This is a genomic window from Noviherbaspirillum sp. ST9 (assembly GCF_048799745.1).
Lineage (GTDB): Bacteria > Pseudomonadota > Gammaproteobacteria > Burkholderiales > Burkholderiaceae_D > Noviherbaspirillum.
On sequence record NZ_JBLWFR010000004.1, the window covers coordinates 1 to 453,608 of the forward strand.

405 protein-coding genes, 6 tRNA genes, 3 pseudogenes and 3 riboswitches are annotated in these 453,608 nt (G+C 62.3%); of the genes and pseudogenes, 211 read left to right on the forward strand and 203 right to left on the reverse strand.

The window, feature by feature from the left end:
* From ACNOHI_RS09165 to ACNOHI_RS09205, 9 genes are all read left to right on the forward strand, one after another.
* Positions 1 to 691: uroporphyrinogen decarboxylase family protein (locus tag ACNOHI_RS09165; protein ID WP_420474366.1), on the forward strand; the 691-nt coding region annotated here is incomplete at its 5' end.
* Positions 692 to 1,490: 799 nt separating this feature from the next.
* Positions 1,491 to 3,545: a primosomal protein N' gene (locus ACNOHI_RS09170; RefSeq protein WP_420474367.1), complete on the forward strand. Its 2,055-nt coding sequence runs from the start codon at positions 1,491 to 1,493 to the stop codon at positions 3,543 to 3,545.
* Between the two features lie 6 nt (positions 3,546 to 3,551).
* Positions 3,552 to 3,914 carry a DUF2784 domain-containing protein gene (locus ACNOHI_RS09175; RefSeq protein ID WP_420474368.1) on the forward strand — a complete coding sequence of 121 codons (363 nt, stop codon included), beginning with the start codon at positions 3,552 to 3,554 and terminating at the stop codon, positions 3,912 to 3,914.
* Positions 3,915 to 4,024: 110 nt separating this feature from the next.
* Positions 4,025 to 4,963 (forward strand): alpha/beta hydrolase, encoded by a 939-nt coding sequence (locus tag ACNOHI_RS09180; RefSeq protein ID WP_420474369.1) that lies wholly within the window; start codon positions 4,025 to 4,027, stop codon positions 4,961 to 4,963.
* A 256-nt stretch (positions 4,964 to 5,219) separates the two neighbouring features.
* Positions 5,220 to 9,275, forward strand: coding sequence for a Pls/PosA family non-ribosomal peptide synthetase (locus ACNOHI_RS09185; RefSeq protein ID WP_420474884.1), 4,056 nt, complete (start codon positions 5,220 to 5,222; stop codon positions 9,273 to 9,275).
* On the forward strand, positions 9,275 to 9,850 hold the full coding sequence (locus ACNOHI_RS09190) for a 4'-phosphopantetheinyl transferase family protein (RefSeq protein ID WP_420474370.1): 576 nt from the start codon (positions 9,275 to 9,277) through the stop codon (positions 9,848 to 9,850). Before ACNOHI_RS09185 ends, ACNOHI_RS09190 begins: the two co-directional genes overlap by 1 nt.
* Positions 9,851 to 9,904: 54 nt before the next feature.
* A complete protein-coding gene (locus ACNOHI_RS09195) occupies positions 9,905 to 10,573 on the forward strand; it encodes a glutathione S-transferase family protein (RefSeq protein WP_420474371.1) in 669 nt (222 codons plus the stop codon).
* Between the two features lie 81 nt (positions 10,574 to 10,654).
* On the forward strand, positions 10,655 to 12,823 hold the full coding sequence (locus ACNOHI_RS09200; protein WP_420474372.1) for a VTT domain-containing protein: 2,169 nt from the start codon (positions 10,655 to 10,657) through the stop codon (positions 12,821 to 12,823).
* Positions 12,823 to 13,566, forward strand: coding sequence for an endonuclease/exonuclease/phosphatase family protein (locus tag ACNOHI_RS09205; protein WP_420474885.1), 744 nt, complete (start codon positions 12,823 to 12,825; stop codon positions 13,564 to 13,566). The genes ACNOHI_RS09200 and ACNOHI_RS09205 overlap by 1 nt, the downstream gene beginning before the upstream one ends.
* Here the strand turns inward: ACNOHI_RS09205 and ACNOHI_RS09210 are convergent, their stop codons facing one another.
* Positions 13,567 to 14,166: a hypothetical protein gene (locus tag ACNOHI_RS09210; RefSeq protein WP_420474373.1), complete on the reverse strand. Its 600-nt coding sequence runs from the start codon at positions 14,164 to 14,166 to the stop codon at positions 13,567 to 13,569.
* A 211-nt stretch (positions 14,167 to 14,377) separates the two neighbouring features.
* Here ACNOHI_RS09210 and ACNOHI_RS09215 point away from each other — a divergent pair, with 211 nt between their 5' ends.
* Complete coding sequence (locus tag ACNOHI_RS09215) at positions 14,378 to 15,019, forward strand: YsnF/AvaK domain-containing protein (RefSeq protein WP_420474374.1); 642 nt, start codon at positions 14,378 to 14,380, stop codon at positions 15,017 to 15,019.
* A gap of 80 nt (positions 15,020 to 15,099) precedes the next feature.
* Entirely contained in the window at positions 15,100 to 16,302 is a 1,203-nt protein-coding gene (locus tag ACNOHI_RS09220) for a YsnF/AvaK domain-containing protein (protein ID WP_420474375.1), read from the forward strand.
* 279 nt (positions 16,303 to 16,581) lie between these two features.
* On the opposite strand, the gene ACNOHI_RS09225 is transcribed toward ACNOHI_RS09220, so the two are convergent.
* Together ACNOHI_RS09225 and ACNOHI_RS09230 are read right to left on the reverse strand one after the other, a co-directional pair.
* Positions 16,582 to 17,055: an SRPBCC family protein gene (locus ACNOHI_RS09225; protein ID WP_420474376.1), complete on the reverse strand. Its 474-nt coding sequence runs from the start codon at positions 17,053 to 17,055 to the stop codon at positions 16,582 to 16,584.
* Between the two features lie 45 nt (positions 17,056 to 17,100).
* Positions 17,101 to 18,312 (reverse strand): EAL domain-containing response regulator, encoded by a 1,212-nt coding sequence (locus ACNOHI_RS09230; RefSeq protein WP_420474377.1) that lies wholly within the window; start codon positions 18,310 to 18,312, stop codon positions 17,101 to 17,103.
* A gap of 255 nt (positions 18,313 to 18,567) precedes the next feature.
* Here ACNOHI_RS09230 and ACNOHI_RS09235 point away from each other — a divergent pair, with 255 nt between their 5' ends.
* Positions 18,568 to 19,017: a hypothetical protein gene (locus tag ACNOHI_RS09235; RefSeq protein WP_420474378.1), complete on the forward strand. Its 450-nt coding sequence runs from the start codon at positions 18,568 to 18,570 to the stop codon at positions 19,015 to 19,017.
* Positions 19,018 to 19,022: 5 nt separating this feature from the next.
* On the opposite strand, the gene ACNOHI_RS09240 is transcribed toward ACNOHI_RS09235, so the two are convergent.
* The 5 genes from ACNOHI_RS09240 to ACNOHI_RS09260 all read right to left on the reverse strand — a co-directional run bounded on the left by ACNOHI_RS09240 (position 19,023) and on the right by ACNOHI_RS09260 (position 24,766).
* Positions 19,023 to 20,267: a hypothetical protein gene (locus ACNOHI_RS09240; RefSeq protein WP_420474379.1), complete on the reverse strand. Its 1,245-nt coding sequence runs from the start codon at positions 20,265 to 20,267 to the stop codon at positions 19,023 to 19,025.
* Positions 20,264 to 21,037, reverse strand: a complete 774-nt coding sequence (locus ACNOHI_RS09245; RefSeq protein ID WP_420474886.1) for an outer membrane lipoprotein-sorting protein — start codon at positions 21,035 to 21,037, stop codon at positions 20,264 to 20,266. Before ACNOHI_RS09245 ends, ACNOHI_RS09240 begins: the two co-directional genes overlap by 4 nt.
* 25 nt (positions 21,038 to 21,062) lie before the next feature.
* Positions 21,063 to 22,460: an ABC transporter permease gene (locus ACNOHI_RS09250; protein ID WP_420474380.1), complete on the reverse strand. Its 1,398-nt coding sequence runs from the start codon at positions 22,458 to 22,460 to the stop codon at positions 21,063 to 21,065.
* On the reverse strand, positions 22,457 to 23,155 hold the full coding sequence (locus ACNOHI_RS09255) for an ABC transporter ATP-binding protein (protein ID WP_420474381.1): 699 nt from the start codon (positions 23,153 to 23,155) through the stop codon (positions 22,457 to 22,459). Before ACNOHI_RS09255 ends, ACNOHI_RS09250 begins: the two co-directional genes overlap by 4 nt.
* 132 nt (positions 23,156 to 23,287) lie before the next feature.
* Entirely contained in the window at positions 23,288 to 24,766 is a 1,479-nt protein-coding gene (locus ACNOHI_RS09260; protein WP_420474382.1) for a PLP-dependent aminotransferase family protein, read from the reverse strand.
* 174 nt (positions 24,767 to 24,940) lie between these two features.
* Here ACNOHI_RS09260 and ACNOHI_RS09265 point away from each other — a divergent pair, with 174 nt between their 5' ends.
* Genes ACNOHI_RS09265 through ACNOHI_RS09275 form a run of 3 tightly spaced genes read left to right on the forward strand, consistent with a single transcriptional unit; the run spans position 24,941 to position 27,117 of the window.
* Positions 24,941 to 25,282: a DUF2917 domain-containing protein gene (locus ACNOHI_RS09265; RefSeq protein WP_420474383.1), complete on the forward strand. Its 342-nt coding sequence runs from the start codon at positions 24,941 to 24,943 to the stop codon at positions 25,280 to 25,282.
* A 39-nt stretch (positions 25,283 to 25,321) separates the two neighbouring features.
* Positions 25,322 to 26,305: a virginiamycin B lyase family protein gene (locus ACNOHI_RS09270; protein WP_420474384.1), complete on the forward strand. Its 984-nt coding sequence runs from the start codon at positions 25,322 to 25,324 to the stop codon at positions 26,303 to 26,305.
* The gene (locus tag ACNOHI_RS09275) at positions 26,302 to 27,117 is read left to right on the forward strand and encodes an amidohydrolase family protein (protein WP_420474385.1); all 816 of its coding nucleotides are present in this window, start codon (positions 26,302 to 26,304) and stop codon (positions 27,115 to 27,117) included. The genes ACNOHI_RS09270 and ACNOHI_RS09275 overlap by 4 nt, the downstream gene beginning before the upstream one ends.
* A 96-nt stretch (positions 27,118 to 27,213) precedes the next feature.
* On the opposite strand, the gene ACNOHI_RS09280 is transcribed toward ACNOHI_RS09275, so the two are convergent.
* The 4 genes and pseudogenes from ACNOHI_RS09280 to ACNOHI_RS09295 form a co-directional block, all read right to left on the reverse strand.
* Positions 27,214 to 28,338 (reverse strand): ABC transporter permease, encoded by a 1,125-nt coding sequence (locus ACNOHI_RS09280; RefSeq protein ID WP_420474386.1) that lies wholly within the window; start codon positions 28,336 to 28,338, stop codon positions 27,214 to 27,216.
* 68 nt (positions 28,339 to 28,406) lie between these two features.
* Positions 28,407 to 29,072, reverse strand: a pseudogene (locus ACNOHI_RS09285) (ABC transporter ATP-binding protein); the annotation flags it as partial.
* Complete coding sequence (locus tag ACNOHI_RS09290) at positions 29,072 to 30,025, reverse strand: HlyD family secretion protein (protein ID WP_420474387.1); 954 nt, start codon at positions 30,023 to 30,025, stop codon at positions 29,072 to 29,074. The pseudogene ACNOHI_RS09285 and the gene ACNOHI_RS09290, both read right to left, overlap by 1 nt.
* Positions 30,022 to 30,663 (reverse strand): TetR/AcrR family transcriptional regulator, encoded by a 642-nt coding sequence (locus tag ACNOHI_RS09295; protein ID WP_420474388.1) that lies wholly within the window; start codon positions 30,661 to 30,663, stop codon positions 30,022 to 30,024. The genes ACNOHI_RS09290 and ACNOHI_RS09295 overlap by 4 nt, the downstream gene beginning before the upstream one ends.
* A 240-nt stretch (positions 30,664 to 30,903) precedes the next feature.
* On the opposite strand from ACNOHI_RS09295, the gene ACNOHI_RS09300 reads away from it, so the two are divergent.
* The 5 genes from ACNOHI_RS09300 to ACNOHI_RS09320 all read left to right on the forward strand — a co-directional run bounded on the left by ACNOHI_RS09300 (position 30,904) and on the right by ACNOHI_RS09320 (position 38,771).
* Positions 30,904 to 32,583: a long-chain fatty acid--CoA ligase gene (locus tag ACNOHI_RS09300; protein ID WP_420474389.1), complete on the forward strand. Its 1,680-nt coding sequence runs from the start codon at positions 30,904 to 30,906 to the stop codon at positions 32,581 to 32,583.
* Between the two features lie 110 nt (positions 32,584 to 32,693).
* Positions 32,694 to 33,707: an AraC family transcriptional regulator gene (locus tag ACNOHI_RS09305; protein WP_420474390.1), complete on the forward strand. Its 1,014-nt coding sequence runs from the start codon at positions 32,694 to 32,696 to the stop codon at positions 33,705 to 33,707.
* A gap of 84 nt (positions 33,708 to 33,791) precedes the next feature.
* Positions 33,792 to 35,849, forward strand: a complete 2,058-nt coding sequence (locus tag ACNOHI_RS09310; protein ID WP_420474391.1) for a UvrD-helicase domain-containing protein — start codon at positions 33,792 to 33,794, stop codon at positions 35,847 to 35,849.
* Positions 35,850 to 36,171: 322 nt separating this feature from the next.
* The gene (locus ACNOHI_RS09315; RefSeq protein ID WP_420474392.1) at positions 36,172 to 37,182 is read left to right on the forward strand and encodes a porin; all 1,011 of its coding nucleotides are present in this window, start codon (positions 36,172 to 36,174) and stop codon (positions 37,180 to 37,182) included.
* Positions 37,183 to 37,358: 176 nt separating this feature from the next.
* Positions 37,359 to 38,771 (forward strand): malonyl-CoA decarboxylase, encoded by a 1,413-nt coding sequence (locus ACNOHI_RS09320; RefSeq protein WP_420474393.1) that lies wholly within the window; start codon positions 37,359 to 37,361, stop codon positions 38,769 to 38,771.
* On the opposite strand, the gene ACNOHI_RS09325 is transcribed toward ACNOHI_RS09320, so the two are convergent.
* Positions 38,768 to 39,025, reverse strand: a complete 258-nt coding sequence (locus ACNOHI_RS09325; RefSeq protein WP_420474394.1) for a hypothetical protein — start codon at positions 39,023 to 39,025, stop codon at positions 38,768 to 38,770. The genes ACNOHI_RS09320 and ACNOHI_RS09325 overlap by 4 nt on opposite strands.
* 195 nt (positions 39,026 to 39,220) lie before the next feature.
* On the opposite strand from ACNOHI_RS09325, the gene ACNOHI_RS09330 reads away from it, so the two are divergent.
* From ACNOHI_RS09330 to ACNOHI_RS09345, 4 genes are read left to right on the forward strand one after another with little or no spacing between them, the layout of a single operon-like run.
* A complete protein-coding gene (locus tag ACNOHI_RS09330) occupies positions 39,221 to 39,595 on the forward strand; it encodes a hypothetical protein (RefSeq protein ID WP_420474395.1) in 375 nt (124 codons plus the stop codon).
* Between the two features lie 58 nt (positions 39,596 to 39,653).
* Positions 39,654 to 40,337 carry an SDR family oxidoreductase gene (locus ACNOHI_RS09335; RefSeq protein WP_420474396.1) on the forward strand — a complete coding sequence of 228 codons (684 nt, stop codon included), beginning with the start codon at positions 39,654 to 39,656 and terminating at the stop codon, positions 40,335 to 40,337.
* Between the two features lie 10 nt (positions 40,338 to 40,347).
* Complete coding sequence (locus tag ACNOHI_RS09340; RefSeq protein WP_420474397.1) at positions 40,348 to 40,557, forward strand: SlyX family protein; 210 nt, start codon at positions 40,348 to 40,350, stop codon at positions 40,555 to 40,557.
* A gap of 7 nt (positions 40,558 to 40,564) precedes the next feature.
* On the forward strand, positions 40,565 to 40,876 hold the full coding sequence (locus ACNOHI_RS09345; protein WP_420474398.1) for a DUF2288 domain-containing protein: 312 nt from the start codon (positions 40,565 to 40,567) through the stop codon (positions 40,874 to 40,876).
* Here ACNOHI_RS09345 and ACNOHI_RS09350 read toward each other — a convergent pair.
* Positions 40,873 to 41,079, reverse strand: a complete 207-nt coding sequence (locus ACNOHI_RS09350) for a hypothetical protein (RefSeq protein ID WP_420474399.1) — start codon at positions 41,077 to 41,079, stop codon at positions 40,873 to 40,875. The genes ACNOHI_RS09345 and ACNOHI_RS09350 overlap by 4 nt on opposite strands.
* Positions 41,080 to 41,270: 191 nt before the next feature.
* Here ACNOHI_RS09350 and ACNOHI_RS09355 point away from each other — a divergent pair, with 191 nt between their 5' ends.
* On the forward strand, positions 41,271 to 41,693 hold the full coding sequence (locus ACNOHI_RS09355; RefSeq protein WP_420474400.1) for a flagellar basal body-associated FliL family protein: 423 nt from the start codon (positions 41,271 to 41,273) through the stop codon (positions 41,691 to 41,693).
* Here the strand turns inward: ACNOHI_RS09355 and ACNOHI_RS09360 are convergent, their stop codons facing one another.
* Both ACNOHI_RS09360 and ACNOHI_RS09365 read right to left on the reverse strand, forming a co-directional pair.
* Positions 41,694 to 42,593 carry an NAD(P)/FAD-dependent oxidoreductase gene (locus ACNOHI_RS09360; protein ID WP_420474401.1) on the reverse strand — a complete coding sequence of 300 codons (900 nt, stop codon included), beginning with the start codon at positions 42,591 to 42,593 and terminating at the stop codon, positions 41,694 to 41,696. It lies immediately after the preceding gene.
* A 12-nt stretch (positions 42,594 to 42,605) separates the two neighbouring features.
* Positions 42,606 to 43,007: a hypothetical protein gene (locus tag ACNOHI_RS09365; protein ID WP_420474402.1), complete on the reverse strand. Its 402-nt coding sequence runs from the start codon at positions 43,005 to 43,007 to the stop codon at positions 42,606 to 42,608.
* A gap of 321 nt (positions 43,008 to 43,328) precedes the next feature.
* Here ACNOHI_RS09365 and ACNOHI_RS09370 point away from each other — a divergent pair, with 321 nt between their 5' ends.
* The 3 genes from ACNOHI_RS09370 to ACNOHI_RS09380 all read left to right on the forward strand — a co-directional run bounded on the left by ACNOHI_RS09370 (position 43,329) and on the right by ACNOHI_RS09380 (position 45,979).
* The gene (locus ACNOHI_RS09370; RefSeq protein ID WP_420474403.1) at positions 43,329 to 43,793 is read left to right on the forward strand and encodes a hypothetical protein; all 465 of its coding nucleotides are present in this window, start codon (positions 43,329 to 43,331) and stop codon (positions 43,791 to 43,793) included.
* Positions 43,794 to 43,977: 184 nt separating this feature from the next.
* The gene (gene dinB, locus ACNOHI_RS09375) at positions 43,978 to 45,000 is read left to right on the forward strand and encodes a DNA polymerase IV (RefSeq protein ID WP_420474887.1); all 1,023 of its coding nucleotides are present in this window, start codon (positions 43,978 to 43,980) and stop codon (positions 44,998 to 45,000) included.
* 67 nt (positions 45,001 to 45,067) lie between these two features.
* On the forward strand, positions 45,068 to 45,979 hold the full coding sequence (locus tag ACNOHI_RS09380) for a recombination-associated protein RdgC (protein ID WP_420474404.1): 912 nt from the start codon (positions 45,068 to 45,070) through the stop codon (positions 45,977 to 45,979).
* 71 nt (positions 45,980 to 46,050) lie between these two features.
* Here ACNOHI_RS09380 and ACNOHI_RS09385 read toward each other — a convergent pair.
* Positions 46,051 to 46,127, reverse strand: a tRNA-Asp gene (locus ACNOHI_RS09385).
* A 118-nt stretch (positions 46,128 to 46,245) separates the two neighbouring features.
* Here ACNOHI_RS09385 and pip point away from each other — a divergent pair.
* Entirely contained in the window at positions 46,246 to 47,205 is a 960-nt protein-coding gene (gene pip / locus ACNOHI_RS09390; protein WP_420474405.1) for a prolyl aminopeptidase, read from the forward strand.
* Here pip and ACNOHI_RS09395 read toward each other — a convergent pair.
* Entirely contained in the window at positions 47,202 to 47,765 is a 564-nt protein-coding gene (locus ACNOHI_RS09395; protein ID WP_420474406.1) for an SRPBCC family protein, read from the reverse strand. The two genes, pip and ACNOHI_RS09395, sit on opposite strands and share 4 nt — an antisense overlap.
* A gap of 132 nt (positions 47,766 to 47,897) precedes the next feature.
* Here ACNOHI_RS09395 and ACNOHI_RS09400 point away from each other — a divergent pair, with 132 nt between their 5' ends.
* Complete coding sequence (locus tag ACNOHI_RS09400) at positions 47,898 to 48,392, forward strand: hypothetical protein (RefSeq protein ID WP_420474407.1); 495 nt, start codon at positions 47,898 to 47,900, stop codon at positions 48,390 to 48,392.
* 184 nt (positions 48,393 to 48,576) lie between these two features.
* Here the strand turns inward: ACNOHI_RS09400 and ACNOHI_RS09405 are convergent, their stop codons facing one another.
* A complete protein-coding gene (locus ACNOHI_RS09405; RefSeq protein WP_420474408.1) occupies positions 48,577 to 49,323 on the reverse strand; it encodes a hypothetical protein in 747 nt (248 codons plus the stop codon).
* A gap of 3 nt (positions 49,324 to 49,326) precedes the next feature.
* On the reverse strand, positions 49,327 to 49,695 hold the full coding sequence (locus tag ACNOHI_RS09410; protein ID WP_420474409.1) for a hypothetical protein: 369 nt from the start codon (positions 49,693 to 49,695) through the stop codon (positions 49,327 to 49,329).
* A 141-nt stretch (positions 49,696 to 49,836) separates the two neighbouring features.
* On the opposite strand from ACNOHI_RS09410, the gene ACNOHI_RS09415 reads away from it, so the two are divergent.
* The 5 genes from ACNOHI_RS09415 to ACNOHI_RS09435 all read left to right on the forward strand — a co-directional run bounded on the left by ACNOHI_RS09415 (position 49,837) and on the right by ACNOHI_RS09435 (position 52,461).
* Positions 49,837 to 50,379, forward strand: coding sequence for a hypothetical protein (locus tag ACNOHI_RS09415; protein WP_420474410.1), 543 nt, complete (start codon positions 49,837 to 49,839; stop codon positions 50,377 to 50,379).
* A gap of 192 nt (positions 50,380 to 50,571) precedes the next feature.
* On the forward strand, positions 50,572 to 50,874 hold the full coding sequence (locus ACNOHI_RS09420) for a DUF883 family protein (RefSeq protein ID WP_420474411.1): 303 nt from the start codon (positions 50,572 to 50,574) through the stop codon (positions 50,872 to 50,874).
* Positions 50,874 to 51,272, forward strand: coding sequence for a phage holin family protein (locus ACNOHI_RS09425; protein ID WP_420474412.1), 399 nt, complete (start codon positions 50,874 to 50,876; stop codon positions 51,270 to 51,272). The genes ACNOHI_RS09420 and ACNOHI_RS09425 overlap by 1 nt, the downstream gene beginning before the upstream one ends.
* An 8-nt stretch (positions 51,273 to 51,280) precedes the next feature.
* Positions 51,281 to 51,655: a hypothetical protein gene (locus ACNOHI_RS09430; protein ID WP_420474413.1), complete on the forward strand. Its 375-nt coding sequence runs from the start codon at positions 51,281 to 51,283 to the stop codon at positions 51,653 to 51,655.
* 74 nt (positions 51,656 to 51,729) lie between these two features.
* Positions 51,730 to 52,461: an OmpA family protein gene (locus ACNOHI_RS09435; protein WP_420474414.1), complete on the forward strand. Its 732-nt coding sequence runs from the start codon at positions 51,730 to 51,732 to the stop codon at positions 52,459 to 52,461.
* A gap of 64 nt (positions 52,462 to 52,525) precedes the next feature.
* On the opposite strand, the gene ACNOHI_RS09440 is transcribed toward ACNOHI_RS09435, so the two are convergent.
* On the reverse strand, positions 52,526 to 53,380 hold the full coding sequence (locus tag ACNOHI_RS09440) for a c-type cytochrome (protein ID WP_420474415.1): 855 nt from the start codon (positions 53,378 to 53,380) through the stop codon (positions 52,526 to 52,528).
* Positions 53,381 to 53,618: 238 nt separating this feature from the next.
* Here ACNOHI_RS09440 and ACNOHI_RS09445 point away from each other — a divergent pair.
* The 5 genes from ACNOHI_RS09445 to ACNOHI_RS09465 all read left to right on the forward strand — a co-directional run bounded on the left by ACNOHI_RS09445 (position 53,619) and on the right by ACNOHI_RS09465 (position 62,951).
* Positions 53,619 to 53,694, forward strand: a tRNA-Arg gene (locus ACNOHI_RS09445).
* A gap of 92 nt (positions 53,695 to 53,786) precedes the next feature.
* On the forward strand, positions 53,787 to 54,938 hold the full coding sequence (locus tag ACNOHI_RS09450; protein WP_420474416.1) for an FIST signal transduction protein: 1,152 nt from the start codon (positions 53,787 to 53,789) through the stop codon (positions 54,936 to 54,938).
* Complete coding sequence (locus ACNOHI_RS09455) at positions 54,938 to 57,130, forward strand: putative bifunctional diguanylate cyclase/phosphodiesterase (protein ID WP_420474417.1); 2,193 nt, start codon at positions 54,938 to 54,940, stop codon at positions 57,128 to 57,130. Before ACNOHI_RS09450 ends, ACNOHI_RS09455 begins: the two co-directional genes overlap by 1 nt.
* A 102-nt stretch (positions 57,131 to 57,232) precedes the next feature.
* Positions 57,233 to 61,021 carry a tetratricopeptide repeat protein gene (locus ACNOHI_RS09460; protein ID WP_420474418.1) on the forward strand — a complete coding sequence of 1,263 codons (3,789 nt, stop codon included), beginning with the start codon at positions 57,233 to 57,235 and terminating at the stop codon, positions 61,019 to 61,021.
* Between the two features lie 4 nt (positions 61,022 to 61,025).
* Positions 61,026 to 62,951, forward strand: coding sequence for a CHASE2 domain-containing protein (locus ACNOHI_RS09465; protein ID WP_420474419.1), 1,926 nt, complete (start codon positions 61,026 to 61,028; stop codon positions 62,949 to 62,951).
* A 40-nt stretch (positions 62,952 to 62,991) separates the two neighbouring features.
* Here the strand turns inward: ACNOHI_RS09465 and ACNOHI_RS09470 are convergent, their stop codons facing one another.
* Positions 62,992 to 63,249 carry a hypothetical protein gene (locus ACNOHI_RS09470; RefSeq protein ID WP_420474420.1) on the reverse strand — a complete coding sequence of 86 codons (258 nt, stop codon included), beginning with the start codon at positions 63,247 to 63,249 and terminating at the stop codon, positions 62,992 to 62,994.
* Between the two features lie 202 nt (positions 63,250 to 63,451).
* Between ACNOHI_RS09470 and ACNOHI_RS09475 the strand changes: the two genes are divergently transcribed.
* Positions 63,452 to 64,234 (forward strand): YdcF family protein, encoded by a 783-nt coding sequence (locus tag ACNOHI_RS09475; RefSeq protein WP_420474421.1) that lies wholly within the window; start codon positions 63,452 to 63,454, stop codon positions 64,232 to 64,234.
* On the opposite strand, the gene prsR is transcribed toward ACNOHI_RS09475, so the two are convergent.
* The 3 genes from prsR to ACNOHI_RS09490 are packed head-to-tail and all read right to left on the reverse strand — an operon-like array spanning position 64,227 to position 69,096.
* Positions 64,227 to 65,579 (reverse strand): PEP-CTERM-box response regulator transcription factor, encoded by a 1,353-nt coding sequence (gene prsR, locus ACNOHI_RS09480; protein ID WP_420474422.1) that lies wholly within the window; start codon positions 65,577 to 65,579, stop codon positions 64,227 to 64,229. The genes ACNOHI_RS09475 and prsR overlap by 8 nt on opposite strands.
* A gap of 15 nt (positions 65,580 to 65,594) precedes the next feature.
* Positions 65,595 to 67,676, reverse strand: coding sequence for an XrtA/PEP-CTERM system histidine kinase PrsK (gene prsK / locus ACNOHI_RS09485; RefSeq protein WP_420474423.1), 2,082 nt, complete (start codon positions 67,674 to 67,676; stop codon positions 65,595 to 65,597).
* A 16-nt stretch (positions 67,677 to 67,692) separates the two neighbouring features.
* Positions 67,693 to 69,096 (reverse strand): TIGR03013 family XrtA/PEP-CTERM system glycosyltransferase, encoded by a 1,404-nt coding sequence (locus tag ACNOHI_RS09490; RefSeq protein ID WP_420474424.1) that lies wholly within the window; start codon positions 69,094 to 69,096, stop codon positions 67,693 to 67,695.
* A gap of 224 nt (positions 69,097 to 69,320) precedes the next feature.
* Here ACNOHI_RS09490 and ACNOHI_RS09495 point away from each other — a divergent pair, with 224 nt between their 5' ends.
* The 9 genes from ACNOHI_RS09495 (at position 69,321) to ACNOHI_RS09535 (ending at position 81,702) form a co-directional block, all read left to right on the forward strand.
* Positions 69,321 to 70,295, forward strand: a complete 975-nt coding sequence (locus ACNOHI_RS09495) for a lytic transglycosylase domain-containing protein (RefSeq protein ID WP_420474425.1) — start codon at positions 69,321 to 69,323, stop codon at positions 70,293 to 70,295.
* A 272-nt stretch (positions 70,296 to 70,567) separates the two neighbouring features.
* The gene (locus ACNOHI_RS09500; RefSeq protein ID WP_420474426.1) at positions 70,568 to 70,969 is read left to right on the forward strand and encodes a hypothetical protein; all 402 of its coding nucleotides are present in this window, start codon (positions 70,568 to 70,570) and stop codon (positions 70,967 to 70,969) included.
* 311 nt (positions 70,970 to 71,280) lie between these two features.
* Positions 71,281 to 74,055 carry an XrtA/PEP-CTERM system TPR-repeat protein PrsT gene (gene prsT, locus ACNOHI_RS09505; RefSeq protein ID WP_420474427.1) on the forward strand — a complete coding sequence of 925 codons (2,775 nt, stop codon included), beginning with the start codon at positions 71,281 to 71,283 and terminating at the stop codon, positions 74,053 to 74,055.
* Positions 74,056 to 74,219: 164 nt separating this feature from the next.
* Positions 74,220 to 74,909, forward strand: coding sequence for an N-acyl amino acid synthase FeeM domain-containing protein (locus ACNOHI_RS09510; protein ID WP_420474428.1), 690 nt, complete (start codon positions 74,220 to 74,222; stop codon positions 74,907 to 74,909).
* Positions 74,910 to 74,964: 55 nt separating this feature from the next.
* Positions 74,965 to 76,560 (forward strand): FAD-binding oxidoreductase, encoded by a 1,596-nt coding sequence (locus ACNOHI_RS09515; protein WP_420474429.1) that lies wholly within the window; start codon positions 74,965 to 74,967, stop codon positions 76,558 to 76,560.
* Between the two features lie 193 nt (positions 76,561 to 76,753).
* A complete protein-coding gene (locus ACNOHI_RS09520; protein ID WP_420474430.1) occupies positions 76,754 to 77,500 on the forward strand; it encodes a PEP-CTERM sorting domain-containing protein in 747 nt (248 codons plus the stop codon).
* Between the two features lie 367 nt (positions 77,501 to 77,867).
* Positions 77,868 to 79,148 carry a nucleotide sugar dehydrogenase gene (locus tag ACNOHI_RS09525; protein WP_420474431.1) on the forward strand — a complete coding sequence of 427 codons (1,281 nt, stop codon included), beginning with the start codon at positions 77,868 to 77,870 and terminating at the stop codon, positions 79,146 to 79,148.
* A gap of 28 nt (positions 79,149 to 79,176) precedes the next feature.
* Complete coding sequence (locus tag ACNOHI_RS09530) at positions 79,177 to 80,208, forward strand: SDR family oxidoreductase (protein WP_420474432.1); 1,032 nt, start codon at positions 79,177 to 79,179, stop codon at positions 80,206 to 80,208.
* Positions 80,209 to 80,253: 45 nt separating this feature from the next.
* Complete coding sequence (locus tag ACNOHI_RS09535) at positions 80,254 to 81,702, forward strand: right-handed parallel beta-helix repeat-containing protein (protein WP_420474433.1); 1,449 nt, start codon at positions 80,254 to 80,256, stop codon at positions 81,700 to 81,702.
* A gap of 38 nt (positions 81,703 to 81,740) precedes the next feature.
* Here the strand turns inward: ACNOHI_RS09535 and ACNOHI_RS09540 are convergent, their stop codons facing one another.
* The 6 genes from ACNOHI_RS09540 to ACNOHI_RS09565 form a co-directional block, all read right to left on the reverse strand.
* On the reverse strand, positions 81,741 to 82,358 hold the full coding sequence (locus ACNOHI_RS09540) for a tetratricopeptide repeat protein (RefSeq protein ID WP_420474888.1): 618 nt from the start codon (positions 82,356 to 82,358) through the stop codon (positions 81,741 to 81,743).
* Positions 82,359 to 82,372: 14 nt separating this feature from the next.
* Positions 82,373 to 83,671, reverse strand: coding sequence for a glycosyltransferase (locus tag ACNOHI_RS09545; protein ID WP_420474434.1), 1,299 nt, complete (start codon positions 83,669 to 83,671; stop codon positions 82,373 to 82,375).
* Complete coding sequence (locus tag ACNOHI_RS09550; RefSeq protein ID WP_420474435.1) at positions 83,665 to 84,546, reverse strand: hydrolase 1, exosortase A system-associated; 882 nt, start codon at positions 84,544 to 84,546, stop codon at positions 83,665 to 83,667. The genes ACNOHI_RS09545 and ACNOHI_RS09550 overlap by 7 nt, the downstream gene beginning before the upstream one ends.
* Positions 84,543 to 85,370 (reverse strand): hydrolase 2, exosortase A system-associated, encoded by an 828-nt coding sequence (locus tag ACNOHI_RS09555; RefSeq protein WP_420474436.1) that lies wholly within the window; start codon positions 85,368 to 85,370, stop codon positions 84,543 to 84,545. Before ACNOHI_RS09555 ends, ACNOHI_RS09550 begins: the two co-directional genes overlap by 4 nt.
* Positions 85,371 to 85,396: 26 nt before the next feature.
* On the reverse strand, positions 85,397 to 85,648 hold the full coding sequence (locus ACNOHI_RS09560; protein WP_420474437.1) for an acyl carrier protein: 252 nt from the start codon (positions 85,646 to 85,648) through the stop codon (positions 85,397 to 85,399).
* Between the two features lie 89 nt (positions 85,649 to 85,737).
* Positions 85,738 to 86,874 carry a GNAT family N-acetyltransferase gene (locus ACNOHI_RS09565; RefSeq protein ID WP_420474438.1) on the reverse strand — a complete coding sequence of 379 codons (1,137 nt, stop codon included), beginning with the start codon at positions 86,872 to 86,874 and terminating at the stop codon, positions 85,738 to 85,740.
* 383 nt (positions 86,875 to 87,257) lie between these two features.
* Here ACNOHI_RS09565 and ACNOHI_RS09570 point away from each other — a divergent pair, with 383 nt between their 5' ends.
* The 7 genes from ACNOHI_RS09570 to ACNOHI_RS09600 all read left to right on the forward strand — a co-directional run bounded on the left by ACNOHI_RS09570 (position 87,258) and on the right by ACNOHI_RS09600 (position 98,048).
* Positions 87,258 to 88,844 (forward strand): acyl-CoA ligase (AMP-forming), exosortase A system-associated, encoded by a 1,587-nt coding sequence (locus ACNOHI_RS09570; RefSeq protein WP_420474439.1) that lies wholly within the window; start codon positions 87,258 to 87,260, stop codon positions 88,842 to 88,844.
* Positions 88,841 to 90,076: a pyridoxal-dependent decarboxylase, exosortase A system-associated gene (locus ACNOHI_RS09575; RefSeq protein WP_420474440.1), complete on the forward strand. Its 1,236-nt coding sequence runs from the start codon at positions 88,841 to 88,843 to the stop codon at positions 90,074 to 90,076. The genes ACNOHI_RS09570 and ACNOHI_RS09575 overlap by 4 nt, the downstream gene beginning before the upstream one ends.
* A 63-nt stretch (positions 90,077 to 90,139) precedes the next feature.
* Positions 90,140 to 91,990 carry an asparagine synthetase B family protein gene (locus ACNOHI_RS09580; RefSeq protein ID WP_420474441.1) on the forward strand — a complete coding sequence of 617 codons (1,851 nt, stop codon included), beginning with the start codon at positions 90,140 to 90,142 and terminating at the stop codon, positions 91,988 to 91,990.
* 222 nt (positions 91,991 to 92,212) lie between these two features.
* Positions 92,213 to 93,283 (forward strand): acyltransferase family protein, encoded by a 1,071-nt coding sequence (locus tag ACNOHI_RS09585; protein WP_420474442.1) that lies wholly within the window; start codon positions 92,213 to 92,215, stop codon positions 93,281 to 93,283.
* Positions 93,284 to 93,574: 291 nt separating this feature from the next.
* Positions 93,575 to 94,033 (forward strand): hypothetical protein, encoded by a 459-nt coding sequence (locus ACNOHI_RS09590; RefSeq protein WP_420474443.1) that lies wholly within the window; start codon positions 93,575 to 93,577, stop codon positions 94,031 to 94,033.
* Between the two features lie 3 nt (positions 94,034 to 94,036).
* Positions 94,037 to 96,079, forward strand: a complete 2,043-nt coding sequence (locus ACNOHI_RS09595) for a hypothetical protein (protein WP_420474444.1) — start codon at positions 94,037 to 94,039, stop codon at positions 96,077 to 96,079.
* A gap of 112 nt (positions 96,080 to 96,191) precedes the next feature.
* Positions 96,192 to 98,048 carry an InlB B-repeat-containing protein gene (locus ACNOHI_RS09600; protein WP_420474445.1) on the forward strand — a complete coding sequence of 619 codons (1,857 nt, stop codon included), beginning with the start codon at positions 96,192 to 96,194 and terminating at the stop codon, positions 98,046 to 98,048.
* Positions 98,049 to 98,068: 20 nt separating this feature from the next.
* Here ACNOHI_RS09600 and ACNOHI_RS09605 read toward each other — a convergent pair whose 3' ends face one another.
* On the reverse strand, positions 98,069 to 99,106 hold the full coding sequence (locus ACNOHI_RS09605; protein ID WP_420474446.1) for a polysaccharide deacetylase family protein: 1,038 nt from the start codon (positions 99,104 to 99,106) through the stop codon (positions 98,069 to 98,071).
* A 40-nt stretch (positions 99,107 to 99,146) separates the two neighbouring features.
* On the reverse strand, positions 99,147 to 100,460 hold the full coding sequence (locus ACNOHI_RS09610; protein WP_420474447.1) for a putative O-glycosylation ligase, exosortase A system-associated: 1,314 nt from the start codon (positions 100,458 to 100,460) through the stop codon (positions 99,147 to 99,149).
* Between the two features lie 387 nt (positions 100,461 to 100,847).
* Between ACNOHI_RS09610 and ACNOHI_RS09615 the strand changes: the two genes are divergently transcribed.
* Positions 100,848 to 102,344, forward strand: a complete 1,497-nt coding sequence (locus ACNOHI_RS09615) for a lipopolysaccharide biosynthesis protein (RefSeq protein WP_420474448.1) — start codon at positions 100,848 to 100,850, stop codon at positions 102,342 to 102,344.
* On the opposite strand, the gene ACNOHI_RS09620 is transcribed toward ACNOHI_RS09615, so the two are convergent.
* The 13 genes from ACNOHI_RS09620 to ACNOHI_RS09680 form a co-directional block, all read right to left on the reverse strand.
* Complete coding sequence (locus ACNOHI_RS09620; RefSeq protein ID WP_420474449.1) at positions 102,341 to 103,549, reverse strand: glycosyltransferase family 4 protein; 1,209 nt, start codon at positions 103,547 to 103,549, stop codon at positions 102,341 to 102,343. The two genes, ACNOHI_RS09615 and ACNOHI_RS09620, sit on opposite strands and share 4 nt — an antisense overlap.
* Positions 103,546 to 104,760: a TIGR04063 family PEP-CTERM/XrtA system glycosyltransferase gene (locus ACNOHI_RS09625; RefSeq protein ID WP_420474450.1), complete on the reverse strand. Its 1,215-nt coding sequence runs from the start codon at positions 104,758 to 104,760 to the stop codon at positions 103,546 to 103,548. Before ACNOHI_RS09625 ends, ACNOHI_RS09620 begins: the two co-directional genes overlap by 4 nt.
* 1 nt (position 104,761) lies before the next feature.
* Entirely contained in the window at positions 104,762 to 106,663 is a 1,902-nt protein-coding gene (locus ACNOHI_RS09630; RefSeq protein ID WP_420474451.1) for an XrtA/PEP-CTERM system amidotransferase, read from the reverse strand.
* Positions 106,651 to 107,814 carry a TIGR03088 family PEP-CTERM/XrtA system glycosyltransferase gene (locus ACNOHI_RS09635; protein WP_420474452.1) on the reverse strand — a complete coding sequence of 388 codons (1,164 nt, stop codon included), beginning with the start codon at positions 107,812 to 107,814 and terminating at the stop codon, positions 106,651 to 106,653. The genes ACNOHI_RS09630 and ACNOHI_RS09635 overlap by 13 nt, the downstream gene beginning before the upstream one ends.
* A complete protein-coding gene (gene xrtA / locus ACNOHI_RS09640; protein WP_420474453.1) occupies positions 107,811 to 109,376 on the reverse strand; it encodes an exosortase A in 1,566 nt (521 codons plus the stop codon). Before xrtA ends, ACNOHI_RS09635 begins: the two co-directional genes overlap by 4 nt.
* Entirely contained in the window at positions 109,373 to 110,578 is a 1,206-nt protein-coding gene (locus ACNOHI_RS09645) for a TIGR03087 family PEP-CTERM/XrtA system glycosyltransferase (protein ID WP_420474454.1), read from the reverse strand. The genes xrtA and ACNOHI_RS09645 overlap by 4 nt, the downstream gene beginning before the upstream one ends.
* Positions 110,579 to 110,582: 4 nt before the next feature.
* A complete protein-coding gene (locus ACNOHI_RS09650) occupies positions 110,583 to 111,671 on the reverse strand; it encodes a FemAB family XrtA/PEP-CTERM system-associated protein (protein ID WP_420474455.1) in 1,089 nt (362 codons plus the stop codon).
* Positions 111,668 to 112,516 carry an XrtA system polysaccharide deacetylase gene (locus tag ACNOHI_RS09655; protein WP_420474456.1) on the reverse strand — a complete coding sequence of 283 codons (849 nt, stop codon included), beginning with the start codon at positions 112,514 to 112,516 and terminating at the stop codon, positions 111,668 to 111,670. Before ACNOHI_RS09655 ends, ACNOHI_RS09650 begins: the two co-directional genes overlap by 4 nt.
* Positions 112,517 to 112,541: 25 nt before the next feature.
* Positions 112,542 to 113,690 (reverse strand): non-hydrolyzing UDP-N-acetylglucosamine 2-epimerase, encoded by a 1,149-nt coding sequence (wecB, locus tag ACNOHI_RS09660; protein ID WP_420474457.1) that lies wholly within the window; start codon positions 113,688 to 113,690, stop codon positions 112,542 to 112,544.
* The gene (locus ACNOHI_RS09665) at positions 113,687 to 114,697 is read right to left on the reverse strand and encodes an XrtA/PEP-CTERM system-associated ATPase (protein ID WP_420474458.1); all 1,011 of its coding nucleotides are present in this window, start codon (positions 114,695 to 114,697) and stop codon (positions 113,687 to 113,689) included. The genes wecB and ACNOHI_RS09665 overlap by 4 nt, the downstream gene beginning before the upstream one ends.
* 16 nt (positions 114,698 to 114,713) lie before the next feature.
* Positions 114,714 to 116,270, reverse strand: coding sequence for a TIGR03016 family PEP-CTERM system-associated outer membrane protein (locus ACNOHI_RS09670; RefSeq protein WP_420474459.1), 1,557 nt, complete (start codon positions 116,268 to 116,270; stop codon positions 114,714 to 114,716).
* Positions 116,251 to 117,117: an XrtA-associated tyrosine autokinase gene (locus ACNOHI_RS09675; RefSeq protein ID WP_420474460.1), complete on the reverse strand. Its 867-nt coding sequence runs from the start codon at positions 117,115 to 117,117 to the stop codon at positions 116,251 to 116,253. The genes ACNOHI_RS09670 and ACNOHI_RS09675 overlap by 20 nt, the downstream gene beginning before the upstream one ends.
* 106 nt (positions 117,118 to 117,223) lie before the next feature.
* Positions 117,224 to 118,759, reverse strand: a complete 1,536-nt coding sequence (locus tag ACNOHI_RS09680) for an XrtA system polysaccharide chain length determinant (RefSeq protein WP_420474461.1) — start codon at positions 118,757 to 118,759, stop codon at positions 117,224 to 117,226.
* A 323-nt stretch (positions 118,760 to 119,082) separates the two neighbouring features.
* Between ACNOHI_RS09680 and ACNOHI_RS09685 the strand changes: the two genes are divergently transcribed.
* Positions 119,083 to 119,706: an XrtA/PEP-CTERM system exopolysaccharide export protein gene (locus tag ACNOHI_RS09685; RefSeq protein WP_420474889.1), complete on the forward strand. Its 624-nt coding sequence runs from the start codon at positions 119,083 to 119,085 to the stop codon at positions 119,704 to 119,706.
* 3 nt (positions 119,707 to 119,709) lie between these two features.
* On the opposite strand, the gene ACNOHI_RS09690 is transcribed toward ACNOHI_RS09685, so the two are convergent.
* Positions 119,710 to 120,492, reverse strand: a complete 783-nt coding sequence (locus tag ACNOHI_RS09690; RefSeq protein WP_420474462.1) for a S1 family peptidase — start codon at positions 120,490 to 120,492, stop codon at positions 119,710 to 119,712.
* Between the two features lie 298 nt (positions 120,493 to 120,790).
* Between ACNOHI_RS09690 and ACNOHI_RS09695 the strand changes: the two genes are divergently transcribed.
* Genes ACNOHI_RS09695 through ACNOHI_RS09710 form a run of 4 tightly spaced genes read left to right on the forward strand, consistent with a single transcriptional unit; the run spans position 120,791 to position 123,685 of the window.
* Entirely contained in the window at positions 120,791 to 121,363 is a 573-nt protein-coding gene (locus tag ACNOHI_RS09695) for a hypothetical protein (protein WP_420474463.1), read from the forward strand.
* Positions 121,360 to 121,692 carry an HPr-rel-A system PqqD family peptide chaperone gene (locus tag ACNOHI_RS09700; protein WP_420474464.1) on the forward strand — a complete coding sequence of 111 codons (333 nt, stop codon included), beginning with the start codon at positions 121,360 to 121,362 and terminating at the stop codon, positions 121,690 to 121,692. Before ACNOHI_RS09695 ends, ACNOHI_RS09700 begins: the two co-directional genes overlap by 4 nt.
* Before the next feature lie 44 nt (positions 121,693 to 121,736).
* A complete protein-coding gene (locus ACNOHI_RS09705) occupies positions 121,737 to 122,612 on the forward strand; it encodes an HprK-related kinase A (protein WP_420474465.1) in 876 nt (291 codons plus the stop codon).
* A complete protein-coding gene (locus tag ACNOHI_RS09710) occupies positions 122,609 to 123,685 on the forward strand; it encodes a nucleotidyltransferase family protein (protein ID WP_420474466.1) in 1,077 nt (358 codons plus the stop codon). Before ACNOHI_RS09705 ends, ACNOHI_RS09710 begins: the two co-directional genes overlap by 4 nt.
* 6 nt (positions 123,686 to 123,691) lie before the next feature.
* Here ACNOHI_RS09710 and ACNOHI_RS09715 read toward each other — a convergent pair whose 3' ends face one another.
* The 6 genes from ACNOHI_RS09715 to ACNOHI_RS09740 form a co-directional block, all read right to left on the reverse strand.
* The gene (locus ACNOHI_RS09715; RefSeq protein WP_420474467.1) at positions 123,692 to 124,402 is read right to left on the reverse strand and encodes a TVP38/TMEM64 family protein; all 711 of its coding nucleotides are present in this window, start codon (positions 124,400 to 124,402) and stop codon (positions 123,692 to 123,694) included.
* Positions 124,399 to 128,235: a non-ribosomal peptide synthetase gene (locus ACNOHI_RS09720; RefSeq protein WP_420474468.1), complete on the reverse strand. Its 3,837-nt coding sequence runs from the start codon at positions 128,233 to 128,235 to the stop codon at positions 124,399 to 124,401. The genes ACNOHI_RS09715 and ACNOHI_RS09720 overlap by 4 nt, the downstream gene beginning before the upstream one ends.
* Entirely contained in the window at positions 128,205 to 130,130 is a 1,926-nt protein-coding gene (locus ACNOHI_RS09725; RefSeq protein WP_420474469.1) for a patatin-like phospholipase family protein, read from the reverse strand. Before ACNOHI_RS09725 ends, ACNOHI_RS09720 begins: the two co-directional genes overlap by 31 nt.
* A gap of 339 nt (positions 130,131 to 130,469) precedes the next feature.
* Entirely contained in the window at positions 130,470 to 131,018 is a 549-nt protein-coding gene (locus ACNOHI_RS09730; protein WP_420474470.1) for a hypothetical protein, read from the reverse strand.
* 138 nt (positions 131,019 to 131,156) lie between these two features.
* The gene (locus ACNOHI_RS09735) at positions 131,157 to 133,391 is read right to left on the reverse strand and encodes a putative bifunctional diguanylate cyclase/phosphodiesterase (RefSeq protein ID WP_420474471.1); all 2,235 of its coding nucleotides are present in this window, start codon (positions 133,389 to 133,391) and stop codon (positions 131,157 to 131,159) included.
* Positions 133,392 to 133,418: 27 nt separating this feature from the next.
* Entirely contained in the window at positions 133,419 to 135,518 is a 2,100-nt protein-coding gene (locus ACNOHI_RS09740) for an HDOD domain-containing protein (protein ID WP_420474472.1), read from the reverse strand.
* 291 nt (positions 135,519 to 135,809) lie between these two features.
* Here ACNOHI_RS09740 and ACNOHI_RS09745 point away from each other — a divergent pair, with 291 nt between their 5' ends.
* The 3 genes from ACNOHI_RS09745 (at position 135,810) to ACNOHI_RS09755 (ending at position 139,108) form a co-directional block, all read left to right on the forward strand.
* Entirely contained in the window at positions 135,810 to 136,142 is a 333-nt protein-coding gene (locus ACNOHI_RS09745; protein ID WP_420474473.1) for a hypothetical protein, read from the forward strand.
* A 115-nt stretch (positions 136,143 to 136,257) separates the two neighbouring features.
* Positions 136,258 to 137,424 carry an HD-GYP domain-containing protein gene (locus ACNOHI_RS09750; protein ID WP_420474474.1) on the forward strand — a complete coding sequence of 389 codons (1,167 nt, stop codon included), beginning with the start codon at positions 136,258 to 136,260 and terminating at the stop codon, positions 137,422 to 137,424.
* A 31-nt stretch (positions 137,425 to 137,455) separates the two neighbouring features.
* Positions 137,456 to 139,108, forward strand: a complete 1,653-nt coding sequence (locus ACNOHI_RS09755; protein WP_420474475.1) for a Tar ligand binding domain-containing protein — start codon at positions 137,456 to 137,458, stop codon at positions 139,106 to 139,108.
* Positions 139,109 to 139,249: 141 nt separating this feature from the next.
* Here ACNOHI_RS09755 and ACNOHI_RS09760 read toward each other — a convergent pair whose 3' ends face one another.
* A complete protein-coding gene (locus ACNOHI_RS09760; protein ID WP_420474476.1) occupies positions 139,250 to 140,617 on the reverse strand; it encodes a hypothetical protein in 1,368 nt (455 codons plus the stop codon).
* A gap of 211 nt (positions 140,618 to 140,828) precedes the next feature.
* Between ACNOHI_RS09760 and ACNOHI_RS09765 the strand changes: the two genes are divergently transcribed.
* Positions 140,829 to 141,116: a PsiF family protein gene (locus tag ACNOHI_RS09765; RefSeq protein WP_420474477.1), complete on the forward strand. Its 288-nt coding sequence runs from the start codon at positions 140,829 to 140,831 to the stop codon at positions 141,114 to 141,116.
* A gap of 208 nt (positions 141,117 to 141,324) precedes the next feature.
* Complete coding sequence (locus ACNOHI_RS09770) at positions 141,325 to 141,984, forward strand: energy-coupling factor ABC transporter permease (protein ID WP_420474478.1); 660 nt, start codon at positions 141,325 to 141,327, stop codon at positions 141,982 to 141,984.
* On the opposite strand, the gene ACNOHI_RS09775 is transcribed toward ACNOHI_RS09770, so the two are convergent.
* Positions 141,966 to 142,763 carry an alpha/beta fold hydrolase gene (locus tag ACNOHI_RS09775; RefSeq protein WP_420474479.1) on the reverse strand — a complete coding sequence of 266 codons (798 nt, stop codon included), beginning with the start codon at positions 142,761 to 142,763 and terminating at the stop codon, positions 141,966 to 141,968. The two genes, ACNOHI_RS09770 and ACNOHI_RS09775, sit on opposite strands and share 19 nt — an antisense overlap.
* A gap of 118 nt (positions 142,764 to 142,881) precedes the next feature.
* Between ACNOHI_RS09775 and ACNOHI_RS09780 the strand changes: the two genes are divergently transcribed.
* Positions 142,882 to 143,769 (forward strand): DMT family transporter, encoded by an 888-nt coding sequence (locus ACNOHI_RS09780; RefSeq protein WP_420474480.1) that lies wholly within the window; start codon positions 142,882 to 142,884, stop codon positions 143,767 to 143,769.
* On the opposite strand, the gene ACNOHI_RS09785 is transcribed toward ACNOHI_RS09780, so the two are convergent.
* Genes ACNOHI_RS09785 through rfaD form a run of 8 tightly spaced genes read right to left on the reverse strand, consistent with a single transcriptional unit; the run spans position 143,766 to position 151,588 of the window.
* A complete protein-coding gene (locus ACNOHI_RS09785; RefSeq protein WP_420474481.1) occupies positions 143,766 to 144,722 on the reverse strand; it encodes a ChaN family lipoprotein in 957 nt (318 codons plus the stop codon). The genes ACNOHI_RS09780 and ACNOHI_RS09785 overlap by 4 nt on opposite strands.
* Positions 144,723 to 144,749: 27 nt before the next feature.
* Complete coding sequence (locus ACNOHI_RS09790; RefSeq protein ID WP_420474482.1) at positions 144,750 to 145,937, reverse strand: hypothetical protein; 1,188 nt, start codon at positions 145,935 to 145,937, stop codon at positions 144,750 to 144,752.
* Entirely contained in the window at positions 145,931 to 147,343 is a 1,413-nt protein-coding gene (locus ACNOHI_RS09795) for a hypothetical protein (RefSeq protein ID WP_420474483.1), read from the reverse strand. The genes ACNOHI_RS09790 and ACNOHI_RS09795 overlap by 7 nt, the downstream gene beginning before the upstream one ends.
* Positions 147,340 to 148,248: a VWA domain-containing protein gene (locus ACNOHI_RS09800; RefSeq protein WP_420474484.1), complete on the reverse strand. Its 909-nt coding sequence runs from the start codon at positions 148,246 to 148,248 to the stop codon at positions 147,340 to 147,342. Before ACNOHI_RS09800 ends, ACNOHI_RS09795 begins: the two co-directional genes overlap by 4 nt.
* Complete coding sequence (locus ACNOHI_RS09805) at positions 148,245 to 148,703, reverse strand: DUF4381 domain-containing protein (RefSeq protein WP_420474485.1); 459 nt, start codon at positions 148,701 to 148,703, stop codon at positions 148,245 to 148,247. The genes ACNOHI_RS09800 and ACNOHI_RS09805 overlap by 4 nt, the downstream gene beginning before the upstream one ends.
* Positions 148,700 to 149,605, reverse strand: coding sequence for a DUF58 domain-containing protein (locus ACNOHI_RS09810; protein WP_420474486.1), 906 nt, complete (start codon positions 149,603 to 149,605; stop codon positions 148,700 to 148,702). The genes ACNOHI_RS09805 and ACNOHI_RS09810 overlap by 4 nt, the downstream gene beginning before the upstream one ends.
* Entirely contained in the window at positions 149,602 to 150,564 is a 963-nt protein-coding gene (locus tag ACNOHI_RS09815) for an AAA family ATPase (protein ID WP_420474487.1), read from the reverse strand. Before ACNOHI_RS09815 ends, ACNOHI_RS09810 begins: the two co-directional genes overlap by 4 nt.
* A 10-nt stretch (positions 150,565 to 150,574) precedes the next feature.
* Positions 150,575 to 151,588 (reverse strand): ADP-glyceromanno-heptose 6-epimerase, encoded by a 1,014-nt coding sequence (gene rfaD / locus ACNOHI_RS09820; RefSeq protein WP_420474488.1) that lies wholly within the window; start codon positions 151,586 to 151,588, stop codon positions 150,575 to 150,577.
* A gap of 209 nt (positions 151,589 to 151,797) precedes the next feature.
* On the opposite strand from rfaD, the gene ACNOHI_RS09825 reads away from it, so the two are divergent.
* Genes ACNOHI_RS09825 through ACNOHI_RS09835 form a run of 3 tightly spaced genes read left to right on the forward strand, consistent with a single transcriptional unit; the run spans position 151,798 to position 155,647 of the window.
* Positions 151,798 to 152,964: a glycosyltransferase family 9 protein gene (locus tag ACNOHI_RS09825; RefSeq protein WP_420474489.1), complete on the forward strand. Its 1,167-nt coding sequence runs from the start codon at positions 151,798 to 151,800 to the stop codon at positions 152,962 to 152,964.
* Positions 152,961 to 154,160 carry a DegT/DnrJ/EryC1/StrS family aminotransferase gene (locus ACNOHI_RS09830; RefSeq protein ID WP_420474490.1) on the forward strand — a complete coding sequence of 400 codons (1,200 nt, stop codon included), beginning with the start codon at positions 152,961 to 152,963 and terminating at the stop codon, positions 154,158 to 154,160. Before ACNOHI_RS09825 ends, ACNOHI_RS09830 begins: the two co-directional genes overlap by 4 nt.
* Positions 154,157 to 155,647: a B12-binding domain-containing radical SAM protein gene (locus ACNOHI_RS09835; protein WP_420474491.1), complete on the forward strand. Its 1,491-nt coding sequence runs from the start codon at positions 154,157 to 154,159 to the stop codon at positions 155,645 to 155,647. The genes ACNOHI_RS09830 and ACNOHI_RS09835 overlap by 4 nt, the downstream gene beginning before the upstream one ends.
* Positions 155,648 to 155,797: 150 nt before the next feature.
* On the opposite strand, the pseudogene ACNOHI_RS09840 reads toward ACNOHI_RS09835, so the two are convergent.
* The 12 genes and pseudogenes from ACNOHI_RS09840 to ACNOHI_RS09895 all read right to left on the reverse strand — a co-directional run.
* Positions 155,798 to 156,679, reverse strand: a pseudogene (locus tag ACNOHI_RS09840) (glycosyltransferase family 87 protein); the annotation flags it as partial.
* A 77-nt stretch (positions 156,680 to 156,756) separates the two neighbouring features.
* A complete protein-coding gene (gene ccsA, locus ACNOHI_RS09845) occupies positions 156,757 to 157,584 on the reverse strand; it encodes a cytochrome c biogenesis protein CcsA (RefSeq protein WP_420474492.1) in 828 nt (275 codons plus the stop codon).
* Positions 157,581 to 158,411 (reverse strand): tetratricopeptide repeat protein, encoded by an 831-nt coding sequence (locus ACNOHI_RS09850; RefSeq protein ID WP_420474493.1) that lies wholly within the window; start codon positions 158,409 to 158,411, stop codon positions 157,581 to 157,583. Before ACNOHI_RS09850 ends, ccsA begins: the two co-directional genes overlap by 4 nt.
* Positions 158,412 to 158,420: 9 nt before the next feature.
* Positions 158,421 to 159,347: a formylglycine-generating enzyme family protein gene (locus ACNOHI_RS09855; protein ID WP_420474494.1), complete on the reverse strand. Its 927-nt coding sequence runs from the start codon at positions 159,345 to 159,347 to the stop codon at positions 158,421 to 158,423.
* Entirely contained in the window at positions 159,344 to 160,171 is an 828-nt protein-coding gene (locus ACNOHI_RS09860) for a formylglycine-generating enzyme family protein (RefSeq protein ID WP_420474495.1), read from the reverse strand. The genes ACNOHI_RS09855 and ACNOHI_RS09860 overlap by 4 nt, the downstream gene beginning before the upstream one ends.
* Positions 160,168 to 161,205 carry a hypothetical protein gene (locus tag ACNOHI_RS09865; RefSeq protein WP_420474496.1) on the reverse strand — a complete coding sequence of 346 codons (1,038 nt, stop codon included), beginning with the start codon at positions 161,203 to 161,205 and terminating at the stop codon, positions 160,168 to 160,170. The genes ACNOHI_RS09860 and ACNOHI_RS09865 overlap by 4 nt, the downstream gene beginning before the upstream one ends.
* Positions 161,199 to 163,913, reverse strand: a complete 2,715-nt coding sequence (locus ACNOHI_RS09870; protein ID WP_420474497.1) for a cytochrome c3 family protein — start codon at positions 163,911 to 163,913, stop codon at positions 161,199 to 161,201. Before ACNOHI_RS09870 ends, ACNOHI_RS09865 begins: the two co-directional genes overlap by 7 nt.
* Before the next feature lie 47 nt (positions 163,914 to 163,960).
* The gene (locus tag ACNOHI_RS09875) at positions 163,961 to 165,532 is read right to left on the reverse strand and encodes a B12-binding domain-containing radical SAM protein (RefSeq protein WP_420474498.1); all 1,572 of its coding nucleotides are present in this window, start codon (positions 165,530 to 165,532) and stop codon (positions 163,961 to 163,963) included.
* Between the two features lie 195 nt (positions 165,533 to 165,727).
* A complete protein-coding gene (locus ACNOHI_RS09880) occupies positions 165,728 to 167,050 on the reverse strand; it encodes a hypothetical protein (protein WP_420474499.1) in 1,323 nt (440 codons plus the stop codon).
* Positions 167,051 to 167,052: 2 nt separating this feature from the next.
* A complete protein-coding gene (locus ACNOHI_RS09885; protein WP_420474500.1) occupies positions 167,053 to 167,379 on the reverse strand; it encodes a hypothetical protein in 327 nt (108 codons plus the stop codon).
* Between the two features lie 66 nt (positions 167,380 to 167,445).
* On the reverse strand, positions 167,446 to 168,555 hold the full coding sequence (locus ACNOHI_RS09890; RefSeq protein ID WP_420474501.1) for a 6-bladed beta-propeller: 1,110 nt from the start codon (positions 168,553 to 168,555) through the stop codon (positions 167,446 to 167,448).
* Between the two features lie 235 nt (positions 168,556 to 168,790).
* Positions 168,791 to 169,027: a hypothetical protein gene (locus tag ACNOHI_RS09895; RefSeq protein ID WP_420474502.1), complete on the reverse strand. Its 237-nt coding sequence runs from the start codon at positions 169,025 to 169,027 to the stop codon at positions 168,791 to 168,793.
* Positions 169,028 to 169,734: 707 nt separating this feature from the next.
* Here ACNOHI_RS09895 and ACNOHI_RS09900 point away from each other — a divergent pair.
* From ACNOHI_RS09900 to ACNOHI_RS09910, 3 genes are all read left to right on the forward strand, one after another.
* Positions 169,735 to 170,034, forward strand: coding sequence for a hypothetical protein (locus ACNOHI_RS09900; protein WP_420474503.1), 300 nt, complete (start codon positions 169,735 to 169,737; stop codon positions 170,032 to 170,034).
* Between the two features lie 531 nt (positions 170,035 to 170,565).
* On the forward strand, positions 170,566 to 173,424 hold the full coding sequence (locus ACNOHI_RS09905) for an adenosylcobalamin-dependent ribonucleoside-diphosphate reductase (RefSeq protein WP_420474504.1): 2,859 nt from the start codon (positions 170,566 to 170,568) through the stop codon (positions 173,422 to 173,424).
* Between the two features lie 39 nt (positions 173,425 to 173,463).
* Positions 173,464 to 174,585, forward strand: coding sequence for an ATP-binding protein (locus tag ACNOHI_RS09910; protein WP_420474505.1), 1,122 nt, complete (start codon positions 173,464 to 173,466; stop codon positions 174,583 to 174,585).
* Positions 174,586 to 174,651: 66 nt separating this feature from the next.
* Here ACNOHI_RS09910 and ACNOHI_RS09915 read toward each other — a convergent pair whose 3' ends face one another.
* A complete protein-coding gene (locus ACNOHI_RS09915; protein WP_420474506.1) occupies positions 174,652 to 175,233 on the reverse strand; it encodes a DUF3597 domain-containing protein in 582 nt (193 codons plus the stop codon).
* Positions 175,234 to 175,388: 155 nt separating this feature from the next.
* Here ACNOHI_RS09915 and ACNOHI_RS09920 point away from each other — a divergent pair, with 155 nt between their 5' ends.
* From ACNOHI_RS09920 to ACNOHI_RS09930, 3 genes are all read left to right on the forward strand, one after another.
* Entirely contained in the window at positions 175,389 to 176,606 is a 1,218-nt protein-coding gene (locus tag ACNOHI_RS09920; protein ID WP_420474507.1) for a putative DNA modification/repair radical SAM protein, read from the forward strand.
* A complete protein-coding gene (locus ACNOHI_RS09925) occupies positions 176,603 to 178,012 on the forward strand; it encodes a UdgX family uracil-DNA binding protein (protein ID WP_420474508.1) in 1,410 nt (469 codons plus the stop codon). Before ACNOHI_RS09920 ends, ACNOHI_RS09925 begins: the two co-directional genes overlap by 4 nt.
* 103 nt (positions 178,013 to 178,115) lie before the next feature.
* Positions 178,116 to 178,319, forward strand: coding sequence for a CsbD family protein (locus ACNOHI_RS09930; protein WP_420474509.1), 204 nt, complete (start codon positions 178,116 to 178,118; stop codon positions 178,317 to 178,319).
* 76 nt (positions 178,320 to 178,395) lie between these two features.
* Here ACNOHI_RS09930 and ACNOHI_RS09935 read toward each other — a convergent pair whose 3' ends face one another.
* Together ACNOHI_RS09935 and ACNOHI_RS09940 are read right to left on the reverse strand one after the other, a co-directional pair.
* Entirely contained in the window at positions 178,396 to 179,127 is a 732-nt protein-coding gene (locus tag ACNOHI_RS09935) for a hypothetical protein (protein ID WP_420474510.1), read from the reverse strand.
* 8 nt (positions 179,128 to 179,135) lie between these two features.
* A complete protein-coding gene (locus ACNOHI_RS09940; RefSeq protein WP_420474511.1) occupies positions 179,136 to 179,327 on the reverse strand; it encodes a hypothetical protein in 192 nt (63 codons plus the stop codon).
* 197 nt (positions 179,328 to 179,524) lie between these two features.
* Between ACNOHI_RS09940 and ACNOHI_RS09945 the strand changes: the two genes are divergently transcribed.
* A complete protein-coding gene (locus ACNOHI_RS09945) occupies positions 179,525 to 181,141 on the forward strand; it encodes a diguanylate cyclase (RefSeq protein WP_420474512.1) in 1,617 nt (538 codons plus the stop codon).
* A 255-nt stretch (positions 181,142 to 181,396) separates the two neighbouring features.
* On the opposite strand, the gene ACNOHI_RS09950 is transcribed toward ACNOHI_RS09945, so the two are convergent.
* Both ACNOHI_RS09950 and ACNOHI_RS09955 read right to left on the reverse strand, forming a co-directional pair.
* A complete protein-coding gene (locus tag ACNOHI_RS09950; RefSeq protein WP_420474513.1) occupies positions 181,397 to 181,636 on the reverse strand; it encodes a hypothetical protein in 240 nt (79 codons plus the stop codon).
* 457 nt (positions 181,637 to 182,093) lie between these two features.
* The gene (locus tag ACNOHI_RS09955; protein WP_420474514.1) at positions 182,094 to 182,474 is read right to left on the reverse strand and encodes a tautomerase family protein; all 381 of its coding nucleotides are present in this window, start codon (positions 182,472 to 182,474) and stop codon (positions 182,094 to 182,096) included.
* Between the two features lie 302 nt (positions 182,475 to 182,776).
* On the opposite strand from ACNOHI_RS09955, the gene ACNOHI_RS09960 reads away from it, so the two are divergent.
* Entirely contained in the window at positions 182,777 to 183,364 is a 588-nt protein-coding gene (locus tag ACNOHI_RS09960) for a superoxide dismutase family protein (RefSeq protein ID WP_420474515.1), read from the forward strand.
* Positions 183,365 to 183,450: 86 nt separating this feature from the next.
* On the opposite strand, the gene ACNOHI_RS09965 is transcribed toward ACNOHI_RS09960, so the two are convergent.
* Positions 183,451 to 184,035 (reverse strand): PEP-CTERM sorting domain-containing protein, encoded by a 585-nt coding sequence (locus ACNOHI_RS09965; protein WP_420474516.1) that lies wholly within the window; start codon positions 184,033 to 184,035, stop codon positions 183,451 to 183,453.
* 381 nt (positions 184,036 to 184,416) lie between these two features.
* Here ACNOHI_RS09965 and ACNOHI_RS09970 point away from each other — a divergent pair, with 381 nt between their 5' ends.
* Together ACNOHI_RS09970 and ACNOHI_RS09975 are read left to right on the forward strand one after the other, a co-directional pair.
* The gene (locus ACNOHI_RS09970) at positions 184,417 to 185,610 is read left to right on the forward strand and encodes a GGDEF domain-containing protein (protein ID WP_420474517.1); all 1,194 of its coding nucleotides are present in this window, start codon (positions 184,417 to 184,419) and stop codon (positions 185,608 to 185,610) included.
* Between the two features lie 155 nt (positions 185,611 to 185,765).
* Positions 185,766 to 186,917, forward strand: a complete 1,152-nt coding sequence (locus tag ACNOHI_RS09975; RefSeq protein WP_420474518.1) for a GGDEF domain-containing protein — start codon at positions 185,766 to 185,768, stop codon at positions 186,915 to 186,917.
* A gap of 51 nt (positions 186,918 to 186,968) precedes the next feature.
* Here ACNOHI_RS09975 and ACNOHI_RS09980 read toward each other — a convergent pair whose 3' ends face one another.
* Positions 186,969 to 187,412 (reverse strand): hypothetical protein, encoded by a 444-nt coding sequence (locus ACNOHI_RS09980; RefSeq protein WP_420474519.1) that lies wholly within the window; start codon positions 187,410 to 187,412, stop codon positions 186,969 to 186,971.
* Between the two features lie 151 nt (positions 187,413 to 187,563).
* Here ACNOHI_RS09980 and ACNOHI_RS09985 point away from each other — a divergent pair, with 151 nt between their 5' ends.
* From ACNOHI_RS09985 to ACNOHI_RS10020, 8 genes are all read left to right on the forward strand, one after another.
* Positions 187,564 to 188,622, forward strand: a complete 1,059-nt coding sequence (locus tag ACNOHI_RS09985; RefSeq protein ID WP_420474520.1) for an AI-2E family transporter — start codon at positions 187,564 to 187,566, stop codon at positions 188,620 to 188,622.
* A gap of 136 nt (positions 188,623 to 188,758) precedes the next feature.
* Positions 188,759 to 191,569 carry an EAL domain-containing protein gene (locus ACNOHI_RS09990; protein WP_420474521.1) on the forward strand — a complete coding sequence of 937 codons (2,811 nt, stop codon included), beginning with the start codon at positions 188,759 to 188,761 and terminating at the stop codon, positions 191,567 to 191,569.
* Between the two features lie 224 nt (positions 191,570 to 191,793).
* Positions 191,794 to 193,497: a methyl-accepting chemotaxis protein gene (locus tag ACNOHI_RS09995; protein WP_420474522.1), complete on the forward strand. Its 1,704-nt coding sequence runs from the start codon at positions 191,794 to 191,796 to the stop codon at positions 193,495 to 193,497.
* A 29-nt stretch (positions 193,498 to 193,526) separates the two neighbouring features.
* Positions 193,527 to 195,821 (forward strand): putative bifunctional diguanylate cyclase/phosphodiesterase, encoded by a 2,295-nt coding sequence (locus ACNOHI_RS10000; RefSeq protein ID WP_420474523.1) that lies wholly within the window; start codon positions 193,527 to 193,529, stop codon positions 195,819 to 195,821.
* Positions 195,822 to 196,091: 270 nt separating this feature from the next.
* Positions 196,092 to 196,289: a hypothetical protein gene (locus ACNOHI_RS10005; protein WP_420474524.1), complete on the forward strand. Its 198-nt coding sequence runs from the start codon at positions 196,092 to 196,094 to the stop codon at positions 196,287 to 196,289.
* 113 nt (positions 196,290 to 196,402) lie between these two features.
* A complete protein-coding gene (locus ACNOHI_RS10010; protein WP_420474525.1) occupies positions 196,403 to 198,100 on the forward strand; it encodes a methyl-accepting chemotaxis protein in 1,698 nt (565 codons plus the stop codon).
* A gap of 3 nt (positions 198,101 to 198,103) precedes the next feature.
* Complete coding sequence (locus tag ACNOHI_RS10015; RefSeq protein ID WP_420474526.1) at positions 198,104 to 200,860, forward strand: EAL and GGDEF domain-containing protein; 2,757 nt, start codon at positions 198,104 to 198,106, stop codon at positions 200,858 to 200,860.
* Between the two features lie 212 nt (positions 200,861 to 201,072).
* Positions 201,073 to 203,520: an EAL domain-containing protein gene (locus ACNOHI_RS10020; RefSeq protein WP_420474527.1), complete on the forward strand. Its 2,448-nt coding sequence runs from the start codon at positions 201,073 to 201,075 to the stop codon at positions 203,518 to 203,520.
* A 201-nt stretch (positions 203,521 to 203,721) separates the two neighbouring features.
* Here the strand turns inward: ACNOHI_RS10020 and ACNOHI_RS10025 are convergent, their stop codons facing one another.
* From ACNOHI_RS10025 to ACNOHI_RS10045, 5 genes are all read right to left on the reverse strand, one after another.
* Positions 203,722 to 204,222 carry a DUF2478 domain-containing protein gene (locus ACNOHI_RS10025; RefSeq protein ID WP_420474528.1) on the reverse strand — a complete coding sequence of 167 codons (501 nt, stop codon included), beginning with the start codon at positions 204,220 to 204,222 and terminating at the stop codon, positions 203,722 to 203,724.
* Positions 204,223 to 204,366: 144 nt separating this feature from the next.
* The gene (locus ACNOHI_RS10030; RefSeq protein ID WP_420474529.1) at positions 204,367 to 204,558 is read right to left on the reverse strand and encodes a hypothetical protein; all 192 of its coding nucleotides are present in this window, start codon (positions 204,556 to 204,558) and stop codon (positions 204,367 to 204,369) included.
* A 139-nt stretch (positions 204,559 to 204,697) separates the two neighbouring features.
* Positions 204,698 to 204,844 (reverse strand): hypothetical protein, encoded by a 147-nt coding sequence (locus ACNOHI_RS10035; RefSeq protein ID WP_420474530.1) that lies wholly within the window; start codon positions 204,842 to 204,844, stop codon positions 204,698 to 204,700.
* 117 nt (positions 204,845 to 204,961) lie between these two features.
* Positions 204,962 to 205,420 (reverse strand): cache domain-containing protein, encoded by a 459-nt coding sequence (locus ACNOHI_RS10040; RefSeq protein ID WP_420474531.1) that lies wholly within the window; start codon positions 205,418 to 205,420, stop codon positions 204,962 to 204,964.
* A 128-nt stretch (positions 205,421 to 205,548) separates the two neighbouring features.
* Positions 205,549 to 206,643, reverse strand: coding sequence for an ATP-binding protein (locus ACNOHI_RS10045; protein ID WP_420474532.1), 1,095 nt, complete (start codon positions 206,641 to 206,643; stop codon positions 205,549 to 205,551).
* Between ACNOHI_RS10045 and ACNOHI_RS10050 the strand changes: the two genes are divergently transcribed.
* On the forward strand, positions 206,642 to 206,797 hold the full coding sequence (locus ACNOHI_RS10050) for a hypothetical protein (protein WP_420474533.1): 156 nt from the start codon (positions 206,642 to 206,644) through the stop codon (positions 206,795 to 206,797). The genes ACNOHI_RS10045 and ACNOHI_RS10050 overlap by 2 nt on opposite strands.
* Before the next feature lie 43 nt (positions 206,798 to 206,840).
* The gene (locus ACNOHI_RS10055) at positions 206,841 to 207,563 is read left to right on the forward strand and encodes a Crp/Fnr family transcriptional regulator (protein WP_420474534.1); all 723 of its coding nucleotides are present in this window, start codon (positions 206,841 to 206,843) and stop codon (positions 207,561 to 207,563) included.
* Between the two features lie 2 nt (positions 207,564 to 207,565).
* On the opposite strand, the gene ACNOHI_RS10060 is transcribed toward ACNOHI_RS10055, so the two are convergent.
* A complete protein-coding gene (locus tag ACNOHI_RS10060) occupies positions 207,566 to 207,976 on the reverse strand; it encodes an HAD domain-containing protein (protein WP_420474535.1) in 411 nt (136 codons plus the stop codon).
* A 267-nt stretch (positions 207,977 to 208,243) separates the two neighbouring features.
* Here ACNOHI_RS10060 and ACNOHI_RS10065 point away from each other — a divergent pair, with 267 nt between their 5' ends.
* Entirely contained in the window at positions 208,244 to 208,516 is a 273-nt protein-coding gene (locus tag ACNOHI_RS10065) for a nickel-binding protein (RefSeq protein ID WP_420474536.1), read from the forward strand.
* Between the two features lie 44 nt (positions 208,517 to 208,560).
* Here ACNOHI_RS10065 and ACNOHI_RS10070 read toward each other — a convergent pair whose 3' ends face one another.
* Genes ACNOHI_RS10070 through ACNOHI_RS10095 form a run of 6 tightly spaced genes read right to left on the reverse strand, consistent with a single transcriptional unit; the run spans position 208,561 to position 212,755 of the window.
* Positions 208,561 to 209,280, reverse strand: a complete 720-nt coding sequence (locus ACNOHI_RS10070; protein WP_420474537.1) for an MIP/aquaporin family protein — start codon at positions 209,278 to 209,280, stop codon at positions 208,561 to 208,563.
* Positions 209,277 to 209,777, reverse strand: coding sequence for an arsenate reductase ArsC (locus ACNOHI_RS10075; RefSeq protein WP_420474538.1), 501 nt, complete (start codon positions 209,775 to 209,777; stop codon positions 209,277 to 209,279). The genes ACNOHI_RS10070 and ACNOHI_RS10075 overlap by 4 nt, the downstream gene beginning before the upstream one ends.
* 15 nt (positions 209,778 to 209,792) lie before the next feature.
* Positions 209,793 to 210,230, reverse strand: a complete 438-nt coding sequence (arsN2, locus tag ACNOHI_RS10080) for an arsenic resistance N-acetyltransferase ArsN2 (protein WP_420474539.1) — start codon at positions 210,228 to 210,230, stop codon at positions 209,793 to 209,795.
* Between the two features lie 21 nt (positions 210,231 to 210,251).
* Positions 210,252 to 212,021, reverse strand: a complete 1,770-nt coding sequence (gene arsA / locus ACNOHI_RS10085; RefSeq protein WP_420474540.1) for an arsenical pump-driving ATPase — start codon at positions 212,019 to 212,021, stop codon at positions 210,252 to 210,254.
* A 12-nt stretch (positions 212,022 to 212,033) separates the two neighbouring features.
* A complete protein-coding gene (gene arsD, locus ACNOHI_RS10090) occupies positions 212,034 to 212,396 on the reverse strand; it encodes an arsenite efflux transporter metallochaperone ArsD (RefSeq protein ID WP_420474541.1) in 363 nt (120 codons plus the stop codon).
* A 26-nt stretch (positions 212,397 to 212,422) separates the two neighbouring features.
* Positions 212,423 to 212,755: an ArsR/SmtB family transcription factor gene (locus ACNOHI_RS10095; RefSeq protein WP_420474542.1), complete on the reverse strand. Its 333-nt coding sequence runs from the start codon at positions 212,753 to 212,755 to the stop codon at positions 212,423 to 212,425.
* Positions 212,756 to 212,851: 96 nt separating this feature from the next.
* On the opposite strand from ACNOHI_RS10095, the gene ACNOHI_RS10100 reads away from it, so the two are divergent.
* Positions 212,852 to 213,163 carry an ArsR/SmtB family transcription factor gene (locus ACNOHI_RS10100; protein ID WP_420474543.1) on the forward strand — a complete coding sequence of 104 codons (312 nt, stop codon included), beginning with the start codon at positions 212,852 to 212,854 and terminating at the stop codon, positions 213,161 to 213,163.
* A gap of 70 nt (positions 213,164 to 213,233) precedes the next feature.
* On the forward strand, positions 213,234 to 214,616 hold the full coding sequence (locus ACNOHI_RS10105; RefSeq protein WP_420474544.1) for a hypothetical protein: 1,383 nt from the start codon (positions 213,234 to 213,236) through the stop codon (positions 214,614 to 214,616).
* On the opposite strand, the gene ACNOHI_RS10110 is transcribed toward ACNOHI_RS10105, so the two are convergent.
* The 4 genes from ACNOHI_RS10110 to ACNOHI_RS10125 all read right to left on the reverse strand — a co-directional run bounded on the left by ACNOHI_RS10110 (position 214,617) and on the right by ACNOHI_RS10125 (position 219,719).
* On the reverse strand, positions 214,617 to 215,864 hold the full coding sequence (locus ACNOHI_RS10110) for an MgtC/SapB family protein (protein WP_420474545.1): 1,248 nt from the start codon (positions 215,862 to 215,864) through the stop codon (positions 214,617 to 214,619).
* Between the two features lie 340 nt (positions 215,865 to 216,204).
* A complete protein-coding gene (locus tag ACNOHI_RS10115; protein ID WP_420474546.1) occupies positions 216,205 to 216,534 on the reverse strand; it encodes a c-type cytochrome in 330 nt (109 codons plus the stop codon).
* Between the two features lie 11 nt (positions 216,535 to 216,545).
* Entirely contained in the window at positions 216,546 to 218,774 is a 2,229-nt protein-coding gene (locus ACNOHI_RS10120; protein WP_420474547.1) for an MtrB/PioB family decaheme-associated outer membrane protein, read from the reverse strand.
* A 15-nt stretch (positions 218,775 to 218,789) separates the two neighbouring features.
* Positions 218,790 to 219,719 (reverse strand): DmsE family decaheme c-type cytochrome, encoded by a 930-nt coding sequence (locus ACNOHI_RS10125; protein ID WP_420474548.1) that lies wholly within the window; start codon positions 219,717 to 219,719, stop codon positions 218,790 to 218,792.
* Positions 219,720 to 220,076: 357 nt separating this feature from the next.
* Between ACNOHI_RS10125 and ACNOHI_RS10130 the strand changes: the two genes are divergently transcribed.
* Positions 220,077 to 220,457, forward strand: a complete 381-nt coding sequence (locus ACNOHI_RS10130; protein WP_420474549.1) for a rhodanese-like domain-containing protein — start codon at positions 220,077 to 220,079, stop codon at positions 220,455 to 220,457.
* Positions 220,458 to 220,464: 7 nt separating this feature from the next.
* On the opposite strand, the gene ACNOHI_RS10135 is transcribed toward ACNOHI_RS10130, so the two are convergent.
* Complete coding sequence (locus ACNOHI_RS10135; RefSeq protein WP_420474550.1) at positions 220,465 to 222,150, reverse strand: diguanylate cyclase domain-containing protein; 1,686 nt, start codon at positions 222,148 to 222,150, stop codon at positions 220,465 to 220,467.
* A 346-nt stretch (positions 222,151 to 222,496) separates the two neighbouring features.
* On the opposite strand from ACNOHI_RS10135, the gene ACNOHI_RS10140 reads away from it, so the two are divergent.
* Positions 222,497 to 223,849, forward strand: coding sequence for a TrpB-like pyridoxal phosphate-dependent enzyme (locus ACNOHI_RS10140; RefSeq protein ID WP_420474551.1), 1,353 nt, complete (start codon positions 222,497 to 222,499; stop codon positions 223,847 to 223,849).
* Positions 223,850 to 223,920: 71 nt separating this feature from the next.
* Here ACNOHI_RS10140 and ACNOHI_RS10145 read toward each other — a convergent pair whose 3' ends face one another.
* From ACNOHI_RS10145 to ACNOHI_RS10155, 3 genes are all read right to left on the reverse strand, one after another.
* A complete protein-coding gene (locus ACNOHI_RS10145) occupies positions 223,921 to 225,636 on the reverse strand; it encodes a VCBS domain-containing protein (protein ID WP_420474552.1) in 1,716 nt (571 codons plus the stop codon).
* Between the two features lie 239 nt (positions 225,637 to 225,875).
* Positions 225,876 to 226,565 (reverse strand): response regulator, encoded by a 690-nt coding sequence (locus ACNOHI_RS10150; RefSeq protein ID WP_420474553.1) that lies wholly within the window; start codon positions 226,563 to 226,565, stop codon positions 225,876 to 225,878.
* 13 nt (positions 226,566 to 226,578) lie between these two features.
* Complete coding sequence (locus tag ACNOHI_RS10155) at positions 226,579 to 228,318, reverse strand: sensor histidine kinase (protein ID WP_420474554.1); 1,740 nt, start codon at positions 228,316 to 228,318, stop codon at positions 226,579 to 226,581.
* Between the two features lie 236 nt (positions 228,319 to 228,554).
* Between ACNOHI_RS10155 and ACNOHI_RS10160 the strand changes: the two genes are divergently transcribed.
* Positions 228,555 to 229,841 (forward strand): O-acetylhomoserine aminocarboxypropyltransferase/cysteine synthase family protein, encoded by a 1,287-nt coding sequence (locus tag ACNOHI_RS10160; protein WP_420474555.1) that lies wholly within the window; start codon positions 228,555 to 228,557, stop codon positions 229,839 to 229,841.
* A 186-nt stretch (positions 229,842 to 230,027) separates the two neighbouring features.
* On the opposite strand, the gene ACNOHI_RS10165 is transcribed toward ACNOHI_RS10160, so the two are convergent.
* Positions 230,028 to 230,603: a DedA family protein gene (locus tag ACNOHI_RS10165; RefSeq protein ID WP_420474556.1), complete on the reverse strand. Its 576-nt coding sequence runs from the start codon at positions 230,601 to 230,603 to the stop codon at positions 230,028 to 230,030.
* Positions 230,604 to 230,819: 216 nt separating this feature from the next.
* On the opposite strand from ACNOHI_RS10165, the gene ACNOHI_RS10170 reads away from it, so the two are divergent.
* The 5 genes from ACNOHI_RS10170 (at position 230,820) to ACNOHI_RS10190 (ending at position 234,759) form a co-directional block, all read left to right on the forward strand.
* On the forward strand, positions 230,820 to 231,776 hold the full coding sequence (locus ACNOHI_RS10170; protein ID WP_420474557.1) for a hypothetical protein: 957 nt from the start codon (positions 230,820 to 230,822) through the stop codon (positions 231,774 to 231,776).
* 349 nt (positions 231,777 to 232,125) lie between these two features.
* The gene (locus tag ACNOHI_RS10175) at positions 232,126 to 232,473 is read left to right on the forward strand and encodes a DUF4148 domain-containing protein (RefSeq protein ID WP_420474558.1); all 348 of its coding nucleotides are present in this window, start codon (positions 232,126 to 232,128) and stop codon (positions 232,471 to 232,473) included.
* 496 nt (positions 232,474 to 232,969) lie between these two features.
* Positions 232,970 to 233,293, forward strand: a complete 324-nt coding sequence (locus ACNOHI_RS10180; protein ID WP_420474559.1) for a DUF4148 domain-containing protein — start codon at positions 232,970 to 232,972, stop codon at positions 233,291 to 233,293.
* A gap of 249 nt (positions 233,294 to 233,542) precedes the next feature.
* On the forward strand, positions 233,543 to 234,400 hold the full coding sequence (locus tag ACNOHI_RS10185; RefSeq protein ID WP_420474560.1) for a hypothetical protein: 858 nt from the start codon (positions 233,543 to 233,545) through the stop codon (positions 234,398 to 234,400).
* Positions 234,397 to 234,759, forward strand: a complete 363-nt coding sequence (locus tag ACNOHI_RS10190; protein ID WP_420474561.1) for a hypothetical protein — start codon at positions 234,397 to 234,399, stop codon at positions 234,757 to 234,759. The genes ACNOHI_RS10185 and ACNOHI_RS10190 overlap by 4 nt, the downstream gene beginning before the upstream one ends.
* Positions 234,760 to 234,768: 9 nt before the next feature.
* Here ACNOHI_RS10190 and ACNOHI_RS10195 read toward each other — a convergent pair whose 3' ends face one another.
* Positions 234,769 to 235,683, reverse strand: coding sequence for a queuosine salvage family protein (locus ACNOHI_RS10195; RefSeq protein ID WP_420474562.1), 915 nt, complete (start codon positions 235,681 to 235,683; stop codon positions 234,769 to 234,771).
* A gap of 183 nt (positions 235,684 to 235,866) precedes the next feature.
* Between ACNOHI_RS10195 and ACNOHI_RS10200 the strand changes: the two genes are divergently transcribed.
* A complete protein-coding gene (locus ACNOHI_RS10200) occupies positions 235,867 to 236,175 on the forward strand; it encodes a c-type cytochrome (protein ID WP_420474563.1) in 309 nt (102 codons plus the stop codon).
* 567 nt (positions 236,176 to 236,742) lie between these two features.
* On the opposite strand, the gene ACNOHI_RS10205 is transcribed toward ACNOHI_RS10200, so the two are convergent.
* Positions 236,743 to 237,036, reverse strand: a complete 294-nt coding sequence (locus tag ACNOHI_RS10205) for a GIY-YIG nuclease family protein (RefSeq protein WP_420474564.1) — start codon at positions 237,034 to 237,036, stop codon at positions 236,743 to 236,745.
* A gap of 236 nt (positions 237,037 to 237,272) precedes the next feature.
* On the opposite strand from ACNOHI_RS10205, the gene ACNOHI_RS10210 reads away from it, so the two are divergent.
* Positions 237,273 to 238,529 carry a porin gene (locus ACNOHI_RS10210; RefSeq protein WP_420474565.1) on the forward strand — a complete coding sequence of 419 codons (1,257 nt, stop codon included), beginning with the start codon at positions 237,273 to 237,275 and terminating at the stop codon, positions 238,527 to 238,529.
* A 45-nt stretch (positions 238,530 to 238,574) separates the two neighbouring features.
* Here ACNOHI_RS10210 and ACNOHI_RS10215 read toward each other — a convergent pair whose 3' ends face one another.
* Positions 238,575 to 238,898: a hypothetical protein gene (locus tag ACNOHI_RS10215; protein WP_420474566.1), complete on the reverse strand. Its 324-nt coding sequence runs from the start codon at positions 238,896 to 238,898 to the stop codon at positions 238,575 to 238,577.
* A 189-nt stretch (positions 238,899 to 239,087) separates the two neighbouring features.
* On the opposite strand from ACNOHI_RS10215, the gene ACNOHI_RS10220 reads away from it, so the two are divergent.
* The 5 genes from ACNOHI_RS10220 (at position 239,088) to ACNOHI_RS10240 (ending at position 245,809) form a co-directional block, all read left to right on the forward strand.
* The gene (locus ACNOHI_RS10220; protein ID WP_420474567.1) at positions 239,088 to 239,756 is read left to right on the forward strand and encodes a hypothetical protein; all 669 of its coding nucleotides are present in this window, start codon (positions 239,088 to 239,090) and stop codon (positions 239,754 to 239,756) included.
* Positions 239,757 to 239,788: 32 nt separating this feature from the next.
* A complete protein-coding gene (locus tag ACNOHI_RS10225) occupies positions 239,789 to 239,962 on the forward strand; it encodes a hypothetical protein (RefSeq protein ID WP_420474568.1) in 174 nt (57 codons plus the stop codon).
* A gap of 97 nt (positions 239,963 to 240,059) precedes the next feature.
* On the forward strand, positions 240,060 to 241,256 hold the full coding sequence (locus ACNOHI_RS10230; RefSeq protein ID WP_420474569.1) for a dienelactone hydrolase family protein: 1,197 nt from the start codon (positions 240,060 to 240,062) through the stop codon (positions 241,254 to 241,256).
* Positions 241,257 to 241,504: 248 nt separating this feature from the next.
* Positions 241,505 to 244,987: a bifunctional diguanylate cyclase/phosphodiesterase gene (locus tag ACNOHI_RS10235; protein WP_420474570.1), complete on the forward strand. Its 3,483-nt coding sequence runs from the start codon at positions 241,505 to 241,507 to the stop codon at positions 244,985 to 244,987.
* 39 nt (positions 244,988 to 245,026) lie between these two features.
* Entirely contained in the window at positions 245,027 to 245,809 is a 783-nt protein-coding gene (locus ACNOHI_RS10240; RefSeq protein WP_420474571.1) for an alpha/beta hydrolase, read from the forward strand.
* Positions 245,810 to 245,957: 148 nt separating this feature from the next.
* Here ACNOHI_RS10240 and ACNOHI_RS10245 read toward each other — a convergent pair whose 3' ends face one another.
* Entirely contained in the window at positions 245,958 to 246,371 is a 414-nt protein-coding gene (locus tag ACNOHI_RS10245; RefSeq protein WP_420474572.1) for a VOC family protein, read from the reverse strand.
* Between the two features lie 229 nt (positions 246,372 to 246,600).
* Here ACNOHI_RS10245 and ACNOHI_RS10250 point away from each other — a divergent pair.
* A pseudogene (locus tag ACNOHI_RS10250) lies at positions 246,601 to 246,927 on the forward strand (Mpo1-like protein).
* Here ACNOHI_RS10250 and ACNOHI_RS10255 read toward each other — a convergent pair.
* On the reverse strand, positions 246,924 to 247,790 hold the full coding sequence (locus ACNOHI_RS10255) for a LysR family transcriptional regulator (RefSeq protein WP_420474573.1): 867 nt from the start codon (positions 247,788 to 247,790) through the stop codon (positions 246,924 to 246,926). The pseudogene ACNOHI_RS10250 and the gene ACNOHI_RS10255 sit on opposite strands and share 4 nt — an antisense overlap.
* Positions 247,791 to 247,966: 176 nt before the next feature.
* Between ACNOHI_RS10255 and ACNOHI_RS10260 the strand changes: the two genes are divergently transcribed.
* The 4 genes from ACNOHI_RS10260 (at position 247,967) to ACNOHI_RS10275 (ending at position 252,531) form a co-directional block, all read left to right on the forward strand.
* On the forward strand, positions 247,967 to 248,854 hold the full coding sequence (locus ACNOHI_RS10260) for an MBL fold metallo-hydrolase (RefSeq protein WP_420474574.1): 888 nt from the start codon (positions 247,967 to 247,969) through the stop codon (positions 248,852 to 248,854).
* Between the two features lie 202 nt (positions 248,855 to 249,056).
* Positions 249,057 to 250,811, forward strand: a complete 1,755-nt coding sequence (locus ACNOHI_RS10265; RefSeq protein ID WP_420474575.1) for a 4Fe-4S binding protein — start codon at positions 249,057 to 249,059, stop codon at positions 250,809 to 250,811.
* A 282-nt stretch (positions 250,812 to 251,093) separates the two neighbouring features.
* On the forward strand, positions 251,094 to 252,182 hold the full coding sequence (locus ACNOHI_RS10270) for a M4 family metallopeptidase (protein ID WP_420474576.1): 1,089 nt from the start codon (positions 251,094 to 251,096) through the stop codon (positions 252,180 to 252,182).
* A gap of 4 nt (positions 252,183 to 252,186) precedes the next feature.
* Positions 252,187 to 252,531 (forward strand): protealysin inhibitor emfourin, encoded by a 345-nt coding sequence (locus tag ACNOHI_RS10275; protein WP_420474577.1) that lies wholly within the window; start codon positions 252,187 to 252,189, stop codon positions 252,529 to 252,531.
* A 7-nt stretch (positions 252,532 to 252,538) separates the two neighbouring features.
* On the opposite strand, the gene ACNOHI_RS10280 is transcribed toward ACNOHI_RS10275, so the two are convergent.
* A complete protein-coding gene (locus ACNOHI_RS10280) occupies positions 252,539 to 253,591 on the reverse strand; it encodes a porin (RefSeq protein WP_420474578.1) in 1,053 nt (350 codons plus the stop codon).
* A gap of 279 nt (positions 253,592 to 253,870) precedes the next feature.
* Here ACNOHI_RS10280 and ACNOHI_RS10285 point away from each other — a divergent pair, with 279 nt between their 5' ends.
* The 3 genes from ACNOHI_RS10285 to ACNOHI_RS10295 all read left to right on the forward strand — a co-directional run bounded on the left by ACNOHI_RS10285 (position 253,871) and on the right by ACNOHI_RS10295 (position 256,065).
* The gene (locus ACNOHI_RS10285; protein ID WP_420474579.1) at positions 253,871 to 255,421 is read left to right on the forward strand and encodes an SEL1-like repeat protein; all 1,551 of its coding nucleotides are present in this window, start codon (positions 253,871 to 253,873) and stop codon (positions 255,419 to 255,421) included.
* Positions 255,422 to 255,493: 72 nt separating this feature from the next.
* Positions 255,494 to 255,847, forward strand: a complete 354-nt coding sequence (locus ACNOHI_RS10290) for a CZB domain-containing protein (RefSeq protein WP_420474580.1) — start codon at positions 255,494 to 255,496, stop codon at positions 255,845 to 255,847.
* Positions 255,847 to 256,065, forward strand: a complete 219-nt coding sequence (locus ACNOHI_RS10295; RefSeq protein WP_420474581.1) for a cysteine-rich CWC family protein — start codon at positions 255,847 to 255,849, stop codon at positions 256,063 to 256,065. The genes ACNOHI_RS10290 and ACNOHI_RS10295 overlap by 1 nt, the downstream gene beginning before the upstream one ends.
* Here the strand turns inward: ACNOHI_RS10295 and ACNOHI_RS10300 are convergent.
* Positions 256,062 to 256,349 carry a hypothetical protein gene (locus ACNOHI_RS10300; protein WP_420474582.1) on the reverse strand — a complete coding sequence of 96 codons (288 nt, stop codon included), beginning with the start codon at positions 256,347 to 256,349 and terminating at the stop codon, positions 256,062 to 256,064. The genes ACNOHI_RS10295 and ACNOHI_RS10300 overlap by 4 nt on opposite strands.
* Before the next feature lie 108 nt (positions 256,350 to 256,457).
* Entirely contained in the window at positions 256,458 to 256,667 is a 210-nt protein-coding gene (locus ACNOHI_RS10305; protein WP_420474583.1) for a hypothetical protein, read from the reverse strand.
* A gap of 114 nt (positions 256,668 to 256,781) precedes the next feature.
* Between ACNOHI_RS10305 and ACNOHI_RS10310 the strand changes: the two genes are divergently transcribed.
* The 3 genes from ACNOHI_RS10310 to ACNOHI_RS10320 all read left to right on the forward strand — a co-directional run bounded on the left by ACNOHI_RS10310 (position 256,782) and on the right by ACNOHI_RS10320 (position 259,177).
* Entirely contained in the window at positions 256,782 to 257,936 is a 1,155-nt protein-coding gene (locus tag ACNOHI_RS10310; RefSeq protein WP_420474584.1) for an ATP-binding protein, read from the forward strand.
* 153 nt (positions 257,937 to 258,089) lie between these two features.
* The gene (locus ACNOHI_RS10315; RefSeq protein ID WP_420474585.1) at positions 258,090 to 258,473 is read left to right on the forward strand and encodes a hypothetical protein; all 384 of its coding nucleotides are present in this window, start codon (positions 258,090 to 258,092) and stop codon (positions 258,471 to 258,473) included.
* A 74-nt stretch (positions 258,474 to 258,547) separates the two neighbouring features.
* On the forward strand, positions 258,548 to 259,177 hold the full coding sequence (locus ACNOHI_RS10320) for an FABP family protein (RefSeq protein ID WP_420474586.1): 630 nt from the start codon (positions 258,548 to 258,550) through the stop codon (positions 259,175 to 259,177).
* Between the two features lie 179 nt (positions 259,178 to 259,356).
* Here ACNOHI_RS10320 and ACNOHI_RS10325 read toward each other — a convergent pair whose 3' ends face one another.
* From ACNOHI_RS10325 to ACNOHI_RS10340, 4 genes are read right to left on the reverse strand one after another with little or no spacing between them, the layout of a single operon-like run.
* Entirely contained in the window at positions 259,357 to 262,245 is a 2,889-nt protein-coding gene (locus ACNOHI_RS10325; RefSeq protein ID WP_420474587.1) for an EAL domain-containing protein, read from the reverse strand.
* Between the two features lie 11 nt (positions 262,246 to 262,256).
* Complete coding sequence (locus tag ACNOHI_RS10330) at positions 262,257 to 262,691, reverse strand: response regulator (protein WP_420474588.1); 435 nt, start codon at positions 262,689 to 262,691, stop codon at positions 262,257 to 262,259.
* Positions 262,684 to 266,139 (reverse strand): PAS domain S-box protein, encoded by a 3,456-nt coding sequence (locus tag ACNOHI_RS10335; protein WP_420474589.1) that lies wholly within the window; start codon positions 266,137 to 266,139, stop codon positions 262,684 to 262,686. The genes ACNOHI_RS10330 and ACNOHI_RS10335 overlap by 8 nt, the downstream gene beginning before the upstream one ends.
* A gap of 48 nt (positions 266,140 to 266,187) precedes the next feature.
* A complete protein-coding gene (locus ACNOHI_RS10340; RefSeq protein ID WP_420474590.1) occupies positions 266,188 to 266,598 on the reverse strand; it encodes a hypothetical protein in 411 nt (136 codons plus the stop codon).
* A 207-nt stretch (positions 266,599 to 266,805) separates the two neighbouring features.
* On the opposite strand from ACNOHI_RS10340, the gene ACNOHI_RS10345 reads away from it, so the two are divergent.
* Positions 266,806 to 266,973, forward strand: a complete 168-nt coding sequence (locus ACNOHI_RS10345; RefSeq protein WP_420474591.1) for a DUF3149 domain-containing protein — start codon at positions 266,806 to 266,808, stop codon at positions 266,971 to 266,973.
* Positions 266,974 to 267,239: 266 nt separating this feature from the next.
* Here the strand turns inward: ACNOHI_RS10345 and ACNOHI_RS10350 are convergent, their stop codons facing one another.
* Positions 267,240 to 268,586 (reverse strand): hypothetical protein, encoded by a 1,347-nt coding sequence (locus ACNOHI_RS10350; RefSeq protein ID WP_420474592.1) that lies wholly within the window; start codon positions 268,584 to 268,586, stop codon positions 267,240 to 267,242.
* A 312-nt stretch (positions 268,587 to 268,898) separates the two neighbouring features.
* On the opposite strand from ACNOHI_RS10350, the gene ACNOHI_RS10355 reads away from it, so the two are divergent.
* Positions 268,899 to 269,054, forward strand: a complete 156-nt coding sequence (locus ACNOHI_RS10355) for a hypothetical protein (RefSeq protein WP_420474593.1) — start codon at positions 268,899 to 268,901, stop codon at positions 269,052 to 269,054.
* Here ACNOHI_RS10355 and ACNOHI_RS10360 read toward each other — a convergent pair.
* The gene (locus ACNOHI_RS10360) at positions 269,042 to 270,079 is read right to left on the reverse strand and encodes an RNA methyltransferase (protein WP_420474594.1); all 1,038 of its coding nucleotides are present in this window, start codon (positions 270,077 to 270,079) and stop codon (positions 269,042 to 269,044) included. The two genes, ACNOHI_RS10355 and ACNOHI_RS10360, sit on opposite strands and share 13 nt — an antisense overlap.
* A gap of 124 nt (positions 270,080 to 270,203) precedes the next feature.
* On the opposite strand from ACNOHI_RS10360, the gene ACNOHI_RS10365 reads away from it, so the two are divergent.
* Positions 270,204 to 270,449, forward strand: coding sequence for an MbcA/ParS/Xre antitoxin family protein (locus tag ACNOHI_RS10365; RefSeq protein WP_420474595.1), 246 nt, complete (start codon positions 270,204 to 270,206; stop codon positions 270,447 to 270,449).
* Between the two features lie 124 nt (positions 270,450 to 270,573).
* Here the strand turns inward: ACNOHI_RS10365 and ACNOHI_RS10370 are convergent, their stop codons facing one another.
* From ACNOHI_RS10370 to ACNOHI_RS10385, 4 genes are all read right to left on the reverse strand, one after another.
* A complete protein-coding gene (locus ACNOHI_RS10370; RefSeq protein WP_420474596.1) occupies positions 270,574 to 271,545 on the reverse strand; it encodes a GlxA family transcriptional regulator in 972 nt (323 codons plus the stop codon).
* Positions 271,546 to 271,672: 127 nt separating this feature from the next.
* A complete protein-coding gene (locus ACNOHI_RS10375; protein ID WP_420474597.1) occupies positions 271,673 to 272,599 on the reverse strand; it encodes an oxygenase MpaB family protein in 927 nt (308 codons plus the stop codon).
* A gap of 115 nt (positions 272,600 to 272,714) precedes the next feature.
* The gene (locus ACNOHI_RS10380; protein WP_420474598.1) at positions 272,715 to 273,353 is read right to left on the reverse strand and encodes an MlaC/ttg2D family ABC transporter substrate-binding protein; all 639 of its coding nucleotides are present in this window, start codon (positions 273,351 to 273,353) and stop codon (positions 272,715 to 272,717) included.
* 85 nt (positions 273,354 to 273,438) lie between these two features.
* Positions 273,439 to 273,717 (reverse strand): hypothetical protein, encoded by a 279-nt coding sequence (locus ACNOHI_RS10385; RefSeq protein WP_420474599.1) that lies wholly within the window; start codon positions 273,715 to 273,717, stop codon positions 273,439 to 273,441.
* A gap of 154 nt (positions 273,718 to 273,871) precedes the next feature.
* On the opposite strand from ACNOHI_RS10385, the gene ACNOHI_RS10390 reads away from it, so the two are divergent.
* The 3 genes from ACNOHI_RS10390 to ACNOHI_RS10400 all read left to right on the forward strand — a co-directional run bounded on the left by ACNOHI_RS10390 (position 273,872) and on the right by ACNOHI_RS10400 (position 278,892).
* The gene (locus tag ACNOHI_RS10390) at positions 273,872 to 275,554 is read left to right on the forward strand and encodes a carbamoyltransferase (protein ID WP_420474600.1); all 1,683 of its coding nucleotides are present in this window, start codon (positions 273,872 to 273,874) and stop codon (positions 275,552 to 275,554) included.
* A 169-nt stretch (positions 275,555 to 275,723) separates the two neighbouring features.
* Positions 275,724 to 277,109 carry a N,N-dimethylformamidase beta subunit family domain-containing protein gene (locus tag ACNOHI_RS10395; protein ID WP_420474601.1) on the forward strand — a complete coding sequence of 462 codons (1,386 nt, stop codon included), beginning with the start codon at positions 275,724 to 275,726 and terminating at the stop codon, positions 277,107 to 277,109.
* A 145-nt stretch (positions 277,110 to 277,254) separates the two neighbouring features.
* Positions 277,255 to 278,892 carry an acyl-CoA synthetase gene (locus ACNOHI_RS10400; RefSeq protein ID WP_420474890.1) on the forward strand — a complete coding sequence of 546 codons (1,638 nt, stop codon included), beginning with the start codon at positions 277,255 to 277,257 and terminating at the stop codon, positions 278,890 to 278,892.
* A gap of 203 nt (positions 278,893 to 279,095) precedes the next feature.
* On the opposite strand, the gene ACNOHI_RS10405 is transcribed toward ACNOHI_RS10400, so the two are convergent.
* Positions 279,096 to 279,599 carry a BCAM0308 family protein gene (locus ACNOHI_RS10405; RefSeq protein ID WP_420474602.1) on the reverse strand — a complete coding sequence of 168 codons (504 nt, stop codon included), beginning with the start codon at positions 279,597 to 279,599 and terminating at the stop codon, positions 279,096 to 279,098.
* A gap of 139 nt (positions 279,600 to 279,738) precedes the next feature.
* Here ACNOHI_RS10405 and ACNOHI_RS10410 point away from each other — a divergent pair, with 139 nt between their 5' ends.
* Entirely contained in the window at positions 279,739 to 280,029 is a 291-nt protein-coding gene (locus tag ACNOHI_RS10410) for a hypothetical protein (RefSeq protein WP_420474603.1), read from the forward strand.
* On the opposite strand, the gene ACNOHI_RS10415 is transcribed toward ACNOHI_RS10410, so the two are convergent.
* Positions 280,026 to 280,271 (reverse strand): hypothetical protein, encoded by a 246-nt coding sequence (locus tag ACNOHI_RS10415; protein ID WP_420474604.1) that lies wholly within the window; start codon positions 280,269 to 280,271, stop codon positions 280,026 to 280,028. The two genes, ACNOHI_RS10410 and ACNOHI_RS10415, sit on opposite strands and share 4 nt — an antisense overlap.
* 17 nt (positions 280,272 to 280,288) lie before the next feature.
* Here ACNOHI_RS10415 and ACNOHI_RS10420 point away from each other — a divergent pair, with 17 nt between their 5' ends.
* The 4 genes from ACNOHI_RS10420 (at position 280,289) to ACNOHI_RS10435 (ending at position 282,023) form a co-directional block, all read left to right on the forward strand.
* Positions 280,289 to 280,873: a hypothetical protein gene (locus ACNOHI_RS10420; RefSeq protein ID WP_420474605.1), complete on the forward strand. Its 585-nt coding sequence runs from the start codon at positions 280,289 to 280,291 to the stop codon at positions 280,871 to 280,873.
* A 30-nt stretch (positions 280,874 to 280,903) separates the two neighbouring features.
* Positions 280,904 to 281,248, forward strand: a complete 345-nt coding sequence (locus ACNOHI_RS10425) for a hypothetical protein (RefSeq protein WP_420474606.1) — start codon at positions 280,904 to 280,906, stop codon at positions 281,246 to 281,248.
* Between the two features lie 65 nt (positions 281,249 to 281,313).
* On the forward strand, positions 281,314 to 281,586 hold the full coding sequence (locus ACNOHI_RS10430; RefSeq protein WP_420474607.1) for a hypothetical protein: 273 nt from the start codon (positions 281,314 to 281,316) through the stop codon (positions 281,584 to 281,586).
* A gap of 80 nt (positions 281,587 to 281,666) precedes the next feature.
* On the forward strand, positions 281,667 to 282,023 hold the full coding sequence (locus ACNOHI_RS10435) for a carboxymuconolactone decarboxylase family protein (protein WP_420474608.1): 357 nt from the start codon (positions 281,667 to 281,669) through the stop codon (positions 282,021 to 282,023).
* A gap of 44 nt (positions 282,024 to 282,067) precedes the next feature.
* Here the strand turns inward: ACNOHI_RS10435 and ACNOHI_RS10440 are convergent, their stop codons facing one another.
* A complete protein-coding gene (locus ACNOHI_RS10440; RefSeq protein WP_420474609.1) occupies positions 282,068 to 282,895 on the reverse strand; it encodes a nucleotidyltransferase in 828 nt (275 codons plus the stop codon).
* A 119-nt stretch (positions 282,896 to 283,014) separates the two neighbouring features.
* Here ACNOHI_RS10440 and ACNOHI_RS10445 point away from each other — a divergent pair, with 119 nt between their 5' ends.
* From ACNOHI_RS10445 to ACNOHI_RS10475, 7 genes are all read left to right on the forward strand, one after another.
* The gene (locus ACNOHI_RS10445) at positions 283,015 to 283,767 is read left to right on the forward strand and encodes a metallophosphoesterase family protein (protein WP_420474610.1); all 753 of its coding nucleotides are present in this window, start codon (positions 283,015 to 283,017) and stop codon (positions 283,765 to 283,767) included.
* Between the two features lie 243 nt (positions 283,768 to 284,010).
* Positions 284,011 to 284,172, forward strand: a complete 162-nt coding sequence (locus tag ACNOHI_RS10450) for a hypothetical protein (protein ID WP_420474611.1) — start codon at positions 284,011 to 284,013, stop codon at positions 284,170 to 284,172.
* A 166-nt stretch (positions 284,173 to 284,338) separates the two neighbouring features.
* Positions 284,339 to 284,998: a response regulator gene (locus tag ACNOHI_RS10455; RefSeq protein ID WP_420474612.1), complete on the forward strand. Its 660-nt coding sequence runs from the start codon at positions 284,339 to 284,341 to the stop codon at positions 284,996 to 284,998.
* Positions 284,998 to 286,347, forward strand: a complete 1,350-nt coding sequence (locus tag ACNOHI_RS10460) for an ATP-binding protein (protein ID WP_420474613.1) — start codon at positions 284,998 to 285,000, stop codon at positions 286,345 to 286,347. The genes ACNOHI_RS10455 and ACNOHI_RS10460 overlap by 1 nt, the downstream gene beginning before the upstream one ends.
* A gap of 228 nt (positions 286,348 to 286,575) precedes the next feature.
* On the forward strand, positions 286,576 to 287,760 hold the full coding sequence (locus ACNOHI_RS10465) for a cation:proton antiporter (protein ID WP_420474614.1): 1,185 nt from the start codon (positions 286,576 to 286,578) through the stop codon (positions 287,758 to 287,760).
* Positions 287,760 to 288,875 (forward strand): YbdK family carboxylate-amine ligase, encoded by a 1,116-nt coding sequence (locus ACNOHI_RS10470; protein WP_420474615.1) that lies wholly within the window; start codon positions 287,760 to 287,762, stop codon positions 288,873 to 288,875. The genes ACNOHI_RS10465 and ACNOHI_RS10470 overlap by 1 nt, the downstream gene beginning before the upstream one ends.
* Before the next feature lie 42 nt (positions 288,876 to 288,917).
* Positions 288,918 to 289,562, forward strand: coding sequence for an MBL fold metallo-hydrolase (locus tag ACNOHI_RS10475; RefSeq protein ID WP_420474616.1), 645 nt, complete (start codon positions 288,918 to 288,920; stop codon positions 289,560 to 289,562).
* A gap of 16 nt (positions 289,563 to 289,578) precedes the next feature.
* On the opposite strand, the gene ACNOHI_RS10480 is transcribed toward ACNOHI_RS10475, so the two are convergent.
* Entirely contained in the window at positions 289,579 to 289,785 is a 207-nt protein-coding gene (locus ACNOHI_RS10480; protein ID WP_420474617.1) for a hypothetical protein, read from the reverse strand.
* A 278-nt stretch (positions 289,786 to 290,063) separates the two neighbouring features.
* Positions 290,064 to 291,053, reverse strand: coding sequence for a porin (locus ACNOHI_RS10485; protein WP_420474618.1), 990 nt, complete (start codon positions 291,051 to 291,053; stop codon positions 290,064 to 290,066).
* Between the two features lie 374 nt (positions 291,054 to 291,427).
* On the opposite strand from ACNOHI_RS10485, the gene ACNOHI_RS10490 reads away from it, so the two are divergent.
* The 3 genes from ACNOHI_RS10490 (at position 291,428) to ACNOHI_RS10500 (ending at position 293,521) form a co-directional block, all read left to right on the forward strand.
* Positions 291,428 to 292,054, forward strand: coding sequence for a hypothetical protein (locus ACNOHI_RS10490; protein WP_420474619.1), 627 nt, complete (start codon positions 291,428 to 291,430; stop codon positions 292,052 to 292,054).
* Between the two features lie 2 nt (positions 292,055 to 292,056).
* Positions 292,057 to 292,986 (forward strand): tetratricopeptide repeat protein, encoded by a 930-nt coding sequence (locus ACNOHI_RS10495; RefSeq protein WP_420474620.1) that lies wholly within the window; start codon positions 292,057 to 292,059, stop codon positions 292,984 to 292,986.
* A gap of 96 nt (positions 292,987 to 293,082) precedes the next feature.
* A riboswitch (cyclic di-GMP riboswitch) is annotated at positions 293,083 to 293,168 on the forward strand.
* A 53-nt stretch (positions 293,169 to 293,221) separates the two neighbouring features.
* A complete protein-coding gene (locus ACNOHI_RS10500; RefSeq protein ID WP_420474621.1) occupies positions 293,222 to 293,521 on the forward strand; it encodes a hypothetical protein in 300 nt (99 codons plus the stop codon).
* Between the two features lie 3 nt (positions 293,522 to 293,524).
* On the opposite strand, the gene ACNOHI_RS10505 is transcribed toward ACNOHI_RS10500, so the two are convergent.
* Positions 293,525 to 294,334, reverse strand: coding sequence for an acyl-CoA thioesterase (locus tag ACNOHI_RS10505; protein ID WP_420474622.1), 810 nt, complete (start codon positions 294,332 to 294,334; stop codon positions 293,525 to 293,527).
* A 156-nt stretch (positions 294,335 to 294,490) separates the two neighbouring features.
* Positions 294,491 to 294,580, forward strand: a riboswitch (cyclic di-GMP riboswitch).
* Positions 294,581 to 294,634: 54 nt separating this feature from the next.
* On the opposite strand from ACNOHI_RS10505, the gene ACNOHI_RS10510 reads away from it, so the two are divergent.
* Positions 294,635 to 294,940: a hypothetical protein gene (locus ACNOHI_RS10510; RefSeq protein ID WP_420474623.1), complete on the forward strand. Its 306-nt coding sequence runs from the start codon at positions 294,635 to 294,637 to the stop codon at positions 294,938 to 294,940.
* Positions 294,941 to 294,943: 3 nt separating this feature from the next.
* On the opposite strand, the gene ACNOHI_RS10515 is transcribed toward ACNOHI_RS10510, so the two are convergent.
* From ACNOHI_RS10515 to ACNOHI_RS10525, 3 genes are all read right to left on the reverse strand, one after another.
* Positions 294,944 to 295,318 (reverse strand): hypothetical protein, encoded by a 375-nt coding sequence (locus ACNOHI_RS10515; protein WP_420474624.1) that lies wholly within the window; start codon positions 295,316 to 295,318, stop codon positions 294,944 to 294,946.
* 8 nt (positions 295,319 to 295,326) lie between these two features.
* Positions 295,327 to 295,521, reverse strand: a complete 195-nt coding sequence (locus ACNOHI_RS10520; RefSeq protein ID WP_420474625.1) for a hypothetical protein — start codon at positions 295,519 to 295,521, stop codon at positions 295,327 to 295,329.
* Between the two features lie 210 nt (positions 295,522 to 295,731).
* Positions 295,732 to 296,181, reverse strand: coding sequence for a DUF4148 domain-containing protein (locus ACNOHI_RS10525; protein ID WP_420474626.1), 450 nt, complete (start codon positions 296,179 to 296,181; stop codon positions 295,732 to 295,734).
* A 163-nt stretch (positions 296,182 to 296,344) separates the two neighbouring features.
* Here ACNOHI_RS10525 and ACNOHI_RS10530 point away from each other — a divergent pair, with 163 nt between their 5' ends.
* Together ACNOHI_RS10530 and ACNOHI_RS10535 are read left to right on the forward strand one after the other, a co-directional pair.
* Entirely contained in the window at positions 296,345 to 296,824 is a 480-nt protein-coding gene (locus ACNOHI_RS10530; RefSeq protein ID WP_420474627.1) for a winged helix-turn-helix transcriptional regulator, read from the forward strand.
* A gap of 69 nt (positions 296,825 to 296,893) precedes the next feature.
* Positions 296,894 to 298,024 carry a methyltransferase gene (locus ACNOHI_RS10535; protein ID WP_420474628.1) on the forward strand — a complete coding sequence of 377 codons (1,131 nt, stop codon included), beginning with the start codon at positions 296,894 to 296,896 and terminating at the stop codon, positions 298,022 to 298,024.
* On the opposite strand, the gene ACNOHI_RS10540 is transcribed toward ACNOHI_RS10535, so the two are convergent.
* Positions 298,021 to 299,628: a diguanylate cyclase gene (locus ACNOHI_RS10540; protein ID WP_420474629.1), complete on the reverse strand. Its 1,608-nt coding sequence runs from the start codon at positions 299,626 to 299,628 to the stop codon at positions 298,021 to 298,023. The genes ACNOHI_RS10535 and ACNOHI_RS10540 overlap by 4 nt on opposite strands.
* A gap of 120 nt (positions 299,629 to 299,748) precedes the next feature.
* Here ACNOHI_RS10540 and ACNOHI_RS10545 point away from each other — a divergent pair, with 120 nt between their 5' ends.
* The gene (locus ACNOHI_RS10545; RefSeq protein WP_420474630.1) at positions 299,749 to 300,147 is read left to right on the forward strand and encodes an aminoacyl-tRNA synthetase; all 399 of its coding nucleotides are present in this window, start codon (positions 299,749 to 299,751) and stop codon (positions 300,145 to 300,147) included.
* Here ACNOHI_RS10545 and mdoH read toward each other — a convergent pair.
* The gene (mdoH, locus tag ACNOHI_RS10550) at positions 300,095 to 302,662 is read right to left on the reverse strand and encodes a glucans biosynthesis glucosyltransferase MdoH (RefSeq protein ID WP_420474631.1); all 2,568 of its coding nucleotides are present in this window, start codon (positions 302,660 to 302,662) and stop codon (positions 300,095 to 300,097) included. The genes ACNOHI_RS10545 and mdoH overlap by 53 nt on opposite strands.
* The gene (locus ACNOHI_RS10555) at positions 302,635 to 304,146 is read right to left on the reverse strand and encodes a glucan biosynthesis protein G (protein WP_420474632.1); all 1,512 of its coding nucleotides are present in this window, start codon (positions 304,144 to 304,146) and stop codon (positions 302,635 to 302,637) included. Before ACNOHI_RS10555 ends, mdoH begins: the two co-directional genes overlap by 28 nt.
* A 190-nt stretch (positions 304,147 to 304,336) precedes the next feature.
* On the opposite strand from ACNOHI_RS10555, the gene ACNOHI_RS10560 reads away from it, so the two are divergent.
* The 5 genes from ACNOHI_RS10560 to ACNOHI_RS10580 all read left to right on the forward strand — a co-directional run bounded on the left by ACNOHI_RS10560 (position 304,337) and on the right by ACNOHI_RS10580 (position 308,685).
* Positions 304,337 to 305,389 carry a sensor histidine kinase gene (locus tag ACNOHI_RS10560; RefSeq protein ID WP_420474633.1) on the forward strand — a complete coding sequence of 351 codons (1,053 nt, stop codon included), beginning with the start codon at positions 304,337 to 304,339 and terminating at the stop codon, positions 305,387 to 305,389.
* A gap of 253 nt (positions 305,390 to 305,642) precedes the next feature.
* The gene (locus ACNOHI_RS10565) at positions 305,643 to 306,866 is read left to right on the forward strand and encodes an HD-GYP domain-containing protein (protein WP_420474634.1); all 1,224 of its coding nucleotides are present in this window, start codon (positions 305,643 to 305,645) and stop codon (positions 306,864 to 306,866) included.
* Between the two features lie 93 nt (positions 306,867 to 306,959).
* Positions 306,960 to 308,108, forward strand: coding sequence for a radical SAM protein (locus tag ACNOHI_RS10570; RefSeq protein WP_420474635.1), 1,149 nt, complete (start codon positions 306,960 to 306,962; stop codon positions 308,106 to 308,108).
* 104 nt (positions 308,109 to 308,212) lie between these two features.
* Positions 308,213 to 308,425: a hypothetical protein gene (locus ACNOHI_RS10575; protein WP_420474636.1), complete on the forward strand. Its 213-nt coding sequence runs from the start codon at positions 308,213 to 308,215 to the stop codon at positions 308,423 to 308,425.
* A 59-nt stretch (positions 308,426 to 308,484) separates the two neighbouring features.
* Positions 308,485 to 308,685 carry a hypothetical protein gene (locus ACNOHI_RS10580; RefSeq protein WP_420474637.1) on the forward strand — a complete coding sequence of 67 codons (201 nt, stop codon included), beginning with the start codon at positions 308,485 to 308,487 and terminating at the stop codon, positions 308,683 to 308,685.
* 19 nt (positions 308,686 to 308,704) lie between these two features.
* Here the strand turns inward: ACNOHI_RS10580 and ACNOHI_RS10585 are convergent, their stop codons facing one another.
* Both ACNOHI_RS10585 and ACNOHI_RS10590 read right to left on the reverse strand, forming a co-directional pair.
* Positions 308,705 to 309,514: an alpha/beta hydrolase family protein gene (locus tag ACNOHI_RS10585; RefSeq protein WP_420474638.1), complete on the reverse strand. Its 810-nt coding sequence runs from the start codon at positions 309,512 to 309,514 to the stop codon at positions 308,705 to 308,707.
* Positions 309,501 to 310,652: a DUF3182 family protein gene (locus ACNOHI_RS10590; protein ID WP_420474639.1), complete on the reverse strand. Its 1,152-nt coding sequence runs from the start codon at positions 310,650 to 310,652 to the stop codon at positions 309,501 to 309,503. Before ACNOHI_RS10590 ends, ACNOHI_RS10585 begins: the two co-directional genes overlap by 14 nt.
* A gap of 181 nt (positions 310,653 to 310,833) precedes the next feature.
* On the opposite strand from ACNOHI_RS10590, the gene ACNOHI_RS10595 reads away from it, so the two are divergent.
* Positions 310,834 to 313,182 (forward strand): response regulator, encoded by a 2,349-nt coding sequence (locus ACNOHI_RS10595; protein ID WP_420474640.1) that lies wholly within the window; start codon positions 310,834 to 310,836, stop codon positions 313,180 to 313,182.
* A gap of 1 nt (position 313,183) precedes the next feature.
* Here the strand turns inward: ACNOHI_RS10595 and ACNOHI_RS10600 are convergent, their stop codons facing one another.
* The gene (locus tag ACNOHI_RS10600) at positions 313,184 to 314,737 is read right to left on the reverse strand and encodes a TonB family protein (protein WP_420474641.1); all 1,554 of its coding nucleotides are present in this window, start codon (positions 314,735 to 314,737) and stop codon (positions 313,184 to 313,186) included.
* Positions 314,738 to 314,877: 140 nt separating this feature from the next.
* Here ACNOHI_RS10600 and ACNOHI_RS10605 point away from each other — a divergent pair, with 140 nt between their 5' ends.
* On the forward strand, positions 314,878 to 316,047 hold the full coding sequence (locus tag ACNOHI_RS10605; protein WP_420474642.1) for a diguanylate cyclase: 1,170 nt from the start codon (positions 314,878 to 314,880) through the stop codon (positions 316,045 to 316,047).
* On the opposite strand, the gene ACNOHI_RS10610 is transcribed toward ACNOHI_RS10605, so the two are convergent.
* From ACNOHI_RS10610 to nhaR, 6 genes are all read right to left on the reverse strand, one after another.
* Complete coding sequence (locus ACNOHI_RS10610; protein ID WP_420474643.1) at positions 316,048 to 318,732, reverse strand: GNAT family N-acetyltransferase; 2,685 nt, start codon at positions 318,730 to 318,732, stop codon at positions 316,048 to 316,050. It abuts the gene before it with no gap.
* Positions 318,733 to 318,817: 85 nt separating this feature from the next.
* Entirely contained in the window at positions 318,818 to 319,750 is a 933-nt protein-coding gene (locus tag ACNOHI_RS10615; RefSeq protein ID WP_420474644.1) for a histone deacetylase family protein, read from the reverse strand.
* A gap of 177 nt (positions 319,751 to 319,927) precedes the next feature.
* Positions 319,928 to 321,586 carry a methyl-accepting chemotaxis protein gene (locus ACNOHI_RS10620; RefSeq protein WP_420474645.1) on the reverse strand — a complete coding sequence of 553 codons (1,659 nt, stop codon included), beginning with the start codon at positions 321,584 to 321,586 and terminating at the stop codon, positions 319,928 to 319,930.
* Positions 321,587 to 321,996: 410 nt separating this feature from the next.
* Positions 321,997 to 322,917 (reverse strand): class I SAM-dependent methyltransferase, encoded by a 921-nt coding sequence (locus tag ACNOHI_RS10625; protein ID WP_420474646.1) that lies wholly within the window; start codon positions 322,915 to 322,917, stop codon positions 321,997 to 321,999.
* Positions 322,901 to 324,082 carry an acyltransferase family protein gene (locus tag ACNOHI_RS10630; protein WP_420474647.1) on the reverse strand — a complete coding sequence of 394 codons (1,182 nt, stop codon included), beginning with the start codon at positions 324,080 to 324,082 and terminating at the stop codon, positions 322,901 to 322,903. The genes ACNOHI_RS10625 and ACNOHI_RS10630 overlap by 17 nt, the downstream gene beginning before the upstream one ends.
* Positions 324,083 to 324,207: 125 nt before the next feature.
* A complete protein-coding gene (nhaR, locus tag ACNOHI_RS10635; protein WP_420474648.1) occupies positions 324,208 to 325,113 on the reverse strand; it encodes a transcriptional activator NhaR in 906 nt (301 codons plus the stop codon).
* A 131-nt stretch (positions 325,114 to 325,244) separates the two neighbouring features.
* Here nhaR and ACNOHI_RS10640 point away from each other — a divergent pair, with 131 nt between their 5' ends.
* The 7 genes from ACNOHI_RS10640 to ACNOHI_RS10670 all read left to right on the forward strand — a co-directional run bounded on the left by ACNOHI_RS10640 (position 325,245) and on the right by ACNOHI_RS10670 (position 330,551).
* The gene (locus tag ACNOHI_RS10640) at positions 325,245 to 325,541 is read left to right on the forward strand and encodes an HPF/RaiA family ribosome-associated protein (RefSeq protein ID WP_420474649.1); all 297 of its coding nucleotides are present in this window, start codon (positions 325,245 to 325,247) and stop codon (positions 325,539 to 325,541) included.
* A gap of 70 nt (positions 325,542 to 325,611) precedes the next feature.
* Positions 325,612 to 325,917, forward strand: coding sequence for a zf-TFIIB domain-containing protein (locus ACNOHI_RS10645; RefSeq protein WP_420474650.1), 306 nt, complete (start codon positions 325,612 to 325,614; stop codon positions 325,915 to 325,917).
* 70 nt (positions 325,918 to 325,987) lie between these two features.
* Positions 325,988 to 327,073: an AI-2E family transporter gene (locus tag ACNOHI_RS10650; protein ID WP_420474651.1), complete on the forward strand. Its 1,086-nt coding sequence runs from the start codon at positions 325,988 to 325,990 to the stop codon at positions 327,071 to 327,073.
* A gap of 145 nt (positions 327,074 to 327,218) precedes the next feature.
* Positions 327,219 to 327,305, forward strand: a riboswitch (cyclic di-GMP riboswitch).
* Between the two features lie 49 nt (positions 327,306 to 327,354).
* Positions 327,355 to 328,152: a hypothetical protein gene (locus ACNOHI_RS10655; protein ID WP_420474652.1), complete on the forward strand. Its 798-nt coding sequence runs from the start codon at positions 327,355 to 327,357 to the stop codon at positions 328,150 to 328,152.
* Positions 328,153 to 328,228: 76 nt separating this feature from the next.
* A complete protein-coding gene (locus ACNOHI_RS10660; RefSeq protein WP_420474653.1) occupies positions 328,229 to 329,473 on the forward strand; it encodes a diguanylate cyclase domain-containing protein in 1,245 nt (414 codons plus the stop codon).
* Positions 329,474 to 329,535: 62 nt separating this feature from the next.
* Positions 329,536 to 330,162 carry a PolC-type DNA polymerase III gene (locus ACNOHI_RS10665; protein ID WP_420474654.1) on the forward strand — a complete coding sequence of 209 codons (627 nt, stop codon included), beginning with the start codon at positions 329,536 to 329,538 and terminating at the stop codon, positions 330,160 to 330,162.
* A gap of 32 nt (positions 330,163 to 330,194) precedes the next feature.
* Positions 330,195 to 330,551, forward strand: coding sequence for a hypothetical protein (locus ACNOHI_RS10670; protein ID WP_420474655.1), 357 nt, complete (start codon positions 330,195 to 330,197; stop codon positions 330,549 to 330,551).
* Here the strand turns inward: ACNOHI_RS10670 and ACNOHI_RS10675 are convergent.
* A complete protein-coding gene (locus tag ACNOHI_RS10675; protein ID WP_420474656.1) occupies positions 330,548 to 331,522 on the reverse strand; it encodes a 2-dehydropantoate 2-reductase in 975 nt (324 codons plus the stop codon). The genes ACNOHI_RS10670 and ACNOHI_RS10675 overlap by 4 nt on opposite strands.
* A 141-nt stretch (positions 331,523 to 331,663) precedes the next feature.
* Here ACNOHI_RS10675 and ACNOHI_RS10680 point away from each other — a divergent pair, with 141 nt between their 5' ends.
* A complete protein-coding gene (locus ACNOHI_RS10680; protein ID WP_420474657.1) occupies positions 331,664 to 331,954 on the forward strand; it encodes a hypothetical protein in 291 nt (96 codons plus the stop codon).
* A gap of 69 nt (positions 331,955 to 332,023) precedes the next feature.
* On the opposite strand, the gene ACNOHI_RS10685 is transcribed toward ACNOHI_RS10680, so the two are convergent.
* Positions 332,024 to 332,908, reverse strand: a complete 885-nt coding sequence (locus tag ACNOHI_RS10685) for a LysR family transcriptional regulator (protein WP_420474658.1) — start codon at positions 332,906 to 332,908, stop codon at positions 332,024 to 332,026.
* A 122-nt stretch (positions 332,909 to 333,030) separates the two neighbouring features.
* On the opposite strand from ACNOHI_RS10685, the gene ACNOHI_RS10690 reads away from it, so the two are divergent.
* The gene (locus ACNOHI_RS10690) at positions 333,031 to 333,630 is read left to right on the forward strand and encodes a short chain dehydrogenase (protein ID WP_420474659.1); all 600 of its coding nucleotides are present in this window, start codon (positions 333,031 to 333,033) and stop codon (positions 333,628 to 333,630) included.
* 1 nt (position 333,631) lies between these two features.
* Here the strand turns inward: ACNOHI_RS10690 and ACNOHI_RS10695 are convergent, their stop codons facing one another.
* From ACNOHI_RS10695 to ACNOHI_RS10745, 11 genes are all read right to left on the reverse strand, one after another.
* Entirely contained in the window at positions 333,632 to 334,693 is a 1,062-nt protein-coding gene (locus ACNOHI_RS10695; RefSeq protein ID WP_420474660.1) for a protein-glutamate methylesterase/protein-glutamine glutaminase, read from the reverse strand.
* Positions 334,690 to 335,193, reverse strand: a complete 504-nt coding sequence (locus tag ACNOHI_RS10700; RefSeq protein ID WP_420474661.1) for a chemotaxis protein CheD — start codon at positions 335,191 to 335,193, stop codon at positions 334,690 to 334,692. The genes ACNOHI_RS10695 and ACNOHI_RS10700 overlap by 4 nt, the downstream gene beginning before the upstream one ends.
* Before the next feature lie 2 nt (positions 335,194 to 335,195).
* A complete protein-coding gene (locus tag ACNOHI_RS10705; RefSeq protein WP_420474662.1) occupies positions 335,196 to 336,005 on the reverse strand; it encodes a CheR family methyltransferase in 810 nt (269 codons plus the stop codon).
* A gap of 22 nt (positions 336,006 to 336,027) precedes the next feature.
* Positions 336,028 to 336,570: a chemotaxis protein CheW gene (locus ACNOHI_RS10710; protein WP_420474663.1), complete on the reverse strand. Its 543-nt coding sequence runs from the start codon at positions 336,568 to 336,570 to the stop codon at positions 336,028 to 336,030.
* A gap of 11 nt (positions 336,571 to 336,581) precedes the next feature.
* On the reverse strand, positions 336,582 to 338,243 hold the full coding sequence (locus tag ACNOHI_RS10715; protein WP_420474664.1) for a methyl-accepting chemotaxis protein: 1,662 nt from the start codon (positions 338,241 to 338,243) through the stop codon (positions 336,582 to 336,584).
* A gap of 27 nt (positions 338,244 to 338,270) precedes the next feature.
* Positions 338,271 to 340,448, reverse strand: a complete 2,178-nt coding sequence (locus ACNOHI_RS10720) for a chemotaxis protein CheW (RefSeq protein ID WP_420474665.1) — start codon at positions 340,446 to 340,448, stop codon at positions 338,271 to 338,273.
* Positions 340,449 to 340,452: 4 nt separating this feature from the next.
* Positions 340,453 to 340,791, reverse strand: a complete 339-nt coding sequence (locus ACNOHI_RS10725; RefSeq protein WP_420474666.1) for an STAS domain-containing protein — start codon at positions 340,789 to 340,791, stop codon at positions 340,453 to 340,455.
* 24 nt (positions 340,792 to 340,815) lie between these two features.
* Complete coding sequence (locus ACNOHI_RS10730) at positions 340,816 to 341,184, reverse strand: response regulator (RefSeq protein ID WP_420474667.1); 369 nt, start codon at positions 341,182 to 341,184, stop codon at positions 340,816 to 340,818.
* Between the two features lie 9 nt (positions 341,185 to 341,193).
* The gene (locus tag ACNOHI_RS10735) at positions 341,194 to 342,366 is read right to left on the reverse strand and encodes a methyl-accepting chemotaxis protein (protein WP_420474668.1); all 1,173 of its coding nucleotides are present in this window, start codon (positions 342,364 to 342,366) and stop codon (positions 341,194 to 341,196) included.
* A 10-nt stretch (positions 342,367 to 342,376) separates the two neighbouring features.
* Positions 342,377 to 343,060, reverse strand: a complete 684-nt coding sequence (locus tag ACNOHI_RS10740) for a response regulator transcription factor (RefSeq protein ID WP_420474669.1) — start codon at positions 343,058 to 343,060, stop codon at positions 342,377 to 342,379.
* 77 nt (positions 343,061 to 343,137) lie between these two features.
* Entirely contained in the window at positions 343,138 to 345,690 is a 2,553-nt protein-coding gene (locus ACNOHI_RS10745) for a CHASE domain-containing protein (RefSeq protein WP_420474670.1), read from the reverse strand.
* A gap of 199 nt (positions 345,691 to 345,889) precedes the next feature.
* On the opposite strand from ACNOHI_RS10745, the gene ACNOHI_RS10750 reads away from it, so the two are divergent.
* Positions 345,890 to 346,990 carry a diguanylate cyclase domain-containing protein gene (locus ACNOHI_RS10750; protein WP_420474671.1) on the forward strand — a complete coding sequence of 367 codons (1,101 nt, stop codon included), beginning with the start codon at positions 345,890 to 345,892 and terminating at the stop codon, positions 346,988 to 346,990.
* Here ACNOHI_RS10750 and ACNOHI_RS10755 read toward each other — a convergent pair whose 3' ends face one another.
* The 5 genes from ACNOHI_RS10755 to ACNOHI_RS10775 form a co-directional block, all read right to left on the reverse strand.
* Positions 346,991 to 349,300 carry a putative bifunctional diguanylate cyclase/phosphodiesterase gene (locus tag ACNOHI_RS10755; protein WP_420474672.1) on the reverse strand — a complete coding sequence of 770 codons (2,310 nt, stop codon included), beginning with the start codon at positions 349,298 to 349,300 and terminating at the stop codon, positions 346,991 to 346,993.
* An 87-nt stretch (positions 349,301 to 349,387) separates the two neighbouring features.
* A complete protein-coding gene (locus ACNOHI_RS10760) occupies positions 349,388 to 349,963 on the reverse strand; it encodes a molybdopterin-dependent oxidoreductase (RefSeq protein ID WP_420474673.1) in 576 nt (191 codons plus the stop codon).
* A 19-nt stretch (positions 349,964 to 349,982) separates the two neighbouring features.
* Entirely contained in the window at positions 349,983 to 350,771 is a 789-nt protein-coding gene (locus tag ACNOHI_RS10765; RefSeq protein WP_420474674.1) for a substrate-binding periplasmic protein, read from the reverse strand.
* A gap of 133 nt (positions 350,772 to 350,904) precedes the next feature.
* On the reverse strand, positions 350,905 to 351,207 hold the full coding sequence (locus ACNOHI_RS10770; protein ID WP_420474675.1) for a hypothetical protein: 303 nt from the start codon (positions 351,205 to 351,207) through the stop codon (positions 350,905 to 350,907).
* Positions 351,208 to 351,328: 121 nt separating this feature from the next.
* Entirely contained in the window at positions 351,329 to 351,982 is a 654-nt protein-coding gene (locus ACNOHI_RS10775; protein WP_420474676.1) for a flagellar brake protein, read from the reverse strand.
* Positions 351,983 to 352,208: 226 nt separating this feature from the next.
* Here ACNOHI_RS10775 and ACNOHI_RS10780 point away from each other — a divergent pair, with 226 nt between their 5' ends.
* Entirely contained in the window at positions 352,209 to 353,258 is a 1,050-nt protein-coding gene (locus ACNOHI_RS10780; RefSeq protein ID WP_420474677.1) for a hypothetical protein, read from the forward strand.
* Between the two features lie 114 nt (positions 353,259 to 353,372).
* Entirely contained in the window at positions 353,373 to 353,732 is a 360-nt protein-coding gene (locus ACNOHI_RS10785; RefSeq protein WP_420474678.1) for an SPW repeat domain-containing protein, read from the forward strand.
* A gap of 89 nt (positions 353,733 to 353,821) precedes the next feature.
* On the opposite strand, the gene ACNOHI_RS10790 is transcribed toward ACNOHI_RS10785, so the two are convergent.
* Positions 353,822 to 354,013: a hypothetical protein gene (locus ACNOHI_RS10790; RefSeq protein WP_420474679.1), complete on the reverse strand. Its 192-nt coding sequence runs from the start codon at positions 354,011 to 354,013 to the stop codon at positions 353,822 to 353,824.
* Positions 354,014 to 354,147: 134 nt separating this feature from the next.
* Positions 354,148 to 354,360, reverse strand: a complete 213-nt coding sequence (locus tag ACNOHI_RS10795) for a hypothetical protein (RefSeq protein ID WP_420474680.1) — start codon at positions 354,358 to 354,360, stop codon at positions 354,148 to 354,150.
* A 189-nt stretch (positions 354,361 to 354,549) separates the two neighbouring features.
* Between ACNOHI_RS10795 and ACNOHI_RS10800 the strand changes: the two genes are divergently transcribed.
* Complete coding sequence (locus ACNOHI_RS10800; RefSeq protein WP_420474681.1) at positions 354,550 to 355,224, forward strand: methyltransferase domain-containing protein; 675 nt, start codon at positions 354,550 to 354,552, stop codon at positions 355,222 to 355,224.
* A gap of 72 nt (positions 355,225 to 355,296) precedes the next feature.
* Entirely contained in the window at positions 355,297 to 355,533 is a 237-nt protein-coding gene (locus ACNOHI_RS10805; protein ID WP_420474682.1) for a hypothetical protein, read from the forward strand.
* Here ACNOHI_RS10805 and ACNOHI_RS10810 read toward each other — a convergent pair whose 3' ends face one another.
* Together ACNOHI_RS10810 and ettA are read right to left on the reverse strand one after the other, a co-directional pair.
* Positions 355,534 to 355,953, reverse strand: a complete 420-nt coding sequence (locus tag ACNOHI_RS10810) for a hypothetical protein (protein ID WP_420474683.1) — start codon at positions 355,951 to 355,953, stop codon at positions 355,534 to 355,536.
* Positions 355,954 to 356,104: 151 nt separating this feature from the next.
* Positions 356,105 to 357,772: an energy-dependent translational throttle protein EttA gene (ettA, locus tag ACNOHI_RS10815; protein ID WP_420474684.1), complete on the reverse strand. Its 1,668-nt coding sequence runs from the start codon at positions 357,770 to 357,772 to the stop codon at positions 356,105 to 356,107.
* Between the two features lie 239 nt (positions 357,773 to 358,011).
* On the opposite strand from ettA, the gene ACNOHI_RS10820 reads away from it, so the two are divergent.
* Positions 358,012 to 358,626 (forward strand): OmpW/AlkL family protein, encoded by a 615-nt coding sequence (locus tag ACNOHI_RS10820; protein ID WP_420474685.1) that lies wholly within the window; start codon positions 358,012 to 358,014, stop codon positions 358,624 to 358,626.
* A gap of 51 nt (positions 358,627 to 358,677) precedes the next feature.
* Here ACNOHI_RS10820 and rarD read toward each other — a convergent pair whose 3' ends face one another.
* On the reverse strand, positions 358,678 to 359,559 hold the full coding sequence (gene rarD / locus ACNOHI_RS10825; RefSeq protein ID WP_420474686.1) for an EamA family transporter RarD: 882 nt from the start codon (positions 359,557 to 359,559) through the stop codon (positions 358,678 to 358,680).
* 169 nt (positions 359,560 to 359,728) lie between these two features.
* On the opposite strand from rarD, the gene ACNOHI_RS10830 reads away from it, so the two are divergent.
* Positions 359,729 to 360,412 carry a Crp/Fnr family transcriptional regulator gene (locus ACNOHI_RS10830; protein ID WP_420474687.1) on the forward strand — a complete coding sequence of 228 codons (684 nt, stop codon included), beginning with the start codon at positions 359,729 to 359,731 and terminating at the stop codon, positions 360,410 to 360,412.
* Here the strand turns inward: ACNOHI_RS10830 and ACNOHI_RS10835 are convergent.
* Entirely contained in the window at positions 360,409 to 364,014 is a 3,606-nt protein-coding gene (locus tag ACNOHI_RS10835) for a hydantoinase B/oxoprolinase family protein (RefSeq protein ID WP_420474688.1), read from the reverse strand. The genes ACNOHI_RS10830 and ACNOHI_RS10835 overlap by 4 nt on opposite strands.
* Before the next feature lie 105 nt (positions 364,015 to 364,119).
* Here ACNOHI_RS10835 and ACNOHI_RS10840 point away from each other — a divergent pair, with 105 nt between their 5' ends.
* From ACNOHI_RS10840 to ACNOHI_RS10855, 4 genes are all read left to right on the forward strand, one after another.
* Complete coding sequence (locus tag ACNOHI_RS10840) at positions 364,120 to 364,401, forward strand: hypothetical protein (RefSeq protein ID WP_420474689.1); 282 nt, start codon at positions 364,120 to 364,122, stop codon at positions 364,399 to 364,401.
* A 2-nt stretch (positions 364,402 to 364,403) separates the two neighbouring features.
* Entirely contained in the window at positions 364,404 to 364,820 is a 417-nt protein-coding gene (locus ACNOHI_RS10845) for a DUF1810 domain-containing protein (RefSeq protein ID WP_420474690.1), read from the forward strand.
* Positions 364,821 to 364,838: 18 nt separating this feature from the next.
* Positions 364,839 to 365,144: a hypothetical protein gene (locus ACNOHI_RS10850; RefSeq protein ID WP_420474691.1), complete on the forward strand. Its 306-nt coding sequence runs from the start codon at positions 364,839 to 364,841 to the stop codon at positions 365,142 to 365,144.
* 396 nt (positions 365,145 to 365,540) lie between these two features.
* Positions 365,541 to 366,149, forward strand: a complete 609-nt coding sequence (locus ACNOHI_RS10855) for a hypothetical protein (protein ID WP_420474692.1) — start codon at positions 365,541 to 365,543, stop codon at positions 366,147 to 366,149.
* A 164-nt stretch (positions 366,150 to 366,313) separates the two neighbouring features.
* On the opposite strand, the gene ACNOHI_RS10860 is transcribed toward ACNOHI_RS10855, so the two are convergent.
* From ACNOHI_RS10860 to ACNOHI_RS10965, 22 genes are all read right to left on the reverse strand, one after another.
* Complete coding sequence (locus ACNOHI_RS10860; RefSeq protein WP_420474693.1) at positions 366,314 to 367,003, reverse strand: diphthine--ammonia ligase; 690 nt, start codon at positions 367,001 to 367,003, stop codon at positions 366,314 to 366,316.
* Positions 367,004 to 367,132: 129 nt separating this feature from the next.
* Positions 367,133 to 367,960 carry a helix-turn-helix domain-containing protein gene (locus ACNOHI_RS10865; RefSeq protein ID WP_420474694.1) on the reverse strand — a complete coding sequence of 276 codons (828 nt, stop codon included), beginning with the start codon at positions 367,958 to 367,960 and terminating at the stop codon, positions 367,133 to 367,135.
* Positions 367,961 to 368,304: 344 nt separating this feature from the next.
* Entirely contained in the window at positions 368,305 to 371,583 is a 3,279-nt protein-coding gene (gene icmF, locus ACNOHI_RS10870; protein ID WP_420474695.1) for a fused isobutyryl-CoA mutase/GTPase IcmF, read from the reverse strand.
* 302 nt (positions 371,584 to 371,885) lie between these two features.
* On the reverse strand, positions 371,886 to 375,443 hold the full coding sequence (locus ACNOHI_RS10875) for an indolepyruvate ferredoxin oxidoreductase family protein (RefSeq protein WP_420474696.1): 3,558 nt from the start codon (positions 375,441 to 375,443) through the stop codon (positions 371,886 to 371,888).
* A gap of 207 nt (positions 375,444 to 375,650) precedes the next feature.
* A complete protein-coding gene (locus ACNOHI_RS10880; protein ID WP_420474697.1) occupies positions 375,651 to 376,667 on the reverse strand; it encodes a LytR C-terminal domain-containing protein in 1,017 nt (338 codons plus the stop codon).
* 11 nt (positions 376,668 to 376,678) lie between these two features.
* Positions 376,679 to 377,614: a type II secretion system F family protein gene (locus ACNOHI_RS10885; protein ID WP_420474698.1), complete on the reverse strand. Its 936-nt coding sequence runs from the start codon at positions 377,612 to 377,614 to the stop codon at positions 376,679 to 376,681.
* Between the two features lie 18 nt (positions 377,615 to 377,632).
* A complete protein-coding gene (locus ACNOHI_RS10890) occupies positions 377,633 to 378,610 on the reverse strand; it encodes a type II secretion system F family protein (RefSeq protein ID WP_420474699.1) in 978 nt (325 codons plus the stop codon).
* Between the two features lie 11 nt (positions 378,611 to 378,621).
* Positions 378,622 to 379,980: a CpaF family protein gene (locus ACNOHI_RS10895; protein WP_420474700.1), complete on the reverse strand. Its 1,359-nt coding sequence runs from the start codon at positions 379,978 to 379,980 to the stop codon at positions 378,622 to 378,624.
* 30 nt (positions 379,981 to 380,010) lie between these two features.
* Positions 380,011 to 381,180 carry an AAA family ATPase gene (locus tag ACNOHI_RS10900; RefSeq protein WP_420474701.1) on the reverse strand — a complete coding sequence of 390 codons (1,170 nt, stop codon included), beginning with the start codon at positions 381,178 to 381,180 and terminating at the stop codon, positions 380,011 to 380,013.
* A 20-nt stretch (positions 381,181 to 381,200) separates the two neighbouring features.
* A complete protein-coding gene (locus tag ACNOHI_RS10905) occupies positions 381,201 to 381,785 on the reverse strand; it encodes a TadE/TadG family type IV pilus assembly protein (RefSeq protein WP_420474702.1) in 585 nt (194 codons plus the stop codon).
* A gap of 8 nt (positions 381,786 to 381,793) precedes the next feature.
* Positions 381,794 to 382,294 carry a TadE/TadG family type IV pilus assembly protein gene (locus tag ACNOHI_RS10910; RefSeq protein ID WP_420474703.1) on the reverse strand — a complete coding sequence of 167 codons (501 nt, stop codon included), beginning with the start codon at positions 382,292 to 382,294 and terminating at the stop codon, positions 381,794 to 381,796.
* On the reverse strand, positions 382,291 to 383,790 hold the full coding sequence (locus tag ACNOHI_RS10915) for a pilus assembly protein TadG-related protein (protein ID WP_420474704.1): 1,500 nt from the start codon (positions 383,788 to 383,790) through the stop codon (positions 382,291 to 382,293). The genes ACNOHI_RS10910 and ACNOHI_RS10915 overlap by 4 nt, the downstream gene beginning before the upstream one ends.
* A gap of 16 nt (positions 383,791 to 383,806) precedes the next feature.
* A complete protein-coding gene (locus tag ACNOHI_RS10920) occupies positions 383,807 to 384,070 on the reverse strand; it encodes a hypothetical protein (protein ID WP_420474705.1) in 264 nt (87 codons plus the stop codon).
* A gap of 10 nt (positions 384,071 to 384,080) precedes the next feature.
* Positions 384,081 to 385,679: a type II and III secretion system protein family protein gene (locus ACNOHI_RS10925; protein ID WP_420474706.1), complete on the reverse strand. Its 1,599-nt coding sequence runs from the start codon at positions 385,677 to 385,679 to the stop codon at positions 384,081 to 384,083.
* A gap of 36 nt (positions 385,680 to 385,715) precedes the next feature.
* Positions 385,716 to 386,564 (reverse strand): Flp pilus assembly protein CpaB, encoded by an 849-nt coding sequence (cpaB, locus tag ACNOHI_RS10930; RefSeq protein WP_420474707.1) that lies wholly within the window; start codon positions 386,562 to 386,564, stop codon positions 385,716 to 385,718.
* Entirely contained in the window at positions 386,561 to 387,916 is a 1,356-nt protein-coding gene (locus ACNOHI_RS10935; RefSeq protein WP_420474708.1) for an ATP-binding protein, read from the reverse strand. The genes cpaB and ACNOHI_RS10935 overlap by 4 nt, the downstream gene beginning before the upstream one ends.
* Positions 387,917 to 387,936: 20 nt before the next feature.
* On the reverse strand, positions 387,937 to 388,548 hold the full coding sequence (locus ACNOHI_RS10940; RefSeq protein ID WP_420474709.1) for an A24 family peptidase: 612 nt from the start codon (positions 388,546 to 388,548) through the stop codon (positions 387,937 to 387,939).
* A 67-nt stretch (positions 388,549 to 388,615) separates the two neighbouring features.
* The gene (locus ACNOHI_RS10945; RefSeq protein WP_420474710.1) at positions 388,616 to 388,816 is read right to left on the reverse strand and encodes a Flp family type IVb pilin; all 201 of its coding nucleotides are present in this window, start codon (positions 388,814 to 388,816) and stop codon (positions 388,616 to 388,618) included.
* Positions 388,817 to 388,902: 86 nt separating this feature from the next.
* Positions 388,903 to 389,100 carry a Flp family type IVb pilin gene (locus tag ACNOHI_RS10950; RefSeq protein ID WP_420474711.1) on the reverse strand — a complete coding sequence of 66 codons (198 nt, stop codon included), beginning with the start codon at positions 389,098 to 389,100 and terminating at the stop codon, positions 388,903 to 388,905.
* 249 nt (positions 389,101 to 389,349) lie between these two features.
* The gene (locus ACNOHI_RS10955; protein ID WP_420474712.1) at positions 389,350 to 390,303 is read right to left on the reverse strand and encodes a helix-turn-helix domain-containing protein; all 954 of its coding nucleotides are present in this window, start codon (positions 390,301 to 390,303) and stop codon (positions 389,350 to 389,352) included.
* 233 nt (positions 390,304 to 390,536) lie between these two features.
* Positions 390,537 to 391,469: a LysR substrate-binding domain-containing protein gene (locus ACNOHI_RS10960; RefSeq protein ID WP_420474713.1), complete on the reverse strand. Its 933-nt coding sequence runs from the start codon at positions 391,467 to 391,469 to the stop codon at positions 390,537 to 390,539.
* A gap of 10 nt (positions 391,470 to 391,479) precedes the next feature.
* Positions 391,480 to 391,926 carry an Lrp/AsnC family transcriptional regulator gene (locus tag ACNOHI_RS10965; RefSeq protein WP_420474714.1) on the reverse strand — a complete coding sequence of 149 codons (447 nt, stop codon included), beginning with the start codon at positions 391,924 to 391,926 and terminating at the stop codon, positions 391,480 to 391,482.
* A 132-nt stretch (positions 391,927 to 392,058) separates the two neighbouring features.
* Between ACNOHI_RS10965 and ACNOHI_RS10970 the strand changes: the two genes are divergently transcribed.
* Positions 392,059 to 392,688, forward strand: coding sequence for a LysE family translocator (locus ACNOHI_RS10970; RefSeq protein WP_420474715.1), 630 nt, complete (start codon positions 392,059 to 392,061; stop codon positions 392,686 to 392,688).
* Here ACNOHI_RS10970 and ACNOHI_RS10975 read toward each other — a convergent pair.
* Both ACNOHI_RS10975 and ACNOHI_RS10980 read right to left on the reverse strand, forming a co-directional pair.
* A complete protein-coding gene (locus ACNOHI_RS10975) occupies positions 392,685 to 393,719 on the reverse strand; it encodes a GGDEF domain-containing protein (RefSeq protein ID WP_420474891.1) in 1,035 nt (344 codons plus the stop codon). The two genes, ACNOHI_RS10970 and ACNOHI_RS10975, sit on opposite strands and share 4 nt — an antisense overlap.
* 266 nt (positions 393,720 to 393,985) lie before the next feature.
* Positions 393,986 to 395,797, reverse strand: a complete 1,812-nt coding sequence (locus ACNOHI_RS10980; RefSeq protein ID WP_420474716.1) for a PHA/PHB synthase family protein — start codon at positions 395,795 to 395,797, stop codon at positions 393,986 to 393,988.
* 202 nt (positions 395,798 to 395,999) lie between these two features.
* Here ACNOHI_RS10980 and ACNOHI_RS10985 point away from each other — a divergent pair, with 202 nt between their 5' ends.
* Positions 396,000 to 398,924, forward strand: a complete 2,925-nt coding sequence (locus tag ACNOHI_RS10985; RefSeq protein ID WP_420474717.1) for an EAL and GGDEF domain-containing protein — start codon at positions 396,000 to 396,002, stop codon at positions 398,922 to 398,924.
* Here the strand turns inward: ACNOHI_RS10985 and ACNOHI_RS10990 are convergent.
* Positions 398,908 to 402,267: an EAL domain-containing protein gene (locus tag ACNOHI_RS10990; protein WP_420474718.1), complete on the reverse strand. Its 3,360-nt coding sequence runs from the start codon at positions 402,265 to 402,267 to the stop codon at positions 398,908 to 398,910. The genes ACNOHI_RS10985 and ACNOHI_RS10990 overlap by 17 nt on opposite strands.
* Before the next feature lie 127 nt (positions 402,268 to 402,394).
* Positions 402,395 to 404,272, reverse strand: coding sequence for a potassium transporter Kup (locus ACNOHI_RS10995; protein WP_420474719.1), 1,878 nt, complete (start codon positions 404,270 to 404,272; stop codon positions 402,395 to 402,397).
* Between the two features lie 235 nt (positions 404,273 to 404,507).
* Between ACNOHI_RS10995 and ACNOHI_RS11000 the strand changes: the two genes are divergently transcribed.
* The 10 genes from ACNOHI_RS11000 to gdhA all read left to right on the forward strand — a co-directional run bounded on the left by ACNOHI_RS11000 (position 404,508) and on the right by gdhA (position 414,603).
* Positions 404,508 to 405,752, forward strand: coding sequence for a polyhydroxyalkanoate depolymerase (locus ACNOHI_RS11000; protein ID WP_420474720.1), 1,245 nt, complete (start codon positions 404,508 to 404,510; stop codon positions 405,750 to 405,752).
* Between the two features lie 90 nt (positions 405,753 to 405,842).
* Positions 405,843 to 406,088, forward strand: coding sequence for a hypothetical protein (locus ACNOHI_RS11005; protein WP_420474721.1), 246 nt, complete (start codon positions 405,843 to 405,845; stop codon positions 406,086 to 406,088).
* An 84-nt stretch (positions 406,089 to 406,172) separates the two neighbouring features.
* Positions 406,173 to 406,643 carry a host attachment protein gene (locus ACNOHI_RS11010; protein ID WP_420474722.1) on the forward strand — a complete coding sequence of 157 codons (471 nt, stop codon included), beginning with the start codon at positions 406,173 to 406,175 and terminating at the stop codon, positions 406,641 to 406,643.
* Between the two features lie 564 nt (positions 406,644 to 407,207).
* Positions 407,208 to 410,120 (forward strand): monovalent cation/H+ antiporter subunit A, encoded by a 2,913-nt coding sequence (locus tag ACNOHI_RS11015; protein WP_420474723.1) that lies wholly within the window; start codon positions 407,208 to 407,210, stop codon positions 410,118 to 410,120.
* Positions 410,120 to 410,464: a Na+/H+ antiporter subunit C gene (locus tag ACNOHI_RS11020; RefSeq protein ID WP_420474724.1), complete on the forward strand. Its 345-nt coding sequence runs from the start codon at positions 410,120 to 410,122 to the stop codon at positions 410,462 to 410,464. Before ACNOHI_RS11015 ends, ACNOHI_RS11020 begins: the two co-directional genes overlap by 1 nt.
* Complete coding sequence (locus tag ACNOHI_RS11025) at positions 410,461 to 412,083, forward strand: monovalent cation/H+ antiporter subunit D (RefSeq protein WP_420474725.1); 1,623 nt, start codon at positions 410,461 to 410,463, stop codon at positions 412,081 to 412,083. The genes ACNOHI_RS11020 and ACNOHI_RS11025 overlap by 4 nt, the downstream gene beginning before the upstream one ends.
* A complete protein-coding gene (locus ACNOHI_RS11030) occupies positions 412,080 to 412,574 on the forward strand; it encodes a Na+/H+ antiporter subunit E (protein ID WP_420474726.1) in 495 nt (164 codons plus the stop codon). The genes ACNOHI_RS11025 and ACNOHI_RS11030 overlap by 4 nt, the downstream gene beginning before the upstream one ends.
* 8 nt (positions 412,575 to 412,582) lie before the next feature.
* Entirely contained in the window at positions 412,583 to 412,861 is a 279-nt protein-coding gene (locus ACNOHI_RS11035) for a K+/H+ antiporter subunit F (RefSeq protein ID WP_420474727.1), read from the forward strand.
* The gene (gene mnhG, locus ACNOHI_RS11040) at positions 412,858 to 413,226 is read left to right on the forward strand and encodes a monovalent cation/H(+) antiporter subunit G (RefSeq protein WP_420474728.1); all 369 of its coding nucleotides are present in this window, start codon (positions 412,858 to 412,860) and stop codon (positions 413,224 to 413,226) included. Before ACNOHI_RS11035 ends, mnhG begins: the two co-directional genes overlap by 4 nt.
* 33 nt (positions 413,227 to 413,259) lie before the next feature.
* Entirely contained in the window at positions 413,260 to 414,603 is a 1,344-nt protein-coding gene (gene gdhA / locus ACNOHI_RS11045; RefSeq protein WP_420474729.1) for an NADP-specific glutamate dehydrogenase, read from the forward strand.
* Between the two features lie 29 nt (positions 414,604 to 414,632).
* Here gdhA and ACNOHI_RS11050 read toward each other — a convergent pair whose 3' ends face one another.
* Together ACNOHI_RS11050 and ACNOHI_RS11055 are read right to left on the reverse strand one after the other, a co-directional pair.
* On the reverse strand, positions 414,633 to 415,535 hold the full coding sequence (locus ACNOHI_RS11050; protein ID WP_420474730.1) for a universal stress protein: 903 nt from the start codon (positions 415,533 to 415,535) through the stop codon (positions 414,633 to 414,635).
* 230 nt (positions 415,536 to 415,765) lie between these two features.
* On the reverse strand, positions 415,766 to 417,406 hold the full coding sequence (locus tag ACNOHI_RS11055; RefSeq protein ID WP_420474731.1) for an EAL domain-containing protein: 1,641 nt from the start codon (positions 417,404 to 417,406) through the stop codon (positions 415,766 to 415,768).
* 246 nt (positions 417,407 to 417,652) lie between these two features.
* Here ACNOHI_RS11055 and ACNOHI_RS11060 point away from each other — a divergent pair, with 246 nt between their 5' ends.
* From ACNOHI_RS11060 to ACNOHI_RS11070, 3 genes are all read left to right on the forward strand, one after another.
* Positions 417,653 to 418,009, forward strand: a complete 357-nt coding sequence (locus ACNOHI_RS11060) for a hypothetical protein (RefSeq protein WP_420474732.1) — start codon at positions 417,653 to 417,655, stop codon at positions 418,007 to 418,009.
* 19 nt (positions 418,010 to 418,028) lie between these two features.
* Entirely contained in the window at positions 418,029 to 418,526 is a 498-nt protein-coding gene (locus tag ACNOHI_RS11065) for a chemotaxis protein CheW (RefSeq protein WP_420474733.1), read from the forward strand.
* 93 nt (positions 418,527 to 418,619) lie between these two features.
* Positions 418,620 to 420,341, forward strand: a complete 1,722-nt coding sequence (locus ACNOHI_RS11070) for a methyl-accepting chemotaxis protein (RefSeq protein WP_420474734.1) — start codon at positions 418,620 to 418,622, stop codon at positions 420,339 to 420,341.
* 94 nt (positions 420,342 to 420,435) lie between these two features.
* On the opposite strand, the gene ACNOHI_RS11075 is transcribed toward ACNOHI_RS11070, so the two are convergent.
* On the reverse strand, positions 420,436 to 421,044 hold the full coding sequence (locus tag ACNOHI_RS11075) for a response regulator transcription factor (RefSeq protein WP_420474735.1): 609 nt from the start codon (positions 421,042 to 421,044) through the stop codon (positions 420,436 to 420,438).
* Between the two features lie 140 nt (positions 421,045 to 421,184).
* Here ACNOHI_RS11075 and ACNOHI_RS11080 point away from each other — a divergent pair, with 140 nt between their 5' ends.
* Positions 421,185 to 421,553: a response regulator gene (locus ACNOHI_RS11080; RefSeq protein WP_420474736.1), complete on the forward strand. Its 369-nt coding sequence runs from the start codon at positions 421,185 to 421,187 to the stop codon at positions 421,551 to 421,553.
* On the opposite strand, the gene ACNOHI_RS11085 is transcribed toward ACNOHI_RS11080, so the two are convergent.
* Positions 421,543 to 423,390, reverse strand: a complete 1,848-nt coding sequence (locus ACNOHI_RS11085; protein ID WP_420474737.1) for a sensor histidine kinase — start codon at positions 423,388 to 423,390, stop codon at positions 421,543 to 421,545. The genes ACNOHI_RS11080 and ACNOHI_RS11085 overlap by 11 nt on opposite strands.
* Positions 423,391 to 423,536: 146 nt before the next feature.
* Between ACNOHI_RS11085 and ACNOHI_RS11090 the strand changes: the two genes are divergently transcribed.
* Positions 423,537 to 423,923 (forward strand): response regulator transcription factor, encoded by a 387-nt coding sequence (locus ACNOHI_RS11090; protein ID WP_420474738.1) that lies wholly within the window; start codon positions 423,537 to 423,539, stop codon positions 423,921 to 423,923.
* A gap of 122 nt (positions 423,924 to 424,045) precedes the next feature.
* On the opposite strand, the gene glmS is transcribed toward ACNOHI_RS11090, so the two are convergent.
* The gene (gene glmS, locus ACNOHI_RS11095; RefSeq protein WP_420474739.1) at positions 424,046 to 425,863 is read right to left on the reverse strand and encodes a glutamine--fructose-6-phosphate transaminase (isomerizing); all 1,818 of its coding nucleotides are present in this window, start codon (positions 425,861 to 425,863) and stop codon (positions 424,046 to 424,048) included.
* 139 nt (positions 425,864 to 426,002) lie between these two features.
* Here glmS and ACNOHI_RS11100 point away from each other — a divergent pair, with 139 nt between their 5' ends.
* Positions 426,003 to 426,491: an Lrp/AsnC family transcriptional regulator gene (locus tag ACNOHI_RS11100; RefSeq protein WP_420474740.1), complete on the forward strand. Its 489-nt coding sequence runs from the start codon at positions 426,003 to 426,005 to the stop codon at positions 426,489 to 426,491.
* A 6-nt stretch (positions 426,492 to 426,497) separates the two neighbouring features.
* Here ACNOHI_RS11100 and glmU read toward each other — a convergent pair whose 3' ends face one another.
* Positions 426,498 to 427,856, reverse strand: coding sequence for a bifunctional UDP-N-acetylglucosamine diphosphorylase/glucosamine-1-phosphate N-acetyltransferase GlmU (gene glmU, locus ACNOHI_RS11105; RefSeq protein WP_420474741.1), 1,359 nt, complete (start codon positions 427,854 to 427,856; stop codon positions 426,498 to 426,500).
* Between the two features lie 33 nt (positions 427,857 to 427,889).
* Here glmU and ACNOHI_RS11110 point away from each other — a divergent pair, with 33 nt between their 5' ends.
* Positions 427,890 to 428,768 carry a DUF6279 family lipoprotein gene (locus ACNOHI_RS11110; RefSeq protein WP_420474742.1) on the forward strand — a complete coding sequence of 293 codons (879 nt, stop codon included), beginning with the start codon at positions 427,890 to 427,892 and terminating at the stop codon, positions 428,766 to 428,768.
* Here ACNOHI_RS11110 and ttcA read toward each other — a convergent pair.
* From ttcA to ACNOHI_RS11125, 3 genes are read right to left on the reverse strand one after another with little or no spacing between them, the layout of a single operon-like run.
* Positions 428,765 to 429,691, reverse strand: coding sequence for a tRNA 2-thiocytidine(32) synthetase TtcA (ttcA, locus tag ACNOHI_RS11115; RefSeq protein ID WP_420474743.1), 927 nt, complete (start codon positions 429,689 to 429,691; stop codon positions 428,765 to 428,767). The two genes, ACNOHI_RS11110 and ttcA, sit on opposite strands and share 4 nt — an antisense overlap.
* Positions 429,692 to 429,705: 14 nt before the next feature.
* Entirely contained in the window at positions 429,706 to 430,098 is a 393-nt protein-coding gene (locus tag ACNOHI_RS11120; RefSeq protein WP_420474744.1) for a dihydroneopterin aldolase, read from the reverse strand.
* A 10-nt stretch (positions 430,099 to 430,108) separates the two neighbouring features.
* Positions 430,109 to 430,876, reverse strand: coding sequence for an SDR family oxidoreductase (locus ACNOHI_RS11125; RefSeq protein WP_420474745.1), 768 nt, complete (start codon positions 430,874 to 430,876; stop codon positions 430,109 to 430,111).
* Positions 430,877 to 430,982: 106 nt separating this feature from the next.
* On the opposite strand from ACNOHI_RS11125, the gene ACNOHI_RS11130 reads away from it, so the two are divergent.
* The 5 genes from ACNOHI_RS11130 (at position 430,983) to ACNOHI_RS11150 (ending at position 435,825) form a co-directional block, all read left to right on the forward strand.
* Complete coding sequence (locus tag ACNOHI_RS11130; protein WP_420474746.1) at positions 430,983 to 432,122, forward strand: class I SAM-dependent methyltransferase; 1,140 nt, start codon at positions 430,983 to 430,985, stop codon at positions 432,120 to 432,122.
* 44 nt (positions 432,123 to 432,166) lie between these two features.
* The gene (locus ACNOHI_RS11135; protein ID WP_420474747.1) at positions 432,167 to 432,361 is read left to right on the forward strand and encodes a DUF2905 domain-containing protein; all 195 of its coding nucleotides are present in this window, start codon (positions 432,167 to 432,169) and stop codon (positions 432,359 to 432,361) included.
* A gap of 22 nt (positions 432,362 to 432,383) precedes the next feature.
* Positions 432,384 to 432,599, forward strand: coding sequence for a DUF2905 domain-containing protein (locus ACNOHI_RS11140; protein WP_420474748.1), 216 nt, complete (start codon positions 432,384 to 432,386; stop codon positions 432,597 to 432,599).
* A gap of 65 nt (positions 432,600 to 432,664) precedes the next feature.
* Positions 432,665 to 434,077 carry a DHA2 family efflux MFS transporter permease subunit gene (locus ACNOHI_RS11145; protein WP_420474749.1) on the forward strand — a complete coding sequence of 471 codons (1,413 nt, stop codon included), beginning with the start codon at positions 432,665 to 432,667 and terminating at the stop codon, positions 434,075 to 434,077.
* Between the two features lie 119 nt (positions 434,078 to 434,196).
* Positions 434,197 to 435,825 (forward strand): tetratricopeptide repeat protein, encoded by a 1,629-nt coding sequence (locus tag ACNOHI_RS11150; protein ID WP_420474750.1) that lies wholly within the window; start codon positions 434,197 to 434,199, stop codon positions 435,823 to 435,825.
* Positions 435,826 to 435,829: 4 nt separating this feature from the next.
* Here ACNOHI_RS11150 and arsC read toward each other — a convergent pair whose 3' ends face one another.
* Positions 435,830 to 436,186, reverse strand: a complete 357-nt coding sequence (gene arsC, locus ACNOHI_RS11155) for an arsenate reductase (glutaredoxin) (protein WP_420474751.1) — start codon at positions 436,184 to 436,186, stop codon at positions 435,830 to 435,832.
* A gap of 78 nt (positions 436,187 to 436,264) precedes the next feature.
* Here arsC and ACNOHI_RS11160 point away from each other — a divergent pair, with 78 nt between their 5' ends.
* The 14 genes from ACNOHI_RS11160 (at position 436,265) to rpoC (ending at position 451,485) form a co-directional block, all read left to right on the forward strand.
* Complete coding sequence (locus ACNOHI_RS11160) at positions 436,265 to 437,287, forward strand: gamma-glutamyl-gamma-aminobutyrate hydrolase family protein (protein ID WP_420474752.1); 1,023 nt, start codon at positions 436,265 to 436,267, stop codon at positions 437,285 to 437,287.
* 121 nt (positions 437,288 to 437,408) lie between these two features.
* Positions 437,409 to 437,494: transfer RNA gene (locus ACNOHI_RS11165), tRNA-Tyr, on the forward strand.
* A 37-nt stretch (positions 437,495 to 437,531) separates the two neighbouring features.
* Positions 437,532 to 437,605 (forward strand) — tRNA-Gly (locus ACNOHI_RS11170).
* A 42-nt stretch (positions 437,606 to 437,647) separates the two neighbouring features.
* A tRNA-Thr gene (locus ACNOHI_RS11175) sits at positions 437,648 to 437,722 on the forward strand.
* Positions 437,723 to 437,790: 68 nt separating this feature from the next.
* Positions 437,791 to 438,981 (forward strand): elongation factor Tu, encoded by a 1,191-nt coding sequence (tuf, locus tag ACNOHI_RS11180; RefSeq protein ID WP_420474753.1) that lies wholly within the window; start codon positions 437,791 to 437,793, stop codon positions 438,979 to 438,981.
* Positions 438,982 to 439,060: 79 nt separating this feature from the next.
* Positions 439,061 to 439,136 (forward strand) — tRNA-Trp (locus ACNOHI_RS11185).
* 35 nt (positions 439,137 to 439,171) lie between these two features.
* Complete coding sequence (gene secE / locus ACNOHI_RS11190) at positions 439,172 to 439,555, forward strand: preprotein translocase subunit SecE (protein ID WP_420474754.1); 384 nt, start codon at positions 439,172 to 439,174, stop codon at positions 439,553 to 439,555.
* Positions 439,555 to 440,148, forward strand: a complete 594-nt coding sequence (gene nusG, locus ACNOHI_RS11195; protein ID WP_420474755.1) for a transcription termination/antitermination protein NusG — start codon at positions 439,555 to 439,557, stop codon at positions 440,146 to 440,148. The genes secE and nusG overlap by 1 nt, the downstream gene beginning before the upstream one ends.
* Positions 440,149 to 440,303: 155 nt before the next feature.
* Positions 440,304 to 440,735 (forward strand): 50S ribosomal protein L11, encoded by a 432-nt coding sequence (rplK, locus tag ACNOHI_RS11200; protein WP_040039168.1) that lies wholly within the window; start codon positions 440,304 to 440,306, stop codon positions 440,733 to 440,735.
* On the forward strand, positions 440,735 to 441,430 hold the full coding sequence (gene rplA / locus ACNOHI_RS11205) for a 50S ribosomal protein L1 (protein WP_420474756.1): 696 nt from the start codon (positions 440,735 to 440,737) through the stop codon (positions 441,428 to 441,430). The genes rplK and rplA overlap by 1 nt, the downstream gene beginning before the upstream one ends.
* Positions 441,431 to 441,724: 294 nt before the next feature.
* On the forward strand, positions 441,725 to 442,222 hold the full coding sequence (gene rplJ, locus ACNOHI_RS11210; RefSeq protein WP_420474757.1) for a 50S ribosomal protein L10: 498 nt from the start codon (positions 441,725 to 441,727) through the stop codon (positions 442,220 to 442,222).
* 70 nt (positions 442,223 to 442,292) lie between these two features.
* Complete coding sequence (gene rplL / locus ACNOHI_RS11215) at positions 442,293 to 442,670, forward strand: 50S ribosomal protein L7/L12 (protein ID WP_420474758.1); 378 nt, start codon at positions 442,293 to 442,295, stop codon at positions 442,668 to 442,670.
* Between the two features lie 270 nt (positions 442,671 to 442,940).
* The gene (rpoB, locus tag ACNOHI_RS11220; RefSeq protein ID WP_420474759.1) at positions 442,941 to 447,047 is read left to right on the forward strand and encodes a DNA-directed RNA polymerase subunit beta; all 4,107 of its coding nucleotides are present in this window, start codon (positions 442,941 to 442,943) and stop codon (positions 447,045 to 447,047) included.
* 199 nt (positions 447,048 to 447,246) lie between these two features.
* On the forward strand, positions 447,247 to 451,485 hold the full coding sequence (gene rpoC, locus ACNOHI_RS11225; protein WP_420474760.1) for a DNA-directed RNA polymerase subunit beta': 4,239 nt from the start codon (positions 447,247 to 447,249) through the stop codon (positions 451,483 to 451,485).
* A gap of 69 nt (positions 451,486 to 451,554) precedes the next feature.
* Here the strand turns inward: rpoC and ACNOHI_RS11230 are convergent, their stop codons facing one another.
* Positions 451,555 to 453,336: a phosphoethanolamine transferase gene (locus ACNOHI_RS11230; RefSeq protein ID WP_420474761.1), complete on the reverse strand. Its 1,782-nt coding sequence runs from the start codon at positions 453,334 to 453,336 to the stop codon at positions 451,555 to 451,557.
* Positions 453,337 to 453,608 lie beyond the last annotated feature (272 nt).

The window sequence follows — 453,608 nt, forward strand, 5'->3', positions numbered from 1 at the left end:
GATCCGCACCGAACTGAACGGCCGCGTGCCGCTGATCGGTTTCTCCGGCAGCCCCTGGACGCTGGCCTGCTACATGGTCGAAGGCGGCGGCTCGGACGACTACCGCAAGGTCAAGACGATGCTGTACGACCGCCCCGACCTGATGCACCACATCCTGCGCACCAATGCGGCGGCGGTCGCGGCCTACCTGAACGCGCAGATCGAGGCCGGCGCGCAGGCCGTGATGATTTTCGATTCCTGGGGTGGCGCCCTGGCCGACGGCGTGTACCAGCGTTTCTCGCTGGCCTACATGCGCGACGTGGTATCGCAGCTCAAGCGCGAGCACGACGGCGTGAAGATCCCGGCCATCGTGTTCACCAAGGGCGGCGGCCTGTGGCTGGAAGAGATTGCCGATATCGGCGCCGATGCGGTGGGCCTGGACTGGACGGTCAACCTGGGCCAGGCGCGCGAGCGTGTCGGCCACAAGGTCGCCTTGCAGGGCAACCTGGACCCGAACGTGCTGTTTGCCGGACCGGAGCAGATCCGCGATGAAGTGGCCAAGCTGCTGGACTCGTACGGCAAGCCGTCCGCGGGCCACGGCCACGTGTTCAACCTCGGTCATGGCATTTCGCAATTCACCCCGCCGGAATCGGTTTCCGTGCTGGTGGAAGCAGTGCATGAGATGAGCCGGGCATTGCGCGACGACAACTGACCTTGGCGATTGAGCCGCGCAATCGCCAAGACGGCCAAGTAGAGTCAGACTATCGCCGATGGGACACAATCGGACCGGAGGCGGAGGCTTATTCACATTGGCACTTTGGTGCAAAGCAGCATAAAAATTTATTGGGATTAATTTTTCCAGCTCACATCGAAATCGTAAGTAATTGATTTTAAAGACCTAAATTTTTGCTTTTCAATTTAGCATTTTGTTGGAACCCGCATAAAATCGGGCTCTGCGGGCTGTCAAGAGGCGCTTGTCCACAAAGTTATCCACAGACTTTGTGGATAGCGGAAAAAGCGCTTATGAAACGGATATTTAGATCGGCTTTTCAACAATTACATTAAGTATGGTGGCGATTGCGAGCCGGAATCGCTGCTTGATCCAGGATAAGCGCACCGGCCCAAACCGTTTTTCGTTACCAATTTTGCAATGAGAAAAAGAGTCGTTTTGTCAAGCGATGTAGGAAAAAATCGGGCAGAAATTGTGGGGGCGCAGACGACTTACTCACACAAACTAATTGCCACGGTGCTTGTGCCCGCGACCCCAAATTTGTGGAAAGAAATATTTTTTGTCGCCAAGTTGACATTTTAAGCGATTGATTTTTAAGGACATTTTTTTTGCTTTTCAATTGGGTAATTTGTTGGAACCCGCATGAATTCTAGGCTTGCCGCCTGTCAATAGGGAGTTGCCCACAAAGTTATCCACAGACTCTGTGGGTTTCTCAAAAAGTCTTTATGAATCGTGGCTTTAGGCCTTTTCTTCAAGCATTACATTAACAACAGCTGACAGGATGCCAACGGGCACCTGTTCTCCGCACCGAGACTCCGTGACCCCGCTTTACCTCAAGATCGCCCTCGATACGCCGCTCGATACCTGCTTCGACTACCGCTGGAGCGGGGGCCCTGACGTGCCGGTGCCTGGGCAGCTGGCGCTTGTCCCGTTTGGCCGGCGCGAGGTGGTGGGGCTGGTCGTCGGCGTCAGCGACAGCACCGAAGTCCCGGCGGACAAGCTGAAGGACGTGCTGGCGGTGCGCACGCAAGTCGCGCCGCTGTCGGCGGAATGGATGGCGCTGTGCGCGTTCGCCGCCGACTACTACCAGCGTCCGCTGGGCGAGGTCGCGGTACCCGGACTGCCGAAGAACCTGCGCGCGGAAAAGCCGGTCTCGCTGGAACGCGCGCTGAAGAAGATCGCCAAGTTCGCGCTGTCGCACGATCCCACACCCGCCGACGCCCCGGTGCTCAACCCGGCGCAACAGCAGGCCGCTGACGCGATTGCGGGTGCGGACGGCTTCGCACCGACCTTGCTCTACGGCGTCACCGGCAGCGGCAAGACCGAGGTCTACCTCCAGGCAGCGGCGCAGGTCCTTGCCCGCGACGCTGACGCGCAGATCCTGATCCTCGTCCCGGAAATCAACCTCACGCCGCAAGTCGAGACAAATATCCGCGCGCGCTTCCCCGGCGTGCGCGTGGCGACGCTGCATAGCGGCCTGGCGGAAGGCGAGCGGCTCGTGAACTGGCTGTCGGCCCACCTCGGCCACGCACGCATCATCCTAGGCACACGCCTCGCGATCCTGGCGTCGCTGCCGAAGCTGCGGTTGATCATCATCGACGAGGAGCACGACCCGTCCTACAAGCAGCAGGAAGGCTTGCGCTATTCGGCGCGCGACCTCGCGGTGTGGCGCGCGCGCCAGCTGAAGATTCCTATCGTGCTCGGATCGGCCACGCCCTCGCTCGAAACCTGGCAGCATGTGCAGTCCCGCCGCTACCGAAAGCTCGAACTGCGCGAGCGTGCGTCGAAGGATGCGGTGCTGCCCAAAGTGCGGCTGGTGGACATGGAGCGCGACAAGCCCGGCGAGGGGCTGACCTCCTCGCTGGTCAGCGCCGTCAAGCGCCGACTCGATGCCGGCGAGCAGTCGCTGCTCTTCCTTAACCGCCGCGGCTACGCGCCGGTGCTCGCCTGCGATGCCTGCGGCTGGATCGGCAATTGTCCGCGCTGCACCGCCTTCATGGTCCTGCACCGGCCGGAACATCGCCTGCGCTGCCACCACTGCAGCCTGGAGCTGCGCATTCCCAAGTCCTGCCCCACCTGCGGCAATGTCGACTTGCAGCCCCTGGGGCGTGGGACGCAGCGCATTGAAGAGGGACTGCAGCTTGTCTTTCCGCAGGCACGCGTCCTGCGCATCGACGCCGACTCGACGCGCCTCAAAGGCAGCGCGCAGGCGGCCTTCGACAGCGTGCATCGCGGCGAAGTGGACATCCTGATCGGCACGCAGATGGTGGCCAAGGGCCATGACTTCCGCAACCTCACGCTGGTCGGCGTGCTCAATCCCGATACCGCGCTGTTCTCGCACGACTACCGCGCCAGCGAGCGCCTGTTCGCGCAGCTGATGCAGGTGGCTGGCCGCGCGGGCCGGGCAGGGCAGAAGGAAGGCGGCAATGCGAGCGAGGTGTATATCCAGACGCGCTATCCGACGCATCCGTTGTACGCGGCCGTCATGGCGCATGATTACGACCGCTTCGCGGCCGACCTGCTGGAGGAGCGCAGCCAGGCCGGCGTGCCGCCCTTCATGTACCAGGCGCTGCTGCGTGCCGAAGCGCGCGAACTCGACACCGCGATTGCCTTCCTCCAGCATGCCGCGCACTGCGTCGAACACCCCGGCATTACCATTAACGAGCCGATTCCAATGACCGTCACGCGGGTCGCGAACGTGGAGCGGGCGCAGCTTTTGGTCGAGTCGCCCTCGCGCCCCGCGCTGCAGGCCTTCCTGAAGGCATGGATGGAAACATTGCGCGCGACGAAAACGCGGGCAAGATGGTCGCTGGAGGTCGATCCGGTGGATATCTGATTCGCCATGTTCTACCGCCTCATCGCCGACCTGATCCTGGTCCTGCATGTCGCCTTCGTGGCATTTGCCTTGTTCGGCGGCCTGCTCGTCCTGCGCCGGCCGCGTGTTGCGTGGCTGCACCTGCCAGCGCTTGCGTGGGGCGTATTCGTGCAGTGGGCCGACCGCATCTGCCCGCTCACCCCGCTGGAAAACCATTTCCGCGTGCTGGGCGGCGAGGCCGGCTATACGGGCCGCTTCATCGAGCATTACCTGTCGATGCTGCTCTACCCCGACAATCTCACGATCGAACTGCGCTACCTGCTCGGCGCGGTGCTGCTTGCCGTCAATGCCGTGGTGTACACGCGATTGATCTTGCGCAAGCGCGCATAACTTCCTTACCGCTCGTTGCAAGACCCTACGTTCCGATACAAATCCTGCATTGAAGCGGTCTCACCCTGCGCGCTACGCTTCCCACATCGACAACAAAAACGGAGCACCCCATGTCCAGCCTGAACAAGCACAGCCAGCGCCGCATCTTCCTCGCCATGTTGATGATGGCAGCCGCCAATCCGCCGTCCTTCGCGCAAGGCTTGCGCGGGCGCATCGCGGCGCGTCGCGGCCAGGACGAGCTCGACGACGGCGATGACGACACCGTGCAGGCCGCAAGCGTCGGACAGGACGTGCAGGTCGTGCGCGATGTCGCCTACGGCCGCGACGAAGACCAGCGCTTCGACGTCTACCATCCGCGCCGTCCGGTACAGAACGCACCTGTGATCCTCATGGCGCACGGCGGCGGCTGGTATCGCGGCGACAAGGCAATGCGTTCCGTGGTCGCCAACAAGGTTGCGCACTGGGTGCCGCAGGGCACGGTCTTCATCTCGACCAATTACCGCATGCTGCCGCAGGCGGATCCCGTGGAACAGGCGGAAGACATCGTGCGTGCGCTTGTCACCGCTCAGCGCCGCGCCGTTTCCTGGGGCGGCGACCCCGCGAAGTGCATCCTGATGGGACATTCCGCCGGCGCGCACCTGATGGCGCTAGTGTCCGCCGACCCCGGCCGCGCGCTGCGCCAAGGCGCCACCCCGTGGCGCGGCGCCGTCCTGCTCGACAGTGCATCGCTCGACGTCGTGCAGACCATGGAAGGACCGCACCTGCCGCTGCACGACCGCGCCTTTGGCAGTGACCCGGCGTACTGGAGAAAGGCCTCGCCCTGGCACCACCTTGCCGCCGGCGCCCCGCCGATGCTTGCCGTCGCCTCGACGGAACGCAGAAGCGCGGTGCCGCAGGCCAGGCATTTCGCCGACAAGGCCACGTCGCTCGGCGTTCGCGTGCAGGTGCTGGAGCAAGCGCTGACTCATCGGGAGATCAATGAGCAACTTGGCCAGCCGGGACCTTATACGAGCGCCGTCGATGCCTTTATGGCGAGCATCCTGCGGTAACGCGGGATGGATTCCGGTTGCATGAACGCTCGCCGCCGCCGTCGGCGGCATGTGGCCGGAACGACCACGCACGCTGTCTGAATCGCAAAAACACGGCATTCACGGGTTGCCGCAGCAGGATCGGGGAACGATAATGCGTTCCGCCAAGTCACAATGCGGATTGGATTTCCGGTCCCTCTTGGCACTTCAATCAGAGCAAAGCGCCAACAAAGCGCTTGTCCTGTTACCGTAACAATCCTCCCTGCCGCCGCTTGTGATAAACGAAACCACGCTGTCCGGCCTCGCCGCGACGCAGCCGCCCGCCCCATCCTTCGCCGCCGATCCGTCCCTCGCGAATGAAATCCTGCTGGGGCCGGCCCAGCCCGAACTGCTCCGCACCGAAGTGCTGGCCGACCTGCTCGAAGCGACCGCGCAGCGCCTGCCCGAGAAGACCGCGCTTGTCTTCGGCGATCGAAGCATGCGTTACGGCGAACTGAACCGCCTTGCCGATCATGCAGCGTCCCGCCTGATTGCTGCCGGCGTGCGGCCGGGGCAGATCGTCGGCCTGTGGCTGCCGCGCGGGATCGACCTGTTTGTCATGCAGGCAGCGATTGCCAAGGCGGGCGCCGCATGGCTGCCCTTCGACGCCGATACACCGGTCGACCGTATCGCCGTGTGTCTCGACGATGCGAACGCCGCCGGCATCGTCAGCTGCAGCGAATTCGCCGCCCACCTAAAGGAATGCGGCCGAACCGTATGGATGGCGGAAGACCTGGCGCTGCCGGCACACGGTCCAGTGAACCGCTGCAAGGACGTGCTGCCTTCGCATCCGGCCTACGTGATTTACACATCGGGCTCCACCGGCAAGCCCAAGGGCATCACGATCACGCAAGGCAGCATCTGCCACTTCCTGCGCAGCGAGAACGCGGTGCTCGGCATCCGCGAAAGCGACCGCGTCTACCAGGGATTCTCGGTCGCCTTCGACATGTCGTTCGAGGAGATCTGGATCAGTTACCTGGTCGGCGCAACACTGTGGATCGCCCCGAAGGACATCGCCGCAGACCCGGAAGCGCTTCCACGCGCGCTGTCGGCCAATGCGGTCACCGTGCTGCATGCGGTGCCCACCCTGCTGGCGCTGTTCAACGAGGACGTACCCGGCCTGCGCATCATCAATCTCGGCGGCGAGATGTGCCCGGAGTCCCTGGTGGCGCGCTGGGCCCGGCCCGGCAGACAGGTCTTCAATACCTACGGCCCCACGGAAGCGACCGTCTCGGCCAGCCTGGCGGAACTGCATCCGGACGAGCCGGTGACCATCGGACGGCCCCTGCCGAACTATGGCTTGCTGGTGATCGACACTGCCATCGAAGGCGGACTGAAACTGATGCCGCGCGGCGAGGTCGGCGAACTCTGCATCACCGGTCCCGGCGTGGCAGCGGGCTATCTCGGCCGTCCCGAGCTGACGGCGGAAAAATTCCTGATGAACCCGTGGGCGCGCAACGAACACCAGACGCGCCTGTACCGTACCGGCGATCTCGCCCGCATCGAGATGGACGGTCGTGTGCAATGCCTGGGCCGGACCGACGACCAGGTAAAGATACGCGGCTTCCGCGTGGAGCTGGGCGAGATCGAGGCCGTGCTCGCCCAGCAGCCTGGCGTTGGCACGACGGCGGTCGTGCTGCGGCAGGACGAAGGGATTGACCAGCTCGTTGCCTTCATCGTGCCTGATGCCGGACACACGCTTGCTGTCCCGGCATTGCGCGATGCGCTCGGCGCCGCACTGCCGCCTTACATGGTGCCCGGCCGCTTCGAACTGCTGCCGCAGATGCCGCGCCTGACTTCGGGCAAGATCGACCGCAAGGCGCTCAAGGCGACGCCGCTGGCAGCGGAGACGAGCGGCAACGACGGTTCCGACGCGCCGCAGTCGCCCGCCGAGGAAGCCTTGTTTGCCGCATTGGCAAAGCTGTTCCCCGGCCAGCCGATCCGGCGCGACGCGGATTTCTTTTCCGGATTGGGCGGCCATTCGCTGCTGGCCGCGCGCCTCGCATCGGCGCTGCGCAAGGACGCGCGCTACGCGCATGTCACGGTGCGCGACATCTACCAGAACCGCGTCATCGGACGCATCGCCGCCGCGCTGTCGCAGGCACGCGAGGCGGCGCCGGCCGCCGACATCGATTGGACGCCGCCGTCCTGGCGCCAGCGCTGGCTGTGCGGTACGGCGCAAGCGGCGGCGATCCCCGCGCTTGTGGCGCTGCGCATGGCCCAGTGGCTTGCGCCTTTCTTCACGTATCACTACTTCACCGGCGAACCCGGTGATTCCGTGTCGTTGGCCGTGACGGCCTCGATCGCCGCCTTCCTGCTGGCGACGCTGCTCGAGTTTGCCGTCGCCATCGGCGGCAAATGGCTGATCGCCGGCCGCCTGCGCCCCGGCAGCTATCCGCTGTGGGGCGTCACCTATTACCGCTGGTGGCTGGCCGACCGCCTGGTGGAATCCGCGCCGACCTACCTGCTTAACGGCTCCTCGCTGTACACGTGGTGGCTGCGGGCGCTCGGCGCGCATGTCGGCCGCGACGTCACGATCGGCTCGATCACGCTGCGCGCGCCCGACCTGCTGCGCATTGGCGACAGGACCACCATCGGCAACGCGGTCAATCTCGAAAATGCGCGCGTGCAGCACGGCCGCCTGCACCTGGGCAACATCGCGATCGGGACGGACGCCTGCGTCGGCTCGTACGCCGTCCTAGAAGGCAATACCGCCATCGGTGCGCACGGACATCTGGAAGGCCAGTCCGCGCTGGGCGACGGCATGGCGGTGCCTGCGGGACGCGTCTGGCGCGGCTCGCCGGCGCAGGATGCCGGCGTCTTCGACCCCGCCTCCAATCCGCCGCGCCCGGCCGTATCGCGACTGCGCCATGTTGGCGAAGCGCTGTTCTTCCTCGTTGGCGCGCTGCTGATCGCCACCGTGTTCTTCCTGCCCGTGTTCCCCAGCTTCATGCTGATCGACTGGCTGGACACCGCCGATCATTTCCGCTGGATCCAGGGCAATGCGATCCCGGTCCAGCTCGCCCGCTATTTCGTGCTGGCCTTCCCCGCAACCGCCGTGCTGATCGTCTGCACCGCGCTGCTGTCGGCGCTGATCCGCTGGAGCGTGCTGCCGCGCCTGAAGCCGGGCAGTTGGCCGGTGCACAGTAATCTCTACTGCGCGAAATGGCTGGTCAACCAGATCCAGGAATCGAGCCTGAACGTCCTGCATGGCGTTTATGCGACGGTCTATGCGCCATCCTGGTACCGCCTGCTCGGCGCACGCGTCGGTCGCGATGCGGAAATCTCCACCGCGCTGGGACTGGTGCCGGACATGCTCACCCTCGGCGACGAAACCTTCATCGCCGATGCCGTCATGCTGGGCGACGAAAAGATCGACGGCGGATGGATGACCATGAAGCCGACCGTCGTCTCGCGGCGCAGCTTTGTCGGCAATGGGTCCTACATCCCCGACGGGACGGTGCTCCCTGAAAATGTCCTGATCGGTGTGCACTCCACCGTGCCTGGCAACGCGCATCTCCGCAACGGCCAGACCTGGCTCGGATCGCCGCCGATCAACCTGCCGGCGCGGGAGGAGACAGCCGGCTTCCCGGAACGGCTGACCTTCCGTCCCTCGCCGCTGCGACGCCTCGCGCGCGGGCTGGTCGAGGCCTTCCGCATCATTGCTCCGCACGCCATCGTGATTTCCGTCGGCTACACCATCGTGCTCGATGTCATGCCGGCTGCCGGTGCGGGCAACTGGGGCGAAGTCGTGGGCGACCTGGCGATGGCCGGGCTGGCCTACGGTGTCGGCACCTTCCTCTTCGTTGCCCTGTTGAAATGGCTGCTGCTGTTCCGCTACACTCGCCGCAGCGCGCCGATGTGGACGCCGTTTGTCTGGCTGTCCGAGGCGCTGACCAACATGTACGAAGGTATCGCCGTGCCGAACTTCCTGCGCTACCTGCGCGGCACGCCGTGGCTGCCGGCGGCGCTGAACCTGCTCGGCTGCCGCATCGGGCGCGGCGTCTACATGGATACCACCGACATGACCGAATTCGACTGCGTGAAGATCGGCGACTACAGCGAACTGAACGCGCTGACCTGCCCGCAGACCCATCTGTTCGAAGACAGGGTGATGAAAATCGACGAGGTCACCATCGGCAACCGCGTCTACATGGCGCCCCGCAGCGCCGTGCTGTACAGCGCCGTGGTGGAGGACAACGCCCGGCTCGGCCCGCTGACGCTGGTGATGAAGGGCGAGCAGATTCCCGCCGCGTCGAGCTGGCATGGCTGTCCGGCCGCGCCGGCACGGTGATGCCATTGGAAGTCCTGGCATGGCCTGCAGATGCGGGCCGCCTTGCGCGATGCTGGACCGGCCGCGGCCTGGTTGTCATCGGCGTGCAGACGCCTGCCACCACGATTCGCGATACGGCGCGCGCAGCCATCCGCACGGCTCTCCGAGAAGCGCTCGGCCTGCTTCTTGGATGCGCGCCCGATGCCGTGCCGCTGGCGTCGTCGTCCGGGAATCCCCTGCGCCTCGACATGCCGGAAACGCCCATCGCACTGTCGGTCAGCCACGAGCCCGGGCTGTCCATCGCGGCCATCCGGCGCGGCGGTGGCGTAGGTGCCGATATCATGCGCATCGACGAGACCATGGAATGGGAATTGGTCGCCGCCGACTATCTCGGACCGCATGCCCGCGCACGCATTGCAGGCGCATCGGAATTTGCCCGCGAATGGACCCGCCTGGAGGCGGCGCTGAAATGCCGCGGCATGGCGCTCCGCGAGTGGCATCCGGACGTGGAAACGCTTCTTCGGCAATTGACCTTCATCGATCTCTCATTGCCAGAAGGATTTGCCGGCGCAGTGGCGCTGGCAGCGAATCCCTGACGACTTTCGCCCAACGTGGGAAAATAGGTCATCCAACCTAAAAAGAATATTCCCATGATTATCGTCCACCATCTCAACAACTCCCGCTCGCAACGGGTGCTGTGGCTGCTGGAAGAACTCGGCCTCGACTACGAGATCAAGCGCTATGAGCGCGACCCCAAGACCATGCTCGCGCCACCCGACCTGCGTGAAGTCCATCCGCTGGGCAAGTCGCCCGTCATCACCGACGAGGGGCTCACGATTGCCGAGTCCGGCGCCATCATCGAGTACCTCGTCGACCGCTACGGCAACGGCCGGCTCTCGCCCGCGCATGGCACGCCGGAGCGCCTGCGCTATACCTACTGGATGCACTATGCGGAAGGCTCCGCCATGCCGCCGCTGCTGCTCAAGCTCGTCTTCGACCGCATCGAGAAGGGCCCCATGCCCTTCATCGTGAAGCCCGTGGCCAAGGCGATCGCGCAACGCGCCAAACGTTCGTTCATCGAGCCGCAGATCAATCGCCACCTCGATTACCTGGAAAACGAGATCGGCCACACCAAGTGGTTCGCCGGCAAGTCCTTCAGCGCCGCCGACATCCAGATGAGCTTTCCCCTCGAAGCCGCGGCCGCGCGCGGCGGACTGAATGCGACCCGGCCGAAGCTGATGGACTTCCTCGACCGCATTCACAAGCGGCCGGCGTACAAGCGCGCGCTGGAGCGCGGCGGTGCGTACGAGCTGGGCTGAAGCAAGGAAACACTGCGCCGGGAGAAACTAACGCAGGGGCCGAGCGTCGAAGAGGAAAAGAAGTATTTTCCCTTCGACATCGTGAACCTGCCATTGCCCGAGGAACAGATTACCCGGCGGCCTGCTTCACCTGCCTTGCTTCAACCGGGACGCAATTGCTGGCGCATTGAACACGCGCACCGGTTTTCCATGCTGGTGGATGCGGATGCCTACTTCCGTGCCGTGCGCGCAGCCATTCTTAAGGCGCGCCGGAGTATTTTCATCCTGAGCTGGGACATCGACAGCCGCACCCGCCTCATTCCCGGCGGCGCGAGCGATGGCTATCCGGAACCGCTCGGCGATTTCCTGCACGCCATCGTGGCCGAGCGTCCCGGCTTGCATGCCTACGTGCTGAACTGGGATTTTGCGATGCTCTACGCGCTGGAGCGCGAGTGGTTGCCGGTCTACAAGCTCGACTGGCGCACGCACCGGCGCCTTGCCTTCCGCATGGACGCGAAGCACCCGATCGGCGGGTCGCACCACCAGAAGGTTGTCGTGATCGACGACCGCATCGCCTTTGTCGGCGGCCTCGACCTCACGCGCAGCCGCTGGGACACGCCGGAACATGCCTGCCACGCTCCGTTGCGCCGCGATAGCGACGGCAGGCCGCATGGCCCCTTTCACGACGTGCAGGCGCTGGTCGACGGCGATGCGGCGCGGGCGCTGGGTGACCTGGCACGTTCCCGATGGCAGCGGGCGACCGGGGAACTTGTTGCGGCGACGTTCGACGGCGGTGGGGATCCGTGGCCGCCGGATGTCGTGCCGGACCTTGGCAATATCGATGTCGCCATTTCGCGCACCGAACCGATGTTCGAGGCGCAGGCCGGCGTGCATGAAGTGCGGCAACTGCATCTTGACGCGATCGGCGCCGCGCGGCGCACCTTGTTCTTCGAGAACCAGTATTTCACCTCGGGCATGATTGCCGACGCGCTGGCGAAACGCCTCGACGCGCCGGACGGGCCGGAAGTCTTTCTTATCTCGCCGCGGACGCAGAGCGGCTGGCTGGAGCAGGCGACCATGGGCGTGTTGCGCGCGCGCGCCCACCGGCGGCTGAAGGCGGCCGACCGCCATGGACGCTACCGCATGTACTGTCCGCATATTCCCGGCCTCACCGGACAGTGCCTGAACGTGCACAGCAAGGTGTTCGCAGTCGACGACCGCCTGTTTTCGATCGGCTCCGCCAACCTGAGCAGCCGCTCGATGGCGCTTGATACCGAATGCAGCGTCACCATCGAGGCGAGAGGCCCGGACGCGGGGCGGATTGGCGCGGCCATCGCGCGGCTGCGCGCACGCCTGCTGGCGGAACATCTCGATGTCGCGCCGGAGACGGTGGAAGCAGAAGTGCGGAAGCAGAACAGCCTGCACGCCGCCGTCGCCGCCTTGCAACATTCGGAGCGCACGCTGTGCACGATGGAACCGGAAGCAACGCCCGAGCTCGACGCCCTGATCCCCGAGCAAGCCCTGTTCGACCCCGAGCAACCCATTGAGCCGGACAAGCTGGTCGCCGAATTCGTCCCCCGCGAAGAACGCGCGCCGGTGCCGCGCCGCCTGATCGGCGTCGGCCTTCTCGCCGTGGCACTGGCCCTGCTCGCGGTCGCCTGGCGGTGGACACCCTTGCGCGAATATATCAACCTCGCCGCGCTGGTCGGCTTTGCGCGTCAGCTGGAGGCCATGCCGTTCACGCCGCTCGCGGTAGTCGGGAGCTATGTGGCCGCCGGGCTCGTGATGGTGCCGGTAATGCTGCTGATCGCGGTGACTGGCATCGTGTTCGGGCCCGTATTCGGGGCCCTCTATGCCATCGGCGGCACGATGCTGAGCGCTGCCGTGGCCTATGGCATCGGCCACTGGCTTGGGCGGGAAGCCGTGCAAAAACTGCTCGGTACGCGCATCAACAAGCTAAGCAAGCGTATTGCCCGGCGCGGCATCCTCGCAATGGTCGTGATCCGCATGCTGCCCATCGCCCCGTTTACCGTCGTCAATATGGTGGCCGGCGCGTCGCATATCCGCTTTCGCGACTACCTGATCGGCACGCTGCTCGGCATGCTTCCCGGCATCACCATGACGGTCACCTTCGTGCACCATCTGGCCGAAGCGGTGCGCAATCCCAGTCCCGGCACGGTTGCCGTACTGATCGCCGTCGCGGGCAGTCTCATCCTGCTCGCGCTCGGCCTGCAAAAACTTCTCAGACGCAGGGAGGATCGCACCGCATGATGAATGACCTGACCCTCGTGGAACCGCCGGTGCGCGACACCGTGCCCGATCTCAATCCGTGGCCGCTGACGATCGCCACCTACAACATCCACGGCGCCGTGGGCTGTGACGGCAAATTCAATCCCGACCGGGTGGCGCAGGTGCTGAAAGAAATCAACGCGGACATCGTCGCCCTGCAGGAAGTACCCCTCGGGGGAACCAGGACGCCCAACGTGTTGAATCTGCTGCAGGAGGCGACGGGTTTTGTCGCAGCGGAAGGACCGGCATGCGACAAACCGGAGCGCCGCTACGGCAACGCCGTGCTGACGCGCTATCCCATCCTGTCACTGCGATCCATTGACCTCAGTTTCGGCAGCCGCGAACCGCGCGGGGCGCTCGATGCGGACGTCAACTGCCACGGTCACATGTTGCGTGTTGTCGCCACGCATCTCGGCCTGCGTCCGGCCGAACGGCGCGACCAGATACGCAGGCTGCTGCAGGTGTTCGATACGGACGAGATGCCGGTCATCCTGTTGGGCGACATCAACGAATGGTTCGTCTGGGGAAGGTCATTGCGCTGGCTGGTGTCGCACTTCCAGGCGGTGCCGGCACCGAAGACTTTTCCTTCACGTCATCCGGTCTTTGCACTCGACCGCATCTGGATCCGGCCGCGTCACCGGCTTGTCCATGTGGAGGTGCATGCGACGCCGCTGGCAAGGATCGCCTCGGATCACTTGCCGCTGGTCGCCCATATTGATGGCTGATTACATGCGTTGATTCGGGCCGCTCGGCAGCGGCTGCTGCGGCGCATGCTGCAGGAAGTGCGGCGTTGCAGTGGGATCGAAATCGGTCCAGTCGCCGTTCTCGATCGTGCCTTCCGCACGTTCCAGTTCCACTGCTCCCATCGAGCGTAACAGGTTGGCCGCATGGTCCGCATCGTCCTGCTCGCCCACGGCGATCGCCAGCAGCATGCCGGAGTGGCGGACAGGCGCCGCGTTGTCGGCATCCTCCGCATGCTCCCCGGTTTCTCCCCGCTCTTTCATCTGCGAGAGACTGCCAACCAGGCCGCCGATGTGGGCGCCGAGCAGACCGCCGGTCACCGCGCCAACGGGACCGAGGAAAGGGGTGGCCGCCACACCCACGGCGGCGCCGGTCGCTGCCCCCATTGCCACGCCCTTGTCGGACTCATGCGCGCCCGGCGACATGGCATGGTCGCCGCCGATGGGATAGCTGTCGTGCTGTCCCGGAGGATTGACGTAGAAGGAGGAGATCCGGTCGCGCGCGAAGCCGGCGCGCACCAGCTCCTCGATGGTGTGTTCAATTTCCGTTTGCTGCAAGAATCGTCCGGCAATGATGGTGCTCACAGTGACCCCTTTCAACTTGTCGAAAGTGAATATGGTTGAGAGTGCAACGCACTTCAGAAGTTCGGGCGTGCGGCGTCCATGTAATTTTTTCGCGCGAACGGTAAAAAGGGTCCGTCGTACAACGCGTAAGGAAGCGCCCGTGACGCATCTGCCGCCCGGTCTGCTAATTGCATACCTGAGTCGTCCATTGACCCGAAAGGGAAGACCGCTCATGGCAACCATTTCCGAAAGCCTGTCCGGCAGGCCGGACGATCTCGTCGGCGCACCGGTGACCGATGCCGCCGGCAATGCGGCGTCCATCGTTTCGATCCAGCAGGGCGGCGGCGACAGCAGCTCCGGGCCGCAGGCATGGATACGCCTCCTCGACGGCACGCAGGTGCTGGTGCCGGTCAGCCTGCTCGGGCAGGACGACGGCGGCTATCGCCTGCCATTCACCTTCCAGATATCCGCCGACACGCGAAATCCGATGCAGATGAGTTTCCCCGTGATGGAGGAGGACGTGAAGGTCGGCAAGCGCGTGGTGGACACCGGCCGCGGCGTACGCATCCACAAGACGGTGGCTGAGCGGGAACAGGTGCTCGACCAGCCGCTGCTGCAGGACAGGCTCGAGGTCGAGCACGTGCAGATCGGCCGCGTGGTGGCCGAGTCCGACCAGCCGCAGATGCGTTACGAAGGCGACACGCTGGTCGTGCCCGTGCTGGAGGAAGTACTGGTGGTGCAGAAACAGCTGATGCTCAAGGAAGAGGTGCGCATCACCCGCCGCCGCGAGGAAGTGCGCAAGCCGGAGACGGTCGTGCTGCGTTCGGAGCAGGTGCAGGTGGAGCATTTCGACGAGGGGAGGCGGCCGTCATGATGCAGGCACGCCTTATGCGTGCGTGTCCCGTCCCATCCGGCCCTTCCGGCGGACAGACAACATGTTAGGAGAGTGTGATCATGGAAAACACGGTAGTGGGCGTGTATGACAGTTATGCCCAAGCACAGAACGTGATGAACGAGCTTCTCGCCTGCGGCTTTTCACGGGATGAGGTTCAGCTCAGTCCTGAAGCTGACCGGACTTCACTCACCCAGGATAGGGACAGCGGAACCGGCTCGGGCATCGGTCATTTCTTCCGTTCGCTGTTCGGTATGGAGGATGAAGAGGACCGGATGCACCATGACGTCTATGCCGAAGCCATGCGCCGCGGCAGCTGCGTCGTCACGGTGGATGCCGACAGCGAAGAGGAACGCGAACGTGCGATCGAGGTGATGAACCGCTTCGACCCGGTCGACATCGATGAACGTTCGTCGCAGTGGCGCAGCCAGGGATGGACCGGCTACGATGCCGCAGCGCCGATGTACACCGACAGCGAGATCGAAAAGGATCGCACCCTGTATGGGCAGAACCGCACAACGGATTCGACGGCACAGTCGATGCGCGGCGAGCAGCAGCGCATCCCCATCGTCGAGGAAGAATTGCAGGTCGGCAAGCGGGCAGTCCAGCGCGGTGGCGTGCGCATCTACCAGCGCATGACCGAAAAGCCGGTACAGGAATCGGTGACCCTGCGCGAAGAGCACGTCAATGTCGAACGCCATCCGGTCGACCAGCCTGCGTCCGAAGCCGACCTGACGGCGATGAAGGAAGGCGCCATCGAACTGCGTGAAACGGCGGAAGAACCGGTGGTCTCGAAGTCGGCACGCGTGGTCGAGGAAGTGGTGGTCGGCAAGGAAGCTACCGAACGCACCGAAAACATCAACGACACCGTACGCAGGACCGAGGTCGACGTCGAACAGCTCGGCGCGGCCGACCGTTCGACCACCGGCGCAACGACGGCGGCGGATACGTCGATGGCATCGGGCACCGGCATGCGCAGCGACTATGGCGACTCGGCGATGACTTCCGACGATTCCGATTACCGTACGCACTGGCAGAATGCCTACGGCAGCAGCGGCGGACGGTATGAAGATTACGATGCCGCGTATCGCTACGGGTCCATGGCCGGAGGCAGCGAGCGCTACAGGAACTATCGCTGGGAAGATGCCGAATCCAACCTGCGCAGCGACTGGGAACGCGACCATCCGGAAAGTGCCTGGGACAAGGTGAAGGATGCGGTGCGTTACGGCGCCGAGCGCGTCACCGGCCGGCAGCGCGGCCGGTAACACGACAGTCTGACGATCCCTCCCCCTGAGCGGGGAGGGGCAAAGCGGGGAGCCAAAGCGGATGCGCGGCTCCCCGCGCCATGTTGGGCAGGACAACAGTTGTGTGAAGGCGGGTGACTAAGGTCGATTGCTTTCAAACAGTATCCCGTCATCCCCGCGCAGGCGGGGATCCATGGTGAGGTCGCTCGTGCTATCAGCCTATGGGTCCCCGCCTTCGCGAGGACGACGGGAATGGATACTGACGAATTACCTGACCGTGCCCGCACGTGAAGAAGGGCGCTACTCCCCCAGCCGCCCCGCCTCCGCCATCTCGCGAATCGTGCGTATCGTATCGATATCCGACTCCTTGTACGCCGACTTGCGGAAGTCGTTGTAGAACGCCTCGGCCGTATCCTGCTCCTCGCTTGCGCCGTCGTCATACACGAAGCGCACGAACAGGATGTCCGGCTCGGGTTCCTCGATGGTCATGGTCAGGCGCGATTCCGGAATGCCCTTTTGCAGCGGCACGTGGTACGTCACCTTCTTGAGCGGTTCCAGCGTGACCTTGTCGCGAACCACGAGATCGCCGTAGCGCAGTTCGCGCGTCATCGTTTGTTCGTCGCGCTCGAGAATGCTGCAATTGTCGAGGTGGGGCACGAAGTCCATCGGCGTTTCCGCCCGGAGGACAAGGCCGCGCCAGAGTTGCTCGCGCGACAGGCGGTCGATCAGCGGGTTGAGCGGATCGTTGATTTCAATCAGGTGTTCGAATTTCATGACGGGGGAGTACCAGCGGATCAATCCGCGCAGTGTAACCCCTGGTCAGAAAAACTGCGACCACTCCTCGATCCATCCGGGAATGGCATCGCGCTCCATCGGCTTGGCAATGTAGAAGCCTTGTGCATAGGTGCAACCAAGGTCGCGCAGCAAGTCCCAGTCTTCGCGCGTCTCCACGCCGACCGCGACCGAATTGCGGCGCAGTTTCCTTGCCAGTTCCAGGCAGGAACTGAGCGCGATGTGCATCTGCTTGTTCTGCGATGCACCGGCGACGAAGGAACGATCGATCTTGAGATCAAGGAAAGGGATGCGCAGCAACTGCTGCACGTTGGAATGGGCGGTGCCGTAATCGTCGATCGACAGCCCGAAGCCCTTCATGCGCAGGCGCGCGAGGTTTTCCAGGCAGACCGGCACGTCGGTCATCGCCATCAGCTCGGTGATCTCGATCGTCAGGTACTGCGGGTCGATGTTGTGCTGGCCGATATGCGAAAGGATGCGTTCGGCCAGGCCTGGTTCGGCGAGCGAGGTGGCCGACAGGTTGATCGAGACCCCTAACATCAGCCCCTGGTCATGCCAGCCCCGGCAAGCAGCTACCGCGCGCTCGACCACCAGCCAGGTGAGGTCTTCCATGTGGCCGCTGGCTTCCAGCACCGGAATGAAGGCCGGCGGCGTGAGGATGCCGTGCTGCGGATGGCGCCAGCGCACGAAGGCTTCCACCGCCTTGACCTTGCCGGTCGCCAGTTCCACCTTGGGCTGGAAAAAGGGTTCGAACTGCGCGGCAGCGATGCCGTCGCGGATTTCCTGCAGGGTAAACACCGGCAGCGACTTGCGTGCCAGGCGCACCGCCGGCGGCTGGTAGCTGTCGATCAGCTTCTGCAGGATTTCCGGGGTGGCCGGCTTCTCGAAGGTGCCGAGCAGGTTGACGCCGTACGCCTCGGACATGGTTTCCACCGACAGCAGCAAGGCCGAGCCGAGCGCGCTGGTCAGCACGATGGCGGTCTGGCTTTCGCTGTTGGCCAGATGGCGCACCAGCTCGATGCCATCCATCTTCGGCATGTTCAGGTCGATGAAGCTGATGTCGATCCGCTGGTCCTTCGCCTGCAGGATGTCGAGGGCCGCTTTGCCGTCTTCCGCTTCCACCACGTGCTGCGCCCCCAGCTTCTGCAGCATGACGTGCAGCCAGTGGCGCTGGAATTCATCATCCTCCGCAATGAGGAAATGCAGGTCGGCAATCGGGACCGGATTGTCTTTGGTCATGGCGCGTTTCTGTTCTGTCAACCGAGGGCGACAGGAATGTTGATATCCGTCAACGGTTTTGTGAGTTTGGTTGCATTGCCGTCGTTTGTAAAGCGCAACAGAGCAAATGGTCGGCACGATGCGACAGGCGGTGCGCGCAAGCGAAAAAATCCGGGCGGAAACTGTGTCACCGGAACTCCCATATCCACGGGATTGTTGGCCCCGACCGCATTCGATAAAGTGCCCGCTTGCCCCAAGCAGGAGTGACACTGCCAAATGGAAACCCTTTACGACAAGCTGGGCGTGACACGGCGAGCGAATGCTTCCGACATCGAGCTGAGCTACCGGCACAGTCTGAGCCAGCACATCGCAGGCAACCGCAGCCACCCGTTGCGCAAGAAAGACCAGCTGCGGCTGCAGCAGATGCGCCAGGCCTACCTCATCCTGTCATCGCCTGGCCGCCGGATGGAATATGACCTGGAGCTCGACCAGCGGGAACATGCGCGGCTGCGCAAGATCGAGCGGTTCGGAACGGCCATCGGCCTGGTGTTGCTGATCGCGGGACTGGCGCTCATTGCACACGGATATTATCGGCAGGTGTATGAGGGGCAAACCAGCGTACAGGCGGCGGCCCCCAGCAACAGTGCCGCGGCGACGCCGCGCGGCAATACCCTTCTCGCCGCGGACCATCCGTCGCCGCAGGCCTTGAGTTCCCGCGCTGACTGAGCTTCCTAAAAAAAGAACCGGGCGAGCGCCTGGATGGCTCGTCGCTGTCCCGCTGCACCAAATTCACTGAACGGCGTGCCGCTGTTCAACTGCCACTGCAGCGCGAGGTCAGCGCGGTCGAGGTGGTAACGCGCCTCCAGCCATGACAGGCGGCTGCGGTCGGCCAGGTTGTGGCGCACCATCGCGTTCAGGTCGAGATGCCTGATCAGCGCATCCTGCCAGGACACATACAAGAAGACCGATTTCCGTGTCGGCATCTCCTGCAGCGCCTGCAGCCGTGTCCGGTAGCGCGCGTACGCCAGCGGCGCAGTACGCGGCAGGGCGCTCCATTCGTCATCGCGCAGCCCGGCACCGTTGTACTGTGCTTCGACGGTCACCGACAGCTTGCTCGCCGCGGTATAGGTGAGGCCGGCACTGAGCCGGTTGCGGAAGGCCGTATCGTCAATTTGCGTCGCTTGTGCGAAAACGGAAGGGCTGCGTCCGCCCGACCACTCGACATGCGCGACGGTGGAATCATTGACCAGCAGCGAGAGATTGAAACCGGCCTGCGCCGGGAGTCCTTCTTCCTTGTACAGCAGCCATTGCGGACTGAATCCGTCGGACAGCTTCTGGCTGAAGGCGAGCAGCCAGCGGTCGCGGTTGTTGGTGGCGCCGACATCGGGATTCAGCGCCGCGGGATTCGACTGTGATGCCAGCTTGGGCGAGACCAGTCCCGTTACCGACCCGCTGTCCCACAACGCCTGCCCGCGCAGCATGACGCTGCCCTGGCGGTTCTTCTTCAGGCTGGCCGGATCGGCGGAGATGATCGACCGGTTTGCACCCGTGCGGAAGTAGTCTGTCGGGTTGTAGCCGGTCGCCACACCATTGCGTACGTTGATCCGGCCCAGGTCGACCAGCAGGTCGTCGCGCGCCTGCCAGCCGAGATAGGCTTCCTTGAGCGTATTGATGCCGTGCTGGCGTGCGGGCTCGTCCTGCCAGAACAGGTCCAGGCGGTCGGCGAACACGACGCGCCAGCCGGGTGCGACACGCTTGTCGAGCTGCACGTCGAGCGAAAGGCGCTGGTCCCACGACGTCGCGCCGTTACGCAGGAACGTGCGGCCGGCCGCGCCTTCGATGAAGGCGGACCAGTCGGACGTACGCGCGACCTCTGCCTGGGCTTCGTCGGCAAGGCGCAGGGCATCGAGTTCCGCATCCTGCGCCAGGGCGGGACCTGCCGCCAGCGCGAGCAGGAGAGCGAGACGGCGCATCATTCGGGCTTGAAGCGCGGCAGATAGTCGCGCTGCAGCCAGGCTTCCGGCACTTCGCGCTTCGCGTAGTCCGAGAAGCGCATTACCGTCACCCAGTTGGGATCGAGCCCGTCGATGATGACGGTTTCAGTCGGCCGTTCCGCGCCGAGCTGGCTCTGGTACTTGCGGTAGTAGGCGGTCTTCAGCAGGCGGTTGCTCTCCGTGTAAAAGCGCGCCTTCACGGGCCGGTTGTTGGTGACGTCGATCCACATTTCGATGTGGTGGTAAGTCACATCCGGGCTGATCGCTTCCAGCGCGAGCTTGTAGCAGCGCCGCGCCTGGCGTTCGCCATCCTGCGTCTCTTCCTCCGCGGCCAGCGTGGCCTTGTAATCCTTCGCCAGGTTCACCGTCACGATATCGCCGTTGGCCGCCTGGCCGAGCAGGCGCTGCTGCGGCGAAATGCGGATGCTGGCCTTGTTGGACGGATCATAGAACCACAAGTCGTTGCCGTTCTTGAGCATCAGCTTGTTGGCATCGCGTGCCGGAGCGACGAAGCGGATCAGGCTGCGGAACTGTCCGCCGGTCTTGTCTTCCTTCGAGTAGACCGCGAGCGTGCTGGTGTCGGCCTGTTTGCCGTTGCGGTATTCGATCAGCGTCGTGGTCAGCCCGAATGCGAAGCCGGGATTGCGCACCGCATCGCTGGCGGCAAGGATCGCCTGCGCATCGGGAGAGGCGATGGCAGGCAGGTGGAGCAGGGCGCCTGCCAGCACTGCAGCGAGCGTCAGTCTGCGCATGTTCTTTTTCTGCATGTTGATTTCCTTATACATGGCGCAACGCATCCACGATCACCATCTTCGACGCGCGGTTCGCCGGCCACCATGCGGAGATGACCGCGACCACCACCATACCCAGCACGCTCGAGAGAATCAGCCCGGCCTCGCCCCATACGCGGGTTTTCACCGGATAGGCGTAGACATAGCCCGGCGGCGTCCACGTCAGGCCGCTGTTGTTGATCAACGCCGAGAACAGCAGCGCGATCGCCACGCCGAGCAGGGAACCGATCACGCCCAGCAGCAAGCCTTCGCACACGAACATGCTGCGGATGCCGCCGCGCCGCCTTCCAATGGCGCGCAGCGTCCCGATCTCGACCGTGCGCTCGACCACCGCCATGCTCATCGTATTGCCGACCGTGAACAGCACGATGACCCCGATCAGGATGGAGATGAAACCGAAGACCGAATTGAAGAACTGGATGGTCTGGCCATAGATGGGCGCCAGCGTCTGGAAGGCCTGGATCTCCAGTTGCGCATCCTTGAAGGTCGTCGCCAGCAGCTCTTCCAGTCGCGCCTTCGCCGCGGGCATCTGGCTGGAGTGCTTGAGCTGCAACTGGATCGCGGTGACCTGCGGCTTCTCGCTGCCGTAGATCAGGCGCTGTGCCTGCTGCAGGTGCATGATCATGAACACGTCGTCGACTTCCTTCAGGCCCTGGTTCTCGGCCTTTACGACATTCAATCGCGTGACATTCGGCGCGCCGCGCAGGTTGGCTGCCAGCATCTCGATCGCCGTCGCATTCTGCGCGCCGGCGGGGGCTTCGGCCGGCTTTTCCATGGCCGACAGCGCGGCGATGTCATCCGGCGCCTGCGGCCCGGACGCTTGCGGCGTGGCAGCCGCCTGCGGGCAATTCGGCACCTCCAGCGGGCCGCACAGTTGCAGGATGCGGGCAACGCCCTGGCCGATCACCACCGCGTCCGGCGTGGTGCCGGTCAGCGCCAGCGGGCGCGAATAACTCATGCTGCCGAAATCGTCCCAGGCACGCATTTGGTTCTGCTCGTCGACCACGATGCCGCTAGCCAGGACGGTCTTGGACACGCCGGCCGCGAAATTGCCGGCGATGCCGCCGAGCTGCATCTTCGGCGTGACCACCGTCAGCATGGGCGCCAGCACCGGGTCGCGCTTGACGGTGTCCATGATGCGTTCGTAATCCGGGATGCCATAGGCGGCCGGATTGCCGCTGCCGTAGAGGAAATAATCCTTGCGCTGGATCTGGTAGTGGCCGTGGAACTGCACGTAGCCGGTCTGCATCGCAAGGATGACGTTGCGGCTGTAGCCGCCGAACAGCAGGATGGCCACCAGGCCGACGATCATCGCCAGCAGCGTGGTCAGCGAACGGCGGCGGTTGCGCAGCAGGTTGCGCAGGGCGAGCGAGAGGGTGTTCATGCCGTTGCCTCCGTGCGGCGTTCGACGCCGGTGATCCGGCCGTCGCGGATGAAGACCGCGTCGTCGGCTTCCGCCAGCACCTGCGGATCATGCGAGGAAAACACGAAGGACACATGATGTTCGCGTTGCATCTTGCGCATCAGCGCGATGATGGCCGCGCCCGTCTGGCTGTCGAGGTTGGCGGTCGGTTCGTCGGCCAGCACCAGCTTCGGCGCAGGGGCGAGTGCGCGTGCAATCGCCACCCGCTGCCGTTGTCCGCCGGATAGCTGACCCGGACGGTTGTTGGCACGGTCCGCGAGGCCCACCGCGTCGAGCAGGGCCAGCACGCGCTGGCGGCGCTGCGCGGCAGGCATTTTCGTCAGCATCAGCGGATACTCGACATTCTCATAAGCAGTGAGCACCGGCAGCAGGTTGAAGTTCTGGAAGATGAAGCCAAGATGGCGCGCGCGGAAATCGGACAGCGCATCGTCCGACATCTTCTGCACCGGCTCTCCCGCCACCACGATCTCACCGTGGTCGGGCCGGTCGATGCAGCCGATGATATTCAGCAGCGTGGTCTTGCCGCTGCCCGAGGGACCCGAAATCACGGTGAAGCAATTGGGCCGGATCTCGAGATTGATATCGCTTAATGCCGGCACATCGACCGCGTCGAGATGGTAGGTCTTGCCGACTTGCTTGAGGACGACAGGATGCATGCACGCTCTCCGGAAAAGAAATCGTTGCCACTATAGCTATTGCATGCGGTGCGGGCGAGGGGTTTGCGACAAAATGTCGGTGGATGCGATGAAATGGCGAAAAAAAGGGATGGAATGGCAGGCGTTGCCGACCTAGCGTGTAAATTCAATGACACGCGGTCGCTCTCGCGCTGCCCGCAGGATGCCCTGGTCGAGCTGCTGGTGGACGAGTTCGCCAATGGTACGGACTGCACGTTCGATCTCAGTACTCCACGCATTGCCGCAATTGAGGCGGATGCAATTGCCGAACTTGCCCGATGCGGAAAACAGCTGCCCCGGCATGAAGGCAATCCCCTTTTCAATGGCCTGCCGATGCAAGGCCAGCGCATCGACCTCGTCCGGCATCTGCACCCAGAGCACGAATCCGCCCTGCGGTGACGAAACGGAACATTCGTCCGGGAAGAACGCGGATACGGCATCCGACATGCGCGCCACACGCTGCGTCACCGCACGGCGCATCTTGCGCACCTGGCTGTCGTAGCTGCTGCTGCCGATGAAGTCGGCGAGCACTGCCTGGGTGAAATGATTGGTGCCGCCGCTGGACACGTTCTTCAGATAGGCGACCTGTTCGGTATAGCGACCGGCAACGATGTAGCCGACACGCGCCGACGGGCTGACCACCTTGGAGAACGACGAGCACAGCAGGACGTGGCCTGAGCGGTCGTAAGCCTTGACCGGCCACGGCCGGTCGCTTGGAAAGCACATGTCCCGGTAGACATCGTCCTCCACCAGCGGCACGTCGTACTGCGTCAGCAGGCCGGCCAGCCGCTTCTTGTTCGCCTCCGGCATGATGCAGCCGAGGGGATTGTTCGCGTTCGGCACCAGCAGGCAGGCTTGCACGAGTCCTTCGCGCATGGCCAGCTCCAACGCATCCACCGAAATGCCCGTCTTCGGATCGGTCGGGATCTCCAGTGCCTTCATGCCGAGGCTTTCGATCAGCTGCAGCAGCACGAAATAGGTTGGCGACTCGATAGCGACGGTGTCGCCCGGCTTGGCCACGGCGCGCAGCCCCAGGCTCAAGGCTTCGGTGCATGAATTGGTGGCGATGATCTCTTGCGGGTTGATGCGGCCCCAGTCCACCGCACGACGGATCACCTGGCGGACGAAATTGGGTTCGTTGGTATCGAAACAGCCTTCGCGCGTGAGCAACTCCGGGCTGCGCCGCGCGACCGCGCTCATCACCTGCTGCATGCGCTTCACCGGCAGCAGTTCGTCCGGCGGCCACGACAGCCCGAGTTGCAGGGCGCCAGGCGTCTTCATCGCGCGCAGCACTTCCATCAGCAGGTTGTTGATGCCGACGTAGGTCGGTTCCTTCATGTCTTGCGCGTCGGCCAGCGACACCAGGCCGCGTGCGCGAGGGCGCACGTAGTAGCCCGCCTGCGGCTTCGCATTCACCAGTCCGCGATCCTCCAGCAGGCGCAGCGCCTGCATCACCGTGCTGATCGACAGGCGCTTCTGCTGCGCCAGGTGCCGGATCGACGGCAGGCGGTCGCCGGGAGCGAAAACCCGGCTTGCGATCAGTGCCGCGAGTTCGTCGGCAAGGTGCTCGTAGAGGTTGGTTTGTGCGGACATGATTTGATTGTGACCGTGCCGCAGTGCGGCACAAAGATACAGTTCAGTGGTTTTTCGACCAGTACAGTTGGCATGCAGCGGACCTGTGATGGTAACAATTCCGCCTTGCTGCACCTGTTGCGCTGCAATGCAACAACGTAGGATGGTCCTCTAACCCACAGAAAGGAGAGCACCATGCAGCCGAAGATCCTCGCCGCCTCGCGCAGCCAGGTCGAGTGCGAACTGCACGAAAACCACCCCCTCAGACTGGTCGCCGCCGAGGGCCGCCGCATCCACTGCGTTTCGGGCGTGGTGTGGATCACCGCCTATGGCGAGCCGATCGATATCTTCCTGCGGCCGGGCATGAGCTATACCGTGCCCAACCGCGGTCTCGTGCTGGCGGAAGCAGTAGGCAACTGTCGCATCCTCGTCGACTTGCCGCGTGCCTTCGACTACACGCCGTATCGCCTTGATGTGTTGGAACTGTTCCGGCGTATCGGACGGGTGTTCCAGCAGCGGCCGAAGCGCATCGCCTAAAGATGCGCGACAATAAGCGCTCCGAGAAAGGAGCGCAGCATGCGAACCGTTCTGTCCCTGCTCTTGCTGCCCGCCATCGTCCATGCGGGCGGCTCCAACTACACCGTCACCCCAGGCGTCTCCCAGCCCGCCGGCAAGGTGTCCGAATGGGCGGTGCCCACTCCTAAGTTTGCCCGCGACCCTGCCGCCGCGCCGGACGGCAAGGTCTACATCGCCGTCATGCATGGCAACAAGCTGGCGCGCTTCGATCCCGCCACCCAGAAATTCGACGAATGGGACTTGCCTGAGGGCACGCGTCCGCACGGTCTCGTGGTCGACGAGAAGGGCACTGTCTGGATGACCGGTAACGGTAACGGCACACTGCTCGAAATCCCCTTCGCCAACGGCCAGCCCGGGCAGATGACCGCACACAAGACGCTGTCCGGCGGCAGCCCGCACACCATCATCTTCGACGGCCGCAACGCGCTCTGGTTTACCAACCAGTCCGGCAACAAGGTCACGCGCTTTGATCGCGCGGCGAAGAAGATGACCGATTTCGACACCCGCGACGGCCCCTACGGACTGGCGATGGACCAACAGGGCAATGTCTGGTTCTGTCAGGCCAGCGGCCAGCGCGTCGGACGCATCGATGCTGCCAGCGGCAAGGTGACCGAGATCGACCTCGGACGCGGCTCGCTTCCGCGCCGCATCGCGGCGGGACCCGACAACACGCTGTGGGTAGTGCGCTACGGCGACGGCAAGTTGACGCACATCGACGCAAAGACGGCCAAGGTCATCAAGAGCTACGACACGCCCGCCGGCGAATCGGGCAAACCCTACGCGGTGACGGTTGATGGCGCCGGCAAGGTCTGGATGAACGAGATCGGCACCGACACCGTCGCGCTGTTCGACCCGGCAAGCGAGAAGTTCCGCGTGTTCCCGCTGCCGACGAAGAACGAGGGCATCCGCAAGATGATCGTCGATGCGAAGGGCCGCCTCTGGTACATGGGCAGCCATAGCGGAAAACTGGGAGTGGTCGAATGAAACGCCTTGTCCTTTTACTCGCCGCCGCCTGTGCCTTCGGTGCCCGGGCGCAGGAACCCCTGCCGCTGTTCGATGCGCACATGCATTACAACGTCGAGGCGCGTTCGCTGCTGTCGCCGGAACAGGTCGTCGCACTGTGGCGCAAGACTGGCATCCGAGGGGTACTTGCGACCAGCCGCCCCAACGACGGCACGCTGGACCTGATTGCGCAGAAGGCAAAGGACATCGTCATCGTGCCTTTCCTGCGGCCTTACCGCGTGCAGCCGGACCGTTACGACTGGTTCAACAGCGCCGGCGTGGCCGAGTACGTGGAGAAGGAACTCGCTCGCGGCATTTACCGCGGCATCGGCGAATTCCACATCTTCGGCGCCGATGCGGACGCGCCCTACATGGCAAAGATCGCGCGACTCGCAAAGGAACGCGGCATGTGGCTGCATGCGCACTCGGACGAGGATGCCGTGGAGCGCATCCTGAAGCATGCCCCGGGCGTGAAGCTGATCTGGGCGCACACCGGCATGAGCACGCCGATGGACAAGGTGGAGCAGATGTTCGCGCAGTATCCCAATATCGTGGGCGAGCTGTCGTATCGCATGGATATCGAACAGGATGGGGCGCTCAATCCGCGCTGGAAGGCGTTGATGATGAAGTATCCGGACAGGTTTGTGGTGGGGACGGATACCTGGATTACGCCGCGATGGGGACAGGTGGAGGAACTGGCGGCGTTCTACCGGCGGATGCTGGGACACCTTCCGCGGGAGGTGGCGGAGAAGATTGCGTATCGGAATGGGATGGCAATGTTTGCTGTGCCTTGATTTTCGTTGCGGCGTTTCTGCGGTGGCCCGCCGGGACCAAGCCCGGCAAGCATCCACGGAGAGATTACAGCATCGGGTCAGCAAAGAAACGTCGATCTAATCCAACGTCTGCCGATACCGTTTCAAAGCAACCGCCCCCGCCACCAGCATGAACACCGCCATCGGCCACACATTCGGCATCACCTCGGCCGCCCCATTCCCCTTCAACATGATCCCCCGCACCACCCGCAGGAAATGCGTGAGAGGCAACACCTCTCCAATTACCTGCGCCCACCCCGGCATGCCGCGAAACGGGAACATGAACCCCGACAGCAGCATCGACGGCAGGAAAAAGAAGAAGGTCAGCTGCATCGCCTGCAACTGGTTCTTTGCGACTGTTGAAAACGTAAAGCCGACGGCGAGGTTCGCCGCCATGAACACCACCAGCGCAGCCGACAGCAGGAAGAGACTGCCGACCATGGGCACCTGGAACAGCACCTGGGCAGCGATGAGGATTACGACGACCTGCACGTAGCCGATCAGGATATAGGGCGCGATCTTGCCGACCATGACTTCGAGCGGACGGACCGGCGTGGCGAGCAGGTTCTCCATCGTGCCGCGCTCGCGTTCGCGTGTCATCGCGAGCGAGGTCATCATCACCATCGTCATGGTCAGCACCACGCCGATCAGGCCGGGCACGATGTTGTAGCGGGAAATGCCTTCCGGGTTGTAGCGCCGCTGCGCGCGAATCTCGAAGGGCGCGTCGACGGGCTGGAGGTTGCGCAGCGGCCCGTTCAGGTCGCGTCCCACCGCCTGCCGCGCGATCGTGTTGACGGACGCAAGCGCATTGCCGGAGGCGGACGGATCGGTTGCATCTGCAGCCAGAAGAAGGGCAGGGCGCTCCCCGCGCACGAGCTGCCGGGAAAAATCGGGCGGCACCACGAGCAGGAACTGGACACGTCCTTCGTCGAGCAACCGGTTACCATCAGCTTCGCTGCGCGGCCGATGCGTCACGCGGAAGTAGTTTGAGTTCTCGAGCCCGGCGACCAGGCTCCGCGAGAACTCGCTTTCATCGGCGGAAACCACCGCCATCGGCAACTGCTTCGGATCGGTATTGATGGCGAATCCGAACAGCACCAGCTGCATGATCGGCACGCCGACCATCATCGCGAAGGTCAGCCGGTCGCGGCGGATCTGGCGGAACTCCTTGATGAGGATGGCGAGGAAGCGCGCCCAGTTCATGAAAAATTGTCCTCCGTCTGTTGCATCAGCGTGACGAAGACATCTTCGAGATTGGAGGCAGTCGGGGTGGCGGCAATGAGTTGCTCCGCCGTGCCTTGCGCCAGCAGCTTGCCGTACGCGATGTAGGCGAGTTGGTGGCAGCGTTCGGCTTCGTCCATGTAATGCGTCGACACAAGGATCGTCATTCCGCCGGCCGCGAGTGCATGCAGTTCATTCCAGAAATCCCGCCTTGCCTTGGGATCGACGCCGGCGGTCGGCTCGTCCAGCAGCAGCAACTGCGGCTCGTGCAGCAGGCAGGCCGCCAGCGCCAGCCGCTGTTTCCATCCGCCCGACAGCGAACCGGCAAGCTGCGTGCGCCTGCCGGCCAGTCCGAGCCGCGCCAGCATCGCATCGACACGTCCGGCCGCATCCGTCATCTCGTAGACGCGGGCAATGAACAACAGGTTTTCCTCGATGCTCAGGTCTTCGTACAGTCCGAACTTCTGCGTCATGTACCCGACCTGGCGCTTGATCTTGCGCGACTCCTTGCGGATGTCGAAACCGAGGCAGGTGCCGCTTCCTTCATCCGGCGTGAGGAGGCCGCACAGCATGCGGATGGTGGTCGTCTTGCCGCTGCCGTTGGGGCCGAGAAAGCCGTAAATGCGCCCGCGCGCGACCTGCATGTCGACATGGTCGACGACGGTTCTTCCGCTGTAGCGTTTAGTCAGTCCCCGGACATCGATGATGGCGTCCATCAGCGTACCTGTGCGAGGCGGATTTCGACCGGCTGGCCGGGATGCAGTTGCACCGCCTGCTCCGGCGCGGGGCGCGCTTCGATCATGAACACGAGCGCCGCGCGGTTTTCCTTGCTGTAGATGAGCGGCGAGGTGTACTCGGGGGCGCTGGAGAGATAGCTGACCTTCGCGGAGATGGACGACTTGCAGCCGTCGCAGGCGACCACCACATCCTGGCCGAGCCGCAGTGCGGCCATTTGCTTCTCCGGCACGAAAAAGCGCAGCTTGATGTTCTGCGGCGGCAGCACGCTGACGACCGGGCTGCCGGCCTGCACGAATTCCCCCTCGCGATACAGTACGTCGGTGACGCTGCCCGCGACCGGGATGTTCTGCGTCTTCTGCGCGAGCTTCCATTCCGCTTGCGCGAGCTGGGCCTGGGCGGCTTTCAGTTCCTGTTCGGCGGCAGCGATTTCATCCGGGCGTGCGGCGAGATTGGCCACGCGTAACTGTGCGCGCAATTCGTTGACCCGCGCCTGGTCGCGGTCCACCGCACCGCGCGCTTCGTCCATGCGAGAGGGCGCGATGAACTTGTCTTCGACCAGTTGCTTCTGGCGCGCGAGATTGCTGTGCGACAGTGTCAACGCAGCTTCCGCCTGCGCAAGCTGCGCCCGAACCGCCGCCAGTTCCTCGGGGCGCCGGCCCTTTTTCAGGTTGGCCAGTTGCGCCTGCGCACGCTGCACCCGTGACGCCGCTTCCTCGCGCGCCGCGCGTTCGCCGTCCTGCTCCAGCACGAAGGCGGGCGCATTTGTTTTCACCTGGTCGCCGCGTTGCACATGCAGCCTGGTCAGCGTGCCGGCGATCGGCGTTGCCAGACGCACGTATTCGGCCTCCGCGTAGCCGGGGAAGTAATCTGCAGGCTTGTCGCCGCAACCGGCAAGGGCGAGCAGGACGATCCATGCGGGCAAGGTTTTCATGGCATTTCTCCGTGATGTGCGGACAGGCCGCGCAAGGCGAATTCGATGCGCTGCTCGAGGGCTTTTTTTGTCAGCACTGCCTGCTCCAGCGCAGTACCTGCGGCGGCCGGCAACGCGCCGTTTTCGAGCAGCGCGCTGCCGAGCAATACCGGCGACATGACGGCGCCGGCGATGAAGGCAATGACCTGCGGTATCGGCGCCTGGACCAGATCGCCTTTGCGCTGCGCTTCCGCGACCAGCGCCGCGACCACGCCCACGTGCCGCGGCAGGTTCGCCTGCAAGAACTCCGCGGCGACCTGTTCTCCCGCAAGCGCATCCGCGCCGATGCGCAGCAGCAGTTGCCGGTGCGTCAACCCGAAGCCAGCGATCACGCGCACAGCCTTGCGCAGGTTGTCGACCGGCGATACCCCCTCATGCGATTGCAGGACGAGGTCCTGGAACATCTGCTCGTAGGTCTGCTGCAGCAGCGTACGGATGAAATTGTCCTTGCTGCGGAAATGGTAGTGGAACATGCCCAGGTTCACGCCCGCATGTTCCGTCAGCCTGCGCGCCGAAAGACCGCGGCAGCCGGTCTGCGGCAGCAGTTCCATGCCGGCTTGCAACAGACGCTGGTCGATGTTTTGGGAAGGGCGGGCCATGAGTTATTGTACGCCTGTATAGTAATGGCGCAAACCGGCCTGAAATGCCGCCACGACACGCCTTTTGCAACCGGTTCCGGCAGCGGCGTGATCGCGGCGGCCAAATGCGTGATCGCGCGGGACAAGATGGCGGCGCCTACTTGCACCCGAAACTCCGTCTCCCTAGCATGGCTCGGCACACCAACGCCATTGTCAATTCGACCATGGCATTTCCATTCAAGAAAAAAGAGAGAGACAAACATGGACAAGTTCTGGCTGCAGTCCTATCCCGCCGGCGTGCCCGCCGACATCAATCCGCTTCAGTACGATTCCCTGGCCCACCTGTTCGAGGAATCCTTCCGCAAGTACGCCTCGCGCAATGCCTACATCTGCATGGACAAGGCGCTGACCTACGCGGAAGTCGATGCGCTGTCGCAGAAGCTCGCTGCCTGGTTCCAGTCGCGCGGACTGCTGAAGGGCGATCGTGTTGCGCTGATGATGCCCAACATCCTGCAATATCCGGTGGCGCTGGCCGCCGTCCTGCGGGCGGGTTATGTCGTGGTCAACGTCAATCCCCTGTACACCCCGCGCGAGCTCGAGCACCAGCTCAATGACTCCGGCGCCAAGGCCATCGTCATCCTCGAAAACTTCGCCACCACGCTGCAACAGGTCTTGCCGAGGACCGGCGTCAAGCATGTCGTGCTCGCGACCATGGGCGACCTGCTCGGGCCGATCAAGGGCACGGTGGTCAATTTCGCGGTGCGCCGGATCAAGAAGATGGTGCCCGCCTACGAATTGCCCGCCGCCGTGCCCCTGCGCCAGGCCGTGGCGGAAGGTGCCAAGCTCAAGATGAAGAAGACGAAGATCGGGCCGGACGACATCGCCTTCCTGCAATACACCGGCGGCACCACCGGCCTGTCCAAGGGAGCAACCCTCCTGCATCGCAACGTCGTTGCCAACGTCCTGCAGAACGAAGCCTGGTCGCAGCCCACGCTGAAGAAGGAACCGCGGATCGAATCGCTGACCATCGTCTGCGCGATCCCGCTCTATCACATCTTCGCGCTGACGGCCTGCTGCCTGTTCGGCCTGCGCAACGGCGGCGTGAACCTGCTGATCCCCAATCCGCGCGACATTCCGGGCTTTGTGAAGGAACTGGCCAAAGTCAAGTTCAACCTGTTCCCGGCAGTGAACACGCTGTACAACGGCCTATTGAACGATCCCGATTTCGCCAGGCTCGATTTCTCTACGCTGAAGGTCTGCAACGGCGGTGGCATGGCGGTACAGAAGGTCGTCGCCGAAAAGTGGCTGAAAGCCACCGGCTGTCCGATCAACGAAGGCTACGGCCTCTCGGAAACCTCGCCGGTCGCGACCTGCAATCCGGCGGACGCGGAATACAACGGCTCCATCGGCCTGCCGCTGCCATCGACCGAAATCGCCATCCTCGACGACGAGGGCAAGCCGCTGCCGCTGGGGCAGGCCGGTGAAATCGGCATCCGCGGGCCGCAGGTGATGGCGGGCTACTGGAACCGCCCCGAAGAAACCGCCAAGGTCATGACCGACGACGGCTTCTTCAAGACCGGCGACGTCGGCGTGATGGACGAGCGCGGCTACGTGCGGATCGTCGACCGCAAGAAGGACATGATCCTGGTCTCCGGCTTCAACGTCTATCCGAACGAAATCGAGGGCGTCGTGGCGGCGCATCCCGGCGTGCTGGAATGCGCCTGCGTCGGCGTCCCCGACAGCAATTCCGGCGAAGCGGTGAAATTGTTCGTCGTGCGCAAGGACACGAACCTGACGCAGGAACAGCTGATGCAGTATTGCCGGGAACAGCTGACCGCCTACAAGAAGCCGAAGTACATCGAGTTCCGCGATGCGCTGCCGAAGACGAACGTTGGCAAGATCCTGCGCCGCGAACTGCGGGACGAGAAGAAGGCCGCATAAGACCCTGGCCCGAAAAGCCGCCTGAGCAACAGGCGGCTTTTTTGTTTGCGCTTGCCGCGGCCGACCTGTATTAAGATTGCAGGCAATCACGCCGACAGGAGACAGCAAGCATGAGCGAACAGACCACTTCCGCCTCCTGGGTCAGGGGGATCGCGGAGCGGCTGAAAAGCGTCGGCCTCGACGTCAACGCCCTGTTCGCCGAGGCACAGCTCGATCTTGCCTCCCTCGACAATCCCGACACCCGCTACGACACGGAAAAGATCAGCCTGCTGTGGGAACTGGCCGCCGCGCGTTCGGGCGATCCCTTCATCGGGCTGGCCATGCCCGGACCGCTGCAGCCCGCCGCCTTCGATGTCGTCGCCTACGCGATGATGACCTGCAAGGACCTGCACACCGGCGTCGACTTCCTCGTGCGTTACCAGCGCGTCGTCAGCGACGCCGTCATGATCACCATGGAAGACGTGCCGGAAGGATGCTGGATCGGCATCGAGCTCGCGGGCGGTAAGCGGCCGGTGCCGCGGCACCGCATCGATTTCGTGTTCACCACCTTGCAGACCTTCTTCCGTTGGATTACCGGTACGGAGATGCATCCGAACGCCGTGGAGTTCACCCATGCGGCGCCTGCGGAGACGGCGACATACACCGCAGTCTTCCAATGCCCCGTGCGCTTCAATGCTCACGCCAACCGGCTCCTGTTTTCCCACGCCGACCTGCGGTTGCCCCTGCAGGCAGCCAATCCGGTGCTGGCAGAGCTGCATGACCGCTTTGCCGGCGAGCGGCTGGCGAAACTGGAAAAGAACCGCACCAGCATCAAGGCGCGCGAATCCATTCTCCGCCGCCTCCCCGAGGGCGATCCCGCACGCGCCGATGTCGCACGCGAATTGTGCATGAGCGAACGCACCCTGCAGCGCCGCCTGGCGGAAGAGGGCACGTCCTTCCACCAGATGGTCGACGAAGCCCGACGCGAACTCGCCCAGCGCTACCTCAACCAGCCGCAGCTCGGACTTGCCCAAGTGGCATCGCGTCTTGGCTTCACCGACCGCAGCACATTCAGCCGCGCCTGCAAGCGCTGGTTCGACCTCACGCCGACCGAATACCGGAGCCGTCTGCAAAGTGAACGCTAACCTTGCGTAGCGATCCTGCAACGAATCGGAAAGCGTGCCGCAGCACTGCTACAATGGGCCGCTTTTCTTCCTCCGCAGTTCCGCATGTCACACGCTCCCCATCCAGTCGCACACGGCATGAACCGCCCGCAGAGCGAGGCTGTCCACTACCTGGACGGACCCTGCCTGGTGCTGGCCGGCGCCGGCTCAGGCAAGACGCGCGTGATCACGACGAAGATCTGCCACCTGATCGAGCAATGCGGCTACGAAGCGCGCAACATCGCGGCGGTCACCTTCACCAACAAGGCGGCGCTGGAAATGCAGGAGCGTATCGCCAAGCTGCTGAAGGAACCGAAGCTGGCCAAGCAGATCACCGTCAGCACCTTCCATTCGCTCGGCGTGCAGATCCTGCGCCGTGAAGCGAAGGAACTCGGCCTGAAGGACCGCTTCTCCATCATGGACAGCGACGACTGCTTCTCGCTGGTGCAGGACCTGGCGATCACCACCGACAAGCACATCATCCGCAACATCCAGAATTCGATGTCGCTGTGGAAGAACGCGCTGGTCGATCCCGAGACCGCGCTGAAGCAGGCCGTCACCGAAGACGAGGCGCAGGCCGCCCGCATTTACGCCAGTTATGTCGCCACACTGAATTCCTACCAGGCGGTCGACTTCGATGACCTGATCCGCCTGCCGGTCGAACTGTTCCGCCGCAACGACGAAGTGCGCGACCGCTGGCAGCGCAAGCTGCGCTACCTGTTGGTGGATGAATACCAGGACACCAACACCTGCCAGTACGAGCTCGTGAAATTGCTCGTCACCGGCCTCGGCAAGAAGCCGATGTTCACTGCCGTGGGCGACGACGACCAGGCGATCTACGCATGGCGAGGCGCGACGCTGGAAAACCTGAAGCAGCTGCAGGTCGATTTCCCCGACCTGAAGGTGATCAAGCTGGAACAGAACTACCGCTCCAGCACGCGCATTTTGCAGGCCGCGAACTCCGTCATCGGCAACAATCCCAAGCTGTTCGAAAAGCAGCTCTGGTCCGAACACGGCCTCGGCGATCCGGTGAAGGTGATGGCGATGCAGGACGACGAGCACGAAGCCGAGCAGGTCGCGATCATGATTTCCGCGCACAAGTTCGAGCGCCGCGCGAAGTTCTCCGACTACGCCGTCCTCTACCGCGGCAACCACCAGGCGCGCATCATCGAGAAGGCACTGCGCAAGGAGCGCATCCCGTACACCATTTCCGGCGGCCAGAGCTTCTTCGATCGCGCCGAAATCAAGGACATCGTCTCCTACCTGCGCCTCGTCGCGAATTCAGACGATGATCCGGCATTCATCCGGGCGGTGACGACGCCCAAGCGCGGCGTGGGACAGGCGACGCTGGAAGGGCTCGGTTCCTTTGCCGGCCAATGGCAATGTTCGCTGTTCGAGGCCGTGTTCAAGGGCGGCATCGAAGCGAAACTCACCGACCGCCAGCTCGGCCCGCTGCGCGACTTCTGCAACTTCATCAACGGCCTCGAGGCGCGCGCGTCCAAGCGCGGCGAAAGCGCTGCCGAGCTGCTCGACGAAATGATGAAGGAGATCAATTACGAGTTCTACCTGTACGACACCTTCGACGAACGCCAGGCGCAGAGCAAGTGGACGAACACGATGGAGTTCGTCACCTGGCTGAAGGAGAAGGGCACCGGCGGCCGGGATGGCGCGGACGAGGAAAAGAGCCTGCTTGAACTGACGCAGATGGTCGCGCTGATGACGATGCTCGAAGGCAAGGACGAAGAGCCGGACGCGGTGCGCATGTCCACGCTGCATGCGTCGAAGGGACTGGAGTATCCGCACGTCTTCCTGGTCGGCGTGGAAGAGGGCATCCTGCCGCACAAGGGCGACCCGGATGCGCCGATCGAAACTTTGGCGGCGCGCATCGAGGAAGAGCGCCGCCTCATGTACGTCGGCATTACCCGCGCGCAGCGCAGCCTGCACGTCACCTGGTGCAAGCGCCGCAAGCGCGCGCGTGAGAGCGTTAACTGCGAACCCTCGCGCTTCATCAAGGAGATGAAGCTCGACGAGGGCGATGCGGTGCCGAAGGAAGAAGAGAAGATCACGCCGCAGGACCGGCTGGCCAATCTCAAGGCGCTGCTCTCCCGGCCTAAGGTGGCCTGACGTCATCGCAGCGTCACACTGTTCAGGCAGACTCCCGCCTGCTTTCTGATCCCAAGGTTTGATATTGGCCCTCAGCCGCAAGGCGTGCGGGCTTTTTTTGCTGCTCACGCATTGTATCGATGCGACACCTCGTCGCATGTCATCAAGCCGTCATCTGCACTCTGCACAATCCCTCCCGTTGCCGGTCTGCCAGGCATCGCATATCGATATGCGACGCAGTCGCATGTGCATATGCGGACATAGTCGTTCCGTACGGCCGGATGCCGATGCCACAATGCAACGCAAACAACAACTTCATGGCTCACTTCTAGGGATATCAACAATGAAAAAATCGCTTCTCGCCTTCGCTGTCCTCGCCGCTTTCGCTGGCACCGCGGCCGCACAGACCAACGTGACCATCTACGGCGTCGCCGACGCCGGCATTACGCGCTTCGACAATGGCGCGACGACCACGACCCGCGTCGACAGCGGCGTCCAGTCGGGCAGCCGCATCGGCTTCCGCGGCACCGAGGACCTTGGTGGCGGCCTGTCGGCGATCTTCACGCTGGAAAACGGCTTCAACATCGATGACGGCCAGCTCGGCCAGGGCGGCCGCCTGTTCGGCCGCCAGGCATTCGTCGGCCTGTCCAGCAACAGCATCGGTGCGATCAAGTTCGGCCGCCAGTACAACCCGATCCGCACCGCCGTCGAAGGCGTGGATCCGTTCGGCCTCGGCCTCGCCGGCCGCGCGGACAACGTATTCAACGTCTACGGCGACCGCAGCGACAACACCATCAACTACTCGACGCCGAACCTCGGCGGCTTCAGCGGCCAGCTGGCCTACAGCCTGGGCGAAATCGCCGGCAGCAACTCCATCGGCCGCAGCCTCGGGCTGTCGGTCGGCTACGCGGCAGGCCCGCTGTCGGTCGTCCTTGCCCACCATGACCAGAACCTGCAGGCCGCAGGTGTCGCCACCGGCGATTCCACCACCACGCTTCTCGGCGGCACCTTCGACTTCGGCGCGGCCAAGCTCCACGCCGCCTACGCCCGCAACAAGGGCGAGTCCGCCGCCGGCGCAACCACCATCGACCGCGACGACATCCTGCTGGGCGTGAGCGCACCGCTGGGCGCCGGCCGCATCCTGGCTTCCTGGATCCGCCGCAGCGACGACATCGGCGCCAACCGCGACGCCGACCAGATCGCACTGGGCTACACCTACGACCTGTCCAAGCGCACCAACCTGTACACCTCGTACGGCCGCACCCGCAACGACGCTGCCGCGACGCTGGGCGGTGCTTCCGCTGCCGGCCGCGACCCGTCCGTCTTCAACGTCGGCGTGCGTCACCGCTTCTGATCATCGGATCGGCCAGATGAAGGCGCCCTGCGGGGCGCCTTTTTCATTGGCGGGTCCGGCATGCGAAAAACCAACAGTCCGGCTGTCGGAAATCAAGCCGCCTCGCCTCCCCGCTGCACGTGAAACCAAGCCGACTTACAATCGTCTTAACATTTGACGTATTGGTAAAGGCCGCCATGCTGATCGAATCCCCAGTCCAGGCAGAACCGAAAGCCAGGGAATCCTCCCTCCTGTCCGGTGCGCGCAACTTCCTGGGTCGATTGTTCGGCAAGCAGGAAGTGCCGGACGGCGGACGGCATCTGGCGAACGGCGAGCTGAAGAACCTGCGCCAGCGTTTCGCCGAATGCGCGTCCGAGCGTGGCGGCGTGGTCTCGGCGCGGCAGCGCGCGGCGGAAATTGGCCAGATCTATGCCGGACTCAACGACGACGGCCGGCGTGAATTCCTGCGCCTGCTCGCGCTGGAATTCGGACCCCGCCCGGAGGCAGTGGAAGCGGCGCTGCACAACTGGACCAAGGCGACGGGTACCGACCGCAGCGGCAGTGCGGAAGTCGCCCTGCGCGAAGCATTGCGCTCGCCGCGTTCCAAGATCCTCACCCAGTTCAACGCCATCCCTCATGGCGTCCAGTTCCTGGTGGAAATGCGCGACGACATGCTGCGCTACCTGAATGACACACCGGAACTCGGCGTGATCGAAAGCGAGCTATATGCCTTGCTCAGTACCTGGTTCGATGTCGATTTCCTCCAGCTGCAGCGCATCAGCTGGAATTCCTCCGCCGCGCTGCTTGAAAAACTGATCAAGTACGAGGCCGTGCACCAGATCCGCTCCTGGAACGACCTGCGCAACCGGCTCGATTCGGACCGCCGCTGCTATGGACTGTTCCATCCGCGCATGCCGGACGAGCCGCTGATCTTCGTGGAGGTCGCACTGACGGACAAGCTGTCGGACAACATCCAGGTGCTGCTCGATGAATCGCTGCCGCCACTGCAGCCCGAGCGCGCCAATACGGCCATCTTCTACTCGATCTCGAACACCCAGCCCGGCCTGCGGGGGCTGAACTTCGGCAACTTCCTGATCAAGCGGGTGGTGGATGACCTGTCGCGCGATTTCCCGCAGCTGAAGACCTTCTCCACGCTGTCGCCGGTTCCGGGATTCATGGGCTGGCTGAAGAAGCAGGAGCACTTGCTGGCGCGGGTGCGCGAGGCGCATGTGCCCGGCGATGCTGCACTGCGTGAAAAGTGGCAGGCCGATGTCTGCGCCTGCCTGGGTTCCGGCGCATGGCAGATGGACGTGGTGCTTGCTGCGGCCATCCAGCCAGTCATGCTAGAAGCCTGCGCGCGCTACCTGGTGCAGAACAAATCGGAGAACCTGCCGCGCGATCCGGTGGCACGCTTCCACCTCGTCAACGGTGCGCGCGTGGAACGCATCAACTGGCTGGCCGATCGCTCGGACAAGGGATGGAAACAGTCCGCGGGAATGATGGTGAACTACCTGTACCGCAAGCCGGACCTCGAAAGCAATCACGAGAAGCTGATGCTGAAGGGGGACGTCGCTGCGTCGCGCGCCATCCGCGCGCTTTTGATCGACTAGCCCTTATTGACGAGCTGCTTTTCAAACGCGGCGTCGTGCTTGCTGATGCGCTGCTTCTTCTGCGGCCCGGTCTTGTTCACGAATTCCACGAATTCGTCCAGTTCGTATTCCTCGCCGATTTTCTCCGGCGAGGATCCCGGCGCCGCACGCAGCAGGTAGAAATGCCCGCTGCCCGTGATGCCCATTGAATAGCGGTAGTCCGGGTCGCGCGCGTTCAGTCGCGTGACCGCATTGCTGGCCTTCGTCGATCTCATTGCACACCTGTTGATGAAGTGAAAGCCGATGCACGGCGTATGCGTCCATCATAGTGCAGCCCGCCCCCTCCTGCAGCACCGGCCTTCCCATTTGTGAAATGCGTTCTAAGATGAAAGTAACCCGGCTTGCCGCAGTTGCTTGAATTCCCAATTGCGTATCGAGTCGAACTCCATATCCCCCGATGGAGGAGACATATGCAAAAGAACCTTCATGCGCTGCCAAGGACAGCGGCGCTTATGGCATTCGTCCTGCCGGTCCTGTGCCTGGCGCGCGCGCCGGACGCGAGCGAATGCGTCGAAGCCGGAGACTTCATCAAGAACGCTGCCCTCGCGCGCGACAGCGGCATGGCCGAAGAAGTCTTCCTCAGCCGAATCCGCGACGATATCGAAGTCATCCAGGCTTTCCCGCCGCACCTGCGGTGGTTCGTGCAGGATGAGGAAGACGCGGCTTTCCTGATCGCCGCTGCGACGGATGTGTTCCAGAGGCCGCGGCTGGCTGCCGAACACCAGCGCGACTTCATCCGGGCCTGCATGATCAAGGCGAAGAGCAAGCCGAAGTATTCCCTGTAAAGGCAGCCGGCATCGCGCAAGCGTACAATACGCGTTCGCCTGAACCTGGGGAATCCGCATGCCCGCTCTCGATCTTTCCGGCAAGCGCGTGCTCGTCACGCAATCATCCGAATTCATGGGGCCCGCCTTGTGCGACGTGTTGCGCGAACTCGGCGCGGAAGTGATCGCTGACGAGCGCGCCCTCGACGATCCCGCCGTACCGCAACAGATGATCGACGCCGCCGCGCGTGTCGATGTCCTGCTGCTGAACATGGGCATCCCCGCGCCGACCACGCGGGCGCATGAAGTGACGGACGATGAATGGCGCGAAGCCTTTGCCCATATGGTCGACCCGCTGCCGCGTTTTGCTCGCGCTTTGCTGCCGCAGATGATGGAGCGCCGCTCCGGCAAGATCCTGCTGATCGGAAGCGCTTCCGCGCTGCGCGGCATCAAGCGCACGTCGACCTACTGCGCCGCGCGCGGCGCACAGGTGTCGTACATCCAGGCCCTGGGTGTCGAGCTCGCGCCGTACAACGTGCAGGTCAACGCAATTGCGCAGAATTTCGTGGAGAACCCGACCTACTTCCCGCCGGAAGTGCAGGCCAACCCGGCGTTCCAGGAGCGGCTCAAGCGCGAAGTGCCGCTTGGCCGGCTGGTATCGCAAAAGGAAGACGCGATGTTCGCCGCCTACTTGTGCAGCGACGCGGCGAACTGTTTCGTGGGGCAAGTGTTCCCGGTATGCGGCGGATGGGTCGCAAGATAAAGGAAGAAGAATGACAACCGAAGACCGCCTGGTCGACATCGAACTCAAGATCGCCGCCCAGGAGGACCTGGTGGATACCTTGAACACGATGGTCTACCAGCAACAGAAAAAAATCGACGAACTCGAAACGTTGTGCGCCGTGCTCGCGCGCCAGCTCAGGGAAGTCCGCGAAACCATGACCGAACGCGGTCCGGCCAATGAACGGCCGCCGCATTACTGATGACATCATGTTGAATGAAGAAAAGGGCGACGCTCTCCGCGCCAAGATCAACGGAGAAACGGCACGCATGCAATGGAAGGCACTGGACCGCTTCTTCGCGGCCGGTGCGGTGATTGCCGTCAGCAGCGACCTCGACCTGGTGGAGGTCGCCTATCGCATTGCCAGCGACGACAAGGCGGCAGTGGGGCAGTGGATGGCCGAAAACCGCATCGGACGCGTCAGCGACGAACAGGCGAGCACCTGGCTGGCGGCGGACATGGCGTTATGGACGGTCGTCGTCAAACCCTGGGTCCTCGTCCAGCAGGACAAAACGCACTAAGCCGTTTCGCTCAGATACTTCACCAGCAGCTTGCTCTGCACCAGCGACAGCGCGCTGTCGCTGCCGAAGCGGAAGCCGCGCATCGCCGCCGTATTCATCAGCTGCAATACCTGCTCGTGCGTCAGTTGTTGGAAGTCGCTGCGGGCGTAGAGCAGGCGCCGGTTCTGCTCGTCGATGCGGTCGATGATTTCTTGCGGTGCCATGGCGGGCTCCTCGGGGCAGACCCGATGGATTGTCGCGGGCGCCGAACGGTGAAAGGAATGACAACGGGCAGAATTGCCCGAATCGCCATTCTGTTGCCGGCAGCTTACAACGCACTTACTTTTGGACGGGCTTGCGATGCCGCCGCAGTAAAATGGCGGCCTGTCCCCCCGCTCCCTGCCGAGAAAGCACCATGGCGAAAAATGCCGCGCGCGAAAAGAACCTCCGGAACGTCATTGCGATCGTGATCGCCGTTCTCGCTATCGGTTTCGGCGGCGCCTGGCTGTATCTGCAGCACAAGGAAAAGCAGGAGCGCGACATCACCTACCTGAAGCTGCCTTCGGTGGCCATCAGCCGCGACGGCCACTCCATGCGCGCATCGTTCGCCATTCGCACGAGTGCTGCCGACGCTGCCTGGGCGGCGAAGAACAAGGTCCTGCTGGAGCAGGTCATGCAGAAGGCCCTGCTCGAGGCCGATCCCGTCGCGGCGCGCGCACCGGGCGGATTGCAGGCCTTGCAGGAAAAGGTACGCGAGGTCGGCAATGCCACCTTGCAGTCGCAGCGTATCCAGGAGGTGCTGGTCACCGACTTCCTTGTGTCGGAAGGCGACCTGTAATCATGACATGCGCAGCCGGTTGTGAATGGCAGTCGCGGCAACGGCCGCCTGTCCCATTGCAACGGTAATCTGGTTCAAGCCCGCGACGATGTCGCCTGCGGCATAGAGTCCCTCCACCGATGTCTGCTGGTGCCCGTCAACCAACAGGCAGCCCTCCGGCGTTGCCCGTGCACCGAGCACTAGCGCAAGGCCGGAATTGACCATGGTCCCGAGCGCCGCGTAGATCACGTCGAAGCGTTCCTGCGTGTCATCCGCGTAATGCGCGCGCAGTCCGTCGTCACCATAGCTCAGTCGCGCAACAGGAACATGCACGACGCGCAGCGCGGCGCGGTCGATGCGCAATCGTTCTTCGTCGTCGAGCTTGATTGCCCCCCTGACGGAGAGCAGCGTAATGTCCGATGTGTAATGACGCACGAACAGCGCCTCGCCGAGTCCGCCCTTGCCGCGACCAATCACCGCCACCTTGCGGCCGCTCGCCTCGAAGCCATCGCAGATCGGGCAGTAGCGCAGGAGTCCTTCCGCCAACGCCTGCTTCACCTCTTGTAGTTCCGGCTCCACGTCGACGACACCGGTGGCAAGGATTGCGGTCTGCGCATGCCATTCCCCGGTGGTCGCGCGCGCAAGGAAGCTGCCGTCAGGCAGGCGTTCGAGGGTGTCTACCGAACCGGCCGTCACCTGTACGCCATACTCCGCGACCTGCGCGCGCAGTCGCGCCAGCAAGTCCTTCCCGTGAACGCCGCCGATGTAACCAGGATAGTTATGCGAGGTCGGCACCAGAAGAAGCCGGCTGGTGCCGCCATCGAGAATGGCGAAGCGGCGATGGAAGCGGGCCAGGTAAGTTGCCGCGGTCAGGCCCGCCGCGCCGGCGCCGATGATGATGCAGTCGAGCGGAACGGCCATGTCACGCGCTGATTAGCGCCCCTGCTGCGGGCGTCCGGGCTCGCGCGCATCCGGCGGAGGCATGTCGTGCTCATCGAGATCCATGTCATCGCTGGCGTCGATCTGGTCGATGCGGTCGACATCGATGTCCGAGCCCGCCTCGATATCGGAATCGAGTCCCGCGGTCGAGCGCTCACCAGTGCCGAGGGAGTCGGTGTCACTGTCTGTGCGCGCATGGCGGCGTCCGCTGTCGGGATCTTCCGTTGTGCCCTTGTCGAGGCCGATGTCGCCTTCCTCGATCCAGCGCGTGCCGCCTTGCACATCGCTGCCGGAATCCGAAATGTCGCTCGGTCCGAGTGCATCCGTGCCGTGTCCCTTGCCGAGCTGGCGGTCGGGTTCGGGAATATTGTCGGGATCCAGGGTGCTGGTGGCCATGATCTTGCTCCTCATGATTCAGGGGAAGATCGGAGGTGCAATATCCGTGCCGCGCATGGCAAAGGGGGCCGCATAGAGGCAAGCACACGATGGGCGTGTAAATTTGACGTCGACATGCAAATAATCACGCGACTCCACACAGGGCAATCGTTTCCAATTGTTTCAGGCTTGCCTGCATGCACGAAATCCGGAACTTCCCGCGTATCCGTCTTGTCAGTCCGGTAACGAAAGCCGCAGCATCCCGGGAATCACGGGCTTTCTCCGCGGCGCGGCAACGATCATGCGCGCGCCTCCGAGTCCCCTTTCTATCAGGAGTTGATGATGGCAACACTGCACAAGATTCTTTTCGGTTCCGCACTCGTCGCACTGGCCGGTGTCGCACAGGCCCAGACCTCGTCCTCTACCACTGCCACGACCGGGCCGGCAGCCGGCATCGCCGTTCCTGTCCCCGTCGACAACAGCTCGGGCGCCAGCGCGACCGGCAGCACCGCTTCCGGCAGCGGCGCAGCCGTGACCACTACGACGCCTGCCGCAACGCCGGCACCCGCAGGCGCAAGCACGACGTCGACCGTCACCAGCACTCCTTCGGCAAGTACGCAGGTCGACCCGTACGTGCAACGCCGCGAGACACGCAAGCAGGCCAAGGCCGATTACAAGGACAAAAAGAAGGCCGCCAAGCAGGAATACAAGGAAGAGAAGCGCGAAGCCAACGCCGCGCTCAAGGCATCGCGCAATGAGCCTGGCGTCCAGCGCAATGTCGACGGCATGGGTTCCTCCGGCCGTTAATGTTTCGCTTCCGCGCCGCCGCGGCGGCGCGCCCTGCATTCCGTTACGCTGCGGGAACGGTCTTCCGCCAGTACAATGAAGGCCTGCGCAATTTCCCTCTACCCCCGCGGCGTAACGCAACGTGTCCGACCCCATCCGCAAAGTCATCCATTGCGACTGCGACTGTTTCTATGCCGCCGTCGAGATGCGTGACGATCCTTCGTTGCGCGGGAAGCCGCTTGCGGTAGGCGGCCGGCCCGACCAGCGCGGCGTGGTCGCCACCTGCAATTACGAAGCGCGCAAGTTCGGCATCCGTTCCGCCATGGCGATGTCGCAGGCGCTGCAGCGCTGCCCCGACCTGATCGTCATGCCGCCGGCGATGGACAAGTACCGCACCGCGTCGAAGCAGATCCTCGCCATCTACCGCGATTACACCGACCTCGTCGAACCGCTGTCGCTCGACGAAGCCTATCTCGACGTCACCGATTCCCCGCATTTCCAGAACAGCGCCACACTCATCGCGCAGGAAATCCGCCAGCGCATTTTCGACACCGTCGGCATCACCGCCTCCGCCGGTATCGCGCCCAACAAATTCCTCGCCAAGATCGCCAGCGACTGGAACAAGCCCAACGGACAGTTCGTGATTCGACCGAAAGAGGTGGAGGACTTCGTCGCCGCGCTGCCGGTCGACAAGCTGTTCGGCGTCGGCAAGGTCACGGCGATGAAGCTCAAGAAGCTCGGTGCGTTTACCTGTGGTGACCTGCGGGAGTGGACGCTGCCGCACCTGCAGCAGCACTTCGGCAAGTTCGGCGGCAGCCTCTACGGACTGTGCCGTGGCATTGACCGCCGCCACGTTAGCCCCAGCCGCGAACGGAAATCGGTCAGCGTCGAGGAAACCTATGTCACCGACTTGCCCGACCTCGATGCCTGCCGGCGCGAGCTGGAACCGCTGATCGAACTCCTGCGCCAGCGGGTGCATCGCGCCCAGGCCGAACGCAACATCCACAAGCTGTTTGTGAAAATTCGCTTTGCCGATTTCCGGCGCACGACAGCGGAATGCGTGAGCACCCTCATCGACGAAGCGGCCTGCCGCAAGCTGCTGGAAACCGCGCACAAGCGCGGTGATCGCGCGGTGCGCCTGCTCGGCGTCGGCGTGCGGCTGGAAGAGGAAGACGACTTCCACCAGCTCGGCCTGTTTGTTGAAGAAGCAACAGTGCCCGATGCGTGAAATTTGCAACTGACGGTGGGGATGCCGACGGGTAAAATGGCGCCTCCGTTTTTATCAGGCGCGCATCATGTGGTTCAAGAATCTCCAGATCTATCGTCTCACCGCTCCATGGACGCTGTCGTCCGAACAACTCGAAGCGGCCCTCGCTCCCCAGGCTTTCGCGCCGTGCTCCAGCCTCGACATGCAAACGCAAGGTTGGGTTTCGCCGCGTGACAACGGTATGCTGGTCCACACCGTCAACCGCCAGATGCTGCTGCAGCTTGGCACCGAAAAGAAGCTGTTGCCGTCGACCGTAATCAACCAGGTCACCAAGGCCCGTGCTGTCGAAATGGAAGAGCAGCAGGGCTTCAAGCCGGGCCGCAAGCAGATGAAGGAATTGAAGGAGCAAGTCACCGACGAACTGCTGCCGCGCGCATTCAGCATCCAGCGCAGCACCCGCGTGTGGATCGATCCCGTCAATGGCTGGCTGGTGATCGACGCCGCCGGCGCATCGAAGGCCGACGAAGTGTTCAAGATCCTGCTCAAGTCGCTGGAGAGCCTGCCGTTCGCCGTGCTGCGCACCGAGCGTTCGCCGCTGTCCGCGATGACCGACTGGCTGGTGGCCGACGAAGCGCCTGCCGGCTTCACCGTCGACCAGGACACCGAACTGCGCTCGACGGGCGAGGGCAAGGCCACCGTGCGTTACGTGCGGCACACGCTGGAGCCGGACGATGTGCGTCGCCACATTGCCGGCGGCAAGCAGTGCACGCGCCTGGCGATGACCTGGGCCGACCGCGTGTCCTTCGTGCTGACCGAGACGCTGGCGGTGAAGCGCGTCGCGCCGCTGGACGTGCTCAAGGAAAATGCCGATTCGAGCACGCAGAATGAGGACGAACGTTTCGACACCGACTTCGCGCTGATGACCGGCGAGCTGGCGAAGATGATCTCCGAACTGGTGGAAGCGCTGGGCGGGGAAGAGCAGCAGAAGAAGGCTGCGTAATTGAAAGGCTGCCCGGTGCAAACCGGGCGGGCGAAAAAAAAGACGAACCCGAAGGTTCGTCTTTTTCATTTTGGCGGAGCGGACGGGACTCGAACCCGCGACCCCCGGCGTGACAGGCCGGTATTCTAACCGACTGAACTACCGCTCCAGGAAACTGCTTGACGTGTGTCACCACGTCTGAAGGGCCTGAAGTCTACAGGAAATTTTTGGATCTGGCTACACCCGCCCGAAAAATGTCGCGCGCCTTGGATACAATGGACGTCATCATGATGAACGACCTGCCCCTGTTCCCCCTGATCGAGCCCAACCGCACCGGCATGCTCCCCGTGGACGACATCCACACGCTGTACTGGGAAGAATGCGGCAACCCGGACGGCGAACCCGTGCTGTTCTTGCATGGCGGCCCCGGCGGCGGCCTGTCGCCGCGGCACCGCTGCTTCTTCGACCCCGCGCATTACCGCATCGTGCTGTTCGACCAGCGCGGCGCCGGCAAGTCGACACCCTTGGGTGAATACCGCAACAACACCACGCAACTGCTGATCGACGATATCGAACGCCTCCGCGACATGCTCGGCATTCGCGCATGGCTCGTCTTCGGCGGCTCCTGGGGCTCAACCCTTGCGCTGGCCTACGGACAGGCGCACCCGGAACGCTGCACGGGCTTCGTCCTGCGCGGCATTTTCCTTTGTACGCCGGCCGAGATCGACTGGTTCCTCCATGGCATCCGCTGGTTTTTCCCGGAAGTGCACGACGAGTTTGTCGCGGATATCCCGCCCGACGAGCGTGGCGACCTGTTGCAGGCGTACGCGAAGCGGCTGTTCGCCGACGATCCTGCCGTCTATGTGCCGGCGGCGCGGCGCTGGAGCCGCTATGAAGGACGCTGCCTCTTCCTGCGACCGGATCCGGACGCGATCGCGGATTTCAGTTCGGACAAGATCAGCATCGGCGTCGGACGTCTCGAGGCGCATTATTTCCTGAACAAGGGATTCTTCGGCGAAGACGAGCTCATTCGCAACGTCGACCGCATTCGCCATCTGCCGGCCATCATCGTGCAGGGGCGTTACGACGTCGTCTGCCCGCCACTCTCGGCGTTCCGCCTGCATGACGCGTGGCCGGAAGCCGTGATGCGCGTGATCGACGACGCCGGGCACTCGGGTTACGAACCGGGCATTGCCGCAGCGCTTGTCGCGGCGACGGAAAAATTCAAGACGGAACGACGCTTCTAGTGTGCGGTGCGTCGCTCGATTTCGGCGACAACCGCTTCGACGGTGCGTTTCAGGTTGGCTTCCACAATGGCGGCACCGACAAGCGGCGGCACGGGAAATCGCGGTTCCATGACGCCGCTAAAGGTGATGCGCGTGCCTTGAGCCAGCGGTTCCATTGTCCAGTGCGTGTCGTAGCGATGCATGTCGCCGTCGACCAGCGTGACATGGATTGCTGACGACGGGCTCTCCTCGACGTTCAGCTCCATGCGGATGGTATGCCACACGAACAGGAAACCGGCGCTGCTGCGCTGCTCGATGCGGACGGTATTCCCGCTGCGCGACAGTACCTTGACGGTCAGCAGGTCGGGAATGAATTCCGGCAGGCGGTCGTAGTCTGTCAGCACGACCCACGCCTGCTGCGGCGTCGCACGGACGACGCCGACGGCCTTCACTTCAAAGAATGGTTCGCCGTTGCGGACGACACGGGTTGCATTGGCGTGGATCGAATCATGGCGGAGGCGTTCTTGCGCGTGCATGGCAGGAATGACGAGGAGTAAAAGCAGGAAAACTGCTTGCTGCATAAGTGCAGCTTAGAAGGCATGATCCGATTTGCAAGGCGCGGCGCGAATTTGTAACGCCCCGTAAGATTGCTTTCGGGCATTCGCCTGCGTGAACTATGTTGAAGTGAGTCCTTGTCCGCCTGCAACGCCGCCATGAAAATCCGCATCGCCATCCTGCTTGCCGCCGGTGTTATTGCCGGATGTGCGTCCCGTCCCGCCGAAACGCCCGTCAGCCCGGTCCCGGACAGGCCGTCGCGCGCGGAAAGGAAAACCGAAGCGCCGGAGGCGCAGTCGTCGAGCGCCAGTTCAGTGGACGGCTACAAGCGTGACCTTGCCTTGCGCATTTCGCAGGTGAACGCGAACAAGGTGTACCCAGGCAGGCCGCAAGCCCTGCTGCGCTCGGTCGTAGTGCTGCGTTACGCGATTGACGGGCGGGGCAACCTCGTGCGCAGCGAAATCATGCGCTCCAACCGCGACAGTGAAACCGAATCTACCGCGCTTGCCACGCTGCGCAATTCCGCGCCTTTCCCCAAGCCGGCGTCGCACCTGCTGCGCCGCGGCCAGCTTGAATTATCGGAGACCTGGCTTTTCAACAACGATGGCCGCTTCCAGCTCCGCACCATTGCGCAACCCCAGATGGACCAGTGAGTCCGGCAATGCCCGACGACACTTCGCCAGGAAAACGGGTTACACAATCTTACATTGTCAAAAAGTCTTTAAATTCAGTCACTTGAAAAATCTTTAACGTCAATTGCCGCAGCGCGGCGTGAAAACCGCTGAACAAGGATGCTGGCGTTTGCATCCAAGCTGCTGCATCGATGATGCCTTTATCCTAATTTATAAAGGAGCAACTCATGACGTTAAAAAACACTCTTCGCTCGCTCTCGCTGGTCGTGGTGGCATCGGTGTCATCCATCGCCTTGGCGCAGACGGGCAGCAGCAGCGCAACAAGCCCATCGTCCACCACCAAGTCGCAGAGCGCAACTGGCGCGACAGGCGCAGGTACCGGCAGTGATGCCGGCATGGCGGGCGGCAGCGGTACCTCCAGCTCCGTGCCGTCCAACACCCCGATGCCTGGTTCGTCCTCATCCGGCACCTCGGGCGCGAGCGGCAGCACCGGCTCGAGCGCATCCGGCACCAGCGACAGCTCCTCTGGCGCATCGGGCAGCACCGGCAGCAGCGCTTCCGGCTCGTCGCCTTCAACCTCGGGCAGCGGCTCCACTGGCGCGACCTCGGGTTCGTCAAGCTCACCCAACGCCACGGGCAGCTCCTCGACCGGCAGCAGCTCTCCCTCCGCGACGTCCGGCACGTCCACGTCCGGTGCAAGCGACGCTACGGCTGACACCAAGCCCAAGGCCAAGGCCAAGAAGAAGTCCAAGAAAGCCAAGAAGGCCAAGTCTTCCGGTTCGTCTTCGCCGAGCGCATCGAGCGGCGCAAGCGGCGCCACCAGCGGCGGCGGCAGCGCCTCCGGCAGCACCGGTAGCTCTGGCACCGATACCGGCACCAGCAAGTAAGCTGTCGCGCAGCACCAATGAAAAAGCGGCCTGCAGGCCGCTTTTTTGTTGTCCGTCAGGCGCACTTCTTAGTCGTGCTTGTGTTTTCCCTTGCCCTTACCGTGGCCATGGTTGCCCGGCTGGTCGTATTCGGCAGACCTCACGAAGTAAACCGGCTGCGCGCAGGCATTGTACTTGTGGCAGTGCTTGCCCCAGTTCTTGGCGTGTCCCGGCGGGACGTGCATGTAGACCGGCTGGACCGCGACCGGGCGCACCGGGCGGGTGATGATCATGGGCTGCGCGTAGAGCACGGGCGGCGGCGCGTTGCCGATGTCTACCCGGCCGTACACGCCGGGAGCGACTTCGCCCCCCACGCTCACGCTGACGTTGGTGGCATTCGCGCCGGCGGCAACGGATGCCAGCAGCAGGGCGGCGATGTTGACGAAAGTGCGATTCATGTTAGCTCCTATCTGAAGTTGCCCCGGAACACCGGTGCTTCCTGCATGATAATGGAAGACAACGAAATCGGCAGAAGGAATCTGTAACGTTTCGTTGCACGCCGTCGGCCGCGTTTGTCGCCGTCGCGCGAATCTGTTTAAATGACCGCATCCCTCCTTTCGATTCTCACCATGTCTTCAGCCACATCCCGCATGCCCGCCAGCGCTTTCAAGCGTCCGGCAAAACTCTATCGCTGCGCCGGCCGAGCCGAACTGGAACGCGCCCTGCAGTTCGGCGAATTCCGCCTCGAGCCACCGGCCGTCCAAGGCGGCGTCGGCCAGATCCTGCCTTTCGGCGAACGCGCCGCGTCGGGTTTCCTCACACTGAGTCTCGCCAGCGCCTTTGATCCCGCACAGCTTTCGAATGCCGATTGCTGCCTGGTCATCCATGATGCCGAACAGTTCGGTGAGCGCATCCACCGCGCGGCACAACGGCTTTTGCCGAGCTGGGCCGGCATCGATGCGGCAATATCCTACGGCGTCCCCAGTCCCCTCGGCGACGTCTTCTCGAAGCCGCGCCAGCGCGCCGCCGAGAAAGAATGGCTCTTCGCATGGCGTCCCACCCAGCCCGCGCTTGTCAACAAGGCGGTCACGATCAGCATCGGCAGCATCGAAGGCATTGCGGAGTTGCGCGACAGCGTCTGAAGAAGTCACATGCCGCCGCGTGATCTGCGTCAAGAAGATCCAGCCGCTCACTCCAGGCATGGAAACGCTTGATGGCGAAGCTTTACATTTCGCACATTACCTGAGATAAATAGACAATAAAACGTCGCTCGCACGGAGCGAAAAAGCACACGCGCCGATACACGTTTCGGCCAATTTTCAAGGGAGTACATCATGCTGGCAAATAACATCAAAACCGTACGCAATGACATGAAGACCCTGGTCAAGGACGCGCAGGACCTTCTACGCGAAGCGAGCCTCGCCAGCGGCGAGAAGGCGGACGAACTGCGTGCCAGAGGTCTGGCGCTGCTCGACACCGCAATGGAAAAGGCGCATGAAGTGCAAGCCATCGCCGTCGAGAAAGGCAAGGCCGCCGCGCATTCCACCGACGAATTCGTGCATGAGCACCCGTGGAAGGCTGTCGGCATCGCCGCCGGCATCGGCCTCGTCGTCGGCATGTTGATTTCACGCCGCTGATGGAGCAACAGCACGCAGGCGACGAAGGCGCCGGCGAGCGGCCGGGCCTCGTCGCCGGACTGGCGGGCATCGCCAGGAACGCGATCGGCCTGCTCGTCAGCAGGATCGAGCTGGCAGCGCTGGAACTGGGCGAAGTCCGCGACAACCTCGCGCGCCTTCTGTTCGTTGGCGCACTCGGCATCGTCGCCATCCTGTTCGCCCTCGGCAGCTGGACGGCGCTGGTCGTGGTCCTCGCGTGGGACACGATGGGATGGAAAATCCTGCTTGTCATCGCCATCGTCTACACGCTGCTGGCCATTGCCATCCTGCGCCATGCGCGCGGTTACCTCGCGCAGGACAAGCTTGCCATGCCCGCGACCATGGCCGAGCTGCGCAAGGACCGCGACGCGTTGATGTAGGAGCCGGCATGAACCGCGAAGACCGCAAACGACAACTCATCGCACAGGGCGCCATCTACCGGGCCGAAATCCTGCTCGCCAAGCAGAGTGCCGAAGACAGCCTGCGCCCCGATACCCTTGCGCGCAGCGTGCTGCACCAGGCGGCCGGAGCACTGATCGGCGCTTTCCGTCGCGGCAATATCGGCGGGCTGCCAGGCGTGAACCTGCAGACCGTGCTTCCCCTCGTCATGGGCACCATCTCGGCGCTCTCGAAACGCAAGTCCCTCCTCAAGACCATCGTTCGCGGTGCCGCAGTCGCCGGTACGGCGGCCGGCGTCGTTGCCCTCATGTCGAGAAGAAAAAAGGCGACGCCGCAACCTGCCGATGATGCGATGCAAGATTAACGTTTTGTAACCGCACGAACTCGCCTATTCGCGCTGTGTCCAACTACCGTTTCCACAGGTAGAGGAACAGCATCATGCGCAAACGACTTACTGCAGGCACGCTTGCCGCAATCGTCGCGCTCGGCGGTTGCGCGAACATGAATGAAGTCCAGCGCGGCACCGCAACCGGTGCCGGTGTAGGCGCCGGTATCGGCGCAGTCCTTGGCGCTGCGACTGGCCCGGGTGGCGGACGCCGCGCCGCGACAGGGGCGGCCCTCGGCGGCGCGGTCGGCGCAGTCGCTGGCAACATCTGGTCCAGCCGCATGGAGCAGCAGAAGCGCCAGATGGAACAGGCCACGCAGGGGACTGGCGTGCAGGTCACGCAGACCGCCGACAACCGGTTGAAACTCGACATTCCGAGTGACATCTCCTTCGACACCAACCGCAGCGACATCAAGCCGAACTTCCGTCCTGTCCTCGACCGGTTCGCCGACGGCCTCGTGTCGAACCCCTATGCGCGGGTCAACATCATTGGCCATACCGACAGCACCGGCGGCGACGCAATCAACAACCCGCTGTCGGTCAACCGTGCCGCGGAAACACGCGACTACCTGGTATCGCGCGGCGTGGCATCCAACCGCATCAGTATCGACGGCCGCGGTTCGCACGAGCCGGTCGCCTCGAACAATACCGACGCCAACCGGGCGCGAAACCGCCGTGTCGAGATCTTCGTCGCGGAACAGCAGGCCACCGCGCAGGCGCCCCAGCCGGTACAGCAGCCACAGCCCGTCACCAGCCAGCCGGTGTACCGCAGCTCCGGCCAGTAAGCGAGACAAGCGGGCATAAAAAAAGCCGACCTTGCGGTCGGCTTTTTCGTGGCGTCGAGGCGGATTACTTGGAAGCGGAGACCATGTAATCGACCGCTGCCTTGACTTCGTCATCCGAGGCGGAAGAACCACCCTTCGCCGGCATCATGCCAGCCTTACCCTGGAAGCCCTTGATCGCGTGCGTGTACAGCGTGTCGTTGCCCTGCTTGATGCGCGGTGCCCAAGCGGCCTTGTCGCCGACCTTCGGCGCACCGGCGACACCCGCGCCGTGGCATGCAGCGCAGGCCGCATCGAAGATCTTCTTGCCGTCGGCTTTGGCCGCGGGGGCGGCAGCAGCGGGAGCAGCAGCTGCCGGCGCAGCGGCAGGAGCGGCTGCGGCCGGTGCCGGTGCAGCCGCCGGGGCAGCAGCAGCCTTCGCTGCCGGTTCCTTCAGGTTGCCGCCCGACTTGTTGGCCATGTAGACGACGGCGCGTTCGACTTCGACATCGTCCAGATCCGGATTGCCACCCTTGGCCGGCATCGCGTTAATGCCCTTGATCGCATTGCCCACCAGGGTGCTCTGTCCCTTGCCGATACGCGCGGCCCAAGCACCGTTGTCGCCAAACTTCGGTGCGCCGGCAGCGCCGGTGTCGTGGCAGGCTGCGCAAACCGCCTTGTACACGGCGTCGCCCGCCTGGAGCTGCTTCGGTGCGTTGGAATCCTTCAGGGTGTAGCCTTCGTCGGCCACCGGACGGAGGCGGGTCGCAACCGCTTCCGAGCTCATGCCGTCAGAGCCGGCGCCGACCTTGTCGGCATTGGCCACGTACTGCACGAGCAGGACGATACAGATGATCGGCACCAGGAAGCCGGCCGCTACTGCGGCGATCAGCTGCTTCGGCGTCTTGATCGCGGTTTCGTGATGGTTGTGTGCGTCGCTCATTTTTCCCTCAAAGCATTTTTTTGAAAATCGGTGGGCGGAGGTAAGGTGGGCCTGGAACCTGCAATGATGCGGCGCAATACCTCGCAAAACCCTTGATTATAGTCGGAAAATGCAGGGATGCGCATGGGCCGGGACAGCGTCAGGCATGCTTCTTGACCGGCCCGCATGGACGACCAGACGGAAAACCGGTATCCTTCATGCCTCTTCGCCGTCGCCCGGTCCCGGGTGGCGTCTCTACGCGGCTGTAGCTCAGTGGATAGAGTATTGGCCTCCGAAGCCAAGGGTCGTGGGTTCGATCCCCGCCAGCCGCGCCATCAATCTTCGATTTCCTTGATTCCCACAGGTATGCGCCTGTCATTGACGGTGGGAAAATGGCCTGGAGACAACTCGAACAGGCAAGGTGATCATGCAATCGCCGCGCTATCTGGAATCGCTCACGGCGTCCGCCGTCGATGAAACCGTCGCACGCTGGCGGGAGACATTCCCGGCTTTTTCCGTGCTTGCCCTGCTTCCCGAGGCAGAGGCTGCAGCCGTCCCCCTCCTGCAGCACGCCTGCATGCAGGCAGGCATCGGCCTGGCGGGCGCGATCTTCCCGGCACTCGTCCTGGAAACGGGCGGCGTGCAGAACGGCGCGATCCTGCTGCCCCTCGTCGGCGCGCCGGCGCCACTGCTGGTTGAGGATGTGTCGCGGCCGGAGGCGGTGGAGCGTCTGGCAGAACGCCTCGCCGGTTTCATCGACGAGCTGCTCGGCGAGAGCGAACAGGAGGCAACCCTGTTCTGCATCTTCGACGCCCTGATCCCCAATATTGCGACCCACCTCGACGCCTGGTACCTCGCGCTGGCCGACCGCGTGCATTACGCCGGCGTGAATGCAGGCAGCGAGCGCTTCGTCCCCATCGACTGCCTCTTCGATAACACGCGATGCATTGCCGGCGGCGTGCTGCTGCAGCTCTTGCCCGGCCACACCGGCGCGGCACTGGCGCATGGCTTCGATGTCCCGGAGCAGGTGACGACCGCGACGTCCGCCACGGGAAACCGCGTGGTGCAGATCGACTGGCGGCCTGCGCTCGAGATGTACCGCGAAACCATGGCCGCCCAATACGGTGTGGCGATCGACCGCGACAATTTCTACAGCTATGCCGTGCATTTCCCGTTCGGCATTCTGCGTGCCGACGGCACGGTGCTGGTTCGCATCCCTGTCGCATTGGACGACGCCGGGGGCATCTTTTGCGTTGGCGAAATCCCGCCCAATTCGGTGCTGTTGCTGCTCGATGCGCGCAGCGGAGCCGGTCGCGCGCCGGTGCTGCTGGCGGAAGACCTGGCCGGAACGGCTAGCCGCGGCGCGCACAATCTCCTGACCTTCTATTGCGCCGGACGCCGCATGCATATGGGCGAGCAGGGGATGCGGCAGGAGCTCGCCGACCTCGCCCGCCGGACGGGCCAGCCTCACCTGTACGGCGCGCTTTCGCTGGGCGAGATAGGTGAATCAGGCTGTGGTGGCTATCCACTGTTTCATAACGCTACCCTGGTCGGTATTCCCTGGGGAGGAGGCGGGTAATGCACGCGGCGGGCGACCAGCATGCGCTGGCAATTCTCTATGACCTCGCGTTGACCATCGGAGGCGAGGTGGCGGTGGAGCCCTTGATGGTGCGAACCCTTCAGCGCCTGATGTACCACACGGGCTTTCCGGTCGGCCTGTGGTTCGACAAGCCGGAGCGCGCCAAGGAAGGGACCGTCCGCCTGCATCTTGCCATCGGCGACTATGACCTGGTGCGCCGGCGCGGTGAGACGCTGGAGGTGCCGGCGGCGCTGGTAGAGGGGCCGCCGGCGCTCCTCGACGCCCCGGAATTGCTGGCGCGGCTCAATCCCCGCAAGCCGCACCGCTTTGCGCTGCGGCTGCCCGTGCCCGGTGATGGCGTGATTCTGCTGCTGGCGACGGCCGCGCCTGCGACAAGGGTGTCCCTGCCGGAATTGTTTTCGCCCGTCCTCGCCGGTCTTGGCCGCTCCCTGACCCTGTGCCGCAGCCACGAGCAGCAGGTACGCGAGCGTGTCGAGCAGACCGCGTATTACGATCCCCTGACCGGTCTGCCCAATGCCATCCTGTTCGCCAATGCCTTGCGCCAGGCATCGATCGACGCCCGCGCGTCGGGCCGCTGGGTGGCGCTCGTGCACCTCGATATTGACGACTTCCGGCATGTCAATGAAAAGCGCGGCAGCGATCTTGGCAACCGCATCCTGTTGGCGCTCGCCAGGAAGCTCGGCGCCCAGTTGCGCGAGGGGGAGGTCGCAGCGCGTCTTTCCGGAGACGAGTTCTGCCTGCTCTGGCCGGACCTGGCGGGATGGGACGATGTCGACGAGCGCGTCGTGCGCCTGTTGCAGATCAACCGCATGCCGCTGGAGGTGGATGGAGAACCACTCGAACTCACCTTTTCCGCCGGCGTGGCGGTGATGCCGCCCGATTCCGAGGATGGCGACACGCTCGCTCGCCATGCGCAGATGGCGTTGCACCAGGCCAAGCAGGAGGCGCGCGGCTACTTCCGCCTGTTCGACGCGGAGCAGGACAAGCGCACCCACACGCGCCGCGAACTTCTCGACCGCCTGAAGAACGCGATGGAAAATCGCGAGCTGCGGCTTTTCTACCAGCCAAAGGTGGAGCTTGCCAGCGGCACCATCCTCGGTTTCGAGGCGCTCCTGCGCTGGCATCATCCTGAACGCGGTATCGTCCCGGTGCCGGAGTTTCTGCCCGCCGTCGAAAACAGCGACTTCATCGTGCGCCTGGGCGAGTGGAGCATGCGTGAGGCATTGCGCCAGGTCGTGGCATGGCGGACCATGGGCCTCGAGACCTGTGTCAGCGTCAACATCGCGGGCCGGCATCTTCTGCTGCCCGATTTTCCGCTGCGCGTGCAGCGCGCGCTCGATGATGTACCGGATGCGAGGCCGGGCGACCTCGAAATCGAAATCCTCGAATCCTCCTTCCTCGGCGATCTCGGCCACGTGCGCGGCATCATGCAGCAATGCGCCGCCCTTGGTGTCCGCTTTGCGCTGGATGATTTTGGCACCGGCTATTCCTCGCTCGCCTATCTGCATCAGCTGCCCGCGTCGACCATCAAGATCGACCAGGTATTCGTGCGCAACCTGTTCCTGCTGTCCGAGGACCCCGCGATCATTCAGGCCATCGTGCGGATCGCCGATGTGTTCGGCCGCGACCTCGTCGCGGAAGGCGTGGAGGATCCGGAGCACGGCATGCTGCTGGTGTGCATGGGATGTCATGCGGGTCAGGGGTTCGGCATCAGCCGGGCGCTTGCGCCGGAGGCGGTGCCCGCATGGGCACGGTCGTACCGTCCCCCGACAGAATGGACGCGCGCGGCGGGCCTGTCGTGGCATCCACTCCTGCACACGTTGCTGCACCATCGCTACCGTATCCGGCAGTGGCGCGAGCAGGTGGAAGCCATCATGGGACGTGAAGATCCCGGCCTGCCGCTGCCCGCGCTTGAGACAGCCGCGCTTGACACCTGGCTGCGCACCGTCCTGTCCGAGGTCAGCGTGGCGCCGCAGGTGCGAGAATCCCTCTTGCTGATTGAACGGCTCCATGCAAAGGCAATCCGCAAGGATGCCCACAATTCGACGCTGCGCGTCGCCTGGCTGCATGATCTGTCGGGCACCGCGACCGCCCTGCTGTCGGTCCTCGACGATATTGCGGTCAAGCTGGGGACCGGTGCAACGAAGCGCACTCTCTTCCCCGGGGCATGACAAGCTGCAGTTTTCGACATTCCGGTTTACACTCCCTCGAGGCGCGTCCACATCGCGTCACACACGCAGGGCCGCACCAGACGGACCCGCAGGGAGAGAACAGTGTCCAAACTCGGCTGTGCGGCGGCGCTTGCCTGCTCCGTCGCGCTGTCGGCGCAGGCCGACGTCCTTACGCGCAGGCTCGATACCGTGGGCCAGGTCGTCACCAACAAGGGCGACGAACAACTCAATCCCGTTGAGCAGCCGGGCTGGCGGAAGCTCGACGTCAAGCAATGGCTGGCCGAGGGCGACAACCTGCGCACCGGACCCTACGGCGCGATGGGCATCCTGTTTCGCGACGAGACCCAGATCCGCGTCCACGCCAATACCAACCTCCAGGTCCGCAACATCGGCCGCCGCAGCGACGGCGAAACACGCCTCGGGCTTGAGCGCGGAGGGGTGTGGATGCGGGCGAAAACCATCCCTGCCGGCCTGAGCATCGAAACGCCGTCCGCCACGGTCTCCGTGCGCGGCACGGATTGGTCGCTAACGGCGGATGAGAATGGGGCCGCCACCCTGACCGTGCTCTCCGGCCAGGTCCGCTTCTACAACGAATTCGGCGAAGTGCTGGTCGAACGCGGAGAGACTGCCTACGCAGAAAAGGGAAAGCCGCCGCTCAAGCATTACATCATCCAGCCCAAGGACCAGGCGCAGTGGCAAGTGTCGGCCAGCTGGCTGGACATCATTTCGCTGACCGGCGAGCGTGCCACCGCGCTGCGCAATCCCAAGGGCGGTGCCGAGACGCTGTTGCAGCGCATCGCGCGTGCCTTTGACCTGACGGAGATCGACGAGATGCGCCGCTTGCTGGACGAGGCGCGTGCCGCAGGCGAACCGCCCGCGCGCACGGCACTGTTCGACGCACTGCTGGCGCTGTACGACGAACACCCCGACGAAGCCGCCGCTTTCCTGCGCCAGTCCGAGCCGCAAGGGCAGCGCGAGCGGATGGCTAAGCACATGGCCGAGTACAGCGTGCTGATTCGCCAGCGCGAGTTTGCGGCCGCCAGCGCTGCACTGGACCGGATCGAGCGGGAGTTCGGCGATTATCCCGAAGTCGCGCTGGCCCGCACCTGGCGCTTGTCGTTCCACGGCAGGCAGGAGGAGGCCATTCCTGTCGCCGAAGCGGGCCTGCAGCGCTTTCCGCAGGAGGTGCGCTTCCACATCCTGCTCGCGTACCTGCACATGCTGCTGGGCGACACCGAAAAGGCACGCAATGCCCTCGACGCCGCGGAAAAAATCGATCCATTGCACGCCACCGTGATGCATCTCGATGCGCTGTTCCACATGAGCATGCGCCCGGACCTGCAACGCGCGAGCGACCGCGCCGAAAAGGCGCTCGAGATTGCGCCCAACGAGCCGCAACTGTGGAATGACCTCGGCCTCGCCGCGATGGATCTCGGCGACCATCACAAGGCGGAACGCGCCTTCCGCAGGGCGATGGCGATTCAGCCTTCCGGACCCGAATTCCACGCCAATCTTGCGCTGCTGTACATCACGCAAGAACGCTTCAGCGAAGCCGAGCCGCTGCTGCGGCGCGTGATCGACCTGCATCCCTCGCTTGCCACCGGCTATGAAGGCATGGGCATGATCGCACTCGGGCGCGGCAAGAATGAAGAGGCGCTGGAGTGGCTGCTGCGCGCCGTGCTGCTCAACCCCGGCCTGTCAGAAGCGCAGACACTGCTGGCCATCGCCTACCTGCGCGACGAACGCTTCGACGCCGCCGACAAGACGCTCGACACGGCCATCCGCTACGACAACAACGATCCGGTTCCCTACCTGCTCAAGAGCCTGACCGCGCAGGACCAGAGCCAGGCCGGTGATGCCGTTCGCTATGCACGCAAGGCATTCGACACCTATCTCCGCAATGGTGAGGTGACGGTCAACGGCATCCAGAACAGCCAGACGGGCAATTCCGGCCTGTCCGTCGCGTACAGCAATCTCGGCTTGAACCACTGGGCCGACACCCTGTCTCAGCGCGCCTACAACCCGTACTGGGCCAACAGCCATTTTTCAGTGCAGTCCGAATACGAATCGGAGAACGCCCGCCTGGGCAGCCTGATGCAAGGCTTGCTGCTCGATCCGACAGCATTCAGTTATGCGCCGCGCTTTGCCGAATTCGGTCCGCGCCGTCCGCGCAATGACTTCATCATCGGCGCCGGCCTTACGGCGCAACGCGGCAATGTCGCGAGCAACCAGTCGCTGACGTCCATGGGCTTCATGCGCGACGTTGGTCCGCTGCAATCGCTTTCCTACCTGGTGACGGGGACACGATCCTACGATCCCGGCGCGCGTAGCAACGGCGATGCGAAGGAAGAAAGCCTGGGCGTGGGCCTAGGCGGCATCGTCGATCCGGACACCGGCGTCGTGCTGCGCTTGAATGCGACGCGCAGCAAGACCGGGATGCCAGGAGCGATCTCCCTGCCTGATGCAGACGACCGCTCCGCCACGACCAACTTCAATGGCCACCTGGGCCTGCACAAGCGACTGGGCTTCCGGGATGAATTGCTCCTCATGGCCTATGCCGCGCGCGACCGCAGCCGCTACGCCAATGCCGACGCGGGAGGCGCGAATCTCTCGCCGCTGGATTTGTCCCTTGTCAGCGAGTTTGGCCTCGACCAGGCGCGCGCATTCTACCGGCAGGGCCTGTACGACGCGACCTTTGATCCGAGCGTGCCGATCTATACGGTCGGCGTGGCGTTGCCTGGCGTGACGGCTCTGCCCGACACATTGCCGGCCTCGGTCGATGCCAACACAACGATGCGCCGCCATACGCTCTCCACCGTGAAGCAGTTGCAGGTCAAGCGCATGTTCGACGTGGGTGACGCGCAAGCCGCAGTTGGCGCGGAATGGGCGTGGGCGCGCCAGCGGGCTGGCGTGGTGCGGTCCGGCGCGCAGGCGCAGGCCGAAGCGATGCTTCTCTTCCAGGACATGGCACTCATCCCGCAGACGCATACCGCCGTCCCGCTCGATCCGGCGACCGCGGCGGTATTCTTCCCCTTTGGATCCTCCACGGCGCAGGCGGAAAGCGCGGCCACGTCCATCGGCGGCGGGCTGGCCTACGGCAACCTGCGCTGGCAGGCGCACAAGAACCTGCTGCTGGAATCCGGCCTCAAGATGGAACATGCCGATAACGGCCTGCGCAGCACCAACCGACTGCATCCGCAAGTCGGCCTTGCGTGGACGCCGACGGACCGCCAATGGTTGCGCATGGCGTACCAGAAGCAGTCGCGACTGCCGCTCACCGGTCCGCTGGCCCCGATGACCACCGTCGGTCTCAGCGTTCCCGATGCCTATGTCAGCGGCACCAGTGCCGCCACCCAGCTGCAATGGGACAGCGAGTGGAATGAGCGCGCCTTCACCTTCTTCCGGCTGGATCGACAGGAGATCGATCGCTTCTCGATGACCTCACTCGACCCGTTCGACGACTTGTCGGCGGGCCGTGCGGATATCTACCGTGCTAGTGCGGGCGTCAACCTGTGGATCGGCGAGCGTTGGGGAATGTCGGCCGCGCTGCGCCAGACGCGCTCGCGCAACCGCGATGCCGCCGATGAAGGGAAGAAGCTGCCGCTGCTGCCCGACAGGACCTTCACCCTGAATGCTGCCTGGGTCCATCCTTCGCACGTACGCATGAACCTGTCGCAGGTCTATACCGGCACCGCGCAGGCCGACCTGGCCAACACGGTGCAACTGCCCGCTTACTGGCTGACGAATGCCTCGGTCAACTGGATGCCGGCACCGAAGAACTGGTCGCTGACCTTCACCGTCAACAACCTGTTCGACCGCAAGTACCGGGTGGCACGCGATTATGCGGGCAGCGGCCGGACCGTGCTGCTAGCCCTCGAATACCGGAGCTGATGCCGTGATCCTTCGTCTCGGGCTCGGCCTCCTCGCCTGGGTGGTGCTCGGCGTGCTGGCGCTCACGCCGTGGTGGGAACGCATCGAGGAAAACAACTTCGATTGGCTGACCATCATGACCTCGCCCGGCACAGCGGACAGTCCGATCACCATCGTCGGCATCGACGAACCCAGTTTCGCCGAATTCCAGCGCCAGTGGCCGTGGCCGCGCAGCATGCATGGCGCGTTGATCGACCGCCTGAAGGAAGAGGGCGCCAAGGTGATCGCGCTGGACGTGCTCTTCCTCGAGCCCTCCACGCCGCAAGCCGACACCGCGCTCGCCGACGCCATTCGCCGTGCCGGCAATGTGGTGCTGGCAGCCGAATGGGAGCAGCGCAGCGACGGCTACATCGACCAGCAGCGCGAGATCCTGCCGTTGCGCTCGCTGCTGGATGCCGGCGCGGCCACCGGGGTCGCCAAGGTGCCGCTGTCGGGTGCCTGCATCCGGCGTTTCCCCGCGTTCGACAACGCCTTCGGCCGGGCAGTGCTGGACACCGCGGGCATCCACGTCGACCCCGCACAGCTGCCGCGGCAACCGATGATCCGCTATGCCGGTCCGGCGAAAAGCTTTTCCTACGTCTCTTACTACCAGGCCCTGAATCCGAAGGAATTCCTGCCCCGCGGCTTCTTCAAGGACCGTATCGTGTTGGTCGGCATGGTTCTCGACAACGCGTCCCAGCTCGGCATCGACCTGTATTGCACGCCGTATGCCTGGCAAAACCGGCGCTTCATGCCGGGTGTGGAAATCAACGCCAACGTGATCGACGCCGCGATGCACAAGCGCGTGATCGCAGAACTCGATCCGATGCTGAAACTGGCATTGCTGGCCTTGCTCGCGCTCGCATCCTTTTGCGCCTTCCGCCGCTGGAGTCCGGCACGGGCAGGCCTGCTGCTGGCGCTGCTGGCAGGGGGCACGGCAGGGGCGTCGTGGGCGCTGTTCGCCTTCGCCAACCGCTGGTGGCCGGTGTTTGCGCCGCTCGCCGGTATTTTCGTAACCTGGCTGGGCAGCGGCGCGGCCGCTTTCCTCGAGGAGCGGCGCAAGCGCGCGGAAGTGCGGCGCGCGTTCGGACATTACGTGTCGCCCGCGGTCATCGAACAGATGCTGGCCCAGCCCGAACGCCTGCGCCTCGGCGGCGAACGGCGCGAAGTCACGCTGCTGTTCTCCGATCTCGCCGGTTTCACCTCCATCTCCGAAAAGCTGGATCCGGAAGAGGTGGCCGAGATCATGAATTTCTACCTGACCGAAATGGGCGCCATCGTGATCGGGCAGAACGGCACGCTCGACAAGTTCATCGGTGACGCGGTGATGGCCTTCTGGAATGCGCCGCTCGATGATCCTGACCATGCCCTCCACGCGTGCGAAGCCGCGCTGAAGATGCAGCAGGCGATGCGGGCCGTCAACGACGCGCTGCGCCGCAAAGGCATGGCCGAGCTGTCCATGCGCATCGGTGTGCACACGGGCATGGCGGTGGTGGGCAACATGGGGTCGACCGAGCGCTTCGATTACACCGCCATCGGCGACAGCGTCAATCTTGCGGCCCGCCTGGAAGGCGCGAACAAGGTCTACGGCACGGGAATCCTGGTGAGCGGCGCAACAGCCGACGCCTTGCGCGGACGCTTGCCGCTCAGGCACATGGACAGGGTCAGGTTGAAAGGAAAAAGCGAAGCGGTCGAGGTCTACACGCTGGAGGAAGCACCGGAGGGCAACGATGCCGCGATTGCCGCCTGGCGGACGCGCGCCTGGGATGAATCTGAACGCTTGTGGAGGAAGGTGCTGGAAGCGAATCCGTCGGATTCACTGGCGTCCTTGTACCTCGAACGCATCGAGGGAGGGCGGGGGCAGGCGCCAGAGGAGGATTGGGACGGCGCGTTTACCCTGGATGCAAAATAATGCACAGCTGGTCCCGGCGGGCACAGCCGATGCCGAATTCTTAGCCCTCGGTGGACGACGCCGATTGCGGGACCGGCGCTACACGCAACAGGTGCGAGATTGCCGTGTCGCATCCGAGTGCCGTGACCCAGCCAGCGAGTGCGGACGGCAGCCAGCCAATTGCAATGCCGGCGATCCAGCCGAGCTGGAACAGCAGCGCAATGTAGACGCAGGCAAAAACGAACAGGCCCATAACGATCCCGACCCGTCCGCCCACAATCTGGGGCTCCGCAGAAATATAAGCGGCGTTAATATCCATATAACACCCTTCCAAAAGAAATACGTTTCGGCAATGGTTGGATTGTATGCAGGGTGACAAAGTTCCCAGCTAGATTTGCATCAAGGAAATGAAAATTTTGCTATGCAGCAATACATTTTATTGAAAATTCGTTGACTCTGCTCAAGATGGCCTCTTCACAAGTAGGGCAATCAGTGCCAATGCAACAACAGAAGATGACGGAATGACGACCGATTTGCAGGCTTTGCTGCGCGAAATGATCCTGCCCCCCGCCAGCCTGTTTGTGCTGCTGGCGCTTGGGCTTATGTTGTGGAGCCGCCACCCGCGGCTTGGACGTCTCTTCGCTGGAGGCGCCGTCGCGGCGCTTTACGTGCTGTGCACCGGCTTCGGTGCGACTGCGCTGGTGACACCGCTGGAAGGCCGCACGCGTCCGTTTACTGGCGCAAAGGACAGCGGCGCACAGGCAATCGTCGTACTCGCCGCCGGTCGTGTCGAGGATGCGCCGGAGTATGGCGGGGACGAACAGCCGGATTACATCGCGTTGGCGCGGCTGCGCTACGCTGCTCGCCTGCATCGCGCAACGGGATTGCCGATATTGGTCTCCGGAGGGAACGGAACGGAAGACGGGCGCTACAAATCCAAGGCCCTGGCGATGGAGCGCGCCTTGCGGGAAGAATTCGCCGTTCCCGTGCGGTGGTTGGAAACGGCATCGGCCAACACCGCGCAAAACGCCGCGTTCTCCGCGCGCATCCTGGAAAAGGAAAATCTCCGCCGCATTCTTCTCGTGACGGATGCCATGCACATGCCGCGCTCCGTCATCGAATTCGAGCGCCATGGCATGGAGGTGATTGCCGCGCCGACCGTATTCCTCGGCGGCGGGACGCTGTCCCCGATGATGCTGCTGCCCAGCGCTGAGAACCTGCGCCGGTCGTACTACGCCATGTACGAATGGATCGGGCTGGCCTGGTACGCCGCCCGGAATTCCATAGGCAGGCCGCCTACTTGATGCCGTACTTGTTCATCAGGTCATAGAGGGTCGGCCGGCTGATCCCCAGCAATTCGGCCGCCTTCACGGCATTGCCGTCGACCCGGGCAAGCGCCTTGATCAACGCCTTGTGCCCGGCCTCGTCCCGCACCTGGCGCAGGTTCAGCGGCTCGTCCGGTTCGGACGACGCGGCCAGGCCCAGGTCTTCCGCCGTGATCTGCGGTCCGTCGGCCATGATGACCGCGCGCTTGATGCTGTTTTCCATTTCACGCACATTGCCCGGCCACGCATAGCTCTCGATACGGGACAGCGCATCCTCGCTGAAATTCAACGAGGAGCGTCCCTCCTGCGAACAGAACTTGTTCTTGAAATGATGTGCCAGCAGGGCGGCGTCACCGATTCGCTCATGCAGCGACGGGATCATGATTACGATCTCGCTCAAGCGGTAGTACAAGTCTTCACGGAACCGCCCCGCGGTCACCATTTCCTTCAGGTTCTGATGCGTTGCGCAGACAACGCGGACGTCGACGGGAATTTCCGCCCGTCCGCCAATGCGCTCCACCACGCGCTCCTGAAGGAAGCGCAACAGCTTGGCTTGAAGGGCCATCGGAAGGTCGCCGACTTCGTCGAGGAAAAAGGTGCCGCCGGAGGCCAGCTCGATCTTGCCCAATGTCTGCTTGACCGCTCCTGTGAATGCGCCTTTCTCGTAGCCGAACAATTCGCTTTCCAGCAGGTTCTCGGGGATGGCCGCGCAGTTGATCGCCATGAAACGCTTGCTGCTGCGGGGGCTGAGCTGGTGCAGGGAGCGCGCCAGCACTTCCTTGCCGGTGCCGCTGTTGCCCAGCAGCATGACTGTCGCGGAACTCGGTGCGACCTTCTCGACGTTGCGGCAGACCTTGAGCATGCCCGGATCACGCGTGATGATGCCGCCCAGAGGCGATTCCACGCGGTTCATCTGCAGCCATCGGTTTTCCTGCTGCAGTCCATGCAGGTAGAAGGCGCGCTCGACAATCAGGTTCAGCACTGCCGGATCGACCGGCTTCTGATGGAAGTCGTAAGCACCCATCGCGATGGCCTGCACCGCATTGGCATGATCCTGGTTTCCCGTCAGGACGATGACCTTGGTCTCCGGCGCGAGCGCAAGGATCTGCTGCAGCAGCGCCAGGCCTTCGGTGGCGCCGTCCGGATCCGGCGGCAGGCCAAGGTCCATGGTGATCACCGCGGGCTCGTGGCGCCGCAACTGCGCCAACGCACTCTCGCGATCGCTCGCTGTCAGCACCTCATACGCGTCCAAGCTCCAGCGCAACTGCTTCTGCAGTCCGGCATCGTCTTCGACAATCAGCAATTTCTTCTTATCCTGGCTCACGGTAGTCCTCTGCTTCTAAGCGGCGTTCGACATGCAATCCTGTTCGTCGACGAACAGCGGCAGTCTTACCCGGAAGGTTGTGCCCTTTGACACCTCGCTGTCAACGTCCAGCTGTCCACCGATCTGATGCACGTATTCCCGAGTTTCGAATACGCCGATGCCCATGCCTGCCGCCTTGGTCGATTCGAAAGGCCGGAACAATCGTGCACGGATGAACTGCTCGCTCATCCCGCTGCCGGTATCGATCACCTCGATGACCGCGCTGCCTTCCTGCTCGGTCAATCGAACGGTGACTTGCCCGTCGCGTGCGGTGGCTTCGATGGCGTTTTGTATCAGGTGGCCGATGACGCGCTCAAGCCGTGCTGAATTGGCAGAAACGGCCAGCCCTTCGCGCTGTACCTCGAGCCGGGGTTTCGGATCGGCCGCGCTTTTCGACGCGATCGCCTGATGCAGGATCCTGTCCAGCGAAACCGGGCCGGATTTTTCCGTCGTCGATTCGCGGTTGAACTTCTGCAAGAGTACTCGCATTTTGTGCACGGCATGTTCGATCGTCTCCAGCATATCGCGCTGGAATTCCGCACTGCCCTTGTGCCTTTCCGCGTTCGCAACGAGCAGCGCGAGCTGCGACACCAGGTTCTTCAGGTCGTGCACCACGAAGGTCGACATGCGGTTGAATGTTTCAAACTGGCGTGCGACAGCCAGCGCGTCCGCGGATTGCTGCTTGGCGAGATAGCCAGCCGTCTGGATGCCGACGATCTTGAGCAGGTCCAGCACTTCCCAGTTCAGCGTGATCTTGCTTCGCGGCCGCGACAGGACGACAAATCCGAGCAGCGTCGTGTTCTGTAGCAAGGGCACGATCAGCCAGGCTTGCGGAAACCTGCGCAGCCAGCCCGGCAGGGTCAGCCCCTCATATTTCTCGGGCTGTGTATCGTACTCCTGGATATCGATGATCCACTGCCGGTTCCGAAGGAACGTGCATAGTGAGCCGTCAGCGGGTTCCGGTGCATTGGGAAAGGACGTGTTCCATTCGGCGACGACGACACACTCATCGGATTCGTTGCGCATGTACAGGACGCCCTTGGGACTTTCCACCAGTTGCGCAATCGCTTCGATCGCCCGTTCACCCAGCTGGGGACCTTCCACGGACAGCATGCGCGTGAACTTCAGCCACTCTTCCCGATAGTCGTAGCCATAGTTGTAGAAATGCTTGCTGATGAATACCTTCAACCATGACCGGAACGTGCCGGAAAATAACACCGCGATGAGCAGGAAGAACGCGCCGAACAGGAAAGTGACCTGCAACACCGTCCCCCATTCGCCGCCGAAAAAACGCAGGTAATAGCCGGCGGCCGCGACGGCCAGCAGATAAAGCGCCGACCCGATCAGCGTTACCGAATGGAACAGGATGCGGCGCGATACCGAGATGCCGACCGACCAGTCGGGGTTGCGGGCGGCGGACACGGCGATGAGCGGGACAGCAAAGGCAATGGCGCCGCCGCGCGCCGCCCATATCTCGGCATTTACCTGGCGAAACAGCAGGGCGTCGACATACAGATAGAAGTCATAGGCGAACAGGCCGCCGATGCCGAGGCAGGCGAACTTGATGCCCCACCGCGATTTTTCAGATGTGCTCCTGAACAGCTGTTCGATCAGCAGCATGCCCATCACGGCCATCACGATGAAACCGATGCTGCCACTGAGCGTGCCGGCGATCTCGCTGACAATGCCATCGGCCGCATAGGCGAGGAGGTAAGCGATCAACAGCACGCCATAGATTCCGGCGAAGAGCAGCACCTGCTTGCTGGCGCGATAGCCGGCGATGATGAACGTGCGGTACGACGGACTGAGGACGCCGAGCAGAAAGGCGCTCCAGCTGGCATTGCGCAGCATTTCCAGAAGGCCGATATGCATCGAGATCGGCATGTTGCGCATCGTGATCAGGACGATCGAAGCCGACCACACCACGGTGACGCCGCAGGCGAGGACCAGCAATGCTCCGTGGCGGCTGCCGCGCCATTTAACGAGCAGCAGGGCGAACAGGAGCAGGTAGGCGGCCGTGGCTACCGAATAACTGACACCTGCAATCAGAGACCACATCAATGCCGTCCAAAGATCATCGGCTACCCTTGCCGAGAATGACTACCTGCAGCGTATCGATCAGGATCAGGAGATCGAGGAACAAGCTGTTGTTCTTGACGTAGTACAGGTCGTACTGCAGCTTCTGCACCGCATCGGCGACTGACGCGCCGTAGTGGTAGCGGACCTGCGCCATGCCCGTGATACCGGGCTTGATGCTGTGGCGCACGTTGTAGTAGGGGATTTCCTCGCACAGTTGCTTCACGAAGTAGGGACGCTCGGGACGCGGTCCGACGAAACTCATCTCGCCCTTCAGCACATTCAGGATCTGCGGGAATTCGTCGATGCGCAGCAGCCGGATGACGCGGCCCACGCGCGTCGTGCGCGGGTCCGATTTGGCCGCCCACTGCGGCGTGCCTCCGCGTTCCGCATCGACGCCCATGCTGCGGAACTTGAGGACCATGAAATGCTTGCCATCCTTGCCGACGCGCTCCTGTCGATAAAAGATCGGTCCGCGGTCCTCGAGATAGATCAGCAGCGCCGTCACAATGAGGAGGGGCATGGCGACGATCAGCACGGCAATGCTGACCACCATGTCGAAGGTCTTCTTGCCCAGCGTACGGAAGAAGCCCTGGTCGAAGCCGTTGCCGAAGACGAGCCAGCTCGGCTGCAAGGAATCGACACGGATCTGACATGCCTCGCGTTCAAAGAAGGCAGCCGAATCCGTCACCTTGATTCCGTTGAGCTTGCAGGTGAGCAGATCGCGGATCGGCAGCGCGCCGCCGCGCCGGTTCTGGACAGCCACAATGATTTCATTCACGTTCAGTTGCTTCGCCAGGTCATACAACGGATCGCCGAAATTCATCGGCAGCAGCGCCGTTGCGGGAACACAGCATTCCTGATCCTTCGTCGGAACATAGCCGACGATCTTGTACTTGTGATTCAGGCGGCCATCCTGCGCAAGGATCGTGCACTCCTGCGCGAGAGCGCCCGCGCCGAGAAACAGAAGGCGCGATTCGAGGAGGCTGGTCTGCGCCGATTTGAAGAACGCCATGCGCGTGACGAGGATCGCAGGCACGGCGACGATGAACATGAAACCAAGGATGCCGCGACCCATATAGAGATCCGGCAGCACATAGAACACCAGCGTCATCAAAACGAAACCGAGTACGCATGCCGGCATCAAGCGCAGGAAAGTCACGCGGAAGCTCTCGCGGAAAACGATCTGGTACATGCCGAATGCGCTCATGCTGCACACCATCACACCGGCGAATGCAATCGCCGAGGTCAGCATGCTTTCGCGCTTGAATGCTTCGGGAATATCGAGGTCGAGAAAGCGAAGCGATACGCCGAGATAAGCAGAGCCGATCAGCACAAGCAATTCGACGAGAAGCAATGTGACTGCCGCCGCAGAGACGAAGTGGTTGGAAATCCTTAACATCTGTTGCTCTCCCGAATCTTTTGTCTTTGCTCTACGCGGGGATGCGACGGTACCACCGTGCAATTTTGACAGGAGTCATAAATGTAACAAAATATAACGACTTTTAGTTCAGCATGTTATTGATTTTTGTACACAGATGCACAATATGTTTAGTGCACGTGTTGAGTTTTTGAAAGTGTGTTTCGCATGCACCACAATGAAGTGCGAACACGCGTCCCACATATATGGGATTTCGCGCGAGTTTTCACTTCCACGCGAAAAAAATATCGCGCTTCAACAAAAGAAGAATATTTCTCTTCAGAAATAGCACTGTGATTTCGAACCCTTTATCGATCGCGCCGTTCATCCTCACACTGGCCTTCGGCGCAGCTGCGGCTCGCGCACAACATCTCGATGCGAACACGATCGACAACACCGAAGAGCTTGTCGCATTAGGGAATCGATACCAGCATGGCGAGGGAGTGGCGCGCGACTTGCCGCAGGCACTCGCCATCTATTGCCGTGCAGCAAAGCTGGGGCACGCGCAGGCGTTTTACGAAATGGGCTGGATGTATGCGAACGCACGCGGCGTCGAACGAGATGACGGTATGGCCCGACATCTGTTCGAGCAGGCAACGAAGCACGGACATCAGCATGCAGCGCAAATGCTTCAGCATATGCCCGCCTTGCCCGAGCCAGCGCCACTGGCCTGCCTGCAACCGGAGGTCGTCGTCAAAAGCGACGAAGACCTGGATGAACATCCTTTTCCGCGCGGTCCGATTTTCGACATGGTCAACCGACTTGCGCCAAACTACGGTGTCGACCCGCGCTTGGCCCTCGCGGTGATCTCTGTCGAATCAGGATTTCAGCCGAAAGCCGTCTCACCCAAGAACGCCCAAGGCCTGATGCAGCTGATGCCCCAAACCGCACAACGCTTCAGGGTACGCAATGCCTTTGATCCCGAAGATAACGTCAAGGGCGGACTCGCCTATTTGCGCTGGCTGCTCGCGTATTTCCAGGGCAACGTGACGCTCGTTGCCGCGGCCTATAACGCCGGCGAGCGCGCGGTTGAATCGCACGGCGGCATCCCTCCGTTTGCCGAAACCAAAGACTATGTCCGCAAGATCACCCGGCTATACCGAAAAGCCGTCCATCCCTTCCAGTCCCATGTCGTCGATGCCTCGCCGTTGATGACGCGCCTGTCCCTTGCGCGCAAATAGCGCCGTCGTCCAACATCGTCGAATTAATTTACACCCGACGCGAGTTCAAATCTCTAAGTACTTCATTTTGCTCGAGATTTGTCGAATGGCACTCTTTATGCTTTCAATGAAAATTGTGACAGAGAGCAATATTGTCGCGGCCGGTCGCGCTGCTGGAATTCTGCCCGCCCGTTAGGACGGACGACCATTGCGATTGCAGATCGACCTAGCCGTATGTCAGGCCAGGGAGGCGCAGTCGCACTTGCGCTTCCATACGTGAAGGGAAACTCTTGATGAAGACCAACACGCAGGACAGCCAGAGGCGATATGACCCCAACCGCCTCATGGATGCTCTCAAGGATATGTTGCATTTGGACAGCGATATTGCGCTATCTCAAGTACTGGAAGTTCCACCGCTTGTGATCAGTCACATTCGCTATCGGGGGTATCCCGTTGCGCCATCCATTCTGATCAGGATGCATGACATCACACGCCTGAGTATCCAGGACCTGCGCGACATTATGGGCGACCGTCGAAAGACGGTGCGGACAAGCTACGACATGGTGTTCCTGTCCAACCCTGACCTTCCGGAGCAGAGAGAAGAGCAGCTCCAGGCCGGAAAGAATGAGCGTGCCCTCTACCTCTTCATGGCGGCCGGTCTGCTGTATGTCGCGTGGTATTTCATCCTGCATTGAATTTGCGCACGACTGTTTCTTCTCCGCATCATTTCACACCTGTTTCTTTCAGGTGGGCAACACCTTCCCCCTCTCGTTTTCACCTCGTGCGATCTGATCGCAGTGATTTCCCATTTTTTCGTTTCCACAGCCACCAGAATTCACACATGAGCGTATGAAGTTTTGTTAATCTCTAGGAAAAATTGCAATAGAGATGCATTGCGCACATGCATGGTCGGTGACCGGATGAGAATGACTGCGTCATCCTTGCATGGCGTGTTTCTGGTCCGCTGTTTTGGCATATTCCCCAACAATCTAAGTTGAGAACAAGCATGAAAATCGAAACCCGGGTCATCACGACACTTGCACTCGTCATGAGCTGTGCCGGCCTGATCACTGCGTGTGGCAAGAACCAGGATACGCAGGCGCTCGTGTCCGAAGCAAAGGCGTATCAGCAAAAGGGCGAATTCAAGGCCGCAATCATCCAGTTGAAGAACGCAGTCCAGAAGAGCCCCGAAGACCGCGAAGCGCGCCGGTTGCTCGGCATGATTTACTACCAGGTGAATGATCCACTTTCCGCAGAGAAAGAGTTGAGGAAGGCGCTAGAACTAGGCGCTGCGCCTGCGGACGTATTGCCTACCTTGGGCAAGGTCTTGCTTCTCCAGGGGCAGTTCCAGAAAGTGCTGGACGATATCAAGCAGCCTGCCAGGGAAAAGCCGGATGCGCAGATCCTGGCGGTACGTGGCGAGGCCTATCTTGGCCTCGGCAAGCGGAACGACGCAAAGGAAATGCTCAATGCCGCGTTGGCGGAAAATCCGGATAACGCGGAAGTGCAAATCGGACTGGCCAAGGTCGTGCTTGCGGAAGGCGATATCGAGCGTGCCGCATCGCTTGCCGAGCAGGCGGTTGCAAAGAACCCGGCGAACGTCGACGCGTGGCTGTTCAAGGGCGACCTGATGCGGCTGCGCCGCAAGCCAGAGGATGCGCTCGCCGCCTATGCCAAGGCCACGGAGCTCCGCCCGGCCAATATCGTTCCCTACCTGTCGCGCGCGCACATCCACATCAACGCGGGAAAGTTCGACGCCGCGAAGGCCGAGCTGGACACGGCGCGCAAGCAGGACGCGCAGTCGCTCCACATCACCTACACCCAGGCGTTGCTCGACTTCAGTCAAGGCAAGCACGCGGCAGCACTGGAGTCCATCCTGCAGGTCCTGCGTGTGTCGCCCGACCACATGCCATCGGTATTGCTGGCCGGAGCAACGCAATACGCACTCGGATCGACACAGCAGGCGGAACAGCATCTCAAACGCTATCTTGAACGCGCGCCCGGCAATCCGTATGCATCAAAGCTCCTTATCGCAACGTTGCTGAAGAATGGCGATACAACCCGCGCCCTGAAGCTTCTGACGCCGATGCTCAAGGATGCTGACAAGGACCCGCAGCTGCTGACCCTCGCAGGCGAAGCCTACATGCACGCCAGGGACTTCACCAAGGCGACCGAATACCTTGAAAAGGCAAGTGCACTGGCACCCGATACCGCCATTATCCGCACCGCGCTCGGCATGAGCCGCCTTGCCCAGGGCGAAGACGCACGCGGCATCGCTGAGCTCGAGCTGGCCACCAACATGGATCCGCAACCGAAACAGGCGGCCGCGCTGCTGGTCATGACGCACATTCGAAAGAAGGAATTCGACAAGGCAATCGCCACGGTCGCCAAGCTTGAAAAGGACGAAGCGACCAATCCCCTCCTGCAAAACCTGAAAGGTGTCGCCTACCTCGGCAAGAAGGACGCCGCCTCGGCGCGCGCCAGTTTCCAGAAGGCGCAGGCCTTGCAACCCGACTACTTTCCTGCCGTCGTGAGCCTTGCTCGCCTCGATGTCCAGGAAAACAAGCCCGACGCCGCCAAGAAGCGCCTGGAGGCTTTCCTTGAGGTCGACAAGAAGAATGCGCAGGCGATGGTCAAATTGTCCGAGCTCGCCATGTCCCAGGGCCGCAAGGAAGAAGCCACTTCCTGGCTTGAACGCGCAAGCAACGACAACCCGGGCGACCTGAAACAGGCTACGATGCTGGCCACGCATTATCTGCGATTGGGGGAAAAACAGAAGGCGTTCACCCTCGCGCAGAAACTGCAGACTGCAAATCCCGGCAGTGTCGAGGCACTCGACTTGCTGGCGCAGGCCCAGTTTGCCAACAACGATCTTGCGGCTTCCCTGCAGAGCTACAAGAAACTCGCAGTGCTGAACCCCGGCTCGCCGATCACCCAATTCCGGATCGCCTCCGTCCACATGGCGATGCAGAACCAAAACGGCGCCACCGATGCCCTCAAATCGGCTTTGAACATCAAGCCCGACTACCTCGAAGCCCAGCTCGCGCTGGCCAACATCGAGATTCAGCGCGCCAATTATGAGCAGGCGATGAAGGTCGCAAAGCAGATTCAAAAGACGTCGCCCAAAAAAGCAACCGGTTACATGCTTGAAGGCGATATCTTCATGACGCAGAAAAAGGCAGAACCCGCGTTCAAGGCCTACGAGCAAGGCTTTGCAAACAGCAAGTCAGGTGCGATTGTGATCAAGATGCACCAGGCAATGCAACTCGCTGGCAAGGGCAAGGAAGGGATCGTGCGTGTCGGTCAGTGGGTCAAGGAGCACCCGACGGACACCATGACGCGACTTTACCTTGCGTCGGCCTACGCGGCAGACCAGCAATTGCCTAACGCGGTCGAACAATACCAGTCGGTCCTTCAATCGGATGCCAAGAACCTCGTCGCGCTGAACAACATTGCCCTCGTCTACCAACAGCAAAAGAATGCGCGCGCCCTCGAATATGCCGAGAAGGCATTCAGCATCGCACCCGAGAACGCCGCGGTCCTCGACACGCTGGGCGGGATTCTCGTCGAACAGGGTAACCTGACTCGCGGCCTCCAGATGCTGCAAAAGGCCGTCACACTGGCGCCTGAAGCGCCCGGTATCCGGTTCCATCTGGCCCAAGGACTGTTCAAGCAGGGTGACAAGGCACAGGCGCGCAAGGAGCTTGAACAGCTGCTGGCGAGCGGAAAGTCTTTCGAGCAGGCTGACGAGGCGCGATCGCTCCTCAAACAGCTCAACTAGGGGCAACAACAAGAATAAACGTCCCGCAGGAATTTCGCTGCGGGAAGCACTCACTCGAGACCAAAAAAGCGGGGACCTCATACATGCTCAGTGCTGATCAGGGAGTCGGTGGCGCATTCGCGCGCAACCATTTTCCGGTGTTTGCGATGGAAACAAGCCGGAACATGATCGAATCTGCTTTGGCGCCGTCGGAGCCTTCCGATGCAGTTGTCTTGAGCGTCAAGGACTTCAAGATACGTCTCGCCGATACCGACGCTGGAAGAAACTCCGCCAGCATGTTGATCGACAAGATGTACTCCTGGCGAGGCTATGCGGGCGTACAGCCGGTCCAGGCCAGCCCGAACCGGATCACCCTGACCGCCTACATGAAGGAAGAACTGATCGGCACCGTGACGCTCGCCATCGATTCGCCCATCGGCCTCCTGGCCGATGAAATCTTTCAGGATCAGCTGGATCGCCACCGCGGTCCCGGGCGCAAACTATGCGAGCTGACCAAGCTCGCCATCGATGCCAAGGTCGACTCTAAGTTCGCGCTGGCATCCTTGTTTCATATCTGCTTCATCTATGCCTGTCGCCTGCATGACTGCACGGACGTCTTTATCGAAGTGAATCCGCGTCATCGCGCGTATTACGAGCGGGTTCTGGGATTTACCAGGCTCGGCGAGCTGAAGACCAATCCGCGCGTCAACGCGCCTGCCTTCCTGCTATGGCTCGATCTCGAACACGTCGAACAGCAGATACTGAAGCACGGCGGTACCAGCGACCAGGCCGGTGCCTCGCGTTCCTTGTATCCCTATTTTTTCTCGCCCCGCGAGGAGGCAGGCATTACCCAGCGACTGATCAACCTGAACTGAGCGGCGTCGACGCCCAAGTCAACGCCGCCCAATCCGACATGGGAGACCGCACATCATGAACCTGACAACCGCACTCGGCGAATGGCAAGCAATTCTCGGCGCTTCGAACGTGTTGCAAGGCGACGATGCGCAGGCTGCGTACGACAAGGATGCGAGCGGGATCAAGAGAAGGATCCCGGCGGCGCTTCGCATCCATGACGCGGGTGTCATCCCAGAGGTGATGCGTGTCGCTTCGCGGAACAAGGTGGCCGTCTATCCGATCAGCACCGGACGCAATTGGGGATACGGCACTTCCCTTCCCGTGCAGGACGACTGCGTCATCCTTGACTTGTCCGGCATGCGGAAGATCGTGCATTTCGATGCCGAATTGGGCGTCGTGACCGTCGAACCCGGCGTCACGCAGGCCATGCTGGCCGAATTCCTCGACAAAGGGAACTACCCTTACCTGGTACCCGTCACTGGCGGCGGACCACAGTGCAGCCTTCTGGGAAACGCACTCGAGCGCGGCTACGGCATCACGCCGTACACGGACCATTTTTCCGCCGTTACCGACATCGAGGCGGTGCTCGCCGACGGTACGCTCTACCGTACCGCGCTCAGGGAAGCCGGCGGTGATGACTTGGCCCGCCTGTTCAAATGGGGTCTGGGCGCGTATTCCGCGGGCCTTTTTACGCAAAGCGGGTTTGGTATCGTCACCCGCATGACGATTGCCCTTGCGCGCCGTCCGGAATGCGTCAAAGTGTGCTTCTTCAGCCTGAAGGAGGACAGCCTGCTTGAGCCGGCCGTGGAAGCGATCCGAGCGGCCATCAGCCGATTGCCGGGCACGATCGGCGGCATCAACCTGATGAACCGCCATCGCGTTCTTGCCATGTCCGCACCCTATCCGACTGACAGGATTGGTGCTGACGGCCTTATCCCCGATGCCGTCGTCCAGGAGCTCGGGCGCCAGTATCAGGTGCTCCCGTGGACGGGTTTCGGTACCGTCTACGGAACGCGCCGCATGGTCGCGGCCGCGCAAAAGGAAATGAAGTCTGCGCTGGCCGGAATCGCCAGCCGGCTGGTCTTCATCAGTCCTGGCGGAGCCATGGCACTGTCCAAGCTGGCGCGATTGCTTCCCGGTGCCGCCGGACAGCGCCTTGGCAGTACGTCGAACACACTCGCCAAAGCCTTGGAACTGGTGAATGGACGTCCAAACGAAACCGCGCTCCCCCTGGCTTACTGGCGCAATCCCAACGCCCCGCAAGGGAGTGCCCTGGATCCGTCGCGCGACGGCTGCGGGCTCATCTGGTACGCGCCGCTCGTACCCATGCGTCCGGGGTCAGTGCGTGCCTATGCCGATATGGTCAAACGCGTCACGGTGGCGCACGGCATCGAGCCATTGATCACGTTTACTTCCATTAGCGACAAGCTCTTCGACAGTACGGTCCCGATCATTTTCCGACGCGAGGACGAACATGCGGTAGCCCGCGCCACGGCATGCTATGAAAGCCTGCTGCAAGAGGGGCGGGTGTCGGGATTTTTTCCATATCGTGTCGGGGTCAACACCATGCCGACAATCGCCGGCCTGCAGAACGATTCCCTCAGGTTTCATGCGCGCTTGCGCCAGGCAGTCGATCCTGACAACTTACTGTCGCCCGGCCGCTACCAATAATTCCACAACTGCTGCCTGTCGAGATTTTTTACATTGACAAGAAGTAACGAGCAAAAGCGAGTACCGAGAAGAAAGAAAATCTCTAAGAAACAATGACTTGTATTTTTGACCGGCTCTTGGCACGGCACATGCTTTAGCCATTGCAGCAAGGAAGGATTAAGGTCAGGAAACCGATTCTCAAAGGAGATTTTCAATGAAACTACTCAAGAAAGTGCTGGCGACAGTCGCATTGGCCGCAGCAGCCGCCACGTCGGCACAGGCCAGCACGATCAATGTCGGTGGCGTTGTCTGGGATCCGGACGCGGCACTGGACTTTAGCGGTACAACGGCAACGCTGTCCCAGTTCATCAACCCAGTGACCGGTGTGCTGTCAGGTTACGGTGTGCTGACGACAATCAACGGCACGGGCTCGGCCACATTCTGCCCCGGCTGTGAACTGACCGTGGAATATGGCGGCTATACGCCGATCGGAGGAGCGCTTATTCCGAACCCAGCGGGCTTTGGTACGCAAATCTTCTATAGTGGCGGCTTCGTGAAGGTGTACGTCGACAAGACGCCGAATGCGAATCCCGCAGACCCGTTGGCGCTGACGGCGGCAACGGCGACGGACGGAGATTTGTGGTTGGAGCTCGCCGGCCATGCCATTAATGGTGTCACGCTTACCGGCTTCAACTTCCTCCCGAGCTTCCTTCTCGGTCAGGGCTTGTGGGATGTCGTTGGTGGTCTCGCACAGGGGAACCTGGACACGAACACGATGGAAGACGGCGCAGACCTGTCGTTCACTAACAGCTTCACCAAGTTCTTCCCGACTGGCTCGCCGCTCATTTCGACGGGTACGGGCAACTTCGCTGGCAACAGCATTCCGGAACCGGGCTCGCTGCTGTTGCTGAGCTTGGGCCTGCTGGCAATTGCCTCCGCACGCCGCCGCAAATCGAGCTGACCTCCTGCCTCAACTCGTCGCATTTCATTGCGAAGAGATTTAAGCTGCCGTTCAGCGAAAGCTGAACGGCATTTTTGTCTCGGCAGCGCACCCGCACGGGGCGCCAAGTGCATGGCAGTCACCCCGAACGCACGACAGTATCGCCAGATCCAGATGTATCTCGCTCCAATAATCACGCGCTCGAGCTTCTCCAGCTGCCGTCATTTCGACTTCACTTTACGACGAACAGGGAGGCGAGCTTGGCAGCGTTCCCTAGTTCGCAATCCTGCAGTGACAACCAAGCGGCCAGGATGCGAAACACCCTAATGCTTTTTATAAATCTATCTGTTATATTCAGACAACTTTCACATACGAAGGTGAGATCCCTATGAGCGTCGTTGCCGTTGTTGGGCTCGGTTATGTCGGACTTCCGCTTGCTGTCGAATTTGGAAAAAAACAAGCGACGATCGGCTTCGATCTGTCCGTTAGAAAAGTAAAGAGCTACAAAGAATTCATCGACCCGACCGGTGAATTATCCTCAGAAGAGCTTCGCGCCGCGCAGCACCTGAAGGTGACGCATGATCCGGCCGACCTGGCCGAAGCGGACTACATCATTGTGGCAGTACCGACACCGGTAGACCTCGCGCACCAACCCGATTTCGGCGCACTTGCAGGCGCGAGTGAAGTCGTCGGCAAGCACATGAAGCGTGGCGCAGTCGTTGTGTTCGAATCGACCGTATATCCCGGCGCAACGGAAGAGGTGTGCGTCCCGCTTCTCGAAAAGCATTCCGGAATGACTTGGAAAACAGATTTCCACGTCGGCTATTCTCCTGAGCGCATCAACCCCGGCGACAAGGAGCACACGCTCACTTCCATCCTCAAGGTCGTTTCCGGCGACGATGCCGAAACACTCGAGCGCGTCGCCAAGCTGTATGAAACCGTTGTGCGCGCCGGCGTGCATCGCGCCTCCAGCATCAAGGTGGCCGAGGCCGCAAAGGTCATCGAAAATACCCAGCGCGACCTGAACATCGCCTTGATGAACGAACTGGCGATCATCTTCGACAAGATTGGTATCGACACCACCGAAGTGCTGGAAGCCGCGGGAACCAAATGGAACTTCCTGCCTTTCAGGCCCGGCCTGGTGGGCGGACATTGCATCGGCGTCGACCCCTACTACCTGACGCACAAGGCAGAAATGATCGGTTACCATCCAGAGGTCATCCTGGCAGGCCGCCGCATCAACGACAACATGGCCAAGTTCGTTGCAGAGAAGACGGTCAAGGAAATGATTCGTGCCGGTGTCAACGTCAGCGGCGCGCGCGTCAACGTCCTCGGATTGACCTTCAAGGAAAACTGCCCCGACCTGCGCAACTCCAAGGTCGCGGACGTCATCAATGAACTTCAATCCTATGGCGTCACAGTGCACGTGCACGATCCAGTCGCCGACCCGGCCGAAGCTCGTCACGAATATGGCATCGAACTCGAAACCTGGGAAAACCTCCCGCGCGCCGATGCCATCATTGCCGCCGTCTCGCACAAGGAACTCCTGGCACGACCACTTTCCGATTTCATGGCAAAAGTGGTTCGCAAGGGCTGCTTCATTGACGTGAAGTCCAAGTTCAATGCAGCTGCACTCAAAGACACGGGCATCACGGTGTGGCGCCTCTAAGGAACGCGATACCTGCAGCGGCGGCGACATGACCAAATATCAGGAAGCACAAGACCATCTGCGTCAACATCAGTACTCGTGGCTGGTCACGGGGGCCGCCGGTTTCATTGGCTCCAATCTCGTCGAATCGCTGCTGATGCTGGGACAGAAGGTAACCGGTCTGGATAATCTCTCAACCGGTTATCTGCACAACCTTGATCAAGTCGAGCAGATTGTCGGATCCGACCGCTGGAGAAATTTTCACTTCATCAAGGCAGATATTCAGTCCTTTGATGATTGCGTCAAGGCCACCGAGGGTGCCGACTTTGTTCTCCACGAAGCCGCGCTAGGCTCGGTGTCCCGCTCGATCGAGGATCCTATCCTCACGAACGGCAGCAATATCAGCGGCTTCGTGAATATGCTAGTTGCCGCGCGCGACGCCGGCGTGAAGCGATTTGTCTACGCGGCGTCAAGCTCGACGTATGGCGACCATCCCAAGTTGCCGAAAGTCGAAGAAGAGATCGGCAAACCACTTTCTCCATATGCCGTCACGAAGTATGTGAACGAACTGTATGCTGATGTGTTCGGAAGAACGTACGGCATGGAGTCGATCGGGTTGCGCTACTTCAATGTGTTCGGCCCCAGGCAGGATCCCGACGGTGCCTACGCTGCTGTTATCCCGCACTGGATCGCAGCGCTTATCAAGAATGCCGAGCTCGCAATCAACGGCGATGGTGAAACCAGCAGGGATTTCTGTTACGTGGAAAACGTCGTGCAGGCGAATATTCTCGCCGCATTGACGAAGGATAGCGCAGCCGTCAACCAGGTCTACAACGTCGCCCTCGGCGATCGCACTACGCTCAACGAGCTCTATCAGACATTGCGCACCGTACTGTCCGACAAGTTCGCACATCTGCATAACCACAAACCGGTTTACCGCGACTTCCGAAAAGGGGACGTCAGGCATTCTCAGGCCGATATTTCGAAGGCGAGGAAACTGCTCGGTTTTGCACCGACCCATCCAATTGACATCGGGCTTCGCCAAGCAATGGACTGGTACGTTCGGCGTTTGGCGTCCTGACCGGAGCCGATCGCGTAAACCCCAATGCAATAAAGCGCCACGACAATGCCCCGCAATCGCAGTCGCTTCTCCAGAAAGAATAAATGGATCACCCTCCTGGGGCTTGCGTTATTGGCGGGCGGCGCAGCAGGGGTTTACTTGATTGAATCGATCGGCGTTCCACCCCGTGTGCTCGCGCCTTATATCGAGCGACGGGTATCGCAGCATAACCCCTTCATCGTGAAGACAGGCGAATGGATTGCGCACTCGCTCACATCGCTGGACCGCGGCCGCCACTTGGAAGATATTCGTCCATCATTGCGTATCGGTGCACAGCAAGGTGAATCTCCACGTCCCGTGATTGAACTGACTGGAAATAATGTCGTCCGGGTTGACTCGACGGAAGCGGCGATGACCGCGATAGCCCAAGCGCGCGCCGGGGACGTCATTACATTTTCGCCGGGGACTTACCGTTTTCGAGGCCAACCAGTCGTTGTGAATAGGCCGGGGGAGTCGGGCGCGCGCATTACTGTGCGTGCTGCGCAGGCGGGAACCGTTAATCTTGAACTGGATAACTCGGAAGGTTTTCTCGTCGTCGCGCCATACTGGACGTTCGAGAATCTCGTTATTCGAGGCGTATGCAAGTCACATGACAGCTGCGAACACGCATTTCACATTGCCGGGGACGCACACCACTTTATCGCCCGCAATAACTCCATCATCGATTTCAACTCGCATTTCAAAATCAATGGCGTTGATCGCAAGATGCCAGATGACGGCATCATTGAGAACAATACGTTGACGAACGCAAGCATCCGCCTAACCGATAATCCAGTAACACCAATTGATCTTGTTGCTGCAAACCGATGGGTAATCCGACGGAACTTGATCACTGATTTCATCAAAGGACAGTCCAACAGGATCAGTTTCGGGGCCTTTGCAAAGGGAGCGGGGGCAGATAACCGCTTCGAGCAGAACATCGTAATCTGCGAAAACCTCCTCAAGGGGGCGCCAGGCCAGCGGGTCGGTTTGTCTCTGGGGGGCGGGGGTACCGGTCGCAATTTTTGCCGTGACCAGAGGTGCATACTGGAACAGGAGCGAGGGGTGATTGAATCGAATCTCGTTGCCTCCTGCTCCGATGATGGCATTTATGTTAACCGAGGCGCTGGGAGCACGATCTTCCACAACACGCTCATTGATACCGGCGGGATTGCCATTCGCTTCCCGGAAAGCAGCGCCGACATTGAGGGTAACCTTGTCGACGGCCACATCCGAAGCAGGGATGAAGGGATTGTGCGCAAGCTCGATAATCTCGAGACGTTCATGACAAATTCCTATCTCGGGCTTCATCCAATACGCGCGCTCTATGTAACAGGAAAACGGTTTGAATGGAGCGGCGAAACCCCGAGACGGGAGTTAATGAGTCGGCCGCCGCTAGATTTGTGTCGAGAGAATCGTCCTTCACATCCAGCGTATGGCGCTTTTGAAAACTTCTCTGCCTGCCTTGTACAATAGACAGCGTCAGGCAAAGTCCAGTTGCTATTGCCGGGGCGTTACTTGGCGGTTTCGTCTCCCCACTTCCCGCGCTGGATAAGTTTGTTCTTTAATCCAGGCAGGGGAAACTCCATGTCATAGGCCTTCTTTGCATAGAGCCGCGCCTGTTCGTAGTCTTGCTTTTCGAAGTACACAAGTGCGAGGTTATAGTTACTGGTCGGATTATCCGGTTGTAATCTGACTGCCTCACTTAAGTGCTCCAATGCTTCGTTCCAACGTCCAACCTTGGATAAGTAGCTGCCATAAATCGTGCGGACAACCGGGTCGTCAGGTTGAAACCGTACTGCACGATTGAAATAGCATTCGAACGAATACTTCATACCTCGTTCACTGGGCGACTTGCTCCGGACAGCGAGGCGAGCAACACTTGTCAATGCACGATGGTGATTCGGGAATGCGCGCAATGTGTAGTCCAGATCCCCACCAATTGAACTGCTCTTGCCAGCAATGAGTTTTTCTACTTCTGGCGTGAAATGATTGTCCTCGACGATCTTTAGATTGGCTTTCAAGTTAGCCCTGTCTCTATAGTCATAAGGACCATATGCATTTGTCAGTTCTCCGCAGTAGTTTGCAAACGACGGGGCAGACGCCGCAGAGAGGGACAACACCAGGAGCATGTTCAAGAGAGTTCTCATGTTCTATCGTCTCCAACGAGGACTTCTTCGTTACTTGCGCATTCCCCTCTCGTTCCCAGAACTTCATCCAGGACGAACGCCAGTTCCTTGGTTCGTGCTTCCCTGGAGTTGCTGCTGACAGCTTCTCCAGATGGAATTTGCCCTTTTCCTGATGTGAGCAAATCAAGGAAGTGAAGAATTCCGCGCACAATGTCATTCTTCGAATCCAGCCGCGCAATTGTGTCTATTCCGGCAGATCGGAGTTTGTTCGCAGTATCACCATCGGGATCCGTCAGCGCAAGAATTGGCCGTCGAGCACGCAGGTATTCATATAGCTTTGCGGGTATTTGATGGTTGCAGTTTGCGGCCTGAAGAAGAAGAAGGCCATCGCTCGTCAACATTTCCGAGAGGGCTTCGCGATACGGCACTGGTGGTGCCAGCGTGACGACGGCCTCCACCCCGTACTGTACGAGCAGCTTGCGCAAGTACTCATCGTGACCCGTCGCTCGCAGCACAACCTGAAGCGAGTCCGGAGAGATTTTGCCCGCATTTAACAGCTCAGCAAGGGCTTCGAATAATGGACGTGGATCTCGTTCCGAGGGATAGATGACACCGCTGTGTACAAGTACAACCGGTCTGTTTCCAAGTGGTGCGGGACCAACGCCCGTTTCGGAAGACAAAAAATTCTCTTCGTCATATCCATTCTCGATTAAACAGAACCGAGATGCTGGAACGTGTGGAAATCGACTTCGATAAAGCTTGACGGTTCCAGGTGTAGTACACAAGACTTTTGTACTATGGATGATCGCTTGACGTTCAATCCACTGATACACTTTCCTTGTCAGCTTATTTGTCGGGTGACTGGCATCCGTCATCGGATCGCGCATGTCTGCAACCCAGGGGATGCCCGTAAGGCGATGCAGGGTAAGCCCGATCAAATGAGCAGTTGCGATCGGATAAGTCGACCAGATCACGTGAGGTCGGGAGTGACGAATCAGACTCAGGCCGCGCGAGACGGCTCCGAGCCACCATGAGACCCATCGATCTGGTAGTGCGAGAAATCCCAAGTAACGCCCCTTGTACGCAAGGTGGCGGGATGTATCGAGGGCAAACGTTCGATGTACCGGAACCTCCGCAGGAATTTCGGCAATCTGATCATTGCTCGTGCTTGGGTAAGCCCGCGGATTGGATGTCAGTACAACCGGTTGCCACCCGTATTCTAGCAAGTAGCGTGAAAATTTTAATGTGCGCTGAATGCCGCTGCTTCCGCGCAAGGGCGGATAGTGAAAGGCAATCATGAGAACACGTTTTACCATGATTTGATCCAGTCCCTGGTCCAATCGGCAACCTGATTTCGCCACTCACGAAGCGCAAACGTGTGATTTGCTTCTGCCAGGTCTCGGCGCTGGATGCGCGTCGACGCGAGTGTCTTTTTCCACTTGCGCGATCCGTTGACGACATCCAGAAATTCTTTAGCGGTGAGGTCGTTACCGCTGATAACGAGTAGCACTCTACCTTTGAAACGACACAAGCCGTCGAGCATTCGGTCAGGCAAAGAACTTGCGGCTTCAGTTCTCGGTGCTTCGGCCATTCCTGTTGCCGTTTCGGACGAAAGCGATGGCCTTTTCTTGAATGCCGTGCCTGTCATGGTCATGAGTGAACGCAGGGCGTCAATAAAATCAAACTGCCCGTTGCGAATCTTGTTCCACAATTCCTTGTCAAGTAATCGGGAGAGATAGTAATGCCGCAGGTAAGCCCTTGCCATGCCTCCGGGGGTTCGAACCCATGGATTCAGCAAGACGAGGCCTTGCACGCGTGCGTCCCGATGTGCATAGAACAGGGAGGCAGAAGCTGCATCGCAGAGTCCCCACAGCACGATCTCCGTCAGGGCGGGCACCTCGGCGAAGAATCGATCAGTCGCGTGGCGGATATCTTCCTGAACTTCTTCGAAGCTCCTGGTGTCGCCCTCGCTGTCCCCCATGCCGCGGTAATCAAAACGCATGACAGGCGTTCCATGACTGGCAAGATCATTGGCGAGCAGAGTGAACTGACGATGACTGCCTGCTCGATACTGCGGCCCGCCGACAATCACGAGCACCCCGCGCGGTGATGGACGTTCCGGCAGGCTGAGGATTCCGAAGAGATTGTCGCCCTGGCATGGAAAGCAAATCGCCTGCTGCTTGAAATTCACGAATACACCTCATCACACAGGCCCGTTGTGGCTTTCAGCAGTTCGGGGCATTCGGTAATCTCCTGCGAGGCCCAAAACGATGATCCGGCAATCAGGTGGCGATGTATTTGGACACCCCGCTCCTCCCAGCCTGATGCTATCCGTGCTGACGCCGGCGGCATCGGCCGGCCATGTTCGGCAACGACTTCGAACCAGTGAATTGGCGTCGAAGCGATGGTCAGGTGAGCCGCATTCAGACTGTCTATACGGGCGGCTAACGCTGGAGCAAGCTCATATCCGGCGATTTCCATTGCTTCGCCTTTTGACAAGCGCTCACGCATTACTTGGGTGCCACTCGTCTTTTCCGCACCAGTGCCAAGCATTTCACTGGCAAGTCTCATGCGCAGGAATTGCGTAAGAAAGGCTTCACCATTGACGACCGGTTGCCACAATAGAAGGTCCTGAAAAGGTCGATGGGCCTCATTGGCAAGATCAAGGGCAAGAAGAGCGCCGAGCCGCAGGCCCCAGAGGCCAGCCACGCTTCCTGTCTTGCGCTCAAGCCAAGCAACCGCAGCACGTAAGTCGTCCTTCCAGATGTCCCAGTTTGCCTCGACAAAATCACCGGAACTGTCACCGCATCCGAACAGGTCAATCTGTAGAACTGCGTAGCCTGCCATGGCAAAGGATCTTGCCTGTAGTGCGGCCATTCGCCGCGATTTGTTCATCTCCTCGGCGAAGGGATGGATATAGACATATGCGCCGCGAATGGCGCCTTCGTCTAGAGGGGCGTGGTAGATGCAAAAACGATCGCCCGACCCGACGTCAAGGAAGAATGGTATGGCCATTCCCGGCTCCCCGGTCCGAAATGTCCTTACTCGCTGAGCTTGTGCTCAACGAACTGGACCAAGCTACCCAATGTCTCGAACGTGGACGCGCTAATTTCATCATCCTCGAAGGTGATGCCGAAATGCGCTTCTAATGCCGTCAAGACGTTGATGACGGCCATGGAATCCAGTTCGGGAATGCTCCCGATCAGCGCAGAATTTTCCTTCAGTTCGAACGCCCGGTCGCCTAAAGCCAGGACGTCTTTCAGAATCATCCTTACATCATCGATGTATTGCATTTTTCTCCCTGCCTGCCTGAAACATGCCCAGGATGTCTTATCATTCCGGGCGCGAGACTTCAAAGTTGAATGGTTGATTTCGGGCTTCGTCAGGCTTCCACAGTCGGGGTCATTGCCGGCGAAGAATTACGCTTGATGCGTTCCATCATATTTTTTAGTACCCGTCCCCCGACATGGCGAGCGGCCGCCAGCAATCCGTGCAGCGTCCGTAGATTGAAGATGACGATTCCCCATCTTTCGCGGCGATGCGACATCCAGTCCTTTTTGTAGGAGTCGTCGCCCGTAAGGTAATCCACTTCTCGGACTCGATCCACGTCAATTACATGTTGCATGAGTTTTGCGGTCAGAATCGAACCCACCGAGAGGTCGGAGTATTTTTCATCGTACGCCAGCTTGTAAATCGATGCTACGCCATTCGTAATGATCCAGAGTTGAGCGGCGGCAGGCACATCGTCAACATATGCCAGGCCCAAGCGGAGCCAACCGAGTTTTGCGCAACTGCGAATCAGTCCAGGAATGAACTCTGGATGAGGCTCGGGCTTCTTCCAGCTTTGATTGTAGATCTTTTCGAAAGCATCTATTGCGGAGTCCAGGTTTGCGCCTCCCGTGACGATATCGAGTCGCAGGCGTCCAGATTTTTCCAGTCGCTTCGATTTTCGTTTTATAAGGTTCTTGAGCGCGGAAGGAAGAGTGTCGAAATATTCGTCATACGAACGACCGGCCACGTCCAGATACCAGTTTCCGAAGCAGAAATAGGATTGCACGAACATTCCGGCATCGCGAAAGGCATTAATCGTGGAACTGAATACAGCTGAATCCTTTGCCATTGGATGCAAATCGACCGTATCCCACCGCGGCCGATCTTGCGCAATTGCCTTTGCAAGTGGTGCCAAATAGGCAGTCGCGCCTGGACTTGCACAGTCCAAGACGGGCCCGAACAATGAAGAATAGTAATTTGCGGCGGGTCTCAGATCGCGGCGCGCCAGGAAGGAAGCAGTCGAGGAGTCAAGGCGCATCGGAAGCACCAGAAGTGGCGTGCCCGGCGCATTATTTGACTCCATAGCGTAGACCCGGAGAGGCCCCTGGGCATCGAATACGTTTGCAGCGAGATTCTTGAACCAGGGGAGGCTAAAGAATACTCCCGTCGACACGCTCGACTTTTCGAATAGCGCTTCGAAACTTGGAGGCAAATCTTCGAAGCTCTTATAAATGCTGACTTTGTACATTTACTAGTGCCGCAATCGATAGATAAACGAAGTCGCAGTTGTCGTGCGTCGCGAGGTGTTGCTTAAACTGGAACAACGGTCGCCGTGGGAAAAACGCACGCGAGCCCGAGCATGCACCAATTATGAATCCCTGTCGTCGACGAAAAGCGGAGGGCTTGCTAGCGAACAAACTTTCAGGATTATAGTTGAAAATTCACTAATATACTTGAGTGTTAGTTAACATTCTCTGGCATAATTTTCTCGGCAACGAGGCATATTTTCTAGCATCTGGATAAGAATAATACTGAGGCATTCCCGAAGAAGCGTCGCGCCATGGTTCACTTGCATTTGGCCGGCCCGAAAGGGCACCAGACGACGTGGTTCTAACCAAACAGGTTTCTCAAATGACCTACCTCATTCACCAGTCAATATTTCGTACCGCATCCGCCCAGCCAGAGGCAGAGGCGCTTGTCTATCGGGGGCAAAAGCTAAGCTATGCGGCACTGGCATCGGAAGTTCAATCGGTTGCTGGCGGGCTCCTGTCAAATGGTCTCGGTCGGGGAGAGCGGGTGGCCGTCTTCCTTGAAAAGAGATTGGAAACGGTGACCGCGTTGTTTGGTGTTGCATATGCCGGTGGTGTTTTTGTGCCGGTCAATCCGCTACTCAAGCCCGAGCAGGTAGGTTACATTCTGAGTGATTGCAATGTACGCATTCTTGTTACATCCGCTGACCGGTTGAAACAGCTCGCGTCGGTACTGGTCAAGTGTCCGGACTTGCATACAGTGATCATCGTTGACGGGGCTGATGATTTGCCCCACGTTGAAAATCCAAGAGTCCTGCCATGGAGTCTACTGGTTGACACTTCTGATCCGCGGAAGTGCCATCGGATCGTTGATACAGACATGGCCGCCATCCTTTACACTTCTGGAAGCACAGGCAAACCCAAGGGCGTAGTGCTCTCGCACCGCAACATGGTTGCCGGCGCAATCAGCGTATCCAGCTACCTCGAAAATACTCCCGAGGACCGCATCCTCGCCGTCCTGCCGCTCAGCTTCGACTATGGCCTGAGCCAGCTCACGACGGCATTCCATACCGGGGCCACGGTCGTGCTGATGAATCATCTGCTGGCGCGGGACATCGTCAAGGCCGTCGAGGCGGAACGCATTACCGGCCTTGCCGCAGTCCCGCCATTGTGGCTCCAGCTCGCCGACCTGCAATGGCCGCCCGATGCCACCATTCGCTACTTCACCAATTCCGGCGGCGCGATGCCGCGTGCGACCCTCGACAGGTTGCGCGCCGCGCTGCCCAAGGCCAAGCCTTATCTCATGTACGGCCTGACCGAGGCCTTCCGCTCCACCTACCTGCCGCCGGCGGAAGTGGACCGCCGCCCCGATTCCATGGGCAAAGCCATTCCGAATGCCGAAATCATGGTGTTGCGTCCGGACGGTTCCGAGTGCGCGGCCAACGAGCCGGGCGAGCTCGTGCATCGCGGTGCGCTCGTGTCGCTCGGTTACTGGAACGATCCGCAAAAAACCGCTGAACGTTTCAAGCCGATCCGTCCCGCCCACCACGGCCTGCCGCTGGTTGAAATGGCGGTCTGGTCAGGCGATACCGTGCGCAGGGACGAGGAAGGCTTCCTGTACTTCATCAGCCGCAATGACGAGATGATCAAGACCTCCGGCTACCGCGTCAGTCCGACCGAGGTCGAGGAAGTGCTCTACGGTCGGGAGCATGTCGGCGAGGCCGCCGCCCTTGGCATTCCGCACCCCACGCTCGGCCAGGCGATCGTTGTCGTCGTCAGTCCGCGCGACGGCGCACCTCTCGATGCCGAGAAGCTCCTGGCGGCGTGCAAGCCGCACCTCCCCAACTACATGCTTCCGAACAGGATCATTGTCTGGGAGGGCAGCCTGCCGCGTAACCCGAACGGAAAGATCGACCGAAAGCTGCTCGCGACGCAGCACGCGAACATCTTCATGGAAGAAAGCAAATGAGCAACACCCGTCCGCAGCATGCACCCCTGATCCAGTTCCCGGTTCAGGACGACTGTCTCCAGGTTGGGGGCATTGCGCTGACACGCCTCGCCCAGCGCGTGGGCCAAACGCCGTTCTATGCGTATGATCGCGCGGCCATGACGGACCGCGTGGCGCTGTTGCGCCGGCACCTTCCGGAGCAGGTGCACCTGCACTATGCAATGAAGGCAAATCCGATGCCGGCCGTGGTGCAGCACATGTCGAAGCTGGTGGACGGGATCGACGTCGCATCCGGCAATGAGCTGCGTGTCGCACTGGATGCGGGAATGAATCCGGACCGGATCAGCTTCGCCGGGCCGGGCAAGAGTGACGCCGAACTCTCCAGTGCGATTGCCGCTGGCATCGTCATCAACCTGGAATCCGAATCGGAAATGGAGCGGCTGGCCCAGATAGGCACCCGCCTCGGTATCCAGCCCCGTGTTGCTGTGCGCGTCAATCCCGATTTCGAACTGAAGTCCTCCGGCATGAAGATGGGCGGCGGGCCGAAGCAGTTCGGCGTCGACGCGGAACGTGTTCCCGACATGCTGCGCCGGATCGGCGAACTGCAGCTGGATTTCCACGGCTTCCATATCTTTTCCGGCTCGCAGAACCTCAAGGCGGCCTCCATTCAGGAAGCGCACGAAAAGACGTTCGCCCTGGCGATCCGCCTCGCCGCCCATGCGCCGCGCCCCGTTCGCCTGCTCAATATCGGTGGCGGCTTCGGCGTGCCCTATTTCCCGGGCGAAGAACGGCTGGACGTCGCCGCGATTGGCGAGAACCTGACGCGATTGCTTCCTGACGTGCAGCGGCAATTGCCGGAGGCGATCGTCGTCATCGAGCTTGGCCGCTACTTCGTGGCCGAGGCAGGGGTGTATGTGGCGCGCGTCGTGGACCGCAAGGTATCGCGTGGACAAGTCTTCCTTGTCACGGACGGTGGCCTTCATCACCACCTTTCCGCATCGGGAAATTTTGGGCAGGTGATTCGCAAGAATTATCCGGTCGTCATCGGCAACCGGGTCCGGGGAGAGGAGCGGGAAGTGGTCTCCGTCGTCGGGCCCTTGTGCACGCCGCTGGACCTGCTGGCCGACCAGATGGAGATGGCCAAGGCAGACGTCGGCGACCTGGTCGTTGTTTTTCAGTCCGGCGCCTACGGTTTGACAGCGAGTCCGTCTGCGTTTTTGAGCCATCCGGCGGCACTTGAAGTGCTGGTCTGATCATCGAACAAATAGGATAGTTGCAGCGAGGCTGCGCGAGGCCGGACTGCGAAGGGAGAGACAGTGAGTGGTGTATGTGGCTGGATGGACCTCGGTACGGCCGACGTCGACAAGCAGAAACTGATCAATGACATGGCGGTGCCGCTCGCACGCTTTGATGCGAGCCCGGTGCACACACTGGCAGGACGGAATGGAGCCGTCGCGGTGGCGGCGGGCGCGTCCTGCGCCCATGTCTACCGGCAGGATGGTCTGATGGTGGCAGTGTGGGGGGCGGCCGTGTTCCGCAGCAAACGCCTCGCCGACCGCGCGCAGGCAGAGGGATTTGCCGCGACCGTGGCGGGCCTCTACCGCGATATGCCCGACGATGTGTGCGGGCAGTTGTCCGGTGCATTCGCCCTCGTCATCATTGACGAGGACGCCGGCACGGCGGTGCTGGCTATCGACCGCATGGGCACGCATTCCCTGACGTACCAGGTGATCGCCAACTGTCTCGTGTTTTCCTCGTCGGCGGATGCACTCATCCGGCACCCGGCAGCCAAGCCGGAAATCGACCCGCAAGCCTTGTACAACTACGTCTATTTCCATATGGTTCCTGGTCCGGGAACCATCTACAAGGGACAGCAGCGCCTGCTGCCCGGCGAATGCCTCACCTTCCGCAAGGGCGAGGCCATGAAGCGCCGTTATTGGAAGATGCAGTTCCAGGAAAGCGATACCGGAGGTGTGGAAACCCACAAGGAAATCTTCCTGGAATTGCTGCGCAAAAGCGTGCGTGAAGCGGCCGATGGCCAGAAGATTGGCGCCTTCCTCAGCGGCGGTACCGACAGCTCGACGATCGCAGGCTTTCTTACCGAGGTCGGCGGTGTGCCGGCGAAGACCTACTCGATTGGTTTTGAAGCCGAAGGCTACGACGAAATGGAGTACGCCCGCATCGCCTCGCGGCATTTCGGCACGGATCATCACGAATACTATGTGACGCCGGATGACGTCGTTCGCGCGATCCCCGAGATCGCCGGTGTCTTCGACCAGCCGTTCGGGAATGCCTCCGCCGTCCCCGCTTTCTATTGTGCGCGATTGGCGCGCGCCGACGGCCTGACGCGCATGCTTGGCGGCGATGGCGGCGACGAACTGTTCGGCGGCAACGAGCGTTATGCGAAACAGCATGTCTTCGCGCTGTACGAGCGCTTGCCGCGCCTGATACGCAAGGGGGTGATGGAGCCGGCAATCTTCGGTATGCCGGCCGGCGAAATGATCATGCCGGTACGCAAGGCGCGCAGCTATATCAAGCAGGCGTCGGTGCCAATGCCGGCGCGTCTTGAAACCTACAACCTCCTCGAACGCTACGGCGCGTCGGCCGTGTTCACGCCTGAATTCCTGGCCGAGGCTCGTCCCGACCAACCCCTGGCACTGCTGGAGCAGACGTATAACGAGTCCCGCGCGCAGACGCTGATCAACCGCATGCTCGCGCTGGATCTTAAAGTGACGCTGGCGGACAACGACCTTCCCAAGGTGGTGAAGGCTTGCGAGCTGGCCGGTATGGAAGTGGCATTCCCCTTCCTGAACGACGAGATGGTCGCTTTCTCGGCGCGACTGGCTCCGGATCTCAAGCTCAAGGGCACGAAGCTTCGTTACTTCTTCAAGGAGGCGCTACGCGGCATCCTGCCGGACGAGATCATCACCAAGCAGAAGCATGGCTTTGGGTTGCCGTTTGGTGTCTGGCTGCAGAAGCACAAGGCATTGCGCGAGTTGGCAACCGACAGCCTGATGGGACTCAAGGCACGCGGTATCGTGCAAGATGAATTTATCGACAGTCTTGAGCGGAGACTGAATGAGCATGCCGGCTATCACGGGACCATGGTATGGGTACTGATGATGATGGAGCAGTGGTTCAGACAGCGAGGAACCGACGTCTCATAGGGATCGCGAAGTGATGCTGATTGCAGCGGCAGCGTCATGTGGTAAATCTACATCCGAGGAGGCATCAGCAAAAAATCCGCAGTGGCCAACAACTAGGTTTGCGCGAGCGAATCGACAAGACGTTTCGCCTTGTAATCCGAAGACGCGCTGAAAGAGCTTGAAATCGACATGCCTTCGTTAGTAATGCAACGCAGGGCTCAACATCGTCTGTCACGTGCATACATGAACGGAATACAGAAAAGCATCAGTACGCGCATCGAAATACTTCGGTATGTGATGATCTTTGGTATTGTGATTCTTCATACGCCTCCATACGTTCCTCTGTCCGATATCGGCGACTCCTTCTTTGACTTCATCAAAGCATTTTTTCAACATGCCGTTTTTCGGACGGCGGTTCCCGTCCTTACCTTCGTTTCCGGCTATCTGTTATTTCGCACGCCAGCGCTGTGTCAGTTTGCAGCCGTTGCGTCGAAAAAAACACGGACCCTATTAGTACCACTGATCCTTTTTAATCTACCAATTGCGCTTGTTGTACTTTATTTGCAGTTCGCCTATGACGGCGTGTCGTTGTCCACAGTAGAGCTATATCCGTTTAACCTTCTGGAGTTCATCGATGCCTGCGTAGGGTTGGTCGAGGCGCCGATCAACTACCCGCTCGCATTCTTGCGCGATCTCTTTGTCATTTCCTTGCTGGCCCCGGTGTGGCATGCCTTGTATCGACACGTCCCACGCCTTGGTGCCGTGTTGGTATTTGTTGTTTTCTGGTTCAACTTGGACTTTAAGTTGGTGTTGCGGAATGAAATGGCAATCCTGTTTTACTTTGGCGGTCTCGCCAGTTTTCAGCAGTGGGACATGACGCGGCTGGATAAGCACGCGGCCAAGTTGCTCCTGTTGTTTGCGATCCTTTGCGCGGGCGTGGTCGCCTTCCGTATGGAGAACAGGGTCTACCTCGGGCTCATCTCTCCGCTGATGATCTGGCCAGCCGCCTCCCTGCTTCTGGACACGACTCTTGGCAAATGGATCGCGGGAATGGCCAAGTACAGTTTCTTAACCTTCCTTATGCAAGGCCCAATCTTGACCATCCTTTGGATGGGATACAACGAATTGCCGGATTCTGTCCCGTACTGGATTTTTTGGCTTGTCGCTCCCGTCTCGACGGCATACATCGTTGCATTGGCTTATCGCTTCGGCGTTGCAAATTTTCCAGGCTTAATGGGAATTGCCCTTGGAAGGAGCCCGCGCACGCATGGAGAAGTGGTACAGCGAAGCAAATCCGGTACGGCCAAATATTGACGTCCTTGTTTCTTGCCAGGTTCATAAGCCGGTTGCCTCGCCGAAACAATTTTGATGCCTTCTGGAACTATTTCTTTTAGGCGAGTGTCAGAACTTCGGCAATAGGGCAATTCGTTGCTGTTTTTCAACATGCATCACGTGCGTGCCGTTCGCGCCTTAATGATTGTTGATTTTCCGGCCATTGCATTTGCCGAACAAAGCGCTTATTGCCCAATTAGTCTTTCCGTCCGCGCGTTTGCGGTGTGCTGAGAGGTGCGCTGTGCCTCTCCCGATCTTCCAGGAATTCCTGACATGACTGAATCTGAAATCCAACATGCCGATGGCGAAGGTCTCGCACGGCGCATCTCGCGGCGCGTATTCCTTCGGAATGCGAGCATGACCGCAGTCGCCATTGTGGCAACGGCTTGTGGAGGTGGCGGAAGTACCGGCCCCGCTACAGCAGAGGCAACTGAAGCCGCCGCAAGCACCTCCGCATTGGGGGCGCGGCAAAACCCAACTGCCCCTGTCGTCGATAACCCGCCGCTTTGGAGTGAGATTCCGACGATTACCTTCACTCAAGGCGTGGCATCGACCTTCTCGATCGCGGGATTTGTGTCGGACGACGACGCGACAGCGCTCACTATCCTGAAAAACGAACTTGCTTTGCCGCCCGGCGTGACCTATGACCCGGCCACCAAGAGCTTTGTCTATGACGGTCTCGGCGCCGTTGGCGCTACCAGCGGCCACGTCCTGACCGCAACGGAGGCCTGAATCATGCCCAAGAAACAACAGCAGCAACAAACAGCAACATCGCAGCCATTCACCGTCCAGGTACAACCGGCTCCCGCTCTATCCGCATCCTTCCAGGTCACTGCCGCGCAAGCCGGAACAAACCTGCCGTTCACCATTGGCCACGCCTTCAAGAAGGGCGAAATCCCGGCCGGCTCGATAGTTGTCGGCAATATTCCTGAACTGCAGGTCGTCGCAAAGAACGCATGGCCCGATGGCTCGATGAAATTCGCCCTCGTATCCGGCCTGACCTCGTTCGCGGCTGCCGGCGCGAAGATGATCGGCCTGAGCATCGGGCAGGCGACAACAGCACCAACGCTGACTACAGCCGATTTGCGCGCTACCGGCATTTCCGCATCGATTGGCGCCGGAGGTTTCGGGTCCGCATCGTGGTCAGATACCGACTGGGATACGCCGTTCATGGAGTGGGTGCGAGGCCCCTTCATGAGCTCGTGGATTTATCGCAAGCAGATCGGCAGCGACGCACATCTCGTCGGCTGGTTGGAAGTTCGCTTGTACAAAGGGGGCGGCGTCGAGGTTCTGCCCTGGATTGAAAACGGCTACCTCACCGTTGCCGCACCGACCAGCAAGAACGCGACCTACACATTTGCACTTGGCGGCACTCAACGCTTCAGCGCCACGTTCGATCTGCTCAACCACAACCGCACGGTACTGGTTTCCGGCTCGGCGCTATCCCACTGGCTGGGTGCCGATCCCAAACTGACACCGACGCACGACAAGGCATACCTGCAGGCGACACGCCTGGTACCGGCCTATCGTGCCCAGTTGACCTCTACATCTGCGATCTGGTCCAGCCTCGCACAATCGTATACCCCGCTGCAACAGGGCAATTACCCGAGTGCGATGGGGGCAACCGGTTACGACGGCTCGATTGGCCTGCTTCCGGAATGGGATGTTGCTTATCTGGTCAGCAACGACATTCGCGCCTACGCTGGTGTCGTCATCAACGGCTACAGCGCCGGTCGCTACGGCATCCACTTCCGTGATGAAAGGACGATGCGGCCGCTGCGCTTCTCCAGTTATCCGAATCTCGTTGTCGAAAGCAGCAGCGGTGTGGGTGCGACGGGCGCGTCGTCGAAGAATACTTACACGCCGGCCGCGACCGGCACGCAACCTCCGATCTGGGCGTCGACCCATCATCCCTCGGTGGGATTCATGGCATACCTGCTCACCGGCCGCTTCTACTTCATGGAAGAGGTGCAGTTCGCAGCCACCCTGCATTTCTTGAAGAATACGGACACTCAGCGCCAATTCACGGCAGGCGTCTTGCAGAGCAGCGTGGGGGCGAACATTACACGAGGCGCAGCTTGGGCGACGCGTACACTGGCCCAGGCCGCGTGCATCACGCCGGACGCCGATACTGCTTTGCGCACCGAATTCCTTTCCTCGCTCGAGGCGAACGTCAACTTCTATCACGGGCGCTATGTCGCAATTCCGAACAATCCGCTTGGATTCGTTCAGCCGTATTCCGACTACACGACGAATGGCGATGGCAAGTATTTCGAGGCGACATGGATGCAGGATTTTTTCACTGCAGCATATGGTTATGCCATCGACATGGACCTTGCAATCTCGGCGACCGGGAAGACGAGGATAAAGGAATTCTTTGCCTGGAAGGCCCGAAGCATTGTAGGCCGCCTCGGCGGCACGGCACCGACCGACTATCTTTATTGCGACGCGGCGCCGTACACGATCGCCATCGCTCCTACCGATACGCCAGACTATACGAACGGCACGGGACCGTGGTTCGCCGATTGGGGCCAGGCGTATGCCGCGACGATGGGCGCACCGAACAGCGGTGTTGCGGGTGATTTGCGAGGCGGAAACTTCCCTGCGGCGACCAGCTACTGGGGCAACCTCCAACCTGCAATTGCCTACGCCGTCGAGCACAACATTCCTGGCGCGCTTGATGCATACAAGCGTATGACCAGTGCTGGCAATTGGCCAACGCTGGCGAACAACATGAATGCAGCTCCCGTGTGGAGCGTCCGTCCGCGAAACGCCTGACAGGCATCGGATTAATTACAGGATAGGAACGGCCGCTGCGGCGGCCGGAGAAGATCTCATGAAAGCAAAGTTATCAACGCTGCACTTGCCCGTGTCAGCGACAGCCCTTGTTTTGACTCTGTTTCTAGCAGCATGTGGAGGAGGGCAGGGAACGGCGAGTTCTGCGTCTCCTGCAGACAGCGCCCAGGCAGCAGTAGCCAGCGGCGAGAGCGCCCTGGCTGCAACGGCAACGGAAAAACCGGCCGCTGCAACAACCGATCTCGAAGATGGTTCACGGAAATGGCCCGGCGGGAAGCCAGCGACGACGTACACCCTCGGCGTCACCAAGACGGGGTCGGGCACGGTCAGCTCCATGCCGGCCGGGATTGCGTGCGGAACGGATTGCAGCGAACCCTATGCGAGCGGCACGACAGTTACCCTGACTGCCGCACCTGCAAACGGAAATTCCTTTAAGGGCTGGAGCGGTGCGTGTGCAGGCACCAGCGTAAGCTGCAGCGTGTCGATGACGATGGCGCGGAGCGTAACAGCTATCTTCGAAAGCACTTCCACCACCTATACGTTAAGCGTTACCAAGTCTGGCGAAGGCGTGGTGACGTCTGCGCCCGCCGGCATTAGCTGCGGCGCAGACTGCACCGAGCCTTATGCAGGCGGTACTTCGGTTACCCTGACCGCAGCCCCGGCAAGCGGATACAACTTCAAGGGCTGGAGCGGCGCCTGCAGCGGCGCCAATCCAAGTTGCAACGTATCGCTGTCTTCAGCGCTCGCAGCAACGGCAATCTTCGAGCTCGCTCCCGTGACCACACCGACGCCTGGTGCGATTGACGATATCGTGGCCGCCATGCCTGTCAATTCGTGGAAGGCATTGCCGGCAACGATGATGAAGGACGTTTGTCCCGCACCCTACAACAGCTATGCCTGTTCATCCGTCATTACTGCGTGGAGCGGTGGTGCATACGATGAGGTGAGAGACCGCATGGTGGTGTACGGCGGCGGACATGGCGATTCCTGGTACAACAACATCTTTGCATTCGATCTCGGCGAGATGAAATGGAAGCGCCTCACCGAAATGTCTGGTGGAGCGACCGGCGATACCCCCGGAGCGGGTTGGAACGACAGGCGTATCGACAGCTGTGGTTTCTACCCGAAAGGCGCGTTGAGCTTGCCCGATACGGTCATGAACGGTGAGTACGTCGCGTACGACAAATGTTTCGTCGAGCCGGTGGTGTCGCAGCTCGATCTGCAGCAACCGCGTTCGTCGCATACCTATGGCGGCGTCTTCGTCGACAAAAAGCGTGACCGTTACTGCTATATCGGCTACGGCACCTACTACCCGAATGCACAGATGACTTCGCCAGTCGTCAGCTGCTATTCGCCCACGACGGGGCTATGGTCCCGACTCGCCGACAAGCCTGCAGGAGTGGGTGGGCGCGGGCAGACAGCGCTGGATGCCGCCGGACATGTGTGGAACGTGGCTGCCGAGCAAGGCAAGATTGCCGAGTACGATCCTGACACCAACACTTGGAAGACTTACGGTCTGAATAACTATGAAGCGGGTGGCGGGACGGATATCGACCGTGCACGCAACCACCTCTATGTCATGTATATGAACACGGACGGTAGCTACGCCATGCGGCGCTGGAACATTGGCCAGCCACTCAGCCTGACGATGAGCCAGACCTACGCCGAGATCGCCACATCCGGAACCGCTCCCAACAACATCGGCAAACGCCCCGGCTTTGTCTATGTCGATTCGCGCGATCAGTTCTTTGCCTGGGGGGGCGGACGGGATGTCTATACCTTCAACCCCGGCACGGCGGCGTGGAACAAGCTGACTGCCAGCGGCGACGATCCAGGCGTGCAACAGCAATGGGGGACGTATGGACGCTTCCGTTACAGCCCTTCAAGGAAGGTATTCGTTCTCGTTAATGGCGTAAGTCAGAACGTGTACATCTACAAGCCGCCTGCATGATCCGATGCAAGGACCTGCTGTCAAACGACTTCAGCGCGTTTCAGCAGGTTCCTTGCCATCCGAAGGAGAAATTTATTCGCCCCTTGGTCCCAAGGGGTGAACCTCGGAAGTTGATACAAGTCTGGATCAGACGGAATTGATCCCCATGCTGTCGACACGGCAGCATCGAATCCCAAGTCTTTCACTATCCGCACATGCTCTGCAAGGTAATCTTGCGCAGGCTTCCCGTTGGGATAGGCAAACAGGCGAACCGGAGCGCCAATTATTCCCTCCAACGTTTCCTTGCCTGCCGCGATTTCGCGCCTCGCCTCGCGCGCGTCCAGGCGAGCCAGGATCGGATGGTTCACCGTATGCCCCCCGATTTCCATGCCAGCGTTATGCAGTTCCCTTACCTGGCGGGTCGTCATCATCAAATCATTCGGCAACAACAATCGTACGTGATCGCACATCGCATCGATCTGCACTTGCCTTTCCTGCAGGGGCAGGTACTTGAGCTTGCCGATCAGGGTTGAAATTGCCTGCTGCCGCTGCGGTATATTGGCAATATCGATCTGACCAAAGCCGACAGCCTCCAGATCCAGCACCGGACCCGGTGAGTGCCGTACAAGCTCGATAATCGTATCGTTCCACATGCGTCCGCCATTTAGGAATCCCGTCGCGACAAAAAAGGTCGCCGGAATGCCCAGCCTGCGCAGAATCGGAAGCGCGACCTCGGCGTTGTCCGCATAGCCATCATCGAACGTTACACATGCTGCCCGTGGAGGGAGCGACTGTTCACGCATTGCCTTGACTGCCTCAGGCAGGCTGATCATGTTGAATGACGACCGTATCAGGCGCATTTGACGTTCAAAATCCTGTGCGTCCACTTCACCGGGAAATAACGGGTCTCGAGCCGAAAGTACCCGGTGATAGATCAGGATCGATAGGCGAGATGTTGAATTGCCGGGCGATAGCAGGCGCATCGCCGCGCGGCCCGCAAGCGAAGTCCATCCGAAATTCCCTTCATCGCGAGCCAACCCTTGTTCAGTCCTGCTGCTTGTATCAGCGGTATCGTGCATATGGTGCATGCCCCTGTCAGTAATTGGAGGACCAGTTCAGTCAACGCGACATTTCGCGAGGCTTAACCAGTGCCGCAGATGGCATATTGCGCCAGGAGTTGGTAGGTGCACCTGCCGCTTTCAGCTCGTTGGCGACGATAATGCGTGTGACGACAATCGCGACCATCAAATAATACGGAACGTCGAAATAAAGAAGACTCAAGAACGCCCCACCGACGGCAAACCCAACAATACTTACCTGGGACATTGCTGCAAGGTGATAGGCCCACTTCAAGTCATCCCGTTTGGCGGCATTCCGCAGAATCCACGAGCAGGAACGCCATGTAAGGAACCCTAGCAGAAGATAGAGGACAAGCCCGACAAAGCCGTGTTCGCCAAGCGTCTGGAAGTAGATGCTGTGCGCTGCATGCACATCCGTTGGCACCGGAGCGTATCGCTCGAATGTCTGCAAGTCGTAGATCTCAAAACCCCCACCAACAAGCGGCCGATCGACGGCAAGGTTGTACGCCATGATCCATGCATTGATGCGCCCCATTGCCGAGTTGTCTTCCTGGTAGGTGGCGATCGTGTCCATGCGTTCGCCCCATTTTTCGGGCATGAAGATCAGTAGCACGGGAATCACCAGGACCATGAGCATGCCCAGGACTGCCTTCTTGCTGCTCTTGAGCCACAGGAAGACGGCCATCGCGGCGATGGCCAGCAACGCACCGCGTGAATAGGAGCCGATAGCGGCAAACGCGGAAAGCAGAATCGATGCTGTCAACGCATGTCGAATGAGCTTGCTCGTCGTGATGTACTGGAGATAGTGAAGCAGGGGAATCACCATCACTAATGCGAGAGCAACCTCATTATTGCCCGCAATGAAGGAGTTCCCCGGGCCCCACACCCGGTAATGTCCCCCGGTAAGGACAGTGAATAGACCTCCTTTGATGCCGTAGTAGGCAAGAGAAAGCACGAGGACCCACATGAAGGACTGGATGTGTTCCTTCGTTTTCAAGAGCATCATGACGACCAATGTCATCCCCATGATTTTCATCACTCGGTTCCATTGGCTAAAAACCAGGTCCGGCTGCAAGGCGAATAATGTGCTTACATTGATCCAGACAATGAAGGCGATGAAGGTGCAGGTCACAGGCGTGATCGGCAAATTCTTTGGTTCCCTTGTCACAAGCAGGCTTGCCAGCATCGTGGCTGCGATGATTGCGGCGAATGGAAAGGTGGACGCGAATCCGTAAGTTAGCGTGTGCGGATTCATCACGCTGATCCATGTCCACATCAGTACACCGATATACGGCTTCTTGAAGAAGAAGGGGAGGGATCCAAACACGATCAGGGTGATAACAATGTCTCTCATTGTGCAAATTGACGGAGCATGAAATTGCCGGTTAGCAACTCTACCGAGGCACCATGCATCCCGATCGCTAGGAATTGAATGAAGAATAATATATTACCGTCGAACCGTTGAAACGTATCTTTGCTTTACGCTGACCTCGGCATTTTCGCTATAACGTGGCAGTGATAGGGACCGGCCTGATTTCACCCATCGAACCAATTTGTTTTCCAGCGCTTCTTGGCCCGTCAGCTTGACACCTCAATAAGCATTGAATACTCTCAGCCGATTAGAATCGACCGATGCACTCCGGTCCTGGCTACAGAATGAAGAACGAATATCAGGACAGGAATTGAGGGTCTACATCCCGCAGTAACTCTCTTCTTTATAGGCGATTGCGAGCACTGACCCTTGGACGAAATCGACAATAAAATCGCAAAAGGCGCCGCATGGATGGTGTCCTTCAAAATGATCGACCGCGGCCTGGGGCTTGTCAGTACCGTGATCCTCGCGCGCTTGCTTGTTCCCGAGGACTTTGGCCTTGTCGCCATGGCGATGATCCTGATCGGCGCATTGCAACTGCTGATGGCATTCAGCTTCGATGTGCCGTTAATCCAGAACCGAAATGCAGGCAGGGACCAGTTTGATACGGCGTGGACCCTGAACGTCATCTTTGCATCGGCATGTGCCGCCATTCTTGCCTCGGTTGCCGGGCTCGCCGCACGGTTCTACCAGGAGCCGCGGCTTGAACTGGTGATCTATCTGCTGGCCGTCGGTTTCGCGGTCGAGGGGTTCTCGAATATCGGTCCGGTGATCTTCCGGCGCGAGATGCAATTCGACCGCGAATTCAAGTTCCTCCTCGGGAAGCGAATGGCAAGCCTGCTCGTCACCATTCCGCTCGCCTTCTGGTGGCGCAATTACTGGGCGCTCGTCGCCGGCCAGTTGACCGGCACATTTGTGTCAGTCGCGCTTTCCTATTACGTCAGCGATTACCGGCCGCGTTTTTCACTGAAGGCCAAGGTGGAACTGTTCCACAGCTCAAAATGGCTGGTGATGAACAACATCCTGCAATTTCTCAACGGCCGTGCGTCCGAACTGCTGATCGGACGGCTCGGCGGGGCAACGACCCTCGGTGTCTATACCATTGCGTCCGAAATCTCGACACTGCCGACGACTGAATTGGTGGCGCCTATCAACCGCGCCGCGTTTCCGGGCTATGCACGCGTCGCCAATGACCTGGAAGCGTTGCGAAACAGCTTTCTCGGCGTCATTTCAATGATCGCCTTGTTTGCCCTGCCCGCAGGGGTTGGCATCGCAACAATCGCTGACCTGATGGTGCCTGTCGTTCTGGGCTGGAAGTGGGTGCCCGCCATTCCGCTGATCCAGATACTGGCGATTTACGGCGTCATTCAAGCGCTGCAAAGCAACATCTCCTATGTCTACCTCGCGACCGGCCGTCTTTACTATGTCACTGCCGTCGGGGCAATCCAATTCACTTTGCTGATTTCACTCCTGATTCCCGGGATCCTCTACAAGGGAGCGACCGGCGCCGCCTGGGCATTCCTGGGAACCGTCGTCCTGATTACCCCGGTGATCCAGTACCTGGTTGCGAAACGGCTTCAACTGTCGAGCACGGCTTTTCTCGCGCGGCTCGCCAGGCCGCTGGCGGCTGTCCTGATCATGGCAGCCGTTGTCCTGGCCATGAAGCATGTCCTGCACCGCAACGATGAAACCAGTTCCTACCTCGTTGCGCTTGTCCTCTGTGTCGCCGGCGGTGCGCTGGCTTATAGCGTATCGCTGTACGTCCTATGGCGCTGGGCGGGAAGTCCACACAGCGCTGAACGCGTCTGCCTGGGGAAAATCGAAACGCTATTGCAAAGAGCCGGACTAAAAGTCAGCCTGACTTAGGAGGCCGGACGACAGGACGTTCCACTTCCCAGACGGTGGGAGGTCGTCGCTTTCAGGAACACTTCAATTTGACCCGCGGTAGTATCGTGCCAGCTGAATTGCTCGGCATAGGCCCTGGTTGCAGCATGATCCGGATAATTGGTCCGCAGCGCACCGACCGCATGAGCAACGCCTTGCGCAGACCGCTCTGCCATCAATAGGCCGGCTGCCGGAGAAGCGACAACTTCAGGTGTTCCCCAAACGTTGCTCGCCACGACGGGTGTACCGCAAGCCATCGACTCCAAGAGCACGTTTGCCCAGCCTTCGCGGCTGGAAGCAAGAATGCTGGCGTCGGCAGCCGCGTAAAATTTTGGCAGCTCATGGTGAGGAACCGAACCCAGAAACGTGACGCGATCGAGGACGTTCAGGTGACGTGCCAGATTTTCCAAATTGCGTTGCTCCGGACCGCTACCAGCAAGCAGGAGCCTGACGTCGGCGAGCATTGGCATCGCCTTGATGATGAGCTCATGTCCCTTGACCGGAACAAGATTCCCGACCGACAGCAACGTGAACTGCTTGAATCCTAACGTCGATTTCAGTGATTCCCTGTCTGCGGACCTGAACAATTCGAGATCTACGCCATTCCGCAACGTGGTGATGCGGTCCGGCTGCACGCCGAGATTGACCAGCTCGGTTTTCAAGGCATTGCACACGGTGATGAGGTGCGCTGCATTTTGCGCGGCCCACAGGATCAACTGCCTTGGCAGGGCGTATCGGGGGATAAGCGTAATGTCGGAGCCGCGCGCGGTAATGACGACCGGCTTGTTGAAGTATTTTCCAAGCATGACCGCTGCGACGCCGTCAGGATAGAAGTAGTGCGCGTCAATCGCATCGAAGTCATAACCTTCATCGATCAGCCTCCCGATTACCGCTTTGCTGGCGTTGGCGAGGAGGAACGGCGAGACGGTCATTCCTACCTTGGGAATGGCCAGGTAGCGCGGGTGAAGTACCTTGAGGCCGGAGCGCAGTTCCTCGGCGGGCGCTTTTGCAAACTTGCTGTACTTTCCGAAGGCTTGATGGCTGCTGGGAAACCAGGGAACGGGCGCCACTACCCTGGATTCAACCTCCCCGCTCGAGACAAGGTGGCGGAGACGGGTTTCCACAAAGATTCCCTGGTTCGGCGCGGCCGAATTGGGAAACAGCGTGGTGAAGGTGAGCAGCTTCATTTCTTCCGGGTCTTGATCAAACCGTTGTAGATGGAATCGTATCGCGCGACGCTGCGTGGCCAGTTGCGCTCATTCTCGACAAACTGGCGTGCCGCCTTGCGCAGGACTGGCCAGCGCTCGGTCGCCGCCAGCAGATCAAGCGTCTTGTCCGCAAGCGACTGCGGATTGCCGGCTTCGAACAGCACCCCGGTCTTGCCGTCTTCGATCAGTTCGTGGTGGCCGCCTACGTTGGACGCCACCATGAGCCGTCCCTGTGCCATCGCCTCCAACGGTTTGAGCGGGGTCACGAGATCAGTTAGGCGCATGCGCAGGCGCGGGTAGGCCAGCACATCGATCAGGTTGTAATAGCGCTGGACTTCCTGGTGTGGGACGCGTCCCGTAAAGATCACCTTGTCCCGTACGCCGAGTTCCTCAGTCAGTGCCTTGAGTTCCTTTTCCTGCGGCCCGCCGCCGACCAGCAGCACGCGAATATCCGGATTGCGCGCCAGCATGACAGGCAGCGCGCGCAGGAGGATGTCCAGGCCTTCATAGGCGTAGAAGGATCCGATAAAGCCGAGCACCACCTTTCCGCTCAGTCCGAGCTTGTCTGCCAGCGCGAGATCGGGTTGTTCGTCGGTCTGGAAATCCTCGACGTTGACGGCATTGGGAATGACAGTCACTTTTTGCGCTGGGATGCCGCGCTCCAGGATGTCGCCGCGCAATCCTTCGCAGATGGTGGTCACAGCGTCCGCTTCACGCAAGGCACGCGTTTCCATCGCACGTGTGAGGCGGTAGCGCATGCCCCATTCGGTGCTGGTGCCATGATCGACCGCAGCGTCTTCCCAAAAGGCGCGGACTTCATAAACGACCGGAATGTTGAGCTTGCGTCCGACCCGCAGCGCCGCAATGCCATTCAATGCCGGCGAATGCGCGTGCAGAATGTCCGGCTTGACCTCCTTCGCTGCTTCCGCCAGCCGCTTTTCGAGCTGGTCGATGACGGCCAGCTGCTTGAGCACGGGCAGCCTTCCCTTGAGCGAGGTCGATGGCGGGGTGCGGAAGAAATGCCAGCCGTCGACGTTCTCTACCGGGACGTCGAACTTGCCCTGCTTGGGGCCGGTGATATGACAGGTTTCCCAGCCGAGCGCGCGCTGCTCCTTGAGGATGGACAGCGTGCGGAAGGTGTAGCCGCTGTGCAGCGGGATCGAATGATCGAGGACGTGCAGGATACGCAAGTTACATCCTCCACTTGCCGTCAAGGTTGCGCAGGAAGGACTCGAACATCAGCAGCGTCCAAAGCGGCGCGCTGTAGTCACGGCGTCCGGACTGGTGGTGTTCGAGCATCTCTTCCAGGAAGGCGGGATCGAAGATGCCGGTGCGGGCCAGCGTTTCGCCGAGCAGCGCGTCGCGTATGCGCTGGCGCAACGGGCCACGGAACCAGCTCGCGAGCGGCACGGAAAAACCCATCTTGTCGCGATACAGGATGTCTTCGGGAAGATATTTCTCCAGGCCCTTTTTGAAAATGTACTTACCTTCGGTGCCGCGCAGCTTCATGGATGACGGCAAGCCCGACATCCATTCAACCAGCTTGTGGTCGAGCAGCGGCACGCGCACTTCCAGCGCATGCGCCATGCTGGCACGATCGACCTTGGTCAGGATGTCGCCGACGAGGTAGGTCTTCAGGTCGAGGTATTGCACGAGCGACAGCGGATCGTCCGAAGGGCAGTTCTCGGCATGACGCTGCAGCACGCTGTCAGCATGGTAGCCGTTGAGCTTGTCCTTGAAATCATCGCTGAAGAGACGCTGGCGCATCTTGTCGTTCATGATGGATACGGTATGGAAGTATCCCTCCACCGAATCCCGTGCGAGCGCCTCGAAAGTCGATTTCGCGCGGAACACCCGCGGCGCCCAGTCGGCCTTCGGATAGAGTTGGCCCAATGTGCCGAAAATCGGCTTGCGCGCCGCCAGCGGAATGGTCGAGCGCAGCCGCTCTTCGTACATGTGCCAGCGGTAGCGGCGGTAGCCGGCCAGGTTCTCGTCGCCGCCGTCGCCGGACAGCGCCACGGTCACGCGCTTTCTTGCCAGTTCGCAGACGCGGTAGGTCGGGATCGCGGAGCTGTCGGCAAACGGTTCGTCATACAAGGCCGCGAGCGTGTCGATCAGGTCGAAGTCGTCCTTGTCGACTTGTTCCACGTGGTGCGCAGTGCCGAAACGTTCGGCCACCTTCTTGGCGTACTCGGATTCGTTAAATTTCGGATCGCCGAATGAAATCGAGCAGGTATTGACCGGTTCCTTCGTCAGTTCGGCCATCATCGCTACTACCCCGCTGGAGTCGACGCCGCCCGACAGGAAGGCGCCCAGCGGGACCTCAGCCACCAGGCGAATATCCACCGCCTCGCGCAGACGTGCGATCAGTTCTTCCTGTGCCTGCTCGTCGCTGATCGGACCATGCGGCGTGAACGGGACGTCCCAGTACTGCTTCACTTCCGGCTGCCCGCCGACGCGGAGCGTGAGTGTATGGCCGGGCGCCAGCTTGAGCGCGCTCGTGAAGATGGTCTTGGGCTCGGGCACGTAGCCGTAGGCAAAGTAATCCTCGATTGCGCGGGGATCGATCTGCCGGTCGAGGCCGGGGTGGGCGAGCAGCGCCTTGAGCTCCGACGAGAAGATGAACATGCCATCGGCGAGCATCGCGTAGTACAGCGGTTTGACGCCAAGGCGGTCGCGGGCAACGAATAGCGTCTGCTTGTTGCGGTCCCACACACCGAACGCGAACATGCCGCGGAAACGCTCCACGCAGCGCTCGCCCCACTGTTCCCAGGCGTGCACGATGACTTCCGTGTCGCAATGGGTACGGAAGGTGTGGCCGAGTTTGACGAGCTCGTCCATCAGCTCCGGGAAGTTGTAGATCTCGCCGTTGTAGGTCACCACCACGCTGTGGTCTTCATTGAACAGCGGCTGTTGGCCGGAGGACAGGTCGATGATGGAGAGACGGCGATGTCCGAATCCCACGCCGGGCTCGATATGAATGCCGCCCTCGTCGGGCCCGCGATGATGCTGCGATTCGTTCATGCGGCCAAGGAGCTCGCGATCGATTTCACGCTTGCCGCGCGCGTCCACAATACCGACTATTCCACACATGATTTACGAGGCTCCCTGATTTTGATCTTGGTATGACATAACGAATCGTACATGTCCAGATAGGCGTTGAGCATGGCGCTCATGCTGTATTTCTGCACGACGCGCTCCAGTCCCGCGCGGCCGTGCAGGGCGGCGAGTTCCGGTTGTTCGATATAGCGTGCGATCGCCGTCGCGAGTGCGCGCGGATCGCGCGCCGGCACGACGAAGCCGGTGACGCCATCGGCCACGACTTCCGGAATGCCGCCGACGCGCGTGCCGACGACCGGCAACGCGGTCGCCATGGCTTCCAGCGCGGAGCCCGGCGTGCCTTCAGCGATGGACGACAGGGCGAACACCGAAAAGCTGCGCAGGACGTCGTTGACGTCGGTACGCGCACCCGGCAGCCAGACCTTGTCGGCGATGCCGGCGGCGGACACTTTTTCCTTCACAGCCGCCATCAGCGGGCCATCGCCGACGATCGCGAGGCGCAGTGCCGGCCATTGTGCGGGCAGCATGTCCTTGAGAAGGAGGAAGGCGTCAACCAGCGACGGATGATCCTTGACGTCCTGGACGCGCCCGACTGTGCCGATGACAAAGCTGCCGGGCGGGAAGGGGGCGGATTCGGGTGCCGGGCCGGGCTTGTACTTGCCGGTGTCGATGCCGTTGTGCAGGAGACGGCTCTTGCGTTCGGGGACGCCGATGACCGTGCGATTCCAGCGCTCGAGGTCGGCCGAGTTCGAATAGCAGCAGTCGTAGAATGGGATCGTCATCCGGCGCAGGAAGTTGTGTTTCCTGTTCCTGCCGTCCGGGTCGCTCGCATCGCGTCCATGCGAACCACAGATCCGAACCGGGACGCCGGCCAGCATTGCTGTCACACCGTATTCGACCGCCGACAGGTTGTAGGTGTGTACCATTGCCGGTTTCAATTGCCGCAGCAGCTTCCATAACCGCGCATGTGTTTCCAAAGCCAGGCCGGCCGGCTTGTGCAGGTCGTAGAGCTCGACCCCCGGCTTGTTGATCTTTTTCGCGAAATCTGTGTGGTGGGTGAGCGACACCACGGCGTGCCGGTAGCGTTCCGCCGGCATGCGGTTGATGCGCTCGATCAGCATGTTCTCCAGTCCGCCGAAATCGAGGCGGAAGATCAGGTGAACGATCAGCGGCGGCGCGTTCACTTGCCGCCTCCGTGCCGACCCGCTGCAGCCAGGAGCGATTCGATCGCCCCCATGTTCTCCGACAGGAAGGCGCGCAGACTTGCGCGTGCCTCCGCGGGATTGTCGCCGAACGGGGCGAACACGATCACCGAAGCGCCGTCGCCGCCTTGCATGAGCAATTTTTCCCGAGCCAGTAGCAGTTTGCCGGCATAGTCGCTCGTGGTATGCGTTCCGTCGATCCAGTACCAATGCCAGGCGATGATCGGGCCGCCGGTGCCTTCGATTCTTGCCTCGCGTACCTTCAGTTGCCGACCGCCGATGTTTTCTACCTGCGCGTTGGAGGCAACCTGTCGGAACAGCGGATCCTTTTCGCCCACCATGCGATTGATCGAACTGATGAGCTGCGAATCCTGCCGTGCGTCGCCGTAATACAGCAAGGCCAGCCCCACCTGCTTGCCGTCGCGCGCGAAGAAGTACCTGGCTTCGGCACTTGGCTTGCTGAAGCGTGGCATCCACTGGGTGAACGCACTTCCCGGCTGCCAGGAAGTCGCCAGCTTGTCCTGCAAGACCGTGACAGGACGATTGGCGGAGAGGTCGATGTAGCGCGCGTAGGCGGGCCAGATGGCGATGACGGCGATGCTGGCGCCTGCAGCGGCAATCATCATGCCCGTGGATACCGAAGCTGTTTCATGGCGCGCAGAAACGGCTTCGCGTTCGGCATGAAGTGCGACGTCGTCGCGCCAGAAGCTGCCGATCCAGAACATGAGGAACATCACCAGTCCGAAGAAAATCCAGCCGTAGATCAGGTGATCGACCCCGACGGCGAGCGTCATTCCGCTGAAGTGTCCGAGCATGACGATCAGGTAGGCGCGAATCCCGTTTGCCACGATGGGCGCGACAATCGACAGAAGGATAAAGACCGCGCGGCGTGTCAGGGAGTGGTAGTTCAGGTAAGCGTACAGGCAGCCCAGCGTGAAGGAGGAGATCAGGTAGCGCACGCCGCTGCATGCCTCCACCACGGCCCAGCTGCCCGTGGGGATATCAAAGTGGGTGCCGTTGCGCAAGACCGGGATGCCGCTCCACTGCAGCGCGGCAACCGTGAAATCTGCTGTCAATTCAATCAGCGGATCGATGAATACCTCGCCGAATGGCACGGCAAGCAGCAGGAACAGGAGAGGAAATGCCATCGCCCACGTGACCCGCGGGCCGAGTACAGTCAGGCAAATCAGGGGGAACATGGCGACGAAGGCATATTGCCGTACCACGTGCACGGCTGCCAGTTCCGCCAGAAGCCAACCGAAGCCGCAACCGGCCAGCAGCAGCAGGCCCGGCCACCACGGTTTTACGGCGCCAAGGGGCAATTGATGCCGTCGCCGCCAGATCAGCCAGAGTGAGATTGGCAGGATGATATAGCCGTGGGCGAACGTCTCCGAACTGTTCCACGTCGCAACGATTGAGCGCGCCGTGGCGAAATAGATGAGAAACGGCGCCAGGACAGCGATGACGGCGGCAATTCCCCAAGTGACCGTCGCGTCGCGGCTGGCCGCCGGCGCGAACATGTTGGGTCCGTTCAGCAGGCTCATGCGGCCGCCGCTTCCGCTTCAAGCAGCGCGTCGACCCGCGCCAGGTTGCTGGCCCATCCATACAGGTCGACGACCTTCTTGCGTGCGGCAGTCCCGATCGCGGTATCGGACGCGGACAACAGCGCATTGACCGCGGAGACATATTGCGCCGGATCCTTCGCGAGCACGATATCGCGACCGGGTTCAGCCGCGATGCCTTCGAGCGCCTGCGGAGACACCACCACGGGACGTGCCATGGCCATTGCTTCCAGTACCTTGTTCTGAATCCCGCGCGCAATGCGCAGCGGTGCGACCGCGACGCTGGCGTGGGCAATATACGGGCGGACGTCCGGCACCGTCCCGGTCACATGCACACCGGGCCGGGAAGCGAGCGCCTGCACTTGCGCCGACGGTCGTGCACCTACGATGTAGAACTGCGCGTCCGCATGCGCACGTACGACCGACGGGAAAATTTCATCCGCAAACCACTGCACCGCATCGACGTTCGGCCAGTAATCCATCGCGCCGGTGAAGACGATCGCCGGCTTGCCATCGGTGTAGGGATTGACGTACCCGGCGGAAGGCGCGAAATATTCCGTGTCCACACCGTTGCTGAAATAGCCGATGCGGGTACTGCTTTCGGGCGCCAGCTTCCTGAACATGTCCGCCTCCGGCTGGGAGACGAACAATGACGCGTCGAATCGTTGCGCCACGTGGCGCTCATAGGCGAGCAGCTGTCTCGCCTCATGGCCGTACAGCCAGCTCATCGGCCAACGCTTTTTCTCCGCGTACTGCCGCCATTTGTCCGAGTCGATATCCACGAAATCGATCACGCGCCGCGCCTTCGGGTAATCCATCACGTACTGCGCCATGGGCGAGGAAAATACCAGCACGCGACCGATCCCCTGGTCGCGTATCGTCCGCGATACCCAGTCCCGCAAACCTGCATTGCGGTAATAGTCCACGCTCAGGACACCGTTCGAAGCCAGTGCGCCGAGGCTGCGCACGCGCGACTTCAGCGGATCGAGCGCCGCGAAATGCGTGCTCGCGCACAGTTGCTTCACCGTGTCCACGTATTGCCAGTCATTCGCATCGTCGATGAAGGTGCCGAGATGCACGTGATAGCGGTCTGCCAGGTAACGCAACAGATGGTACGAACGGATCTTGTCGCCCTTGTTGGGCGGATAGGGAATGCGGTGTACCAGGTAGAGGAGGTGTTCCACGCGATTACCCCAGGCTCTTGACGATATGGGGCCCCAGTGCATTGGCCAGGGGCAGCGGCATGCGTTGCCAGATCTTGATGAACAACTGGAACTTCGGGCTCAGCGGATTGTTGTCCGGCACCGCCGTCGAGCGCACAAGCTGGTATTCATAGTGCAGCGGCTGCGGCACGAAACCCCAGTTTTTCTTGAAGTCGAAGGCCCCGGTGCCCACCTTGCTGCGGCCGAAGTCGAATACCTTGTACCCCTTCTCGCACGCCCGGCGCATCAGTTCCCAGTACATGAAATCGTTGCCCGCCACGTCGCGCGCTTCCGTCATGCCGCCGCCGTAGTAGGGCAGCACTTCGTCGCGGAAGTAGAAGCTCAACACGCTGCTGATGATCCGGCCTTCTTTCGTGATGGTCTGGATTTCGCAGTCCTTGCCGAAGGTCTCCATCAGGATGCTGAAATAGCGCTTCGAAAAAACGGGTGTGCCCAGGCGGTGCACGCTGGTGGAATAGGCCTTGAAGAAGCGCTCGACATCGGTGTCGATCTCGCTCTGCAGGCCGGCCTTGATGCCCTTGCGGACCATGGCACGCTGCTTCTTGGGAATGGCGAGCATGTTCTGCTCGACGTCGGGCAGGATCTCCTTGCGGAAGGTGACGTAGAGCGACTTGCTCGGCCAGTCAGCGTGGCGGGGTTGCAGGTTGCGGTATTCAAGCTGTCCGACGTTCAAGGTACGCGCGAGCTCCTGCGCAGCCTTGTCCAGCGCCTCGCGGGCTGCGTCGGTATTGGCTGCAACGCCGCCGTAAACGCAGAAGGGCAGGGAACTGAGCGAGTGACCGAACAGGCGGCTTTTGACCTCGGCAAGGCACACCACGCCTTCGATCTCCCCGTTCGCTTCGGCATACATGAACCAGGTCTTGTGCCCGAAGGCGCGCTCGATCACGGATTGCCAGCCGGCGCGATGGAAAAAGGTCGCTTCCGGGCATGCCTGCACGAACGCATCCCAGCGGGCCGTTTCTCCCGGCCCCATCAGTTTGACCACAGGCGTCACTGCTGCCGGGGCGGCCGGGGCATGTCGGCGCTCTGCCGCAGCTTCGATAATCGAATTCATTGTTTCGTCAGGAAGATGTGATCCATGCGACCCCACTTGAAGTCGCGCGTGAGCGCCTGCAGCCGGGACTCCATGCGGTGCAGGTTGACGTAATGCCGGAAGCGCGTCTTCATACCGATGTTCTGTTGCCGCGGCTGGCCGGTATCGATTTCCCATGGATGGAAATAGAAGATGGCCGGCTGGCCGTCGCGTTCGTTGACCTGCTGCATGAGCCAGCGCGACAAGGCGTAGGGGAAAAAACGGAAATACCCGCCGCCGCCAGCGGGCAGGTTGCGGTTCATGAGGCGCACCGTCGTGATCGGCAGTTCCAGCAGGCCGTCTTCGCTCTTTGGATAAAAGGCAAAACGTGGCGCGTCCGGCATGCCGTAGTGATCGTGCCTGACCGGGTAGATGCTCGAGCTGTAGCGATAACCCTCGCTATGCAGGACATCCAGCGCCCAGAGGTTGTTCGTGCCGATGGAAAAGCTCGGCGCACGATAGCCCTTGACTGCGTGCCCGCTGATGTCTTCCAGGATGCGCTTGCTGCTGCCGATGTCGTTGCGGAACTGCTGTTCGGTCAGGTCCGAGGCACGTTCGTGTCCGTATCCATGGCTTGCCAGCTCGTGTCCCTGGTCGACGATCTGTCGCACCATTGTTGGATAACGTTCTGCAATCCAGCCGAGCGTGAAGAAGGTCGCCTTGATTCCCTGCGCATCGAGCAAGCCGAGGATGCGGTCGATATTGGCTTCAACCCTGCACGGCAGCGCGGGCCAGCTTTCTCTCGGAATATGTGGCGCGAATGCCGACACCTGGAAGTAATCTTCCACGTCGATGGTCATCGCGTTATGGATCGTTCTCGAAGTCATGCTCGTCTGCCGGCGAAAGTCGATTTCAGCACTGAAAATCGTTGGCCATCCATTTCTCGATGGTGTCGGCAATGCGGACTGCTGCCTTGCCGTCCCAGTACTCCGGAATCCGTCCCGACTTGCCGCCCGAACGCATGATGTCGTCGAACACCTGCAGGATGGTTTCGGGATCGGTGCCGGCGATGGTGTTCGTCCCTTCGTGCACCGTGATCGGACGCTCGGTATTGTTGCGCAGCGTGATGCAGGGGACGCCCAGCGCGGTCGTCTCTTCCTGCACGCCGCCGGAGTCGGTCAGCACGACGCGCGCGCCTTGCATCAGTCCGAGCATTTCGAGGTAACCCATCGGCGGCAGCATCAGGATGCGCGGCGTCTCGAGCAGGTCGCGCAGCCCGGATTTCTCGATCACGGCGCGCGTACGAGGATGGACCGGGAAGATGAGCGGCAGGCGCTCGCTCACGCGTACGGCGGTTTCGAGCAGCGGGCGGAGCACGGCCGGATCGTCGACGTTGGAAGGGCGATGCAGGGTAAGCAGCGCATGATGCGTGTGACCTTCCATGAAGTCCGGGCGACCGGCATCCTGCACGATTTTCGAGACCGGAACCGCGCGCGACAAATTGTTGCGCAGCGTGTCGATCATCACGTTGCCGACAAAGTGGATGCGTTCGCCGGCAATCCCTTCGCGGAGCAGATTTTCCTTTCCGCTTTCTTCCGTTGTAAAGAGAAGGTCGGAAATCTGGTCGGTCAGGACACGGTTGATCTCTTCCGGCATCGCGCGGTCGAAACTGCGCAGGCCGGCCTCGACGTGAATTACCGGCACACCCTTCTTGGTGGCGACCAGCGCACAGGCAATCGTCGAGTTGACGTCGCCCACAACGAGGACGGCAGAAGGCCGGTATTCGTCCAGCACCGGCTCGAACTTGCGCATGATGTCGGCGGTTTGCACGGCCTGGCTGCCCGAGCCGACTTCAAGATTGATGTCCGGTGAAGGAATGCCGAGCGCCTCGAAATACTGGTGGTTCATCGCCACATCGTAGTGCTGGCCCGTGTGAAGCAGGCGAACGGCAGGCTTGGAACGCAATCCATTGAGCGCCGTGATGATCGGCGCCATTTTCATGAAATTGGGACGGGCGCCGACGACGCAGAGAATGCTCCGCTGGGCTGTGTTGGTGGTCATGGATTGGGCTCTTCCGGAACTTTGATCTTTGAAGAAAACAGTAATTTGGTCAGGGCGTCGATCATCGACTGGATGGCGCGCTCGATGCGTGCAAGGCGCTCGTTCATGTATTCCAGGCTCTGCGTGTTCGGATCGAAGACCGGTGCCAGGATGGGCGCAGGTGCCGCTTCGGGAATGCTGACGATGGAGGACTGATCGAATTCCTGCTGGATATCCTTGATGACGGATTCGACATGGCTCCTGTCGAACGCATGGAGTTCTTCGAGATAGCCCATCAGGAACAGGCGGTCGCACAGGGTGTTGATCTTGCGCGGGATGCCGCCGGTGTACTCGTGAATGGCAGCAAAGGCATCGTCCTGCAATTGCGGATCGTTGGCCCAGCCCGCGGTATGCAGCCGGTGTTCGATGTAGGTGCGCGTCTCGTCCGCGTCCATCGGACCAAGGTGGTAAGTTGCGATCACACGCTGCCGCAACTGCAGCATGTCGGGGCTCATCAGTGTCTTCCGGAATTCCGGCTGGCCGAGGAGGAAGGTCTGCAGCAAGCAGTTGTCGTTGGTCTGGAAGTTCGACAGCATCCGCAATTCTTCGATGGTCTGCGAATTGAGGTTCTGTGCCTCATCGACCACCAGCAGCGCGCGCTTGCCCTGCTCGTCGATCGAGCGTAGGAATTTCTCGATGCGGGTCAGCAGCACGCCCTTGCTCGCGTCCTCGAGCGGGATGCCGAAGGCCGACGCGACCATTTTCAGCGTGTCTTCCGAGGACAGGTGGGTGTTGACGATTTGCGCGGCAACGATTTTCTCGGAATCGAGTTCCTGGAACATGTTGCGCACCAGCGTCGTCTTGCCGGCCCCGACTTCACCAGTAATCACGATGAAACCTTCACCCTGCGACAGGCCGTACTGGAGATAGGCCATCGCGCGTTTGTGATTCCGGCTGCCGAAGAAGAACCGCGGGTCCGGTTTCAGCTGGAACGGCTTGGCCGCGAGGCCGTAATAGGATTCGTACATCTGACAACGGGCTCCACTAGAATTGCATCGAAACAAATGCGGAAATCGCGTTTTCCTGATAGTTGCTGAGGCCCGTATCCGAAGCTGTCTCGGCATGCTTCAGTTCGACCACCCCGGTCAGTTTTGAATGGAACTGATGTGCGAGACCGACGCGGTACGTCGTCATGCGTTCCTGCGCGTTGGTCGTCTGGAGTTTCTTCCTGATATGGTCGGCACCGAAGTTTGCGCTCGTGCGTCCGGAGAAGCGCCAGTTCCAGAGTACCGAGCTGCCCAACTGGCGCGTGTCCGCCGCGGTGATCGACACGGTGTCCACCGATTGGGGGGACCGCATCACGTTCGAGACCGTGAAGAGAACAGAATTCTTGGCGCCCGTGACGGCGACAGATGCGCGTAGCGCCTTCTGCAGGTAGAACTGGGTGGTCAGGTAATTGATCGTGCGAGTGAGCGAAGTGGGGAGGCCGTTCGCCGCGATGAAACGTTCCACCATCTGCTGGCGCAGTGCCGGATCCGGAATGCTGGACTGGAACAGCTGGTCCAGGAAGTCGGCCGTGCTTCCGGTGGAATTCAGTGCGATCTGTTCAGGCGTGTTCGTGACGCTTTCATCGTAGGTCACACGCCACAAGGTATAGCGGCTGCGGACGCTGGATTGCAGGGTATAGGTCGTACCGTAGAAGTGCTTGCCGACGCTCAGGGCGAGGTTGGTCCTTGTCGTCGGGTTCCAGGAGAATCCACCGGAGTAGAACGTGCCTTTGGGATCTTCCGCGCCCGGCGCCACGAGGTAGTCGAAGTCCTCGTATCCGCCGGAGGCGGTCAGATAGAACTGCGGCGTGAGCATGTAGCGGGCATCCGCGGTCGAGATCTTCGAGTCGATGGAATTGGTATTGGCGCGTGCCGTCCGGCGTGCGTCATGACGCAGTCCCCATGCGAGCGTTCTGGATAACGGATCACTGGTCACGCTCAACGTCACGGCGTCGATATCGCTATCCGACAGCGTCTGCGAGGTCGTGCTGACCTGGGTCTTCGTGTAACGCAATTCGCCTGCTGCGATGCCGCGCCAATGATGGTGGAGATAGGGGCTGATTGTCGCCGTCCTTACCGTCGTCCGGTTTGGATTGACAGTGTGAATCCCGCTGGTGATCGTGCTGGGTCCGAACAGGTCGATGTCTTGCTGGTTGATCGCCGCGGAGCCGTCAATCGACAGCAGGTCCTTGATCAGGTGGACTTGCGCGGCGGCGTCCAGCTTGTGGAAACTGCTGTCGCCCTTGTTGTCGTTCGCGTAGTTCAGGTGCTGAAAAGCGTAGGCCGCCTTGAATTTCAGGTTCGGCCCATTGCCGGTGATGCTGAGGCCGGGTGAGATCTCGGTGACGAAATCGCTTTCTTCCAGGCCGCGCGGCGCCAGGCGGATATTATCGGAGTAGGTCCCCCGCATGGTCAGCGTCGGCACGACTTTCCAGTCGGCGGCGCCGGCAACCGGAGCGACCAGGATTGCCGCCGCTGCGACTGTGAATGCGAAGGGCAGGCAAGGCTTTCCGGATCGGTTGCTCGACCTGGTCTTAATTGTAGTAATAGCCATAGTTGTCCAAGCCCCGGAACGCTTTCGCCTTGTTATAGATCAGATTGATGTTCGGGCACGTTTCAATTTGGCGCAGCGCATTCTTGAGCGAGTACTGGGTCGTCTTTTCTCCCTCGACGACCATCACGATCTGTCCCATGCGGGTCGCCAGCGCCCGCGACTCGGTGGTCAACAGCAGCGGCGGCGAATCGAAGATCACGATACGGTCGTTGTAACGATGCGCGATCTCGTGCAGGAACTGGTTCATCGCCTTGCTGGCCAGCAGTTCGGTGGAATGGCGATGCCGGGTGCCGGAAGGCAGGATGCTCAGCCGCTCGATATTGGTCTTCAGCATGACATCCGCGACGTCGAGATCACGTTCGAGCAGGACATCCATCAGGCCGGCGTCCACATCGATGCCAAGCTGCCGCGGGACCGAGGGTCGTGCGACGTCGGCGTCGATGAGCAGCACCGTGTGGTCGAACTCCATCGCAATGCTGATCGCGAGGTTGATCGAGCAGAACGTCTTGCCTTCGCCAGGCAGCGCGCTCGTCACCATGATCAGGTTGTTCGGCCGCGACGAGTCGGCTTTCTGTTCAAGGACATTGGTAATCAGGCTGCGCTTGATCGCCCGGAATTCTTCCGCTACACCGGTACGCGGACCGTCCGGCGTGATCATGCCGCGCTCCTGCAGTTTTGCGAGGTTCAGTTCGATCTTCTTGGAATGTGCCTTGGAATCGACGAGAGCGGTTTGCGGCACTTCGGCCTCTGCGGCCGGCTTGACTTCAGCCTTGACGGCTGGCGGCTGCGTCGTGCGCGTGGAACCCGCTTGAGCCAGTTTCCCTGCCGCCTTTTCGATGATTCCCACACTGCCTCCTGGAGAAATTAATCAGCCCGCTCGTCGGCGCGGCCACTGCAACATATAGTCAATCCGTTCTCGTTTCCCAACTGCTGTTCCGGAGCGGCCGGTTGCGCTACGACTTGAGAAGCAGCAGGCCGAATGCGCCCCCCGACAACAGCAGCATGCCGGCGAACGACGCCGTCAGGGCGTACAGGCTCTTCTTGTGGCGCCGTTTTTCCGCCTCGGTCCAGTTCATGGATACGCTGCCAAGGACTGGCAGCCCGGTGACTTCACGCAGGTGGGCGAGACTGACAAAAGTCGGGCGGATCTGGGTCAGGAGGAAACCGACGGCAAGGCCGGCAATGAGGGCGCCGGCGAACACGATGCCGAACAGGCGCGGACGGTTGGGGCCGGTCGGCTTCAGCGGTACCGTCGGCGGGTCGATGATGCGGAAGGTCATCATCTCGGTGGTCGCGCTGAGATCGCCGGACAACTTTGCCGCATCGCGGCTGGCGATCAGTTTTTCGTAATTGGCCTTGTTGATCTGATAGTCACGGTTGAGCTGCGCGAACTGCGCTTCCATCTCCGGCACCGCGGTGCTCATGGAACGCAGGCGCGCGACCCGCGCACTGTACTCTTCGGCGCGCGCACGCATGGAGGCAACGCGCGCTTCCGCATCGGACAGGGCAACCTTGAGCTGCTGGAGGACCGGACTGTAATTCCTGCCGATCGTCGTGCTCGATGCGCGTGCCTTGGCTTCCTGGATCTTGCGCTCTTCGAGCTGGGCGATCAGGCGTTTCGTCGCAATGATGTCGGGATGCTGTTCAGTGAACTGGAGGCGGTAGTTATCGAGGGTCTTGTTCAGCGCTTCGATGCGGGCATCGAGCTCCGGGTTGACCGTCGCGGTCGCCGTCCGGGTATTGTCGCCTTCCAGGATGGGCTCTTCGCCCGCGATTTCTTTCTTGATGGAATTGCGCGCCTGCTCTGCTTCGAGGAGTTCCAGCCGCGCCTGGTTGAGCATTTCTTCCGCTTGCGCCAGCTTGCCACCAAAGTCGCCGTCCCCCCGTGCGACCAGCGAACTGTTCTTCAGCTTGAAATCCTTGATCGCGTTTTCGGCGCTGACCAGCTTCTCTTCATATTGCTTGATCTGTTCGTCGATGAAGCGGACAGCATTGGCCGAATCCTGCTTCTTGTCGCCGAAACTCCCCTCGATGAAGATCGTGAGCAGCGATTCGACAACGCTTTTGGCAAGCTTCGGCTCGGCGTTGGCATAGGTGATGGAATAGATGTCGTGACTGGCGGTGCCGGTGATCTTGATTTGCGACATCAGTTCGTTAACGTAGGCTTCCTTGTCCTGGTTCGACTTCGCATTGATATCCAGGTCGACCATCCGCATGACACGTTCCACGTTTGGACGGCTGAGCAGTGTCTTGCTCATGATCGAGACTTGCTGCTCGACGTCGGGAATCGTGGTCATGCCGGAGAGCAACGGCTTCAGGATCGATTGGGTATCGACGAATACGCGTGCAGAGGCCTGGTAGTTATTGGGGAGCGTGTAGACGATGAAGAAGCCGATCAGGACAACGGCCCAGGAAACCACCATCGAATACCAGCGGTATTTCCAGATGCCTTTCGCGGCGGAAATTAATTGGGTTACCAGCTGCTCCATGCTGTAAAGCCTCCCTCGTACTTATGCGGACTTGACGAACCCAATCTACGTGTCCAACCGTCAAGTGATTATACCTATTATTGATTGCAGTCATTATAATTTAGCAAGGTTTCGGAACCTGTGGTAATCATGGCGTATGCTTGACAATAAGCAAATGGCTGAAGATAGTGCTCATAGATATTGTTTTGTCTTGCAACAGGACGCACGCCGTAACTATTTGTCCACGCAGGACACAGGCATCTGTCCGGGCAGGCTGTTTTCGAAACGAAATATCAATCCGCCCGCGGGCGGCGACACCAAAAAAAGGGGGCAACGTGAACAAGATGTTTACCGAAAGCATGAAGGTGGCCGGACGTCTGGCCATGGTATGCGCCGCATTTGCACTGACCGCCTGTGCCACGGACGGCGGGGTTGCCGCTGCACCGACCGGCGCCGACATCAAGCATGAATACCTGATCGGCCCCGGCGACACCATCAGCATCAACGTCTGGCGCAATCCCGAAGTGTCGCAAGTCGTACCTGTGCGCCCTGACGGCAAAATCAGCACGCCTCTTGTCGAAGACTTGCCGGCGAGCGGCAAGACGACGACGCAGCTGGCGCGCGACATCGAGCAAGTTCTTGGCAAATTCTTGCAGCAGCCTGTCGTGACCGTCATCGTGACTGGTTTCGTCGGTCCGTATTCCGAACAGGTCCGCGTCATCGGGCAGGCCGCAAAGCCGCAAGCCCTGCCTTACCGTCAGGGGATGTCGGTGATGGATGTGCTGATTGCGGTCGGAGGACTGGCTGAATTTGCCGCGGGCAATCGCGCAAGCATCGTCCGTACGGTGGACGGTCAGCAGCAAAAGATCGCTGTCCGCCTCGACGATCTGATCAAGAAGGGCGACATCTCCGCCAATACGCCGGTGCGGCCGGGCGACGTACTCATTATTCCGGAAAGCTTCTTCTGACTCTCACGGACGGGGCGGTGGGCGCTTGTCCATCAGCTCCTGGACGTACCGGCCCGGAATGGCATAGGTAATGCCGCTGGGCTGGGTCAGGATGGCTTCCTTTGTCCCTTTCACGGCGACCTTGTTAATCACACCAAGAACGTGACCCGTCTCGGGATCGTAGAGGGGGCTTCCGCTGCTTCCCGGGTAGGCGGTCGCATCGAGCTGGAATACCAGATAGGGCGTGTTGCGCAGTTGCGCGATCATCTTTGCATTCAGCGTTTGCGAGGCAGGCGCCGGGTCTGCTACCGGGGTGATCGATGCCACGAGCGCGCGGTGGGTGACATGGTGGAATCCAAGTACCATCCCGAGCGGAAAGCCGGTGAATATCAGGGAGTGCCCTTCCCTTACCAACTCCGAATTGCCGATCTTCATTGCGGGGAGTGGCGACCCTGCGATACGCAGCAGCGCGAGGTCACGGTCCGGATCGGTGCTGACGACGGTGGCGGAGCGCATGTCCGCAGCCTGGTTGGTGCCAGTCAGCACGCCGAGCAGTTCGCTCGTATCTTCGACGCCGACCTGTTTCACCACATGGGCGTTGGTGATCACGGTGAGACCGTCCCCGACGACGAAGCCGGTGCCGATGAAGTGGATGGGAGGCGTGCGCGTTTTCTTTAACGTCGCAATGCCGACGATCGACGGTTTGACTCGGGCGATGGTGTCAGGAAGGTCGGTCGCAGCAGCGGGTGCGACAAATGTCGCGATGACGAGCGACAGGCAGACAGGAGCGAGGCGATGGATGCTCATGAAATCTCAAATAGTGTTCAGCAGCATGATTGTGAAGACTATAATGAAATTTCTGCTGATTTCTGTCGAGTCTTCTTCGCGCGGTAATCGGCCCGGTTGTCCGGAGTACTGTCGAAAAATTTTACATATGGGCTTCAATTATTTTGCCCTGTGCTGAATTTTCTTGATTGTTGTCAGCAACACCTTGATTCATATGCCTTATTTTGGGCGAATGTGGGCTTGGAATGGCTTTTGCTAAGGAAGGTAATGGCCGAGCTGTCCTCGAGCCATGAGAAACCAACGTGCTGTGGAGCCTTACATGACCCCCAACGGTCGGCAAGACGACAATATTGACGAAAAGAATGTTTCCGGTGCCTCGCAGCAGGGACTGGAAAATCCTGGCCGTCGGCGTTTTGGTCGGTCGGGGATCGCGGCGACCGGCATTATTGCGACGCTGACCAGCAAACCGGTTCTCGGCACGGTGTGCAAGAGTCCCTCCGGGTTCTTGTCCGGCAACCTCAGTAACCAAAAACCGCCCAGCGCGTGTGCCGGCCGCTCGCCCGGTTACTGGAAGAATCACGACTGGCCCATTCCCAACCGGACGACCGCAAAGTTCAAGAGCGTGTTTACGGTACCCGCGGGATCGCCGTATTTCACGGTGACGATGCTCGCACTCCTTGATCCGCAGGATTTCGACAAATACAACTTCGGCATGCACCTGGTCGCGGCGTACCTGAATTTCCGGGCCGGCTGGAGTCCCTTCCTTGATACGGCCAGACTGCAGGCGATGTGGACCGAAGTTCGCACCGTTGGATATTTCACGCCGACTGCCGGTGTGAAGTGGACCGCGGAACAGTGCGTCGACTATATCCAGCAGACCTTTGCCTATTGATCCTGCCCGGCCCGCCGGGCCGCAGGAATGTTCGCAGTCGTTTTTCCTCATCCATCATGCAATGGCGCATCATTGACGACAATGCCCTCCAGCTCAGATTCTGGGATGGCGAGTTCGTCGTGTACAACGCGCTGTCCGGCGATATCCATGTTCTGGATAGCCGTGCCGGACATCTCCTCCAGGCCCTGCAACAGGCGCCTTCCGATGTGCTATCTTTGGTGCAACGTTTTGCCAGCGAATGGCAATGTGAGCCAAGCGACGATTTGCTGCACGAAATCGAGATGACCGTGTCCGATATGCATGCGCTTGCCCTCGTCGAGCGCGCCTGACCTTGAATTTATCTTCCTTATCTCCGACGGAGTTACGGCTCCGCATGGAAGGGCCCGGGGTTTACCTCCGCACGGGGGCCTTCGTCACGCATGTGCGCAGCGCGATCCGTCAGGTCGCCGAGGGCATCGGCATGCTGTATGCGGACTATCCGCTGGCGGACGAGGACTTCGCTGATTTCCATGTCAGCCTGGAGCGGCCGGCCAACCTTCGCCGCTGGTACAAGCCGCAAGTGTTGTTCCGCTTTGACGGCAAGACGCCGTTCAAACCCCTGCCGCTGGAGCAGGCGTTTCCCATGTTTGAATGGGGACTCAACTGGTGTGTCTCGGCCCACGTCTATCGTTACCTGATCATCCATGCCGCCGTCATCGAGCGCGGCGGACGGGCCGCGGTGCTGCCGGCGCCGCCCGGCTCCGGAAAAAGCACCTTGTGCGCGGCGCTCGTCAATCGCGGGTGGCGCCTGCTGTCGGATGAGCTGACGCTGATCGGCATCGACGACGGAAAGATCCTGCCCCTGCCGCGGCCAGTAAGCCTGAAGAATGCGTCGATCGACATCATCAAATCCTATGTGCCGGGTTCGGTCTTCAGCCCGGTCGTCATGGATACGACGAAAGGTTCGGTCGCGCACATGAAGCCGACGGCCGACAGCGTGCGGCGTGTGAACGAAAAGGCGCGTCCCGGATGGGTGATTTTTCCGCAGTACCGGCCGGACGCGTCGTTGGAGATGGTGGAGCTGCCGCGCTCGCGGGCACTGTTGCGCGTCGCCGAGAACGCATTCAATTTCAATGCCTTGGGTGCGCGCGGATTTGAAACGCTGGCGGGCGTGATCGATACATCGCTGTGCTTCGAGTTCGCCTACAGCAGACTCGATGACGCGGTCGCTGCTTTTGCATCGCTCGAATCGGAGGCGCGTGCCGCATGATCGCCGAACCGCTCGTCCTGCAAGCCTTTCGACAGCCACATTCCATCAAGGCACTGAAGCTTGCCGACTGGGACTTGCTGATTCGCCAGGCGCGGCGCTGCAACCTCCTGTCCAGCCTGCAGGTGATGCTCGACGAGAATGACCTGCTCGACAGCGTGCCGCCCCAGCCGCGGGAACATCTCGAATGGGCACGAATAGGCGCGGAACGGCACACGCAGGCGGTACGCTGGGAAGTCGGCCACATCGTCAAGGCGCTCGACGGACTCGGCATCCCTGTGATGCTGCTGAAGGGGGCCGCGTACGTCTTCGCGCAACTGCCGGCGGGGCGCGGCCGCATCTTCAACGATATCGATATCCTGGTGCCGGAAGCGCATCTCGGCGCGGTCGAGGCGTCACTCATGCTGCACGGTTGGGTGAGCCTCCACACCGACGCCTATGACCAGCGCTACTACCGCACCTGGATGCATGAGCTGCCGCCGATGCAGCATGTGAAGCGGGAGACGGTGATCGATGTGCATCACGCCATCGTGCCGAAGACCGCGCCGGTGCATCCCGATTCCGCACTGTTGCTGGCGGCAGCGCTTCCGGTGGACGGAACACGGAGCCTGACCGTGCTCGCGCCGCACGACATGCTGCTGCACAGCGCCGTTCACTTGTTCAATGACGGCGAGTTCGACAATGGCCTGCGCGACTTGGTCGACCTGCACCGGCTGATCACGCATTTCAGCCAGTCGCCGTCGTTCTGGCCCGGTCTGGTGCCGCGCGCCATCCAGCTGCAGCTTTCGCGGCCGCTCTTCTATGCGCTACGCTACACGCGCCAGCTGTTGGACACACCCATACCGGATGACGTGATGGACGCGGCGGAAGCCGGACACCCGGACAGGGCCATGCTGGCGCTGATGGACCAGTTGTTCACGCGCGCCCTGGTGCCGAACCATGCCAGCTGCACCGACGCCTTGACGGGAACGGCGAAGGAAATGCTTTATGTACGCGCGAACTGGTTGCGGATGCCGCCGCTCCTGCTTGCGCGTCACCTGTTCCACAAGGCGTTCATCTCGCCGCGGAACAAATAAGGCATCTCATTCGCCGGTGTGCCGCATCCACCTGCGCAGTCCCCAGCCGCCGGCACCGATCAGTGCCAACGTCAGCGCGAGCAGTGCCATCGAGCCCGTTCCCGGCGTCTTCAGCGCCAGGATGATCTGGTCGAGGAACAGCACCATGGCGAGCGCGCCTGGCGTCATTCCCAGCGCGTTCCCGATGATGAAGTCCCGGAAGTTGATATGCGAAGCGCCCGCGATGAGGTTGACCACCGCGAATGGCGCGACCGGCACCAGGCGCACGGCAGCTACCGCGATCAGGCCGCGTCCCGCGAGGCGGCGGCTGAGGATGTTGACCCGTTCACCCGCGAGGCGCTCGACGACTTCGCGTCCCAGCATGCGTCCCATCCAGTAGCTCGCGGCGCCGCCGATGCTTGCACCCGCCAGGGTGCACATCAAGCCGTCCACCGGCCCGAAAGCAACGATCGTCACGAGTGTCAGGAAAGTCAGCGGAACGACGGCGATGCAAGCGGCGGCGAAGGCGGCGATTGCGGCCAGCAGGCCGAAGCGGCGTCCGCTGGCCTGCATGGCATCGACGACGCGCTCGATGTCCAGCCACTCACGCAGCGGCGTCCACTTCCATGCGATGGCGAGGAAGATCAGCATCGCCAGCAGCGCCGCCAATGCCATCAGCCGTCGGTGCAGCGCGGCAAGATCGTGCTGGCCTGCGAGGCCGGCATCGTTGTCGTTCACGCCAATCCCTCAAGCCGGGAGGCAATCGCGGCGGCGAGATCGTCGACATTGTCGGGCTCGAATATCGAACCGTGCAGGCCGCGCACCTGGAACTCCAGCAGGCGTCCCGCCATCAGGGAGCGCCACGCCCGGAACAGCCAGCGGTCCCAGCTCGCGAGTCCGGAGGAAATGATGAGATGGGCAGGGCCGTCAAAGCCCGTCGGGCGGTAGTCGCCCAATGCGCGGACCTGCGTGACGAGCCCGGCATCCTTGAACATCGCGCCGAGCCGTCGTCCATTCATGCTCAGGTCATGCATGCGCAACTGCCGCGTCAGCCAGCCGAGCGTGCGCCAGGGAATGGTCCGGCGCAGCACGAAGCCGGGATAAATCGTATCGATCAGGAACAGGCCGTGCACGTCCACGCCGCGCTGTTGCAGTACGCGCGATGTTTCCAGGGCCGCGATGCCTCCGACCGAGAAGCCCGCAATATAGCGCGGACCCTCGCCGCGCGCTTCGATCCGGTCAGCATACAATTCGGCGAGACGGTCGATGGAATGCTCGCCGCTGTCATCGGGTGGTTGCAACATGTGGACTTCGTATGCATTGCCCAGTGCATTGGCCAGGTTCTGGAAACGCAACAGGTCGCCGTGGCCCGATGCGGCAAGGTAGATCGGCACGCCGCCGCGCCGCGGTCCAAGTGAAATCATGGTCCGCGGTGCGTGGGCTTCCTGTTCGAGGGCCTGCGCGAGCGTTTCGATCGTCGGATGCTCCGCAATCATCTGCAGCGAGACATTGACACCGAGCTGCATCTCCACGTCCATCGCGATCTGGATCGCCGCAAGCGAGTCGCCTCCGGCTTCGAAGAAATTGTCCCGCACGTTCAGATCCCGTTGCTTGAGGACGTCTTCCCAGATGGCGAGCAGTGTTGACTCGATGGCGTTGCGGGGCGGACGCGCGACCGATGCTGCCGTGAGGCTGTCGCCCACCGGCAATGCCGCGTAATCGATTTTTCCGGTGGCGCCGAGAGGCAGGTCGGGCAGGATGGAGAGGCGGCTCGGCACCATGTAGTCGGGCAGGCGCGCGCGCAGCATGCGTTGCAAGGTGTCGGTGTCAATTTCACCGGTCGTCGACACCCAGCCCAGGATCATCGCCTTGCCGTGCTGCTCGACGAGGTTGACGGCCGCCTGACGCACGCCGTTGACCGCCAGCAGCGCCGATTCGATTTCGCCCAGCTCAATCCGGTAGCCGCGCAGCTTGATCTGCCTGTCGACGCGTCCCACGAAACGCAGGTGTCCGTCGTCACCCAGCCATCCGCGATCGCCGGTGCGGTACATGCGATGACCGGGACGGTAAGGATCGGGCAGGAAGGCTTCGCGGGTCGCTTCCGGCGCGCCGAGATAGCCGCGCGCGATGGCGTCGCCGCCGATGTAGATTTCACCCGCCACGCCGAAGGGCACGGTGCGCAACTGTGCATCCAGCACGTAAATACGGGTGTTGTCGATCGGCCGTCCGACCGGGAGCGCGGTCTGCGCGGACTGGAACTTGCATTCCCAGGCGGTCGCGAAGATGGCGGCTTCAGTCGGTCCATAGACGTTGTACAGACGGGCGCCCGTCATGCGCAGGTAACGGTTGGCCAGCTCGGGCGGCAGCACTTCACCGCCGCAGCAGGCCACGCGCAGTTTCAAGCCCGTGCGGTTGCTGGCGCCGTCGAGGAAGCGGCTCAGCGTGGCCGGGACGAAGGCCATGATGGTAACGCCGTGTTCGACGGCGAAGGCTGCAAGCGATTCCGGCAGCAGGCGGCCTGGCGGCGGAAGAGCGACGCTTGCGCCGCACACCAGCGGCAACAGGGCCTCGATCAACGCCGGATCGAAGGTGAGCTGCGTGGCCTGGGCGGAACGGTCATGACGCTCCACAGCGTAGGTGCGCGTGAGCCACGCGAGCCGGCGCGACAACGTCGCATGCTCGATCATCACGCCCTTTGGCTTGCCAGTCGATCCCGAGGTGTACAGCACATAGGCGAGGTCGCCGGGCGCGGGGCATGCCGGCAGGCGGCGCTCCATCACGTGGATGTCATGCTCTTTCTCGTCGACCGTTAACAGATGTGGATGCAGTTGCCGTAATTCCGCCGGGCTCGACGGCGCGACCAGCAACGCCAGCGCGGCGCTTTCTTCCAGGATGCCCGCGAGGCGGGCGGCAGGGCTGTGGACATCGAGCGGCAGGAAGGCAGCGCCGGTCTTGGCGATCGCTAGCAGCGCGATCATCATCGCCGCCGAGCGGTCGATGGCGAAGGCGACGACGGAATCTCGCCCCGCGCCCAGCGCTTCAAGCTCATGGGCAAGCTGGTTGGCGCGGCGGTTGAGTGTGCCGTAATCCATGCTGCCGCCGGGCCAGACCAGGGCAATCGCCTGGGGATCGAGGGCGACCTGACGTTCGAACAGGCAGATGAAGGGCAGCGTCTCGTCATGGCAGGCGACCTGTTCATGCACGCCGTCGAGCACGGCGCGTTTTTCCTCTGCCGGAAGAAGGTCGAGGTCGCCGAGCGTCAGCAAGGGATCGTCCATCATGCGGTCGATGAGGGTAGCGAGGCGGTGCGCCAGCAGCGGGATTTCGCCTTGCGTGAAGCAGGCCCTGCTGCCTTCGAGGACCAGTTCCACATCCTGTTCGGGATGGAATTCGCAGACCGTCATGCCGAGCGGATAACGTGCCGTGCCGGAAAACAGCTGGCGCGAATCGATCAGTTGCGCATCGCCGAAGGACAGGTCGTAGTCCTGCCGTTCAAAAGAAAGGATGACGTCGAACAGACCGTCGCGATTGTGGCGGATCAGTTCCAGCGAGCGTCCCAGCATGCTCAGCGGATAGCGCGGATGCCGCAATGCGCTGCGCACCGCGGTGCTGGCGGCCGCCAGTAGTTCCGACACGGTCATGCCGGGGCGCACCCGCAGGCGCAGCGGGCTGACACCGACGAACATGCCCGGCGTCGCTTTGTAGCGGCGGCCGAGCCGGTTCAGGCTGGGAATGCCGATCACGATCTCTTCGCGATTCGTCGTACGGGTGAAATAGACGGCGAGGGCGGCGAGGAACAGGCAGAACGGGCTGACGCCCCGGCTCGCCGAGAAGATACAGATCCGGTTGTAGTCGTCGCGGGAAATCGCGCGCACGGCGAGTTGCGCGGCAGGAAGCTGGCGCGAAAGTGGATTGGCATAAGGACGTTCGAACAGCGGCGGCGGCAGCTCGGGAAACTGGGCGTTCCAGAAAGCGGCATCGCTCTCGAAGGATGCCGATCCTTCGTACTCCAGGGACTCCTGCACGAACTGCGCATACGGCTGGCTCTCCGCGGGCGGGATCTCTTCCTGCCGCAGCAACGCATTGTAGATGTCACTCCAGCGCCGCATCACCTGCGTCGTGCCCCAGCCATCCATGATCAGGTGGTGGAACTGGATGGTCAGTCCGTGGAACTCCTCGTTCGCACGCAGCAGCGCAAAGCGCCACGGCGGCGTGCCATCCAGCGCGAAGGGCACACGTATCCATTCCTGCCACCACGCGCGCATCGCTTCCCGCGGATCGCTCGCGCCCGCCATGTCGATCACTTCCAGGCGCGGAAGAACGGCGTCCAGCAGACGCTGCGTGCCGTCGGGGAGCGGCGCCAGGCGCAAGGCATCGTTCTCGGCGACGAGCAGCGCCAGCGCTTCACGGAACAGCGGCAGGTCGAGGCGGCCGCGCAGGAAGGCGCCGCCGCCGATGTTAAGGTGCGCGCTGCCGGGCCACGCACGCTGGTCCAGCCACACTTCGCGCTGGCTGGAAGACAGGGGGAGCGTCAGGCTCGCTAACGCGGTGAAGTGATCGCTCGATCCCATTTCTCGATCTGTTCCCTGGCATAGCGATAACCGGTGTCCGCGATTTCCTCGGCGCGGCGGTAATCCATCAAGGCGAACCCCGACACAGGCGGTTCAAGATAATGATCTGCCAGCGCCATGGTGCGGTCGCGCTGGTGCAGGCTGCCGATGTGGCTGGCCCGGTAAAGGATGTCGCCGATGCCCGGAACCGACGGGGCGGAACGCGAAAAATAGCGTTTGATCGAATGCAGCGGGGACAAGCGCGGCAGGGCAGGGTCGACGCCGAGGTCGTCGCGCACGTCCACGTCGATGGCAATGATGGTGCCGTTGCCGCGCCGCTTTTCGAGCGGGGTGCCGAGGCGCATGCGCATCGCATCGACCGGCACGTTGTCGAGGATGGCGCCGTCGACCAGCAACTGGCCGTCGTGCACCACGGGCGGCAGCAGGCCCGCCGGCGAGTTGCTGGCAAGGACCGCGCGCCACAACGGGCCGTTTTCCTGCACGGTGGTGCAGCCGCGCGTGAGATTGCAGGCGGCGGCGAAATAGGGACGCCAGAGCGCGGTCATCTTCATGCCCTCGAACATGCGCTGCAGGTCGCGCTCGATGCGGCGACCGGCCAGAAGCGAGACGAGCGGCAGGGTCGGATGTTCGCCGCCGAGCGCGAACTGCTTGGTGCGTTCGAGGATGTCATCGAGCGGCACGTTGCAGGCGTATTGCGCGCCGATCAGCGCGCCCATGCTGTTGCCGCCAAGGAGATCGATCGGGATTCCGGACTCTTCCAGCGCGCGCAGCACGCCGATATGCGCGAAACCGCGTGCGCCGCCACCGCCGAGCACCACACCGACCGCGTTGCCGGTCAGGAACCGCGCCAGGTGCCTGAAGTCGGCATCGTGCCCGCGCCGCAGCGGATAGACACGCTCCAGCGTGCGGCCGCGCAGCCACGGCTCGGTATCCGCCGGCGTCAGTGCCGATGCCGGGTGGAGCAGCGCAAGGTGTTGGCGCTTCATCGAGAAACCCGGCTCGCGGGCAAGCAGCTTCTCCACTTCGCGCACGTCCGGCGTCTCCTTGGGCGAGGCGACGAAGATGAGCTGGTCGGCCTGGCGGAATGCATGCTGGGTCAGTGCTGAACTGACGGACTCGGCTTCAAAGATGAGGTAATCGACCTGCTTCTCGAGCTGATTCAGCATTTCGCCTGCCGCGCGGCTGCCGCCGTTCGTACCGGTGACCTCACGCAGTGCGGTGCAGCTCAGGTGGCGCGCGCGGCCGGTTCGGGAAAACGCCTTGGCCAGGCCGGCGGCGACTTCTCCGGCGCCGGCTTCGGGATGCAGGGGAATGACGGCAAACGTCTGCGCGACCTTGCGCTCCACCGACTGGGGCGTGTGCCGCAGGTGGTTGAAGATGGCTTGCGCAAACACGCGGTTCAGCTCGATCGGTTGGCGGTGCAGCAGGGCTTCGAAACTGGCGCGGCTGAGGACGGCGATGGTGGTGTCGCGCACCGCGGTGACATCGGCGGTACGTTTCTGTTTCAGGATCAGGCCGGTCTCGCCGACGCTGTCGCCGGGGCAAATTTCGTTGTACAGGAGCAGGTCGCCGGATGGCCCGCGGCGCGAGACGCGCAACCGGCCGCTGAGCACGATGATCATGAACTCGGAGGGGTCGCCTTCGCGGATCACCATGCTCCCGCCGTGCACGTGCTGGATCTCGAGAAACTGCACGAGATCGTCCAGCACGGCCGCATCGAGCATGCCGAAGACGGGACTGGCGCGCAGGATCTCTTCGATGTCGATGTCTCTGCCGGTACTGGCTTCGCGCGCAGGGGCGGCCTTCGCTGCGGAAGGCAGTGTGGCGGTATCGGCTGGCCCGTGTTCGGGCGGGAAGATCTCGGCAGGCACGATCAGGAGGTCAAATGGACGCATGTCGAAAACCGGACCTGCAAGAACCCGGGATGACGCTCAATCCGAGGGAAATGGCGGTCGGGCAGTGTTGCATTCAGTCTAGAGGGAAATGCTTGGGCTGCAACGTTTCCAAGTTCCCCGCGGAAACATGCCTCGAAGCAAGAAGCGAGCCACTTGTTACCAACCGTTACAAAACAACAGTTTGGCGCAAGCTACTTGATGCACTGAACTAAAAGTGTAAAAAAAACCGACAGTCGGAAATGTGGGGCGACCTCCCGAAAAGCGGGAGGTGCGGAGGAGGCGATGCGCCGCGTTGACGGGGCGCATCGGATCGGAAGCGATGAGGTAGCCGTACCGCGCTTATTCCGCGCCCTGGCGCGCATTGCCGCGGAAGTAACGGCGTTGCCGCCCGGTGCCGGCGTGCTCGATCTTCTGGCTCGACACGAGGGTGGCCAGTGCGGGGGCGACACGCTGCTTGAGCTTCTGGATCTGGGTCTTCTGGTCTTCCCTCAACCCAAGGTAGGTGGCTGCGGCGTTGGCGATGTCGACGGCGGATTTCGGTTCGTCAGTCACCAGTTCCAGCCAGAAGTCGATGCCGGTGGTCGGGAGTTCGCCCTGGTCGCCCCTGGCGGCGGCCTTCTTGCCTTTTCTCGTGCGTGTCGAGGGGCTCGAGGCTTCCTTGCGCGCGGGGCGTCCGCGCTTTCCGGCCTGTTTTTTCGTGCCGGTTCTTTTCGCCGTGGTGCCCTCTTCCGTGTCGAGGAGCGCCATGTCATCGGACTCCACGCTTTCCAGCTGGGTTAACGCGGTTTCCAGCGCTTCAACGCGTGCTGAATAAAAGGCGGCGCCTTGCCGGGCGTGGGAGAGTTCTGCCTGGATGGCCTGGCGTGCTGAGGTGAGGTTCGGTGTCAACGCAATTCTCCTGGTTTCAAAGTCGCCTGGGTTGGACATGCGCAGACGCGCATGCGTTTCCGGAAAACCTAAGGGATTGCTAGGAATCGCCCTTGCGAAACCTCAACCGAACGCTAATAGGCAGCGTTTAGGAACCGTTCACGGCGCCCATGTTGCATCGTTGGATGCCCGGCGCAGCCGGACTTGCTGGAACTGCTCGTAGAACTGCGCGGCGGGCAAGGGCTTGTAGAAAAGATGCCCCTGCATGGTGGTGCAGCCGGCGTTGGCCAGATAGAGGGATTGCCCTTCCGTTTCCACGCCTTCGGCAATTACATTGACGCCGATGCTGGCCGCAATTGAAATCACGGCCAGCACCACCGGGTAATGTCCGTTCTGGTGCTGGATATCCTTGACGAAGGAGCGGTCGATCTTGAGTGTCTTGACCGGGAATTGTTGCAGATAGGCGAGCGACGAATAGCCTGTGCCGAAATCATCCACCGCGATTCCTATGCCCGCGTTCGCCATCTTGTGCAATTGGCTGAGTGCCTGTTGCGGATTGCGGATGCAGACGCTTTCGGTGATTTCGATTTCCAGCTGCGCGGGTGAAATGCCTGCGCCGGCCACCCAGCGCAGCAGCTTGCGCGCGATGTCGCCGCGGTCGAGGCATTGCGGCGACAGGTTGATCGACACGCGTTCGACACCGAGCCCGGTATCGTTCCAGACGCGCAACTGGTTGCATACCGCGCGGATCATCCAGTCGGTCAGCGTCAGCATCAGGCCGTTCTCTTCCGCAAACGGGAGGAACTCGCCCGCCGACAGCGTGCCGCGCTCGGGATGGTTCCAGCGCATCAATGCTTCGGCGCCGACGATGCATCCACTGCCCGCATCGACCTGCGGCTGGTAATACATCTCCAGTTCGTTGCGGTCGATGGCTTGTCGCAGGGACTGGGCCAGCACGACTTTCTGGTTGGCCGCGATCTCCATCGAAACGTCGTAGAAGCGGAAGTTGTTCTTGCCCTCCGTCTTCATCTGGTACATCGCGATGTCGGCATGGCGCACCAGATCTTCCATGGTCGTGCCGTCGTCCGGATAGACCGCGATGCCGATGCTGGCCGAGATGTGCACGAGCTGGTTGTCCAGCTGAAAGGGCTGCTTCAGGGACCAGAGGAACTTGCGCGCAATCGCCGCCGCATCCTTCGGATTGCGCAGGTCGGGAAGCAGGACGGTGAACTCGTCACCGCCCACGCGCGCCAGCGTGTCGCCGCGCCGCAGGTTCAGGCGCAGGCGTTGCGCCACTTCGCGCAGCAGCTGGTCGCCCTTCAGATGACCGAGCGTGTCGTTGATGGGTTTGAAGCCGTCAAGGTCGACGAACATCACTGCGATCTTGGTGCTGTTGCGCCTGGCGTGGATGATCGCGAGGTCGAGACGGTCCTTGAACAACACGCGGTTCGGCAGGTCCGTGAGGACGTCGTAGAACGCCTGGTAGGAAATGCGCTGTTCGGCCCGCTTCAGTTCGGTGATGTCGCGAGCGACGCCATAGGTGCCGAACAGTTCGCGCCGGTTCTTGTCCTCGCTCACCGAGTAGAGGGCTGTCGCATTGAAGGAGATGGTCAGCAGCGTGTTGTCGAAATAGCGTTCCTCCATCAGCGCATTGCGCGATTTCAGCCGCAGCTCCACGTTGCGCGAGGCACGGTCGCCGACGCGGCGTTCCTGGAACACGTAGCGGGCGCGTTCGAGGTCATCCTCGTGCACGATGGTGGAGTAGTGCTTGCCGACCAGTTCTTCGCGCGTATAGCCGAGCAACTGTTCCGCGCGGTCGTTGATATACGTGAAGCGGCCTTCGGTATCGATGGTGTAGATGATGTCCGGCAGCGTGTCGACCAGGTAGCGGTACAGGCGCTCCGAACATTCGAGCTGGTACTGGATCTCGCGCTTTTCCGCCTCGAGTGTTTTCCGGTGCAGCGCCTGCGCTACTGTCGTCAACAGGTCTTCCGGATGGAATGGCTTGCGCAGGTAACCATACACACCGCGCTTGACCGCGCCGATGGCGGCGTCGATGTCGCGCTCGCCGCTGATAACGACAACGCCGACGTCGAAGTTGCGTGCCGTGATGATGTCCATCACCTGGTGGCCGTCGAGCTCCGGCATGCGCAGGTCGAGCAGCACAAGGTCGGCACGGTGGGCGGAAAGATGTTCAATGGCTTCGCGCGGCGACACGATCATCGTCAGGTCGTAATCCTGGTCCGCGAGCAGGTCATGGATGCTGCGCACCATCCGTGCGTCGTCGTCGACCAGTACGATCTTCGGGCGCGGCCGTTTCTCCGCGGCAGTCAGGTTCGCCTTGGCTAGTACCGTCGCCATTGCGGCGGAATCGCGTGTCGAGAGAAGGGCCATGTTGGTCTGCACGATAGGTGGTCCGCGCTAGGGTGGGCTCGACCCTGCGGGCGCCGAGTACGGGAACAGCAGTTCGAAGGTAGTGCCATTCTTGCCGCTGTGGCAGTACATCTGTCCGCCCAGCTTCTTGACCAGGCCATGCACGATGCTCAGGCCGAGTCCGCGATGATTGCCGCCCTTGGTCGACCTGACCGGCGTGTAGAGCCGGGCGAGGACGTCGGCGGGCAGGCCGGGGCCGTTGTCATTCACGGCGACGGCGAGATACAGCTTGTTCTCCTGCCGGGTGAATCCCTTGCAGACGATATCGATCTGGCCGCCGCCGGGCAGGGCCTCGACCGCATTCTTGACCAGGTTGAGGAAGATCTGCTTGAGCACGCCCTTGTCGACCGGCACTTCCAGCGCCGCCGTGTCCAGCGCCTGCAGGGCGATGTTGACCGTCGGCGGGACGAATTCGGCTTCGCGCAGCAGGGCCACCACGTCGCGGATGGCCGCACCCAGGTCGGCGTGCCCTTCCGGTTGCGGGGCGCGGGGATCGGCGACGTCGTTGATCAGTGCGGTGACGCGGTCGATTTCTTCATGGATGATCGCGATTTCGCTCGCGATGGATTCCTTCTTCGACACCTTGCGGTCGAGCACGCTGAGATAGTTGCGGATGATCGACAAGGGCGTGTTGACTTCATGGGCCAGCGAGCGGAATACAGTGCCCTGGTCGTCGTCCCCGGAAGACGGTGCGTTTCCGGATGCGCGCAGGGATTTGCCCGCTTGCGTGCCGAATGCCATCAGCATGGCTTCGCGTGCGCGCAGGGCGTGCAACCGGCCTTCATCAGCAGACGCCACCAGGACACCCTTGCATGCGACACCATCGGCAAGGGGAATGGCGACCAGGCATTCCCCCTCCAGGATGCGCAGCAACTGCTCTTCGAAGACAGTGGGCGCCGGGCCGTCATGGCGCAAGTACGTGACCTTGCGGGACGTGAATGCGGTGGACAGCGCGCCTTCCGCCTGCAGTGGAATGCTCAATGCCATCGCGGCGTCGCCGGGCTCGGCGCCGACATGCCCGTTCAGTGTGTCCTTGGCCTGGTCATGCATCAGCACGACCGCGTTGTCGAGACCGAACAGCATGCATGCCGCGCGGGCAATGGCCGCCAGGGGGTCATCGTCTTCGCTTGTATCGAAGCAGCCTTCCAGGCTGGCGCCGAACACGAGGTCGCTGACATGGACGGCAAGTTTTTCGCGTGCGTCGTCTTCCGGCGTCGGGGCAGGCGGTGTCCATGCTTCGCCGACCGTCGCCATGTCGACGCCAAGGTATTCGGCAATCTTCCGGATTTCTTCCCCGGCGGTCTTGCAAAGCTGCTCCACATCGTCCGTGCCAAGGCCGCACAAATGCGCGGCGGCCATGACGCTGGTGGTATCGGTGCGCAGGCCGGGCGTCAGCTGGTTCGCGAGGTTGACGGTGCGGATCAGTGGATGCGTGTGATGCAGGCGCGTTTCCGGCTCGTGGTGATAGCGAATGCTGTCGGCAATGAAGGAGTCGAGGCGCCACTGTTGCGCGATCCAGCCGCCTGCATCCGCGTGCGTCAACAGCAGGAGTTCCTTTTCGCGGGCGCACAGCGCGGCGTCATCCGGGGCGTGGAAATGCGGCGCGTATTGTTCAGGCTCCGCCGATAGCAGCGCCAGACGGCCGACGTCGTGCAGCAGGCCGGCGAGATAGGCTTCTTCGAGCCGCGGATAGCCAATGCGTTTGGCGATCTCTTTGGAGGTGATCGCGGCGCTCAGGGAATGTATCCAGAAATGGCGGAGGTCGACCGTCTTGCGCAGCGAGAAGCCGCCGAAGATCTGGAATACCGCTTCGCTGATGAGCAGGGTCTTGACCATGTTGAGGCCGATGGTCATCAGGGCCTGTTCAAGGCTGGGCGCGACACGCGCGCGGCGGAAGGCGGAACTGCCGGCGACGGTGAGGATGCGGCTTGTCATGCCGGCGTCGCGCGAGATCAGCGCGGCGAGCGCGGGAATGCCGGCATTGTCGTCCCGGCACATCTCCATGAGCTGCAACAGGACTTGCGGCATGGCTGGCATGCGCACGCCGGCCATGCGGTCGAGAATCGTGCGCTCAGCGAGGGAATGCATTCCCGGGCGAGGTCAGGCGAGCGACGGCGCTCGCGCGCCGACATGGCAGAAAGGATGAATCCGGGCCGTACTGAATACGCGATATGCCATGATGCTTGAACCTCCCAAAACCGAGAACGTCAGCAAATATTTCTGGCCATATTAGCATCAAAACATTTCCTTATGGATAGATGTTGATGATCGGAAAGCCAGCAGGGATGCGGATTTGCGACGAATTTCGCCCGTTTGTACCCGGTTTCACCAGAAATTGTCATTTTTCCCATATCCATGGCTTGCATCCAAGGGGAAACGATGATGGGATTGCAAGATTTTGCCATCCTGATATCCATCGCCATGAGCAAGCTTATCGTCTCCGCCATTCGTGACCGGCGCGTCCTCGCCATCCGGTGCGACCGTGGAGAGCGCAGGGTGGAGCCGCATGCATTCGGACACGACCACTTGGGCAAGCCGGTTCTCGTCTGCTATGACGTGAGCACGCCTGCTGCCGCAGGCCGCCGCGGATGGTCGGTCCTTCCGGTGAACGAGCGCATGGACATCGCCCCCCAGGACGAGTGCTTTGCGCGCGCCCGCATGGGCTACCGGAGGGACGACACCGGCCTTTGTTCCGTGGTCGAGCAGGTCTGAACCCTGCCTAAATCGCAAATCCATGCTCCAAAGCAAGTTTAAGCACAAAACCGTTGCTGATTGACAACGGCGCTTGTCTTATCATGGAACGCGGACCGGTCATTGTTCGCCACCCATGTTCCCCTCGCAGCGCCAGATCACCCCTGCCGACATCAAGCTCGGCGAACCGCTGGCTTTCTCGGTTTATGACCAGGAAGGCCGCCTGCTGCTGCGCAAGGGAATCGTGATCACCATGCAGGAACAGGTCGACCGCATCATCCTGCGCAAGGCCTTGATGGGTACCGACGGCCCGGTGTCGACGGAACGCGCGGCCGCGCCGCCACGTTCGACGCCGCCCCTGCGGGCACAGGGCGAGGCCATGCCGGTATTCGACCAGATCGGCAGCCTGATCCTCAACCTCAAGCACACCTTCGCCACGGCCGTGAAGACGCCGGACCAGATCGACCTGGGCGTGCGCGTCCGGCAACTGGCCGCACGCATCCAGGCACTGTGCAAGGCGGACATCGACAGTTCCCTGGCCGCGCCGCATCTCGACCACGCCAATCCCTACCTCATCGTCCACCAAGTCATGGGCGCCGTGCTGGCCGAAGTGACGGCACGCCGCGCCGGACTGGAGGAGGAAGCCCGTTTGCCGGTCGTCTGCGCCGCACTGACACGCGACATCGGCCTGTTCCATGTGCAGGCGGAACTCGACCAGGCCAACGGCGCCCTGTCGGATTCGCTCAAGCGCGCCGTGTCCGAGCATCCGATGGCCGGCGCCACGCTGCTGCGCAGCGCGGGCGTCGACGACGCTACCTGGCTGGATGCCGTCGAGCAGCACCACGAACGGCTGGACGGCAAGGGGTATCCGCGCAAGCTGCAATCCGAGGGCGTCGCACCCGCCGGACGCATCCTGGCGATCGCCGATACCTACAGCGCGATGACCAAGCCGCGGCCGTATCGTGCGAAGGAATACTCGTCGCAGAACGCGCTGCGCGACATTTACCTGCAGAAGGACGTGAGCCTGGACGGCAGCCTGATCCAGGCCATGATCCGCGAGATCGGCATTTTCCCGCCGGGCTCCATCGTCAAGCTCAAGAGCGGCGAGATCGCGGTCATCAAGCACTGCACCCACAAGCCGGCCGACGCCGTGGTGTACACCGTGTACGACCAGCGTGGCATGCCGATGCTGGAGCCGATCCGGCGCGAAGCGGCGAACCCGAATTACGAAATCATGGGCATGGTCCCCTTCACTGAATGCCGCTCGGCGGCGGTGACGATCAAGCGCCTGTGGATGAAATAGCTATGCAGACTTTTACGACGCGAGGCGTGTCATGAAAAAGAACTTTCCCGTTACCGGCCAGGAAAAAACCGTCCAGGAAGGCATACGGCTGGTATCGCGCACGGACACGAAGGGCATCATCACCTTCGCCAACGACAACTTCGTCGCGCAGAGCGGATTTACGCGCGACGAACTTCTCGGCAGCAGCCACAACATCGTCCGTCATCCGGACGTGCCGCCCATCGTCTTCGAAGACATGTGGGAAACGCTCAAGAAGGGGCTGCCGTGGCGTGGCGTGGTGAAGAACCGCTGCAAGGACGGCGACCACTACTGGGTCGACGCGCACGTCGTCCCGGTGCGCAAGAACGGCGAGACCATTGGTTACATGTCGGTCCGCACGGCAGCCTCGCGCGACGATATTGCGAAGGCGGAAGCGCTGTATGCGGAAGCCGCCCGTACCGGGCAGGTCCCGCGCCAGAGCGGCGCCAGCTGGCGGCGGTTCATGACGGTGCGCAACGGTGCGGCGCTGGGCATCGTGTTCGTCACCCTCATGATGATTGCCGGCGGCATCCTCGGCATCACCGGCCTGACCCTGTCGAGCAAGGCTATGAGCGGCCTCTACCATGAAGAGATGGCGCCGGTGCAGGCGATCGGGCGCATTAATTTCCTGATGGCGGACAACCGGGCGCAAGTGGCGCTGTCGCTGAGGGAAGAGGCGACCGGCGAGCGCGTGCGGGGCTACATGGCCGCGCTGGAAAGGAACAAGCGCGAGATCGATGCGCTGTGGCGCGACTACATCAAGCTGCCGCATGGCGAGCGCGAGCGCACGCTGGCCGAGGGCTACTGGCAGGCACGCAACCGCTACGTTGAATCCGGCCTGATGCCCGCCCGCGCCGCCTTGGAGAAAGGCGATTTTGCAGCGGCCGGAACGGCGATGAGCGAGCGGGTCAATCCCTTGTACGACGACGCCAACCGGCAGGCCGCCGCGCTGCTCGAATTCCTGTCGACCAAGGCCGAAGCCAATTTCCGGGCGGTGGCGGATCGCAACCAGCTGATCATCGTCGTCGCCATCGTCGGCATTACCGCCGGTTGCCTGATCGTGCTGTTCGCCGGCATCTACTTCTTCCGCGCCACCGTCGTCCCGCTGCAGTCCGCCGTCGTCGCGCTCGAGCGCATCGCTGAGGGAAATCTGTCCGGTGAAGCCGATACCTCGGGCTTTGGCGAGCCCGGACGCGTGATGACCGGCGTGGCCATCATGCAGTTGCACCTGAAGGTGATGATGGACGAGATCCGCGTGTCGTCCGGATCGATCCGCGAGCAGTGCCAGCGCTTGAACACCACGATGATGAACCTGGCGGAGCACTCCGAGGAGCAGCATGATCGCGTGTACCAGACGGTGGATGCGGCATCCCTGTCGGCGGAAGGGCTGGGAAGGTTGGCCGATGAGGCAGAGCGGATGATGCTGATGTCAGAGCAGGTCGGCGGTGTTGCCGGCGATGGCGGCGAGATGGCGAAGATGGCGCAGGAACTCGCGGCTGCCGTGCGCATCGAGGCGTTTTCGCTTGGTGATACGGTGGGGCAGATGAATCAGGTGGCGATGCTGATTGTCGAGAATCGCGGAGAGGTGCAGGGGGCTTGGGCGGCGTCGCAGCGGTTGGAGAAGACGGCGCAGGAGTTGGACAAGCTGGTGAAGTATTTTGACTAGGCCAGGGCGCAGGATTTTTTTGATGTGAGCTAACCCGCTGCTCTTTGCACGTCATTCCCGCCTGCGCGGGAATGACGGGTTGCTTGTTGAAGGCGGTCAACCGCAGTCACCCGCCTGCCCGTTCCTACCGTTCTGCCTCTATCACGGCGCGCCGTACTCGTACGCGCCGATATCCATCTGCCCAAGCGCCGGGCGCGATGTGGACTGCGCTACATGCTTGTACTGGAACGCCGGCACAAGCGAAACACCCGAGCTCGCCGTACCCGGGATCGAACCGCCGTCAATCATCGGAGACCCGGCAGCGGGACGCAGATCATATGTCGACCGGTCGGCAAATGCCGGGGCGAGCGACCGGTAATTAGTGGTATTGATCGCCCCGGCCTGATTCGTCACGGTCCCGACGCCGGCAAAAATATTATTCTGCATGAGTATCGGGGTAGTCACGCCGCTCCCAACGACAATAAAGGTGCCACGCACGCTGTCGTCATTCAGGAAGGTGTTGTTCACCACGTAGAGTTCCCGCTTGAGGTTGGTCGCGCCTTCCACGCCGAAGGTCAGCATGCCGGGGTTCTGGTTTGCGGAGGGCTGCTGGATGACGTTGCCGACCACATAGGCTGTTCCTGCATTGGGCAGGTCGATTTCATAGCTCGGCTGCCCCGTGCCGTTGCTCGAGAAGCGGTTGTAGACAATCGTGTTGGTTTCCGCGCGCGACTTGAGGTTGTGGCCGGTCTTCGCGTCGTGCGAATAATTGCCGCGGAAGACCAGGCTGGCAACGTGTCCCACATAGAGGTTGTGCGAATAGCCGTCACCGTAGCCGTTATTGCCGAATTCGCTGTTTTCGATAACGATGTTCGACACGCCGTCGTTCGACGTGAGAATCCCGTTCTCGTTGTCGTGCAGGTAGCTTTTGCGCAGGGTCAGGTGTTTGCCGTCCAGCCGGATTGCGGCCCCATTCTGGTCCGGCACCTTTGCACCGAACATTTCGACGTTCTCGATCACGGTGCCCGTGCCTGCCACCACCCATGTTCCTTTGCCGAGCGCATTCACGCCATTCGCATTGATCTTCGCGCGGCCGTTCACGCCGCGGATGGTGAGGTTGTCGCGGTAGATGCCGCAGACGTCCCCGCTGTAGGTGACGGAGCCATCGATTTCGATCGTATCGCCATTGACGGCGGCGGCGAATGCCTTGCACGGCGTGGCGTAGGTCTGTCCGGGACCGACTGCGCGAACGGTGCCGGTGCTCGGCGCCGGCGCCGGCGCCGGAGCAGGAGCAGGAGCAGGAGCAGGAGCAGGAGCAGGCTCAACCTTGATCTTGCGGCCGAGGTCGTTCTGGGTGTCGTTGGCGCTTGGCGGGGCCAGCGTGGCGCCTGACTGCGATGCAGTCCCTTCACCCGCCGTCAAGCCGTTCTGCGCCTGTTCGCCCGTTTGGCCTCCGCATGCCGCGAGGACGCAGCTGATAATTGCCGTTGTAAGCATCGGTGTGATTGTGCGCTTGCTGTTTCTGTTCATGATAGTCGTATAGGCAATTGAGCAATGACGAGCCCAAGCGATGAGGATCCCGCCTTACGACCGATTCGCAATCTTTCAAGTTCCTGGTGGAAATGTTTCCTTACATCTTGTGAAGTCCGCCGCGCCGCTTTTTCTTCACATATGGGCGTTGGAATTGTGATGTAATGAAGAAGGCAACACACGACAACACCCTGGCCAACAAGGAGAAAACATGAAAAAACTAGCAGCCGCCCTGATGCTCGCCGTTCCCTTTGCCTTCACCAACGTCCATGCCGCCACCGAACAGCAGAACAAGATGGCGACCTGCAACAAGGAAGCCGCCGACAAGAAAGGCGATGAGCGCAAGGCCTTCATGAAGGAGTGCCTGAGCAACAAGCCGAAGGTCAGTGAAGCCCAGAAGGCGCAGCAGGAGAAGATGAAGACCTGCAACGCCGAAGCCAAGGACAAGAAGGGCGACGAGCGCAAGAAGTTCATGAGCGAGTGCCTGAAGAAGGGCTGATCCTCTCCGCAAGTCCCGGCCTTCACGCATCCGTGTAGAACTTGCACGGATGCGTAAGGAAGGCAGCATCGATCGCCGCCCCGCGCGGATAATCTCACTCTCCCCAAGCGGAAACACCGCGCCCCGTCCCCGGCATGCTTCTCGCATCCATGATAGTGTTCTCGAACGGAACACTGGCAATCCGGAAATCACTTTCTATACTGAAGCGATGGGTATCTTCAACGAAACTCTTCCGTATGCCGTCGCGCTCGTTGCTGCGATAGGCGCCTTCGCCACCCTGTATCGCAATGTCCGGATGGCAGACTGGCCACGGCTGGCTGCCCCCGGCGCGTTCTCTGCCTGGTGCTGCGCCATCATCCTGCTGCCAATGATCTGGCGTTTCAGCGTGCCGCTTTCAGGCGGCGCCGCTCTTCACATGGCCGGCCTGCCCATTTTCGTGCTGATGTTCGGCCGCAGGCTGGCGATGACGGGCGCCGCCCTTTCCGTTGTCATGTACACGCTCGCGTTCAACGGGGTGTGGACGAACCTTGGCCTGAACCTCCTCCTGCTCGCCATTGTGCCGGCGTACTGCGGCGAGGCGCTGATGCGCGCGACCGAGCGCTTCCTGCCACGGCACATGTTCGTCTACCTGCTCGGGAATGGTTTCTTCGGCACGATGGCGATGCTTGCCCTCCTCAACATGCTGTCGTTCGGCGTGTACTACGCAATGATGACGACGGTGCCCGTCCCCGACGACATCCTTGCCTACATGCTCCTGCTGTCCTGGGGCGAGTCTTTCCTGACCGGCTTCCTGCTCACCATGTTCACGGTCTACCGGCCGGAATGGGTGCTGACCTTCGACGACAACGTCTACCTGCGCGGCAAGTAAGCTGCATTCCCCTTGATGAATTCCCCGGCCGCGCGGCTGACCGCTTCCGGCTGGTCGCGATGCGGAGAATGCCCGCAATCGGCGATCGGCAGGGAAGTGGCGTTCGGCGCTTGCCGCGCAATGCCATGGATCTGCTCCAGCGTCCCGTATTCGTCGCCTTCGCCCTGGATCGCCAGCACCGGGCAATGGATCTTTGGCAGCTCCGCTTCGATGTTCCACGAGCGGAAGGCCGGGGCCAGCCAGGCGTCGTTCCAGCCGCGGAAGACCGACTCCGGATCCTTGTGATGGCGGGCCAGGCGCGCTTTCAGGTCGGTCTGCGTGAAGGCCTCCTTTGCCTTGCGGATGCCTTCGATGGTGATGTCTTCCACGAAAATGTGCGGCGCCATCACGACCGCGCCGCTGACCCGTTCCGGGAAGCGCGCGGCATACAGGAGCGCGATGGAACCGCCGTCGCTGTGGCCGAACAGCCAGGGTTTCTCCACGTCGAGAACAGACAGCAGGGCGGGCAGGGCTTGCCATGCCTGTTCATGCAAATAGTCCGGCTGCAAGTGCGCGTCGAGCGGGCGCGGCGTGGACTGGCCGTAGCCGACGCGGGAAAACACCAGTCCGCGCAAGCCGTGCGCTTCGCAGAAACGCTGCGGAAAATCGCGCCACATCGAAATCGATCCGAGGCCCTCGTGCAGGAAAACGACGATGGGATGAGAAGAATGTTCCACGCCGATCCATTGATAGTCGATCTCGGCGCTGCCGCCTCTCCAGGGAATGTGTGTGAATGGCATGGGCGATGTCCGTTGTACGTGAACGGCAATTATTGCAGTTCGGCCCCGCCTTTGCCGAGGTCCGGCGCGCGCGTGCAATTGCCGGTACACTCGGTCGCATCCGATTGCGCACATTCCGATGACGCCACACGCACCCCAGAACGACAACCGCACCGATGCGATGCTCGCATGGTTCTTCGTGCTCGTCTGGGGATCGGGCTATCTCGCCAGCAAGGTGGGGATGCAGTATGCGCCGCCGTTCACCTTCCTTGCCTTGCGCTATGTCTTCGGTGTGCTGTGCCTTGTTCCGTGGTTGCTGATCGTGCGCCCGTCATGGCCGTCGAGCGGGCGTGAACTCTTTCATATCTGTGTGGCCGGGTTGCTGATGCATGCGCTCACGCTGGGCGGCAGTCACTACGCGCAGTATCTCGGCATGTCGGCCGGCATCACCGCACTTCTGCTGGCAACCCAGCCCTTGTTCACGGCCATCTTCGCGCACCGCATGATGGGCGAGCGCCTCGTGTCCGCGCAATGGGCCGGCGTTGTACTCGGGCTTGCCGGCGTCGCGCTAGTGGTGTGGCACAAGGTGGATGTGAAGGCCGTCACGCTGGCAAGCCTCACCGCAGCCGCAATCTCGCTCGCCGCCATGACGACCGGGACGCTTTACCAGCGCGCTTTCTGCCGCTCGGCCGACCTGCGCAGCTCGTCCTTCATTCAATTCGTGCTGTCGCTGTGCGTGCTGGCGCCGGCGGCGTGGGTCGTGGAAGGATTCCAGGTGCGGTGGAGCTGGCAGATGGCAGTCGCCATCGTGTTTCTCGTGATCTTCGCGTCGATCCTTGCGGTCAATGCGCTGCATTTGCTGATGCGGCGCGGCCACGCGGCCAAGGTGACCAGCCTGATGTTCCTCACACCCATCGTTGCGGTCTTCCTCGAATGGGCCATGTTCTCGGTCGTGCCGACCTGGCTCAGCATTGCCGGCATTGTCGTCACCTGCGTCGGCGTGGCGCTGGTGTCGCGACGAAGTTAACTCTCCGCCTTCGGCGCCGGAATGCTGTCGCAGGGATTGCTGTTACGCGCCGGACGCGGGGTGAACCACAGGTAGTCGTGGTGGGCGCCGACGGCGCTGTGCGCATACGCATTGGGATCCACCGGTTCATACACTTCGACCATGCCGACCGACAGCACGCTTTCTTCCGGCGCGCGCGCGGCGAGATAAAGCGGCACGCCGAGGTCTTCGCGCGCATGGCCGCGTCCAACGATCCCGACCACGCCGCTGCGGCGGGCCATCAGCATCTTGTCCGCCATGACGGCGTCACGGACGCGCTGCGATTTGGTGATGATCTGCACCATGTGGTCGGCGACCTTGCCGCAGTGGCCGGCGGCGATCTCCTGCGCCAGCTGGCGGTCGCGCTCGGGCGTCCAGGTAGTGTCGAGCGCCAGCCGCGATTCTTCTCCCGTGCCGAGCACCTCGTAGCCATTGCGCGCGACTTCGCGCACCGCTTCGCGCGACAGGTTGGCGGCTACCAGCGGCAGCTTCTGTTGCAGCGCGGACGACACCAGGCGCTGGTAGAGCGGCCAGTTCCAGCCCTGGCGCATCAGCTTCGACAAGTCGCGCAGTTTGTCCATGCGCGAGCCGTTGCCTTGCACGATGCCGTTCACCAGCTTCTGCTGGTCGACGTCGAACTGTTCCATGACCAGCGCCGGCTTGCGTCCGCTCTTGACCACCGCGTCGAGGATCATGGCCTGGATGCGATGGTGCTCTTCGTTGTCGTGGATTTCGCCCAGCAGGACAAATTTGGACTCGGTCGCCCGGCCGATCACCTCGTCGGGCTCGACGAAGCGGTTGTTGGCGACGTCCCAGATCTTGCCTGCGAGCGGATGCTGCGTTCCGTACGGATTGCTGAAATGGGCGCAGGATGCAAGAGAGGCCACTGTGATGGCGCAGAACAGGGTTCGGGCGAGTTTTTTTAAAGTATTCATAGTCGCTTGTCGTGGTGAATGCGAGTGTTATGTCCGATTGCGCCGCGCATCGCGCTTGACGCGGGAAACCAGCGCCGCCAGCATGCCGCGATCCCAGGCGCCGGCCTGCGGGCCGTACAGGCTGCGATCGAGTGCCAGCACGGCGTCGCGTGTGCCGCTGTCCTGCATGCGTTCGGCGAGCGCGCCGAGATTGCGCGGCGGATCGGGCAGCGTGGCGGCCGCCCATTCCAGGAGTCCGTCGCGCACCGCGCGCGCGTCTTCCGACCGGCACGCCTTTCGCAGCCGCCATGCCATCCGGAGACGCCGGCTGCGCAGTGCCGCGAACAGCAGCGCGGTGGCCAGACTCGCCGCGACGATCGCGCTCAGGTGTCCCAGTGCCGTCTGTGTCAGGGTGGCGCTGTTTGCCGGTTGCGTCGGCGGCGCGGATTCACCGACCACGAGCGTGCGCCCGGGCAGGCCCGCTGTCCGCTCGCTGTCGGTATCGACATTCCACCAGCGCAGTTGCAGCGGCGGCACGGTGAACAGACCGCTTTTTGCCGGCATGAGGACAAAGGTCTGCTCGCGCACCGCGATGTTGCGCTCGCCCTGGAAATGGTTCTGCAGGCGTGGCGGACCGGGGAGCACGCCCATGCCTTCGACCTTGATATCCAGCTCCGGCAGTTGTGCCGCTTGCACGCCGGCGGCCTCGATGCGCACGGTGCGCCGGTGCACGCCGTTTTCCACGGTCGTCCATTGTTCGGTCAGGGATAGTGCATGGGCCGGCAGCCAGGGGGCGCCGTCGGCCTGGATGTCGACCGGCAGCACGGTCAGCGTGCGCGGCGGCGCGTCCATCCGCAGCGGCCGCCAGCCTTCGGGCAGGGAGGCCGTCGCGGCGGGCATGCGGCCGGTGGCATACGCGCCGGCCAGCTCCAGCGTTCCGCTGGCGAAGGGAAAGACCGCGTATTTGCGTTCGTGCGCGCGGTAGCGGCGGCCATTGCGTTCCGTTTCGAAGATCTTGTCTTCGCCGATGAGATGGAGATCGGCCAAACGCGCCTGCGGACCGACCAGCTGCACATCGCGCACATCGACGGCGTGCAGGAAGCGCAGGCGGTAGACCGCTTGTGCATGGACGTGCACTTCCTGCATGTCGAGCTCGGCTTCGAGCAGCAGGTCCTGCGCCGCCCAGGCGGGGAGGACGGCCGCGAGCAGGAGGATGGCGAGCAGGCGTCTCACCATGGCCGCTCCGTATGACCTGCCTGGCGGCGCTGGTGCTCCGCCTGCAGCTTGCGCCGCAACAGGCTGCCCGGATCGTCCGGCACACCGCGCAGCCATTGTTCGGCAGCACGGTTGGCGTCGCTCTCGGAGGGGCCGGTGGTTCCGCCACCCGAGCCGCCGCCCTTGCCGCCGCTTTTCGAGGTGTTCAGCAGGCTGCGCACGAGATCGCGGTTGTGCAGGGTGTCGGCATCGTTTGAACTGAGCCGGAGTGCCGCCTCGTAACCGTCCAGCGCTTCGCGCAGGCGTCCTGCCTTGGCCAGCGCATTCGCGCGGTTGTACAGCGAACCGTGATCCTCCTGCCCTTCAAGCAGGCGTGCCGCCTCATCGTATTGACCGGCGCGGTAATGCGCCACGGCCTTCCAGCGGGCATCGCTGAACCGGACGGCTGCCTCCGCGTACCGGCCCGCATCGAACAGGCGCTTCGCGTCACCGTCGGCGAGGCTCGCTGCTTCGGAGGATGGCGGCAGGATGGCTGCGCACAACACCAGCGGCAACGCGGCAAGCAGGCCGCGCCGGAAGCGCAGTGCGGCCAATGGCAGCAGGGGCAGCAGCAGCCACGGGCCGAGTTCGGTCACGCCAGCCACGCCCACGCCGCGGTTGCTCGCGGTCAGGGTGGCGGAAAGCGTAGTCAGGTCGGTGTGGTCGGCGCGCATGGCGAGCAGTATGCCACCAGTGCCCGTCGCTGTTTTCCGCAGTATCGGGAGATCTGCGCCGTCGGCATGCAGGACGGAAAGACGGATGCCGGCAAGTTCCGCTGCCGTCGGGACGTTGCGCCAGTCGCTATGGGTGAGCCAGATGATGTCGCGTGTTCCCGCACCGCTGCGTGCGAGCAGGGCGCTTGCCATGCGCAACGCGCGCTCCGGCCGGTTTCCGGCAACCGGCATCGCATCGACGGCGAGCTCCGGGACGAAACGGGCAACCACGGCCGCGTCGGCTGTCGGCGGGACGACCAGATACGGTTCGTCCGCGTAGACCAGCATTGCCGTATCGCCGCCGTGCGGCAGGTTGAGCAGCGCATGCAGTTTCAGCTTGACGCTTTCCAGGTGCGCCGCGGCGCCCGGTGACAGGTCGACCACCAGCACGCGCGTGCTGTCGCGGCGCGCTGCATGCTGTCCATCGGCGTCGTGCAGTTGCGGTCCGGCGAGCGCCAGCACCGCGAGCAGCCAGGCCAGCGCGAGCGCCGCCGTGCCGCCGCGCTTGTCCGATCCCCCGGTCAGGACATGCGGCAAAAGATGGTCATCGACCGCGTGCTTCCAGCGGCGCATGCCGGCAGGCGAGCGGTGCACGTGCCACAGCGCGAACGCCAGCGGCAGCAGCGCGAGCAGCCATGCCGGCCGGGCGAAGGCGACGTGGGCCAGCAGCGTCATGCCATGGCCTCGCGACGGTGATGCCACGCAAGACCGGCGGCCAGCAGGCAGGCAAGGGCGAGCGGCCAGGCGTACAACTCGCTGAGGGCGCGCGCTTCACTTTCCCGCGCGGCGGGCTCGGCGCGTTGCACGCCGTCGAAGAAGGCGGCGATGGCCCGGCTGTCGGTGGCGCGGACGTAGCTGCCGCCGGTCTGGACGGTCATGTCCTTCAACACTGTTTCCTGCAGGCCTTCGCCGGAGCCGACGCCAACGGCATGGATGCGCACCCCTTCCCGCCGCGCCAGCCATGCCGCGCGTCCCGGCGCCAGTGTGCCCGCGGTATTGGCGCCATCGGTCAGCAGGACAAGCACCCGCGCGTTTTCGGGCAGCTCCTTCAGGTATTTGACGGACAAGGCAATGGCGTCGCCCAGCGCCGTTTCCCGTCCCGCCAGCCCGGCCTGGACGCTGGCGAGCGCGGCGCGCACGGCGTGCAAGTCGTGGGTCAGCGGCGTGTGCAGGTAAGCCTGCGCGCCGAAGACGACCAGACCCGCCCGGTCGCCCTGCCGGCGCGCGAGGAAGTCCCCGGCGAGCGCGCGTGCCGCATGCAAGCGCTCGACCGCCTTGTCGCCCTGTTTCAGGTCGATAACCGACATGCTGCTCGACACGTCGAAAGCGATGATCATCCCTGAACCGCCACGCACAGGGAGGAGGTCACCCGGCATCTGTGGCCGCGCGGCGGCCGTCACCAGCAGCAGCCAGGCGAGGACGGCAAGCCAGCCCTGCGTCCTGGCGCGCGGACCCTGTGCAACCGTATCGGGCAGCCGGGGAATCCGCAGTGCCGGCCCCCCTTCCGGAGGCGGAAGCAGCAGGCGCAGCGCCCAGGGCAGCGGCAGCGCAAGGAACAACCACGGCCAGGCGAAGCTCATCGCGGATTCTCCCGCAGCCATTGGCGCACCAGGGCAATCAGTGCCTGCGCATCGGTTGTGCCGGAAGCGCGGTAGGGAAGACTTTCCAGGACTGCGCCCGTCCCCTGCGTAAAGGCGTTGCCGCCGCCATGCGCATCGAGGAAGGCGAGCCAGTCGCCGCCGCTCAGCCCCTCCACGCCGGCCTCGGGAAAACAGGCGGCAGCGTGGCGGCGCAGCAGTTGCGACAGGCCGCCGGCCAGGCGCACCGCGTTTCCGTCGCGGGCATGCGCCGCCTCGAGCGAGGACAGTTCGCGCAGCGCATGTCGCAGGCGCCGAGTGCGTATGCCGCGGTAGATCATCCAGGACGCGGCGACGGCGGCACACGCGGCCGCGATCCACACTTCCGTCATGGCCCACCAGGGGGTGGCAGCGGGAAGATGGATATCCCGCAGGGTGTCGAGGGCGTTCGGATTCATGGCGTGCCGGACAACAAGCACAGCGCACGTGCCGGGTCTTCATGCGTGGCAAGCGTCACCAGGCGGACATGCGGATGCCGCGCCAGCTTGTCCAGCAGGGCGTTGCGTGCTGCAAACGGGGCAAGATAGGCGGCGCGGCCGGCGTCGCTCTCCAGGTCGAGCGTCGTGCTGCGTTCGCCATTGCTCACCCGGTATACGCCCGGCGGCGGCGACGATTCAAACGGGTCGACCACGTGCACCAGTCCGACATCGATCCGCAAGGACAGGGCAGCAATGGAATGTGCCAGCATGTCGTCGAGCGCATGGAAATCGCTGACCAGGATGGCAATGCCGCCGGGACGGACGATGTGCGTGACGGCGGCCAGGGCGGAGGCAAGCAGCGATGCGGTGTCGGGCGCCAGGGCCGATACCTCGGCAAGCTGCCGCAGCAACGCGAGCGCGCCATGTTGCCGGGCCTGCGGACGCACCTCGCGTCGGCCGCAGCCGCACACGATGCCCCCGACGCGCTCCCCGTCCGCCGCCGCTTGCCAGGCGAGCAGGGCGGCGGTCCGTGCCGCGACCACCGACTTGAACGCGACGCGCGTACCGAAACGCATGCTCGCGCCGAGATCCACCAGCAGGTGCACCGGGCGTTCATGTTCCTCGCGGAACAGCTTCGTAAACGGGGCGCCGCGCCGCGCCGTCTGGCGCCAGTCGACGCTGCGCACATCATCTCCCGCGCGGTAAGGGCGCGATTCGGCGAACTCCATGCCTCTGCCGAGACGGCCGGGGACGCGCCCCCCGGGATTGCCCGCAGCGCGAGCGAAAGGCAGGCCGCGCCGCGCATGCACGCGCGTTCGCAAGGCGACGAGCTCCGCCAGCGAAGCGAACGAGCCGTCCGGTCCGGCCTTCTCGCCGCTCATGGCACCCGCACTTTTTGCAGGAGCGTTGCCACAAGCCTGTCCACCGTCATGCCGCCTGCCTGCGCCTCGTAGCCCAGCAGGACGCGATGCCGCAGCACGTCCGGCGCGATGCGCTGGATGTCTTCCGGCGACACGTAGTCGCGGCCGGCCAGCCATGCCCGGGCACGCGCGCAGCGTTCCAGCGCGATCGTGCCGCGCGGACTGGCGCCGTAGCGCACTGTGCCCGAAAGCGCGGGATCGACGCTCTCCGGATGGCGCGTCGCTTCGGCGATGCGCACGATGTAGTCTTCCAGTTCCCCGGCAAGATGCAGGTCGAGCACCGCGAGGCGCGCCTCAAACACCTGCTCGCGCGTCGCGACCGGCTCGATGGACACCTTGCCGCCGTGGCGCGCTTCCTTGCGTGCCAGCGCCAGGATGTCCCGTTCCATGCCAGCGTCGGGATAGTCCACCTGGACCTGCATCAGGAAGCGGTCGAGCTGCGCTTCCGGCAGCGGGTAGGTGCCTTCCTGCTCGATCGGGTTCTGCGTCGCCATCACCATGAAAAACGGCGGCAGCGCATAGGTCTGGCGGCCGATGGTGACCTGGCGTTCCGCCATCGCCTCCAGCAGCGCCGACTGCACTTTCGCGGGCGCACGGTTGATTTCGTCGGCAAGGACGAATTCATGGAACAGCGGCCCGCGCTCGAAATGGAAGCTGCCGTCCTGCGGGCGGAATACCTCGGTGCCGGTGAGGTCGGCCGGCAGCAGGTCGGGCGTGAATTGCAGGCGGTGGAAGCTGCCGTCGATCAAGGCGGCGAGGACCTTGATCGCCCGGGTTTTCGCCAGCCCCGGCGGCCCTTCGAGGAGCAGGTGGCCGTCGGCGAGCAGCGCCATCAGCAGGCGCGCCGTGAGGTGCTTCTGGCCGAGCACTTCGGCGTCGAGGCGGGCCTGCAATTCCAGGAATCGCGTGTGCAGCGTCATCGTTTGGGTATCAGCAATAGGGATCGGGATGCGTCAGGTAATGGCGCACGTAATCGGCGACGCCGTCCTCCAGGCTGCGGAAGGGCGCCGTATAGCCCGCGTCGCGCAGCTTGGCGAGGGATGCCTGCGTAAAGTACTGGTACCGGCCATGGAGGCCGGCCGGCATGTCGATCCACTCGATCGCGGGATCGCGTTCCTGGCAATGCGTCACTGCCAGCGCGAGATCGCGAAAGGTGCGCGCCTTCCCCGTGCCGACATTGAAAATGCCGGACGTGTGGCGGTGCGCCAGGAAATGGGCGACAACGTCGACCGCATCCTTCACATAGATGAAATCGCGCAGTTGCATGCCGTCGGCGTAGTCGGCGCGGGCGCTGCGGAAGAGGCGGATCTTTCCGGTATCGCGGATCTGCCGGAAGCAGTGCCAGGTCATGCTGGCCATGTCCTGCTTGTGGTACTCGTTCGGACCGTAGACGTTGAAGAACTTGAATCCGCACCAGTGCGGCGGCGTGACGCGCTGCGCGACCTGGCGCAGCACCCACAGGTCGAACAGGTGTTTCGAGTAGCCGTACTCGTTGAGCGGTCGAAGCGGATCGAAGACATTGTCATCGTAGCCATGCGCGCCGTCGCCGTAGGTCGCCGCCGAGCTCGCGTACAGGAAGGGGACTTCATTGCGCGCGCACCACTGCCACAACGCCTGGCTGTACTTGAAGTTGTACTGCATCAGCAGGTTGACGTCGCGTTCCGTCGTCGCACTGATGGCGCCCATGTGGATCACGGCGCCCGGCTTCACGCCGGATTGCAGCCACGGGAATAATTGATCCCGATCAAGGTAATCGGAGTAACGCCGGCGGCAGAGGTTCTGCCACTGGTCGGAGTGTTGGAGGTGGTCGACAATAATGAGATCATCTCTGTCGCACGCATCATTCAGATGCCAGGCCACCATGCTGCCGATCATGCCGGCGCCCCCCGTGATCACGATGGGTCCGTCGGGGAGTTTCGCAGTCCTTCCGTTTTGATTCAGCATGGCAGTTCCGATCTTCGGGCATTGTGCCAAGAAAGCCGTGGTTTGACGAGCGCCGTGAAGTCTTTTCATAGCGCCGGTCAAGCAGCACGCGGGCGTGCATGTCGAATGTTTAACGTTTCGAGGTGTTCTTGATTCACCCTGACCTGATGAGATGGCTGGACCGCTGGATTGGTGTGCCCCTGTGTTTTGCGTTGAGTGGCCTGCGGCGCATGAAACGGGTCTTCCGGACGGATCAGGCGCAGGGGCGTCCGCAGCGCACCGCGTTCATCCTCCTGACGGAAGGCGGGAGCATGGTGCTCGCCGATCCCGCGGTGCGCGCCGTCGCCGGGGGGCAGGGCGAAGACGCCTTCTTCGTCACCTTCGCGCATAACAAGCCCGCACTCGCGGTCGCGGGGACCGTCCCCGAGGACAGGATCTTCGCGTTCAACGTCAGCAACCCCGTCGCACTGCTGCGCGATGTCGGACGCTGGCGCGTCTGGCTGCGCCGTCACCGCATCGATACCATCGTCGATTTCGAACTGTTCTCGGGATTATCGGCCGCGCTCTGCGCGATGTCGGGGGTGCACCGGCGTGCCGGTTTTCATGCAATGCAGGGCGGCCTCGCGCTCTACCGCGGCGACCTGTATTCGCACAAGGCATCGTACGACGCCGCGAAGCATATCGCGTTGAACTACCTTTCCCTCACGGAAGCGCTGCTCGGCAAGCCGTCATTGCAGGACCGTGCCTTGCCGTCCGCTCCTCGACGCGCCGTGCGCGCGGAGGAATCGGCCGCGGCACGCAAGCTGCTGTCCGCTTTGCTGCCGCAGCATGGACGGCGCCGCCTGTTGCTGGTCAATCCCAACGCCAGCGAATTCCTGCCCCAGCGCCGGTGGCCGGTGCCGCACTTCATTTCCTTCGTGAGCCGCATGCTGGAGCGGCATGCCGACCTGGACATCCTGCTCATTGGCGGGCCGGACGATATCGCCACCACAGGCGCAATCGCCACTGCCGTTTCCGACCCGCGTTGCGCCGATGCGGCCGGCCGCTTGCGTCTTGCCGAATTGCCGGCGCTCTACGCGCAAGCGACGGCACTGTTGAGCAACGACTCCGGTCCGGCGCATTTCGCCTCGGTGGTCGACCTGCCCGTGGTGGTGATGTTCGGACCGGAGACTCCCGCACTCTACCGGCCGCTTGGACGCGCCACGGTGTTGAGCGCCGGATTGCCTTGCTCACCCTGCGTCAACGTCACCAACCAGCGCAAGACCCTTTGCGCCGACAACCGCTGCATGCGCGAGATCTCCGTGTCGTCCGTGATCGATGCCGTCGAATCCGTGCTCGACGTATCCAGGGTGGTGCCGCTGCGTGCCGTCGTCCGCATGCAGGGAGGTGCCGCATGATCCCGCGCCGCCGCCTGACGCTGGACATGGCCGATCTCGCCGACTGGCTGCGCGCGCCGTTCACCTCCCCCGCCGCGGCGGCTGCCGAAGTGTCGGCATTCGAACGCGAATTCGCGCAGGCCATCGGCGTACCCCACGCAGTTGCCGTCGCCAGCGGACGCGACGCGCTGTGCCTGATCATCGACGGACTGGGACTCAAGGCCGGCGACGAGATTGTGATTCCTGCCTACACGCTCGGCGAACTCCTGCCGCTGCTGTCGGAACGCGGACTCGTGCTGGTGCCCGCCGATATCGATCCCGCTACCTACAACATGACCGTCGAGTCCGTGCGCAAGGCGATCACCCCGCGCACCCGCGCCATCCTCGCGCTACACCTGCTTGGCGTGCCCTGCGACATTGCGGGCCTGTGCGGGCTGGGCTTGCCGGTGATCGAGGATTGCGCGCATGCGCCGGGCGCGACCGTCGACGGCAGGCCGGTCGGCAGTTTCGGCGTCGCGGCCTTGTTCAGCCTCGAAGCGAACAAGGCGCTGTCCGCCTTCGGCGGCGGCGTCATGACGACGCGCGACGACGCGCTGGCGGCGAAGGTGCGTAGCGCACTGGAAGGACGGCCGCGGCGCGAATGGCCAGCGATGAAAAAAATGCTGCTCAAGTGGGTCGAGGAAATGATGGTGCGCTCGCCGCTGTACGCGGTCGCCGCGCGGCTCATGTTCGGCGGCGACCGCGCCGGGCGATTCGAGCAGTTCTACCGCCAGGCCAACAACCGCGTGCGGCCGAAGGTTGCGTTCAGCGGCATGCAGGCACGCATGGGCCGGCGCCGGCTGAAGGGCATCGCGGCGCGGCAGGCAAGGCTGGAACCCCTCTGGGAAAAGCTTGCCCGCGCGCTGCCGCCCGGCTTCGAAGCGCAGCAGAGAACGCACTGTGGCGCTCCCGTGTTCTACAACTTCGTCGCGCGCTTTCGCGGGGACCTGAACCAATTCCGCAAGCGCGCGCTTGCGCAGGGATTGGATGTCGGCATCTTCGGCGAGGTGATGGATGATACGGCGCGCATGCTCGGCCATGAAGGCTGCCCGCGGTCCGCGGAGGTCTACCGGCAGGCCGTTCTTCTGCCCTTGTACGATGGCATGACTGAAGCGCGGCTCGACTGGGTCATTGATCGCCTGCGCGGCATTGCTGCAAGCGTGCAGGAGCAGCGGTGACGACGCCAGTCGTCCTGTTGCGCATCGATCGCGCCGCGCGCCGGCACACGACGCATCCGCGTCACCTCCATCCCGCGCTCGACCTCAACTATGCGCAGGCCGCCATCGAGGTAGCATCGGGCAGAACCGTCCCCTTGCTCGACGGCTGGCTGACGCCTTTCGATGTGCAGGCATTTGCCGGTGCCGCGCTGGCACTGAAGCCCCGTATCGCAGTGATTCGCGCCGTCACCTGGTGTCTCGAGGAGTCAATTGCGGTGGCGCGCATCCTACGCCACGCCGGTGTCACCACGATCGCCGTCGGCCAGCAGGTCTTGCATGTCGCCCGCTGTCCACAGCCGGGGTGGCTTGAGGCTTTCGACCTCGCGATTCCCGGCGAACCGGAACAGGCAGTGCCGCAACTGGTGGCGGATATCGAACGCGGCACTTCCCTCGCCATCCTGCAAATGCGCTGGCCGGCGAACGGACGCGGGCCGGTCGAGCAGGTCGTCGATCCCGACTCGCTGCCCGCGCCGCGATTTTCGACTACCGAGAGCACGGCCTATCCTTTCCCCTTTCCCCTGCGCGGCGTAGTGGCCGACCGCTGGGCCTACATACTGACCGCCTGGGGGTGCCCCAGGCCCTGCCTGCATTGCTCGGCGATCGTACGCAAGAGCGTGGGCCGCCCCTTGCGGGCACGCTCGCTGGATTCCGTGCTCGATGAAGTAGCACGTTGCGCCGATGCAGGCGCGCAGGCGATCGCTTTCGAGGACGATTCGCTCTTCGTGCATCGCAAACGTTTCATGCAGCTTGCCAATGGGATGCAGCGGCGCGGCATCACGTTGCCTTGGATGGCCAATGCGCGACCCGACGAACTGGACGAGGAGCGTATCCTTGCGGCCCGTGATAGCGGTGCCGTCCTGTTGAAGATCGGTGTCGATACCGGTGCGCCGCGACTGATCGAAAAGCTGGGCAAAACAACGGACGGCGATGTGTGGATGGAGGCGGTGGAAAGTTCGTTCGCCAGCTTGCACGCGGAGGGCATCGGATCGGTCGCGTTGTTCATGTTCGGCCTGCCTGGCGAAACGCAGGCCGACGCCGAAGCGACACGCGCGCTCGCCATGCGGCTGCCTGCGGATTATCTGCAGGTGCAGTTGTACCAGCCGTATCCGGACGTGCCGTGGTGGGAATCGCTCAACCTGCAGCAGAGCCCGAAGCCGGACTACCACTATGGCGCTCACGGCCACCCGCTTGGCGAACTGAGTTTCGCGGAACTCGATCGCCTGCAGAGGCAGTTATATCGCCAGTTCTACCTACGCCCGTCCTTCATTGCCCGCCACTTGCGCCATGGCTGGCGCTGGTACCTCGGCGGCGGTGCCGCACGCGTCGCGGGCATTTTGCACTTCCTCGGCAAGCGCGCGGACAAAGCGGTCGACTGCCAGCATCAGCAGCACCGCGATCAGCATCGGTCCCATCTGCACCTTGATCAGGTCCGCCACGTGCAGGACTAGGCCGGTCCCGGCCAGCGTTCCAAACAGTACCGGCAGTTCCCATCGTCCGGCGCCGCGTTGATCGACGTCGCGCCAGATCCACGCCGCAGCGGGCACGATGATGACCAGGTCGTAGAGGTAGGCCATGGGAATCGCCAGCGGGGTGGCCAGCAGCAGGACTGCGGATTGCAGGCCCAGCGTGTCGGGCCGGCGTCGGCCGCGCCACCATACCCATCCGACGAGACTGGCCATGGCCACGCCCATCAGGTTCTGCGCAATCCACATCTTGTCACTGGCGCCGCCGGACATGCGCAGGAAGGACAGCACGGTCGTCATTGCACGTCCGCTGTAAGCACCCGCGCCGAAACCGTCGAGATGGAACAGCAGTGTGCCGATAAAGGCGAGCCAGGGTTCCAGGCCAAACGCCAGCATGCTGGCGATGATGGTGGCGATGACGGTCACGCTTGCCGACAGAAACACGCGCCAGTGTCCACCTGCGGCAAGCGCAATCGGAATCAGCACGCCGAGGTGGGGCTTCACGCTTGCCAGTCCGATCAGCACGCCCGCGAGCGCAGGCCGGGAACGAATGCAGGCAAGGCCGCCGGCAATCAGTCCTCCTGACAGGAACCCGGTCTGGCCGTACAGGAGGTTGAAGTAGGCAGGCGGCACGGCAAGTGCGAATGGCAATGCGATGCGCGTGGGAAGGATCATCCGCATGGCGGCAAGATAGGGCAGCGCCGTGACGCCGATCCACAACAGGTAGGAGATCCAGTACGAGAACCACGCGAGCGGGATCACCAGTGGAATGAATGTGGGCGGGTACATCCACGGCGCCCAGCCGATGGAACGCGCCTGCTTGTCCGTGATGTCGCTGTAGACGCTCAGCGCCGCCCGCCGTCCCGCTTCCTTCATTGTGCGCTGGAGGTACAGGAACTCCACGGGCAGGTCGCGCGCGAGCAGCGACGCGGCGTAGGTGGGCGTGTAATCCGTGTACAGCGGCTGCCCGCCATTGGCAGCATCAACGTAGCCCTGCCGGAAATCCCACACTGCCATCGCCGCGTACAGCGCAACGACGATCCACAGCAGGAAAATCGCCCTGCGCGAGATCTGCGGGGATAAGGCGGAGTCGTTCACACCATGCCTTTGTGCATTGCTTCCGACACGAAGGGGATACCGAAGAAGGTAAAGAATGCGATCGCGAATGTGCCGACAATCAGCGCGGCATTGATGACCGGCGCGGGGCGGTAGGACGCACGCACATGCAGCATGAGGCCGATGGCGAGCCAGGTAACCAGCGACCAGACTTCGAGCGGGTCCCAGGACCAGTAGGCACCCCACGCGTCCTGCGCCCAGATCGCGCCGGCCAGCAAGCCCAGCGTGTGGAAGATCAGCGCCATCGCCATGCACCGCCACGCCGTTTCATCGAGCGACCGGTCCGGGGGAAGGGACGCCAGTCGCGAGGTACCGACGTCTGCCCAGCGCAGGAGCAGGATGCCCGCGATACCCAGCGCGACAAAGGCCGCACCGAGGAAGACTTTCAGGAAGGCGATGTGGACGAACAGCCAGACTGTGTCATACGTTGGCGGCAGCGAGGAATCCTCGACCGGTTCCAGCAGCGCCCAGGCCATCACCATGATCACCACGGGCAGGACGACGGCGGCGAAGGCACGCACGCGCGGCAGCACGGAGTAGCCGACGACGACTGCCACCATCAAGCCCCATACGTTGGCGGACAGCATCTCGAACATATTTCCGACCGGCATATGATCAATGCGCATCCAGCGCGCGCCCAGAGCGACAGTGTGCAACAGCACTGCAACGGTCATCAGTGCCAGCATGGTGCGCTCCGGTCGTTTGCGGAAGACCAGCGCCCACATCGCGATGCCGGTGGCAAAGGAATAGCCCACCAGGGAGCTCCAGAAAGTAACGAGTTCGATTTGCAGCAGGGATGTGGTCATGGCTTGAAGATCGGGAGCCGTTCTCCCGACTTGATTTCGTATTTCATCAGTCCGTCCGGGCCTTCGGTGCCCGGGATCGGCATTTTCGTCCCGACGCCCTTGCCGTCACGCTTGAGTTCGGCGGCGGTGAAGCCGGGCGGGATACCCTTGGTCGGTCCCCATTCGCCGCGCCCTAGCTTTGCTTCCCATTCCCAGATGGCGGCGCGTGCCTGCGCCACCTTCAGGCGGTAGGGGTCGGAATTTTTCTCAGTATGCAGATAGGAACGCATCGCGCCCAGCGCGCTGTCGAGTTCGCCCAATTCCTCTGAGGCCACCGCATAGCCGAAATAGGCATCCGCGAATTTCGGATCGCGCTCGATGGCCGCATTCATGAAATCGCGCGCTGCAACGTAGTCCTTCTTTCCGATCAATGCATTGCCGATCACGACGTACGATTCTGGACGGCCCTTCAGCACCTCGAGGCCGCTGTTCATGATGGCAATCGCTTCATCGTATCGCTTGGCACCGATGGACGCGGCGGCCTTGCGCAGGTATTCCTTTGCTTCTTTGTCGTGTTCCCACTTGCGGTAAGCCTCTGGGTCGCGCTGCGGACTGACTGGGGGTTCGGTCTCGGCAACTTCCTCGGTCAGGCCGGACAACACGGAATCCTTCAGTTCGCTTAAACCCGACCGTTCCCGGTTTTCCTTGGGAGCCGTGGTAATGCCGCGTCCGGGGAGCAAGGTGACCACGGCACCAATCGCGACGACAATGCCCGCGAGCGCAAGCAGCGCGCGCAGGCGGTAGTCGCGTCGGCGCGGTGCGGGGGAAGTGACGGTGGATGTGCTCATCGAAACGGCTTACTGAGCGACGACGGTCGCCGTACCTTTCGCCAGATGTTCACGCACCGTGCTCTCGTCGACAGCAAAGCGCAGGCCGAAGCAAGTGAAGCCGCCGTCCGCCGGATTTGTCAGGCGTTCGTAGATGCTGATGCCGCCTGCGTCGGATGCCCAGCGGCCGCCCTTGAGCAGTTTCTCGGGCGGATTCAGGCTGCTCTTGTCCGCCAGCTTCGGATTGCGGTCACCGTCCTTGAGGGCAGCATCGAACTGTTCGTTGTACCAGTCGGCCACCCATTCATAGACGTTGCCCGCCATGTTGTAGGCGCCGTAGGGTGAGCGGCCATTGTGGAAGGAATCGACCGGCACCAAGTGGCAGTCCGGCATGCGGTTGTAGCCGGCGAAAGTATCGTCAGGATGCTCATTGCCCCACGGCCAGACGCGCTTGTCCTCACCGCGCGCGGCCTTCACCCATTCGGCTTCGGTGGGCAGGCGGAAGCCCATGAAGCGTGCAAACTCCACGCTCAGATCCCACGACATGTGCGACACAGGCAGGTCTTCCTGCGGCCGCGTGAGGAAGTAGCCGTTTCCGTCGAGGCGGACGGCGCAACCCTCGTCATTGCCCTTGGCCGTGGTGTACTGGACAGCGTGCTGCGGCTTGCCTGCATTCATGAAGCGCTGGAAGTCGCGCGCGCGCGCCTCGAACTTGCCGATGTAGAACCCGTCCTGCCATACCTTCACGTCGCGGTACCACTTGTTGTTCGGCACGAACACGGCGCCCTCGCGCTGGGCGCCCTCGACCGGATACCAGAACCAGCCGCCCGGCACGTGCACGAATTCGACCCCATTGACGATGACTTCGCGCGGCAGGTCGGACGCGGCGGACGATGTGCCAGCCGCCAGCATCAGGAGCGCGGAGAGGAGAGCGGAGAAGCAGGTTTTGATGTTCATGGTTTTTTCGTCTTTGCCGTTTTGTCCGCGGACGCTTCACGCACCAGGCGGAAACCGATCGAATCGAGGTGCTGGGCCGCGTCGTAGTGGCTGCGCATGGCGCAACGCATCTGGCGCGGCTCGGTGCGGAAGGCGCCGCCACGGATCACCTGTTGCGGCGTTGCGGCGGATACCTTCGGGTTGTACAAGGCATGGCGCGCATAGCCGTCCGGCAGGTAGCTGTCTTCGGTCCATTCCCAGACATTGCCAAGCATGTCATGCAGGCCGAAAGCGTTCGCAGCCAGCTTGCCGGTCTCGCTCGGCTGCGGACGGTAGGAGCCGCGTACCCCGTACCAAGCCTGCCCGGCGAGCTCGCCGCCAATGGCCAGCTCTTCGGATTTGGCGCCGGCACGACAGGCATATTCCCACTCTGCCTCCGTGGGGAGCCGAAAGCGCTCCTTGCCTTCGGACAGCTTCGTCAGGCGCTCGGCGAATTCGCGCGCTTGCGTCAGCGTGACCGAGGCCACAGGCAGCCCGGGGTTGGCCGGCGGTTCGCCATCCATGACCTTCTGCCATTCGCCCGTGCGCACTTCCAGCTTGCCCATCCAGAAGGCATCGACACAGACCTCATGGCGCGGACCCTCGTCTTCGGAGAGGGGAGCGTCATGCCGGATACGTTCCCAGAACACGTTGGGCTTGAGCGGCACATGTTGCTCCGTACCCATCTGGAAGCAGCCTTTCGCAACACTGACGAAAGCCATGCCCGTAGCCGGCTCTTGCCAGTTGGCCGGCGCAGCCTGCACGGCGGAAGCCGCGCACAGGATCAGCCAGAAATAATGTTTCATTCCTGTTCCTCACGATTCCGGGAGGGGCGCATGCGCAGCCAGTAGAACCAGCACATGCTGCCCACCGCCGCAACCACCGTGGCAATCAGCCAGGGCATGGTCGGGTCATAGCTGATGCGGTAGCCGACCCAGGTGTCGAGCTGTGCATACGTCAGGCGACCGTCGGCGAGCTCGATGGATTCGCCCGGGTGCAATACCACGCGCTTGTCCTCCACCCGCACGAGCAGCGGATAGGTCGCACGTTCCGCGCCAGGTACCACGCGTTTCGTCCCCTCGCTGCGCTTGATCGATTCCATGTCGAGCATGATCCAGGCCTCCGGTCCGCCCGGCAACTGCCAGGCGGCAGAGCTCGCATAGCCGTCCGATCCGACGTAGTCGAGATGCACCGAGCCGAATTCCATGCTTCCTTGTGCCGATTGCCACATGAACTTGGGCGCGAAGCCGCGCCGCGTCGGATAGATGCGGTAGCCGTTGAGCAGCAGCGGGCGGTCTTGTCCAATATCGGCGGCCTGGCTTGCGCCGGACGCATCCCACCATCGCACCATGTTGTGAATGCGGTGTTCGCCGTCCGCTGGCAAGGCGATCAAACCCTCATTGCGAAAGCGCAGCGCAGACAGTTCGCCGCGGTGCAGCGGGCCGCTCCGTTCGCGGTGGAGCTTGCCGGTGAAACTCGCATCCTGGTCCAGTGTCGTGGTCGCGTCCAGATAGGTCAGACGGGCGGCAACCAGCAGCACCACGAAAGCCAGTAGCGCGAGATGGAACACCAGCAGCGGCAGGTCGGTGCGAAAGCGTGGCGTCGATACGATCGCCGCCAGCAGGTTCAGCACGAGCAGCGATAGCGGCGGAACGGTCGCCATGGTCGGATTGCCGCCGCCTTCCGCGACCCATAATGCACCTGCTGCCATCAGCAGGAAGAACACCACCGTCCATTTCGGCGCGGCGATTTCTTTCACGATACGGCGCCATCCGAAGCGCGACAGCGCAGCGTGCGCCAGCGATGCCGGCTCGGAAGGTGCCGTCCGCAATCTCACCATCCCTCCTGGCAGGTTTCCGTCATCCAGGTCTTGCCTGTGCCGTCGCCGCAGGCGGTTTCGGCCCAGGCGCCGCTGACACGCCACGCATTGATGCGCAGCAGCGCATTGCGGTAATACGGCGGGGCGTTGACCTGTCCGCCCATGCTCGCGCAGCCGTTGGTATACGTCTGCGTAATTCCGCTTTCCGGGCCCACGCAGGCGGTGTTGACCAGGAAGGCCTTGTTTTTCCACCCGTGTGGCACGGCGACATGGCAGTAGGTGCAGGGGACGCCATCCTTGCCGCTCCAGCCATGGCTCGCCTCGGTCGCGCCGGCGAATCCGCTCACGGAACTGGTCGGCTGGTGGCAGTTGCCGCACACGCCCGGGCTGGACGGCGATTGGCCCGTATAACTGCCCGGACCGGTCGCAAGGGGCAGGCTCCAATCGCCCTTGAGCAGGAACGGCTTGTTGGACCCATGCGGGCCCTGCACGACGCCGGCGGCCTTGCCGGTGGTCACCGCCCATGCGCCGGGGTCCCCGTGGCAGTCGGAGCAGTACATCGTCTGGCGACCGACGTTGGTGGAGAACGGCGCCTTGATGTTCGACCAGCTCGCGCTCCCGCGCTCATCCTTGTCACGCCCGGTCGGATACATCACCGGATGCCACGAGCGGTGGTTGTTGGTGCCGCCGGGCGGCGACGGCGTCGGTGCGCAGTCAGAACCGGTACCGGCGGGATCGCCGCAAGCCTTGCCGGCATTGGTGGTTTCACCTTGGTCCGTCGTGGTTCCGGGGATATCCGGATTGGCCGTGTTGAACTTCACCGATCCGAACTCGGCCGCCACGTTGGTATATCGCTGCACGCCGTTGGTGCCCGAAGCCGTGCCGCCGCCCGTATTGCCCAGCGACGGGAAGTCCACCGCCGCGGTCGGGTTCGAGTAGTCAGAATGGCACTTGAAGCACAGTTGGTATTCGCGCGTCAGGTAGGGCTGGCTTCGCGTGAAGGTCGATGAGGTCGGGTCGCCGTACTTGACCTCGTAGCGGTCAGGCTTTTGCGGCCAGGTATTGCCGAGCGCCGTGGTGTACACCGGCTCGACACCCCAGGTGCCGCGCAAGACACCGGATGCCACGTTACCGTCGGCACCCTTGTTGGCGGTCGTGCCGGCGACCTTGTGCGTGCGCTCGAGGCCGTCGCCGGTATCCGATGACGTGCCGTAGAAAAATGGGCTGCGGCGTACGCGATGCGGGTTGTGGCAGTCAGTGCATTCGACATGGCGCTTGTCCTTGCTGCCAACCGTGCCGTTGCAGGCGGTTTTCTGCGCTGCCGTCAGGTGGCTCGTTGTCGTCGGTTCATCTTCCGCCGTGCCGCCTAGATTTTTCCGGCATTCCACAAAATTCGCATTGCGGATGTTGTGGTTTTCGGTGGTCGTGCCGCCGGTCTGCTCCTCGGTCTTGATCGGCATGCGGTAGCTGCGGCTGTTGAACTCGTACTCGATGTTCGGCACGATGCTCGTGGCGTTCGACCCGATGATCTTCGTCCCCAGGCCGGTATGACACTGGTAGCAGGTGTTTTCGACCGCGGAGACGGTATCGAGCGCCGAGGCGGCCACTGCTGCGCTCAGCTTGCGGAAACTGTCCGCCGCATTGTTTGACGGCGTCGCATTGACGCCCTCCCGCAGCAGGCGGCGCGAACCCTGTGCAGTATGCGTGTCATGGCAGTTCAGGCAACCGACCTGCCAGACTTGCGGCGTGCCGGGGAAGCCACGGCGCGACGCTGCGGTATCAATGTAATACTCGTCAGCGACGACCTTCTTCGCATGCGCCGATTCCGCCCAGGAATTGCCCAGCTTGGGATGGCAGGCCAGGCAGATCTGATCCTTGTCCTTGTCGAAGGCACGGTTCCCTGCTTCCTCCACCTGGAACCGGTTCGTGCGGAGGAATTTCTGTGCTTCCAGGTGCGGGTCGTGGCAGGTTGCGCATTGCACCTGGCCGGCGCCGCTGGAGCCGGTTGCCTCCAACGGCAGCAGCGGTTTGTAGGTACTGCTACGAATGCCGATAATGTTGTTGCCGGCCAGATCGCGCTGCTTGGGATCCGTTGTCGTCAGACGCGTCATTTCACCGTCGGCAGCGGCGAGCGCGTCGTCATAGGTGACGGATATCGGATGGTCGTTGCTGAGATCTTGTTGAAGATTGCGCGTGAAACCGCTGAGCTGTCCGTCGCCGTCCGGCATGTAGGTTAGCGCAGCGCCATTCTTGTCGGTCATGGAAATGGTGACTGCCTTGCCTTTCAGATTCAGTACGCTACCAATTGCCACCATACCGTCATGGCAGGAAAGGCAGAGCACCGAGCTGCCGCCGGGATCAGCGCTGAAACCATTGGCGATGCTGTCGGCATCCATCGAAGCGGACGTATAGCGGGTGTAGGAGCCTGCCGAAGAGCTGCGGTTCCACAGTGGCCCGGCAATGGTGGTGCTGGCATTGTGCGGCGTGTGGCAGAACACGCAGACCTGGGTTTCCGACTCGGCTTTGACGTTGCGATCGGCCTTGCCGGTCTTGGACAGATTGTGCGCGGTCGCCGCGATGCCGGTAAGCGGCGGCGTCGTCTGCGCGATCGCGGTCACGGCGCCCAGCGTCGCGGCGAGCGTCGCCAGCCCGAGCAATGCACGGGCCTTTCGCGGCAGTGAACCCAGCCGGGCCAGTACACTGGCATTCCATTGAAAAGGTGCTCTCACTACTTCCATCCCCCTTTTGTTTTTCTTCGGGATCCCGCTTGGTTTTCTTACGGCAGCGGCGCGATCGGCTCGTTCGACAATGCGCGCTTGGCGGCCTTCACGTTCTTGATCATGTTCTTGACCGACTCAGGCATCTTCTTGCTCTGCGTGGCCATGTCCTTCATCTGGTGCGACAGGTAGGAGTGGTTCATCAGGATGTCGAACACCGACAGCATGAATTCCTGCTTCCACGGCGTGAGCTTCTCGATGTTCTCGAACTTGTGCATGAAGAACTTCTTCGATGCCATCGCCAGTTCCTTCTCCACTTCCTCGACGGTCATGTTGGTCGGCTTGAGCACCGGCTGCACCAGGTTGTACTTGCTGTAGTCGCGCGTGACGACGTAATCCTTCAGCTCCGGATACAGGTCCGCATACGGCCACGGCGCGATGGCGAGGAAGAAGGCCATGTCCGGGTTGTACATCTTGGCCAGCTCCACTGTGTTGGCGATGGACTCTTTCGTATCCGTCGGCATGCCGAGCACGAAGGAGGTTTCCGACACGATGTCGGCCTGGTTGATCAGGTCGATCGCCTTGCGCGACTGCGCGACCTTGGTGCCCTTGCGGAACAGGTTGAGCGTCGCCTGGTCGCCCGCTTCCACGCCGACGTAGATGTGCTCCACGCCTGCGAGGCGGTACTTGTCCATGATGTCTTCGTCGCGCACGATGTCCACCACGCGCGTTTCCATCAGCAGCTTCACGCCCGGCTTGCGCTCGATCATCAGGTCGAGGATCTTTTCCCAGCGCGCGCGGTCCATGGTCGGCGTTTCGTCGGCCAGCATCGCTACCTTCACGCCGTATTTCTGGTGCAGCATTTCCAGCTCGGCCACGAAGTGTTCCGGACTGCGCGTGCGCCAGCCGCGCTGCCAGAACAGCTTCTGCGAGCAGAACGAGCAGTTCTGCGTGCACCCGCGCGACGAAGAGACAATCGCGAGCCGCGCATCGTTCTTCGCGCGGTACTTGTAGATCGGCCATTCGACGAGATCCCACGCGGTGGGCAGCGCGTCGAGGTCGCAGATCATGGGCGCGGCCTGCGTGGTCACCACGCCGCCGTCGCGCCAGAAGGCCAGGCCGTTCACCTTGGCCGGATCGTCGCCGGCGTTCAGGCAGTCGAGCAGCTTGACCAGCGTGTGCTCGCCTTCGCCGCGCACGACGAAGTCGATGACGTCATGGTCCGCCTGCAGCATTTCGTCATAGCAGAAGGTCGCGTGGACATTGCCGATCAGCGTGACGGTCTCGGGATTGATCGTCTTCGCCAGGCGCAGCACGCCGATGGCGGCGAACACGGCTGCGGTGAAGGCGGAAGACGCCACCGCATCCGGCTTGAAATCTTCCAGACGCTTGCGGATCTGGTCCTGGTCGTGCCACAGCGCCATGGCGTCGTAGTAATCGACTTCATAGCCTGCCGCGCGCAATGCGCCGGCAACGTAGACGAAGCCGAGGTTCAGCCAGGTGCCGGCGGATTCGACCACGCCGGAATGGTAGGGGGCGGTCACCAGCGCGACGCGCTTGACCTTTTTCGGGGCCTGCTTGCGCTCCGGCGACTTGCGCACGAAGCTGATGGGTTGTTCGATGAGGCTCATTTGTATTCAATCCTTGTATCGTCTACCGCTGCCTGGTTCCCTCCCCCTTGCAGGGGGAGGGCTAGGGTGGGGGTAGTGAGCGTGCACAATCGCAGTCGTGTGCTCAGCCTCACTACCCCCATCCCAACCTTCCCCCTGGAAGGGGGAAGGAGCCCGGCAGCGATTGATGGAGAGGTAGTCAGTCGTTCGCGTGCATCAACGTGCACCAAGCGAGCTTTCCAACACCTCTTCCGTCGTCTCTTCAATCGCCGAATCCGCCAGCTCGCCGCACGGACACGCCGGTGGCACCATCGGCGTGCGCGGCTTGAGCAGTCCGGACTTGAAGCGGATCGAGAAATTCACATAGGCCTCGAGGAAGCGGAAGATCCGCTTGTCACCCATCGGCCCGACCGTGCGCTCGCTCGGCATTGCCGACACTCTCCCGCTCGCATCGCGCTGTGCGCGACCCACGATCTGGAAGTTGCCCTGCTCGTCGCAGAATCCGAGGTTATCGGTCTGCACCGCCAGCACCGTTGGCAGGTTCGCCACGTCGTAGTGCCGCAGCAGGCCCACTTCACCTGGCTGCAGCGGCGCGAGCGTGTCGAGGCTGACCGCCATGGTGCGCGTCCACGGCGGGTTCTGCCGCATGCGACTGGCCGCCGGCAATCCCTTGACCGTACGCCGCAGCGTGTTGTCGAAATAACCGGTCGAGCTTTCCGCCATGCCCAGCACGTTCACGCAATGGGTCGCCGGGATGCCCAGCACTTCATAGGCGAGGCGCAGGTAATCCTCCTGCGTCACTTCACCGAAGCGCCCGCGATAACCGCCGCCGTCACCGATGCGGCTGCCTGCGGGCAGGTGGAAGGACACGCCGCGCTTCTTGCAGGCATTGAAGAAAAACACGAAGGCCGACGTCGAGCCGATCATCGCCACCGGCACGCCGCTGGTTTCCGATTCGGTCAGCGCCTGCACCAGTGCGCCGACGTCGATGCCACTGTGCGAAAGCAGGAAGCGGCTGTCCGGCGTGCCGAACAGGCGGCGCGTCTCGTCCATGCCGACCGCCATGCCCATCGAGGGCGCCATCTCCGGGCTCGGCGCCAGGATCAGCACGCGGCAGCGTTCGCCCTTGGCGAAGTCCGGGAACAGGTAGGCGCCGGTCATGATGCGGTTGGCGTCCAGCACCAGTTCGCGGCCGATCTCGTCGCGGAAGATCTGTCCGCGCACGATGGCGGTGGTACCGCTGGTGAGGTTGGCCATCACCGCTTCATCGAAGGGGAAGGAGGTGACCAGCTCGGTCTTGAAGCTGTCGGTCGGGAAGGCGGGGATGTCCTGCCAGCGCGCGACGTTGCCCGGGCCTTTGCCGAGTGCGTTGCAATACGCACGGTAGGGCAGGTTGTTCTTGTACTGGTAGGCAAACGTGTCGAGCGCGAGCTGGTCGAAGGGGGCGGGATCGCCGTCGACGCCTGCGGCGAACATGGCGCGGACGCGGCCGGCGAGCTGCTCCCGCTCTGTCTTGTCGATGTCGGAGGGGGCCGTCATGTTTACACCGCCCACGCGATGACCAACCCGGTGCCGCCCAGCATCGAGGTGCCAAGCAGCGCATGGCGCAGCTGCACCAGCCTGTATTGCATGCCGGCAAGCGCTGCGTTGCCCAGCCTGTTGCGCAGGATGCGGCGGCTCATGCCGCACAATGCCAGCGCGACCACCGAGCCGATGCAGACGCGGGTAAACAGTTGCGACAGGTCGGCCAGCAGGACGGCGTCGCCGGCGCGCGTACGCAGGAAGACCAGCGCGATGAAGCTGCCGATCCACGTGCCGGTAAACAGGTCATGGCAAAAATCGTTGAGAAGCACGAGCCACGGTTTCATCGATTGCACCTCGTTTCGTTGCCCGGCGCAATGCCGGGCGGATTGTAAAAGCAGTACGGGTCCGCTCTACTCGGTCTTGTTGCCGAGGAACTGGAACACCACGACGCGGTTGTTGTACATGTCCGCGACATAAACTCTTCCCTTGCTGTCCGTCCAGACGCCGGAAGGCAGCGTGAAGCGATCGTCCTTCATGCCGCTGCCGTTGATCGCGAGCAGCAGTTGCGCTTTCTGGTTGAAGGCCAGCAGATGGCCGTGAAGGGATTCGACGACATAGACGATGTCGTCGCCCACCGCCACGCCTTTCGGCCGCACCATGTTGCCGACCGTGGTGCCGCGCTCGCCGAAGCTGCGCAGGTGGTTGCCTTCCGAGTCGTACACCTGCACGCGGCTGTTCAGCGTGTCGGTGACATACAGGTACTTGTCGTCGAAGCTCATGAGCGTCGGGCCGTTGAGGCTGCCCTCGCGCTCGCCGGCGCCGCCGAAGGTGTTCACCAGCTGGCCCGTGCCGTCATATACCTTGATGTCGTTCTCAACGGTGTCCGCGACGTACAGCAGGCCGCGCTTCTTGTCGAAGGCAAGTCCCGTCGGGCGCTTCAACTGGCCGACGCCCAGGACGCTGACCGGCTCGCCCGCGCTGTTGACGCGGAAGACGGCGCCGAGCATCGCGTCCGAGACGGCGATGTGTCCATCCCATACCTGCTCGACGGCGATCGGCGACCCGATCGCCATGTCCGGCTGCAGCACCTTCCACACCATCAGCTGGCCGCCTTCCTTGTTCGACTTGCCGTCCGCGGGTGGATTCGGATCGAAGACGACGACGGCGTTGCGGCCCGCGTCGACGACATAGATGCGCCCCTTGTCGTCGGTCGTGCCGTGCTGCGGCCGCTGCAGGGTCAACACCTCTTCAGTTTCGAACAGGCCGACAATCCAATTCATCGCGGAGACGAGCGTCGTCTCGGTCTTGTCGGTTCGCGTGAAATTGCGTTCGCCCACCAGTTCGCCGACGTAGCGGTAGCGCGGCGGGTCGGGCGGTTGCGGCCATACCAAGTCGGGGCGCGCGTTCTTGGGGCGCGCGTCGTAATCGAAGTGACCGCGAATGACATTGCTCGCGCAGCCCGTCAGCAGGGCGGCAAGCAGGGACAACGCGGCGAGGCGCCAGGCGGGCAGGAAGTGCATCGGATTCTCTTTGCTTCGCATTGCGGCCTGGCCTGTCGCACGCGCGACGCAGCAGGGCGCGGCTCATTGTTGAGCCGGGCAGGCCTGATCTATAACCTTTCTACGCAAATAGGATTATGTGGGAGGCAATTGCAATGCCGAACGGCAAGGTGCGATGACGTTGAAATTCCCTATCCCAAGTCAATTCGCAAATGGAAAAACTGTGTTTTATTCCCGATTTGGAGAATTCCGCGTGTCATTTCAGGCGGTCGGGATTGTCGGCGACGGACTTTGCCGCTTCCATCGCCTTGTCATAGCTTTCGCACGGAAAGCCGGCTGCGGCGACCTGGTTGTTGGCGCGCACTTCATAGGTCATCCAGTGGTCTCCCTCCTGCTTGAGCACCACATCGCCCGGCTGGCAGTGCACCGCGATCTCATCGTCGCGGTACAGCGTCACGATGTTGACGTTATTGTGCTGGACGAAGGTCGGCATGGCGGCTCCCGGTGACGGACATGCTCGTTGGACAAGGAAATCCTTGCCAGGTTTTCATCTTCCCGCACGCGCGATTGTCACTTCACAAACGACTTCGGCAAAACGCAATACAGCGTTGAAAACATGCCCCTTTTTTGAGGATTGTTGAGTTGCGCCGTGCGCGGTAAACGCCTATAGTCTCCCCATGCGCACACAACAGCGTGCGAATACAAGAGCAGATTCACTACTGGACCACTTTCCAGATAGGTAAGGGCTCCAGGAATCTACTCTTGTATTCAAAACGGAAAGCCCGCCCTCGAGCGGGCTTTTTTGTTGTCTGTCAACTGTCTGGATGCAACGGCACGTGCCTGCAAATTGACCAATCCCCGATGCTTCGGTGTAAGATTCACCTCGCAAAAAAAATCCATCTCAGGATGAGGCAGGAGACAAATAAAGCCCGCTCGGTCAATCGCCGAGCGGGCTTTTCCATTCTGGCGTCGAGCAATGTTTCTCCTGATATAACAACTGTGTATAACGGTTATCACGACAATAAAGCAGACGCTCGCTTGGTGGAGGACTATAGTTACTCCTGTCTCCTCCAACTCTCCTAGAATTGGATTTAACCCGCTACCGCAAGGCAGCGGGTTTTTTTTTGCCGGTTTGATCCAGATGCTTGGGGACGGCGGCAATGCCCGCTAGGATATGGCGGTTGATCCAAGGAAACCGCCATGAAATCCCTCTCCCTCCTGTTCGTCCTCCTCGCCGCATTCGGCCTCGCGCAAGCGCAAACCGTCGTCCCCAAGCTCGACCAGGACGGCCGCAAAGGCGACATGGCCCGCCTCGCGCACAAGCAGGCGCAGGACAAGTTCAATACCGCCGACGCCAACAAGGACGAGCGGATCTCCAAGGAAGAGGCGGCCGCGACGCTGCCGTACGTGGCGGAGCACTTCGATCGCTACGACAAGGACAAGGATGGCTTGCTGACGTGGGAAGAGTTTGTTGGACATAATCGCTGGAAGAAGGACTGAGCTCGCGATCCGCGTGACGAGGCGTGCGGGCGCCGACGGCAGTCCTCCCCCTCTTCACCACACCCGTCATTCCCGCCTGCGCGGGAATGACGGGGGAAATAAGTCAGTGCAAAAAGCCGCAACACCCACCCGCTTCACCCCATTTACACCTTCCGACACCCCACCCGCCCCCAACCAAAATCCAACACAAGAACCCCGCAATTAACCCCCTTTTCCCGGTGGTTAGCCACATATCATTTCGACCCGGAAATACTTGATCTGGGTCAAGGTGCGAGAGTTTTGCGGATCGCTAGAATCCTCGATGGCCACCCGCCTCCGGGTCTGTTTTTCCCGGCGGCCGAGCCGCCCGCTGCCCCTTCAATCCAAGACCACGAGCCACACCATGAATGCATCCTTGCTTTCGTCTCTCATTTCCGTCTTGGCCCGAGCAGCATCCCCGCAAGTCGCCGTATAATCGCGGCCCCGCACCGAATTCACCACCGTAACCACTCATTCAGACAGACAGCCACAAGGCCATTAGGGAGTCTATACATGCATAAACTGGAAAGCGCCGCGATCGTCAGCGCTGCTGCACTCGCGGAGCCGCAAGACATCTCCACCGAAGTGTTGATCGAAAAGTACGCAAAAGGCGACGAGACCTCGATCGAGCAGGTCATCACCCGCGTATCCAAGGCGCTTGCCGAGATCGAACCGCCCAAGACGCGTAAGAAATACGCAGAAGAATTCCTCTGGGCGATGCAGAACGGTTTCATCCCCGCCGGCCGCGTATCGAGCGCCGCGGGCACCGGCCTGCAGACCACGCTGATCAACTGCTTCGTGCAGCCGGTCGGCGACTCCATCACCGAAGACGTCGCAGGCAAGCCCGGCATCTACACCGCGCTCGCACAAGCAGCGGAAACCATGCGTCGCGGCGGTGGCGTCGGCTACAACTTCTCCGCCATCCGTCCCAAGGGCGCGATGGTCAAGGGCACCGGCAGCTCCGCCTCCGGCCCGATCTCCTACATGAAGGTCTTCGACCGCTCCTGCGAAACCGTCGAATCAGCCGGCGCACGCCGCGGTGCACAGATGGCCGTGCTCAACGTCGAGCACCCGGACATCGTCGACTTCATCACCGTCAAGCAGGAAAAGGGACAGCTCAACAACTTCAACGTCTCCGTCGGCGTCACCGACGCCTTCATGAAGGCCGTTGAGATCGACGGCGAGTTCGAGCTCGCGCACAAGGTCGAGCCGAACGCCGACCTCAAGTCCAAGGGCGCCTACCTGCGCGAAGACGGCAAGTGGGTGTACAAGAAGGTGCAAGCCCGCCTGATCTGGGACCTGATCATGCAGAGCACCTACAACGCCGCCGAACCCGGCGTGCTCTACCTCGACCGCATCAACCAGGAAAACAACCTTTCCTACGCCGAATACATCGAGGCGACCAACCCCTGCGGTGAACAGCCGCTGCCGGACTACGGCTGCTGCTGCCTCGGCTCGCTCAACCTCACCGCCTACGTCGAGAAGCCGTTCTCCGCCGATGCCAAGTTCGACTTCGACCTGCTCGCCAAGGTCACCAAGCTCGGCGTGCGCATGCTCGACAACGTCCTGATCGCCACCAAGTGGCCGCTGCCGGAACAGGCACGCGAAGCCGACGCCAAGCGCCGCCTCGGCCTCGGCTTCACCGGCCTCGGCGATGCGCTCATCATGCTTGGCGTGCGCTACGACACCGAAGAAGGCCGCATGCTGGCCGCTAACATCTCGCGCGTCATGCGCGACGCAGCGTACGAGAGCTCTGTCGAACTCGCGCAAGAGCGCGGCGCCTTCCCGCTGTTCGATGCAGATAAATACTTGAGCGCCGGCTTCGCCTCCCGCCTGCCGGAAGGACTGAAAGCCAAGATCGCCAAGCATGGCATCCGCAACTCGCACCTGACCTCGATCGCCCCGACCGGCACCATCTCGCTCGCCTTCGCGGACAACGCCTCCAACGGTATCGAACCGGCATTCTCCTGGTTCTACAACCGCACCAAGCGCATGCCCGACGGCACCAAGAAGGACTACACGGTGGAAGACCACGCCTACCGCGTCTACCGTGCGCTCGGCAACGACACCAACAACCTGCCGGAAGCCTTCGTCTCCGCGCTGGAAATCTCCGCCATCAACCACATGCTGATGGTCGCCGCCGTCGCCCCCTACATCGACGCCGCGATCTCCAAGACGGTGAACGTGCCGGAAGACTACCCGTACGAGGAATTCAAGGACCTCTACATGGAAGCCTGGCGCCAGGGCCTCAAGGGCATCACCACCTACCGCCCCAACGGCGTGCTCGGCGCGGTGCTCTCGGTCGCAGGCACCAACACCAACCCGCAACCGATGCAACTGACCGAACAGGACAAGCGCCTCGTGCTGAAAGACCTCGCGATGGCGCCCCCGATGGCCTCGCTGCGCTGGCCGTCCCGCCCGCGTCTGCAGGCAGGAGCCTCCGCATGGATCAGTGAAATCATCGACACCCCGCAAGGCGAATTCGCCGTCGCGGTCAGCGACAAGGACGGCGTGCCCTTCGAAGTCTGGGTCCTCGGCGGCCAGCCCCCGCGCGGCCTCGACGCCATCGCCAAGACGCTCTCCACCGACATGCGCGCCAACGACCGCGGCTGGCTGCGCCGCCGCCTCGCGCTGCTGGGCAGCGCCTACGGCGACGCCTTCGACATGCCGATGCCGCCGACCGGCCAGATCGTGCAAGTCCCGAGCGCAACCGCCGCGTTCGCCAAGCTCGTCGAATTCCGCTACAACCAGCTCCGCGCCCTCGACAAGCAGGACAACGACCCGACCCCGGTGCTCGACGCCCTGTTCGCCCCGCACGAGCCCAAGACCGGCACCGACGGCACGCTGGCATGGGTGGCAGACGTGCGCAACCCGTCCACCGAAGACGACTTCGTCCTCATGCTGAAGGAACTCCAGATGCCCGACGGCACCCGCCGTCCGTACAGCATGTGGCTGACCGGCGGCCACCCGCACACCCTCGACGGCCTGTGCAAGCTGCTGTCGCACGACATGCGCGTGGTCGACCCCGCGTGGATCGGCATGAAGCTGCGCAAGCTGCTGAACTATGCGGAACCGCGTGGTGACTTCCTGGCGCGTGTGCCGGGTAGCGAGAAGCAGGCCAGCTATCCGTCGACCGTTGCGTACATTGCGCAGCTGGTGATTCATCGCTATGCGATGCTGGGCATTCTTACGGAAGAGGGGATGCCGGTGAAGGCGATGGGTGTGGTGACGGATGAGCCGGCCGCGCATTCGGCCAAGCCGGCGCCGACGATTCACGGCAAGCTGTGCCGCGAGTGTGGCAATACCACGGTCATCAAGAAGGATGGGTGTGAGTTTTGTACGGCTTGTGGGGCGATTGGGGCTTGTGGCTAAGGCGTGCAATAAAGCGGGACCGGCAATAAGCAAAGTTATTTGCCGGCCCGTAGTGCATTCACGGCGTCTCGCCAACCGCCGACACAAAGTGAAAGTTTGATCCTAGGTCACGAGGAGTCCGAGGCGCTTGGTGGGAGAGGCAAAAATAAAACAAAAAATGGATGTGAGATGCAACTTACATGTCCTGCAAAGTTTGATAACGGTACTGCATCAGATTTTGCTTCTCGACTTCTAATTCTTTCAGCTTATCCAGAAATTTCAATTGACTTTAACCCTCTTGGATTTGTTGATCCGTTTTCGAGCCTAGTGCTTGCGCACGGGTTAAAGCAATTTATATATACGCGGCATAGGAATGGGCTGGTGACTCAGTACTTGGGCATCGATAACCCGTTCGGGGTGGTTGGATATCTAAAGCATCTCGGCTTTTTTCGGTTTTGTGGTATTCCTACAGGCAAGGAGGTCGGCGAAGCCGCAGGGAATTCCAATTACTTGCCTTTCACAAAAATCCGTCGCGATCAAATCATGTGGAAAGGCCACGTGATGCAAGAGGAAATTGACATTAAGGCGGACCGTCTCGCCACCGTTATATTCCCGGGTGAAAGAAACGTTGGGCCCGCAATGATGTTGGCCTATGCAATTAGAGAAGTAATCCGAAACTCTTTCGAGCACGGCAACGTCGCGGAATGCACAGTAACGGCACAACGGTGGGTGAATGGTGACGCCGAAATAGCGATTGCAGATGAGGGAATAGGTGTCTATAACTCCTTAGCAAAAACCGGCCTTTACTCGACTCCGGAAAAAGCCATTGAAGCGTGCTTAATGCCCGGTGTCTCGAGCTTCTCCGTTACAGGAGATTCCGAATGGGCAAATTCAGGTTTCGGTTTGTACGTTGTATCAGAACTCGGCAGAAGGTTTGGTGCATTTCAAATCATTAGTTCTGGCCGAAGAATTTCCTATGACGGGACTCGACAGGAAACGGCTCAAACCCAAGTTTTGGGGACTTTCGTGAAGATGCGTGTATCAACGGCTGACGCGGAATTTTTCCCAAACATTCTTCAACAAATAGTTGCTGAGGGTGAGGAAATCGCGAAGACATTGCCTGGCAGCGTGAAAACAGCATCAAAAATGTCTAAGACAGCCTTTTCTAAGAGCTGGTCGTAACGGCGATATCGTGGTCTTGCGATCCATCAGATGTGCTATCACAAGACCTGACGCCAGTTTTCAGAACTAATCCAGCATATCCGCTGGAATATTCCCTCCGTTATCCGCCAGCTTCTTGATCACGGCCTTGTGCAGCCACATGTTCATCTGGGCCGAATCCGACATCTTGTCGGCAGGGCAGCCGAGCTCGGTGGCCAGTTCCTTGCGCGCTGCAAGGCTGCTGTCCAGTCCGAGCAGTTTCAGCAAATCGACAATGGACGTCTTCCAGTTGAGCTTCTCGCTATGCGAACGGGACATTTGCTCCAGCTTGGCGACGACATCGACCGTGCTGGTCGATGCCGCTGCTGGCGCGGGTGCAACCTCGGGTTGCTGCACGGCGGTCGCTCCTGGCTGCGGCGTGGATTCAGTAACGGGCTCTTCCTTTTTAGCGTCACCGAAGCCGAGTTTGGAAAGTATGGTGCCAAAGATACTCATGCTATTCCCCTTAAGGTAGGTTGATGGTGATAACACCGTGACGTGGGTAATTCGATTCGCTCTATCAAACGCTGATTGATTTCGTCCGTTTGGTGTGCCGATGTCGAGAATCGGGTCCAGTATGGGTGACAGGAACCAGGCGGTTTTGCGCGGGCTCAGCGGTTGAATGATCATGCAATCGCGGACACGAAATGGCGGTGGAAAAAGTTATACGTGGCAAGCCAGTCTGCAATGTATAACTGCGAGGCCGGGCATCTCGCACCTCGCCTTGTCCGCCTCGCTCCAGGCGCGTACACTACTGTATGTAAATGCAGTAGTGAGCCTTGGAAGTGGAACTGCAAGACAAACTGGAAATACTTGCCGACGCGGCAAAATACGATGCCTCCTGTGCCAGCAGCGGCGCGCCCAAGCGATCCTCGGCAGGCCGCCAGGGCATCGGGGCGACGACGGGGATGGGGATTTGCCACAGCTATACGCCGGATGGGCGCTGCGTTTCCCTCCTTAAAATTCTTCTCACCAACGTCTGCATCTACGATTGCCAGTACTGCATCAACCGGCGCAGCTCCAACGTGCCACGCGCGCGGTTTTCCGTCGACGAAGTCGTCAAGCTGACGACCGATTTCTATCTTCGCAACTATATCGACGGCTTGTTCCTCAGCTCCGGCGTAATCCGCTCGGCGGACTACACAATGGAACAGCTCGTCCAAGTCGCGCGGCGCCTGCGGGAAGAGAAACAGTTTCGCGGCTACATCCACCTGAAAACCATCCCCGATGCCGATCCTGCGCTCATCGCCGCCGCAGGCCGTTATGCGGACCGCCTGAGCGTGAACATCGAGTTGCCGACAGAGGCGGGGATCGCGAAGCTGGCGCCGGAAAAGAACGTGCAGACGATCAAGCTGGCGATGGGCACGATCCGGCGGCGGCTGGATGAGAAGAAGGAGGAACCCCGCGCGGAACGCTTTGCGCCGGCGGGGCAGAGCACGCAGATGATCGTCGGCGCCGATGCCACCGATGACCGCACGATCCTGTCGACGGCGGAGACACTGTACGGCAGCTACCGCCTGCGCCGCGTGTACTACTCCGCCTTCAGCCCGATTCCGCACAGCCCCGGCAGTGTGCCGATGCAGCCGCCGCCGCTGTTGCGCGAGCACCGCCTGTACCAGGCCGATTTCCTGCTGCGCGGTTATGGCTTCCAGGCGCAGGAACTGTTGCCCGCCGCGGGCGACCTCGCGCTCGACATCGATCCCAAGCTGGCGTGGGCGCTTGCGCATCGCGAATATTTTCCGATGGACCTAAACCGCGCCGAGCCGGACATGATTGCGCGCGTCCCCGGCATTGGCCTGCGCAATGCGAAGCGCATCGCGGATTTACGGCGGCACCGGCGGGTGCGCTACGAAGACCTCGTGCGCCTGCGTTGCAGCATGAAGAAGCTCGCGCCCTTCGTGGTGACGACGGACTACAGGCCGCCGCAGGACAGCGTGTCCTCGCCCGTGCTGCGGCGCGCGCTGGCGGACAAGCCGCAGCAGATGGACTTGTGGCCGGCATGACGCGTCGTATCGCAGTCGATTCGTTCGAGGCTTGGCGCACGGCGGCGCGTCAGCTCATTGCCGCAGGTGTCGCACCCGACGACGTGCAATGGGGGCAGGGCGATGATCTGTTTCCCGCCGACCCGGACGAAATAGAGGGAACGGCAGAGCCGGAACAGGCATTGCGCATCTCGCGCGAACTCTCCGCCTTGCTCGAACAGGCGGCATGCTTCCGCGACAGGGAGCGCTGGCATTTCCTCTATCGCGTCTTGTGGCGCTGGAGCCACGGCGAGAAGGAGGTGGCGTCCGCCGCCGATCGCGATGGCAGCCGTTTGCATGCGATGGCGAAAGCGGTGCGTCGCGAGGAGCATGACATGCGTGCCTACCTCCGGTTCCGCGAGCGTCCGCACGACGACGGCCCGCGCTTCGTTGCGTGGTACGAGCCGGCGCACGATGTGCTGCCGGCCATCGGCAGGCATTTCGCCGATCGCATGGGAAGCAACAGCTGGCTGATCGCCACGCCGGACGCCTCCCTGTTCTGGGACGGCGCCGAGTTGCATCCCGGCCCCGCCGTGCCCAACGCGCAGCACGGCCTGCAGGATGCCGGGGAAGCCTTGTGGCTGACCTACTACCGCAGCATCTTCAACCCGGCGCGCCTGAACACGGACGTGATGCACGGACATATTCCATCGCGCTTCTGGAAACATCTTCCCGAAGCGCGCGTGGTGCCCGAGATGGTGGCGAACGCGTCCACCGGTGCGCGACGAATCGGACAAGCGACGGCGCTCGTCAGTCGCGAGGGTGCGGTCATCCCCGTCAGCCATGAACGCGCGAGGCCGCAGCGTGCATTGCCGGGCACCCTCGACCAATGCCGCCGCTGTCCACGCTGGGAGCGTGCCACGCAGGCGGTGGCGGGAAAGGGCCCGAGGGATGCGCGCATCATGGTCGTCGGCGAACAGCCGGGGGATCACGAAGACCTGGCGGGCGAACCCTTCATCGGACCGGCGGGACAACTGCTAAATGATGCCTTTTCCGCCGCGTTACTCAAGCGCGACGCCGTGTACCTGACCAATGCGGTGAAGCATTTTGGCTGGGAACTGCGCGGCAAGCGCCGCATGCACAAGTCACCGGGACAGCTGGAAATGCTGGCGTGCAGGGACTGGCTGGAGGCAGAGCTGGCGGAAGTCGCACCGACAGTCGTGCTTGCGCTCGGCGTGACGGCATTGAACGCGCTCATGCCCGGCGCCCGCCTGCGCCTGCAGGAGGTGCTCGGCACGCCCTTGCGAAGTGCGGAGCGCTGGATCATTCCCTTGTACCACCCCGCGTATGTACTGCGCGTCCCGGACGAAGCGCGTCGTCGTGCAGCGTTCAAGACGATCGTCGAGGGGATGGCCACCGCCAGGAGGCTGCTTGCAGGCGAGAACTAAGTGACCCGTTGAAAGGATGTTGCGAGGCAAAGGATTCGGAACTGCGCCGCGCGATTGCAATCCAACATGTGTCATCAATACTTTCTGCACGAAAGGAGACGTTATGAATCGCAATCAAGTCGAAGGCGGCGTCAAGGATGCGGCCGGCAAGGTGCAACGCAAATTTGGCGAGATGGTCGGCGACGACCGTCACGAAGCCGAGGGCACGGAAAAGCAGGTGGAAGGCAAGACGCAGAAGACAGCCGGCGATGTGACCAATGCTGTCGACAGGGCGACTGACAAGGTCAGGGACGCCTTCAGGAAATAAGACGCACCGTGCAAGCAAGACGGATGTATCGGAAACGGCGGGACCTCCCGCCGTTTTCATTTGGGCGCACCCGTCCTCACGACAGCTCTTTTCCTGGCGCGTGCGGATGGTGGTCGTGACGCCCGACGTGATGACGTGTGTCGGGCGGCATGGCTGCAATCGCATCGTCAAACATGGCAGCAACCGCCTTGTGAATATCGGGCCGCTTGTGCGTCTCCTCGACCTGACGTTCGACTTCCTCCCGGATCTCCGCAAAAAGCGCGGCCCCGAATGACGGGAAGCGCTCCGGAAGCGAACGGAGGAAATCGGTGGCGGCGCGTGCGCGCTGGTTCTGGTGCTCCGCGTGCCGGGCCTCGAAGACCTTTGCATCGTCCTCGTTCAGGATGGTGATCGGTCCCTTCTTTGCGCGTTCGATCTCTGCAGCCACCAGCTCGGCGCATTTGGTGGCGACGGCATGGCACATCCTTGACTTGAATTCGGCGCCGATATCCGGCTGCGCCGCGAGCAACGCGAGTGCGTCCTGCCCGGACGCTGCTTCCAGATTCCTGCGCAGCTCCTCGGCGCGCTCCCTTGCCTGCGGTTCGAGGCCCGGCGTGAGCACGTCCGCTGCGCACTGCACACCATAGGCCTGAAGTGCGGCCCCAGTGGCACGCTGCTCGGGCGTGAGGGAATCCTGCCGGCTCTTTTCGAGTGCCCTGGTTGCGGAATCGGGTGCCGATGCATTGGACACGACCGCAGCGAGGGTGGCAACGATTTCATCGGCCAACGATGCCTGGGGCAGGGCCGCCAATATGCTTTCCATTTCCATGATGAGTTTCAAGTACGGGTGTCGATGAGAACAGCGAGCGTTGTTTTTGCGGCGCGCTGCTCCCTTACGAGTAAGGAATCCACCATAGGTTCATAACGATCCGGCAATCGGCTCTCTGGCTTCAGCGCCTGGGCTACGATCAACTGCACCAGCGCCATGAAGAAACCCGATCTTCTGGTGATGGCCTTTCCGTGCTGCATGCGTATCGGAAGGCGCATGGCAAGTTCGCGTTGCGCCTGCTCCCGCTGTGCATGTAGGTGTCGCGCTTACAAGTGCCGCAAATCCCGCCAGACTCTGTCGCATTTGCTCGTCGGACAACCGGCTCCGTGATATCCGGCATTGGCAGATGGGTGTGACTTTGAAATACTGACCGGCTTGGTCACTGATCCTGTCTGCAATGCTTCATACCCAAACGCTCGCCCTTGCTACGACCGTTCAGCTCGTTTCGCTATCCGTGTTCCTGACGTTCTTTTTCTTCACGCGTCGCACGTATCCGGGCTTTGGCAACTGGACCAGCGCGCTTGCCAGCCTGGCCATCGGTTATGTCCTGCTCAGCCTGCGCGGCATCGCTCCCGACGCGGTTAGCATTTTGGCGGCGAACTATCTCCTGATGACGGGAATGGCGTTGCTCTTTGACGGCATACTTCGCTTCAGCGGGCGCGCGTATTCCTTTCGATTGAACGGGCCCTTGCATCTTCTCTGCGCGGCATGTGTCGCCGTCCTCGCGTTCTATACCTTCGTGGATCCGAACATCAACGCCAGGGTGGTGGTGGTCAACCTGTTCCGGTGCATCTCGCATGGGGCCTGCGTGGCTGCATTGCTGTACTTTCAGCCGAAAACGGATCGCGCGACCCATCGCTTCCTTGCGCTGCTGTTTTTCGCGTCGGTGACACTCGGCGTTGTCCGCGCCACCTTCGCGCTGAATGCCTCGCCGATGTTGCATCTCTATGACGATCCCACGTTCCGCCTGTTCATGCTGCTTGATCTTGGCGTCGTCGCCGGCATCGCGTTTTGCCTGCCGGTCTTGACCCACATGCGGGTCGAGCAGGAGCTGGAACAAGAGCGTGCAATCGCCGAACGCGCATCGAGAACCGACAAGCTGACGGGACTCTGGAATCGCGCCTATTTCGAAGCCGAGACAGAACGACGTGCGCGGGAAGCGGACCGATTCAAGGACGAGCTGTCCATGCTGATGATCGACGTGGATCACTTCAAGGCCGTCAACGACAAGTATGGCCATCTCACCGGGGATGACGTTCTTCGCCATCTCGCGTCCCTGGCGCGCACCTGCATTCGTTCCACCGACTTGCTGTGCCGATGGGGCGGCGAGGAATTCCTGGTGGTCATTCGCGCGCCACACGAGGTGGCGGCGCAAGTGGCGGAAAACCTCCGGTGCGTGATTGAAGGCGCGACATTTCCGGTACCGCAGGCAATCACCATCAGCGTGGGGGTTGCAAACCGGCGGACGGGCGAGGAGCTGACCACCTGGCTGGCGCGGGCCGATCACGCGCTCTACCGCGCGAAAGCGGGCGGACGCAATCGCATCGAGCAAGAAGGGGCCGACGCATTCAAGTTCAGCCCGCTGACCTTGAAGTGGAATCCGGCTTTCTCTACCGGCGAACCCGTCCTGGACGCGCAGCACCGTGGATTGATTGAACTCTCGGCGCAACTCCTGGAGCGGTGCACGGCCAATGATGGGAAGACCGTACTTCATCTGACGCGCAAGCTTTTGGACGACGCCGCGCGGCACTACCAGTATGAAGAGGGTGTATTGCGGGACCGCAGTTACCCGGACCTCGAAGTCCATCGAAACGATCACCGCAGGTTGTGCGAAAAAGGGGAAGCCTTGTTCGACAGGGTGGCCCACGGCGAGACGGATTTTTCAATGGTTGCTTCGTATGTCCTGAATGACCTCATCATCGGCCATATCGCCGAGGAAGATGTCGCCTACATTGCACATGCCGCGCGTGCGGACGTCGCAACCCGCAGCCAGCATAGTGCAACGATGCATTGAGGGTCGGCCCGCACGGGGCGCACTGAGGATCGGCGCGGGCAAGGAGGTCCGGTGGATTCAGCGTGAAGCAGGCAGGGCTGGAATCCCGGCGTGCGGGGCTAAGCAAATGGAAGAAATTATTCTGACTGTATTGTTCTTTGCAATATGCGTTAGCGGGCGGGTAGTGCGTTCGGGCTACCTTTTGAAGGCAATCGACCGGAGTCACCCGCCCGCTAACGCATGTTGCAAAGATATGGGCGCCTCTTGCGCACCGGCTTAGCGGCCGCCGGGAACAATCATGCGAGCGGCAAGCGTCGCCGCGGCGACCGACTCCATGCGGTCGGTTACCTGCGCAGGTGTGCCGGCATGCGGTCGCGGGATCGTCGCCGGGCACGGTTCCAGCGCGTTCCGGGAGATCAAGCCGAAACCGAGTTGGCGACGGATGTTGTCGTTGAATGTGCTCATGATGGCTTCCTCCATGACGATCCCGAAGCGCGCCGTAGTCCTGTAGTCCATCACGCGCCGTATGCCCATGGGAATGCAAGAAGCCTGCCAATCGGTGGTTGGGCCTGTGGCGCGGTAAAGGCCGGTATGGACAGGCAGTTCTGCACGAAGTGTCACCGCATTGCCTTGTTTCCGTGCACTATGCGGCCAACCCGCACCGGCTGGCGCGCGACGGGGGCGGTGCGCACGCCCGGCGAGCAGTGTGCAGGCAAATAGGTCCTTGCCTTGCTCGGAAGAACCGCTTCCCATTCTTGATAAACACAAGCGCACAGAGTTGGGAAGCGTCCAGCCGACGCTCCACTGGGATTGATCGCTTATTAACGATCACAGGGTCGGCAAAACCCCCATCGTCGGAGGCAGATATTCCTTCAGCTTCGCGATCGCATTCGCGTCGCCGAACGCATCCGCCATCTGGGCGTGGTTCAGTTCGTGAAAGATTGTGTTGGCCGGTCCGCCCAATCTGTCGACGCTAAGCGTGCGGCAACCGTCCTCCCGCCGGCGACCAGTTCTCCCACGGGACATCCTGGATGCACACCATCGCGTGCTCGGGATCGAAGCCGTGCTCGCGCAGTCTCTGTGCAATCCCCTCAACCAGCTGCCGCTTGATCCTGACACTCCGCCCTGCGCCGAGGAGGATTTCGATCAGCATGAAATCCGACGTCCGGGGCGAGGCTGCGTCAGGGAAGGTCGGGTGATAGTCAAAAGACGATTCATCGAGTTCAATGAAGCGCAGGAAGCGGTCATCCTTGCTAACGCCGATGGAGACGAGCGCGCCGTGAACCGCGGCGAAGGCGCGTTGCTTGAACTCCCGTGACTTCTTGCCCTGGGCAGTGATGGACACGAGCGGCATGGTTCTCCTCCTGATTTTCTTGTGAATGTTGCCGGGGCGTTCCGGAATTACGCGGGCCTGACTGCCTCTGGATGGTAGCAGGTCGCATGGCTAGATCTTGCCATGGCAACATCCCGCGGCTGCTGTCATTCAGTGATCTTTATCAAGCGGGCGGGGATGCGGCTTCATTAAGATCGAGCGAGCTTTTCCGGGTGCCGTCTGTTTTGCATGCTGGCGAGCACCCCTTCTCCGTCCCGCCGGCACATCGCCACTCCGGATGACCGGTTCCTACCGAACGGCAACCCCAGAAGAGGAGAATCCCCATGAAGCGCAATCCTATTGCAGCGAATGTTCGTCAAAACGTCCCGGCCCGTCTGGGTACGGCATTGAGCCTGATGGCCTCGCTTGCTGTCCTCGCTGCGCCTGCAGCGGCGCAGAAGCTCAGCGCCGACGTGAAGCTGTACAACACAACTGGCAACCCGGTGGGCAAGGTGAGGCTCACGCAGGAAGGCAGCGGGACGGTGTCCGTCCAGGCGCAGGTGCATGACCTTCCGCCGGGCTTCCACGGGTTCCATGTCCATGCGGTGGGCGAATGCGTTCCACCGTTCACCTCGGCCGGCGGGCACTTCGATCAGGATGCGCACACCCACAGGGACCACAGCGGCGATTTCCCCGTCCTGCTGGTCAATGCCGACGGCACGGCGACCGCGCGGTTCAATACCGATCGCTTCTCGGTCGCCGATCTGTTCGATGCGGACGGCAGCGCGGTCATCGTCCATGCCGGACCGGACAACTACGCGAACATCCCGACCCGGTATGCGGCCGCCCCTGACGCGACGACGCTGGCGACAGGCGATGCAGGCGCGCGCATCGCGTGCGGCGTGGTGGACAAGGTGGTGGGGAAGGATTGACGCGCGAGGGGCCGCGTCTATCCGAGCCGGCTGTTCCAAAAAAAAGAGCCCCGAACGGTCGGGGCTCTTTCATGCGTGCATTTCGCTCAGGCCGTGCGCTTGCTCTTGCGGCGCCATCCGAAACCGGCCAGGCCGATCGCCATGAGCAACGCCGTTGCAGGCTCGGGAACCTGGGTCGCCGGAGATTGCTGCGTGACGCCGCGCGTGATGTCAGCCGACAGTGTCGCGTCGGTGAAAATGTAATCGCCGGTGAGGGCCTTGAGCATGACGGACAGCTTTCCGTCCAGGATCAGGTCAGGCAGGGAAGCGACCAGGGTAATGTCGTACGGCGTGGGCGTATTGCCGTTCGGGACATTGGAGCCATTGAACACTTGCGAGGCGCCGTTGCTCCCGATATTGAAGGTAAATGTCTCGTTGTTCGGCTTGTCCTTGCTCACGTTGTCAATCAGCCTGATCGTCAGGGTCGCGCTGTTGATCGTGTCGAAACCGACGACAAAGCCGTCGAGGCCATCCGTAATGTCATGGGTAAAGGAGTAGGGCAACGCCGAGGTGACGTTGACGTCGGGCGCCGGGTCAATGAAATCCGTGATGACAGCGGCTTGCGCTGCGCTGCCTGCAAACACGAGGGCCGCGGCGCCGAAGGCAGACAAAAGCGTTTTGAATGTTGTCATGTATTTATTTCCCCTGAAAGAAGGTTAGCGCTAGTTGGTACTTCTTGTAACCATGTAGCAAGTTACGCGCCCGAAAGTAAAAGGCTATTAAAAACAATATGTTGGGAAATATATACAATGACGGCGCGACGCAGCTGTAAAGTTTTTCGACAGCATGTGTAAGATCCACCGACAAATGCGGTAAAAGCGCCCATCTAGCTGCCTTCCGCCATGTGATTGTCGTCATTTCCCCTACCATTTCCATGGGATTGCGCAGCGCCGGTCACGCTGCGACCATGCAATGTTTGCTGCGGGACTCGCTGGCTGCGTCCTGCCCCCACCCAATACCCTACTTCCGGTTACCGACTGCAAGCCAGGGCGTGCTTCACGAAAGCGATCACCATGTTGGGATTCGACCCTCGCTCGTTCATCATCATCTCGGCGGCCCTCGGCTTCCTCTGCGCGTTCGTCTTCGCTGTCCTGCAGCGCAGCTTCCCCACGGAGATCAAGGGCTTGAAAGAGTGGGCGAGGGCGTACTTCCTCATGACGGCGGCTGCCGTCCTGTTCGCGCTCAGGGGAAGCGTGCCGGTCGTGTTCACCAGCTACCTGGCGAACATCCTGCTGGTCGGCGGCATCATGCTGATGTACGCCGGCACGCGCGAGTTCGGGGGGCTGCCGCGCCACCATCGCGTCCTTCCCCTGTTCCTGACCGTGTTGTCGTTCGGACTGTTCTGGCCGACCTTCATCGAGGACGATTACCGGCTCCGCCTGCTCCTCATCACGGCGGCCAACGCGACGCTGTTCGGCCTGTGCGCCCTGATGGTCTTCCGCCTGACGACACAGCACTTCGCCGAATGGTTTACCGGTGCGGTCTTCCTGTTTACCGGCGGGGTATCCCTTGTCCGGTTCATGGCCGCGCTGCTTCAGCCGGTCAACAACGACGCCTTCAAGGACGTCTCGATCCTGCAGCACATCTACATGGGGACGTTTTCGTTTTCGGTGGTCGCGCTGGGCGTCGGGTTCATCCTCATGGTGAATCAGCGGCTGCGGGCGATGCTCGAACACGCCGCCTCGCATGACGACATGACAGGCGCGCGGCGCCGCAGCGCCTTCCTTGACCTGCTGGAGCGCGAACTCCAGGGCGCGCCGCGCGGGCGGTTCACCTCGCTGCTGATGATCGACATCGACGATTTCAAGGACATCAACGACAGGCTCGGCCATATCGCCGGCGACCAGGTGATCGTGGATTACGCGCAGAAGGCGCTGGGCGAGTTGCGTCGCGCCGACCTGTTTGGCCGTTACGGCGGCGAGGAATTTGTCGTCCTCCTGCCCGACACCTCGGTCGAGCAGGCCTGTGTCATTGCCAACCGCCTGCGGCTGGCGACAAGCAAACCTTCCGCTTGGGGCGTGCCGGCTTATACCGTCAGCATCGGCGTAGCGACGGTATCGGATGGCCGCGAGTCGTCCATGAGCCTGATTGCGCGCGCCGACGACGCGCTGTACGAAGCCAAGCGCGCGGGAAAAGACCGGATCTCGATCGCCAAGGGGCTGGAGTCGTCGGTTGCAGTCCTGTGCACGCACCCGAACAGTGCATGAGGCTTGCGCGCGATCAACGTGCACGGCCCCGATCCCGCGAATTCTCCTTTAATATTGCTGTATAGTAACTATTGGTTAATGGCCTGTGCGTGGCGCACCGGCCCAGCCCAATCGCCTCAGGCGAGTTCATAAAAATAAAGCAACGGAGACGATGCATGAGGATCGGCCGCCTTGTGTTGAACCGCTTCGCCGGCGACGACGCCAGGATGCGCCGGCTGGTGACGTATTGGGGTGCGACGGTGCTCCTTTACCTGCTGTCGCTGTCCATCCTGTGGGTGGAAGTCCTGTCGGGCGTGGCGCGGGCCGTGCCGGTCATTGCCCTGACGGTGATCGCCTTTACGGGACATGCCTTTTTCTACCTCCTGATTCGCCAGTGCGAGCGCCTCAAGCTCACGCCCTCGCAGCTATCGGTCTACCAGGGACGGTTCGCCATCCTGTGCACGGTGGCGGGTTACTCCGTCATGGGCCCGTTGCGCGGCGCCTCCCTGGTCATCCTGACCGTTATCCTCGTGTTCTGCGCCTTTACGCTGGAGGCAAAAAAAACGCATTCGCTGAGCATCTTCGCCATCAGCCTGCTGGGCGCGACCATGGTGGCCATGCGCTTTGCCGCGCCGGATGTGTTCGATGCGAAAACGGAGATCATTCATTTCGTGCTGAGCGGTTCCATGCTGCTGGTGGTGGCGACGCTGACCGGCCGCCTGAGCGAGTTGCGCGAATCCCTGAAGGCGCAGAAGGCCGAGCTGACGAAAGCGCTGGAGCATATCCAGGTGCTGGCGACGCGGGACGAGCTGACCTCGCTGCCCAATCGGCGCTACATGGGTCAACTGCTGCACCAGGAGGAAGACCTCCGCAAGACGGAGGGGCCGCCGGCTTGCCTGGCACTGCTCGATATCGACTGGTTCAAGAAGATCAATGACATGCACGGCCACGCCGCCGGCGATGAGGTGCTGAAGCGGTTCGCGGAAGCCAGCCGCGTGGCGCTGCGGAACAATGACGTGCTGGCCCGCTGGGGCGGCGAGGAATTCCTGCTGTATCTCCCGGGCACGTCGCTCGACGGCGCGCGGGACGCCGTTGAACGCTATCGGCAGCGGGTGCAGTCGCTGGTCTTCGGCATCGGGGAGACGGCATTCGGCGTCACCTTCTCCGCCGGACTGGTCGAGCTGACGCCCGGAGAGTCGATCGACCAGGGGATACAACGCGCGGACGCGCTGTTGTATGAGGCCAAGGCGAATGGGCGCAATCGTACGGTTGCCGGGACCGCCGTGCGACACGCAACTGAACAGCGACAGGTCGCCTGGATGGAGTGAAACGGAATCCGGGGCCAACGCAGGGTGTGCTGAGAGATCCCGGATTCCAGGCTACGATCCTTTGTCCGTCCCGGCGAGCGCGGCGATGACTGGATGTTCGGCCAGCATGCGCAGGATGCGTCTGGCTTCGTCCTTCTGTTCGCCCGGCAAGCGCGAATGTTCGATGCCGTCGGCCAGGCGCTGGAGTGCAGCCGCTACGTGCGCTTCGTCTTCCCGCGGCGCGGCCGATACCGTCGCAGCTTCGCCAGCGAGCGCAATGCTGAAGTGCGCAGGGATATTCCGGCGCGCCTCGGTGCGGGTCACCGGGCCGGCAATATACACATGTTCGCTGCCGTCCGGCAGCGGCTGGATGACGCGATCGCCTTCTGCGACATGCAGTTCGTCCTGGAAGACAGTGATCCTGTCGGCACCGAACTTCGTCTTGTACGGGCCGCTGCGCGACCCGTGCCTGTCTTCGAAAAAGACCTTGTCGGTCATCATCCTTGCGAGGTTCATGGTGCTTCCGGCTATCTGATTTTTGCGGCATGAATTTAGCACGAAACACTGGGCTGGCAAGACCTTTCCTGGAAGCTATTGCGTGCCGGTATGACAGCTCGCAACCCACGGCAGGCACAATTGGTGCAAGGTGCCTCCCAAGGAGGAACCGATGGATCACAACGCGCTGCACCAAAAAGTCTTTCTGACCCTGTTGCTGGTTGTCTCCCTCGCCTTTGCATGGATACTCTGGCCGTTCTATGGCGCTGTGTTCTGGGGCGTCGTCCTGGCCATCCTGTTCGAACCCTTCCACCGCAGGATGCTTCAGTCGATGCCCGGCAGACACAACCTGGCGGCGCTCATGACCTTGTTGCTGTCGCTGGTGATCGTGATTTTTCCGCTCGCGCTGATTACTGCCGCGCTGGTGCAGGAAGGAACGGGGGTGTATCAGGAAATCCGGTCGGGAAAGCTGGACTTCGGCGCCTATTTCCAGCAGATCCTCGATGCCCTCCCGACGTGGATGGTCAACCTGCTCAACCGTTTCGATGTGGGCAACCTGTTTGCGTTGCAGGAAAAGCTGTCGAGCGCAGCATCGGAGGGCGGCCAGCGCATCGCCACGCAGGCGCTGACCATCGGCCAGAATACCTTCGAGTTCATCATCAGCTTCGGCATCATGCTGTACCTGCTGTTCTTCCTGCTGCGCGACGGGCGCAGCCTGTCGCGGACGATCCGGCAGGCCATTCCGCTCAGCGCCGAGCACAAGCGCAACCTGTTCGGCAAGTTCACCACCGTGATCCGGGCGACGGTCAAGGGCAACATCGTTGTCGCCGCCGTGCAGGGGGCGCTGGGCGGCGTCATGTTCTGGTTTCTCGGCATTCCGAGTCCGCTGGTGTGGGGCGTGGTGATGGCGTTTCTTTCCTTGCTTCCGGCCGTGGGCGCCGGTCTGATCTGGGCGCCGGTGGCGATTTACTTTCTTGTGACCGGTGCCATCTGGCAAGGCGTGACCTTGATCGTATTCGGCATCCTCGTGATCGGCCTGGTCGATAACGTGCTGCGCCCGATCCTGGTCGGGAAGGATACGCAGATGCCGGATTACGTCGTGCTCATCTCGACGTTGGGCGGCATGTCGCTTTTCGGACTCAACGGTTTCGTCATCGGTCCGGTGATCGCGGCGCTGTTCATTTCCGCCTGGGATCTCTTTTCGTCTGCGCCGCAGGATTCACAGTCATAGGCGTCGCGGCCGCAGCAACAAGAACGGTTTCCGGTAGGAAGGATTGACCTGGCAACAGCAATAGCTTCAACGCGGAAACCATTTTTTACGTTTAACCTCCAATCGGTATTCCCACCGTTGCGGCCGGCCCCTTTCCATGCCCACCCTGACCCGTCTCACCGCGCGTGTCCCGCCGACCGTGCTCGCCATCATCGCGGTTGCCATCACCACGCTTGTGCGATATCTGCTGGCACCCTATTTGGGCGCAAAGGCGCCGCTGCTGCTGTTCACCTTGCCGGTGCTGTTCTGCGCCTTGTTCGGCGGCGTCTTGTCGGCGTTTGTCGCGACTGTCCTCAGTATGGCGTCGGCTGCCTATTTCTTCACCGGTGCGCCGGGCACCCTGTATCTGGACGACCCGGCTGACCATGTGCAATTTGCCCTGTTCGCCTTGATGGCGCTGGCCACGATCGGCTTTGGCGCGGTGCTGGAAAAGTCGCGTCGCGCACTGCGCGAGAGCGAGGAACGGTTTCGCCTGCTGGTGCAGGGCACGCACGATGTCGCCGTATTCTTCCTCAGCCCCACGGGTGTCATCGAAAGCTGGAACGAGGGCGCCCAGCGCATCAAGGGATACACCGAGGACGAAATGCTGGGAAAGCATTTCTCCATTTTCTATACCGAAGAGGAACGCGCCGCGGGCGTGCCGGAGCGATTCCTGGCGGAAGCGGCAGGAAAAGGCTCGGCGCGGACGGAGGCGTGGCGCGTCCGCAAGAGCGGCGAACAATTCTGGGCGGACGTTGCGCTGACCGCGACCTACGATCCCAACGGCAAGCTGCGTGGCTTCTCCAAGATTACCTACGACCGCACGCGGGAACATGCCTTGCTGAAGTCGATGGAGGAAAGCGAGCAGACCGCGAAGGCCTTGCTCGAATCGACGGCGCAGGCCGTCGTCGGCATCAACAAGGGCGGCAGCATCCGCCTCGTGAACAAGGCGGCGGAGAAGATGTTCGGTTATTCCCGGGACGAGCTGGTCGGGCAGCCGCTGGAAGTCCTGTTGCCGGAACAGTTGTGGGACAGGCATGCCAACCAGCGTACCGACTATTTCAACCATCCACGCCAGCGGCCGATGGGGCAGGGCATGGAGCTGACGGCCAGGCGCAGGGACGGCTCGATCTTTCCGATCGAGGCCAGCATCAATATGTGCGAAACGCCGGCCGGGCGGATGGCGGTCAGTTTCGTGACCGACATTACCAAGCGCAAGCAGATCGAGAACGAGCTGCTGCTGGAGCGGTCGCAGTTGAAAAGCATCCTGGAATACTCGCCGCTGCAGGTGTCCATCCGCGACCTCTCCGGCCGCATCATCATTGCCAACCAGAGCCTGGCGGAGGCAATGGGCATGCCGCCCGAGAAGCTGATCGGCAAAGGCGTGTTCGACCTTCTGCCGCCCGATGTTGCCAAGCGGATGTGGCAACGCGACCAGGAGGCGATGCGCATCAACGGCGCGGTGCGCGACGAGGAGCAGATCCGGTTGAAGGATGGGACGGCCCGCACCTATGCGACCGTGCGCTTCCCCGTCAGCTACATCAATTCGCTGGAGCCCTTCGGCCTGTGCACGTTTTCGCTCGACATCACCGAGCAGAAGGAGGCCGAGCTGCGTGCGCTCCACGCCGCGCAGCACGACCCTCTCACCGACCTGCCGAACCGCGCGCTCGTGTACGAGTTCGGCGCACGGCTGCTCGCCGGGGCGAAGCGTTCCGGCACGAAACTGGCCGTGCTGTTTTTTGACCTCGACCGCTTCAAGCCGATCAACGATACCTACGGCCATGAGACCGGCGACAGGATGCTGCAGGAGGTCGCTCGCCGGATCACGCGCGGTATTCGCGGCAGCGATCTGGTGGGCCGCATCGGCGGCGACGAATTTGTCGCCATCCTTGCCAACATGGAGTCGGACCACCATGTCCACCAGTCGGCGCAGCACCTGCTGGCGAGGCTGCGCGAGCCGTACCACATCAATGAGCTGGAGCTGCGCACCTCACCCTCGATCGGCATCAGCCTGTATCCCGATGATGGGGAAAACATCGATACGCTGCTGCGCCACGCGGACGCGGCGATGTACCACGCCAAGGCGAACGGCCGAAACACCTACCAGTTCTTCAACCTGGAAATCGATGTGGGCAGCAAGCGCGCGTTCGCCCTCGAACAGCGGCTGCGCCAGAGCTTCAACGAGAGCGAATTCGAGCTGTATTACCAGCCCATCATCGAGACGCGCACCATGCAGGCCATCGGCGCCGAAGCCCTCATCCGCTGGCGGCAGAAAGGCGCGGATGTCGTGATGCCGGGCGAATTCATCGCGGCGGCCGAGGCCTGCGGACTCATCAACCAGCTCGGCGCGTGGGTGTTGCAGGAAGCGTGCAGGCAGCACGTGCGCTGGCTGGAGGCCGGCCTGCCGCCCTTGCGCGTCGCGATCAACGTGTCGCCGATCCAGTTCCGCGCGCATGATTTCGAAAAGCGCGTGGCGGAGGCCATCGAGCGCTCGGGCATCGCGCCCGCCTATGTCGAGCTGGAAGTGACCGAGAGCATGGTGATGCGCGAAATCCAGCGGACGACCGAAACCCTGGAGGAGCTCAAGCGCCTCGGCCTGCGCATATCGCTCGACGACTTCGGCACCGGGTACTCCAGCCTGAGCCACCTGTCGCAGCTGCCCATCGACAAGCTCAAGGTCGACCAGTCCTTTGTCCGCCATATCCAGACCGACAAGCGCTCGCTCGTCATCACCGAGACGGTCATCGGCATGGGAAAGAAGCTCGGTGTCGAAGTCGTGGCGGAAGGCATCGAGTCGGAAGAGGCGCTCGAACTGTTGCGGGAACGCGACTGCGACATGGGACAGGGTTACCTGTTCGGCAAGCCGATGGACGCAGGCCAGTTCGAGCAATGGTTCCGGCGGACCCAGCCGCAACGCGTGTATCACTGACGCGCAACCGCACCGGAATTTGTCTGTCACCCCTGCGTAATGCAAGTCGCATGTCGTGTTGCGGACTCGCCTCGCTTCGGTAAAAAAAGTTGATCTAGAGTAAGTTTTTCGAAAGCTCACCGGGGTACGCTTCCTCCCTGTTTGCAATTCGCACCTGTTCTGCACACCGCAGCCTCATCCCCGCTGCGATGTGTCGCTTATCGAAATCTACTCATTAAAAGAACATGAAGCTCTCCTTCCGCACCAAACTCTTCGCCCCGCTCGTCATCTGCTGGATCAGCCTCTGGGCCGTCACCCTCACCGACATTTATCACAACAGCCAGCGCCGCCTGGACGACAGGAAGATGTCGCTCAAGTCCGCCACCCAACTCGGCTTGTCCGTCGTGAAGGAATACGCGGACATGGCGGCTGCGGGCACCCTGCCCGTCGACGAAGCGAAGACGCAGGCGATGGCGCGGGTCAAGGCGATGCGCTTCGGTGCCGACGGCTACCTCACCATCATCTCGTCGGACGCGAAGATGGTCATGCATCCGATGAAACCGGAGATGGACGGCAAGGAACTCATGGACTTCAAGGATGCCAAGGGCAACCAGCTCTTCAAGGACATGGCGGCCATCGCCAGGGGGCCGGGCGAGGGATGGGTGGAGTACGTGTGGCCCAAGCCGGGACACCCGAACCAGTCGGAAGTCTTCGCCAAGGGCTCTTATGTCCTGGCATACAAGCCTTGGGACTGGGCTTTCGTCACCGGCGTTTACCTCGATGACCTGTCCGACGCGACCGTCCGCGATTTCTGGACCGCCTTCGTGGCGCTGGCCGTGGTCGGCATTTTCCTCAACGGCGCTGTCCTCTTCGTCGCCTTCAGCCTGAACCGCGCCATCGGCGGCGACCCCGAGGATGCGGCCGAGGTGGCGCGCAGGATCGCCGCGGGCGACCTGTCGCAGCCGGTCAAGGTGAAACCCAAGGACACCACGAGCCTGCTCTACGCGATGAAGACCATGCAGGAAAGCCTGCTGGGCATCGTGACCAAGGTGCGCGTCGGCACCGATTCCATCACGGCCGCCACGAATGAAATGGCCGCGGGCAATCTCGACCTGTCGTCGCGCACCGAGCAGCAGGCCGCCTCGCTGGAAGAGACGGCATCGTCGATGGACCAGCTCACCTCCACCGTGAAACAGAATGCCGACAACGCGCGCCAGGCCAACGAGATGGCGCTGTCGGCGTCGGAAGTGGCAGGCAAGGGCGGCGCCGTGGTGGCCGAAGTGGTGGAGACCATGGCGGCCATCAACGCTTCGTCCAGCAAGATTGTCGACATCATCGGTGTGATCGACGGCATCGCGTTCCAGACCAATATCCTTGCGCTGAATGCCGCCGTCGAGGCCGCGCGCGCCGGCGAACAGGGCAGGGGTTTTGCCGTGGTGGCCGCCGAGGTGCGTACGCTTGCCCAGCGTTCCGCCGCTGCCGCAAAGGAAATCAAGGCGCTCATCGGCGACTCGGTGGACAAGGTGCATGCCGGGACCGCGCTCGTCGACCAGGCAGGCGCGACCATGCAGGACGTCGTCACCAGCGTCAAACGCGTGGCGGACCTGATCGGCGAGATTTCCATGGCGAGCCAGGAGCAGAACAACGGCATCGACCACGTCAACAAGGCTATCGCGCAGATGGACCAGGTGACGCAGCAGAATGCCGCGCTGGTGGAAGAGGCCGCGGCCTCCGCCGAATCGATGCACAAGCAGGCGGAAGAGCTGGCCGAGGCGGTGCAGGTGTTCAAGATCGATGTGACGCAGTCCGCCCCGGCGCTGGTGCAGCGCAAGGAGCCGGCACTGCCCGCCGTGAAAAAGGCAGCACCGCCGTTGCGCAGCGTGCCGGCGCCGGTCCGCCGCACTCCCGCGGTGTCCACGGCCGCCGCGGACGGATGGGAAGAGTTCTGATCAGGCATCCCGCAACGTCCGAATAGCCGATGCGTAATTTGATCAGCCTGCCCGTACTCCACTCCCGAGCACACGCAGACAAAATCTTCGCCATTTTGCTTGTCGGACTGACTCCTATCGTCGGCCTGGTGGCGTGGCTGACGCCGGGATGGGGGGCGTCGCCGCTGGCGTGCGCGAACGGTCACGCACCCGCTGTTCCCGCAGGCGGCTGGATCATGGCCACGGCACTCGCGGCGAGCGTTGCCCTGGGCTCCCTCCTGATCAGTCGCCGCTGGAAAGCACAACCAATCGGCGGCATCTACAATGCCGCGGCGGCCATCGTCTTTTCCGCGCTGTTCGTGCACTTCGGCGGCGGGTCGGGCGACTTCCATGTCATTTCGTTCATCCTCACCTCGCTCCTGCTGTATTACCGTGCACGCTGGCCGGTCGTACTGGCGGGCGCATTCTTCGTGTCGCACCATCTCGGCTTCTATACCCTGCAGGATGCCCGCGTACCGGTGATCCTGTTCTCCTGCCTCGAACCGCGCTCGCTGATCATCCACCTGATTACCGGGATGAGCCAGTGCGCGCTGTTCTGCTACATCGCCGGCCGCATGGAGCGCAAGGATGCCTACCTGAAGGCGGCCGCCGCCCAGCAGGAGCTGGCCGCGAGCGTCTTCCACAATGCGATCGAGGGCATCGTCATCACCGATGCCAAAGGCACCATCGTTTCCGTCAATCCCGCATTCACCGCGATCACCGGTTACCGCAGCGACGAAGCGGTCGGGCAGACGCCGAGGATGCTGAAGTCAAACCGTCACGACCAGGCGTTCTACCGGGAGATGTGGAACACGATCGAATCCGCCGGACAATGGAAGGGCCAGATCTGGAACCGCCGCAAATGCGGCGAAGTCTTCCTTGAATCGCAGACCATCCGCAAGCTGCTCGGCGAAGATGGCATCGTGCGGTATGTCGCGGTGTTCAACGACATCACCGATCAATGGCGCAAGGACCAGCGTATCGAATACCTCGCGTTCTACGACTCGCTGACCGGCCTCGCCAACCGCGCCCTCCTCAACGACCGTATCAGTCACGCAATCACCTTTGCCGAACGTTCGCAGAAGAGCGTCGCGGTATTGATACTCGACCTCGACCGCTTCAAGAACATCAACGACACCTTCGGCCACGACCAGGGCGACAAGCTGCTGCAGATCGTCGGCGTCCGCCTGCGCGAAGCCGCGCGTGAGACCGACACTGTCGCCCGCCTCGGCGGTGACGAGTTCGTCGTCCTGCTGGAGAATCCCGGCACGCCGGAAGACGTGGCCGTGATCGCCACCCGTATCGTCGCCAGCATCGCCGAGCCGACACAGCTCGGCGGCATCACCCTGCAGGTGGAGGCATCGGTCGGTGCGGCCCTCTATCCCGCCGACGGCCTCGACGCCGCGGCCTTGCTGAAGAATGCGGACACCGCCATGTACGAGGCCAAGGCCGCCGGCAAGAATACCTATCGCTTCTTCAGCGCCTCGATGACCGACAGGGCGAAGAAGCGGCTGCACCTGGAAATGGACCTGCGGCGCGCGCTGGAAAAGAACGAGCTGGAGCTGCATTACCAGCCGAAGATCTGCCTGCGCACCGGCTCGCCCGTCGGCGCGGAGGCGCTGGTGCGCTGGCGGCATCCGGAGCGCGGCCTTGTTCCTCCGGTGGAGTTCATTCCGCTGGCGGAAGAAACCGGGCTCATCGAGCCGCTTGGCGACTGGGTGCTGGAGGAAGCATGCCGGCAGCTGTGCGTCTGGCGCACGAGCGGGAGCGGCGTGCAAAGCATCGCGGTCAACGTATCCGCGCTTCAGTTCCGCGGACTTGCCTTGTCCGACCGCATCCGCAAGCTGCTGGATCGCTACGGCCTGCCGGGATCCGTGCTCGAAGTCGAACTGACCGAGTCCGCACTGATGAACGATCCCGACGAAGCGATCGAGATCATGCAAAGCCTGCGCGCGGCGGGCGTCAGGATTGCGGTGGATGATTTCGGGACCGGGTATTCCAGCCTGTCGTATCTCAGCCGCCTGCCGATCGATACGTTGAAGATCGACCGTTCCTTCGTCATGCAGGCGGACCACAGCGCCAACGGACGCGTGGTGTGCGAGACGATTATCGGTCTGGGCAGGAACCTGCATCTGCAGGTCGTCGCGGAAGGCATCGAGACGCCGGAACAGCTCGCCTACCTGCGGCTGCAAGGGTGTTATGCAGGTCAGGGGTACCATTTCTGCCGCCCGGTGCCGGAACGTGAACTGACCGCCTGGCTTGCCGAGGTTGAACCGGGGATGCGGATGGCCGTTGGTGCGGCGTGAGCGGGAATGACGGGTTATATTTTTCGGCCATTATCCCAACGTCATCCGCTCGTAGGACAAACCCGACCTTCCCGTTGTCACTTCCGGGAAATTCCCGCTCCCGGGAGTGTTGTTTGCCGCAAACATGTCCAACTTAATGAGGGATATCCACATTTGACGCGTGGACTTTCGCAGGTATGATAATTGCCGTGCGGCAATAAGCGCGCTGTCCTGTCCGGTTGCAAAAAAGCTGACAGTCAGGTGCAGGTGTCGGTTCATCCTGGAGAAAGCATGGCAACCAAATTAACACGCATCCCGGCAACACAATGGGCGAGGGTCCAGTTCGGCGACCTTGCGCCGTCGCCCTATGCCTTGCGCTGCTGGATCGAGCAGGGACATATCCGCCCCGCGCCTGAACTCATTGAAGGACGCTGGTTCGTCCATCCGTCCGCCGAATACAGGGACAGGCACTCCGACCAGGTCCCCTGAGGCGCAAGCGCCGCCATCCCCATCATCCGTCCGGCTTCCGATTTCCTGGTAGTCGGCATTCGTCATCCGCAGTGCCAGCCCCTGGCCTGCGTGCTTTAACAGTAGGTGTACCCGTGTTGAATCCCGCGTTCCTCCAATCCTGGACCATTTCCAAAAAGCTGCGTGTGCTGACCGCCTGCGCCATTCTCGGCATCGTGGTGCTCACGGTGCTGTTTCTCGTCAGCGAGCGCAAGCTCGTGCTGAAGGAACGCCAGGACAGCGTCCGCCAGGCGGTGGAAACAGCGCATGGCGTCGTTGCCTATTACCACGGCCTGGCCGCAAAGGGCGCCATGCCCGAGGAGGAGGCTAAGGCCGCCGCCCTCAAGACCGTGAAGGAACTGCGCTACAACACGTCCGAATACTTCTGGATCAACGACATGCAGCCGCAGATGGTGATGCATCCGATCAAGCCGGAACTCGACGGCAAGAACCTGTCCGACCAGAAGGACACCGACGGCAAGGCGTTGTTTGTCGAGTTCACCGCGACCGTCCGCGCCGACGGCAGCGGCTTCGTCAATTACCGCTGGCCGAAGCCGGGCAGCGCCGAGCCGGTGCCCAAGGTGTCCTTCGTGAAGGGCTTTGCACCATGGGGCTGGATCGTCGGCTCAGGCGTCTATATCGACACGGTCGAGAGCACCATCCTGTCCCGCGTGGTCGAATTCACGCTCGGCGCCGCCGCACTCGCCGGCATATTGCTCGTCATCTGCGCGATGATCGGCCGCAGCCTGCTGCGCCAGCTCGGCGCGGAGCCTGCCTATACCGCTGAAGTCACACGCCGCATTGCCGCCGGCGACCTCACGGTGCCGGTCGAGCTGAAGGCCCATGACCAGACCAGCCTGCTGTATTCCATCAAGAGCATGCGCGACAGCATCGCCGGCATCGTCGGCCAGGTGCGCACCGGGACCGACTCCATCGTGACCGCGTCCGGCGAGATCGCCGCCGGCAACCTCGACCTCTCGGCTCGCACCGAAGAACAGGCAAGCTCGCTGGAAGAGACCGCCGCATCGATGGAAGAACTGACGTCGACCGTGCGCCAGAATGCGGAGAACGCGCAACAGGCGAACACGCTGGCCATCTCCGCATCGCAACTGGCAAGCGACGGCGGACAGGTCGTGTCGCAAGTGGTCGACACGATGGAATCGATCAAGGGCAGCTCCGGCAAGATCGCCGACATCGTCAGCATCATCGACGGCATCGCCTTCCAGACCAACATCCTGGCGCTGAATGCCGCAGTGGAAGCCGCGCGCGCCGGCGAGCAGGGCCGCGGCTTCGCCGTGGTCGCCACGGAAGTGCGCACGCTCGCGCAGCGCTCGGCCAGCGCCGCGAAGGAAATCAAGACATTGATCGGCGAGTCCGTCGCCCAGGTGGAGGAAGGCGGCGCGCTCGTGCAGCAGGCCGGCGAAGCGATGGAGAAGGTCGTCGTCTCCGTGCGCCAGGTAGCGGAACTGATCGGCGAAATCGCCGTCGCCAGCCAGGAACAGAGCGCCGGCATCCACCAGGTCAACCAGGCCATCGGCCAGATGGACGAAGTGACGCAGCAGAACGCGGCATTGGTGGAAGAGGCAGCATCCGCATCGGAAAGCCTGAAGGAGCAGGCGCACCTGCTGCACGAAGCCGTCAGCATCTTCCGCGTCGACGCCGCGGCCGGGCAGCCGCGGGCCAGCGCCGCCGTTCTCGCTTTCGCGCCGCATGCGAAGCGCCCATCCCTGCCGCAACCCGCGGCGCGCAAGGCACTGCCGTCGTCAAGGGCGCGCATGGTCCGGCTGGGGTAAACCATGCACGCACGCGCCGGGCGGGACAGTGACGAAGAAGGCGGCCTCCCCCGCGGAGGATTTCGCGACCTCCTGAACAGGATAGACGGCATCGTGTGGGAGGCCGACCCGGCCACGCTGGTCTTCACCTATGTCAGCCCCGCTGCCGAGCGCATCCTGGGATATCCGCTCGCCGCGTGGCGCGAGCCGGGCTTCTGGGAAAGCCGGGTGCATCCCGACGACCGCGCGCGCGTGGTGGAATTTTGCGGATCGCAAACCCGTGCCGGCCTGAACCACGATTTTGAATACCGGATGATCGCGGCCGATGGGCGTGCGGTGTGGTTGAAGGACGCGGTGACGGTCAGCGTCGAGAACGGCGTGCCCGTCGCGCTGGGCGGCGTCATGGTCGACATCACCGAGCGCAAGCAACTGGCGGATGCCCTGCAGGAAAAACACGACCTGCTGCAGTCCGTCCTGGACCATGTACCCTGCGGCATCGCACTCACCGATGCCGATCGCAGCCCGGTGCTGCTGAATGAACAGGCGCGTTGCATCCTTGCGCATGCCGGGGTCGACGATGCGCCCGAGTTGCACCTGGACGGCAGGATTGTCGAAAAACGTACCGCGCGCGCGCCGCAGGGCGGATTCGTCCACATCTACCTCGACGTCACGCGAGAGCGCACCGTGACCGAGGCGCTGGAACGGGAGAGCGCCTATCTCAAGGCCATCCTGCAACACATGCCGCAAGGGATCAGCGTCTTTGACGAGACCCTGCACCTGCGCCACTGGAACGCGGTCATGGCGGACGTCCTGAACTTCCCGCCGGACGTGCTCGCCGAAGGGGCCTATTTCGACGATCTGGTCCGCATTCCCGCCGTCCGCGGCGAATACGGCCCGGGCGATCCCGAGGAGCACGTGGCGCGCTTCCATGCGCTCGCGCTGGAGTTCAGGCCGCACGAATTCGAGCGACGCAGGAGCAACGGCAAGGTCCATCTCGTTTGCGGGAGGCCGATGCATATCGGCGGCAAGCTGGCCGGATTCGTCACGACCTATACCGATATCACCGCGCACAAGCTCGCCGAGAAGAAGTTGCAGCTTTCCGACACCGTGTTCAACCATACGACGATGGGCATCGCAGTGACGGACGCGCAGCGGCGCATCGTCAAGGTCAATGCCGCGTTCTGCGCGATCACCGGCTATGACGAGAGCGAGGTCGTCGGCAAGACGCACAAGGTGCTGAGCTCCGGCCGGCAGGACGCCGCCTTCTATGCGGCGATGTGGCGCGAGATCGACAGCACAGGCTGCTGGAGCGGGGAAATCTGGAACCGGCGCAAGTCCGGCGAACTGTACGCCGAGCATCTGTCGATCAAGCGTGTCCTCGATGACGGCGGTGCGGTGGCCAATTACATCGGTATCTTTTCCGACATCTCGCAGTACAAGGTCGCACAGGACCGCATCGAGCAGCTGTCGTTCTTCGATGCGCTCACCGGCCTGCCCAACCGCGCGCTGCTGCGTGACCGTTTGCAGCAGGCGATCTACACGGCAGAGCGACGCCGAAGCCGCATCGCGGTGCTGCTCATCGACCTTGATCGCCTGGCGCACGTCAACGATTCCCTCGGCCATCGCATCGGCGACTTGTTGCTGCTGCGCCTGAAGGCGCGCTGGCAACCGCTGATCCGCGCATCGGACACCCTGTCGCGCCATATCGGCGACGAATTCGCGGTGATCGTCGAAGACATCCACGACGTGCAAGACGCGGCCGACATGGCGGAACGCCTGCTCGGCGCGTTGTCGCAGCCCTTCGACCTTGAAGGCCATGAAGTGAGCGCGGGCGCGCGCATCGGCATCAGCATTTTCCCCGGCGACGGCAGGGCGCTCGATGTCCTGCTCAAGAATGCGGACGTCGCGCTGCATCACGCCAAGGAAGCGATCGGCGGACGCTACCAGTTCTTCCGTGAAGAGATGAACAAGTCAGCGACCGAACGCCTGCTCATCGAGAGCAGCCTCCGCCAGGCGCTGGCGCGCAACGAGTTCCAGGTGTTCTACCAGCCGCAGCTCGACCTCGCGAGCGGGCGCATCAAGGGCATGGAGGCGCTCGCACGCTGGCGGCACCCCGACCTCGGACTTGTCTCGCCCGCGAAGTTCATTCCCATCGCGGAAGAGACCGGGCAGATCATCGACATCGGCAACTGGATCCTGCGCGAAGCGTGCAGGCAGGCGCGGGAATGGAACGCCGCCGGCGACAGCGGACTGGTCGTTGCGGTGAACGTCTCCGCAAAGCAGTTCGACCATGACGGTTTCGCCGCCCAGGTAAGGGCGGTGCTGCAGGAGACCGGCTTGCCCGCGCACCAGCTCGAACTGGAGATTACCGAGAGCGTCATCATGAACCGGCCGGACCACGTGGTCAGCGTGATGAAGGAACTGCGCGAACTCGGCGTGCGCTTCTCCATCGATGATTTCGGCACCGGCTATTCCAGCCTGTCGCAGCTCAAGCGCTTCCCCATCGATACGCTGAAGATCGACCAGTCCTTCACGCGCGATATCGGGCACGACGATGGCGGCACGGCGATCACGCGCGCGGTCATTGCACTGGGCCACAGCCTGCGCCTGCAAGTGGTGGCCGAAGGCGTGGAAACGAAGGAGCAGCAGCAGTTCCTCGTGCAGCATGGCTGTCACGGCATGCAGGGTTATCTGTTCAGCAAGCCGGTCGAAGCGCATGCATTTTGCGCACTGCTTGCCATGCACGCCGCCGGCGACGACGCGCCGGAATGGCAGATCTGACAAGGACCATTGACGAAGCGGTAACGCTTTCAGCGCGGCTGCGTCTCGCTACGGTGACAGCATGCAGAAACGTAATGATTTCCGACAGATTGTTCTGTATATTTTGTAAGGCAAACACCTAATCACCTGCCATACCTCAGGTTGTCAGCGCCCGCAGAACCCCGGCAGTGCGGAGGCCGCGATTTCCATCGACTACGTAATGGAGCGCCCTCTTGCGTACCCGATCCCCCATCGTCAGCATGACCGTGCTCGCAGCCGTCCTCTGGTCGGCGGCCGTCGTTGCTTCGCTTGGCTGGGGCATCGTCCAGGCTGACCGACAGGCGCTGCAGCTGGCCGAAGTGGAAGCCAAGTCCAACCTCAAGCGCGATCTTGCATTCCGTCGGTGGGCCACAAGCCAGGGCGGGATCTACGTCCGCGTGACCGAGCGCACCCGGCCCAATCCTTATCTGGCCGACATTCCGGACCGCGACGTCATCATGCCCGGCGGCGGCATGCTCACGCTCTACAACCCGGCTACCATGCTGCGCGAGATCAAGAATGCGCAGACCGAACTGTACGGCACGCTCGCGCGCATCACCGGCGAGCAGTACCTCAATCCCATTAATGCGCCCGACGAATGGGAAAAGAAGGCGCTGTCCATCATCAAGCAGACGGGCGACGACTACAGCGAGGTGACGTCCATCGACGGCCGCCCCTACCTGCGCCGCATCCAGCCCATGATGATGGAAGAGGGCTGCATGAAGTGCCACGCCTGGACCGGCATCGCGATTGGCGAGTTGCGCGGCGCGACGGACATCGCGATTCCGCTAGGGCAGTACGAAGCGATTGCCAATGAAACCCGCTTCTGGCTCGCGAGCACGCACGGCAGCGCCTGGCTGCTTGGCATCGGTGCCATTGGTTTCATTTCTCGCCGCAGCCGGCAGCATGAAGAGGCGGTGCGCAGCCACCAGGCCGTATTGAACAAGTTCAAGCAGGCGGTCGAGCAAAGCGCGAGCGGCGTGGTCATCACCAATGCACAGGGCGAGATCGAATACACCAACAACAAGTTCTGCGAGATCAACGGATACGCACCCGGCGAGGTCCTGGGGAAGAATCCGCGCCTGCTGAAGTCGGGCGAAACGGATCCGGCCCTGTATGACGACATGTGGAAATCGCTCGCGCAGGGCAAGGAATGGCGCGGCGAATTCAAGAACCGCAAGAAATCCGGCGAGGTGTACTGGTGCCTCGAAACGATTTCACCGATCGTCGACAAGATGGGGGCGGTCACGCACTATGTGGCCGTCATTGAAGACATCAGCGACCGCAAGTTTGCCGAAGCGACGATCCGCCAGCTTGCACTGTACGACCCGCTGACCGAGCTGGCCAACCGCCGCCTGCTGCGCGAGCGCCTCGACCAGACGGTGGCGTGGTCGTCGCGCGCCGGCAAGCGCGTCGCGCTGCTGTATCTCGACATTGACCGCTTCAAGGCCGTCAACGACACGCTGGGCCACCATATCGGCGATGCACTGCTCAAGGCCGTTGCGCGCCGTCTCTGTCTCGGCCTGCGCGCCAGCGATACCCTTGCCCGCCTGGGTGGCGACGAGTTCGCCGTCGTGCTCGGCGATATCGATGGCAACGCGGATGCGGAAACCGTCGCGGAAAAGCTGCTCGAGGCGGTGCGCGAACCCTTCATCATCGAAGAGAAGGAACTGTACGTCACCGCGAGCATCGGCATCAGCGTGTATCCGACCGATACCGACAGCATCGATACGCTGTTCCGGAATGCCGATGTGGCGATGTACCACGCCAAGGCCTGCGGCAAGAACCGCTGCCAGTTCTTCGGCGAAGGCCTCGCCATCCAGGTCGCCAGCCGCTGGGATATCGAAAACAGCCTGCGGCGCGTCGCCGAGCGCGGCGAGCTTTTCCTCGAATACCAGCCCAAGATGGATTTCCGGTCAGGCCGCATCTACGGCATGGAAGCGCTGGTGCGCTGGAACCATCCGGGCATCGGCCGCATCGGGCCGGACCGCTTCATTCCGGTTGCGGAAGAGACCGGCGAGATCGAGCATATCGGCGAATGGGTGCTGCACACCGCCTGCGCGCAGGCGCAGGCATGGCGTCGCGAGGGACATGACCTCTGCGTGTCGGTCAACCTGTCGGCGGTGCAGCTCCGGCAGCGCAGCCTGCGTGAACGGATCGAAGCGGTGCTGCAGCGGACCGGACTGCCGCCGACGGCGCTGGAACTGGAGATCACCGAAAGCGCCATCATGGACGACCCCGACCAGGCCGTCGCCACCATGCAGCGGCTCTGCACGCTCGGCGTGCGATTTGCCATCGACGATTTCGGCACCGGCTATTCCTCATTGAGCCAGTTGAAGCGTTTGCCGGTGAGCGTGCTAAAGATCGACCGCGCCTTCATTCGCGACATCACCCACGATCCGGATGACATGGCGATCGCCCAGGCCGTGATCGCGCTGGCGAAGACGATGCACTTGTCGGTCATCGCGGAAGGGGCGGAAACGGCGGAGCAGATGGCATTGCTCAGATCGATGGAATGCGACTCGGTGCAGGGCTACTTCCTGTCGCCACCTGTGTCGCCTGCGGACTTCGATGTATTCCTGGCGTCGTTCACGCCGCACCCTTGGGTGAAGCTGCATACGGTGCCGCCGCGCGTTGCGTAAACGAGATGGGCGCGCCCGTTGACCGGCAGGTTGGGACGGGGGACGTTCAATATATGCTCGAATGCGCGTGGATGAGGTGAATCTCTCGTAAACGCGTCTTCGTCATTCCCGCCTGCGCGGAAATGACGGGGTCGGGAGTTCGGGAGGTTGAGCGAAAGGTGCCCGCACGCAGAATGCGTTGGAGCGCGACTGCACGACCTGCTAGTCCGGATTCAACCCATCCCACCAGGCCAATGCTGCCTGCGTCGAGCAGTCAAGCCGCGCATATTCCCCGCCGGTAAACTCGGCCCACTGTTCAAGCAGGCTATCCCGCACCGCCGTCAGCACCGGCAGCCCCGCCGTCGCGGCCGCCGCCATCTCGTCGCTCAAACCCTTGCCCGCCGCTTCCTGCGACCCGAACTTGTTGAACACCGCGAGGGCCGGAGACGCATCGATCGCCTGCCGTACGCGGGACGCGGTGCCGGCTAGCGCAGTCGAATCAAGCCGGCAGCCGCGGGATCCGCTGCCGAGGTCCTGTGAAATGGACACGCGCTCGCCGGAGGACAGGAGTTCCAGAGTCATCGCGCAGGAGCTGTCGCCGTGCTGGATGACGCCTGCCAGTGCAACATCGCGCTTGCGCAACTCCGCGACAACATCTGCGAGGACGGGAGCGGGATCGATGCCGTCGCCATAGATGAGCGCGGCAATGTTCAGGCGGTTCACGGGCGGTTGTCCTGGCATGGAACGTCCTTGGAAGGGAAATGCGGAGAGAGAAAGAGAGTCCTTCGCCACAAGGGGTGGCGCAAGAAGATTTTACGTCCAGGCGAAGGCGGGCGGAATGGTTTCGCCTGACCCGCCGTTGTCACCTTAATCCTTCGTCTTGCCGTCGTCCGCCTGCGGCTGGCTGGCGCGTTCAATCAAGCGTGCGAACGCGAGCACTTCCTTTTCGCCCGCCAGGTCGTTGAGGAAAATCGCGTCGGCGTCCTGGAACGCCAGCCCGGCATGCCGGGCCATCGCGATGATATGTATTTTGTTTAATGCCTTGGTTGTGGTTGGCATGGCCGTCGTCTGGCTGAAAGTTGACAAGTTCGGACTGGCAGTACTGCCAGCCTTGCTGCCTCGCAGCAATGAACATGCCAAGTGCCAGTCACCGCATTCTCGCCCGCTTTAAGGGCGTAAGACATGCACCGACAGCCAATTATGCGCATTTCTGTTCCCAGAAACGGGAATCGGGAATGGAAATCGGCTCGATTTCTGGACTGCGGGATTGCATCACGGTAAAGATGAGGGCGAGCCCGCCGAGCATGGCGGCGACCACGACCGCCACCAGGGCAGGGATTTTCATCACGGTTCCTGTTTCAAAATCACTACACCTCTGCGCGGATACGAAGAGGCGACGAAATTCCGTCACAGCGAAAATCCCTTCAGGCGCGTGGAGCGGACGCTCCACGCAGGCAAGACCTTACTTCTTGTAGTAACCGCTGGAGAAGACCATGTCGTCCGCCTTCTCGAAATACACGGTCTTCGGCTGGATCTCCTTCGAGACCGGGTTCGGCCACTTGTAGTCGGCGTTGCCCTTGCCGGACGACTTGGCCTTGCTCAGGATTTCCTTGATGAATTCCTTGCCGTCGGCGTCCTTCAGCGCGGACACGTCCTTGCCGATGAGCTTCGGGTTGGTGCCGTGCGCCAGCACGTTGCCGTTCATGTCATAGACGGAAATGTAGAGGTCGCGGTCGACGAACTGGCCCTTCGGGTTCGAGACTTCCGCCAGGGTCTTGTCCTTGCCGTTGGCCTTCAGGAAGGCGGCGGCCTTCTTGACCATTGCGGTGGCTTCTTCGGCGGTGCCCAGTTCGGCGGCGAGGGCGCTGGAAGAAGCGATGAATGCGGCCGCGAACAGTGCTGATTGAATGAGTTTCTTCAAGGCTGTCTCCATGTAGTAACGAGGTGAAACCGGCTCCGGGATGGCGCCATGAATTTGGGTGTTCACCTTAAAATATTACCATGTGGAAATAAAATGTGTCCGGCAGTGTTGCTGCGGATATACATTGTTCAGGCGGCCGGCTTGTTCGGCAGGCGCACGAGGAAGGTTGTCCCGTCGCCGGCGGTCGAACGGACCGCGACCGACCCGCCATGCGCGTGGACGATTTCGCGCACGATGTAGAGCCCGAGGCCGAGGTGCGTGCGGTCAGCCTCCTCGGTCGACGCATTGGCGTAGCGGTGCAGCGGGTCGAAAAGGCCGGCAAATGCGGATTCCGGAATCGCCTTGCCATGGTTGTGCACCGCGATTTCCACACCGTCCGCGCCGCCCGAGGTGCGCACGGTGACGCCGGAATCCTTCGCGCCGTGCTGGAGCGCGTTGCCGATCAGGTTCTGGTAGACCTGCCCGATGCGCGGCACATCCCATCGCCCCGCAACATCGCCGATGACTTCGGTCGCGATCGTGCGATCCGGATGGGAAAAGCGGAACTCGTCCGCCACCTGCTCGCTGATGCCTGCGAGGTCGGCGGGACGCGGATTGATCTGTATGCCGCCGCCGGTGCGGCTGCGGGTGAAGTCGAGCAGGTTGTCGAGGATCTGCCCCATGCGCGCGGCGCTGTCGAACATGCGCGAGCCGAGCTGGATGAGTTGTGGGTCGGACTTCTCCGAGCGCATCAGGAATTCCGCGCCCATGCTGAGGTACTGCAGCGGCGTGCGCAGGTCATGCCCGACCACACCCAGGAAAATGTCTTCGGAGCGCCGCACCGTGGCCGAATAGCACGCTACGGATTCCGCCAGCGCGCGGTCGAGGACATCGTTGAAGCGGCTCATGTCTTCGACCTCGAACCAGGACGCCGTTTTTTCCCGCTGCGCCCACAGGCGCAACACGCTGGCGCGCAGCGCACGGTATTCGGAGACCAGCTGATCGATATTGAATCCGGACTGCAGGCGGGTAACCGCATGGATCTCGGACGCCCGTTCGCCCGTCGCCGGCTGTGCCTGCCCGGCGTCGAGCTCGGCGGCGATCTCTTCCAGCATTTCCTTTGCATGGTCACGCAGTTCCGCGACGTCCATGGAGCGGTGCGGCGGCTGGATGCTGCGCGCAAAATCTTCCCACTCCTGCAGGATCGGCTCCAGGTTGTCGAGGATGAAAGCGGACAAGCGCATGCTGCTCCTGATCGAAGGTGGCGGCTCCGCCACCGTGGCCTTCCGCTCGAATGGCGGGATTCTGTCAAAGCGGCACGATCCGGTCGGTACAGATGTATACATAGACCAAAAGTCTGAGCGCGATCATCCGCTGTTGCGCGCGCTTGTGCTGTAGTGACCCGGCAGATCCACTACAGATCCCACCGAGGAGACATGTCATGTACGTTCCAGCCAGAGCCGCTGAGTGCGCCAATCTCCTTCTCTCGCGCCTGCCCGAGGAGGAATACCAGATGCTGCGGCCGCATCTCGAATACTTTCCCACGCCCGCGAAGACCGTCCTGTATGAACGCGGCAAGGAGATCCGTTGGGCGTACTTTCCGTTATCGGGCGGCCATTCCGTTCTGGCCGTCATGGAAGATGGCGCCGCCGTCGAGGTCGGCACCGTCGGCTTCGAAGGCATGTCAACCGTCGATCTGTTGACAGGAAGCACGCTGGCCACCGAAACCACGATCTGCCAGATCCCCGGCGACAGCCTGCGCATGCCGGCGGAGAAACTCAACGAGCTGATGGGCAAGGCAAAGGAATTCCGCCGCTTGCTGTACCGCTTCATGCAGGCCTATCTCAGCCAGGTATCGCAGTCGGTCGCGTGCAACCGCCTGCATTCGACGGAAGAGCGCTTCGCGCGATGGATCCTTGTCAGCCACGACCGGGTGAAAGGCAACACATTCCAGCTGACGCAGGAATTCCTGGCCGACATGCTTGGTGTGCATCGCCCGAGCATTACCCTGATTGCGCGCAGCTTCCAGCAGGCCGGCCTGCTGACGTATCGGCGGGGCGTCATCACGATCCTCGATCGGGAGGCGATCGAGGATGCCTGCTGCGAATGCTATCGGGTCGTCCGCAATCAGTTCGAAAAAGCGCTCGGAACAAGCGTCGGCTGAATTCAGTTCGCGAGGCGTGCTGCCAGCGCATCCCGCTTTGCCGCATCCAGCCCGACGGCCGGTTCGCATAGCAACAGCGGCGCCCAGCCCTGGGGAAACTCCGACGCATCGTCATCGACGACGACATACGGACCGGCGTAGCGCGTTTCGTCCAGGTAAGACTGGATCTCCTGCCAGCGCATCGCGCCCGGGATCAGCGGCGTGACATCGACGATGCGCGACTGGATGTCGCGCGAAAAATTGTCTTCGCGCAGCGTGTCCAGGTCGAAGACTTCGCGCCAGGAAGACGTGATGACGACCTCGACATGGGCGTGCTCCCGCAAGAGCGCCTCGAAGGCGTCGCGATGGGCGAACAGCACGCGGTCGCCGGATGCGGGATGCATGACGCCGTCGAAACCGAGAAAGATGAGCATCGTGGAAACCGGTAGTGAAAGTGCGCCCACGATAGCCGCAATTCGCTGCGCCGGGCAAGTCCGGTTTGCCTGCTTTGATTTTCATCAACGCAACTATTTCCTTGCAAATCATGGACATAGGGAAGCTTATCCCCGGTTGTCCACAGAGTTGGTCACAGCAATTGTGGGCAACTGCGCATCGGCATTGAGTGAGATCAATCCACGCCCGCACGCGTGAACAAGCATGAGAACCGGGGAGAAAGGGAATTGACGAAATCGGAGACGAACATGACAACTTACGCAGTCCAGCGCAACCTGCAGGGCATCACGATGGAGCAGCTCGCCGCCGCGCAGCAGGCGGCGATCCAGGCGAGCGAAGCCGCGTCGCAACAGGGAACCGAGGTCACCTATATCCGGAGCAACTTCTATCCGGCTGACCAGCGATGCACCTGCCTGTTCGAGGCACCCAGCAGGGAAGCGGTGGAAGACGTCAATCGCGCGGCATCGCTGCCGTTCGATCGTGTCGAGGAGGTGCTGGACCTGCAGCCCACCATGCATTGAATGTCGCATGAAAAAGCGGAGCGGCGCCGGATGGCGCGCTCCGCCTAGTCGGATCCGGGCTGCGCAAACTGGCTGGGCGCAACGGTACCCGCCACCGTGGCCTCTTTCGGTGCCGCCGGATGGAGCCAGCAGAAGAGACCGGTTGCAGCCAGCATGCCGAGCAATTGCGCCAGGATGAAGCCAGGTACATCCGCGGGATGGATGCCGGCGAAGGTATCGCTCGCCGCCCGTGCCAGCGTCACGGCCGGATTCGCGAACGATGTCGACGATGTGAACCAGTAGGCTGCCGTGATGTAGAGCGCCACTGCGAACGGCGTCACGGAAGGCCGGCTGCGCGAGCAGCTGATGATCACGCCCAGCAGGCCGAAGGTCGCGACAAACTCGCTCCACCACTGCGCCGCGCCGGTTCTCACGTGTTCCGAAGCAAAGAACACCGGCTCGCCGAACATCAGGTGTGCGGCTGCCACGCCGCAAAATGCGCCGATGACCTGCACCACGATGTAGGGCAGCACATCCGACGCCGGCAGGTTCTTCTGCCAGGCTTCCGACAGCGTCACTGCCGGGTTGAAATGCGCGCCCGAGATCGTGCCGAACATCAGGATCAGCGCGACCAGCCCCGCGCCGGTCGCGATTGCATTGGCGAGCAGGGCAATCGCGGTATTCCCCTCCGAGAGGCGCTCGCCCATGATCCCCGAACCGATCACGACCGCCAGCAGCATGGCGGTCCCCAAGCCTTCGGCCACAAGGCGCCGCGCGCGCGTCATACCGGCGTTTCTCCAATCTTCTGCATTTCCTTGCGGATCGCGTTCTTGTCGAGCATGTCGACCGGCAGGTTCACGAAGGTATTCATGCGGACCATGATCTGCTTGAAGATCTTGCTGAAGGCAGCACGCTTTTCTTCGTCCGTGCCTTCCACCGCGGCGGGATCTTCGAAGCCCCAGTGCGCCGACACCGGACGGCCCGGCCACACCGGGCAGACTTCGCCGGCGGCGTTGTCGCATACGGTGACGATGAAATCCATCTGCGGCGCTTCCGCTCCGGCAAACTCGTCCCAGCTCTTGCTGCGCAGATTATCGACCGGATAGCCGGTTGCCTTCACCTGCTCGATGGCGAAGGGGTTCACCTTACCGCCCGGGTGACTGCCTGCGGAGAAGCCGCGGAAGCGCCCCTTGCCCATGGTCGTGACCAGTGCTTCGGCCATGATGCTGCGCGCCGAGTTGCCGGTGCAGAGGAACAGCACGTTGTAGGTCTTGTCGCTCATGTCATTTCCTGCAAATCAATCGAGTGATTTGTACAGGCAGGTCGCGCTCGACGGGCACACCCCGGCGAATTGCGCGGTGCTGCGAATGGATTCGGGGGCGCTTGCACGGTCGGTGCGCACGTAACCCTGGTGCTCGAAGAAGTCGGCCGCCGAGGTGGTCAGCAGGTACAGGTGCTGCACGCCTTCGTCGCGTGCGCGATCCTCCATCAGCTGGAGCAGGCGGTTGCCGTAGCCTTCGCCGCGCATCATGGGATCGACGGCGAGCGAGCGCAGCAGCGCATCCTGTCCGGATACCTCCATGCCGATGCAGCCCGCTACCCGGCCTGCCTGCCCGAGGATGATGAAATGCCCGAGATGTTCTTCCGTCAGGTCGGAGGTGGGCAGGCTGCAGCTATCGAGCAGACGGGTGAGCGCGGGCAGGTCGTCGGGACGGGGAGTGCGGATGGCAAACATGGTTTTCCTTTCTGGTCGCCCTCAGGCGGGTGTGGATGGGGGGCGATGCGCCGCGAGCCGGGACAGGCGTTCGATGCCGACCGGCTCCTGTGCCTGCAAGGGAACAACGGCCCAGCGGTGCGCATGGCGAGTCGCGACCGCGTCGATCTGTGCCAATTCATTTGCCGCGCGCTGCTGCAGCAGAGGTGACGCAGGACGGGCGAACGCAAGGCTGCTGTTGATGATCCACGCCCACGGTTCGATGCCCGCGCGGCGCAGGTCGTCCTGCAGGCCGGCGGCTTCCAGCACCGGCGTCGTTTCGGCCAGCGCGGCAATCATCACCTTGGTCTGTTTCTCATCCTGCAGCTGCATCATCGGCGTGGTGAAGTGCATGCCCTTGTCACAGAACTGCCGCGCGATTTCGCGATGGTAGGCGCCGGTGGCATCGAGCAGGAGCAGGGTATGGCCGGTGGGCGCCGTGTCCATCACCACGAACTTCCTGCCCGCCTCGCGAATGATGCGCGAGAAAGCCTGGAACACCGCGATTTCTTCGGTGCAGGGGGAGCGCAGGTCTTCCTCGAGCAGCGCGCGTCCCTGCGCGTCAAGGTCCTTGCCCTTGGTGTCCAGCACATGCCGGCGATAGCGCTCCGTTTCCGCGTGCGGGTCGATGCGGCTGACAGTGAGGTGTTCCAGCGAGCCGTCGAGCGTGTCTGCGAGATGCGCTGCCGGATCGGATGTGGTCAGGTGGACCGGGAAATTGCGTCGGGCGAGTTCGACGGCAATGGCGGCGGCCAGCGTCGTCTTGCCCACGCCGCCCTTGCCCATGACCATGATGAGTCCGTGTTCGTCGCGCGCCATCTCATCCACCAGCGAGGCGAGGTCGGGCGCGTCGGGCAGGGTGGCAGGCGTCGCATCGGCGATCGGAGAGGCGTCGCTGAACATCATGCGCAACGCCGGCAGGCCGACCAGGTTGACCGGCTTGAGTGCAATGCAGTCCGTCGGCAGCGCGGCGAGCACTTCCGGCATGGAAGCCAGCGCCGCCTGTTCGCGCGCGACGATCGCCGCCGCGAGCGGATCGGACGCTGCCTCGCTTTCGGGCAGCACGGCATTGATCACGAGATGCTGTTGCGTGAGGCCGATGGCGGCGAGTTCTTCATGGGTGCGCGCCACTTCGCGCAGCGCGGAAACCTGGGCGCGTGCGACGAGCACGAGGCGGGTGTGCGACGCATCGGCCAACGCATCGACCGCGGCCTTGTATTGCGTGCGCTGCTTCTCCAGTCCGGCCAGCGGGCCGAGGCAGGACGCGTCGCCCTTGCCCTCTTCGAGGAAGCTGCTCCAGGCGCCGGGCAGTTGCAGCAGGCGGATCGTGTGGCCGGTCGGCGCGGTGTCGAAGATGACGACGTCGTATTCCTCCAGCAGCGCGCCGTCGGTCAGCAGCGCGGTGAATTCGTCGAAGGCCGCAATCTCGGTGGTACAGGCGCCGGACAGTTGCTCCTCGATGCCTTTCACCACCGCCTCGGGTAGCAGACCGCGCACGGGACCGACGATGCGGTCGCGGTAACGTTGGGCCGCCGCCTGCGGATCGATCTCCAGCGCATGCAGGCGCGGCACCGCGTCGACTGCCTTGATGCGGTCGCCGATGGCCATGCCGAATACCTGCCCGACATTTGATGCCGGATCGGTGCTGACGAGCAGCACGCGCTTGCCCTCATCGGCAAAGCGCACCGCCGACGCGCAGGCGAGGGAAGTCTTGCCGACACCTCCCTTGCCGGTAAAGAAGAGGAAGGGCGGAGCCTGGTCGAGGAAGCGCATGATGGCGTCCGTTCAGCAGCAGCCGGAGCCGGGCGCGCAGCTGGGCGCGGACGCGGCGGCAACGGTGAACTGGCTCACGCCGGCCCAGCGCGCCAGCTCCGCGCGGCGCGGATAGCGACCCGCCAGCGCCACTTCGCCATTGACGAGGATGAGCGGAAGGCCTTCCTGGCCGGAGCGCTCGAGGAAGCCCTTCACGATGGCGTTCTCGGCGAAGGCCATCGGCTGCTGCGCGAGGTTGAAGCGTTCGACCTTGCCGCCTTGCTGTTCCAGCCACTTCAGGTCGGCCGCGAGGGTGACCAGCTGCTGGTCGACATCGACGCCGCACACACCGCTGCTGCAGCACAGTGCCGGATCGTAGATCTGGATGGTGGACATGGTTTCTCCTTGTGTCGTGGATGGGTTCAAGCCTTCAGTGCTTCAGGCTGGCACGCGCTCGCCGGCGAGCAGGGATTGCCGCCGCAGCAGTTATCGGTCAGGAAGCCGACCAGGTCGTTCATGGCGTCGAAGTTGGCGGCATAAATCACGAAGCGGCCTTCCTGGCGCGTGCTCACGAGGCCGGCAATGCTCAGTTCTTTCAGATGGAAGGAGAGGGATGACGGTGCAATGCCGATCTGTTCCGCGATCTTGCTTGCGGCCATGCCTTGCGGCCCGGTGCGCACCAGCAGCCGGAAGACGGCGAGGCGCGATTCCTGGGCAAGCGCGCCGAGTGCAGTAATAGCCTGTCTGGTTTCCATGTGGCGTCCTTGTTTCTTGATTCGACAATTCTACAATACTGGAAATATAAAACAAACAGCTTGACATAACCATATTCGTAGTTCTATAGTTTTTCCATGGACCTCGCTACTTCCGCAAAACGCCTTGCCAGCCTCGGCCATGAAAACCGCCTCGAACTATTCCAGATCCTTGTGCAGGCCGGGCCCGGCGGCATGACGATCGGCGAATTGCAGTCCGCGCTCGACCGGCCGGCCTCGACCGTGGCCTTCCATCTGCGCGAATTGGTGGCAGCCGACCTGGTGACACAAGAAAAGGAAGGGCGGATGGTGCGTTGCCGGGCCAATTACATGGCGCTCAATGAGGTGCTGCAGTTCGTCAAGCACAACTGCTGCGGCGGAACGACGCTGCCGGTGTTTGTAGCGAAATAAGGCAGACGGGCGCAGGGAATGCACCCGTTTTTTTTCAATCTGAAATAACCATAATGCTAGGGATTTAAGGATGAAGGCCACGACAAGCGCGGCGCGTGAAAGTGGATGCGGCGCCGCCGAGCAGGTAGCCCAACGGCCTGCAGCGGGCTGCCCGCCATTGGATGACATGAAGGAGAACACCATGCTTGCCGATCAACCCCTCGTCACAGCCGGCGACCTCAACAAGTCCTGTGCCTGCATCAGCCTCGAGCGAAACGCGCTGCGCCATGCGCTGGAAGCGGAGCTGGGCAGCGAAGGCATGTACGCGCTCGTCGCCGAACGCTGTCCGCACGTCTTCGCCGCGCAGCCGGTCTACGTCACGCAGGCACAGGAAGCGCAGATCGCGGCCGTGGTCGCCGCGGTCGAACACGTCGTTGCCATGCCCGCCTATCGCGACACCGTCCTCGCCGATGCACTGCCGATCGCGCGCCACTCGCCCGGCGGTGCGCGGAGCGTGTTCTTCGGCTACGACTTCCACGTCGGCGAGCACGGCATCTCGCTCATCGAGATCAACACCAATGCCGGCGGCGCCATGCTCAATGCCGCGCTTGCCCGCGCACAGCGCGCCTGCTGCCCGGCCGTCGCGGAACTCTTCCCGGCGGTAAGTGGAGGGGGAGGCATGGAACAGCGGATCATGGACATGTTCCGCAGCGAATGGGCGGTATGGCGCGCGCCGCGACCTCTGCGCACGGTCGCCATCGTGGACGAGGACCCGCAGGCACAGTATCTGTATCCGGAATTCCTCCTGTTTCAGAGGATGTTCGAACGGAATGGCGTGCACGCGGTGATTGCCGATCCGTCCGAGCTGCGGTTTCATGACGGCGCCCTGTGGAAGGACGGCCTGCTTATCGACCTGGTCTACAACCGCCTCACGGACTTCATGCTCGCGTCCACGGACGCGATTCGCGAAGCCTACCTCGCAGGCGCGATCCTGCTCACCCCGCATCCGCAGGCGCATGCGCTGTACGCGGACAAGCGCAACCTTGCCTTGCTGTCTTCACGGGCGGAGCTCGACAGGCTGGGTGTACCTGGCGAGATCCGCGACGTCCTCCTCGCCACCATCCCGCAGACAGAAATCGTGCGCGCGGAAAATGCCGAACGCCTGTGGGAGGCACGCCGCCGGCTGTTCTTCAAGCCGACGGCGGGATTCGGCGGACGCGCGGCCTATCGCGGGGACAAGATCACGAAGCGGGTGTGGCAGGACATCCTCGCCGGGGACTACGTGGCGCAGGCGCTGGTCGCGCCCGGCGAGCGCATCGTGCAGGATGATGCGGAAACCCCGCTGCTGAAATTCGACGTGCGCGCGTATGCCTACGACGGCAAGGTGCAAAGCCTCGCCGCGCGGCTGTACCAGGGCCAGACCACCAACTTCCGCACGCCCGGCGGCGGGTTCGCACCGGTCTACACCTGGTAATCAGTCACCGAGGGGAATGAGCGCCGCAATCCACACCACGACGATTGCCAACGCCAGTCCCGCGCTCGTGCGTGCCGCATAAGCGCGGTTGCCCGCTGCGCTTGCGATGGCCATCTTGCTGATTGCATTGGTGGTGATGGCAATGGCAAGGCCACGGTTCAGCGCGTGCGCGTCCACGGAGCCGCCGGCAAAGAGCGAGAACAGCACGGCGCCCGCCGCCTGCATGTCCACCGTCGCTGCAATCGCGGCGCCGACTTCGGCCGCCGCCGATCCGAAGGTTTTCGTCGCCAGCGAAACGATTGCCGTCAGCGCCGTCAGCAATGCCGCGAAGCCCACTGCCTGACGCACGCTGAACACATTCTGCGAGGAGACTTTTTCCGCATTCACCGCAGGCTGCAAGGCGATGGCAATGACGGCGGCAAGTCCGCTGCCGACCATCACGCCCGCGATCACCGGCCAGCTCGCACTGACCGCCGTCGCATCGATCGCGATGCCGACCGCGATGAGCAAAGCCATCGACGATAAATTGGAACACAGTGCCGCCGCCGCATACGAGGCCGCGTATTGCGGCTCCGACTTCGAGCGCGCGCCCATCGCACCCATCGTGGAACTGCTCGACACGACACCCGAGGCCAGTCCCGCAATGGCGAGCCCGTAGCGCGGCCCCATCACGCGCAAGGCGACGTAGCCGACTGCCTGCAGCGTCATCAGCAGCACGATCAGCCGCCACAGGTGATTGGGATTGGCGTTCGCGAGGAAGGAAATGGTGCGGTTGGGAATGAGCGGATACACCACCAGCGCCGCTGCCGCAAGCAGCAGGCCGTCGCGCAGTTCCACGCTGGTCAGCGTCTTGGTCGCAAAGTGATGCAGGCGCGTCTTCCCCGCGAGCAGGCAGGCCACGACGACAAAACCCGCCGAGGACAACTGCGCATTCGTCGCCGCCACGATGCCGAGCAGGTAGGTGACAAAGAGCGCCACCTCGGTGGTGATGCCCGGATCGTCGCCGAGGTCGCGGTAATAGGCGATGGCGCCAAGCAGCACGATGAACAGCGCGCCCGCCGCCGTCACTGCGGGTTGGCCTGCGTGGCTGGCGATGACGCCGCCGAAACCGGCCAGCGCGAAGGTGCGCACGCCGGCAAGTCCGCGCGAGGGGCCGGAGCCCTTGTGGCGTTCACGTTCGATGCCGATGAGGATGCTGCCGCCAAGCGCGACGGCGCAACTGGCGAACAGGGAGGGGAAGTTGTCCATGAAGTGAAGCGGGCGATGCAATCAAGAAATTATAGGTGCATCGACTGGCTTCAATGGGGAATTCGTCGTGTCGGGGCGACGAATGAAGACAAAGGTTTCCTCTTCAGTGATCTACGCATGTCGGCGTTGCTCTGTCATGCGCAGGCGGGCGGGTGACTACTGTCGATTGCCTTCAAAAAGCATCCCGTCATTCCCGCGAAGGCGGGAATCCATAAGCATGGTCATATGGCAAACTCGCTATGGATTCCCGCCTTCGCGGGAATGACGGGGAGAGGAAGGATGTGGCAATGCGGCCTGATCCAGCGTGCGAATGCGGGGGCCGCGAAACGAGACGCTTAACCTACCGCGACAAGATCCAGTTCGTCACCGTCTTCAGATCCCCCTTGTCCTTCAGGCTGATTTCCTTGTGCTCTTCCTCGGTGCCGTCTTCCAGTTTCACCATTGGCGACGTCGTCAGGTTCTTGAGGATCTTTTCCTCGCCGTCCGGCTTGCCCTTGTACTTCGACGCGATCTTCTTGTACGAAGGACCCTTCTTGGTCTTGTCGATGGCGTGGCACTTGAAGCAGCCTTCCTTCTTCAGGAAAGGCTCGACATCCGATTCGCTCATGGCGGCAAAGGCGGGAGTGGCGAGGAAGGCCGTCAGCAGGCCTGCAAGCAAAGTCGATTTCATTGTCTCTCCGGTTAGAACTGATAGGCCATGGATACGCCCAGGAAGTGCACGTTGTAGCGCGGCACGACCTGGTTGGTGCCGATCACGTTGGCCAGCGTGTTCGGCAGTACTTGTTCAAACTGCCAGTCGTTGGCGCGGTACCGTTCATAGATGTAGCTGAACTTGATCGCCATGTCCGGCCGCAGCTGGTACTTGCCGAACAGGTCGAGGCGCCCCAGCTTCGTGGTCAGCTCCGGCAGCGGCAAGGCCTGCTGCGCGGCGGCGATGCCAGGCTCGGTGACCACGCCGGTGCGCCCGCGCGAACGCGCATGCGTCAGGTCCGCGCCGACCTCGTAGTTGCGCCGCGGTTTGTAGCGCACACCGGTACCGAACGTCACCGTCCTGTCCTCGATGGTCGCGCCCCACTCGAGCGCGCGGTTGGTCACGTTGGCCTGCGAGGCGCCGAGCGCAATGGATCGCTGGTTCGTGCCGTAGGTCTCGTAGGAGGTGAAGACGTGCGCCGTCACCGCGTCCGTCGGCCGCACGCTGGCATCGAAGTTCGCCTGCCAGCCCTTGGCATCCTGCAGGCCGTACAGGGACTTGTGGTAATCGTCGTAATGGAAGTCCACCCCGAACTGCAGGTCCACGCGCTCGTGCGGCGTCACATTGGCGAAGGCCCGGATCTTGTCGCGCTTGCGCGGCGCCTGGAAGAAGCGGATCTGCGTCGGCACGTTGTCCCACCAGAACTGCGGCGCCAGGGTGGACACATACGCCGGCGTGAAACTGTTGAGGAAGGGGCGCGACATGTTGTAGTTGTCGGTCCGCCGATCCGAGAAGGAATAGCCGACCCCACCCGAGACCATCTCGTTGAAGTGATGGTGCGCCTCTGCCTTGACGGTGTGCTCCTTCTCTTCCTGGATCGCCTCCAGCGACATCTTCGCCCACTCGTAGTCGTAGCCGAGCTTGAGCTTGGTGTCCGGCGTCCAGTGGTAATCGAGTTCCGCTTCGATCTGCTGCTTCTTCGACGACACCGGAAGGTTGGTCCGTATGCGGCTGAGGCCGCCCGCCGCCTGACCCAGCGAATCGCCGCCGATATACCAGTACTGCGACTGCGGCGTCTTGTTGTCGCGCTCGTCGTAGCGGTACATCGTCATCAGGTTCAGCTTCGGCATCAGCTTCGTGGTCAGCTTCAGGTCGGCATGCACGGTGTTCACACGGCCGTCGAGCGAGGTGCGTGGCAGCGGTGTGGTGACGGTCGCGGCCAGTGCGGGATTGATGGTGTACGGCAGGAAGGTATCGTCCTGCCGCATCCGCCCGAAGCTCAGGCTGCCCGACAAGCGCGTCTGCGGCGTGAAGTTGAATCCGGCCGAGGCGCTGATCTGGTGCGCCTGGTTATCCGGCGGCAGGGCGAGCTGCCCCTGGTTGAAGGTGGTCACGCCCGGCGTGGTGCCGGTCCACACGGTGCTGGCGAACGGGTTCTGCCACGCCAGCCCGAGGTTCTGGTTGCTGAAGAACGAGCCGTAATAACCGAACTGCAATTGCATGCGCTTCGTCGCATAGCGCGCGGTCGCCTCCAGCTCGTCGGTGGTGTAGTCGATCGGCTCCGGCACGATCGCCGCGCGCGGGTTGCCGCCGCTGTTGCCGATCACCGCGCCGATTAGGCGGTTGCCGTCACGCTTCTCGCGCTTGACCCGCACATCCACATCCCAGCCTGCAGGCAGCACCTTGCTGGCACCCACCGTCAGCGACTTGCGCCGGCTCTCCAGCTCGAAGGGCCGCATGGATGTGATCAGTGCCGGCATGGCCGCGGTCGTCGCGCCGCGCACCCAGCCGGGCGGCAGGACGAGATCGGTGCTGCCGGGATTGGCGAATGGCGTCTCGTAATGCTCCGACCAGAAATGCGGGATCTCGTCGTATTCCAGCCGCAAACCGTAATTTCCCTGCACGCCACCCTCGACGCGCAGGTTGCGCGACTTCAGTCCGAGATTGCTGCCGGACAGCTCGACGAATTGCCCGGTCTCCTTGTCCCGCCGTACCAGGTCGATGTTGCCGATGATGTGCAGACCCTGGCGATGCAGGCCGGTGTAGTCGCCGAACTTGCGGCTGCTGTCGGACACATAGCCCACGCCGATCTCGACCTCGCTGTCCGGCGTGGTCAGGCGCCGTACCTCGTCGTCCGCATCCTGTGCCCACGCCGTCGCGCCGATTCCCGCAATGGACGCGGCGATGACGCTGCGGGCAAGGTGAAAGCTGCTCCTCATGTCATTCTCCTTCCATCAACGAGTCTGGCGGACGCCCGACGGGTGATTCGAACCATGCACCTGGGTATGGCAGTTGGCGCAGGCGCGCAGCAGCAGTTGCTGCGCCGGCGCCGTGCCGCCCGCCGACGCCGGCAGGCCCCGGCCGCTGTACGGATTGCCCGGATGCTGTGTGAAGTCGTGGCACTGCTGGCACAGGTAGGGCTGGCGTGTCTTGAGCAATGCGGGATGGTTGCTGCCGTGCGGCGTATGGCAGTTCATGCAGTTGTCCGCCGCCGGTGGATGCTCCCACAGGAAGGGGCCGCGCTTCTCGGTGTGGCACATGTAGCAGGTCTCGTTGATCGTGTTCTTGACCAGCATCCGCGGACCGGTCGAGCCGTGCGGGTTATGACAGCTCGAGCACGCGACCTTGCCTTCCAGCGTTGCATGGTGCGAAGCCTTGTGGGCATCGGCGCGCTGCGACTTGTGGCAGCTGAAGCAGACCTCGGTCTGTTCCGCCTTGCTGCGCGACTTGTCATGCTGGTTGTGGATCTTGTGGCAGGTCGAGCACGTCACATCGTTGCCCGCGTGCGAACTGCTCGCCCAGTGCATGCGGTTGCCGCCCTGGTGGCATTCGAGGCAGGCGCCGTTGCGCTGTTCCGGTGCGTTCTTGGTGCCGCGGTTGAAGCTCACGTCCGGCTTGGGCGGCTTGTCCTTGCCCTTGTGTTCGACGTGCGCCTTGCTCTCGCCGTGGCAGTTGGTGCAGGACGGGGTGCGGCCATCTGCCGTCACGCCGTGCCGTGTCTTGCCGATGGCGAGCAGTTCCGGCGCATCGGCCTCGTCATGGCAGGTAGTACATCGGGCATCGTTCTTCAGGACGAGGTCCTTCGGCGGATCAGCCGCCAATGCCGGCAGCGACAGGCCGAAGGACAGGGTTAGCAGGACGACGACCTTCCGCAAGAGCTCCATTCTTGGTCTCCTTATCGTTATCACTCTTTGCCGGCGTCCACCCCGTCCGAGTAAACGGTCTGGTTGCCGCGTACTGTATTCACCGACACTACTCTGTAACAAAAGTTGTCCACACACCGACAGGCTGCAGCGCATTCGCTTGGGCATTTGATGGACATCAAAAATGCCGCCGGACCCTGTTGTTGGCGTGCGACGGCAAGCGCTAGAGATCACAGTAGGAAATTTTTGACGTGGGTCAAGAAAAAAGAACGGGGCAGTCAATAGACTGGGCTGCTTGCATTGAGGTGGACGACGGCCGGAATCTGCCGCCAGATCTCATGTCAAAGCCTTGCTGATCACGAAAAAGAACACATGCATATGGCCCTATTCAGAACACTCATCACTTTCGCGCTGACCGCGTTCTGCGCGCTCGCCTTCGCCCAGATCAACCAGGTTGATCCCCAGCAAGCCCAGGCCCTGTTCAGGCAGGGCGCACCCATCCTGGATGTTCGGGAACCGCACGAATACGCCGAAGTCCACGCGCCGGGCAGCCTGCTCGTCCCGCTGGGCCAGCTCGCGTCGCGTGCCAACGAATTCCGCACCTTCGAGAACAAGCCCATCGTCCTGATCTGCCGCTCTGGACAACGCTCCAGCGCCGCGGCCGAGATGCTCGCGCAGCAAGGATTCAAGGTGGTGTACAACGTACAGGGCGGCATGATTGCCTGGGAGAAGGCGGGCCTGCCGGTAGAAAGGCGATAGCCGCAAACTACCTGGTGTCCCCGATGTCGCGGTAGAAACGGTAGGCGCCGCTGCGGAGCTGCTTGGCTTCATACATCGCGGCATCGGCCTGCTTGAGCAGGACTTCTTCGTCGTGGTGGTCGTCGGGAAAGATACTGATTCCGACGCTGGGCAGCGCCAGCGTTTCGTGTCCGTCGACATTGTAGGGTTGCGAGAGCGAAACCTGGATCTTCTTCGCCACCTGTTCGGCCGCCGCCAGCTTCTTGATGTCCGGCAGCATGACCACAAACTCGTCGCCGCCGAGACGGGCAACGGTATCGGCCGCGCGTACGCATCCCTGCATGCGTAACGCCGCGGCCTTCAGCACGTCGTCGCCGGCCGCATGCCCGAAGGTGTCGTTGATTTCCTTGAAGTGATCCAGATCCAGGTAGAGCAGCCCCACCTTGGTGCCTTCACGCAGCGCGCGCTGCACCGACAACTTCAGCCGGTCCAGCAGCAGGCAGCGGTTGGGCAGGCCGGTCAGCGTATCGTAGTGCGCCAGGAAGTCCAGCCTTTCCTCCACTGCCTTGCGCTCCGAGATCTCGTAGAAGATGCCCGCGTAATTGGTGACTTCGCCGCCGTCATTGCGGATGGCGCAGATGGACAGGAACTTCGGATAGACGCTCCCATCCTTGCGGCGGTCCCACACGTCGCCGCGCCAGTGGCCGGTTTCCCGGATGGTCTTCCACATCTGCTCGTAGAAAGCGTGGTCGTGCCGGCCCGACTTGAGCAGGCGCGGATTCTGCCCGATCGCCTCATCCCTCGAATAGCCGGTCAGGTCGGAAAACGCCTGGTTCACCGAAATGATGCGCGCCTCGGCATCGGTTACGACGATCGCCTGGCTGGTCGATTCGAAGACGCTCGCCGTCAATGACAGCTGCTGTTCCATGCGCCGCGCTTCGGTGAGGTCGTCACCGATGAGGATGGTGCCGCGCACCTTGCCGGAATACTCGTGCAGCACGATCGCATGCCACAGCACATGCCGTGAGCCGCCGTCCGAAGCGCACATCTCGGCTTCGAACTCCGCCGCAAATACCGCGTGCCTGCCGCCGTCGGGATAGATCCTGTCCAGCAGCGCGCGTCCGCCGGGAGCGAGGTAGCGTTCGAACAGCCGGCAGTTCATCAGCTCGGAACCGGATACGCTCAGCAGCCGGCACACGCTGCCATTGGAATACATCACCCGGCCCTCGGTATCCAGCACCACCGCGATCAGCCGCGTCTGGCGCAGCAGCGTGATCATGCGCTGCGCGGAATGTTCCAGTTCGGCTTCGCCCTCCTGGTACGCCGTCACGTCGAAGCATTGGCCCACATAGCCGGCCAGTTCCCCCGACGCGTCCAGCCTCACCATGCCCTGGTTCACGAACCAGCGGTAGGCGCCGTCGGCGCGCTGGTAGCGGTACAGCAGGCGAAACGGCTGGCGTCCCGCGATGGCCTCTTCCAGCCCCCGCGCCACCGTGCCCCTGTCCTCCGGATGCACCCGGTCGTGCCAGCGCCAGCCCATTTCATGCGGCATGTCGCGTCCGGTGAATTCGAGCCAGGAGGGGCTCACGAAGTCGCACGCGCCGGTCGCGTCGCAGGTCCAGACAAGGATGTGCGACGGATAGGCGAGGAAGTGGAAGTCGCCGTTCGCGCTGCGCGCGTCGGTATGGTCAAAAGGAATGGACTGGTCGTTCATGTTGCGGTCTTTTTGTATGCAACGTCTCCTGGTCAGGGCCGGCCGACCGCGAAGGATTTATTCCAGGCCCATGTGACTAAGAGTAGTCCACATCGGGAATGTTGGATAGAAATTCTTTCCACGCTGCTGAAGCGCGGTTTCGCGTTCAATGTAGCGACATGTCGCCGGCTGGGCAGGGTAAAAACTTATCCTGGATCAAGAAAATGGAAAAATCCCATGGTCATGGCATACACACTTTTTGCCGCGGCGTTCTAATCATCGGTTGGCCATCGCGGGCAGCGGCGATGAAACCGCCGGCTTGCAGGCCAAGGAGACGTACGAAAAACAACAGCCCGAGGACCCATCCATGTCGCAAACCAAGTTCCTGCTTCCCGAATCCGACATCCCCACCCATTGGTACAACGTCGTCGCCGACATGCCCAACCGTCCGGCGCCGCCGCTCGGCCCCGACGGCAAGCCGCTTTCGCCCGATGCGCTGTCGGCCATCTTCCCGATGTCGCTGATCGAGCAGGAAGTCTCCGCCGAACGCTGGATCGCCATCCCGGAAAAGGTGCGCGAGATCTACCAGCTCTGGCGTCCCACCCCGCTGTTCCGCGCGCGCCGCCTCGAAGCCTCGCTCGGCACGCCCTGCAGGATCTATTACAAGTTCGAAGGCGTCTCGCCCGCCGGCTCGCACAAGGTCAACACCTCCGTCGCGCAGGCCTACTACAACGCCGAAGCAGGCATCAAGCGCATTGCCACCGAAACCGGCGCCGGCCAGTGGGGCAGCTCGATGGCACTGGCGGGACAAATGTTCGGCCTCGACGTGCGCGTCTACATGGTCAAGGTCAGCTACCACCAGAAACCCTACCGCCGCTCCATGATGCAGACCTGGGGCGCCGAAGTCTTCGCCAGCCCGTCCGACATGACGCAGGTCGGCCGCCGCGCCCTCGAAGAAAACCCCGACAACCAGGGCTCGCTCGGCCTCGCGATTTCCGAAGCCGTGGAAGAAGCCGCCTCCCGCGCCGACACCAACTACGCGCTCGGCTCCGTGCTCAACCACGTGCTGCTGCACCAGACCGTGATCGGCCTCGAAGCGAAGAAACAGTTCGACCTCGCCAACGACTACCCCGACATGATCTTCGCCCCCTGCGGCGGCGGATCCAACTTCGGCGGCGTCGCCTTCCCCTTCTTCGCCGACAAGGCCGCCGGCAAGAACGTGCGCCTGGTCGCCGTCGAGCCCACGTCCTGCCCGACGCTCACGCGCGGCCACTACGCCTACGACTACGGCGACACCGCCAAGCTGACGCCGATGACCCTGATGTACACCCTCGGCCACGACTTCATGCCCCCCGGCATCCACGCGGGCGGCCTGCGCTACCACGGCGACTCCGCGCTGGTGTCCCAGCTCTACCACGAGAAACTGCTCGAAGCCGTCGCCGTCCCGCAGCTTTCCACCTTCGCAGCGGGCGTGCGCTTCGCGCGTACCGAAGGCATCATCCCCGCCCCGGAATCCAGCCACGCCATCGCCGCCGCCATCGACGAGGCACTGCGCTGCAAGGAAAGCGGCGAAGCCAAGACCCTCTTCATCAATCTCTCCGGCCACGGCCACTTCGACATGGGCGCGTACGACAGCTACTTCAGCGGCAAGCTGCAGGACTTCGCCTATCCGGAAGAAGAGATCAAGGCAGCGCTGGAGCGCTTGCCGAAGGTTGGATGAGCCACACCCGGCCGCAATGAAAAAAGCCTGCAAGCAATGCTTGCAGGCTTTTTACTTGGGAGAGCGTGACGTTATGCGCCGAGAATCTGGGCGGTGGTGAGGTCGGCGTAACCGACCAGCACGACCGTCACAGGATCGATTTCTTTGCCGTGCTTGAAATCGAACGCCGCCTGGCTGGAATCCTTGATGCCGTCATTGTCGGTATCGACCAGCGTGATGCCCTTGAAAATATAGTTGTTCGCATAGGTCAGTTGATCGTCGGCGTCGAAGTTCAGGATGATCTGCTTGCCGTTCACGTCGGTCTGACCATGATTAACCTTGTAGGCCACGACGGTCGACACCGGTTCCTGCGCGGGCGCCTGCACCGGCGGCAGCGTGATGGTCACCGGTTCATCCGCACCGGCGATGCTCACGCGAATCGTCTCGTAGGCCGATCCATCCAGCGACGTGATCACCAGTTCATCGAACTTGGTGTCCGCGCCGGTCAGCGCCTGCACGTTGGCGTCGCCATTGCGCAGGTTGTAGGTCCATGCGCCGTTGGTCGCGTCGAAGGTGAAGGTGCCGTAGGTGCCTTCGAGATTGCCGACGCTGCCGAAGCCGGTTTCGCCGGCATCCGTATCCGACGTGCTCAGGGTGCCGCTGGCGGTGCCAATGCCATCCTCCGCAACGCTGCCGGTGGTATCGCCACCGAATGTGGCAATGTCGTTGGTCCCGGCGACGTTCACACGAATGATTTCGGAATCCGTTCCATCGAGGGAGGTCACGGTCAGCTCGTCGAACTCGACCTTGCCTGCACCCAATGCCTGCACATCCGCGTCATCGTTATTCAGCGTATAAGTCCATGCGCCGGTCGCGGCATCGAACGTGAAGGTGCCGAATTGACCTTCAAGGCCAACAGGGGCGGCGAATGCAGCCTCGCCGGCATCGAGGTCGGCGACGGCCAGCGTGTCGCCCGCCACGAGTGTCGCGTCTTCACTGACATCGCCGCCATTGGTGCCGCTGATCGCCGCGGTGTCATTGGCGCCAACCAGGTCGAAGCGCAAGGTCACCGGTGCGGCGGATGCGCCGTGCTCGTCAGATACCTTGACCGCGAAGCTTGCATCAGCAAAAGCGCCTGCGCCCAAAGCATCGATCTTGTCCGCATCGGCGACGAAGCTGTAGTTGCCGGTCTGCGCATCCAGCGTGAGCGTGCCGTAGGCATTCGTGCTGACCAGCTTGCCATCGATGACGGTATAGTCGACGCCATCGGCAAAGCCGTAGGTCAGGACAGCGCCGTGGTCCATGTCGGCACCGGCCAGCGCGCCCGTCACTGCTGCCGGCGTGTCGTCTGCTGCCGTATCGAGGATCGATACCGGCGTGACGCCGGCGAGCGTCGGAGCGTCGTTGGCGCCGGCGATGGCAACCGTCACCTTGGCGGTGCTCAGTGCACCGTTGGCCATGCGCACGGTGTAGACGAAGGTGTCGGTGAAGGTTTCGCCTGCCGCATAAGCTTGCAGCGTGGACTGCAGTGCGCTGGCGTCATAGCCCACCGTGCCGTCGGCATTCATCGTGATCTTTGCGCCGCTGGCGAGCGTGACGCTGGTGACGACCGGGAATTGCGCGGTCGATGCGTAGCCGGAGGTGTTTTGAGTGAGCGAGTAGAGCTTGGCCGCGCCCGGATCGTTCGCAAGCACATTGAGCTTCGCGGACAGGTTGTCTTCGGTCAGTCCGGTCGTTGCCGCGGTCAGGTTGTCATCCTTCGCTGCGCCGGTGAGGGTTGCGACTTTGACGGTTGTGCTGGCTGCCATGTTAATTCCCCTTGTTTTGCGTGTTGTCCACTGTTGACCGGTGGCGCCGTTTTTCTCCCGAACTCGGGAAAGTCAATAGGCGCTCTTGTTTCAGGTCAAGATTTACGTTGATGGAGCAATGGTAAGGCGGCTTGCCGCAGGGCACATGAGTGCCGGCTCCCTTTGTGAGGGGGACGGACGTAACAGGAGAATTGGGTTCGATGCAGGAGGTTTTGCCTGTCCGATATAGGACAAATGTCCTATGCCGAACTTCCGTCCAGGCCGTGGCGGTGTGCGTAGGCGAACAGTTCGAGCCGGTTGGCGACGCCCAGCTTGCTATAGATGGAGGTCAGGTGGTTGCGCAGCGTGCTGTCGCTGATATGGAGGGATTGCGCGATGTCCTTGGCGGACGCGCCGGCGTTGCGCGCCGTCATCGCGACGATTTCGCGCTCGCGTTCCGTGAGGCCCGCGATCTTCTGCTGTTCGGGGTCCGGGGTACGCGGAACGTTCTGGTGGGCCAGCGCCGCAAAGATCCGTCCCGTTGCCGCGCGGTCCAGCCAGATCTCGCCCGCATGCACCTTGGCAATCGCCAGCAGGATGGCTTCCGCCGGCGCTTCTTTCTCCACCACGCCGCGCGCGCCGGCGAGTACCGCCTTGTCATGCATGGCCTTGTCGCGCATGCCGGTGAGGATCAGGATTTTTGCGGACGAGTGGGCCAGCAGCGTCGGAATGGCATCCAGTCCTGATTCCTGGCCCAGGTCCATGTCCAGCAGAATGACGTCGGGCGCCGCCTGCCCCAGCGTCTGCAGCGCCTTGGCCAGCCCGGTGGCGCTGCCGACCGCTTCCAGTTGCGGCTTGCCGCTCTGGATCAAGCGTTCCAGACCCCACAACACGCTGGCGTGATCATCGATCAGAAAAACGCGGATCGGCTGTGCGACGGAGGCATTCATGCGGAGGACACTCTCAGAGGGGGATGACAATGCGAACCACAGTATACCCGTCGGCGTCGCGCTCAACCAAGGTACTGCCGCCCGACGCTTCCGCCCGCTCGCGGATCGAGCGCGGCATGAATGCGGCCGGCATGTCCTTCGCCTCGTTGCCGATGTCGATGGTCAGCAGCTTTCCTTCGCAAACCATGTGGACATAGGCCTGCTTGGCCGTGGTGTGGCGCAGGATGTTGCTCATGCCTTCGGAAACGATATGGAACACCTCGGCCGCGATCTTGCCGTCCAGCTGATGGGACATGACGGTATCGAGCTTGACCTCGATGCCATAGAAGCGCTTCAGGCGCTCCGCCTTCGTCCGAATTGCGTCCAGCAGGAAGTCGCCCGGCATGGACGGTTTCCCCGTCACCGCCGCGTAGGCGCGCAAGTCGCGAATGGTCATCCCCGCCATGTCGACCAGTTCCGACAGGCGTTTGGAAATGCGATTGTCCTGTCCGGCCTCGCGCAGCAGCGCGTCCAGCGCCAGCTTCAGTCCGATGTACGGCTGCACCGTGGAGTCGTGCAAGTCGCGCGAGATCTTTTCGCGCTCCTGTTCCGAGGCGCGCGTGATCAGCTCGTCCATCAGCGAGATATTCTCGACGACGGTCGCCAGCGCGGCGCTTGTCTGGGTAAGGAAAGTGATGTCGGAATAATCGAAACCGCGCCGCGCCCCGGACAAGAACAGCCTGCCGCTCGTGCCGTCGCGCTGGACGTAAGGCACGGTGACGAAGGTGTTCGTGTCCAGCAGGTTGGCCAGCGCCTGGCAATCGGCCAGATGGTCGCGGGAGCGCTGTTTCGACACCAGGTCCCATGCCGCATAGCCGCGCCAGCCGAGCAGGAAACCGCTGGTACGGGTGTGGAAGAACGCGCCCAGCGTCGGCGGCAGGCGCAGCATCGGCTCGCTTGCCTTGTCCGGCATCGGGAGCGGCGCTTCGGACACCGCGGGCACGTCGCGCAGGCGGCGATACATCACGTTGCCCTGTTCACGCGTCGAATGCCTGAGCAGCAGTACGCAGGATTCAGCCTTGTAAAACTGGAGGAGGCGATCGAGGTTGGACCCGATCGCGTGGTCCACGCCGAAGCGCGGATTCCACGCATTATTGATCTCGCTCAGCAGCGTCAATCGCTTCTTGAGCAGGTTCTCATAACCGCCCCAGTACGAAATCATGTAACCGAACACAAACAGGTACACCGTGCGCAGCAGCGTCCTGTTCAGCTCGAAGTCGCTGTCCGCCTGGGCCATGACCAGGCCCAGTAGCAAAAAGGCAAGCAGTGTCGCCAGCGACACCCTGAGGCCTTCGCGAAACCCGCGGGTGAACGCCGCGGCCAGGATGGAAAACAGGAAGAAGTTGAAGAAAATACTGTTCGTCCCGTCCGTCACCGCTGCCAGGTAGACATAAAAAAACAGATCCACCCAGTGCTGTTTCCGGCTCGGTTGAGGCCACCCCTCCCGCATGGCCGACATCGTCAGGACGACGCTGTACACGCAATACACGGCCAGCGAAATCAGGGACAGTTCCACCAGGTGCCTGGGTTCGGCCGGGTCGACGTTCACGACAAGGAATGCCGAGAACGCCAGCACGCACCGCATGAACACCAGCATGCGCGCATCCACGCGCTGCGCAAGCATGTTGGATCTGGCGGGATCTGATACCGGCCCGCGCGCAGCCAGGATGGGCGCGGGCGGCAGGCGGCCGTTCGATTCGGACTGGTTGTTCATGCGGACCGGGAGTGCGTGGAAGTCCGCGTCATCTTATCCCACCGGACACAGGTTCCGAAAGCGCGGCAACCGGTTGACTCCAGATAAGACGACCAGGAAAAAACCTCGGCACGGGACAGCCGTTTGCCAAATCCCGCAGTTAAAATCCTCGACGGCGTTATGCCCTCGCGCATGACACGCACAAGCATAGGCCCGTGCCGCCCGTCACCGATCAGACCAACCATGAGGAAACAAGAATGAAACTCGAAACTCTGGCAGTCCATGCAGGCTACACCCCCGACCCGACCACCAAGGCCGTCGCGGTCCCGGTCTACCAGACCGTCGCCTACTCCTTCGACAACGCCCAGCACGGTGCCGACCTGTTCGACCTCAAGGTCGCCGGCAACATCTACACCCGCATCATGAACCCGACGCAGGACGTGCTGGAAAAGCGCATCGCCGCACTCGAAGGCGGCGTAGGCGCGCTCGCCGTCGCCTCCGGCATGGCCGCCATCACCTACGCGATCCAGACGATTGCCGAAAGCGGCGACAACATCGTCTCCGCCAGCACGCTCTACGGCGGCACCTACAACCTGTTCGCCCACACCTTCCCGCAGCTCGGCATCGAAGTCCGCTTCGCCGACCCGCGCAAGCCGCAAGACTTCGCCCCGCTGATCGACAGCCGCACCAAGGCCATCTTCTGCGAATCCATCGGTAACCCGCTTGGCAACGTCACCGACTTCGCCAAGCTGGCCGACATCGCCCACGCCCACGGCATCCCGCTCATCGTCGACAACACCGTTCCCAGCCCCTACCTGTGCCGCCCGTTCGAGCACGGCGCCGACATCGTCGTCCACTCGCTGACCAAATACCTCGGCGGCCACGGCAACAGCGTCGGCGGCGCCATCGTCGACAGCGGCAAGTTCCCCTGGGCGCAGCACAAGGACCGCTTCAAGCGCCTGAACGAACCCGACGTCTCCTACCACGGCGTCGTCTACACCGAAGCCCTCGGCCCCGCCGCCTACATCGGCCGCGCCCGCGTCGTCCCCCTGCGCAACATGGGCGCCGCCATCGCCCCGATGAACGCCTTCCTCATCCTGCAAGGCATCGAAACCCTCGCACTGCGCATGGACCGCATCTGCGACAACGCCAAGCGCATCGCGCACTTCCTCGAAAGCCACTCCAAGGTCGCGTGGGTCAACTACGCCGGACTGGAAAACCATCCGGACTTCCCGCTGGTGAAGAAGTACATGGATGGCTGCGCGTCGGGCATTCTGTCGTTTGGCCTCAAGACCGTGGACAAGGCGGACCCGCGCGCAGCGGGGGCGCGTGTGCTGGATGCGCTGCAGTTGTTTACGCGCCTGGTAAATATTGGCGATGCGAAGTCATTGGCGACGCATCCGGCTTCGACGACGCATCGGCAGTTGAATCCGGAGGAGTTGAAGAGGGCGGGGGTGTCGGAGGATATGCTGCGGCTGTCTGTTGGTATCGAGCATGTGGATGATCTGATTGCGGATCTGGAGCAGGCGTTGGGCAAGGCCTGATGGGAGCAGGGTGCGCCATGCGCACCCTTGTCGCACTATCTGTGATTCAGTTGTTGTCCAGGATATTGTGCAAAGCCCGACCTGCTTCCCTCTCCGAGAGAGCGGGGTCAAGTCTTGCAATGTCGCATGTGCATGAAAGATTTGGTCCCGTTTTCACGTTTCCGTTGTGAGCTGTACGTAACATGTTCACCGCCCATCACGCCCCCGCTTGGCTGCCACGACACGCCTCCGCACCAACCACAACAACGTCGCCCCCAGCACTCCCGCAACCACCGCCAACTGCCCCGTCGTTGCCCCCGCCTCAACCACACGCCGGAACAACCCACCCGCACCATACCCCGCCGCACAAACACACGCCGCCCACACAATCGCCCCAGCCAGATCCAGCAGCATGTACCGCCACACCGGCATCCGTCCCGCGCCAAGCGTGACCAGTCCCACAATCCGCAGGCCATAAAGAAAACGCAGCGCCGGCACAATCAGCAGATGATGCCGCTGCAGCAGCCGCTCCAGCCGTCTCCTCCGCGCACGCAGCGCAGGAACCCTCCGCATCGCCACCGCCCCGAATCGCCGTCCTGCAAAGAAATACGGCAGATTCCCCAGGAAACTTGCGATGACGGCAATTATCCATACGATCGGCAGCGACAGATGCCCATGCCACGCCGCCAGGCTACCGGCGAGCAGGATTGCTTCCCCTTCGAGGAAGCTTCCCAGCGCGACCGCCAGGTATCCGTAGGTTTGTATGAGGTAAGTGATATCCATGCGTGCCGGCAATGTTCGCGGGTCGAAGCACCACACGATCCATAGAGCCGCTGAAGCCGTCAAAAGTTGCGTCCCGCCATTAACGCGACGGCAGCGGGAATATGCGACTCTACCATGCACGCCGCCAAGCGAAATTGCTTCTGATCCGCCTCGCCGGGGTCTATATTCAATTATGCAATTCGAGCGGGAAACGGCGTAAGCCAAGGAGATGATCAAATGAAGCGGGCCGCGATCTTCACATCGGTTTTCCTGGCGCTGATGAACATGCAGGGGGTGAAAGCCGCCGAGACCAAGTTGCCACCGCAAAAGAAGGCGCGCCTGCAGGAGGAAAGCCTGATCCGCGTGGTCGATGGTGCATGGGGCGACGCATCGCCTTGGCAGATCGAGATGCTGCTCAACGCAATTGCCGATGAAATGCTCCAGCATTTTCCGAACCGGCGGCTGCATCCCATCGTGGTATCCCATGCCTCCGGCGGACCGGCCGTGCTGTTCCAGAAGGGGCCGGGCAATGAATACCAGGTCATGCTGTCCGCGAAGGACCAGAACTGGGCCGAGTACGTGTACGAGTTTTCGCACGAGCTGGTGCATATCCTTGCCAGCTACGAACAAAACGCCAAACCGGAACACCGGCGGCACCAGTGGTTCGAGGAGATGCTGTGCGAGACGGTGTCGCTGTACATGCTCAAGCACTTCTCGCTCACCTGGAACGCTGCACCGCCTCTGCCGGAATCGCGCGGATATGCGCCGACGATCCAGGCCTTTACACGGCGCGCGCTGTCGGACCGGCATCGCAAGCTGCCGGCCGGGGTGTCCTTCGAACAGTGGTTCAGCAGGGCGGCGCCGCAACTCGTTTCCAGTCCGTACATGCGCAAGGAAAACGAGCTCGTCGCTAGCCTGTTCCTGCCCTTGATGGAGCAGAACAGCGACTGGCGCGCGGTGGCTTATCTCAATGCCGGCGATCCGCCGAAGGGAGCGGATTTTCGCGAGTTCCTCGTGCATTGGTACCGGTCCACGCCGCGGCACCTGCGCGGCCTTGTCGAGGAGTCGATCCAGGTCTTCCGTTACGACAAGCCGCAGGACCGTGATGCGTCGTTTGCGTCGGGAAGCGACGCGCACAGCGCGCCGGGCACGCAGCCCAATCCCCCGGCAGAATCGCCGGGCCGCTTCCATTGATGAGCAGGATTCAAGCGCGCTTCATTCTTCCTTGAAGTGGCGAATGCCGCGTCATATAGTGGGTTGGCACCCACGTTATGCGCTTCTTCTCGGTGGCTCCTGAAGCACGGGACAGTTTGTGTTCGCCGAAGCGGCGGCTTGAATTGAATTGCGCCAATCACGCAAGACCTGCCTCGCCTCCCCCTGCCGCTGACCTGAGTCAGCCTCCTCCTACAGCCTGCTGGTCGCCGGCTGACAGTATCCGCATTCACCGAAGCGCTCTTGCAGCGGCCTGCGCGAACCGGTCGCTGCACGAATCGAGACGGCGCCAGAAGCGTGCCGTCAATTGTCTGCTTGATCGGAGGTCAACATGAAAACCACGCGATGCATTTCCCGAATCACTGCACTTTCGGTACTGGCCGTCTCCGGCATCGCTGTTGCAGACGTAGGAATGAGTGATGGGAGCGATTTCTTCCGCGATTTCAAGTCCACCAAATCACGTGCGGAAGTGCGGGCGGAGCTGGACGCGGCACGCGGCCAATCGAGCCTGAATAGCGACCGCATCAGCGCCGATAGCTACGATAGCGCCAGCGGCGTGCGCGGCATGCCGGGTTCCCGCTATACGGGCAAGACACGCCAGGAGGTGCGGGACGAACTGATCCAGTATCGCAAGACCCATGATTCCAGCTCGCCGAGCGATCTTTATTTCGGCGGTTGAAGCGCTGCTGCGGATTGGTCGAGGCGTCGATCCAGGTCTTGCGTGATGACAAGGCACGCGTTCGCGAACCCGCTTCTGCTTCGCGAATCGACGCGAAAGGCACCGCAGCCACGCACGCGAACGAGCCGCTGAAACCTCGCTGATGACCGGCCTTCAGCGGCTCGACGATTTTCCTTGAAGTCACGGATGACGCGACATATAGTGGTTGGCACCCATGCTATGCGCATCATCTCGGTGGCTCCCGAAGCACGGGACAGATCGAGTCCGCCAACCCGGCGGACTGGATTGCGCCAATCACGCAAGACCTGCCTCGCCTCCCCCTGCCGCTGACCTGAGTCAGCCCTCACCCCCCATCCCGTCGGTCGCCGGCTGGCTGAACCGCATTCACTGAACGCACTCGCAGTGGCCTGCGCAAACGGACGACTGCAAGGAGCGAGGCGGCGCACGCTGCATCGTGCCAGCGTGTCGTCGATTGTTTGCTTGATCGGAGGTCAATATGAAAACCACGCGATGCATCTCCCGAATAACAGCAATCTCCGTACTGGCCGTATCCGGCGTTGCCGTTGCCGAAGTCGGCATGCGGGATGGAGAAGATTTCTTCCGCGATTTCAAGTCCCTCAAATCGCGCGCTGAAGTGCGCGCCGAATTGGAGCCGGCACGGGCGCCGTCAACCATGACCAGCAGCGGAGGCAGCGGCGTGATGGGCGTTTCCGGTTCGCGCTATACGGGAAAATCCCGCGACGAGGTACGGGAGGAACTGATCCAGCATCGCAAGACCTATGAGCCCAATTCGCCGAAGGATATCTATTTCGGTGGCTGAATAGCTTCCGCCTAATTGATCGCCCGGCCTCACCACGCGTCGGTGAGGCCGGGCGATTGCTTTGCATTTCACCCGCGACGCGAGCGGCCATTCGTGACTTTCCTTGAGGTTTGACCAAGGACAAACGGCTGCAAGCCAGTAACTGTCATTTACACGGGCAGTCCCTACACTCTCCCCCACCTGTCACACCAGCCCCGGCAACACGCATGCCGGTACCGCTTCTGCGTCGCAGTACAGCCTGGAGGAAACATGCGATTCAAACCGTGGAATGCGTTGCTTGGCGGGATCGTGTATCTCTACCTGTTCGGCGTGCTGTTCGCCGGCATGCCGGGCGCTGCCGTGCTGCTCCTGCTGTATGCAGGCGCGTGCATGCTCATCGCCTGGCGGCTGATCGCCCGGGCCGAGTCGCGACGCACCGGCAACACCATCGAGTTCGCACAATCGGGCGCCACGGATGCGCTGGGCTTCCAGTGGGGAAGCTTCCACCATGTCTTCCATTCGAAGGAGGCGGTGAACGAGTCATTTCGCGATGCGCTCGGTGCAGCCTTGCGCGGCAAGCTGGGCTACTCCGCCTTCCAGGAAATCACCTTGAAGGACGTCGACCGCGATCTTCCCGCACCGGAGGCGCGGACTTTTCTCGTCAGCAGCGCGAAGGAGACAACGCGCCACGCCGGGTTCAGCATCATGTGCGGCTTCACACGCAGCGCCGATATCCAGGGCGTGCGCTGGTGGCTGCTGGTGAGCGGCATTCGCGATCCGAACAAGACCTTCTGGTTTCTTGCACTGTCGCCGGTGATGCTGCCCTTCATCCTTTACGCGATCGTGCAGCGGCAGTATGACCCTTTGAAGAAAGTGATGACGGTCTATCCCGGCTTCTTCAATGAGATCGACATCGTCAACCGCACGCGCGAGCTGCAGTTCGTGGCCTTCGAAACGCTGGTCGAGGTGCTGGATTCGTTCGGCATCGATACCAGTGACCTCAAGCAGCAGAAAGCGAACATCCTCAGCATCAATGTCAGCGGCGGACAGACATCGTTCGGCTCGGTGGTGCAGGGCGCGATGAACAAGGTGTCCGGCATGGCCGTCGGCGGAGGCGCGAAGACATGACAAACAAGATGAACATCAACGTCTCGGGCGGGACAGGGGCCTTCGGCGCCGTGTCGCAGGGGAATGCAGCGTGCGTGAGCGGTACCGTCACCGTCACGCAGGAAGAAGTCGAGCATCGGTTCCGATCGACGGAGCAGGCGTTGCGCGCGCTGGCCGAGTCGCTCGGGAAAACGCATGCCGACGTCGACGCGGCGCTCGCACGGATGACGGCGCTGAAAGAACGCGCGCTCAGCAATCCCGGCAATGTGGAAGAGGGCGCCACTCTCCTCAAGACGGTTCGGGAGAATTTCTCGTGGGCTTATCCGGCGATCAAGGACTTTGCACAGGCAGTGTGGCCCCTTGTGACCGGGGCGTCTTGATCGGCACCCTCAATAATCGGTCGTAATGGTCAGGTGATGCGGAATCGCGCCGCAGGCCAGCCGGTTCTGCCACAGCACATTGACCATCGCATGCTCCGACACGCCGAGGTGCTGGGCCATTGCTTGCGTGCAGAGCACCGTGGCCGCCCGGATCGCGCGCTCCTCGGGACTGTGGCGCAGGATGAGCGTGTGGCGGTCGATCTTCGCGGCCAGCTCCGGGGCATAGCGCAGGGCCTTGATGGAGCGCATGACCCGCGGCATCTGGTAATTGGCGGCGACGATGACGTCACAGTCGATGCCGGTGCCTTGGTCGATGAGATACCCCGCGTACCACATGACCGCCAGTTGCGCGCGCATCAGGTAGGCGTCCTGGCCGTAGGCAACCGGGAACCGTTTTGCCAGACGTTCCGCATCGTCAGAGGTGAGGCGGCCCGTATTTCCTGCGGCGACGAGTTCGGCAGCGGCCTTTTCCAGTTGATCGCCCTGCAGGACTTCGCGCAGGAAATGGGCGCGGCGCCGTGCCAGCGGAATGTCGCCGAAGGCATGGATGACTGTTTGTTCCGCGGAGGCGCCCAGCTGTTCGCGCAGGCGGTCCGGCGTGGCTGTTTCGCCCCACACCTGGTCAAGCGCGGCGGTCAGGCCGTCCGCACCGCCCGCGCCGTTCCAGTGGTAACGCACCATCCCTTCCGGCGTGGGCGTCCAGAACATGAAGTTCAAACTGTTGAGCACGATGCTGTAGGCCGCCGCGCCTTCATGCGTTTTCCCGGCGGGTTTTGCCGACAGCCCCGTGGTCGCATGGCTGAACCGGTCGGCGCGCACCGGCAGCCGCGCGATGGCGTCCGTATCGACCGCGACGAGGGCAGGCTGGTAGTCGTGGCGGGCCTGGGCGAGGAGGCGTTCTTTTGCGGCTTGCGGCTGGTTCATGCGCGCACTCTCTTGACTGGGCGGTTGAGAAATAGTCTCTACGCCAGTAAGGATAAGGCACAGTCGCGATTTTCTGAACATAAATTAAGGAAATGCGGAAACGGGGCCGCGACAATGCCGCCTGGCCGGGAGGCAGGCTTGCCCGTGCCGTCCACTCCAACATTGATTTTCCAGGGAAAGAATATGAACCGTTACCTTTGTATCGCTCTCGCCGCCGGCAGCATCGTTTCCACCAGCGCATTCGCCGATGTCAAACTTGCCACGGCCAAGAACTGCATGGCATGCCACGCCATCGACAAGAAAGTGGTCGGGCCCGCATTCAAGGATGTCGCGGCCAAGTACGGCAGCCAGAAGGGCGCCGAGGATGCGCTCGTGCAGAAGGTGCTGAAGGGCAGCACGGGCGCGTGGGGCGGCATGCCGATGCCGGCGAACACCGGTGTCAATGAGAAGGAAGCCAGGACGCTGGTGCAGTGGGTGCTGCAGCAGAAGTGATAGGGTGGCAGCTCGTCTTCGTCACCTCGCAAGCGGGGTCATCACGTTCATCATGTAATGCCCTCTCCCCGTCATTGCCGCGAAGGCGGGAATCCATAAGCCGGGTCATAAAGTGGACTCACTATGGATTCCCGCCTGCGCGGGAATGACGGGATATTTTTCTAGTTGAATCGAGCGCATTTACCCGCCGTCAAATGCATGTTGAAACGCATGCGCAACCAACCAGAAGATCAAGCAGTGAACGCGTCATACAAGTCCCGCCACTACATCACGTTCATCTTGTAATTCTCGTTCACCGTCATTGCCGCGAAGGCGCTAATCTCTGCCCGCATCTTTGCAACTCGAGTCGGAAGGCGGGTGGCTATGGTCGATTTGCCTCATCAAGTAGCCCGTCGTTCCCGCGAAGGCGGGAACCCATAAGCCAGGCGTTCCAACCGACTCACTATGGGTCCCCGCCTTCGCGAGGACGACGGGGAGAGGACATCGTTGATGGAATCGGCGGTGCCCGCATTTAAGCGCCGATGTATCGCAAACTGATATACGTACCGTAGCGCATGGACGCGAAGATCAAGCAGTGAACGCGTCATACAAGTCCCGCCACTGCGGATTCTCTCGTTGAATCAGATTGATCTTCCACTCCCGATTCCACTTCTTGATTTGCTTCTCGCGCGTGATCGCAGCGATGGCATCGGCGTGCATCTCATACCAGACCAGATGCTTGACGCCGTGCTCCTTGGTAAAACCATCCACCACCCCTTCCCGATGTTCCCAAACGCGCTTGATCAGGTTGGAAGTGACGCCCAAATACAAGGTGCCGTATCGCTCGCTGGCGAGCATGTAAACGCAAAAGGTCTTGTCCATGGGATGCATCTTGCCGTGGACCGTGTTCGGCCAGTAACAAGACTTGCAAGACCACGCGCACATCATTGGCGCCACACCGTCACCCCGTCGCGAATTCCCCACACCACAACCATCTGTCACCCCATCCTTTGACACTCCCCAAGCTTGCTCCCCAGTGAAGTGATATTCACTGAGAAGCAGCGCATGATTCGCACCGGCGCTGCTTCCTGCGAAGAAAAACAATCTATGGAGGCAACATGAAGATCAAGACTCTCGCCGCCGTGCTCGGACTCTTCGGCGCCGTGCCCGCTCTCGCGCAATCCAGCATCTCTCTCTACGGCATTGTCGACGCCGGCATCCAGGCATCGCGCTTCGGCAACGGCACGCAAACCAACCTCGCCAGCGGCATGGCCGATGGATCGCGTATCGGTTTCAAGGGGACGGAAGACCTGGGCGGCGGGTTCAAGGCGACCTTCACGCTGGAGTCGCGCTTCGAGCTGGATACGGGCGAACTGCGCAACGGCTACCTCGGACGCAATCCCGATTTCGCGCTGCTGCAGGGCGCGCCGCTTCCGGCGGCAAGCTCGCTCGCGCTGGCGACGGCGCTCGGCCAGAATCCGGCCGTGGTCAACGCCGGCGGCGCCTTGTTCGATCGCACGGCGATGGTGGGCCTGATTACGCCTGTCGGCGCCATCCTGCTCGGTCGCCAGTACACCCCTGCCTACGAAATCGGCGCGATGGCCGATACCTTCGAAACCGGTTCGGTGGGCGGCTGGGGCAGCATCACGACCGGAACCAGCGCGCTGTACACGCCCGGTGTGGCGATCCGTTCGAGCAATGCGATCCAGTATCGGATGCAACTGCCAAACGGTCTTGGCGCGTCATTGATGTACAGCCCCGAGGACCGCGGCTCCGGTTCCCTCGGCGTGTCCAACCGCTTCGTCGGCGGAAATGTGAAGTACCAGGCGAATGACTTCAACGTCGGCATCGGCTACAACCGCGAGGACGATCCGTTCGGCGCGCGTTCGCTGCGCACGGCTGTCGTCGGTGGCTCGTACACCTTCGGCAAGATGAAATTCTTTGCCGGCTACATGACGATGAAGAACGACAATCCCGGCATCGGCTTTGCACTCACGCCGACCATCACTACCGCGCTTGGCGCCGCCGGTGCGGCACTGGTGCCGACGGTGGTGGGGACCATCAACACGAACGCACGGCTGGATGCGGACAGCGCGTCGCTCGGCATGCACTACACGATTGGCGCAGGACGTCTGATGGGCGCTGTGGCCCATACCAGGAACGACCTGTTCCCCGACAGCGACGTGACCCTGGTCTCGCTCGGCTATGACCATAACTTCTCGAAGCGGACCGATGTGTACCTGTTTTTCGCGCTCGCCAACAACGACGCGAACGCACAGTACGCATTGGGAGGCGCGGGCTACAGCGGTGGCTTCACCACGCGCGGCGGGCAGGACGCGAGGGCGGTGCAACTGGGGGTGCGCCATCGTTTCTGATCGAGGCGCACTCCCGGGGTGATCACGGAATGCCGCGTTCGGGTTTCAGCGGCACTTCTCGTTATGCGCCTGCTTGATATCGGCGAGCAGGTCGGCGCGCTCCGACGCGCCGCCGATTTTCTGGCCGCCCACATAGGCGAATGCGCAATTCATGCCGTCGGCCTGCTTCTGGTAACTCGTGTAGAGCTTGATGAGTTCCGACGAGCGCGCGCAGTCCTGCGGCGTCGGTTTGTCGCCACGCATCTTTTGAAAGCCGGCGACTTTTTCCTCGACGGGCTTGAGCAGGGCTTCGCATTGCTGCTGCGTCGCGGCGTGTGCGGCATTCAATCCGGCGGTCATGGTCAGTAGGGCGGCCAGAACCAGGCGCATGGTGTTCTCCTTGATGAGTTATCGGTATGGCGCTGTTCGTCCAGTTGGCGAGCAGGCGCGCACGAGAATAATGGGTTTTCGGGTTTCATGCAGGGAACACGATCCACGCTGCGCGTCGTGAACCAAGCGTGATGAAACGTGACAAAGATTCCATGTGGCGAACCCACACGGACATCAACAGGAGCCAACATGAACAAGAAGATTGCCCTGGCCTGCCTCGTCGCGGGCCTTTCCTCCGTCGCCGCGCATGCGCAGGTCGGCGTTACCGGATCGCTCGGGACCACCGGACTGGGCGCGCATGTCAGCGTTCCGGTCATGCCGAATCTCAATGCGCGTTTCGGCGTCAACGCGCTGCGGTACAACTACGACGGCAGCACTTCCGACCTCGATTACGACTTCAAGCTCAAGCTGCGCACCTTCGACGCCTTGCTCGATTACTTCCCGCAGGGAACGGGCTTCCGCTTCACCGGCGGTATCGTTTTCAACGGCAACAAGATCGACGCTGTGGGGCGCCCGACCGCGGCAGGGACGTACACGCTGAACGGCCGCACCTACCCGGCCGCTGCCGCCGGCACACTGGATGGCAGGATCGATTTCCGGAATATCGCGCCTTACCTCGGAATTGGCTGGGGTAACGCACTTGCGAAGGAAAAGGGCTGGAAATTCTCGACCGACCTCGGCGTCATGATCCAGGGCTCGCCGCGCACCTCGTTGTCCAATGTCGGCTGCACCGCGCCTGCACCGCTCTGCGCGCAACTCGCCGCCGACGTGGCTGCGGAAAACATCCGGCTCAATGACGAAGCGGACGATTTCAAGGCCTACCCGGTGCTGCGCTTTGGCGCGAGCTACAGCTTCTGACGGTGATCGAAGGAGGGCATGTTGACGTTCCCATGTTCATAGGATTACTGGCGCCTGTAGCATCCGGGGCAACGGCCTGGGACTCGCCTTTCGTCGGCGTCGTCGCCGTACCGTTGGCCGCCGGAGAATTCGAGCGACTCTACAGGGCATTGGCGGGAAAGCTGTTTGACGACCCGTCTTTCCTTCGCGCGCTGTCGAACGACTGAGGACATGTGGCGGTGCCGGTCGAGGGCAATTGACGCACGCGTTTCCTCACGTGACAATCCACCGACACTTGTCATCCTTGACCCCGGATACCGCCACATGTCCACACGCGTGCTCCTTCGTTCCGCGCTCCTGGTATGTCTCACTGCATTCGGCAGTGCTGCCCAGTGCATGGACCGCGTTTCCATTCCCAGCCTTGACTATCAACTTGAACTGAACGGCTACTGGTTTCCTGCCGCCTCTGCCGAGCCCCGCCCGGCTGTCGTTGTCCTGCACGGATGCGGCGGGGCAGTGGACGATCAGCAGAAACTGAACCCCGGCTACTTCCGGGATGCGAGCTACTTCAACGCGGAGCGCATGCATCTGCTTGCGCTCGACAGTTTCACGTCACGCGGATTGCGATCGATCTGTGAGATCCCGCGAGACCGCCGCACCGTCTCTGAAGAGAACCGGCGCGACGACGTCTTCGCCGCGCTGCGCTGGCTCGCGCAGCAGCCGGGTGTGGACAGCGCGCGCATCGTGGTGGTCGGCCGTTCGCATGGCGGACAGACGGCGCTCAGCGTGCTCGATCGCACGGAGAAGGCGGTCAAGGAACAGGCCATCAAACCCAAGGCCGTCGTTGCCCTCTATCCCGGCTGCTCAGGCTTCCTCAAGATGTGGAACTACGAACTCGTTGCTCCCCTGCTGCTGATGATCGGGGAAAGCGACGACTGGACGCCGGCCCGGGCCTGCATCCAGCTGCGCGAGAAGGTGATGCGCGCGCAAAAGGATGCCGTCTTCGAGATGCACGTCTTTCCGGACAGCCACCATGGATTTGACGGAATGACGCCACCGTACACGAAAACGAATGTGGCCGGGACCCGGAGCGGCACCGCCACGGTGGGAGGGAACCCCGCCGCGCGTGAAAAGGCGCACCGGCTGATGTTCGACTTCATCTCGGCGCAGTTGAACGAACCTTTGCGGCTCACGCACGAGGAGCGCTTCCTCGGGCATCTGTTCGAAGTGCCGCAGGCAAGCGGCTATGCCGACATCAATGATGTCGCAGCGCTGCCGGGCAGCGAGAAAGCCCGGGCCCGCTACGAAAAATACCTTGCCGATCCGTCGCCCAAGGCTTTCGTCATCACGGAGAAGGGCGGTTGGGCAGTCAGTGCGGGGAAAGCCGATGCCATGCAGGCGAGCCTCTCATTCTGCAAGAACGTGAAGTGCTGGCTCTACGCGGTGGATGACCGGGTTGTCTGGCAGGCCGAGCCTGCGAACAGGATCGATCAGGCGAAGCTGGTGCGCAAGGACAGATAGGCCAGGCATATGGCATTGGACCGCACAACCGGCGCGCTCATCGCACACGGACAAACTTGAGCTAAATCAATCAATTTTCCGCGCTCGGCTCCTAGTATTGTTGTAACAACAACATTGCCGGAAGTCCTTGCCAGGGAAGACCGGTTGGTGCAAGGACGGGCTGCCGTGGGTAATTCAAATCTCGCTGCTGGAATGTGGGTGTCGGTTGAACGACGCCGGTCAGCAATATTCTTTTTGCCGGGCGGCCGATGATGGCCGCCTCGACCATACACGCGCTGCCCGCGAACACGGGCCTGGAGACATCAACCGCGCCTCCGGTGGCGAAGCCGCCGCGCATGAGCCGGCTCGCCATCCAGCTGTCGCTGTTCTTCGTTCTCATCCTCGCCGCACTCTGGGGCGCCATCCATGTCCAGCTCAACAGCGCGCGCGAGGAATTGCTCAGGGCCGCCGAGCGCGACCGCGCCAATCTCGCGCGCGCCTTCGCCGAGCAGGTGACCGCTTCGCTGCGCGGCATCGACCTCTCCCTCATCGCCCTGCGCGAACAATGGCGCCGCGATCCGAGCGAATTCCACGATGCCGTCCAGCGCCAGCAGAACTACTTCGTGCGTGACGTCAGCTTCCAGGTCGCCGTCATCAAGGGCGACGGACAACTCGTCTACAGCAGCCTCGATCCGGAGGCCAAGCCCGTGTTCCTCAATGATCGCGAACATTTCCAGGTCCACCAGGCAAGCGGCGCCGATCAATTGTTCATCAGCCGCCCCACGCTCGGCCGCGTCTCCGGACGCTGGAGCATCCAGTTCACCCGTCCGATCCGCGACAAGGCCAACCGTTTTCTCGGCGTGATCGTGATGTCGGTCGCGCCGGAATACTTCTCCCGCTTTTACGATTCCATCAACCTCGGCTGGGACGGCACGGTCACCCTTGTCCGCTCCAGCGGCGAGATCCTTTCGCGTTCGCCGGACGGGCTAGCCGCCGTCGGCACATCCCTCGCGGACCGTCCGTTCTTTTCAACGGCCCAGGAAACCGGCAACTTCCAGGCGCACGGCAAGACGGACGACATTGAGCGCATCTACACCTGGCGCAAGCTGGATGACTTCGGACTGGTGGTCGTGATCGGCGAAGGTGTCGACAGCCTGCTTGCGTCTTACCATGCCGAGCGCCGCAATTTCCTCATCGGCGGCGTGCTGGCCACTGCCTTGCTCGGCTTCTTCGCCCTCCTCATCGCCGCCGGACTTCGGCGGCAGGTGCGAGCCGCGGCGGCGCTGGAACAGAGCGAAGCACGCAGCCGCCTGCAGGTGGCCGCCCTGGAAGCGGTCGGCGCCGGCGTCCTCATCACGGATACCAGTGCCGCGATCAAATGGGTGAACAGCGGATTCGAAACCCTCACCGGCTACCGCAGGGAGCAGGTCATCGGCCGCCGCCCATCCGAGCTTACGGCACAGGACGGCTCGGAGGACGACTATTACGAAGATCTCTGGCGCACCATCCTCTCCGGCCAGGCATGGCGCGGCGAGCTGCTCAACCGGCGCAGCGACGGCACGCTCTACGACGAGGAACTGGTCATCGCGCCCGTCAAGGACGGTAGCGGCCGCATCAGCCATTTCGTCGGCATCAAGCAGGACATCTCCGCACGCAAGCGCATCGAAAAGGCTCTGCAGCAAAGCCACAGCCTGCTCGCCAAACTGTCGCGGCAGGTTCCCGGTCTGATCTGCCAGATCCGCGTTTCGCCCGACGGCCGCATTGCCATCCCCTTCGTCAACGACGCCGTTGTCGAGATGTACGGCGTCACGCCGGAACAGGTGCGCGAGGATGCGAGCGAACTGCTGTCGCGGATCCACGCGGACGACCTGGTTGCCGTTACCGGAAACATCGAGGACTCGGCGCGCACGCTCAAACCCTGGCAACAGGAATACCGCGTGATGCTCGACGACGGGATGCGCTGGCACTACGGCAGCGCGCGGCCGGAGCGCCTGGAGGATGGCGCCACCCTTTGGCATGGCTTCATCACCGATGTCACCGAACGCAGGAAGGCCGACGAACAATTGCGTATCGCCGCCGCCGCGTTCGAGCTGCAGGAGGGCATGATCGTCACCGACGCGAAAGGCACCATCCTGCGCGTCAACCGCGCCTTCGAGCAGGTAACCGGCTACAGCACTGACGAAGCCATCGGAAAGAACCCCGGCATCCTGCACTCGGGCAGGCAGGACGCCGACTTCTATCGTGTGATGTGGCGCGACATCGTCGACACCGGCACGTGGCAGGGCGAGATATGGAACCGCCGCAAGGACGGCGAGATCTATCCCGAGTGGCTGGTCATCTCCGCCGTCAAGGACAACGGCGGCAGGACGACGCACTACGTCGCCGCCTTTTCCGACATCACCCAGCGCAAGAAGGCGGAAGCGCAAATCCGCGACCTCGCCTTCTACGACGCGCTCACCGGCCTGCCGAACCGCCGCCTGCTCATGGATCGCGCCGCGCACGCGCTCGCTGTCAGCGCCCGCAACAGGACCCGCGGCGCCATCATGCTGCTCGATCTCGACCACTTCAAAACCCTCAATGACAGCTGGGGACACGATGTCGGCGACCAGCTCCTGGTCCAGGTCGCCGAACGCCTCAAGGGGTGTGTGCGCGAACGCGACACCGTGGCGCGACAGGGCGGCGATGAATTCGTCATCCTGCTAGAAGACCTCAGTCCCGACGAATCGGCTGCCGCCGCGCAGGCGGAGACCGTCGCCGCCAAAATCATCGACGCGCTCGACCGGCCGTACGCGCTGCGCGGCATCCCCGGAAGCGGCTACCACAACACCCCCAGCATTGGCATCTGCGGCTTCCTCGGCCATGCCGAGCCGGTCGAGATCCTGCTGAAGCATGCCGACGTTGCCCTCTACCGCGCCAAGGATGCCGGCCGCAATACCATGCGCATGTACGACGCAGACATGCAGGCCGAGCTGACCGAGAAGGCGGGAATCGAAACCGGACTGCGCAATGCCCTCGCCGGCGACGGTTTCGCCCTCTACTATCAGCCGCTGATCAACGGCGCGCGCAAGATCACCGGTGTCGAAGCCCTTCTTCGCTGGGACATGCCCGGCCACGGCACCGTCCCGCCCGCCCGCTTCCTTCCGGTCGCCGAAGAGACCGACCTCGTCCTGCAGGTCGGCCAATGGGTGCTGGAGCACGCGTGCGCGCAGGTCGCCGCCTGGTCGCGCGTGCCCGGCATGGAACACCTCGTCGTCAGCGTCAACATCAGCGCCCGCCAGTTCCGGCATCCGGAGTTCGTACGCAACGTGGAATCAGTGCTGGAGGCCAGTGGCGCCAACCCCGAACGTCTCAAGTTCGAGCTGACCGAAGGCGTGGTGCTCGACAACGTCGCCGATGCCGTCGCCAAGATGACGGCACTGCACCAGCGCGGCATCCGTTTCGCGATCGACGACTTCGGCACCGCCTACGCGTCAATGATCTTCATGAAGCGCCTGCCCATCGACCAGATCAAGATCGACCAGTCTTTCATCAAGGGCATCGAGGCGGACGAAGGCGATGCATCGATCGTGCGGACCATCATCGACATGAGCCGCTCGATGGACATGGAAGTGGTGGCGGAAGGCGTGGAGAAGGATGCGCAGCATGTGTTCCTGCGGGAGCATCGGTGCGATCTGTTCCAGGGGTATTTGTTCGGGAAGCCGATGCCGGTGGGAGAGTTGGAGCGCGTGGTGGAGAGTGCTACAGTCCCTTGAACCGCACATTTCAGACGGGCAGGACAACCCTCACGCACCATGAACGATAAGCTGATACCCTGGATCGCAGCAATTGTGCTGGCAGCACTCCCGCTCGCGGCATCCGCCGACGGCGTCCTCAAGAAAATCCCCACGCGTCCCGACGTCAGGACGACCCTCTTCTGGGATCCTGCCGACAACCCCAGCGCCACCGTCCTCCTTTTCCCGGGCGGCGATGGCGGCTTCGGCAAGGTGGTCGATGGCCGGGCAAGCAGCGGCAACTTCCTCGTCCGCAGCGCGCAGCACTTTCGCGCCAACGGCTTCAACGTCGCCATCTTCGGCCGACCCAGCGACAAGCCTGAACTCGATTACCCGGACCGGATCAGCGACAACCATGTGGCCGACATCCGGGCAGTGCTGGCGCATCTCAAGACCCTGAGTCCCGCACCGGTCTGGCTCGTGGGTACCAGCCGCGGCACGATTTCCGCGACTGCCGCGGCGATCAACATCAAGGACGCTGGCATCACGGGCATCGTGCTCACATCCAGCGTGGTCAGCTACAGCAAGGTTGGCGCGGTGCCAACGCAGAACCTGGCGGCGATCGGCGTGCCGGTGCTGGTCCTGCATCATGCGAAGGATGCCTGCCGCGTCACCCTGCCGCATGAGGTGCGGCACATCGTGGACGGGCTGACGAACGCGCCGGTCAAGAAGGCGGTGATGGTGGATGGCGGCGGCAATCCCGCCGGCGATCCGTGCGAGGCGATGCATTGGCACGGCTTCATCGGGATGGAGGAGGAAGCGGTCAGCATCATTGGCAACTGGATCAGGAATCCGTTGCCCTGACGGGCGGCCGGACGTTACGCCGGCTGCTATGTCCGCACCACTGTGTCGGGCGATGCTTCCGACCATACGCTGGCGAGTGATGCGGACCTTCACACCTGCAAGGCAGGCGCCCGTGAACGGGTGATTGTGCGCGCGTTTGCCCCGTGCGTCACGGAAGCACGATGACCATCCATCCCATGCCGAACTTGTCGGCGACCATGCCGAAGCAGGGCGAGAAAAAGGTCTTGCCGATCGGCATCTGTACGGTGCCGCCTTCCGCCAGCGCATCGAAGGCCTTGCGCGCGCTCTGTTCGTCGGGAAAATCCAGCGAGAGCGAGAAACCCTGGAAGCTGGTGTGGCCGGAGCAGCCGCCGTCCGAGGCCATGACGGTCGACGCGCCGATGCGCAGGGTGGCATGCATGACCTTGTCTTCGGAATTGGGCGGGACGGCGCCGGGCGGCGGCGGGTCGGGCGAGTCCTTGAAGCGCATCAGGTCAATGACCTCGGCGCCAAGCGCGCGGGCATAGAACGCGAACGCCTCTTCGGCGCGTCCGTTGAAGAACAGGTAGGGCTGGACTTGCATGGAACTCTCCTCTTGTCTGTGGGCAATGCAAGAAATGTCGTCAGGGATGGTGCGCGAGGCACCATCACTTCCACGACGATCGGGCGCGGCGCGAATCGACATCATCCGTCATCATGCGCGCATCTTTTTTGCGCTGCCCGCAGGCGGAGCAATACCCCGCAATTTGGTGTACTTTGATAAGGACAAGGCGCGGCATTCCATGCCGCCCGACAACAATCAAGGAGACGACATGAAAACCAATGCCTCGCTGGACGGCGCGCGGTTTGCCACGTTCCGGGAGTTCTATCCCTTCTACCTGGGGGAACACGCCAACCAGACGTGCCGCCGGCTCCATTTCGTCGGCAGCACGCTGGTCCTGGCGTCGCTGGCATGGGTACTGGCCACGCAGAACTGGGCAGGATTGTGGCTGATGCCGGTGCTCGGCTACGGCTTTGCCTGGGTCGGGCATTTCTTCTTCGAGAAGAACCGGCCGGCAACCTTCTAATATCCTCTCTACAGCCTCGCAGGAGACTGGGTGATGTACTGGCAGATCCTGACCGGAAAGATTCGCTTCTAGGCTGCTTGCCGCAAGCGTTGCGTGGCATAGGCCTGCAGCAGCGCCTGCTTCGACTGCCGGATGAAGCGCGTCATCTCCTGGTCATCCGCGCGACAGGCCAGCCCCACCTTGCGCTTCAGCGCGCTGCCATGCCGGATCGGCCTGACCACCGCATGCAGGAGTCCCTCGCAATGCGATTCCGGCAGGAGCGCGATGCCAATGCCCATGTCGACCAGCGCGGGCACGGCTTCTTCCCGCACGACCGAAGCACGGATATCCGGCTGGATGCGCTGGCGTGCCAATGCTTGCGCGAAGAGGCGGCTCAAGGGACATTCGGGCCGTGCGATGAACGGCGCGCCGTGCAGGTCGGACGGCTCGAGTTGCGCCTTGAATCGCAGCGGATGGTTGCCGGGGATGAGCGCCACGTAGTCTTCCTCCCAAAGCGTCAGCATCCATTCGTCCGCGCGCTTGTGCTGCTCGGACGCCAGCTTCAGGTCGAAGGCTTCGCCTTCCTGCACGAGCCTGAGCTGCATGCCCGGTATGCGCTGGTAGAGCAGGTCGATCAGCGGACCGGCACGCCGCACCGGCATGTCACAGGCGAGCTGCAGGCGGAGTTCGCGTTGCGGCGGGCGGGTGAAGCTTTGCAGGAGGGCGTTCGATTCTGCGAGCAGGTCCTTGGCCCTCGGGTAGAGCTTGTCGCCGTCGGCGGTCGGCGTGAGACCGTGGCGGGCGCGCTCGAACAGGACCGCGCCCAGCGTGGCTTCGAGGTTCTGGATGGCGGTGCTGATCGAGGGCTGCGCGATGTAGCAGCGCTTGGCCGCGCCGGTGATGGAGCCTTCCTCGTAGGCGGCGACGAAGTATTTGAGGGCGCGGAGGTCGAACATATAGGTAAATTATTGAATGGGCATATTTATAAAATATTATGCCTATTCCTTGGGTGGCGCTAGAGTGGGGGAATAAGAGGGCGGTTGAATGCGGGAGGATGGCTTGACAATCTCCTCACTCCTAACCCACACCATTACGCCCCGCCACATCTGCCACTTACAAAGGAACCCACCCCATGTCCCGACTGTTCGCCGCGATCCTGCTGTCCGTCATCATGGCCGTCGCGCACGCCGACAATGCGCCGCCCACCGTCGGCTTCTCCATCGTCAAGACCGGCAGCCTGCGCGTGCGCGAGGCGTTGGTCTTTGCCGGCGGCGATCTCGGCAAGGAGGTGGAAACGATTTTCTCCGCGGTGCTGGTCAAGCACGGCGAGGACACCTTCCTGTTCGACACCGGCCTGGGCAGCAATATCGCCGACCAGTACCGCCAGGACATGCCGCTCTGGAACCGTCCGTTCTTCCGCTACGAGGATCCCGTCGCGCCTGCGCGCACGCAGCTGGACAAGGCGGGCGTAGCGCCCGTCCGGCGCGTCTTCCTGAGCCACAGCCACTGGGACCACGCGAGCGGCGTGGCGGATTTCCCGGAGGCCGAGGTATGGGTCCCGGAGCAGGAAATGGCAGTGATCCGCCAGCCGGCTTCCGCGCTCGGCGGCGCCTGGCCGTCGCAGGTCGGGGCGCAATCCATCCAGTGGAAGACACTGGCGTTCAAGCCCGTTCCTTACGAGGGCTTCTCGCACAGCGCCGACCTGTTCGATGACGGCAAGGTCGTGCTCGTGCCGATGTTCGGACACACGCCGGGCTCGATCGGCATGTTCGTGAAGGTGGATTCGGGAAAGCGCTATTTCTTCGTGGGCGATGTGGTGTGGAATGCCGGCGCGGTGAAGGAGGGGCGGCCGAAGTTCTGGCCGGCGCGTATCCAGGTTGACAAGGATGCCGGCCAGACGCAGCGCACGGTGGATCAGGTGCGCGCGCTGGTCGAGCGCGACGCGGAACTCGTGGTGGTGCCGGCGCATGACGGCGCGGTACAGCAGGCACTAGGGTTCTTCCCTGCTTGGATCAGATAGCGCGATTGCGGACAGTTGTTTGCACGATTGAAACCGGCATTGACGTTGTTTCATGCCGCTTTTTCCTGATGTCGGACAAAACCTATCGAAGCGGCAAGTGATTCTCGGCATTATTTGATCTAGAGTACGGCAGCGGCGATTTTGCCTCGCGATAATCCTTGACGAGCGGCATATCAAGGGCCGCGAGATCCTACTGCCAATCATGAAACACATCATTTTTGCCGCGATGCTTTTGCTCGCGCAGGGCTGGAGCGGTTCAGCGCTCGCCCACACCGAACATGGGCTGGCCCCGGTCCCCGCAAAGACGCAGAAGGCGGCGCCCGCGCCCGCCGCGCCCGTGCAGGTCGACGACGGCGCCGTCGCGCCGGAACCCGTACCGGCCGCTGCCGCTGAGGAGGAGGTGTATCCGGACGAGCCCATGGAAATGCTTCACCCCGGCCTGCCCGAGGAGTGGCGGATTCCCGCGGGGATTGTCATGTTCGCCATCACCCTGTGGGCGCTGTTCGCCCGCTTCCCGGCCGAGTCTTCTCCCAAGAGCATCAACCTCGCGGCCGCGCCGCTGGTCGGCGGCATCGTGCGCTTCCTGAACCGCAGCCCGTATCCTCTGCTGTCGATGAAGGTCGTGTCGGTCGGGGTCTTCCTGATGGTGGTCGTGGCTGGCCTCTTCGGCACCACCTTCGCCGAACACAACCTCGCCACCGCGCTGGTATGGAACCTGTGGTGGCCGCTGGTGGTGGTGTCGGTGCTCTTCCTCGGCACCGCATGGTGCGCGATCTGCCCCTGGAACACGCTGGCCAACTGGCTGGTGCGCTGGCGCTTGTGGCGCCGACGCGATCCGCATCCCGGCCGCAACCGCAAGGTGCCGCGTTACCTGCAGAACGTGTGGCCGGCGCTGTTCATGTTCATGGGCCTGACCTGGCTGGAGACCGGCATCGGCGTGACCGGCTGGCCGCTCGCGACGGCGCTGATGGCGATCATCATGCTGGTACTGTCGGTCATCTTCATGCTGCTGTACGAGCGCAAGGCGTTCTGCCGTTATGCCTGCCCGGTGGGCCGCACGCTCGGTTACTACTCGCGCCTGGCGCCGGTGTCGGTGCGTCCCGTCGAGCAATCGACCTGCGACACCTGCAAGACGCTCGAGTGCTACAACGGTTCGAAGGACATCGAGCCCTGCCCGACGCATCTCGTGGTCGGCCGCTTCAGCCAGAACACGAACTGCCTCTCTTGCGGCAGCTGCATGCTGAGCTGTCCGAAGCAGAACGTGACCTGGCGCCTGCGTCCGCTCGGCAGCGAGGCGAAGGACCAGTCGCAGGCGCGTCCGCAATGGGACGGCGCATGGTTCATGCTGGCGCTGCTCGGCATCACTATCTTCCACGGCCTGACCATGATGGAATTCTGGGGTGAATGGGTGGGCATGCTGGCCGGCCTGATCGGCGAAACCGGCAAACCGCTGATCAGCTTCACCGTGGCGATGCTCGGCGTCTGCGGCGCGGTGGTGGTGGCCTATGCCGCCGCGATCGGTCTCGCGTGGCTGGGCAACGGACGCCGCACGCCGTTCAAGACGCTGTTCGTGTCGTTCGCGTTCGTCACGCTGCCGCTGGCCTTCGTCTACCACCTCGCGCACAACCTCGACCACCTCTCGCGCGAGAGCGCCAACCTGGTGCAGTTGTTCACCAATCCGCTGGGTACGGGACTGGCTGCATTGTCGGCGTCGGCCAAGCACGACATGATGATGGATCCGATCCTGCCGGAGTTCGCCGTGTTCACGCTGCAGGCCGGACTGATGGTGCTCGGCTTCTGGCTCGCGGTGCAGATCGTGCGCCATCGCGCGCGCGGCCAGCTCGACGCAGCAAGCGGTGTGCGCAGTTGGCGGTTGTTACCGCTGGTGGCTTTCATCGCCGCCATCACATCGACGGCCATGTGGCTGATGGCGCAGGGGATGGTGATGCGCTTCTGACGTTCAGGGTGCATTCATGCCACAACGCCTCCCATGAATATGGGGGGCGTTTTGTTTTGTGCGATCGCGCTTGATCAACCTCATATCGGCTGAAAAATCGAGGCTGAGAATACGCCCCCTGAACAAGGAGGGCGACGCTGTTCAGCCTGTGACCGCTTGTAATTGTCGTGCTTGAACGAGCGGGTAACGAGGCATGTCGACTCTCGGTTCTCACAGAGGGTATGCGCTGATGTGACCATCAGGCATGCCTGCCCAGCCAGACCGTCTCCAAGGAGGTTCACCATGTGTCGCCACAACCCCGCGCACAATCCGATTCTCTGCATCCTGCCGCCCTATGTCCTGGATGGCATCGCCAACAATGGCACCCAGAAGCAGCGTGCCGCCGCCCTGCGCACGAAGTCCGCGGACAACACCTTCCGCGCCATGCGCATTGCACAGCAGGTGCCGTCCAGCGCAACGCAGCACGCTCCCGTGCCGCTGGCCGAACTGAAGCCGGTCCGTACGATTTACCATGCCAGGAACCAGCAGAACCTGCCGGGCGACGTCGTGCGCGCCGAAGGCGGGCCGGAAGTCGCGGGCGACGATGCCGCGAACGAGGCCTATGATGGGTTGGGGGCGACCTTCAATTTCTTTGCGGATGTATTCGGCCGCAACTCGATCGACGATGCCGGCATGCGGCTGGACGCGACCGTGCATTTCGGCGACGATTACAACAACGCATTCTGGAATTCCATGCAGATGGTGTTCGGCGATGGCGACGGCGAACTGTTCAACCGTTTCACCATCTCACTCGATATCATCGGCCATGAACTGGCCCACGGGGTAATCGAGGACGAGGCGGGGCTGCAATACCTCAACCAGCCTGGCGCGCTGAACGAATCGCTCGCCGATGTGTTCGGATCCATGGTGCGCCAGTATGCGGGCAGGGAATCGGCCAGGGATGCGAGCTGGCTGATCGGCGACGGGCTGTTTACCGGCAACGTCAACGGGGTGGCCCTGCGCTCGATGAAGGATCCGGGCTCCGCATTCGATGACCCGGTGATCGGCAAGGACCCGCAACCCAAACACATGGACGATTATGTGAATACCTTTTCGGATAACGGCGGTGTGCATATCAACTCCGGCATTCCCAACCATGCCTTTTACCGTGTCGCGACCGCGCTTGGCGGACATGCATGGGAGAAAGCCGGCCGCATCTGGTACGACGCCATGTGCGACCCGCGGGTAAGGCCGAACACCGGCTTTGTCCGCTTCGCGCGTGTCACTGCCGATATCGCCGGCCGCCGCTACGGCGCCGGCAGTACCGAACAGCGCGCGGTGTATGCGGGCTGGGACGCGGTCGGCATCGGCTTGCTGGCTTCTGACCTGTAGGGATATGGAACCGCTTCGCCAGATCATCTTCCAATCGGACTCCCACGGGGTCGGATTCTTCCCCGGCCTGGCGAAGCCGGTCGTCATCGATCCGGCGGCACTGGGCGAAGAGGATGCGGCGCGCCTGCAGGCCCTGGCCGAGGACGCGCGCTTCTTCGAGCTGCCGTCCGAAGTCGGTCAGCCGAGGGCAGGAGCGGCCGACTACCAGTGCGACGTCCTCACCATCGATGACGGAACGGCGACGCATACCGTGCGCGCCATGATGCCCATCGCCGACCCTGCACTCAAGGCACTGCTCGATGCGGTCAGGGCGCACGTCAAGGCGATACGCGCCGCTGCGCGACGCTAAGTTCCAATCAGAACTGATGTCGCACGCCGACGTTGAACTGTCGGCTGTCCTCACCGTTGGCGAACGCATTCAAGCGGACACCCGCATCGTTCTTCGTATGACTGATCGACGTGTAAATGTTCGTCCGCTTGGAGAGCGGCTGGATGTAGCCGAGTGCAATCTGGTCGCTCTCGCCCGCGGCGATGTCGCGCACATCGTTGCGGATGAACGAGGCCAGCACGGTCCCCGACCCGATCCGCGCCGATCCGCCCACCAGCCAGCTGCGGCTGTCGCGTGAGGTGCCTGCCTGGTCCGCCTCGGTATTTGCAAACGCCAGATGCGCCTTGGCGATGCCGAAGTCAAAAGTGCCGCCGATGAACGCCGTCTGCAGGTCCGCCACGCCCGTGCCGAGCGCGGCCACGGTGCCGGGCAGCGTGAAGGTGTTGGCGTCGTGATAGGCGAACTGCACGTTCATCGGTCCGTTCACATAGCTGACGCCCGCGACAAGCTGGCGCTGCGCTGAGCGGTCGCCCGCGACCTCGCCGAAGCCGTAGCCCAGCGTACCGGTAAAGCCCGCGAAGTCCGGCGTGGCATAGCTGATCGTGTTGTCCGTGCGCAGGAAGGGATCGGTGAAGTACAGCCCGGTGCCGAACATGCGCTGCGCATTGCCGGCGAGGTTGATGGCGAACGGATCGACGGCCAGCAGCGCGTTGTAGATCGGGGTTTGCTGGCGCCCCAGTTTCACCGCGCCGAACCCGCCGTTCAGCCCGACCCATGCCTGGCGGCCGAAGAAGCGGTTGCCCTGGCCCAGCGTTCCGGTATCGATGTTGAAACCGTTCTCGAGCGTGAAGCTGGCCGACAGGCCGCCGCCAAGGCTCTCGGTGCCGCGGAAGCCAATGCGCGAGCTGGAGTGCTGGCCGCTTTCCAGTCGCCATGTCTTGTCGCCGGCGGTGACGTTCTTGTCATACACGATGCCCGCGTCGACGATGCCGTAGAGAGTGAGGTTGGTCTGCGCGCTTGCTGTTCCCGCCATGGCGCCGAGCGCGCCGGTAACGAGGAGTGAGAGAAAGGACTTTTTCATGTGAGCACCCTTCGAAAAATTCGTTGAAGACAAGTCCGCGTTGGATCCGGTTTCAGTTGACCTGAACGGTGCTGAAGGACGTTTGTCCGGGATCAGTTGCCTCCGCAAGCCGTGCCGTTTTCATGCGGCGAGCGTTGTTTTTATGCGATAGCGAAGGTGACCCCGGTCAAGGAATATCCAGCCGTCAGCAGTGTGCGACGGCACATGCTGCTCAGGTGCATTGCGCGCCGGTTAAGATGCGATTGTCATCCTGCAAACAAGAACAAAAGAAGGAGCCGCATGAACGATCGCGTCTGCATTCTCAAATCGCCGGTCCCCGATGATGACGGCAGCGCCTGGGCGTATCTCCACACCGTGCTCGAACGCCGCGACGACGAATCCTGCCTCCCGCCCGATCCGGTTTTTCTTCTTCTCGCCGAGAGGCTCGCTGCACGCGTTCCCGCCGTTGGCGATATCGATGCCGGCTGCTCGGCCGCGGTCCTCGGCCGCATCGAGGAGAACATGTGCGCCGTCGTGGAATCCGCCAACGCGCTCGGACTCGTCGTCTTCGACGGACCGAAGGCCAGGGTGTTTCGCCCTCCGCTTGGCGGAGCGCGCTACGGGCGCGACGGCACGACGGAACTCGTGCGCGTGGCGATCACGGGCATCCGCGAGGGATTCACGCAGCAGCGTGCGGCAGAGCTGCTCGCGCCGCTCTTCAAGCGCACCGAAGCGGAGGTGCGCCGCCTGCTGTCGCTGCCAAGGCCCGTGGTGAAGTCCGGCGTGTCGCGCGAGACGGCGCAGAAATATGTCGATGCGCTGGAGCGATGCGGCTGCACCTGCGCGTTGCAGGTCGAAGGCGCCGAGATGTCGCTGCTGCGCGATTCGCCCATGGCGCAGTGCCGCAAGCAGGCGGAGGCGGGCGACGCCCAGGCGCAGTTCGATCTGGGCTGCATGCATTTCGGCGCGGATGGCGAGGACAGGGACTGGGCGCAGGCGCTGCACTGGTGGCGCAAGGCGGCGGAGCAGGGCCATGGGGCCGCCCTGTCCAATCTTGCCTGGCTCTATCACGCTGGCCAGGACGTCCCGCAGGACCTCGCGCAGTCCATCGCCTGCGCGCGGCAGGCGGCGGACCTGGGCCTGGCCGGCGCGCAGTTTTTCCTTGGCGAGCGCGTCGCGAAGGGCGAGGGCGTGGAGAAAGACACGCACCAGGCAGCCCAGTGGTACAGGAAAGCGGCGGAGCAGGGACATGCCGTGGCGCAGTTCCGACTCGGTGTGCGGGCGCTGGAAAGCCTGCACACCCAGGCGGACGCGCTGCTCTGGTTCCGCAAGTCCGCCGCGCTGGGATATGCACCCGCACAGCACAACCTCGGCGTCATGCACGAGCGCGGCATCGCGGTCGGCGTCGACGCGGCCTGCGCCGCGCGCTGGTACCGGCGGGCCGCCCTGCAGGGATACGCGGCGTCGCAGTACAACCTGGCGGTGATGCATTCGGAAGGGCGGGGCGTCGCGCAAGACTTCCGTGAAGCAGCCGAATGGTATCGTCCGGCGGCGGAGCAGGGGCATGCCAATGCGCAGTTCAATCTCGCGCGCGCCTACCACAGCGGTGAAGGCGTGGCGCAGGACGATACGCTGGCGGCGCACTGGTTCTCGCGCTGCGCGGAACGGGGCGACGCGGACGCGCAGTACCTGCTCGGCATGAAGTACTGTGCGGGCCTGGGTGTGCCGTGCGACCTCGGCAAGGGCTTCGACCTGGTGGGCCGCGCGGCGGCGCAGGGGCACCGGGAGGCGCGCGCGCAACTGGACTCGCTCCACGACGCACCGCCGGGGCGGGGGACATGGTTGCATTGAATGCTGGTCTTAACAGGACGGAATGCCCCTGCTATGATGCTTTTCCGGAAAGCGACACAACAGGGAAACGCCATGAATCTGGAAGAAGCACTGGCCAAGGACGGAGAGATCCGTCAGAAACTCCTCAACGCAATTGCAGAACACCACGAGCTTGACCCGAAAGCCGCCGGCAAGACCGACGGTTGCATGCTGGGCAACTGGCTGCACGGTGAGGGCGAACGCCGCTTTCCGTTCGTGAAGAGCTTCCAGCCCTGCGTCGATGCGCACGCCGCCTTTCATGCGGAAGTGGAAAAAGTGGCGCGCCAGATCAACCTCGGCGAATACGAACAGGCCAAGGCGATGCTCGGCAGCGGCACGCCGTGCACGAAGGCCTTCATTGCCATGGTGGCGGCCGTCCGGCAATTGAAAACGGATGCGAAGCTGTAATGGGCTCGCTCGATCCCAAACCGAATAACACCTGCCCACTGTGCGGCGGCCCCAACGGATGCGCACCGGCGGCAAGCGGCAGCTTCGACACGCCGTGCTGGTGCACGACGACGGCCATTGATCCTTCGGTGCTGGCACGCATTCCCGAAGCGCAGCGCCACCAGGCCTGCGTCTGCCGAAATTGTGCGACCGGAAAGTCTGCCAAGTCCCCGATCTAGTGTTCAAGCAAGCGCGCCAGGACGTTCCGCATGCGATGGTCGATGGCCGTACGACGCCGCAAGCCGGAATAACTGATCAGCTCCCGGTCGGTGAAGCATACCGGTTCGTCCTTGCCATTGATGAGGATGTGCATCTCGTTCATGCCGTCGTCACCCATCCTGGCGCGGCGTGCCCAGTAGCAGTCGGGAAATGATTTGCGCATCAGCAGGGCAATTTCAGTCAGCCGTGCTTCGACCGCGGCCGATCCGAGCTCAAGCCCGAGCGATACTCGACGATACTTCATGATATGCCGTCTCCATACAGATTCCCCGCACGCAACGCGATTGCTTCCGGGATGCACTGTAGTCCGTTTGACAACGCGCTGTGGATAGGTTCCCTGCGCTGGGATGACTCAGGCTTTCTTCGCGCGGCGGTAGCGCATGATGGCATTGAGCAGGCAATGCCATTCCCATTGATCGCGGTAAAGCGACGCGCTCATTTCCACGTAGTGGTACTTCCAGCCCTGCTCGCAGCAGTCCGGGCAATCCAGGTCGGGAATCGCCTTTGCCATCTCGGCGGCAAAACGCTCAAGGTCTTCGGGAGTGATGTCCTGATGGTCCATGGCAATAGGACACGTGGCACGGAGATTGATTCCACGCCGCGTGCGTGAACTTGCCGCGCGCCGCCCGGTCATCACGGCATACCGACCGTTCGGTCTGACCCAGGGCAACCAACCGTGACCACCCCGCCTGCCGCGCCGGGAAAACCTGGCCAGCTTTCTCCACACGCGATGCGCATGATGGCGCTGCGTGACGAGGTGTTGCGTGAGTGGGGGCAGCGGGTTCAGGCAACCGTCAAGGAGTCCAGGAATCTCCCTCATCCTATCCTGATCGATACCTTTCCCGGACTCTACGAAGATATCGCGCAAGCGATTTCTCCGGATTTCCCGCGCGCCACCGCCACCGAGGGCAACACGGTCGCTTCCGAGCACGGCGGCGAGCGCGCCCGGCTGACGAACTACGATGCGCAGGCAGTGATCGCGGAATACCAGATCCTGCGCTGGGCGATTTTCGATGTCCTGCAGCGCGACGGCGTGCGGCTCGACAGCAACGAGTCCGCCATCATCAACGTCTGCATTGACGACGCGATACGCGAGTCGGCCAATGCCTTTGCCCTGGCGCAGGCGGCGCTGCGCGAGCGATTCGTCGCCGGCCTGACGCATGACCTGCGCAATCCGCTGGCCAGCGCGAGCATCGCCGCCGACCTGATTGCCCTGTCGAGCAGCGAGCCGAAGACACGCGAAATCGCTGCAAGCATTTCGGACAATCTTGCGCGCATGGACGGCATGATCAACGACTTGCTCGATACCGTCGTGTTCCAGGCCGGTGCACGCATGCGGCTTCACCTGGAGGCGTTCGACATGCTGGCACTCGCGCGTGAAGTTGTCGATCAGCTGGGGCAGCGAGAGGGTGGCATTGTGCTCACGGGCGTGGCAACTGCCGGCACCTGGGACCGGCAGGCGCTCAAGCGTGCGCTTGAGAACCTGGTCGGAAACGCGGTGAAGTACCGCGTCCCCGGAACGCCCGTCAGCGTGCATGTGGCGGCCAAGCAGGAGCGGATGATCGCGACGGTGCATAACGAGGGAGAGCCGATTCCACCCGGGCAGGCGGAACTGGTGTTTCAGATGTTTCGCCGATCCGCGTCGGCGGAGGAGGGCGGCAAGCCGGGGTGGGGGCTGGGGCTGCCCTTTGTGCGCGCGGTGGCGGAGAGCCACGGCGGCAGCGTCGCCTTCGATAGCGCCGCGGAGCGTGGCACGACCTTCATGATCGACCTGCCCATCGACGCCCGGCCGTTCCTCGACGCACCCACGCTGGTGCGCGGGCCCGCCTGACCGCAATCAAGAAATCCGTCGCGCCTCGCGCATTCCCCCAAATTCATGGGATACCGCAGCGCACAAAAAAAGCGTCTAATCACTTCCGCCTGACAACGCAGCGCCAACCACGAGGAGACTGCGCAATCGGGTGTCATTCGTTCCGGGAGAATCATGAAACGCTGTATCGCCGTCGCATTCCTGCTCGTCACCGTCAATGCAACCACCGCCGCGTCCCACACGCCCGCGGCGGAATTCGGATCGCAGCTCGACTGCGCGACAAGGAAGTCGCTCAACGCGTACAGCCCGTACATGCCCGAGGTCCGTCGCGTGCGACGCGCTGTCGACAGCTGCATCTCCGGCAGCATGGGCAACGAAGCGCGCATCATTCGCGCGTCCGCGCGGACGACGCTCGTGGACCTGGAAGCACGCCGCGAAGACCTGGTCGAGGCAACGATGAGCCGCCTCCAGCTTTGCCGCGATACCGGCATCGGCGCCGCAAAATTCACGACGGCCTGCCCGCAACTGTTTTCGCTCGACCATGTCGCTGCTGATTAAGGCATGAGCATCGTGAGGGAATTCTCTCTACAATCACCGGAATGCATATCAGCAACAACCTCACCGATGATTCCATGAGCGATTTCCCAACCGATATCTACACCGAACCTTCCGATCTCGACGTCAATACCCTTGCCAACCTTGGCCCACTGCGCGGCATGGCCGGGGTCTGGGAGGGCACGCGCGGACTGGACGTGAAGCCGAAGGCCGACGGCCCGCGCAAGCAGGCGTTCGTCGAGCGCATCGAGCTGCAGCCAATCGATCCTGTCACCAACGGCCCGCAGCTGTTCTACGGCCTGCGCTACCACACCCACGTTACCAAGCCGGACCAGGTAAAGACCTACCACGACCAGGTCGGCTACTGGCTGTGGGAGCCGGCCACCGGGACCATCATCCAGACGCTCGCCATTCCGCGCGGGCAGATTGCGATGGCATCGGGCACGGCAAGCGCCGACGCGACCGGCTTCGAGCTGGTGGCCAGGCACGAATCCGAACATTTCGGCATCCGCTCGAATCCCTTCCTCGACCATGCCTTCCATACCGTCGAGTACCGCATCAAGGTGACGATCAATGCCGACGGCACCTGGGCCTATGACGAGGACACGGTGATGATGATCCGCGGGAAGGAAGAACCGTTCCACCACACCGACCGCAACCTGTTGACGAAGGTGGCGGAGCCGACGCCGAATCCGCTGGCGCGATAAAGGCAGGGTTCATCGCTGCGGTGTTCCGCCTTGTTGCAGCATGCGACTGAAGGCGGGCGCCCTCACATTATTTTTCGCATTTTTTCCCCGTCATTCCGGCCTGCGCGGGAACGACGGGGTTGCTTGCTGAATAAAATCGACCGTCGTCACCCGCCCTCGAACGCGCGCTTTTTCCCGCCTCACCCCAACCTCCGGCCTTCCCGAAGCATTCGCCCGAACTCCTCGGCGGGCACCGGCTTGCCGAGGTAAAACCCCTGCATCTCGTCACACGCGTTCTTGCGCAGGTAGTCCAGTTGTTCCCGCGTCTCCACGCCTTCCGCGATGACCTTGAGCTGCATGCGGTGGGCGAGGTCGATGACGGAGTTGGCGATCGCTGCCGAGGTCGTGTTGGTGACAAGATCGACGACGAAGGAGCGATCGATCTTGATCTGGTCGAGCGGGAAGCGGCTGAGGTAGGCCAGGCTGGAGTAGCCCGTGCCGAAGTCGTCAAGCGACAGTTGCAGGCCGATCTGCTTGAGGCGCTGCAGGCGCTCGATGGTCTGGTCGGGGCGGTCGATGAGCATGCTCTCGGTCAGCTCCAGCGTCAGGTGCCACGCGGGGACGCCATGCCGTTCCAGGGCCTCGGCCACGACCCGCTCCAGGTCTTCTCCGTGGAACTGGCGGGCCGATACATTCACGGCGACGTTCGCGCCGCTCAGGCCGGCATCGTTCCAGGCGCGGATCTGGCGGCAGGCCTCGTCGATCACCCAGGCGCCGATGGGAATGATGTGTCCATTCTTTTCCGCCAGCGGAATGAACTCGTTGGGCGGCACCAGGCCATGGCCCGGACGTATCCAGCGCAGCAAGGCTTCCGCACCGGTGATGCGCCCGGTTTCGAGGTTCGCCTTGGGCTGGTAGTGGAGGACGAATTCTTGCTGCGACAGGGCGCGGCGCAGGCCGGCGTCGATTTCCAGTTGCGCCAGCGCGCGCTTGCTGAGGTCGCTGGTGTAGAAGGCAATCTGGTTGCCGCCGCTTTCCTTGGCACGGTGTACCGCGGCGTCGGCGCGGTGCAGCAGGTCGTGCGCGGACGTGGCGTCCTGCGGGTACAGGCTGATGCCGATGCTGGTGCGGGCATAGACTTCCGAGGCGCCTTCCAGCAGGAAGGGCGCATCAAGCGTGACCAGGAGGTCGACGGCGAGCGCTTCCGCATCGCCGGGATCGCGCACTTCTTCCATCACAATGACGAACTCGTCCGCGCTCAGGCGCCCGAGGAAGTGCCGCCCGCCGAGCCGGCGGTTGAGCCTGCCGGTCACGCCGAGCAGCACGGAATCGCCGGACCCGTGTCCGAGGCTGTCGTTGATGGTCTTGAACTTGTCGAGGTTGAGGAACAGCACCGCCACCTGCCCACCCTGGTGCTGCGCCTTTTCCAGCGCGTGCTGCAGCAGGGAGCGCAGCAGCGCGCGGTTGGGCAGGCCGGTGAGCGGATCGTAGTTCGCGAGATGCTCGCGTTGTTCCTCGCTTCGCCGAAGCTGCGTCAGGTCCGTTCCGACCGCGACATAATGCGTCGGCGTGCCGCCGTCGTCGCGCACTGTGTTGATCGTCAGCCACTGCGGATAGATTTCTCCGTTCTTGCGGCGATTCCATATTTCACCCTGCCACTGTCCACCTTCACGCAGGCTGTTCCACATTGCATCATAGTACCCACGGTCTTGCCGTCCCGATTGCAACAGGCTGGCCGGGCGGCCGGTGGCCTCCGCTTCGGTGTAGCCGGTGATTTCGGTGAAGGCGGGATTGACCGAGAGGATGCGGGCGCCGAGGTCGGTAATCATTACCGCGTCGCGGCTGCTGGTGAGCGCCGCCGCCTGCAGGCGCTGGCGTTCGCCGGCCTCGTGGCTGGCGGTGACGTCGCTCCAGCTGCCGACGACCTCGCAGGGCATGCCCGATGCATCCAGCAGCAGGCGGGTGTCGTCGCGCACCCAGCGCATCGCGCCCGATTTGTCGCGGAAGCGGTATTCGTGCGTGACGCTGTGCTCGGTGTACAGGCGGCGGTGCTCCGCGAATACGCGCTCTCGGTCGTCCGGATGCAGGCCGGCGATCCACCAGCCGGGCTTCAGGCATTCTTCCTGCGTGTAGCCGAACAGACGCGTCATGTTCTCGCTCATCCACACCGGCGTGATCCGGTCGCCGTCCACCTTCAGGGAGTAAAGGATCGTCGGATTGGCCGCCAGCAGGTGCCGCAGGCGCTCCGAGGTCGTGCGCAGCTTGGCCTGCTCGCGCGCGAGTTGCACCTGCCGGTAGGCGTGCTCGAGGATGGCGGGCAGCTCGACGAGATAGCCTTCGTGTTTCATGAGGTAGTCTGCCACGCCCAGGCGCAGCGCTTCGGCGACGACATCCTCGCTGCCCTGTCCGGTCACCAGGACCACCGGAACGTCGTAGCCGCGTTCGTCGCGCAGTACCTTGGCGACTTCGAGCGCATTGACGCCGGAGAGCTGGTAATCCAGGAGCACGACATCGAACGGCGGGTCGCCGGCGAGCTCCGGCGGTAGCGCATCCAGCACTTCCGCGCCGCCGGTCACAACAGACAGGCGCACTTGCGGTGCGTGGCGAGCGAAGTGGCGCCGCGTCAGGTCGATGTCGAACTGGCTGTGTTCCGCATACAGCACGCGCAGTAGGCGCGTCTTTCCGGCCAGCTCGGAGCGGAAGCGCGCGAGCGCCGCTGCCAGGGTATGGATCAGCCGGATCCCGTAATCGGCCCGCTTGACCACATAGTCGTCGGCGCCGGCCTTGAGCGCCGCGATCGCCGCTTCCTGGTCGCCGGAACCGGTGAGGATCACGACCGCCAGCGGCAGGTTGCGCTCGCGAACGTAGGACAGCAGCTCCAGGCCGGTGCCGTCGGGCAGGTTCAGGTCGGACAGGATGAGATCGTAAGGGGGCTGCGGTCCTTCCAGCTTCGCCCGTGCCGCACTCACGCTGGAAACGACGTCCACCCCCATGTCCGGCGCCTGGCGCGCCAGCCCCCGGCGCACGAGGTCGGCATCCATCGCATTGTCTTCGAGATAGAGGATTCTCTTCGGCAGGTCGGCGAGCATCACTCTCTCCCTTACTGCGGCGGTTCGTTCAGCGCGCACCAGTACAGCTCGATCTGCGCGGCCACTTCGAGGAAGCGGTCGAAGGCGACCGGCTTGACGATGTAGGAGTTGGCGCCCAACTGGTATGCGGTCTGGATGTCGCGGTCCTCCGCGGAAGAACTGAGCACGACGACGGGAATGGCGCGGCTCACGGCATGTTCCTTCCACCGCGCGAGCACATCAAGGCCGTCGACGCGCGGCAGCTTGAGGTCGAGCAGGATTAGGAGCGGCAGGGTTTCGCCGGCTTCCCAGCGCGGAATCCACGCCAGCGCCTCTTCGCCGTCGCGCGCGACTTCGATCGGATTGAGCAGGGCGTGCCGTGCGAAAGCGCGCAGCGTCAGGTCGAGGTCGACAGGGTTGTCCTCCACCAGCAGGACGGGACGGGGGAAGGGCGTCGTACTAGCCATGCATCAGCTCCAGGTAGAAGGTGGCGCCTTGCCCGGGCGAACTCTCCGCCCAGACCCTGCCACCCATGCGTTGCGCCGCCTTGCGCACCAGCGCCAGTCCCACGCCGGTGCCCGGGTAATCCTCGGGACGGTGCAGACGGCTGAAAATATCGAAAATGCGCTCGTGGAATTTCATGTCGAATCCGATGCCGTTGTCGCGAACCCACAGGATAACCCTGGCGCCGTCCTCGCGCGCGCCGATCTCGACCTGCGGCGCCGCAACGTGGCGGCTGAACTTGATGGCATTGTCGAGCAGGTTGCGCAGGATGATGGCGAGGCCGTCGCGGTCGCCGCGCACGGTGAGCGGCGGCAGTGCGCAATGTAGCGCGATATTGGCGTTCTGGGGCGCGCTCCGGTAGGACTGCAGCACAGCCTCGGTGCAGGCGCGCAGGTCGAGCGTCGCGCTGTCCAGGTTGCGGCGTTCCATGCGGGCGTAGGCGAGCAGGTCGGCGATCAGCGCGTTCATCTGCGCCACGCCTGCGCGAATGTTGCGCAGGAACAGGCGGCCTTCATCATCCAGTTGCGCCGATGCGCCTTCCTCCAGCAACTGGCTGTAGCCGTCGATCCCGCGCAAGGGCGCCTTCAAATCGTGGGAGACGGAGTAGGAGAAGGCTTCCAGCTCCTTGTTGGCGGCGGCGAGCTGGGCGGTACGCTCCAGTACGCGCTGCTCCAGCTCGGCATTGAGCTTGAGGATTTCCGCTTCGGCGCGTTTCTGCTCGGTGATGTCGCGGATCACGCTCAGCACGTGCGGCCTGCCTTCCAGTTCGATCATTTCACCCGCCATCAGGCCGATGCGCTGCTCGCGCTGCCGGTTGCGGAAGTTGGCTTCCATCCCGGCAATGCGCCCGTGCGTCTTCATTGCCGCCAGATAGCGAGCGCGGTCTTCCGGATCGTCGTAGAAGTGGAATTCCTCCACCGGGCGGCCCACCAGTTCGTCGCGGCTGTATCCGGCCAGACGCTGGCCGGCGTCGTTGATGTCGACCACGCGGCCATCCTCGAAGCAGGTGATGAGGATGGCATCCGGACTGGAGCGGAAGGCGATGGCGAACTTTTCCTCCGAGGCGCGCAGCGTTTTCAGCACGCGCCGGCGCTCGGTGATGTCCTGCATGGCGAACACGACGCCTTCCATCCTGCCCTGTTCATCGCGCAGCGGTGCGGCGTTCACGGAAAGCTGCACGCGCCGCCCGTCGGGCCGCAGCATCGAATACTCGCAATCGGCCACCGGCTTGCCGGTCGTCTTCACCATGGCGAACGGGAAGCGCTCCGGGGCAACCGGGCGGCCATCCGCGTCGTCGATCTTCCACTCCGGCGAGTTGTAGGCACGCTGCATGATGCGCTCGCGCGTCTCGCCGACGATGTCGAGCGCGGCCGGGTTGATGAGGCTGAAGCTGCCATCCATGCGCATGGCGAAAATGCCGATCGGACTGCAGCCGGTGACCTGCTCAAGCAGTGCGCGTTCGCTGCGCAGCGCCCTTTCCGCCGTCGTGCGCGCAATCGCGATCGCCGCCGTCTGCGTCGCCACGTCGATCAGCCCCTGCTGGCGCCGGTCGGGCAAACCCGGGATGCGGTAATAGATGGCAAAGGTGCCAAGCAGCCGCTTGGCCGCGTCAAAGATCGGCGTCGACCAGCAGGCGCGCAGGCCGTGCTGGAGTGCGACGTCGCGGTAACGTTCCCACAGGGGATCGCAGGCGATGTCCTCGACGTACACCGCCTGCATGCGCCAGGCCGCGGTGCCGCAGGAGCCGGCACGCTCCCCGATGGGCTCGCCATCGATGGCGTCCCGGTATGCCTCGGGCAGGCTCGGACCGGCGCCGTGGCGCAGGTGGGCACCGTCGCTATCGAGCAGCAGGACCGAGCAGAGCATGCCGGGTGCCTGGGCTTCGATCACGCGCAGCAGGGTATCGAGGGTGTCCGGCAGTTCCGCACCGCGTGCGATCATCTCCAGCACCTGCTTCTGTCCGGCGACCAGGGCTTCGCTCTTCTTGCGCTCGTCGATGTTTTCAATGACGAACAGCTGGTAATCCGGCTGGCCGCCGGTCCTCACCATCGACACCGTCAGGTTGGCCCACATGCACTCGCCATCGGCTTGCAGCAGGCGCTTCTCCACGGCGTAGGTGGCGATGGATCCTGCCAGCAGCTGTGCGGCGAGTTCGACGTCCTTGTCGGCGTCTTCCGGACAAGAGAGTTGCCGCATGGGACGGGCAAGCAGGGTGTCAGGGTCCATGGCGAGCATGTCGCACAGCCGCTGGTTCACCTGCAGCAGGCTGCCGTCCGGACGGACGCGCGCCAGGCCGACGGCGGCCTGCTCGAATGTCGCGCGCAGGATCTCGTTGCGCTGCTCCAGCTCTTGCGCCATGGCGTTGAAACTCGCTGCGAGCGCACCAACCTCGCCCTTGGCGCGCACCGTGGAGCGGTGGCCGAGCGCGCCGCCGGCCAGCCTGGTCGCGTCGGACGCAAGGCGACGCAGCGGCGCGGCAATCCCCCGCGACAGCCAGGCCGCGATGCCGATCGTCAGCACGGCGATGATCGCGGTGAGCATGACGGCCGAATGCAGATGGGCGCGGCTTGCCGCCAGCGCGACATCGGAGGGAATGCCGACCAGCACCACCCAGGGCAGGCGCTCCGACGAGACGATGGCGGACATGCGCGCCACACGGTCCGTGGTGACCATTTCGCGCGTGCCGCTCCGTTCCTGCAGGGCCCGGCGCACTTCCGGCGCCCCGGAGAGGTCCTTGCCGATCCAGCGTTCCGGCTGGATGGAACGCGCCACGACCACGCCGTTGTTGTCGATGACCGAAATGAGCGTGCCGCGCGGAAGGGGAACCCGGGTGAAGTCGTCCTGGAACCGCTCCAGCTGGATTGACATGCTGGCCACGCCGCGCACCGGCCCCCGCGGATCGTCGCGGATGGCGCGCGCGAAGACGGCGATCCACTTGCCGGACGTGCGGGACACGATCGGCTTGCCCACGGCGAGGGCGTCGCCCGACGTGGCATCCTTGAAGTAGCTGCGGTCGGCCACGTTGATTGTGCCGTAGGCCGGCGGTTCGGATTCCGCCGAGTACAGCATGGTGCCGTCGGGTTCGATCAGGGAAATGCTGCCGATGTAATCCGGCAGGCCGGCCTTGATGCGCCGCAGGCGTGCATTGCCCTCGTCGATGCGTCGGGCATCCAGCGGCATGGTGGATGCGAGGGTGAGCAGGAGGGAATCGATGGTGCGCACCTGCTGCTCGATGCGGCCGAGCACGGTTTGCGCGGCGAGAGCGGATTGATCGAGCGCTTCAGCGCGTGCGGTCTCGGCTTCGTCGTAGGCGTTGTAGAACTGCAAGGCGACAAAGGGGGCGGCCACAACGGCGACGAGAAGAACCAGCTGTGCGGCAATGGACTGTCGAAACGTCGCGACACGCGGCATCTGAACCCGGCCCCCCGTTGTTGTAGTTTTGAACCGCCACCTCGAGAATCAGTATAGCCGCTTCCTCACGCGGTAGTCATGCTCCACGACGATCCTTGTCGATCCGACAAGCGGGCTCAATCCCATGACGAACTGGGTCAGCGTTTCGCCCGGCAGGGCCCAGACCTGCGATGCCGGGGCCGGCACACGGGTCGCGGCGGTGATCAGGGGCGCAACCCATTCGGCTTCGGGCGTCACGTCGAGCAGGATTTCGCCTTCCGGCGTGGTGTGCATGTAGATATCCCCGCCCGCCTCCAGCATGAAGCAGATGCCGTAGCCGGAAGCGTTCTGCTTCTCGATCGTGCGCTGCAGGTCACGGTTGTAGTTGTCGATCCAGGCTTCGACATCGTAGGTCGTCTTCAGGTGAATCCAGGGGCGCGCCGCGGGTTCGTCGCGCATGTCCTCGTTGCTGCTGTCCATCGTTGCTCCGCAATGTCTTTTGACCCCTGAATATACACGTCCGGCTCCGCCATGACTGCCAGCGCTGGCAGTCGGGCAGTGACAAAATTGAGGAGAGCAGGAGGATGGGCGGAGAAAACGCCAGCAGGATGAAGGACTTGCGACAGGCTTGCAGCGTGGCACGCGCGTTGCATTACATTGCATGCGATCCACTTTGCGGAGTTCATCATGCAAGCCTGGAAAATGCTGTTCACATCGGATATCGGCCTGTTTACCGTCGCCGTGTTTCTGGTGCTGTTCGCGATGATCGCCTACTTCCTCTGGCTATTCGCGATCCGCAAGCCGGACGATGAAAGCTACATGCCGCACGCAACGCATGGAAAGCAAGCGCACTAGAGGGTGTTATGAACTAGGGAAGGGGGCGCGCAGTCCCGAGAACCGGCCGAATGCAAGGCGCGGGGACGCGTCGTAGCAGTGCTACGGCAAGGAGCCGCAACACGGCAGGCGGCCGGTTATCGGGGCTGCCCGGAGGGTTCGGTCGAGAAGGGACGCATTGCGTTGTTGCGACGCTTGCCCAGACGTCCAGTCTGAGCGGCGCGCCGCGCCTAGCACTGCATCCCTTCTCGACCGAACGCGCCCCCTTCCCTAGTTCATAACACCCTCTAGCGATAAAACGCCCCGTACAGGTCGTTGTTGCGCGAGCAGTTGCTGGGAATCCAGGCCGCCACGGCTTTGCCGCTCGCGGCATCCATGGCGAGCGCATGTCCGCTGCCGCAGTTGTACGGCGCAAGATTGACAACGCTGCTCCATGCGCCGGTCGAGGCCGACCAGGTGGCAAACTGCGTGTGCGCGGCGAGCCACACCATCATCGCGTCGCCGTTGTCGCGCAATCGCACGACCGGCATGAAGCCGCCGCGATTGTAGACGTTGACCGGCGTGCTCCAGTTGCCGGCGCCATTCAGCCTGACCGCATACGCACTCGCGCTTGCGGCGTCCTGGGTTTCCTGTTCCCAGGCAACGAATCCTCCACTGTCGTTCAGCGCGGCAAAGGGAGCGTTGCTTCTTCCCGGCAGGTGATCGACGGACAGCGGCGCCGACCATGTTCCATCCGTGAAGCGGCTGGCGTAGACACCGTCGTCCTGCAGCCATGCGGCAAGGGCACTGCCGTTCGGCGCGACCGCCACCGATGGCGCGCTGGCCGGCGCCGACATGACGTCGATCACACGCGGCGCCGACGGTGCGCCCGAGCCGGTCAGGCGCGACACGACGATATTGTCGGCGCCGGACGTGTCCTTTTCCACCCAGGCCACATGCGCATTGCCCACGGCATCGATGGCCGCCTGCGGCGCGCTTGCCTCGCCCGTCGACAGCCGCGCAGGATTGCGCCACGTTCCGCCGGTGAAATATGCCGCGCTGATGCTGCTGCCTTCGCTCCACGCCGCGATCGCGCTGCCTTGCGCGTTCATCGCGAGTACGGGATAGGACGCGCCGGTGGCAGCAGAGTCGAGGCGGACGGGCGCAAGCCAGGTGTCCGAGGCGCGGGCATAGCGCGCCGCCCAAACCTGCGATGCCGAACCGGCCGTCGCGCTCCATACGGCAATCGCATCGCCTGTGGCGGTATTTATCGCCACTTGCGTGGCCGTGACGAATTTTCCGCCAGATCGCAATGACGGTTGAGCGCTCGTCTCGGGGCGGTCGATCATCCGAGGGTTGCGGACTTCCGCACTGTTGACATTGCCATGCACGGCGAAGACAGCGAGACGCGTACCGGTGCGTTGCGCAAAAACGGTGATGGTGTCGCCGCTGGCGGCAATCGCGACGGAAGGATATTCCGCCTTGCCGGCTTCGTTCTCGAATGGCGCGTCGATAGTCCATGCCGGTGAAGGATTCGTGATGCTCGATGCAAGCGTCGTCGCCGGCCCGTTCTCGCCGCCGCCACCGCCGCAACCGGCGGCAAGCAACGCGGCGGCCGCGATGCCAGTCCTTGTCTTGTTGGCTATGCGTTTCATTGCGTTCGACTTTTCGTACCGCGCATGATGTGCGGAAAGTTCTTATCGTACGTGTTGCACGCGGCGCGTTGCCAGCGCGGTGGAATGACCTGCGGAGCCAGTTGCTTGACCCGGCAGACCTGTTCCAGCGGACAGCCGAGTGCGGGCCTGGCGGTTGATGCCACCGTCCCTCTTCCCCGTCGTCCCCGCGGAGGCGGAGAGAGGATACTTCCAAAGGTCCGTCTGCACTCGCACCCAGGCAAGGCTTGCAAGTCCAAGCGAACCAATTCCCGTTGCACCTGCCTCATGAACAGGCATGCAAAGGAGTTGACCATGGACACGGACGACAAGCGCAAGCAGGTGGCGGAGCCTGCCGAAGAGGAAATCAAGAAGCACGGTGACCAGCTGAAAACACCGGTCGACGAGGCGGCTGGGAAAAAGTCGGACGACCAGGAACAGAAGCCGGACGGAAACGGTCAGGCAGGCTGAATCGGGATGCTGCGCTGTTCCGCCGCCAATGCGCGCGCCCGGAGCTGCCCGCAGCCGCCATCCACTTCCTGCGCCGCGGAGTCGCGCAGCTTGGCCAGCACGCCACGCCGGTGCAGGATGCGGATCATCTCCCGGCAGCGCTCGGTTTCGGGCCGGCGGAAGGCCAGGTCGGGGACGCTGTTGTAGGGAATGATGTTGAGCACGCCATACTTGCCCTTGAACAGCGCGACGATGCCTTCGATCTCGTCCTCGCCGTCGTTGATGCCGTCGAGCAGCGTCCACTGGTACTGCACGGGGTAGGCGGTGGTGCGGCCGTATTCCTCGCCGAGTTCCACCAGTTCCTTTGGCGTCAGGCGCGGCGCGCGCGGCAACAGCTTCTCGCGCAGGTCCGCCTTGGTGGTGTGCAGCGACAGGGCGAGCGCCGGCTTGACCGGCCCCTGGGGCAGGCGTTCGAACACGCGCGGATCGCCCACCGTCGAGAACACCAGGCTCTTGTGGCCGATGTTGCCTTCGGTGCCGAGCAGCTCGATGGCTTCCATCACATTGTTGAGGTTGTGTGCCGGTTCGCCCATGCCCATGAAGACGACCTTTTTCACCGCGCGCTGGCTGCGGGCCAGCGCGACCTGTGCGACGATCTCGCCACTGGTCAGCTGGCGCAGTAGCCCGTCACGTCCGGTCATGCAGAACTGGCAACCCACGGCGCAGCCGACCTGGCTGGATACGCACAGACCGCCGCGCGGCAACAGCACACTTTCCACCGTCTGGCCGTCATGCAAACCGACCAGCAGTCGCGCCGAGCCCGGATCGTCCGCCACAGGATGCGAGGACAGCAGGCGTGCGATGCCGCGCAGCTCTGCCACGATGTCGGGCAATGCCAGGCGCAGGGTCTGCGGCAGGAAATCCTTCGGCCGGCGCCGCCCCTGGTCCCACGGACGCACCTGTACCCAGTCGCGCAGCACGCGCTGTTCGTGGATTGGAAGAGCGCCAAGTGCGCGCAGGCGCTGGCGGAGGGAATCGATGTGCATAAGGCGGGACGTGCCGGATCGTGCAGGGGGGAAGGTCGGATTGTAAGTCCGGCGGCCAATTTTTCCAACCGCAGAGTAGAATCGGCCGCAGGACATCTACCACCGGCACACCAGGCAAATCATCATGACTAAAGACGGACAACTTTCACCGCAGGGACTCGAAGCGCTCAAGTCCCGGTTCGAGGCGCAATCGCGCAAAGCGCAGGCGTATTACTCGGTGATGCACCGGATGCGGGATATTGCGGGGAGCGATGACGCCGCAAGCGCGTGGATGGAAAAGCCGCTGGCGGAATTGGGTGGGAAGTCGCCGGCGCAGCTCGTCAACGAGGGGCGGGCTGACGACGTGCTTGGGTATATTGATTCGCTCTAAGTTGGTTCGAGAAAGTCTTTTGACAGAAGCGAGAATCTATCCCTTGCAATGACCCGTCGTTCCCGCCTTCGCGGGAACGACAGGAATTTGGGGCATGGGCGGCCGGACCTTGGCCTTCCGCTCCCTACCCGCGCAACGCCGCCGGCGTCATCCCGAACTCTCTCTTCACCAGCTTCCTCAACGCCGTCGCATCCTGGTAACCCACTTCCGCGGCAATCGCTTCAATCGACTTGTTCGTCGTCTCGATCAGGTGCGACGCATGCAGCAGCCTGCGCCGCTGGATGAACTTGACCGGTGACACGCCCATCGCCGCATCAATCCGGCGCGATAGCGTCTTCGGCGACACGGCCAGCGCGGCGGCGAGTTGCGTGATGCTGATCGGATTGGACAGGTTGGCATCGATCCAGCGCTCCGCCGCGACCACCGTCGGGTCGATATGCTGCGTGTGCGACTGGACCATGTAGCGCGCCTGCGAGGGCCGTTGGTCGATCAGCAGATAGCGCGAGCACAAGTGCGCGACCGAAGTGCCCATGGTGTCGGCCACCAGGGCCAGCGTCAGGTCGAGCTGCGCATAGGCGGAACCGGCGGTCAGGCAGGGGCCGTCGCGCACCAGCATCCTGGTCTCGTCCAGCCGCACATCGGGAAAGCGCGTACGGAAGACCGCGGCCAGCCACCATGTCATCGTTGCATGCCGCCCCGCCAGGAGGCCGGCCTGCGCGAGCAGGAATACCGCCGAGCAGGCCGCGCCGAGCTGCGTCCCGTGGGGAGCCTGCTTTACCAGCTCAATCGCCGCCAGCGCATCCTTCTGTGCGAAGCGTGCGGCAATGTCTTCCTCCGAAGTCAGGCCGAGGCCGGGGATGACAATCCACTCGGGGCGCACCGCGCCTGCCATGACCTCGGCAAACGTCATGTCCACATCGAGCCGCATGCCGCCGCTGCCGCGAACGGTTTTCCGGTGGCCGGCGACAAGCAGGCGCACTGACCTGCCTTTTCCGCCGCGCGATTGGATCGACTGGGCGGCGCGAATCGTGTCGAGCGTGATGGCGAGGCAGGAGTCCATCATGCCGTCGAGGGCAAGAACGAGGATGGTTGTCATCTGTCCATTTTGGCATGAAACGTGCCGTAGAATGACGAGGGCCCGCAAGACCCGTTCATCTCCAACCAGCGTAGACGGCGGTTATCGCGCGGAAAGTTCGGATTGCGCAGGCGGAAGGCGGCAAGGCTCACCGCGCCAGGTAAAGATAATCTTCCGGCAGGCCGAGCCGGCGGCAGGCCTGGGCCGCCGGCGCCGAGCGCAACGGGATGCGGTCGATCGCCGCGCCTGCCCGTTGCACGGCGAGGCGCTGCCACGGCCGCAGGTCCCATGCCTCACCCAATTCCAGCCGTTCGCGCACCCATTCCGGCAGGATGTCGATGGCTGCCTTCACCAGCAGTTCCTGGATGCCGCCCATGGAATGCGGCAACAGCTTGACGCTGCGCACGATGTCGAGGAATTCGAAGATCACGCTGGAGGATTCAAGGCGGTCGCGCATGGTCATGAAGAGCAGCTCCTGTTCTTCCTGCGTGGCGGGCGCGCCGTGGGCGCCGTACAGGCGAGCGGTCTCGATCCCCTCGTGGTGGTAGCGGCTGCGCGCGATTTTGTCCAGCGGATGCACCCATGCCGCATACGCTTCAAGGAAACCGAAGCGCGCCGTTGCATGCACCCAGATCAACAATTCGGGATCATCGGCGCGGTAGGGCCGTCCGTCTTCTGTCGTGCCGCGCACGCGTGCATGCATGGCGGTGACGCGGGAGATCATTTTTTCGGTGTGGCTGCGTGCGCCGTACACCGTCATCATGGCCGACAGGCCGGTGCGACGGATGCGCTGCAAGGGATCGTCGCGGAACGTCGATTGCCCCCAGACGCCGGCACGGACGCGGGGTTCGGCCAGCTCCAGGATGACGGCGGCGACACCGCCGACAAACAGCGACAGCGGATTCTTGAAGACCTGCCAGGAAACGGAGTCGGGGGCGATGAACGCATGCTCGCCGCACGGTGCGGCAAAGTCCGCGTCAAAGCGCTTGTCTGCGCTGACAAATGCCTGGACAGCGGCCTCCAGTCGTTCCTGGAGCGGCCGTGGCAGGATGAGTGGGCTGCGACGTGTATGCATGCGGATGATTTCGCGTGGCAATGTCTTCCGGCGCGCAACAGGCGTGCGACCATGCGCCAGATTATAGAGGCGGCACCTTGCACGAGGTTCCGCCCGCCATGCGAACGGCAGGGCGTTATCCGGTGGCGCGCGCCGCGAGCTCCCTGTTTCTGTCCGACAGCGTGCGGATCAGTCCGTCGATGCCGTCCCTCGCAATCTCGTTGCTGAAGCTGCTCTTGTAGGTCTCGACCAGCCATACGCCGAGCACGTTCACGTCATACACTTTCCAGCCGTCCGTCGCTTTGTACAGGCGGTAGCTCACCTGCACCGGGTCGCGTCCGCGCAATTGCCTGACCTCGAACCGCACCGTGACGTCCGTATCGTCGGGCGCTGCGCGCAAAGGCATGTACACGAGCTTCTGGTCGCCGACCAGCGACAGTGCGCCGGCATAGGTGCGGATCAGCATGGTGCGGAATTCTTCGGTCAGCTGCCGGCGCTGCTGCGGCGTCGCCTCGCGCCAGTGCCGCCCGACCGCCATGGACACGGTGCGCTCCAGGTCCACGTGCGGCAGGATCTTGTCCTCGACCACCTGCAGGATGCGCTTGCGGTTGCCGGCCTTGATCTCCTTGTCGTTCTTCGCGGTGTCCATCACCTCCGCGGTGATGCGCTTGACCAGCGCGTCCGGCGCTTCCTGCGCGGGCGCATCGGCGGCGAAGGCGAAAGCGGCGGTGGCGGCAGCCAGCAGGAACAGGGATTTCAACGAATGCAGTGTCATGTCGGTTTGTTTGTTTGTGCTGGTGTGATGAAAAAAAGGGCAGGCACAATGTACCTGCCCCGTTCACGCGATTGTGCGGCCTGCGTCAGGTTGTCTGCTTGAGATCGCCCGGTGCCTCGGCCAGTTCTTTCCTTGGTGCTGGCTCGGGATACTTGCCCAACCGCTTCTGCAGGTTGGCCTCGACCTTTTGCAGGACCCGCAGCCGGGAGTGGCCGGTATAGTCATCCTGCAATCGTATCTTCGTGGCATTCTCGAGAGCCGAAATTTCCGCCCGAACCCGTTTCAGCCGCCATTCATAAAACCACTTCATGTCATCACCCATGTTGTCGAAAGTATGCAATTCATTGCATTGGCGGTAGACCAAGGGTTTCTGCATTGGTTCCGCAAGGAAATGGTATTCCTTTCTGAAACCGCGAGGCCAGCGCAGGAAATTCTGTCATTGTCCAAGAACTAACCCCCTTCCCCGGTTCTCCAAATTCCCATGTTTTCACGCAACCCGCGAACAAAGGAGACCAAGAATGAGCAATGCACCGAGGATACTGGGCGTGAACCGGACACAGGACGCCAGCCTCTGCCTGATGGAAGGTTCGCGTCTGGTCTTTGCCATCCAGAAGGAGCGCCTGACGCGGCAAAAGCACCACTGGGGCAAGGTGGACGACTTTCGCCATGTCTACATGCCGCAGCTCGCCGCGCTGGATGGCAGGATCGATGTCCTCGTCGAGTGCTACTCCTCGGACGCCGAGATCGACAACCTCGATGCCTATGAGCAGGAATTGAAGGAAATCATCCGCCTGTCGCCCGATTGCAAGCGGGCGCGCATCTCGCACCATCTCTCGCATGTGTACAGCGTGTTCCACCCGTCGCCCTTCGACGACGCGGCGGTGATGATCATCGACGGGCAGGGCAGCCAGGCGTCGGAATTCACCGAGCAGTGGAGCGGGGCGGGCACGGTGCTGGGAGACTGGCGCGAAGTCTCGTCCTTCTACCGCGCCGACCGGCAGCGCGTCGAATGCATCGGCAAGCAGCTTTGGGACCGCAACGAGCAGCGCCTGGTTGGCCTCGGCATGTTCTACTTCCTGCTCACGCAGGCGATCTTCCCCGGCGAAGGCAACGAAGGCAAGGTGATGGGCATGGCGCCGCACGGCAATCCCGATGCGCTCGGCCTGCCACGGCTGGAAGTGAACGGACCGCAGGTCTCGATTCCGGCGCGCTGGTTCGAAATCCTGCGCGAGCGCGGGCGCTTCCGCTACCAGAGCGGCGATACCGCGCGCTTTGCCGATATCGCCAACCTCGCCGCCGCCGGCCAGCGCGCGTTCGAGGAAGCGGTGCTGGAGGTGGCCCACTGGCTGCATCGCGAGACCGGTGCGGAGAACCTGTGCTTCGCGGGCGGCACCGGACTGAACTGTTCCACGAATGACCGCCTGCTGAGCGAGACGCCATTCCGACGCGTCTTCATCCCGCCCGCGCCCAGCGATGCCGGTACGTCGCTCGGCTGCGCCATCTACGGCCTGACCGAACTGGCCGGGCAGCGATGCGAATGGCGCTGGGAAAGCGATTACCTCGGCCCCGAGCCGCGCAAGGCGGATATCGAAGCGGCGGTACGTGGCGCGGACGACCTGATTGTGGAGCGTATCGACGATCAGGAGGCGCTGGTAGGCCACGTGGTCGACCTGCTGTGCGCGACCAAGGTCGTTGCGCTCTACCAGGGAAGGAGCGAATTCGGTCCGCGCGCGCTGGGGCATCGCAGCATTATTGGCGATCCACGGCACGGCTTTGTCCGGGACTGGATCAATGCCAAAGTGAAGGAGCGCGAGTGGTTCCGTCCGCTGGCGCCGATTGTGCTGCTGGAGCGCGCGGAAGAATTTTTTGATATCCGACGGCCTTCGCCCTTCATGCAGTTCGCCGCGCCGGTGCGCAAGCAGGCGGCGGAGATCATTCCCGCGGTGACGCACGTCGATTGCACGGCGCGGTTGCAGACAGTCAGTGAAAAGGACGATCCCTTGCTGAGGGCGTTGCTGCAGGCTTTTGAGGCACGGACGGGTGTGCCGGTGCTGCTCAACACCTCATACAACCGCAAGGAGGAGCCGATAGTCGAGACGCCCGAGCAGGCGCTGGAGTCGTTCCGTCGTACGCCGATGCATGCGCTGGCGATGCCGCCGTTCCTGATCCGGAAGAAGGTGGAGCCGGAGGCGGTGTCGTAAGAATGCGGGACCCAGCCGTCGATCACACACCCCAACTATCCCCGTCATTCCCGCGAAGGCGGGAAAACAAGGCTGCAGGCCGCAGTGTCGAGGGACGGTCATCCATAGTGAGTCTGCAGAGTGAACTCTGCATGGATTCCCGCCTTCGCGGGAATGACGGGGTGGGGGTGTGCAGGTATTCAACGCCTTCTGCCCGCCTACCATGATCCGCGGCTATCCCCACCACGCAAGCGTCGCCGCCGGCGGCCAGCTCCTGCTGCACATCTCCACCGACGCGCCGCGTTTCCGGATCACCTTCCACCGCTGGGCCGACGGCTTCATCCCCATGCACGAAACCGGCCTGCTCGAAGGCCAATACGCCGCACCTCGCGGCGCCGCCGACGACTGGCACTGGCCGTCATACACCTTCGACATCCCGCACGACTGGCCCTCCGCTGTCTACATCGCCCACTTGCAGGAGCCCGATGCTGCGCCACTGAATCTCGCCATGACCAGTGCGGCCGCCCTGTTCGTCGTCCGCGGTACAGGCCGCGGCAAGCTCCTCTACAAAATCCCGCTTGCCACCTACCACGCCTACAACTGCACCGGCGGCGGCTGCTTTTATGACACGCAGACCTTTTCACAAAACCCGCCGGGCGCGCGCGTCTCGCTGCGACGTCCGGGCGGCGGCATCGGCGGCGACACCTGGGGCGCGCTCGACCACTACGACCCGAGTTCGCCACGCCAGACCTTCGCGCACTGGGACGCGCGCTTCATCCGGTGGCTGCTGCGCGAAGGCCACGCACCGGAGTTCTGCACCGATGTCGATATCCACAACGATGCAGACCTGCTGAACAATTACCGCCTGGTGCTCAGCGTCGGTCACGACGAGTACTGGAGCGAAGCGACGCGCGACCGCATGGAGGCATACATATCGCGCGGTGGCAACGCGGCCTTCTTCGGCGCCAACCTCTGCTGGTGGCGCATCCACGTGGTGGACGACGATACCGCGATCGTCTGCCACCAGGGCGGTCCAAAGGGCGCGCTCGACCACTGGTGGCCGCAAACTGGCGCGGGAAGGCCGGAAGATGCCCTGGCCGGCGTCAGCTATCGGCACGGCGGTGGATGGTGGGACGGGCCGCGCGAGACGGCCGGATACCTGGTGCAGGATGCCCGTCATTGGGTATTCGAGGGAACGGGCCTGCGCAATGGCGAGCCCTTCGGAAACGACACGTCGCCCCCGCTGGTGGGCTATGAATGCGATGGCGCGCCGCTCTCCGCATTCGATGCCGTAACGGGAATCGCCACCTTGTCGCCGGATGCCGGGCGTTGCGGTACGCCGCCAGGCTTCCGCCTGCTCGCCGCCAGCCCGCTTGGCGAACGCTGGCAGGAACGGCCTCCGCGCGAAATGCACAAGGCTGGCGAGGGCATTCATGCGGCGACGATGGGACTCTTCAACCGCGGTGGAACCGTCTTCACCGCCGGTACGACCGATTGGGCCCAGGTTCTCGGAAAGGATACACGCGTGGACCAGATCACCCGCAATGTGATCGACGGTCTGCTGGGCCTTTTATGACGCGGCAAAGGCGCGTCATCTTCCCGCCGCATTTGCCCGACAGAAACCGACTGGCAGGGATGTCGTAACTTTACGGTATGGTCTTGGCAAAAGAACATCGGTATGCTTCGGCAACCTGATGCAGTTCAACCTGGAGAAGAAAGCCATGCCTCACATGTATGACAGCGGTCTCGAACGCAACGCAGCCAACTACACCTCTTTGTCGCCGCTGTCCTTCATTGAACGCGCAGCGGCCGTGTATCCCGAGCGCCTCGCGATCGTCCACGGCAATATCCGCCGCAATTGGGCGACGACATACGCGCGCTGCAAGCAGCTTGCCTCTGCCCTGTCGAAGGCGGGCGTGGGACTGGGCGATACCGTCGCCGTCATGCTGCCCAATACGCCGCCCATGGTGGAAGCGCATTTCGGCGTGCCGATGACGGGCGGCGTGCTCAACTCCCTCAACACCCGCCTCGATCCCGAGTCGATCGCCTTCATGCTCGACCATGGCGAGGCCAAGGTGGTCATCGTCGACCGCGAGTTCTCCGGCGTGATGGAAAAAGCACTGGCGCTCTCCAGCCGCAAGCCCCTGGTGATCGACGTCGACGACGCGGAATACACCGGCGCCGGCGACCGCATCGGCACCATCGAATACGAATCCTTTGTCGCCGGCGGCGATGCCAGCTACGACTGGCAGCTCCCCGCCGACGAATGGCAGGCCATCTGCCTGAACTACACCTCCGGCACGACGGGCAATCCCAAGGGTGTGGTCTACCACCATCGCGGCGCGCTGCTCAATGCGGTCTCCAACATCCTCGAATGGGACTTGCCCAAGCATCCGGTCTATCTCTGGACGCTGCCCATGTTCCACTGCAACGGCTGGTGCTTCCCGTGGACGGTCGCTGCGCGCGCCGGCGTCAACGTCTGCCTGCGCCGCGTCGATGCACCGACCATCCTCAACCTGATCCGCGAGCACAAGGTCACGCACTACTGCGGCGCGCCCATCGTGCACAGCCTGCTGCTGGCCGCACCGCAGGAACTGAAGGCCGGCATCAACCACAACGTAAAGGCCATGGTCGCGGGCGCCGCGCCGCCGGCGTCGATGATCGAAGGCATGGAGAAAATGGGCTTCGACATCACCCACGTCTACGGCCTGACTGAAGTCTATGGTCCCGCGTCGGTCTGCGTGAAGCATGAGTCCTGGAACGACATGGACATCGGCGAACGCGCGAGCCTCAACGCACGCCAGGGCGTGCGCTATCACCTGCAGCAGGGCATCACGGTGATGGACCCGGACACCATGCAGCCGGTGCCGGCGGATGGCGAAACGATGGGCGAGATCATGTTCCGCGGGAACATCACGATGAAGGGCTACCTGAAGAACGACAAGGCCACGAAAGAAGCCTTTGCAGGCGGCTGGTTCCACACCGGCGACCTGGCCGTGATGAATCCTGACGGCTATGTGAAGATCAAGGACCGCAGCAAGGACATCATCATCTCCGGCGGCGAGAACATTTCCAGCATCGAGGTCGAGGACGTGCTGTATCGCCATCCCGCGATCATGGCCGCCGCCGTGGTGGCTAAGCCCGATGCGAAATGGGGCGAGACGCCCTGCGCCTTCGTGGAAGTGAAGCCGGGGGCGGATGTGAAGGCGGAAGAAATTATCGCCCACTGCAAGCAGCATCTCGCCGGCTTCAAGGTGCCGCGTACGGTGATGTTCTGCGAACTGCCGAAGACGTCGACGGGAAAGATCCAGAAGTTTGCGTTGAGGCAGCAGGTGAAGTCGACGGATGCGTTGAAGTAAATTGTCGTCCGCTCTCCTCTCCGCAGGCGAGTGACGACGGACGATTTATCACCAAACGTAACCCGTCATCCCCGCGCAGGCGGGGATCCATGCTGAGTTTGTTCCGACGACCTGCCTATGGATTCCCGCCTTTGCGGGAATGACGGGGAAAAGAATGCAGACAATTGAAAAAAGTGCCCGGGTGCCGGCCGGGCGAACGCGCTTCACGTCACCCACTTCACCCGCAACAACCTTTCCCCCTCGTCGTAATCCACGTTCAGCTTCCCGTCATACGCATCCTGCAACGCATTGCAGATGTCGTGCGCCAGCCGCACATCGGTCGTCGAAACCTCGATCTCATCGCCACTCGGCTCGATCGCCATGATCCTGCGCAGCGCATGCGCCGTCTTTTCCCTATGTTCCACGTCCCGCACGAGCTGCATCACCTCGTCCGCATGCTCCTGGGCGAACTGCCCGGAGATGGTGACATGCGCCGCAGGACGTCCTTCGGCAATGCGCCGGCACGCCGGACAGCGCATCTGCAGCGCATGCGACGGCGGCGACGTCCAGCTCCAGTGACCGTCGCCGTACACGGCGCCGCATTCCGTGCACACCGCCGGCGATGCGATTCTTTCAGCATCGCGCTGCGCATCGTGCACAGGCTCGTCCAGGACTTCCAGGTGCCGTCCCGGCTGGAAAGAGGGCGAGGATGGATGTACTGATTTCATCGAAGACTCCTTTCACCTATCAACATAGTCCATTCTCTGCGGATGCAAAGAAGCGAGGCGGAAAGAAAATGGTGGTTACCGGAAATCCCCGCCGGGGCTACAATGAATGCGTGATCCATCTCATCAAGGACCAGCAGCCATGACCACGAATGACAATTTCAGCCTCGACCGGGTTCGCAACCTGGTGGCAGCCATGGAGCAGGAACTCGCCGGCGCGCCCGCCGACCGTCCCGACGTGCAAGCTCTGCGCCAGGAAATCGATCATCTGAAACAACTCCTCGCCGCAGGGGACGGTGAACACGTGCTCGTCAAGGAAAAACTGCACACGGTGCGTGGCACCCTGCAGGACATGACGGCGCGCGTCGAAAGCGAAGTCCTGCAAGACAGTCGTTACATCGCCGAGATTGGCCGTATCCTAGGCTTGGTCTAGCCTATCCCCGCTGCAGGTACGGCGCGTTGCGGTACCTGCATTTCCCCTTCATTTCCCCCGCCGATTCGTTGACCGGAATCAAACGTTTTCCACAGCGAAACACCTTTTTCAAATAGTCCAGCCTCGCCTTCGATTTCGTTGACCCGGGTCAAGCGGCGTTGGTGCTTTGGCAATGCCCTTGTTGTACCCTGCGATGCTCTTTGATTTGCCGCTTTCGGCAAGTCCTGACGAACGATTTGCATCCATAGGGAATCCGAACATGCTGACCACCACTTATTCCATGGTGGTCCTGTCCAGCGAGCAGCAAAACACGCGCCGCATCCTCGGCAAGCTGGAACAGTACCTGCACAATGCATCCTGGTTATGCGCCGACGGCGTTGACCGGGTATGGCTCGAACGCGTCCTGCACAAAGTGATGAAGGTCGACAAGTATTGCCAGCAGCGGAAGGTGGAGCTGTACGTGATCCCGGCCCTGCGCCAGGCGCCATCCGAGGTCGCCGGACTGCTGGATCGAATCGACGCGTTGTGCAACGACGCCATGCGCATCCTTCTGCATGTGTGCAGCCAGATGGAGCGTGCCGTCGCCGGCAGCTGCGCCGATGTCATCGCGCTCGTCAATGCGATCGAACTCTACTGCCGGCAGATGACGGCCCGGCTGTCCTTCGAAGAAGACGAGCTTTTTCCTGCCGCCCGCCAACTGCTATCGACGGAGGCATGGTTCCAGATCGCCGCCTCCTGCCTGTCGGATTCGACCGCTCGGGAGCCGCAGCATCGGACCGGTTCCCCCACACTACCGCGCCGGCGGCCGCAGCCTCCCCAGCTGCGTGTGCGGCACATGCACTGAACGACGGGCGATGGCCGTCAGGGAGAAACGATGAGATCGAGGCGCTTGCCATTATCAACCGTCCACCCTGATCGGCGCCGCGTCACCGGCGACGCGCAGCCCGAAGCCTGCGTCTCCATCGCGGGCGTCTTCGCGACGGAGCATCATGACGAAATCATCGACCTTGTGCGCCGATTTGAACAACAAGAAGGTGTGGCGCATCCGGGAAAGCGGATCGTCTCCGTGCGTGCCGACGGCAGCCATCTGCTGATCAATACCAACGACGCGCGCCTCGCCCGCTCGATCGGCGAGATCCTGCGCAGCACGTTCCAGGGCAACCTGAAATTCCACTTCGGCGAAACGGACCGCTTGCTGCGCGTGCACTGGGAACGCTGAGAGCACGCCCTCGGCATATTTCTCGCTTGCCTGTCGTCTCCGGAACCTGACAAGGAGGGTAGACCATGGACGGCATCAAGGCGTGGATCCGCGGAGACGGCGTGGAAACATCCGTCGAATTTTCCGTCGAGGAAGTGATCGCCCAGCATCGCGGAAGACCGTGGCGGGAACTGAACGACGAGGAACGGGAGGCGGCGCTGAAGGACTACGCGGTCGCGCTATTCACCAGGCAGGGCGGCGCCGGTACGGCGGAAGACCTGGAAGTCAGCTTCGAGGAAGGAAGCTTTGCCAGGGACCGCAGTTTTCCGCGGAAGGAAAGCGGCCGTCCTGCGCACTGATCGCTCTGTAACCGTGGTTACAGACAAGCACGGATGCTTCGCCTAGCATCGACACGTCCCACCACTCACGGAGAAATGACATGAGCAGCGCGACGGTCGATTACGCCGAACTGACCAAAACCATATCGTCCCACCTCGCTGTCCTGCGCAAGGACCAGCAGGGACTGATGACGGCCTTCAACGACATGGCGCGTGCGGCCACGAGCGATGGTGCGCTCGACAAGAAGACCAAGGAATTGATCGCCATGGCGCTCGGCGTGGCGGCACGCTGCGACGGCTGCATCGGCTTCCACGCGCAGGCGCTCGTGAAGCTCGGCGCGACGAAGGCGGAACTTGAAGAAACGCTAGCCATGGCGGTGTACATGGGCGGGGGCCCCTCGCTGATGTACTCCGCCAATGCGCTCGCGGCGTTCGACCAGTTCGCTTCGCAGGCGTGACGACGCAAAGTTGACGCAAACGCGTTTCAATCACATAGCGCCGCTCAGTGCGGCTTGTGGTGTTCCTGGATCGCCTCCGTCCAGATCGCCGTGTCTTCCGGCGTCATGTTGCCCAAGGGCGTGATGCGGCCATCCTGCAAGCCTTCCTGCTCGATATCCTTGAGGTACTGCTCGCGCGACAGCAGCGTGCCGAGGCAGATGCTGTGCTCCGGCGAGGGCGAGACGGTTTCGTTCCGCAAGCGGTCGATCAGTTCCGTCATCACCGGCGGCGGCACAACATGGCGCGCCGATGGATATGCAAAGCCAAACAGCACAAGGTGGCTCATCAACACGCGCCAGTGCGATCCGAAGCGGCGAAGCAGGCGCGCCCAGTCGAGCTTGTCGCCGCAGGCATTGAGCAGATGGATGATGTCGGCGCCGTCGAAACGCTCGCGCTCCATGATGAAGGCCTTGGACCAGATCATCTCCTCGGCCGGGCAGATCTTCACGTCCACGCCGTGCACGTTGGCGTCGACCGCGTAATCGAACCACAGGTCGTCCACCTCCGCGATGCCATTGCCCGAACTGAAGATCAGGTCGATGTAGACGTCACCAAAGCGGACCTTGCCAAGCCAGTGCGGAAAGGTCAGTTCGGTCGCGTGTCCCTGCATGCGTAACGCATCAGAGATTTTGTCGAAGTCCGCGCGGCGGATGAAGATATCAAGATCGCGCGTGTGGCGGTTGATGCCCGTATAGCGGTTGAACGCATACGCTCCGCCGACGAGGAAGGGCACGCCTGAATCGTTGAGTATGTCGAGGACCTGGCGATAGAACGCCTTGGTTTCCGGCTCGGGATTTTCAGCGGCGCGCAGGATCGAAATGGCGGCATCCATGATGGTTCCCAATCCACACAATGATGACACCAAGAATCAGCAAAACTTATGCCACGAAGTCACGGTCTTTACAGGTATCGATGAGCGAGAAGGAACAATTTGCCTGAAAGGAGCGCGCGGTGGTCTCACAGGAAACTATTCGGTTTGCAGCGGTAGGCGACATACATTGCAAGAAAGAATCGGCGGGAAGCCTGCGCAATTTCTTTTCGCAGGCAGCGGAGTCGGCGGACGCGCTGCTGCTGTGCGGCGACCTCACCGACTATGGGCTGCCGGAAGAAGCGAAAGTCCTCGCCGAGGATCTCTCCGTCGCGCGCATTCCCATCGTCGCCGTGCTTGGCAATCATGACTACGAATCGGGGCAGCAGGATCAGGTGCGCCGCATTCTCGCCGAGGCAGGCGTGCGCGTGCTCGATGGCGAGCCGTGCGAAATCCACGGCGTGGGCATCGCGGGCGCCAAGGGGTTTTGCGGCGGCTTCGGACGCGGTTCGCTCGGCCCCTGGGGGGAGGTGGCGATCAAGCAGTTCGTCAACGAAGCCATCCAGGAAGCGCTGAAGCTGGAGGCAGCCTTGGCGAAGCTGCGCACGACACAGCGTATCGCGTTGCTGCATTACTCGCCCATTGCGGCGACGGTGCAGGGCGAACCTGTCGAGATCTTTCCCTTCCTTGGATCGAGCCGGCTGGAGGATCCCTTGCTCCGTTATCCCGTCAATGCCGTGCTGCACGGCCACGCACATCGGGGCTGTCCGGAGGGGAAGACGGCGAATAACATACCCGTCTACAACGTCGCCAAGCCGCTGTTGCAGCGCACGTATGCGGACAGGCCGCCGTTTCGCATTATAGAAATTCCAAAATCCGAGCCCACCGCCATGTAAAGTTGACCGATGGCCGGAAATGGCTTTCCTGCCGTCAATTTTTGTGCCGCGGTGTTGAGGAATCGCAAGAACGGCGTCGATGCCTCACATATTCATGAGAGGACCGCAGGATATTTCTCAACATCTCTGAACATCGCGGGCCATCTTAAGGTTGGCCTAAGTTTTGTGTGGGAATATTCCTCCCGTCAACTGCAGTCATGCCACGTTTCATGTCACGACTGCTGTCAACCGGAGGAGTAGAGCATGACCGATAAATCGATTTCACCCGCAAGCCAATCCACCAGCGCCAGCGACAAGCCGCGCAACGGCGATGCCATGATTCGCCTTTTCCGCAGCCGCATGACGGACCGCCAGCGCGCTGAGCGCGAACGGCGTGACCGTTACGGCCGTTTCGGCGGACGCTGAGCGGTAGTGACATTCTTCCCGCCAGGGAAGAGTCAAGGAGACGAGAGCAGGGCCCGCATCGAAAGATGCGGGCCTTTTGTTTTCGAGGATATTTCTGCAAGGATTGCCGCACGGGCGCGCGCCCCTCTACAATCGGGGAATCCCGCAATTCCTTACCCCGTTCCCAATGAAGGTACTGCTCGTAGAAGACGACATCATGATCGGCGAAAACATCCAGATCGCGCTGGAAGGCGAGGGCCTGTCCACCGATTGGGTGAAGGATGGCCGCGATGCCGAGAAGGCGCTTGCCGCGCATGCCTATGAAGCGATGCTTCTCGACCTGGGGTTGCCGCGCATCGACGGCATCGACGTGCTGCGCAACCTGCGCGCGCGCGGAGACCGCCTGCCGGTCATGGTCATCACCGCGCGTGACACCGTCGCCGAACGCGTGCAGGGTTTGAACAGCGGCGCCGACGATTACCTCATCAAGCCCTTCGACCTGGAAGAACTCATCGCGCGCCTGAACGCCCTCATCCGCCGCGCCAAGGGCGGCGCCGAGCCCGTCTACCGACGCGGCGACGTGATCGTCAACATCGCCACGCGCCAGGTGCTCGCTGCCGACAAGCAGGTGATGCTGTCGTCGCGCGAATGGGCGGTGCTGGAGGCGCTCGTCACGCGCCCCGGCGCGATCCTCTCGCGCGCCCAGCTGGAAGAGCGACTCTACGGCTGGACCGGCGACGTGGAAAGCAACGCGGTCGAGGTCTATATCCACGGTTTGCGCAAAAAACTCGGGACGCAATTCATCGTGAACGTGCGCGGACTTGGCTACATGGTAGAGAAAACCTGATGCGCTCCCTTCGCATCCGACTGCTGATCCTGCTCGGCGCCGCCATCCTGGTTGCGACCGCGGTGCAATTCGCCGCCTCCTTCCGCGCCGCCATGCAGGAAGCGAACGACCTGTTCGACTATCACATGGAACAGATCGCACTGGCGCTGCAAGACAGCGCCTACCAGCAGCCCTCGTGGTACAAGTCCTCCAGCGGCGGCGACATGGCCGGCTTTGACTTCGTGATCCAGATCTGGACTGACGACGGCGTGCGCGTCTACCAGTCGCGCACCTATCGCAACCTGCCGGAGCGCGGCGAGCTCGGCTATTCGAATGTCAACCTCGACAACGGCGAATGGCGTATCTACAACGTGCAGAACGGCACGCGCGTGATCCAGGTCGCGCAGAAGGTCGATACGCGGCGCGACCGCGCGATCTCCCTCGCCATCCATTCGCTGTGGCCATCCATTCCCGTGTCGCTGCTGCTGTTCGCCGCCGCCTGGTGGGTGGTCAGCGCCGCGCTGTCACCGCTCAACCGCATTGGCCGGGACCTTGCCACGCGCAATGCCGATTCGCTCGACCCGGTTGATGCGAGGGGCGTGCCGAAAGAGGTGTCGCTGCTGGTAGCCGAACTGAATTCGCTGCTCGTGCGCATGGCCCAGGCACTGCATGCGCAGCAGCGCTTCGTCGCCGACGCCGCGCATGAATTGCGTTCGCCGCTGACCGCGTTGAAGTTGCAGGTGCAGACCCTGGCCCGCGCCAAGGATGAACTGGCGCGCGTGCAGGCGGTGGGCAGGCTGCAGGGCGGCGTCGACCGTGCATCGCGCCTCGTCGAGCAATTGCTGGCACTGGCGCGTCAGGATCCCTTGTCCGAGCCTGCGGAAATGACCCTGATCCCGCTGACTGCCTGCATTGAACAGGCGGCAGGCGATGTCGCGCCGATTGCGTTGGCGCGGCACATCCAGTTGGAATACGGGGCCTACACCCATTCCGAGATCAAGGGCGATGCCGAAGGCCTGCGCATCCTGGTGCGCAACCTGCTCGACAACGCCGTCCGCTATTCCCCCGAGCACGGCCACGTGCGCATCGATCTCGTGGCCGACGGCACGACCGCACGCCTGACCATCCAGGACTCGGGATCAGGCATTCCCGAGGAAAACCGCGACCGCATCTTTGACCGCTTTTACCGCGTCCCCGGCACCAGCCCGAGCGGCAGCGGCCTTGGGCTGGCGATCGTCAAGGCGATTGCAGAACGCCATGACGCTTCCGTGGAACTGGGCCAGGCGGAACTCGGCGGCCTGGCGGTCACTGTCTGCTTCCCGCTGTCCAAGGGCACTACCGTCGATGCGCCGGAGGCGATGACAGCCTGATAAGCGGGATTTCTCCGAATCTTAAGTTTCCCCTAAGTGTTGTGGTGCAAGATGACGTATCTCAGCCGCGAACAGACCGAGCGTCGCGCTTTCGTAGCCGAGACTGAGTCAATCTGATTTCCCTATTCGGCCCGTCTGGCTAATCCCGCACGGGCCGTTTTTTTTCCGCGCCACTCTAATAGTAAAAAAAATTCCGCGCGGGATTTGCCACAAACCATAGGAGCATGCATGCCGGATTTCCTGACAGGCATCGCCGACCTCGTCTGGCCATTTTCAATTGCGGTGGCCTGGGTTCTGGGCGAGTTGGCACATCGAGTCGCGGGGCTGCCCCGCATCACCATTTACGCACTGACCGGCTTCCTGCTGTCCCATACGCAGGCTGGCCTCCTGCCCATGCCCGGCGAAAGCGCCGCCATGCTGTTCGCCAATATCGCCTTCGGCCTCATCCTGTTTGAATTCGGCTACCGGATCAACCTCCGCTGGCTGCGCACCAACCCATGGATCGCCGCGAGCGGGATAGTGGAAGCCGGCGCCACATTTGCCGCCGTGTTTGCCGTCGCCGAACTCGCCGGCATGGCGCCGTTGCCCGGGATGCTGCTGGCATCGCTTGCCATGGCAAGTTCTCCCGCCGAGATCCTGCGCGTGGTCAATGAGCAGCGCAGCGCCGGGCAGGTCACCGAACGCGCGCTGCACCTTTCGGCGCTGAACTGCGTCCTGGCAGTATTCGTCTTCAACATCATTGTCGGACTGTGGACGTTCCAGCATTCCGGCAGCCTGTTGGGGGCGGTCTCTAACAGCATCGTCCTGCTGCTCGTCTCGGGATCGATGGGCGTGCTGTTCGGTGTCACCGTACCCGGGCTGCTGCGCAAGATGGGCACTCTCGGCGGCGATGCGACCGTGGCTTTCGCTGTCGCAGTGATCCTGCTGTGCGCGTTGGCGCAGGCACTCAAGATGTCACCGGTGCTGGCCGCACTGACCTTTGGCTTCGTCACGCGCCATCGACGGGTGACCCTGGGACAGGCGCAGCGTAATTTTGGCGCACTCGGCGACATGCTCACCGTGCTGCTTTTCGTATTCATTGGTGCAACCCTGGCCTGGCCGCGTATCGCCGCGGGTATCGGAACCGCGGCCGCCATCGTGGGCGTACGTCTCGTCGCGAAACTGGTCGGCGTGACCCTGTTCGCACGCGCCAGCGGCACAAGTTGGCGCAAGGGACTGCTGTCCGCGCTGTCGCTGTCCCCGATGTCGGTACTGGTGCTCGCCATGTTGGTACGCACGCACGCCATGGGCATCGACCTGTTGGACCATCTCGCACCGCTGGCCGCCGCGACGCTGTTCCTTGCCATTGCCGGTCCGCTTCTGACCCAGTGGGCGCTGAAACTTGCCGGTGAAACGCCGGAAAAGGAGGCCTGATGTCGCTGGAATCTTTCAAGTCATCGCAGCCGCTGACACTCGGCGTCGAGCTCGAACTGCAGCTCGTCAGCCTCAGCGATTTCGACCTCGTGGATGCGAGCCCGGACATGCTGCATCTGCTGGAGCGTAAGCGTTTCCCGGGCAACGTCGTGCCCGAGATCACGGAGAGCATGATCGAGATATCGACCACCGTACATTCGGGCTACGCCGGATTGCTGGCGCAACTGCACAGCATTCGAGACAGCCTGGTGGAGGCGGGCGACATGCTGAACGTCGGCGTATGCGGCGGCGGCACGCATCCCTTTCAGCGCTGGACTGAGCGCAAGATATTTTCCAAGCCGCGCTTCAAGCAGGTCTCCAGTCTTTACGGATACCTGGCGAAGCAGTTCACCATCTTCGGCCAGCATATTCACATCGGGTGCCCGTCGGGCGACGACGCCTTGCTGTTGTTGCATGCGCTGAACCGCTATATCCCGCATTTCATCGCGCTGTCGGCGTCGTCGCCGTATGTGCAGGGTAGCGACACCTTGTTCAATTCGGCCCGGCTGAATTCGGTCTTTGCCTTCCCGCTGAGTGGGCGGGCGCCTTTCCTGCTGCGCTGGGAGGATTTCGAGCGCGACTATTTCACGCGCATGGAAGGCACCGGCATCGTCAAGAGCATGAAGGACTTCTATTGGGATATCCGGCCAAAGCCTGAATTCGGCACCATCGAGCTGCGCGTGTGCGATACGCCGCTCACGGTGGACCGTGCCGCGGCGCTGGCCGGCTACCTGCAGGCACTGTCTGCCTACCTCATGGAAGGGGCGGAGCCGCCGCCTGCCGAGGACGATTACCTCGTGTACAACTACAACCGCTTCCAGGCGTGCCGCTTTGGCCTCGACGGCACCATGGTGCATCCGCAAAGCCACGAAACGATGACCATTCGCGACGACGTCCTGGCCACCTTGCATCGGATCGAGCCGTACGCGGTATCGCTTGGCGGCCTGCCCGCGCTGGAGCACATCCGGCACGCTGCGGAATCGGGTAACGATGCGGGCTTCCTGCGCAGCGAGCGTGCCGGCATGGGCAGTCCGGAAGGCATGGTCGACGCAGCAATCCGGCGTTTCCGCGAGTGAGCGTGGCATACTTTCGGTCTTTCCCCTACCGATTTTCCTGCCATGAAATGCGCCATCGTCCCCGTCACCCCCTATCAGCAGAACTGCAGCATCCTGGTCTGTGAGCAAACGAGACGTGCGGCGCTGGTCGACCCCGGCGGCGACGTGCCGCGCCTGCGCGACGCGCTCAAACAACTGGATGTCACGCTTGAAAAGGTCATCCTCACCCATGGCCATATGGACCACTGCGCGGCGGCCGATGTCATACGCAAGGAGTTCGGCGTGCCGATCGAAGGCCCGCACATCGAGGATAAGTTCTGGATCGACCAGCTGGCCGAGTCGTGCCGCAGGGTCGGCTTTCCGCATGCCGACGCATTCGAGCCTGACCGCTGGCTCGATGACGGCGAGACAGTGACGTTCGGCGCGCAGACGCTGGAAGTGCTGCACTGCCCTGGGCATACGCCCGGGCACGTGGTGTTCTTCCACCGCGGTGTCCGTCTCGCCCTGGTGGGCGATGTGCTGTTCCAGGGATCGATTGGCCGCACGGATTTCCCCCGCGGCGATTACGACACCCTGATCGACTCCATCCGCAACAAGCTCTGGCCGCTTGGTGACGACGTCACCTTCGTACCCGGACATGGTCCGGCATCGACTTTCGGCGACGAAAGGAGAAACAATCCCTTCGTCGCGGATATGCGATTCGGTTAGATCGGAAGGAAGAAAATCAGCCGGTATGGCCGGATGCGCAGCACACCCTGCATCCGGTCACCTTGTCGAAGTGCGCCTTCGCGGCTTCGACGGCGTCGCCGCACCGCATGTAGGTTCCCAAATGGATCCCGTTATCGCCTTCGGGCAGATGGGCGCAGCGCGGGACGTGCACCTCATGTTCGCCGTTCGGATTGGCCAGCTTGTTGACGTAATAATGCTGCACTGCGCACCTCCTGAAGTTGTCGATGACACTGCGCGGCCCATGCTAATCAAAGCAGCACGGGATGTCCTTAACCTGGGATAAGGTCGTCCAACAAAACGCGGCAATTCTACAGACGAAAAAAAGCCCGCTGCAGCGCGCGGGCAAAGCCATATCTTGCGATATGGTAGAGACAACACCTTGGGACTAAATGCGCCGCTGCCGGAGGTATGCAGCGACACAGATTCAATGCTTGTTGCCGTTCCCCCTGCGCTCAGACAGCGGGAACAGGCAGGCCTTCATCAGAACGTGTGGCGAACACCGAGGTTGAACGCCTTGTTTCCGGAACCAGCTTCGGTGTTGTTACCGACGGTGAAGGTCGCGCCACGCTTGTTGTTGATGCGCGCGTAGGCGGTGTAGAAGTCGGTACGCTTGGACAGTGCGTAGGTGTAGCCCAGCGCCCACTGGTTCGCGTCGCGGTTCAGCGCGGAGTCGTCATCCTTGCGGATGAACGACGCCAGCACTTTGTGCGGGCCGAACGGAACGGTAGCGCCGACCAGCAGGTCGTTGTTGTCGACCGTGCCAGTGCCCTTGTTCTTGCCGTAGGCGAGGTGGGCCTTGGCGACGCCGAAATCGTACGTGCCGCCGATGACCGTGTTGCGTGCGTTGTCGGTTGCCGTCGCATTGTTCAGCCTGTGGTAGCCCAGGCCGACTTTCAGCGGGCCCGCGCCGTAGTTCAGCGAGGCGCCGATTGCGCGGCTGGCGGAATTGTTGCCGGCGACTTCACCAAAGCCGTATGCCAATTCACCCGAGAAACCGCCCATGGTCGGGGAGGTGTACTTGACGGTGTTGTCCATGCGGGTGCCGGAGTTTGCCATCAGGTTGGTGAAGCGGCCGGCCATGCCGTTGCCGAAGGGATCGGCAGCAGCGGAAACCAGGTAATGCGGGGTGTACTGGCGGCCGAAGTTGGTCGCGCCGAATTCGCCCTTCAGGCCGACATATGCCTGGCGGCCGAACAGCAGACCACCGGTCAGTGCGCCGGTGTCTTCATTGAAACCGTTCTCCAGCACGAAGTTCGCGGACAGACCGCCACCCAGGTCTTCGGTACCGCGGAAGCCGATGCGCGACGCGGAAGCAACACCGCTCGTCAGTTTGGAAACAGAACCGGCGGCACCGCCTTTTTCCAACACGATACCGGCGTCAACCACACCGTAGATGCTCACGTTGGTCTGGGCCGAAGCGGCTCCGGCAAAGCTGCCGATCACGGCGAGCGCGAGTAGCGATTTCTTCATTCTTGAGTCCTTGAGTTGAGAGGGGAAAGCCAGTGTGCGTATCCACTTGCGCGGATGGATCGAACGATAGAGGCAGCGCGGTGCACCAATCCATAGGCGTGGTAAGTTGATTTCCGCGCAATAGTCAAAACGCCGATGACAGTCGGTATTTACGTCGCCTTTTCACAACGTGCGTGTGGGTGAATTGCGACGTGTCGCAAATTTTGTTTTCTCCATCAAGCAATCGGAGTGGCAAGAGAAAATCCCGGTGTAATTCGCGCGCCAGCGAGCTACGTGAAAGTACGAATACAGAGAAAGTTGCCAAATCGCTACGCTAGCTACTCCTTGAAACGGCGCGCACCATGCGCCGCCTCACCATTCAACCGAGAGCAAGCATGGCTACACGTGACTTATTGCCGGTGATCCGCGCGGCTCGTGCCGGCGACGCCGCGGCGCAACTGACGCTCGGCAGACACTATCTGTTCGGTGGCAACGGCCTGCCCCGCAATCCCATGTCCGCACTGCATTGGCTTGACCGCGCAGCACGACGTGATGTTGCGGACGCATGGCGCCTGATCGGCGAACATATTCCTTACGAGACGGTGCGCAATATCGCGTCTGCCAGTGCGGTGCTGCCTTGGTACGACAAGGCATTCGATGCGGGCGTCGTGGAGGCCGGGCTGACACTGGCGAGGCTGGTGATGGACGACCCGGCATTGCGTAGCGCATGGCATGACAAGGCGATGCGCGGCTTGCATGCCGCGGCGCAGGCGAACATGCCCGACGCACAATGGCTGCTTGCACAGCATGCCGGCGCCAAGGAACTCGCGGTTGATCCTGCCGCACGCGGTGCGCGCAAGGTTTCGGCATCGCCACTCGAATGGGCTGCGAGCGCAGCGGATGCCGGCATCCTTGCCGCGCGATATGCGCTCGCGGAGCGTGCCTGGGCGGTTGCCGATTATTCCGCGTTCCTGCGCTGGTCTCTCCCTCTCGCGCGTGAGCTCATGCAACGCAGCAGCTGACCGTGAATACGACGCCACAATTTCCACATACGCCTCCAGTACTGTCCGCCGAAGAAGTGCGCCTGCTTGCGCGCACGGCGCACGCACTGATCTTGAGCGCCGACGGCGACAAGCGCGAGGCAATACGCTTTCTGGAACGTGCCGCGTCCGCCGGCGACAGGGACTCGCAGTTGTCGCTGGGCCTGCTGCTTGCACGCATGGATATCGATGGCAAGCGCAATGACACGATCGATGGCATTGCAAACTACAAGGAGGCGATTCGCTGGCTGACCCTTGCCGCGGACCAGGGCGTCGAGAAGGCCTGGTACGCGATTTCGAGGATTTATCAGAAGGCAGAGTTTTCGCAGCGCAGCCTGTCGCAATCGCATGCCTATCTGTGCAAGGCGGCATCCGCCGGTTACCACGTCGCGCAGCGCGAACTCGGCATGCTCGTCTGGCGGACGCGAAAGGGCGATGAGAGCCGGGACGTGCTCGCCCTCTACTGGCTGCACAAGGCGGCTGCGCAGGGATGCGGCGAGGCAGCCACGCGCCTCGAGAAGCTGGCGTCGCGTCCTTCGCCGTCACCCTGGGCACTGGAAGTGCAACGGCAGCTCGCACCGCACGCGTTCAAGGTGCCGCTGGTCGTGAATGCGCGTATCGCGCTTGCCGCCTATTTCGGCTTGTCGTTGCCCGAGGCGCTGCTGATCGATCTTGCGGCCGCGGATCGCGGACATTGCCTGCTGATCGATGTTCGCGCGGATTATGCGCGCGGAAGGCGCCGCCTGATCCTCGTCGGAAACGATGACGACCGCGCCGAGATCGATCGCATCGCGCGCGCATTCGAAGGGGTCGATTGCTCGCCTGGCGCGGAGGGCAGATACCGGCAGAGGTTGTATCGGCTGAAGAAGCTGGTGTCCGACTGGAGCGCCGTACAGCGTCTGCTGAAGGACTGATTCGTGACTCCCTGATTCGGGTCAAGGAAACGCGAGGCGAGGAGAGCGGCGCCCCTGCACGTCGCGTGTTCCGTTGCTATACTCGTTCACACAATAACCCACACAGGGCAAACCGGTCGAAAGACCGGGACGCAAAGCTTCCGGCCTAAAAGAGAAACTCTCATGGTAGCGGAGCCGCCTCCTGAAGCGGAGTCTCGCAGCATCGCGGCGTGCCCTGTTTGCAAAACGCCCAGTCATGTTGAAGTACGCCATCGCCGTCCTCCTCCTCATCCCCGCAATCGGTCGGGCTGAATGCGGTTTCGCCACCAATAGCAGTGAAATGATGATTGTCGTGAGCAAGAAGTCCGACAACAAATGCTTCAAGTCGGAAGAGTTCCGCAATGCCTTCCGTGAAGGTCTCGTCGCATCCGTCAAGACCATGGAGGCAAACTCCCCGCCGATCACGCGCGCGGTCGCTCGCCGGCCGCGGCCGCAGGGACTGCCGATGCCCGTGCAGCAAGCGGAAATGTATTACGGCCAAGCGCCCAAGCGCTAAGGCTCATAGCGACTGGTCCCGGTACCACACCATTTGATGCGTGGTCGCCAGCAGGATGCCATTCCTGGACCAGACCTTTCCCTCCTGGTCGTAATATCCGCCGTTGAAGGCATTCGCTTTTGCCATTGCAAAGGTATGGTGGCCTTCCACCTTCCGCAATGCGGCGCTGTCCGCGTGGAAGTTGATCGTCAGCGTCACGGTCGAGATCGGTGTGGGACCGCCCTTGCGTACGAACAGGCGGGGAATGAAGGTGTCGCAATGCGCGGCAATCGAGGGGAAATCCAGCGCGCGCGGCGGCACGTCGCTGATCCAGCATTGCGTGTCGCTTTCGCGGCCTCCGGAAAGCGGATCGCGGTCGACATAGCGCACGTCGTACATCTGGAGGAAGGGCACGTTGGCCGGTGATGCATAGCGCGCGCGCTCTTCCGGTGCGGCCACGTCCGGCATCGTCGATTCGGTGTCGGACCAGGCATCGCGCCGTACCGCAAACACGGCGGTGCCGGTAATCGCCGGTTCCGCATCTTCGCCCTGGCGAATGTCCATCTGCCAGTGCTGCGTCGAGCGGCCGGTTCGTACCGGATGCACGCGTATCCGGAATGTCCCTTTCTGCAGCGGCCCCGCAAAGTTGACGGTCATTGCCAGCGGGTCGCCCAACCTGCGCGGGTGCGACAGAATCGCTTGCAGCAGGGTCGCGACCGTGGTGCCGCCAAACGGCGAGATCATGTTCCAGTAATGCTCGGAAGTTGTGCCGCGGTACAGGTCGTCGCTTTCCGCCTCCAGGGCAAGCGCCTGGTCGAAGGGATGGGTCGTCATGGGATTTCTTGGTTGATTGAGAAATTCGAACACTCGTGCTTTTCAATGGTAAACAAAATCGCCGGATGGCGCAGGGCGTGCGGAAATTCACCCGAATTTCAAAAAAGTTTCCGTACGGATACAAAAATCCGGCTTGCTGCTATACTTCCTGTATCAATCCACGCAGGGCAAACCGGTCGAAAGGCCGGGACGCAAAGCTTCCGGCCTAACAGGGACACCGTCCCTCATGGTAGCGGGGCCGCCTTCTGAAGCGAAGTCAAGCTTCACGCCTTGGCATGCCTTGCCTTTTTTGGAATGCCAATGCCTAGACATCTCCTTGCCGTCCTGATGCTTTTGCCTTCAATCGCGTTCGCCGAGTGCGGCTTCACGCGCAGCGGCAATGCCATGACGATCGTGGTGGGCAAGGATGCGAAGTGCCTGTCTTCGGGAGCGTTCCGGGAGGCGCTGAAGCGGGATATTGCCGAAGCGCTGGAAGAGGATGAGGCGAGCGCTGCCGAAAAAAGGCGCGCGTTCGACGACCGTAACACGCGCGGCAGCAAGCTGTGGGCGATCGCCGAGCGGCGGCACCAGGAAAACGGCGGTCGATATTTCGGACAGAGGCGATAGCGCTTACGCGTGAATCGCGCCAGGCGACGCCGCCGTCACCACCAAGGGCATGAGGACGTCCAGTCCGTGCCGCAATTCCACCACCTGTACATCAAGCGGACCACGCTCGCCTGGCGCGAAGAGAATCCATTGCGTGCCAGCGCATGATTCGAGCAGGACAGCCGTGTCCAGGCGCGTCGATAGCAAGGCCGCAGCCTTTTCCGCATGCAAGCCTTCCTCGCACGGAAGGCTGACGCCGATGGCAAAGCCCTGGACATACCGGACGACGAGCGGCTTGTCTGCGGTATCCGGGGCAACACCGAACGCCTCGGCGAGCGCCTCCTGAAGCGCCGCGTCAGCAACCTCATCGCGCAGGAAGAGGACGACCTCGGTATCCATGTCCGGTCCTAGCCAGCCTTGCGGCGCAGGCGCGAGACCAACAGCGATCCGCCAATGGCAACCGGTATCAGCGGCAGCAGCTGCAGGACCAGCTGGCGGTCGACCAGCCCGTTTCTTGTCAGGAACATGAGCAGTCCGGCCAGGATAAGGATCATCGGAAAGGTGAAGCCCTTGGTGCCGCTTTGTTTCGTGGTTTCTTTCATTTCGCATCTCCTTGTCAAGATGGCTTCACGATAATTCCGGCGCCAGCGCTTCGCCACGGGAATGCGACGAAATGCATGGAACGCGGAGCAAAGCGTCGTGGTCGGGAATGGAGCGCGAAAAAAGGCCCGCGCGAAGGGGCGGGCCAAACCCATACTGGGCTGGTATGGGTGAGACAGACTTCAGGCGGCAACGGACAGCCGCATGGCGGATCAGCTGCCGGAAGACGTACCGGCGCGCACCGACTTCGCAGCACGGATGGCCTCGTCACGCGCCTTGCTGGTCGCAATATTGGTGTGCTCGACGAATTCGGACTGGTTGCCGACCTGTCCGTGCACATAGGCTTGTTCCAGTTCGGCGCGCGCCTCGGCGCGGGATTTTCCGCCCGTCGGGGCGTTGTGCTCGACAAATTCCGCTTGCTGCGTCACGGACTGGCCCTGGGTGTAAGCACGGTCGAGTTCGACGCGAACCTGGGCGCGCGGCGCCGTCGCCGGAACGTTGGTGTACTCCACGAACTCGTTCTGACGATTCAGTTCGCCGCGGGCGTAGGCTTGTTCGACTTCGGCGCGTACTTGGGCACGCGTAAGCACGGGGTCAGCCGCAAATGCGCTGGCGGTGGTGGCGATAAGGGCAATGGCGATGCTGGACAGTTTGGCGTTCATTTGTGTTCTCCAAGGAAATTAAAGGCGGCAAAACCAGTGCCGCGTCCTGAAAGCTGCCAATTCGCAAGTCGCTACCCGAAGAAGATAGTGACTTGCAAAATGCAAGCTACGAACTCATCATAAGCCAGTGACTTTTATTTTGCAAGTGAGTACAATGAAAATTATGGACAAGCCCGATAAACCCGAAAAGTGCGGTGCCCCGCTGACCTGCCCGATCGTCCGGTCCGTCAAGCTGATTGGTGACGAATGGGTGCTGCTCGTGCTGCGCGCACTGTTCCGCGGCGCACATCGTTTCGATGAGCTGCAGAAGCAGACCGGCGCGGCGACCAATATCCTGACCAACCGTCTCGCCAAGCTGGTGGAGGGTGGTCTCGTGGCCAAAAGCCCGTACCAGGAGCGCCCGGTGCGCTTCAAGTACGAGCTGTCGCCAGCCGGTGTCGCGCTGTTTCCCGTGGTGCTCGAACTGATGCGATGGGGGGACGAGTGGCTGCCGCGCGACGATGCGCCGCCGGTCCGGCTGCTGCATACGGAGTGCGGAAAACTGTCCCGGCCAGGCCAACAGTGTTCGGAATGCGGCAAGCCGATGACGCCCAAGAATGTACGCCTGGCGGAAGGCGACCGGACGGTATCGCAGGCTGCCTGAGATAGAATGCGCCATCCCCGGTCGTGCAGCAGGCGCGACCGCTTTCTTGCATCCAACCACTTCCCTACGATGAGCGCATACCCTGTCATCCACTGGACCGAGGCAGGTCAGGAACGCTCCGCTCGCTGGCGCTCCGAAGCCGCCGTTCCGCCGCCCAAGCGCGTTGCCATCGCCGACGACCGGACGAACGCCGATACCGCCTATCGCATGGCATGCGAAGGCACCGCGTTGTTGTGGCGCGGCGATTTCCAGAATGCCCGGCAGCTGCTGCAGGCGCTGGCACGGCGCACCGACCGCAAGCCGAAAACCGGCAAGGCCGCTCCGGCCACACCCGCCGAGGCTTTCCATCTTCACCGCAAGGCGCAGGCGCAGCGCGCGCGCATCCTCGGCATGCTGCTGCTGCCTTTCGACGCCGGCCATGTTGTTCCACTGCGGCGCGCGCCCGATGTGCGCGATGCATGCGACGAAGCCTACGGCCCGGCTCCGGAGCCGTACGTGGCATCGCTGCGCGAGTTGCAGGGATTGGTTGGCGCGCACGAATGGCGCAAGAAGGGCGTCGACATTCCCGCCCTCGGCGCGAAGATCCATCCCTGGTACGGCGTGTTCTCACCCGTGCGCGGGGAGTATGTGGACCTGGTGGCGCAGGCTCCACTGCCGTCGACAGCGTTGGCATTCGACATTGGCGTTGGTACGGGAGTGCTTTCCGCCGTGCTCGCGAAAAGGGGCATCAGGCGCGTCGTCGCTACCGATCAGGATCCCCGTGCCCTGGCCTGTGCACGGGAAAATATCGACCGGCTTGGCCTGTCGCCGCAGGTCGAACTGATTACGGCAGATTTATTCCCCGAAGGCCGCGCGCCACTGGTCGTCTGCAATCCGCCGTGGGTACCGGCAAGGCCGAGTTCACCGATCGAATACGCGGTCTACGACCCCGACAGCCGCATGCTGCGCGGATTTCTCGACGGACTGGCGGCGCACCTTGCCCACGGTGGCGAGGGGTGGCTGATTCTTTCTGACTTTGCCGAACATCTCGGGCTGCGCACGCGCGACGAACTGCAGGCCTGGATCGACAAGGCTGGATTGAAGGTGATCGGGAAGCTGGATGCGCGACCGCGGCATCCGAAGGCGGCCGACGTGACGGATCCGCTGCATGCTGCACGCGCGGCGGAAGTCACCTCGCTCTGGCGCCTTGCTGCCGCCTAGTCCGCCGACTCGACGCGATTGCGCCCGAGACGTTTCGCCTGCAGCAGCGCCTGGTCTGCTGCCTCGGTCAGTCCAGGGGCAGTATGGTGGATGCTCGGGAAGGCGGCCACGCCGGCGCTGAAGGTGGCGTACAACGCACCTTGCGGGTGCGCATGGGGCAGCGCGGAGAAATCACGGCGGATACGGTCGATCACGGGAACGGCTCGCGCCAGATCCACCCCCGGTAGCGCGATGATGAATTCTTCCCCGCCGTAGCGCCCAATCAGGTCCACCGAGCGCAGGCGCCCCTTGAGCAGCCATGCCAGGCCGCGGATCACCTGGTCGCCGACCGGATGGCCGTACGTGTCATTGATCGATTTGAAATGGTCGATGTCGATCATTGCCACGGTGAGCGCGCCCTGCGTTTCCGTCTCGCGAACCATCGACTGCAGGCGCGATTTGGCCGAAGTGTGGTTCAACAGTCCGGTCAGGCCGTCGAGGCGTGTCGAGCGCCGCGTTTCGCGGAAGCGTTCGATGCGCGTCTTGACCACCGCCGCCAGCAACACCGGGTTGAACGGTTTCACCAGGAACTGGTCGCCGCCGAGACGCAGGGCTTCCACCTGCATGCCGACATCGGATTCGCCGGACAAGTAGACGATGGGCAGCGCGTTGTACGCGGCCATCTGCCGCAGCACCCGCGTCGCTTCCACGCCATTGAAGCGCGGCATGTGCATGTCCATGAGGACGAGGTCGGGCTTGTACGATTCGAGCGCCTCGAGCAGCCGGGCCGGATCGTTGATTGCGTGACAGTCGATGTCGTGCTGCGCAAGGGTGCGCTGGATGAGTGCCACCGCCACGCGGGAATCCTCGACCACCAGCACGCGGTACTGTTCCTGCTCGTTGCTCTGCACGAGGTCGAGCACGCAGTTGAGCACCATGGCAGGCTGGTCTTCGGCGGGAATGGTGACATCGATGCCGGCGCGCATGAGCTCGACGATAGGCTCGATTGCGGACTGCACGCCGAGATAAAACAGTTGGCTCGCAGGGCAGGACTTGCGGATTGCCGCTATGCAGTCGAACTGCACGTCGCCCGGTTCGTCGGAAGCGGGAATGAACAGGACCGCCAGCGGCATGTCCTCCGGAAGCCGCAATGCGTCCCAGTCGAGCGCAAACATCTTGAATCCGAAAAATTTGAGCTGCCGCGCCAGGGCGTCGGCCATCTCGCGCTTCTCCGGCGCGGCCACCATCCAGATAGCCCTCGGTTTGATCCAGTCGATATCCGTCGTGGAAGGCGGCTCGTCCGCGCGCCGGCCGGCGGCGGAAGGACGCGAGCTTGCCACCGCGCCGAGCAGGGTGTCGACCTGGCGCTGCAGTGACTGGATGTCCTGTTGCGGGACCGGATGGGTTTCTTCGTCGCCCAGCTTGGCCAGTGCCGCGTTCTCGAGACCCTCGCACAAGCGCACCAGGCCGGGCAGCCGCAGACGGCTGAAGTATTCGGTCAGGCTGTTGACCGCGACCGCGAACTCGATGAACTGCTCGAACCGGCCTTCGGCGACATAGCGCTCCCAGCGCGTGCGCAGCACGTAGATGCGGTCTTCGACGAGATCGGCAGAAAGCGTGTTCATGGTGGGAACAGATTATCCGGGATCGTTGTCATAAAGGAAAGCTCAAGCCGGGTTGTCGTAGCGCAGCCCGGTGCTATTCTGAATCATATCCGGAACGGTAGGTTGCCGAGGGGAAATTCCATGCGCATGAGCGATGAAGAGTATTTCCGCAGCTGTGTGGCCAAGGAGCGCCACCTGGCGCAGCTGCTCGGACATGAAGTGGAGGAGTATTGCGAGAGCGCGGGCACGCTCTGGATCAACACGGAACCCGTGCCGCAATGGACGCGTGACTGGCACGCCTGCGGAGCGCTGCTGACCCAGTACGGCATTCCGCTGAGCTTCCACAAGGAGGCGGGCGAATCGCGCTGCAGTTCGGTCAAGGCGGGGCCGGTGATCGTTTACTTCGCCGACCATCCGAACCGCGAACGTGCCGTCATGGTCGCGATCGTCAAGGCCGTGATCCACCTGATCGAGCACGACAAGAGCTTCAAGGACCTGCACCATCCGCTGCATTTGCCCGGCATGCATCATCATCACTGACCCATCGCTGCGGCAATCTGGAGGACGACCAGACTTGCAGATGCAATTGCGACAAGGAATAGGGGTCGTCGAGCAGCGCATTCTTCTGCGCATGGCTGAGGATCGCCGGACCGCCGCGCACCAGCGCCGGCGTCACCGTGATCGATGCCTCCGCGCGGACGCGAGGCCGGCCGGCCGCGCAGGCGAGCGCATTGAGCACCGGATCCACCGTGGCCCCTGAAAAATCCGCAGGGGAGTCCGCGGCCGCGTGATGGTCCGCGGTCGCCTTCAGCTCCAGCGGGGGCGCCAGTTCTTCCGGTATCGCAAACAACTTCGCCTTTCGCAAGCGCCGGCCAAGCGACACCCGGCTCGACAACACGGAAATCGGCCCCGACAATGCCAGCCCGCCGGCAATCGGCAGCAGCCAGGGCAGGAAGGATGGATTCAGCAGATACACCCCAGCCGCCCACAACACGCCGAGCGCCATATGCCATCCATGCTTGGCCAGCGCTTCGCGCCAGCCGGTTTCGGAATCGCCACGCGGCGGCGACTTCCAGTGGATTTCCCAGCCAAGGAAGGCCGCGGCGACAAACCAGGTATGGAACAGCATGCGCACCGGGGCGAGCAGCATCGAAAACAGCACCTCCAGCAACATGCTGCCCAGTACGCGCAACTTGCCGCCGAACTGCTGGGCCCCGTGCGCCCAGATCAGCAATACGCTCAGCAGCTTGGGCAGGAACAGCAATGTCGCCGTCGCGGAGAACAGCGCGATCGCCTTGTCCGGATGCCATTGCGGCCAGATGGGAAACAACTGGCGCGGTTCGGTGAAGTATTGCGGCTCGGTCAGCGCATGCATTGCCAGCATGCCTGTCGACAGTGCGAGGAAGAGGCACCACAGCGGCGCCGATAGATAGGCCATGACACCGGTGACGAAGACGGCGCGATGGACGGGATGCATGCCGCGCGCCGTGAACAGGCGGAAGTTCATGAGGTTGCCGTGACACCAGCGACGATCGCGCTTGAGTTCGTCCAGGAGATTGGGCGGCATTTCTTCATAGCTGCCTTCCAGGTCGTAGGCAATCCACACCGACCAGCCCGCGCGCCGCATCAGTGCCGCCTCGACGAAATCGTGCGACAGGATTTCACCGGCCAGCGAACCGCGGCCGGGCAGGGGAGCAAGCGCGCAATGACGCATGAAGGGCGCGACGCGGATGATGGCGTTATGGCCCCAGTAATGCGATTCGCCGAGTTGCCAGTAGTGCAGGCCGGCAGTGAACAGCGGGCCGTAGGCGCGTGTCGCGAATTGCTGGATGCGTGCGTAAAGGGTGTCACGTCCGGCCGCCACCGGCGCGGTCTGGATGATACCGGCGCCAGGGTTGGCTTCCATCAGGCGCACCAGTCGCGCGATGCAGGCACCGCTCATCACGCTGTCGGCGTCGAGCACGATCATGTAGCGGTAGTTCTTTCCCCAGCGCCGGCAAAAGTCGTCGATGTTGCCGCTCTTGCGCTTCACGCGGCGCTTGCGGTGACGGTAGAAGATGCGGCCGAAGCCATCGACCGCGCGGCACAGCGAGGCCCACGCCGAGAGCTCGGCCGCGCGCACGTCGCTGTCGCTGCTGTCACTGAGCACGAAGAAGTCGAAGTGCGCGAGTTCGCCGCTGCGCGCCAATGACTCATATGTGGCGCGCAAGCCCGCCATGACACGCGGCACGTCTTCATTGCAGATCGGCATGACGATCGCGGTGCGCGCTTGTTCAGGAATGGGAACGGCATCATCCACCTTGCCCGCGATGCCATACCGGTCCCTCCCACGGAGCAAGACGAGATATCCCGCCATCGCCGTCCAGAATCCCGCCGAGACCCAGCAGAACAGGATGGCGAACAGTGCGAGCACGAGCATTTCCAGTTTGGCCGTTCCCTGGTAAGGCAGCACCTTGCCCATGAACCAGGTGGCGACTGCCGTCTGCGACAGCATCAGCGCGAGCAGGATGATGCGGCGAACGTTGCCAAGATAACGCCAGTGGCCACGCGGATCGGGCCCGTCGATGCTGTCGTCCGGCTCAGGCAGCGGCATGTCCGCCGGCCAGGGTTTTCGGTCCGCATGGTCTTCGCGCCGATCCTGCCACTCGTTGCGCCGACGCATGCGCGATTCCGACCAGCGCAGGATAGGATTGAGTTCGCCCCAGGGATGCGGCGCCATCGGCGCACGGTGGAGGGGCGGTGTGAATTGCATGCGCACATGCCTGCGCCGCTCGATATCGAGACGACGGACGTTGCCTGCGGGCTGTGCTTCGGTGCTGCGGCGATCGAATGCGAGTTGCAGCCTTCGCGTGATGGAGCCGAAGGCCGGGTTGTCGCGGTCGGCAAGCCTGCCGGCAAGGGCATGGTGCAGGCCGGTCATCGGCGCCTGGGATGGCATGCGCAGTTCGATGTCGCGGCGTTGCGCGTCGTTCAGCGGCAGCCGGTCAAGGTAATCGCCGGCCGGTGCGTCGGATGGCGATCGTTCTCTTACTCCGGGGGAAGGATATAGCTCCACGTTTCTGATAAGGCGTTGTTGTTGCTGTTGAGGTACCCGCGCAACTCCACCGGTTTCTTTTCGTCGGTGCGGCGCAGCCGGACAGTCATGCGCCATCCGCCCGTTGCATCGTTGCGGATGGTGTTTGTCTCCATGATCTTCCCGTTGGCGTCGGCGCTGACCACCGCGTCGACCTTGTCGCCGGCCGCAAGCTTCTTCAGCGCCGGACCTTCGAAATCGACCGACAGCGCAATGCTGTCATCCGGCTTTTTCACCCAGCCATGGCCGCGGCGCGTCTGCACCGTCCACGACGAGGGCGGACGCTTTTCCGCATCCTTCTGCCACAGCAACCGGTATTCGATATCGAAAGGCACGCCGGGGCGCGGCGGGTTGTCGGGTACCCAGAAGGCAACGACGTTGTCGTTGGTTTCGTCCGGCGTCGGAATCTGAATCAGCTCCACCCGCCCGGCACCCCACTGCCCCTTCGGCTCGACCCAGGCGCTGGGGCGCATTTCATAACGCGCTTCGAGGTCTTCGTAACTGTTGAACTGGCGATCCCGCTGCATCAATCCGAATCCCGCCGGATTGCTCAGCGCATACGAGGTCATCAGCAAACGCCTGGGGTTCAACAATGGACGCCAGATCCACTCGCCGGTTCCCGACTGGATCGCCAAACCGTCGGAATCATGCACTTCCGGACGGTAATCCTCGACTTGAGCGCGCTGGTTCTCGCCGAAGAAATACATGCTGGTGAGTGGCGCGATGCCCAGCTTCGACACGTTTTCGCGCAGATAGAGTTGCGCCTTCACATCCACGGCGGTATCGACGCCAGGCTTCAGCGTGAAGCGGTAGGCGCCTGCGACACGCGGCGAATTGAGCAGGGCATAGATGGTCAGCTCCTTGGCCGCGGGGGAGGGGCGTTCCACCCAGAACTCCGTGAACTGCGGGAATTCCTCGCCTGAATTGAGTGCCGTATCGATTGCCAGCCCGCGCGCCGAGAGCCCGTACAACTGTCCCTTGCCCACCGCACGGAAATAGCTCGCGCCGAGGAAGACCAGCACTTCATCCTTGTACTTCGTCGTGTTCACCGGATAGTGCACGCGGAAGCCGGCAAAGCCCAGGCCGGCCAGATCCCTGGGCTGCAACTCGTTCGCGCCGTAATGGAAGGACTTCGGGTCGAAGCGGATCTCTTGCACGTTCTTGCCCACGATCTCGTGCACCCTGACCGGCGTATCGAAATTGCGCCCCTGGTGGAAAAAGGCGAGTTCGAACGGCAGCTTCGCATTGCGCCACCAGGACCGTGACGGATCGAAGCGGATATCCCGGTACTGGTCATAGTCGAGGTTCGCCAGCGCCTTGGAGACATTCTTTTCCGGCTTCACATAGGCGGCCGCGGCGAGTCGTCGCGCCTTTGACGCGACGTCATCGAAGGTGAACGCAAGCACAGGCGCGGTACTGCACAGGGAAGCCAGTGCGACGGCGCAGGCGGTATTGATCCAGGTCATCGAATTTGCAGACATTGTCCTCTTTGCCGTAAGGTCATTGGCGTATGTTGCAGTGCGTCGCTGTTACTGTTTTGAGCGCGGGCAATCAATGTTGAATTCGCGGGTGTTGCAGGGCGTAACGACCGTCATGCACGGCCGGAAACGGCGTTACAATGGCCGCTGCTTTTCCCATGGTCATCCTTGCCGGGACATGCCGAGACTGCCAACCTTCATCGTCGACAATATCGACCGGATCATCGCCGAGTGGAAACGCGCGGCCCTTCCGACGGTATTGCCGTTCGAGGGCCAGGCGAAGCAAATCCTCATGGCCATTGCGGCGGACATCGAGGCCAATGCCCGCCAGTCCGATTCCTCCGCAGCGGTCACCGTGAGGACCGCCCTGCGCACGCGTCCGGACTTCGATGTCCAGCAAGTCGGTGAAGCACTGCGCTTGCTGCGCGTCGTCGTTCCCGCCGTGTGGAACCCGGCCGACGGGCACGCCGTGGAAGACTGGAGGCGATTCCATGATGCGCTCGACTTCGCCGTCGGCGAGGCAATCGCGCAATACGCGTTGCAGGTGGAACGCACGCGCTCCCTGCTCCTCGGCATGCTTGGCCATGACCTGCGCACACCATTGAGCGCCATCCATATGGCATGCCAGTATCTTGGGCGCGACGATGCACCGTCCGATCGCAAGCGCGAGGCGGTAGCCCGGGTGAGCCGCTGTGCCGGAACAATGGAAGGCATGATTCGCGACGTGCTCGACTTCGCCCGCTCGCGCCTGGGCAAGAAGATGGCGGTCGCAAGGAAGCCGGTCGATCTCGTTGCTGCCTGCCATGAGGCGCTGGAAGATATCCGCGCGGAGCATCCCCGCTGCGAATTCCGGTTCGAGCAAACGAGCTGCCTCGACGGTATTGCCGACATCGCGCGGCTGCGCCAGGCCTTGCGCAACCTGCTCGACAGCGCCTCGCGCAACGGCGCGCGCGGCATGCCCATCCTCCTGCATGCGTCCGCGTCGAATGAACGCATTGTCTTCCGCGTGACATGCAAGGGACAGGGCATGTCACCCGACACGATGCGCACGATGTTCGATCCCATCGCGCAGCTTGCCATTGCCGGCGCCAACCCCGACGGCAATCCTCCCGCCGACCTTGGCCTGGAATTGTTCATTGCACGCGAGATCCTGCGCGTCCATGGCGGCGACGTCGATGTCGCCGCGGGGGGTGGCGAGACGGTATTCGAAGCTTGGCTCCCGGCACGATAAGGGCCGCACTTTCCGGAACATCAAGGGGCGGGTAACATGGGACTGTTCCTCCGCGCATTCTTGTTACCATGCCCACCCCATCCAAGACTGTCTCCCTCGTCCTCGGCGCAGATGGAAACCGAACGTAAGCCGTACGTAGTTTGCGCAGGGGAAACAGTATTTCAAACAGCAAGTCCGACTTGCTTGCATTAGATCAAGGCCCAGGAATTTGCTTTGCGGCATCATTAGCCTTCCGCGCGTTCCGTTCGCAACCATGATCAAAAAAATCCCAGTGGGTCAGCTCAAGGTCGGCATGTTCGTCCACGATTTCAATTGCTCGTGGATCAACCATCCCTTCCTGACCAACCGGGTACTCGTCTCGTCCGAGGGCCTGCTGGAGAAGATCGCGGGTGCGGGCTTGCGCGAAATCTATATCGATACCGAACGCGGGCTTGATGTGACCGATGCTCCGACCGCGGAGCAGGCGCAGGCGGTGATCGAAGCCGAACTGCAATCCCTGGCCAGCGAACCTTCCACAAACCGGCTGCGCATTTCCGTGGGTGAAGAACTCCACCGTGCCGCGCAGGTGAAGCATCGCGCCCACCGTATCGTGCGCGATGCGATGCGCGACGTACGTCTCGGCCGCGCGGTGGAACTCGACCAGGTCGAGCCGGTGGTGCAGGAGATCACCGAATCCATCCTTCGCAATCCCGGCGCCCTGGTCGGCCTGTTGCGCATCAAGAGCAAGGATGATTACACCTTCCTGCATTCCGTCACCGTGTGCACGCTGGTGGTCGCCTTCTGCCGCTCCGCCGGCATGGATGCGGAAACCATGCACCAGGCGGGGCTCGGCGGATTGCTGCACGATATCGGCAAGGCGCTGGTGCCCGACGAGATCCTCAACAAGCCGGGAAAGCTCACGGAAGAGGAATACGCCATCGTCAAGCGCCACCCGCAGGACGGCTACGACATCCTGTTGCGCTCCGGATCGGTCGGCGAGATTCCGCTCGACATCACGCTGCACCATCACGAGCGCATGGACGGTAGCGGCTACACCAAGCGGCTGCCCGGCGAAAGCATCAGCATGCTGGCGCAGATGGCCTCGCTGGTCGACGTGTACGACGCGCTGACGTCCGACCGCTGCTACCACAAGGCGATCCCCGCCGCCGATGCCTTGCGCAAGATCTTCGAGTGGAGCAAGAACGAATTCAATCCGCAGACCGTGCAAGCCTTCATGCACTGCGTCGGCATCTACCCGGTCGGCACGCTGGTCCGGCTGCAGTCCGGCCGCCTCGGCGTAGTGGTCGAGCCGCACGAAACCGACCTGCTCAAACCCAAGGTGAATGTCTTTTTCAGTACCCGCTCGAACACCTACATCCGGCCGGAGCAGGTCGATCTCTCTCGGCCGTTCGGCATGGGCGGCGGCGACAGGATCATGAGTCATGAATCGCCCGACCGGTGGCGCGTCGATCCGCTCAAGTTCATGAGCCTGCACTGATGAAACTGATCTTCCTCGCGTAACCGCCCCGACCGGGCGGCGAGACCTGCTTTTTTCCGCGCATTTCGCGCATCACCCCATCGCAATAACAACATGAACGATATCGTTTCTCCGCTTTCCCTTTTGCCGGCCCTTCATCCCATCATCGGCAACCGCGTCGAACTGAACCTCTTTACCACGTTGCGCTGCAATCTCAAATGCACCTACTGTTCCGAGAGTTCGGTGGTCAATTCCCAAGGCAAACCCAGCTATTCGCTGGAAGAACTCGACAAGTTCATCCGCACCCACCTCGACCGGCACGAGAAGTACGTCACGTTCTACGGTGGCGAGCCGACGCTCAACGTCGAATTCATGGAGCAGGTCATGCAGCGCTATCCGCATTTCCGCTTCCAGCTCCAGACCAACGGCACGCTGCTGCACCGCCTGCCGGACACCCTGCTGGCAAAGCTGTCGAACGTGCTGGTGTCGGTGGACGGCGGGGAAAAAATTACCGACGGGTTTCGCGGCAAGGGCGTGTACCGCCGGGTGATCAACCGCGTCGAAGGCATTCGCGGAAAGCTGGGCGGGTCGCTCACGGCGCGCGTGACCTGGGGCAGCGAAGACACCAGCTTCGAGGAACTGGACGAACTGCTGCAATCCTTCGACTATGTGTACTGGCAGTTCGTGCAAAGCGACGGCGCGTATTCGGCGCAAGCCATGGAGAAGAAGAAGCGTGTGCTCACGCAACTGGTCGACCGCTTTTTTGCCAGCAACGACACCTTGTATCCCTTCATCCCGCTCATGGGCATCGTGCGCAACAAGGTGCTGCCCTCCCGCGCCATCGAGCAATGTTCCGGACATGCGCAATGCCGCGCGTCGACGCACATCCTCAATGTGCTGCCGGACGGTTCGATTTTCCCCTGCCCCGACATGACCGACGATTCCGGCATGCAGCATGGCAGCGTGACCGAAAACTGGCTTGCCCGTAGCCCCCTGCAACCGCATCCCGACATGCCGTGCCAGTCCTGCGACGCTTATGCCTTCTGCCGCGGCAACTGCATGAAAAATCTGCATGTCGCGTATGTCAGAAAGGATGAGGCCTACCGCCGCAATGTGGTGGAACCCGTCTGCGCGCTGCTCAAGTTCCTGGGCGAAGAAATCGAGCGCCGCGACCCGCGCGGCTGGTTTGCCCGCGCGCCGCTCGGGCTGCGCGACGCGATCGCCAATTGCGAGGTGTACGAGTACGTGGAAGTCATGCCCTGATTGCCGCGCCAGCATCCTTGCGCGGGCTGGACTACACTGAAGCAGTAAGTCCGCCGGCATCTTGTGCCGGCGGGAACACTGCCAGAAGCGCAAGAGGAGGACGCATGCACGCCTATGTTGTCAAGACGCCCGACGGCTATCTCTACCCGTTCGCGGACGACGTATCCCTGACCGACGACCAGGCGCTCGCCTGGCACTTCCTCAGCACGCGCGAGGCGCGGGAAGTCGCCGAAAGCCGAGGCTATTACGACGGCGGATTCAATATTCTCCGCGTGGAAATCGAACAGGATAAGTTGAACCGGCAGGACGGCGGCTGAACTCGTCTATCCTCGCGGCCTCTAAACGATCCATGCATTGGCGTTTGAAGGAGTCCGCGATGAGAAGCACCAGTCCTAACCGCAACAGTCAGCAGGCGGCCGACCGCTTCCAACAGCAACAGAAGCAGTCCGGCGACCAGCACATCCTGCCGGAAGACGAGCCGCGGGAAGATCCGCATCGTCCTCACCGCGTCAGCCGGGAAGACATGCAGAAAATGCGTCCGGCCGATCCCGACCCGGACGATCCGGCTTCGCCGTAAACCTCGGCTGCCGCCGGCATCAGGCTGGTGTCGGCGGCGCCTCGGGCATCGTACTGCCCGGCATGGTCGCCGTTTGTGACGCATTGCTTCCCTGACGTGCGCCGAGCACCATCTCCGTCATCCAGCTGACCAGCAGCGAGGTATAGGACCGCTGCCAGCGCTCCTCGGACAAGCCATGGTCGGCGCCGTCGATGACCCGGTAGGTCAGCGAGCGCGACTTGACGCAGGCGTCCCGGTAGCTGCAGATGACCTCATGCGGGATCGTTGCATCGTGCTCCGATTCCACCAGCAGCACGTCTCCCTTGAATTCCGAGCAAGCGCGCAGGGCGCGGTTGTCCTCCGGTTGCACCAGGCTGCGGCGGTAGGACGCGAGATCCTGTTCCTTGTGCAGCTGGCGCTTCGGCAGTCCCCATCCATTGTCCATGTACAGCGCCGGCACGCGCAGCGCAAGCCAGCGGACCGGGCGCATCGACGTCAGGATGGCCCCGAGGTAGCCGCCGTAGCTGCTGCCCACGATCGCGATCGATGAGGGGTCGACCGCGCGGTGCCCCGCGAGGATGTCATAGGCGGCGAGGACATCGTGCAGGTTGTTCTCGCGCGTGACTGTTTCATGCTGCGGCAGCGTGCCCGCATGGCCGCGCAGGTCGAATGTCAGGCACACGCAGCCAAGGGCCGCCACTTCCCGCGCGCGGGCAAGGTATTGCTCCTGGCTTCCGCCCCATCCGTGCACGAACAAGACGCCGGGCAGTTTCGTGTCCGGTGTGACCAGGGTGCCGGCGATATTGCCGCCATCGACGGCGATGCGTAACGTGTCCTCACGTGTTGCCATAGTCCTCCAGTCTTGCGTATTTCGTCAGCGGCCCAACCCTGTCGTCGTTGCCCTGGAAATACACTGCCGCACCAGGGGGCAGGGATGGATTGTCGCCGTAGATCTCGGTCGTCGATGCGCGTACGACCGACAACGAGGGATCGTCCCGGAAGGCTTCCAGTGCGGCGACCTCCGCGCCGCTGGCACCGCCGATGCGCCAGGACTGTTCCAGCACACCCGAATACCAGCGTCCTTCTTCATCGACACCTTGCGCGATGTCATAGTTGCATCTGGACGCAAACATTCCCGGATAGCAGGCGATGGCCGCCGCATGGTAGGTGCGCGCCTGGGCAATGGCGATATGCACGTGCTGGCCGAGGGGGAGTTGCAGCAGTTCATCGAAATCGCCGCGCACGACGATCAGGTCCGAGCCGCCGTACACTTCCGCGCCCCGGTTATCCGGGGTAAGCCGTTGCGTGCCGCAATAGGTCGCCAGGAAATTGCCAACGCGCACCTGCCCGACGCTGCGTGTTTCCGGCCCCACCAGGTTACGCTCCAGCACGAGTCCGATGCGCTCCAGTTCCTTTGTGTCCAGGCGTTCGAGTTCCTCCTCGAGTTGCCGGAGGTCCGGTACAACGGTTTGCCCCATGCCGCCAATCCCGCTCGGCTTCTTCATTCGCACCGGACCCCGTTCCAGCAACTGCTTGCCGGCAGTGAGGGCATCACGGCGCGAGAACGCCGAATATCCGGGAAGAACCACGTCGTGGACGCGCTGGCAGAAGTCGTCGGACCAGCCTTGAGGGCTGCGGCTTGCGGAAGACGGAAGGGCGTGCGTGATCGTCTTTGTTGCTACAAAGGCATGGGGCACGACGCCGCCGAACAAATCCTCCTCGCTGCCGATCTGCAAGGCGTCGGGCAGTTCGGCGCGCACCAGCGTGTCGTTTGGTACAAAATACAAAGGTCGGTCATACTGCGCTGCCGGATTGAATATTCCTCCATACGCATCGCCGCGTATGTCCGCGATCCTCTTCGCCAGCACATCCTGCGTCGCAATTTCATGGTTGCAGACGTCCGTCCTGCAGGGATAGACCACAACTACTGAAGGGGTATTCCTCGGTTCGCGCGCGGTTTGCATTGGGCGGGAAGTGGCGGAATGCATGTGTCGATCTCCAGAGGTGCCGGCGGCGGCACGTTGCAATCCATACCTTATGCAAAAACCAGGCCGTTCAATGCATGTGGAATGGAAATGTCAAGCAACGAACGTTACTGGCTTGCCACCCCGATTTCAGCAAAAACGTTTACGATGATGCATTGGCCTTCGAGAAAGGCGCGCCGCACTCATGAACCCGAATTCCAGCCTTACTGTCGCCCAGCTCAACGGCATCCTCAGCATCGCCGATGACGCGATCATTTCGGTCGACGACGACCAGAAGATCATCCTGTTCAATCAGGGCGCCGAACGCGTGTTCGGCTGGAAAGCGGAAGAGATCCTCGGCAAGGAGCTGAACAAGCTGTTGCCGCCGCGCTATCACGAAGGGCACCACAAGCACATCGCGGAATTCGACCGCTCCGGCCTGGAGGCGCGCAAGATGGCTGAACGCCGCGCGATCTTCGCCATGCGGCGCGACGGCACCGAATTCCCCGCCGAAGCATCCATTTCCAAGCTCGCGGTCGGCGGCACCACCATTCATACCGTCATCCTCCGCGACATTTCCGCGCGCAAGGCCTACGAGCGCGAACTGGAAGTCGCCAAGGAACGCGCCGAGGCGGCCATGCAGGCCAAGAGCATGTTCCTGGCCAACATGAGCCATGAGATCCGCACGCCGCTTAACGCGGTGATCGGCATGACCAGCCTGCTGCTCAACACGCGCATCGACGAAGAACAGCGCGACTACGCGCAGACGATCCGCGCCAGCAGCGAAGTGCTGCTCACGATCATCAACGACATCCTCGACTATTCGAAGATCGAGGTCGGCAAGCTCGACATCGAACGCCAGCCTTTCGACCTGCGCCGCTGTGTCGAGGAATCGCTCGACCTGCTGTCGTCCAACGCGGCGGAAAAGAACATCAACCTGGCCTACTTCATCGACGACAGTGTTCCCGCGCAGCTCGTCGGCGACGTCACGCGGCTGCGCCAGATCCTGGTGAACCTGCTGTCGAATTCCATCAAGTTCACCCACCGCGGCGAGGTGGTGGTGTCGGTGTCGGCACGTGCCGGCGAAGACAGCCTTTATGAAATCACCTTCTCGGTGAAGGATACCGGCATCGGCATTCCGGAAGACCGTCAGGCGGAGTTGTTCCAGGTATTCACGCAGGTCGACGCGTCGACTACGCGCAAATACGGTGGCACCGGCCTGGGCCTCGCCATCAGCAAGCGGCTGGCGGAAGTCATGGGCGGCCGCATGTGGCTGGAGAGCGAAGTGGGCGTCGGGTCGACCTTCCATTTCACCATCACGGTGGAAGCCTCCGGCTCGCAGCTGGCGCACAGCTTCCTCCAGGAGCGCTCTTCCTCGCTCGCCGGCCGGCGTGTGCTCATCGTCGACGACAACAGCACCAACCGCCGCATCCTGGTCAAGCAGTCGCTGCTGTGGGGCATGGTGCCGTCCGCGGCGGCCTCTGCCATCGAGGCGCTCGACCTCGTGCGCCACGGGCATGCCTTCGATGTCGGGATCCTCGACATGAGCATGCCGGAAATGGACGGACTTGGCCTCGCGCTGGAAATCCGCAAGTACCGCGATGAATACGCGCTGCCGCTGATCATGCTCACCTCGGTCGCCAACCGTCCGCGCGATGCGACGCTGGCGCTGGTGAAGTTTGCCGCCTACCTGAACAAGCCGATCAAGCCGACGGCGCTGTTCGACTCGCTGCTGCATGCGATGCGGATCGAACCGGTGCACGCGCAGCAGGCGCGGCCGCGCACGAGCAACGGCAAGCTGGCCGAAACGCATCCGCTGAAGATCCTCGTCGCCGAGGACAACACGGTCAACCAGAAAGTCGTGCAGCAGCTGCTCGCCCATCTCGGCTATCGCGCCGACGTCGTGGCCAACGGCGCCGAAGTGCTCGATGCGCTGGAGCGTCAGAACTACGATGTCGTGCTGATGGATGTGCAGATGCCGGAGATGGATGGCCTGGAAGCGACGCGCCGCCTGCGCGCCCGCTACGGCGCCTCCGGACCCCGCGTGATTGCCATGACGGCCAACGCGATGCCGGGCGACCGCGAGAAGTGCCTGTCTGCCGGCATGGATTCCTACGTGTCCAAGCCGGTGGAGCTGGAGGACCTGCGCAGCGTGCTGATCGACGTCGCGGGTTCCGGCCGCAACGACGTGGAGGATGCGTCGCCGATCATCGACCGCCGCCGCATCGACCAGCTGCTTGAACTGCAGGATGAAAACAACCCGACGCTGGCGTCGGACATCATCCAGCTGTTCATCAACGACTCACCCAAGCACCTGCAGAACATTGACGACGCGCTCGCCGCCGGCCGCGCCGAAGACCTGCTGTCCGCGGCACACCGCTTCCTGTCCAGCATTGAAAACCTTGGCGCGCATCGCATGCGCAAGCATTGCATGGAGCTGGAGCGCCTGGGCAGGGAAGGCACGCTGGAAGGCGGGGAAGCGCTGCTCGACAGCTTGCGGCGCGAGTTCGACATTGCGCGCCAGCACCTGCTGACGATCGTGCAATCGGTCTGAGTCAGCGGACTTCGTCGAGAATGCGCAGTCGATCGTCGAAGTTCCACACCTTCCGGATCTCGATCACATCAAAGCGCCGCGCCAGCTCCGGCGGAAAAGCGCTGTAGCGCGCGTTCATCCGCACAATCCTGTGCACGGCCTCATCCAGCTCGGACCGGCCGCTGGAGCGGTGGATGACAACGTTCTCCACGCTGCCGTCGCTGCGCACGGCAACCGTCACCACCGGATCGCCCTGGGCTTTGTCGACCGCCGCGCGCGGATACATGATGCTGCCGTTGCGTTCGATCTTCAGGCGCCAGCTCTCGACGTACATCATCACGCCGACATCGACATCCTTGCCGCCGAGGAAAGAGCGCCGGCGCGGTTGGTCCGCGGCATTCTCGGGCTGACGGACGGGCGCGTCATTGCGCAGGATGTCGCCCCTTCTCGCCTGCTCCAGCGCGCGTCCGGCCAGGCCCCCGCCGACGTCGCGCGGCAGCGCATCGATGCGTGATCCGGGAGCGGGGCTGTCTCCGAGGGCGAGCTCGGGGGCGCGTTCACGCCGGGATGCGCTTGCCGCTTCGATCTCCGCCTTTTTCCTTGCCGCCAGTTCCTCGGCCTGACGTGCACGCGCCGCTTCAGCCGCTTCTGCCTGTTTCCGGGCTTGCAACTCGGCGGCTTCGCGCCGCAGGCGTTCTTCCTGCAGTCGTACCGCTTCCGCGCGCTGCTTCTCTTCGAGTTCCATGGCGCGCCGCGCCGCTTCCTCACGTTGATGCTGCAGGGCGAGCGCGGCGGCCTGCCGGCTTGCCTCTTCCGCCTTGCGCTGTTCTTCCAGGGCAAGCGCGGCACGTTCCGCCTCCTCGCGCCGTTTCGCCTCCTCTACGCGTTGCGCTTCCTGGGCGAGGACGCGTGCGCGAGCTTCTTCTTCCTGCCGGCGCGCAGCCTCCGCCTCTTCCTGCTGTTGCCGCGCGGCCAGCGCTTCCGCTTCGCGGGCGTGCAAGGCCTTTTCTTCCTCGGCCTGGCGCAGCGCAGCGTGCTCACGTTCGCGCGATGCCAACTCCTCTTCGGAGACGGATGCGGCAGGTTCGGGTAATGCGGCTTTGGGTTCCGGCAGCGGTGTGATCTCGTCCGTTGCCGGCGGAGGCATGTTGAAGCGGCTATCGCGCGCGTTGTTGAGTGCGATGACAGGCGTTTCGCGCTTGATGCGGGGGCGCGCCGGGCGGGACGCGGCAGGCTTGGCCGTACCGGGCTTTGTCCTGGCCTTTGGCGTGGGCGCGGGCGGCAAAGGCACCAACCGGAGTCCGGTGGCCGGTGCGCTTGCCGCATTCGGTGGCGGCGCAGGCGAAGCCGCCTCGGCTGCGCTCGACGGCGGCGCCAGCGCCACCTGCAAGTCGACTGCCTGTGCGCGGCGCTCTCGCCATGGTAGCTCCAGCGCAGGCAGCCCGACGCCGGGAGCGCCGAACTGCAGGGAAATGATAGCGGCATGCACCACCAGCGATACCGTCAACGCGCCGGTCATCCGCAGGCGGAAAGGGCCGTCTGCCGGAGCGGTGCGCGCGGTGGTGCGTGAGGTCATGCGTTCAATGCGAGCAGAGAATGGACTCGGCACATTATTGCATCTTGCGTCCGGTCAACCGCGATTCTCATCAAGCGGTCGCCAGGCACGGGCCTTATACTGTGGCGTCCGCATCCACGACGGCCCTGGCGCCGCCCTCCATGTCCAGCACCTTCAACATCCTGATCGTCGGCGCGCTGTTCTGCGTCCTGATGCTCCTGGTCCTGATCTCGCTCCTGCGCAGCGGCATTCCCGGCATCCGCGAATGGTGCCTGGCGAATGCGTTCGGCTGCGTCGCACTCGTGCTGTATGCATTCGGCCGCGAACTGATGCCGTTGATTGCCTACGAGGTGGCGAACGGCGTGTACGCTGCGGCATCGGCGGCGATGCTGGCAGGATTTCGCCGCTATTACGGCAAAAGTGCGATGCCGGTGGTGCTCGGCGCTGGCGTCCTGCTGGTCGTCGCAGCGATTGCGCTCTTCCATTACAGCGTCGATTCCTACCCGATGCGCACCGTCGTGATCGCTGTTTTCCAGGGGACGACCTGCCTGGCGATTGCGACGACGATCGTCTTTGGACGCAGCGACTGGCGGTCCCATTACCCGTCGCTGTTTACCGTCGCCATGGCTGCCGTGATCACCGTGGGACACGGTATTCGCAGCGCGATCTATCTGCTCAATACCGGCGAAGTATCCTCATTGCTGCAGCCGTCGCCCTTGAACCTGCTGTTTGTTTCCGCCGGGACCTTCATCCTTCCCGTGCTGACGTTCGGCGCCGTGATGCTGGTGCACGACACCATGCTGGCCAGGGCGGAGCTGGTGGCCAACCGCGACTTCCTGACCGGAGCCTGGACGCGCCGTGCCTTCTTCGAGCATGCGGATCGCGAGCTGCTGCGGACACGCAGGATGGGACGCCAATTGTCCCTGCTGCTCCTGGACGTCGACCATTTTAAGAAAATCAATGACACGTACGGCCACGCGGTAGGCGACCTGGTGCTGATCGACCTCGTCAAGCGCGCCGCCACCGTGGTGCGGGCGGTCGATTTCTTTGCGCGAGTGGGCGGGGAAGAATTTGCCGTGTTGCTGCCGGAAACGTCCCGCGACGCGGCGGCCGGCGTGGCGGAGCGCATGCGCGCCATCGTCGCGCAATCGGCAACGGAAAAGGGCAGGGCGAAGCCTGCCGTTCCGGCTTACACGATCAGTATCGGCGTGTCGTCCGTGCGCGGGTTCGAATCGCTGCAGGACCTGATGCGCCGCGCGGATGCCGCCCTGTACGCGGCCAAGGCAATGGGGCGCAACAGGGCGGTCAGCGAAGTCGAGGCAGAGGTGTAGTTACTGCAGCGAGCGTACGCACAGGCGGAAATCCGGATCCTCCTCGTACTTCCGCACGTCAAACTCCAGGCTGCGCATCAGCTTGAGCATCGGCGCATTGTTCGTCAGCACCAGGCCTTCGATCTGCGACAGGCCCTTGCTGCGCGCCACGTCCATGATGGACAGCATCATGCGCGAACCCAGTCCCTGGCCGTTGAACTCGTCGGCGATGGCCAGCGAGAACTCGCAGGTGTTCTGGTCCGGATTGGTGACATAGCGCGACACGCCGATGATGCGTTCGGTCTCGGTGAAGCCGCCGTCTTCCGTCGGCGTGCGTTCGCGGTACATCGCCACCAGCGCCATTTCGCGGTCGTAGTCGATGAGCGTGAACTTCGCCAGCATCTTCACCGACAACTCGCGCATGGTCGAGACGAAACGGAAATAGCGGCTTTCCGGCGACATGCGGCGCACGAAATCCTGCAGCATCTGCGCATCGCCAGGACGGATCGGGCGCACGGCATAGTGGCCGCCGCCGCGCATCGGCCATTCCTGCTCGCGTTCCGACGGGTAGGGCAGGATCGCCAGGTGCGGGAAGTTGTCCGCGCCATGCGGCGCATGGTCGATCACGATACGCGCGTCCACCACCAGCGAGCCGTTGGCGTCGACGATTACCGGATTGATGTCCATCTGCTTGAGCTGCGGCAGCGCGCACACCATTTCCGAGACGCGCAGCAGGATCTGCTCCAGCGATTCGCGGTGCGCGGGCGTGGCGCCACGCCAGTTGCCCAGCGTTTCCACGCAACGCGCGCGGTCGATGAGGCGTTGCGCGAGGAACTGGTTCAGCGGCGGCAATTCGATCGCGCGGTCGGCGATCAGTTCGATCATCGTGCCGCCGGCACCAAAGGAAATCACCGGGCCGAAGGGTTCGTCGGACGTCACGCCGATGTACAGCTCGCGGCCCTGCGGCTTGCCGGACATGTTCTGGATCGTCACGCCGTTGATGCGCGCATCCGGACGCAGGCGCGCCACGGTGGCCATCATGTCCTGCCAGGTGTCGCGTACCGCGGCGGCGTTTTGCAGGTTCAGCGCCACGCCGTGCACGTCCGACTTGTGCGTGATGTCCGGCGAATCGATCTTCAGCGCAACCGGATAGCCGAGCTGGTTGGCCACGAGAATCGCTTCGCTTGCGGAGCGCGCGAGGATGGTCTTGGTAACCGGGATGTGGAAGGCCGACAGCAGGGCCTTCGATTCCATCTCGGTCAGCACCTTGCGCCTTTCGGTCAGTACGCTTTCGACCAGGATGCGCGCGCCTTCCAGGTCGGGGTTGGCCAGTTGCGGCGACAGCGGCGGCGGGGTCTGGTGCAGCAGCTGCTGGTTCTGGTGGAACGAGGCGATGTTGTGGAAGGCATCGACCGCGGCTTCCGGCGTGCGATAGGTCGGAATCGTCGCGCGCGACAGGATCTGGCGCGCGGCGGCGGCGCGCTCGTCACCCATCCAGCACGTAAGCAGCGGCTTGCCGACATCGGGATGGATGTCGGCGAGCGCCTGCGCGACGGCGGCCGTGTCGAGTTCCGGCTTGGGCGACAGGATCACGAGGACGCCGTCGACGTTGTGGGCTTTCGCACAGGCCTTGATGGCGGCGCGGTAGTGGCCCGGCTCGGCTTCTTCGCCGAGGTCGATGACGGATTGCAGGCTGGCCAGCGGAGACAGTTCCGGGGCGAGCGCGGCAGCCGCATCAGGCTCCAGCGCCACCATTTCCAGTCCCAGCTCGTCGGCCCAGTCTGCGGCCAGCACGCCGGGACCGCCGCCATTGCTGATGACGGCCAGGCGTTTGCCGACGGGGAGATTGCGGGCGGACAGGCCCTTGGCCGCAGTGAAGAGTTGCACGAAGGTGCGTACGCGCACCGCGCCCGCGCGCTGCAGGGCAGCGTCGAACACGTCGTCGCTGCCGACGATGGCGCCGGAGTGCGTCAGTGCCGCGGTGGAGCCGGCGGGCTTGCGTCCCGCCTTCAGCACGAACACCGGCTTGGCGTTCGCAGCCGCACGCAGCGAGCTCATGAAGCGCCGCGCATTGCGGATGCCTTCAAGGTAGACGACGATGCTTTGCGTACTGCGGTCGTCGGCCAGGAAATCGAGCACCTGCGAGATATCGACCGAGGTATTGGGGCCAAGCGCGACCACGGCAGAAAAGCCGACACCGTTCTTGACCGCCCAGTCGAGGATGGACGAGGAAACGGCGCCCGATTGCGAGACGAGCGCCAGCCCGCCGGACTGCGCGATCGGACCGAGCGCGCTCGCGTTGAGCGACAGTTTCGGGCGCTGGAAACCCATGCAATTGGGACCGAGCAGGTAGATGCCGTGCTGGCGGGCCACTGCATGCAGCTGCGCCGCCAGCTTCGCATCCACGCCGCTCGACACGATGAGCGCCGCCTTGCTTTCGATGCGTGCCGCAACTTCGAGCGCGGCGGTGAGCTGGTCATGCGGCAGCGCGATGATCGCGAGGTCGAACTTTGCCTCGGCCAGTTCGCTCAGCGTGCCGGTCATGCCGATGTCGAGGAAGCGCACCGGGCCGGTATAGCCGCCGTTGCGCAGTTGTTCCGCGATCTGCCGGCCGTAGCTGACCTGGGATGCGGGATCGTTCTCGTTGCCGGCGAAGACTACCACCGAGCGCGGCGAGAAAAGGGGATTCAGATAATGCCTGTCCATGCTAATCGTCTAATGTTTAACTGCATATGTCACAGCAGGCCGGCTCCGCGTCTGTGCACGAATGCCGTCCAGCCGTCTATTTGATTCAATCCGCGCCGATCAATACCTTCACGTGCGCGGCCACGCTGCGGGCCAGGGGCGAGAGCACATAGCCGCCCTCGAGGCAGGACACGACGCGTCCTTTGCAATGCCGATTTGCCACGTCCATGATTCGGCGCGTGACCCATTCATAATCGGCCTCGACCAGGCCGAGGTTGCCCATGTCGTCTTCGCGGTGCGCATCGAAGCCGGCGGAGATGAAGATCATCTGCGGGCGGAAGGCGTCCAGCGCCGGTATCCATCCCCAGTCTACCGCTTCCCGGAAGGCGTCGCCGCCGGAACGCGGCGACAACCCGATGTTGACCATGTTGGTGCCGCGCGGTTCATCGCCGCAGAAAGGATAGAGGTTGGTTTCGTAGGTCGAGCACATCAGCACGCGTGAATCGCCGCACAGGATGTCTTCGCTGCCATTGCCATGATGGACATCGAAGTCGACCAGCGCCACGCGCTCCAGGCCGTGCACGTCCAGCGCATGGCGAATGCCGACCGCCACATTGTTGAAAAAGCAGAATCCGCCCGCCGCGTCGTGTTCCGCATGGTGTCCCGGCGGGCGCACGTTGCAGAAGGCGACCGACGCGTCGCCACGCACCACGAGGTCGGTGGCAAGCACGGCCGCCCCCGCCGAGCGAAGCGCTGCCTGGTAGGTATGCGCGTTCATCCAGGTATCCGGATCCACTTGTGCATAGCCTGAATCCGGATCGGGGATCTTCGCCGCCATCTCTCGCACATGATGCATGGCATGGGCGCGTCCGAGCTGTTCGTCGGTCGCGAGCGGCGCGTCGTGGGGTTGCATGAACTCCAGCAGCCCTTTGATGAGCAAATGGTCACGGATCGCGGCGAGGCGCTCCGGGCATTCAGGGTGCAGGGCTCCCATTTCGTGCTTGCTGCAATCCGGATGGGAAATATAGGCAGGTAGCATGCGTGTTTGACATCGAAAGGGTTGCGTCGCGTTCCGCACTGATCGCCGGGAGCGCGCGGTGCCCGGCAGGATTGCCGGGCATGCAAAAATTATCCGCGCTTACCCACGCTGATGTCAGGGTGATGCAGTCGGGAAAGGATTTCCTTGTTCCAGATCAATTTTCCCGTGCGTGCGCCCTTATGCCAGCTTCTTCAACTCGCGCGGGGCTGGCTGCAGTACCGGTACGGCGGGGGGCATGGGAATGACCTTGGCTTGCGTCACCGGTGCGGCCGGCGCGGAGTCGAGACGGAAGGCATTGACGGCCTCGGCGAGCAGGGCCGCCTGGTCCCGGAGTGCTTCCGAAGCCGACGCGGTTTCTTCCACCAGCGAGGCGTTCTGCTGCGTCACGCGATCCATCTGGGCGATCGCCAGGTTCACCTGTTCGATGCCGGAACTCTGTTCCTGCGTCGCAGTGGTGATTTCGGTCATGATCGCGGTGACCTTTTCCACGCTGGTGACGATCTCTTCCATCGTGGCGCCAGCCTGCCCGACGAGCGCGCTGCCGGCTTCCACCTTGTCGACCGAGTCGTCAATCAGCGCCTTGATTTCGCGCGCTGCCGACGCGCTGCGCTGTGCCAGGCTGCGCACCTCGGATGCGACCACCGCGAAGCCCCTGCCTTGTTCGCCCGCGCGCGCCGCTTCGACGGCGGCATTCAGCGCCAGGATGTTGGTCTGGAAGGCGATGCCGTCGATCACGCCGATGATGTCGACAATCTTGCGCGCCGAGGAGTGGATCGATTCCATCGTCTGCACCACCTGGTCCACCACTTCGCCGCCGCGCTGGGCGACCTGCGACGCCGATGCTGCCAGTGCGTTCGCATCGTGGGCATGGCTGGCGTTCTGCTTGACCGTCGAGGTCAGTTCTTCCATCGACGACGCGGTTTCTTCCAGTGAGCTGGCTTCCTCCTCCGTGCGTGAGGACAGGTCCATGGTGCCCGCGGCGATCTGCGCCGATGCCGTGGCGATCGTCTCCGTCCCGTGGCGCACGTGACCGACGATGTCCGCCAGCTTGTCGCGCATGTCCTTCATCGCGCGCAGCAGGCTGGACGTGTCGCCGGGTGCAACCTTGACCTGCACGCTGAGGTCTCCGCCGGCGATGCTGTTGGCAATCTCGGCCGCATACATGGGCTCGCCGCCGAGCTGTCCGACGATGCTGCGCGTCAGGACCCAGGCGCAAAGGATGCCGACCAACAGTGAAAACGCTGCCATCCCGATCAGCATCGTGCGGCCGGAGCGATAGGTGGCTTCGATGTGGGCCGCGGTTTCATCGATGTGCTGGCGCTGGTTGTCGAGCAGCTTCTGAACCGCTTCCTGATAGGCCTTCGCCGCGGGCATGAAATTGCTGTCGAGCAGGCGGTTGGCATCATCGGCCTTGCCTTCGGACTTCAGTTTGACAACGCCGTCGCGCGCAGCGATATAAGCCTTGCGCTTTTCACCGATGTCGCCGAACAGCTGCTTTTCCTTGTCCGACGACAGCAAGCCTTCCACCTTGCCCTGCATCTCGGATGCGAAACGCGTGGAGGCAGCCGCTTCCTCCGCGAAGAATGCGCCCAGCGACGCGTCACTGCTTTTGGCAATCGCCGCGGTGCGCCGGACGGCTGTATGGATAACGCTGTACCAGTCGGCGATGTACCGTTCCTTGGCAAGCGGCTCCTGCATCATGGCGCGGGTATCTGCGGCGACCTCGGACAGTCGCCAGATGGCCGTGCCGGTCGCGAGGAAGGATATGAACAGGATCGCCGCCATGGCGATCGTCAGCCGGGTGGCGACCCGGAGTTGTGCAAACGCTTTCATCATTTTTCCTTTTTTTCTTTGCGTGTAGCTGTCTGATTTTTTCCGTAGCCCGGTATGGCGGGAACGGAACGGCATGCGCTTGTGGCGCAAACCGCTTTACCGCGCGCGGGGGCTGGGCGCGCAGCCGGGAAAATGAGCAGGGACGTCAATGACGGCCGGGCAGGATTCGCATACCGCCGGCGTAATGACGCGGGAATTGCTTCCCGCGGGGACAGCTGGAGCACGCTGCAAACCTCAGTCTCACATCCTCAATCCGCTTGTGCAGCACTTGAGTGCGTGTCTCCGTTGTTATCTGGATTGTTAAGTGAAAGTTACTCTTGTTAGCAGGCGCTTGCAAAGTGTGGGCGCGGGTTTCCTTATCCTGTGTCAATCGCTGGAGCTCCGGTGCTAGAGTGGACAGGATTCGAGGAACCCTATGCGTCTGATCGAGAGGGATGCAGGCCGAGCTTGGCGCTCAGGCCGCACGTCGCGGGAGCGTGTTTTTCTTTTTCAGGATTGACGCCCCTTTTCCTAAAGAGGACGTGAATCCAGTTTCCCCGGGCAGGCGTGAATGGGATTTGTGCTCTTCGCACCGTGTAGGCGACTCTTGTCAGAACTTTTTGCGTAAGATTTCGTGACGGAGGCGGCTTGAGTCTCATGCCGCAGTGAACGCAAGGCTCTTCCTGAATATATGTTCCGAATGGATTTCCGGCTAGGTTCAGCAGATAAGCGGATAGGTTGTTGGTCCCCGGCTCGCCCTTGCCTACGAAATTGATCCGGACCACTTCAAAGTCCGGGAAAAGCAGCTTGAGACGCGTTTCGTCGAAGCTGTTGACGTGCGCCCACGGAGGGTTCGTTTTCCCGCACGAGTAACATGTAGTTCGGCCATGTCGGATGTCTTGCATGTACGGGACGCCGATCAATACGTATTGATCGGCAATCCGGCCCAGTTCGCTACACGCCTGTTCCAGCGCCGGACTTGGAATATGTTCAAGTACTTCGGAGCAAAACACGAGATCGAAGCTCGCGTCGGGAAATTGCAATGCAGTTGCATCGCCCTTCAGGCATCTCACGTTCGGGTGGTCGATGACCGGCATCTCCAGATCCAGAGCCGTCACCGAGGGACAGTAGTTTGTCAGCTCCTTGGACAGGAACCCGTCACGCGCACCAATGTCAATGACGGACTTCACTGTTTCCGGAACCATTCGCATCAAGTCTGCAATTCGGGTCTTTTCCTGCTCGTTGTTCCGGTACGCCGTCAAATCCATCGTGTCCTCGTCGCTTATTTCAAGTTGTGTGGAGCCCATGACAAAAAAGCTCCTCCGCTGTTTCAGACTCTCAGTCGGATCTTCCATCGCCGCCGCCTTCAATGCCTCGGATCAGCCGGGGCGGCATGTTTCTCGTTCCGCGTGAATCGATGGGGGCGCTTTTCTTTGGAGTCAGAGAGAATGGCCTTTCAACAAGCATGAACATGACTGCCGACGGAATGAGAGTCCACGCAAACATAACTGGCATCAAAGCCAGAAAGAAGAATGTGCCGCGGTCCTGAGGCGGGACAAATTTCTCGAGAACGATACATGCGCTTTGCAGACTCACTCCATGCACCAGATAGTAGGAATAGCTCATATTTCCGAGCCATCGCAGGCCCGTCAGGCTGAACGTTCGTCCCAAGGGGCCTAGCGGCCGCGCAAAACAAGCGTGACAGACCACGAAAAACGCCACATAAAGACATGCCGCCTTTAACGCGATGCCAAAGGCACCCTGCACAGGGGAGAGGGCCGAGAGCAGGCCGGTCAACAAGGCCGCAGACGCAACGACGCTTCCAGGAGACTTGATCAGTTGATGGCGCATGACCTCAGCGAGCAGAATTCCGGCAATGAACATGATGAGCCTGACCGGCCCGCCAAATACTGCACATGTCGTAACCAGAACTAATGTGAGCGCCAGGAAAAAGGCGACACGCCATGCAAGAGATTTCTTGCGTAGAGCAAGAAACCAGATCAGAAACGGTAGCGCCAGGTAATAAAGCATCTCGTAACTAAGCGACCATGCGACGGTGATAAGTGGCTCAATTGGGAAAAGCCCTGGCAACAAAAGGAAATTCTGCGTGAGGTATATCAGTGCATCCCAGCTTTCGTTCGGAATCTTGCTCTCGCCAGGACGGGCAAACGACAAGATGACATAGGCGCAGAAGACGGCGGTGAAGACCGGATAGATTCGTTGGATCCTGCGGTAAGCGTACGGCAAGAAAGACTGGTCCTTTGACATCAACGAACCGTATATCAGGTACCCGCTGAGCACGAAGAACAGATCAACGCCCGTGTTTCCGATGGCATGAAAGGCACGCGCAACGCTGAAAAGCGGCGTCTTGGCGCCCATCCAGGGTTCGATCAGTGTGACGTAGTGGACCGCGAAGACCAGGAATACAGCGAAGCCGCGGAGACCTTCCATCGGCAGCACATTTCCGTTGGCCTCGCCGCGCGTCAGCTCAAGTCGATCCCGAAGCCAATCCCTGATCATTAATAGTCCCTGGTTACTTTATTCGCGCCCATAAGCGCTTTTTGTTTAAGCGGCGATTGTAACCAAGTTTCCATGTTTCACTGTCGTGGCTCTTGTTATACCTCAAATACCATGCACCGGCCTTTTCAGTGACTCGCAACACTGCGCTTGCGTGCGGCTGAACTGATAGCCACCACCGCCGGATGCGAAAGACGACGTTCCACCGAGATGGCATAGAACTGTTCCATCACCTCCGTGGTACGCCCGACTTCCACCACCCCGTACTGCCGCTTGATCTGCGCAGCGACCACGGACGGCATGCAGAAGACGCCTGTCCCGGCTTCGCCGAATTCCTTGAGCAGCGCGCCATCGTCGAACTCGCCGGCGATACGCGGGCGGACGCGTTCGCGGTCGAACCACTTCAGCAGGCGCGGACGGACGGCGGCATCCTCGCCCGGCAGCAGGAAGGGGGCGCCATCGAGGCTTTGCGGAAAACCTTTCTTGACCTGACGTGCGAGCGACTGGGCGGCGAAAAAGGTGATGCCGCATTCGCCCAGCAGGTGACTGTAACCGCGCACGTTGCTGTTGGCCGGCATCGGGCCGTCGGCGATCACGATGTCGAAACTCTGGATCGCCAGGCCCGCCAGCAAGGTCGACAGCTTGCCTTCGCGGCACACCATGCGCAGCGTCTCGGGTAGCTTGAGCGCCGGTTCCAGCAGCATGTAAGCGATGGATTTCTGCACCGAGTCGACCACGCCGACGCTGAACTGCAGCGGCCGGTCGCCGGGCCGATGGTGCAGCATGTCCTCCAGTTCCTCGCCCAGCGAAAAGATCTCGTCGGCGTAGCTGAACACCATCCGTCCCGTCTCGTTGAGTTCGATGCGCCGGCCCACGCGGTCGAACAGCGACGTGCCGAGCGACTCTTCCAGCAGCGTGATCTGTCCGCTGATGGTTTGCGGCGTCAGGTGCAGCTGTTCGCTGGCGCGGCCGATGCCGCCGCACTTCGCGACAACCCAGAAGTAGTGCAGGTGCTTGTAGTTGATGGCGCTCATGACTGTTCGATTTTTCCGAATTGAATTAACACAATATTCGAATTTTAAACCGTCAACGCAAGGACTATATTGAACTCAGGCCGGCAGCAATGCAGCACCGGCCCGAAACCAAGAACATTCAGGAGGTTGTCATGAAAGTCGATGTCCATGCCCAGGGATTCCCGCTGACCGAAGCACTTGCCGAGCACGCCGAGCGCCGCCTGCGCTTCGCTCTCAAGCACGCGGCGGATCGTGTCCAGCACGTGTCGGTGCGCCTGGCCGATGTGAACGGACCGCGTGGCGGTGTCGACAAGAAGTGCAGCGTCCACATCACGCTTGCCGGCGCGCCGGACATCGTGACGGAGGATACCGAGGCCGACATGTACATCGCGATCAACCGTGCTGTCGACCGGGTGGGGCGAACCGTACTGCGGCGCATGACCCACTGATGTCTGTCAACACCATGCCGGGCTGCATCCTGCGATGCAGCCCGGTGCATTTTTTGAACAGGAGATAAGCATGCAATGTCCCGTCTGCAGCAATGTGCAACTCGTCATGTCCGAGCGGCAAGGCATCGAGATCGATTACTGCCCGCAATGCCGCGGCGTGTGGCTCGACCGCGGCGAACTGGACAAGATCATCGAACGTTCCGCGCCCGACGTCGTTCCACCGGTCCCGGAAGGCTTCGGCCGCCAGTCCGCCGGGCCGCAACGCGACGAGCGCACCTATGCGACGCATGATCGTTACAAGGATGATCGCCACAAGGGCGACTATCACCATCGCAAGAAGAAAGGATTCCTCGGCGAACTGTTCGACTTCGATTGATCTTCCTCGCGCCTGCCTGCCCGCGGAGGAAGCACAATGAGGATGCTCGACCGATGAACACGACCTCACCATGACTCTTCGCGAATCCACCGCCGGGACGCGCGCGATCCTGCTCTGGCTGCTGCTGGGCGGACTGTTCGTCCTTTCCTACATGACCTTGCGCTGGTTCATCGTGCCGGTGGTATGGGCGCTGATTCTCGCCTATGCCACCTGGCCGATCTATGCCCGCCTGCGCAGGGGATTGCGCGGTGCGGCGACGTCGAGTGCGCTGCTGATGACGCTGCTCCTGACCGCGGCATTCGTCCTGCCGCTGCTCGGCCTGATCGGCCTGCTGCAGAATGAATTCGTGCTGGCCTACCAGGCCGTGTCGGGTTACATCAACGAGGGCCCGCAACGCCTGCCCTCCATCGTCAAGGACATTCCCTGGATCGGCGAGCGGCTGCAGCAGATCCTCGACCGCATCGCGGGTGATCCCGCTGCCTTGCGCACGGAAGCGCTGCAACTGGCGCAGAACTGGTTCGGACAGGTCGCTGAGCTGGTCGGCGGCGTCGGCCGCAATGCCGCCAAGATGGGGCTGGCCGTACTGACGGTGCTGTTTGTCTACCGGGATGGCGAGAACCTGCTCGGTCAGGTGCGACGTGTGCTGCGCCGGTTCGTCGGTGCGCGCGCCGAGGGTTACCTGGAAGCCATCGGCGCCACCACCAAGGCGGTGCTGTATGGACTGGTGCTGACGGCACTCGCGCAGGGCACGCTCGCCGGTCTTGGCTATTGGGGCGCGGGCATCCATGCACCGGCGCTACTGGGCGCGTTTACGGCGCTGGTCGCGCTCATCCCCTTCGGCGCGCCCGTCATCTGGGGTTCGCTCGGGCTGTGGCTGCTGATGACGGGCGAGACGCTGGCCGGCATCGGGCTGCTCTTGTGGGGCGCGCTGGTGGTGAGCTGGGTGGACAACCTGATCCGCCCGCTGGTGATCAGCAGCGCCGCGCAGATTCCCTTCCTGCTGGTGCTGTTCGGCGTGCTCGGCGGCCTGGGGGCATTCGGCCTGGTCGGCATGTTTGTCGGCCCGGTGATCGTTGCCGTGCTCCTTGCGGTCTGGCGCGAGTGGCTGGAAGAGCACGCGCCGGACGGCGCGCGCGTGCAACGTCTCCGCGAATGAAATTGGCAATCCGTCTTTCCTTTTTTCTACTTTTTCCGGCGGCTTGCTTGTCACCCTGACAGCTTGTTGTGGGCCGGCGACTTTACGCCAGGCATTCTGCTGCGTTTTCATTTGCATTTCCCGATTCGCGATGCAAAATGGAAATATGACGTAAGGGCAAAACCGCCGAGAGGCGGTGACGCAAAGCTTCCGGACTTCACTGCGGGCGCAGCAAGTCAGCGGGGCCGCCGCGGGCGCAGTGCCGCCCTTTTTCCGTCGGACCTGTCGGAGAAAGGCGATATATGTTGGCTGATCATCCATTCCCCTCCGGTGCGTTTGCACTGGCTGTGCTGGCGGCGTTCGCCGCGCCGGCGCACGGGGAAGATTTACCTGGAGCGGCCGAAGCCGGCGACATCGCCGTTTCCTTCGAATCCGAATCGGGGCATTCCACATCCGTCCTCGGCCTGTTGCCGCCACAGGATGCCTTGCTCGCCAATCCGTATCTTTCACTGGAATCCATGTTGGCGCCTTCCCCCGGCGTGGTTGAAGTCTCACGTTCCTTCGGCAACGCCGCGCTGTCGGTGTCCGTGTTGCCGATACGGGAATCGCCAGCCTATGCCGGCTCCTGGCCGTCGTCCACCGCGCTGCAGGTATCCGGCGCCTATCAGATCTCGCCCAAGATGGCCATCGCCGGGCAGGCTGCATATGGAATCACGCCGGGCGCACGCAGCAGCGACAGCCTGGCGAACGACATCGCCCGGGCGCGCACCAACACCTTCTCTTTCGCACTGGTTGCCGCCGACCGTGTCAGGCGCGGTGACCGGCTCAGTGTTTCGCTATCGCAGCCGATGCGCAGCTATTCGGGCAGGTTTGCGGTGGACATGCTGCCGCGATCGGGCGGAAACGGCGCGTCGCGCGAGCGCCTGGTATTTTCGATGGTTCCGGTGGGCCGCGAAATGCGCGCCCAGCTGAATTACCAGATGCCTGCCGGCGCCGGCGCGACCTTTGGCATGACACTGATGGTGCGCCGCAATTCCAACAACCTTGCTGACGCATCGGCCGAGACGCTGGTCGTCGCCCGTTACGTGAAGCCGTTTTGACTTGATGCATGCACTGGACGGGGCATGGCGAGCACGTTAAGCTGAAACGTCGGACTTCCCCGGTGCCGCTTACCTCATGGATAACAAAATCAACGAGACACCTTCCGCGCCCCAAACAGAACTTGAACATACTTTCTGGGGCCGACGCCGTCGGTTTCCCGATGAGGTCGAAGCTGAATTCCAGATCGAAATGGAACGCATGCGCGAACGCCGCATGCGCAAGACCGGGCTCGCCGCGGTGCTGCTCTACAGTGCCTTTGCCATCAGCGACCGGGTGATGATCCCGGATGCCTATGCGAAGGCATGGGCGATCCGTTTCCTCGTCGTCGTGCCGCTCCTGCTGTTCTGCACCTTCTTCGTCTATCGCATCCGGCACGCGGCATGGCGCGAGGCCATCCTCTCGGCCACGCTCATCGTTGCCGGTGTCAGCCTGCCGTGGATCGCCGGGCTCAGCACGCATCCCAATGCCGCGCACTACCAGACCGGCGTCACGCTCATCGTCCTGTTCGGCAATATCGTGGTCAGCCTGCGTTTTCGCAGCGCGCTCGTGACCTCGGTCGCGATGACGGTCATTTACGGGCTGGCGCTTGGCACCATCCATAGCATCCCGCCGGAAGTGCGGTTCAATAACTGGCTGTTCTGCTTCGCCGCCGTCGCCATCAGCCTGATCGCGAACTTCCGCATGGACCAGGACCAGCGCCGCGCCTGGTTCGCGCGCCTGCGCGAACACGAACGCAACCAGGAACTCAGCCATGCCGTGGAACTGCTTGCCAGGCTGTCCGCCGAGGATGCGCTGACGCAGATCGCCAACCGCCGCGAGTTCGACCGCAGGCTGGACATCGAATGGGGCAGGGCGCGTCGCGACGGCACGCCGCTCGCGCTCATCATGGTCGACGTCGATTGCTTCAAGAATTACAACGACCATTACGGCCACCAGGCCGGGGACGCCTGCCTGCAGCAGATCGCTCGCAGCATGCGTGGCATTCCGCAGCGGCCCGCCGACCTGGTCGCGCGTTTCGGCGGCGAGGAATTCGTTGCGCTGCTGCCCGCCACATCGGAAGTCGATGCCGCCCTCCTTGCCGAACGCATGCGCGTCGCCATCGTGGACCTGCAGATCCCGCATGCCACCTCGCGTGTTTCCTCCGGCGTCACCGCGAGTTTTGGTGTTGCCGCGATGCATCCGACGGGGAACCAGCAGCCTGCCGCGCTGATTGCGGCGGCGGATGCCGCGCTCTATGCGGCGAAGGAGAAGGGACGCAACGGCGTCGCCCTGCACAAGGAGGGGACGGAGCTGACGTTGGCCGCGGGCGTTGTCCATTAGACCACGCAATTGCGGGTCGCTTGCCGTAGAATCTGCCCCTTCCCACCTCTTCCCCACGCACCATGTACCTGCGCCCCATCGTCATGCTCGACTTCGAAACCACCGGACTCAGCCCCGGCATGGGCGCGCGCATCACGGAAGTGGCGGCCTTGCGCATCGAGGGGGCGCGCATCGTCGACCGTTTCGTGTCGCTCGTGAATTGCGGCGTGGAGATCCCGGCCTTCATCACCAGCCTCACCGGCATCACCCAGCAGATGGTCGACAGCGCGCCCTGCGTGTCGAAGGTGGTGCCGGAACTGCTGCGCTTCATCGGGCGCGATACGCTGTCCGCGCACAACGCCAGTTTCGATGAAAAGTTCCTGAAGGCGGAAGCCGCCGACCTGGGCCTGGCGACAGGACACGAGCAGACGGTGTGCTCGCTGAAACTGTCGCGCCGCCTGTTTCCCGGTTTGCCCAGCTACAAGCTTTCTCCGCTGTCGTCTTCCCTCGGCATCCGCTTCAAGGGAAGCGCCCACCGGGCGGAGGCGGATGCGGAAGTGAGCGCCGAAGTCCTGATCCATGCCGCCAGCCACCTCGACCGCACCTATGGGGCCGGTAGTATCGATCCGTCCCTGCTGGCCCGCGTCAACGCCCTGAGCGCGGCGAAGGTGCCGGATTTCCTGCGCAAGGAATTTGCCGGACGGGGATAGAGTCGTCATTGCCGTTGTCCAAGGAGGACATCATGGCCGCTATTCGTCTCGTGTCGTTGTTGCTGGTCGCGCTTCCGCTTGCGGCGTGCGCGAGCACGGACGTCGTCGAGAAAAAAGAGCAGGAAGCGAAGCAGGCGAAACCGATGACGCGCCGCGCAGTGCCTGCGCTCGCCGACCGTCCGGTCACACCGCCCCCGCCAATCCCAAGCGTGCCCATGCCTGCAGTGCCGCAAACCGCCGTTCCCGCAAGCCCGGCACCCGTCACCGGTTGCGATGCCGGCGGATGCTGGAGCGGCGGCACGCGCTACAACGGCGGCACGGGCGGCACCTACCTCGACAAGGGCGGCCGTCCCTGCCAGAGCAACGGCACGTTCATGCAGTGTTTTTAGTACAGCGCGCGCGATTGGCCGAAGAGACGTACCAGGCCGAGCAGGGCATCGACGTTCGGCGTCGGCACGCCGACCAGCTTCCCGATTTCATGGACTGAGGTCACCAGCGCATCGATCTCCAGCGCCTTGCCCGCTTCCGCATCCTGCAACATGGAGGTCTTGAAGGCGCCCAGTTTGCGCGTGACTTCCATCCGGTCTTCGCCGCTCTGGGCGATCGGGCAGCCAATCTTCGCGCCGATGGCGGCGGCCTCCGCCATCGCCGACAGGCAGAAGCGGTGCACCAGCGGGTCGTCGAGGATGCGGTCGCAGGTGGCGCCGGTCAGCGCCGACACCGGGTTCATCGTCATGTTGCCCCACAGCTTGTACCAGATGTCGCTGCGGATATCCTTGCTTGCTTCCACCTCAAAGCCGGCCTTGGCAAGCACGGACGCGAGCATCTCCACGCGCGCCGACATGCCGCCGCCGGGCTCGCCGATAATCAGCCGATTGCCGAAGCCGAGACGCACCATGCCCGGTTCCGGGCAGGAGGCGGACAGGTGCACGACGCAGCCGATGACCTGGGCGCTCGGGATCGCGCGTTCGATGTCGCCGTCGGGATCGAGGCAGGGGAGGCGCGTACCCGCGTAGGGAAGGCCGGGGCTGGAGAAGAACCACCACGGCACGCCGTTCATTGCCGTCAGCACGACGGTGCGCGGACCGATCAAGGGCGCGATGCGGCGCGCCACATCGGAGAGGCCGGTTGCCTTGACGGCGACGATGACCACGTCCTGCACGCCGAGCGAAGCCGGGTCCGCCGATGCGCGCAGGGGAACACTGCTTTCCTTCCCGCCTTCCACCACACGGGCGCCGCGCGTATCCAGCGCGGCGAGAGTAGCGCCGCGTGCGACCGCGCTCACATCGCAACCCGCTGCCGCAAGCCGCGCACCCAGCAATCCTCCGATCGCGCCGAATCCAACTACTGCAATCTTCATGCATCTTCCTCCATCGAGTCCGCCTGGCAGGCAAGTGTAGCCTGTCCGGCAGTTTCACATGTTCATGGTATGTATCGCGTTTTGACCCTGTGTTACCTTTCTCGCAACCACAAAAACCTTTCCCACAGGCAGGAGAACAACGTGAAATCGCTACTGGTCATGCTTCTCATCGGCATCTGCGCCGTTGGCGTGCGCACGCCGGAGATCATGCAGGCAATCGGCATGGCCGGGGCGGCGCAGGACCCGGTCAAGTCCGTCAGCGCGATGACCGCCAGGCCTGCGCAAAAGCCGATGACGGCGACCGAATTCGCGGAACTGAGCAAGACCGATCCCAACGCCTACCAGAAATTCATCAACAGCCACCAGCAGCAGCCGGAGCGCGGCGAGGTCGACAAGCTGATGAATTTCCTCGCGAAGGGCAAGTTCGAATAACTATCCATTGCGGTTCGTCCCACTCCTCAGACCGCAAACTCGCAAGCCGGCATTTCTATGCCGGTTTTTTTATGCGCCGAATCGTTCCAGCATGAAGTCGACAAAGGTCGTCAGCTTGGGCGTCGCCTGCCGATCGCGCGGGTAGACGAGGTGCATCGGCCGTGGCGCCGGCACATAATCCTCCAGCAGCGACACCAGCCGCCCCGCATCCACGTCCTCCGCCAGGAGGATTTCCGTCTGCATCACAATGCCATGCCCGCGCAGCGCCGCCATCCGCAAGGCCTGCCCGTTGTTCGAGCGGAAACGACTGGCTGGCACCTCCGGCGCCTCAGCGTGCGGGTCACTCAACCGCCAGCGCAAGCGCTTGTTCCAGTGCATGAAATCCAGGCACTGGTGCGCCGCGAGGTCGGCCGGCGTGCGAGGCGTGCCGGCACGCGCGAGATAGCCGGGCGACGCGCAGATCATCATGCGGTAGGGCGCAAGCGGCCGCGCAACGAGGCTGGAATCATCCAGCGTGCCGATGCGCACGGCGGCGTCATAGCCTTCTTCCACCAGGTCGATTACGCGGTCGTTGAGGTTGAGGTCGGCGCTGACCTCGGGATACAGCGCAAGGTAATCCGCCAGCGCCGCCGCCATGCGGTGGGTGCCGAAGGAGACCGGGGCGCTCAGCTTGAGCGTGCCGCGCGGGGTAGCGCGCATGGCTTCCGCCCCCGACTCCGCCGCGTGGATATCGGCCAGGATCTGGCGGCACCGCTCTGCATACTGGCGGCCAATCTCGGTCAGGCTCTGCCGCCGCGTGGTGCGCGTGAGCAGCCGCGCGCCGATGCGCTCCTCGAGCATCCGGATGTGCTTGCCCACCATGACGGGCGAGATGTCGAACGCCTCGGCCGCGGCGGTGAAGCTGCCCGCATCGACCACCGCGACAAAGACTTCCATGCTGCGCAGCTTGTCCATTGATTGCTAACTGAAGGTTAGTAATGTTGTTCATGCTAGCGCATTTATCCATTCCAGGTTCGCAACAATAATCGCTCCATCGGCTGGCGCATGGCGCGCTGCTCACTTGGAAGGAGATCATCATGAAAGTCATCGTCATCGGCGCATCCGGCACCATCGGCAGCGCAGTCGCGGAACAGCTTTCCGCCCGCCACGAGGTCTTGTGCGTCGGCAGGAACAGCGGCCAGTACCAGGCCGACATTGCCGATATCGCCAGCATCGAGAAACTCTTCGACAAGGCCGGCAAGGCGGATGCCGTGGTCGTGGCAGCTGGGCACGTGCACTTCGGATTGTTGTCCGACATGACGCCGGAACAGTTCAACATCGGCCTGCAGCACAAGCTGATGGGGCAGGTCAATGTCGCGCTGGTCGCGCAGAAATACCTGAACGATGGCGGCTCGATCACGCTGACGTCCGGCATCGTCGGCAAGGAACCGATCCGCTACGGTGCGAATGCCGCCGCGGTCAATTCTGCCGTCGAGGGCTTCGTGCGCGGCGCCGCCATCGAACTGCCGCGCGGCCTGCGCATCAACGTGGTGAGCCCGACCATCCTGACGGAATCGCTGGAAAGCTACGGCCCCTACTTCCACGGCTTTGAAACAGTGCCCGCGAGTCGCGTGGCGCAGGCCTATGTGAAGAGCGTGGACGGTCTGCAGACGGGGCAGGTGTACACAGTCTGGTAAGTCAGCCGATGACGGAATACTGCGCCTGGATCTCGCGCGCGATGGCATTCAGCGCCACCGTCTTCTCCACGGCGCCGCGCTGCACCGCCTCTTTCGGCATGCCGTAGACGACGCAGCTTTCCTCATCCTGCGCGACGGTTCGCGCGCCGGCATTGCGCATCTCCAGCAGGCCGGCGGCGCCGTCGTCGCCCATCCCGGTCATGATGACCCCAAGGGCATTCGCTCCCGCCGATTTGGCGACGGAACGGAACAGCACGTCGACCGACGGCCGGTGACGGTTCACCAGCGGGCCGTCCACCACTTCCGCAAAATACTGCGCGCCGCGCCGCCGCAGCAGCAAGTGCTTGCCGCCCGGTGCGATCAGCGCCAGGCCGGGGACCACACGGTCGTTGTTCTGCGCTTCCTTCACGTTGATCTTGCAGATGCTGTCGAGACGGGCGGCGAATTCGGCGGTGAACTTTTCCGGCATGTGCTGCACGATGACGATGCCGGGGCAGACACGGGGCAGCGACGTCAGTACCACTTCCAGCGCCTGCGTGCCGCCGGTCGACGTGCCGATGGCCACGACGCGTTCGGTGGTCTGGGTCATGGCGCTTCGGCCTTCCAGGGGAGGCAGCACGGCGTCGGCGGTGTTCTTTTCGCGCACCGCAAGCCGCGTCACATTGGCGAGCGCGGCAGTCTTCACGGTCGCCACGAGGTCGTCGCAGCTGTCATTGAGGAATTGCTTGATGCCGAGCCTGGGTTTGGTGATGACGGCGACCGCACCGGCGGCGAGCGCTTCCATTGACGTCTTCGCGCCCTTTTCCGCCAGGGTCGAGCAGATGACCACCGGCGTCGGCCGCTCGGCCATGATCTTGCGCAGGAAGGTGATGCCGTCCATGCGCGGCATTTCCACGTCGAGCACGATGACGTCCGGCCATTGCGTCTTCATGCGCGTCATTGCCAGCAGGGGATCGGCCACCGCGCAGAGCACCTCGATGCCCGGGTCGGCTTCCAGCAGTCCGGCAAGAACCTGACGCACGACGGCCGAGTCGTCGACGACCATCACCTTGATGCGCTTCATCGTGGCCTCCTTCTGTCCGTGTCGCCGGGCGGCACCTGGCGCGCCCAGACGTCGCCGGTCGCCACCTCGAACACCAGCTCACGGTGGCCGTGCCCGAACAGGTCTTCCGCCACCGTGCGTATACCGCGAGCCGCCAGCAGCTGCCGCGCGATCTCGCCGTTGCGTTCGCCCACCGGCCCGCTCCTGAGCGGCCCTGCAGGGAACATCCGGCCACCGCCGAAGATCTTGGCGTGGCATTCGGCGGGATCGACGCCGAGGCGCACCAGTTCGCGCAACATCAGCGGTACGGCCTCGTCTGCGTAGCGGCCGTCGAGGTCTCGGTGCCCCGCCTTGCCGCGACTCGGCAGGAGGAAGTGCGACATGGCGCCGGCGCGCCGGTCCGGATGCCAGAGCGTGATCGATACGCAGGAGCCGAGCGTCGTCCGGAAAACATGACGGGCATCGCCGCCCGCGACATCGCCCGGACGAAGGAAGATCTCCCTGGCATTGGCAGAAAACATGGTCAGGGCTTCCGGTAGATCGACGGCGCCGTCATCGCCAGCCCGGCGTTGATGCCGTTCAGGCTTTCCGAATGACCGATGAAAAAGTGTCCGCCCGGCCGCAGCGCCGACGCCACGCGCGCCACCACCTGGCGCTTGGTGTCGTCGTTGAAGTAGATCATCACATTGCGCAGGAACACGACGTCGAAACGCCCCAGGTCGGGAAGCGCCGCATTCAGGTTGGCATGACGGAATTGCACGCGCGGGCGCAAGCTGCGGTTGATCAGGAGCGTGCCTTCCTGCGGGCCGACGCCGCGCAGGCAGAAACGCTTCAGGTAGTCGGGCGGCACGTGCCTTGCGCGGTCCATCGGATAGTGCGCATGCTCGGCCGCCTGCAACACGCGCGTGCTGATGTCGGTGCCCAGCACCGACCATGCGCCCATGCCGAGTGTGTCGGCGAGCACCATGGCGACACTGAATGCTTCTTCCCCGGTGGAGCTGGCGGCACTCCACACGCGGAACTCCTCGCTTCTCCCGCGCGCCTGCCGCGCCAGCTCGCGCAGCAGGTCGAAGTGCTGCATCTCCCGGAAGAAGTAGGTTTCATTGGTGGTCAGGAGATCGATCGCGGTCTGCACCTCATCGGCCGCCTTCCCGCTGGACAGCAGCGCAAAGTAATCGCCGTAACTGCCGAGGCCCCGGGCCTTCAGCCGCTTGGCGAGCCGGCCGCTGACGAGGGGCTTCTTTGTCGACGGCAGGGTAATGCCTGCCGCCTCATAGATGAAATGCTGGAATTGCGAGAATTCCTTGTCCGTGAGGGTTGCGGCTTCGAACATCGCTTCCACCTCTTGCAGCAGGTTAATGTTCCGGCAGCATGGCGGCCGCATCATGCACCTGGGCGAGCGCGCCGATTTCTTCGTTCGACAACACCTGGTCCACGTTCAGCAGGATGACAAACTTGCCCTGGACCTTGCCCATGCCCTCGATGAAATCGGTACGGATCTTGGCGCCAAAGGTCGGCGGCGGTTCGATTTCGGACGCGGGGATCTCGAGCACGGCGTTGACCGCATCGACGACGATGCCCATATCCTGGCGGCCGTCGTCGGACTCGACTTCCACGATCACGATGCAGGTGCGCTTGGTCACCGCCGTGGACGGTTTTCCGAAGCGCACCGACAGATCCAGCACCGGCACCACCGCGCCGCGCAGATTGATCACGCCGCGTATGCATTCCGGCATCATCGGTACCTCGGTCAGCCCGGCGTACTCGATGATTTCCTTGATGCCGAGGATGCCGATGGCGAACATCTCGCCGCCGAGCATGAAGGTGAGGTACTGCTTCTGCTCCGCTGCGACCTGCAGCGCCGCAGGCGCACTCCTGGATTGGACGACTGCACTCATCGCGGCCCCCGTCAGAACTTGGTGAACTGCGACTCGTCGACATCCCCGGCGGCTGCGAGCGCCAGGTTGCCCGCCACGCGGTAACCACCTGTCGGTTCAGCTGCCGTTTTGCCGCGCGATTGAGTACGCGGCTTGCCGCCCTGCACCGCACGCATGACCGACGCGCCTTCCAGCTTGAAGAAGGACATCGTGCGCTGCAATTGCTCGGCCTGGCTGCTCATTTCCTCCGCGGTCGCGGCGAGTTCTTCCGAACTGGACGCGTTCTGCTGCGTGGTCTGGCTCAACTGTCCGACAGCGGAATTGATCTGGCCGACGCCGGAAGACTGCTCGGACGATGCCGCGGAGATTTCCTGCACCAGGTCGGAGGTCTTCTTGATGCTCGGCACCATTTCCGCCAGCAGCTTGCCGGCTTTCTCCGCGAGCTCCACGCTGCTGCTGGCAACTTCGCCGATTTCCTGCGCGGCGACCTGGCTGCGTTCCGCCAGCTTGCGGACTTCGGCGGCCACGACCGCGAATCCCTTGCCGTGCTCGCCGGCACGCGCCGCTTCAATCGCGGCATTCAGCGCCAGCAGGTTGGTCTGGTACGCGATGTCGTCGATGATGCTGATCTTCTTCGCGATCTGCTGCATGGCCGCCACGGTGGCATTGACCGATTCGCCGCCTTCCGCCGCTTCCAGCGCGGCCTTGCTGGCCATGGCGTCGGTGACCTTGGCGTTCTCGGTGTTCTGGGCGATCGAGGACGTCATCTGTTCGATGGACGCGCTGGTTTCTTCCACGCTGGCGGCCTGCTCGCTTGATGCCTGGGACAGCGATTGCGACGTTGCGCTGACTTCTTCCGCCGCGCTGGCCAGTGCCTGCGCGCCGCTATTGACGTCGCCGACCACCTGCGACAGCTTGGTGATCATCGCCTGCATGGCCTGCAGCATCTGACCGGTTTCGTCCTTGGCGGTGGAATTGATTTTCACCGTCAGGTCGCCTTCTGCCAGACGGGTAGCCGCATCCTTGGCCTGGTTCAGCGGAACGGTGACGCTGCGGCTGATCAGGAAGCCGAGGCCGAGGCCGAGGATGGCGGCCACGGCGATGGCCGTGATCATCTGGTTGCGACTCGTGTGATACAGCTCCGTGGTCTCGTCGGCAGCCGCCTTGGCGCGCTCTTCCTTCAATTGGGTCAGCACGCTGAGCTGATCGTCCAGCTCATTGGCTTGGTCGCGGACCTTGGCCAATGCATTCGTGAGCGCGTCGCTTTGCTGGTTCAGCTTTTCACTTGCGGCAAGCGTCATGGCCTGTTGCATATCCCTTTGGTAATCGCCCCAGTTCTTGTCGACTTCGGCGAAGATTTGCTTGGCCTTTGCAGTAACGAAGAGGGGTTTCGCCTTGTCCAGGTAATCCTTCACCGCTGCGCTGCTCTTGTTGATGGACGCGAGATGGCGCTGGCGTTCTTCCTGCGACGTCGCAAGAAGATAGTTCGAACGCGCGCGCCCGACGTAGATCAGGTTGATGTTGGCTTCCTTGATATGCGACAGACCGATCAAGTCTTGCGCATACATGTCATCCGCCTTGTCATTGATCTTGCCAGAATTGATGATGCCGATGACGCCGACGACCACGCTGAACGAGACGATCAGCAGGAAGCTGACGATCAGCCTGACCGAAATCTTGATGTTGTTGAACATGCTGCTTCTCCTGTGTAGGGTTATTCGTTATGCGAGGGCAGGGACGCCCGTGTTGACCTTGTTGGAATGGACCGGAACGCGTGTGGCGTGCTGGACCAGTGCGGGGACATCGAGGATCAGTGCGACTTCGCCGCTGCCGAGGATGGTGGAGCCGCTGATGCACTTCACCTGACTGAACATCTTGCCGAGCGGTTTGATGACCGTCTGGAACTCGCCGAGGAGCCGGTCTACCACCAGTCCCGCCTTTTGCCCGGCATGCTTGAGCACGACGATGTTTTCCCGCCGTTGGGGCTCGCCCTCCACCTCGAACAGCTCGCGCAGCCGGATGAACGGGAGGACCTGTCCACGCAGGTTGGTGTAGTCATGCCCCGGCTCGGCGGAATAGGCGACGCATTCTTCGATCATGTCGAGCGGGATCGCGAACACCGACTTGCCCACTTCGACGAGGAAGCCGTCGATGATGGCCAGGGTCAGCGGAAGACGGACCATGACCGATGTACCGACACCTTCTTCCGAGTGGATGGTGACGGTTCCCCGCAGTGCGGTGATGTTGCGCTTGACTACATCGAGGCCGACGCCGCGGCCGGAAAGATTGCTGATCTGGTCGGCGGTCGAAAAGCCGGGTTCGAAAATGAGCTTGTAGACCTCTTCATCCGCCAGGTGATGGCCCGGCTCGACCAGTCCGCGCTCGATCGCCTTCGCGAGAATCTTGTCACGCTTGAGGCCGCCGCCGTCGTCGCTGACGGAAATCACGATGCTGCCCGAATCGTGGCAGGCATCCAGACGGACGGTGCCGCGCGCAGGCTTGCCGTGCGCGGCGCGTACTTCGGCAGGTTCGATGCCATGGTCCATCGCATTGCGCACCAGGTGGGTCAACGGATCGCCGATCTTTTCCACCACGGTCTTGTCGAGTTCGGTGTCCTCGCCTGCAACCTCGAGCGCGATGTCCTTGCCCAGCTCCCGCGCCACGTCGTGCACGACGCGCTGGAAGCGGTTGAAGGTCGCGCCAATCTTGACCATGCGCAGCTGCAGCGCGCTGTCGCGCACGCTTTCGACCAGGCTGGCGACCTTGGACATGCTTTCGGTCAGCTCGGTTGCGTGGGCGCGACGGGCGATCAGGTTGGCGCCCGCGCCCGCGATGATCAGCTCGCCGACCAGGTTGATCAGCTGGTCGAGCTTGTCGGCATCGACGCGGATCGACTTGCTCTCCTGGGCATGCGTATCGCGCATCTGTTTCTGTTTGGTCAGCGCGGCTTCCACCACTTCCGGCTGCACGGCGCGCTGCTCGATCAGGATCTGGCCGATCGGTTGCGCCGCCTCCGCGCCGACCTGGGTGTTCAGTGCCGCGTCCAGTTCCTGGGCCGTGATCGTGCCGCATCGCATGAGCAGTTCGCCGATGCGCACGGATTGTTCCGGAATCTCGCGCAGCATGCGGACGTAATCGGATATCCGGCTCTTCGGCGGCAGGATGCGGAGCCTGCAGTCGTCGCGCACGAAATCGAAGACGTTCTCGATGGTGGCCTTGTCGGCGTCGCTGCGGAAGGCGATTTCATAGCCGAGGTAGCAGCTTTCGGGATCCATCGCGTCCGCATCCGGAATCGCATCGGGCAGGGTCGCGATGCCGACGATGCTGCCCAGCGTGCCGAGGTAGCGGATGAAATTCAGCGGATCCATGCCGTTTCTCAGCACGTCGCGTCCGAAGCGCAGCGAGATGTGCCAGTGATCCGACTCCACTGTATCGCTGTCGACGCGCTCGACCTGCGCCGGTTCCTCCGGAACGAGCGCGGCGGCCTTGGCAGGCGCCGCCGGTGTGGCTGCAAGATAGGTGCGCAATTTCTCAATCAGCGGCACACCGCGCTCGGTGTTCCTGTCGTCGGCCTCCATCTGGCCGGCGGCCACGGTGTTGACCAGCGCGCCGATATGGTCGCCGCAGGCGAGCAGCAGCGATACCAGCGCGTCGCTGATCGCCAGCTTGCCGCCGCGAACCTGGTCGAGCACGCTTTCGACCACGTGCGTGAAGGAAACGATGTGGTCCAGTCCGAACAGGCCGGAGGAACCCTTGATGGTGTGCGCCGCGCGGAAGATCGCATTCACGTTTTCGCTGCGGTCTTCCGTCTGCTCGATGGCGAGCAGCGCGTTCTCCATGTCCTCCAGCAGTTCCTTGCTTTCGGCGATGAAGGTTTGCAGTGCCTGGTCAAGATTCATTGCGTTATCTCGCGGAAGGATTGGGGTTGGCGGAGCGGGGCGGGATGACGAGCGGGTCGCCGAAGAAGGTGCCGAGGTTCAGCAGCTCGAAGACGTCCACGACCGCCGGGCTGTGGTTGACCAGCTTCAGGTCGACGCCACGCTCCTGCGCGGTCTTTTTCACCAGCATCAGCAACTGCAGGCCGGCAGTATCCATCTCGGTCACACCGGACAGGTCGGCCTCCAGCGTGCCCGCTGCAGGGACGGCGGCGAGCAGCGTCTGCTTCAGTTCCGCGGCCTTGTAGATGCTCATTTCGCCTTCAAGGCGCAACAAGGCGCCCTTCCGCTGGTCAGCAGAATCCATGGAAATCTCCGATTAGGGGTGTTGTCAGGGAAGGCAGAGCTTCTGGACGGCGCTCAGCAATTGTTCCGACTTGAACGGCTTGACCATCCAGGCACGCGCGCCGGCCGCCTGTCCTTCACGTTTTTTCGATTCTTCCGATTCCGTCGTCAGCATGAGGATCGGCGTGAACTTGTAGTTCGGCAACTGCTTCACTTCCTTCAGGAAGGTGATGCCATCCATCACCGGCATGTTGACGTCGCTGATGATGAGGTGCACTTTCTGTCCGGTCAGCTTTGACAGCGCATCCTTGCCGTCGCGGCCTTCGATCACGGTGTAGCCTTCGCCCTTGAGCGCGATGCCCACCACCTGCCGCATTGAAGCGGAGTCGTCCACGATCATGATGGTCTTGGTCATATGGCCTCTCTAGAAAAATGTAATGTCGCTCTCGTCGCGGGCCACAACCTTGTCGCCGCGATGGACCGCCCGCTGGTCCGACATCACGTAGTTCTTCTTCATTTCGAGCAGGAGCGGCGCGGGGTCGAGCGGTACCAGGTCGCCGCCGTCGCAGAAACGATCGCTGTTTTGCGCGAGATGGTCCGGCAGGTGCGCGATATTCGTCTTCACCTGCGTCAGGATCTGGTTGACGCGGTCCTGGAATTGCAGCTGCACCAGTGCCTGGCCGATTTCATCCTTGATGCCGATGCTCTCGTCCTTCAACAGCCGGCTCGACTCCTGCAAGGCATCGGTGATCGTGCGGAACTCGTCCAGCACGGCGCTGATCGTCTGCTCGGATTCCAGCATCGCGCCGTCTTCCTGCCGCACGGACTCTTCGGCCGCCTTGCAGGTCGCGAGGATGGCGGCGCTGATGACGCCGACCTTCTCGGCGATATGCCTGCCTGTCTCGCCGGACTGGTTGGACAGCATGCGGAATTCCTTGGCCACCACCGCGAAGCCGCGCCCCATTTCGCCGGCGCGCGCCGCTTCAATCGCGGCATTGAGCGCGAGCAGGTTGGACTGTGCCGCGATCTTGGCCACCTCCGTCGCCATGTCCTGCAGCTCGACGATGAACTGATCCAGGCCCTGCACCTTTTCAAGCATGGTCGTCATGCTGTGCATCGCCATGCGCTGTGAGGAGACGACCTCGCCCAGGCGCTTCTCGCTGTGGTCGAAGACGGCCATCAGGCCGTTCTCGCGGTCGTCAATGGAGCCTGTCGCCATGCTGGCGGAATGCACCGTATTGTCGAGCTGGTCAACGATCCGGCCGAAGTCTTCGCTCAGTTCGGAAATCGCGGTTTCCATTTGTTCGCGCGAGGTCTCGATATGTCCGGTCCAGACGGGAACGACCTGCTCGCTGAAGTGCCGCTGCGAGTGGAGATAGTTGGCGACGGCATCGCGGAAGGCGTGATGGCGGACGTTGAGACGGAATGCGGCGGCAGCGCCGGCAGCGGCGAGTGAGACGCCAAGAACACTGGCCGTCCAGCTCATTCCGCCGACAGCCAGGATGCCGGCGCCTCCAAGGAGACCGATCGCTGCCGGATACAGAATGTGCGGGTGCAGCCGGTCAATGCTCTTTACTGCGGATAGTGCGCGGGACATGCTGGATGCTTTACAGAAGGTTGATGGCAACGGACAGGCTGTAGCCTTCGCCATAGGCGCTGCGCAAGGGAAGTTCGGCGCCGACGGCCAGCTTGACCTTCTTGCGCAGGCGGTAGACCAGCATGTCCATCTTCTTGGTGTCTTCGTACTGGTCGCCGCCCAGGCCGATCATCAGCGAATCGCGCGGAATCGGCTGTGTGGTGAGCGCAAGCATGTGCAGCAGCTTGAATTCCTTCTCCGTCAGATCGATGGCGCTTGCGCCCGCCATCAGCAACTGGCGCTCGCTCTTGTTCAACGACCAGGCAGGCTGCGCCGACTCCTTTGCGCGCGTGCGGACGCGGCGCGACAGGGCTTCGATATGGGCGGCCAGTTCGGGAAACTTGATCGGTTTGGTCAGGTAATTGTCCGCGCCCAGGTGGAGCCCGAGGATGCGGCTGTCCAGCATGACACGCGCGGTCAGGACCAGGACGCCGGATTCCGGATACAGCTCGCGCAGGCGCGGGATGATATTGAACCCGGAATCGTCGGGCAGGCCCAGGTCGAGCAGGATCACCTCGGCGCTGGCCTGGCTGAGCGTCGTCCACATCGATTCAGCGGTGCCGCTGATTCTGACGTCGTGGCCGTTCTCGGTGAGATAGTCGGCGACGTCTTCTGCGTACGACAGGTTGTCTTCAACAATGACAATGGAAGCCATGGTGTGCGGAATCGGTGTGCGTCAATGAGACGGTTTATTCATGTCGTTGATTGTAGGAAATCGAAGGGGGGTGAAAACTATCCAATTCTCACAGGACCGATACTGGTGCGTTCGACCTGGGCGGGAAGCCAGAGCGTAAACTGCGCGCCGCCTTCCACACGGTTGCGCGCGACCAGCGTTCCGCCGTGCATTTCCACCACCGCGCGCGCCAGGTGCAGGCCCAGGCCGGAACCCGCCTCCCGTGCCGCCGAGCGGCCGCGGAAGAACTTGTCGAAGATGTGCGGCAATTCCTCGTCGTCGATCCCGCGTCCGTTGTCGGCCACCTGCAATTCGATGCCCCCCTGCGGCGCATTGCGTCCCATGAGCGTGATCCGGGTGTCGGGCGGGGTGTACTTGACGGCGTTGTCGGCGAGGATGCGCAAGGTCAGTCGCAGGCGGTCGGCATCGCAGGTGATGGTGTCGGGCAGTTCCGTCGCATCGACCGTGATGATGTGGTCCGCCGTCAGTGCGCGCGCGGAATCGGCGCAATCCTGCAGCATCGACCGCGGTGACGCCTGGCTCAGGTGCAATCCCTGTCCCGCGGTGTCGAAGCGCTCCTGTGTCAGGTAGTCGTCGAGCAGGGCCGTCAGGCGGTCCACCGATTTTTCGATCTTGACCAGGCGCTTGCGCGTGGCGTCGTCGGCATGGCCAGAGGTGGACAGCAAGCGTTGCACGGCGCCGTCGATCGTTGCCAGCGGCGTGCGGAATTCATGCGACACCATGGCCACGAAGCGCTTCTGCTCTTCCTGCGCCTGACGCCTTGCGGAAATGTCACGCGATACGCCGATCAGTGAACGTGGAATATTGTCCGCGTCGCACAGCAGGGTGGACTCGATCTCCACCGGGATCATGCGGCCATCCTTGTGCTGCTGGTCGATCTCCTTGATTTCGCGCCGCTGCGATTCATCACCGTTCATGAAACGGCGGATGCGCTCGTGCAGGCGGTGGCCCATTTTCGGCATGGCGCCCGTGGCCGCCGGTTGCGGGCGGCGCCCGACATGGCTGTGCAAGGCGACGATTTCCTCCGCTGTGTAGCCGCGCTGTCGCTGGATCGAAGGACTGATATAGGTGAAGTTGAGCGTGTCGGCATCCATCATCCAGATCACATCGCCGGTGTTTTCTGCGATCAGCCGGAAGCGCTCTTCGCTGCTGCGCAATGCGAGCTCTGCCTGCTTGCGCCCGGTGATGTCGTGCAGGATGGCGTAGATCAGGACCCGCTGTTTGTAGTCGAGCGTGCCGGCGTAAAGCTCGACCTCGCGCATGTCGCCGCTTGCGAGTTTGTGACGGCACTCAAAGCGCGATACGGTGCCGGCGGTCACCTGCTGCATCAGCGCGTGGATTCCGTCCTGTGGTGCGGTGTCGATCTCGTCGATCGTCATCCGGCGCAGCGCGGTCACGGGATACCCCCAGAATGCGGCGGCAGCGACATTGGCGTCCACGATGCGGCCGTTGGAGGGATCGAGCAGGAAGGCGATCGAGGCGCTGTCTTCGAACATCTGGCGGTAGCGCCGCTCGCGCTCGATCAGCTCCTGGTTCATTTCGCGTGCCGCCTTAAGCGCCCGGTCTCGGCTGCCGGCAAGCTGCCAGGTGATGATCATGAGGAGGATGCTGACGCCGGCGCCAAACCAGGCCTGCACGGCGCCGCTCCTGTCGAGACGTGCCTCGAAGGCGGGCAGGGATTGCACGGTCACTTCCCATTCGCGGTTCGCCACCTGCATGCGGGTACGCGTGCGATACCGGCCCTCTCCCTTGTCGATCTGCATGGGCCAGCCGTTCTTGTCGCGCATATTCGCCGACGCGGAGATCAAGGCGCCGTCGCGGATTTCCACATCGAGTTCCACGCCGATTTCCGTGGTCACCGCCGACATGAGGCTGTCGACCCGGATCGGCGCACCGATCCAGCCGAGGTGGACGTCGCGATTTTCGACAGGGTCGAAACGGTACACCGGGACGTACATCGCCACACCCATTCCTTGCGGCCGTGACGGGCTGGCCGGCAGGGGAAAGGCGGTGGAAATTGCGATGCTGCGGTACTCGGACGCATGCTCGAGCGCTGCTTGATGCGAGGGTATGCTGAGGAGATCAAGTCCGGTCGTATTCTCCGGCTCACCCTCGAGTGGAACACGGTAGGTCACGGGGGCGAGGAGCGGATGATCGGTCTCCGGCGTGATCGTGAAACCGGAACGGACTTCCTTGCGCATGCGCGCAAGGAAGGGCTTCTTGTCGGCGCGCGGGACGGCGCTGACGAAGACCATCTCCCGGATGCCGGGGTGGGTTCGCGCAAGCTCCAGCCGTTGCACGTAGGCGTTGAATTCATCACCGTCGACATCCTTGGACGCGTAGAACAATACGGCAGTCCCGCGCAGGATGTTCTCGTAGTCGCCGATGCGCTCCTCGATCAGGCCGAGGGCTTCATGCACATGGAAGTCGAAGTCGTTCTGCAGCACGCGCTCGGCGTTGCGCTGCTGGTTGCGCCAGAGATCCGCGGTCACGGCCAGCGACAGCGCGAGCACCATCCAGGGGAGCAGCTTGTTGAGCAGCATGCGCGGGCGGCGGCCATGCTTGCCGCGGCCGGTTTCGGGGGAGGTCATGAGAATGAGGGCGGGAGGGAACCGCGTTAGTGTATTGGGGTGCTCACGGGCATCCCAATGACGTGCGTCAAGCGTTCCGGGTCTCCGGCAGACGGACTGGTCGAATTGACAACGCTATTTCAGCCAAGTAAGAGTACGATACGGGTATTCCTACGTATTACTACCGAATCCGTCTGTCCCGTCGCAAAGGGGACAGGCATTGTCACCGCAGTTTCGTCGCGCACCAGGAGGCCTTATTCTTTCCGCCAGCAATCAGCCATGTCCCGAGGCGGGGAGCGATAGCGAGCTACGCCAGACGCTGCTGGAATACCAGGCGATCCTCGACAATGCCTCGCTGGGCATCACCTTTACCCGCAAGCGGCGCTTCCTGCACTGCAACCGGCGCTTTTCCGAAATGTTCGGTTGGTCCAGCGAAGAACTGCACCAGCTCTCGACCGAAATCCTGTATCCCTCGAAGGAAGCCTACGATGAGCTGACGCGCCAGGCACGTCCCGTCCTTGGCAGCGGGCAGCGACTGGACCTGGAGCTCGTGATGAAGCGGCGCGACGGCAGCACCTTCTGGTGCCGCGTGCTCGCCAAGGCGATCGACCCGAATGACTACAGCAAGGGCACGATCTACATCACGGAAGACATCACCGAGCGCAAGAGCGCGCAGGAAGCGCTGCTGAAGGCGCGCGACGAGCTCGAACAGCGCGTCCAGGAGCGCACCGCCGAGCTGGAAATGGCCAACGCCCGCCTGCAGGCCGAGATCCAGGAGCGCAAGATGGCCGAGCAGCAGATCCGCTATCTGGCGAACCATGACGCGTTGACCGGCCTGCCGAACAGGCGCTTGCTGGAGGACCGGCTGGAGCAGGCGATGGAAATGGCGCGGCGCAATGTGCACCAGGTGGCGATCCAGTTCATCGACCTCGACCGCTTCAAGCAGGTCAACGACCGCCTCGGCCACCGCATTGGCGATCTGCTGCTGCAGGCCGTTGCCGCGCGCCTGCGCTCGCTGTTGCGGGCGGTCGATACCGTGTCGCGCGTCGGCGGGGATGAGTTTGTCGTCGTGCTGCCCGAGATGCAGTCCGCGACCGCCGCCTGCGAAACCGCGCAGCGCCTGCTGGCTGCATTGGCACGCCCCTACAGCGCCGGCGGGCATGAACTGCAGATCACCCCGAGCATCGGCATCAGCATGTTTCCCGCGGACGGCAACGATGCCGAGTCCTTGCTCATCGCGGCGGATTCCGCCATGTACCGCGCAAAGGAAATGGGCCGCGGCAATTTCCAGCTGTACCAGCCGAGCATGCGCAGCAAGTGATTAGTTAGCGAATGCGGCCGTCAGCAGTTTTTCGAACGCATCGGCCGGCACCGCCCGGCTGCGCAGGTAGCCCTGGTACATGTCGCAGCCCGCGCTGTGCAGGAACGCCAGCTGGCCGTCATTCTCCACGCCTTCCGCCAGTACCCTGAATCCCATCGTATGGCCCATGGCCACGATGGCCGATGCAATGGCGCTGTCGTCCTTGCGGTGGGGAATGCCGTCGATGAAACCCTTGTCGATCTTGAGCACGTCGAGCGGGAAGCGCTTCAGGTAGGTGAGGGACGAATAACCGGTCCCGAAGTCATCGATAGCCAGCCGCACGCCGATGGCGCGCAAATGGTTCAGCAGCTCGACCGCGTCCGCCTCGCGCTCCATCAGCGCGCTCTCCGTCAGCTCCAGCTCGAGGCAGGTCGGCGGAAAACCGGTTTCCTTGAGAATGCGCGCCACCGTGTTGCCGATGTCCCCGCGCAGGAATTGCCGCGGCGAGATATTGACGGCGAGCGTCAGCGGCGGCAGCCCGGCATCGATCCATTTCTTCCCCTGCATGCAGGTATGGCGCAACACCCACTCTCCGATGTCGGCGATCAGGCCGGTGCTTTCCGCGACCGGGATGAAGCGTGACGGCGGGACCAGGCCTTCCTGCGGATCGAGCCAGCGCACGAGGGCCTCGGCGCCGAGGATGCGTCCGCTGGCAATGTCGACCTGCGGCTGGAAGAAGACCCGCAGTTCATCCTGCGCGACGGCACGGTGCAGTTTTGCTTCCAGGTCGATGCGCTCCCGCGCGGCATAGGTGAGGTTGTGCGTGAAATAGCGGAAGCAGCCGCGGCCTTCCTGCTTCGCACGATACAGCGCCGCATCCGCATGCTGCAGCAGGTCCTGCGTCGCCGTGCCATGGTCCGGGAACACGCTGATGCCGATACTGGCGCTGCTGCGCACCTCGACGCCGTTGGGCAGCAGCCAGGGCTGGCCCAGCGCGGTGATGATTTCATTGGCGACCAGCGCGGCATCATCCGGCTCCGCGATGTGGGGCAGCATGACGGCGAATTCGTCGCCGCCCAACCGGGCCACGGTATCCATGCCGCGCAGGCGCGCGCTCAGGCGCTCGGCGACCAGCTTGAGCAAGGCATCGCCGGCACTGTGGCCGAGGCTGTCGTTGATGTCCTTGAAACGGTCGAGGTCGAGCACCAGGAGCGCGACGCGCGTGCCGTCGCGCTGTGCCGCGCGCACGCCATGTTCCAGGTGGGACAGCAGGAGCATGCGGTTCGGCAGGTGGGTCAGCGGATCGTGATGGGCAAGGAAGTCGAGTTGCGTCTCCGATGCCTTCAGCCGGGAAATGTCGGCGAAGACGCCGACGTAATTCTGGACGTCGCCGGCATCATTCCGCACTTCGCTGATGCTCAAGATCTGCGGGTAGACCTCGCCGTTTTTGCGCCGGTCCCAGATTTCGCCCTGCCAGTGTCCCGCCGACGCCATGCTGGCCCACATTTCCCGGTAAAAGTCCCTCGAATGCCGCCCGGATCGCAAGAGGTCGGGCCGTCGTCCGCGGACGTCCTCCTCGGTGTAGCCGGTGATCGCGGTAAAGGCATTGTTGACCATGACGATGCGTTTGCCGCCGTCGGTAACGACTACGCCTTCATGCGTCGTTTCAAAGACCGCGGCGGCCTGGCGCAGGCGTTCTTCGGCGCGCTTGCGCTCGGTGAGATCGGTGTTGGTGCCGGAAACAATGACCGCGGCGCCGTCGGCGTTGCGCTGGACCATGTACCGCGACAGGACAGGCACATAGTGTCCCGCCTTGTGGCGCAGCCGGACCTCCAGGGAAAAGCCCTGCGCCGCGTGCGCGATCGCGTCATCGAAACTGCCGGTCGCGGCGGCAACGTCGTCCGGATGCATAAGATTGCGCCAGAGCCTGGTATCGGAGGGCATCTCGCCGGGCTGGTAGCCGAGCATTTCCCAGCACCGTTCGGAATAGAACGCGTGCCCCGATTCCAGGTCCCAGTCCCACCAGCCATCGGTCGAGCCGCGCAGCACGCGTTCCAGCCGTTCGCGGTAGTGCGTGGAGGTGGTGAGCGCTTGCTCGAGCGACCCTTGCCAGCGCTTGATCAGCAGGTACAGGAGCAGGCTCGTGACGGCAATGAAGAACATGCCCTTGAGCGTGCTGATGCGTTCGAATTGCTCGGGATCGCGGAACAGGAAGCCCAGCACCCGGTCCGATGCCGCGATCCACATCGCGGCAAACAGCGCGTACAGGAGCACAATGCCGGCCGGGGTGGGCGCGCGGCGCTTGGCGGCTCGTACGGGCGGCGGGTTCATGCGCGAAAGGAGTTCAAGGAAGGGAAACAGGGGCCAACTATAACAGTTCCCCCGGCGCTTTCAACGCAATCCGGATCAGGTCTTTCGTCAATGCACGTCGATATGGTAAAGCCCCCACGGACAATTGCCGAAACGCTCGTTGACCGGCTTTGCCGCCATGTCCGGAAAACGGTCGGCGTCGTACAGCGCCCATAGAGGCCCAAGGCCGCCCACCGGCATGGGCTTGCCATCCAGATGCGTCGCGATAATGAAGCGGTACTTGAGGATGTCAGACATAGTAGCGGTTGGGGCGTAACCATCTATCGCACGCATCACCAGCTCTGCCTGCGCCTTGCGCACGCCGGCCGCGGCCAGCACGTCCGTCAGCAGCGGTCCCCGCAGAGCGTGGATCTTGCCGTCATATTCGAGCGTGGGGCGGATCGTCACCGCAGGCAATGACACGAGTGACGCAAAGTCGAAGGCATGCGCCTTGTCGAACCGGATGCCTTGCTTTTTCATCATCTGGTCCAGGGCCGGGTCAAGCGGACCGCGGTTGCCGCGCCCGATGGCGCCGGTGACGGTCAGGAGGGCGGGGGAGGAAATCGTGCGGGGCGCGGCATGTGCCGGGCCGGCAAGGGCGGCGGCGCCAAGTGCCGCGCCGGAAAGGAATTCGCGTTTGTTCAATGCAAGGTCCTGTCGCTGGTCAGGGTTCGACTTCGTTGTATTTCTTGTAGATGGCGGAGTAGGTGCCATTCTTCCTGATTTTCTTCAGGCCCGCATTGAACGCTTCGCGCAGTTCGACGTCGCGGAATACGGCCTTGCGTGCGCTCGGCTTGAAAATCATGTGATGCACCAGCGGCTGGTTGCTATTGATCGAGGCTTCGACCTGGCGGTTCAGGTAGCGGAATACAAGGCGGTCGCCGACAACCACGTCCACGCGCCCGGTGTACAGCAGACGGTTCTGCGTGATCTGCTGTGGATGCTCCTTGTAATCGCGGTGGCGCTCGACGGCCGCCCTGAACTCGGGACCAAGGATGAGGCTGGCATTCTGGAAGGCGGCGACCGAATACTGTTCCAGGTCGCTGATGTCGCGCAGGCGAATGGCGCGGCTGGCCAAGGTCGTCGCGACGTTTTGATAGTGCATGTAGGTGTCGGAAAAGAATCCGTTGCCGCCGATGCCTTCGTCCACCGTCAGCATGCCGTCGAGCAGGCCGGCGCGCATCATTGCCAGTGCACGCGCCGGGGGCAGGCGTTGTGCGACCATGCGGTAGCCGCTCGCGTCGAGGGCCTTTTCGGCGATCTCGTACTCGATGCCGCCATCACCGTTGTCCAGGATGTAGGGCGGCTTGCTCAGGCCCACGCCGATACGCACCTCGGGCAGGGCTGCGGCAGCAGGCGCGATTGACCAGGCGAGCGCGGCGGCGAGCAACAACCGCCGGGCCGCGTGTACACGCGCATCGCGGAACGAGGAGGATCCTTCTGGCCAGTGCATAAGTGCGTAAAGGTTGCGCTTTGGAAAGTGCTACTGACGCGATTATAGGACTGTTATTGCGTCCTTGGCGGAGCAACCGCGGTCTTGTTGTTTGGCGGCGTGACGCGCACCGTCGTGGTGCGAAAAGGCTGTGTTATCGGGCCAGGGCGGCCGGCGGCAGCCTGCCGGAGCGAAACCGAGAGCGCAGGCCGTAGGAGAGAACGGTAATCTGGGCCAGCACGTTGAGGCCGGCAACAGCCGCGATCAGCGTACTTTTCACCACGCACAGGGCATAGGCAATCGTGATGGCGGCGATGACGATCCATCCGCCCCAGGACAGCAGCGAAATGGACGCGCGCGCCGACGGGTCGCGGTGGTAGCGGATGATTTGCGGGATATACAGTGCCGACGCCGCGATTCCCGATACGCCGTACAGCACGCTTAACAACTGTTCCATAGTCACTTGCACCGTCCTCGATAAGGGACGTGTGCGCATGATTGTATGCGTGAATTGCCCATGGAAAACATGCGCTCAGGAAATTTGACCGGGCAAGTCGCAGCGCGGCAACAAAAGCGTGTCAGGGTGTTACGGCATTTTCCGCTTCGTAAAGATAATGCTGCAACATGAACTGTTCGTTCTCGCTGATGCGGTCGAAGTGAATCCCGACGCCATGTTGGGACGCGGGGCGTTTGCCGTTCATGTCCAGCGAGCGGCTGCTGCAAATGGTGGCGTCGGTGCGGATCTCCACCTGCTGGTTGGTCGGCTGCACGCGAAACGTGAAGGAAACGGAAATCCGGTCCCCGGGAGCGCCGAGCACCGTCTGCGCGGAAATGAAGGCGCCGGTAATGCTCAGGTCCGACAGCATGGCATCGACCGGGGAGCCGTGTTCCGAGGGCGGGCTGCGCACTTCGACCGGCAGGTTCACCTTCACGCGCGCGGCGCTTCGCAGGGGCGTGGCAGTGATCTCCTGCGGAAAGCTCAGGTGCATGTAATAGCGCGGCGACAGCAGCATCGATTCGATGTCGCAGGCGAAGGTGTAGACCGACACGCCGGAAAACACGCGCACCGTCACGCGCTCGCCCTCCTTCAGGGGGACGGTCAGGCCGTGTTCGACAGGGAGCTTGACGAGCAGGTATTCGCCGCTGACGTAGCCGATCAGCGAGGAGAAGTAGGCGGGCTTGCCAGGACGCGCAAGGATCAGTTGCAGCCGGGTACCGACCTGCAGTCTCATGTCATCGAAATTCGGGCGGCTGCGCGCTTGCATACTGGCTGGAAAAAGTTGTTGTGCGGTAACTCATGGTCAACGACCATTACACGCTCCTGACGCGGTCGGCGCCATCCCATATCCATGGGACTATCAAGTCGCTGCAGTGCATAGAAAGACTTTGACTTGATCGTCATCAAGTTCCCGGCCTGCCTGTCGATACAACAAATAGGTCGTATTGCCGGGGCTTGCCATGAAAATCGACGCATCCACTATCCAGTTCAATGCCTCGCACCGCGCCAACCAGCGCGCCGAGGTGCGGGAAACCCTGCGGGCATGGGTCGGCGACGAGCCGCCCGCCGGCGAGTCGGGTGAGAATGCGCCATCCGTGGTGGCCATTTCCGCCGCCGCCCGCATGGCGGCAGCCGCGGCGCCACCCCCCGCCCCGCCTGCTCCCTCGGAAGCGCAGGCAGTGTCGGACGCGATCGAGAATGCGGAGAACGATCCTGTCTATTACTTCATCAAGCTTGTCGTCGAAATGATGACCGGCGTCAAGGTAAGGACCGTCTCCGCGGAGGACGTGGCCACCGAGCCGCCCCCGGCCGCGGCGCAGCCGGAGCCGCCGCAGCGCGCCGGCTTCGGCATTGCCTATGACCGGCATGAAGTGCGCGAGGAAACGGAGCACACCACGTTCCATGCGGAGGCCCTCGTGCGCACCGCCGACGGCAAGGAGATCAGCCTGACCCTCGACCTCGAGATGTTCCGCAGCTATCGTGAGGAATCGTCGGTTTCCCTGCGTGCCGGCGATGCCGTGCGCAAGGATCCGCTTGTCATCAACTTCGACGGCTCGGCCGCGCAATTGCAGAACCGCCGCTTCAGCTTTGACCTGGATGGGGACGGCAAGAAGGAACAGGTCCCCCTGCTTGACGGGAATCGCGGGTATCTCGCGCTGGACCGCAACGGCAACGGCAAGATCGACTCGGGCAAGGAATTGTTCGGCCCGGCCAGCGGCGACGGCTTCGCGGAACTGGCGCAATTCGATAGCGACGGCAACGGCTGGATCGACGACAACGATCCGATCTTTGAGCAGCTTCGCGTGTGGATGCAGGACGATAAGGGCGGCGGCACGCTGAACACCGCAAAGTCCTATGGCGTGGGAGCGGTCTACCTCGGCAGGGCCGAGACGCCGTTCGAACTCAAGGACGGTGCCAACCAGGACCTCGGCGTCGTGCGCAGTTCGGGCGTTTATCTCACGGAGAATGGCGGCGCGGGCACCGTGCAGCAGATCGACCTCATGGTCTGAATCCGAAGGCGCCGATTTCTCGCGGCGGCGTGCTCCGCCAAATATTTGCATTCTTGCAAGCGAATTGTGCCGTCCTATACTGAAAACACACCGTACTCCAGAAAGGAGGCAATCATGGACAGCATCAATCGTTGGCAGGACAGACTGGAAATGGCGGTCGGCATTTGGTTGTGCATCGCGCCGTGGGCCTTGGTGCTTCCGCAAGCTGCTGCATGGTGTTCGGTTGCGGTGGGTGTGGCGGTGATCCTGCTCTCGGGCGAGGACTTCTTCCTGCCCAACCAGATGGAAGAATGGGGCAATGCCGTCCTTGGGGCGGGACTGATGATTTCACCTTGGGCATGGGGCTATGCCGACAGTGCAGCGGCAACCGCCAATGCCTTCATCTCGGGTTTCCTCGTATCCGGTTTCGCCTTCTGGGCGCTGGAACGCCTGTTCATGCGCTATGAAGAAAGCCATAGGGTCAAACCTTCCTGACCCTCATGGAAGGGCGGGAAGCGCCATGCTTCCCGCCCGAGGCGCGCACGCATGATTCCCCTGGCATGCCGCGCGGCTTGTTGATTGTCCTAACCTCCGAAATAGGGCTGGAACGAACTGTCCATGCGCTCGAAGGCAGGGTTGAAGTTGGGGCGATACGTGTTATCCATGCCGGCGCCGCTGCCGCCGGAGCCGCTCGAATAACCCGAACTATGCATGCCGCCCATGCCGGCGCACCCGGCCGTGAGCATGACGATCAAGAGAATCAGGATCTTCTTCATGATTTTCCTCCAATGAAAGTGCCGTGTGACTCCTCCCTGGACCTGGTTCACTATAGGGCGGCGTCCCGCAATTCTCCAGCGGTAAATGGTGCGGTGCACTAACCATTGAGGCGTCTCAAAGGCGGCGCGGAAAGTTACACCAGTTCGAGGATGACGCCGTTGGCGGCGACGCGGCACATGCTGGCAATAGGCATGACGCGGGTGCGTCCCGTTGCCTCTTCCATGAACAGCCAGTCGCCGGCAATTCCGGTCACGACACCGCGAAACTTGCCGACTTCTTCGGAGCTGCATTTCTGCGCAACGCTGCGCTTGAAGGCCACGGTGTCACCGACGCGGATATTGAGCATTTCATTTCTCCAGAACATTGTCGCGAGGATAGACAGCTTCCTTGCGACAATGTTCCTCTGGGTAAATGTTCAACATCCGCCCGGCATCTTCCTTGTGTTTCCACAATCGGCCGGCGCCATGCGCAATCAATAATGATCCCGATATTCCGGCGGCGGAGATTGCCGGAAAAGCCATGTCATGGAGGGAGAATGTTGAAGCACGCAGCCAACCCGGATTACAGCAGCCTTCCGGCGCGCGGAGGGATCGAACGGATCCTGACGTCGCAGCGCCGAAAACTGTTTGATGCCTTCACGGCATTCAGGCAGGAAGCGCCGGACGGGACCGTGCTCAACCTGTACATGAAACCGACCACGCTGTTCGACAACAGCGACTATCTCTCCGCATGGAGCGATCTGCCCGACAGGATGCGCATCACGGTCTGCGAAATGGAACCGCCGGCCGTGTCGAGGAAGGCGCCTGACACGCGCCTGCCCTATGCCGACGGCGCCTTCGACTGGGTGTTTTGCAATGAAGTCATCGAGCACAGCGGCGGCACCGAGCGCCAGTACGCCCTGGTGGCCGAGCTGTATCGCGTGGCGCGGAAGGGCGTTTTCCTCACGACTGCCAACCGCCGTCATCCCATCGAATTCAAGTCGCGCCTGCCCTTGCTTCATCTGCTGCCTGATGGCACGTGGCGTCGCCTGCTGAAGTGGTTCGGCAAGGGGAAATGGGCTTCCGTCGGCATGCTCAACCCGGTCGACGCGCCAGCGCTCTACCGCTTCGCCAGCCTGCTCCCGGGAAAGCCGGAGCATGATGTCGGCCACAAGCGCGTGTTCGGCTTCAAGGCGCATTTTTTCCTGATGATCCCGAAACGGAAAGCATGAAGTTTCCGGCATGACTCGCAATTTCGCGAAGGGCGGCTAGCCTGTAAGAATCGCCACTTTTCGGAACACATCATGCAGACGACCTTCAACGCTTCGCCCTCGGGACAGGCGATCATCCAGAACACGACCGCGGCAGGCGTCGAAAAGCTGGTCGTCAACCTCCACCCCGGCAACGATTCCATGATCGACGTGCAGATCAAGGAAGAAACGCCAGGCGATGGCATGCTCGTGTCGAGCACCATCTCGATCAACCAGGAAGGCCTGCAGAAGCTGGTCGAATGGCTGCGCGACCAAGGGGCCGTGCAGTAATCAGTTCTGTTCCTCGAATGCCTGGATGTCGCGCTCGACCGACGCGAGGCAGTCGAACGCCAGGTCGAGCACATTGACCGAAGCATCGACAGGATTGTCCCAGGCATCGCGCGTCGCCACGGCCGCGTTGTAGTGCTGCAGCGCCGACTGCAGCTCGACGGTTTCCTCCGATACGCCGCCGCGATGCCCGACGCGGATTTCGGAGCGGAAGGCGGTGACGAGCGCATCCATCTTCCGCCCGATGACACGCAGGTTAAAGGCGAGCACGATCGCGTGCACGTCAGGGTCATAGTGGGCGGGATGCGCCGCGCGCAAAGCCGCCTGGCGCTCGTGCATGCTGCGCGTGAAATCGAGCGCATCCTCCACCGCGCGATAACGTGCGTAAAGCGGGCCGGGCGGGAAAAGCAGTGTCAGCGGCATGCATGATTGGACAATGCCGCGCGCCAAAGATGCCGCACTCCATTGCCATTGCGGCCCAACACCTTCTCGCGCAGCCAAGCCAACATCGCGTGGCACGCGTGGGGCCTGCCAGAAAAAAAGGGCGCATCGAAATGCGCCCTTTTTTGTCTGCTTACCGCGTAACCGGCTTGTAGCGGATCCGCTTCGGCTTCGCGCCTTCTTCACCGAGGCGCTTGACCTTGTCCGCTTCGTATTCCTGGTAGTTCCCGTCGAAGAACACGACCTTGGAGTCGCCTTCGAAGGCCAGGATGTGCGTCGCGATACGGTCGAGGAACCAGCGGTCGTGGGAGATCACCATCACGCTGCCCGCGAATTCCAGCAGCGCGTCTTCCAGTGCGCGCAGGGTTTCCACGTCGAGGTCGTTCGACGGTTCGTCCAGCAGCAGGACGTTGCCGCCCATGAGCAGGGTCTTGGCCAGGTGCAGGCGGCCGCGTTCGCCGCCGGACAGGTTGCCGACGACCTTCTGCTGGTCGCCGCCCTTGAAGTTGAAGCGGCCGAGGTAGGCGCGCGACGGCATCTCGAAGCGGCCGACGGTCAGGATGTCGGCGCCGTTGGAGACGTCTTCAAACACGGTCTTCTTGTTGCCCAAATCTTCGCGCGACTGGTCGACCAGCGACAGCTTCACGGTCGGTCCGACCACCACTTCGCCGCTGTCCGGCTGTTCCTTGCCCGCGATCATCTTGAACAGCGTCGATTTACCGGCGCCGTTCGGGCCGATGATGCCGACGATCGCGCCGGCCGGGATCTTGAAGCTGAGGTCGTCGATCAGCAGACGGTCGCCGAAGGACTTGGACACGTTCTTGAATTCGATCACTTCATTGCCCAGGCGCTCGGCGACCGGGATGAAGATTTCCTGCGTCTCGTTGCGCTTCTGGTATTCGTGCTCGGACAGCTCGTTGAAGCGGGCAAGACGCGCCTTGCTCTTGGCCTGGCGGCCCTTCGGGTTCTGGCGCACCCATTCCAGTTCCTTCTGGATGGTCTTCTGGCGCGCGGATTCGCTGGCTTCTTCCTGCTTCAGGCGCGCTTCCTTCTGTTCCAGCCACGAGCTGTAATTCCCCTTCCACGGGATGCCGTGGCCGCGGTCCAGTTCAAGAATCCACTCGGCGGCGTTGTCCAGGAAGTAGCGGTCGTGGGTGATGCCCACGACGGTGCCAGGGAAGCGCTGCAGGAACTGCTCCAGCCATTCGACGGACTCGGCGTCGAGGTGGTTGGTCGGTTCATCGAGCAGCAGCATGTCGGGCTTGGACAGCAGCAGCTTGCACAGCGCGACGCGGCGCTTTTCACCGCCGGACAGCACGCCAATCTTGGCTTCCCACGGCGGCAGGCGCAATGCGTCAGCGGCCATTTCGAGCTGCTGGTTGAGGGTATTGCCATCGGACGCAGCAATGATCGCTTCCAGGCGCGCCTGCTCTGCGGCCAAGGCGTCGAAGTCCGCATTCTCGTCCGCATATGCCGCGTATACGGCGTCGAGCTTGGCCTGTGCCTCAAACACTTCGCCCAGCGCCGATTCAACGGCCTCGCGCACGGTCTGCTCCGGATCGAGTTGCGGCTCCTGCGGCAGATAGCCGATGTTCAGGCCCGGCATCGGAACGGCTTCGCCTTCGATGTCCTTGTCGATGCCGGCCATGATCTTGAGCAGGGTCGACTTGCCCGAGCCGTTCAGGCCGAGCACGCCGATCTTGGCGCCGGGGAAGAAGGACAGCGAAATGTCTTTGAGAATCTGGCGCTTGGGCGGGACGATCTTGCCCACGCGGTTCATGGTGTAGACGTATTGAGCCATGGAAAATCCGAGTGAATGGGTGCTGAAAAAAGGGAGAGTGCAAGGATACCCGATCGCGCCGCCCGCAGGTTGGCCGGAGGAGCGCGCGCCGCTATCACAAAAGGTCGCCAATCCAAATGACCCAAAATAACCCCTACCACTCCTGTGGTTATTTATTGATCTAGGTCAACGTTTTTGATGCACTGCAGGCATAAAGTCCCCCACGGCAATTAACCACACACATCATAGGGGAATAAAAGATGAAAAAGACCGTAGCAATCCTTGCCCTCGCAGCCCTCGGCGCCGGTGTCGCCTCCCAGGCAATGGCTCAGCAGAGCCCTTGGCAGATCCGCGCCCGCGCGGTGAACATCAACCCGGCGGACAAGTCCGATCCGGTCGGCGGCGTCGGCCCGGCTGACCAGATCACCGTCAGCAACAAGACGATCCCGGAAGTCGACATCACCTACTTCCTGACGCCGAACCTGGCCGCCGAACTGATCCTGACCTATCCGCAAAAGCACAAGGTCTACCTGTCCGGCACCAACATCGGCACCTTCAAGCACCTGCCGCCGACCCTGACCCTGCAATACCACTTCACCCCGGGCGCGCAGTTCAGCCCGTACGTCGGTGCAGGCGTCAACTACACCCGCATCGGCAGCGTCAAGCTCCTGAACGGCGCTGGCGACCTCGACAACAACAGCTTCGGCTTTGCGCTGCAAGCCGGCGTGGACTTCAAGCTCGACAAGAACTGGTCGATCAACCTGGATGTGAAGAAAGTGCAGATCCGCAGCGACGTGATGGTTGGCGGCGCGAAGGTCAGCGAAGTCAAGGTTGACCCGCTGCTGGTCGGCGTGGGCCTCGGCTACCGCTTCTGATCCCGCAGTACTGCAGCAACAGGGCTAAGCCGGTCGCAAGACCGGCTTTTTTTATGCGCCCTGTTTTGCCTTCCAGGTTTGCCACAAGCCTTCCGCCGTGTAGACCGCTAGTGCGCTCCAGATCAGCGCGAATCCGGCAAGCCGTGTGCCGCCAAACGGCTCGTGGTACAGCCAGACGCCCAGCAGCAACTGCAGCGTCGGCCCGATGTACTGCAGCAGGCCGAGCAGCGACAAGGGAATGCGCCGCGCGCCGGAAGCGAACAGCAGCAGCGGGATAGCGGTAATCGGGCCGGCTGCGGCGAGCAGCAACTGCGCGCTGGTCGACGCCGTCGCGAAATGGTTCTGCCCCTGCACGGACAGCAAGACGAGATAGCCGCACGCCAGCGGAAACAGCAGCAGTGTTTCCAGTGCCAGTCCTTCCAGCGCACCCAGCGCCGCCGTCTTGCGCAGCAATCCGTACAGCGCAAAGGTCGTCGCCAGCAGCAGCGCGATCCACGGGAGCGTGCCACCGTGCCATGTCAGCCATGCCACGCCGAACGCGGCAATGCCAACCGCGACCCACTGCACCGGACGCAGCCGCTCACGCAGGATCAGCATCCCCAGCAGCACATTGAACAGCGGATTGATGAAGTAACCCAGGCTCGACTCGACCACGTGGCCGTTATTGACCGCCCAGATATAGATGAACCAGTTGGACGACAGGAGCACGGCGCTCGCCGCGAACCCGGCGAGGACCTTCGGCTGCCGCACCACGGCGCCGAGCCACGCCCATTGCCTGCGCACCGCAAGCACTACCGCCACGAAGACGAGCGACCACACCATGCGATGCAGCAGGATCTCCATTGGCGGGATTTCCTGCAGCGATTTGAAGTACAGCGGGAACACACCCCACAGCGCATAAGCCGAGGCGGCGTACAGGATGCCAGGATTCATATCGTTCGGATTGAAAGGTCAGCACCCGGTAGGATGCGAGGAAGCGCCGCAGCCCGGGTAGCGGCAGCGGCCGGCTTATTATCCCAGCATTCGATCCGGTGTGCGTGGTGGCAGCCGAAAGCGCAAACGGTTATGATCGTTGCCGACCTCAGCCGGCTTCCCGACATCAATGACATCGACACCGCCAACCCTCGTCCAGACGCTCCGCAGCACCGCCTGGGCCGCGTCGCTTACCGCGGAACAGATGGCGCGCGTCGAAGCCGACGTGACGGAACGCTTCGTGCCGGCCGGCGGCTATGCATGCCGCAAGGGCGAGGCCGTCGAATACTGGGTCGGTGCCATCGACGGCCTGCTCAAGATGAGCAGTGTGTCCCTCGAGGGCAAGATCATCACCTTCACCGGCGTGCTTGGCGGCGCGTGGTTTGGGGAGGGCTCGCTGCTGAAGGACACGCCGCGCCAGTACGACGTCATCGCCCTGCGCGACACGCGCCTCGCGCTGATGCCGCGTAACACTTTCCACTGGCTGCTCGACAACAGCATCGGCTTCAATCGCTTCGTGATGACACTGCTGAACGAGCGTCTCGGCATGTTCATTTCGCTGGTCGAATACGACCGCATGCTGGACACGACGGCGCGTCTTGCACGATGCCTCGCAGCGCTGTTCAATCCGCATCTTAATCCGGGCATCAGTCCGCAGCTGAAGATTTCGCAGGAGGAGTTGGGCTACCTGTGCAACGCATCCCGCCAGCGGGTCAATGGTTCACTGAAGGCACTGGAAGAGGCCGGACTGGTCAAGGCCGAATACGGCGGTGTCACCATCCTCGACCTCGACGGCCTGCGCCGATTCCATTAGCCGTATCCTCCGCCACCCGGCGTCTCGATGACGAACACATCGCCGGGTTCCATCTCGGTCCTCGCCACAAAACCCAGTTCTTCCACGCGGCCGTCCGCACGCACCACATAATTCCTGCCGCACTTCCCGTCGCCGCCCCCTGCAGCGCCGAAAGGCGGAACGATGCGGTTGTTCGACAGGATGGAAGCGGTCATCTTCTCCAGAAAGCGGACTTTGCGCACGCCGCCATCGCCGCCTTTCCACTTCCCGACCCCGCCGGAACCGTGCCGGATCTCGTAGCTCTCCAGCCGCACCGGGAAGCGCCACTCCAGTACCTCAGGATCGGTCAGCCGCGAGTTGGTCATATGCGTCTGCACGACCGCGGTCCCATCGAAGCCGGGGCCCGCGCCTGATCCGCCCGAAATGGTTTCATAGTACTGATAGCGAGCATTGCCGAACGTGAAGTTGTTCATCGTGCCGGGCGCACCGGCCATGACGCCGAGTGCACCGTACAGCGCATTCGTCACGCAGCTCGATGTCTCCACATTGCCTGACACGACGGCCGCCGGATAGCGCGGATTCAGCATCGATCCTTCGGGGATGATCACGCGCAGCGGCTTCAAGCAGCCCGCATTCAAGGGAATATCATCATCGACCAGCGTGCGGAATACGTACAGCACCGCCGCCATGCAGACCGAGGAGGGGGCATTGAAATTGTTCGGCAGTTGCGGCGAGGTGCCACTGAAATCGATCTCCGCGCTGCGCTCATCGCGATTGACGCGGATCGCCGCCTCGATGACCGCGCCATTGTCGAGCCGGTAGGTGTACCTGCCGTCCTTCAATGACGTGATGACGCGCCGCACCGACTCCTCGGCATTGTCCTGCACATGCCGCATGTACGCCTGCACGACGTCGAGTCCGAAATGCCCGACCATCCGGTGCAATTCCTCGACGCCCTTCTGGTTGGCCGCGGTCTGCGCCTGCAGGTCGGCGAGGTTCTGCCGGATATTCCGGGCCGGGTATTTGCCCGAGGAGAGCAGGGCAATCGTTTCCTCTTCCAGGAAGCGACCACCCTTCACGAGCTGGAAATTGTTGACCAGCACGCCTTCTTCCTCGACCACCGTGCTGTCCGCCGGCATCGAGCCCGGTGTCATGCCGCCGATATCGGCGTGGTGACCGCGGGATGCAACATAGAAGAGCACCGTCGCGCCCTCTGCATCGAAGACAGGCGTGATCACCGTGACGTCCGGCAGGTGAGTGCCGCCGTGGTAGGGATCATTCAGCATGTAGACGTCGCCGGGCCGCATGGTGGCGGTGTTCTCGCGAATCACGGTCTTGATGCTTTCGCCCATCGAGCCCAGGTGCACCGGGATATGCGGCGCGTTCGCGATCAGGTTGCCCGAGGCGTCGAACAGCGCGCAGGAAAAATCGAGGCGTTCCTTGATGTTCACCGAGACGGCGGTGTTCTGCAGCCGCAATCCCATCTGCTCCGCGATCGACATGAAGTGATTGTTGAACACCTCCAGCATGACCGGATCTGCCGCCGTGCCTGCCGCCTTCCGCTGCGAACGCGCTTCCACCCTCAGCATCACGAGATGGCCCTGCGCGGTGAGCTCGGCGCGCCAACCCGGTTCCACAACATTGGTGGCATTCTTCTCGGCGATGATGGCCGGTCCGGAAACCTGGTCGCCCGGACGCATGTCTTCGCGCACATAGAGCGGTGCCTCGTGCCACCTGCCCCCCGAAAACACGGCCACGATTTCCGTCGCACGCAACGGCTCCAGGCGCGGCGGGAACGGCTCGGGCTGTTCCGCTCCCTGCAGTGCGGCGCCGACTGCTTCGACCGATACCGCCTCCGCCACCAGGTTCTTGCCGTGCATGAGAAAGGCGTAGCGCTGCCGGTAGGCGGCCTCGAACGAGGCTTGCATGTGCGCCATATCGGCGAAAGGGACGACGATGGCAGAATCGGTTCCCTCGTAACGCAAATGAACGCGCTCCAACAGATGAATGCCCGCCGCGTCGATGCCTTGCGACTGCAGGTCCGCGCACGCTTCGCTTCCAAGCTGCCGCAGCGCTTCCTCAATCGGCTTCATGGCCGTCGGTGCAAGAACCATCTCCAGCGCCTTTTCCCGCATCGCCGTCTGGTCGGCCAGTCCCATCCCGTACGCCGACAGCACCCCGGCAAGCGGATGGGCGAACACGCGCGTCATGCCGAGCGCATCGGCGACCAGGCAGGCATGTTGTCCGCCCGCGCCGCCGAAGGTCGACAAGGTGTAGCCGGTCACGTCATGACCGCGCTGTACGGAAATGAACTTGATCGCATTGGCCATGTTGCCCACCGCGATCTCGATGAAACCTTCCGCGACTTCCTCCGGTGTGCGCCGGTTCCCGGTCGCGCGAAGGATGGCATCCGCAAGGTCGCTGAATTTTTGCACAACGGTGTCACGGTCCAGCCTCTGGTCGGCATCCTTGCCGAACACCGTCGGAAAATAATGCGGCTGGATCTTCCCCAGCATGACGTTGCAGTCGGTCACTGTCAGTGGCCCGCCGCGCCGATAGCTCGCCGGACCGGGATTCGCGCCGGCGCTGTCCGGTCCGACACGGTAGCGAGTGCCGTCGAAGTGCAGGATGGAGCCGCCGCCCGCGGCCACCGTATGAATGCTCATCATCGGCGCGCGCATGCGCACGCCTGCCACCTGCGTCTCGAATTCCCGCTCGAATTCGCCCGCATAGTGCGACACGTCCGTCGACGTACCGCCCATGTCGAAGCCGATGACCTTGTCGAACCCGGCCGCATTCGCCGTCCGCACCATGCCGACGATTCCGCCTGCCGGTCCCGACAGGATCGAATCCTTGCCCTGGAACCGGTGCGCATCCGTCAGGCCCCCGTTCGATTGCATGAACAGCAGCCGCACGCCAGACATCTCGCTTGCCACCTGGTCCACGTAACGGCGCAGGATGGGAGAAAGGTAGGCATCCACCACCGTCGTGTCTCCCCGCGACACCAGCTTCATCAACGGGCTAACCTTGCTGGAAATGGAAACCTGCGTGAACCCGACCTCAAGCGCGATTTGCCCGATTGCCTCTTCATGCTGCGGATAGCGGTAGGCGTGCATCAGCACGACCGCCACCGCACGCAATCCTCTGTCGTACAGCGCCTGCAGGTCGCGCCGCACCTTGCCTTCATCGAGCGGCAGCACGACCTCGCCATGCGCACCGATGCGCTCCTCGACTTCCACCACTTCCCGGTACAGCAGCTCCGGCAGCACGATATGGCGGTCGAACAGGCGAGGGCGGTTCTGATAAGCAATGCGCAGTGCGTCGCGGAATCCCTTCGTGATCAGCAGGGCAGTCGGGTCGCCCTTGCGCTCCAGCAGCGCATTGGTCGCCACCGTCGTACCCATCTTGACCGCTGTCACCTGGGCTGCGGGAATGGGATCGCCGGGCGCCAAGCCAAGCAGTTGCCGGATGCCGGCCAACGCCGCATCCCGGTACTGTTCCGGGTTCTCCGACAACAGCTTGTGCGCGACGAGACGGCCGTCAGGCCGCCGCGCGACGATATCGGTGAAGGTGCCGCCGCGATCGATCCAGAATTCCCAGCGGGTGTCCGTCTTTCCTTGCATGTGCAGACCGTTTTCCATGGACACAATGTAGCAGAGCGATGCCGGGACCGGTTCCCCTGAGGGCAAAGCCGACGTATGATCGTTCAAGCACACACAGGGGCCAACATGGAAAAGTTTCTCATCCAGAACGAGTTCGGCCAGCCCCAGGAATTGCTGGGCGAAGAACTGGTCGTCCCCGGCTTTGAAGAGCTGCAGTTCATCCTGCACGCCTGGTTGTACGACAAACGCGGCGGCTGGGCCGTGACGGAACGCTCTTCCGGCAAACGCATCACGAGCGGACCGGCCGGGACCGAACATACGGCGCTCGAACAGCTCGAGCGCCAGTTGAAACTGCACGGAAAGGATGCCTTGATGCGCGTACTTGGCCAGGGAAGACTGTCGAGCTGACGATGGACGACCCCTACGACCTCCAGCGATTCGTCGACGCACAGCAACCTGTTTATGGAGCGGTACTGGAAGAACTGCGCGCCGGACGCAAACGCAGCCACTGGATGTGGTTTATTTTTCCGCAGATCCACGGGCTCGGGCACAGCGCGATGGCGCAGCGCTACGAGATTTCCTCCCTCGACGAAGCCGAAGCCTACCTCGCCCATCCCGTCCTTGGCGCGCGCCTGCGGGAATGCAGCCGCATCGTCGCTGGCATCACGGGGAATACGGTGGAAGAAATTTTCGGCTACCCGGACGACATGAAATTCCGCTCGTCCATGACCTTGTTCGCGCAGGCGTCGCCGGGCGAGGTGTTTGACGAATGCCTGCGCATTCATTTCGGCGGCCAGCCGGATCCGCTGACACTGTCTCGCATCTGAACCATCAGGAGACAAAGCATGATCACAAGAATCTGGCGCGGCTGGACCACACGTGAAAACGCCCCGGTGTACGAACAACTCCTGCTCACCGAGATCTTCCCCGGCATCGCCGCACGCAACGTCCCCGGCTACCTGGGCATTTCCCTTTGCCGCCGCGACTTGGGCAATGAAGTGGAATTCATGACCATCATGTGGTTCGAATCGATCGACGCCGTTAAGGCGTTTGCAGGAGATGACTACGAAACCGCTGTCGTGCCGCCAAAGGCGCGGGGGGTTCTTGCGCGATTTGATGGGCGGTCGGCTCACTATGAGACGGTGGTTTAGCCGTTACGCGGGCTAGTTTCATTAAGAAAACCGCTTTCTTAACGGCGAATCCGATGAACATCGTCCATTGACGTCGACAGCATGCTAAGTCAGGATCGAGGACGAAACATTCGTGGCATCGACGTTTTGATGCAATAACTATTCGATTAAATTCTCACGACAATGCTTCGATGATGCGGAAGGAGTGGTGCGATAGCGTTCTTCAAAGCAGCTCGCTTGGGGCGGCCCCAGAAATCAAACGGACAAACAAAAGTAGTTGTCTTCGCATCGATTCATGTCGACGAATTTTACATTTTCGCCAACCATTAGTAGATAACTCATTGAATATATTCGGTGGCTTATTCTTTGCTTAGGCGTAACTTTATCTACTCGCTCACTCAACCCCTCGAGGCAGCTATGAAAAACTTCTTGTGCGGTTTTTTCTTCCTAATTTGTTACACATATGCACACTCATCAACGATTGATTTCGAAGATCAAGTGGGCGGGAATTGCGAATCCTACGGCGACGGTGGTCTCGTGAGCACAGCTTTCTACTTTACGGGAAACCCAGATGACCCGGGTCTATTTATTTGCAATCCATACGTCGTTGCAGCCAACTACTCTAAGGCGCTCCTAAATGCGAACGCCTTGAGCATTTTGACGATGAGGCAAAATGGTGGCGATACGTTTTGGCTAAGCGCCTTTCAAGCTGCGAATCGTGATCAGCCGGAACTGGGTTACGCAACAACGATCGCGATCAATGTTTTGGGCCAAATTCAAGGAGGCGGCACGGTTGAACAGCAGTTGATACTGAACGGTAATGCGCTAACCACATTTTTTCTTCCCAGCTCGTTTACGAATCTAACGTCAGTTGTATTTTCGGCGGTAGGAAGTGGTGGCTCAAATGCGGAATTTCTTATCGATAATATCGTTGTCAATGAACAGTACCTTTCGGAGCCCGTTAGTCTCGTCCTTTTTTTCCTCGGTCTTCTCATGCTCGCTCTAAATTCCCGGAAGCGAGCTTAGATAGCCTCACGCCCGATTTCGTAGACACGTCCGATCCTTACAATTTGGCTAAAGGGAGGTGTTAGTGCTTCTCTATCCGTCGTGATTGACGGAGTTGCAGCATTAATTTAAGAGTGGCCTTATTGCTTCCTCGAAGGATGCGTACCAATGTTGCAATGTCGCGGTCAGTTCCAGGTAGCTAACTTTTGGAAAAAGTAGGTCGCTGCACCAAACTTCTCCGGCGCACGATATTCCAGCACCCTGTCTCGCGTAAAGCCCACGGGACGCGAAAACGCCGGCCCGTCATACACGAAGGTGTGGAACTCGCCATTCTCGCCACATGCATCGACGCTCGCGGGCAGATCGGCCAGAAAAGCTTCGTCAAATTCCCGTCCGACGAACTCCTGTCCCAGATATTTCCCATTCACGCACACCACCACCGCCTTGAAACCCAGCGCAAGGAATTCATCCACCAGCTTGCGGCGCGGTTCGTCCCATAGCGGGAGCACGGGCGTGATATCCGCCTTGGCACACACCTCCTCTTCCCATTCCCGGTGCGGGACAAGGTCGATGTCGCCGAAGACCGCATGGCGGATTCCAGCCGCATGCGCGTCTTGGAGCGTGGCAATGAAACGCTCTTCGTAATTGCCCCAGGACGTCTTGTAAAAGCGCAGCTCGGCGCCGAGCGCATCGGCCTGCGCCTGGATCAGTTCCGGTGGCACACCGTGCGAGCGGGAGCTTTCGCCGCTCTCATCCATTGCGGTAATCAGGCGGCGGATCTGCATGCCCGATTGGCGCGCGCGCCACATGGCGAGGCAGGAGTCCTTGCCGCCGCTCCAGGAGACGAGGGCCGGGGTGTGTTCGAGTTGGGTCATGGTGCCGCCTGAGTGGATGGGGAATGTCGCCGCGTGCGATGCGGCGACGGGATTATCTCAGACTCGCGGGCGGCGATGGAGTGTCCCTGTCCGAAATGATGGAACGCGGACAGGGACAGGAGGGGCGTGTCAGGCGGCGACGCGGACTTCCTCGTTGGCGGCGACGGCCGGCACCTTGCGGCGGGTGCGCGCAGGCAGGCGGCGCAGTGAGCGCAGCGCAGCGACATCGTGCAGGATCACGTTGCGCAGCTCGACCGAGATCAGTCCGGCCGTAGCGAAGGCGGACAAGGTGCGGCTGATCGTTTCCAGCGTGAGGCCGAGGTAGTTGCCGATTTCTTCGCGGGTCATGCGCAGGTTGAATTGCTTGCCGGAATAACCCATCTCTTCGAAGCGGCTGGACATGAAGGCGAGGAAACGGGCGACGCGGGCTTCCGCGCCGAGCGAACCAAGGGCGCTGATCAGGGACTGTTCGCGCGCCAGTTCGCGTCCCATGACGCCGTAGAGCGCGATTTCGAGGTCGGGCTGGGTACGGCCAAGCATGGTCAGGGTCTTGAACGGAATCAGGATGACTTCGCAGGCCGACAGGGCCACTGCTTCGGTCTGGTGGATGCCGTCATGGATGGCGTCGACGCCGAGCAGGTCGCCCTTCATCGGAAAGGCGACGACCTGTTCGTGGCCGGCATCATCGATCATCACGGACTTGAGGAAGCCGGAGTACACGACATACAGCGTGTCGAAGGGCTGGCCGATGGTGTAGATGCGCTGGCCGGCCTTGTACTGCACGTGCTGGAACTGCGTGTCGCCTTCCTTCACGAAAGCGGGGATGCCGAGCAGCTTGGCGACTTCGGTGAGGCTCGACCAGAGCTTCGCATGGCGTCCGGGCAGGCCTCCCCCCTGATGGGCCGCGGGGTTCGTCTGCGCAAAGGCGGTCTCGGAGATTTTGTTGGTGATCAACATATTGTCTTGCTCCTCTATGAATTGATTCTGCGAATCGCGGCGGGTGAATCGGTGCATCAATCTTGTCGAGAACAATTATCAATATGCGGAACCTTTAACAATATCGGACGACGGATGAAAAAACGTGTCAGTCAATCGATACAAATTTTCAGATTTTTCCTATTGATGAGTGGAAATCTCATAGGTTTGGGTAATGCCGTAACGCATTCCTACAGAGGGAAACTGACAAGAAAATGCGCTGTCGGAAAATTCAGGTGGGGAGGCAGAGACGCATTGCGCACTGCGATGTCTTGAGGGGCATCGCAGTGCGAATGGTTGATGTGTATTAAACGCGTTACAGCTTCTTACATGTTGCGGCGATACTGGCCGCCGACTTCAAACAGTGCGTTGCTGATCTGGCCCAGCGAGCAGACGCGCACCGCATCCATCAGCACGGCAAACACGTTCTCGTTCCTGATCACGGCTTGCTGCAGGCGTGCCAGCATGGCCGGTGCCTGGGCCGCGTTGCGTGTCTGGAATTCGCCGAGGCGCTTCAGCTGCGACTGCTTCTCGTCGTCGGTTGATCGCGCCAGTTCCAGTGTCTGCGGAATGGCTTCGCCCTTCGGATTGCGGAAGGTATTGACGCCGATGATGGGCAGCGTGCCGTCGTGCTTGAGCTGCTCGTAGTACATCGACTCTTCCTGGATCTTGCCGCGCTGGTAGCCGGTTTCCATCGCACCCAGCACGCCGCCGCGTTCGGCGATGCGCTCGAATTCCTGCAGTACCGCTTCCTCGACCAGGTCGGTCAGCTCGTCCATGATGAAGGAACCCTGGTTCGGATTCTCGTTCTTCGCCAGGCCCCATTCACGGTTGATGATGAGCTGGATGGCGAGCGCACGGCGCACCGATTCGTCGGTCGGCGTGGTGATCGCTTCATCGTAGGCGTTGGTGTGCAGCGAGTTGCAGTTGTCGTAAATCGCAATCAGCGCCTGCAGCGTGGTGCGGATGTCGTTGAAGTCGATCTCTTGTGCGTGCAGCGAACGGCCCGAAGTCTGGATGTGGTACTTCAGCTTCTGGCTGCGCTCGTTGGCGCCGTACTTGTCGCGCATCGCGACCGCCCAGATGCGGCGGGCGACGCGGCCGAGCACGGTGTATTCCGGGTCCATGCCGTTGGAGAAGAAGAACGACAGGTTGGGCGCGAAATCATCGATGTGCATGCCGCGCGCGAGGTAGGCTTCGACGAAGGTGAAGCCGTTCGACAGCGTGAAGGCGAGCTGCGAGATCGGGTTCGCGCCGGCTTCGGCGATGTGGTAGCCGGAGATCGACACCGAGTAGAAGTTGCGCACGCGGTTGTGCACGAAGTATTCCTGGATGTCGCCCATCACCTTGAGCGAGAACTCGGTCGAGAAGATGCAGGTGTTCTGGCCCTGGTCTTCCTTCAGGATGTCGGCCTGCACGGTGCCGCGCACGTTTTCCAGCACCCATTCCTTGATCTTGGCGGCTTCGTCGTCCGTCGGCTCGCGCTTGTTGTCAGCGCGGAACTTGGTCATCTGCTGGTCGATCGCGGTGTTCATGAACATCGCGAGGATGGTCGGCGCCGGGCCGTTGATGGTCATCGAGACGGAGGTGGCCGGGTTGCACAGGTCGAAGCCGTCGTACAGCACCTTCATGTCGTCCAGCGTCGCGATCGACACGCCGGAGTTGCCGATCTTGCCGTAGATGTCGGGACGCGGTGCCGGGTCGGCGCCGTACAGCGTGACGGAGTCGAACGCGGTGGACAGGCGCTTGGCGTCCATGCCTTCGGACACCAGCTTGAAGCGGCGGTTGGTGCGGAAGGCGTCGCCTTCGCCGGCGAACATGCGGGTCGGGTCTTCGTTCTCGCGCTTGAAGGCGAACACGCCGGCGGTGTACGGGAAGGAGCCGGGCACGTTCTCGGCCATCAGGAAGCGCAGGATTTCACCGTGGTCTTCGAACTTCGGCAGCTGCACCTTGCGGATGGTGGTGCCGGACAGGGTTTTCTGCACGAGGCGGGTGCGAATTTCCTTGTCGCGGATCTTGACCACGTAGTCTTCGCCGGAATAGGCGGCTTTCATGTCGGGCCACATCGCGAGCAGCTTCTTCGCGCTCGGGTCCATCGCGTTGTCGCGTTCGGTGATCAGGTCGTCGAGGTCCGCGGTCTTGCTGCAGGCGGCGGCCATGCGCTTCGCTTCCTGCAGTTGCTGGCGCTCGCGGGCGAGCTTGACTTGCTTGGCCGTGTTCTTGTGATAGCCGCGTACGGAGTCGGCGATTTCGGCCAGATAACGGGTGCGTGCCGGCGGCACGATGGCGTTCTTGCCGGAGGAGAAGCGGACGTCGACCGGCGCCAGCTTGCCCGGCTTGGCCTTCAGGCCGAGTTCGGTCAGCTTGGGCAGCAGGCCCTGGTAGAGCGCGGTGACGCCGTCGTCATTGAAGCGTGAAGCCTGCGTGCCGTAGACGGGCATTTCATCCGGCTTCTTCATGAACAGTTCGCGGTTGCGCTGGTACTGCTTCGCGACATCGCGCAACGCATCCTGCGCGCCCTTGCGGTCGAACTTGTTGATCGCGACGAAGTCGGCGAAGTCGAGCATGTCGATCTTCTCGAGCTGCGAAGCGGCGCCGAATTCCGGCGTCATCACGTACATGGAGACGTCCACGTGCGGAACGATCGCGGCGTCGCCCTGGCCGATGCCGGAGGTTTCGACAATGACGAGATCAAAACCGGCGACCTTGCAGGCGGCGATGACGTCGGGCAGCGCTTGCGAGATTTCCGAGCCGGCTTCACGCGTGGCGAGCGAGCGCATGAACACGCGCGCCTGGCCGTTCCATGGATTGATCGCGTTCATGCGGATGCGGTCGCCAAGCAGCGCGCCGCCGGACTTGCGGCGCGACGGATCGATGGACACGACGGCGATGTTGAGCGCGTCGTCCTGGTCGAGGCGGATCCGGCGGATCAGTTCGTCGGTCAGCGAGGACTTGCCCGCACCGCCGGTGCCGGTGATGCCGAGGACTGGCGTCTTGATGGTGTCGGCGGCCTTGTGCAGTTCGGCCTTGAGCTTGGCGTCGACCTTGCCGTTCTCGAGCGCGGTGATGAGCTGCGCGAGCGGACGGTGGCGTTCGACCATGTCGCCCTTGGTCAGGGTGCCGACGGCGGTCGGCGCATACGAGGAAAGATCGACGTCGCATTGTTCGATCATCGACACGATCATGCCGGCGAGGCCGAGGCGCTGGCCGTCTTCCGGGCTGAAGATGCGGGTCACGCCATACGCGTGCAGGTCGGCGATCTCGGACGGCACGATCACGCCGCCGCCGCCGCCGAAGACCTTGATGTGCGCGCCGCCGCGCTGCTTCAGCAGGTCGATCATGTACTTGAAGTACTCGACGTGGCCGCCCTGGTAGCTGGACACCGCGATGCCTTGCGCGTCTTCCTGCAGCGCCGCGGTGACGATCTCGTCGACCGAGCGGTTGTGGCCGAGGTGGATGACTTCCGCGCCGTTGGACATCAGGATGCGGCGCATGATGTTGATCGAGGCGTCGTGCCCGTCGAACAGCGAGGCCGCGGTCACGAAACGGACCTTGTTGGCCGGTTTGTATTCGGTGATCTTCTTGGCTACGGAGAGGTCGGTCATTGGCTTGTCTCTTTGTAAATATAAAGGCGGCCTTTGGGGCGGCCTAGGCTGGGAATGACGTTTACGTTAACGTCAAATCTAGCACAAGGTCAATCGGTTTGCCGTCGTCGGGATGACAGTGTTTCTTGGGGGTATGACTGCGGCTTCGGAATAGCCTTCGGCCGTCATCCCCGCGAAGGCGGGGATCCATAAGCCGGCTAATGGAACAAGCTCAGTATGGATCCCCGCCTTCGCGGGGATGACGGGGGAGGGGGACTTCCGCTGACATGGAAATCGCCCGCCCGCGCAGCCACTTGATCATATTAGGCTGCGTGCGGCATCCCGCGAAGCGATGCCTCGAATTTCTCCAGAAGAACCTTGCGTTCTTCCCGATACTGCTCGACCGCCTTCTCCTTCACATGCCCAAAGCCGCGGACCTTGTCGGGGAGGGCGGCGATCTGGGCCGCCAGCGCGACGTTGTCCTTGTTGAGCTTGTCGAGCAGCCCAAGGATGGTGCTGCGGTATTCCTCGATCAGCGCCCGCTCCATCTTGCGTTCGGCGGTGTTGCCGAAAACGTCGAGCTTCGTGCCACGCAGTTTCTTCAGCTTCGCCAGCACGCCGAAGGCTTTCCACATCCAGGAGCCGTATTGCGCCTTGACGAGGTGGCCCTTGGCATCCTTTTTCGCCAGCAGCGGCGGGGCGAGGTTGAACTTGACGCTGAAGTCGCCTTCGAACTGCTGCTTGAGCTTGTCGACAAACTGGCCGTTCGTGTACAGGCGGGCCACTTCGTACTCATCCTTGTAGGCCATGAGCTTGAAGTAAGCGGTTGCTACGGCACGCGAGAGCTTGTCGCCTGCGCCGAGGTTGCTTTCCGCCGCGCGGACGGTGTTGACCAGCGCCTCGTAGCGGCCAGCATAGGCCGCGTCCTGGTACTCGGTCAGGAAGGCCACGCGGCGCTTGACCAGCGAAGCCAGGGTTTGCGGCATCTGCAGCATGACCGGCTGGCCGGGGACGGCAATGCGTTCGACGCGGGCGAGGTCCACCGCGGCGCGGCGGCCCCAGAGGAAGCTCTTCTTGTTAGAGTCGATCGCCACGCCGTTCAGCTCGATGGCGCGCAGCAGGGCGGCCTCGGACACCGGGAGCGCGCCTTTCTGGTAAGCAAAGCCGAGCATGAACAGGTTGGTCGCGATCGAGTCACCCATCAGCGCGGTGGCGAGGCGGGTGGCGTCGATGTAGTCGGCGCGGTCGGCAACGGATTCGTTGATCAGCGCCTGCACTTCCTCCAGCGGGAACTGCCAGTCCGGCTGCTTGGTGAAATGGCCGGTCGGCTGCTGGTGGGTGTTGACGACGGCACGGGTACGGCCGGGACGCATCTTGGAGATGGCGTCCTGCGCACCGGCGGTCAGCATGTCGCAGCCAAGCACGAGGTCGGCTTCGCCGGTGGCGATGCGCTGCGCACGGATCACGCCCGGCACTTGCGAGATGCGGATGTGGGAGGTCACCGAGCCGTTTTTCTGTGACATGCCGGTCATGTCCAGCACCGACACACCCTTGCCTTCGAGATGGGCTGCCATGCCGATGAGCGCGCCGATCGTGATGACGCCGGTGCCGCCGATGCCGTTGAGCAGGATGTTGTACGGCGCATCGCAGCCGGGAATGGCGGGTTCGGGCAACGGGCCGAAGTCATCCTCTTTCGCCACGCCGGTCTTCGACTTCTTCAGCGTGCCGCCTTCGACGGTGACGAAGCTGGGGCAGAAGCCTTTCACGCAGGAGTAATCCTTGTTGCAGGACGACTGGTCGATGGTGCGCTTGCGGCCGAATTCGGTTTCCAGGGGCATGATGGACGTGCAGTTCGATTGCACGCCGCAATCGCCGCAGCCTTCGCAGACAGCGTCGTTGATGAAGAGTCGCTTGTTCGGATCGGGGAATTCGTTCTTCTTGCGGCGGCGGCGCTTTTCGGCGGCGCAGGTCTGGTCGTAGATCAGTACGGTGACGCCGTCGATCCCGCGCAGTTCGCGCTGCACCGCATCCATGTCCTTGCGGTCGTGCAGGGTGACGATGGACGGCAGCGAAGAGCGGTCTTCATAGCGGCTCAGGTCTTCCGTGACCAACGCGATGCGTTTCACGCCTTCGGCCACCATCTGCTGCGCGATCATCGGCACCGAAGTGATGCCGTCCACCGGCTGGCCGCCGGTCATCGCCACCGCGTCGTTGTAGAGGATCTTGTAGGTGATGTTGACGTTGGCCGCCACCGCCGCGCGGATCGCGAGATAGCCGGAGTGGAAATAGGTGCCGTCGCCGAGGTTCTGGAACACATGCGGCAGCTTGGAGAACGCCGCCTGGCCGATCCACGGCGCGCCTTCGCCGCCCATGTGGGTGGTCAGCTTGTTGTGCTCCGGATAGATCGCGGTCGCCATCACATGACAGCCGATGCCAGCCAGCGCGAGACTGCCGTCCGGTACCTTGGTCGAGGTGTTGTGCGGGCAGCCGGAGCAGTAATAGGCCGGGCGCGGCGGCGTGTTGACGGCCTTCGACAGCACCTTGTCCTTCGCTTCGAGGAAGGCGAGGCGGGCCTTGATCAGGTCGCTGGTATGGAAACGCGCGATGCGCTGCGAAATCACGCGCGCAATCTGCGCAATCGAGAAATCCGCCTTGGACGATAGCAGCCATTCGCCGCGCGGATGCACCCATTCGCCTTTCTCGTCGAACTTGCCGATCACGCGCGGACGCACGTCGTCGCGCCAGTTGTAGAGCTGTTCCTTGAGCTGGTATTCGACGATCTGGCGCTTCTCTTCGACCACGAGGATTTCATCGAGGCCCTGTGCGAATTCGCGCACGCCGTCCGGCTCGAGTGGCCAGGGCATGGAGACCTTGAACACGCGGATGCCGATGTCAGCCGCCATTTTCTCGTCGATGCCGAGTTCTTCCATTGCTTCCAGCACATCGAGATAGGACTTGCCGGAGGCGATGATGCCGAGTTTGGCCTTCGGGCTGTCGATGGTGGTGTGGTTGAGCTTGTTGGCGCGGGCGTAGGCGAGCGCGGCGTAAATCTTGTAGTCCTGCATCAGCGCTTCCTGCTTGCGCGCCTGGATGCCGAGGGTGTCGGTGGAAAGACGGGTGTTGAGGCCGCCTTCCGGCATGACGAAGTCGGTCGGATACTGGATCTCCAGCCGGAACGGATCGGCATCGACCGAAGCGGTGGACTCAACCGTATCCGCCAGCGCCTTGAAGCCGACGGCGCAGCCGGAATAGCGCGACATCGCCCAGGCATGCAGGCCGAGGTCGAGGTATTCCTGCACGTTGCAGGGATAGAGCACCGGGATCATGCACGCGGCAAAGATGTGGTCGGACTGGTGCGGCAACGTGGAGGAATACGCGCCGTGGTCATCGCCGGCCACGAGCAGCACGCCGCCGTGTTGCGACGTACCGGCATGGTTCATGTGCTTGAAGACGTCGCCGCAACGGTCCACCCCGGGGCCCTTGCCGTACCACATGGCAAAGACGCCGTCGTACTTCGCCGGGCCAATCAGGTCGACCGTCTGCGTGCCCCAGACGGCAGTTGCCGCGAGGTCTTCGTTCACGCCCGGGACGAACTTGATGTGGTTTTCTTCAAGGAGCTTCTGGGCCTTCCACAGATTTTCATCAAGGCCGCCCAGCGGGGAGCCGCGATAGCCGGAAATGAATCCGGCGGTATGCAATCCGGCCGCGAGGTCGCGCTGGCGTTGCATCATCGGCAGGCGGACGAGCGCCTGGATGCCAGAAATAAAGATCTTGCCGGTGGTGGAAGTGTATTTGTCGTCCAGTTTGACGGACGCGAGGGCGGGCTTGCCGGCTAGCGCGGCGTTGGCCTGCCCAGCAGTGGCCACTGCTGTGTCGGGCATGGTTTGTCTTCTCCAAAAGGTTATTTCAGATAGCAGCTGGCAGGAGTCGCCGGGTAAGGCGGGGTAATGCCAGGTTGCAAGACCGGGGTGCCGGTCATGAGCGATTTTGCATGCAAATGCGCTACGAAGGGAAGTTTAGGCTTGTGCCGGCCGGGAGGCAAATAGGGAATGGGGATAGGGGTATAAGCCAAGCTTATACCCATTCCATCAGTCGGCGGAGCGGGCGAGTTTCGGAACGTGCAGGGCCGCCGTCGAGGTCACGTCATGGCCAAGAACGACGCGCACGTGCGTCCGCGCGTCAGGCTGTTCATTGAGCGGAACCGGCATGGTGAAGCGCGAACGCAGCTGCAATGCCGCTTCCCGGTAACCGGGAAGGTATTCGATCACCGTCTGCTTTTGCCGGTAGGGTTTGAGATTGGTGAGGCGCGGCGCCGGTGTACCGGCGGAAACAAGCGCGTCACGGAAGCGACGCGCCAATCCCGGCGTACCGTTACCGTTGGCAACTTCCAGCCGATATGCCGTGGCTGGCGCCGGCGTTTCCACGGACGCGAAAGACGCCGGCGGGGCTGGCGGTCCGACGAACTCCTGCACATCGGTCGAAGCAGTGCGCCGTGGTCTGGCGGCGTCGCCAGGTACGGCATCATTTGCGGGCGGCACGCGTACCTCGCCTGCCGTGCGCTGATTGTTCCCCTGCTGCAAACCCTGGGCACGCGCAAAGGCGAGTCGCGCCTCGTCCGCGCGGCCGAGCTTCTCGTAGGCCGCACCGAGATTATTGACGGGGCGCGGATTGCCCGGTTCGAGTGTGCTTGCACGTTGTAGTGCATCCACCGCCGCCAGGTACTTTCCCTGTAGGTAATACGTGTAGCCGAGATTGTTGTAGATCTGTGCAATTTGCGGCGCGAGCTGCAGGACCGCCGAGAATTCCTGGATGGCTTCATCGTATTTTCCTTGCTCGGCGTAGAGTGCACCAAGGGCGCTGTGCGCGTCGACAAAGTCCGCCTTGGCGGCCAAGGCTTTACGGTAGGTCTCCTCCGCCTGCGCAAGCCGGTTCTGGGCCTGGTAGTAGCGGCCGAGCTGGTACAGCCCGGCAGCCGAGTTGTCGGAATGGCTCACCTGGAGCAAGGGTGAAACCTTCAATGTCTCCTGCGCGGGCGGCGCGGCGACGCATCCGGAAAGCGCGGCGGCAAGACAGGTCGTCGCCAGCGTCGTGCGGGTCTTGTTCATGCCAGTCTCCTTTACAGTCCCATCGCAGGGAACAATACGGTCCTGATCTGGATCATCGCCGGCCCGAGAAGCACCAGCATGATCGCCGGGAAGACGCAGAAGATCAGGGGGAACAACAGTTTCAGCGCCACCTTTGCGGCCGCTTCCTCCGCCTTCTGGCGCCGGCGTGTGCGCAGCGTGTCGGCGTGCACGCGCAGCGAGGCGCCGATGCTGGTGCCAAAGCGTTCGGCCTGGATCAGCATGGCGACAAGGCCGTCCACCTCCTCGACCCCGGTGCGAACCGCAAGGTTGCGCAGTGCGCGTTCCTTGCTGCCGCCTGCCCGTAACTCGAGCGTGACGAGCTGAAGCTCCTCGCTCAGTGCCGGTGCCGACCTGCTCATCTCCTGCGCAATGCGCGATACCGCCGCGTCCAACGCAAGCCCGGCTTCGATACAGACGGTCAGCAAGTCCAGCGCATCGGGAAAGTGGTCAACGATGTCGCGCTGACGGAAGGTGATGATCCGTTGAAGCACGACATTGGGCAGGTAGAAGCCGAAGGTCGCGGCGAGCAACAGGAACAGCATCAGCACCAGCGTTTCCAGCTCCGTTCCATAGGCGGCGAAGGCAAGCCAGAGGACTGTAGGGAAGCAGATGGCCAGCACGGTCTTTGCGCCGAAATAGATGACCGGGGCACGCGGGTCGCGCATGCCGGCGTTCATGAAGCGCAACCTCAGCGCCGATTTTTCCCATCCTTCCTCAGGCAGCGACAGCTTTGCCAACGGGCCGGATATCTTCGCAACGCGGGCAATCCAGTCATCCCCGGGCGACAGCGACGTCGGGCCGACACCGGTGAGCGCGTCGACGCGCTGCCTGACCGGATCGGGGGTCAGGTAATGCATCACCGCCATCGCCGCGCCGAACACGGCAATGAAGATCAAGACAAGGTAGACAAGATAAATGCCGGACATTGCTTTTCCTTCCCTTGGTTACACCCGGATTCGGATGACTTTGCGCATCCAGACAATGCCGAAGGCCATGAGCACCAGCGCTCCGACGATCAGCTTGATCCCGAGGGGATCGGTCCATAGCGTTCGCATGAGCTTGCCGTTGACGATGAGCATGATGCCGGCGAGGACAAATGGCAGGAGCCCGAGGATCCATGCGGACAGGCGTCCCTCCGCCGACAGCGCGCGCACCTGCCCGTACAGCTTCAGCCGGTCGCGCACGATCGAGGCAATGTTTGACAGGAGTTCGGTCAGGTTGCCGCCGGTTTCGCGCTGGATCAGCACGGCCACGACAAAGTAGCCCACGTCCGTGCCGGGGACGCGGCGCGCGAGTCCGGCCAGCGCCTCCTGCATGGAAATGCCGAAGTTGACCTCGTCAAAGACCGTCCGGAATTCCACCGCGATGGGATCGGCCATTTCATCCCCGATCATCTGGATTCCAGCGGGAAGCGCGTGTCCCGCGCGCAGCGCCCGGCAAAGCAGGTCCAGCGCATCGGGCAACTGCTCCTCGAGCCGCTTGAGCCGGATCCGCCGCTTCCTGAGCAGCAGCAGGAAAGGCAGAGAGGCTGCGAAGGCGCCGGCCGGCAGCGCGAGCACTGCCGGCAACGGCAGAAGCAGCATGACGATCGCGCCGACTAAAAAGAGAGCGCACGTGATCGCCAGGAACCGGCCCACGTCGGTCTTCGATCCCGCCTGCTGCAGGATGTCGTCCAGGCGGGACGCTTGCGGAATGCCGGCAAGCAGCTTGTTGAGTGCTTCATTCTGGCTCAGCGACCGCTGCTTGCGGATCGAGACCTCGGCCTCGGCGTTCGCGCCACCGTGTGTCACCGCATGCAGGCGCCGCGCAATGCGCCGCGCTTCCGGTCCCCGGGTGGAGTTCCAGCTGTTGTAGAGTCCCTCGACCAGCAGGATCACCGCGATAAACACGGCGATAGCGAACATCACGAAGAATGCATCCACGGGTCACCTCTTCAGGTTGCAACTTCATAGTGACGGGACGGATCGAACAAGCTTTCGGGCAGATCGATGCCATGCACCCGCAGGCGCTCGGCGAAGCGGGGGCGCACGCCGGTCGCCGAAAAATAGCCCTTCACCGTGCCGTTCGCGTCGATGCCCGTCTGCCGGAAAGCAAAGATTTCCTGCGACGTAATCACGTCGCCCTCCATCCCCGTAATTTCCTGGACGCTGGTCAGCTTGCGTTTTCCGTCGGGCAGGCGGGCCACCTGTACGATCACGGAGATGGCGGAAGCGATCTGGTGCCGGGCCACCTTGGACGGAAGGTTCATTCCGGCCATGCCGATCATGTTCTCCAGCCTGGTCAGCGCATCGCGCGGCGTGTTGGCGTGGATCGTCGCCAGCGAGCCTTCGTGGCCGGTGTTCATCGCTTGCAGCATGTCCACGGCTTCGGCGCCCCGGACTTCGCCCAGGATCACGCGGTCCGGGCGCATCCGCAGCGCGTTGCGTACCAGCGCGCGCTGCGTGATCTCGCCCTTGCCTTCAATGTTCGGCGGGCGTGATTCCAGCCGCACTACGTGGGGCTGCTGCAACTGAAGCTCGGCGGCATCCTCGATCGTCACAATGCGCTCCGAGTGGCTGATGTAACTGGACAGGATATTGAGCAGCGTCGTCTTGCCGCCGCCCGTGCCGCCGGAAATGATCATGTTCGTCTTGGCCTTTGCCAGGCCTTGCAGCACCTGCGCCATCGCCGGCGTGAGGCTTTGCAGGCGCACAAAGTCGTCGATCGTGAGCGGCTTTGCCGCGAAACGGCGGACGGACATGATGGGCCCGTCGATTGCCAGGGGCGGGATGATGACGTTGACCCGCGATCCGTCCGGCAGGCGCGCGTCCACCATCGGGCTTGACTCGTCGATCCGGCGCCCGACGCGCGACACGATCTTGTCGATGATCTTCATCAGATGGGCATCGTCATGGAACTGCACGTCCGTCAGCTCCAGCCGTCCGAAGCGTTCCACATACACCTGCCGCGCCGTATTGACCAGGATATCGGACACGGTAGGATCGGCCATCAGCAGTTCGAGGGGGCCGAATCCCAGCATCTCGTGCTGGATGTCCCGCACCAGGCTCTTGCGCTCGGTGTCGTTGATCACCACGCTTTCCGCCTGCAGGAGTTCCTCGACAAGCGCAGCCAGCTCGGTCCGCAACTGTTCGCGCGGAATGTTGTTCATCGCCGCAAGATCGACACGATCCAGCAGCAACTGGTGCACGCGCATCTTGATGTCCCGGTAGGCGCGCCTGTCGGCCGTTGCGCCCAGTGCGACCGCCGCGGCGGGGCTGCGTCCGTTGACTTCCAGTCTCTCTCTTAATGACATCGTTGCCACCTCTATCGAAGTTGAATCGGATTACGCCTTTTGCGGGCGGCGGAACATGCGTGCCAGCCAGCCTTCGTCGGCCTGCTCTGGCTTCCTCGTCATGGACTGGCTCCACTCCTTCAGCGCCTTGCTGACCGGGCTGTTCCTGGCCAGCTTGACGATGGGGATGCCCTGGTTGACGGAGGCTGCCGTCGCTTCATAGTGGTTGGGCACGATGCGCGCAATCTTGCTGCCAAGCGCCCGCTCGAGGTCCCCTAGCGCGATCTCCCCTCCCTTCTGATGCCGGTTCAGGACGAGCTGGACCTTGGCGCCGGTGTAGCCGAGGGCCGTGAAGGCTTCCAGGAGGCGCTTCCCGTCACGGACGTAAGGCATCGTGGTCTGCAGGACCGGGTAGATGACGTCGGCATGATCTAGTGCCTTCACCGCGCGTGCATCGAGGCCGCGGCCCACGTCGAGCACTACGAAGTCGTAGTGTTCGCGCGCCAGTTGAAGGAGCGCGTCGATATGCTCCGGCTTGACCTCCGTGGCGTTCGCCGGGTCGTCGGGAGAGGCGAGCGCGCTCAGGTTGCCGTCAATGGACAGCATGCTCGATGCGAGAAATGCGGCGTCGAGGCGGCCAATGTCCCGCGCAACGTCGGACAGGGAGACCGGGGGCTTCTGGTCGGAGAGGAACAGCATGGCGTCGCCAAATTGCAGGTTCAGGTCAAAAAGTGCGACCTTGCTGCCGTCCTGCGCCAGAGCGTAAGCAAGATTGGTGGCCAGCAATGTCGCACCACTGCCGCCCTTGCAGGACACGAATGCCATGACCTTTCCCTTGTGCGCCTTCGAAAAGCCCATCTTGAAGCGGATGCGTTCCAGTGCCGCATCCAGCTCCTCCTGGCTGACGGTGGCGGGAAGGACTTCGCGCACGCCGGCGCGCATCGCGCGAAGAAGAAAATCGGGCGAATTCCTGTCGCACAGGAGGATGAAGGACATGTGGGGATGCCTTTGGCCGAGGCGCTCGAGGACTTCCAGCGGCCGGTCGCCCGCGCCGGTGCCATCGACAATCAGGACATCGGGCGGATTCTGCCGGTCGAAGTTCCCTGTGTCATCAAGCGCCTGTTCCGCTACTGACGTGCCGTGTTGCGCTTGCAGCAGCTGGGCGACGTGCGCGAGCGTTTTCTTGTTCGGTGAGACGACTTGGATGCGAAGAGTGTTCATGGCTGTCTCGCTGGTGTGGATCAGGAAGGCTGGAAGCCAAGGCTTTCAGCCGGCATGCGGACCGTGGACATGGGAACGAGCACGCCTGTCATGTCGGCCCGGCTGTAGCCGCTTCCCGTGAAAAAAAAGGTAAACGGCGTGAACGCAACCGATTGGGCAGGGGCGCAGGTGGCCCCGGTGCTCAGGCAGACTTCCACGAAGCGGATGCAACTGGCAGTGCGGGTCGCGTCGAGGCAGGCTGCAATATTGTCGGAGGGGTCGACCGGCATCGGAGATGCATCCGCTCCCGCCCCGTTCAGGTAGCGGATGTTGATGTTCGCCGTGTTCAGTTCGGGCGCGCCGGGCAGGACGCCGTCGTCGAGCCGGAACATGGCCGAGCGGCGCACGGCGGCGACGGCGGCCGCATTGGAAAAGTCGGTCACGACAGCCTGCCTGGCCGCGCTGCGCGTCACTTCCTGGACGGTGTTCAGGAGATACATCATGCGCCCGAACTCAACCGCGCCGAACAGCATCAGGAAGAACGGGATGGAAACGACGGCCATCTCCACCGCCGCGGCGCCACGCTGCGCGCCCCGGAGCAAACGCCATGGAATCGATGATTTCATTGGGCGCCTCATAGCATGTAACGCATCAAGGTCTGCGGTGACAGTGTGATCGGTGCAAGCGCAAGCACACCGGTCCAGTTGAGGACGGGAAGCCAGGCGTCGACGGCGACGGAGAATCCCGCGATCGTCACCCGCACGTATTCCGGTTCAACGCCGTCAGCGCACGGCACCGCCGCGAAGGAAACATCCATGCATTCCACGACGACATTGGCCGTGGTCAGCGGCGGGACGACGTTTGCCGCGTTTGCCATCGCCACCACCTGGTCTTGCGCTGCCGTGATGCCGCCGCTCGCAATGGTTGCCGCCGGCCACACCGACATCACCCGAGCGCCGTCTCGCGCGGCCTTGGCCAGCGCGTCCGCATACCAGAATGTCCGACCGAACCCGAACGCGCCGGCCATGACGAGAAGCAGCACGATCGTGACGAAGGTCAGCTCGACGACGATGGCGCCGCGCTGGTCGGATTGGGGCGCCCTTAGAACGGGCCGGAAAATGTGCATTGCGTTCATCTGTACAACCTGATTTCCTGTGGAGGTAGCTCGGTCAACAATCCAGCGAACTCAGCGTCGATGCGCTTGGTGCCGCCGGTGAGATCTGCCTTTCTTTGCATGAAGAACCGGCCGACGCCCAGGACGGGAAGCGCTGCGCAGGACAGTCCGGGGCCGGGCACAAGGGATGAGCAATCGATGATCGCCACATTGAGCACGCGACGGTTCATGACACCGGGGCGCGATGGATTCGGCGGCTGGAAGAAGTTGCCGGCTGTCGAGCGGTATGGCGCTGGATGGGTCTCCGGGTTGCTCGGGAACGGCGGCGTGGGAACACTGGTCGGATAGGTGCCCGCCGGTGCGTTCATGGCATAGAGCGCGTTCCAGTGCGCGACGCTCGCATCGAACGGGGCGCCGGCAGTCGCATTTGGCGACGTGCCCGTCGCCTGCACCGCACGGCTGAATGACCACAGTGCACCGTACTGCGATTGGGTCGGCGACGTCAGGGGCTTGAATGTGGTCGGATTCAGCGAAATCGTCTGCTGCACCGGATCGGGCTCCATCCACTCACGCGGATGTCCGATGCTGCCCGGGGTTGGCGGCGGCGCCCGGAATTCCTTGACGTTGATATCCGGCGGCGCAGAGCCCGGGTCGCAGGCATTCCCGCCAAGGAAGTCGTCGAATCGCGAATTCAGTGCCTTTTCCATCGGGCCGTAGGAGCCGCCGGTATTGGCATAGACAAAGCCGGGCACCGCTGCCGCAACGGTCGAGGTGCCGGAGCAGACGAAGGGGTGCAGGCTGGTCGCGGACGAGCTCGACGGATTGCAGGCGGCGGGCGGCGCAGTCACAGGGTTGATCCAGATGGGGTCGCCGCTCGCGCCACTCAGGGGGTTGAGCTGTGGCAGGTTGTACGAAACCCCCCGGCGGAATCCGAATTCCACCAGTTCGTCCGGAAGTCCGGGTATCGTGCGCCGTCCACCGCGGATGGTGTCCACGGCGCACACGCCCAGGGGCGTGATCTGCGCCAGGAAGCGGCCCGCCACTGCGCTGCCAAAGGTATTGGTATTGGCAAAGCCCGCTCCGCCCGCCGTCGGGACGAAGCGCCCGAAAAACGTTGGCATGTTCCCCGAGGGGATCTGCACGCGCAGGAAGGTTCTTCCGGCAGCGAGCGTGTCACTGGTGATGCTCGAGATAGGCACCATGCAACCGTCTTCCGGGCAAGTGCCGACAGCAAGGTTCGCCTGCGTAATCGTGATGCCAGCCGAGTAATTGACCGCGTTCGCTTCCGCGACCGCCAGCGCACGCGCGGAAGCCGCCAGCACGCCGGCCAGGGTCTGGTTGAGCTCGAGCGCCCCAGCGAGCGCCGCAGCATCCGCCGTGTTCTGCAATTCGGTCCGCATGGTGTACGTGCGGCCAAGATCCACTGTCATCGACAGGAATCCGAGCAAGGCGAAGAGCGACAGCGCGAATGTGATGGCGATCGCGCCGCGGCTCTTGTGAAGGTGACGCCGGTTCATGATGCCTCTTTCACGCTTACTTTCCACTACCTACGCCGATCGTGAATACGTTCGGTTGCGGCGTCGGAGTTGCAAACGACTTGGCGTACCGGGTCATGACTTCATGAGAGGCACGGCCATCCATTGCGGTGACCGCCGTATTGGAAGACGCCTCCGGCGCCAGCGTCTGCTGCGCATTCATCACGCGCACGCTTTCGCCGAAGTGCTTGTCCAGTTCAGGGGTCAGGGGCGCGCAGCCGGCCGCGGCGGCGCAGAGAATGAGCGACAGGAAGGTTCTCATGATTGCCTCGTCATTTCAGTTCAAAGCCCGAAGGGCCGGATGCCTGGGGCAGGGACGTTGCCGGAGCGCTGTCCGAGCGCGGCGGGACAGCGGCCGGCGCAGCTGGTGCCTGTGGAGCGGCGCCTTCCATTTTCCCGCCAAGGAAAAATTCCGAACGTGAAGGCTCATTGAATCGATCCGTCGGCAGCGAGTAATTCGGCGGCAGCGGCTTGACCAGTCGCGGCGTCACGACGAACACGAGTTCGCTGCGGTCCGTCTGGAAGTCGGCGCTCCGGAACAAGGATCCAAGAACGGGAATTTCGCCGAGGATGGGCATGGCCTTGAAGTTCTGGGTGAGGTTGTTCTTGATCAGGCCGCCGATCGCAAAGCTCTGTCCGTCGAAGAGCTGGACCGTGGTGGAGGCGCGCCGTGTCGTGATCAATGGCAGGACTGCCCGGCCAGCAACGCCGCTTGCGGTGATGCCGATGCCTTCGCGCGACAATTCGGACACTTCCGGTGCCACTTTCAGGTTGATGCGTCCGCCATCAAGGACCGTCGGCGTGAACTTGAGCCCGACGCCGAATTCCTTCTCTTCCAAGGTGATTGTCAGGACGCCGTTGACGTTGTTCTGTGCAACGGGGATGAACACCTTGCCGCCCGCAAGGAAGCTGCCTTCCTGGCCGCTGATTGCCATCACGGTCGGTTCGGCGAGGATCTTCACAAGGCCGTCGCGCTTTTCGGCATCGATCAGCACGTTCTCGCCGGTGTCCTTGACGAAGCTGACCAGGCCGTTGCTTTCGGTCAGGAAGTTCGTGGACAGGATCGACGTCCAGTTGCCGCGGTGCGCGATCGCGGCGAGGTTGACACCGAGCTTGTCGAGAAGGGTCTTGGAGATCTCCGCAACCTTCACTTCCAGCATGACCTGCTGGGGGGCGGCGAGCGACAGCATGTTGACGATACGGTCGCTGATTTTCGGTCCGCTCTGCGTGTCCCCACCGCCGGCGCCGGCCTTGCGCACGAAGGCGCTGGCAATGAGGAGCGCCTTTTCGGCAGCGACCGCGTCGCTGACCGTGCCGCTCAGCACGAGCGAATCCGCCGCGGCGGACACACGGATGTTTTTCTCGCCCGGCATGAGGGCGGAGATCCGCTCCTGCACGGCGTTGTTGTCGATGCCTACGGAAACTTCGAGCAGTCCGCAGCGGCCGTCCTTGTTCTGGAACATGAGGTTGGTGGAGCCGACGCGCTTACCGAACACGAAGAACATGTCGCGCGCGAACGGCGACGTTGTCGGCTCGACTTGCACGACATCGGGATCGCCGACGGTGCGCAGGAATGCGGGAGACGGCAGGCGCAACTGGCGCAGGTCGATCTGGCCGGACTTTCCTTCCGGGATCGTCATGCTTGTGCTTTGCGCAAACTCTCCGGTGCAGACCGGGGTGGCGACGTTGCGCTGTGCTTCGGCGGCTTTCCCCCCTGCCTTCGCCGCCTTCTCCGGCGCTGCCTGAGGCTGTGTCGCCTGCGTTGATTGTGCGTGGAGCGTCGCTGTCGGCACTGCAACGGCGATAGCCGCTGCCGCTACCGCGCGGAGCAAGCCTGCGCGGCCGGCGCCAGGTGTCCTATTCCTGTTCATCAGTTTCCCCTTTGATTCGTTGACGCGTAGCTGTTCTTATTCGTAGCACTGCACGATGCGGCCGGTTCGCGTCATCACCAGCTGGCAGTTTTCATTGCGCGGCGCGCGAGGCTCGCCCTCGGGCTTCTTGACCGTGACGATCTTCACTTTCGTCACGGGCGGCTTGGCCTCCGGCGCGGCGGGCGCATACAACAGACTGTGCTTGGTCGCGCCCCCTGTTTTCGCCGGGGTCGAGTCGACCTGGTTGCGCAGGACGAGCGACAGCTGGCCCACGCTGCGCGCAAGGTCGAGCCGTTCGGCCTGTTCCGGCGACACCTCCAGGGTCACGGCATTGACGACCTTCGGCTTGGTGTCGTTCTGGTTCGCTTCCTGCGCGATGGCCAGCACCAGGATGCGCTCCAGCACGAGCTTGGAAATGTTCGAATTGTTTCCGCCATTCTTGGACTCGTCCTGGGTGCTGACGAGGATGTCCACGTAGTTGCCGGGCAGGGCGAAGCCTGCGACGCCGACGACGTCGTTGACGCGCACGGTCATGGCGCGCTTTCCTTCCGCCACGACTGCCGACAGGCCGCCCTTCGAGCCGGGCGGTGCAAGCCGGCTTTCAAGGATCGGCTCGCCGGACTGCAGGTTGGTCCGCGTGACACGGTTTTCCAGCGCCTTGGCGTCGGTGAAGCTGCCCTTGGGCGTGCTGCCGGAAGGCCAGTCCACCAGCTTGACCATCTCCGGCCCGACGCGGGCGCCTACACTGATATCTGCCGCCGCAACCGCGACCTTTGTCGTGGCCATGTTGGCCCGCATCGAAATCCAGCGCGCCGCGAGGACAACGGCCGCCAGGGCGAGGACGATCGAGATGGCGATCATCACCAGAGCTCTTGTGCTTTTCATGCGCCTGCTCCCTCTTGTTGACTTGTCGGATGCCCTGCCGCTTCGTGTGCGGATGCGGCGTGCGGGCTCGGGATGAAGTAGTTGTGCCATGCCCAGTCAAGGGCGCCGGGCGTCAGCTCCGGCGGGCAGCCTTCGTAGCGGGCAAGGTCGCGTATCTGGCCGAGAAGATCGCGGGGATAACAGGCCAGCAGCGGCCTGCCCTCCCTGGCGTGGCGTTCCCGCAGGAGATATTCGAATGCGCTTTCGGAGAAGGGAATGCCCATTTCCGCGCATGCCCCCGTGAAGACGCTGCGGTACTGTTCCCTTGTCAGCTCTCCGATATGGATCTTGTAGCCAAGCCTGCGCAGGAAGGCTTCGTCCGCGAGTTCCGCCGGGTCCTTGTTGGAAGAGAAGACGATCACCACATCGAATGGCACTTCGAATTTGTATCCCGTGTGCAGCGTCAGGTAGTCGCGCCGGCGATCGAGCGGAATAATCCAGCGGTTCATCAGGTCCTGCGGAGTGACGAGCTGGCGTCCGAGATCGTCCACGACGAACACGCCGTTGTTCGCCTTGAGATGCGGAGGCGCCTGGTACACCCGGGTCCCGTGATCAAACTCCAGGTCGAGGGCCCGCAGTGTCAGCTCGCTTCCTGCAATCACCATCGGGCGGCGGCAGAGGCGCCAGCGTTCGTCCACGCTGCGGCGCACGAGACGGATCTCCTGCCCGGTATCGGCGGCGTCGGAAAGGTGTACGTAGGGGTCGAACAGCTGGATGACTTCGTTGTCCACCACGATGGCATAGGGGACTGCTACGCGGTCGCTCAACAGGCGGACGAGTTGCTCGGCAATGTAGGTCTTGCCGCTTCCGGCCGGGCCGTGGATGATCATCGCCCTGCCCGAGTTCATGCCGGCACCGATGCGCGCGAGGGTCGATTCCTCGATGTTGATGCCATGGAAGCTGGAGGCCACGCGCTCACGTGTATAGCGCACCTTGTGAATGGACTGTTGCCTGACCACTGCGGCATAGTCCGCAAGTGTGACCGGAGCGGGGCCCGCGTACTGGCAGCGTTGCAGGTAATCGGAGGCACGGTCGCGGCCCGTGCCGGTGAGCTGGTAGGCCACAGCCTGGCCGTCGGGCCTGCTCAGCACCTCGCACAAGTGTTCGTCGCGCATGAAGTCCAGCACGCGCTCGACAATCGTCGGTGTCAGCTTGACGTGCGTTGCGATCTCGCGCAGCGTCATCCTGCTGCGCAGGAAGAGGACCTTGCTGAAATGCTCGGCAAGGAACAGGAGACTGAGCCCGGTCTCCTCCAGCGTGCGCGGTGCTGAAGGCAGGTCCGGAACTGTATTCGGGCAGGTATATGTGCTCATGGGCATGCTCATTCAGTGCGTCAGACCTGGAAGGACGGCAGGATTTGCGCTTGGGACAGGAGACCATTCAGCGAGAGGAATGCGTAGGCAATCACGCCGGCCGCCACCGCTGCCGCAAACGGCAGTCTGCGTTCGGGCGGCGCTTGCAGTGCATCCGTATTCGCTGGCTTGAATCGCGCAGGCGCAAAACGCGCAAATGCGCCCTGCAGCCCGCCGCGCAGCGCGCGCTTGCGCAGCAAGTAGGCCACGCTGATCACGCCGCCTGCAACGAAGGCGAACAGTGCGCCTTCTATCGCACCGGCCGGGCCGAGGAAGGCACCGGCCATGGCCATGAGCTTGACATCGCCGGCGCCCATGGCGCGGACGAGATAGAAGGGCAGGAACGCGGCGAGGCCGATGCCCATGCCCAGCAGGGCGCGGCCGATGCCGACGCCTCCGGGCAGGGTAGAGGCAAATCCATTGCCTTCAGGGAGAAGGACATTCAGCAGCAGTGCGATGAGCGCGCCGGGAAACACAAGTGCGTTCGGGATCCTGCGCGAGCGGTAATCGATGACTGCCGCAATGAGCAGTAGCGTGCTCATGACGGTGAGGACGGCGAATCCTACTAGGAACGGTGTCAGGTAATTCATCATGATCGATCCTGGCTTCAATGATCGGAAGATCGTTTCTGTTTCGGGCGCCGCGGGGCGACCGTTTTGCTCAACAAGGGATGGGGGCAATGGCGCCCGCAGGCAGGCTCGAGAGGGCGACAGCGAGGCCGTTGAAGACGGCGCAGATATCACGGCCCATGTTTCCCGCGCCAATGGCGACGACCAGGGCGATCAGCGCGGCGAGCATGGCGTACTCGGTTGCCGCCGCGCCGTCCTCATCAAGGAAAAACGCCTTCAGGTTGCCGATCATGACCACTCCCTTCGTCTTGTTATGTGCCGCCAGTTATTGCAACCGTGCCCACCCGCACCGGAGTGCGGATGGACTGACGGGCTGGATCAGCAGGCCACCGGCGCAAACGCGCCTGGAGGTACCGTGCCGAGCGCGGTGCCGATGCCGTTGAAGATCGCGCAGATGTTGTTGCCCAGCAGCGTGGCGCCGACAGCGATCACGATCGCAATCAATGCCGCCAGCAGCGCGTATTCGATCGCAACAGCACCTTCTTCATCCATCAGAAAACGTTTAATTGCATTCATCGTTAGCTCCTCGAAAGTTAGTGATAACCACAGCAAGAACTGACGCCTGCTTTCCAAACCCTCCCTGAATTTTTTCGAGGATTTCAAAAGCTGGGACAGTGGATAAAAGATTAACGTTGTCGAATTGCCACGTGAATAGCGCAGTTGTACTAGAGCAGGTTCGTTCTCACTGGAATAAGTTGCGGAAGATCAGCGAGGGCCATGGTTTCCACTGGGTATCTAAGAGGACGGAGCGTGAAAAGCGAGTGCTCAGATATTGCCGATCACGCGAATGAGTTCTGCCTTGCTGTGGACGCCTAACTTGCGATACGCGTTGGCGAGCTGGTTGCGCACGGTGTGAGGCGATACGCCGAAATGGAATGCGATCGCGCTGTGCGTCATGCCGCGCGCGAAGCATTGAACGGCAGAAATTTCCGAGGGCGTGAGCACGGTGACGGCGCGCGCCTTTTGCGCGTGACATACGAGATAGCCCATCTTCTGCGAGGCCTGGAGCTCGATGTATTTGCCGTGATAGCTGCCGGTCGCAAGCAGCGACGCCAATGCCGCGCGGGGAAGAGTGGAGCCGCGCAGGAGGGGCCACTCCTGGTGCAGCAAATCGTTCATCCGCTCGTCGGAGATCTCGATGATGCCGAGAGAATTCACCAATGCAATGGCGCGGTCGGCCCCTTGGGGATCGTTTCGCCACAAGGCGTACTGCATGTTTATCTCGAGGGCGGGGATGGCTTGCCGCCAGTAAGCCTGGAGGACTGCTGCGTCGGAGGAAGTGAAGTCCCGGTCACCGCAGCGAAACAGGATCATCCAGCGCGCCGTACTCTCATTTGCGTCGCAATCTCCGTGAAGCATGAGTTTCCGCACGTCTGCATTTGCGTGCAGCGCGCGGACCATGGGAAGAGGGTGCTGCATCACCGCGTCGGCACTGTTAAGGAGTGCTGGTGCCGCCAGCGAAGAAAAGTACGACGACGAGAGGCTTTGCCCCTGAGCATCGATGCCTTCCTGAAGTGTTGTGATCACGCGCTGTACTACGTGCGCGGGCGCGTCATGCCTGCCTGCGGCCGTTGTGAGGTACCACGCATGGAGCACTGCGCCGTCGCTTTCAACGAGGCCGTGCGCGAGATCCAACAGCTCCTGACGGAACGCGTTCGGCTCCGCGCTTCGCGCAAGCCGGTACAACTGTGCTATTGCCTTGGAAAAACGTTCCAGCATTACCCACCTGTCAAAAAAACGTCGAGTTCTCGATGCAGAAAAATGCGTTTTGTAACAGTTAGTAAATCTTGACTACGGTCATTCGTTTTGACCCAAGACAAGTGTTGACGCAATGCACCAATAAGGACGGGATGACGCGCGGAAACGTGTTCAGTGATGTGACAAGTCGTGGCAGCAAGCGTGCGAAGGGTCAACAAGATGTTGCGGTGTTCTTACAGACGAGGACGAATCCTTCAAGCGATCGTCGACGCTCCGGGCCATTGACCTCTGGAACATAGATCGTGGGATGTCCGCAGGACGAGGCGCTTTACAGCGGCAGCCGCGTTGGTGAGAGGAATATTTCTGGAGGAGCAGAGCGCGATCGTTCGAGAGATGTCCGCTCCGCTGATGGCATACGCCTTCATCTGGCCGAGATTGATCTCGGGCAGCACAGGCGCAACCGGCAGGATTGTCGCCCCGAGGTCTGCCATGATGGCGGACCGAAGGATCGCCACGGAGTTGATGTCAATGACGTGCGGGATGCTTAACCCCGCTGCGCGCACGATGCCCTCGATTCTCGGCCGGACCCCGTGCTGCAGGCCGGGAAGGATCAAGGGAGCCTGCGTTGCCTTCGCCAGTGAGATGGTTTTGCCTTTCGGTGCAAACTGCGAATCTGCACGTGTGATGAACATCATCTGTTCTTCCACCAGCGGTGTGGTCGAGAACGCGCCGAGCTGCCCGTCGTCGAACAGCACGGCGAGATTGATACGTCCGGATTTCAACTGCTCGATCAGGCTCCCGGAAAGCTCTTCCGTCAACTGCAGCGAAATCTCCGGATAGTGTTCCCGCACCGCCGTCAGCAAGGGCAGGGCCAGCGCGCTCGACACGCTCTGCGGCACGCCGAGGGCGACAGTGCCCGAGGGCTTGTCGTTGGATTGCGCAACCGCCCACTTCGCATCCCCGACCTGCTTCAGGATCGCTTGCGCATGTTCGTAAAAGATCTTCCCCGCATCCGTCGACATGACACCCTGCGCCGAGCGGTGCAGCAATTGCGCACCCAGTTCCTCTTCCAGCTGGCGGATCTGCTGCGTCAATGCCGGCTGGGCAATGTGCAGCACCCGCGCCGCACGCGAGAGCGAGCCGTGGTCGACGATGGCAACGAAGTAGCGGAGTTGGCGCAGTTCCATGGGATCGATTCTAGCCGACCGGCTTGATGCCCTTGTGTTCAATATAGGAAGACAGGATCAGCGACGTCGACGTCACGCCGCAACGCGTGAGTTCGACAATGACCTTTTCCAGCTCGGTCACCGACGAGGCGACGACTTTGACGATGCTGCAGTCGTCTCCCGTGATCGAATGGCATTCGACGATTTGCGGCACCTGTGCGGCGACCACTTCCACCGGCGTTTCATGGCTGCGCTTGGATACGCGGATGAAGGCCGTGATGCCGTAGCCCAGCGCCGCCGGGTTCACCTTCGCGTGGTAGCCGGTGATCACGCCGGCCGCTTCCATGCGACGCACGCGTTCGGCCACCGCAGGCTGGCTCATGTGGATACGGCGTCCGATTTCCGCCAGCGTCGTGCGGGCGTCCGCCTGCAGAATCTCCAGGATCCGGGCGTCCATCGCGTCGAATTCGATTTTCATGGAAAAATCCCTGAATTTTGATGAAAGTGAAAGTGCAAGGAATATTTTGCCTTGGATTATCCATTCAAAAGGCGTTTTATGCCGCATACACTGTTTTCACCGATAAACGGCCAAAAACAAGCGGAGAACATCATGAGCCTCGACACCTATTTCATCTTCCTGGTGACCACTGCAGTGGTCTGCCTCACCCCCGGCCCGGCAGCCTTGCTGATCGTGGCACAGGGTATCTCGAACGGTTTCCGCCGTTCGTGGTGGGCAATTGCGGGGATTGCGGTGGCCAATGCGATTTACTTCGCCCTGTCCGCGACCGGCGTGGCGGCGCTCATCGTGGCCAGCGGCACGCTGTTCTCGATCATCAAGTGGGTGGGGGTGGCTTACCTGTTCTACTTGGGGATTTCAGCGATCCGCAGCAAGGCGAGCGCGCTGACGGTGACTAGTGATCCCGGCGAAGCGGTCAAGGGCCTGCGTGCCTTCTGGCAGGCCATCGTGGTGGAACTGTCGAACCCGAAGGCCTTGCTGTACTTTGTCGCGCTGCTGCCGCAGTTCATCGACCCGGACAAGCCGGTCGGCATGCAGATGCTGGTTTTCGGCGTGACGACGGTGGCGCTCGATGCCGCTGCTTACAGCATCTACGCGTGGCTGGGCAGCAAGACGCAGCGCTTTACGGCGAACGAACGCTTTGTGAAGACGAGCAATCGTACTGCCGGCGGTTTGCTGATGGTGGCCGGGGCGATGATGGCAACAGTGAAGCGCGCAATCTAGAAGAATTCAACGGTGTCGTTCGACACCTCGGAATGCAGTTCGCCGCTCTGGACCAGTTCATCGTAGTAGCACACGCGGTTGCGGCCGTTGGCCTTGGCGTAGTACAGCGCCTGGTCGGCGTGCCCGAGGATCATCACCGGCGATTCGGTGGAAATGCTGGCAAAGCCGAGGCTGACCGTCACGCGGCCGACCTGGGGGAATTCATGCCTTTCGACGTTGGTGCGGAAGCGTTCGAAGATCTTGCGTGTGTCTTCCAGTGTCGTCGACCGGAGCAGCACGACAAATTCTTCGCCGCCGAAACGGAATACGCGGTCTTGCGCGCGGAAGGACGAACGCAGCAGGTTCGCGACCAGGATCAGCACTTCGTCGCCGTACAGGTGGCCGAACTGGTCGTTGACCTTCTTGAAATGATCGATATCCACGACGGCCAGCCAGTGACCGACGTTGCCGTGCGCATGGCGGCGCTCGACCTGGTCTTGCAGGTGCCCTTCCGGAACGACGGTGGACAGCAGGCGGGAAAATTTTTCGTCGAAGGTCTTGCGGTTGAGCAGGCCGGTGAGCGAATCGCGCTCGCTGTAGTCGAGGATGTTCTGGTAGTTGCGATAGACGCTGAGGATCCCTTCCATCATGTGCAGCGTATTGCTGTTGTATGGTGTGGGATTGGTGACTTCCAGACAACTGCTGACCTTGTCGTTCAGCCAGACGGGCAGCCAGAGTACGCGATCCCCGGACGCGGTGACTTCTTCGACACAGGGCTTGCGCTGCTTGATGCTGTCGACGAGGCCGGGGTATTTGTTGAGCGATTCGCCGTTGCTTTCCGCGGCGAGGTTTTCCTCGACCGATACCACTTTGCCATCCTTGATCCAGACGCGCGGACGCACGAACAGCTCATCACGGTAGCGGAACAGCTCGTGCACGCGGACCTGCTGCGCACCGACCAGCTCGTGCAGCGCCGTCACCACCGAGCTGTCGAGCAGCGTGTGGTCGCGCTGGCAGGTAATGTCCACCAGGTGCTTGAGCAGAGCTTCCATCATCAGAATCCTGGTCGGTTCCCTGCAGTGATGCAGACCAGGCGCAACCGGGCGTGTGTGCGAAATGGTGTCGGCATGAAAGCGGGCGTGTTTGAAATCTCAGTGCTTGGCGAAGACGCGATACCCAATGCTGCGCTGCACACTGCGCGCAGCGGGACTGTCCCCGATTGTAATTATTGTGAGTGCAGCGTCGCGCCTATTCTATCCCGAATCGCATGCTGTGTTGAGCCATGTCGCATTTATGTCATGGAAAGAATCCGTCGTCTTCAACGCTCCAGCACATACTGCCCGGGCGCCGGCTCGAGCGCGGGATAGCCCTTCTTCGCCGCACCCATCGGCGGAGGCGCCGTCATGCCGCTGTCGTGCTCCGCCAGCCAGTTTTCCCACTCCGGCCACCATGATCCTTCCGTGCTCGGATTGGAGACATACCAGTGGTCGGGGTCCATGTAGTTCGTGCCCGACTTTCTGTGCGCCACGCGGTAATGGCGTCCTTTGTGACCGGGTTCGCTGACGATGCCGGCATTATGGCCGCCGTTTGTCAGAAGGAAGGTAACGTCGGGGTCGGCGGTCAGGTTGATCTTGTAGACGGATTTCCATGGCGCGACGTGGTCGGTCTCGGTGGCGACCGCGAAGATCGGCGTGCGGATGTCGCCCAGCGAGATCGGCCGCCCGTTCAGCTTGTAGCGGCCGGCGAACAGGTCGTTCTTGAGGAACAGGCGGTGCAAATACTCGCTGTGCATGCGGTAGGGCATGCGCGTGGCATCGGTGTTCCATGCCATCAGGTCGGTGTACGCCTGGCGGCCGCCGAGCAGGTATTCCTGCACGATCAGCGACCAGACGAGGTCGTGCGAGCGCAACAGCTGGAACGCGCCGGCCATCTGGCGATTGTCCAGGAATCCCTGGTTCCACATGATGTCTTCCAGGTAGTTCAGCTGGCTGTCGTCGATGAACAGGGTCAGTTCGCCGGCTTCGGTGAAATCGGTTTGCGCCGCCAGCAGCGTCATGGAATTGACGCGTTCGTCTTCCACCTGGGCGAGATACGCCGCGGCCATGGACAGCAGCGTGCCGCCGAGGCAATAGCCGACCGTATTGATTTTCTGATCAGGCACGATGGCATGCACCGCGTTGAGCGCTTCGAGCACGCCAAGCCGCAGGTAGGCTTCCATGTCGAGGTCGCGGTCCTGCTCCGTCGGGTTGTGCCAGGAAATCATGAACACCGTGTGTCCGCGGCTGACCAGGTATTTCACCAGCGAGTTGTGCGGCGAGAGGTCGAGGATGTAGTACTTCATGATCCATGCCGGCACGATGAGGATGGGTTCGGCGTGTACCTGTTCCGTTGCCGGTGCGTACTGGATGAGTTCGATCAGGCGGTTGCGGTAGACGACCTGGCCTGGCGTGACCGCTACCTGCACGCCGACCTGGAAATCGTCGGTGCCGAGAGGCGGTTTTCCTGCGATGTGGCGTTCCCAGTCCTCGACGAGGTTCATCGCCCCGCGCAGCAGGTTCATGCCGTTCTCGCGCACGGTCGCATCGAGCACTTCCGGATTGGTCGCGATGTAATTGACCGGCGACATCATGTCGAGCAGCTGGCGCGCGACGAAAGACACGACCTGCTCGTGGTGCGGCGACACGCCGCCGATGCCTGTCGTGATGTTGTGCCACCACTGCTGGTTGAGCAGGAAGGCCTGGTGGATCAGGTTGAAGGGCCAGTGCTGCCAGCCCTCGCTGCGGAAACGGCGGTCCTGCGGCAAGGGCTTGATACACGGCTCGCAATTGCGGTCGGTGCATGCGCGCGCCGCGTAGATGCTGAAGCGCGCGCTCTTGCGCACGGCTTTCTCGGCGACGCGCTGCCATTTGCCGGGAGACTCAGCCAGGTGCAGGGCCCAGTCGATGTAGGCCAGCGCCAGGCTGGCGGGAGAAATGCTTCCGGTGACGCGTCCCATGGCCGCGTGGATCAGCCGGTCGATCGTGGCCGGCGGTTCCACGTCCGTGACGGCCCAGGAAGGCGGCGGAAGATGTTCCGCCTTGCCGCGTGCCGCCTTTGCTGACGGTTCCAGTGTCGATCGGGGCCTGTCCATCGCATCCTCCCTGTGTTCGCTTCTCCCATAGTAGGAACGCGGGTCGAAATATTGTTTGATATGCATCAAACGTGCCCGAGCGGACGCCCCTTGGTGAGTCGCCAATGCAACCGGCTTGCGTTTTTTCGACTGAACCCTTTCCGCGAGAAACCCGGTCCTTGTTCCGGTGTCTGATCCGGGACCGTTTATCCCCGGATCATTGATGAATTCACTGTTCCAAGAGGCAAGTCAGGCCGAGCACCTGTATCGGCAGATCATCGACAATGCGCTCGATGCCTTTATTGCGATCGATCGCAACAGCATCATCCTCGAATGGAGCCAGCAGGCCGAGGAGACGTTCGGCTGGGCGCGGGACGAGGTCATTGGCAAGCCGATTACCGAGACGGTCATCCCGGAGCGCTTCCGGCTGAAGCATCTCGCCGGCCTGCGGCGCTACCTGCAGACGGGCGCCGGCACGATCATCAATGCGCGCGTCGAAATGCCGGCCCGATGCAAGAACGGCGACGAGATTCCGGTCGAACTGACGGTCAGACCGCTCGTCACCGGGGACAGGACGGTTTTCTTCGCGTCGATGCGCGACATCTCGCAACGCAAGAGCCTCGAGGATGCACTGCATCGCCAGGTCAACATCACGACCTCCATTCTCAACAGCATGGCCGGCGCCGTCGCCGTCGCGGATCTGTCGGAGCGCCTCATCATGGTCAACCCCGCAGGCCAGCAGCTGCTAAACCTGCGCCCGATGGATGCGGAAAAAGGACCGTTTATCCAGAGCTATAACCTGGTGCGGCCGGACGGCATCACGCATTACCCGGCGGATGAACGCCCCACCGTGCGCGCGCTGCGCGGGGAGCATGTGGACGGCATGGTTGCCATGGTGCGTCACGAGCATCTCCGGGACGGCGTGTGGGTCAGCGTCAATGCCCGCCCCCTGTTCAATAGCCACGGCGTGCTGGTCGGTGCAGTGGCGGTGTTCCATGACATTACCGAATTGCGGCGGCGGGAAGAGGCGCTGGCAAGCCAGGCCAGCCAGTTGCAGGAACAGGCGAGCCTGCTCGACCTCGCGCGCGACGCCATCTTTGCGCGCACGACGGACGACATCATCACCTACTGGAACCTCAGCGCCGAGAAGCTGTACGGCTATTCCCGGAGCGAGGCGACCGGGCAGAACTGTCATGCCTTGCTGCAGACACGCTTTCCGGTGCCGCTGGAGGAGATCGTCGCCATCCTGCACAAGCATCATCACTGGGAAGGCGAACTGGTCCAGCGCACGCGTGACGGACGGGAAGTCATCGTGTTCAGCAAATGGGCGCTCGAGCTGCAGGAGGGACGGCCGGCACGCTTCCTGGAAACCAACACTGACATTACGCATGAAGTCGAGACGCGACGCGCGCTGCGGCAGTCGCAGGAAGATTTCCGGCTGCTCGTCGAAGCGTCAACCGACCACGCCATCATGATGCTCGATGCCAATGGCGTGATCCTCAGCTGGAACAGCGGCGCCGAGCGCATCCTGGGAATGACGCCGGAGCAGGCGATCGGGCAGCCGGTATCGAACATCTTCACCGCCGAGGACCGCGGCACCGGCGAGCCACTGCGCGCGCTGGAGGAAGCACGGGCGACGGGACGGGCGGAAGACGACCGCTGGCACATGCGCCAGGACGGCACGCGCTTCTGGGCCACCGGCGTGGTGACGCCGCTGTGGAACACCGACGGCAGCCTGCGCGGCTACGTGAAGATCATGCGCGATCAGACCGAGAAACGGCTCGCGGAGGAGCAGACGCGGTTCCTTGCCAACCACGACGGCTTGACCGGGCTGCCCAACCGGATCAACTTCAGCAATGAGCTGCATCAGTCGCTTGCGCTGTCCCATCGCAACAACTTGCCGCTGGCGCTGCTGTTGCTCGACCTGGACCGCTTCAAGCACGTCAACGATACCTTCGGCCATCACACTGGCGACCTGCTGCTCAAGGAAGTGGCACTGCGCATCGTCTCCTCGATTCGCGAGACCGATTTCGTCGCCCGGCTCGGCGGCGACGAGTTCGTCATCATCCAGACCGACGTGTCGCAGCCGGAGGCGTCGGAGACGCTGGCCCGCAAGCTGGTGCTGGAGCTGGGCCGTCCGTACCAGCTCGATGCGCAGGAAATCATCAGCGGCACCAGCATCGGCGTATGCATCTATCCCAGGGACGGGCGCAACTCTGTCGAACTGCTCAAGCGCGCCGACCTTGCCCTGTACCGCGCCAAGAACTCGGGCCGCCACAACTACCAGTTCTATACCTCCGACCTGTACATCGAGCAGGCATGGAAGCGCGACCGGGAAACAGCCCTGCGCAGCGCACTGAAGAACCACCAGTTCGAACTGTATTACCAGCCGCAGGTGGACCTGGAAAGCTGGCGGATTTCCAGCGTCGAAGCGTTATTGCGGTGGAATGCGGCGGAGATGGAAACCGTGTTGCCGAACGAATTCCTCGACATCGTCGAGCAGACCGGGATGATCGTCGAAATCGGCGAGTGGGCGCTGCGCGAGGCGGCCCACCAGCTCAGGCGCTGGCAGGCGCAGGGCATGGACGACCTGCGGCTGGCGGTCAATTGCTCCGCCCGCCAGTTCAACGATCCGAAATTCGTCGCGGCGATCCCGGGCATCCTGCGCGACGCCGGGATCAGCGCCCATTCGCTGGAGCTGGAGGTGCCCGAATCCATGCTTGCGCGTCATCCCGAGATCAAGGAGCAGCTGTCGGACCTGCGCGCGCAGGGCATACGCCTGACCATCGACAACTTCGGCACGGGGGCAACGGCGCTGATCGACCTGAAGGAATTCGAGATCGATGTGCTCAAGATCGACAAGGCGTTCGTGCAGCATCTGCCGCACCGGCGGGAAGACTCGGCCATCACCTCGGCCATCATCAACCTGGCGCACAACCTCGGCGTGCGGGTGGTGGCGGGCGGCGTCGAAACCGCGGAGCAGCTGGCCTACCTGAAGGCGCGCGACTGCACCAGTGCCCAGGGGTTCATCTTCAGCCCGCCCGTGCCGGCGCAGAAATTCGAGGAGTTGATGCTCAACGGAACCTGGTCGCGCTTGAACCGCATGCCGTCCATGGACGATACGGTCGCCTTCAACGGATTACATTGAAATCGTCCGCAACGAACGCCGCGAGATCGTCGGCCGGCACCGGCCTGCTGACCAGGTAGCCTTGCGCCTGGTCGCATCCGTGCGCCTGCAGGAAATCGAGCTGGCCACGCGTTTCCACGCCCTCGGCGATGACGGTCAGCTGCAAGGCGTGGCCGAGCTGGATGATGGCCTTGACGATCGCGGCGCCCTCTGCCGCGCCAGGCACGTCGCGCACGAAGGACTGGTCGATCTTGAGCTTGTCCACCGCGAGGCGCTTCAGGTACGCGAGGCTGGAGTAGCCGGTGCCGAAGTCGTCGATCGACAACTGCACGCCGATCTTCTTGAGTTGATGCAAGGTCTCCATGACGGTCGCGGTGTCATGCAGCAGCAGTGATTCCGTCAGTTCGAGTTCCAGCAGTTCCGGGCGCAGGCCGGATTGCGTGAGCGCGGCTTGCACCGTGTCGAGGATGTCGCCGCGCTTGAACTGCTGCGCCGACAGGTTGACCGCCACCGGCAGGGCCGGCATGCCTGCCTTCTGCCAGGCAACCACCTGTCGGCAGGCTTCGTTCAACACCCATTCGCCGATCGGCACGATCAGGCCGCTCTCCTCCGCCAGCGCAATGAAGCGTCCCGGCGGAATCAGTCCCTCGTCGCCGCGCTGCCAGCGCACCAGCGCCTCGACGCCGACAATGGCGCCTGACGCAATGTCGATCTGGGGCTGGTAGTGCAGGACGAATTCGCTGTTCTTCACCGCCTTGCGCAGGTTGCCGTGCAACTCCATGCGGGCCAGCGCGTTGACATTCATCGAGGCGGCAAAGAAGTGGTAAGTATCCCGGCCGTTGTCCTTGGCATGGTAAAGCGCCGTATTGGCATTCTTGAGCAGGGTATCGAAATCGCGTCCGTCGTCCGGATAAAGGCCGATGCCGATGCTGAAACTGGTGTTGACCGTGTGGGCGCCGGCTTCGAACGGTTCCGCCACGGCGTCCAGGATGGATTGTGCCGTGCGGCTGGCGACGCTCGAATCGTGCACGCCATTGAGCAGGATGACGAATTCGTCGCCGCCCTGGCGGCAGATGGTGTCGCTGTCGCCGATGCAGCGCTGCAAGCGTTCCACGATGGCCAGCAACAGCTTGTCGCCCGTCTCGTGGCCCAGCCCGTCATTGACCTGCTTGAAATTGTCCAGGTCGAGGACCATCATCGCCACGCCCGGCTGTTCTCGTCCCGAGGCAGCGATGGCGCGGTCGAAGCGGTCGCGCAGCAGCACGCGATTGGGCAGGTGGGTGAGCGGATCGTGGTGCGCGAGGAAGGCCAGCTTTTCTTCGGCCACGACACGTTGCGTGCGGCTGCGCAGGGTTTCGATGCCGAATGCGAGGTCCGTTGCCAGCTCGTAGAGCAGCCGCACTTCGTCCTGCCCGAAGGAATCCGGATCGGGGGAGTAGATCGATAGCGCGCCGAAGGTGCGTCCGGTGCTGATCAGCGGCAGGGCGATGCAGGATAAATAGCCGCGCACCTTGGCCGCTTCGCGCCAGGGGCCGGTGGACGGATGGTTCATGAAATCCTGGACGATCTGCACACGCGATTCGCGGATGGCCGTGCCGGTAGGGCCGCGGCCGTATTCCGTATCGCCACTCCAGGAGAGCCGGACGCTTTCCAGGTAGCCTTCGTTGAAACCGGACTGGCTCACGGGCTTCACCGTCTTCGCTTCGTCGTTCTCCGCGTAGCCGACCCAGGCCATGCGGTATCCGCCGCGGAACACCACCAGGCGGCAGATTTCATCGAGGAGGTTTTGCTCGCGTTCCGCATGCACGAGCGTCATGTTGCAGTCGCTCAGCATGCGCAGCGCGCGGTTGAGTTTCTTCTGGTTCTGCTCCGCACGCTTGCGCTCCGTCACGTCGCGCGCAAACACCAGTGCGCCGTCCTCGTCCTGGTAGCGGAACGGCACGGCCGAGACCTCGACGTCCACCGGCCTGCCGTCCATGCGCAGGAATTGCAGGTACTCCGGAGAGACGCTCACCTTGTCGGAACGAATGTCACGGATGTGCTTCCCGACGGATTCGCGGAAATCCTCGTGGATGCGCTCAAGGACCGGCATGCCCAGCAACTGCCTGCGCGATTGCGCGCCAAACAGCCGCCTGGCGGCACCGTTGAGGTAGGAGAAGCGGCCGTCCATCTGCACGATGATCGCGTCGGGCGCACTCTCGACCAGCTTGCGCAGCCGGTATTCGCTGTCCTTGAGTGCCTGCTCGTACCGGTGGCGGTCTTCCACGAGCAGGTTGAAGCTGCTGATCAGGTGTCCGACCTCGTCATTACGCTCGACCGGAATCGGCGCCAGCGCGGCCTGCCCGCCCACCATCGCGCGCATCGCCGTGCCCGCCTTGTCGAGCGGCGAGAGCATGCGCCGCGCCAGCCATTGCATGGCGAAGATGGCGACCAGCGTCATGAGCGCCGCGGCGACATACAGGGAGTTGCGCATGGTTTCCAGCGGGCCGAAGGCGACATGGGTCGGCAGCGCCAGCATGACAATCCAGTTCGATAGCGCGACGCGCTTGGCCGAATAGAGATGGGGCAGGCCGGCCGCGCTGACGCTGATGCCCGAACCTTCGAAACCGTCATTGAAGCGATCCAGCATCGGATTGCGACCGCGTTCCGGCATGGGTGACATCGCGCGTGCGCTGTCGGTGGCGGCGATCAACAGCCTGTCGTGCGGCGAAAGGACGAAGATTTCACCCTTGCCGGCCATTTCCGGGCGGGAGACGATCCCGAGGAAATTCGGCGCGGTGAGGTCGGTGATGCCCGTCATGACCGCACGCAGCTTGCCGCTGCCGTCGACGATGGGGACCGAAATCGTCAGCACCGGGCGCTTGAGCACGCGGCCGATGATCGGCTTGTCGATATACGGCTTGCCGGTCTCGACCACTTTGCTGAAGTAGGCGCGGTCGCCGAAGTAGGTGCCGCGCCGGCCCGGCGTCTCCGGAAAGTCGGCAATTGCCCGTCCGTCCATGCCGATGATGGCGATGCCACCCGAGAACATCAGGTGCAGCGCGGGGAAGCGTTCGAGGAAAGCGTCGAGCGACGCAGTGCTCAGGTCCGCCGGCGCACCGGCCGCGACCTTCGCCAGGCTTTCGACGCGTTCTTCCAACTTGGTTTCGATCTGTGCCGCGATCTGGCGGGTTGCCGCGAACTGCTGGTCCGACAGCACTTTCTCGAACTGCGTTTCGAGTACCGTCACCGAGACCGTCGCCATGACCCAGAGGAAGGCGGCGAACAGGCCGACGGTCAGCGCAATCAGCTTGAGCTTCAGGGCTTTCGGGCGCTCCCTGTCAAGCAGGGAGGACAGGAAGGCGGTGACGTGTTGTGGGCGCATGGATTGAATCGAACGAAGCGATGGTTCGATACCTGCGGCACACACAGGCGTGGAGCAGGAATAACCCTAAGTATACTAGGTGTTTTCGACTTGGAAATATTTTCCAATCGTCAACTTCACCTCCTGCTCAAATTTCTACCTGGGTTCCCAGCTCGATGACACGGTTGGTCGGCACGCGATAGTAGTCGGCCGCGTCGCGCGCGTTGCGCGACATGGTAGCGAACAGCGATTCGCGCCACAGTGCCATGCCGCTGCCGACCTTGGGGATGACCGTCTGGCGGGCGATAAAGTAGGACGTGCTCATCATGTCCATGTCGAGGCCGGCATCCTTGCACAGGTCGAGCGCGGCCGGGATGTCGCGGTCGTCCTTGAAGCCGTAGTGGATATTGACCTGGTAGCACTGGTGTCCCAGCGGCGTCACCTTGACCCGCTCTTCTTCCGGCACCATCGGGATGTCGGCGTTGTACACGGTCAGGAACACCGTGCGCTCGTGCAGCACCTTGTTGTGCAGCAGGTTATGCAGCATGGCGTGCGGCACACCGTCGCCCTCGGCGCGGAAGAACACGGCCGTGCCCTCGACCCGCGCCGGCGGGCTGATGAAGAGCGACTGCAGGAAGTCTTCCAGCGGCACCAGGTGCCTGCGCAGGTTTTCGTAGACGAGGAAGCGGCCGTCGCGCCAGGTCAGCATGAGCAGCATCAGGATCGCGGCCAGCACCAGCGGGAACCAGCCGCCGTGCAGGATCTTCAGCGTGTTGGCGGAGAACAGCACGATGTCGATGGTCAGGAAAAAGCCGGTGGCCGCGAAGCACAGGAACAGGTTGTAGCGCCAGCGATAGCGGATCACGAAGAAGGTGAGGATGGTGGTCATCAGCATCGTCGTCGTCGCCGCGATGCCGTAGGCCGACGCCAGGTTGGACGAGGAGCCGAAGCCGATTACCGCCAGCAGCACCACGGCCAGCTGCAGCCAGTTGATGAGCGGGATATAGATCTGGCCCATTTCCCGGTCGGACGTGTGCATCACGCGCATGCGCGGCAGGAAGCCGAGTGCAATGGCCTGTTGGGCGATCGAGAAGGTGCCGGAGATGGTGGCTTGCGACGCGATCACGGTTGCCATGGTCGAGAGCACGACCAGGGGATAGATGCTCCACGGCCCGAGCTGCTGGTAGAACGGGTTCGACACGGCTTCGGGATTACTCATCAGGAGCGCGCCCTGGCCGAGGTAATTGAGCATCAGCGCCGGAAATACGACCGCGAACCAGGCCAGGCGCACCGCGCGCTTGCCGAAGTGGCCCATGTCGGCATAGAGCGCCTCCGCGCCGGTGACCGCGAGCACGATCGCGCCCAGCGCCACGAACGCCAGCCAGCCGTTCTGCAGCAGGAAGCGGAAGGCGTGGACGGGATTGAGCGCGGAGAGGATGGCCGGATTTTCCGCAATGTTGACAATCCCCATCACCGCCAGCGCCGAGAACCACACCACCACGATCGGTCCGAACCATTTCCCGATGCCGCCCGTGCCCTTGCTCTGCAAGGTGTACAGGGCGACCAGCACGACCACGGTCAGCGGCACGACATAGGGCGTAAAGGCGGGGGTGGCGACTTCAAGGCCTTCGATGGCGGACAGGACCGAGATGGCCGGGGTAATCACGCCGTCGCCAAAAAACATGGCCGTGCCGAGCAGGCCGACAAACACCAGCGGCTGGAACCAGGGTGACTTGGTGCCGACGGACGACAGGGCCAGTGCGACCAGCGCCATGACGCCGCCCTCGTTGCGGTTGTCCGCGCGCAGGACCAGGGTCACGTATTTCAGGGAAACGATGAGGATCAGCGCCCAGACGATGAGCGACGTGATGCCGAACAGATTGCCTTCGTTGAGCGGTAATCCGTGGTCCGGCGAGAAGACTTCCTTCATCGTATACAGCGGACTGGTCCCGATGTCGCCATAGACGACGCCGATGGCGGCAAGGGTGAGGGCGGCAAGACTGCTCTTGTGGTGCTCTGACGCCAAAGCGGCCTCCTGTCGATGCTGCAGTGCAAAAGCGGAATTCTAGCGTATTTGCATCCCGCCAAGACGCCCGGAAGCGGGGCGTCTGCCTTGGCGCAAGGCGGCGCAGGACTCCTTGTGCCGCTTCTTTGATGTAGATCCTTGTTGCGCTTGTGTAAAACCCGTCAACATCTGCGCATTGTTTCCGGCCGGAATTCCATTCGGCACCCGAATCAACTTCCAGTGGACAGGACAGCACATGCTTTACCAGATTCACGAAAACAACAAGATGTGGATGGCGCCCTTCGTCAATGCCGCGCACTTGTCTTACGTCTTCCTCACCAATCCCGCCTCGCCGTTTGCCTACACGCCTTACTCCCAGCGCCTGGCAGCGGGATTCGAGCTGCTTTACCGGCTGGGCAAGGAATACGAAAAGCCCAGGTTCGAGATCGGCTCGACCATGGTCGGCGACGTCGCCGTGCCTGTCGTGAAGGAAACCGTGGCCGACAAGCCGTTCTGCCACCTGCTCAATTTCAGGAAGGAATTCGGCGCCGCCAAGGTACGCCAGCCCAAGGTCCTGCTCCTTGCCCCGCTGTCCGGCCACCATGCCACGCTGCTGCGCGACACGGTCATCACCCTGCTGCCCGAGCACGACGTCTACATCACGGACTGGATCGACGCCAGGCTGGTGCCCCTGTCCAAGGGCGAATTCCATTTGCACGACTACGTCTACTACCTGCAGGACTTCATGCGCCAGCTCGGGCCCGACCTGCATGTGATCGCGGTCTGCCAGCCCTCCGTTCCGCTGCTGGCCGCCGTGGCGCTGATGTCGACGGCAAAGGATCCGCTGGTGCCGCGCACCATGACCATGATGGGCGGTCCCATCGACACCCGCAAGTCGCCGACCATCGTCGACCAGCTGGCCACCGAGCGCGACCTGGACTGGTTCGAGAACACCGTGATCCACAAGGTCCCGCCCAACTACCCCGGCGCGGGCCGGCGCGTCTATCCGGGATTCCTGCAGCATTTCAGCTTTGTCGCCATGAACGCGGCACGCCATGCGAAGAGCTACCAGGAATTCTACGAGCACCTCGCGCGGAACGGCGCCGACAAGGTGACCGAGCATCATCGCCGCTTCTACGACGAATACAACGCCGTGCTCGACATCCCCGCCGAGTTCTATCTCGAGACGGTGAAAACGGTATTCCAGGAGTCGAGCCTGGCAACTGGCAAGTGGGAAATCGAAGGCAAGGCGGTGCGGCCCGAAGACATCAAGCGCGTGGCCCTGCTGACCATTGAAGGCGAATGGGATGACATTACCGGCCGCGGACAGACCCGGGCGGCGCATACCCTGTGCACCGGCATCCCGCACACGATGAAGGAACACTACACCGCACCCGCCGTCGGGCATTACGGCATCTTCTCCGGACGACGCTGGCATGAACGCGTCTGTCCCAAGATCGCGGACTTCATCAGGGCCAACGCCGGTCCGGGCAAGGCTTGAGCGCGGCAGGGCGAGACAGGGATCGCCAGCAAGGCTATCCTAGAGCAACCACGCCCTCTGCGGCCAACAGCCTGTCCTGAATGCGGAAGAATGCCAACCGAATACATCGGGGAATACCTCGTCGAATACAGCGGTGAGCCATTGCGTTACGGCAAAGGCTGGGGCGCGCATGTTGCCATTTACGATGTGACGCGCAACCCGGCCTTCCGCGCGAGTCTGTTCCCCAAGCAGCGCGTGTGCGTGGAGACGGAATTCCTTACCGAGGAGGCCGCCGCCGAGCGGGCGCGCGAAGTTGCCGTCATGAAGATCGGACGTTCTTCCGCGAAGACCCGCTGACGCGGAATGCCGGCATCGCAATCGTGGAACGATTCTGCCGTCATGCGCATCGAAGTTGCTTACCAAGGCAACAACGGGGATGACATGAACACCACTTGGATCGTTTCAGCCAATGCCAGCCGGGCAAGGTTCTTTTCCCAGGAGCAGTCCTCCGACCAGCTGGAAGAAATCAACGACATGATCAACGACGCGGGCCGCCAGCGCATGGCAGAGACCACCGAGTCGGACAAGCGCGGCCCGACCGCCGGCACGAAGAGCGCGCACAACACCGGCGGCCAGGTGCCGAACAAGCTGTACGAACCGCCGACTACGCCGGACGTGCATGAAGCCGAGCTGTTCGCGCGCGATATCGCCGGTTTTCTCCAGCAGGCCCACCAGGAAGGCCGCTTCCAGGAATTGACGCTGGTCGTGTCGCCGCAGTTTCTCGGCATGCTGCGCAAGCTGCTGGCGCCGGAACTGGAATCCGTCGTGAAGCTGGAGATCAACAAGGACTACACGCAGTTCAGCCCTGCGCAGCTGCGCGACCAGGTCCTCGCGCATATGGGGAAAGGCTAGGTAGCCACGTGCCGTGCCCGAACTATCGGCGCGCTCCGGCACAACATGCAGCAGGTCGACGGACATAGGGATTCGCGTGGATGCGCGCGTCTTTGGTTGCTGCCGCGCTTCCGCATTGGCACCGGCGGAAGCGTGCGGGCGCCGTCCGTTATATTTTTCAATTTCACTTCCCACGTCATTCCCGCCTTCACGGGAATGACGTGGGAAGGGCGTCCGCAAACTTGAGCCGGAGGTGCCGGCAGGCGGAATGCGCCGGGACCCATCGACATCATTCGGACGCGCCACTAGCTTCAGGTTGCTGCGGCGGCAAAGTGCCCAGACGACAGAAGGACTGTCTTTGGCATGCCGCAAGGCAGAGGTTGGCACGATACAATTACATTGACAGTGCGTGCGCGATTCCTGCCGGCGACGAGGCATCCCGAGCGGGATGGCGCGCCCCGGTAGTTCCAGCGTTTCACCTCGGGGAGGCATGATGAAACCTGAAGACATTCTGTTTCTGGCGATCCGCCTTTTGCCCGTGCATCTTCCTCCGGAATCGCTTTCCGTGCAGGCAGGCGCCCGCTAATGGCCGCATTATTGCCTGCTCTCGTCCTGTTTCCATTTGCGGCGAGCATCATCGCGGCATTCCTGCCTGCAGAGTCGCGCAACCGGCAAGCAGCGCTCGCCGGGATGGTATCCGTGTTCGGTCTGCTGGCCACAGGGTATTTCTACCCCGGCATCGGCGCGGGCGAAGTCGCGCGCTTCCGCATCGCATGGATGCCGATGTTCGGGCTGGACTTCTCGCTTCGCATGGACGGCCTGGTGTGGCTGTTCGTCATGCTGGTGCTGTTCATCGGCATGCTGGTGACGCTCTACGCGCGTTACTACATGTCACCCGAGGACTCGGTGCCGCGCTTCTTCGCCTTCCTGCTCGCCTTCATGGGTTCGATGCTGGGCGTCGTCCTTTCCGGCAATCTGGTTCAGCTGGTCGTATTCTGGGAGCTGACCAGCGTGACGTCGTTCCTGCTCATCGGTTATTGGCATCACCGCGCGGATGCACGCCGGGGCGCACGCATGGCCTTCATGGTGACGGGGGCCGGCGGGCTGTGCCTGTTGAGCGGCGTACTGATGCTGGGCCACGTCGCCGGCAGCTACGACCTCGACGCAGTGCTGCTTGCAGGGGATGTGGTGCGCGCGCATCCGTGGTATCGGGCAATACTCGTGCTCGTCGCGCTTGGCGCACTGACCAAGAGCGCACAGTTCCCTTTCCATTTCTGGCTGCCGCATGCGATGGCCGCCCCGACGCCGGTGTCGGCCTATCTGCATTCGGCCACCATGGTCAAGGCCGGCGTATTCCTGCTGATGCGCCTCTGGCCGGTTCTCTCCGGCACCCCGGAATGGGTGTGGATCATTGCCGGCGCCGGCATCTGCACCATGCTGATCGGCGCGTTCGCCGCCATTTTCCAGCACGACCTGAAGGGATTGCTGGCGTACTCGACGATCAGCCATCTGGGTCTGATCACGGTATTGCTGGGACTCGGCACGCCATTGGCAATGGTCGCCGCAGTGTTCCACACGCTCAATCACGCCACCTTCAAATCATCCCTGTTCATGGCGGCGGGCATCATCGACCATGAAAGCGGGACGCGCGACATGCGCCTGCTGCGCGGCTTGTTCCGCCACCTGCCGTACACCGGCACGCTGGCCATCGTCGCCAGCGGAGCAATGGCGGGGGTGCCGCTGCTCAACGGATTCCTTTCCAAGGAAATGTTCTTTTCAGAAACCGCGCTGGTCGGCGGAGATGAAGACTGGTCATTGTCCGTGGCAGCGGTCGCCATGGGTGTGTTCAGCGTCGCGTACTCCTTGCGATTCATCAGCGTATTCTTCGGCCGGCCCGTCATGCCCTTGCCGAAGGTGCCCCACGAACCCCCGCGCTGGATGCGGTTTCCGGTCGAGCTCCTGGTATTGCTATGCGTGCTGGTCGGTGTCGCGCCGGGGCCGATTGTGGAGCCGTTCCTGCGCATGGGGGTCGCGTCGGTGCTGGGCGCGCATTTGCCGGCATTCAGCCTGCAGGTATGGCACGGCTTTAACATCGCGCTCCTCAAGAGCGTCATCGCCCTCGTGGGCGGCGTCCTGTTCTATATCGTGCTGCGCCAGCGCTTTGCGCTCGCTACCAGGAGCGATGCGCCGGTGCTGGAACGCTTCAGCGGCGCCCAGGCCTACGAGACGACGATTCTGCGCGTAGGGACGGCAGCATCCTGGGTGATGAAATGGTTTGGCACCCGGCGCCTGCAACCGCAATTGCTGTTGATGATGGTGACGCTGGTCGTCCTGCCGCTCTTGCTCGTGCGTCCGCTGCCTGCATTCGGCACGGCATTGATCCCGGATGTCGATCCGCTGTTCGCCGCGATGTGGCTGATCGGCGGCGCCTGCGCGGTGGCGGCAGCCTGGCAGGCGAAGTACCACCGCCTTGCCGCCCTGATCCTGGTCGGCGGCACCGGCATCGTCACCAGCGTGACCTTCCTCTGGTTGTCGGCGCCGGATCTGGCGCTGACACAACTGATGGTGGAAACCGTGACAACGGTGCTGATCCTGCTCGGCCTGCGGTGGCTGCCGCCGCGTATCTCTCCCTACGAGCTGAACATCTCCGTGCCGCGCAGCGTCTGGTTGCGACGATCGCGCGACATGGCGGTGGCGGTGGGTGGAGGGACGGGCATGGCGGTACTCACCTACGCGATGCTGACGCAGCCGGTACCGGACAGCATCGGCGACTTCTTCCTGTTGCACGCGCTGTCCGGCGGCGGAGGCAGCAATGCGGTCAATGTCCTTCTGGTCGATTTCCGTGGCTTCGACACCATGGGCGAGATTACCGTGCTCTCCATCGTGGCATTAACCGTCTATGCGCTGCTGCGCCGTTTCCGGCCCGCGGCGGAAAGCATCGCCATTCCTGTTCAGCAGGTCAACGATGTCGACCCGGCCGTGCGGCAGACGCCCGCCGAACAGGCCAACAAGGGCTACCTGATGGTGCCCGGCGTCTACCTGCGATTCCTGATGCCGTTCATGGTGATGATGGCGGTCTATTTCTTCATGCGCGGGCATAACCTGCCCGGCGGCGGCTTTGTCGCCGGACTGATCTTCGCAGTGGCGGTCATTACGCAGTACATGCTGGGAGGCACGCACTGGGTCGAATCGCGCCTTGGCCTGCGGCCGCACCGCTGGATCGCCTACGGACTGATCGTCGCGCTGGTGACGGGAGTGGGTGCATGGCTGTACGGCTACCCCTTCCTGACCAGTCACACGGCACACCTGGACTTGCCGCTGCTCGGTGAAATACATGTACCGAGCGCCTTCTTTTTCGACCTCGGCGTGTTCATGGTCGTGGTGGGCACCACCATGCTGATCCTGCTGGCGCTGGCCCATCAATCATTGCGCAGCCGGCGGACACCGGCGGAGGTCCTTGCGGCGCCGCCGCCTGTACTCATGAGGGAGACGCTCTGATGGAACTCGTTGTCGCGCTTGCCATCGGCATCGTGTTCGGATCCGGCATCTGGCTGATCCTGCGTCCACGCACCTTCCAGGTACTGACCGGACTGCTGCTGATGTCGTATGCGGTCAACCTGTTCATCTTCATTGTCGGGCGCGTTTGGATAGACCGGCCGCCGCTGACCCTCGGCAAGGCCTTGCCCGATCCGTCGACGGTTGCCGATCCGCTGCCGCAGGCACTGGTGCTGACGGCGATTGTGATCGGCTTTGCCACGACGGCGCTGTATCTGGTCCTGATGATCGGCGCACGTGGCGTGACCGGCACCGACCATGTCGATGGCGAGGAGCCCGACCAGTGAACCTCGCCTGGAGCCAGCACCTGATCCTGGTGCCCGTGCTGCTGCCGTTGTTGTGCGGCGCGCTGATGGTGCCGCTGAGGGAAAGCCGCCACCGGCTGAAGTTCGCGATCAACATGATTTCCGTGATCTGCCTCCTCGCCGCGGCCGTCCGGCTGCTCGGCATGGCGGACAACGGACACTGGCCGCGCGGCATCGGCGTTTATCTCGCCGCCAACTGGGTTGCGCCGTTCGGCATCGCGCTTGTCGCCGACCGCCTGGCCGCCATGATGCTGCTGCTGACATCGGTCATCGCCGGCTGCGCTTTGCTGTATGCGACGTTGCGCTGGAGCCGCATCGGGGTGCACTTCCATTCCTTGTTCCAGTTCCTGCTGATGGGCATCAACGGTGCCTTCCTGACGCATGACCTGTTCAACCTGTTCGTCTTCTTCGAAGTCATGCTGGCCGCGTCCTACGGGCTGCTGCTGCACGGCTACAACGTGCCGCGCCTGCGGGCAGGGATACAGTACATCGCCGTCAACCTTGCGGCTTCGCTGCTGTTCCTGATCGGCGTGGCGCTCATCTATGCGAGCATCGGCACCCTGAACATGGCCGACCTCGCGGCACGTCTGCCCGAGGCCGGTGCGAACCAGCTACCGCTGCTGAAAGCCGGCGTGGTGATCCTGACGATCGCCTTCCTTGCCAAGAGCGCGATGTGGCCGCTCGGCTTCTGGCTGCCGACCACCTATTCCGCGGCATCGCCCCCGGTGGCGGCGATGCTGGTGCTGATGACCAAGGTCGGCCCGTATGTGATCCTGCGCCTGTGGCTATTGGCGTTTTCCAGCGATGCCGGAGCGGCCGCCGGGTTCGCGCTGGACCTCTTTCTCTGGGGCGGCATGGCAACCATCGTGTTCGGTGCGGCTGGCATGCTGGCGACGGACGTCACGGCACGGCTGGCGAGTTACGGCTCGGTGGTCTCATCCGGAATTTTGCTGGCGGTGATCGGCTACGGTCAGTCGTCGCTGGTGAGCGCCGGACTGTATTACCTGCTTGGCTCGACCCTCGCGCTGTCCGCTTTCATGCTGCTGCTGGAGTTGATCGAGCGCATTCGATCGCCCGTCGCGTCGGTGCTGGCGATCACGATGGAAGCATTCGCCGTGGAAGAGTCGCCCGCGGAGCCGGTCGGCGTGGGCATTCCTGCAGCGCTGGCCTTCCTGGGACTGGCATTCGCCGCCTGCGCGTTGATGATTACCGGATTGCCGCCGCTCTCGGGCTTCGTCGCGAAGTTCAGCTTGTTCCATGCACTGCTCAACCCACCGGCATCCGGTGTCACGGCGACGACCTGGATGTTGATGGTGCTGATCGTGCTCTCCGGCCTGGCGGCCATCATTGCGCTGATGCGTTTCGGCGTGCGCACCTTCTGGGCGGCGGGCAATGTCCCGCAGCCGCGCCTGCCTGTCACTGAGGTGGCCCCGATATGCCTGCTGCTGGCTCTGTGTGTGCTGCTGACCGTCCAGGCCGGCCCGGTCATGTCCTACCTGATCCGTACGGCGGATGATCTGCACCGGCCGCAGCAGTACATCCAGCGCGTACTGTCCGAGCCCGCCGTGCCCGGTGTGCAGGGCAAGGGAGATGCGCCATGAAACGCTGGCTGCCATCCCCTCTTGTCGCGGGCATCCTGCTGCTGTTGTGGCTGTTGCTGCATCAAAGCATGGATCCCGCGACGTTTCTGCTGGGGGCCTTGCTTGCCATCGGCGTGCCGATGCTGACGCGACCCTTTTTCCATCCGATCGGATTTCCGCGGATTAAAAAGCCCATGCTGCTGTGCCGCCTGTTGTTCGTGGCAGGGATGGAAATCGTGCGGTCCGCCTTCAATGTCGGCCGCATCATCCTGTTCGCCAGGCCGGCGGGATTGAATTCGCAATTCATCCGTATCCCGCTCGACCTGAGGAATCCCTATGGGCTCGCCTTGCTGTCCTGCCTGATCAACATGACGCCAGGAACGGTGTGGGTAGAAATCGAGCCGGAAAAATACGAACTCGTTCTGCATGTCTTCGACCTGCACGACGAGCAGTGGTGGATCGATACGATCAAGGCGGAGTATGAGAAGCCGTTGATCGATATCTTTGAATAGGAGGATGCATGGAAATCCTGCTGCAAATGGCCATCGGATACGCAGGTGTCTGCGTCATGCTGGCAATGCTGTTTTGCGCGGTACGCCTGCTCATCGGCCCGGCTGCGCACGACCGCGTGCTGGCATTGGACACGCTCTGGATGTGCGGCATGCTGCTGGCCGTGGTGTTGGGCATTCGCTTCGGCAGTCAGGTCTATTTCGAAGCGGCGATGCTGATTGCCCTGATTGGCTTTGTCTCGACCATTGCGCTGGCCAAGTTCCTGATGCGCGGGGAAATCATCGAATGAACGGAATGGAACAGATCCCGGGCTGGGCTGCGGTGGCAGTCGCCCTGCTGCTGGTTGTCGGCGGAAGCATTACCCTGATTGGCGCGCTCGGCCTGATGCGCCTTCCGAGCTTTTACCAGCGCATTCACGGCCCTGCCATCACCATGACGCTTGGCGCGGGCGGGCTGCTGCTTGCGTCCATGCTCTACTTCACGGCCCTGCAGTCGCGCCTCGTGATGCACGAAGTCATCATCACGCTGTTCATCCTCATGACCGCGCCGGTCGTATCGATGCTCCTGATCCGGGCAGCAATCTACCGCGACCTGCGGGCGGGAAGGGCAAATGGAAACGAGGCCGCCGACGTCGTCGATCGAACGCTGGGATAATGCTCCGAACTATTCACCATGTCGGGAGAGCCCATGAAGTACGCCTCGGTCCATCAATTCCTGCAACATGTTGCCGATCGCAATCCGGGGCAACCGGAATTTGTGCAGGCCGTCACGGAAGTCATGGAAAGCCTGTGGCCCTTTATCGATCACCACCGCAAGTACGCCGAGCACGGCTTGCTTGACCGTCTGGTCGAGCCCGAGCGCATCGTCATGTTCCGTATCTCATCGGTGGACGACCACGGCCAGGTCCAGGTCAATCGTGGCTACCGCATCCAGCACAGCATGGCGATCGGGCCGTACAAAGGCGGCATCCGCTTCCATCCGTCGGTCAACCTGTCGGTGCTGAAATTCCTCGCCTTCGAACAGACCTTCAAGAATGCACTCACCACACTGCCGATGGGCGGCGGCAAGGGTGGCGCCGACTTCGATCCGAAGGGCAAGAGTCCGGGCGAAGTCATGCGTTTCTGCCAGGCGTTTGTCAGCGAGCTGTTCCGCCATGTTGGCGCGGATACGGACGTTCCTGCCGGCGATATCGGTGTTGGCGGCCGCGAAGTCGGCTTCATGGCCGGCATGATGAAGAAACTTTCCAATCGCGCAGACTGCGTATTCACGGGAAAAGGCCTGGCCTTCGGCGGTTCCCTGATTCGTCCCGAAGCCACCGGCTACGGTACGGTCTACTTCGCGGATGAAATGCTCAGGACGCGCGGACGCTCGTTTGACGGCCTGCGCGTGAGCGTGTCGGGCTCGGGCAATGTCGCGCAGTATGCGGTGGAAAAAGCCATGGCGCTCGGCGCCAAGGTTGTCACCGTGTCCGACTCCAGCGGCACCATCATCGACGAAGACGGCTTCACGCCTGAAAAACTCGCCATCCTGATGGATGTGAAAAATCATCACTACGGACGCGTCAGCGACTACGCCGCGCGTACTGGTGCGCGCTTTGAAGCCGGCAAGCGCCCCTGGCATGTCCCCGTTGATGTGGCCCTGCCGTGCGCGACGCAGAATGAGCTGGACGGCGCCGATGCCGCGACCCTGATCAAGAACGGCGTACTGTGTGTCGCCGAGGGCGCCAACATGCCGTCGACGATCGAAGCCGCGAAGGCATTCGAAGCGGCGGGCGTGCTGTATGCACCGGGCAAGGCCAGCAACGCAGGCGGCGTTGCCACCTCCGGACTGGAGATGAGCCAGAACGCCATGCGCATGTCATGGCCGCGCGACGAAGTCGACAACCGACTGCTGCAAATCATGAAGGGGATCCATGCTTCCTGCCTGGAATACGGCAAGCGTCCCGACGGCAGGATGAGCTACGTGGATGGCGCAAACATCGCCGGATTCGTGAAGGTGGCCGATGCCATGCTGGCACAAGGGGTGATCTGAACGTCACTGCCCGGGCGCCGGTTCGGGCATCAGTCCTTCCGCGGCACCGGCACAACCAGCACATCGCAGTCGGTCTGGTCGATCGTGTCGCGCGTCACACTTCCCAGGATCAACTCAGCAAAGCGCGATTTGCCATGCTTGCCCAATACGATCAGATCAGGTTGGGCTGATTTCGCATGGTCGCGCACGACCGGGCCGGGAAACCCGAACGTGATTGTCCTGTTGATGATCCGGTCACTCGCATCGAGCCCGGCGATGAACTGGTTCATCTGTTCCCTCGCGTCTTCCTGCGCCTTGAGCCGGTAGTCGTTGATGATGTGTCGCGCGACATTCGCATACTGCATGCGTCCCTCAAACAGCACATCAAATGCGTGAAGGAATGTGACGTGCGCCTGCGGCGCAATCGCCAGCGCCAGTTCCGCCGCCCGCCGCGAATCATCCGAAAAATCAACCGGAACAAGGACGTTCTGATAGTCGCGCTGGGGCAGCGTCTTCACAACGAGCAATGGACGCCTGCAGAGATGCGTTAATTTGTCGGCCGTATTGCCGAGAAGAAGGTCCGAGAAAAAGTTGCCGCCATGGGCCCCAATGACAAGCAGGTCGGCATCCATCTCATCCGCGTGCGCGAGGATTTCCGGCGCTGTTTGACCAAAGCGGACGTGGCACGAAAAGTCGATGCCGAAATTATCCTTGAGCAAACCTGCCCTGAGTTCAAGCTCCCGTTTTGCTTGCGAAGTGATCATCGCTGTCGCCGACGCTTCCGTGCTGTTCATGACTTGCGCAAGAACGGCCGGCTCACCGCGCTCCCTGACGGTCAGAAGTTCGGCACTGCTGGATTGATGTTCCCGGCTTAGTTGCGCAGCGCGCGCCTCGGCAAGGCCCGCACGGTCGGAGAAGTCCGTTGCGACAAGCATCCGTTGAAAGATCGACATTTCTGTTATCTCCCATGTGAACGTCAGAAAGCCCTGCTGTCACGGTGGTTACGCCCATGTACTTGCACGACGCTGCCCAAAGAACGCAACCCCTCAAGGCTAGCCGGCTATTGCTTCAGGAAAAAGCAACCTTGAAGTGAGGAAATGAACGGGAAAACGTGCGAAGTTATTCAGAGCGCACGGTCTCGCGTTGGTACGTTATTAGTCGCGCCGCGCGCTTCGATGTTCATTCATACTGCGCGGGGATGTCTCTTGCCGTGATGCAGGCTTATCACCCTTTCCGGGTGTGCGGATTCATTGATCAAAGCCTGCCGTCTGACCTCACTGGCCAGGTCGTCGAAAGGCATCGGCTTGCCGAACAACCACCCCTGCGCATACTGCACGCCGTGCTCGCGCAGGAAGCGGGCCTGCTGCTCTGTTTCGACGCCTTCCGCAATCATCTTGATGTTCAGGTCCTTGGCCAGTTCAATGATGTGCAGCACGACATGGCTCGTCGGTGCATCGGTGCAGATGGTGTCGATGAAAGCCTTGTCGATCTTCAGGTAATCCAGCTTGAAGTTCTGCAGGTAGGAGAGGTTCGAGTAGCCCGTCCCGAAATCATCGATGGCCACACGGATGCCGTCGGAGCGCAACTCGTCGACGATCAGTCGCGCCGTTTCGGCCTGCATGAACCCGCGTTCCGTCGCTTCCACGACCAGGTTGCCGGGGCCTGCACCGGTGTCGCTTGCCAGCTCGCGGATCAGTTTTACCGTGTGCGCCGAATGCATGTCGGCGGCCGAAAGATTCAGCGCAATGTGAAAGTCGCGGTGGCGTTTGAAAAAGCCGCCGGCATCGTTGCGTGCGAGCCCGATCACGCGACGGGTCATGCGTTCAATCAGTCCGGTTTCCTCGGCCACGGGGATGAAGTGATCCGGACGAATCATTTCACCATTCGGCCGCCGCCAACGGATGAGAGCCTCCGCGCCTGCCCACAGCCCCGTCTGCAGATTAACGACGGGCTGGTACTCCAGGTAGAACTCGTTGCGCTTGAGCCCATCCTTGATGAGGGCCGGCATGGCCATTTGCTGCCGGGCGACGTAAAACACGGCGAGTGCAAGGAAGCCGCCGGCAATGGCGCCCAACGGCAGCAGGATGGCAGAGGTGCGTGCGAAGTCGGCATTGATTTCCGAAAGCGGGATCGCGGCATAGGCGGCGAGGTCATATTCCGCGGAGCGGCGCATCGAGACCAGGTGGGTGTCCGTGACGAAGCTGGCCTTGTCGTGCTTGCCCAGCCGCTTGATCCAGTCCTTGCTGAAAGGCCCGCGTCCAAGAAGAAAAGCACCTGCCGACATGCTGATCACGCCGACAGAGATGGAGGGCTCGTTGGCAAATACATCGATCGGCAGGTCGCGGTGAACGAGCGCGGTAAAGCCGGTCGGCTTGTGCGTGGCGACAAGGAGCTTGATGCCCGGTGATGACGCCAGTTCCACATCAGTGCGCAATTCCATGTTCCTTGAAGCCACAAGTTTCGGTTTTCCGATCAACATGCCGTCCGCATTCCGGCCGATCGAAGAGCAGACGATGCGGCCCCCGGACGCATAGCCGACGGCCTGCAGCAGCGACGAGGAGACGTCGATGCGCACCATGCGGTGGATCATGTCATCCGAACACGGATCGAGCCGGACGGCCTGCTTCAGTTCGGCGATTGCTGCGCCAATCTGCGCGCCGGTCTCGTCGCTACGCCGCAGGACATCGCCTGCGATCGATTCAGCGCGCTTCATCTGTTCCTGGGTGCTGTGTTCCCGGGCCACATGCTGCATGCCGATTACGGGTGCGAGGATGGACAGCACGCCGACGACCGCGGCGATCAAACTCCGGCATTCATTGCGCATGGCATTCTCCCTGGATGGAGTGTTCGCCTGTTGCCCAAGCACGCGCCTCGGCAACAGTTCCCCCTGATGTTGTCCAGATTACCCATCGCGAATGCCGGCGTCACTTGTACTTTGGTGCAGTGCGCACGACGTCCACCCTTTCGGCCCCAGCCCGACGGTTAACGCCTGCCAACATGCACCAAGGTACAAGTTACAGGCGGGCCGGGCATCGTTACATTGGCGCCCATTACATCGCGGTAGAGCGCTATGCCAGCCATCGAACCAACCATCGCCGTCATCTCACCTGATATCGAGCTTCGCCGTCCGGTCGAACACATCCTTGTTTCGCGCGGATATGTTCCGGCGGGCTTCTGCAGCACCGACGAGTATCTGCGCGCGGCGCAGGACATCGCTGCGTCCTGCATCGTCATTCCCCTGCAGGATGCGCAGCGGCGCGGTGCGCCTCCTGGATGGAAGCGGCTGACCGGGGAGGGGATGCCGCCGGTGGTCTTCATCACCGGGCTGCGGACGGCATCGTTGCGCACCGGCTCGACCGCGCTCCTTGCCTATTTCTCCGAACAGGTGCTCGCCGCCGTGTCCAGTGCAAAAGCAGTCCATCAATGAACCTACAGGGAGTATCAACATGAGCGTCATCGAACACGCATCGCAAAATGAATCGCCCGCCGCACGCGAATTCCTGAGCTTTCGCATCGGCGCCGAGGAGTACGGCCTCGACCTGCTCTCGGTGCAGGAAATTCGTGGCTATGAACCCTGCACGCTGATGGCAAACAGCCCGAATTACGTGAAAGGCATGGTCAACCTGCGCGGCATCATCGTGCCCATTGTCGACCTGCGCGTGCGGCTGGGTGTCCCCGATCCGTCCTATGACGCGCTGACGGTGGTCATCATCCTGAACCTGCAGGGATGCACGGGCACGGTCGGCATCGTGGTCGACAGCGTCAAGGATGTTGTTGCGCTCACGACGGAGCAGATCCGGCCGGCGCCTGAAGTCGGGGGCGGCATCGCAGCGGATGCATTGCTGGGCATCGGCACCGTCGATGGGGACATGGTGATCCTGCTCGACATCGAAAAAATCCTGTCCGGCATCGGCATCGGACGATTCAACCGCCGCGCGGCGTGAGACGCACTGTACCAAGGTACAAGTGACGCCCGCGGCAGCGGCAACTACATTGGCTACACCGACTGAAGTCTTTTGGGGAAACAGGAGAAAAACATGTTCAGGAACATCACGATCAAGAGCCGGCTCATCCTTCTCGTCGCACTGCTTTGCACGCTCATGACGATGATAGGCGCCGGTGGCATCTACGCGCTCAGCAACGCCAACGCGGCCCTCGACTCCGTGTACGCGGATCGCCTGGTGCCGGTCGGTCAGCTCGACGTGGTCATCCGCACCATCAACCGCAACCAGCTCACCATCACCACCGCGCTCGTCAAAGGCGAGGCTGAATATGCAAATGCCGCCGACATGGTAAAGAAGGCCGTGGACGAGGGCGACAAGAAGTGGCGCGAGTACATGGCCACTGAACTGACGGAGGCCGAAAAGCAGATTGCTAACCAGGCGGAAACCGCCATGCAAAACTTCAACAGCGGCGTCGTCACGCCGGCACTGGCCGCGTTCGGCGCAAACGACACAGCGCGATTGCAGGAGCTCGTCCGCAACACCATGTCGCCGCTCTACGCCACTCTTCGCAAGCCGGTCAACGACCTGATCCAGCTGCAGCTCGACGTTGCCAGGGCTGAACATGAAACGAGCGTTGCCCGCTACAAGTTCTTCATGGGATTGTCGATCGCCACCCTCGGTGCAGGCCTTCTGATCGGCGTCGCCCTTGCCGTCTGGCTGATCCGCAGCATCACCCGCCCGATCAACCATGCGGTCGAGATTGCTGAGGCCGTTGCCGCCGGCGATCTCACCCACTCTGTGCATATCGAAGCCAACGACGAGACTGCACGCCTGCTCAATGCGCTGACGGAAATGCAAACGCGCCTGACGGCCATCGTCGCCGGCGTGCGCGAAGGCACGGATTCCATCAATACCGCCTCCCGCGAGATTGCCGTCGGCAACAATGACCTGTCAGCCCGCACCGAAGACCAGGCTGCCAGTCTGGAAGAAACTGCATCATCGATGGAAGAGCTGACCTCGACTGTCAAGCAGAATGCCGACAATTCGCGCCAGGCCAACCAGCTTGCCGGTTCCGCGACCGAACACGCGACCATGGGCGGCGAGGTGGTTCAGGAAATGGTTCGTACCATGGCCGATATCCGCGAAAGCTCGAACCGCATCGTCGACATCATCAGTGTTATCGACGGCATTGCCTTCCAGACGAACATCCTGGCGCTGAACGCCGCTGTTGAAGCGGCACGCGCGGGAGAACAGGGACGCGGTTTCGCGGTGGTGGCCACGGAAGTGCGCAGCCTAGCGCAGCGCTCGGCATCGGCGGCCAAGGAAATCAAGCAGTTGATCGGCAATGCGGTGGAAAAAGTGGGCCAGGGTTCGTCGCTAATGGATCAGACCGGCGAAACGATGGAGCAGATCGTACAGTCCGTGAAGCAGGTGGCCGACATCATCAACGAGATTTCCGCTGCCAGTCGCGAGCAGAGCGAAGGCATCGACCAGATCAACCAGGCCATTGCCCAGATCGACGAGGCGACCCAGCAGAACGCCGCGCTGGTCGAGGAATCCGCTGCAGCCGCCCAGAGCATGCTCGACCAGGCATCGACGCTCTCCAAGGCGGTCAGCGTGTTCCGGATCGCTGGATCGCACACCGCTTCCTTGACTACGGTAGAAAACAAGCCGGTCGTGGCAGAAAGCAGACCGAAACCGGCGGCATCCGTCTCCTCCCCCAAAGCTGCAGCGAACGTTCGCAAGTTGGTCGTTCCCCGGAAAGCGGCACTCCCGGCAGGCATGCCGGACGCCGACGCCTGGGAGGCGTTCTGAACCTGCGTTGAGTCACTGACGTTCAGCCAGCTTTTTTTCGCCCGGGATGGATTCTCCGCATCCCGGGCGCTTTTCCTTGGAGATGAATGGGGCGCTAGCCGAGCAGGCGCAGCTCGCTTGCCGCGGCAACGAGCTCGGCCACGGAGCGCATCTGCATCTTCTCCACGATCGCGGCGCGATGGGCCTTCACCGTCCGCTCGGTCATGCCGAGGCGGTCGGCGATCTGCTTGTTGAGCAAGCCGGTGATGACGAGGTCGAACACCTGGCGTTCGCGCGGGGAGAGCCGGGCGACCCGCGCGGCCAGCGCCTGATGCGCGGAGTGGTCCCGGGCCGAGGAGCGGTAGCGTTCGAAGGCGCGCTCGATGGCGGCGCACAGCTGCGCCTGGTCGACCGGCTTGCACAGGAAGTCTTCCGCGCCGGCCTTGATGGTCCGTACACTGGTAGCGATGTCGCCCTGGCCGGTCATGAAAATGATGGGGAGGATGCTGTTGCGGGCGTTGAGATGTTCCTGCAATTGCACGCCCGACAGACCGGGCATGCCGATGTCGAGCAGGATGCAGCCGCCGGCCAGGTCCTGTTCCCGCAGGAAGTCGTCACCGCTGGCGTACTGCCTGACGGTGTAGCCCGCCGCGCCGAGCAGCCGGGAGACCGCCGTGCGGAGCGAATCATCGTCATCGATGAAGTGAACGACTGCCTCTTGCATGAAAGCACGGAGATCGAAAACGTTCGGACTTTCATCATAACCCCGTTTGCACGGCATGGGGGTGTACCAAAGTACAATCGACATGCCGGTCCGGATTGATCTACCGTCATTGAAATGAAGGCAAAGAACGACAAGAATCCATGAATGTTCCCGCTTACCGCATCGCTGTTGTCGACGATGATGATCAGCTGCGCCGGGCACTGGCCCGGCTGTTGCGGGCACACGGCTACACCCCCCTTGAATTCGCGTCTGCCGAAGAGTATCTCGCCGCCGGCCCGCAGGTCGCCTGCCTCCTCCTCGATATCGACCTCGGCGGCATGACGGGCATCGACCTGTACCGCCAGTTGCGTGCCATGCCGGGCGAGGCGCCGCCGGCGATTTTCATGACCGGCGCCGGCACACCGGCGGCCGAACGCGCCGCGGCGGAGATGGCGTGTGTTGCCTATCTGGCAAAGCCTGTCGACATCAATGTGCTGCTGATCGCAATCGAGCAGGCAGTCAGGCGGTAAGGGGCGCTTGCGGCAGGGTCACCATGACCTGCGCACCGCGGCCCTCCAGGTTGGCGGCGGCGATACTGCCGCCGTGCTCACGCACGAGTGCTGCCGTGATGGCGAGACCCATGCCTGTGCCATGCGCCTTCGTCGTAGTAAACGACGTAAACACATGTTCCATGTCGCAGGTAAAGCCGGAGCCGGCGTCGGTCACCGTGATGCGGACCGCGTCAGCATCGTTGGCTGTGACGGCAACGTCGATCGACCGCGAGGCGGGGGGCTGGTCGGCCATCGCGTCCATGCTGTTGATGAGAAGGTTGATCAGCACCTGCTGCAGCTGTATCCGGTCGCCAAGCACGTACGCGGATGTCGCCGGCAACTGCATGCGCACCTCCGTCTTTCGCACTGCCGCTTCGGAGCGGAGGAACTGCACGGCCTGCGCGACGACGCCGCCGATGTCCAGGACTTCATGCCTGACTTCGCCTTTCTTCAGCATGCCGCGCATGCCGCGGATCAGGTCGCTGGCTCGCTGATCGTCGCGTTCGATATCGTTCAGAATTTCGCCGATTTCTCCCAGGGCGGGAGGCTGCATGGCGAGCATCATGCGCGCTGCCTGCGCATTGGCGAGGATGGCGGCGAGCGGTTGGTTCAGTTCATGGGCGATCGCGCCGGAGTAGACCATTGCCGTTGCATTGCGGTTCAGGTGGGCCAGCTCGGCAAGGCGGTCCCGCGATTCCGCCACGGCCACGGCCCGCCGACGGCGCTCCACCAGCAGCGCGACCACGAGGGATGCGAGTGCGGCGATCACCGCCGCCGTCAACAGGATTTGCCAGCGGTAGCGTTCCCAGGGGCCCGGAGAATAGAAACGGACATTGCTTCCCGCCGGCAGGCTGGCTTCCGGGATGCCCCAGCGTTGCATCTGCCGCCAGTCGAAGGTCGGCGGGAACTGCAGGCGGGTAATCCCCAGGCTTGCCGGGGCGGCGCCGTTCAGCAGCTCCGCCACCTTGCGCGCGGCATTGCGACCTTGCGGCTCGGGATCGACGGCAGCGCCGCCGAGTGCGCCCAGGCCGATATGCACGGTATAGTCGACGAACACGGGACGGCTGGCCGCCTCGGCCACGAGCCTGGTGATCGTGAAGGAATCATGGAGTTGCGAGCTGGCCGGGCGGTTGAAGCCGATACGGAAGATGACCGTGTCCTCTTTCAACTGCGCGACAGCCGCGAGGACTTCATCCAGCGGCCTGCCACGCAAATCCTCAACGGCGTAATCCTTCGCATGGTCCGCCAGCTCCTTGTCGAACTGTGGGCGGTACACGTCGTTGGCAGGTGCATTGCCGATCAGGACAATGCGCCGCGTGCCGGGCAGGAGCTTGCGGACAAGGGCAACGGTGTCGCCGAAGTCGACAGCAAATGTCTGCCCCGCAAAATTGGGCGGCAGCTGCATGGCGGCGACGAGGATGGCGTTGGTATTTGAAAAGTAGGTCGGCACATCCGGCCACAGCCGGCTCTCGGCCGCGAACCTGAGCGCTGGCGTGCCGGCGGTAACGACGGCGTCGATGCGGACATTGGCGTACTTGTCGCGGAGCCATTGCTGCAGCGCCGCGCGATAGGGTTGGCCGGTAAATTTCGCCAGGTCGAGGTTTTCGACATACACAGCGGTTTGTTGCGGGAAGAGCTGGTCCAGTTCGGACTTGAAGGCAAGGTATGCGGCGCTGAAGTAGGGATGGTCGACACCCTCGGCGGAGAGGTAGAGGATGTGCCTTTGCTGAATCGGCTCACCAGCCCAGGAGAGCATGCCGGCGCCTGCGATCGTTATCGACAGGACAAATCGCCTGCAGATGTGCACAAGCCGCATGATCTCCCTTCGAGGTGAACGCATTTGCCGGAATCGTACCGTGTTCCCGCGGCAATGGCGAGTGCCGTCAACATGCACCCAAGTACAAGTGACGGGCCGCGCACGCCTGGCTAACATGCATGCATGTTTCAAACGGCAGGATAGCGATGTCTACTTCCTTTCTGATCATTGTGGTCGACGACGACGAGCAGGTAAGGCGCGCCCTTGGAAGGGTCTTGAGGGCGCACGGGTTCGCCACGCGTGAATTCGCATCCGGGGAAGAACTTCTCGCCGCGGAGTTGCCGCCGGCAGGCTGCCTGCTGCTCGATATCGAACTCGGCGGCATGTCGGGCCTCGAGCTGTACCGGGCGGTCGTGCAGCGAGAAAACGCGGCGCCGCCGGCGGTGTTCGTGACGGGCAAGGCGAGTCCTGCGGCAGAGGCGACTGCGCGCGCACTCGGTGCTGCGGCTTTCCTGTACAAGCCGGTGGGAGCGGACGACCTGCTGTCGTCGATCCGGCATGCTGGCGCAAGATGCCAATCAATGCCAGCCTGACGATGCAACCCCGGCCGCGACGCGTTCCAGCAAGGGGAGCGCGTATTGCAGAAAAAAAGGGTTCCGGGCGCAAACCCGGAACCCTTGTCGGCAGCGTTCCTGAATACAGAGCCGGCCCGGACTTACTCGACGGTCACCGACTTCGCCAGGTTGCGCGGTTTGTCGACGTCGGTGCCGCGCGCCAGCGCCGTATGGTAGGCCAGCAATTGCAGCGGTACGACGTGCAGGATCGGGGACAGGTGGCCGTAGTGTTCCGGCATGCGGATCACGTGCACACCCTCGCTCGACGAAATGCGCGAATCGGCATCGGCGAATACATAGAGCTGGCCACCGCGCGCGCGCACTTCCTGCATGTTCGACTTCAGCTTTTCGATCAGCGTGTCGTTCGGCGCCACCGTCACCACCGGCATTTCGTTCGTCACCAGTGCCAGCGGGCCGTGCTTCAGTTCGCCGGCGGGATACGCTTCGGCGTGGATGTAGGAGATTTCCTTCAGCTTTAGCGCGCCTTCGAGTGCGATCGGATAGTGCAGGCCGCGGCCGAGGAAGAGGGCGTTTTCCTTGCGCGCGAATTCTTCCGCCCAGGCGATGATCTGTGGCTCCAGCGCCAGTACCGCGCCGATGGATAGCGGCAGGTGGCGCAGCGCCTTCAGGTGCGCGGATTCCTGCTCGTCGGTCAGGCGGCCGCGGACTTGGGCGAGCGTCAGCGTCAGCAGGAAGAGGGCGACCAGCTGCGTGGTGAATGCCTTCGTCGACGCCACCCCGACTTCCACGCCGGCGCGGGTGATGTAGGACAGCATGCACTCGCGCACCATGGCGCTGGTGGCGACGTTGCAGATGGTCAGCGAGTTGACCATGTCCAGTGCGCGCGCATGCTTGAGCGCGGCCAGGGTGTCGGCGGTTTCGCCGCTCTGCGAGATCGTCACGACGAGCGCGTTCGGATTCGGCACGCTGTCGCGGTAGCGGTACTCGCTCGCGATCTCGACGTTGACCGGCAACTTGGCGATCGATTCGATCCAGTATTTCGCGGTCAGGCCGGCGTAATAGCTGGTGCCACAGGCGAGGATCAGTACCGAGTCGACCTTCTTGAAGACGTTGTACGCCTTGTCGCCGAACAGCTCCGGCATGATGCTGTTGACGCCTTCCAGCGTGTCGCCGATGGCGCGCGGCTGTTCGAAGATTTCTTTCTGCATGAAGTGGCGGTACGGGCCGAGCTCGGCGGCGCCCGTGTGCGCGTGCACCGTGCGCACTTCACGCTCGGCCGGCTTGCCGTTGACGTCGGCAATCCAGTAGCGCTGCAGTTGCAGGTCCACCACGTCGCCTTCTTCCAGATAAATGATCTGGTCGGTCGTGCCGGCCAACGCCATCGCATCGGAAGCGACGAAATTCTCGCCCTTGCCTACACCGACGATCAGCGGCGAACCCTGGCGCGCGCCGACCACGCGGTGCGGCTCGTCGCGGCAGAAGACGGCAATTGCGTATGCGCCGTGCAGGCGCTTGACGGCCTGCTGCACGGTTTCGAACAGGTCGCCTGTATACATGTGGTCGACCAGGTGGGCGATCACCTCGGTGTCGGTCTGGCTTTCGAAGACATAGCCTGCCTTCGTCAATTCGGCGCGCAGCTCATCGTGGTTTTCGATGATGCCGTTGTGGACCAGGGCGATGCGTTCGCGCGAGAAATGGGGATGGGCATTGTGGGATGCCGGAGCGCCGTGCGTGGCCCAGCGGGTGTGGGCAATGCCGGTGAATCCGGCGAGGTTCGCCTTGTCGACTTGCGCTTCGAGATCCGCGACGCGCGAAGTGCTGCGCGAACGCTGGAGCGTGCCGTCCACATGCAGGGCGACGCCGCAGGAATCATAGCCGCGATATTCCAGCCGTTTCAGGCCTTCCAGAAGGATGGGGGTGATATTGCGCTGCGCGACCGCGCCGACGATTCCACACATGGAGACTCCCTGCGTTGAGTTGAGGACGGTTGTATCGTAGAAGAACGTGTGTGAAAAAAGTTTGCGAAATTTAAGACAAAATGAATGAAATCATCAACGGTGGCGAAGTGTGAAATATAATTTCACAGAGATCAGTTTTATGAAGGATTTTGATATGGAGGGTGGAGATTTGCTACTCGACGAGCTGGACCGGCGCATTTTGAATGCGCTTCAGGAAGACGCTTCGAGGACAAATAACGAGCTTGCCGCCCTGGTGCACGCGTCTGCGCCGACCTGCCTGCGTCGGGTAAAGCGTCTTGCTGATGCCGGCATCATTGCGCGCCAGGTCGCGATCGTGGCGCCGGAGAAGGTCGGTGCCGCCCTGACCGCCATCGTGGAAATCACGCTGGATCACCAGGGGGCAGAAAAAATGCAGGAATTCGAGGCGCTGGTGGCCGGCGAAGCGGCAGTCCTGCAGTGCTACCGTGTGTCGCCCGGTCCGGATTTCGTGCTGATCGTGCAGGTGGCCGACATGCCGGCATACCATGCGCTCGCGCACCGGCTGTTTGCGTCGCATGCGAACGTACGCAACGTCCGCAGCTTTTTCTCCATCCACCGCAGCAAATTCGAGACGCGCATCGCCGTCTGATGCGCGTTACTTCTTGATCTTGACGGGGCGCTGCCAGTTGTCGATGGTCAACTGCTTTGCACGCGAAACCGTCAGCTTGCCCTCCGGCGCATCCTTCGTCAGCGTCGTTCCTGCGCCCAGCGTTGCTCCCCTTCCAACGCGCACCGGCGCGACGAGCTGGGTGTCGCTGCCGATGAAGGCGTCATCCTCAATGATGGTGCGAAACTTGTTCGCGCCGTCGTAATTGCAGGTGATCGTGCCCGCGCCGATGTTCACGCGTGAACCCACGTCGGCGTCGCCGACATAGGCAAGGTGATTCGCCTTGCTGTGCGCGGCAACCTTGCTGTTCTTCACTTCCACGAAATTGCCGATATGGACGTCTTCGCCCAGTTCGGTACCTGGGCGCAAGCGTGCGTACGGTCCGATCGCGGACTCGGCGCCGATGACCGCGTCCTCGATATGGCAGAAGGGCTTGATGTCCGCGCCCTTGCCGATGCGGGCGTTGCGGATCACGCAGTTCGCGCCAATGCGCACACCGTCTTCCAGTTCCACCTTGCCTTCGAACACGCAGTTGACGTCGATGCTGACATCGCGTCCGCAAGCAAGTGAACCGCGCACGTCAAGGCGCGCCGGATCGGCTAGCGTGACACCTTGTTCGAGCAGTGCATTGGCGATGTTGCGCTGGTGGATGCGCTCCAGTTCCGCGAGTTGCACCTTGCTGTTGACGCCGAGCGTTTCCCAGGCCGCGGCCGGTTGGGCCGTCACGACGGAGACGCCATCGGCGACGGCGCGGGCGACGATATCGGTGAGGTAATACTCTTTCTGCGCGTTGTCGTTCGACAGCGTGGCTAACCATTTCTTCAGCTTCGCCGTCGGCACAACCATAATGCCGGTGTTGATTTCGCGAATTGCGCGCTGTTGCTCGCTCGCATCCTTCTGCTCGACGATACCGACGACCTTGCCACCTTCGCGCAGGATGCGGCCGTATCCGGTCGGATCTGCAAGGTCGATAGTGAGGATCGCCAACTTATCCTGTCCGGCGCTGTCCAACAATTGCTGCAATGAATTCCTCGTTGTCAGCGGAACATCCCCGTAGAGCACCAGCGTTGGTACGTCGTCGGACAGGTGGGGAACCGCCTGCATGACCGCGTGGCCGGTGCCCAATTGCGGTTCCTGCTTGGCAAAGGAAAGGTCGCTCGCCTTGCAGGCTTCCGGCACGGCGTCGCCGCCATGGCCGTAGATCACGCAAAGATGTTGCGGGGAAAGAGTGCGCGCGGTATCGATGACATGCGACAGCAGGGGCTTGCCCGCGAGGGGATGCAGGACCTTCGGCAGTGCGGATTGCATGCGCTTTCCCATGCCGGCAGCGAGAATGACAATATTCATGGATGATAGGTGTAAAGTTTGCAAAAGTTTAGCATGCAACTCCGACGCGCTTTTTTCGCCCGTGTGACCCTGGTTCTGCTGGCATTTCTGCTGGCGGGATGCAATGCCTTGCGCCTTGGCTATGCCAACGGCGACACCTTCGTTTACTGGTGGCTGGACGGTTACGTCGATTTCGCGGACGAGCAGAAACCCTGGGTCAGGGCGCATATCGACCGCCTCTTCGACTGGCACCGCAAGACACAGTTGCGGGACTACGCCCAACTTTTTGGCCAGGTGCAGCAGCGTTTGCAACGCGGGTCCGCCCAGCCTGCGGAGATCCGGGAGGATTTCGACGCCATCCGCAAGCGCGCCGCGACCATCCTCGAAAAATCCATCCCCGAGCTCACCGATCTCGCCCTGTCCATCCAGCCCGGACAGATCGCTCACCTCGAACAGAAGCTGGCAGCCAACAACGAGAAGTATCGTAGGGAGTATTTACGGGGGAATGTTGATGACCGTCAACGGCTACGGTTCAAGAAGGTCATGAAACAGGCCGAATACTGGTTCGGTAATTTCAGCGACGAGCAGGAGGCGCACATCCGCAAGGCATCGGACGCGCGGCCGCTGGATAACGACATCTGGATGACGGAGCGCGTACGTCGCCAGCAGGAACTGCTGCAGATGCTCCGCAAGATCCAAGCGGAAAAACCGGCCAGGGAGGTGGTGTCGAAGATGATCCGCGACTTCATCCGGCATAGCTTTGAAAACTTCACCTACGCCGAGCACAAGGCCTTCTTCGATGGATCATCGGAAGGCATGGCTCAGATGATCTCCACGATCATCAACGTGGCAACCCCCGAGCAGAAGGCGCACGCGATACGGCGCCTGCAGAAACTGATCGAGGATTGCCACGAACTCGCGGCGAAGAGTTAGTCGTCGTCGAGGCCGCCGAAGCGCACCACGTTGTTTGACGGCGGCGCGCAGGGTTCTTCATCGAAGGCGATATCGCCGTCCGGCGACGCCTCTCCGGTCACCTTCAGGTCGACGAAGTTGAACAGCTTGCTGTCCATCAGGTGCGAGGGGGCGACCGTCGACAGTGCGGAGAAGATATTCTCCACGCGTCCCGGATGCTTCTTTTCCCAGTCGCGCAGCATCGCCTTGATCTGCTTGCGCTGCAGGTTTTCCTGGCTGCCGCACAGGTTGCAGGGAATGATCGGAAACTCGCGCACTTCCGCAAAACGCTCCATGTCCGCTTCCTTCACGTAGGCCAGCGGACGGATCACGATGTGCTTGCCGTCGTCCGACTGCAGCTTGGGCGGCATGCCCTTCAGCTTCGCGCCGAAGAACATGTTGAGGAAGAAGGTTTCGAGGATGTCGTCGCGATGGTGGCCGAGCGCGATCTTGGTGGCGCCGAGTTCATCCGCCACGCGATAGAGAATCCCGCGGCGCAGGCGCGAGCACAGCGAGCAGGTGGTCTTGCCCTCGGGGATCACGCGCTTGACGATGCTGTAGGTGTCCTGGTTCTCGATATGGAAGGGCACGCCGATCTTGGTCAGGTAGGCCGGCAGCACATCTTCGGGAAAGCCCGGCTGCTTCTGGTCGAGGTTGACCGCGACGATATCGAAGTGGATCGGTGCCCGCTCGCGCAGCGTCAGCAGGATGTCGAGCAGGCCATAACTGTCCTTGCCGCCCGACAGGCACACCATCACCTTGTCGCCGTCTTCGATCATGTTGAAGTCGCCGATGGCCTGCCCGACAAGGCGGCACAGGCGCTTGTGCAGCTTGTTGTTTTCGTAGGCGATCTTTTCCGCCTTCTTTGCGCTGGTCGCGGCTTCGCTTTGTACTGCTTCGTTCATTTCACTTCCCGTGTTCACTGCTTGATGTGGATGACTTCCACGCCCACTGAATCGCAATCCGGATAGACGTCGGGCTTCTCGGTCGACACGCGCACCGCACGCACTTTCGGGTGTGACAGCATCGCGCGCGCCACGTCGTCGCAGAGCGTTTCCTGCAGGTGGATGTGGCCTTGCGCCATGCGCTTGGCGATGGTGTCGCGCATGAAGTCGTAATCCACGACTTCGTACAGATGGTCTCCCTTCGGGGTCGATTCCGACAGCGGAATGAAGAGATCGACATTGACCAGCACCCGCTGTTCACCTTTCTTTTCGAATTCGTGGACGCCGATATTGATCATCACCTCGTAGTTGCGGAGGAAGAGGCGCCGGCAGTCGGCCAGGCTGGGGTGGGAGAGGGAAGAGAGCATGGTTTCTACTTTATTTCGCAACGAACATGACGTCGCGTTGCAGGGGGATTAAATGCTGGCCGCCATCGACCAGCAAAGTGGTGCCGGTCATCGACTGATTTTCGGCGGCAAAACAGACGGCGCTGGCAACATCTTCCGGCGTGCTGGCGCGGCCGAGCGGGGTCATCCGGTGGGCTTTGGCAAAACCTTCCTCGGTCTGGTTGCCCGAAACGAGCGTCAGGCCGGGGGCAACCCCGACGACGCGCACTTTGGGCGCCAGTGCCTGCGCAAGCACGGTAGTCGCCGTCTGCAGCGCGGCCTTGGACAAGGTATAGGACAGGAAATCCGGATTCAGGTTGTAGAGTTTCTGGTCGAGCAGGTTGATGACGACCGACTGGTCGCCGTCGGCCGTGGCAGCATGAAGCGCGCGCGCCAGGATCACGGGCGCTGCCAGGTTGGCATGCATGTGCCGGTCAAGGCTGGCGACGGAAAAGTCGGCAGCAGTATCGCCCTCAAAGAGCGATGCGTTATTCACCACGCAAGAAACCGGACCAAGCGCGGCATACGCGTCGTGCAGCAAACGGTTCACGGCCTGTTCATCCGCCAGGTCGCACTGCAATGCAGCCGCCCGCCGGCCGAGCGCCTCGATGTCGCGCACCGTGGCCATCGCTTCGTCCGCCGATTGGCCGTAATGCACGGCCACATCCCACCCGCGTTGCGCCAGGGCGAGCGCGATACTGCGCCCGATGCGTCTGGCGGCACCGGTGACGAGTGCAACTTTGCCGTTTCCTGTGGTCATAGAAGAGTTCTGGTTCCGGAGGATGTTGTCATTTCATCCACGGGCGAAGATCCTGCGGCCCGGATTTGTTCACAAGCGCAGGGCCGATTTCAATACAATACCGAGCATGCAACTTCACCTGCCTGAACCCTCCCTGGACGCGCAGAGCGCGTCGCGCGCCCTCCACAAACTCATCGCCAGTGACATTGAAGCCCACTCTGGCTGGATTCCGTTCGCCCGGTATATGGAGCAGGTGCTGTATGCGCCCAGGCTGGGCTATTACAGTGGCGGGGCGGCAAAACTCGGTAAAGACGGAGATTTTACAACCGCGCCCGAGATTACGCCGCTTTTCGGTGCCACATTGGCCCACGTCGCCGCGGATTTGATGGACCAGACATCGCCGCGCATCATGGAATTTGGCGCGGGTACCGGCAAGCTGGCATTCGACATCCTTACCGAACTGGCATCCGCCGGCATACCGGTGGAGACCTACCAGATCGTTGACTTGTCCGGCGAATTGCGCGCACGCCAGGAAGAAACCCTGCGCGCCTTCCCGCAAGTGTCCTGGCTGGATGCCATGCCGGCCTCGTTTTCCGGTGTCGTTATTGGCAACGAAGTGCTCGACGCCATGCCCGTGCATCTCGTTGTCAAAACGGAAGGCGGATGGATGGAGCGCGGCGTCGGGCTTTCGGGCGAACATTTCACCTTCGTCGACCGGCCCTGCAGCCCCGAACTGTACGCGCAGATTTCCGAAGCGGATAGCCTGCCCGACGGTTACCTGACCGAAGTGCATCCCGTCGCGACCGGATTCATGCATTCGCTCGCTTCGATGCTTAGCGCCGGCGGTGCCGCCATCCTCATCGACTACGGCTTCCCGGCCCACGAGTATTACCTCGACCAGCGCGGGCAGGGGACGCTGATGTGCCACTACCGCCACCACGCACACCCCGACCCGTTCTACCTGCCGGGCTTGCAGGACGTCACCGCCCACGTCGATTTCACGGCCATGGCGCGCGCCGCCATCGACGGAGGCCTTGACCTGCTCGGATACACCACACAAGCGGCCTTCCTGCTCGACGCGGGCATCGGCGACCTGCTGCTGCGCACCTCGCCGGAAGACCAGCTGCGCTACCTGAAGCAGGCGAGCGCCATGCAGAAACTGATTTCCCCGGCCGAGATGGGCGAACTGTTCAAGGTGCTGGTCGTCGGCAAGAACGCCGAGCTTCCGGGCCGGTTCGCGCGCAACGACCGCAGCCATCGCCTATGATGGCCTTGTACTTGTCACATTTTTCATGAATTCCGCGAGGCAGCATGATTCGTTGGGTCCTTACCATTTTCCTCGCGCTGATCGTATTCTCGGCGGCAATGCCCTGGCTGGAAAAGCTCGGCATTGGGCGCATGCCGGGCGACGTGCGATTCAAGCTCTTCGGACGGCAGATTTTTCTGCCTTTTGCTTCGACACTGCTGTTGTCGATGATCGCCATCGGCGTCGGCAAACTGCTCTGAACCTTGCACTCGGAGGCGCGCCGTGATCCGCTGGGTTGCCGTGATCTTCATCGGCCTGTTCATCTTCTACCCGCTGCTGCCCTGGTTCGACCGCCTGCGTGTCGGCCGGCTGCCCGGCGACGTTCTGTTCAAGTTTCGCGGCGTCGTCTTTTGCCTGCCTTTCGGCTCCACCGTCATCTGGTCGGCCGCCGTGTTCGTGATCGCCGAGATCGTCAGCCTGACCTGTCCGAACTGTTGAGGATGCATCCGGCAGGGGAGTGAGCAACACCCTATACTGTCGGCTTCCCCCCTTCATGTTTCCGGATGCAGCCCACCCTAGAACAGCTCCGCCAGCGCTACGGCAGCCGCTACAAATGGTTGGTGCTGCTCACCGTCATGATCGGCACGATGGCGTCGATCATGTCCTCCACCATCGTCAATGTCGCGGTTCCCGACCTCAGCCAGCATTTCGTTCTCGGCCAGGAGCGCGCGCAATGGGTGTCGGCCGGTTTCATGCTGGCAATGACGCTGTCGATGCTTACCACGCCCTGGTTCCTGCTGCGCTATGGCCTAAGGCGGACCTACATGGGCGCAATCCTGCTCCTGCTGTTCGGCGGCGTCGTTGGCGGGCTCAGCATCAATTACCCGATGCTGCTCTCGATGCGGGTGGCCGAGGGCCTCGCTGCCGGAATCCTGCAGCCGATTCCTTCCATCGTCGTGTTCCGTTCGTTCGACAAGCAGGAGCAGGGCAAGGCAATGGGCATCTTCGGCTTCGGCGTCGTCCTCGCCCCGGCAATCGGGCCGAGCGTCGGCGGCTTCCTGGTCGAGCATTTCGGCTGGCAATCGATCTTTTTCGTCGTGGTGCCGTTCTGCCTGATCGTGCTTGCCATGGTCCAGCGCTTGCTGCCGGTGAATTCGACGTTGATGGGGGAGGCGAAACCCCTCGACTGGCGCGGCCTCTTGCTGGCCTGCGTCGGCATCACCAGCCTGCTGAATGGCCTCGTCCATCTTCATGACGGATTGCTGCAATCCGTGCCGATGATCGCGATCGGTCTTGCGGCATTGGTGGGCTTCGTCTTTTACCAGTTGCGTGCAAAGGACGCACTGATGAACATGGGCCTGTTCCGCTATCCCCAGTTCGCGGCCGGTGCACTCGTTGCCTTCATTTACGGCGCCGGACTGTTCGGGTCCACCTACCTGCTCCCGGTCTACATGCAGATGGCGCTGCACTACGCTCCGTCCCAGGCCGGGCTGGTCCTGCTTCCCGCTGGCGTCGTCCTGGCGGTGACCATCATCGTCGCCGGCAAGCTGGCCGACCTTTTTCCGCCGAACGTACTGGTTTCCGTCGGCCTTGCCCTGCTGGCCCTGTCGTTCGGGCTGATCGCCATCGGCTCATCCTCGACCGGTTATGTCACCTTCATGGTGTGGGCAATCATCGGACGGATCGGCCTGGGCTTCGTCCTGCCTTCACTCAGCCTTGGCGCCATGCGTGGCGTGGATCAAGGCATGATTGCGCAGGGCGCCAGCACGATCAATTTCCTCCGCCAGCTCGGCGGAGCGATCGGCGTCAGTCTGGTGGGCATCGTGCTTGAATGGCGCTTGGCGGTCTATCAGGGCACAGGGGAGCCCCTTCCGGAAGCGCGCCTGAAGGCATTCAATGAAACCTTCTTCCTGGTCGCGCTGTTCTGTGCGCTTGCCGTGCTGGCAGCCATCCGGATGCGCTCGCCCGAGCGTTAAAGGCGAAAAGGTTGCGCCGGACAAGTTTGCTTTTCTCGCCGACAGTGGTATTTTGGCATCCTTGGGGCGGGGAAGGCCGGCCCGCATACCTTGGTTGGCGCTGCACGGAACCGGAATAAATGACTTCGCTTCGTAGTTTGACCGCAATGATCGTCGAGCCGCACTCGGGAATGCGCGCCAGCATGCACAACATGCTCAACTTGTGCGGCATCACGAAGATTGACCATGCCGTCAGCTCCGGCACGGCGATCCGTCCGCTCAAGGGCAAGTCCTACGACCTCATCCTCTGCGAATACGACCTCGGCGACGGACAGGACGGGCAGCAGCTGCTCGAAGACCTGCGCCATAACAAACTGATTCCGCTGTGGACGGTGTTCATCATCGTCACCGCCGAGCGCGCCTATGAAAAGGTGGTCAGCGCGGCGGAACTGGCCCCGACCGACTACATCCTCAAGCCGTTCACCGCCGATACACTGATGGACCGGATTGCGCGCGCCATCGAAAAGCGCACGGCCTTCCTGCCCGCCTACCATCTCATGGAACATGGCAACCTGGTGGATGCCATCGACATCTGCAGGATCGGGGAGGGCAAATATCCAAGATGGGCCATCGACTTCATGCGTCTGCGCGCCGAACTGCACGTCATCCTTGGCGAGGCGGCGGAGGCGGAGAAGATTTACCAGGAGCTGTTGCAGACCAAGGCCGTCGCCTGGGCGCGGCTGGGGCTTGCAAAAACCCTTTTCATGCAAGGCGAGTTCGGCGAGGCCGAGGCCTTGCTGCAGACGCTGGTCGAGGAAAACAGCAGGTACATGGATGCCTATGACTGGCTGGCAAAGACCCATGAGGCGCAGGACCAATTGCCTCAGGCAAAGGAAGTCCTCGCGGGCGCAGTCGTCATTTCCCCCCACGCCGTGCGCCGCCTGCGCAAGCTAGGCGATGTTGCACTCGAAACCGGCGACGTCGAAACAGCGGAGAAGTCCTTCCAGAAAGTCGTCACCAAGGCCAAATACTCGGAATTCCGCGATCCGGAAGACCATGTCCGCCTGGTGCGGACCCTCGTGAAAAAGGGGGACACCCAGCAGGCTTCGTCAGTAATCCGCGACATGGAGAAGTCGCTCGGCAACCTGGAAAAGACACCTGCCTGCCGCGCCTTGTCGTCCGCGCTGGTCCAGAAGGAGTTGGGTAACGATGAAAAGGCAGCAGAGGAACTCAATGCAGCGGTTGCGGCGTGCCGCGACGCCGTCGGAATTTCCAATGACCTGAAGATGGAACTGGCCAGGAATTGCCTGGCACAGGCCCTCGACAACGGCGCGGCCGAAGTCATGCGCGACGTCATGAGCAATGCCTCCGACGACGCGGCCCTGGCCAAGGCAATGAGTGTGTTCGAAAAGGCCGGCAAGAAGGAGCTGGCTGAAACCGTCGCCAAGGAAAGCCGGCGACACGTGGTCGACCTTGTGTCCAGCGGTGCGGAAAAGGCGCGCCAGGGCGACTACCAGGGCGCGGTGCAACTCATGACCGCGGCCGTGCACAAGCTGCCGCAAAATCCCCAGGTTGTATTCAATGCCGCCGTCGCGGTCCTCAAATACCTGGAAAACGTCGGCTGGGAAGGCAAGCTGGGCGATCAGGTCAGGGGCTACATCGAAGCGGCGCGCAGGCTCGATCCCAACAACCCCCGACTGGTGCCGCTGTCCGACCTCTACAAGAGCATCCTGAAAAAATACGGCATCAAGCCGCCGGGCGCCGAATAGGCGGTCAGTCCTCAAGCAGGCCGGAAACCAGCTCTGGCGGTCGCCCAATGACAGCCCGCCTGCCGAATACGACAATCGGCCGCTGCAGCAGCTTGGGATGCGCAGCGATCGCCCGCAGCAAATCCGCATCAGCAGCGTGCGCCAGGCCGAGCGCAGCAAACTCTTCTTCATTGCCTCGCACCATCTCGGACGGCGCGCATCCCAGCATGACCTGCAACGCCTCGAGCTCGGCCAGGCTGGGAGGGGAGGTCAAGTATTCCACGACATTGACCGGAATCTGCTTGCGGACGGCAAAGGCTTCCACAAGCGCCAGCGCCTCGCGCGACTTTGAGCAGCGCGGGTTATGATAGATCGTGATCATTCGTGTCCTTGACGTAAGCTGAAGGCGCTGATTGTAATCCTGTCCATGCCGAGAGTGTGATCGCCTGTCCGGGAGACGATGAACCTGCCGTGCAACACCACGGTCAGAGTGTTACCCGTCTTGCCACTCAAACCCATGACAGAAAAGAACAGCACACAAGCAGCAGCCGAATCACCCGCCTCCTCCGAGGCCGCCACGGGGCAGAGCCCGGCATTCGACCGGCCACGCCGTATTCACCGTCAGGATTCGCCTTGGAAGCAGACGCAACGGATCATCGGCGCGCGCGTGCGCGCTCTGTCCGACCGCATCCTTCACCGCCTCACCCAACGCACCCTGAAGATCGGCATCTCGGCACGGATTTTCCACCCGGAGGCCGGCGCCAAAGGATTGCGCAGCAAAACCTTGCAATACCTTGAAGAGTCCATTGCGCAATGGGTTATGTCGCGTGATGTCATGGTCTTCATGATTCCAACTGTCAACAACAGCGGGCTTCTCCATCCGAGCAACATCCGGTTGCGCGACTACGCCAAACACTTGGACGGCCTCGTCCTGCAAGGCGGCGCCGATGTTTCCCCGCAGACTTACTCAGAGGCGGCGACCCGCCCGGAGTGGAGCGGGGATCGCGCACGTGACATGTATGAGTTGGAGCTCCTGCACGAATTCGTTGAAGCCGGCAAGCCAGTCCTCGGTATTTGCCGGGGCTGCCAGCTGATCAACGTTGCTTTTGGCGGTACGCTTTACCAGGACATCGCATCGGACGTGCCGACCGCGATCCAGCACGTAAGCGATTTGTACGACAGTCATTACCACGTCATCCATTTTCAGCAGGGATCTGCGCTTGCTGGCCTTTTCCCGGCCAAACCCGAAGCCCTCGTGAATTCCATCCACCATCAGGCTGTAAAGGACCTCGGCCGCGATCTCGTTGTCGAAGCCGTTTCCGGCAACGACAACATTGTCGAGGCAGTCCGATACCGCAAGGCCCGCTTCGTGATGGGGTTGCAATGGCATCCGGAATTTCACCGAGGAGGCAGTTCGGAACTGCTCGACTGCACACCAATCCTCGATGAATTCCTTGCCGCGGCGAGGGAAACCCGATTCTGAACAGCCGGAAAAGCCACATCCAGGGCCTGGTTTATTGACGGAAAATGCGAAAATTACTTCGCAACCAGATTTTTTGGTTGACAGCCCATGGGGGTCTCTACTATAGTTTGAGGTTCCCTGCGGAGGGGTGGCCGAGTGGTTAATGGCAGCAGACTGTAAATCTGCCCTCTTACGAGTACGCTGGTTCGAATCCAGCCCCCTCCACCAGTGTCTAAGCAGGTGATTATTGCGGTTGAAGGTCCTTGCGGGTGTAGCTCAATGGTAGAGCTGAAGCCTTCCAAGCTTACGACGAGGGTTCGATTCCCTTCACCCGCTCCAGGTTTTAGTTGGACGCAGCAGTTCAGTGCGGACGGCAAAGATGCCCTTGTAGCTCAGTGGTAGAGCACTCCCTTGGTAAGGGAGAGGCCACGTGTTCAATCCACGTCAAGGGCACCAGTTTTCTCGAAATGGCAAGCAGTCGGGCTCGTGCCTGGACATTCCCATCAAAACGTTAGGAGTCGAAAATGGCAAAAGGCAAGTTTGAGCGGACCAAACCGCACGTGAATGTAGGCACGATCGGTCACGTTGACCATGGCAAGACCACGCTGACCGCGGCAATCGCGACGGTGCTGTCGGCCAAGTTCGGCGGCGAAGCGAAGAAGTACGATGAAATCGATGCAGCGCCGGAAGAAAAGGCACGCGGCATTACCATCAACACCGCGCACGTCGAATACGAAACCGCCAACCGCCACTACGCCCACGTTGACTGCCCCGGCCACGCCGACTACGTCAAGAACATGATTACCGGTGCCGCGCAGATGGACGGCGCGATCCTGGTGTGCTCCGCTGCTGACGGCCCGATGCCGCAGACCCGCGAGCACATCCTGCTGGCCCGTCAGGTCGGTGTGCCGTACATCATCGTGTTCCTGAACAAGTGCGACATGGTCGACGACGCCGAGCTGCTCGAGCTGGTCGAAATGGAAGTGCGCGAGCTCCTGTCCAAGTACGAATTCCCCGGCGACGATCTGCCGATCGTTCGCGGTTCGGCCAAGCTGGCGCTGGAAGGCGATAAGGGCGACCTGGGCGAAGGCGCGATCATGAAGCTGGCCGAAGCGCTGGACACCTACATCCCGACCCCGGAGCGTGCCATCGACGGTACCTTCCTGATGCCGGTGGAAGACGTGTTCTCGATCTCCGGCCGCGGCACCGTGGTGACCGGTCGCGTTGAGCGCGGCATCATCAAGGTCGGCGAAGAAATCGAAATCGTCGGCATCCGCGACACCCAGAAGACCACCTGCACCGGCGTGGAAATGTTCCGCAAGCTGCTGGACCAGGGTCAAGCTGGCGACAACGTCGGCGTGCTGCTGCGCGGTACCAAGCGTGAAGACGTCGAGCGTGGCCAGGTTCTGGCCAAGCCGGGTTCGATCAAGCCGCACAGCCACTTCACCGGCGAGATCTACGTTCTGTCGAAGGATGAAGGCGGTCGTCACACCCCGTTCTTCAACAACTACCGTCCGCAGTTCTACTTCCGTACCACGGACGTCACCGGCGCGATCGAACTGCCGGCAGGTAAAGAGATGGTCATGCCGGGCGACAACGTGTCGATCACTGTGAAGCTGATCAACCCGATCGCGATGGAAGAAGGTCTGCGCTTCGCAATCCGCGAAGGCGGCCGTACCGTCGGCGCCGGCGTCGTTGCCAAGATCATCGAGTAATCCATGAATCGCTGCGCTGCGGCTGTCGGGCAGATCTCCCGGCGCCGCAGCGTTGTCAATTCAAGCGAAGTTTTCGCGTAGGGGTATAGCTCAATTGGCAGAGCGTCGGTCTCCAAAACCGAAGGTTGGGGGTTCGATTCCCTCTGCCCCTGCCACCTGATTCAGGTGCAGGGCACCGAAAGAAACAAGTATGTCTAACCAACCGGTAGAAACCGTCAACACATCGAGCGACAAGGTAAAGGTCGCTCTTGCTATTTGTGCCGTTGTTGCGGGGGTCGTCGGTTTTTATTTCTTGTCCGACAAGCCGACCATCGTGCGCGCCGCAGCGCTCGTCGCCGGTCTGCTTGTCGCGATTGCCGTCGCATGGACTTCCCAGCCTGGCCGCGATTTCCTCGGCTTCTCCAAGGAATCCATCCGCGAAGCAAAGAAGGTCGTATGGCCGACGCGCAAGGAGGCGATGCAGATCACCGCTGTTGTCTTCGGTTTTGTGCTCGTCATGGCGATCTTCCTGTGGGGCACCGACAAGCTTCTTGAATTTGTGTTGTACGACCTGATCCTGGGCTGGAAAAAGTAATGAGCGAGAACACGCAAGACGGCGCAGCTGGCGCCCCGGTCGCAGCTCAATCCTCGGCCGGCAACAAGCGTTGGTATGTGGTGCACGCCTACTCCGGCATGGAGAAGAGCGTGCAACGTGCTTTGACGGAGCGCATCGAGCGCGCCGGCATGCAGGACAAGTTCGGCCAGATCCTGGTGCCGACCGAAGAGGTTATCGAGGTCAAGAACGGCCAGAAGTCTGTCACCGAGCGTCGTTTCTTCCCCGGCTATGTGCTGGTCGAGATGGAAATGACCGACGAGACCTGGCACCTGGTGAAGAACACCAGCAAGGTCACCGGCTTTATCGGCGGCAAGTCCAACAAGCCGACCCCGATTCCGCCGCACGAAGTCGACAAAATCCTGCACCAGATGCAGGAGGGTGTGGAAAAGCCGCGTCCCAAGGTGTTGTACGAAGTGGGCGAGCTGGTCCGCATCAAGGATGGTCCATTCACTGACTTCAACGGCAACGTTGAAGAAGTCAACTACGAGAAGTCGCGCGTACGCGTCTCCGTCACCATCTTCGGCCGCGCTACGCCGGTCGAGCTGGAATTTGGCCAGGTTGAAAAAGTCTAAGCCGGCCGTTCTTTAAAAGATTCGCAATAAGCGCCCCTTGGAGCGTCGCACGCCGGATGGCTTGCGGAATCCCGGAAAGCAGTACCTGGAGGAGCCCCAATAGTTGCCGGAAGGCGGCGAACAGGCGCTAACACTCAATCAACGTAGGAGCCATCATGGCAAAGAAAATTATCGGTTTTATCAAGCTGCAAGTGCCGGCTGGTAAAGCAAACCCGTCCCCCCCGATCGGCCCGGCGCTGGGTCAGCGCGGTCTGAACATCATGGAATTCTGCAAGGCCTTCAACGCCCAGACGCAAGGCGTCGAGCCGGGTCTGCCGATTCCGGTCGTGATCACCGCCTTCGCGGACAAGTCTTTCACTTTCGTGATGAAGACGCCGCCGGCAACGATCCTGATCAAGAAGGCCGCTGGCATCCAGAAGGGTTCGGCCAAGCCGCATACCGACAAGGTCGGCAAGATCACCCGCAAGCAAGCGGAAGAAATCGCAACAACCAAGATGCCGGATCTCACGGCAGCTGACATGGACGCAGCCGTACGCACGATCGCCGGTTCCGCTCGTTCCATGGGTATCACGGTGGAGGGTCTGTAATGGCTAAGCTGTCCAAGCGCGCAAAAGAAATCAAGGCAAAAGTTGACCGTACCAAGCAGTATCCGTTTGACCAGGCAGTTTCCCTGATCAAAGAGTGCGCCACTGCCAAGTTCAACGAATCCATCGACGTCGCAGTGCAACTCGGCGTTGACGCCAAGAAGTCGGACCAGGTTGTTCGCGGCTCCGTCGTTCTGCCTGCAGGTACCGGCAAGACCGTTCGCGTCGCCGTGTTCGCTTCCGGTGACAAGGCTGAAGCTGCCAAGGCTGCTGGCGCCGACATCGTTGGCATGGAAGACCTGGCAGAGCGCATCAAGGCTGGCGACATGCCGTTCGACATCGTTATCGCTTCGCCGGACACCATGCGTATCGTCGGTACGCTCGGTCAGATCCTTGGCCCGCGTGGCATGATGCCGAACCCGAAGGTCGGTACCGTGACCCCGGACGTTGCGACCGCAGTCAAGAACGCCAAGGCAGGTCAGGTTCAGTACCGCACCGACAAGGCAGGTATCATTCACGCGACCATCGGTCGCAAGTCGTTCAGCGACGCCGATCTGAAGACCAACTTGGTCGCGCTGATCGAAGCGCTGAACAAGGCCAAGCCGGCAACCAGCAAGGGCGTCTACCTGCGCAAGGTGGCGATCTCCTCGACGATGGGCGCTGGCGTCCGCGTCGATCAGGCAAGCCTGGCGGCTTAATGTAAGGAATCAAGTCCTCGCGCAGCAACGCCGCGCGAGGCGCATCTTTGGGCTGGTCCCGCTTCGGCAGGTTTGAAGAGGGGCTGGATTGTCAAAGACCGTTGGGCCGAGTGCATGCAGGCAGTGCACGAAGTTAAACACCGGCAGCGCAAGCGCCGATACCCAACGCAGATGGTGAACCCGACAAGTTTTGTAGTCTCAAAGCTAGTTCGCTAGCCTGAACTCCTGAACTTCGGACGCCGTGTTCGAAACGATGCAAGACATTTTGTCGAGCATCACTTTTGGAGGTTGATCTTGAGTCTCAATCTGAATGACAAGAAGGCCGTCGTCGCCGAAGTCTCCGCAAAGGTAGCAACTGCGCAGACCATCGTCGTGGCCGAATACCGTGGCATCCAGGTTGGTTCCTTGACGCAACTGCGCGCCAAAGCGCGTGCCCAAGGTGTGTACATGCGCGTGTTGAAAAACACGCTTGCACGTCGCGCCGTTGAAGGTACGCCGTTTGCCAGCCTCGCCTCTGAAATGACCGGTCCGTTGATCTATTCGATCTCCGAAGACGCCGTTGCTGCAGCAAAAGTCGTTCACGACTTTTCCAAGGGCAACGACAAACTGGTTATCAGGGCAGGTAACTATGCAGGCAAGTCGCTTGATAAAGCGGGTGTGACTGCATTGGCAAACATCCCGAGCCGCGAAGTCCTCATCTCCCAGTTGTTGGGTGTGATGCAGGCTCCGGTTTCCGGCTTTGCCCGCGCGCTGGCTGCTCTTGCAGCCAAGAAGGAATCCGAAGCGGCGTAATTCGCCCTCGTTCCTGTTCGCGTCTATACCAATCAGATGTAATTACCGAATCAAAATTTAGGAGTTTCAAATGGCAATCAGCAAAGAAGATATCCTTGAAGCAGTAGGCCAGATGTCCGTGATGGACCTGAACGACCTGGTCAAGGCTTTTGAAGAAAAGTTCGGCGTGTCCGCAGCTGCAATGGCAGTCGCAGGCCCGGCAGGTGGCGGCGCCGCTGCTCCGGCTGCTGAAGAGCAGACCGAGTTCACCGTTGTTCTGTCCGAAGTGGGCGCGAACAAGGTTGGCGTCATCAAGGCCGTCCGCGAAATCACCGGCCTGGGCCTGAAGGAAGCCAAGGACCTGGTCGACGGTGCACCGAAGCCGGTCAAGGAAGGCATCGCCAAGGCAGATGCAGAAGCTGCCAAGAAGAAGCTGGAAGAAGCTGGCGCCAAGGCCGATCTCAAGTAATTTCGGCTTGCCAGGGCGAGTCTGTATCGCCGGAGTCAAAGCTCAGAACCTTTCCGAAAGGAAGGGTTCGGCTTTGGCTCCTTTGTCGTTTTGTATTTTTGGTTAGCCTTTTTCCCTATGCGGGTATATGAGGCAGGGGAAACGGCGCAGAAAGTAGTCTAGTTAGGTCCGAAGGGCCGAGACTTGAGGTTTCGCAGATTGCACGGGGTGACATGAACGTCGCCGGCGAGTCCTGAATTCTCCATCCTTCCTGTCACTCACGGAGTGTCCATGCACTACTCATTTACTGAGAAGAAGCGCATTCGCAAGTCCTTCGCGAAGCGCGCTAACGTCCACAACGTTCCGTTCCTGCTGGCGACCCAGCTCGAGTCATACACGAGCTTCCTGCAGGCCGATAAAGCAACGTCGCAACGCAAGAACGAGGGCTTGCAATCCGCCTTCACCTCGATTTTCCCCATCGTATCCCACAACGGTTTCGCGCGGCTAGAGTTTCTGTCGTATGTGTTGGGTGATCCGCCCTTTGACGTAAAAGAGTGCCAACAGCGTGGCTTGACGTTCGCGTCGCCCCTGCGCGCCAAGGTGCGCCTGGTCATCCTGGACAAGGAATCGCCGACCAAGCCCGTCGTGAAGGAAATGAAGGAGCAGGAAGTGTACATGGGCGAACTTCCGCTCATGACCGCGAATGGTTCGTTCGTTATCAACGGTACCGAGCGCGTGATCGTATCGCAGCTGCATCGTTCCCCGGGCGTGTTCTTCGAACATGATCGGGGCAAGACGCATTCGTCCGGCAAGCTGCTGTTCTCCGCGCGCATCATTCCGTATCGTGGCTCCTGGCTCGATTTCGAATTCGATCCGAAGGACATCCTGTTCTTCCGCGTCGACCGTCGCCGCAAGATGCCAGTCACGATCCTGCTGAAGGCCATCGGCATGACGCCGGAGCAGATCCTCGCCAACTTCTTCGTGTTCGACAATTTCACTCTCCGTGCGGATGGTGGCGAGATGGAGTTCGTTTCCGAGCGCCTGCGCGGGGAAGTTGCGCGTTTTGACATCACCGACAAGGCCGGCAAGGTCATCGTCGCCAAGGACAAGCGCATCAATGCCAAGCATGTGCGTGAAATCGAAGGCGCGGGCATCAAGCACATCTCCGTGCCGGAAGACTATCTGCTCGGCCGTGTCCTGGCGAAGAACATCGTCGACGCCGAAACCGGCGAAGTGATTGCCAACGCCAATGATGAGCTGACGGAAGAATCCCTGGCACGCCTGCGCGATGCCGGCGTGACCGACATCCAGACGCTGTACACCAACGACCTCGACCAGGGCGCGTACATTTCGCAAACCCTGCGCATGGACGACACCGTCGACCAGATGGCCGCACGCGTCGCGATCTACCGCATGATGCGCCCCGGCGAGCCGCCGACCGAAGAATCGGTCGAGGCGCTGTTCAACGGCCTGTTCTACAGCGAAGAGCGTTACGACCTGTCCGCAGTCGGCCGCATGAAGTTCAACCGCCGCATCGGCCGCGATGAACTGACCGGCACGATGACGCTGTCGAACGAAGACATCCTCGCCGTGATCAAGATCCTGGTCGAACTGCGCAACGGCCGCGGCGAAGTGGACGATATCGATCACCTCGGCAATCGCCGCGTACGTTGTGTCGGCGAACTGGCGGAGAACCAGTTCCGCGCCGGCCTCGTCCGCGTCGAGCGCGCGGTGAAGGAGCGTCTCGGCCAGGCGGAAGCTGACAACCTGATGCCGCACGACCTGATCAACTCCAAGCCGATCTCGGCTGCCATCCGTGAGTTCTTCGGTTCGTCGCAGTTGTCGCAGTTCATGGACCAGACCAACCCGCTGTCGGAAATTACCCACAAGCGCCGCGTCTCGGCACTTGGCCCGGGCGGTCTGACGCGCGAGCGCGCAGGCTTCGAAGTCCGCGACGTGCACCCGACCCACTACGGCCGCGTGTGCCCGATTGAAACGCCGGAAGGTCCAAACATCGGCCTGATCAACTCGCTGGCGCTGTATGCTCGCCTGAACGAATACGGCTTCCTCGAGACACCGTACCGCAAGGTCGACAACAGCGGCGTGACCAACCAGATCGATTACCTGTCCGCCATTGAAGAGGGCCGCTACGTGATCGCCCAGGCGAACGCGACCATCGACAAGGAAGGCAAGCTGTCCGATGAACTGGTATCAGCGCGTCAGGCCGGTGAAACTATCCTCGTGTCGCCGGAACGCGTCCAGTACATGGACGTGGCCCCGGGCCAGGTGGTGTCGGTCGCAGCCTCGCTGATTCCGTTCCTCGAGCACGATGACGCGAACCGCGCATTGATGGGCGCCAACATGCAACGTCAGGCAGTTCCCTGCTTGCGTCCGGAAAAAGCATTCGTCGGTACCGGTATCGAGCGCACCGTGGCTGTCGACTCCGGCACCACCGTGCAGGCCCTGCGCGGCGGCGTGGTTGACTACGTCGACGCGGGCCGTGTCGTGATTCGTGTGAACGACAACGAAGCGGCAGCGGGCGAAGTCGGTGTGGACATTTACAACCTGATCAAGTACACCCGTTCCAACCAGAACACCAACATCAACCAGCGTCCGATCGTGAAGGTCGGCGACCGTGTTGCCAAGCATGACGTGATCGCTGACGGCGCATCGACCGATCTCGGCGAACTCGCGCTCGGCCAGAACATGCTGGTGGCGTTCATGCCGTGGAACGGCTACAACTTCGAGGACTCGATCCTGATCTCGGAGCGTGTGGTTGCAGACGACCGCTACACCTCGATCCACATCGAAGAACTGTCCGTCGTTGCCCGTGACACCAAGCTTGGCGCGGAAGAAATTACCCGCGACATCTCGAACCTCGCAGAAAACCAGCTGGCCCGCCTCGACGAATCCGGCATCGTGTACATCGGTGCGGAAGTCGAAGCCGGCGACGTGCTGGTCGGCAAGGTGACGCCGAAGGGCGAAACCCAGCTGACGCCGGAAGAGAAGCTGCTGCGCGCGATCTTCGGCGAGAAGGCATCCGACGTGAAGGACACCTCGCTGCGCGTGCCGTCCGGCATGGTTGGTACCGTCATCGACGTGCAAGTCTTTACCCGCGAAGGCATCCCGCGCGACAAGCGCGCCCAACAGATCATCGACGATGAACTGAAGCGCTATCGCCTCGACCTGAACGACCAGCTGCGTATCGTGGAAGGCGACGCCTTCCAGCGTCTCGAGAAGATGTTGATCGGCAAGGTCGTCAACGGCGGTCCGAAGAAGCTGTCAAAGGGCACCGCGCTGACCAAGGAATACCTGGACGACCTGGACAAGTACCACTGGTTCGACATCCGTCCCGCTGACGACGACCTCGCCGCCGCGCTGGAAGCCATCAAGGAATCCATCGCCGAGAAGCGTCACCAGTTCGACCTCGCCTTCGAAGAGAAGCGCAAGAAGCTGACCCAGGGCGACGAACTGCCGCCGGGCGTGCAGAAGATGGTCAAGGTCTACCTCGCAGTGAAGCGCCGCCTGCAACCTGGCGACAAGATGGCAGGCCGTCACGGTAACAAGGGTGTGGTTTCGCGCATCGTTCCGGTGGAAGACATGCCGTACATGGCAGACGGCACGCCGGCTGACATCGTGCTGAACCCGCTGGGTGTTCCGTCGCGTATGAACGTCGGTCAGGTTCTCGAAGTGCACCTGGGCTGGGCCTCGAAGGGCCTGGGCCTGCGCATCGGCGAGATGCTGCAGCAGCAGGCGAAGGCCGCTGAACTGCGCAAGTTCCTGACCACGATCTACAACGAGTCCGGCAAGTCCGAAGACCTCGACAGCTTCAGCGATGAAGAGATCCTGGCACTGGCGAACAACCTGAAGCATGGCGTTCCGTTCGCGACTCCGGTGTTCGACGGCGCGCATGAAGACGAAATCCGCCGCATGCTCGACCTCGCTTATCCGGACGACATCGCCAAGAACCTCGGCATGACGCCGTCGAAGAACCAGGTCACGATGTATGACGGCCGCACCGGTGAAGCCTTCGAGCGCACCGTCACCGTCGGCTACATGCACGTGCTCAAGCTGCACCACCTGGTCGACGACAAGATGCACGCGCGTTCTACCGGCCCGTACTCGCTCGTTACCCAGCAGCCGCTGGGCGGCAAGGCGCAGTTCGGCGGCCAGCGCTTCGGCGAAATGGAAGTCTGGGCACTGGAAGCCTACGGCGCGTCTTACGTGCTGCAGGAAATGCTCACGGTCAAGTCGGACGATGTCACCGGCCGTACCAAGGTGTACGAGAACCTGGTCAAGGGTGACCACGTGATCGACGCCGGCATGCCAGAATCCTTCAACGTTCTTGTGAAGGAAATCCGCTCGCTGGGTATCGATATCGACCTCGAGAGGGACTAAGGAAGGAAAGCCCTGCCGGCCCTGCGCCGGCAGGCAAAAAGTATTCGGCAACGTGGGGATGCGATGACCGCTCCCGGTATCGTCGGAACTCTCGCCTCAGGGCGAAGGGCTCTCCCGGCGATGCGAACAGGGTAATAGCGATTCACCAAGTTCACACCGCGCTGCCAAGCGTCATTCACGCCACACTGGAGTGAGAGAAATGAAAGCACTGCTCGATCTATTCAAGCAAGTACAGCAAAGCGAACAATTCGATGCGATCAAGATTGGCCTCGCATCGCCCGAGAAGATCCGTTCCTGGTCCTACGGCGAAGTCAAGAAGCCGGAAACCATCAACTACCGTACCTTCAAGCCGGAGCGTGACGGCCTGTTCTGCGCCAAGATCTTTGGCCCGATCAAGGACTACGAGTGCCTGTGCGGCAAGTACAAGCGCCTGAAGCACCGCGGCGTCATCTGCGAAAAGTGCGGCGTTGAAGTCACGCTGGCCAAGGTGCGCCGCGAGCGCATGGGCCACATCGAACTGGCCTCGCCGACCGCGCACATCTGGTTCCTGAAGTCGCTGCCGTCCCGCCTGGGCATGGTGCTCGACATGACGCTGCGCGACATCGAGCGCGTGCTGTACTTCGAAGCTTACGTCGTAACCGATCCCGGCATGACCCCCCTGAAGAAGTGCCAGATCATGTCGGAAGACGATTACGCCGCCAAGTACGAAGAGTACGGCGACGACTTCGTTGCATTCATGGGCGCCGAAGGTATCCGCGAACTGCTGCGTTCGATCGACATCGACCGCGACGTCGAGACCCTGCGCCAGGAACTGAAGGACTCCAAGTCTGAAGCCAAGATCAAGAAGTACGCCAAGCGCCTGAAGGTGCTCGAGGCATTCCAGCGTTCCGGCATCAAGCCGGACTGGATGATCATGGAAGTGCTGCCCGTGCTGCCGCCGGAACTGCGTCCGCTGGTGCCGCTGGATGGCGGCCGCTTCGCGACCTCCGACCTCAACGACCTGTATCGCCGCGTCATCAACCGTAACAACCGTCTGAAGCGCCTGATGGAACTGCGCGCTCCGGAAATCATTACGCGCAACGAAAAGCGCATGCTGCAGGAAGCCGTCGACTCTCTGCTCGACAACGGCCGCCGCGGCAAGGCCATGACCGGTGCCAACAAGCGTCCGCTGAAGTCGCTGGCTGAAATGATCAAGGGTAAGGGCGGCCGCTTCCGTCAGAACCTGCTGGGCAAGCGCGTCGACTACTCCGGCCGTTCGGTCATCGTGGTGGGTCCGCAGCTCAAGCTGCACCAGTGCGGCCTGCCGAAGCTGATGGCGCTCGAACTGTTCAAGCCCTTCATCTTCAACAAGCTGGAACTGATGGGCCTGGCAACGACCATCAAGGCCGCGAAGAAGCTGGTCGAAATGCAAGAACCGGTGGTGTGGGACATTCTGGAAGAAGTCATCCGCGAACATCCGGTCCTGCTCAACCGTGCACCGACGCTGCACCGTCTCGGCATCCAGGCGTTCGAGCCGGTCCTGATCGAAGGCAAGGCAATCCAGCTGCACCCGCTCGTTTGCGCGGCGTTCAACGCCGACTTCGACGGTGACCAGATGGCTGTCCACGTTCCGCTGTCGATCGAAGCACAGATGGAAGCCCGCACGCTGATGCTGGCCTCCAACAACATCCTGTTCCCGTCGAACGGCGAACCGTCGATCGTGCCGTCGCAGGATATCGTGCTGGGTCTGTACTACGCCACCCGTGAAAAGATCAACGGCAAGGGCGAAGGCATGATGTTCCCGGACGTGTCGGAAGTGATCCGCGCGTACGACAACAAGGAAGTCGAGCTGACCACCCGCATCACGGTCCGTATCACCGAGTATCCGAAGGATCCGGCGACCGGCGAATTCGTGAAGTCGATCAAGCGCTACGAGACGACAGTTGGCCGCGCCATCCTGTCGGAAATCCTGCCGAAGGGCCTGCCGTTCACCGTGCTGAACCGCGCCCTGAAGAAAAAGGAAATCTCGAAGCTCATTAACACGTCTTTCCGCAAGTGCGGTCTGCGCGCCACTGTGGTGTTTGCCGACCAGCTGATGCAGTCGGGCTTCCGTCTCGCAACCCGCGCCGGTATCTCGATCTGCGTGGACGACATGCTGGTGCCGCCGCAGAAGGTCACGATCATTGCGCAGGCCGAACACGAAGTGAAACAGATCGAACAGCAGTACGCGTCCGGTCTCGTCACCGCAGGCGAACGCTACAACAAGGTCGTGGACATCTGGGGCAAGGCCGGCGACGAAGTCGGCAAGGCGATGATGGAGCAGCTCAAGGTGGAAGACGTCGTCAAGCGCGACGGCACCAAGGGCACCCAGGAATCGTTCAACGCGATTTACATGATGGCCGACTCGGGCGCCCGCGGCTCCGCAGCGCAGATTCGCCAGCTCGCCGGTATGCGCGGCCTGATGGCGAAGCCGGACGGCTCCATTATCGAAACGCCGATTACCGCGAACTTCCGCGAAGGCCTGAACGTTCTGCAGTACTTCATCTCGACGCACGGTGCTCGTAAGGGTCTGGCCGATACCGCATTGAAGACCGCGAACTCCGGTTACCTGACGCGTCGTCTGGTCGACGTGACCCAGGATCTGGTCGTAATTGAAGACGATTGCGGCACCGCCAACGGCGCGTCGATGAAGGCGCTGGTCGAAGGTGGTGAAGTCATCGAAGCGCTGCGCGACCGTATCCTTGGCCGCGTCTCCGCAAATGATGTCGTCAATCCGGAAACCCAGGAAACCCTGTTTGAAGCCGGCACCCTGCTGGATGAAGACGCCGTCGAAGAAATCGAACGCCTCGGCATCGACGAAGTGAAGGTCCGCACGCCGCTGACCTGCGACACCCGCTATGGCCTCTGCGCCAAGTGCTACGGCCGTGATCTCGGCCGCGGCATGCTGGTCAACGCCGGCGAAGCAGTGGGTGTGGTCGCTGCGCAGTCGATCGGCGAACCGGGCACCCAGCTCACGATGCGTACCTTCCACATCGGTGGTGCGGCATCGCGTGCAGCAGTTGCCTCGTCCGTGGAAGCCAAGTCGAACGGTACGGTCCGATTCACCGCGACCATGCGCTACGTCACCAACGGCAAGGGCGAGCAGATCGTCATTTCCCGTTCCGGCGAAGTGCTGATCACCGACGACCACGGCCGTGAGCGCGAGCGTCACAAGGTGCCGTACGGCGCGACCCTGCTGGTCAAGGACGGCCTGACCATCAAGGCCGGCACCGCACTGGCAACCTGGGATCCGCTGACCCGTCCGATCATCACCGAGTACTCCGGTACGGTGAAGTTCGAGAACGTCGAAGAAGGCGTGACCGTTGCGAAGCAGATCGACGAAGTGACCGGTCTGTCCACCCTGGTGGTCATCGACGCCAAGCGTCGCGGTTCCTCCAGCAAGGTGGTTCGTCCGCAGGTGAAACTGCTGAACGAAAAGGGCGAGGAAGTGAAGATCGCCGGCACCGAACACGCCGTGACCATCGGCTTCCAGGTCGGCGCGCTGATCACCGTGAAGGATGGCCAGCTGGTGTCCGTGGGTGAAGTGCTTGCACGTATCCCGACCGAATCGCAGAAGACCCGTGACATTACCGGTGGTCTGCCGCGCGTCGCCGAACTGTTCGAAGCACGTTCGCCGAAGGATGCCGGCATGCTGGCGGAAGTCACCGGTACGGTGGCATTCGGTAAGGAGACCAAGGGCAAGCAGCGCCTGGAAATCACCGACATGGACGGCAACAAGCACGAGTTCCTGATTACCAAGGACAAGCAAGTGCTGGTGCACGACGGCCAGGTGGTGAACAAGGGTGAAATGATCGTGGACGGCCCGGCCGATCCGCAGGACATCCTGCGCCTCCTGGGTATCGAAGCGCTCGCTCGCTATATCGTCGACGAAGTGCAGGACGTGTACCGTCTGCAGGGCGTGAAGATCAACGACAAGCACATTGAAGTGATCGTCCGCCAGATGCTGCGCCGCGTGCAGGTTGTCGATGCAGGCGATACGTCCTATATCCCGGGTGAGCAGGTCGAGCGTTCGGAACTGCTGGACGAAAACGATCGCGTCATTGCCGAGAACAAGCGTCCGGCAACGTACGAGAACGTGCTGCTCGGTATTACCAAGGCATCGCTGTCGACGGATTCGTTCATCTCCGCTGCGTCGTTCCAGGAAACCACCCGCGTGCTTACCGAAGCCGCGATCATGGGCAAGAAGGACGGCCTGCGTGGTCTGAAGGAAAACGTCATCGTCGGCCGCCTGATCCCGGCTGGTACCGGTCTGGCTTACCACCGTGCCCGCAAGGAAAAGGAAACCTGGGAAGCCGAAGAGCGCACCGCGCTGCTGCAAGCCGAGGAACAGGCCCGTGCGGCCGAAGCCGAGGAAGCAACTGCCGGTGGCAACGGCACTCCGGAAGGCGAAGAAGGCTGATCGACCTTCAGTTGGTAAAACAAAACGGCACCAGGGGCGACCCTGGTGCCGTTTTTGTTTTTGGCGTCGTCACTTTTCTTGCGCCAGCGGTTTACCTTTGTCGATCACCTCGCGGCAATCGCCCTTGAATGTCGCATTGTCGTAGTCGGTCCAGCCGTAGCTGTCGACATAGCGCTTGTGCTGCTTGAATTCCTTGCTGACGAAACTGCGCTCCAGCTGCTCGCCTTCGTAGCGAATATCGGCCATGTCGACCAGGCTGTGGAACACGTTTTCCGTTGCCAGTTTTGCCCTCTTGTTTCGCAGCAGCTGATTTACCTTTGCAGGGTGCGTCGCGCGATACAGTTCGGAATACCAGACCAAGGCCGGCACATGAAATTCGAACTGCGTGTTGTGGCCGTGGAACGCATAACCGCAGCTCCCGTCGTATAGCGTCTGTCCGTGGTCGGACACGTACATCATCAAGCCGATCTGCGGGGAAGACTTCAGGGTCCGGATGACTTCCGACAGGAACCAGTCGGTGTAGAGAATCGAGTTGTCGTAACTGTTGTTCAGTTGTTCCTTGATCGCCCGATCGCTGTAAGCAGGGCTGGCGACGCCAAACAGCGACGGCTGCCACTTGTCATACTCCTTCGGATGACGGTGGCTGTAGTTCCAATGATTGCCGAGGGTATGGAGCACGATCAGCTTCTTCGGTGACGGATCCTGCATCGCCGCCTGCAAGGGAGGCAAAAGGACATTATCGAAGCTTGATTGCGCAGAAAAGCCGCCGAGGTTGAGGAATTGCGCGACATCGGCTTCCTTGGCAAACACCGATACTGGCGTGTCGAACTGGCCGAACGTCATCTGGTTCGACAGCCACCATGTTTTGAATCCAGCCTCCTTGAACGCGGTAAGAAATGACTTCTCCGCAAATCCTGCCTGGAGGCTCAACCGCGCCGGCTTCCGTGAGACGAGTACCGGAACAGACAATCGCGTCGCGGAGACAGCCGTCACGACATTGGACAGGCTGACGAGGTTCGCTTCCTTCTGCAACAATGGATTGGTCTCCCGCTTGTAACCGTTCAGGCTCCAGCGGTCAAAACGCGCGGACTCCCCAACGACCATGACCACAACTTGAGGCGCGTTCACGGAAGCCGACTGCGTGGCACCGAAGGAAAAGGAATCGCTGCGACGTGACAGATCGGCGAGGTAGCGCCGCTCCTGCCAGAACTCAGCCCCGCGTGCTGCGAGGCCGAACGGCCATGACTTGCCAAATGCCTTTCCATCGAATGGCACTTCCAGCCAGGCGGGAAGTTTCGGGAGTGCGGAAGCGTGCGAGGACGCCGCCGCCTTTTTGCCAACGTCAGATTCACGCGCCACACCGAAATAGTCGCCATACATCCACACGGCAAGCGCCCCCGAAAGGAGGGCGATTGTTATCCACCGCGAGTTGTCCGTCCAATTCAACACTTCGGTGCGGCATGCCGACTTCCAGCTCCCTATCCACCAAACGATTACGGCGGCGAACGCAGCGAGAAGCAGCCACAACCGGTTTCCCAGGAATTCGAGCGACTCACGCGGACTGGTCTCCGCAATGATTCCAAGGTGATGTGTCGATATACCCTGGTTATACAGAGCCTGCAAATAGAGTTCTACCGGAAGAAGCAGGAATGCAGGAAGAAGAAGCCAGTGAAACCAGGCCGGACGTGAAAAAGCAGCCCACAATGCCAGCCATGCCACGAACTCGATCGCCACGATGCCACCGACCTCGTCCACGGCCCGGCCAAAGAGCAAGGGGACAAATGGCATCGCCGACAGCGCCAGATAGGAAAAAAGGACGAACAGAACAGGAGGACGCAGCAGCGAACGCATGGCTTTCCGGAAACAAAAAGGTCAGCGAAGAGAATCGCCGGGCTTCAGTTTATGCGTGGAAATGACCTGTCGCTACAGAAATGTGCGAAACAACTGTATGTAATTACTTGCTTACACGACGTTACTGTTTTTCAACAGAGGTTAGGAAAGGCCTTCGGCACCCAGGATTGTCGCCCATCGCATTGATTGACGACGCACAGCAACAGGGATATACTCGCGAGTTCTCGATTTTAGGCTTTCCATGGTCTAAGCGTTCTTTGGTCTGAATTTCC

Bases quoted from the DNA above. Each gene is read 5' to 3' on its own strand.
- ACNOHI_RS10580 (WP_420474637.1), top strand. From the start codon at position 308,485: ATGAGAAGCACCAGTCCTAACCGCAACAGTCAGCAGGCGGCCGACCGC.
- ACNOHI_RS09895 (WP_420474502.1), bottom strand. From the start codon at position 169,027: ATGCCGACCTTCGTCCAGCACAATAACGTCAACATCGTGACGCTGTAC.
- ACNOHI_RS10145 (WP_420474552.1), bottom strand. From the start codon at position 225,636: ATGGCAGCCAGCACAACCGTCAAAGTCGCAACCCTCACCGGCGCAGCG.
- ccsA (WP_420474492.1), bottom strand. From the start codon at position 157,584: ATGACCACATCCCTGCTGCAAATCGAACTCGTTACTTTCTGGAGCTCC.
- ttcA (WP_420474743.1), bottom strand. From the start codon at position 429,691: ATGAACGAAGCAGTACAAAGCGAAGCCGCGACCAGCGCAAAGAAGGCG.
- ACNOHI_RS09205 (WP_420474885.1), top strand. From the start codon at position 12,823: ATGAATGACCTGACCCTCGTGGAACCGCCGGTGCGCGACACCGTGCCC.
- ACNOHI_RS09915 (WP_420474506.1), bottom strand. From the start codon at position 175,233: ATGATCATTCAACCGCTGAGCCCGCGCAAAACCGCCTGGTTCCTGTCA.
- ACNOHI_RS09710 (WP_420474466.1), top strand. From the start codon at position 122,609: ATGATCGCCGAACCGCTCGTCCTGCAAGCCTTTCGACAGCCACATTCC.
- ACNOHI_RS10820 (WP_420474685.1), top strand. From the start codon at position 358,012: ATGAAAAAGACCGTAGCAATCCTTGCCCTCGCAGCCCTCGGCGCCGGT.
- ACNOHI_RS09365 (WP_420474402.1), bottom strand. From the start codon at position 43,007: ATGGCCACCAGCACCCTGGATCCCGACAATATTCCCGAACCCGACCGC.
- ACNOHI_RS09750 (WP_420474474.1), top strand. From the start codon at position 136,258: ATGTTCCCCTCGCAGCGCCAGATCACCCCTGCCGACATCAAGCTCGGC.
- ACNOHI_RS10370 (WP_420474596.1), bottom strand. From the start codon at position 271,545: ATGACAACCATCCTCGTTCTTGCCCTCGACGGCATGATGGACTCCTGC.
- ACNOHI_RS09195 (WP_420474371.1), top strand. From the start codon at position 9,905: ATGATTATCGTCCACCATCTCAACAACTCCCGCTCGCAACGGGTGCTG.
- ACNOHI_RS10785 (WP_420474678.1), top strand. From the start codon at position 353,373: ATGGACAGCATCAATCGTTGGCAGGACAGACTGGAAATGGCGGTCGGC.
- ACNOHI_RS10070 (WP_420474537.1), bottom strand. From the start codon at position 209,280: ATGACGCGCGCGCGGCGCCTTGTGGCCGAAGGCTTGGGGACCGCCATG.
- ACNOHI_RS09935 (WP_420474510.1), bottom strand. From the start codon at position 179,127: ATGGAAATGGAAAGCATATTGGCGGCCCTGCCCCAGGCATCGTTGGCC.
- ACNOHI_RS10050 (WP_420474533.1), top strand. From the start codon at position 206,642: ATGCTGCTCCTGATCGAAGGTGGCGGCTCCGCCACCGTGGCCTTCCGC.
- ACNOHI_RS09270 (WP_420474384.1), top strand. From the start codon at position 25,322: ATGCGAACCGTTCTGTCCCTGCTCTTGCTGCCCGCCATCGTCCATGCG.
- ACNOHI_RS09245 (WP_420474886.1), bottom strand. From the start codon at position 21,037: ATGCGCAGACTGACGCTCGCTGCAGTGCTGGCAGGCGCCCTGCTCCAC.
- ACNOHI_RS09760 (WP_420474476.1), bottom strand. From the start codon at position 140,617: ATGAACAGAAACAGCAAGCGCACAATCACACCGATGCTTACAACGGCA.
- ACNOHI_RS10355 (WP_420474593.1), top strand. From the start codon at position 268,899: ATGGACACGGACGACAAGCGCAAGCAGGTGGCGGAGCCTGCCGAAGAG.
- ACNOHI_RS10190 (WP_420474561.1), top strand. From the start codon at position 234,397: ATGACAAACAAGATGAACATCAACGTCTCGGGCGGGACAGGGGCCTTC.
- ACNOHI_RS11230 (WP_420474761.1), bottom strand. From the start codon at position 453,336: ATGCGTTCGCTGCTGCGTCCTCCTGTTCTGTTCGTCCTTTTTTCCTAT.
- ACNOHI_RS11035 (WP_420474727.1), top strand. From the start codon at position 412,583: ATGGAAATCCTGCTGCAAATGGCCATCGGATACGCAGGTGTCTGCGTC.
- ACNOHI_RS10530 (WP_420474627.1), top strand. From the start codon at position 296,345: ATGGACAAGCCCGATAAACCCGAAAAGTGCGGTGCCCCGCTGACCTGC.
- ACNOHI_RS10120 (WP_420474547.1), bottom strand. From the start codon at position 218,774: ATGAGGAGCAGCTTTCACCTTGCCCGCAGCGTCATCGCCGCGTCCATT.
- ACNOHI_RS10260 (WP_420474574.1), top strand. From the start codon at position 247,967: ATGTCCCGACTGTTCGCCGCGATCCTGCTGTCCGTCATCATGGCCGTC.
- ACNOHI_RS10705 (WP_420474662.1), bottom strand. From the start codon at position 336,005: ATGTTCGAAGCCGCAACCCTCACGGACAAGGAATTCTCGCAATTCCAG.
- ACNOHI_RS11150 (WP_420474750.1), top strand. From the start codon at position 434,197: ATGACTTCGCTTCGTAGTTTGACCGCAATGATCGTCGAGCCGCACTCG.
- ACNOHI_RS10005 (WP_420474524.1), top strand. From the start codon at position 196,092: ATGGCAACCAAATTAACACGCATCCCGGCAACACAATGGGCGAGGGTC.
- ACNOHI_RS10535 (WP_420474628.1), top strand. From the start codon at position 296,894: ATGAGCGCATACCCTGTCATCCACTGGACCGAGGCAGGTCAGGAACGC.
- ACNOHI_RS09800 (WP_420474484.1), bottom strand. From the start codon at position 148,248: ATGAGCTTCGCCTGGCCGTGGTTGTTCCTTGCGCTGCCGCTGCCCTGG.
- ACNOHI_RS09220 (WP_420474375.1), top strand. From the start codon at position 15,100: ATGGAAAACACGGTAGTGGGCGTGTATGACAGTTATGCCCAAGCACAG.
- ACNOHI_RS10410 (WP_420474603.1), top strand. From the start codon at position 279,739: ATGACCACGAATGACAATTTCAGCCTCGACCGGGTTCGCAACCTGGTG.
- ACNOHI_RS09230 (WP_420474377.1), bottom strand. From the start codon at position 18,312: ATGACCAAAGACAATCCGGTCCCGATTGCCGACCTGCATTTCCTCATT.
- ACNOHI_RS10055 (WP_420474534.1), top strand. From the start codon at position 206,841: ATGTACGTTCCAGCCAGAGCCGCTGAGTGCGCCAATCTCCTTCTCTCG.
- ACNOHI_RS09475 (WP_420474421.1), top strand. From the start codon at position 63,452: ATGACGACCGATTTGCAGGCTTTGCTGCGCGAAATGATCCTGCCCCCC.
- ACNOHI_RS09655 (WP_420474456.1), bottom strand. From the start codon at position 112,516: ATGACTTCGAGAACGATCCATAACGCGATGACCATCGACGTGGAAGAT.
- ACNOHI_RS09795 (WP_420474483.1), bottom strand. From the start codon at position 147,343: ATGACGCTGCTGGCCCACGTCGCCTTCGCCCGGCCGGCATGGCTGCTC.
- ACNOHI_RS09805 (WP_420474485.1), bottom strand. From the start codon at position 148,703: ATGAATCCGAACGCCCTCGACACCCTGCGGGATATCCATCTTCCCGCT.
- arsA (WP_420474540.1), bottom strand. From the start codon at position 212,021: ATGCGCTTCCTCGACCAGGCTCCGCCCTTCCTCTTCTTTACCGGCAAG.
- ACNOHI_RS09790 (WP_420474482.1), bottom strand. From the start codon at position 145,937: ATGGTGAGACGCCTGCTCGCCATCCTCCTGCTCGCGGCCGTCCTCCCC.
- ACNOHI_RS09355 (WP_420474400.1), top strand. From the start codon at position 41,271: ATGGCGAAAAATGCCGCGCGCGAAAAGAACCTCCGGAACGTCATTGCG.
- ACNOHI_RS10295 (WP_420474581.1), top strand. From the start codon at position 255,847: ATGGGCTCGCTCGATCCCAAACCGAATAACACCTGCCCACTGTGCGGC.
- ACNOHI_RS10325 (WP_420474587.1), bottom strand. From the start codon at position 262,245: ATGCTCGCCGACCTGCCGAAGAGAATCCTCTATCTCGAAGACAATGCG.
- ACNOHI_RS10670 (WP_420474655.1), top strand. From the start codon at position 330,195: ATGGCCGCTATTCGTCTCGTGTCGTTGTTGCTGGTCGCGCTTCCGCTT.
- ACNOHI_RS09560 (WP_420474437.1), bottom strand. From the start codon at position 85,648: ATGCAATACATCGATGATGTAAGGATGATTCTGAAAGACGTCCTGGCT.
- ACNOHI_RS09975 (WP_420474518.1), top strand. From the start codon at position 185,766: ATGAGGATCGGCCGCCTTGTGTTGAACCGCTTCGCCGGCGACGACGCC.
- ACNOHI_RS09435 (WP_420474414.1), top strand. From the start codon at position 51,730: ATGCGCAAACGACTTACTGCAGGCACGCTTGCCGCAATCGTCGCGCTC.
- ACNOHI_RS10235 (WP_420474570.1), top strand. From the start codon at position 241,505: ATGATGGCCGCCTCGACCATACACGCGCTGCCCGCGAACACGGGCCTG.
- ACNOHI_RS10525 (WP_420474626.1), bottom strand. From the start codon at position 296,181: ATGAACGCCAAACTGTCCAGCATCGCCATTGCCCTTATCGCCACCACC.
- ACNOHI_RS11060 (WP_420474732.1), top strand. From the start codon at position 417,653: ATGCCAGCCATCGAACCAACCATCGCCGTCATCTCACCTGATATCGAG.
- ACNOHI_RS10475 (WP_420474616.1), top strand. From the start codon at position 288,918: ATGAAATGCGCCATCGTCCCCGTCACCCCCTATCAGCAGAACTGCAGC.
- rarD (WP_420474686.1), bottom strand. From the start codon at position 359,559: ATGAATCCTGGCATCCTGTACGCCGCCTCGGCTTATGCGCTGTGGGGT.
- ACNOHI_RS10110 (WP_420474545.1), bottom strand. From the start codon at position 215,864: ATGGACAACTTCCCCTCCCTGTTCGCCAGTTGCGCCGTCGCGCTTGGC.
- ACNOHI_RS10935 (WP_420474708.1), bottom strand. From the start codon at position 387,916: ATGAGCACATATACCTGCCCGAATACAGTTCCGGACCTGCCTTCAGCA.
- ACNOHI_RS09695 (WP_420474463.1), top strand. From the start codon at position 120,791: ATGACCCCCAACGGTCGGCAAGACGACAATATTGACGAAAAGAATGTT.
- ACNOHI_RS11090 (WP_420474738.1), top strand. From the start codon at position 423,537: ATGTCTACTTCCTTTCTGATCATTGTGGTCGACGACGACGAGCAGGTA.
- ACNOHI_RS09170 (WP_420474367.1), top strand. From the start codon at position 1,491: ATGCCAACGGGCACCTGTTCTCCGCACCGAGACTCCGTGACCCCGCTT.
- ACNOHI_RS11145 (WP_420474749.1), top strand. From the start codon at position 432,665: ATGCAGCCCACCCTAGAACAGCTCCGCCAGCGCTACGGCAGCCGCTAC.
- ACNOHI_RS09585 (WP_420474442.1), top strand. From the start codon at position 92,213: ATGAACGGAATACAGAAAAGCATCAGTACGCGCATCGAAATACTTCGG.
- ACNOHI_RS10400 (WP_420474890.1), top strand. From the start codon at position 277,255: ATGCCTCACATGTATGACAGCGGTCTCGAACGCAACGCAGCCAACTAC.
- ACNOHI_RS10430 (WP_420474607.1), top strand. From the start codon at position 281,314: ATGGACGGCATCAAGGCGTGGATCCGCGGAGACGGCGTGGAAACATCC.
- ACNOHI_RS09380 (WP_420474404.1), top strand. From the start codon at position 45,068: ATGTGGTTCAAGAATCTCCAGATCTATCGTCTCACCGCTCCATGGACG.
- ACNOHI_RS09980 (WP_420474519.1), bottom strand. From the start codon at position 187,412: ATGAACCTCGCAAGGATGATGACCGACAAGGTCTTTTTCGAAGACAGG.
- ACNOHI_RS10795 (WP_420474680.1), bottom strand. From the start codon at position 354,360: ATGCTCAATATCCGCGTCGGTGACACCGTGGCCTTCAAGCGCAGCGTT.
- ACNOHI_RS10845 (WP_420474690.1), top strand. From the start codon at position 364,404: ATGGACGACCCCTACGACCTCCAGCGATTCGTCGACGCACAGCAACCT.
- ACNOHI_RS09620 (WP_420474449.1), bottom strand. From the start codon at position 103,549: ATGAAGCTGCTCACCTTCACCACGCTGTTTCCCAATTCGGCCGCGCCG.
- ACNOHI_RS10650 (WP_420474651.1), top strand. From the start codon at position 325,988: ATGACTCTTCGCGAATCCACCGCCGGGACGCGCGCGATCCTGCTCTGG.
- ACNOHI_RS09775 (WP_420474479.1), bottom strand. From the start codon at position 142,763: ATGCCATTCACACACATTCCCTGGAGAGGCGGCAGCGCCGAGATCGAC.
- ACNOHI_RS11100 (WP_420474740.1), top strand. From the start codon at position 426,003: ATGAAGGATTTTGATATGGAGGGTGGAGATTTGCTACTCGACGAGCTG.
- ACNOHI_RS09865 (WP_420474496.1), bottom strand. From the start codon at position 161,205: ATGGTGAGATTGCGGACGGCACCTTCCGAGCCGGCATCGCTGGCGCAC.
- ACNOHI_RS09305 (WP_420474390.1), top strand. From the start codon at position 32,694: ATGAGCGAACAGACCACTTCCGCCTCCTGGGTCAGGGGGATCGCGGAG.
- ACNOHI_RS09495 (WP_420474425.1), top strand. From the start codon at position 69,321: ATGGGATTTCGCGCGAGTTTTCACTTCCACGCGAAAAAAATATCGCGC.
- ACNOHI_RS09765 (WP_420474477.1), top strand. From the start codon at position 140,829: ATGAAAAAACTAGCAGCCGCCCTGATGCTCGCCGTTCCCTTTGCCTTC.
- ACNOHI_RS09950 (WP_420474513.1), bottom strand. From the start codon at position 181,636: ATGGACTACAGGACTACGGCGCGCTTCGGGATCGTCATGGAGGAAGCC.
- ACNOHI_RS09330 (WP_420474395.1), top strand. From the start codon at position 39,221: ATGCAAAAGAACCTTCATGCGCTGCCAAGGACAGCGGCGCTTATGGCA.
- ACNOHI_RS11005 (WP_420474721.1), top strand. From the start codon at position 405,843: ATGCCAACCGAATACATCGGGGAATACCTCGTCGAATACAGCGGTGAG.
- ACNOHI_RS11125 (WP_420474745.1), bottom strand. From the start codon at position 430,876: ATGACCACAGGAAACGGCAAAGTTGCACTCGTCACCGGTGCCGCCAGA.
- ACNOHI_RS10560 (WP_420474633.1), top strand. From the start codon at position 304,337: ATGCCGAGACTGCCAACCTTCATCGTCGACAATATCGACCGGATCATC.
- ACNOHI_RS09425 (WP_420474412.1), top strand. From the start codon at position 50,874: ATGGAGCAACAGCACGCAGGCGACGAAGGCGCCGGCGAGCGGCCGGGC.
- ACNOHI_RS10940 (WP_420474709.1), bottom strand. From the start codon at position 388,548: ATGATGAATTACCTGACACCGTTCCTAGTAGGATTCGCCGTCCTCACC.
- ACNOHI_RS10910 (WP_420474703.1), bottom strand. From the start codon at position 382,294: ATGAACGCAATGCACATTTTCCGGCCCGTTCTAAGGGCGCCCCAATCC.
- ACNOHI_RS09275 (WP_420474385.1), top strand. From the start codon at position 26,302: ATGAAACGCCTTGTCCTTTTACTCGCCGCCGCCTGTGCCTTCGGTGCC.
- ACNOHI_RS11070 (WP_420474734.1), top strand. From the start codon at position 418,620: ATGTTCAGGAACATCACGATCAAGAGCCGGCTCATCCTTCTCGTCGCA.
- ACNOHI_RS10015 (WP_420474526.1), top strand. From the start codon at position 198,104: ATGCACGCACGCGCCGGGCGGGACAGTGACGAAGAAGGCGGCCTCCCC.
- ACNOHI_RS10960 (WP_420474713.1), bottom strand. From the start codon at position 391,469: ATGGAACTGCGCCAACTCCGCTACTTCGTTGCCATCGTCGACCACGGC.
- ACNOHI_RS09905 (WP_420474504.1), top strand. From the start codon at position 170,566: ATGCATAAACTGGAAAGCGCCGCGATCGTCAGCGCTGCTGCACTCGCG.
- ACNOHI_RS10950 (WP_420474711.1), bottom strand. From the start codon at position 389,100: ATGAATGCAATTAAACGTTTTCTGATGGATGAAGAAGGTGCTGTTGCG.
- ACNOHI_RS09500 (WP_420474426.1), top strand. From the start codon at position 70,568: ATGAAGACCAACACGCAGGACAGCCAGAGGCGATATGACCCCAACCGC.
- ACNOHI_RS10775 (WP_420474676.1), bottom strand. From the start codon at position 351,982: ATGAGACTGCAGGTCGGTACCCGGCTGCAACTGATCCTTGCGCGTCCT.
- ACNOHI_RS11075 (WP_420474735.1), bottom strand. From the start codon at position 421,044: ATGCAAGAGGCAGTCGTTCACTTCATCGATGACGATGATTCGCTCCGC.
- ACNOHI_RS10840 (WP_420474689.1), top strand. From the start codon at position 364,120: ATGGAAAAGTTTCTCATCCAGAACGAGTTCGGCCAGCCCCAGGAATTG.
- ACNOHI_RS10555 (WP_420474632.1), bottom strand. From the start codon at position 304,146: ATGACCTGGATCAATACCGCCTGCGCCGTCGCACTGGCTTCCCTGTGC.
- ACNOHI_RS11050 (WP_420474730.1), bottom strand. From the start codon at position 415,535: ATGTCGATCTTTCAACGGATGCTTGTCGCAACGGACTTCTCCGACCGT.
- ACNOHI_RS09265 (WP_420474383.1), top strand. From the start codon at position 24,941: ATGCAGCCGAAGATCCTCGCCGCCTCGCGCAGCCAGGTCGAGTGCGAA.
- ACNOHI_RS09520 (WP_420474430.1), top strand. From the start codon at position 76,754: ATGAAACTACTCAAGAAAGTGCTGGCGACAGTCGCATTGGCCGCAGCA.
- ACNOHI_RS10380 (WP_420474598.1), bottom strand. From the start codon at position 273,353: ATGACACTGCATTCGTTGAAATCCCTGTTCCTGCTGGCTGCCGCCACC.
- ACNOHI_RS10920 (WP_420474705.1), bottom strand. From the start codon at position 384,070: ATGAGAACCTTCCTGTCGCTCATTCTCTGCGCCGCCGCGGCCGGCTGC.
- ACNOHI_RS10150 (WP_420474553.1), bottom strand. From the start codon at position 226,565: ATGAATGCCTCCGTCGCACAGCCGATCCGCGTTTTTCTGATCGATGAT.
- ACNOHI_RS11110 (WP_420474742.1), top strand. From the start codon at position 427,890: ATGCAACTCCGACGCGCTTTTTTCGCCCGTGTGACCCTGGTTCTGCTG.
- ACNOHI_RS09605 (WP_420474446.1), bottom strand. From the start codon at position 99,106: ATGCACGATACCGCTGATACAAGCAGCAGGACTGAACAAGGGTTGGCT.
- ACNOHI_RS10240 (WP_420474571.1), top strand. From the start codon at position 245,027: ATGAACGATAAGCTGATACCCTGGATCGCAGCAATTGTGCTGGCAGCA.
- ACNOHI_RS09510 (WP_420474428.1), top strand. From the start codon at position 74,220: ATGATCGAATCTGCTTTGGCGCCGTCGGAGCCTTCCGATGCAGTTGTC.
- ACNOHI_RS10320 (WP_420474586.1), top strand. From the start codon at position 258,548: ATGAGCGATTTCCCAACCGATATCTACACCGAACCTTCCGATCTCGAC.
- ACNOHI_RS10350 (WP_420474592.1), bottom strand. From the start codon at position 268,586: ATGAAACGCATAGCCAACAAGACAAGGACTGGCATCGCGGCCGCCGCG.
- ACNOHI_RS09525 (WP_420474431.1), top strand. From the start codon at position 77,868: ATGAGCGTCGTTGCCGTTGTTGGGCTCGGTTATGTCGGACTTCCGCTT.
- ACNOHI_RS10725 (WP_420474666.1), bottom strand. From the start codon at position 340,791: ATGGATTCTGCTGACCAGCGGAAGGGCGCCTTGTTGCGCCTTGAAGGC.
- ACNOHI_RS10590 (WP_420474639.1), bottom strand. From the start codon at position 310,652: ATGCATTCCGCCACTTCCCGCCCAATGCAAACCGCGCGCGAACCGAGG.
- ACNOHI_RS10695 (WP_420474660.1), bottom strand. From the start codon at position 334,693: ATGAAGCGCATCAAGGTGATGGTCGTCGACGACTCGGCCGTCGTGCGT.
- ACNOHI_RS10215 (WP_420474566.1), bottom strand. From the start codon at position 238,898: ATGCGCCTGGTTCTGGCCGCCCTACTGACCATGACCGCCGGATTGAAT.
- ettA (WP_420474684.1), bottom strand. From the start codon at position 357,772: ATGGCTCAATACGTCTACACCATGAACCGCGTGGGCAAGATCGTCCCG.
- ACNOHI_RS10245 (WP_420474572.1), bottom strand. From the start codon at position 246,371: ATGCAAGTCCAGCCCTACCTGTTCTTCAACGGACGCGCCGAAGAGGCG.
- ACNOHI_RS10035 (WP_420474530.1), bottom strand. From the start codon at position 204,844: ATGAAAATCCCTGCCCTGGTGGCGGTCGTGGTCGCCGCCATGCTCGGC.
- ACNOHI_RS10755 (WP_420474672.1), bottom strand. From the start codon at position 349,300: ATGAACCCGCCGCCCGTACGAGCCGCCAAGCGCCGCGCGCCCACCCCG.
- ACNOHI_RS09175 (WP_420474368.1), top strand. From the start codon at position 3,552: ATGTTCTACCGCCTCATCGCCGACCTGATCCTGGTCCTGCATGTCGCC.
- ACNOHI_RS09925 (WP_420474508.1), top strand. From the start codon at position 176,603: ATGACGCGTCGTATCGCAGTCGATTCGTTCGAGGCTTGGCGCACGGCG.
- ACNOHI_RS09855 (WP_420474494.1), bottom strand. From the start codon at position 159,347: ATGAACATCAAAACCTGCTTCTCCGCTCTCCTCTCCGCGCTCCTGATG.
- ACNOHI_RS09255 (WP_420474381.1), bottom strand. From the start codon at position 23,155: ATGCATCCTGTCGTCCTCAAGCAAGTCGGCAAGACCTACCATCTCGAC.
- ACNOHI_RS10255 (WP_420474573.1), bottom strand. From the start codon at position 247,790: ATGTTCGACCTCCGCGCCCTCAAATACTTCGTCGCCGCCTACGAGGAA.
- ACNOHI_RS09235 (WP_420474378.1), top strand. From the start codon at position 18,568: ATGGAAACCCTTTACGACAAGCTGGGCGTGACACGGCGAGCGAATGCT.
- ACNOHI_RS10520 (WP_420474625.1), bottom strand. From the start codon at position 295,521: ATGAAAGAAACCACGAAACAAAGCGGCACCAAGGGCTTCACCTTTCCG.
- ACNOHI_RS10740 (WP_420474669.1), bottom strand. From the start codon at position 343,060: ATGGCTTCCATTGTCATTGTTGAAGACAACCTGTCGTACGCAGAAGAC.
- ACNOHI_RS09690 (WP_420474462.1), bottom strand. From the start codon at position 120,492: ATGAGCATCCATCGCCTCGCTCCTGTCTGCCTGTCGCTCGTCATCGCG.
- ACNOHI_RS11130 (WP_420474746.1), top strand. From the start codon at position 430,983: ATGCAACTTCACCTGCCTGAACCCTCCCTGGACGCGCAGAGCGCGTCG.
- ACNOHI_RS10205 (WP_420474564.1), bottom strand. From the start codon at position 237,036: ATGGACAAGACCTTTTGCGTTTACATGCTCGCCAGCGAGCGATACGGC.
- ACNOHI_RS09720 (WP_420474468.1), bottom strand. From the start codon at position 128,235: ATGGGATCGAGCGATCACTTCACCGCGTTAGCGAGCCTGACGCTCCCC.
- ACNOHI_RS09490 (WP_420474424.1), bottom strand. From the start codon at position 69,096: ATGTTAAGGATTTCCAACCACTTCGTCTCTGCGGCGGCAGTCACATTG.
- ACNOHI_RS09450 (WP_420474416.1), top strand. From the start codon at position 53,787: ATGCAATCGCCGCGCTATCTGGAATCGCTCACGGCGTCCGCCGTCGAT.
- ACNOHI_RS10115 (WP_420474546.1), bottom strand. From the start codon at position 216,534: ATGAAATCGACTTTGCTTGCAGGCCTGCTGACGGCCTTCCTCGCCACT.
- ACNOHI_RS09415 (WP_420474410.1), top strand. From the start codon at position 49,837: ATGACCGCATCCCTCCTTTCGATTCTCACCATGTCTTCAGCCACATCC.
- ACNOHI_RS09300 (WP_420474389.1), top strand. From the start codon at position 30,904: ATGGACAAGTTCTGGCTGCAGTCCTATCCCGCCGGCGTGCCCGCCGAC.
- ACNOHI_RS10225 (WP_420474568.1), top strand. From the start codon at position 239,789: ATGTTCATAGGATTACTGGCGCCTGTAGCATCCGGGGCAACGGCCTGG.
- ACNOHI_RS10615 (WP_420474644.1), bottom strand. From the start codon at position 319,750: ATGCTACCTGCCTATATTTCCCATCCGGATTGCAGCAAGCACGAAATG.
- ACNOHI_RS11120 (WP_420474744.1), bottom strand. From the start codon at position 430,098: ATGCTCTCTTCCCTCTCCCACCCCAGCCTGGCCGACTGCCGGCGCCTC.
- ACNOHI_RS09780 (WP_420474480.1), top strand. From the start codon at position 142,882: ATGACGCCACACGCACCCCAGAACGACAACCGCACCGATGCGATGCTC.
- gdhA (WP_420474729.1), top strand. From the start codon at position 413,260: ATGAAGTACGCCTCGGTCCATCAATTCCTGCAACATGTTGCCGATCGC.
- ACNOHI_RS09680 (WP_420474461.1), bottom strand. From the start codon at position 118,759: ATGGAGCAGCTGGTAACCCAATTAATTTCCGCCGCGAAAGGCATCTGG.
- ACNOHI_RS10125 (WP_420474548.1), bottom strand. From the start codon at position 219,719: ATGGAGCTCTTGCGGAAGGTCGTCGTCCTGCTAACCCTGTCCTTCGGC.
- ACNOHI_RS09610 (WP_420474447.1), bottom strand. From the start codon at position 100,460: ATGAGAGACATTGTTATCACCCTGATCGTGTTTGGATCCCTCCCCTTC.
- ACNOHI_RS10765 (WP_420474674.1), bottom strand. From the start codon at position 350,771: ATGCACTGGCCAGAAGGATCCTCCTCGTTCCGCGATGCGCGTGTACAC.
- ACNOHI_RS09515 (WP_420474429.1), top strand. From the start codon at position 74,965: ATGAACCTGACAACCGCACTCGGCGAATGGCAAGCAATTCTCGGCGCT.
- ACNOHI_RS10305 (WP_420474583.1), bottom strand. From the start codon at position 256,667: ATGGACCATCAGGACATCACTCCCGAAGACCTTGAGCGTTTTGCCGCC.
- ACNOHI_RS09685 (WP_420474889.1), top strand. From the start codon at position 119,083: ATGTTTACCGAAAGCATGAAGGTGGCCGGACGTCTGGCCATGGTATGC.
- ACNOHI_RS10335 (WP_420474589.1), bottom strand. From the start codon at position 266,139: ATGCCGCGTGTCGCGACGTTTCGACAGTCCATTGCCGCACAGCTGGTT.
- ACNOHI_RS10565 (WP_420474634.1), top strand. From the start codon at position 305,643: ATGATCAAAAAAATCCCAGTGGGTCAGCTCAAGGTCGGCATGTTCGTC.
- ACNOHI_RS09290 (WP_420474387.1), bottom strand. From the start codon at position 30,025: ATGAAAACCTTGCCCGCATGGATCGTCCTGCTCGCCCTTGCCGGTTGC.
- ACNOHI_RS09310 (WP_420474391.1), top strand. From the start codon at position 33,792: ATGTCACACGCTCCCCATCCAGTCGCACACGGCATGAACCGCCCGCAG.
- ACNOHI_RS09250 (WP_420474380.1), bottom strand. From the start codon at position 22,460: ATGAACACCCTCTCGCTCGCCCTGCGCAACCTGCTGCGCAACCGCCGC.
- ACNOHI_RS10975 (WP_420474891.1), bottom strand. From the start codon at position 393,719: ATGGAAGCTCTGCTCAAGCACCTGGTGGACATTACCTGCCAGCGCGAC.
- ACNOHI_RS09595 (WP_420474444.1), top strand. From the start codon at position 94,037: ATGCCCAAGAAACAACAGCAGCAACAAACAGCAACATCGCAGCCATTC.
- ACNOHI_RS10540 (WP_420474629.1), bottom strand. From the start codon at position 299,628: ATGAACACGCTTTCTGCCGATCTCGTCGAAGACCGCATCTACGTGCTG.
- ACNOHI_RS10160 (WP_420474555.1), top strand. From the start codon at position 228,555: ATGAAACTCGAAACTCTGGCAGTCCATGCAGGCTACACCCCCGACCCG.
- nusG (WP_420474755.1), top strand. From the start codon at position 439,555: ATGAGCGAGAACACGCAAGACGGCGCAGCTGGCGCCCCGGTCGCAGCT.
- ACNOHI_RS09215 (WP_420474374.1), top strand. From the start codon at position 14,378: ATGGCAACCATTTCCGAAAGCCTGTCCGGCAGGCCGGACGATCTCGTC.
- glmS (WP_420474739.1), bottom strand. From the start codon at position 425,863: ATGTGTGGAATCGTCGGCGCGGTCGCGCAGCGCAATATCACCCCCATC.
- ACNOHI_RS11055 (WP_420474731.1), bottom strand. From the start codon at position 417,406: ATGCGCAATGAATGCCGGAGTTTGATCGCCGCGGTCGTCGGCGTGCTG.
- ACNOHI_RS09325 (WP_420474394.1), bottom strand. From the start codon at position 39,025: ATGAGATCGACGAAGGCCAGCAATGCGGTCACGCGACTGAACGCGCGC.
- ACNOHI_RS09395 (WP_420474406.1), bottom strand. From the start codon at position 47,765: ATGCAGCAAGCAGTTTTCCTGCTTTTACTCCTCGTCATTCCTGCCATG.
- prsT (WP_420474427.1), top strand. From the start codon at position 71,281: ATGAAAATCGAAACCCGGGTCATCACGACACTTGCACTCGTCATGAGC.
- ACNOHI_RS09440 (WP_420474415.1), bottom strand. From the start codon at position 53,380: ATGAGCGACGCACACAACCATCACGAAACCGCGATCAAGACGCCGAAG.
- ACNOHI_RS09540 (WP_420474888.1), bottom strand. From the start codon at position 82,358: ATGCTCCTGGTGTTGTCCCTCTCTGCGGCGTCTGCCCCGTCGTTTGCA.
- ACNOHI_RS09770 (WP_420474478.1), top strand. From the start codon at position 141,325: ATGGGTATCTTCAACGAAACTCTTCCGTATGCCGTCGCGCTCGTTGCT.
- ACNOHI_RS10105 (WP_420474544.1), top strand. From the start codon at position 213,234: ATGAAGGCCACGACAAGCGCGGCGCGTGAAAGTGGATGCGGCGCCGCC.
- ACNOHI_RS10200 (WP_420474563.1), top strand. From the start codon at position 235,867: ATGAACCGTTACCTTTGTATCGCTCTCGCCGCCGGCAGCATCGTTTCC.
- ACNOHI_RS10045 (WP_420474532.1), bottom strand. From the start codon at position 206,643: ATGCGCTTGTCCGCTTTCATCCTCGACAACCTGGAGCCGATCCTGCAG.
- ACNOHI_RS10810 (WP_420474683.1), bottom strand. From the start codon at position 355,953: ATGCCGCTGACACTGCTTTTCCCGCCCGGCCCGCTTTACGCACGTTAT.
- rfaD (WP_420474488.1), bottom strand. From the start codon at position 151,588: ATGCTGAATCAAAACGGAAGGACTGCGAAACTCCCCGACGGACCCATC.
- ACNOHI_RS10865 (WP_420474694.1), bottom strand. From the start codon at position 367,960: ATGTTGATCACCAACAAAATCTCCGAGACCGCCTTTGCGCAGACGAAC.
- arsD (WP_420474541.1), bottom strand. From the start codon at position 212,396: ATGTCCACCATCCAGATCTACGATCCGGCACTGTGCTGCAGCAGCGGT.
- ACNOHI_RS10230 (WP_420474569.1), top strand. From the start codon at position 240,060: ATGTCCACACGCGTGCTCCTTCGTTCCGCGCTCCTGGTATGTCTCACT.
- ACNOHI_RS10805 (WP_420474682.1), top strand. From the start codon at position 355,297: ATGCAGACGACCTTCAACGCTTCGCCCTCGGGACAGGCGATCATCCAG.
- ACNOHI_RS09755 (WP_420474475.1), top strand. From the start codon at position 137,456: ATGAAAAAGAACTTTCCCGTTACCGGCCAGGAAAAAACCGTCCAGGAA.
- ACNOHI_RS10170 (WP_420474557.1), top strand. From the start codon at position 230,820: ATGAAGCGGGCCGCGATCTTCACATCGGTTTTCCTGGCGCTGATGAAC.
- ACNOHI_RS09575 (WP_420474440.1), top strand. From the start codon at position 88,841: ATGAGCAACACCCGTCCGCAGCATGCACCCCTGATCCAGTTCCCGGTT.
- ACNOHI_RS09315 (WP_420474392.1), top strand. From the start codon at position 36,172: ATGAAAAAATCGCTTCTCGCCTTCGCTGTCCTCGCCGCTTTCGCTGGC.
- glmU (WP_420474741.1), bottom strand. From the start codon at position 427,856: ATGAATATTGTCATTCTCGCTGCCGGCATGGGAAAGCGCATGCAATCC.
- ACNOHI_RS10660 (WP_420474653.1), top strand. From the start codon at position 328,229: ATGGATAACAAAATCAACGAGACACCTTCCGCGCCCCAAACAGAACTT.
- ACNOHI_RS10655 (WP_420474652.1), top strand. From the start codon at position 327,355: ATGTTGGCTGATCATCCATTCCCCTCCGGTGCGTTTGCACTGGCTGTG.
- ACNOHI_RS10710 (WP_420474663.1), bottom strand. From the start codon at position 336,570: ATGAGTGCAGTCGTCCAATCCAGGAGTGCGCCTGCGGCGCTGCAGGTC.
- dinB (WP_420474887.1), top strand. From the start codon at position 43,978: ATGCGTGACGATCCTTCGTTGCGCGGGAAGCCGCTTGCGGTAGGCGGC.
- ACNOHI_RS10620 (WP_420474645.1), bottom strand. From the start codon at position 321,586: ATGATGAAAGCGTTTGCACAACTCCGGGTCGCCACCCGGCTGACGATC.
- ACNOHI_RS09970 (WP_420474517.1), top strand. From the start codon at position 184,417: ATGTTGGGATTCGACCCTCGCTCGTTCATCATCATCTCGGCGGCCCTC.
- ACNOHI_RS09880 (WP_420474499.1), bottom strand. From the start codon at position 167,050: ATGACGGCCCCCTCCGACATCGACAAGACAGAGCGGGAGCAGCTCGCC.
- ACNOHI_RS10905 (WP_420474702.1), bottom strand. From the start codon at position 381,785: ATGAAATCATCGATTCCATGGCGTTTGCTCCGGGGCGCGCAGCGTGGC.
- ACNOHI_RS10460 (WP_420474613.1), top strand. From the start codon at position 284,998: ATGCGCTCCCTTCGCATCCGACTGCTGATCCTGCTCGGCGCCGCCATC.
- ACNOHI_RS09930 (WP_420474509.1), top strand. From the start codon at position 178,116: ATGAATCGCAATCAAGTCGAAGGCGGCGTCAAGGATGCGGCCGGCAAG.
- ACNOHI_RS10415 (WP_420474604.1), bottom strand. From the start codon at position 280,271: ATGCAAATCGTTCGTCAGGACTTGCCGAAAGCGGCAAATCAAAGAGCA.
- ACNOHI_RS09740 (WP_420474472.1), bottom strand. From the start codon at position 135,518: ATGCATTCCCTCGCTGAGCGCACGATTCTCGACCGCATGGCCGGCGTG.
- rplA (WP_420474756.1), top strand. From the start codon at position 440,735: ATGGCTAAGCTGTCCAAGCGCGCAAAAGAAATCAAGGCAAAAGTTGAC.
- ACNOHI_RS09945 (WP_420474512.1), top strand. From the start codon at position 179,525: ATGCTTCATACCCAAACGCTCGCCCTTGCTACGACCGTTCAGCTCGTT.
- ACNOHI_RS11160 (WP_420474752.1), top strand. From the start codon at position 436,265: ATGAACCTGCCGTGCAACACCACGGTCAGAGTGTTACCCGTCTTGCCA.
- ACNOHI_RS10330 (WP_420474588.1), bottom strand. From the start codon at position 262,691: ATGGCTAGTACGACGCCCTTCCCCCGTCCCGTCCTGCTGGTGGAGGAC.
- ACNOHI_RS10645 (WP_420474650.1), top strand. From the start codon at position 325,612: ATGCAATGTCCCGTCTGCAGCAATGTGCAACTCGTCATGTCCGAGCGG.
- ACNOHI_RS09340 (WP_420474397.1), top strand. From the start codon at position 40,348: ATGACAACCGAAGACCGCCTGGTCGACATCGAACTCAAGATCGCCGCC.
- ACNOHI_RS10790 (WP_420474679.1), bottom strand. From the start codon at position 354,013: ATGAAGAAGATCCTGATTCTCTTGATCGTCATGCTCACGGCCGGGTGC.
- ACNOHI_RS10095 (WP_420474542.1), bottom strand. From the start codon at position 212,755: ATGGAAACCAGACAGGCTATTACTGCACTCGGCGCGCTTGCCCAGGAA.
- ACNOHI_RS10895 (WP_420474700.1), bottom strand. From the start codon at position 379,980: ATGTCATTAAGAGAGAGACTGGAAGTCAACGGACGCAGCCCCGCCGCG.
- ACNOHI_RS10140 (WP_420474551.1), top strand. From the start codon at position 222,497: ATGTCGCAAACCAAGTTCCTGCTTCCCGAATCCGACATCCCCACCCAT.
- ACNOHI_RS09745 (WP_420474473.1), top strand. From the start codon at position 135,810: ATGATGGGATTGCAAGATTTTGCCATCCTGATATCCATCGCCATGAGC.
- ACNOHI_RS10360 (WP_420474594.1), bottom strand. From the start codon at position 270,079: ATGCACATCGATTCCCTCCGCCAGCGCCTGCGCGCACTTGGCGCTCTT.
- ACNOHI_RS10600 (WP_420474641.1), bottom strand. From the start codon at position 314,737: ATGACCTCACGCACCACCGCGCGCACCGCTCCGGCAGACGGCCCTTTC.
- ACNOHI_RS10595 (WP_420474640.1), top strand. From the start codon at position 310,834: ATGAACCCGAATTCCAGCCTTACTGTCGCCCAGCTCAACGGCATCCTC.
- ACNOHI_RS09400 (WP_420474407.1), top strand. From the start codon at position 47,898: ATGAAAATCCGCATCGCCATCCTGCTTGCCGCCGGTGTTATTGCCGGA.
- ACNOHI_RS09545 (WP_420474434.1), bottom strand. From the start codon at position 83,671: ATGGTAAAACGTGTTCTCATGATTGCCTTTCACTATCCGCCCTTGCGC.
- cpaB (WP_420474707.1), bottom strand. From the start codon at position 386,564: ATGAAAAGCACAAGAGCTCTGGTGATGATCGCCATCTCGATCGTCCTC.
- ACNOHI_RS10210 (WP_420474565.1), top strand. From the start codon at position 237,273: ATGAAGATCAAGACTCTCGCCGCCGTGCTCGGACTCTTCGGCGCCGTG.
- ACNOHI_RS09850 (WP_420474493.1), bottom strand. From the start codon at position 158,411: ATGAGCACATCCACCGTCACTTCCCCCGCACCGCGCCGACGCGACTAC.
- ACNOHI_RS10270 (WP_420474576.1), top strand. From the start codon at position 251,094: ATGTGTCGCCACAACCCCGCGCACAATCCGATTCTCTGCATCCTGCCG.
- arsC (WP_420474751.1), bottom strand. From the start codon at position 436,186: ATGATCACGATCTATCATAACCCGCGCTGCTCAAAGTCGCGCGAGGCG.
- ACNOHI_RS10075 (WP_420474538.1), bottom strand. From the start codon at position 209,777: ATGAGCGACAAGACCTACAACGTGCTGTTCCTCTGCACCGGCAACTCG.
- ACNOHI_RS10745 (WP_420474670.1), bottom strand. From the start codon at position 345,690: ATGACCTCCCCCGAAACCGGCCGCGGCAAGCATGGCCGCCGCCCGCGC.
- icmF (WP_420474695.1), bottom strand. From the start codon at position 371,583: ATGACCGACCTCTCCGTAGCCAAGAAGATCACCGAATACAAACCGGCC.
- ACNOHI_RS10900 (WP_420474701.1), bottom strand. From the start codon at position 381,180: ATGAACACTCTTCGCATCCAAGTCGTCTCACCGAACAAGAAAACGCTC.
- ACNOHI_RS10280 (WP_420474578.1), bottom strand. From the start codon at position 253,591: ATGAAAAAGTCCTTTCTCTCACTCCTCGTTACCGGCGCGCTCGGCGCC.
- ACNOHI_RS09830 (WP_420474490.1), top strand. From the start codon at position 152,961: ATGATCCCGCGCCGCCGCCTGACGCTGGACATGGCCGATCTCGCCGAC.
- ACNOHI_RS10915 (WP_420474704.1), bottom strand. From the start codon at position 383,790: ATGAACCGGCGTCACCTTCACAAGAGCCGCGGCGCGATCGCCATCACA.
- nhaR (WP_420474648.1), bottom strand. From the start codon at position 325,113: ATGAGCGCCATCAACTACAAGCACCTGCACTACTTCTGGGTTGTCGCG.
- ACNOHI_RS10365 (WP_420474595.1), top strand. From the start codon at position 270,204: ATGACTAAAGACGGACAACTTTCACCGCAGGGACTCGAAGCGCTCAAG.
- ACNOHI_RS10195 (WP_420474562.1), bottom strand. From the start codon at position 235,683: ATGAACCAGCCGCAAGCCGCAAAAGAACGCCTCCTCGCCCAGGCCCGC.
- ACNOHI_RS09670 (WP_420474459.1), bottom strand. From the start codon at position 116,270: ATGGCTATTACTACAATTAAGACCAGGTCGAGCAACCGATCCGGAAAG.
- ACNOHI_RS10420 (WP_420474605.1), top strand. From the start codon at position 280,289: ATGCTGACCACCACTTATTCCATGGTGGTCCTGTCCAGCGAGCAGCAA.
- ACNOHI_RS09900 (WP_420474503.1), top strand. From the start codon at position 169,735: ATGAAATCCCTCTCCCTCCTGTTCGTCCTCCTCGCCGCATTCGGCCTC.
- ACNOHI_RS11000 (WP_420474720.1), top strand. From the start codon at position 404,508: ATGCTTTACCAGATTCACGAAAACAACAAGATGTGGATGGCGCCCTTC.
- ACNOHI_RS10450 (WP_420474611.1), top strand. From the start codon at position 284,011: ATGACCGATAAATCGATTTCACCCGCAAGCCAATCCACCAGCGCCAGC.
- ACNOHI_RS10585 (WP_420474638.1), bottom strand. From the start codon at position 309,514: ATGGCAACACGTGAGGACACGTTACGCATCGCCGTCGATGGCGGCAAT.
- ACNOHI_RS10780 (WP_420474677.1), top strand. From the start codon at position 352,209: ATGAAAATCGACGCATCCACTATCCAGTTCAATGCCTCGCACCGCGCC.
- ACNOHI_RS10610 (WP_420474643.1), bottom strand. From the start codon at position 318,732: ATGGACAGGCATTATCTGAATCCCCTTTTCTCGCCGCGCTCGGTGGTA.
- ACNOHI_RS10130 (WP_420474549.1), top strand. From the start codon at position 220,077: ATGGCCCTATTCAGAACACTCATCACTTTCGCGCTGACCGCGTTCTGC.
- ACNOHI_RS11085 (WP_420474737.1), bottom strand. From the start codon at position 423,390: ATGCGGCTTGTGCACATCTGCAGGCGATTTGTCCTGTCGATAACGATC.
- ACNOHI_RS10800 (WP_420474681.1), top strand. From the start codon at position 354,550: ATGTTGAAGCACGCAGCCAACCCGGATTACAGCAGCCTTCCGGCGCGC.
- ACNOHI_RS10830 (WP_420474687.1), top strand. From the start codon at position 359,729: ATGACATCGACACCGCCAACCCTCGTCCAGACGCTCCGCAGCACCGCC.
- ACNOHI_RS10625 (WP_420474646.1), bottom strand. From the start codon at position 322,917: ATGGAAGATCCGACTGAGAGTCTGAAACAGCGGAGGAGCTTTTTTGTC.
- ACNOHI_RS09590 (WP_420474443.1), top strand. From the start codon at position 93,575: ATGACTGAATCTGAAATCCAACATGCCGATGGCGAAGGTCTCGCACGG.
- ACNOHI_RS10685 (WP_420474658.1), bottom strand. From the start codon at position 332,908: ATGGACAAGCTGCGCAGCATGGAAGTCTTTGTCGCGGTGGTCGATGCG.
- ACNOHI_RS11065 (WP_420474733.1), top strand. From the start codon at position 418,029: ATGAGCGTCATCGAACACGCATCGCAAAATGAATCGCCCGCCGCACGC.
- ACNOHI_RS09410 (WP_420474409.1), bottom strand. From the start codon at position 49,695: ATGAATCGCACTTTCGTCAACATCGCCGCCCTGCTGCTGGCATCCGTT.
- ACNOHI_RS10435 (WP_420474608.1), top strand. From the start codon at position 281,667: ATGAGCAGCGCGACGGTCGATTACGCCGAACTGACCAAAACCATATCG.
- ACNOHI_RS10485 (WP_420474618.1), bottom strand. From the start codon at position 291,053: ATGAAGAAATCGCTACTCGCGCTCGCCGTGATCGGCAGCTTTGCCGGA.
- ACNOHI_RS10515 (WP_420474624.1), bottom strand. From the start codon at position 295,318: ATGGATACCGAGGTCGTCCTCTTCCTGCGCGATGAGGTTGCTGACGCG.
- ACNOHI_RS09430 (WP_420474413.1), top strand. From the start codon at position 51,281: ATGAACCGCGAAGACCGCAAACGACAACTCATCGCACAGGGCGCCATC.
- ACNOHI_RS09725 (WP_420474469.1), bottom strand. From the start codon at position 130,130: ATGCGTCCATTTGACCTCCTGATCGTGCCTGCCGAGATCTTCCCGCCC.
- ACNOHI_RS09860 (WP_420474495.1), bottom strand. From the start codon at position 160,171: ATGAAACATTATTTCTGGCTGATCCTGTGCGCGGCTTCCGCCGTGCAG.
- tuf (WP_420474753.1), top strand. From the start codon at position 437,791: ATGGCAAAAGGCAAGTTTGAGCGGACCAAACCGCACGTGAATGTAGGC.
- ACNOHI_RS10980 (WP_420474716.1), bottom strand. From the start codon at position 395,797: ATGGACAGGCCCCGATCGACACTGGAACCGTCAGCAAAGGCGGCACGC.
- ACNOHI_RS10300 (WP_420474582.1), bottom strand. From the start codon at position 256,349: ATGAAGTATCGTCGAGTATCGCTCGGGCTTGAGCTCGGATCGGCCGCG.
- ACNOHI_RS10030 (WP_420474529.1), bottom strand. From the start codon at position 204,558: ATGCCAACCACAACCAAGGCATTAAACAAAATACATATCATCGCGATG.
- ACNOHI_RS10500 (WP_420474621.1), top strand. From the start codon at position 293,222: ATGTTGAAGTACGCCATCGCCGTCCTCCTCCTCATCCCCGCAATCGGT.
- ACNOHI_RS09785 (WP_420474481.1), bottom strand. From the start codon at position 144,722: ATGAATACTTTAAAAAAACTCGCCCGAACCCTGTTCTGCGCCATCACA.
- ACNOHI_RS10510 (WP_420474623.1), top strand. From the start codon at position 294,635: ATGCCTAGACATCTCCTTGCCGTCCTGATGCTTTTGCCTTCAATCGCG.
- rpoC (WP_420474760.1), top strand. From the start codon at position 447,247: ATGAAAGCACTGCTCGATCTATTCAAGCAAGTACAGCAAAGCGAACAA.
- ACNOHI_RS10165 (WP_420474556.1), bottom strand. From the start codon at position 230,603: ATGGATATCACTTACCTCATACAAACCTACGGATACCTGGCGGTCGCG.
- ACNOHI_RS10440 (WP_420474609.1), bottom strand. From the start codon at position 282,895: ATGGATGCCGCCATTTCGATCCTGCGCGCCGCTGAAAATCCCGAGCCG.
- ACNOHI_RS10955 (WP_420474712.1), bottom strand. From the start codon at position 390,303: ATGCTGGAACGTTTTTCCAAGGCAATAGCACAGTTGTACCGGCTTGCG.
- ACNOHI_RS10770 (WP_420474675.1), bottom strand. From the start codon at position 351,207: ATGGAACAGTTGTTAAGCGTGCTGTACGGCGTATCGGGAATCGCGGCG.
- ACNOHI_RS10455 (WP_420474612.1), top strand. From the start codon at position 284,339: ATGAAGGTACTGCTCGTAGAAGACGACATCATGATCGGCGAAAACATC.
- ACNOHI_RS09990 (WP_420474521.1), top strand. From the start codon at position 188,759: ATGCCCACCCTGACCCGTCTCACCGCGCGTGTCCCGCCGACCGTGCTC.
- ACNOHI_RS10855 (WP_420474692.1), top strand. From the start codon at position 365,541: ATGAAAAACTTCTTGTGCGGTTTTTTCTTCCTAATTTGTTACACATAT.
- ACNOHI_RS09295 (WP_420474388.1), bottom strand. From the start codon at position 30,663: ATGGCCCGCCCTTCCCAAAACATCGACCAGCGTCTGTTGCAAGCCGGC.
- mnhG (WP_420474728.1), top strand. From the start codon at position 412,858: ATGAACGGAATGGAACAGATCCCGGGCTGGGCTGCGGTGGCAGTCGCC.
- ACNOHI_RS09665 (WP_420474458.1), bottom strand. From the start codon at position 114,697: ATGTACGAATCCTATTACGGCCTCGCGGCCAAGCCGTTCCAGCTGAAA.
- ACNOHI_RS09810 (WP_420474486.1), bottom strand. From the start codon at position 149,605: ATGAGCGGCGAGAAGGCCGGACCGGACGGCTCGTTCGCTTCGCTGGCG.
- ACNOHI_RS10970 (WP_420474715.1), top strand. From the start codon at position 392,059: ATGAGCCTCGACACCTATTTCATCTTCCTGGTGACCACTGCAGTGGTC.
- ACNOHI_RS10945 (WP_420474710.1), bottom strand. From the start codon at position 388,816: ATGATCGGCAACCTGAAGGCGTTTTTCCTTGATGAGGACGGCGCGGCG.
- ACNOHI_RS09240 (WP_420474379.1), bottom strand. From the start codon at position 20,267: ATGATGCGCCGTCTCGCTCTCCTGCTCGCGCTGGCGGCAGGTCCCGCC.
- ACNOHI_RS10180 (WP_420474559.1), top strand. From the start codon at position 232,970: ATGAAAACCACGCGATGCATCTCCCGAATAACAGCAATCTCCGTACTG.
- ACNOHI_RS09650 (WP_420474455.1), bottom strand. From the start codon at position 111,671: ATGAATTCGATTATCGAAGCTGCGGCAGAGCGCCGACATGCCCCGGCC.
- ACNOHI_RS09180 (WP_420474369.1), top strand. From the start codon at position 4,025: ATGTCCAGCCTGAACAAGCACAGCCAGCGCCGCATCTTCCTCGCCATG.
- ACNOHI_RS09420 (WP_420474411.1), top strand. From the start codon at position 50,572: ATGCTGGCAAATAACATCAAAACCGTACGCAATGACATGAAGACCCTG.
- ACNOHI_RS10885 (WP_420474698.1), bottom strand. From the start codon at position 377,614: ATGTCCGGCATTTATCTTGTCTACCTTGTCTTGATCTTCATTGCCGTG.
- ACNOHI_RS10605 (WP_420474642.1), top strand. From the start codon at position 314,878: ATGTCCAGCACCTTCAACATCCTGATCGTCGGCGCGCTGTTCTGCGTC.
- ACNOHI_RS10720 (WP_420474665.1), bottom strand. From the start codon at position 340,448: ATGAATCTTGACCAGGCACTGCAAACCTTCATCGCCGAAAGCAAGGAA.
- ACNOHI_RS10060 (WP_420474535.1), bottom strand. From the start codon at position 207,976: ATGCTCATCTTTCTCGGTTTCGACGGCGTCATGCATCCCGCATCCGGC.
- ACNOHI_RS09985 (WP_420474520.1), top strand. From the start codon at position 187,564: ATGGATCACAACGCGCTGCACCAAAAAGTCTTTCTGACCCTGTTGCTG.
- ACNOHI_RS10665 (WP_420474654.1), top strand. From the start codon at position 329,536: ATGTACCTGCGCCCCATCGTCATGCTCGACTTCGAAACCACCGGACTC.
- ACNOHI_RS09890 (WP_420474501.1), bottom strand. From the start codon at position 168,555: ATGCACTTCCTGCCCGCCTGGCGCCTCGCCGCGTTGTCCCTGCTTGCC.
- ACNOHI_RS09345 (WP_420474398.1), top strand. From the start codon at position 40,565: ATGTTGAATGAAGAAAAGGGCGACGCTCTCCGCGCCAAGATCAACGGA.
- ACNOHI_RS10860 (WP_420474693.1), bottom strand. From the start codon at position 367,003: ATGACCCAACTCGAACACACCCCGGCCCTCGTCTCCTGGAGCGGCGGC.
- ACNOHI_RS09190 (WP_420474370.1), top strand. From the start codon at position 9,275: ATGCCATTGGAAGTCCTGGCATGGCCTGCAGATGCGGGCCGCCTTGCG.
- ACNOHI_RS10390 (WP_420474600.1), top strand. From the start codon at position 273,872: ATGAGCAATGCACCGAGGATACTGGGCGTGAACCGGACACAGGACGCC.
- ACNOHI_RS09565 (WP_420474438.1), bottom strand. From the start codon at position 86,874: ATGTACAAAGTCAGCATTTATAAGAGCTTCGAAGATTTGCCTCCAAGT.
- ACNOHI_RS09815 (WP_420474487.1), bottom strand. From the start codon at position 150,564: ATGACGCTGCACACGCGATTCCTGGAATTGCAGGCCCGCCTCGACGCC.
- ACNOHI_RS09955 (WP_420474514.1), bottom strand. From the start codon at position 182,474: ATGCCGCTCGTGTCCATCACTGCCCAGGGCAAGAAGTCACGGGAGTTC.
- ACNOHI_RS10700 (WP_420474661.1), bottom strand. From the start codon at position 335,193: ATGTTTTCTGCCAATGCCAGGGAGATCTTCCTTCGTCCGGGCGATGTC.
- ACNOHI_RS10220 (WP_420474567.1), top strand. From the start codon at position 239,088: ATGAACAAGAAGATTGCCCTGGCCTGCCTCGTCGCGGGCCTTTCCTCC.
- ACNOHI_RS10690 (WP_420474659.1), top strand. From the start codon at position 333,031: ATGAAAGTCATCGTCATCGGCGCATCCGGCACCATCGGCAGCGCAGTC.
- ACNOHI_RS10880 (WP_420474697.1), bottom strand. From the start codon at position 376,667: ATGAACAAGACCCGCACGACGCTGGCGACGACCTGTCTTGCCGCCGCG.
- pip (WP_420474405.1), top strand. From the start codon at position 46,246: ATGATGAACGACCTGCCCCTGTTCCCCCTGATCGAGCCCAACCGCACC.
- ACNOHI_RS10100 (WP_420474543.1), top strand. From the start codon at position 212,852: ATGGACCTCGCTACTTCCGCAAAACGCCTTGCCAGCCTCGGCCATGAA.
- ACNOHI_RS10275 (WP_420474577.1), top strand. From the start codon at position 252,187: ATGGAACCGCTTCGCCAGATCATCTTCCAATCGGACTCCCACGGGGTC.
- ACNOHI_RS10505 (WP_420474622.1), bottom strand. From the start codon at position 294,334: ATGACGACCCATCCCTTCGACCAGGCGCTTGCCCTGGAGGCGGAAAGC.
- ACNOHI_RS09260 (WP_420474382.1), bottom strand. From the start codon at position 24,766: ATGTCCGCACAAACCAACCTCTACGAGCACCTTGCCGACGAACTCGCG.
- ACNOHI_RS09995 (WP_420474522.1), top strand. From the start codon at position 191,794: ATGAAGCTCTCCTTCCGCACCAAACTCTTCGCCCCGCTCGTCATCTGC.
- ACNOHI_RS10405 (WP_420474602.1), bottom strand. From the start codon at position 279,599: ATGAAATCAGTACATCCATCCTCGCCCTCTTTCCAGCCGGGACGGCAC.
- ACNOHI_RS11080 (WP_420474736.1), top strand. From the start codon at position 421,185: ATGAATGTTCCCGCTTACCGCATCGCTGTTGTCGACGATGATGATCAG.
- ACNOHI_RS09470 (WP_420474420.1), bottom strand. From the start codon at position 63,249: ATGGATATTAACGCCGCTTATATTTCTGCGGAGCCCCAGATTGTGGGC.
- ACNOHI_RS09555 (WP_420474436.1), bottom strand. From the start codon at position 85,370: ATGGCCATACCATTCTTCCTTGACGTCGGGTCGGGCGATCGTTTTTGC.
- ACNOHI_RS10185 (WP_420474560.1), top strand. From the start codon at position 233,543: ATGCGATTCAAACCGTGGAATGCGTTGCTTGGCGGGATCGTGTATCTC.
- ACNOHI_RS10735 (WP_420474668.1), bottom strand. From the start codon at position 342,366: ATGTCCCGCGCACTATCCGCAGTAAAGAGCATTGACCGGCTGCACCCG.
- ACNOHI_RS09965 (WP_420474516.1), bottom strand. From the start codon at position 184,035: ATGACAACATTCAAAACGCTTTTGTCTGCCTTCGGCGCCGCGGCCCTC.
- rpoB (WP_420474759.1), top strand. From the start codon at position 442,941: ATGCACTACTCATTTACTGAGAAGAAGCGCATTCGCAAGTCCTTCGCG.
- ACNOHI_RS10925 (WP_420474706.1), bottom strand. From the start codon at position 385,679: ATGAACAGGAATAGGACACCTGGCGCCGGCCGCGCAGGCTTGCTCCGC.
- ACNOHI_RS09350 (WP_420474399.1), bottom strand. From the start codon at position 41,079: ATGGCACCGCAAGAAATCATCGACCGCATCGACGAGCAGAACCGGCGC.
- ACNOHI_RS09735 (WP_420474471.1), bottom strand. From the start codon at position 133,391: ATGGCCCTTCTCTCGACACGCGATTCCGCCGCAATGGCGACGGTACTA.
- ACNOHI_RS09885 (WP_420474500.1), bottom strand. From the start codon at position 167,379: ATGAAACCGTGGCTCGTGCTTCTCAACGATTTTTGCCATGACCTGTTT.
- ACNOHI_RS10470 (WP_420474615.1), top strand. From the start codon at position 287,760: ATGTCGCTGGAATCTTTCAAGTCATCGCAGCCGCTGACACTCGGCGTC.
- ACNOHI_RS10640 (WP_420474649.1), top strand. From the start codon at position 325,245: ATGAAAGTCGATGTCCATGCCCAGGGATTCCCGCTGACCGAAGCACTT.
- ACNOHI_RS10985 (WP_420474717.1), top strand. From the start codon at position 396,000: ATGAATTCACTGTTCCAAGAGGCAAGTCAGGCCGAGCACCTGTATCGG.
- ACNOHI_RS09225 (WP_420474376.1), bottom strand. From the start codon at position 17,055: ATGAAATTCGAACACCTGATTGAAATCAACGATCCGCTCAACCCGCTG.
- ACNOHI_RS10265 (WP_420474575.1), top strand. From the start codon at position 249,057: ATGAAACACATCATTTTTGCCGCGATGCTTTTGCTCGCGCAGGGCTGG.
- ACNOHI_RS10730 (WP_420474667.1), bottom strand. From the start codon at position 341,184: ATGACCAAGACCATCATGATCGTGGACGACTCCGCTTCAATGCGGCAG.
- ACNOHI_RS09630 (WP_420474451.1), bottom strand. From the start codon at position 106,663: ATGTGTGGAATAGTCGGTATTGTGGACGCGCGCGGCAAGCGTGAAATC.
- ACNOHI_RS09360 (WP_420474401.1), bottom strand. From the start codon at position 42,593: ATGGCCGTTCCGCTCGACTGCATCATCATCGGCGCCGGCGCGGCGGGC.
- ACNOHI_RS09875 (WP_420474498.1), bottom strand. From the start codon at position 165,532: ATGAGCCTCATCGAACAACCCATCAGCTTCGTGCGCAAGTCGCCGGAG.
- ACNOHI_RS11015 (WP_420474723.1), top strand. From the start codon at position 407,208: ATGGCCGCATTATTGCCTGCTCTCGTCCTGTTTCCATTTGCGGCGAGC.
- ACNOHI_RS10340 (WP_420474590.1), bottom strand. From the start codon at position 266,598: ATGGACAGCAGCAACGAGGACATGCGCGACGAACCCGCGGCGCGCCCC.
- ACNOHI_RS11020 (WP_420474724.1), top strand. From the start codon at position 410,120: ATGGAACTCGTTGTCGCGCTTGCCATCGGCATCGTGTTCGGATCCGGC.
- ACNOHI_RS10490 (WP_420474619.1), top strand. From the start codon at position 291,428: ATGGCTACACGTGACTTATTGCCGGTGATCCGCGCGGCTCGTGCCGGC.
- xrtA (WP_420474453.1), bottom strand. From the start codon at position 109,376: ATGAGCCTGCTGAACGGACCCAACATGTTCGCGCCGGCGGCCAGCCGC.
- ACNOHI_RS11030 (WP_420474726.1), top strand. From the start codon at position 412,080: ATGAAACGCTGGCTGCCATCCCCTCTTGTCGCGGGCATCCTGCTGCTG.
- ACNOHI_RS10465 (WP_420474614.1), top strand. From the start codon at position 286,576: ATGCCGGATTTCCTGACAGGCATCGCCGACCTCGTCTGGCCATTTTCA.
- ACNOHI_RS10835 (WP_420474688.1), bottom strand. From the start codon at position 364,014: ATGCAAGGAAAGACGGACACCCGCTGGGAATTCTGGATCGATCGCGGC.
- ACNOHI_RS09455 (WP_420474417.1), top strand. From the start codon at position 54,938: ATGCACGCGGCGGGCGACCAGCATGCGCTGGCAATTCTCTATGACCTC.
- ACNOHI_RS10875 (WP_420474696.1), bottom strand. From the start codon at position 375,443: ATGCCCGACACAGCAGTGGCCACTGCTGGGCAGGCCAACGCCGCGCTA.
- ACNOHI_RS10850 (WP_420474691.1), top strand. From the start codon at position 364,839: ATGATCACAAGAATCTGGCGCGGCTGGACCACACGTGAAAACGCCCCG.
- ACNOHI_RS10175 (WP_420474558.1), top strand. From the start codon at position 232,126: ATGAAAACCACGCGATGCATTTCCCGAATCACTGCACTTTCGGTACTG.
- ACNOHI_RS10345 (WP_420474591.1), top strand. From the start codon at position 266,806: ATGCAAGCCTGGAAAATGCTGTTCACATCGGATATCGGCCTGTTTACC.
- ACNOHI_RS10000 (WP_420474523.1), top strand. From the start codon at position 193,527: ATGCGTAATTTGATCAGCCTGCCCGTACTCCACTCCCGAGCACACGCA.
- ACNOHI_RS10545 (WP_420474630.1), top strand. From the start codon at position 299,749: ATGCGCATGAGCGATGAAGAGTATTTCCGCAGCTGTGTGGCCAAGGAG.
- ACNOHI_RS09825 (WP_420474489.1), top strand. From the start codon at position 151,798: ATGAAACGGGTCTTCCGGACGGATCAGGCGCAGGGGCGTCCGCAGCGC.
- prsK (WP_420474423.1), bottom strand. From the start codon at position 67,676: ATGTGGTCTCTGATTGCAGGTGTCAGTTATTCGGTAGCCACGGCCGCC.
- ACNOHI_RS09535 (WP_420474433.1), top strand. From the start codon at position 80,254: ATGCCCCGCAATCGCAGTCGCTTCTCCAGAAAGAATAAATGGATCACC.
- ACNOHI_RS09530 (WP_420474432.1), top strand. From the start codon at position 79,177: ATGACCAAATATCAGGAAGCACAAGACCATCTGCGTCAACATCAGTAC.
- ACNOHI_RS10570 (WP_420474635.1), top strand. From the start codon at position 306,960: ATGAACGATATCGTTTCTCCGCTTTCCCTTTTGCCGGCCCTTCATCCC.
- ACNOHI_RS09940 (WP_420474511.1), bottom strand. From the start codon at position 179,327: ATGCAGCACGGAAAGGCCATCACCAGAAGATCGGGTTTCTTCATGGCG.
- ACNOHI_RS09370 (WP_420474403.1), top strand. From the start codon at position 43,329: ATGGCAACACTGCACAAGATTCTTTTCGGTTCCGCACTCGTCGCACTG.
- ACNOHI_RS10425 (WP_420474606.1), top strand. From the start codon at position 280,904: ATGAGATCGAGGCGCTTGCCATTATCAACCGTCCACCCTGATCGGCGC.
- rplK (WP_040039168.1), top strand. From the start codon at position 440,304: ATGGCAAAGAAAATTATCGGTTTTATCAAGCTGCAAGTGCCGGCTGGT.
- rplL (WP_420474758.1), top strand. From the start codon at position 442,293: ATGGCAATCAGCAAAGAAGATATCCTTGAAGCAGTAGGCCAGATGTCC.
- ACNOHI_RS09570 (WP_420474439.1), top strand. From the start codon at position 87,258: ATGACCTACCTCATTCACCAGTCAATATTTCGTACCGCATCCGCCCAG.
- ACNOHI_RS10990 (WP_420474718.1), bottom strand. From the start codon at position 402,267: ATGCGCCCACAACACGTCACCGCCTTCCTGTCCTCCCTGCTTGACAGG.
- secE (WP_420474754.1), top strand. From the start codon at position 439,172: ATGTCTAACCAACCGGTAGAAACCGTCAACACATCGAGCGACAAGGTA.
- ACNOHI_RS10575 (WP_420474636.1), top strand. From the start codon at position 308,213: ATGCACGCCTATGTTGTCAAGACGCCCGACGGCTATCTCTACCCGTTC.
- ACNOHI_RS10065 (WP_420474536.1), top strand. From the start codon at position 208,244: ATGACAACTTACGCAGTCCAGCGCAACCTGCAGGGCATCACGATGGAG.
- ACNOHI_RS10965 (WP_420474714.1), bottom strand. From the start codon at position 391,926: ATGAAAATCGAATTCGACGCGATGGACGCCCGGATCCTGGAGATTCTG.
- ACNOHI_RS10675 (WP_420474656.1), bottom strand. From the start codon at position 331,522: ATGAAGATTGCAGTAGTTGGATTCGGCGCGATCGGAGGATTGCTGGGT.
- ACNOHI_RS10715 (WP_420474664.1), bottom strand. From the start codon at position 338,243: ATGTTCAACAACATCAAGATTTCGGTCAGGCTGATCGTCAGCTTCCTG.
- ACNOHI_RS09960 (WP_420474515.1), top strand. From the start codon at position 182,777: ATGAAGCGCAATCCTATTGCAGCGAATGTTCGTCAAAACGTCCCGGCC.
- ACNOHI_RS11135 (WP_420474747.1), top strand. From the start codon at position 432,167: ATGATTCGTTGGGTCCTTACCATTTTCCTCGCGCTGATCGTATTCTCG.
- arsN2 (WP_420474539.1), bottom strand. From the start codon at position 210,230: ATGTTTGCCATCCGCACTCCCCGTCCCGACGACCTGCCCGCGCTCACC.
- ACNOHI_RS09280 (WP_420474386.1), bottom strand. From the start codon at position 28,338: ATGAACTGGGCGCGCTTCCTCGCCATCCTCATCAAGGAGTTCCGCCAG.
- ACNOHI_RS10285 (WP_420474579.1), top strand. From the start codon at position 253,871: ATGAACGATCGCGTCTGCATTCTCAAATCGCCGGTCCCCGATGATGAC.
- wecB (WP_420474457.1), bottom strand. From the start codon at position 113,690: ATGACCACCAACACAGCCCAGCGGAGCATTCTCTGCGTCGTCGGCGCC.
- ACNOHI_RS11010 (WP_420474722.1), top strand. From the start codon at position 406,173: ATGAACACCACTTGGATCGTTTCAGCCAATGCCAGCCGGGCAAGGTTC.
- ACNOHI_RS10155 (WP_420474554.1), bottom strand. From the start codon at position 228,318: ATGAACAACCAGTCCGAATCGAACGGCCGCCTGCCGCCCGCGCCCATC.
- ACNOHI_RS10375 (WP_420474597.1), bottom strand. From the start codon at position 272,599: ATGCATACACGTCGCAGCCCACTCATCCTGCCACGGCCGCTCCAGGAA.
- ACNOHI_RS10630 (WP_420474647.1), bottom strand. From the start codon at position 324,082: ATGATCAGGGATTGGCTTCGGGATCGACTTGAGCTGACGCGCGGCGAG.
- ACNOHI_RS10290 (WP_420474580.1), top strand. From the start codon at position 255,494: ATGAATCTGGAAGAAGCACTGGCCAAGGACGGAGAGATCCGTCAGAAA.
- ACNOHI_RS10135 (WP_420474550.1), bottom strand. From the start codon at position 222,150: ATGAACGACCAGTCCATTCCTTTTGACCATACCGACGCGCGCAGCGCG.
- ACNOHI_RS10315 (WP_420474585.1), top strand. From the start codon at position 258,090: ATGAAACGCTGTATCGCCGTCGCATTCCTGCTCGTCACCGTCAATGCA.
- ACNOHI_RS09335 (WP_420474396.1), top strand. From the start codon at position 39,654: ATGCCCGCTCTCGATCTTTCCGGCAAGCGCGTGCTCGTCACGCAATCA.
- ACNOHI_RS09705 (WP_420474465.1), top strand. From the start codon at position 121,737: ATGGAAGGGCCCGGGGTTTACCTCCGCACGGGGGCCTTCGTCACGCAT.
- ACNOHI_RS09320 (WP_420474393.1), top strand. From the start codon at position 37,359: ATGCTGATCGAATCCCCAGTCCAGGCAGAACCGAAAGCCAGGGAATCC.